At 68.4% G+C, this 458382-nt stretch carries 432 protein-coding genes, 1 pseudogene and 1 riboswitch (2 of these 434 running past the window's edge); of the genes and pseudogenes, 240 read left to right on the top strand and 193 right to left on the bottom strand.

The features are described 5' to 3' along the window. The 10 genes from E0H45_RS33285 to E0H45_RS33235 all read left to right on the top strand — a co-directional run. Positions 1-8318 carry the 3' portion of a golvesin C-terminal-like domain-containing protein gene (locus tag E0H45_RS33285; protein WP_131344818.1) on the top strand. 337 nt of this gene lie to the left of the window's left edge, so 8318 of the gene's 8655 nt are visible here — the last part of the coding sequence; its start codon lies off the left edge, out of view; the stop codon is at positions 8316-8318. A gap of 58 nt (positions 8319-8376) precedes the next feature. Next, the gene (locus E0H45_RS33280; RefSeq protein WP_131344816.1) at positions 8377-9306 is read left to right on the top strand and encodes a hypothetical protein; all 930 of its coding nucleotides are present in this window, start codon (positions 8377-8379) and stop codon (positions 9304-9306) included. A gap of 378 nt (positions 9307-9684) precedes the next feature. Further along, positions 9685-10398 (top strand): DUF4241 domain-containing protein, encoded by a 714-nt coding sequence (locus tag E0H45_RS33275; RefSeq protein ID WP_131344815.1) that lies wholly within the window; start codon positions 9685-9687, stop codon positions 10396-10398. A 33-nt stretch (positions 10399-10431) separates the two neighbouring features. Beyond that, complete coding sequence (locus E0H45_RS33270; RefSeq protein ID WP_131344813.1) at positions 10432-10746, top strand: ankyrin repeat domain-containing protein; 315 nt, start codon at positions 10432-10434, stop codon at positions 10744-10746. Positions 10747-11009: 263 nt separating this feature from the next. Beyond that, positions 11010-11858 (top strand): hypothetical protein, encoded by an 849-nt coding sequence (locus E0H45_RS33265; protein ID WP_131344811.1) that lies wholly within the window; start codon positions 11010-11012, stop codon positions 11856-11858. Between the two features lie 328 nt (positions 11859-12186). Then, a complete protein-coding gene (locus E0H45_RS33260; protein WP_131344809.1) occupies positions 12187-12420 on the top strand; it encodes a hypothetical protein in 234 nt (77 codons plus the stop codon). Continuing rightward, positions 12417-12734: an ankyrin repeat domain-containing protein gene (locus E0H45_RS33255; RefSeq protein WP_131344807.1), complete on the top strand. Its 318-nt coding sequence runs from the start codon at positions 12417-12419 to the stop codon at positions 12732-12734. Before E0H45_RS33260 ends, E0H45_RS33255 begins: the two co-directional genes overlap by 4 nt. Positions 12735-13522: 788 nt before the next feature. Continuing rightward, entirely contained in the window at positions 13523-13795 is a 273-nt protein-coding gene (locus E0H45_RS33250; protein WP_131344805.1) for a hypothetical protein, read from the top strand. A gap of 200 nt (positions 13796-13995) precedes the next feature. Next, positions 13996-14184, top strand: a complete 189-nt coding sequence (locus tag E0H45_RS43465) for a response regulator transcription factor (protein WP_238155474.1) — start codon at positions 13996-13998, stop codon at positions 14182-14184. An 804-nt stretch (positions 14185-14988) separates the two neighbouring features. Beyond that, complete coding sequence (locus E0H45_RS33235) at positions 14989-15846, top strand: phosphotransferase (protein WP_131344801.1); 858 nt, start codon at positions 14989-14991, stop codon at positions 15844-15846. A 717-nt stretch (positions 15847-16563) separates the two neighbouring features. Here the strand turns inward: E0H45_RS33235 and E0H45_RS33230 are convergent. Next, positions 16564-17214, bottom strand: coding sequence for a pyrophosphatase (locus tag E0H45_RS33230; RefSeq protein ID WP_131344799.1), 651 nt, complete (start codon positions 17212-17214; stop codon positions 16564-16566). Positions 17215-17494: 280 nt separating this feature from the next. Further along, entirely contained in the window at positions 17495-18136 is a 642-nt protein-coding gene (locus E0H45_RS33225; protein WP_131344798.1) for a LysE family translocator, read from the bottom strand. Between the two features lie 174 nt (positions 18137-18310). On the opposite strand from E0H45_RS33225, the gene E0H45_RS33220 reads away from it, so the two are divergent. Beyond that, on the top strand, positions 18311-18736 hold the full coding sequence (locus tag E0H45_RS33220; RefSeq protein WP_131344796.1) for a hypothetical protein: 426 nt from the start codon (positions 18311-18313) through the stop codon (positions 18734-18736). 145 nt (positions 18737-18881) lie between these two features. Here the strand turns inward: E0H45_RS33220 and E0H45_RS33215 are convergent, their stop codons facing one another. The 4 genes from E0H45_RS33215 to E0H45_RS33200 all read right to left on the bottom strand — a co-directional run bounded on the left by E0H45_RS33215 (position 18882) and on the right by E0H45_RS33200 (position 23557). Further along, the gene (locus E0H45_RS33215) at positions 18882-19709 is read right to left on the bottom strand and encodes a carbohydrate ABC transporter permease (RefSeq protein WP_131344794.1); all 828 of its coding nucleotides are present in this window, start codon (positions 19707-19709) and stop codon (positions 18882-18884) included. Positions 19710-19734: 25 nt separating this feature from the next. Further along, positions 19735-20724, bottom strand: a complete 990-nt coding sequence (locus E0H45_RS33210) for a carbohydrate ABC transporter permease (protein WP_238155472.1) — start codon at positions 20722-20724, stop codon at positions 19735-19737. Between the two features lie 12 nt (positions 20725-20736). Beyond that, positions 20737-22080 (bottom strand): extracellular solute-binding protein, encoded by a 1344-nt coding sequence (locus tag E0H45_RS33205; protein WP_131344790.1) that lies wholly within the window; start codon positions 22078-22080, stop codon positions 20737-20739. 232 nt (positions 22081-22312) lie between these two features. Beyond that, the gene (locus tag E0H45_RS33200) at positions 22313-23557 is read right to left on the bottom strand and encodes a M24 family metallopeptidase (protein ID WP_131344788.1); all 1245 of its coding nucleotides are present in this window, start codon (positions 23555-23557) and stop codon (positions 22313-22315) included. Positions 23558-23705: 148 nt separating this feature from the next. On the opposite strand from E0H45_RS33200, the gene E0H45_RS33195 reads away from it, so the two are divergent. The 3 genes from E0H45_RS33195 to E0H45_RS33185 are packed head-to-tail and all read left to right on the top strand — an operon-like array spanning position 23706 to position 25232. Then, positions 23706-24122, top strand: coding sequence for a hypothetical protein (locus tag E0H45_RS33195; RefSeq protein WP_131344786.1), 417 nt, complete (start codon positions 23706-23708; stop codon positions 24120-24122). A 54-nt stretch (positions 24123-24176) separates the two neighbouring features. Beyond that, a complete protein-coding gene (locus tag E0H45_RS33190; protein WP_131344782.1) occupies positions 24177-24776 on the top strand; it encodes a TetR/AcrR family transcriptional regulator in 600 nt (199 codons plus the stop codon). Between the two features lie 27 nt (positions 24777-24803). Beyond that, positions 24804-25232 carry a nuclear transport factor 2 family protein gene (locus E0H45_RS33185; RefSeq protein WP_131344780.1) on the top strand — a complete coding sequence of 143 codons (429 nt, stop codon included), beginning with the start codon at positions 24804-24806 and terminating at the stop codon, positions 25230-25232. 8 nt (positions 25233-25240) lie between these two features. Here E0H45_RS33185 and E0H45_RS33180 read toward each other — a convergent pair whose 3' ends face one another. The 6 genes from E0H45_RS33180 to E0H45_RS33155 are packed head-to-tail and all read right to left on the bottom strand — an operon-like array spanning position 25241 to position 31799. Next, positions 25241-26023: an SDR family NAD(P)-dependent oxidoreductase gene (locus E0H45_RS33180; RefSeq protein WP_131344778.1), complete on the bottom strand. Its 783-nt coding sequence runs from the start codon at positions 26021-26023 to the stop codon at positions 25241-25243. Next, entirely contained in the window at positions 26020-27462 is a 1443-nt protein-coding gene (locus tag E0H45_RS33175; RefSeq protein WP_131344776.1) for an ABC transporter substrate-binding protein, read from the bottom strand. Before E0H45_RS33175 ends, E0H45_RS33180 begins: the two co-directional genes overlap by 4 nt. Before the next feature lie 9 nt (positions 27463-27471). Beyond that, positions 27472-28341: a carbohydrate ABC transporter permease gene (locus tag E0H45_RS33170; protein ID WP_131344774.1), complete on the bottom strand. Its 870-nt coding sequence runs from the start codon at positions 28339-28341 to the stop codon at positions 27472-27474. Next, a complete protein-coding gene (locus E0H45_RS33165) occupies positions 28338-29243 on the bottom strand; it encodes a carbohydrate ABC transporter permease (protein WP_131344772.1) in 906 nt (301 codons plus the stop codon). Before E0H45_RS33165 ends, E0H45_RS33170 begins: the two co-directional genes overlap by 4 nt. Before the next feature lie 7 nt (positions 29244-29250). Continuing rightward, the gene (locus E0H45_RS33160) at positions 29251-30075 is read right to left on the bottom strand and encodes an aldo/keto reductase (RefSeq protein WP_202872643.1); all 825 of its coding nucleotides are present in this window, start codon (positions 30073-30075) and stop codon (positions 29251-29253) included. Positions 30076-30080: 5 nt separating this feature from the next. Next, a complete protein-coding gene (locus E0H45_RS33155; RefSeq protein ID WP_131344770.1) occupies positions 30081-31799 on the bottom strand; it encodes a GH39 family glycosyl hydrolase in 1719 nt (572 codons plus the stop codon). 164 nt (positions 31800-31963) lie between these two features. Between E0H45_RS33155 and E0H45_RS33150 the strand changes: the two genes are divergently transcribed. The 8 genes from E0H45_RS33150 to E0H45_RS33115 all read left to right on the top strand — a co-directional run bounded on the left by E0H45_RS33150 (position 31964) and on the right by E0H45_RS33115 (position 36686). Next, positions 31964-32644, top strand: a complete 681-nt coding sequence (locus E0H45_RS33150; protein ID WP_202872642.1) for a GntR family transcriptional regulator — start codon at positions 31964-31966, stop codon at positions 32642-32644. Positions 32645-32679: 35 nt separating this feature from the next. Then, positions 32680-33297, top strand: a complete 618-nt coding sequence (locus E0H45_RS33145) for a TetR/AcrR family transcriptional regulator (RefSeq protein WP_202872641.1) — start codon at positions 32680-32682, stop codon at positions 33295-33297. Positions 33298-33372: 75 nt separating this feature from the next. Further along, on the top strand, positions 33373-34239 hold the full coding sequence (locus tag E0H45_RS33140; RefSeq protein ID WP_131344768.1) for an alpha/beta fold hydrolase: 867 nt from the start codon (positions 33373-33375) through the stop codon (positions 34237-34239). 14 nt (positions 34240-34253) lie between these two features. Continuing rightward, entirely contained in the window at positions 34254-34958 is a 705-nt protein-coding gene (locus E0H45_RS33135) for an HD domain-containing protein (protein ID WP_165546680.1), read from the top strand. Next, the gene (locus tag E0H45_RS33130) at positions 34955-35335 is read left to right on the top strand and encodes a hypothetical protein (RefSeq protein WP_131344764.1); all 381 of its coding nucleotides are present in this window, start codon (positions 34955-34957) and stop codon (positions 35333-35335) included. The genes E0H45_RS33135 and E0H45_RS33130 overlap by 4 nt, the downstream gene beginning before the upstream one ends. Then, positions 35332-35799 carry a nuclear transport factor 2 family protein gene (locus tag E0H45_RS33125; RefSeq protein ID WP_131344762.1) on the top strand — a complete coding sequence of 156 codons (468 nt, stop codon included), beginning with the start codon at positions 35332-35334 and terminating at the stop codon, positions 35797-35799. The genes E0H45_RS33130 and E0H45_RS33125 overlap by 4 nt, the downstream gene beginning before the upstream one ends. 87 nt (positions 35800-35886) lie before the next feature. Beyond that, the gene (locus E0H45_RS33120) at positions 35887-36216 is read left to right on the top strand and encodes a cupin domain-containing protein (protein ID WP_131344760.1); all 330 of its coding nucleotides are present in this window, start codon (positions 35887-35889) and stop codon (positions 36214-36216) included. A 74-nt stretch (positions 36217-36290) separates the two neighbouring features. Then, complete coding sequence (locus E0H45_RS33115; protein ID WP_131344758.1) at positions 36291-36686, top strand: hypothetical protein; 396 nt, start codon at positions 36291-36293, stop codon at positions 36684-36686. 3 nt (positions 36687-36689) lie between these two features. Here E0H45_RS33115 and E0H45_RS33110 read toward each other — a convergent pair whose 3' ends face one another. Continuing rightward, a complete protein-coding gene (locus E0H45_RS33110) occupies positions 36690-37142 on the bottom strand; it encodes a hypothetical protein (RefSeq protein ID WP_131344756.1) in 453 nt (150 codons plus the stop codon). A gap of 341 nt (positions 37143-37483) precedes the next feature. On the opposite strand from E0H45_RS33110, the gene E0H45_RS33105 reads away from it, so the two are divergent. Further along, on the top strand, positions 37484-38122 hold the full coding sequence (locus tag E0H45_RS33105; RefSeq protein ID WP_131344754.1) for an aspartate/glutamate racemase family protein: 639 nt from the start codon (positions 37484-37486) through the stop codon (positions 38120-38122). 40 nt (positions 38123-38162) lie between these two features. On the opposite strand, the gene E0H45_RS33100 is transcribed toward E0H45_RS33105, so the two are convergent. Further along, positions 38163-38372: a hypothetical protein gene (locus tag E0H45_RS33100; protein ID WP_131344752.1), complete on the bottom strand. Its 210-nt coding sequence runs from the start codon at positions 38370-38372 to the stop codon at positions 38163-38165. A gap of 112 nt (positions 38373-38484) precedes the next feature. Here E0H45_RS33100 and E0H45_RS33095 point away from each other — a divergent pair, with 112 nt between their 5' ends. From E0H45_RS33095 to E0H45_RS33070, 6 genes are read left to right on the top strand one after another with little or no spacing between them, the layout of a single operon-like run. After that, positions 38485-39951: a sulfatase-like hydrolase/transferase gene (locus E0H45_RS33095; protein WP_131344750.1), complete on the top strand. Its 1467-nt coding sequence runs from the start codon at positions 38485-38487 to the stop codon at positions 39949-39951. Then, a complete protein-coding gene (locus E0H45_RS33090; RefSeq protein ID WP_131344748.1) occupies positions 39948-41207 on the top strand; it encodes an extracellular solute-binding protein in 1260 nt (419 codons plus the stop codon). The genes E0H45_RS33095 and E0H45_RS33090 overlap by 4 nt, the downstream gene beginning before the upstream one ends. Beyond that, positions 41204-42100 carry a carbohydrate ABC transporter permease gene (locus E0H45_RS33085; RefSeq protein WP_165546679.1) on the top strand — a complete coding sequence of 299 codons (897 nt, stop codon included), beginning with the start codon at positions 41204-41206 and terminating at the stop codon, positions 42098-42100. Before E0H45_RS33090 ends, E0H45_RS33085 begins: the two co-directional genes overlap by 4 nt. Continuing rightward, a complete protein-coding gene (locus E0H45_RS33080; RefSeq protein ID WP_131344747.1) occupies positions 42097-42915 on the top strand; it encodes a carbohydrate ABC transporter permease in 819 nt (272 codons plus the stop codon). Before E0H45_RS33085 ends, E0H45_RS33080 begins: the two co-directional genes overlap by 4 nt. Positions 42916-42928: 13 nt before the next feature. Beyond that, positions 42929-43927 carry a LacI family DNA-binding transcriptional regulator gene (locus tag E0H45_RS33075; protein WP_131344745.1) on the top strand — a complete coding sequence of 333 codons (999 nt, stop codon included), beginning with the start codon at positions 42929-42931 and terminating at the stop codon, positions 43925-43927. Positions 43928-43965: 38 nt separating this feature from the next. Continuing rightward, complete coding sequence (locus tag E0H45_RS33070; RefSeq protein ID WP_131344743.1) at positions 43966-46488, top strand: ATP-binding protein; 2523 nt, start codon at positions 43966-43968, stop codon at positions 46486-46488. Here E0H45_RS33070 and E0H45_RS33065 read toward each other — a convergent pair. Beyond that, positions 46434-47639 (bottom strand): glycosyltransferase 87 family protein, encoded by a 1206-nt coding sequence (locus E0H45_RS33065; protein ID WP_131344741.1) that lies wholly within the window; start codon positions 47637-47639, stop codon positions 46434-46436. The two genes, E0H45_RS33070 and E0H45_RS33065, sit on opposite strands and share 55 nt — an antisense overlap. A gap of 349 nt (positions 47640-47988) precedes the next feature. On the opposite strand from E0H45_RS33065, the gene E0H45_RS33060 reads away from it, so the two are divergent. The 8 genes from E0H45_RS33060 to E0H45_RS33020 all read left to right on the top strand — a co-directional run bounded on the left by E0H45_RS33060 (position 47989) and on the right by E0H45_RS33020 (position 56247). Then, positions 47989-49611, top strand: coding sequence for a type 2 periplasmic-binding domain-containing protein (locus E0H45_RS33060; RefSeq protein WP_131344739.1), 1623 nt, complete (start codon positions 47989-47991; stop codon positions 49609-49611). Between the two features lie 3 nt (positions 49612-49614). Continuing rightward, positions 49615-50568 (top strand): ABC transporter permease, encoded by a 954-nt coding sequence (locus E0H45_RS33055; RefSeq protein WP_238155470.1) that lies wholly within the window; start codon positions 49615-49617, stop codon positions 50566-50568. Further along, a complete protein-coding gene (locus E0H45_RS33050) occupies positions 50565-51440 on the top strand; it encodes a carbohydrate ABC transporter permease (protein ID WP_131344737.1) in 876 nt (291 codons plus the stop codon). Before E0H45_RS33055 ends, E0H45_RS33050 begins: the two co-directional genes overlap by 4 nt. Before the next feature lie 17 nt (positions 51441-51457). Further along, entirely contained in the window at positions 51458-52450 is a 993-nt protein-coding gene (locus tag E0H45_RS33045; RefSeq protein ID WP_202872640.1) for a LacI family DNA-binding transcriptional regulator, read from the top strand. Positions 52451-52565: 115 nt separating this feature from the next. Continuing rightward, a complete protein-coding gene (locus E0H45_RS33040) occupies positions 52566-54038 on the top strand; it encodes an arylsulfatase (protein ID WP_131344735.1) in 1473 nt (490 codons plus the stop codon). Further along, the gene (locus E0H45_RS33035; protein WP_131344733.1) at positions 54019-54786 is read left to right on the top strand and encodes an aminoglycoside 3'-phosphotransferase; all 768 of its coding nucleotides are present in this window, start codon (positions 54019-54021) and stop codon (positions 54784-54786) included. Before E0H45_RS33040 ends, E0H45_RS33035 begins: the two co-directional genes overlap by 20 nt. Positions 54787-54788: 2 nt before the next feature. Then, positions 54789-55313 carry an MOSC domain-containing protein gene (locus E0H45_RS33030; RefSeq protein ID WP_131344731.1) on the top strand — a complete coding sequence of 175 codons (525 nt, stop codon included), beginning with the start codon at positions 54789-54791 and terminating at the stop codon, positions 55311-55313. A 445-nt stretch (positions 55314-55758) separates the two neighbouring features. Next, positions 55759-56247, top strand: coding sequence for a class E sortase (locus E0H45_RS33020; protein ID WP_131345913.1), 489 nt, complete (start codon positions 55759-55761; stop codon positions 56245-56247). Positions 56248-56331: 84 nt separating this feature from the next. On the opposite strand, the gene E0H45_RS33015 is transcribed toward E0H45_RS33020, so the two are convergent. Together E0H45_RS33015 and E0H45_RS33010 are read right to left on the bottom strand one after the other, a co-directional pair. Next, positions 56332-56754 (bottom strand): hypothetical protein, encoded by a 423-nt coding sequence (locus E0H45_RS33015; RefSeq protein WP_131344729.1) that lies wholly within the window; start codon positions 56752-56754, stop codon positions 56332-56334. A 21-nt stretch (positions 56755-56775) separates the two neighbouring features. Continuing rightward, a complete protein-coding gene (locus E0H45_RS33010; protein WP_238155469.1) occupies positions 56776-57504 on the bottom strand; it encodes an SAM-dependent methyltransferase in 729 nt (242 codons plus the stop codon). Between the two features lie 63 nt (positions 57505-57567). Between E0H45_RS33010 and E0H45_RS33005 the strand changes: the two genes are divergently transcribed. The 5 genes from E0H45_RS33005 to E0H45_RS32985 all read left to right on the top strand — a co-directional run bounded on the left by E0H45_RS33005 (position 57568) and on the right by E0H45_RS32985 (position 62928). After that, positions 57568-58359 carry a class I SAM-dependent methyltransferase gene (locus tag E0H45_RS33005; RefSeq protein ID WP_131344727.1) on the top strand — a complete coding sequence of 264 codons (792 nt, stop codon included), beginning with the start codon at positions 57568-57570 and terminating at the stop codon, positions 58357-58359. A 183-nt stretch (positions 58360-58542) separates the two neighbouring features. Continuing rightward, a complete protein-coding gene (locus E0H45_RS33000; RefSeq protein ID WP_131345907.1) occupies positions 58543-59745 on the top strand; it encodes a neutral zinc metallopeptidase in 1203 nt (400 codons plus the stop codon). 19 nt (positions 59746-59764) lie between these two features. Beyond that, positions 59765-61039, top strand: a complete 1275-nt coding sequence (locus E0H45_RS32995) for a neutral zinc metallopeptidase (protein ID WP_131344725.1) — start codon at positions 59765-59767, stop codon at positions 61037-61039. Positions 61040-61241: 202 nt separating this feature from the next. Beyond that, entirely contained in the window at positions 61242-61985 is a 744-nt protein-coding gene (locus E0H45_RS32990; RefSeq protein ID WP_165546678.1) for a neutral zinc metallopeptidase, read from the top strand. Position 61986: 1 nt separating this feature from the next. Further along, the gene (locus E0H45_RS32985) at positions 61987-62928 is read left to right on the top strand and encodes a neutral zinc metallopeptidase (RefSeq protein ID WP_131344721.1); all 942 of its coding nucleotides are present in this window, start codon (positions 61987-61989) and stop codon (positions 62926-62928) included. Here the strand turns inward: E0H45_RS32985 and E0H45_RS32980 are convergent. After that, a complete protein-coding gene (locus tag E0H45_RS32980; RefSeq protein ID WP_131344719.1) occupies positions 62921-63376 on the bottom strand; it encodes a GNAT family N-acetyltransferase in 456 nt (151 codons plus the stop codon). The two genes, E0H45_RS32985 and E0H45_RS32980, sit on opposite strands and share 8 nt — an antisense overlap. Positions 63377-63610: 234 nt before the next feature. Between E0H45_RS32980 and E0H45_RS32975 the strand changes: the two genes are divergently transcribed. Then, positions 63611-64477 carry a mechanosensitive ion channel family protein gene (locus E0H45_RS32975; RefSeq protein ID WP_131344717.1) on the top strand — a complete coding sequence of 289 codons (867 nt, stop codon included), beginning with the start codon at positions 63611-63613 and terminating at the stop codon, positions 64475-64477. Between the two features lie 222 nt (positions 64478-64699). Here the strand turns inward: E0H45_RS32975 and E0H45_RS32970 are convergent, their stop codons facing one another. From E0H45_RS32970 to E0H45_RS32935, 8 genes are all read right to left on the bottom strand, one after another. Further along, the gene (locus E0H45_RS32970) at positions 64700-65224 is read right to left on the bottom strand and encodes a hypothetical protein (RefSeq protein WP_131344715.1); all 525 of its coding nucleotides are present in this window, start codon (positions 65222-65224) and stop codon (positions 64700-64702) included. Positions 65225-65263: 39 nt separating this feature from the next. Further along, the gene (locus tag E0H45_RS32965; protein ID WP_131344713.1) at positions 65264-65998 is read right to left on the bottom strand and encodes a hypothetical protein; all 735 of its coding nucleotides are present in this window, start codon (positions 65996-65998) and stop codon (positions 65264-65266) included. Between the two features lie 90 nt (positions 65999-66088). Then, a complete protein-coding gene (locus E0H45_RS32960; RefSeq protein WP_131344711.1) occupies positions 66089-67093 on the bottom strand; it encodes an N-acetylglucosamine kinase in 1005 nt (334 codons plus the stop codon). After that, positions 67081-68337 (bottom strand): 6-phospho-beta-glucosidase, encoded by a 1257-nt coding sequence (locus E0H45_RS32955; protein ID WP_131344709.1) that lies wholly within the window; start codon positions 68335-68337, stop codon positions 67081-67083. The genes E0H45_RS32960 and E0H45_RS32955 overlap by 13 nt, the downstream gene beginning before the upstream one ends. After that, complete coding sequence (locus E0H45_RS32950; protein WP_131344707.1) at positions 68334-69218, bottom strand: carbohydrate ABC transporter permease; 885 nt, start codon at positions 69216-69218, stop codon at positions 68334-68336. Before E0H45_RS32950 ends, E0H45_RS32955 begins: the two co-directional genes overlap by 4 nt. Continuing rightward, complete coding sequence (locus tag E0H45_RS32945; protein WP_131344705.1) at positions 69215-70144, bottom strand: carbohydrate ABC transporter permease; 930 nt, start codon at positions 70142-70144, stop codon at positions 69215-69217. Before E0H45_RS32945 ends, E0H45_RS32950 begins: the two co-directional genes overlap by 4 nt. Continuing rightward, positions 70141-71469, bottom strand: coding sequence for an ABC transporter substrate-binding protein (locus E0H45_RS32940; protein ID WP_131344703.1), 1329 nt, complete (start codon positions 71467-71469; stop codon positions 70141-70143). Before E0H45_RS32940 ends, E0H45_RS32945 begins: the two co-directional genes overlap by 4 nt. Before the next feature lie 11 nt (positions 71470-71480). Next, entirely contained in the window at positions 71481-72668 is a 1188-nt protein-coding gene (locus E0H45_RS32935; protein WP_131344701.1) for an ROK family transcriptional regulator, read from the bottom strand. A gap of 144 nt (positions 72669-72812) precedes the next feature. On the opposite strand from E0H45_RS32935, the gene E0H45_RS32930 reads away from it, so the two are divergent. Together E0H45_RS32930 and E0H45_RS32925 are read left to right on the top strand one after the other, a co-directional pair. Further along, on the top strand, positions 72813-74465 hold the full coding sequence (locus tag E0H45_RS32930; RefSeq protein WP_131344699.1) for an ABC transporter ATP-binding protein: 1653 nt from the start codon (positions 72813-72815) through the stop codon (positions 74463-74465). Further along, positions 74462-76249, top strand: coding sequence for an ABC transporter ATP-binding protein (locus E0H45_RS32925; RefSeq protein WP_131344697.1), 1788 nt, complete (start codon positions 74462-74464; stop codon positions 76247-76249). The genes E0H45_RS32930 and E0H45_RS32925 overlap by 4 nt, the downstream gene beginning before the upstream one ends. Here the strand turns inward: E0H45_RS32925 and E0H45_RS32920 are convergent. The 8 genes from E0H45_RS32920 to E0H45_RS32885 form a co-directional block, all read right to left on the bottom strand. Then, a complete protein-coding gene (locus E0H45_RS32920; RefSeq protein ID WP_131344695.1) occupies positions 76197-77162 on the bottom strand; it encodes a DUF2891 domain-containing protein in 966 nt (321 codons plus the stop codon). The two genes, E0H45_RS32925 and E0H45_RS32920, sit on opposite strands and share 53 nt — an antisense overlap. An 8-nt stretch (positions 77163-77170) precedes the next feature. After that, entirely contained in the window at positions 77171-78142 is a 972-nt protein-coding gene (locus E0H45_RS32915; protein WP_131344693.1) for a DUF979 domain-containing protein, read from the bottom strand. After that, the gene (locus E0H45_RS32910) at positions 78139-78840 is read right to left on the bottom strand and encodes a DUF969 domain-containing protein (protein ID WP_131344691.1); all 702 of its coding nucleotides are present in this window, start codon (positions 78838-78840) and stop codon (positions 78139-78141) included. Before E0H45_RS32910 ends, E0H45_RS32915 begins: the two co-directional genes overlap by 4 nt. Positions 78841-79548: 708 nt before the next feature. After that, the gene (locus tag E0H45_RS32905; RefSeq protein ID WP_131344689.1) at positions 79549-80226 is read right to left on the bottom strand and encodes a uracil-DNA glycosylase; all 678 of its coding nucleotides are present in this window, start codon (positions 80224-80226) and stop codon (positions 79549-79551) included. Positions 80227-80366: 140 nt separating this feature from the next. After that, positions 80367-80912 carry a DUF1990 family protein gene (locus tag E0H45_RS32900; RefSeq protein ID WP_131344687.1) on the bottom strand — a complete coding sequence of 182 codons (546 nt, stop codon included), beginning with the start codon at positions 80910-80912 and terminating at the stop codon, positions 80367-80369. Then, the gene (locus E0H45_RS32895; RefSeq protein ID WP_131344685.1) at positions 80909-81688 is read right to left on the bottom strand and encodes a YndJ family protein; all 780 of its coding nucleotides are present in this window, start codon (positions 81686-81688) and stop codon (positions 80909-80911) included. Before E0H45_RS32895 ends, E0H45_RS32900 begins: the two co-directional genes overlap by 4 nt. After that, positions 81685-82701 (bottom strand): LCP family protein, encoded by a 1017-nt coding sequence (locus E0H45_RS32890; RefSeq protein WP_131344683.1) that lies wholly within the window; start codon positions 82699-82701, stop codon positions 81685-81687. The genes E0H45_RS32895 and E0H45_RS32890 overlap by 4 nt, the downstream gene beginning before the upstream one ends. A gap of 84 nt (positions 82702-82785) precedes the next feature. Then, positions 82786-83589: a helix-turn-helix domain-containing protein gene (locus tag E0H45_RS32885; RefSeq protein ID WP_131344682.1), complete on the bottom strand. Its 804-nt coding sequence runs from the start codon at positions 83587-83589 to the stop codon at positions 82786-82788. Positions 83590-83660: 71 nt separating this feature from the next. Here E0H45_RS32885 and E0H45_RS32880 point away from each other — a divergent pair, with 71 nt between their 5' ends. After that, positions 83661-84446 (top strand): phytanoyl-CoA dioxygenase family protein, encoded by a 786-nt coding sequence (locus E0H45_RS32880; RefSeq protein ID WP_131344680.1) that lies wholly within the window; start codon positions 83661-83663, stop codon positions 84444-84446. 83 nt (positions 84447-84529) lie between these two features. Then, complete coding sequence (locus E0H45_RS32875) at positions 84530-84823, top strand: HU family DNA-binding protein (protein WP_130383055.1); 294 nt, start codon at positions 84530-84532, stop codon at positions 84821-84823. A gap of 4 nt (positions 84824-84827) precedes the next feature. Here E0H45_RS32875 and E0H45_RS32870 read toward each other — a convergent pair whose 3' ends face one another. Both E0H45_RS32870 and E0H45_RS32865 read right to left on the bottom strand, forming a co-directional pair. Beyond that, entirely contained in the window at positions 84828-85847 is a 1020-nt protein-coding gene (locus E0H45_RS32870; RefSeq protein ID WP_131344678.1) for an SMP-30/gluconolactonase/LRE family protein, read from the bottom strand. 52 nt (positions 85848-85899) lie between these two features. Next, positions 85900-86820 carry an SMP-30/gluconolactonase/LRE family protein gene (locus E0H45_RS32865; protein WP_131344676.1) on the bottom strand — a complete coding sequence of 307 codons (921 nt, stop codon included), beginning with the start codon at positions 86818-86820 and terminating at the stop codon, positions 85900-85902. Positions 86821-86949: 129 nt separating this feature from the next. On the opposite strand from E0H45_RS32865, the gene E0H45_RS32860 reads away from it, so the two are divergent. The 4 genes from E0H45_RS32860 (at position 86950) to E0H45_RS32845 (ending at position 92081) form a co-directional block, all read left to right on the top strand. Beyond that, on the top strand, positions 86950-88887 hold the full coding sequence (locus tag E0H45_RS32860) for a M13 family metallopeptidase (RefSeq protein WP_131344674.1): 1938 nt from the start codon (positions 86950-86952) through the stop codon (positions 88885-88887). A gap of 81 nt (positions 88888-88968) precedes the next feature. Next, positions 88969-89673 (top strand): GntR family transcriptional regulator, encoded by a 705-nt coding sequence (locus E0H45_RS32855; protein ID WP_131344671.1) that lies wholly within the window; start codon positions 88969-88971, stop codon positions 89671-89673. Positions 89674-89820: 147 nt separating this feature from the next. After that, positions 89821-91350 (top strand): NCS1 family nucleobase:cation symporter-1, encoded by a 1530-nt coding sequence (locus tag E0H45_RS32850; RefSeq protein ID WP_131344669.1) that lies wholly within the window; start codon positions 89821-89823, stop codon positions 91348-91350. Positions 91351-91355: 5 nt separating this feature from the next. After that, a complete protein-coding gene (locus E0H45_RS32845) occupies positions 91356-92081 on the top strand; it encodes an aspartate/glutamate racemase family protein (protein ID WP_131345904.1) in 726 nt (241 codons plus the stop codon). On the opposite strand, the gene E0H45_RS32840 is transcribed toward E0H45_RS32845, so the two are convergent. The 9 genes from E0H45_RS32840 to E0H45_RS32800 all read right to left on the bottom strand — a co-directional run bounded on the left by E0H45_RS32840 (position 92078) and on the right by E0H45_RS32800 (position 103559). Next, positions 92078-93526: an aminopeptidase P family protein gene (locus tag E0H45_RS32840; RefSeq protein WP_131345901.1), complete on the bottom strand. Its 1449-nt coding sequence runs from the start codon at positions 93524-93526 to the stop codon at positions 92078-92080. The two genes, E0H45_RS32845 and E0H45_RS32840, sit on opposite strands and share 4 nt — an antisense overlap. Before the next feature lie 48 nt (positions 93527-93574). After that, positions 93575-93991 (bottom strand): aspartate 1-decarboxylase, encoded by a 417-nt coding sequence (gene panD, locus E0H45_RS32835; RefSeq protein WP_131344667.1) that lies wholly within the window; start codon positions 93989-93991, stop codon positions 93575-93577. Positions 93992-94036: 45 nt separating this feature from the next. Then, positions 94037-96211: an MMPL family transporter gene (locus E0H45_RS32830; RefSeq protein ID WP_131344665.1), complete on the bottom strand. Its 2175-nt coding sequence runs from the start codon at positions 96209-96211 to the stop codon at positions 94037-94039. An 81-nt stretch (positions 96212-96292) separates the two neighbouring features. After that, the gene (locus tag E0H45_RS32825; RefSeq protein WP_131344663.1) at positions 96293-96973 is read right to left on the bottom strand and encodes a response regulator transcription factor; all 681 of its coding nucleotides are present in this window, start codon (positions 96971-96973) and stop codon (positions 96293-96295) included. Further along, positions 96876-98144, bottom strand: a complete 1269-nt coding sequence (locus tag E0H45_RS43460; protein WP_131344661.1) for a sensor histidine kinase — start codon at positions 98142-98144, stop codon at positions 96876-96878. Before E0H45_RS43460 ends, E0H45_RS32825 begins: the two co-directional genes overlap by 98 nt. A gap of 205 nt (positions 98145-98349) precedes the next feature. Further along, entirely contained in the window at positions 98350-99771 is a 1422-nt protein-coding gene (locus E0H45_RS32815) for an FGGY family carbohydrate kinase (RefSeq protein ID WP_131344659.1), read from the bottom strand. Beyond that, on the bottom strand, positions 99758-101155 hold the full coding sequence (locus tag E0H45_RS32810) for an alpha,alpha-trehalose-phosphate synthase (UDP-forming) (protein WP_131344657.1): 1398 nt from the start codon (positions 101153-101155) through the stop codon (positions 99758-99760). Before E0H45_RS32810 ends, E0H45_RS32815 begins: the two co-directional genes overlap by 14 nt. Positions 101156-101163: 8 nt before the next feature. Then, on the bottom strand, positions 101164-102165 hold the full coding sequence (locus tag E0H45_RS32805; RefSeq protein WP_131344655.1) for a Gfo/Idh/MocA family protein: 1002 nt from the start codon (positions 102163-102165) through the stop codon (positions 101164-101166). Next, positions 102156-103559, bottom strand: coding sequence for an amidase (locus E0H45_RS32800; RefSeq protein ID WP_238155468.1), 1404 nt, complete (start codon positions 103557-103559; stop codon positions 102156-102158). The genes E0H45_RS32805 and E0H45_RS32800 overlap by 10 nt, the downstream gene beginning before the upstream one ends. Before the next feature lie 149 nt (positions 103560-103708). Here E0H45_RS32800 and E0H45_RS32795 point away from each other — a divergent pair, with 149 nt between their 5' ends. The 3 genes from E0H45_RS32795 (at position 103709) to otsB (ending at position 105518) form a co-directional block, all read left to right on the top strand. After that, positions 103709-104017: a DUF3263 domain-containing protein gene (locus tag E0H45_RS32795; RefSeq protein WP_131344651.1), complete on the top strand. Its 309-nt coding sequence runs from the start codon at positions 103709-103711 to the stop codon at positions 104015-104017. 62 nt (positions 104018-104079) lie between these two features. Then, the gene (locus tag E0H45_RS32790) at positions 104080-104688 is read left to right on the top strand and encodes a LytR C-terminal domain-containing protein (protein WP_238155467.1); all 609 of its coding nucleotides are present in this window, start codon (positions 104080-104082) and stop codon (positions 104686-104688) included. Then, positions 104685-105518 (top strand): trehalose-phosphatase, encoded by an 834-nt coding sequence (gene otsB, locus E0H45_RS32785; RefSeq protein ID WP_131344647.1) that lies wholly within the window; start codon positions 104685-104687, stop codon positions 105516-105518. The genes E0H45_RS32790 and otsB overlap by 4 nt, the downstream gene beginning before the upstream one ends. Here the strand turns inward: otsB and E0H45_RS32780 are convergent. Next, the gene (locus E0H45_RS32780) at positions 105484-105951 is read right to left on the bottom strand and encodes a hypothetical protein (protein ID WP_131344645.1); all 468 of its coding nucleotides are present in this window, start codon (positions 105949-105951) and stop codon (positions 105484-105486) included. The genes otsB and E0H45_RS32780 overlap by 35 nt on opposite strands. A 58-nt stretch (positions 105952-106009) precedes the next feature. On the opposite strand from E0H45_RS32780, the gene E0H45_RS32775 reads away from it, so the two are divergent. The 7 genes from E0H45_RS32775 to E0H45_RS32745 all read left to right on the top strand — a co-directional run bounded on the left by E0H45_RS32775 (position 106010) and on the right by E0H45_RS32745 (position 113147). Further along, positions 106010-106957, top strand: coding sequence for a DNA-3-methyladenine glycosylase family protein (locus tag E0H45_RS32775; protein WP_238155465.1), 948 nt, complete (start codon positions 106010-106012; stop codon positions 106955-106957). 22 nt (positions 106958-106979) lie between these two features. Then, complete coding sequence (locus E0H45_RS32770) at positions 106980-108218, top strand: cation:proton antiporter (RefSeq protein ID WP_131344642.1); 1239 nt, start codon at positions 106980-106982, stop codon at positions 108216-108218. Positions 108219-108373: 155 nt separating this feature from the next. Beyond that, positions 108374-109339, top strand: coding sequence for a helix-turn-helix domain-containing protein (locus tag E0H45_RS32765; RefSeq protein ID WP_131344640.1), 966 nt, complete (start codon positions 108374-108376; stop codon positions 109337-109339). Positions 109340-109404: 65 nt separating this feature from the next. Next, positions 109405-109548: riboswitch (SAM riboswitch) on the top strand. A 13-nt stretch (positions 109549-109561) separates the two neighbouring features. Further along, on the top strand, positions 109562-110824 hold the full coding sequence (gene thrC / locus E0H45_RS32760; RefSeq protein ID WP_131295780.1) for a threonine synthase: 1263 nt from the start codon (positions 109562-109564) through the stop codon (positions 110822-110824). After that, positions 110821-111096, top strand: coding sequence for a ubiquitin-like small modifier protein 1 (locus E0H45_RS32755; RefSeq protein ID WP_131344638.1), 276 nt, complete (start codon positions 110821-110823; stop codon positions 111094-111096). Before thrC ends, E0H45_RS32755 begins: the two co-directional genes overlap by 4 nt. A 178-nt stretch (positions 111097-111274) precedes the next feature. Next, positions 111275-112291, top strand: a complete 1017-nt coding sequence (locus E0H45_RS32750) for a zinc-dependent alcohol dehydrogenase family protein (RefSeq protein ID WP_131344635.1) — start codon at positions 111275-111277, stop codon at positions 112289-112291. Positions 112292-112361: 70 nt separating this feature from the next. Beyond that, positions 112362-113147, top strand: a complete 786-nt coding sequence (locus E0H45_RS32745) for a prolyl oligopeptidase family serine peptidase (protein ID WP_131344634.1) — start codon at positions 112362-112364, stop codon at positions 113145-113147. A 30-nt stretch (positions 113148-113177) separates the two neighbouring features. Here E0H45_RS32745 and E0H45_RS32740 read toward each other — a convergent pair whose 3' ends face one another. The 3 genes from E0H45_RS32740 to E0H45_RS32730 form a co-directional block, all read right to left on the bottom strand. Next, the gene (locus E0H45_RS32740) at positions 113178-114401 is read right to left on the bottom strand and encodes a response regulator (protein WP_131344632.1); all 1224 of its coding nucleotides are present in this window, start codon (positions 114399-114401) and stop codon (positions 113178-113180) included. Between the two features lie 224 nt (positions 114402-114625). Next, complete coding sequence (locus E0H45_RS32735) at positions 114626-115576, bottom strand: dihydrodipicolinate synthase family protein (protein ID WP_131344630.1); 951 nt, start codon at positions 115574-115576, stop codon at positions 114626-114628. A 19-nt stretch (positions 115577-115595) separates the two neighbouring features. Then, positions 115596-116726 carry a mandelate racemase/muconate lactonizing enzyme family protein gene (locus E0H45_RS32730; protein ID WP_131344628.1) on the bottom strand — a complete coding sequence of 377 codons (1131 nt, stop codon included), beginning with the start codon at positions 116724-116726 and terminating at the stop codon, positions 115596-115598. 95 nt (positions 116727-116821) lie between these two features. Here E0H45_RS32730 and E0H45_RS32725 point away from each other — a divergent pair, with 95 nt between their 5' ends. Then, complete coding sequence (locus tag E0H45_RS32725) at positions 116822-117787, top strand: LLM class flavin-dependent oxidoreductase (protein WP_131344626.1); 966 nt, start codon at positions 116822-116824, stop codon at positions 117785-117787. A gap of 68 nt (positions 117788-117855) precedes the next feature. On the opposite strand, the gene E0H45_RS32720 is transcribed toward E0H45_RS32725, so the two are convergent. From E0H45_RS32720 to E0H45_RS32700, 5 genes are all read right to left on the bottom strand, one after another. Continuing rightward, entirely contained in the window at positions 117856-118728 is an 873-nt protein-coding gene (locus E0H45_RS32720; RefSeq protein ID WP_131344624.1) for a carbohydrate ABC transporter permease, read from the bottom strand. Beyond that, the gene (locus E0H45_RS32715) at positions 118729-119544 is read right to left on the bottom strand and encodes a carbohydrate ABC transporter permease (RefSeq protein WP_131344622.1); all 816 of its coding nucleotides are present in this window, start codon (positions 119542-119544) and stop codon (positions 118729-118731) included. 119 nt (positions 119545-119663) lie between these two features. After that, positions 119664-120929, bottom strand: a complete 1266-nt coding sequence (locus E0H45_RS32710) for an extracellular solute-binding protein (RefSeq protein WP_131344620.1) — start codon at positions 120927-120929, stop codon at positions 119664-119666. A 90-nt stretch (positions 120930-121019) separates the two neighbouring features. Beyond that, positions 121020-123035 (bottom strand): ligand-binding sensor domain-containing protein, encoded by a 2016-nt coding sequence (locus tag E0H45_RS32705; RefSeq protein WP_131344618.1) that lies wholly within the window; start codon positions 123033-123035, stop codon positions 121020-121022. Positions 123036-123163: 128 nt separating this feature from the next. After that, positions 123164-123754, bottom strand: coding sequence for a hypothetical protein (locus E0H45_RS32700; protein WP_131344616.1), 591 nt, complete (start codon positions 123752-123754; stop codon positions 123164-123166). Between the two features lie 95 nt (positions 123755-123849). Between E0H45_RS32700 and E0H45_RS32695 the strand changes: the two genes are divergently transcribed. Beyond that, a complete protein-coding gene (locus tag E0H45_RS32695) occupies positions 123850-125055 on the top strand; it encodes an RNA-guided endonuclease InsQ/TnpB family protein (protein ID WP_238155464.1) in 1206 nt (401 codons plus the stop codon). 34 nt (positions 125056-125089) lie between these two features. Here E0H45_RS32695 and E0H45_RS32690 read toward each other — a convergent pair whose 3' ends face one another. From E0H45_RS32690 to E0H45_RS32670, 5 genes and pseudogenes are all read right to left on the bottom strand, one after another. Further along, a complete protein-coding gene (locus E0H45_RS32690; protein ID WP_131344614.1) occupies positions 125090-126241 on the bottom strand; it encodes an L-histidine N(alpha)-methyltransferase in 1152 nt (383 codons plus the stop codon). A gap of 57 nt (positions 126242-126298) precedes the next feature. Next, positions 126299-126499, bottom strand: coding sequence for a cold-shock protein (locus E0H45_RS32685; protein WP_131345895.1), 201 nt, complete (start codon positions 126497-126499; stop codon positions 126299-126301). 24 nt (positions 126500-126523) lie between these two features. Then, positions 126524-127666, bottom strand: a pseudogene (locus E0H45_RS32680) (Cmx/CmrA family chloramphenicol efflux MFS transporter); the annotation flags it as partial. 120 nt (positions 127667-127786) lie between these two features. Next, on the bottom strand, positions 127787-127975 hold the full coding sequence (locus E0H45_RS32675) for a hypothetical protein (RefSeq protein ID WP_131344612.1): 189 nt from the start codon (positions 127973-127975) through the stop codon (positions 127787-127789). Then, on the bottom strand, positions 127972-129264 hold the full coding sequence (locus tag E0H45_RS32670) for a PspC domain-containing protein (protein WP_131344610.1): 1293 nt from the start codon (positions 129262-129264) through the stop codon (positions 127972-127974). Before E0H45_RS32670 ends, E0H45_RS32675 begins: the two co-directional genes overlap by 4 nt. A 184-nt stretch (positions 129265-129448) precedes the next feature. On the opposite strand from E0H45_RS32670, the gene E0H45_RS32665 reads away from it, so the two are divergent. The 4 genes from E0H45_RS32665 (at position 129449) to E0H45_RS32650 (ending at position 133572) form a co-directional block, all read left to right on the top strand. Further along, the gene (locus E0H45_RS32665; RefSeq protein ID WP_131344608.1) at positions 129449-130939 is read left to right on the top strand and encodes a PspC domain-containing protein; all 1491 of its coding nucleotides are present in this window, start codon (positions 129449-129451) and stop codon (positions 130937-130939) included. Then, positions 130936-131577 (top strand): response regulator, encoded by a 642-nt coding sequence (locus E0H45_RS32660; RefSeq protein WP_131344606.1) that lies wholly within the window; start codon positions 130936-130938, stop codon positions 131575-131577. Before E0H45_RS32665 ends, E0H45_RS32660 begins: the two co-directional genes overlap by 4 nt. Positions 131578-131648: 71 nt before the next feature. Beyond that, on the top strand, positions 131649-132623 hold the full coding sequence (locus E0H45_RS32655; RefSeq protein ID WP_238155463.1) for a phosphotransferase family protein: 975 nt from the start codon (positions 131649-131651) through the stop codon (positions 132621-132623). Between the two features lie 28 nt (positions 132624-132651). Next, positions 132652-133572, top strand: a complete 921-nt coding sequence (locus tag E0H45_RS32650; RefSeq protein ID WP_131344604.1) for an aminoglycoside phosphotransferase family protein — start codon at positions 132652-132654, stop codon at positions 133570-133572. Positions 133573-133587: 15 nt separating this feature from the next. Here the strand turns inward: E0H45_RS32650 and rpsR are convergent, their stop codons facing one another. Beyond that, entirely contained in the window at positions 133588-133830 is a 243-nt protein-coding gene (rpsR, locus tag E0H45_RS32645; RefSeq protein WP_131344602.1) for a 30S ribosomal protein S18, read from the bottom strand. A gap of 136 nt (positions 133831-133966) precedes the next feature. Between rpsR and E0H45_RS32640 the strand changes: the two genes are divergently transcribed. Then, positions 133967-135295: a C1 family peptidase gene (locus E0H45_RS32640; protein WP_131344600.1), complete on the top strand. Its 1329-nt coding sequence runs from the start codon at positions 133967-133969 to the stop codon at positions 135293-135295. Here the strand turns inward: E0H45_RS32640 and E0H45_RS32635 are convergent. Continuing rightward, complete coding sequence (locus E0H45_RS32635) at positions 135278-136012, bottom strand: alpha/beta fold hydrolase (protein ID WP_131344598.1); 735 nt, start codon at positions 136010-136012, stop codon at positions 135278-135280. The genes E0H45_RS32640 and E0H45_RS32635 overlap by 18 nt on opposite strands. A 206-nt stretch (positions 136013-136218) precedes the next feature. Then, positions 136219-136944, bottom strand: coding sequence for a PIG-L deacetylase family protein (locus E0H45_RS32630; protein ID WP_238155462.1), 726 nt, complete (start codon positions 136942-136944; stop codon positions 136219-136221). 43 nt (positions 136945-136987) lie between these two features. On the opposite strand from E0H45_RS32630, the gene E0H45_RS32625 reads away from it, so the two are divergent. Next, positions 136988-138058 carry a serine hydrolase domain-containing protein gene (locus tag E0H45_RS32625; RefSeq protein ID WP_131344594.1) on the top strand — a complete coding sequence of 357 codons (1071 nt, stop codon included), beginning with the start codon at positions 136988-136990 and terminating at the stop codon, positions 138056-138058. Here the strand turns inward: E0H45_RS32625 and E0H45_RS32620 are convergent. Both E0H45_RS32620 and E0H45_RS32615 read right to left on the bottom strand, forming a co-directional pair. Beyond that, entirely contained in the window at positions 138055-138663 is a 609-nt protein-coding gene (locus tag E0H45_RS32620) for a ClpP family protease (RefSeq protein ID WP_131344590.1), read from the bottom strand. The two genes, E0H45_RS32625 and E0H45_RS32620, sit on opposite strands and share 4 nt — an antisense overlap. Continuing rightward, positions 138660-139253, bottom strand: coding sequence for a ClpP family protease (locus E0H45_RS32615; RefSeq protein WP_131344588.1), 594 nt, complete (start codon positions 139251-139253; stop codon positions 138660-138662). The genes E0H45_RS32620 and E0H45_RS32615 overlap by 4 nt, the downstream gene beginning before the upstream one ends. A 97-nt stretch (positions 139254-139350) precedes the next feature. Between E0H45_RS32615 and E0H45_RS32610 the strand changes: the two genes are divergently transcribed. Next, positions 139351-139707, top strand: a complete 357-nt coding sequence (locus E0H45_RS32610; RefSeq protein ID WP_131344586.1) for a hypothetical protein — start codon at positions 139351-139353, stop codon at positions 139705-139707. Here the strand turns inward: E0H45_RS32610 and E0H45_RS32605 are convergent. Continuing rightward, positions 139704-140585: an alpha/beta hydrolase gene (locus E0H45_RS32605; RefSeq protein WP_131344584.1), complete on the bottom strand. Its 882-nt coding sequence runs from the start codon at positions 140583-140585 to the stop codon at positions 139704-139706. The genes E0H45_RS32610 and E0H45_RS32605 overlap by 4 nt on opposite strands. 82 nt (positions 140586-140667) lie before the next feature. Between E0H45_RS32605 and pcrA the strand changes: the two genes are divergently transcribed. From pcrA to E0H45_RS32590, 3 genes are all read left to right on the top strand, one after another. Further along, a complete protein-coding gene (pcrA, locus tag E0H45_RS32600) occupies positions 140668-142986 on the top strand; it encodes a DNA helicase PcrA (protein WP_131344582.1) in 2319 nt (772 codons plus the stop codon). A 20-nt stretch (positions 142987-143006) separates the two neighbouring features. Next, positions 143007-143996: a glycosyltransferase gene (locus tag E0H45_RS32595; RefSeq protein WP_131344580.1), complete on the top strand. Its 990-nt coding sequence runs from the start codon at positions 143007-143009 to the stop codon at positions 143994-143996. Between the two features lie 97 nt (positions 143997-144093). Then, on the top strand, positions 144094-144654 hold the full coding sequence (locus E0H45_RS32590; protein ID WP_131344578.1) for a hypothetical protein: 561 nt from the start codon (positions 144094-144096) through the stop codon (positions 144652-144654). On the opposite strand, the gene E0H45_RS32585 is transcribed toward E0H45_RS32590, so the two are convergent. The 4 genes from E0H45_RS32585 to E0H45_RS32570 form a co-directional block, all read right to left on the bottom strand. After that, positions 144626-145879 (bottom strand): lanthionine synthetase LanC family protein, encoded by a 1254-nt coding sequence (locus tag E0H45_RS32585; RefSeq protein ID WP_131344577.1) that lies wholly within the window; start codon positions 145877-145879, stop codon positions 144626-144628. The two genes, E0H45_RS32590 and E0H45_RS32585, sit on opposite strands and share 29 nt — an antisense overlap. A 38-nt stretch (positions 145880-145917) precedes the next feature. Continuing rightward, a complete protein-coding gene (locus E0H45_RS32580; RefSeq protein ID WP_131344575.1) occupies positions 145918-146436 on the bottom strand; it encodes a DUF6886 family protein in 519 nt (172 codons plus the stop codon). A 42-nt stretch (positions 146437-146478) separates the two neighbouring features. Further along, positions 146479-147240 carry a M23 family metallopeptidase gene (locus E0H45_RS32575; protein ID WP_131344573.1) on the bottom strand — a complete coding sequence of 254 codons (762 nt, stop codon included), beginning with the start codon at positions 147238-147240 and terminating at the stop codon, positions 146479-146481. A 351-nt stretch (positions 147241-147591) separates the two neighbouring features. Continuing rightward, a complete protein-coding gene (locus tag E0H45_RS32570; RefSeq protein WP_131344572.1) occupies positions 147592-148443 on the bottom strand; it encodes an esterase/lipase family protein in 852 nt (283 codons plus the stop codon). Positions 148444-148576: 133 nt separating this feature from the next. Between E0H45_RS32570 and E0H45_RS32565 the strand changes: the two genes are divergently transcribed. The 5 genes from E0H45_RS32565 to E0H45_RS42635 all read left to right on the top strand — a co-directional run bounded on the left by E0H45_RS32565 (position 148577) and on the right by E0H45_RS42635 (position 152830). Continuing rightward, positions 148577-148996: a coenzyme B12-dependent isobutyryl CoA mutase small subunit gene (locus tag E0H45_RS32565; RefSeq protein WP_131344570.1), complete on the top strand. Its 420-nt coding sequence runs from the start codon at positions 148577-148579 to the stop codon at positions 148994-148996. Between the two features lie 392 nt (positions 148997-149388). Next, complete coding sequence (locus E0H45_RS32560) at positions 149389-150678, top strand: ABC transporter substrate-binding protein (protein ID WP_238155459.1); 1290 nt, start codon at positions 149389-149391, stop codon at positions 150676-150678. 96 nt (positions 150679-150774) lie between these two features. Then, on the top strand, positions 150775-151830 hold the full coding sequence (locus E0H45_RS32555; protein ID WP_131344566.1) for a carbohydrate ABC transporter permease: 1056 nt from the start codon (positions 150775-150777) through the stop codon (positions 151828-151830). Continuing rightward, positions 151830-152690, top strand: coding sequence for a carbohydrate ABC transporter permease (locus tag E0H45_RS32550; RefSeq protein WP_131344564.1), 861 nt, complete (start codon positions 151830-151832; stop codon positions 152688-152690). The genes E0H45_RS32555 and E0H45_RS32550 overlap by 1 nt, the downstream gene beginning before the upstream one ends. Continuing rightward, positions 152687-152830: a hypothetical protein gene (locus E0H45_RS42635; RefSeq protein ID WP_165546677.1), complete on the top strand. Its 144-nt coding sequence runs from the start codon at positions 152687-152689 to the stop codon at positions 152828-152830. Before E0H45_RS32550 ends, E0H45_RS42635 begins: the two co-directional genes overlap by 4 nt. Positions 152831-152875: 45 nt before the next feature. On the opposite strand, the gene E0H45_RS32545 is transcribed toward E0H45_RS42635, so the two are convergent. Beyond that, a complete protein-coding gene (locus tag E0H45_RS32545; protein WP_131344562.1) occupies positions 152876-154546 on the bottom strand; it encodes a glycoside hydrolase family 13 protein in 1671 nt (556 codons plus the stop codon). Between the two features lie 129 nt (positions 154547-154675). On the opposite strand from E0H45_RS32545, the gene sucC reads away from it, so the two are divergent. Next, positions 154676-155848 (top strand): ADP-forming succinate--CoA ligase subunit beta, encoded by a 1173-nt coding sequence (sucC, locus tag E0H45_RS32540; RefSeq protein WP_131344560.1) that lies wholly within the window; start codon positions 154676-154678, stop codon positions 155846-155848. A gap of 14 nt (positions 155849-155862) precedes the next feature. Beyond that, positions 155863-156753, top strand: a complete 891-nt coding sequence (sucD, locus tag E0H45_RS32535) for a succinate--CoA ligase subunit alpha (protein WP_130382925.1) — start codon at positions 155863-155865, stop codon at positions 156751-156753. Between the two features lie 46 nt (positions 156754-156799). On the opposite strand, the gene E0H45_RS32530 is transcribed toward sucD, so the two are convergent. After that, positions 156800-158131 carry a hypothetical protein gene (locus E0H45_RS32530; RefSeq protein WP_131344558.1) on the bottom strand — a complete coding sequence of 444 codons (1332 nt, stop codon included), beginning with the start codon at positions 158129-158131 and terminating at the stop codon, positions 156800-156802. Positions 158132-158306: 175 nt separating this feature from the next. Between E0H45_RS32530 and E0H45_RS32525 the strand changes: the two genes are divergently transcribed. Genes E0H45_RS32525 through purH form a run of 3 tightly spaced genes read left to right on the top strand, consistent with a single transcriptional unit; the run spans position 158307 to position 161747 of the window. Continuing rightward, on the top strand, positions 158307-159557 hold the full coding sequence (locus tag E0H45_RS32525; RefSeq protein WP_131344556.1) for a cell division protein PerM: 1251 nt from the start codon (positions 158307-158309) through the stop codon (positions 159555-159557). Between the two features lie 10 nt (positions 159558-159567). Then, positions 159568-160191 carry a phosphoribosylglycinamide formyltransferase gene (gene purN / locus E0H45_RS32520; protein ID WP_131344554.1) on the top strand — a complete coding sequence of 208 codons (624 nt, stop codon included), beginning with the start codon at positions 159568-159570 and terminating at the stop codon, positions 160189-160191. Next, positions 160188-161747: a bifunctional phosphoribosylaminoimidazolecarboxamide formyltransferase/IMP cyclohydrolase gene (purH, locus tag E0H45_RS32515; protein WP_131344552.1), complete on the top strand. Its 1560-nt coding sequence runs from the start codon at positions 160188-160190 to the stop codon at positions 161745-161747. Before purN ends, purH begins: the two co-directional genes overlap by 4 nt. An 8-nt stretch (positions 161748-161755) precedes the next feature. On the opposite strand, the gene E0H45_RS32510 is transcribed toward purH, so the two are convergent. From E0H45_RS32510 to E0H45_RS32495, 4 genes are all read right to left on the bottom strand, one after another. Continuing rightward, positions 161756-162223 carry a GNAT family N-acetyltransferase gene (locus E0H45_RS32510; RefSeq protein ID WP_131344550.1) on the bottom strand — a complete coding sequence of 156 codons (468 nt, stop codon included), beginning with the start codon at positions 162221-162223 and terminating at the stop codon, positions 161756-161758. Positions 162224-162267: 44 nt separating this feature from the next. Further along, positions 162268-162537: a DUF3017 domain-containing protein gene (locus E0H45_RS32505; protein ID WP_131344548.1), complete on the bottom strand. Its 270-nt coding sequence runs from the start codon at positions 162535-162537 to the stop codon at positions 162268-162270. A gap of 46 nt (positions 162538-162583) precedes the next feature. Next, positions 162584-163441: a bifunctional methylenetetrahydrofolate dehydrogenase/methenyltetrahydrofolate cyclohydrolase gene (locus E0H45_RS32500; protein ID WP_131344546.1), complete on the bottom strand. Its 858-nt coding sequence runs from the start codon at positions 163439-163441 to the stop codon at positions 162584-162586. Positions 163442-163674: 233 nt separating this feature from the next. Continuing rightward, a complete protein-coding gene (locus E0H45_RS32495) occupies positions 163675-165714 on the bottom strand; it encodes a glycosyltransferase family 39 protein (protein WP_131344544.1) in 2040 nt (679 codons plus the stop codon). Between the two features lie 168 nt (positions 165715-165882). On the opposite strand from E0H45_RS32495, the gene E0H45_RS32490 reads away from it, so the two are divergent. Continuing rightward, positions 165883-166863, top strand: a complete 981-nt coding sequence (locus E0H45_RS32490; RefSeq protein ID WP_131344542.1) for a pirin family protein — start codon at positions 165883-165885, stop codon at positions 166861-166863. Positions 166864-166875: 12 nt separating this feature from the next. Here E0H45_RS32490 and E0H45_RS32485 read toward each other — a convergent pair whose 3' ends face one another. Then, on the bottom strand, positions 166876-167187 hold the full coding sequence (locus E0H45_RS32485) for a cupin domain-containing protein (RefSeq protein ID WP_131344540.1): 312 nt from the start codon (positions 167185-167187) through the stop codon (positions 166876-166878). A 72-nt stretch (positions 167188-167259) separates the two neighbouring features. Between E0H45_RS32485 and E0H45_RS32480 the strand changes: the two genes are divergently transcribed. After that, positions 167260-168189 carry a helix-turn-helix domain-containing protein gene (locus E0H45_RS32480; protein WP_131344538.1) on the top strand — a complete coding sequence of 310 codons (930 nt, stop codon included), beginning with the start codon at positions 167260-167262 and terminating at the stop codon, positions 168187-168189. Between the two features lie 82 nt (positions 168190-168271). Here the strand turns inward: E0H45_RS32480 and E0H45_RS32475 are convergent, their stop codons facing one another. Beyond that, positions 168272-168904: a phosphotransferase gene (locus E0H45_RS32475; RefSeq protein WP_131344536.1), complete on the bottom strand. Its 633-nt coding sequence runs from the start codon at positions 168902-168904 to the stop codon at positions 168272-168274. Next, the gene (locus E0H45_RS32470) at positions 168905-170167 is read right to left on the bottom strand and encodes a glycoside hydrolase family 18 protein (RefSeq protein ID WP_131344534.1); all 1263 of its coding nucleotides are present in this window, start codon (positions 170165-170167) and stop codon (positions 168905-168907) included. A 152-nt stretch (positions 170168-170319) separates the two neighbouring features. On the opposite strand from E0H45_RS32470, the gene E0H45_RS32465 reads away from it, so the two are divergent. The 3 genes from E0H45_RS32465 (at position 170320) to E0H45_RS32455 (ending at position 177800) form a co-directional block, all read left to right on the top strand. Further along, positions 170320-171030, top strand: coding sequence for a transporter substrate-binding domain-containing protein (locus E0H45_RS32465; protein WP_131344532.1), 711 nt, complete (start codon positions 170320-170322; stop codon positions 171028-171030). Positions 171031-171325: 295 nt separating this feature from the next. Then, positions 171326-174487: a S8 family peptidase gene (locus tag E0H45_RS32460; RefSeq protein WP_238155458.1), complete on the top strand. Its 3162-nt coding sequence runs from the start codon at positions 171326-171328 to the stop codon at positions 174485-174487. A gap of 97 nt (positions 174488-174584) precedes the next feature. Continuing rightward, positions 174585-177800 (top strand): S8 family serine peptidase, encoded by a 3216-nt coding sequence (locus E0H45_RS32455; protein WP_131345889.1) that lies wholly within the window; start codon positions 174585-174587, stop codon positions 177798-177800. Positions 177801-177854: 54 nt separating this feature from the next. On the opposite strand, the gene E0H45_RS32450 is transcribed toward E0H45_RS32455, so the two are convergent. Beyond that, positions 177855-178847, bottom strand: a complete 993-nt coding sequence (locus E0H45_RS32450) for a malate dehydrogenase (protein WP_131344528.1) — start codon at positions 178845-178847, stop codon at positions 177855-177857. A gap of 359 nt (positions 178848-179206) precedes the next feature. On the opposite strand from E0H45_RS32450, the gene E0H45_RS32445 reads away from it, so the two are divergent. After that, complete coding sequence (locus tag E0H45_RS32445) at positions 179207-180337, top strand: glycerophosphodiester phosphodiesterase (RefSeq protein ID WP_131344526.1); 1131 nt, start codon at positions 179207-179209, stop codon at positions 180335-180337. Positions 180338-180358: 21 nt separating this feature from the next. Then, positions 180359-181165, top strand: coding sequence for a spermidine synthase (locus E0H45_RS32440; RefSeq protein WP_131344524.1), 807 nt, complete (start codon positions 180359-180361; stop codon positions 181163-181165). Here the strand turns inward: E0H45_RS32440 and E0H45_RS32435 are convergent. Next, positions 181128-181646, bottom strand: a complete 519-nt coding sequence (locus tag E0H45_RS32435; protein ID WP_165546676.1) for a helix-turn-helix domain-containing protein — start codon at positions 181644-181646, stop codon at positions 181128-181130. The genes E0H45_RS32440 and E0H45_RS32435 overlap by 38 nt on opposite strands. A 56-nt stretch (positions 181647-181702) precedes the next feature. Between E0H45_RS32435 and E0H45_RS32430 the strand changes: the two genes are divergently transcribed. Further along, positions 181703-182560 carry an MOSC domain-containing protein gene (locus E0H45_RS32430; protein ID WP_131344520.1) on the top strand — a complete coding sequence of 286 codons (858 nt, stop codon included), beginning with the start codon at positions 181703-181705 and terminating at the stop codon, positions 182558-182560. 9 nt (positions 182561-182569) lie between these two features. On the opposite strand, the gene E0H45_RS32425 is transcribed toward E0H45_RS32430, so the two are convergent. Together E0H45_RS32425 and E0H45_RS32420 are read right to left on the bottom strand one after the other, a co-directional pair. Then, on the bottom strand, positions 182570-183040 hold the full coding sequence (locus E0H45_RS32425; protein ID WP_202872637.1) for a lamin tail domain-containing protein: 471 nt from the start codon (positions 183038-183040) through the stop codon (positions 182570-182572). 111 nt (positions 183041-183151) lie between these two features. Then, on the bottom strand, positions 183152-183913 hold the full coding sequence (locus E0H45_RS32420) for an MBL fold metallo-hydrolase (protein WP_131344516.1): 762 nt from the start codon (positions 183911-183913) through the stop codon (positions 183152-183154). Between the two features lie 82 nt (positions 183914-183995). On the opposite strand from E0H45_RS32420, the gene E0H45_RS32415 reads away from it, so the two are divergent. Continuing rightward, a complete protein-coding gene (locus E0H45_RS32415; protein ID WP_131344514.1) occupies positions 183996-184946 on the top strand; it encodes a GlxA family transcriptional regulator in 951 nt (316 codons plus the stop codon). Here the strand turns inward: E0H45_RS32415 and E0H45_RS32410 are convergent. From E0H45_RS32410 to E0H45_RS32385, 6 genes are all read right to left on the bottom strand, one after another. Then, positions 184925-185179 carry a hypothetical protein gene (locus E0H45_RS32410; RefSeq protein WP_131344513.1) on the bottom strand — a complete coding sequence of 85 codons (255 nt, stop codon included), beginning with the start codon at positions 185177-185179 and terminating at the stop codon, positions 184925-184927. The two genes, E0H45_RS32415 and E0H45_RS32410, sit on opposite strands and share 22 nt — an antisense overlap. Positions 185180-185315: 136 nt before the next feature. Continuing rightward, positions 185316-187133, bottom strand: a complete 1818-nt coding sequence (locus E0H45_RS43455) for a CAP domain-containing protein (RefSeq protein WP_238155457.1) — start codon at positions 187131-187133, stop codon at positions 185316-185318. Positions 187134-187360: 227 nt separating this feature from the next. Next, a complete protein-coding gene (locus E0H45_RS32400) occupies positions 187361-188341 on the bottom strand; it encodes a CAP domain-containing protein (protein ID WP_131344511.1) in 981 nt (326 codons plus the stop codon). Positions 188342-188528: 187 nt separating this feature from the next. Further along, a complete protein-coding gene (locus tag E0H45_RS32395; protein WP_131344509.1) occupies positions 188529-189338 on the bottom strand; it encodes a CAP domain-containing protein in 810 nt (269 codons plus the stop codon). Between the two features lie 99 nt (positions 189339-189437). Further along, on the bottom strand, positions 189438-190100 hold the full coding sequence (locus tag E0H45_RS32390; RefSeq protein ID WP_131344507.1) for a GNAT family N-acetyltransferase: 663 nt from the start codon (positions 190098-190100) through the stop codon (positions 189438-189440). Positions 190101-190210: 110 nt separating this feature from the next. After that, entirely contained in the window at positions 190211-191341 is a 1131-nt protein-coding gene (locus tag E0H45_RS32385) for a GNAT family N-acetyltransferase (RefSeq protein WP_131344505.1), read from the bottom strand. A gap of 68 nt (positions 191342-191409) precedes the next feature. Between E0H45_RS32385 and E0H45_RS32380 the strand changes: the two genes are divergently transcribed. Then, complete coding sequence (locus tag E0H45_RS32380; RefSeq protein WP_131344503.1) at positions 191410-192222, top strand: DeoR/GlpR family DNA-binding transcription regulator; 813 nt, start codon at positions 191410-191412, stop codon at positions 192220-192222. Here E0H45_RS32380 and galK read toward each other — a convergent pair. Beyond that, a complete protein-coding gene (gene galK / locus E0H45_RS32375; RefSeq protein ID WP_131344501.1) occupies positions 192219-193346 on the bottom strand; it encodes a galactokinase in 1128 nt (375 codons plus the stop codon). The genes E0H45_RS32380 and galK overlap by 4 nt on opposite strands. Then, complete coding sequence (gene galT, locus E0H45_RS32370) at positions 193343-194389, bottom strand: galactose-1-phosphate uridylyltransferase (RefSeq protein WP_131344499.1); 1047 nt, start codon at positions 194387-194389, stop codon at positions 193343-193345. Before galT ends, galK begins: the two co-directional genes overlap by 4 nt. Positions 194390-194556: 167 nt before the next feature. On the opposite strand from galT, the gene E0H45_RS32365 reads away from it, so the two are divergent. Then, the gene (locus E0H45_RS32365; protein ID WP_131344497.1) at positions 194557-195885 is read left to right on the top strand and encodes a hemolysin family protein; all 1329 of its coding nucleotides are present in this window, start codon (positions 194557-194559) and stop codon (positions 195883-195885) included. Here E0H45_RS32365 and E0H45_RS32360 read toward each other — a convergent pair. Both E0H45_RS32360 and E0H45_RS32355 read right to left on the bottom strand, forming a co-directional pair. After that, entirely contained in the window at positions 195827-197089 is a 1263-nt protein-coding gene (locus tag E0H45_RS32360) for an MFS transporter (RefSeq protein WP_131344495.1), read from the bottom strand. The genes E0H45_RS32365 and E0H45_RS32360 overlap by 59 nt on opposite strands. 3 nt (positions 197090-197092) lie before the next feature. Continuing rightward, positions 197093-197689: an ArsR/SmtB family transcription factor gene (locus E0H45_RS32355; RefSeq protein ID WP_131344493.1), complete on the bottom strand. Its 597-nt coding sequence runs from the start codon at positions 197687-197689 to the stop codon at positions 197093-197095. Between the two features lie 336 nt (positions 197690-198025). Between E0H45_RS32355 and E0H45_RS32350 the strand changes: the two genes are divergently transcribed. After that, entirely contained in the window at positions 198026-198409 is a 384-nt protein-coding gene (locus E0H45_RS32350; protein ID WP_131344491.1) for a YciI family protein, read from the top strand. Here E0H45_RS32350 and E0H45_RS32345 read toward each other — a convergent pair. Next, on the bottom strand, positions 198395-199435 hold the full coding sequence (locus E0H45_RS32345) for an N-acetylglucosamine kinase (protein ID WP_131344489.1): 1041 nt from the start codon (positions 199433-199435) through the stop codon (positions 198395-198397). The genes E0H45_RS32350 and E0H45_RS32345 overlap by 15 nt on opposite strands. A gap of 242 nt (positions 199436-199677) precedes the next feature. Between E0H45_RS32345 and E0H45_RS32340 the strand changes: the two genes are divergently transcribed. From E0H45_RS32340 to E0H45_RS32295, 10 genes are all read left to right on the top strand, one after another. Then, positions 199678-200424 carry a sugar isomerase domain-containing protein gene (locus tag E0H45_RS32340; RefSeq protein ID WP_238155456.1) on the top strand — a complete coding sequence of 249 codons (747 nt, stop codon included), beginning with the start codon at positions 199678-199680 and terminating at the stop codon, positions 200422-200424. Between the two features lie 24 nt (positions 200425-200448). Then, positions 200449-201867 carry an N-acetylglucosamine/diacetylchitobiose ABC transporter substrate-binding protein gene (ngcE, locus tag E0H45_RS32335; RefSeq protein ID WP_131344485.1) on the top strand — a complete coding sequence of 473 codons (1419 nt, stop codon included), beginning with the start codon at positions 200449-200451 and terminating at the stop codon, positions 201865-201867. Between the two features lie 2 nt (positions 201868-201869). Further along, complete coding sequence (locus tag E0H45_RS32330; RefSeq protein WP_131344483.1) at positions 201870-202865, top strand: carbohydrate ABC transporter permease; 996 nt, start codon at positions 201870-201872, stop codon at positions 202863-202865. After that, a complete protein-coding gene (locus E0H45_RS32325) occupies positions 202862-203755 on the top strand; it encodes a carbohydrate ABC transporter permease (protein WP_131344481.1) in 894 nt (297 codons plus the stop codon). Before E0H45_RS32330 ends, E0H45_RS32325 begins: the two co-directional genes overlap by 4 nt. Positions 203756-203767: 12 nt before the next feature. Beyond that, positions 203768-205111, top strand: coding sequence for an N-acetylglucosamine/diacetylchitobiose ABC transporter substrate-binding protein (gene ngcE / locus E0H45_RS32320; RefSeq protein ID WP_131344479.1), 1344 nt, complete (start codon positions 203768-203770; stop codon positions 205109-205111). A gap of 48 nt (positions 205112-205159) precedes the next feature. After that, complete coding sequence (locus E0H45_RS32315; protein WP_131344477.1) at positions 205160-206167, top strand: iron-siderophore ABC transporter substrate-binding protein; 1008 nt, start codon at positions 205160-205162, stop codon at positions 206165-206167. 57 nt (positions 206168-206224) lie between these two features. Beyond that, positions 206225-206629 carry a hypothetical protein gene (locus tag E0H45_RS32310; RefSeq protein WP_202872636.1) on the top strand — a complete coding sequence of 135 codons (405 nt, stop codon included), beginning with the start codon at positions 206225-206227 and terminating at the stop codon, positions 206627-206629. 75 nt (positions 206630-206704) lie between these two features. Further along, positions 206705-207766, top strand: coding sequence for a tryptophan--tRNA ligase (trpS, locus tag E0H45_RS32305; RefSeq protein WP_131344475.1), 1062 nt, complete (start codon positions 206705-206707; stop codon positions 207764-207766). An 8-nt stretch (positions 207767-207774) separates the two neighbouring features. Next, positions 207775-208287, top strand: coding sequence for a 2'-5' RNA ligase family protein (locus E0H45_RS32300; protein ID WP_131344473.1), 513 nt, complete (start codon positions 207775-207777; stop codon positions 208285-208287). A gap of 28 nt (positions 208288-208315) precedes the next feature. Continuing rightward, positions 208316-209380, top strand: coding sequence for a YihY/virulence factor BrkB family protein (locus tag E0H45_RS32295; RefSeq protein ID WP_131344471.1), 1065 nt, complete (start codon positions 208316-208318; stop codon positions 209378-209380). Here E0H45_RS32295 and E0H45_RS32290 read toward each other — a convergent pair. The 7 genes from E0H45_RS32290 to E0H45_RS32260 form a co-directional block, all read right to left on the bottom strand. Next, a complete protein-coding gene (locus tag E0H45_RS32290; RefSeq protein ID WP_131344469.1) occupies positions 209374-210504 on the bottom strand; it encodes a D-alanyl-D-alanine carboxypeptidase family protein in 1131 nt (376 codons plus the stop codon). The genes E0H45_RS32295 and E0H45_RS32290 overlap by 7 nt on opposite strands. 46 nt (positions 210505-210550) lie before the next feature. Beyond that, positions 210551-211495: a zinc metalloprotease gene (locus E0H45_RS32285; RefSeq protein WP_131344467.1), complete on the bottom strand. Its 945-nt coding sequence runs from the start codon at positions 211493-211495 to the stop codon at positions 210551-210553. Positions 211496-211619: 124 nt separating this feature from the next. Continuing rightward, on the bottom strand, positions 211620-212339 hold the full coding sequence (locus E0H45_RS32280) for a FadR/GntR family transcriptional regulator (protein ID WP_131344465.1): 720 nt from the start codon (positions 212337-212339) through the stop codon (positions 211620-211622). 9 nt (positions 212340-212348) lie between these two features. Further along, the gene (locus E0H45_RS32275; protein WP_131344463.1) at positions 212349-213125 is read right to left on the bottom strand and encodes a 3-oxoacyl-ACP reductase; all 777 of its coding nucleotides are present in this window, start codon (positions 213123-213125) and stop codon (positions 212349-212351) included. After that, positions 213126-214472 carry an aldehyde dehydrogenase family protein gene (locus tag E0H45_RS32270; protein ID WP_131344461.1) on the bottom strand — a complete coding sequence of 449 codons (1347 nt, stop codon included), beginning with the start codon at positions 214470-214472 and terminating at the stop codon, positions 213126-213128. After that, positions 214469-215176: a gamma-glutamyl-gamma-aminobutyrate hydrolase family protein gene (locus tag E0H45_RS32265; protein ID WP_131344459.1), complete on the bottom strand. Its 708-nt coding sequence runs from the start codon at positions 215174-215176 to the stop codon at positions 214469-214471. Before E0H45_RS32265 ends, E0H45_RS32270 begins: the two co-directional genes overlap by 4 nt. Then, a complete protein-coding gene (locus E0H45_RS32260; protein WP_131344457.1) occupies positions 215157-216503 on the bottom strand; it encodes a glutamine synthetase family protein in 1347 nt (448 codons plus the stop codon). Before E0H45_RS32260 ends, E0H45_RS32265 begins: the two co-directional genes overlap by 20 nt. Before the next feature lie 164 nt (positions 216504-216667). Here E0H45_RS32260 and E0H45_RS32255 point away from each other — a divergent pair, with 164 nt between their 5' ends. From E0H45_RS32255 to E0H45_RS32245, 3 genes are all read left to right on the top strand, one after another. Then, complete coding sequence (locus tag E0H45_RS32255) at positions 216668-218197, top strand: amino acid permease (protein WP_165546674.1); 1530 nt, start codon at positions 216668-216670, stop codon at positions 218195-218197. 232 nt (positions 218198-218429) lie between these two features. Further along, the gene (locus E0H45_RS32250; RefSeq protein ID WP_131344455.1) at positions 218430-221186 is read left to right on the top strand and encodes an AAA family ATPase; all 2757 of its coding nucleotides are present in this window, start codon (positions 218430-218432) and stop codon (positions 221184-221186) included. 20 nt (positions 221187-221206) lie between these two features. Further along, positions 221207-221437, top strand: coding sequence for an SCO4848 family membrane protein (locus tag E0H45_RS32245; RefSeq protein WP_131344453.1), 231 nt, complete (start codon positions 221207-221209; stop codon positions 221435-221437). On the opposite strand, the gene E0H45_RS32240 is transcribed toward E0H45_RS32245, so the two are convergent. Next, positions 221409-222203 carry a helix-turn-helix transcriptional regulator gene (locus tag E0H45_RS32240; RefSeq protein WP_131344451.1) on the bottom strand — a complete coding sequence of 265 codons (795 nt, stop codon included), beginning with the start codon at positions 222201-222203 and terminating at the stop codon, positions 221409-221411. The two genes, E0H45_RS32245 and E0H45_RS32240, sit on opposite strands and share 29 nt — an antisense overlap. Positions 222204-222226: 23 nt before the next feature. On the opposite strand from E0H45_RS32240, the gene E0H45_RS32235 reads away from it, so the two are divergent. Beyond that, positions 222227-223054, top strand: a complete 828-nt coding sequence (locus E0H45_RS32235; protein ID WP_131344449.1) for a M55 family metallopeptidase — start codon at positions 222227-222229, stop codon at positions 223052-223054. A gap of 53 nt (positions 223055-223107) precedes the next feature. Further along, positions 223108-223521 carry a DUF2000 domain-containing protein gene (locus tag E0H45_RS32230; RefSeq protein WP_238155455.1) on the top strand — a complete coding sequence of 138 codons (414 nt, stop codon included), beginning with the start codon at positions 223108-223110 and terminating at the stop codon, positions 223519-223521. Positions 223522-223868: 347 nt separating this feature from the next. Here the strand turns inward: E0H45_RS32230 and E0H45_RS32225 are convergent, their stop codons facing one another. From E0H45_RS32225 to sdhC, 5 genes are all read right to left on the bottom strand, one after another. Next, the gene (locus tag E0H45_RS32225) at positions 223869-224981 is read right to left on the bottom strand and encodes a WD40/YVTN/BNR-like repeat-containing protein (protein WP_131344447.1); all 1113 of its coding nucleotides are present in this window, start codon (positions 224979-224981) and stop codon (positions 223869-223871) included. Positions 224982-225108: 127 nt separating this feature from the next. After that, positions 225109-225813, bottom strand: a complete 705-nt coding sequence (locus tag E0H45_RS32220) for a succinate dehydrogenase iron-sulfur subunit (protein ID WP_131344446.1) — start codon at positions 225811-225813, stop codon at positions 225109-225111. Beyond that, complete coding sequence (sdhA, locus tag E0H45_RS32215; RefSeq protein WP_131344444.1) at positions 225813-227555, bottom strand: succinate dehydrogenase flavoprotein subunit; 1743 nt, start codon at positions 227553-227555, stop codon at positions 225813-225815. The genes E0H45_RS32220 and sdhA overlap by 1 nt, the downstream gene beginning before the upstream one ends. Positions 227556-227579: 24 nt before the next feature. Then, a complete protein-coding gene (locus tag E0H45_RS32210; RefSeq protein ID WP_131344442.1) occupies positions 227580-228035 on the bottom strand; it encodes a succinate dehydrogenase hydrophobic membrane anchor subunit in 456 nt (151 codons plus the stop codon). 1 nt (position 228036) lies between these two features. Then, entirely contained in the window at positions 228037-228414 is a 378-nt protein-coding gene (sdhC, locus tag E0H45_RS32205; RefSeq protein ID WP_130382809.1) for a succinate dehydrogenase, cytochrome b556 subunit, read from the bottom strand. A gap of 226 nt (positions 228415-228640) precedes the next feature. On the opposite strand from sdhC, the gene E0H45_RS32200 reads away from it, so the two are divergent. Further along, positions 228641-229456 carry an MBL fold metallo-hydrolase gene (locus E0H45_RS32200; protein WP_131344440.1) on the top strand — a complete coding sequence of 272 codons (816 nt, stop codon included), beginning with the start codon at positions 228641-228643 and terminating at the stop codon, positions 229454-229456. Here E0H45_RS32200 and E0H45_RS32195 read toward each other — a convergent pair. Beyond that, positions 229453-230652, bottom strand: coding sequence for a glycosyltransferase (locus E0H45_RS32195; protein WP_131344438.1), 1200 nt, complete (start codon positions 230650-230652; stop codon positions 229453-229455). The two genes, E0H45_RS32200 and E0H45_RS32195, sit on opposite strands and share 4 nt — an antisense overlap. Next, on the bottom strand, positions 230649-231773 hold the full coding sequence (locus E0H45_RS32190) for a glycosyltransferase family 4 protein (protein WP_202872635.1): 1125 nt from the start codon (positions 231771-231773) through the stop codon (positions 230649-230651). Before E0H45_RS32190 ends, E0H45_RS32195 begins: the two co-directional genes overlap by 4 nt. A 130-nt stretch (positions 231774-231903) precedes the next feature. Between E0H45_RS32190 and E0H45_RS42630 the strand changes: the two genes are divergently transcribed. Then, positions 231904-232050, top strand: a complete 147-nt coding sequence (locus E0H45_RS42630; protein ID WP_165546673.1) for a hypothetical protein — start codon at positions 231904-231906, stop codon at positions 232048-232050. Between the two features lie 104 nt (positions 232051-232154). On the opposite strand, the gene E0H45_RS32185 is transcribed toward E0H45_RS42630, so the two are convergent. Beyond that, complete coding sequence (locus tag E0H45_RS32185) at positions 232155-235250, bottom strand: M14 family metallopeptidase (protein ID WP_131344437.1); 3096 nt, start codon at positions 235248-235250, stop codon at positions 232155-232157. A 154-nt stretch (positions 235251-235404) separates the two neighbouring features. On the opposite strand from E0H45_RS32185, the gene E0H45_RS32180 reads away from it, so the two are divergent. Beyond that, complete coding sequence (locus tag E0H45_RS32180) at positions 235405-236979, top strand: acyl-CoA mutase large subunit family protein (protein ID WP_131344435.1); 1575 nt, start codon at positions 235405-235407, stop codon at positions 236977-236979. 446 nt (positions 236980-237425) lie between these two features. Here E0H45_RS32180 and E0H45_RS32175 read toward each other — a convergent pair whose 3' ends face one another. Then, a complete protein-coding gene (locus tag E0H45_RS32175; protein ID WP_131344434.1) occupies positions 237426-238607 on the bottom strand; it encodes an amidohydrolase in 1182 nt (393 codons plus the stop codon). A 299-nt stretch (positions 238608-238906) separates the two neighbouring features. Here E0H45_RS32175 and E0H45_RS32170 point away from each other — a divergent pair, with 299 nt between their 5' ends. The 6 genes from E0H45_RS32170 to E0H45_RS32145 all read left to right on the top strand — a co-directional run bounded on the left by E0H45_RS32170 (position 238907) and on the right by E0H45_RS32145 (position 245781). Next, positions 238907-239995, top strand: a complete 1089-nt coding sequence (locus tag E0H45_RS32170; RefSeq protein ID WP_131344432.1) for a BMP family lipoprotein — start codon at positions 238907-238909, stop codon at positions 239993-239995. A gap of 87 nt (positions 239996-240082) precedes the next feature. After that, entirely contained in the window at positions 240083-241633 is a 1551-nt protein-coding gene (locus E0H45_RS32165; protein ID WP_131344430.1) for an ABC transporter ATP-binding protein, read from the top strand. After that, a complete protein-coding gene (locus tag E0H45_RS32160; protein ID WP_131344428.1) occupies positions 241634-242839 on the top strand; it encodes an ABC transporter permease in 1206 nt (401 codons plus the stop codon). Continuing rightward, positions 242836-244119 (top strand): ABC transporter permease, encoded by a 1284-nt coding sequence (locus tag E0H45_RS32155; RefSeq protein WP_131344426.1) that lies wholly within the window; start codon positions 242836-242838, stop codon positions 244117-244119. Before E0H45_RS32160 ends, E0H45_RS32155 begins: the two co-directional genes overlap by 4 nt. Beyond that, the gene (locus tag E0H45_RS32150) at positions 244097-244504 is read left to right on the top strand and encodes a cytidine deaminase (protein WP_131344424.1); all 408 of its coding nucleotides are present in this window, start codon (positions 244097-244099) and stop codon (positions 244502-244504) included. The genes E0H45_RS32155 and E0H45_RS32150 overlap by 23 nt, the downstream gene beginning before the upstream one ends. Next, entirely contained in the window at positions 244501-245781 is a 1281-nt protein-coding gene (locus E0H45_RS32145; protein ID WP_202872633.1) for a thymidine phosphorylase, read from the top strand. The genes E0H45_RS32150 and E0H45_RS32145 overlap by 4 nt, the downstream gene beginning before the upstream one ends. A 505-nt stretch (positions 245782-246286) precedes the next feature. On the opposite strand, the gene E0H45_RS32140 is transcribed toward E0H45_RS32145, so the two are convergent. Together E0H45_RS32140 and E0H45_RS32135 are read right to left on the bottom strand one after the other, a co-directional pair. After that, positions 246287-246916, bottom strand: a complete 630-nt coding sequence (locus E0H45_RS32140) for a hypothetical protein (protein WP_165546672.1) — start codon at positions 246914-246916, stop codon at positions 246287-246289. 128 nt (positions 246917-247044) lie between these two features. Then, entirely contained in the window at positions 247045-247644 is a 600-nt protein-coding gene (locus tag E0H45_RS32135; RefSeq protein ID WP_131344420.1) for a uridine kinase family protein, read from the bottom strand. A gap of 68 nt (positions 247645-247712) precedes the next feature. On the opposite strand from E0H45_RS32135, the gene E0H45_RS32130 reads away from it, so the two are divergent. Continuing rightward, entirely contained in the window at positions 247713-248138 is a 426-nt protein-coding gene (locus E0H45_RS32130; RefSeq protein WP_131344418.1) for a hypothetical protein, read from the top strand. On the opposite strand, the gene E0H45_RS32125 is transcribed toward E0H45_RS32130, so the two are convergent. Next, positions 248095-248883: a phosphotransferase gene (locus E0H45_RS32125; RefSeq protein WP_131344416.1), complete on the bottom strand. Its 789-nt coding sequence runs from the start codon at positions 248881-248883 to the stop codon at positions 248095-248097. The genes E0H45_RS32130 and E0H45_RS32125 overlap by 44 nt on opposite strands. 6 nt (positions 248884-248889) lie before the next feature. After that, positions 248890-249837: a sugar-binding transcriptional regulator gene (locus E0H45_RS32120; RefSeq protein ID WP_202872632.1), complete on the bottom strand. Its 948-nt coding sequence runs from the start codon at positions 249835-249837 to the stop codon at positions 248890-248892. Positions 249838-249972: 135 nt separating this feature from the next. Between E0H45_RS32120 and E0H45_RS32115 the strand changes: the two genes are divergently transcribed. The 7 genes from E0H45_RS32115 (at position 249973) to E0H45_RS32085 (ending at position 256842) form a co-directional block, all read left to right on the top strand. After that, positions 249973-251337, top strand: coding sequence for an ABC transporter substrate-binding protein (locus tag E0H45_RS32115; protein ID WP_131344414.1), 1365 nt, complete (start codon positions 249973-249975; stop codon positions 251335-251337). An 11-nt stretch (positions 251338-251348) separates the two neighbouring features. Then, positions 251349-252308 carry a carbohydrate ABC transporter permease gene (locus E0H45_RS32110; RefSeq protein WP_131344412.1) on the top strand — a complete coding sequence of 320 codons (960 nt, stop codon included), beginning with the start codon at positions 251349-251351 and terminating at the stop codon, positions 252306-252308. Then, entirely contained in the window at positions 252305-253150 is an 846-nt protein-coding gene (locus E0H45_RS32105; protein WP_131344411.1) for a carbohydrate ABC transporter permease, read from the top strand. The genes E0H45_RS32110 and E0H45_RS32105 overlap by 4 nt, the downstream gene beginning before the upstream one ends. Then, positions 253147-254610 carry a mannitol dehydrogenase family protein gene (locus tag E0H45_RS32100; RefSeq protein ID WP_131344409.1) on the top strand — a complete coding sequence of 488 codons (1464 nt, stop codon included), beginning with the start codon at positions 253147-253149 and terminating at the stop codon, positions 254608-254610. The genes E0H45_RS32105 and E0H45_RS32100 overlap by 4 nt, the downstream gene beginning before the upstream one ends. 10 nt (positions 254611-254620) lie before the next feature. After that, the gene (gene xylB, locus E0H45_RS32095; protein ID WP_202872631.1) at positions 254621-256039 is read left to right on the top strand and encodes a xylulokinase; all 1419 of its coding nucleotides are present in this window, start codon (positions 254621-254623) and stop codon (positions 256037-256039) included. Between the two features lie 93 nt (positions 256040-256132). Beyond that, entirely contained in the window at positions 256133-256504 is a 372-nt protein-coding gene (locus E0H45_RS32090; protein ID WP_165546671.1) for a DUF3592 domain-containing protein, read from the top strand. Between the two features lie 41 nt (positions 256505-256545). Next, a complete protein-coding gene (locus E0H45_RS32085; RefSeq protein WP_131344405.1) occupies positions 256546-256842 on the top strand; it encodes a hypothetical protein in 297 nt (98 codons plus the stop codon). Positions 256843-256851: 9 nt separating this feature from the next. On the opposite strand, the gene E0H45_RS32080 is transcribed toward E0H45_RS32085, so the two are convergent. Then, entirely contained in the window at positions 256852-257898 is a 1047-nt protein-coding gene (locus tag E0H45_RS32080) for an ArsR/SmtB family transcription factor (RefSeq protein ID WP_131344403.1), read from the bottom strand. 56 nt (positions 257899-257954) lie between these two features. Between E0H45_RS32080 and E0H45_RS32075 the strand changes: the two genes are divergently transcribed. After that, complete coding sequence (locus E0H45_RS32075) at positions 257955-258788, top strand: aldo/keto reductase (RefSeq protein ID WP_131344401.1); 834 nt, start codon at positions 257955-257957, stop codon at positions 258786-258788. Positions 258789-258809: 21 nt separating this feature from the next. Further along, on the top strand, positions 258810-259307 hold the full coding sequence (locus tag E0H45_RS32070; protein ID WP_131344399.1) for a YkvA family protein: 498 nt from the start codon (positions 258810-258812) through the stop codon (positions 259305-259307). On the opposite strand, the gene E0H45_RS32065 is transcribed toward E0H45_RS32070, so the two are convergent. Next, positions 259291-259548, bottom strand: a complete 258-nt coding sequence (locus E0H45_RS32065) for a hypothetical protein (protein ID WP_131344397.1) — start codon at positions 259546-259548, stop codon at positions 259291-259293. The two genes, E0H45_RS32070 and E0H45_RS32065, sit on opposite strands and share 17 nt — an antisense overlap. Then, positions 259545-260288 carry a sulfite exporter TauE/SafE family protein gene (locus E0H45_RS32060; RefSeq protein WP_131344395.1) on the bottom strand — a complete coding sequence of 248 codons (744 nt, stop codon included), beginning with the start codon at positions 260286-260288 and terminating at the stop codon, positions 259545-259547. The genes E0H45_RS32065 and E0H45_RS32060 overlap by 4 nt, the downstream gene beginning before the upstream one ends. Positions 260289-260370: 82 nt before the next feature. On the opposite strand from E0H45_RS32060, the gene E0H45_RS32055 reads away from it, so the two are divergent. After that, positions 260371-261246, top strand: a complete 876-nt coding sequence (locus E0H45_RS32055; RefSeq protein ID WP_131344393.1) for a LysR family transcriptional regulator — start codon at positions 260371-260373, stop codon at positions 261244-261246. Here the strand turns inward: E0H45_RS32055 and E0H45_RS43450 are convergent. After that, the gene (locus E0H45_RS43450; protein ID WP_238155454.1) at positions 261243-261947 is read right to left on the bottom strand and encodes a TetR/AcrR family transcriptional regulator; all 705 of its coding nucleotides are present in this window, start codon (positions 261945-261947) and stop codon (positions 261243-261245) included. The genes E0H45_RS32055 and E0H45_RS43450 overlap by 4 nt on opposite strands. Before the next feature lie 71 nt (positions 261948-262018). Between E0H45_RS43450 and E0H45_RS32045 the strand changes: the two genes are divergently transcribed. From E0H45_RS32045 to pepN, 3 genes are read left to right on the top strand one after another with little or no spacing between them, the layout of a single operon-like run. Then, positions 262019-263119, top strand: a complete 1101-nt coding sequence (locus E0H45_RS32045; RefSeq protein ID WP_131344391.1) for an FAD-dependent oxidoreductase — start codon at positions 262019-262021, stop codon at positions 263117-263119. 10 nt (positions 263120-263129) lie between these two features. After that, positions 263130-263513: a hypothetical protein gene (locus E0H45_RS32040; RefSeq protein ID WP_131344389.1), complete on the top strand. Its 384-nt coding sequence runs from the start codon at positions 263130-263132 to the stop codon at positions 263511-263513. 16 nt (positions 263514-263529) lie between these two features. After that, positions 263530-265971 carry an aminopeptidase N gene (gene pepN / locus E0H45_RS32035; RefSeq protein WP_131344387.1) on the top strand — a complete coding sequence of 814 codons (2442 nt, stop codon included), beginning with the start codon at positions 263530-263532 and terminating at the stop codon, positions 265969-265971. Positions 265972-266046: 75 nt separating this feature from the next. On the opposite strand, the gene E0H45_RS32030 is transcribed toward pepN, so the two are convergent. Further along, entirely contained in the window at positions 266047-266586 is a 540-nt protein-coding gene (locus E0H45_RS32030) for an RNA polymerase sigma factor (protein WP_131344385.1), read from the bottom strand. 79 nt (positions 266587-266665) lie between these two features. Here E0H45_RS32030 and E0H45_RS32025 point away from each other — a divergent pair, with 79 nt between their 5' ends. Together E0H45_RS32025 and E0H45_RS32020 are read left to right on the top strand one after the other, a co-directional pair. Beyond that, the gene (locus tag E0H45_RS32025; protein WP_131344383.1) at positions 266666-267676 is read left to right on the top strand and encodes a serine/threonine-protein kinase; all 1011 of its coding nucleotides are present in this window, start codon (positions 266666-266668) and stop codon (positions 267674-267676) included. Positions 267677-267693: 17 nt separating this feature from the next. Continuing rightward, positions 267694-268299, top strand: a complete 606-nt coding sequence (locus E0H45_RS32020; protein ID WP_131344381.1) for a hypothetical protein — start codon at positions 267694-267696, stop codon at positions 268297-268299. Between the two features lie 316 nt (positions 268300-268615). Here E0H45_RS32020 and E0H45_RS32015 read toward each other — a convergent pair whose 3' ends face one another. Genes E0H45_RS32015 through deoC form a run of 4 tightly spaced genes read right to left on the bottom strand, consistent with a single transcriptional unit; the run spans position 268616 to position 272931 of the window. After that, a complete protein-coding gene (locus tag E0H45_RS32015) occupies positions 268616-269629 on the bottom strand; it encodes a S66 family peptidase (protein WP_131344380.1) in 1014 nt (337 codons plus the stop codon). A 41-nt stretch (positions 269630-269670) separates the two neighbouring features. Beyond that, on the bottom strand, positions 269671-270543 hold the full coding sequence (locus E0H45_RS32010) for an aldehyde dehydrogenase family protein (protein ID WP_131344378.1): 873 nt from the start codon (positions 270541-270543) through the stop codon (positions 269671-269673). Continuing rightward, complete coding sequence (locus E0H45_RS32005; protein ID WP_131344376.1) at positions 270533-271969, bottom strand: aldehyde dehydrogenase family protein; 1437 nt, start codon at positions 271967-271969, stop codon at positions 270533-270535. The genes E0H45_RS32010 and E0H45_RS32005 overlap by 11 nt, the downstream gene beginning before the upstream one ends. A 5-nt stretch (positions 271970-271974) precedes the next feature. Then, positions 271975-272931: a deoxyribose-phosphate aldolase gene (gene deoC / locus E0H45_RS32000; protein WP_130382741.1), complete on the bottom strand. Its 957-nt coding sequence runs from the start codon at positions 272929-272931 to the stop codon at positions 271975-271977. A 46-nt stretch (positions 272932-272977) separates the two neighbouring features. Between deoC and E0H45_RS31995 the strand changes: the two genes are divergently transcribed. The 4 genes from E0H45_RS31995 (at position 272978) to E0H45_RS31980 (ending at position 276122) form a co-directional block, all read left to right on the top strand. Further along, a complete protein-coding gene (locus E0H45_RS31995; RefSeq protein ID WP_131344374.1) occupies positions 272978-273538 on the top strand; it encodes a PH domain-containing protein in 561 nt (186 codons plus the stop codon). Positions 273539-273545: 7 nt separating this feature from the next. Beyond that, complete coding sequence (locus E0H45_RS31990; RefSeq protein ID WP_238155453.1) at positions 273546-274442, top strand: alpha/beta hydrolase; 897 nt, start codon at positions 273546-273548, stop codon at positions 274440-274442. Positions 274443-274554: 112 nt separating this feature from the next. Next, positions 274555-275517: a neutral zinc metallopeptidase gene (locus tag E0H45_RS31985; protein WP_131344372.1), complete on the top strand. Its 963-nt coding sequence runs from the start codon at positions 274555-274557 to the stop codon at positions 275515-275517. A 155-nt stretch (positions 275518-275672) separates the two neighbouring features. Continuing rightward, complete coding sequence (locus E0H45_RS31980; protein WP_131344370.1) at positions 275673-276122, top strand: hypothetical protein; 450 nt, start codon at positions 275673-275675, stop codon at positions 276120-276122. Between the two features lie 32 nt (positions 276123-276154). On the opposite strand, the gene E0H45_RS31975 is transcribed toward E0H45_RS31980, so the two are convergent. After that, positions 276155-277789 (bottom strand): phospho-sugar mutase, encoded by a 1635-nt coding sequence (locus E0H45_RS31975; RefSeq protein ID WP_131344368.1) that lies wholly within the window; start codon positions 277787-277789, stop codon positions 276155-276157. 25 nt (positions 277790-277814) lie between these two features. Beyond that, a complete protein-coding gene (locus E0H45_RS31970; RefSeq protein WP_131344366.1) occupies positions 277815-278276 on the bottom strand; it encodes a gamma-glutamylcyclotransferase family protein in 462 nt (153 codons plus the stop codon). 31 nt (positions 278277-278307) lie between these two features. Between E0H45_RS31970 and E0H45_RS31965 the strand changes: the two genes are divergently transcribed. The 3 genes from E0H45_RS31965 to E0H45_RS31955 are packed head-to-tail and all read left to right on the top strand — an operon-like array spanning position 278308 to position 280407. Next, positions 278308-279687, top strand: a complete 1380-nt coding sequence (locus tag E0H45_RS31965) for an NAD(P)H-quinone dehydrogenase (protein WP_131344364.1) — start codon at positions 278308-278310, stop codon at positions 279685-279687. Continuing rightward, positions 279684-279962 (top strand): muconolactone Delta-isomerase family protein, encoded by a 279-nt coding sequence (locus tag E0H45_RS31960; protein WP_131344362.1) that lies wholly within the window; start codon positions 279684-279686, stop codon positions 279960-279962. The genes E0H45_RS31965 and E0H45_RS31960 overlap by 4 nt, the downstream gene beginning before the upstream one ends. Positions 279963-280005: 43 nt before the next feature. Further along, positions 280006-280407, top strand: coding sequence for a helix-turn-helix domain-containing protein (locus E0H45_RS31955; protein ID WP_131344361.1), 402 nt, complete (start codon positions 280006-280008; stop codon positions 280405-280407). Here E0H45_RS31955 and E0H45_RS31950 read toward each other — a convergent pair. The 9 genes from E0H45_RS31950 to E0H45_RS31910 are packed head-to-tail and all read right to left on the bottom strand — an operon-like array spanning position 280359 to position 288053. Continuing rightward, positions 280359-281051: a DUF6390 family protein gene (locus tag E0H45_RS31950; protein ID WP_131344359.1), complete on the bottom strand. Its 693-nt coding sequence runs from the start codon at positions 281049-281051 to the stop codon at positions 280359-280361. The two genes, E0H45_RS31955 and E0H45_RS31950, sit on opposite strands and share 49 nt — an antisense overlap. Next, the gene (locus E0H45_RS31945; RefSeq protein ID WP_131344357.1) at positions 281048-281266 is read right to left on the bottom strand and encodes a HypC/HybG/HupF family hydrogenase formation chaperone; all 219 of its coding nucleotides are present in this window, start codon (positions 281264-281266) and stop codon (positions 281048-281050) included. The genes E0H45_RS31950 and E0H45_RS31945 overlap by 4 nt, the downstream gene beginning before the upstream one ends. Further along, positions 281266-281763, bottom strand: coding sequence for a hydrogenase maturation protease (locus E0H45_RS31940; protein WP_131344355.1), 498 nt, complete (start codon positions 281761-281763; stop codon positions 281266-281268). Before E0H45_RS31940 ends, E0H45_RS31945 begins: the two co-directional genes overlap by 1 nt. Then, entirely contained in the window at positions 281760-283037 is a 1278-nt protein-coding gene (locus E0H45_RS31935) for a hypothetical protein (protein ID WP_131344353.1), read from the bottom strand. The genes E0H45_RS31940 and E0H45_RS31935 overlap by 4 nt, the downstream gene beginning before the upstream one ends. Further along, positions 283034-283666: a DUF6084 family protein gene (locus E0H45_RS31930; RefSeq protein ID WP_131344351.1), complete on the bottom strand. Its 633-nt coding sequence runs from the start codon at positions 283664-283666 to the stop codon at positions 283034-283036. Before E0H45_RS31930 ends, E0H45_RS31935 begins: the two co-directional genes overlap by 4 nt. Then, complete coding sequence (locus E0H45_RS31925) at positions 283659-284264, bottom strand: DUF5947 family protein (protein WP_165546670.1); 606 nt, start codon at positions 284262-284264, stop codon at positions 283659-283661. Before E0H45_RS31925 ends, E0H45_RS31930 begins: the two co-directional genes overlap by 8 nt. Positions 284265-284323: 59 nt before the next feature. After that, positions 284324-285163 (bottom strand): NifU family protein, encoded by an 840-nt coding sequence (locus E0H45_RS31920; protein ID WP_131344349.1) that lies wholly within the window; start codon positions 285161-285163, stop codon positions 284324-284326. 13 nt (positions 285164-285176) lie between these two features. Further along, positions 285177-286976: a nickel-dependent hydrogenase large subunit gene (locus E0H45_RS31915; RefSeq protein ID WP_131344347.1), complete on the bottom strand. Its 1800-nt coding sequence runs from the start codon at positions 286974-286976 to the stop codon at positions 285177-285179. A 3-nt stretch (positions 286977-286979) separates the two neighbouring features. Then, the gene (locus tag E0H45_RS31910; protein WP_202872630.1) at positions 286980-288053 is read right to left on the bottom strand and encodes an NADH-quinone oxidoreductase subunit B family protein; all 1074 of its coding nucleotides are present in this window, start codon (positions 288051-288053) and stop codon (positions 286980-286982) included. A gap of 177 nt (positions 288054-288230) precedes the next feature. Between E0H45_RS31910 and E0H45_RS31905 the strand changes: the two genes are divergently transcribed. The 5 genes from E0H45_RS31905 to hypE all read left to right on the top strand — a co-directional run bounded on the left by E0H45_RS31905 (position 288231) and on the right by hypE (position 293593). Continuing rightward, a complete protein-coding gene (locus tag E0H45_RS31905) occupies positions 288231-288695 on the top strand; it encodes a helix-turn-helix domain-containing protein (protein WP_131344345.1) in 465 nt (154 codons plus the stop codon). A gap of 108 nt (positions 288696-288803) precedes the next feature. Next, a complete protein-coding gene (hypF, locus tag E0H45_RS31900; protein WP_202872629.1) occupies positions 288804-291074 on the top strand; it encodes a carbamoyltransferase HypF in 2271 nt (756 codons plus the stop codon). Then, positions 291065-291394 carry a HypC/HybG/HupF family hydrogenase formation chaperone gene (locus tag E0H45_RS31895; protein ID WP_131344341.1) on the top strand — a complete coding sequence of 110 codons (330 nt, stop codon included), beginning with the start codon at positions 291065-291067 and terminating at the stop codon, positions 291392-291394. Before hypF ends, E0H45_RS31895 begins: the two co-directional genes overlap by 10 nt. Next, positions 291391-292509 (top strand): hydrogenase formation protein HypD, encoded by a 1119-nt coding sequence (gene hypD / locus E0H45_RS31890; protein WP_131344339.1) that lies wholly within the window; start codon positions 291391-291393, stop codon positions 292507-292509. Before E0H45_RS31895 ends, hypD begins: the two co-directional genes overlap by 4 nt. Continuing rightward, positions 292502-293593 carry a hydrogenase expression/formation protein HypE gene (gene hypE, locus E0H45_RS31885; protein ID WP_272949014.1) on the top strand — a complete coding sequence of 364 codons (1092 nt, stop codon included), beginning with the start codon at positions 292502-292504 and terminating at the stop codon, positions 293591-293593. Before hypD ends, hypE begins: the two co-directional genes overlap by 8 nt. Here hypE and hypB read toward each other — a convergent pair. The 3 genes from hypB to E0H45_RS31870 are packed head-to-tail and all read right to left on the bottom strand — an operon-like array spanning position 293562 to position 295664. Next, positions 293562-294371, bottom strand: coding sequence for a hydrogenase nickel incorporation protein HypB (gene hypB / locus E0H45_RS31880; protein WP_131344337.1), 810 nt, complete (start codon positions 294369-294371; stop codon positions 293562-293564). The two genes, hypE and hypB, sit on opposite strands and share 32 nt — an antisense overlap. 1 nt (position 294372) lies before the next feature. Next, positions 294373-294702, bottom strand: a complete 330-nt coding sequence (locus tag E0H45_RS31875; RefSeq protein ID WP_131344335.1) for a hydrogenase maturation nickel metallochaperone HypA/HybF — start codon at positions 294700-294702, stop codon at positions 294373-294375. 53 nt (positions 294703-294755) lie between these two features. Further along, positions 294756-295664, bottom strand: coding sequence for a hypothetical protein (locus E0H45_RS31870; protein ID WP_238155451.1), 909 nt, complete (start codon positions 295662-295664; stop codon positions 294756-294758). A gap of 143 nt (positions 295665-295807) precedes the next feature. Here E0H45_RS31870 and E0H45_RS31865 point away from each other — a divergent pair, with 143 nt between their 5' ends. Next, positions 295808-296041: a hypothetical protein gene (locus E0H45_RS31865; RefSeq protein WP_131344333.1), complete on the top strand. Its 234-nt coding sequence runs from the start codon at positions 295808-295810 to the stop codon at positions 296039-296041. Positions 296042-296062: 21 nt separating this feature from the next. Continuing rightward, a complete protein-coding gene (locus E0H45_RS31860; protein WP_238155450.1) occupies positions 296063-296959 on the top strand; it encodes a hypothetical protein in 897 nt (298 codons plus the stop codon). A gap of 52 nt (positions 296960-297011) precedes the next feature. Here E0H45_RS31860 and E0H45_RS42625 read toward each other — a convergent pair whose 3' ends face one another. Further along, positions 297012-297860 carry a hypothetical protein gene (locus tag E0H45_RS42625; protein ID WP_165546669.1) on the bottom strand — a complete coding sequence of 283 codons (849 nt, stop codon included), beginning with the start codon at positions 297858-297860 and terminating at the stop codon, positions 297012-297014. Between the two features lie 161 nt (positions 297861-298021). On the opposite strand from E0H45_RS42625, the gene E0H45_RS31850 reads away from it, so the two are divergent. From E0H45_RS31850 to E0H45_RS31840, 3 genes are all read left to right on the top strand, one after another. Then, entirely contained in the window at positions 298022-299398 is a 1377-nt protein-coding gene (locus tag E0H45_RS31850) for a peptidoglycan recognition protein family protein (protein WP_131344329.1), read from the top strand. Further along, positions 299395-300579 carry a SpoIID/LytB domain-containing protein gene (locus E0H45_RS31845; RefSeq protein ID WP_131344327.1) on the top strand — a complete coding sequence of 395 codons (1185 nt, stop codon included), beginning with the start codon at positions 299395-299397 and terminating at the stop codon, positions 300577-300579. Before E0H45_RS31850 ends, E0H45_RS31845 begins: the two co-directional genes overlap by 4 nt. Before the next feature lie 111 nt (positions 300580-300690). After that, positions 300691-301857, top strand: coding sequence for a glycoside hydrolase family 76 protein (locus E0H45_RS31840; protein ID WP_131344325.1), 1167 nt, complete (start codon positions 300691-300693; stop codon positions 301855-301857). 63 nt (positions 301858-301920) lie between these two features. Here E0H45_RS31840 and E0H45_RS31835 read toward each other — a convergent pair whose 3' ends face one another. The 4 genes from E0H45_RS31835 to E0H45_RS31820 form a co-directional block, all read right to left on the bottom strand. Continuing rightward, complete coding sequence (locus tag E0H45_RS31835; protein WP_131344323.1) at positions 301921-302769, bottom strand: peptidylprolyl isomerase; 849 nt, start codon at positions 302767-302769, stop codon at positions 301921-301923. Between the two features lie 162 nt (positions 302770-302931). After that, positions 302932-303318 carry a VOC family protein gene (locus E0H45_RS31830; protein ID WP_131344321.1) on the bottom strand — a complete coding sequence of 129 codons (387 nt, stop codon included), beginning with the start codon at positions 303316-303318 and terminating at the stop codon, positions 302932-302934. Further along, positions 303318-305093 carry an acetyl/propionyl/methylcrotonyl-CoA carboxylase subunit alpha gene (locus E0H45_RS31825; protein ID WP_131344319.1) on the bottom strand — a complete coding sequence of 592 codons (1776 nt, stop codon included), beginning with the start codon at positions 305091-305093 and terminating at the stop codon, positions 303318-303320. The genes E0H45_RS31830 and E0H45_RS31825 overlap by 1 nt, the downstream gene beginning before the upstream one ends. Before the next feature lie 74 nt (positions 305094-305167). Continuing rightward, positions 305168-305602, bottom strand: coding sequence for an Lrp/AsnC family transcriptional regulator (locus E0H45_RS31820; RefSeq protein ID WP_238155448.1), 435 nt, complete (start codon positions 305600-305602; stop codon positions 305168-305170). A 76-nt stretch (positions 305603-305678) separates the two neighbouring features. Between E0H45_RS31820 and E0H45_RS31815 the strand changes: the two genes are divergently transcribed. Next, entirely contained in the window at positions 305679-306581 is a 903-nt protein-coding gene (locus E0H45_RS31815) for an SMP-30/gluconolactonase/LRE family protein (protein ID WP_131344317.1), read from the top strand. Here E0H45_RS31815 and E0H45_RS31810 read toward each other — a convergent pair. Continuing rightward, positions 306572-307996, bottom strand: coding sequence for a three-helix bundle dimerization domain-containing protein (locus E0H45_RS31810; protein WP_238155447.1), 1425 nt, complete (start codon positions 307994-307996; stop codon positions 306572-306574). The two genes, E0H45_RS31815 and E0H45_RS31810, sit on opposite strands and share 10 nt — an antisense overlap. 111 nt (positions 307997-308107) lie before the next feature. Between E0H45_RS31810 and E0H45_RS31805 the strand changes: the two genes are divergently transcribed. Beyond that, complete coding sequence (locus E0H45_RS31805; RefSeq protein ID WP_131344315.1) at positions 308108-309037, top strand: SMP-30/gluconolactonase/LRE family protein; 930 nt, start codon at positions 308108-308110, stop codon at positions 309035-309037. A 114-nt stretch (positions 309038-309151) separates the two neighbouring features. Next, on the top strand, positions 309152-310105 hold the full coding sequence (locus E0H45_RS31800; protein ID WP_131344313.1) for a hypothetical protein: 954 nt from the start codon (positions 309152-309154) through the stop codon (positions 310103-310105). Between the two features lie 92 nt (positions 310106-310197). Here E0H45_RS31800 and E0H45_RS31795 read toward each other — a convergent pair whose 3' ends face one another. Further along, complete coding sequence (locus E0H45_RS31795; RefSeq protein WP_131344311.1) at positions 310198-311634, bottom strand: Nramp family divalent metal transporter; 1437 nt, start codon at positions 311632-311634, stop codon at positions 310198-310200. 92 nt (positions 311635-311726) lie between these two features. Here E0H45_RS31795 and E0H45_RS31790 point away from each other — a divergent pair, with 92 nt between their 5' ends. Then, a complete protein-coding gene (locus E0H45_RS31790; protein ID WP_131344309.1) occupies positions 311727-314732 on the top strand; it encodes a helix-turn-helix transcriptional regulator in 3006 nt (1001 codons plus the stop codon). Here E0H45_RS31790 and E0H45_RS31785 read toward each other — a convergent pair. Next, positions 314719-315159, bottom strand: a complete 441-nt coding sequence (locus tag E0H45_RS31785; RefSeq protein ID WP_131344307.1) for a YdeI/OmpD-associated family protein — start codon at positions 315157-315159, stop codon at positions 314719-314721. The two genes, E0H45_RS31790 and E0H45_RS31785, sit on opposite strands and share 14 nt — an antisense overlap. Before the next feature lie 497 nt (positions 315160-315656). After that, a complete protein-coding gene (locus E0H45_RS31780; RefSeq protein WP_238155446.1) occupies positions 315657-317783 on the bottom strand; it encodes an MMPL family transporter in 2127 nt (708 codons plus the stop codon). A gap of 147 nt (positions 317784-317930) precedes the next feature. On the opposite strand from E0H45_RS31780, the gene E0H45_RS31775 reads away from it, so the two are divergent. Genes E0H45_RS31775 through E0H45_RS31750 form a run of 6 tightly spaced genes read left to right on the top strand, consistent with a single transcriptional unit; the run spans position 317931 to position 327458 of the window. Further along, positions 317931-319307: an MFS transporter gene (locus E0H45_RS31775; RefSeq protein WP_131344303.1), complete on the top strand. Its 1377-nt coding sequence runs from the start codon at positions 317931-317933 to the stop codon at positions 319305-319307. After that, the gene (locus E0H45_RS31770; protein ID WP_131344301.1) at positions 319304-321424 is read left to right on the top strand and encodes a molybdopterin oxidoreductase family protein; all 2121 of its coding nucleotides are present in this window, start codon (positions 319304-319306) and stop codon (positions 321422-321424) included. The genes E0H45_RS31775 and E0H45_RS31770 overlap by 4 nt, the downstream gene beginning before the upstream one ends. After that, complete coding sequence (gene nirB / locus E0H45_RS31765; protein ID WP_131344299.1) at positions 321421-325317, top strand: nitrite reductase large subunit NirB; 3897 nt, start codon at positions 321421-321423, stop codon at positions 325315-325317. The genes E0H45_RS31770 and nirB overlap by 4 nt, the downstream gene beginning before the upstream one ends. Next, a complete protein-coding gene (gene nirD / locus E0H45_RS31760; protein WP_131344297.1) occupies positions 325314-325658 on the top strand; it encodes a nitrite reductase small subunit NirD in 345 nt (114 codons plus the stop codon). The genes nirB and nirD overlap by 4 nt, the downstream gene beginning before the upstream one ends. Then, positions 325648-326775: a uroporphyrinogen-III synthase gene (locus E0H45_RS31755; RefSeq protein ID WP_131344295.1), complete on the top strand. Its 1128-nt coding sequence runs from the start codon at positions 325648-325650 to the stop codon at positions 326773-326775. Before nirD ends, E0H45_RS31755 begins: the two co-directional genes overlap by 11 nt. Next, on the top strand, positions 326772-327458 hold the full coding sequence (locus E0H45_RS31750; protein WP_131344293.1) for a sirohydrochlorin chelatase: 687 nt from the start codon (positions 326772-326774) through the stop codon (positions 327456-327458). The genes E0H45_RS31755 and E0H45_RS31750 overlap by 4 nt, the downstream gene beginning before the upstream one ends. A 39-nt stretch (positions 327459-327497) precedes the next feature. On the opposite strand, the gene E0H45_RS31745 is transcribed toward E0H45_RS31750, so the two are convergent. From E0H45_RS31745 to E0H45_RS31730, 4 genes are all read right to left on the bottom strand, one after another. Continuing rightward, complete coding sequence (locus E0H45_RS31745; protein ID WP_238155445.1) at positions 327498-329186, bottom strand: SulP family inorganic anion transporter; 1689 nt, start codon at positions 329184-329186, stop codon at positions 327498-327500. 75 nt (positions 329187-329261) lie between these two features. Further along, entirely contained in the window at positions 329262-330194 is a 933-nt protein-coding gene (locus E0H45_RS31740; protein WP_131344289.1) for a polyphosphate kinase 2 family protein, read from the bottom strand. Between the two features lie 129 nt (positions 330195-330323). Further along, positions 330324-333095, bottom strand: coding sequence for a cation-translocating P-type ATPase (locus E0H45_RS31735; protein ID WP_131344287.1), 2772 nt, complete (start codon positions 333093-333095; stop codon positions 330324-330326). Between the two features lie 103 nt (positions 333096-333198). Continuing rightward, positions 333199-333585 (bottom strand): MerR family transcriptional regulator, encoded by a 387-nt coding sequence (locus E0H45_RS31730; RefSeq protein ID WP_238155444.1) that lies wholly within the window; start codon positions 333583-333585, stop codon positions 333199-333201. Positions 333586-333652: 67 nt separating this feature from the next. Here E0H45_RS31730 and E0H45_RS31725 point away from each other — a divergent pair, with 67 nt between their 5' ends. Both E0H45_RS31725 and E0H45_RS31720 read left to right on the top strand, forming a co-directional pair. Continuing rightward, complete coding sequence (locus E0H45_RS31725; protein WP_131344283.1) at positions 333653-334816, top strand: acyl-CoA dehydrogenase family protein; 1164 nt, start codon at positions 333653-333655, stop codon at positions 334814-334816. Positions 334817-334823: 7 nt separating this feature from the next. Continuing rightward, positions 334824-336353 carry an acyl-CoA carboxylase subunit beta gene (locus tag E0H45_RS31720; protein WP_131344281.1) on the top strand — a complete coding sequence of 510 codons (1530 nt, stop codon included), beginning with the start codon at positions 334824-334826 and terminating at the stop codon, positions 336351-336353. On the opposite strand, the gene E0H45_RS31715 is transcribed toward E0H45_RS31720, so the two are convergent. Further along, the gene (locus E0H45_RS31715) at positions 336350-337276 is read right to left on the bottom strand and encodes an aminoglycoside phosphotransferase family protein (RefSeq protein ID WP_131344279.1); all 927 of its coding nucleotides are present in this window, start codon (positions 337274-337276) and stop codon (positions 336350-336352) included. The genes E0H45_RS31720 and E0H45_RS31715 overlap by 4 nt on opposite strands. A gap of 72 nt (positions 337277-337348) precedes the next feature. On the opposite strand from E0H45_RS31715, the gene E0H45_RS31710 reads away from it, so the two are divergent. Then, positions 337349-338125 (top strand): HpcH/HpaI aldolase family protein, encoded by a 777-nt coding sequence (locus tag E0H45_RS31710; RefSeq protein ID WP_131344277.1) that lies wholly within the window; start codon positions 337349-337351, stop codon positions 338123-338125. A 161-nt stretch (positions 338126-338286) separates the two neighbouring features. After that, positions 338287-338982, top strand: coding sequence for a maleylpyruvate isomerase N-terminal domain-containing protein (locus E0H45_RS31705; protein WP_131344276.1), 696 nt, complete (start codon positions 338287-338289; stop codon positions 338980-338982). A 400-nt stretch (positions 338983-339382) separates the two neighbouring features. On the opposite strand, the gene E0H45_RS31700 is transcribed toward E0H45_RS31705, so the two are convergent. Next, positions 339383-340456: a CobW family GTP-binding protein gene (locus E0H45_RS31700; RefSeq protein ID WP_131344274.1), complete on the bottom strand. Its 1074-nt coding sequence runs from the start codon at positions 340454-340456 to the stop codon at positions 339383-339385. Between the two features lie 103 nt (positions 340457-340559). Here E0H45_RS31700 and E0H45_RS31695 point away from each other — a divergent pair, with 103 nt between their 5' ends. The 8 genes from E0H45_RS31695 (at position 340560) to E0H45_RS31660 (ending at position 348556) form a co-directional block, all read left to right on the top strand. Next, positions 340560-341447 carry a helix-turn-helix domain-containing protein gene (locus E0H45_RS31695; protein ID WP_238155443.1) on the top strand — a complete coding sequence of 296 codons (888 nt, stop codon included), beginning with the start codon at positions 340560-340562 and terminating at the stop codon, positions 341445-341447. Positions 341448-341552: 105 nt separating this feature from the next. Next, a complete protein-coding gene (locus tag E0H45_RS31690; protein ID WP_131344272.1) occupies positions 341553-342971 on the top strand; it encodes a proprotein convertase P-domain-containing protein in 1419 nt (472 codons plus the stop codon). 97 nt (positions 342972-343068) lie between these two features. Beyond that, positions 343069-344280 carry a GNAT family N-acetyltransferase gene (locus tag E0H45_RS31685; protein ID WP_131344270.1) on the top strand — a complete coding sequence of 404 codons (1212 nt, stop codon included), beginning with the start codon at positions 343069-343071 and terminating at the stop codon, positions 344278-344280. A gap of 17 nt (positions 344281-344297) precedes the next feature. Beyond that, positions 344298-345011, top strand: a complete 714-nt coding sequence (locus E0H45_RS31680; protein ID WP_131344268.1) for a DUF4129 domain-containing protein — start codon at positions 344298-344300, stop codon at positions 345009-345011. Further along, positions 345008-345592 (top strand): hypothetical protein, encoded by a 585-nt coding sequence (locus E0H45_RS31675; RefSeq protein ID WP_238155442.1) that lies wholly within the window; start codon positions 345008-345010, stop codon positions 345590-345592. Before E0H45_RS31680 ends, E0H45_RS31675 begins: the two co-directional genes overlap by 4 nt. Before the next feature lie 9 nt (positions 345593-345601). Continuing rightward, positions 345602-346594, top strand: coding sequence for an AAA family ATPase (locus E0H45_RS31670; RefSeq protein ID WP_131344266.1), 993 nt, complete (start codon positions 345602-345604; stop codon positions 346592-346594). Then, positions 346591-347892: a DUF58 domain-containing protein gene (locus tag E0H45_RS31665; protein ID WP_131344265.1), complete on the top strand. Its 1302-nt coding sequence runs from the start codon at positions 346591-346593 to the stop codon at positions 347890-347892. The genes E0H45_RS31670 and E0H45_RS31665 overlap by 4 nt, the downstream gene beginning before the upstream one ends. A gap of 115 nt (positions 347893-348007) precedes the next feature. Continuing rightward, on the top strand, positions 348008-348556 hold the full coding sequence (locus E0H45_RS31660) for a hypothetical protein (protein ID WP_131344264.1): 549 nt from the start codon (positions 348008-348010) through the stop codon (positions 348554-348556). Here E0H45_RS31660 and E0H45_RS31655 read toward each other — a convergent pair. Further along, positions 348553-349098 carry a TetR/AcrR family transcriptional regulator gene (locus E0H45_RS31655; RefSeq protein WP_131344263.1) on the bottom strand — a complete coding sequence of 182 codons (546 nt, stop codon included), beginning with the start codon at positions 349096-349098 and terminating at the stop codon, positions 348553-348555. The genes E0H45_RS31660 and E0H45_RS31655 overlap by 4 nt on opposite strands. A 92-nt stretch (positions 349099-349190) precedes the next feature. Here E0H45_RS31655 and E0H45_RS31650 point away from each other — a divergent pair, with 92 nt between their 5' ends. Next, positions 349191-350615 carry an MFS transporter gene (locus E0H45_RS31650; RefSeq protein ID WP_131344262.1) on the top strand — a complete coding sequence of 475 codons (1425 nt, stop codon included), beginning with the start codon at positions 349191-349193 and terminating at the stop codon, positions 350613-350615. A 573-nt stretch (positions 350616-351188) separates the two neighbouring features. Beyond that, positions 351189-351527 carry an MmcQ/YjbR family DNA-binding protein gene (locus E0H45_RS31645; RefSeq protein ID WP_130382651.1) on the top strand — a complete coding sequence of 113 codons (339 nt, stop codon included), beginning with the start codon at positions 351189-351191 and terminating at the stop codon, positions 351525-351527. Here E0H45_RS31645 and E0H45_RS31640 read toward each other — a convergent pair. Beyond that, positions 351507-352808 carry a neutral zinc metallopeptidase gene (locus E0H45_RS31640; protein ID WP_165546668.1) on the bottom strand — a complete coding sequence of 434 codons (1302 nt, stop codon included), beginning with the start codon at positions 352806-352808 and terminating at the stop codon, positions 351507-351509. The two genes, E0H45_RS31645 and E0H45_RS31640, sit on opposite strands and share 21 nt — an antisense overlap. A gap of 100 nt (positions 352809-352908) precedes the next feature. Between E0H45_RS31640 and E0H45_RS31630 the strand changes: the two genes are divergently transcribed. From E0H45_RS31630 to E0H45_RS31615, 4 genes are read left to right on the top strand one after another with little or no spacing between them, the layout of a single operon-like run. Then, positions 352909-354600, top strand: a complete 1692-nt coding sequence (locus E0H45_RS31630) for a DUF885 domain-containing protein (protein ID WP_202872628.1) — start codon at positions 352909-352911, stop codon at positions 354598-354600. Further along, the gene (locus E0H45_RS43800) at positions 354597-355787 is read left to right on the top strand and encodes a Maf family nucleotide pyrophosphatase (protein WP_131344259.1); all 1191 of its coding nucleotides are present in this window, start codon (positions 354597-354599) and stop codon (positions 355785-355787) included. The genes E0H45_RS31630 and E0H45_RS43800 overlap by 4 nt, the downstream gene beginning before the upstream one ends. A gap of 26 nt (positions 355788-355813) precedes the next feature. Then, on the top strand, positions 355814-356209 hold the full coding sequence (locus tag E0H45_RS31620) for a hypothetical protein (protein WP_131344258.1): 396 nt from the start codon (positions 355814-355816) through the stop codon (positions 356207-356209). Next, complete coding sequence (locus E0H45_RS31615; RefSeq protein WP_131344256.1) at positions 356206-357207, top strand: hypothetical protein; 1002 nt, start codon at positions 356206-356208, stop codon at positions 357205-357207. Before E0H45_RS31620 ends, E0H45_RS31615 begins: the two co-directional genes overlap by 4 nt. 7 nt (positions 357208-357214) lie before the next feature. On the opposite strand, the gene E0H45_RS31610 is transcribed toward E0H45_RS31615, so the two are convergent. Then, positions 357215-357415, bottom strand: coding sequence for an acyl-CoA carboxylase subunit epsilon (locus tag E0H45_RS31610; protein WP_131344254.1), 201 nt, complete (start codon positions 357413-357415; stop codon positions 357215-357217). Beyond that, the gene (locus tag E0H45_RS31605; protein WP_131344251.1) at positions 357412-358989 is read right to left on the bottom strand and encodes an acyl-CoA carboxylase subunit beta; all 1578 of its coding nucleotides are present in this window, start codon (positions 358987-358989) and stop codon (positions 357412-357414) included. The genes E0H45_RS31610 and E0H45_RS31605 overlap by 4 nt, the downstream gene beginning before the upstream one ends. A 91-nt stretch (positions 358990-359080) precedes the next feature. Between E0H45_RS31605 and E0H45_RS31600 the strand changes: the two genes are divergently transcribed. After that, on the top strand, positions 359081-360463 hold the full coding sequence (locus E0H45_RS31600) for a hypothetical protein (RefSeq protein ID WP_131344249.1): 1383 nt from the start codon (positions 359081-359083) through the stop codon (positions 360461-360463). Positions 360464-360489: 26 nt separating this feature from the next. Here the strand turns inward: E0H45_RS31600 and E0H45_RS31595 are convergent, their stop codons facing one another. Further along, a complete protein-coding gene (locus E0H45_RS31595; RefSeq protein WP_131344247.1) occupies positions 360490-360972 on the bottom strand; it encodes an SCP2 sterol-binding domain-containing protein in 483 nt (160 codons plus the stop codon). 65 nt (positions 360973-361037) lie between these two features. Between E0H45_RS31595 and E0H45_RS31590 the strand changes: the two genes are divergently transcribed. From E0H45_RS31590 to E0H45_RS31580, 3 genes are all read left to right on the top strand, one after another. Beyond that, positions 361038-361664, top strand: a complete 627-nt coding sequence (locus E0H45_RS31590) for a TetR/AcrR family transcriptional regulator (RefSeq protein WP_131344245.1) — start codon at positions 361038-361040, stop codon at positions 361662-361664. Positions 361665-361788: 124 nt separating this feature from the next. Beyond that, on the top strand, positions 361789-364416 hold the full coding sequence (locus tag E0H45_RS31585) for a phosphoenolpyruvate carboxylase (RefSeq protein WP_131344243.1): 2628 nt from the start codon (positions 361789-361791) through the stop codon (positions 364414-364416). Continuing rightward, positions 364413-365225 (top strand): biotin--[acetyl-CoA-carboxylase] ligase, encoded by an 813-nt coding sequence (locus tag E0H45_RS31580; RefSeq protein ID WP_131344242.1) that lies wholly within the window; start codon positions 364413-364415, stop codon positions 365223-365225. Before E0H45_RS31585 ends, E0H45_RS31580 begins: the two co-directional genes overlap by 4 nt. Here the strand turns inward: E0H45_RS31580 and E0H45_RS43930 are convergent. Together E0H45_RS43930 and E0H45_RS31575 are read right to left on the bottom strand one after the other, a co-directional pair. Then, complete coding sequence (locus tag E0H45_RS43930) at positions 365215-365322, bottom strand: MFS transporter small subunit (protein ID WP_420323244.1); 108 nt, start codon at positions 365320-365322, stop codon at positions 365215-365217. The two genes, E0H45_RS31580 and E0H45_RS43930, sit on opposite strands and share 11 nt — an antisense overlap. Then, positions 365319-366713 carry an OFA family MFS transporter gene (locus tag E0H45_RS31575; RefSeq protein WP_131344240.1) on the bottom strand — a complete coding sequence of 465 codons (1395 nt, stop codon included), beginning with the start codon at positions 366711-366713 and terminating at the stop codon, positions 365319-365321. Before E0H45_RS31575 ends, E0H45_RS43930 begins: the two co-directional genes overlap by 4 nt. 162 nt (positions 366714-366875) lie before the next feature. Here E0H45_RS31575 and E0H45_RS31570 point away from each other — a divergent pair, with 162 nt between their 5' ends. Further along, a complete protein-coding gene (locus E0H45_RS31570; protein ID WP_131344238.1) occupies positions 366876-367499 on the top strand; it encodes a PH domain-containing protein in 624 nt (207 codons plus the stop codon). A 224-nt stretch (positions 367500-367723) separates the two neighbouring features. Here E0H45_RS31570 and E0H45_RS31565 read toward each other — a convergent pair whose 3' ends face one another. Next, complete coding sequence (locus tag E0H45_RS31565) at positions 367724-368935, bottom strand: GNAT family N-acetyltransferase (protein WP_131344236.1); 1212 nt, start codon at positions 368933-368935, stop codon at positions 367724-367726. 77 nt (positions 368936-369012) lie between these two features. Between E0H45_RS31565 and E0H45_RS31560 the strand changes: the two genes are divergently transcribed. Continuing rightward, the gene (locus tag E0H45_RS31560; protein ID WP_238155441.1) at positions 369013-369921 is read left to right on the top strand and encodes a hypothetical protein; all 909 of its coding nucleotides are present in this window, start codon (positions 369013-369015) and stop codon (positions 369919-369921) included. Between the two features lie 9 nt (positions 369922-369930). Here the strand turns inward: E0H45_RS31560 and E0H45_RS31555 are convergent, their stop codons facing one another. Together E0H45_RS31555 and E0H45_RS31550 are read right to left on the bottom strand one after the other, a co-directional pair. Further along, entirely contained in the window at positions 369931-370494 is a 564-nt protein-coding gene (locus E0H45_RS31555) for a hypothetical protein (protein ID WP_131344234.1), read from the bottom strand. A gap of 13 nt (positions 370495-370507) precedes the next feature. Then, a complete protein-coding gene (locus E0H45_RS31550) occupies positions 370508-371068 on the bottom strand; it encodes a GtrA family protein (RefSeq protein WP_131344232.1) in 561 nt (186 codons plus the stop codon). Between the two features lie 144 nt (positions 371069-371212). Here E0H45_RS31550 and E0H45_RS31545 point away from each other — a divergent pair, with 144 nt between their 5' ends. The 3 genes from E0H45_RS31545 (at position 371213) to E0H45_RS31535 (ending at position 374190) form a co-directional block, all read left to right on the top strand. Next, entirely contained in the window at positions 371213-372385 is a 1173-nt protein-coding gene (locus E0H45_RS31545; protein WP_238155439.1) for a 5-(carboxyamino)imidazole ribonucleotide synthase, read from the top strand. A 23-nt stretch (positions 372386-372408) separates the two neighbouring features. Then, the gene (gene purE / locus E0H45_RS31540; RefSeq protein ID WP_131345825.1) at positions 372409-372894 is read left to right on the top strand and encodes a 5-(carboxyamino)imidazole ribonucleotide mutase; all 486 of its coding nucleotides are present in this window, start codon (positions 372409-372411) and stop codon (positions 372892-372894) included. Between the two features lie 75 nt (positions 372895-372969). Next, positions 372970-374190 carry an MFS transporter gene (locus tag E0H45_RS31535; protein ID WP_131344228.1) on the top strand — a complete coding sequence of 407 codons (1221 nt, stop codon included), beginning with the start codon at positions 372970-372972 and terminating at the stop codon, positions 374188-374190. Here E0H45_RS31535 and E0H45_RS31530 read toward each other — a convergent pair. Continuing rightward, positions 374187-375524: a UDP-glucose dehydrogenase family protein gene (locus tag E0H45_RS31530; RefSeq protein ID WP_131344226.1), complete on the bottom strand. Its 1338-nt coding sequence runs from the start codon at positions 375522-375524 to the stop codon at positions 374187-374189. The genes E0H45_RS31535 and E0H45_RS31530 overlap by 4 nt on opposite strands. A gap of 124 nt (positions 375525-375648) precedes the next feature. Between E0H45_RS31530 and E0H45_RS31525 the strand changes: the two genes are divergently transcribed. The 3 genes from E0H45_RS31525 to E0H45_RS31515 all read left to right on the top strand — a co-directional run bounded on the left by E0H45_RS31525 (position 375649) and on the right by E0H45_RS31515 (position 378652). Then, complete coding sequence (locus E0H45_RS31525; RefSeq protein ID WP_131344224.1) at positions 375649-376812, top strand: acyl-CoA dehydrogenase family protein; 1164 nt, start codon at positions 375649-375651, stop codon at positions 376810-376812. Positions 376813-377184: 372 nt separating this feature from the next. Beyond that, positions 377185-377463: a hypothetical protein gene (locus E0H45_RS31520; RefSeq protein WP_131344222.1), complete on the top strand. Its 279-nt coding sequence runs from the start codon at positions 377185-377187 to the stop codon at positions 377461-377463. A gap of 463 nt (positions 377464-377926) precedes the next feature. Further along, positions 377927-378652 carry a hypothetical protein gene (locus E0H45_RS31515; RefSeq protein WP_238155438.1) on the top strand — a complete coding sequence of 242 codons (726 nt, stop codon included), beginning with the start codon at positions 377927-377929 and terminating at the stop codon, positions 378650-378652. A gap of 239 nt (positions 378653-378891) precedes the next feature. Here E0H45_RS31515 and E0H45_RS31510 read toward each other — a convergent pair whose 3' ends face one another. The 3 genes from E0H45_RS31510 to E0H45_RS31500 form a co-directional block, all read right to left on the bottom strand. Next, the gene (locus tag E0H45_RS31510; protein WP_238155437.1) at positions 378892-379782 is read right to left on the bottom strand and encodes a hypothetical protein; all 891 of its coding nucleotides are present in this window, start codon (positions 379780-379782) and stop codon (positions 378892-378894) included. A 90-nt stretch (positions 379783-379872) separates the two neighbouring features. Beyond that, positions 379873-382626, bottom strand: a complete 2754-nt coding sequence (locus E0H45_RS31505; RefSeq protein WP_131344218.1) for a heparinase II/III family protein — start codon at positions 382624-382626, stop codon at positions 379873-379875. Positions 382627-382846: 220 nt separating this feature from the next. Further along, positions 382847-383404, bottom strand: coding sequence for a TetR/AcrR family transcriptional regulator (locus E0H45_RS31500; RefSeq protein ID WP_131344216.1), 558 nt, complete (start codon positions 383402-383404; stop codon positions 382847-382849). A gap of 111 nt (positions 383405-383515) precedes the next feature. Between E0H45_RS31500 and E0H45_RS31495 the strand changes: the two genes are divergently transcribed. From E0H45_RS31495 to E0H45_RS31480, 4 genes are all read left to right on the top strand, one after another. Next, positions 383516-384235 carry an MBL fold metallo-hydrolase gene (locus tag E0H45_RS31495; RefSeq protein ID WP_131344214.1) on the top strand — a complete coding sequence of 240 codons (720 nt, stop codon included), beginning with the start codon at positions 383516-383518 and terminating at the stop codon, positions 384233-384235. 137 nt (positions 384236-384372) lie between these two features. Next, entirely contained in the window at positions 384373-384813 is a 441-nt protein-coding gene (locus tag E0H45_RS31490; protein ID WP_131344212.1) for a hypothetical protein, read from the top strand. Positions 384814-384822: 9 nt separating this feature from the next. After that, entirely contained in the window at positions 384823-385341 is a 519-nt protein-coding gene (locus E0H45_RS31485) for a GNAT family N-acetyltransferase (RefSeq protein ID WP_131344210.1), read from the top strand. Positions 385342-385388: 47 nt separating this feature from the next. Continuing rightward, positions 385389-386750: a serine/threonine-protein kinase gene (locus tag E0H45_RS31480; RefSeq protein WP_131344208.1), complete on the top strand. Its 1362-nt coding sequence runs from the start codon at positions 385389-385391 to the stop codon at positions 386748-386750. Here the strand turns inward: E0H45_RS31480 and E0H45_RS31475 are convergent. Beyond that, complete coding sequence (locus E0H45_RS31475) at positions 386747-388657, bottom strand: vWA domain-containing protein (RefSeq protein ID WP_131344206.1); 1911 nt, start codon at positions 388655-388657, stop codon at positions 386747-386749. The genes E0H45_RS31480 and E0H45_RS31475 overlap by 4 nt on opposite strands. An 86-nt stretch (positions 388658-388743) precedes the next feature. On the opposite strand from E0H45_RS31475, the gene E0H45_RS31470 reads away from it, so the two are divergent. Further along, positions 388744-389301 (top strand): helix-turn-helix domain-containing protein, encoded by a 558-nt coding sequence (locus E0H45_RS31470; RefSeq protein ID WP_131344204.1) that lies wholly within the window; start codon positions 388744-388746, stop codon positions 389299-389301. 23 nt (positions 389302-389324) lie between these two features. Here the strand turns inward: E0H45_RS31470 and E0H45_RS31465 are convergent, their stop codons facing one another. From E0H45_RS31465 to E0H45_RS31450, 4 genes are all read right to left on the bottom strand, one after another. Next, positions 389325-389528 carry a DUF7489 domain-containing protein gene (locus E0H45_RS31465; RefSeq protein WP_131344202.1) on the bottom strand — a complete coding sequence of 68 codons (204 nt, stop codon included), beginning with the start codon at positions 389526-389528 and terminating at the stop codon, positions 389325-389327. A 38-nt stretch (positions 389529-389566) separates the two neighbouring features. Continuing rightward, on the bottom strand, positions 389567-390331 hold the full coding sequence (locus tag E0H45_RS31460; RefSeq protein WP_131344200.1) for a hypothetical protein: 765 nt from the start codon (positions 390329-390331) through the stop codon (positions 389567-389569). Positions 390332-390440: 109 nt separating this feature from the next. Further along, entirely contained in the window at positions 390441-391121 is a 681-nt protein-coding gene (locus E0H45_RS31455; protein WP_131344198.1) for a DsbA family oxidoreductase, read from the bottom strand. Further along, the gene (locus E0H45_RS31450; protein WP_131344196.1) at positions 391118-391597 is read right to left on the bottom strand and encodes a pyridoxamine 5'-phosphate oxidase family protein; all 480 of its coding nucleotides are present in this window, start codon (positions 391595-391597) and stop codon (positions 391118-391120) included. Before E0H45_RS31450 ends, E0H45_RS31455 begins: the two co-directional genes overlap by 4 nt. 231 nt (positions 391598-391828) lie before the next feature. On the opposite strand from E0H45_RS31450, the gene E0H45_RS31445 reads away from it, so the two are divergent. The 7 genes from E0H45_RS31445 to glsA all read left to right on the top strand — a co-directional run bounded on the left by E0H45_RS31445 (position 391829) and on the right by glsA (position 402179). Further along, a complete protein-coding gene (locus E0H45_RS31445; protein ID WP_131344194.1) occupies positions 391829-394588 on the top strand; it encodes a LuxR C-terminal-related transcriptional regulator in 2760 nt (919 codons plus the stop codon). After that, on the top strand, positions 394585-395085 hold the full coding sequence (locus E0H45_RS31440; RefSeq protein ID WP_131344192.1) for a hypothetical protein: 501 nt from the start codon (positions 394585-394587) through the stop codon (positions 395083-395085). The genes E0H45_RS31445 and E0H45_RS31440 overlap by 4 nt, the downstream gene beginning before the upstream one ends. A gap of 86 nt (positions 395086-395171) precedes the next feature. Beyond that, positions 395172-396029: a cytochrome bc1 complex diheme cytochrome c subunit gene (qcrC, locus tag E0H45_RS31435; RefSeq protein ID WP_420323354.1), complete on the top strand. Its 858-nt coding sequence runs from the start codon at positions 395172-395174 to the stop codon at positions 396027-396029. 175 nt (positions 396030-396204) lie between these two features. Continuing rightward, the gene (locus E0H45_RS31430; RefSeq protein WP_202872627.1) at positions 396205-397725 is read left to right on the top strand and encodes a leucyl aminopeptidase family protein; all 1521 of its coding nucleotides are present in this window, start codon (positions 396205-396207) and stop codon (positions 397723-397725) included. Then, positions 397722-399389 carry an AbgT family transporter gene (locus E0H45_RS31425; RefSeq protein ID WP_202872626.1) on the top strand — a complete coding sequence of 556 codons (1668 nt, stop codon included), beginning with the start codon at positions 397722-397724 and terminating at the stop codon, positions 399387-399389. Before E0H45_RS31430 ends, E0H45_RS31425 begins: the two co-directional genes overlap by 4 nt. Positions 399390-399397: 8 nt before the next feature. Continuing rightward, the gene (locus E0H45_RS31420; protein WP_131344190.1) at positions 399398-401194 is read left to right on the top strand and encodes an SLC13 family permease; all 1797 of its coding nucleotides are present in this window, start codon (positions 399398-399400) and stop codon (positions 401192-401194) included. 1 nt (position 401195) lies between these two features. Beyond that, positions 401196-402179: a glutaminase A gene (glsA, locus tag E0H45_RS31415; protein ID WP_131344188.1), complete on the top strand. Its 984-nt coding sequence runs from the start codon at positions 401196-401198 to the stop codon at positions 402177-402179. A gap of 2 nt (positions 402180-402181) precedes the next feature. Here the strand turns inward: glsA and E0H45_RS31410 are convergent, their stop codons facing one another. Both E0H45_RS31410 and E0H45_RS31405 read right to left on the bottom strand, forming a co-directional pair. Then, positions 402182-403321: a S1C family serine protease gene (locus E0H45_RS31410; protein WP_131344186.1), complete on the bottom strand. Its 1140-nt coding sequence runs from the start codon at positions 403319-403321 to the stop codon at positions 402182-402184. 113 nt (positions 403322-403434) lie between these two features. Then, on the bottom strand, positions 403435-404571 hold the full coding sequence (locus E0H45_RS31405) for a lysylphosphatidylglycerol synthase domain-containing protein (protein ID WP_131344184.1): 1137 nt from the start codon (positions 404569-404571) through the stop codon (positions 403435-403437). A gap of 72 nt (positions 404572-404643) precedes the next feature. Between E0H45_RS31405 and E0H45_RS31400 the strand changes: the two genes are divergently transcribed. Together E0H45_RS31400 and E0H45_RS31395 are read left to right on the top strand one after the other, a co-directional pair. Further along, positions 404644-404865, top strand: a complete 222-nt coding sequence (locus E0H45_RS31400; RefSeq protein ID WP_131344181.1) for a hypothetical protein — start codon at positions 404644-404646, stop codon at positions 404863-404865. 98 nt (positions 404866-404963) lie between these two features. Continuing rightward, positions 404964-406232 carry a metal-dependent hydrolase family protein gene (locus tag E0H45_RS31395; RefSeq protein WP_202872625.1) on the top strand — a complete coding sequence of 423 codons (1269 nt, stop codon included), beginning with the start codon at positions 404964-404966 and terminating at the stop codon, positions 406230-406232. Here the strand turns inward: E0H45_RS31395 and E0H45_RS31390 are convergent. Further along, a complete protein-coding gene (locus tag E0H45_RS31390; RefSeq protein WP_131344173.1) occupies positions 406229-407020 on the bottom strand; it encodes a phytanoyl-CoA dioxygenase family protein in 792 nt (263 codons plus the stop codon). The genes E0H45_RS31395 and E0H45_RS31390 overlap by 4 nt on opposite strands. Positions 407021-407091: 71 nt before the next feature. Here E0H45_RS31390 and E0H45_RS31385 point away from each other — a divergent pair, with 71 nt between their 5' ends. Next, positions 407092-407922, top strand: a complete 831-nt coding sequence (locus E0H45_RS31385) for a helix-turn-helix transcriptional regulator (RefSeq protein WP_131344171.1) — start codon at positions 407092-407094, stop codon at positions 407920-407922. Here E0H45_RS31385 and E0H45_RS31380 read toward each other — a convergent pair. The 3 genes from E0H45_RS31380 to E0H45_RS31370 all read right to left on the bottom strand — a co-directional run bounded on the left by E0H45_RS31380 (position 407900) and on the right by E0H45_RS31370 (position 410215). Further along, the gene (locus E0H45_RS31380) at positions 407900-408292 is read right to left on the bottom strand and encodes an MAPEG family protein (RefSeq protein WP_131344169.1); all 393 of its coding nucleotides are present in this window, start codon (positions 408290-408292) and stop codon (positions 407900-407902) included. The genes E0H45_RS31385 and E0H45_RS31380 overlap by 23 nt on opposite strands. After that, positions 408289-409248 (bottom strand): ATP-grasp domain-containing protein, encoded by a 960-nt coding sequence (locus E0H45_RS31375; RefSeq protein ID WP_131344167.1) that lies wholly within the window; start codon positions 409246-409248, stop codon positions 408289-408291. The genes E0H45_RS31380 and E0H45_RS31375 overlap by 4 nt, the downstream gene beginning before the upstream one ends. A gap of 76 nt (positions 409249-409324) precedes the next feature. Beyond that, a complete protein-coding gene (locus E0H45_RS31370; RefSeq protein WP_131344165.1) occupies positions 409325-410215 on the bottom strand; it encodes a glutamate-cysteine ligase family protein in 891 nt (296 codons plus the stop codon). A 59-nt stretch (positions 410216-410274) separates the two neighbouring features. Here E0H45_RS31370 and E0H45_RS31365 point away from each other — a divergent pair, with 59 nt between their 5' ends. Next, positions 410275-410787 (top strand): MarR family winged helix-turn-helix transcriptional regulator, encoded by a 513-nt coding sequence (locus tag E0H45_RS31365; protein ID WP_131344163.1) that lies wholly within the window; start codon positions 410275-410277, stop codon positions 410785-410787. Here E0H45_RS31365 and E0H45_RS31360 read toward each other — a convergent pair. Then, positions 410751-411332: an ArsR/SmtB family transcription factor gene (locus E0H45_RS31360; RefSeq protein WP_131344161.1), complete on the bottom strand. Its 582-nt coding sequence runs from the start codon at positions 411330-411332 to the stop codon at positions 410751-410753. The genes E0H45_RS31365 and E0H45_RS31360 overlap by 37 nt on opposite strands. A 55-nt stretch (positions 411333-411387) precedes the next feature. On the opposite strand from E0H45_RS31360, the gene E0H45_RS31355 reads away from it, so the two are divergent. Further along, complete coding sequence (locus E0H45_RS31355; RefSeq protein ID WP_238155541.1) at positions 411388-411960, top strand: dienelactone hydrolase family protein; 573 nt, start codon at positions 411388-411390, stop codon at positions 411958-411960. On the opposite strand, the gene E0H45_RS31350 is transcribed toward E0H45_RS31355, so the two are convergent. Then, positions 411957-413414, bottom strand: coding sequence for an MFS transporter (locus E0H45_RS31350; RefSeq protein WP_131344159.1), 1458 nt, complete (start codon positions 413412-413414; stop codon positions 411957-411959). The two genes, E0H45_RS31355 and E0H45_RS31350, sit on opposite strands and share 4 nt — an antisense overlap. A gap of 235 nt (positions 413415-413649) precedes the next feature. Between E0H45_RS31350 and E0H45_RS31345 the strand changes: the two genes are divergently transcribed. The 4 genes from E0H45_RS31345 to E0H45_RS31330 are packed head-to-tail and all read left to right on the top strand — an operon-like array spanning position 413650 to position 416871. Beyond that, a complete protein-coding gene (locus E0H45_RS31345) occupies positions 413650-414297 on the top strand; it encodes a TetR/AcrR family transcriptional regulator (RefSeq protein WP_202872624.1) in 648 nt (215 codons plus the stop codon). After that, positions 414294-415439 carry an NAD(P)/FAD-dependent oxidoreductase gene (locus E0H45_RS31340; RefSeq protein ID WP_131344157.1) on the top strand — a complete coding sequence of 382 codons (1146 nt, stop codon included), beginning with the start codon at positions 414294-414296 and terminating at the stop codon, positions 415437-415439. The genes E0H45_RS31345 and E0H45_RS31340 overlap by 4 nt, the downstream gene beginning before the upstream one ends. Positions 415440-415462: 23 nt before the next feature. Next, the gene (locus E0H45_RS31335; RefSeq protein ID WP_131344155.1) at positions 415463-416662 is read left to right on the top strand and encodes a cytochrome P450; all 1200 of its coding nucleotides are present in this window, start codon (positions 415463-415465) and stop codon (positions 416660-416662) included. 14 nt (positions 416663-416676) lie between these two features. Beyond that, on the top strand, positions 416677-416871 hold the full coding sequence (locus E0H45_RS31330; RefSeq protein WP_131344153.1) for a ferredoxin: 195 nt from the start codon (positions 416677-416679) through the stop codon (positions 416869-416871). Here E0H45_RS31330 and E0H45_RS31325 read toward each other — a convergent pair whose 3' ends face one another. Then, positions 416872-417672 (bottom strand): Rossmann-fold NAD(P)-binding domain-containing protein, encoded by an 801-nt coding sequence (locus E0H45_RS31325; protein WP_202872623.1) that lies wholly within the window; start codon positions 417670-417672, stop codon positions 416872-416874. It abuts the gene before it with no gap. 29 nt (positions 417673-417701) lie between these two features. Between E0H45_RS31325 and E0H45_RS31320 the strand changes: the two genes are divergently transcribed. After that, complete coding sequence (locus tag E0H45_RS31320) at positions 417702-418049, top strand: VOC family protein (RefSeq protein WP_131344151.1); 348 nt, start codon at positions 417702-417704, stop codon at positions 418047-418049. Then, positions 418039-419163, top strand: a complete 1125-nt coding sequence (locus E0H45_RS31315) for an epoxide hydrolase family protein (protein ID WP_131344149.1) — start codon at positions 418039-418041, stop codon at positions 419161-419163. The genes E0H45_RS31320 and E0H45_RS31315 overlap by 11 nt, the downstream gene beginning before the upstream one ends. A gap of 126 nt (positions 419164-419289) precedes the next feature. On the opposite strand, the gene E0H45_RS31310 is transcribed toward E0H45_RS31315, so the two are convergent. Further along, positions 419290-419877, bottom strand: a complete 588-nt coding sequence (locus E0H45_RS31310; RefSeq protein WP_131344147.1) for a GNAT family N-acetyltransferase — start codon at positions 419875-419877, stop codon at positions 419290-419292. A gap of 55 nt (positions 419878-419932) precedes the next feature. On the opposite strand from E0H45_RS31310, the gene E0H45_RS31305 reads away from it, so the two are divergent. Beyond that, the gene (locus E0H45_RS31305) at positions 419933-420424 is read left to right on the top strand and encodes a winged helix-turn-helix transcriptional regulator (RefSeq protein WP_202872622.1); all 492 of its coding nucleotides are present in this window, start codon (positions 419933-419935) and stop codon (positions 420422-420424) included. Between the two features lie 28 nt (positions 420425-420452). On the opposite strand, the gene E0H45_RS31300 is transcribed toward E0H45_RS31305, so the two are convergent. Continuing rightward, entirely contained in the window at positions 420453-421331 is an 879-nt protein-coding gene (locus tag E0H45_RS31300) for a helix-turn-helix domain-containing protein (protein ID WP_238155435.1), read from the bottom strand. A 163-nt stretch (positions 421332-421494) separates the two neighbouring features. Here E0H45_RS31300 and E0H45_RS31295 point away from each other — a divergent pair, with 163 nt between their 5' ends. After that, positions 421495-422325 (top strand): SAM-dependent methyltransferase, encoded by an 831-nt coding sequence (locus E0H45_RS31295; RefSeq protein WP_131344145.1) that lies wholly within the window; start codon positions 421495-421497, stop codon positions 422323-422325. Positions 422326-422377: 52 nt separating this feature from the next. Here E0H45_RS31295 and E0H45_RS31290 read toward each other — a convergent pair whose 3' ends face one another. Together E0H45_RS31290 and E0H45_RS31285 are read right to left on the bottom strand one after the other, a co-directional pair. Next, positions 422378-423454, bottom strand: coding sequence for an RICIN domain-containing protein (locus tag E0H45_RS31290; protein ID WP_131344143.1), 1077 nt, complete (start codon positions 423452-423454; stop codon positions 422378-422380). Positions 423455-423559: 105 nt separating this feature from the next. Further along, positions 423560-424114, bottom strand: coding sequence for a helix-turn-helix domain-containing protein (locus tag E0H45_RS31285; RefSeq protein ID WP_131344141.1), 555 nt, complete (start codon positions 424112-424114; stop codon positions 423560-423562). Between the two features lie 69 nt (positions 424115-424183). Here E0H45_RS31285 and E0H45_RS31280 point away from each other — a divergent pair, with 69 nt between their 5' ends. Further along, positions 424184-424876, top strand: coding sequence for an AzlC family ABC transporter permease (locus E0H45_RS31280; protein ID WP_131344139.1), 693 nt, complete (start codon positions 424184-424186; stop codon positions 424874-424876). Next, a complete protein-coding gene (locus E0H45_RS31275) occupies positions 424869-425192 on the top strand; it encodes an AzlD domain-containing protein (protein ID WP_131344137.1) in 324 nt (107 codons plus the stop codon). The genes E0H45_RS31280 and E0H45_RS31275 overlap by 8 nt, the downstream gene beginning before the upstream one ends. On the opposite strand, the gene E0H45_RS31270 is transcribed toward E0H45_RS31275, so the two are convergent. Continuing rightward, positions 425189-426289 (bottom strand): substrate-binding domain-containing protein, encoded by a 1101-nt coding sequence (locus E0H45_RS31270; RefSeq protein WP_131344135.1) that lies wholly within the window; start codon positions 426287-426289, stop codon positions 425189-425191. The genes E0H45_RS31275 and E0H45_RS31270 overlap by 4 nt on opposite strands. Positions 426290-426384: 95 nt before the next feature. On the opposite strand from E0H45_RS31270, the gene E0H45_RS31265 reads away from it, so the two are divergent. From E0H45_RS31265 to E0H45_RS31245, 5 genes are read left to right on the top strand one after another with little or no spacing between them, the layout of a single operon-like run. Then, positions 426385-428316: a carbohydrate binding domain-containing protein gene (locus E0H45_RS31265; RefSeq protein WP_165546667.1), complete on the top strand. Its 1932-nt coding sequence runs from the start codon at positions 426385-426387 to the stop codon at positions 428314-428316. 37 nt (positions 428317-428353) lie between these two features. Next, entirely contained in the window at positions 428354-429010 is a 657-nt protein-coding gene (locus tag E0H45_RS31260) for a hypothetical protein (RefSeq protein ID WP_131344131.1), read from the top strand. A 5-nt stretch (positions 429011-429015) separates the two neighbouring features. Further along, entirely contained in the window at positions 429016-429717 is a 702-nt protein-coding gene (locus E0H45_RS31255; RefSeq protein ID WP_131344129.1) for a tyrosine-protein phosphatase, read from the top strand. 42 nt (positions 429718-429759) lie between these two features. Continuing rightward, positions 429760-430638, top strand: a complete 879-nt coding sequence (locus E0H45_RS31250; RefSeq protein ID WP_131344127.1) for an ABC transporter permease — start codon at positions 429760-429762, stop codon at positions 430636-430638. Then, positions 430631-431392 (top strand): ABC transporter ATP-binding protein, encoded by a 762-nt coding sequence (locus E0H45_RS31245; protein ID WP_202872621.1) that lies wholly within the window; start codon positions 430631-430633, stop codon positions 431390-431392. The genes E0H45_RS31250 and E0H45_RS31245 overlap by 8 nt, the downstream gene beginning before the upstream one ends. On the opposite strand, the gene E0H45_RS31240 is transcribed toward E0H45_RS31245, so the two are convergent. Next, positions 431389-432393 (bottom strand): glycosyltransferase family 2 protein, encoded by a 1005-nt coding sequence (locus E0H45_RS31240; RefSeq protein ID WP_131344123.1) that lies wholly within the window; start codon positions 432391-432393, stop codon positions 431389-431391. The genes E0H45_RS31245 and E0H45_RS31240 overlap by 4 nt on opposite strands. Before the next feature lie 6 nt (positions 432394-432399). Then, entirely contained in the window at positions 432400-433884 is a 1485-nt protein-coding gene (locus E0H45_RS31235) for an LCP family protein (RefSeq protein ID WP_131344121.1), read from the bottom strand. Between the two features lie 308 nt (positions 433885-434192). On the opposite strand from E0H45_RS31235, the gene E0H45_RS31230 reads away from it, so the two are divergent. The 7 genes from E0H45_RS31230 to E0H45_RS31200 all read left to right on the top strand — a co-directional run bounded on the left by E0H45_RS31230 (position 434193) and on the right by E0H45_RS31200 (position 442867). Further along, the gene (locus E0H45_RS31230; protein WP_238155433.1) at positions 434193-434993 is read left to right on the top strand and encodes a S1 family peptidase; all 801 of its coding nucleotides are present in this window, start codon (positions 434193-434195) and stop codon (positions 434991-434993) included. A 75-nt stretch (positions 434994-435068) separates the two neighbouring features. Continuing rightward, positions 435069-437165 (top strand): spermine/spermidine synthase domain-containing protein, encoded by a 2097-nt coding sequence (locus E0H45_RS31225; RefSeq protein WP_131344117.1) that lies wholly within the window; start codon positions 435069-435071, stop codon positions 437163-437165. Continuing rightward, positions 437162-437794, top strand: a complete 633-nt coding sequence (locus E0H45_RS31220) for a class I SAM-dependent methyltransferase (protein ID WP_131344115.1) — start codon at positions 437162-437164, stop codon at positions 437792-437794. Before E0H45_RS31225 ends, E0H45_RS31220 begins: the two co-directional genes overlap by 4 nt. A 61-nt stretch (positions 437795-437855) precedes the next feature. Next, positions 437856-438809, top strand: coding sequence for a UDP-glucose 4-epimerase GalE (galE, locus tag E0H45_RS31215; RefSeq protein ID WP_131344113.1), 954 nt, complete (start codon positions 437856-437858; stop codon positions 438807-438809). An 89-nt stretch (positions 438810-438898) separates the two neighbouring features. Then, entirely contained in the window at positions 438899-439318 is a 420-nt protein-coding gene (locus tag E0H45_RS31210; protein WP_131344111.1) for a cyclic nucleotide-binding domain-containing protein, read from the top strand. 31 nt (positions 439319-439349) lie between these two features. Then, entirely contained in the window at positions 439350-442547 is a 3198-nt protein-coding gene (locus E0H45_RS31205) for an AAA family ATPase (protein WP_131344109.1), read from the top strand. Next, positions 442544-442867: a hypothetical protein gene (locus E0H45_RS31200; RefSeq protein WP_131344107.1), complete on the top strand. Its 324-nt coding sequence runs from the start codon at positions 442544-442546 to the stop codon at positions 442865-442867. Before E0H45_RS31205 ends, E0H45_RS31200 begins: the two co-directional genes overlap by 4 nt. Here E0H45_RS31200 and E0H45_RS31195 read toward each other — a convergent pair. Next, positions 442864-443643: an SDR family NAD(P)-dependent oxidoreductase gene (locus E0H45_RS31195; RefSeq protein ID WP_202872620.1), complete on the bottom strand. Its 780-nt coding sequence runs from the start codon at positions 443641-443643 to the stop codon at positions 442864-442866. The genes E0H45_RS31200 and E0H45_RS31195 overlap by 4 nt on opposite strands. Before the next feature lies 1 nt (position 443644). Continuing rightward, positions 443645-444325, bottom strand: a complete 681-nt coding sequence (locus E0H45_RS31190) for a TIGR03089 family protein (protein WP_131344103.1) — start codon at positions 444323-444325, stop codon at positions 443645-443647. Between the two features lie 67 nt (positions 444326-444392). On the opposite strand from E0H45_RS31190, the gene E0H45_RS31185 reads away from it, so the two are divergent. Then, positions 444393-444650 (top strand): twin-arginine translocase TatA/TatE family subunit, encoded by a 258-nt coding sequence (locus E0H45_RS31185; RefSeq protein ID WP_131344101.1) that lies wholly within the window; start codon positions 444393-444395, stop codon positions 444648-444650. Here the strand turns inward: E0H45_RS31185 and E0H45_RS31180 are convergent. Beyond that, positions 444597-445520, bottom strand: coding sequence for a LysR family transcriptional regulator (locus E0H45_RS31180; RefSeq protein ID WP_131344099.1), 924 nt, complete (start codon positions 445518-445520; stop codon positions 444597-444599). The genes E0H45_RS31185 and E0H45_RS31180 overlap by 54 nt on opposite strands. A gap of 70 nt (positions 445521-445590) precedes the next feature. Between E0H45_RS31180 and E0H45_RS31175 the strand changes: the two genes are divergently transcribed. The 5 genes from E0H45_RS31175 (at position 445591) to E0H45_RS31155 (ending at position 451217) form a co-directional block, all read left to right on the top strand. After that, entirely contained in the window at positions 445591-446427 is an 837-nt protein-coding gene (locus E0H45_RS31175) for an SDR family NAD(P)-dependent oxidoreductase (RefSeq protein ID WP_131344097.1), read from the top strand. 53 nt (positions 446428-446480) lie between these two features. Then, complete coding sequence (locus E0H45_RS31170; protein ID WP_131344096.1) at positions 446481-447818, top strand: hemolysin family protein; 1338 nt, start codon at positions 446481-446483, stop codon at positions 447816-447818. Further along, entirely contained in the window at positions 447815-448894 is a 1080-nt protein-coding gene (locus E0H45_RS31165) for a hemolysin family protein (RefSeq protein ID WP_131344094.1), read from the top strand. Before E0H45_RS31170 ends, E0H45_RS31165 begins: the two co-directional genes overlap by 4 nt. 98 nt (positions 448895-448992) lie before the next feature. Next, entirely contained in the window at positions 448993-450111 is a 1119-nt protein-coding gene (locus tag E0H45_RS31160) for an NAD(+)/NADH kinase (protein WP_337590426.1), read from the top strand. 11 nt (positions 450112-450122) lie between these two features. After that, positions 450123-451217: a mannose-1-phosphate guanylyltransferase gene (locus tag E0H45_RS31155; RefSeq protein WP_131344089.1), complete on the top strand. Its 1095-nt coding sequence runs from the start codon at positions 450123-450125 to the stop codon at positions 451215-451217. A 109-nt stretch (positions 451218-451326) separates the two neighbouring features. On the opposite strand, the gene E0H45_RS31150 is transcribed toward E0H45_RS31155, so the two are convergent. From E0H45_RS31150 to cofD, 3 genes are all read right to left on the bottom strand, one after another. Next, a complete protein-coding gene (locus E0H45_RS31150) occupies positions 451327-451992 on the bottom strand; it encodes a DUF3105 domain-containing protein (RefSeq protein ID WP_238155430.1) in 666 nt (221 codons plus the stop codon). A 137-nt stretch (positions 451993-452129) separates the two neighbouring features. Beyond that, the gene (locus E0H45_RS31145) at positions 452130-453104 is read right to left on the bottom strand and encodes a coenzyme F420-0:L-glutamate ligase (RefSeq protein ID WP_131344086.1); all 975 of its coding nucleotides are present in this window, start codon (positions 453102-453104) and stop codon (positions 452130-452132) included. Beyond that, a complete protein-coding gene (cofD, locus tag E0H45_RS31140) occupies positions 453101-454078 on the bottom strand; it encodes a 2-phospho-L-lactate transferase (RefSeq protein WP_131344084.1) in 978 nt (325 codons plus the stop codon). The genes E0H45_RS31145 and cofD overlap by 4 nt, the downstream gene beginning before the upstream one ends. Positions 454079-454192: 114 nt before the next feature. Here cofD and E0H45_RS31135 point away from each other — a divergent pair, with 114 nt between their 5' ends. The 3 genes from E0H45_RS31135 to E0H45_RS31125 all read left to right on the top strand — a co-directional run. Then, positions 454193-455464, top strand: a complete 1272-nt coding sequence (locus E0H45_RS31135) for a hypothetical protein (protein WP_131344082.1) — start codon at positions 454193-454195, stop codon at positions 455462-455464. Between the two features lie 339 nt (positions 455465-455803). Beyond that, positions 455804-456055 (top strand): WhiB family transcriptional regulator, encoded by a 252-nt coding sequence (locus tag E0H45_RS31130; protein WP_020389877.1) that lies wholly within the window; start codon positions 455804-455806, stop codon positions 456053-456055. Between the two features lie 166 nt (positions 456056-456221). Further along, positions 456222-458382 carry the 5' portion of a glycosyltransferase family 2 protein gene (locus E0H45_RS31125; RefSeq protein ID WP_131344081.1) on the top strand. Its footprint extends 752 nt past the window's final position, so 2161 of the gene's 2913 nt are visible here — the first part of the coding sequence; its start codon is at positions 456222-456224; its stop codon lies off the right edge, out of view.

Here is a 458382-nt window from a genome sequence, read left to right as displayed (position 1 = left end):
AGGACATCGACACCAAGGTCACCGCCGGCACCGGTGAGGACTCGTTCGAGAACGCGAAGAACTCCTTCCGGACGCGGTTCGGTAAGTCAAGCGATCGCTTGCTGACGTTCGAGTCTGGTGTTGATGGCGGGGAGTCGATCGGTCTCGGTGCGGCGGGTGACAAGCGCGCGGTAACGCCGGTGGTGAAGGACTCGTCGGTCGCGTTCCCGGACGTGTTCGGTACGGCGGACGTGCGGTACTACGTGTCGCGCACCGGCGTGAAGGAGACGGTCGTACTGACGGCTGCCGCTGACGTGGCGGGTGAGTACACGTTCGACCTGCACACCAGCGGGCTGACCGCGAAGGCGCAGCCGGACGGGTCGATCGGCTTCTTCAAGAAGAACGACGACGAGCGGCCGAAGTACGTGATTCCCGCGCCGAACATGTACGACTCGTCGGCGACGAACCAGCTCGGCCAGCCGGGGTACTCGGACAAGATCACCCAGACGGTCACCCAGCAGGGCGGCAAGACGCTGCTCACCTTGAAGCCGGATCAGGGTTGGCTGGCGGCGAAGGAGCGCGTGTTCCCGATCGTCATCGACCCGACGATCGTCGTCGTACCGGATCCGGCGGCCGCGCAGGACACGTCCATCTCCGAGGCGAGCTCAGGCACCAGCTACGGCACGAACCCGACGGTGCTGGTCGGCGACGACGCGAGCCACAACACGTGGCGGGGTCTGCTGAAGTTCGACACGTCCATGATCCCGACGACTACGACGATCCGCTCGGCCGATCTGAACATGCACTACGGGGCGGGCTTCGGTGCGGACGTGAAGCTACCGTTCGCGGCAGTCAAGGTCACTTCGGACTGGTCCGAGGCCACGGCGACGTGGGCGTCGATGAACGCGGCGTGGAACGGGACGTATGCGACGAACACGGTGACGGTCGACGACCAGGACACGTTGTCGGCGACGTACGAAGGGCCGTGGAAGTACCAGAGCAACGCGAGCGCGGTCAACGGTTCGTTCTCGTACGCGCCGACAGGAAACACGCCGGACACGTTCACGTGGAATGCCCGGGTACCGAGCGAGGGCGATTATCAGGTACGGGGGTTCTACTTCCAGTCGTCGGTGCGCGGAAAGTTGCCGACCACACTTGTCGGAGCGACGCCCGACGGCCAAGTGACGACGCAGTCCACGACCTGGGATCAGACGGCCGGTGTCGCGGGGGGTGCGCAGTGGTACACCCTGGGCACCATTCATTCGCGCCCAGGAAACACGACGCAGGTCAGGATCACGCGCGACCAGTCCGGGGCGGCCACCATCCCGGTCGCGGACGCGATGTCGTGGACGAAGTACTCGACGGCGACGAAGCAGGCCGGCGATCGGGACGGGTGGCACTCGTACGGGCTGGGCAGCTATGTGCAGTCATGGGTGAACAGTCCTGCGTCGAACTTCGGTGTGATGCTGAAAGCTGTGGACGAGGCGCCGGCGACGGCGCCGGCCGGCGGTCTGTACTACAGCGCGAGTGAGGGGACGTACGGCGGGGAGACGGCGGCTCGGCCGAATCTGGTTATCACGTACGACGAGCCCGGCGTCACGCTGAACCCGCCGTCGACGATCAACGCCTCGGGTGCGGAGCTGTCGTGGAACAAGTACATCGACCCGACGCCGGCCGATGACGACGACCTGGTCGAGTACCAGATCTTCCGCGGCTGCCGCACGCTGCCGGCGGACGGGTGCACCACGCCGGTGGGTGACTACTTCTCGACCACGTCCCCGGGCGCGCTCGAGCTGGTCGGGACCGTCGCGCCGGACGTGACGTCGTTCACCGACGCGACTGCGAAGCCGTCCACGCTGGACGGGACTCTTCCCGACCCGGCGACGTACAGCTATTGGGTTGTGGCGCGGACAGTCGGCGACGGCACGTCGAACGGCAAGGCTGCATCGAATGTTCAGACGGTGACGATGCCGCGCGAGGGCCGCATCCTGCAGTCGTTCGGCGGCGACATCTCCGACACCACGTTGAGCAAGACGAAGGCGACGGAGAACGTGTCGCGTCCGGATGGCGGCACCGGGAATACGCGGTACTGGGTGCAGGTCGGCAACAACCATCCGACGTACGGTGTCGAGCGTGGGGTGTTCAAGTTCGACACGTCGACGATCAAGCAGGGCACGAAGGTCACCGACGCCCGGGTCGATCTGTTCTCGAACTACGGCTCCGGCGCCGGCAGCGCAACGCTTGACCTGCACGGGCTGACGCGGGACTTCGTCGAGACCGAGGCGACGTGGAATCAGGCGGCGTCGACGATCAACTGGACCGGGCCGGGCGGTGACTACGACCCGACGGTGCTGACCAGTCTGACCTCGGACAACAACCCGAAGCGGCTGACGTTCACGTCGTCGGCGCAAGGCAGCGTGCTGCTCCCGAAGATCCAGTCGTGGGTGGACAACCCCGGCAACAACCATGGCTTGCTGCTGAAGACGCACGACGAGACCGTGCAGCAGCAGTTGTTCAGCATCACGAACGGCGAGTCGCCGGACACGTTGTTCCGCCCACGCCTGTGGATCGAACACCTAGCCAAGAACGAGGCCGAGACCTACCAGGCCGACCAGATTCCTGAGCGGTTCAAGCCGAACACCACTATTACTACGCCTGTCACGGTGACCAACACCTCGAAGCTCGACTGGCCTGGCGATTTGCTGGTGTCGTACCGATGGACGGACCCGGGCAGCACTGTCGATCTGACGACCGAAGGCGAGCGCCTCAGCGTCCCGCTCGGGCGTGCTTTGGCACCCGGCGAGTCGAAAACGGTGAACCTGCCGGTCAAGGCGCCGATCAACTCGGACACGGGTACGAAGCGGCAGTCGTACGACTTGCATTTGGATCTGCTGAATCCGGACAAGAAGACCTGGTTCGACGGTGACAACGCAACGTCCCCGCCACCCAGACCGGGTCAAGGCTGCGTGATGGAGACAGCCGGATTGTTGTGTATCGACCGCTACGTGGAGGACCTGACATCGGGCCCGTTGGGGCTGGAGAAGTTCATGTCCTACACCGGTGAAGAGACCGGTGGCGGCTCGCAGTTGCTGACGAACCTGTACAACGGCAACGTCGTGTGGTCGTACGACGCACTGTCGAACCCGTCGATCGGTCCGTCGGCTTTCGTCAGATTGGCATACAACAGCCAGGACGACACGCCGGCGTCGGCGCCGGGTTATGGATTCTCAGTGCAGCCGGCGACGCTGACCAGGCTCGGCGACGAACTGTCGGTCGACCCCAACGTGGTGTCCTTTGTGGACGGCGATGGCACGACGCAAACCTACAAGGCCGACACGCCGGACCCGCAGAAACCGAACGAGGTCCCGTACACGCGCCCGGCAGGTGTCGCGCTCGAACTGAAGCAGGACCTGGCTGCCGACACCGCGCATCGGTGGGTGTTCACCCGGCCGGACGGCACCCGGTTCTACTTTGACTCCACCACGCTTCGGCAGACGTCGGTGGTGGACCGCAACGGCAACACGATGTCGTTCAGCTATGACACCAGCGGCCGGCTGACCACGGTTACCGATGCCCGGAACCGGCAGGTCCTGACGTTGGGGTACGAGTCCGGCGGCGCCGGGAAGCTTGTGTGGATCCGTGACATCTCGGGGCGGGCGCTGAAGTTCAACTACAACACCTCCTCGCAGTTGATCAAGCTCGAGGATGGTGGCCCGTTCAACGCCTTGACGCAGACGTTCGATCCTGGGGCGGCGGTGAAGGCCTTCCAGTTCGCCTACACCGACACCTCGAACAACGGCAACACGAAGCTCATCTCGGTCAAGGATCCGCGCAACGCCGAAACCAAGGTCCAGTACTACACGTCGAACGAGACTTCGACGTACGCGTTGTGGCCGAAGAATTACACCGACCGCCGAGGCAGCAACACGACGTTCTCCTACGCCCAGCCGGACCCGTCCGCGGAGGACAGGCTGGCCACGGTCACCGACGTCAACGGCAGTACGCCGTCGGTCACGACATACAAGATGGACGCGTTCGGCCGCACCACGAGCATCGTGGACGCCAACCAGAACGCCATCGGCGGTGACAAGGCGACCTTGCTGGCCTGGGATCGGGATCACAACGTCATCCGGCTGCAGGAACCGAACGACGCGGTGTCGACGTGGGAGTACGACCCGAAAACCGGCTATCCGGTCGTCGTGAAGGATGCGATGGCGGTCAAGAACGGGCTGCCTGGTGTGGTGCTGACCTACCAGACGCTGACCACGGGCGCGAAGCCGACGGTGCTGTTGTCGAAGAAGAGCGCCGCCGGCCGGACCGACACGTTCACCTATGACGCGAACGGCAACATCAAGACCGTCAAGAACGGTCTCGGTTTCGGGCCGACGTACAGCTATAACGCGAACGGGACGCTGGCCACAGTCACCGATGCTCGGGGTAACGCGACGCAGTACGGCGCGGATTCGAACTATCACGCGAGTGGCTATCCGTTGTCGATCACCGATCCCGAACTTGCGAAGACCGATTTCACCTACGACGACCGCGGCAATGTGCTGCAGGTCAAGGACGCGCTGTTGCGGTTGACGACGGCGGAATACGACGCGTTCGGTCGGCCGACGAAGATCACCAAGCCGTACGACGGGGCGGTGGTGCGGACCACGGCGACCGACTACGACCTGAACGACAACGTCACGAAGGAGACCGCGCCGAACGGTGCGCAGTCGGTGTCGGCGTTCGATGCCGGCGACAACTTGTTGACCAAGACGCTGCCGGATAACAACACCACCGGCCGGCAGCTCGCCTACACCTACGACGTGCTGGGCCGCAAGGTCACCGAGACTGCGCCGAAGGGTGTCGCGACCACGACGGACCCGAACGATTTCGTCGCCAAGTACACCTACGACCGGATCGGTCAGGTGCTGAAGGTCGAGACCCCGTTCGTTGACGGCGGGTCGACGAAGACGCCGACGACGACGTACGAGTACGACCTGGTCGGTAACCAGGTGACAGCGATTGATCCGCTGCGGAACGCTTCTCCGGCGACGGACTACACGTCCAAGACGGTCTACGACCTGAACCACCGGCCTACCGCAGTCACCGACGCGGCCGGCTACACCAGCAAGACGGTCTACGACGCCGACGGCCTGGTCACGTCCGAGGTCAACCAGGCCGGGAACACGAAGAAGACCGACTACGACGAGGCCGGTCAGCCGATCGCGATCCACGTTCCGCACACCCCGATCGGTGCTCATCAGGAGGACCGGGTCACGACGCTGGCCTACGACCAGGCCGGCAACGTCACCCGTCAGACGCGGCCCAGTGGCCGGTACTCCGAGACGGTGTACGACAAGAACAACCGGCCGGTGCAGAACAAGTCCGCCTTCGACACGGCAACGACCTTGTACAAGACGCCGTCGAGCACGTTCATCCAGTACTACCCGACCGGCGAGATCAAGGCGCAATCCGAGCCCACGTTCGCCGCTACGGCGCCGCCGGCTGCGCAGTGGACGAACTTCACCTACTTCGGCTCCGGTGACATCAAGACATCCACAGACCCGTGGCAGATCACCGCGACGTACGGCTACAACCAGCTCGGCCAGCAAACCGACCGGACGCTGACGGTGCCGGGCGATGACGCGAAGCGAACCCAGGCGTGGGGCTACTACACCGACGGGGCGCAGCAGTCCCGTTCCGACACCGCCGCCCAGCAGCCGGTCGACATCATCGACAACGCCGACACCTGGCAGACCACCTCGACGGGCGCGTGGAACACGGTCACGGGCGGCACCAACACCCAGGGTGCGAACTACCGCACGCATGCTGCGGCGGCTGTGGGTACGCCGGAAGCCAACGACACGTTCAACTGGCGGGTGCTGCCTGATGTTGCGGGCTCGTTCGATGTCTACGCCTCGTGCCCGGTCGTGACCGGTGCCTCCACTGCGGCGACGTACACGATCAACCACTCGACAGGTGCTGCCACGAAGACGGTCGACCAGGCGGCCTGCACCGCGGCCACCCCATGGGTGAACCTCGGCAACTATTCGTTCCCGAACGGTGTCGCGAAGACGATCACGTTGAAGCCGTCGGCGACTGGTGTGGTGAGTGCGGATGCGATCAAGCTGGTCTCGACCAGCCCAGTCGAGTCCCGATCGTTCACCTACACCTACGACCTGAACGGCCAGCAGACCGAGGTCAAGGACAACAACCCCAACGCCGCAACCGACACCTTCAAGATCACCACCGACGGCCTGGCCCGCACCACCCAGGTCCAGGAGCTCAAGGGCGCCACGAACAAGGTGACCACCGACTACACCTACGACCTCGACTCCAACGTCCTGTCCACGAACGCGCAACGCCCAGCAGACCCTGGTGCCGGCAGTCCTGCGGTGGGGCGTTACACCGGTTACACGTGGGATGTCCGCAACCTGGTCGACACCGTCAAGGCCGGTCCCTCGCCGACCGGCACCCTGGACACGTGGAGCTACACCTACGACGGACGCGGCCTGCGCTCCACCATCACCAAACCAAACGGCAACCTGGCCACGTTCACATATCACGAGGACGGCCTGCCCCGGATCCAGACCGAGAAGCACGGCCAGCAGCTCGTCTCGTCGCATTCGCTGCGCTTCAACCCCGACGGTGACCGCTCGCAGGACGTCGAGAAACTCCTGAAGGCGAACAGCTCGGACTATCTGGATCAAGCCTCGAACTACTCCTACACCCCTGCTCGCCAGCTCGAGGCGGTGGTGAAGACCGGTGTGGAGAAGGGCGACAGCGAGGCGTACGAGTACGACGCGGCCGGCAACACGATCAAGCAGACGATCGGCGCGACGACGTCGACCATGACCTACGACCGCAACCGCCTGACCAAAACAATCACCGGTACGACGACGCTGAACCAGCGGTACGACCCATTCGGCCGCTCGACGACGTCGGACGTTGGTGCGCAGGTGGTGGAACAGAACGCCTACGACGGCTACGACCGCCTGGTCCGCCAGCAAAAGTTCGACACCGCGGGCAACCCGACGTTCACTCGCAACCAGACCTACGACCCGTTCGACCGGGTCACGAACCAGTCCGAGAAGGTCGGCGCCGCGGCCTCGATCTCCACCCGCTACACCTTCGTCGGTCTCGCGAACCAGGTCGCGATCGAAGAACAGAAAGACACCGCCGGGACCTGGAAGGTCTCCAAGTCCTACGCCTACGGCGCCAAGGGCGAGAACCTCTCCCTGGTCGACTCCCCAGTCAACGGCACCACATCGAAGAAGTCGTTCTACGGCACCAACCCCCACGGCGACGTAGAAACCCTGACCGACGCGTCAACCGGCGCCACGACGTCGACGTACCGCTACACCGCCTACGGCCAAGCCGACAAGACCGGCACGACCGGCGACGACGCGATCTTCGACAACGACCCCGCCAAGAACGCCGACATCGTCAACCCCTACCGGTTCAACAGCAAACGCTTCGACGGAGCGACCGGCACCTACGACATGGGCTTCCGCGAATACAACCCCGGCCTCAACCGGTACCTGTCCCGCGACTACTACAACGGCGCCCTCCAAGACCTCGCCCTCGGCACCGACCCGTGGAACACCAACCGCTATGCCTTCGCCGGCGGCAACCCCATCACCGGCATCGAACTCGACGGCCACTACGCCATCGACGATGACGGAAACCCGGTCAAGCCTCTGACACCTCACGACGCAGTTGTCAGCGCGGTGGCGGTTCAAGCGCAGACGCTCGCCAAAGCCAGTGGTCAAGAAGGGACCGTCACGATGGACCTGGGGGAGGGTGGCGGGCGCGCGAATACCATCGCCGGTGCGGCGCGTGACGGCAGTGGAAGGGATGGACGCGCGGACGTCATCTTCTGGGGAGAAAAGAACATCTACGTGTGGGAGGTGAAATTTACCGGATCTCGCACGAATAAGAAGGAGCGCGATATGGCGCCTGGCCAAATACAACGGTACATCGAGCAGTTGCGTCTCGATCCGCGCGCGAAAGGTAAGACCGTCACGTACGGACCGCCACTGCCGCGAATCCCTCGCATCCCGTCCAGCATCGGGTCGGTCGACAAGTGGTCAGAGCCAAAGAATCCGAATGCGCGTGGAATCGAGTTCTGGGCCCCGAGTAAGCCTGACGCGTCGCGTAAGCCTGCTCCGGTGACGGCTGTCCGACCAGTCACGGTTCCCAAGTTGGTGATGGAACCCGAAAGCAGGTGGTCACTGCCGGACTGGGCGGTCGATGGGCTGATAGGTGTGGGAGTCGTAGCTGGAGCCGCCGCCGCAGGTGCTGCCGCGGGCGGGGCGGCAGTTGTGTTCGGGCCGATCTTCGGATAGTCGCAACCCTCTCGGTAGAGTGGGTTGAGAGCAATGCACAGCAGGAATGGAGTTCAGCATGGAGGCCGTCGCGCCGGAAGACTGGCCGTGTGCGTCCCTAACGACGATCGTCGACACGGATGGACTGGATGATGTCCAGTACCGAACGGCCGCTCGGTACTGGCTCGAGGGCGCTGCTGACCTGTTAGCTGGCGACTTGTTTGCCCGGCACGCCGTCGGGGATGAGGCCGTTACGGCCAATACCTACGTGGGTTGGGAGGCAGGTGACAACGTCGACCAAACCCCTTACAGTCCGGCCAGGATTGCGCAGGTGCTGGATCAGTGCGTTGATCGGGGGAGGCCGACCTCGATCCTTGTTACGGCCGAGGAAGAGTCGGATAACGGATTTCGAGTTCCAGGCTCGCCCGGCGAGTCTTTCGCCGCATCTCTGCGCGTGAGTACCTCAATCGCACTTCCGGGGGTTGTGTCGTTCCACGCGGCCGCTACATATTGGGCGTTGGATGGCCGTATTCCCGGTTCAGTGCAAGAGCGCTGGTTGAATGCATGTGCACGTTTCTGTGAGGAAGTGCCGATTACATTTGGCGCCGTGTCTAGTGACGATGGGGTCGGTGAGACCGCGCTGGACATGGCCTTGGGGCGCAGTCAGTTCGAGTCAGTTCGAGTCAGTCGGTCCGTCTTGCGGGGCTATTCCTGGGTAACCATTTGCCCGCAGCAGATTGTCGAACGCCTTGGCGGAGCTGCGAAGCTCGAAGAGTCTGAGGCCTTTTGGCGGATCCGGCCGCTGACGTCTGGTGCCACATGGATGCAGGCTACCGAGCATCTCGAGGAATACGGGGTCGACGTGATCAGGCGAGTTTTCAGATCGTTTGCTCCGGTCCTGCCCGAGGGGCCGATCGAATCGACCTGGGGGAACGACTGGCCGAACCTCGTCCATGCTGATGCCTCGCAGTACCGCGCGACTGAGGGGAAGCAGGATAAGCTGATCTGAAGGGCCATTGTGCCGAACACTCAGTTACTAACGCTGAACGCCAATTGGTCACGAACGCGTGGCGTCAGGCCATTCCGTACGGTGAGAGCACGGCGAACGCGACGCCAACTCAGATGCGGCATATCTTCGAGGCCGTGGCGGCGAGCAGAAGTGGTCACTGTGCAAGCCAACTTCGGGTACGACGAGGGGTACCTTGCGGAAGCAGACTTTCGTGACTATGCGACGCTCTGCTATATCGCCCAGGATCTCAAATCGGCACCTTTGTCGAGCCTCGTTGAGGTCGGAATTGACGTGTTGTGCGGTGAGGACCTGTAGTGAGTGTCTCGCTGGTTGCGAATTGGCCAGTCAAACGTTGCGTATATTCCGAATGTTCCATGAGTGTCGTGTCTGATCCTGGAGGTGGTGCCGGTTTTGGGATTCTTTGAGAGGGAAGCGGTGTCGCTGTTCAGCAACGGCGCGCGGCATCGGTGGAGCGATGGCAGGATATCGCGCCTCGATGTAATTCAGGTCGGTGACATCTCTATTCCGACTGGGTGGGTTGTCGTTCGTGACCCGGCAGCTTGGGTCACCGATGACGCGGAGGAGGTCGAGCCGTTCACGCTGATCGTCCCGGTGGGGAGGTGGCGGGTTTCGGTATCGGTGGTGCACTGGGATGTGTCGCCCGATCCCCTGGTCCCGCCCCCATTGCGGGCGCCGGCGGCGATCAAGGTCGAGCTAGGTGACGCTGACATCCGCAGTTGGGAACTTGGCCTGCGCCCTGGAGACAAGGCGCCAGTTGACGATGGTGATGACTTGGCTGGGTTTGGTGCGGACGGTGGAATGGGGTGCCTGCTGGACGTCTCCGATCTTGGATTTCTGCGAGAGATGCAGCGCAATGATCTGCCGAAGTTGCTTACGATCCTGGATGAGGTCGACGAAGCGGCGGTAGTCCGCGATGCGGAGGCGGTCGGAGACATTCTGGTTTTTGCTTGTGGAATGGGTGATGGGGTCTATCCCACTTGGATCGGTCGCGATTCCGAAGGTGTTCCGGTTTCGCTGTTGGTCGATCTGGAGATGTTGTCGCACAGTCTGGGGCTCGTTACCCTAGATTAAGCCTGGATATACCGATCTAGTTCTGATGGTCAGATGGCACGTGCTCATGCCGCTGTGGAGAGCGAAGATCTGCCGCGTCTGCGTGAACTGCTCGACAGCGGCGTCGACATTGAAGAGGTCGATGGTGGTCTGACGTTGCTTCAGCATGCTGTCGATGTTGAGCCCGATGGGCACGTTCAGACAGGGGAGCCGGTTCACGTGGATGTCACGGCGTACCTGCTTGCGCGCGGAGCGGATCCCCTCAAGTCACATGTCGACGGCGGGGCATCTGCACTTCATATGGCGCGGGTTGGAGGGCGCTGGCTTCCGGTGTCGCTGATCGGGGCCTTTCTGGAGCGACGGCGATAGTTGGTGCTGGGCGGGCATTGCGTGCCACTCCGTTGCGCTCGCGCCACCGGGGGGTCTGCTAGGCCTGTGGACCGTCGCGGCTTGCTGACGGCTCAGGGTGTGGCGGGCCGCGGGATCTGGAAGGGAACACCGTGGGGAATAGTGCAGAACTGAGCGGCGGGATGTCGGCGGCCGATGAGGCGACTCGGTTGAAGTCGGCGCGTGGGTTTTGTGTGGAGTTGGACTATTTGCTGCCGGAGGGTTCTGCGGAGGTTGGGCCTCGGGTGGTGGACTGGTTCAAGACGGCGGTGGAGGAGCTCGCGGGGGAGTTCATGGCCGAACTTCCGGCGCTGGGCTTGCCGTCGAAAGGCCTGCGCGACCCGGAGGGCGGGCCGTTTGGGCCGGTGGGTTCGCGGTGGTGGTCGTTGTTGGTGATCGGGCAGGGTGAGCGGCGGTTGTCGAAGTCGCTGCGGGCGTGGTCGCCGAAGAACTGGGAGCGGTTCTTGTTGCAGGCGGCGGATGTGTCTGTTCAGATGGCTGCGAAGTTCTCGACGCTGAACAGGTTTGGTCATGCGGGGACTCCGAGTTTGACGATTTCGGCTTATCGGGACCGTCCTCCGGAAGCGCGGCAGTGGCTGCGGCTGGACGCGACTTACGCTGTGGGTACGCTGGGCGAGACCGCGCCGATCGCGGACGAGGTGCCCGAGGCGTGGCGGAAGTTCCTGGTTACACAGGCCGAGCGATTGCCGGCTGCGTCCGGGTTCCTCGCCGACGACACGAGCGGGGCCGGGAACCGCACACCGCTCGAGGCTGGGAGAGGGACTTTCGCGACCGATACCCTGCCATTGTCCGACTCCGAGCTCCGGGGTTATTCGTGGGTTACGGTCACGTCGGCGGGTGTTCTGGAGCGGTTGGGCGGTGTCGAGGCGGTTCGCACAAGTGGAGCGTTTGCGAGTGTGATCGAGTTGCCGTGGGGTGGGGCTGTGTTGCAGGCGACGCCGCGGTTGTCGGAGTACGAGGGTGACGCGGTCCGTCGGGTGTTCGAGGCTCTGGCGCCGGTGCTGCCCGCGGACGCGCCGTGGCCGGATGCCTTCAACCGGTTCAAGTTGATCTACGAGGCTCCACGCCAGTAGCCAGGGCAGATCCCCTCCCTGCAACCAATTGATCACCTTGTCGACGTCAGTTGGCGCCAAGGGCGTTCGGGGGCGGTGCGGCGTGATGATGCGGGCTCAGCACGAGGACGGCCTGCCGAGGATCCGGAGAATAATCGAGGTTCACGCCATCGCAGGCGGCAAAGGTGCAGGGGTTCGTTGACGGGCTCGGCGACCGAATATTCACGGTGGGATGATGGCAGGATCGATTGAGGTTGACGGCGAGCTCTGGACAGCTGCATCGTGGCTATTCCGCTGGGTGCTTAACAGCGCCGTAAGGAATGCCAAAATTGGTCAGTCTGGTAGGACAATGCTGCGTGAGATCCTCGACGAAGATCTCGGCTGGCTGTCGGTCGACGACCTGGACCCCGCACATCGCTCGGCGATTCGCGATTGGCTTGCTGATGACTTGGCGGCCGACGCGCGTGCGAGGCTCCCGCTCGATCTCACGGTAGATCGCGCGGCGGCGCTTACACACCTCGAGGAACTTTCTCGGATAGCGTCGAATCGGCGTGATGCCGCCGAGGGTGAGAGGCCGAGATGACACCCGCTCATGCTGCTGTTGAGAGCGAAGATCTGGCGCGGCTGCGTGAGCTGCTAGACGGCGGCGTCGACGTTGAAGAGGTCGACGGTGGACTGACGCTGCTTCAGCACGCGGTAGACGCCGAAATCGATGGACACACGCAGACGGGTGAGCCGCTGCACGTTGATGTCACGGCATACCTGCTCGCACGAGGCGCGGATCCGCTTGTCTCACCTGTCGCTAGTGGTGCAGGCTCTGCTCTTCACATGGCGCAGCTCAGAGGACACTGGCTTGCGGTGGCACTGATCGAAGCAATTGTCGAGCGCCGAGGATAGCTGGGAGCTGGCCGCTGCATGACGATGAGGTGCGCTGTGACTGCGGGCGCACCTCATCACGCTAGGTAAGTTGCGAAGACGGCGGCGGTGGGGCCCTTGTGCCAGAGCATCAGCCGGTTCAGCTGCAGCTGCAGCTGCTATGACGGGTCGCCTGGCCCGTAAGGCATGGGCTTCCGCGAGTACAACCTGAGCCTGAACCGGTTCCTCACCCGCGACATGTTCAACGGCGCCCTCCAAGACCTGTCACTGGGACGAGGCCGATCGATCCCAACGCGTTGACATATTCGAGCCGGATCTCAGCTTGTGAGCAAGGGATGGACTCGCGATGTCGGGCACTCATCGCTCCGGACCGCAGTTCATGACGCGATTCCGCAGAGCGCCTTGGTGATGTGTGCGACGGCCTGACCGGCGCCAGCCGTGCACACGGCCAGAGTGAGCAGGAGAACGCAGAGGCGAAGGATTGTCCCCCAGACTCCGCTGACTGCGTTGTCGACTACCGATCACATTGATCGGATGCCGGGTCGCCGAGCCAGGTGTTTCGCCATCCGTCACCTCCCATTCGCTGTTCGCCCATGATCAGCGGAGGGCCATGCTCATGTCGTGACACGAAGTTGACATGAGAATGGTCCAGTGGGCATGCGCGCGCAGTTGATCGAGGAGCTCGAAGCGTTCGTGGATGCCGAGACCGGCGTATCGATCGCCTCCATGGCGCTGGCACCGACACAGCGAGTCCTACGAGTACGACGCGGCCGGCAACGCGCAGACCGATCGGCGCCACGACGTCGACGATGACCTATGACCGAAACCGGCTGACTAAAACAGTCACCGGTGCGACGACGCTGAACCAGCGGTACGACCCGTTCGGTCGCTCCACCACGGCCGATGTCGGGACCCAGGTGGTGGAACAGAACGCCTACGGCGGCTACGACCGCCTGGTCCGCCAGCAGAAGTTCGACGCCGCCGGCACCCCGGCGTTCACCCGCAACCAGACCTACGACCCGTTCGACCGCGTCACCAACCAGTCCGAGAAGATCGGTGCCGCGGCGTCGACCTCGACCTGACCCAGGTCAACGACCGCACCCCAGCGTCCTCCGGCGTTGATATCACCGACCCGACCCAAACACCGGCTTGCGTCACCCGCACCTACGGCTTCGATGCCAACGACAACCGGCTCACCAAGGCCACAGCACCCGCAGCCTCCGACGGCTCCTGTGCCACGACCGTTACTCGCGCTTTCGACACCGCTGACACTGCAGCGCGTTTGTGGCTCCTGACCGACTCCGAACGGACCATCGCCGAACAAGTCGCCCGCGGACTCACCAACCGAGAGACCGCCGCCATGCTCTTCCTCTCGCCACACACGGTCGACTACCACCTGCGACAGATCTTCCGCACACTCGGCGTACAGTCCCGCGTCGAACTCGCCCGCATCGTCGAACGAACCCGCTAACAGCGATGCCACTTCGCCGAGGGCAGCACGGCTCTCTCGGCAGCGCTGCAGACGTCCACGTTGATCGACCCCGCTGGTGCGGAAGAGCCTGATCCGACCCCGGACCTACCGTGATCCCCACGCACGGACCCAGGCTGTTGACGTTCGCCTCAGACCCCGGCGGCACCCTCCTGGCCGCCGGGGCCAGGCGACCACCCGATCACGGTAGGGTGCGCGGCTTCCTTGCTGGCCAGGCGTTCGCGGTGCATACCATTCGAGGCCGGTAGCTCCGCTGGCATCGCTGCTGTTGTCCGTGTGACGTGGCAGGGTGGCTGGCATGTGTGGTCGATACGCCTCGGTGGCCAGCCGCGCCGAATTCCTCGAGCGCTTCGTCGTGGACGAGAGCAATGCCGACGAGTTGCGCGGCCGTGATTTTCAACGTGACACCGACAAAAGAACAGCCCGGTAGTGATCGCCCGCGTCCCGCAGGACGCCGGCGAGGACACCGACCCGACGCGCGAGCTCCGCGCGTTCCGCTAGGGCTGCTTCCGTTCTGGGCGAAAGACGTCACGACCGGCGCGAAGATGATCAACGCCCGGCGGAGACCGTCCACGAGAAGCCGGCGTACCGGCGAGCATTCAAAGTTTCAGCGGGCGCTGATGTCCGCTTATCTGTAGCGCGCGGCAGGTGTTGGTTCCCCTGGCCGTGCTCAGAGCGGTTGCGGACGCGTCTTTGCCGGTCTGCCGTCGATGCGATGTCTCTGGTGCCTATCGACGATAGGGAAATGGATGGTCGGCCACGCGCTGGTGGTGGGAGCATGCGCGTGTGATCGATGCGGTGGTTGAACATTTTCGGCTTGGTCGGCGTCTTGCCCCGGCCGCCCGTGTGCCGGGCGGACTGTCGAACGAGATGTGGCGAGTGGTGACCGAGTCCGGCAGCTATGCGGTCAAGCGGATGGTGGCCAGTGTTGATCGACCGGACTTCGTCGCCAATATCGAGGCGTCGTTCGAGATCGAACGACGCGCGTATGCAGGCGGCGTGCCGATGCCGAGGCCGGTGGTTGAGCCGGTGAGTGGTGGCGCGCTTGCTCTGATTGGCACGTCGTTGGTGCGTGTGCATGAGTGGGCGGATTCGACCCCAGGTGATGTATCTGTGCTCGAGGTGATGGGTCTGCTGGGGCGAATCCACGCTGTCGGTGGAACGCGACTCGATGAGCGGCGTGGTGGCGTGTGGGAGTCACAGCGCTGGGGCCGGGACATCACGGTGCTTGCCGAGCTTGTCACTGCAGGGGCGCCCGCGCGGCTGCTGGCCGTGGACAGCCATCGCGACTTGGATCGTAAGAACGTGCTCCGCTCCGAACACGGTGTGCTCGCCGTGGATTGGGACGCCGCGGGGCCCATTCCGGCGGTTCAAGAGGTAGTGGCCGTTGCCCTGGACTGGGCTGGCTTTGACGCGGTCGCCTTCCGGGCTGCGGTCGATGCTTATCGGTCGACTGTTGGCATCGAGCTGCCTGCCGAGCCATGGGTGTTCGGGGGTTGGGTGGCCGGTCAGGGAGAGTGGCTCGACTACAACGCTGACCACCGCATCGACACCGAGCTCGGGCGTGACGAGGTGGCGGCCGCGCGCGATCGCCTCCGCGGCCTGGCTGCATCGATCGACAAACTGCTGGACGCTCTGCGGTGATGAAACATGCGCCGGATCGCGTTCTGGGCGGCTATCCCTGCGGTCGACCGAAAGCAGCTTGAGGAGATGTTGTTCATTGAAGAAGGGGCGAGGATCCGGCGGACTTGATAATGGATCTCGTAGAGAGAATCTATATCGCCTGGGAATAATCTGATCAGGTGTGGACAGTCTGGGAGTAGACGAGCTCAGCGAGCCTTCAGACCGCAGAGACTGGTGCCCGGTCCTCACCGAGCGGCGAGGGAGTTGAGGGAGAGCGTCACAACGGCGGTGGGAAGATGCGTCGGATCAGCCCGGTGGGAGCGAGCGTCTCGGGCGTCACCAGAGTTCCCTGATCGCCTCGGCCCTGCCGTTTCGTGCCTATGGCAACTCACCGTTTTACTCACCGGATTAAACGAAACATACCGAGCACAGTCGCCAACAACTGCTTACTCTCCATTGGAGAGTAAGCAGGTCAGCAGCAACTTTCGGGTAGTGGTGCGGTACGACGAGAGGCCTGGCACGCTAAAGCGGGGGTTAGGGGTTCGAGTCCCCTCACCGGCTCTCTGACCTGGCCATATAACCCGGAAGTGATCAACGTCCGGGTCCCAACTCACGATTTACTCACTACTTTGCAGCAGCGCGACCGAGGTCTGCTGCGAGATCGTAGGCTCCGCCGACGCATCGCGATCGTGCTCACGTTGCTCCCCCCGGGCACCCTTGAGGCGTTGCGACTCGTCGTTAACTAGTCGCCAGAACGGTCAGAGTCTGGGCATCGAGGTTGAGTTCGACGCGACCGCCGCCTTGCCTGCGCAGCTGCCACCAGACCTTGTAGCCGGACAGGATGGCGACCTCCCAGTCCGCGGCGCGTGCCGCGCCCACCTCGAGATGTGCGGTCATGTGGCCGATCGTGGTCAGGAACTCGTGGTCGATCCGCGTGACGTTCTCCAGGTACCCGTGCCTCGCGGCGTAGGAGAAGACCATCGCGGAGATGCCTTCCTCGATCGCGATGGCGCGGCCGCCGTCCTCGGCCTCGTCGAATTCGGGGCGGCTCCTGCGCTTGCGACCGAGGAGGAATCGGGTAACGGGCGACCAGCCGAGTACTGCGGCGTACGCGAGGTGGAAAGCGTCGTGGAAGCGGTAGTCGTCGTCGATCCGCGAGGCGTTGGTCAGAGGGTCACCGGCCTGCGTACCGTCGGGTCTCGTCACCACGACGACCTCCCGGCCGTCCTCACGAAGGGCCGTCTCGAAAGCGATGACGACCTTTCGAGGGAGTTGCTCTTCCGTTGGGAAGTACTCGTCGAAGTACGAGCGGTCCTCGGCGGGCGTGGGGCGCCATCGGTCCTTGATCTTCTCGATGTTGGCGACCGCCACATCCCGCCCAGCTGCCACGCATCGAGATGACCTGCAACGCGGAGGCTCGTTTAGCGGAGGCGCAAGATCGGGCTTGGCTCGGCGAGGTTGCGGCTTTGGAGGAGTCGCTGAAGCACCTGCGGCAGCGGCGTGCTGAGGCCGAAACTCAACTGACCGCCACTGTCGATCGGCTCAGTTGATAGACCTCGGCTGTCGTCAGGACCATCGTGGTCGGGTTGATGACGTCGGTCACTTTGTGTCTCGATGTCGCGGCCGACGTGGATCCGCCGGTTCGGTCCAGGCACTCGACGCCCCTGGGTCAACTTCGGATTGCGAGCTTGCCGGCCAGCCCGATCATCGCGACTCCGCCTGTTGCTTTGAGGGCCTGCATGCGGGACGGGCGATGTTGGAACCAGGTTCGCAGGGACCCGGCGGCGATGACCCAGAGCGTCTCAATCAGAAGTTGAGCTATTCCGCCGGTGACTCCGATGACCAGCATCTGAAGGGTCGGGTGCCCGAGGTTGTGGTCGACGAACTGGGGCAGGATCGCCATCAGCGACACAATGCTCTTGGGGTTCGCCACTCCGACGAGGAATCCCTGACGCACCGCGGCTACCGGATGGGCGGGGCGGTCGGCAACAGGCTGGGCAAGGTGGCCGGATCCGCCAGATCGCGCCGAAAGAATTGAGCGAATTCCGAGCCATAGGAGGTAACCGGCGCCGGCGAGCTTGACCACCATGAAGAGCTTCGCCGAAGTGGCCACGATCACGCCCAGACCGGCCAGTACGAGCGCCAGGAGCGCCATGCCGCCCGCGAAGTTCCCGAGCACGATCAACATCGCTGACCGGCGGCCACGAGTGATCGCGCGACTGGTCCCCAACAGGACCGACGGTCCCGGGATTGCGGACAACAGGGCTGATAGCAGCAAGAATCCGACGACCAGACTGGGATTAGCAGGCATGTTTCGAGGCTAACAGAGGGCGCTGACCGCGATTGCCCTCCCACAGTGTGCTGCGCAGTTGGCCCCCGAGCCTAAGAAGGGTGGTGTTCGGACCACCTGGACATTCAGTTTCCCTCTGGCCGCAGCTCTTGCCGAGCTCCTGGCGCTTGGTGGCTCCGCACAACCGGCCGCTAGATGGGCACCGCGGCGACGATTGACAAGTTCAGTGAAGCAGGCGTGCTCGTGTTGGCAAGGGGTGCCGTAGCTGCCTCCGAGCAGTACGTCCTCGCCGGCGTCGCCGAACTTGCCGTACAAGTAGTACCTGTCGCCGTAGATCGTGTCGTAGCCGACGCGGATGCTGGTGTTGGCATCGTAGATGCCGTCGTTGCCGGGGCCGCACCAGATCTGTCGAGAACTCACCGTTTACTCACCGGAATGAGCGCGAAGGGTTGCAAAACGCAGCTACACCGCGTGCACTCTCCACCGGAGAGTGAGCAGGTCAACGGCCAAGTCCGCGACGTCCTCCACCACACCGACAACGGATCAGGACTCGTGATCTACCGGAACATCGACGCCGCCGTCACCGCGACCCGAGCACACCCCCAACAACCTGACAACTGACCCGCGCACCGCTGCTCCCACACCGATGTCGCGGCCTTGCCGCAGGCGAGGCGCTCACCTCGACAGCTCCGGTCGCCGGTGCGCGGCGTGCGCACCCTCGGCGCGGTGTTGTGCCGTGCTCGGTCTTAGGGGGCGGTGGGGGAGGTTACTTGATGCCGGCGAGGCGGACGCCGTTGACTATGTAGCGCTGGAAGATGAGGACGAGCAGGATTGTTGGTAGTGCTGCCAGGGTCGAGCCGGCCATCAGCATGCCCCACTCGTTGCCGCGGGCCGAGCGGAACGTGGCGAGGTACTGCATGATCTGGGTCAGGTCGGGGTTCGAGATGACGAGTACCGGCCACACGTACGAGTTCCAGTAGCCGAGGAACGAGGCGATGCCGACGACGACGAAGGGCCCGAGCGACTGCGGTACGAAGATCTGCAGGAAGATCTGCCAGCGGGTCGCGCCGTCGATGAGTGCGGCCTCCTCCACCGCCGCCGGCATGTTGAGGTAGAACTGGCGCAGGAAGAACATCTGGGCGCTCGACGCGACGCCGGGGATGATGAGCACCGCCAGGGTGTCGAGCATGCCGAGTTTGCTCACGACGACGAACGACGTCAGCAGGATCGCCATCGCCGGGACGAACATCGGCGTGATGCAGACCAGCCACCACCACCGCTTTCCGGCGAACTCGAGGCGGGCGAACGCGTACGCCGCCATGGAGTTCACCACCAGGCTCGCGACGGTGAAGATGACGGCGCCGACGAACGTGATGACCATGGCACGGACGAACGGCGGGTCCTCGAGGATCAGGCGGTAGTTGTCGAGCCGCCATACGTCGGGGAAGAACTGGAACGGGGTGCGCAGTACTTCGTTCTGACCCTTGAAGCCGGAGATCGCCATCCACGCGAGTGGAAAGAGCGCGGTCACGGCGATGCCGGCGACGAGCAGGTACGACAGGAGCCGGCGCGGGGCGTACCACGTGCGGTTCATCGGAGGTCCTTTCGGTGACGCCGGCTCAGGCGTCCGACGACTTCTCGGAGCTGACGACCCGGAAGATGACGAGCGAGATGGTGCCGATGACGATGAAGAGCAGCAGCGCCGCCGTCAGCGAGTAGCTCGTCGCGTACGGCGTGGCGTCGCGGAAGCTGTTGAAGATGTAGAGGTTCGGCGTGTTCGTCGCGTTGACGGGGCCACCGTTCGTCATGACGAGCGGAAGCTGGAACTCCTGGATCGTCAACGTCAGGCCGGAGACGAGCAGGAAAAGGATGACGTTGCGCAGCGACGGGATGGTGATGTAGCGGGTGCGCTGCCAGAAGTTCGCGCCGTCGAGCCTGGCCGACTCGAAGTAGCTCTCAGGGATGTCGAGGATGCCCGCCAGCATGATCAGCGTCGAAACTCCGAAGCCGAGCCAGATCGCGGGGACCGCTACGGCCGGCAGCGCGGTCGACGCCGTGTTGAGCCACGCCAGCGGGCCTTGGCCGAACAGCCCGATGAACCAGTTCGCGAAGCCCTCGTCCTGATAGATGAAGACGAAGATGATCGCCGCGACGACACTCGAGACGACGGCCGGCACGTAGACGGTCGTCTTCATGAACGCCGCCATCCGCTTCGACAGCGTCGCGAGGAAGCTCGCGAGGAGCAGCGCGAGAACGAGGATCGTTGGCACGACCATCAGGGCGAGCTTGAGGCCGACCAGCAGCGATTCGTAGAACTCCGGGTCGGTGAGGACGTACTTGTAGAAGTCGAAGCCGACGAACTCGGCGTCCTTGTAGAAGCTCATCTCGAAGAAGCTCAGATAGAACGCGTAGACGAGCGGCCAGACGACGAAGATGCCGAGCAGTACGACCATCGGCGTGATCATCAGGTACGCCGTGAGGTGCGCGCGCAGGTGTCGCGGCACCTCCTCGGTGAACTTCGCGCGACGCCCGCGCCGCCGGCGCGACGTACCGCTCGGGTCGATCGCCTCGGTGGCCTGGCCCGTCGGCTGGGTCGACGTGTCGATCATGGACATACCCTGTCAGCCCTTCGGTGCTGTGCCCTTGAGGCGCTGCTGCTTGATGACGCGGTCGATCGCGTCGCTCGCCTTCTGTGTGGCGGCCGGGATGTCGGACTTGCCCTTCATCACGGACTCGATCGCCGTCGCGAAGGCGAGGGAGATGTCGAACGGGTACGCCGGCTCGGCCTTGCCGGTCGCGACGACCTTGTCGGTGATGACCTTCATGAACGGGTCGGACGTGGCGGCCGGGTCCTTGGCGAGTGCCTGGTCGACCGACGTGCGGACGGTGTACTTCGAGAAACCGCTCTGCCTGAAGAAGTCGGCCATGATCGCCGGGTCACCCGCGAGCAGGTACTCGATGAACTTCGCCGCCGCCTCCTTGTGCTTCGACTTGGCGTCGACCGTGAGCGTCCAGCCGCCGAGCGTCGCGGTCGGCTTGCTCGGATCGCCGTCGATGGACGGGAACGGAGCGACCGCCGTGTTCTTGATCATCGCCGGGAAGGTCTGCTTGAGCTGACCGACCGCCCACGAGCCGTTCGCCATCATCGCTACCTGGCCTTGGCCGTACGGCGTCGCGTCGGGGTAGCCGACCTTCGGCTGCTGCGGAATCCAGCCCTTCTGGAACAGGGTCTGGTAGAACTCGAAGAGCTTCGTGTAGCACGGGTCCTTCGCGTTGGCGGCAGACCAGTCGTCGTTGATCGGCAGGTGACCGCACGCGTTGTACTGCAGGCCCCAGCTCGACCAGCCGAGGTCGGGCGCGACGGAGGCGATCGTCATGCCCTTGACCTTGCCCTTCGTCAGCTTCTCGGCCCACGTGAGCAGTTCGTCCCAGGTCTTGGGCGGCGCATTCGGGTCGAGACCGGCGGCCTTGACGAGGTCGGTGCGGTAGTAGAGGACAGTCGACGGCTCGACGAGCATCGGGTACGCGTAGTGCTTGCCGCCGACCTGGACGAACCCACCGACGTTGGATTTGATATCGCTCCAGGCCTTGTCCGGAAGAAGCCCGTCGAGCTCTGCGAACTGGCCGTTCGCGACGCCGGCAGGGATGCCGCCGTAGTTCGTCGTCGCGACATCGGGTTGCGTGCCGGCGGCCTGCGCGGCCTTGAGCTTCTGCTGCCACGTGTCGCCGGGGACGACCTGGTACTTCACCTTCACGTCGGTCTGGGACGCGTTGAACTTGTCGACGTACGTCTTGAACCATTTCTGCTGGTACGGCTCGAACTGCGACTGCCAGAAGGTGATCTCGGCAGGTCCTCCGCTACCCCCGGAGCTGCCCGAAGTCCCGGAATTCGAACTGCAGCCCGCGAGGGCGATCAACGCGGCTACGGCTGCTGCTGCGACGATCCTGAGTCTCCGTTGACGCATGTCGATGCTCCCTTGATGCCTAGGTCTACCGCTACTCACGCGACGGAGTGTCGCAGAAATCGATTTCCCAGACAATGGTTTGGAGACCGGTTATGGAGAAGTGACGGTCGGCCCGCTGCTGGCTCGCGGGCGGACTGAGCGTCAGATTAGCGCGGGTTCGGTGGGTGGAGGCGGCGGTTCGGCCGGTTCACCGCCCGTCGCCTCGCGTCGACTCACCCTCTACTTGTGTGCCTCAGCGCCGCAGTAGCTGGGCTGTGAACGTGTTCAGTTCGATTGGTTTGTCGTTGCCTACCACGACCGTGCCGCCGAGGTTGACGAGGTGGTTGTTGATGACGCAGTTGGGTTCGAAGGCGAAGGTCATGCCGGGTTCGAGCGGCAGGCCCGCGCCGACGGTGGGCACCTCGCCGAGTTCGCCGTACGCCTTCGCAGGTGGGAAGGTCTTCAGGCCCCAGCCGAATCCGCACACCGGGCCGTACGGGTTGAGGCTGTGGAGCATCGGGTGCACGTTCCAGCCGCCGGCTTCTTTGAGGGTGCTGATCATCGCTTCGGCGACGTCACCGAACGTGTTGTCCGGGACGAGCTGCGCCAGCCCGGCCTCGTAGCAAGCCCGAGCGACCTGCGCGGCCGCTTCGATGTCGGGATGTACGTCGCCGACGGCGATCGCGACCTGGCTCTGGGTCTCGCGGCGCGCGACCGCGTTGAGAACCTCGGCCATGACGACGTCGCCGTCGGCGATCACCTGAGGCTGCTGCGGGCGATAGGCCCACGGAGCGTCGCCCCAGGAGACGACGGAAGGTCCGGTGTTGATGAGGATGTGCGGCTGCGCGCCGCGGGAGTAGCCGGCCGCCATACCGGCGGCCAGGACGTCGGCATCCGTGGCTCCGGGGTACGTCGCATTCAGCATCGCGGCCGCGATCGCGTCGCCGACCTCGGCGGCGTACTCCACCAGCGCCAGTTCCTCGTCGGAGTTGGGCAGCATGCGCAGCAGGAGCGGGAACCATGCGGGCTTGAAGGTCGCCCGCGGGAACTGTTCGGTCAGCGGTCCGTACAGCGCGTGCGGCAGGATCGGCAGGATGTGGAACGGCGGGTAGGGCTCGAGGCCGACCACGCCGATCGTCGCGGCCTCGAGGGAGTGCTCCTTGATGACGGCGGCAACGTGGGCGGCGTCCTTGCCGACCCGGATGCGGGCCGGTTCGATCCACAGTTCGTCGCCGCGCTTGGTGGCCTCGATGTGGTCCTCGACGTGCATCGGTGACCAGACGAGCTGGATCGGGTCCTCGTCGCCGCAGAACATGACGATGGTGCCCGGACGATCGTTGCTGAAGTAGTTGTCGTGGGCGAACGGCGCAGCCGGCACACCCTCGTGTTCGCCGTACACCAGCAACACGTCGAGGCCCTCGTCGGCCATCAGGTCCCGCGCCATCGCCCACCGGCGGTCCCGTTCGGCCAGTGAGTACGCCGGCATCTGTCGCTTCACGTTTCTCCCTCGGTACGCCGCTGACGCACCAAGGCGCCAGCTCTACGATGATAGAGTTAACTCTATGATCGTAGAGATCAAGAAGACAAGACCCTTGATAGCTCTAGGATATTAGAGCTACCAAGACACAAAGACGGAGAGTGATTTCATGAACAAGCTGGTGCGTGTGCTGCTCGTGGTTCCTGTGGCGGCGGTGCTCATCCTGGCGGGGACGGCGTCCATGGCGTCGGCCACGAACGGTAGCCCGAGTGGGCCGCCGCCCTCGGGTGAGAATGTCTGGTGCGTGTCGGTGACCGGCGCGAAGGCGTGCTTCGCCGCGTACGGGGATCGGGTCTGGATCAAGGACACCAAGGCGAACGGACATCCGGTCGCGGCCACGATTCAGGGGAAGGAGTCGTCGGGGAACTGGTACCGGGAGTGTTTCAACGACCGCGGCGAGGCCGGCGGCTGGGTGATGTGCGACTTCGACGTACCGGAATGCAACGCGGGTCTGCTGTGGGCCGTCGACCTTCCGTTCATCGGCGCTCAGGCGAGCACGAAGATCAACACCACCGGCACGATCTGATCCGCGTCGCGCGTTTCGGTGAGGCTCTGAGATCCTAGAGTTAGGATGCGCAGCATGCCCCGACGTTCGAGCCGCCGTACCGAGATCTGCGATGCCGCGCTGACCCTCGCGGCCGAGGGCGGGAACCACGCGCTCACCCATCAGAAGATCGACAAGGAGCTCGGCATCGCGCAGGGCTCGACGTCGTACTACTTCCGCACCCGCGAGCAGTTGGTCGAGGCCGCGATCAGGCACCTCACCGAGGTGACTCGTGACGCCTTCGCGACTGCCCAGGACGAGCGCCGCGTGGCCGAGGTGACGACGGCCACCGCGGCCGCGTTCATGGCCAAGTACGTCGACACGCTGCTCGGGCCACGTCGCCGCGACGCGCTCGCCCGGTACGCGTTGAGCCCGGACGCGATCGATGACGAAGAACTGCGGAACGCACTCGCGGTCTGCCTCTTCGGTCTCGAGCCGGCCACCGAACTGATGAAGTCACTCGGAGCGCCGCGCCCCGCCCGCGCCGCACGCGACCTGCTCAGCCTGCTCGAAGGCCTCCTCTTCGACCGCCTGTACGGCGCCCGCGCCGCCATCACACCGGGCACCCGAGCCAGCCTCAACGACCTCCGCCGCCCGATCGCACTGTGGCTCGAGGCCCTCCGCAACGAGACCTGACAACACCTGTTATGTGAACGGAGTTCGATGTCCGCCGACCAGAACCGCCCCGAGCCCGATGCCGCCAAGGCAGAGCTCGACGAGCTGATGCGCCTGTTCTTCAGCGCCTTCACCAACACCGACGGCCCGCCCCGCACCGACCGCGTCCGCGAGGTGTTCATCCCCCAAGGAACCATCATCAGCCAGACCGGGGACCGGTCGGTCGTCTACGATCTCGACTCCTTCGTCGAGCCCCGCCAGCGGATCCTCACCGACGGGACACTGACCGAGTTCTCCGAGTGGGAGGTCAGCGAGCAGACCGAAATCTACGGCTCGATCGCCCACCGCTTCAGCGAGTATCGCAAGTCCGGCGTCCAGAACGGCGAGCGGTTCGAGGGCGGCGGCCACAAGACCACCCAGTTCGTCCGTACACCGACCGGCTGGCGCATCAGCTCCCTGGCCTGGGAAGACGACTAGCCGGCCGGTCAGTGCATGTAGAGGCCGCCGTCTACGTTGAGGGTTTGGCCGGTTATGTAGCTGGAAGGTTCGGAGAGTAGGAAGGCTATTGCGGAGGCTACGTCCTGGGGTTCGCCTACTCGGTTTACGAGGAGGTCGGCGGTGAGGGCCGTTCGGCGTTCGGGGGTCAGTGGGCCGCCCATGATTTCGGTGGCTATCGGGCCGGGGGCGATGGCGTTGACCGTGATGCCGAACGGGCCCAGTTCGCGGGCCAGGGCTCGGGTCAGGCCTATTACGCCGGCCTTGGCTACGGAGTACGGCGTTTTGCTGTAGGTGCCGCCGCCTCGTTGGGCTGAGGTGGAGGAGATGCTGACGATGCGGCCGTAGTTGTGCCTCACCATGCTCTCGGCGACGCGGCGGGTTACGTAGTGGACGCCGTTCAGGTTGGTGTTGATGACGCGGTGCCACTCGTCGGAGGTCAGCTCGAGGTAGGGGACCGGGGAGCTGACGCCGGCGATGTTCGCTAGCGCTGCTAGCGGCGGTAGGGCGGCCTCGAGTTCGTCGATCGCCGTACGGACTTCAGCCTCGTTGGACACATCGGCCGCGACACCGAGAGCCTTGACGTGGTACGTCGAGGTGATCTCGGAGGCCACCGCCTCACTTCCCGGGCCGTCGATGTCGAGGATCCCGATGTTCCAGCCCTGTGACGCGAGGAGGAGGGCTGTGGCGCGGCCGATACCGTGCGGGGATGCCGCGCCGGTCACGACCGCGGTGCGCGCGCCGGTGACCACCGCAGCGCGGTCGGCGGTCATTTGGCGGCCCCGTAGTCCTGGCCGGGTTTCCAGTCGCTGAAGACGTAGTCGGCCTCCGACACCTTGGCTCCGGCCGCTTTCGCCTTCTGGAGCGCCTGCGCTCGGTCCGCGGCCGTGGCGTCGCTCAGCTTCTTCAGTTCGGCCTTGAGGTCCTTGATCGATCCGCCCAGGTAGCCCTGGACGATGTTGCCGACATGCGGCGTGACCGGCTTGCGCAGTGCGTCCACCTTCGCGATCGAAGGGTTCTTCACGATCGCCTGTGGCATCAGGAACACGTTTTTCTTGCAGTACTCGACGCCCTTCTTGTACGCGTCGACCACGTTCGACGACGCGACGAGATCGAGGTTCAACGGCGGCTGGTCCATCGCCTCGACCATCCCCTTCTGGTAGTCGTCGGACATGAAGGACGCGATCAGCTTCCCGGCCGCGTCGGGATTCTTGCTGTCCGCGGAGACGAAGTACGTCGCAGCGGGCCGGCCGCGGTAGCACCAGGGGTTCGTACCCGACGTCGGCACCAGGATCTGACCGGACGCGAGCTTGTCGACGATCGTCGGCGCCAACGCCTTCGATCCACCGGCACACCAGATGCCGTCGATGAAAGTCCCGACTGCCCCCGATGCGTACCGGGTCCGGGCGTCGACTACACCGAAGTTGTTCGAGCCCGGCATGATCAACTTGTCGTCGTTCAGCTGCTTCAAGAACTCGATCACCGTGACGTAGGCATCGTGGTGATACGCGTACTCGCCGGTGGTGAACTGCAGGCCTTGGTACCCGGGGAAGCCGGCCGTCTGCGCCATGTCATCGACCTGATCACGGATGCGTCCGCCGTCCGCGCCGATCGCCAGCGTGAGCGGCTGGATCCCGGCCGACTTCAGCTTGCCCAACGCGTCCTTGAACGCCGTGTAGTCCGTGGGCACGTTGTTCGGATCGAGCCCGGCCTTGGACCAGTGGTCCTTGTTCACCCACACCAGCGTCGAGCTCTGCCGGAAGCTGAACATCGGGAACCCGTAGAGCTTGCCGTCCAGTTGGGTGATGCCCTCGGTGAACGCGTCCTTGGGCAGCTTGGACTTGATGTCAGCCGGAATCGTGACCTCGTGCACCCATTTGCCACTCACCAGGGCAGGCAACGGGAGCCCGATCACGTTGGAGTAGACGTCCGGCATCTTGTTGGCCTGATGCGCGAGCTGGAACGCCTGGGTCGCCTTGGACGCGTCGTAGTACGTATGGGCGACGTTGGTCTTCAGCGACGGAGACTGTGTCTTGGCCCAGTCGTCGTTGAGGCGCTTGAACGAACTGAAGTGGTCCCACCAGTCCAACGTTCCGGTGGCGCCCCCGCTCGTGCTTCCGCTCTGAGAGCTCGAACTGCTGCATCCGGTCGCGGCGCCGACGGCGGTGAGTACCGATGCGCCGAGCAGACTGCGACGTGTCATCCCGGTCATTTCCACTCCTTAGGACTTGACTGCTCCGGAGATTCCCTCGACGAAGTAGCGCTGCAGGAAGATGAAGAGCACGACCACCGGGACGATCGAGATCACCCCGGCCGCGGCCATGCCGGCCCAGTCGGTCGCGGTCTCGCCGACGAACGCCTGCATGCCGACGCTCACCGTCCGGAGATCGGCCCGGCTGAAGGTGAACACCAGCGGCAGGAAGAAGGCGTTCCAGGTCGTGATGAAGGTGAGGACCGCGACGGTCGCCGTGACCGGCATCGCCAACGGCAGCATCACCGAGAAGAAGATCCGGACGAAGCCGGCGCCGTCGACGATCGCGGCTTCCTCCAGCTCCCGGGGGATCTGCCGAAAATACCCGTAGTACAACAGGATCGCCGACACGTACGCCCCGCCGCTGAGCGCCAGGATCAGTCCGGTCAGTGAGTCGATCAGGTGCAGCTGCATCGAGATCTTGACCACCGGGATGATCGTGTAGCCGGTGGGGACGAAGAGCGTCGCGACCAGTACGCCGAGGAAGAGCTTGGAACCGCGGAATCGGTAACGGGCCAGGACATAGCCCGCAGTCGCACAGCGGACGGTGACGATCACGACCGTGATCACGGTGACCACCACGGTGTTGATCAGGTACCGGCCGAAGTGGGCGTCGTTCCACGCCCGCGTGTAGTTGTCCCAGACGAACTTGTCCGGCCACAACTTCAGGCCGCCGGTGAACATCTCCATGTTGTCCTTGAGCGATGCCGACAGCATCCACAGGAACGGGAAGATCCAGACCACCGCGATACCCACCAGGAACAGCGCGGCGATCCACCACGGCAGCCGGTGCAACAGGCGCCGCTGCCGATCCGTGCGTACGACGACTTGCGCTGTCATCGCTGGTCTCCTCTCAGCCGGCGGCCGGCGTACACGCCCCACAACTGGACGGCGCCGACGACCGCGACCAACAGCCCGAAGATCACCGCGGCTGCGGATGCGTGCCCGAGTTGGGGGATCGAGGCGGCGAAGGCCCAGCGGTAGATGTAGATCTCGATGATCTCGGTGTGGAAGTACGGTCCACCGCCGGTCAGCGTGTACATCAGGTCGAAGTTGTGGAACGTCTCCTCGATCGTCAGCACGGTGATGATGATCAGGAACGGCTTGAGCATCGGCACCGTGATGTGCCGGAAGAGTTGCCCGGTGCCGGCGCCGTCGATCCGGGCCGCCTCGTACAACTCGTACGGGATGGTCTGCAGCGCCGCGAGCCAGTAGATCATCGTGACACCGAAGAACTTCCAGACGTACAGGACGGCCGCGGTCGGCAACGCCAGGTGCTGATCACCCAGGAAATCGACGCCGCCGAAACCGAGCTTCGTCAACGCGGTGCTGATCGGTCCGCTGGCCGGATCCAGGATGAAGCGCATCACCACGCCGATGATCGCCGTCGTGGTCACCACGGGGATGAAGAACGCCGAACGCAGTAAGCCGATCAGCGGGAGCTTCGGCGAGTTCAGGATCATCGCCAGCAGGAGCGTGAGCAGCACCCGCGCCGGCACCACCAGCAGCATGAAGAACAACGTCACCTTGAACGAGTTCCAGAACAGCGGATCGGCGAAGACCTCGCGGTAGTTGCTCAGGCCAACGAACTTCTGGTCGGCGTCGAATCCGTTCCACTCGACCAGCGAGTACCAGTAGCTCGCGATGATCGGGTAGATGGTGTAGACGCCGTACAGCACGACGGTCGGGAGCAGGAAGATCCAGATCCAGGTGGTTTTGAGGCGCACAGATCTGCTCGTCATGGCCGGGCTACCTGATCTGGCTGAGCGCGAACGTGCGGGGATCGTTGCCGAGCCGGTTGCCGTTCTCCAGCATGGTGATCGACGCGATCTCGTCATCGGTCAGCTCGAAGCCGTCAAGCTCGAAGTTGGCTCGGATCCGCTCGGGATCAACCGACTTGGGGATGACGATGTGCTCGCGGTGCAGATGCCACCGCAGCACAACCTGGGCCGGCGTCGCCTCGTGACGACGTGCGATCGACGCCACAACCCGATGATCGAGGTCGCCGCCCTGACCGAGCGGTGAGTACGCCGTGACCGCGATCGACCGCTCCCGGCACAGCTCGGTCAGTTCGCGCTGCTGATAGGTGGGGTGCAGCTCGATCTGGTTGATCGCCGGAACGATCTCGCCTTCCTTGGCCAAGCGGTCCAGGTGTTCGGGCAGGAAGTTCGACACACCGATGGCCCGCACTCGTCCATCGATGTAGATCCGCTCCAGGGCACGCCAACTGTCGACATACAGATCCGCCGTCGGGTTGGGCCAATGCAGGAGATACAGGTCGGCGTAGTCCAACCCCAGACGCTCCAGCGTTTCGTCGTACGCCTGCAGTGCCGACTCGTGGCCGTGCTCGCCGTTGCGCAGTTTGGTGGTGACGAACAGGTCCTCGCGGGGCAGCCCACACGCTCGGACGGCTGCGCCCACACCGGCCTCGTTGTTGTACGCCGCCGCGGTGTCGAGATGCCGATAGCCGATCTCGAGTGCCTGCTCGACCGCGGGTTGGGTGTCGCCCGGCGGGACCTGGAAAACGCCGAAGCCACGCTGGGGAATCCTTACGCCGTTGTTCAGCGTGATCATCGCGATCAGCTGCTCGGTTCGAGGATCAGCAACGATGCCGACGGCAACGGAAGTGAGACCTCGAGCGAGACGTCGCCGTCCGCCGTGAGGCTGCGTTCCGCTTCGAACTCCTCGAGACCCTGCCGGCTCTTGATCGTGGCCAGTTGGTCGGCGGTCGGGTCCTGCGGTGAGCCGAGCTGCTGCCAGACGGTGAAGGCATTGCTGTGGTCGGCGTCGATGCGCAGATGCCGCAATCGGTACGACCCGGCCGGCAGGTTGCGGACGGTCACGGTCACTGGGGTCAGATCCTGGCTGGTCTGGTACTGATCGTCGATGTGTCGCCAGATCAGGACGGCGACGCTTCCGTCGTCCGAGCGCGAAGAGAGGGCGTCGACTTCCTCGGGCATGCTGCTGCCGTCGGTGCCTTCGAGCTCGCCGACCTGCCAGGCCGCGTCGGAGGTCGTGCTGAGGCGGTTCGGGCCGAGCAGCGACAGCATCCGATAGGCGTTGAGGAACGGCTTTTCGACGCCACCCGCGGTGAGGAAGGACCGGGTGCCTTCGAAGTAGCGTTCGGCCTCGAAGTAGAAGCTCCACGAGGTGGCGTAGGCGACCTGCGCCGGCTCAGTCGCGTTCAGGTCGAGGATCTTCTTCATCAGCTTCGCCTGGAAGACCGGGTAGTACTCGGTGTTCTGGAAGCTGTAGTTGCGGTTGTCGTAGCGTCCGAAGTGCGCCGGCACCGCTGCGTCGCACTCGTCGACGATCACCGGCAGCTCGGCGTACGCGTCGTACGAACCGATCAGCCGGTTGAACTCGCGCAGGTCGTACAGCATCTTTGTCGACGACGGGCTGAGCTGCTCGGCCGCCGGCTCGGCGAACGGCCGGTAGTCGCGGGTCGGGAAGTGGCAGCCTTTGGTGTGGTACGAGATGAAGTCCAGCGGCTCGTTGCGGCTCGACGTGTAGTCCAGGAAGCCCTGCAGAAAGTTCAGTCCGCCGCTGGTGACAGCTGGTCCGCCGACCTTGGCCTCGGGCAGCACGGCGCGGACTGCTTGCACTGTTGCGGTGTAGAGCTCGTTGTACTGATCGAGAGTGCCGCGCCAGTAGTCGATGTCCGGCTCGTTCCACAGCTCCCAGAGCCAGGTCTTTACCTCGTCCTCGCCGTAGCGATCGATGCAGTGCTGAACCGTAGCGCTGATCAGGCCCGCCCACTTGGCGTAGTCCTTCGGCGGATACCCCCAAGCGCCCGCTTCGTAGTTGGTGTAGGCAGTCGGGCTCGGTACGACGGTCAGCTCGGCGGCCTCGGGTGGCAGCAGGTCGCGCGGGGTGAAGCCGAGCTCCACCAGTAGGTGGTGTCCGGCGCCGACGATCGCGTCGTACGCCTGGTCCAGGATCGTGAAGTCGTAGTACGGATTGCCGTCGGCATCTTCGTGGTAGACGTTGCCGGAGCTCCAGTGCGGGATGCCGAATCCGCTGCCGGAGCAGTACATGTAATGCGGCCGGACGAAGTAGCCGGCGCCGGAGAAGTCGGCGAAGGTCTGCAGCAGGCGCTTGCCGGTGGGCGTGTACGTCCAGTTGAACTCGTCGTACCCGAAGCTCTCCCAGATGCGCGTCAGCGGACCCTCGATCTCCGCGGCGTCGACCTCGATCGTCGCCGTGGTGACGTGGGGCGCATCGGGATTCCGGGGAGCGGCGGGCGGGAACGGGCCGAGCGCCCTGCGTCCGGTGTGAACCGCGGTGTCAGTGGTCATCGGCGTCGTGACCTCTCTCTGCGTCCGGGGAGGTTCCGAGTCTGCTCGGCACTTCGTTTACTGTCAATGAGTAACTGTTTACAATCTACAGAGAGACCGAACAGGGGCTAGAGTCGTCCCTGCCCCGGATTACGGGCGGTAACTGGCTTGAGGAGGTGGTCGGCTTGATCCCCGACGATGTCGTGTCCCCGCTGCCGTCGCAGCGCGCTCTCGGTGATCTGGTGACCGACGTGCTCCGGGAAATGATCACGGGCGGCCGGTTCCAGCCGGGCCAGCATCTCAAGGAGACCGAGCTGGCCGACGCGCTCAAGGTCAGCCGTGGGCCGATCCGGCAGGCGCTGTCCCGGCTCGAGGAAGAGGGGCACGTCGAGCTCCGGCGGCACCGCGGGGCCTTTGTCAGCACCTTGACCAGGACCGACGTCGAGGAGGTGCACACCCTCCGCGGCGCGATCGAGAGGCTGGCCGCCGGCCGCGCATGCACCCGGATGCAGGACGCGGGATTCGCCGAGATGGACGCGGTCCTGGAGCAGATGAAGAGTGTCGACACCAAGATCGATCCGGAAGACGCCGTCCGGCTGGACCTTCAGTTCCACGACATCATCTACGCGTACTGCGAGCACACGCGGGTGCAGCGCGTCTGGGAGTCCATCCGCGGGCAGGTGACCGTCTTCCTGCGCGCCCGGAACGCGAGTTTTCCGGATTTCCTCGAGGTCGGCTACAGCGAGCACAAGGAGCTGCGCGATGCGCTGGCTCTAGGGGATCCGCAAGCTGCGCAGGACGGGATCGACAAGCACATCGTCGGGGCGTACGAGCGACTGAAGCGGCTGAACTTGCCGGACCGCTGACCTCCTCGAGTGCCGTTTTGTGTAATGGTTGCAGGATGGTGGATCCACGGGCCCAGCGGACGATCGATGCGTTGCTGAGTGCGGCGGAGGAGCTGTTCGCGGCTCGGTCCGTCGCCGACGTCACGGTCGAAGAGATCGCGGCCACCGCTGGTGTCGCGGTCGGGTCGGTCTACAACCACTTCGGGTCGAAGGCCGGCCTGTACGCCGCTTTGGTGGAGCGGGCGGTTGTGGTGGATCGGCAGTTCATGGATCTCGCGTACGTCGAGGGGCGTGGGCCGATCGAGCAGTTGTACGCCGCGGCGGACGAGTATCTCGCGTTCTACCTGGCCAATCCGGAGTACTTCCGGATGCTGGCGTTCCCCGCGGAGCCGGGGAGTTATGCCGCGGGGCAGGAGCTCGCGGACCGGTTCGCGGATTCGGTGGACGAGCAGAACCGGCGGATGGTCGACGCGATCAAGCGCGGTATCAAGGCCGGCACGATCCGCAAGGTCAACGCTCAAGAGCTGGCGACCGTGCTGTGGTCCTCGTGGAACGGGATCATCAGCCTGGGCTGGCGGCAGGATCGCCTACAGCGCAACCCGAGGCAGCTGAAACGCCTGCTCCGGGCGGCGACGGACGCCTTCGCCCACGGTCTCCTGGTCGAGCAGGACTGATATTGCGGGAGGCAACGGCCGGTGCTAGTGTGCGGACACTTCTTGCAATGATTACAAGAAGGAGGTCGCGGCGTAGTGACGGTCTCGCGCGATGAGCGGTTGGGTACGGCGTACGACGTCGAGCTGCCCGCCGGGACGCTGCAGTATCACGCAGTCGGGAACGGTCCGCCGATCGTCTTTGTGCACGGGTATCTGGTGAACGCCAACCTGTGGCGCAAGGTCGTGCCGCTGTTGTCGGGGCAGTTCCGGTGCATCACGCCGGATTGGCCGTTGGGGTCTCATCTGGTGCCGATGAACCGGGACGCCGATCTGTCGCCGCCCAGGATCGCGGAGTTGATCGCTGACTTCTTGGCCGCGCTCGATCTGTGGGACGTGATCCTGTTCGGCAACGACTCGGGCGGCGCCTACAGTCAGCTCGCTGCGGCGGCGTACCCAGAGCGTGTCGGGCGGCTGGTGCTGTCCTCGTGCGAAACGCCGGACTGCACGTGGCCGCCGACGCCTGGCGGTTTTCCGCTGCTCAAGCGGACGGCGGTGCATCCGTTGACGTACCGCGCGCTGTATCAGGTGCTGCGATGGCCGGGCAGTTGGCGATGGCGGAACACGTATGGCTGGCTGGCAAAGTATCCGATCGACGAGGTCGCGATGCGCAGCTACATCGATCCGGTGCTGAACGATGCGGCGATTCGGTACGACGGTCGGAAGGCGATCGGCTCGGTCGACGAGCGGTACAGCCGGGCTGCCGCCGCTACGCTCGTCGAGCAGTTTGGCAAGCCGGTCGATTTGCTCTGGGCTGGGGACGATCGCGTGTTCCCGCCGGTGCACGCTAGCGCGTACGCCGAGCGGCTCGGGACGAGTGTTCAGGTGATCCCGGACTCCTTCACGTACGTCGCTGAAGACCAGCCTGAGCTTGTTGCGGAGGGGTTGGCTCAATGGCAGCGATAGGTTCGCCGGTCTGGGTGGCTGAGACCAATGGCGCGCTGGGGTTGCGGGATCAGGTGCGGTTCGTCGCGCAGGCGATCGTTCGAGAGCTTGCGCTCCCGCGTCGCGGTGGAGCGGTACTCGCTGCCGATCGGACTCCGCCGAGCACGCCCGTCGCGCAGCACGTCATTGACTTCGCTCGGACCGTCCTGCCTGCGCCCTTGCTGCATCACAGCATGCGCTCTTGGCTGTGGGCGTGCATGCTGGCCGAGCTCGATCGGCTCGAGTACGACGACGAGCGCTTGTACGTCGCTGCGCTGCTGCACGATGTCGCGCTTGCCGACCCGCATCGTCCCGGTCCGGATGCTGCCTGCTTCGCGGTGCATGGGGCGACGGTGGCGCGTGGTGTCGTGATCGAGGCGGGTGGAGGTGCCGCGCTCGCTGACGATGTGGCTGATGCGATCGCGGCGCATTTCAACGTCGCCGTACCGCTGTCGTGGGGTGCCGAGGCGCATTTGCTGCACGCGGGTACACACCTTGACGTGGCTGGGTTGCGGCGGCTGGAGATCGCCCGGAGCAGTGTTGCCGAGGTGCATGCGCAGGAGCCTCGGGATGGGTTCGCCGACCACTTCCTTGCTGTGATGCGGGAGGAGGGGCGGCTTCGGAAGTCGTCCCGAGCCGGGTTGTTGTGGCGCCTCGGGATGGAGCGCTCGGTCCGCAGAGCCGAGCGGACAGTTGCATGAGGCACCGATTGGCGTCGGTGGCGATCGCTGCTTTCGGCGGGCTCTTCGCCGTCCTCGGTATCTGGGCTGCCGTCGGCAGCGGATCGTTCGCGCGTGCGCTAGCCGACTTCGGTCCGCAGGACGATCACTTGGTGCACGACTTCGGCGCGGCCTCGATCGCGATCGGGGCCGGGCTACTGCTCGCCGTACGACGTACTTCCTGGCGTACGCCGGTGCTGGTCGTCGCCACCACCTGGAACGGGCTGCACGCGGTCTCGCATCTCGTCGATCTCGCGGAGGCGCGCTCGCTCGTGGTCGGGATCGGGGAGGCGGTGCTACTGGTCGTGGGGACCGGCGTACTCGGGTTTCTTGCCTTCGCGAGTCGGGAGGACGCATGACGGACTGGCCGGAAATTCACGAAAACGTTGTCCGGCAGTTCCGGATCGCCTGGGAGAAACCCGATCCGCATGCGTGGGACGGTTTCCTCGATGATTCCGTGCGGTTCGTGCAGCCGATGTTGCGCGACGGCGTGGGGCCGGCGCTGTGGTGGGAGGAGTTCGCCCGGACGCAGGCGCTGCTCCCCGATCTGCGGGTCGAGGTGCTGCGGTGGGCCGGCGCTGAGGAAAACGTGTTCGTCCACATCCGGTTCGTGGCGACCGCGGGTGGACGGCCGCTGAGCTGGGAGGCCGTCGATCTGCTCAAGCTCTCGCCGGAAGGACGGTTGCTGTTCCGTGAGTCCTTCTTCGACTCGGTCCCACCGGCCGCGGCTCTCGCCCGCCGCCCGCGCGCCTGGCTCCGATGGTGGCGCTCCGGCATCGGCCCCTTCCTCGGCCGCCGCCGTTTCCTACCACCCGCGCCCTGACCGGACCTCAGACTGCAGTCGTACCGCCCTGGCGCAGTCGTGGGGGCCGGGGTGGAGTCTTCGTCGGCTCGGTGCGAGTATCGGCTGATGGAGGTCTTGCGGGTCGAGGAGTTGGCGGCTGTCCACCTGGAGCTGGCTGGGCGGAGTGACAGCGGGCGTAGTGCGACGACGGTGTACAGCCGGGCCGGGGCTCGGTTGCGGCAGACGTTGATCGCGCTGGATGCAGGGCAGACTCTTGGTGAGCATCAGAGCCCTGGAGACGCCTCGCTGATGTGCCTGCAGGGGGACGTTGTGCTTCGGGCGGGTGATGACGAGGTCGAGCTGCGGGCAGGAGATCTCGTGGCGGTGCCTCCGCAGCGTCACGACGTACACGCTCGGGCTGCGTCTGTTCTGCTGTTGTCGGTTGCTCTGCATTGAGGGCGGGGACAGAGTTCGTGGTCGGCGGGGACAAGGAAGGGCCCGCCGCGGTGGATTGTGAGGATGATGGCGGCATGGCGACCTACTTCACGGCCTCGGACGATGCCGCTGCCGGTGCTCCGGAGCGATCCGGCGGAGACGAGCAACTGTCGAGCGAGATCACTGCCAGTGGCGGCACGTTCCGTGCGTTGATCGAGCTGGTCTGGGGGAAGTCGGCGGACGAACTGCCGGACGACGAGCACCGCTGGGTGGAGACTCGGGTCGAGGGGCTCGCGAGGCTGGGGGACCGGTTGGTCAACGAGATCGCCGAGCGGGATCAGGACGAGTTCCAGGACCTCGCTGCGCCGTGGGCAGAGTTGGTTCCGGAGCTCGAAGACGACGATCTGGTCGACTTCCTGACCGACCTGCAGCACCTCAGCCGGCACGCGAAGGCCGACGGGCTGCACGTGTACTCGCTGCAGCTCCGCTGACCGTCAGTACACCGAATCGATCCGGTGTTCTGTGGCTGCGAAGGTGAAGGTGTCGCCGCTGCGGAGGTTCTTGAGGGCGGCGTAGAGGGGCGCGTCGGTCGTCATGCCTTCGTACGTGACGCCGTCGCATTCGAACGGTGAGCTGACCACGCCGACGACGTAGTGGTTGTCGTCGAGTACGACGATCGCACCCGGCCGGATCTCGCTGGTCGGGGCGAAGTCGATGCTCTCGGCCTGCGCCACGGTGCCGTGCTGACGTTCCGCGACGTCCTCGTAGAGCCCGCCCAGGTCGCCGGCTTGGTCGGACTGCGACTGGTCGTCGACGGAGAACGAGGAGTCGGGGTCGAGTCTGGCCGCCGAGCCCTCACGGCCGACGGCGGCGTCCGTCGCGCGGAGGTGTGCCTCGAGATGCGCGACCAGAGCCTCTTTGACCCGCAGTTTCGCCTTGCCGTCCATCGCGCACCCTCTCCTTGCTGTCGCGAGCGCCGTACCGCACAAGTGTCTCGCACGAAATCACGTCTGCTCGGTGACGGGAAGTTCCGGAACCGGCAGGGGGTGTTGGCGGGCGGAATCCGAACCTAGAGTCAGCCTGCCTGAAAGGGCTTTCCCGGGTGGTTGGAGGGTTTGTGAGGCGGACTCTTGGGCCGGCGGTTGTGCGCCTGGCAGGCTGACAGGGCTGAGGCCTCGCCGCTGCGCAAACGATTGCATAATCCGTCGGGAACGTGTCACCCTTGGTGCCGACAAGCGCCATCGACGTCGCTGGCCGTGCAGTGCATTGCATCGTGAGGAGCGCCAGGGTGACACGTATCGCCTTCCTGCACACCGGGGCCGTGGTCATCCCGACCTTCGCGACGCTCGCCGCCGAGCATCTGCCCGGCGTCGAGGTACAGAACCTGCTCGACGACAAGATCGTCGCCGACCTGGGCAGGGGTGCCGCGGCCGAGCAGGTCGCGCAACGGCTCGCCGATCTCGGTGATGCCGCGGTCGCGGCCGGCGCGGAGGCGCTGATGTTCACCTGCTCGTCGATCTCGCAGTACGCCGGACCGCTCGCTGACCGTCTGGGCGTTCCGGTGTACCGCGTCGACGAGGCGATGGCGGACGAGGCTGTTCGTGCTGGCGATCGCGTCAGTGTCATCGCGACGCTGCCCACGACCGTGCGGCCGACGGCCGCTCTCTTGCGCGAGCGGGCCGAGCTCCAGGGTCGCGACGTCCAGATCGACGAGGTCGTCGTACCGGGTGCGTTCGAGGCGGCCGTCGCGGGAGATCGCGGTCGTCACGACTCGCTGGTGGCAGACGCCATCAAGGCGGCGTCCGGCGACGTGGTCGTCCTCGCGCAGGCGTCGATGGCATCAGCGGCCGAGGGTCTCGACCTCGCCGTCCCGGTCCTCACCAGCCCCGAACGCGGCATCCGCCGCCTGGCCGAACAGCTCAAGTAGCCCGCCGCCGGTCAGAACGGCTCGGGCAACACCGGACGGCTCAGTTGGCGGAGCGGGATCGCTTTCGGCCGCCGATCGTCCGGTCGAGGACGCCGTAGCCGGCCAGGCCCAGCACCGAGACAGCCGCCAGGAAGAACACGACCGCGACCGTGATGTTCACCGGCCGGGCGATCAGCCCTGCGACGGCGAGGACCACGCCGATCACGGCGAACGAGATGACTAGGCGTCGGCTCATCGGCTCGTACATCACGACGCAGATGCTATCCGGTGCACAGCTCAACCCTTGACGCCGGGCGGATGCCTGCGGCAAGGTTTACAGCGCTGCATTACAGCGCTGTAAATCGCGAGCAGAGAGCAGGTAGATGCGTCCCGACATCGTCATCGTGATGACCGATCAGCAGCGGGTGGGGCTGACGCGGCGGAGCGGGTATCCGGTGGACACCATGCCGTTCGTCGACGGCCTGGCAGGCCGCGGAACGGATTTCCGGAACGCGTACACGGCCGCACCGGCCTGCGTTCCGGCGCGCACGAGTCTGCTCACCGGCCGGTTTCCGAGCGCCCACCAGGTCCGGCAGAACAGCAACGCCCAGCACGCACGGTTCGCCCAGGACCTGGTCGACGTACTGCGGGCTGCCGACTACCAACTGCACTTCGCGGGAAAGCCGCACATGCACCGCGACGCGCGGGACTTCGACACGTACGCCGGTCCGTACTTCCACACCCAAGGACCCGAACGGAACGCGGACGAAAACGCTTTCGACAACTGGCTCGAGCACCTCGACCACGGCGTCTCCGACGAGCCGACGCCGTACGACGTGAAGAACCAACTGCCGTACCGGATCACCACCGACGCACTGCAAGCGGTCACCGAAGCCGACCCCGACCAGCCCGCCCTGTTCTGGGTCTCGTACCCCGAACCCCACAACCCCTACCAAGTCCCGCAGCCCTACTTCGACCTGGTCAGCCCCGAAGACGTCCCCGACCGCACAACGGGGCCCGAGGCAACAGAAGTCAAGGGCGGTAGCTACGCCTGGCTGCGCAAGCTCCAGGAGGAGAAGCGACCCGGGTACGACGACAAGTGGCGCCGGTACGCCGCCAACTACCTCGGCATGCTCAATCTCCTCGACGACCAGATCGCCCGCCTGCACGAGGGTCTCGCCCAACGCACCCGGCCGCGGCTCACGATCGTGCTCGCCGACCACGGCGACTACGTCGGTGAGTACGGCCTGCAGCGCAAGGGCGCCGGCCTGTCCGAGTTCCTGATGCGGATCCCGCTGATCATCGCCGGCGACGGCGTACACCCCCAGCAGCGCGACGAACCGGTCTCGATCGTCGACGTCCTGCCCACCATCTGCGAGGCCGTCGGCCAACCGATCCCCGACGGCGTCCAGGGCCGCAGCCTCCTGCCGCTCACCCATGGTGAGGAAGCGCCCGAGGAGGAGTTCGGCAGCATCATCGCCGAGCACGGGTACGGCGGTCGCGCGTACGACGTGACTGCCCGGCCGCCGCTGCACTTCGGGTACGACGGCCCGACCTTCGACGAGCTGAACACCGTCACCCAGTCCGGCGCCGCGCGGATGCTCCGGAGCGGCCGCTGGAAGCTGATCGTCCATGCCGACCTGCCCGGTGAGTTGTACGACCTGGCACAGGACCCGGCCGAGCTGAACAACCTCTTCGATGACGACGCGCATGTGGCCGTCCGGGCCCGCCTCCTGCACCAGCTCGCCCGCTGGCAGGCACGGCTGACCGACGACCTCCCGAACGGCAACTACACCCCGCTCCGCCTGCCCCACAACTGGCGCTGGGCACCCCAAGGAGAACAAGCATGAGCACTTTCAGCCGCCGGACCCTGCTGGGCCTCGGCGCCGCTACCGCCGCGGCGATCACGATTCCTGGCTGCTCCGGCAAGTCCGGTCCGATGCGCGTCTCCTGGTACGGCCCGGACCCGGTGACCAAGGCGCTCAACAAGGCCCTCGACGCCTGGAAGTCGAGCGGCGGCGCGGAGTACACCGCGGAGAGCGCTCCCTTTGACGACTACTGGGACAAGCTCGCCACGCAGACCTCCGGCAACAACGCACCCGACGTCCTGCGGATGTCGATGAGCTACTTCAGCGACTACGCCGGCCGGAGTGCCTTGAAGGATCTTGGTTCGCTGGGGATCGACACGTCGGGTCTCGACAAGGACGTCGCCGCCAGCGGTGTTGCCGACGGCAAGAACTACGGGATCGGGCAGAGCTCGATCAGCTACTCGATGTACGTCGACGAGGGCGCGATCAAGAAGGCCGGCGGGACGGTGCCGGCGCAGGGCTGGACCTGGGACAAGTTCGCCGAGTTCGCCCGCGACTACTCGGGTTCGGTGCAGGGTTCGTTCGGGTCGAGCGACCAGGCCGGAAACTTCCAGCTGTTCGAGGTGTACGCGCGTCAGCACGGTACGGAAATGTTTTCCGACGACGGCGGAAAACTGCTCACGACCAAGGAAACCGTCCAGGAATGGTTCCAGTACTGGGCAGACCTGCGGAACGCGAAGGCCGCGCCGCCCCAGAACCTGAGTGGTGAGACGACCGCGATCGAGAAGTCGTTGATTGCCACCGGCAAGTCTCCGCTGCAGTTCGGCTGGGTCCAGCAGGTCACCTTCTACCAGCCGCTGGTGAAGAGCCCGCTGACGGTGCTGCCGGTCCCGCAGGACAAGGCCGGCGATCTCACCGGCCAGTTCGTCAAGGGCCTCGACCTGTGGTGCATCTCGGCTGCGAGCAAGCACCCCGAGGACGCGGCGAAACTGATCGGGTTCCTGCTCAACGACGAGAAGGCGATCAAGGCGATCGGCATCCTGCTCGGCGTACCGCCGTCGAAGCAAGCGCGTGACCTGGTTTCCGCGGACGCGGGTTCGGCCGGTGCGCGGGCGATCAAGTACGTCGAGGACCTGGCCGGCAAGGTCGGTCCGTCGCCGAAGCCGTGGCCGAAGGGGTACGGCGAGCTGCTGACCGGGTTCGACCGGATCGCGGAGAACATCGGCTTCGGTAAGACCACACCGGCGGCAGGCTCCCAGGAGTTCGTGGACCTGGCCGGAAAGACTCTCGGTCAGTGATTTCCCGATTAAGGCAGAGCGTTCCGGCGTACCTGTTCCTGCTGCCCTGGCTGATCGGCGTCCTCGGGCTGACGATCGGCCCGATGCTGCTGTCGCTCTACTACTCGTTCACCGACTACGCATTGCTCAACACCCCCGAGTGGACCGGGCTGCACAACTACACGGCCCTCTTCCAGGACTCGCGGTACCTGCACTCGCTGCGCGTCACGTTCATCTACGTCGGCGTCTCGGTACCGCTCGAGATGGCGTTCGCGCTCGCCGTCGCCGTACTGCTGAATCGTGGGCTCAAAGGTCTCGCCGTCTACCGGGCGCTGTACTACATCCCGAGCCTGCTCGGTGGAAGTGTCGCCATCGCCCTGCTGTGGCAGCAGATCTTCGGTAGCGACGGCCTGCTCAACGACGTCCTCGGCATCTTCGGCATCCACGGCCGCGGCTGGATCTCGGAGCCGGGTACGGCGCTGTGGACCCTGATCCTGCTGCGGGTCTGGCAGTTCGGCGCCCCGATGGTGATCTTCCTGGCCGGCCTGCGGCAGATCCCGGACGAGGTGCTCGAAGCCGCCGAGGTGGACGGTGCGGGCCGATGGCAACGATTCTGGCGGGTGACGCTGCCGCTGCTCTCGCCGGTGGTGTTCTTCAACCTGGTGCTGCAGATCATCGGCGCGTTCCAGGCCTTCACGCCGGCGTTCGTGATCAGCGGCGGCAAGGGCGGTCCGTCGGACTCGACGCTGTTCTACACGCTGTACCTGTACCAGCAGGCGTTCGGAAACTTCCGGATGGGGTACGCCGCCGCGATGGCCTGGGTGCTGCTCCTGATCATCGCGGTCTTCACCGGACTGAACTTCGTCCTCGGCCGCACCTGGGTGTTCTACGGAGACGAAGGGGTACGTCGATGAGACGCGTACTGGCCCATGCCGGCCTGAGCGTGGGAGCACTGGTGATGCTCTACCCGCTGCTGTGGATGATCACCGCGTCGCTGCGGCCGAACACCGAGATCTTCTCGAGCCCCGGACTGATCCCGGAGCACCCGACGCTCGGCAACTACGCGCTCGGCTGGTCGTCGACCGGGACCAGCTTCGGCATCTACATCATGAACTCGCTGATCATCTGCGCCGCGGTGGTGATCGGCAACGTACTGACCTGCTCGCTGACCGCGTACGCGTTCGCACGGCTCACGTTCGTGGGCCGGAAAACGTTGTTCGCGGTGATGCTGGCGACGATCATGCTGCCTGGTCACGTGACCCTGATCGCGCAGTACTCGATTTTCCGGAAGCTGAACTGGATCGACACGTTCTGGCCGATGATCGTGCCGAGTTTCCTGGCCACCGACGCGTTCTTCGTGTTCCTGATGGTGCAGTTCATCCGGTCGATCCCGGTCGAGCTGGACGATGCGGCCCGGATCGACGGCTGCGGGGTCTGGGGCATCTACCGGCGGATCATCCTGCCGCTGCTGTCGCCGGCGCTGGTGACGACGGCGATCTTCTCGTTCATCTGGACCTGGAACAACTTCTTCAGCCAGCTGATCTACCTGTCCACGAGGACCCGGCTGACGGTGCCGGTCGCGCTGCGTGGCTTCCTGGACGCCACCGGCAGCTCGGAGTGGGGCGCGCTGTTCGCGATGAGTGTGGTCACCCTGGTCCCGGTCGTCGTGGTGTTCGTGATCTTCCAGCGCCGCATCCTCGCCGGAATGGCCCACACCGGCCTCAAATGACAGTATCCATCTCATGAGGCCGCGCCTGACCGATGTCGCCGAGGCGGCCGGGGTGTCGATGAAGACGGTGTCGAACGTCGTCAACGGCGCCGAGCACGTCCGCGAGGAGACCCGGCAGCGGGTGCTGGCCGCGATCGACAAGCTCGGATACCGGCCGAACATCGCGGCCCGCAACCTGGCCCAGGGCCGCAGCGGGGTGATCGCGCTCGCCGTACCGCAGCTCGACCGGCCGTACTTCGCCTCGCTCGCCGCCCGGATGCTCGACGAGGCCGAGGCGTTCGGCTGGATCGTGCAGTTCCACCAGACCGGCGGTCGCCGCGAGGCTGAGCTCGCGTTGCTCACCGAACGGCACCCGGCACGCCTCGACGGCATCGTGATGAGCCCGCTCGGGCTCACCGCGGAGGATGTACAGAACCGCGACCCCGCGCTGCCGCTCGTCCTGCTGGGCGAGAAGGCCGGCACGGAGCACCACGCCGACCACGTCGGGATCGACAACCGCGAGGCCGGCAAGGTGGCGACCCAGCATCTGCTCGAGCTCGGCCGGCGCCACGTGATGGCGCTGGCCCCCGGGCCGCGGATGGACGACGAGCGGATCAACGGGTACCGCGACGCACTCACCGCGGCCGGGCTACAAACAGACGAGGACATTGTGCTCGCGACCGGCGGCCTGCGCGGCCAGGACGCCGAGCGGACCCTCGGCGAGTGGCTGGACTCGGGAAACCCGGCGCCGGACGCAGTCTTCGCCGCCACCGACTGGCTGGCGATGGGCGCGATCCGGGCGCTGGTCCTGCGCGGTCTGCGAGTGCCGCAGGACGTGGCCGTGGTCGGCTTCGACGACATCCCGTACGACCTCGCCACCCTCCCGACGCTCACCACGGTCGCGCCGGACCGGGTCGCGATCGCCCGCCTCGCGCTGCAGGCCCTCCGCGACCAGCGCCCCGGCGGCGAACCCCAGCGCCTGCAAGCCCCCTTCAGCCTCGTCGTCCGCGAGAGCACCACCGGCATCAGCTAGTACTGGCGCTAGCCGGGCCGCCGGTCGAGACTGGCGGCATGGGTGGGGGAATGGTGGCGATGCTGTTCTCAGACATCGAAGGGTCGACGCTGCTGCTGCGCCGGTTGGGGGACCGGTACCTGGAGGCGCTGGAAGATCATCGGCGGATCCTGCGAGCGGTCTGGACGGCGTACGGCGGGACCGAGATGGGGACCGAGGGCGACAGCTTCTTCGTCGTGTTCGGGACGGCCGGCGAGGCGGTCCGGGCGGCCGTCGACGGGCAGCGGCGACTGGAAGATCATCGATGGCCGGACGACGAGCGGCTGCGAGTGCGGATGGGGATCCACACCGGTACGCCGGGTGTGTACGACGGCGACTACTGGGGCCTGGACGTCCATCTCGCGGCACGGATCGGGGCCGCTGCGCAGGGCGGCCAGATCGTGGTGTCGGCCGTCACTGGTGAGCTGACGCAACTGCCTGACGGGGTCACGCTGCGCGATCTCGGCACACACCACCTCAAGGACATCCCGGAACCCGAGCACCTGCTCCAAGTCACCGTCGACGGGCTGAAGGCCGAGTTCCCGCCACCACGCACTCTCGGTACGTCGACGAGCCTGCCGGCATCCGCGACACCGTTACTGGGTCGCGAACAGGATCTCGACCGCGTCACCGGTCTGCTCGACAGGCCCGACGTACGGCTCGTCACGCTGACCGGACCGGGCGGGTCGGGCAAGACCCGCCTGGCGATCGGCGTCGCCGCGGAGCTGACCACGAGGTTCCCCGGCGGGGTGTACTTCGTTCCGCTCGCGGCGGTCACGTCCGCGCGCGTGCTGTGGACGACGATCGCCGAGGTCCTCGACATCCCGCCGCGGGAGCGCGGGCGGATCGTCGCCTACCTGGCGCAGCGAACCCTGCTGCTCGTCCTCGACAACCTCGAGCAACTCCCGGACGCCGGCAAGGTCGTCGCCGAGATCATCGAAGGCGCGCCGCACGTGAAGCTCGTCGCCACGTCCAGGCGAGCCCTCGGCCTCACCGGCGAGCACCTGCACCCGGTGCTGCCACTCACAGATGCCGCCGTAGAACTTTTCGTGCAGCGTGCCCAGGCCGTCCGACCGACGTTCACGCTGACCGACGAGAACACGGCGGACGTGGTCGCGATCTGCCGCCGGCTCGACGGGCTCCCGCTCGCTATCGAGCTGTGCGCGCCGCGGGTGCGGCTGCTCAGCGTCAAGGAGCTGCTTGCCCGGATCGATCAGGCGCTCGACATCGCGTCCACGAGTACGGCGACCCCGGAACGTCAGCGGACGCTGCGGGACACGATCGCCTGGTCGTACGAGCTGCTCGGCCCCGAGCACCGCCGTACCTTCCGCTGCCTCGCGGTCTTCGCCGGCGGCGCCGACCTGGCCGCGGTCGAGAAAGTTGCCACTGGCATCGACCCGCTCGACGCCCTGGCCGAGCTGCACGACGCGAACCTGATCACGCTGTCCGACGGACCGGACGGCACCCGCGTCCGCTTGCTGGAGACGGTCCGCCGGTACGCCGCCGACGAGCTGCAAGCCACGGACGAGGACGCCGGCGTCCGCGGCATCCACGCCTGCTACTACGCCGACCTTGCCGAGATCATCGAGGACACCAAGAAGACCACGTCCGACCTGCCGCTCGATCGTGCCGAGATCGACCTGGACAACTTCCGTACCGCTCTCAGCTGGGCGACCGGCCACGACATACGGACCGCTCTCCGGCTCTGTTCGGCTCTGGCCTGGGTCTGGACCGTTGGCGGCTACCTGGCCGAGAGCCGCGCCTGGCACGAGCAGATCGTCACCGCCGCCGGTACGACGTCCTCGCCGGAGCTGGCCGCCTGTCTGCGCGGATTCAGCAACGTCTTGCTCATCCAGGGGGAGGCAGAGCACGCCGAAGAGATGGCGGCCCGCAGCGTCGAGATGGCCCAGCGGCTCGGCGATCCGGCCGGCATCGCGTACGGAATGACCGTGCTCGGCTCGATGCAAGGCCAGCGAGGGGACGCACGTGCGGCGCGGGCGACGCTGACCGAGGCCGTCGAGCGGCTCCGGTCCTTGGATGACGAGTGGCGGTTGGCCCGGGTGCTCAACCACTTGGGCGGGATCGAGGAGGAACTCGGCAACTTCGAGCACGCGGAGGAGCTGCTCCGGGAGTCGCTGAGGATCACCGAGTCGCACGGGGACGCGCACGAACTCGCCATCGTGGGGCAGAACTTCGCCTACCTGCTGACCCTCGCCGGCCGTCTCGACGAGGCCGGCGAGCTGGCCCGTGGGCTGGTTCCTACCGTGGTGGCGCTCGGCAGCCCGACTCTCACGATGGCGTTCTCGAACACCGTCATGAATCTGCTGATCCGCCGCGGCGACCCGGTCCGGGCCGCACACCTGTTCGGCGCGGAGGAGGCGATGGGCGAACGGCTCGAGATCCCCAACCCCTACCTGGACGAGGAACTCGCGGAAGCCCTCGAACTCGTCGGCGACACCCTGTCCCGCGAGGACTGGGAACGTCACCGTCACGCGGGACGGACCGAACGTGTCGAGGAACTGCTCGACCGGCTGTCACTCTGAACGTACGCCGCGTGCAGGATCGTGATCGCGGCGAGGACGGCGTACGCGTTCCCGAGGACCAGGCCGAAACCGTGCAGGTGGTACTCGCGGTCGTCGTGATTCGGCGCCAGCCAAGGGAATCCGAAGACCGTGACCACCGTCCACACCATGGCGAGCGCCGACCGCCGACGGAACCACAGGACCGCGCAGATCGGCAGCGCCCACACCCAGTGCCCGCTCCAGGAGATCGGCGACACGAGCAGTCCGACCAGGGCGGTCACGAGAATCCCGTCCAGACGATCAAGTCGCCGTGCGGCGTAGCAGCCGACGGCGACCGTCAGCGCGACCGCGAGCAGCCAGATCGGTCCGATGCCCTCGACACCGCCGGCCACCCGGGCGAACACGCCGCGCCAGGCCTGGTTGCTGATGAAGTGCGTCGGACCTGGGCGGCTCGGATCGAAGATGTAGTGCGTCCAGAACTGACGGGACGCGTCCGGCATCACGACCACGCCGATCAGCATGGTGCCGGCGGTCGTTCCGATCGCGACCGCGGCCTCGCGGAACCGTCGGGTCACCAGCAGGTACAGGATGAAGATGCCGGGCGTCAGCTTGATGCCGGTCGCCACCCCGATCAGCACACCGCGGAACCGCCGCGGCGTCCGGCCGAGCAGATCCACGAGCAGGAGAACGAGCAGGATCAGGTTGACCTGCCCGAGGGCGAACGTCGACCGCACCGGCTCCAGCGTCAGCCCCAGTGCGCCGACCCCGAATCCCAACGCCAGCACGCGTTCCCGCGACCAGGCCGGGCGGAGCGCACGCGTCATCAGTACGCCGATCGCCAGCAGGCAGGATGCGTTCACGAGTGTCATCACCACGCGCCCGGTGCCGGTGCCGAGCGCAGCCACCGGCGTGAACACGAGTGCCGCGAACGGTGGATAGGTGAACCCGAGCGCCAGCTCTTTCGGGAACGCCAGGTGGGCCGTGTAGATGTCCTGTCCGTGCAGGAACGCCCGCGCTGCGACGACGTACACCCGCAGGTCGCTCTGCACGTACCCGGCCGGCCAGAACCACCAGCAGAACCCCAGAAACGCGACGGCCGCGACGACGAGGACCGCCGTACGTCGGCCTCGCGGCGCCGCGACCTTCGCCGGAGCAAGCTCTCGAACAGTCATGTCGACGACTCTCGCCGCCGGCACCCCTGCACCACATCGCCGTCCGGGCTAGTCCTTGCTCACTGCAACGAATGACCCGAAGGCGCTACGGGTCAATCGAAAGAGTGACGCTTTCCAGTGGTTGACCACGAAGAGTGGCGACCAGATACTGCTTGCACCGCTGTGGGGTCAGCTGGGGGTTCACGGGGAATGCTTGTGGTACGACGGCCGGCGGCCGCGGGTTCTCGAGTCCCGCGGTCGTCGGCTCTTTTGTTGTCCACGCCTTGCATCGAGGGGCAGGTCAGGTTTACGGTCCGGGTTAACGTTTAAGTGAGTGTTAGTGAGCACTTCTTCGAAACTTGGAGCAACTATGATCAGTCGGCGACGGTTCCTGCAGGTGACCGGTGCGGCGATTGCCACCTCCACACTGGCGGCCTGTGGCGACGGCGGAGCGGGCGGAGGGGGCGCGAAGGCGTCGGGCGAGCTCAAGCTGCCGACGTACAAGCCCTTCGAGGGTCTGCACCCGGACTTTCCGGGGGCCGAGTCCGGCCTCGAGCCCGGGTTCCTGAAGTTCCCGGCGGACGCGGTCGCGAGCGTGAAGGCGCCGCCGCTGAAGAGTGCGGTCACCGCGCTGACCGAGACCTTCGCGACGCCTCCGCCGCCGATGGGCAGCAACCCGATGTGGCAGGCGCTGAACTCCGCGCTCGGCGGTGAGCTCCGCCTGACGATCGGCACCGACCCGGGCTACCCGGAGAAGTTCGCCACGCTGCTGGCCAGCGACTCGCTGCCGGACCTGATGTGGCTGCCGCCGAACCAGGGCATCCCGAACATCGGCCCGATGCTCGAGGCGAAGTTCCAGGACCTGACCAAGTACCTGTCCGGCGACGCCGTCCTGGAGTACCCGAACCTGGCCGCGCTGAAGCCGGCCTCCTGGCGGACCGCCGTGGTGAACGGGAAGATCTGGGGCGCCCCGATCCCGTCGACGCCGTTCGGTCAGGTGATGATGGGCAACCCGAAGACCTGGGCGAAGGTCGGCGGCCTGCAGTGCGCCACCGCGGACGAGTTCTTCGCCAAGTGCAAGGAGCTCACCAACGGCACGAACTACGCGCTCGAGCCGGCGATCATCAACATGCTGCACATGTTCGGCGAGTGGTTCGGCGCTCCGAACGGCTGGCGCGTGAACCAGGACCGGTCCCTGACGCACCTGTACGAGACCGACAACTACAAGGCCGCCGTCGAGTACGCCGCCAAGCTCTGGGCCGCCAAGGTGTTCTACCCGGACCTCAACCTGGCCGACGCGACGCCGAAGACCGTGAACGGCCAGATCGCCGCGCAGGTCACGGTCGGTCCGCGGGCGACCGCCGACTTCCGGAACCTGGACCCGACGCTGTTCGTGGACACGATGATCCCGTTCGGCCACGACGGCAAGGCGAAGCCGGTTTACGACATGGGCTACGGCACGGTCGGGTTCACGCCGTTCAAGAAGACCGACGAGGGCCGGATCCGCGAGCTGCTCGCGCTGATGGACTACCTGTCGGCGCCGTTCGGCACCAAGGAGTACCTGGTCAAGAACTTCGGCGTGGAGGGGCAGCAGTACCAGCTCGACGCGCAGAAGAACCCGGTGCTGACGAAGGCCGGTCAGCAGCAGGCACCGGGTCTGGTCAGTGCGCTGCAGATCATGAACGCCCCGGAGAGCGTGATCTTCAACCCGGCGAACCCGGACGACACCAAGAAGATCTACGCGACCGAGCAGCAGCTGCTGAAGTTCGCGATGCGGAACCCGACGGCGGGCACGTACTCCGACACGTCGAGCAAGGTCGGTCCGAAGCTGACCGCGGCGTTCCGGGACACGATCGTCGATATCGTCACCGGCCGGCAGAAGATGGATGCGTACGACGCGGCGCTCAAGCGCTGGAAGTCCGGCGGCGGTGACAAGATGCGCGACGAGTTCGCGGCGGTGCTCCCGTCGAGCGTTCCGGTCACCGGGTCCTGATACATGCTGAAACGAACCTCCTCCGTTGCGCAGGTGAAGAACGGCCTGCCGCTGAAGGCGAAGTGGCGCCGGGACTGGCAGATGGTCCTGCTGATGATTCCCGGCGTCGTCTTCCTGCTGGTGTTCTTCTACCTGCCGGTGATCGGCAACGTGGTCGCGTTCCAGGACTTCCAGCCGTTCCTCGGCATCATGCACAGCGAGTGGAACGGCCTGCAGAACTTCGTCAACCTGTATGCCAACCCGGACTTCTGGGACGCGTTGCGGAACACGTTGCTGCTGGCCGCCGTCCAGTTGCTGCTGTTCTTCCCGGTGCCGATCGGGCTGGCGCTGATCGTCGACTCGCTGGTCAGCAATCGGTTCCGGCGCTGGTTCCAGACGATCGCGTACCTGCCGCACTTCCTGTCCTGGGTGCTGGTCGTGACGCTGTTCCAGCAGTCGCTCGGCGGGGCGGGGTTCGTCAACAACCTGCTCCGGCAGGCCGGCCTGGACCCGATCCCGTTCATGACCAACCCGGACACCTTCCCGCTGCTCGTCGTCGCGCAGCTGATCTGGAAGGACGCGGGCTGGGCGATGATCATCTTCCTCGCGGCACTGACCACCGTGGACGTCTCGCTCTACGAGGCGGCCGCGGCGGACGGCGCCGGGCGCTGGCGGCGGCTGTGGCACATCACGCTGCCGTCGCTGCGGACGGTCATCGTGCTCCTGCTGATCCTGCGGATCGGCGACATCCTCAGCGTCGGGTTCGAGCAGTTCATCCTGCAACGCGACTCGGTCGGTCCGGGTGCTGCCGAAGTACTGGACACGTTCACGTACTACGCCGGCGTGGTCGGCGGGGACTGGAGCAGCGGGGCCGCCGCCGGGCTGGCCAAGGGCGTGGTCGGTGCGTTGCTGCTGTGGGGTGCCAACTCACTCGCTCATCGGCTCGGTGAGCCGGGAATCTTCCAGAGGCGCACATGAGACCCATATGGAAAGAGGATCCGTCGCCGGCGTACCAGGCGATCAAGGCGCTGATCCTGGGCGGGTTCGCGCTGGTGATCGTCGTACCGATCCTGGTCGTGATCTCGACGTCGCTGGCCAGTGACAAGGACATCATCGACGCGGGCGGGTACGTGCTGTGGCCGTCGCATCCGACGTTCAAGGCGTACCAGACACTGTTCAGCGGCGGCCTGATGGGCCGGGCGATCCTGGTCAGCGTCTTCGTGACGATCGTCGGTACGGCGATCGCGCTCGCCGTCACCATCGCGCTCGCGTACGCGACGTCGCGGCCGGTGCTGTTCGGGCGGCCGGTGCTGCTGATGGTGCTGTTCACGTTGCTGTTCGCGCCGGGCATCATCCCGATGTTCCTGGTGGTGAAGCAGCTCGGGCTGCTCGACAGCCTGTGGTCGTTGATCCTGCCGGGCGCGCTGGGGGCCTTCAACTTCGTCGTTCTGCGCACGTTCTTCATGAACGTGCCGGGCGAGTTGCTGGAGAGTGCCCGGATCGACGGCGCGAGCGACTTCACCATCCTGCGCCGGATCATCATGCCGCTGTCGAAGGCGGTGATCGCGGTCGTCGGGCTGTTCTACGCGGTCGGGTTCTGGAACGCGTTCTTCAACGCGTTGCTGTACCTGAACGACACGTCGAAATGGCCGGTCCAGGTGATCCTGCGGACCTACGTGCTGCAGGGCAAGTCGCTGTCCGCCGACCAGCTCGGAGTCCATCCGCCGCCGCAACCCCAATCACTGCAGATGGCCGTCGTCGTGGTCGCGCTGGTGCCGATCGCCATGGTGTACCCGTTCCTCCAACGGCACTTCACCAAGGGCGTTATTACCGGTGCGGTCAAAGGCTGATCTGCAAGAATCGATATATGTCCTCACCTTTGGCAGAGCGGCCGACGCTGCGGATGGTGGCGAAGGAGGCTGGTGTCTCGGTCGCGACCGTGTCCTACGTGCTGTCCGGACGGCATCGCAGCCACACGATCAAGGACTCGACCGCGGACCGGGTCCGCGAGGCCGCGTCGCGCCTGGGGTATCGGCGCAACGACGCGGCCCGCGCGATCCGGACCGGCAAGTCGGACCTCGTCCTGCTGTCCCTGAACGTGCTCGCGGACCCGTGGTCGCAGGCGGTCGCGGCCGCGGTCAGTACGGCGGTGAGCCCGCTCGGAAAGACCGCGCTGATCGTCGCGGACGGCGACTGGCGGACCGTGCTCGCCAACCGGACGCCGGACGTGATCTTCATCGACAGCATCAAACCGGACCCGGAACAGATCGCCGAGCTGGAGGCGTTCGCGGCGCAGGGCGTGCAGATCGTCGCGTTCAGCGAAACCCTGGAGCCGCAGGGCTTCGACGTGATCCGGTCCGGCGCCGAGCCGCGCTGCCACCTCGCCGTGGAGCACCTGCTGGAGCACCACGACCGGGTCGGCGCGCTCACCTCGCGGACGACGGGGTTCGCCCGCTTCGACGCGTACGTCAACACGTTGCGCGCCGCCGGCAAGCCGATCAGCAGCGACCAGATCGAGGTCTTCGAGCAGCACCCGGAGGGCGCCTACCGAGCCGCGATGGCGCTGCTGTCGAAGCCCGATCGGCCGACCGCGCTCTACTGCACCACCGACTTCGCCGCGATCGCCGCCGTCCGGGCGGCCCACCGGCTGCGCATCGACGTACCGGGGGATCTGGCGATCGTGGGGGTCGGGAACACGCCCGAAGGCGAGCACCTGGACCCGTCGCTGTCCACCGTCGGACCGGTCGGGTTCAACGAGGCGCTCGCCCGGATCATCGTGGGCAGACTGACCGACCGGGAGGGCACACCCGGCGAGGTGTTCGACTTCCCCTGGCAACTGATCGTCCGGGAGTCTTCTTGACAGTGCACATGCCGCGACTCCGTCGCGGCGGGTCATGGGGCTGTGACTCCCGGCCTTCCCTCGTCGTTCCGGTCGCTTCGCTCCCTCCACTCCTCAGTCCAGGCCGGGAGGCCCCATGACCGGACCCAACGTCGTACTGATCTGTGTCGACGAGTGGCGGGGTGACGCGATGTCGTGCGCCGGCCATCCGTACGTCGAGACTCCGCATCTGGACGAGCTGGCGCGGAACGGGGTGCGGTTCAGCCGCGGGTACTCCGCGACGCCGACGTGTGTGCCGGCCCGGGTGGCGTTGTTCACCGGGCAGTCGCAGGAGCGGCACGGGCGCGTCGGGTACACGGACGGCGTACCGTTCGACACCGCGCATCCGGTGACGGTGCAGGGCGAGTTCCGGCGCGCTGGCTACCACACGCAGGCGATCGGGAAGATGCACGTGTGGCCGGAGCGGGCGCGGCTCGGGTTCGACGACGTGATCCTGCACGACGGGTTCCTGCACCACTCGCGGCGTTCCTACCGGCAGCAGTTCGGGTTCTTCGACGACTATGTGCCGTGGCTGCGGCGGCAGCCGGGGGTGTCCCCGGATGCGGAGTACTTCGACCACGGGGTGAACTGCAACTCGGTCGTCGCGCGTCCGTGGGACAAGGCGGAGGAGTTGCATCCGACGCACTGGATCGGCACGCAGACGATCGACTGGCTGTACCGACGGGATCCGACGCGACCGTTCTTCTTGTACCTCTCGTTCCATCGGCCCCATCCGCCGTACGACCCGCCGGCGTGGGCGTACGACCAGTACAACGCGTTGCCGCCGTACGAACGTCGTCTGGGTGACTGGGAGGACGACTGGGACGAGTTCCGGCGGGACGGGGACTACCAGGCGGCGATCGGGGACCTGCCGGACCGCGTCGTGCATCGCGCGCGGGCCGGGTACTACGGGCTGATGGCGCAGATCGACCTGCAGATCAACCGGATCCGTGAGGCGCTGGTCGATTTCGGGGTGTACGACGACACGATCATCGCGTTCACGTCCGACCACGGCGAGATGATGGGCGACCATCGGATGTTCCGGAAGTCGGTGCCGTACGAGGGGTCGGCCCGGGTGCCGTTCATCGTCGCGGACCGTGCTGCGGCTGGTGATGCTGTTCGCGGCGAGGTTGTGGATCAGGTGGTCGAGTTGCGGGACGTGATGCCGACGTTGCTGGATCTCGCCGGGGTGCCGATCCCGTCGTCGGTGGACGGTGTGTCGCTGGCGCCGTTCCTGCGCGGGGAGTCGGTGCCGGTGCGGGAGTGGTTGCACGGCGAGCACCTGCACTTCGGGCAGTCGATCCAGTGGGTGACGGACGGGAAGATCAAGTACGTCTGGGGTTCTTCGCTTGGCGTGGAGCAGCTCTTTGATCTCGTCGAGGATCCGGGGGAGTTGCGGAACCTGGTGAAGGCCGAGCCTGAGCTTCGGGAGTTGTGGCGGTCGCGGTTGATCCAGGACCTGACCGGGCGCGAGGAAGGGTTTGTTGCCGACGGCAAGCTGGTGACCGGGCGTCCGGTGACCGCGATCCTCAACCACACCAGGGAACGCGTTGCACGCGCCGCCGGCTGAGGACTGGGAGCCGGTCGACATCGGCGAGTCCGACACGTCCGTCTATCGTCGGGGTGACACGTTCGCCAAGTGCTGCGACCCGTCCGGCGTCGCCGACCTGGCCGCCGAACGCGACCGCATCCGCTGGCTCGCTGGAACGGGTTTCCCCGGCGCGACGGTGGTGGACTGGCTCGAGCCTGACGGTCCCGGGTCGTCCTCGGGTGGTGCGTGTTTGGTGACCTCTGCGGTGCCGGGGGTTCCCGGGGACACCCTCCCGCCCGCATCGCACGATCGTGCCATGCGGAACCTCGGGGCGACCCTTCGCGACCTGCATTCGCTGACCGACTGCCCGTTCGAGCGGCCGCTGGCGGACGTGATCGCGACGGCGACCGACGTCGTACGGCGTGGTGCTGTGAACCCGGCGTTCCTCACCGACGAATGGCGCCGGCTGCAACCGACCGAGCTGCTCGACCAAGTGCTTGCTGAGCGCCCCTATATCGAGAGCGTCCTGGAGCCCGTCGTCTGTCACGGCGACGCCTGCCTGCCGAACGTGTTCTTCGACCCCGAGACCCTCGAAGTCACCGGCCTCATCGACCTCGGGCGCCTCGGGATCGCCGACCGGTACTCCGACCTCGCCCTCACCACGATCCAGTTCCACGACGAGTGGTCCGCCGACCCGGCACCGTTCCACGAGGCGTACGGCGTACCGGATCCGGACCCGCGCCGCCTGTACTTCTTCCGCCTCCTCGACCCGCTCACCTGGGGCTGACCATGAGAGTCGAGCTCGTCGCCCTGGTCGTCTCCCGCGAACACGCCTTCGAAGGACGCCCGCAGGACGGCCCGCGTCCCGACCCCGAACCGGTCGCGCGCACCGAGATCGAGGTCCGCGCCGACCTCGGTATCGTCGGCGACCGCTACTACGCCCAAGCGATCCACAAGAACGCCGCCGTGACCCTCATCGACGCAGCCTCACTCGACGAGGTCGAACGCGTCCTCAACCTCGACGCGCCTCTTGACCCGCACCTCACCCGGCGCAACATCACCCTGCGCGGCTTCCCGATCGACGAACTCGCCGCCCACCGCGCCGCCGACGGCACCCGCGTTCCCGGCCGTCGCTTCACCTTGGGTTCGATCACCTTCCAGGCGAACCGCCCGGCCAACCCGTGCGCGTGGATGGACGAGGTCCTCGCACCCGGCGCGATGCAGGCGCTGCGCGGACACGGCGGCATCCGCGCAACCCCACTGACCTCCGGCGTACTCCACCTCGGCCCGACCGAACTGACCCTCCTGGACTGAGCTCGCCTCAGTTGGCCGATGGGGCGCGGTTCGGGCCAGGAGGACAGGAGGTGCCGGTCGGGTGGGTAGTGCACCTGAGCGTGATCGGGTTCCTGCGTACAGCGTCTCGCTGGTGCTCTACCTGTCGAGCTGCAGATTCGCCGGCGGGTGAGTGCTCGGGCCGAGGCCGGGATTTCGCGCGGCTTTCGGTCTGGGCACCTACCGTCGTGGTGTGAGGCTGGTAGGTGCGCTCGTCGTGTTGACGGCGCTGGCCGGATGCAGCGACACGGCTCCGACCGGCGACTCAGTCCTGCCATCCAACCCGGCCACACGCTCGACCCCGCCCACAGGACCCGCCGCGACCTCCTCGTCCACGACCGCCCCGACCCCCTCGCCGGCGCGACCGCCGAGCGCGACAGCCGTGCCTTCGCCCCGCCCGACGCCCACTGTGTCCGGGCCGGTGAGCATGTCGATTCCCGCGATCGGCGTGCGGAACCTGCGGGTCGTCGCCTACACCGGCACCGCCGACGACCGGCCGGGCACCAAGATCCAGGACCGCGGTGTCGCCGCCAGCCCACGCGGACGTGCCGGCGGCGTCGGACCCGGCGAGATCGGGAACTTCATCATCACCGGCCACCGCGTCAGCCACGGACGACCGCTGGAGCGAGCACCGGAGCTGAAGAACGGAGACCACGTCCTGATCAGTGCCGGCGGAACGGTGTACGACTACGTGATCACCCGGACGATGACGATCTCCTTCCGAAAGCCCGCCGAGAAGGCCCAGCAGAACGCCGCCGTCCCCGGCAACCCCGGCGCGAAGCCGACCCAGCCGATGCTCACCATCTCCACCTGCTCCACCCCCGAGGACCACGCAGCCGGCAACTACTGGCACGACGAACTGGGCAACCCCGAACACCGCATCAACAAGATCGGCACCCTGGTCACCACCCGCTAACACCGCCGGCCGGGGGTGGGAACAGGCACCGGGGGCGTGAGACAGGTTATTGCCTGTGCCCTGCCACCAGCGCGTGTTCTCTGGCTACTTGCGGCCGAACTTCCACCATTTGGGCTTGTTCATCTTGATCTCATCGGGCTCCATCGGCGGCGGGACCGGGGGCCGGGACTCCTCGGTGAGGAAGTTGCCGGATTCGGTGTCGTACGGCGTGACGCCGAGTTGGCGGCTGATCTCCATCACGATCGGGATCGACCGCGGGCCGTCGTTCAGGTAGAAGGTGATGTCGCGGACCTCGACGCCCTTGCCGATCGTCATCTCGACGTCGTACTCCGGACTTCGCAGCGCCAGCCAGGACGGTTTGCTCGTGTCCACGTCCGGCACCACTTCCCGGACCTTGGCCACCACGTCGGTCGCCAGACCGACGGCCGGCGGCTCGTAGTCGACCGGAATGTCGTCGAGGCGACGTACGCCTCCTGGCCCGCGCATTGCGTAAACAGCCCAGCTCATGCCCCCAGCATGCCAGGCGGGTCAGTGCTTGCGGGCGGCGAGGATGGCGAAGGTCAGGTATTGGCCGTTGTCGGCCTCGAGCATGTCGAGGGCGTCGTCGCGTTCGCCGCGGTACTCGGAGACCGCTCGGGACCACTTGATCCAGTCGGCCCAGCCGTTCTCCTGCAGGCGCGCGGCGGTGACGTCGACGAGCTCGGTGATCTCCCACTGGAACCGCCACCAGTCCGCGGTATGCCAGGCGAGCGCCTCCCAGCCGACCATCTTCTTGATGTGCTCCGGGATGTGGCCGAGCTCGCGGATCTCGCGCCGCATGGCGGGCGTCGCGACGCCCAGCTGCCCACCCGGCTTGAGGAAGCTGGTGATGTAGGCGAGATAGCCGTCCGCGGTGCCGAAGTATTCGTAGGCGTCGATGCAGATGATCGCGTCGAAGAACCCCGCGGCGAACGGCAGGGCATGCGCCTCCGCCTTCAGCGTCACGACGTCCGGGGAGTCGATGTGGGCGGCGGCCTCGGTCGGATCTATCCACAGGTCGGCGGTCCAGACCTGCACGCCGTACTCCTTCGCCAGGAAGACGGACGTGGCGCCCTTGCCGGATCCCAGGTCGAGTACGCGCATGCCGGGTTTCAGGTCGAGGTCGCTGGCGAGATCTTCCAGCATCCACAGGGGATTCGGGCCCATGTCCCGGGCCAGGAGCCAGTCCGCGTCGTACTTGTTGGACCGCGGATAGTCGTCGTGCTTCAGGTCTGCCACTGGCACAGGGTAGCGAGATCAAAACGGGATGTGCCTGGCATTTTCGGCGGGCAGAGTGGATGCATGACTGAACTTGATCCGGTGATTCGCTCCTTCTATCGGGACCGGTACGTCGAGGACGATCGGCTGGTCGTCCGCGGGCACGGCCGGCTCGAGTTCCTGCGTACCCAGGAGTTGCTGCGGCGCTGGCTGCCGCCCACGTCCGACGTACTGGATGTCGGTGGTGCGACCGGCGTCCACGCGCGATGGCTTGCGGCGGACGGGCATCGGGTCACGCTGGTCGATCCGGTTCCGGAGCATGTGAAGCAGGCGGCGACGATCGGGACCTTCGCGGCGGAGGAGGGCGATGCGCGGGCGCTCCGGCACGCGGACGCGAGCGTTGACGTGACGCTGCTGCTCGGGCCGCTCTACCACCTGGTCGATGCCGCGGATCGTGCGCGGGCATTGGCGGAAGCGGTACGGGTGACGCGGCCCGGTGGGCTGGTGGTCGCCGCGGGCATCAATCGGTACGGCGGCCTGCTTGAGGCCGGCAGCAACGGAACCCTCACCGACGAGAACCTGCACCTGTTCCTCGACGCCTTCGCGTCCGGCAGCATCGACGGCTCCGGCGGGTTCACCGTCGCCTATTTTCACCACGCCGCCGAACTCGCCACCGAACTCACCACAGCCGGTCTCGCCGACGTGGAGGTCCTCGGGGTCGAGGGCCCCGCCAGCAACGTCCTCCAGAACGCCGCCCCGGAGACCGTCGAAGCCCTCCTCCCCTCCGCCGTCCTCTTCGCCCGCCATGTCGAATCCGACCCCAACCTTCGGGCCGCCAGCCCGCACTTCCTCGCCCACGGCCGCGTAGCCGAGTAAATGCGCTGGGTAGCTGCCCAGTGGCGGGCGGTCGCGGAATGATGTCAATAGCTGCAATCCGGTTCCCGGGATGGTGGTCCAGGCCGTAATATCATGCGGCGGCCGGCACTGGGGGTGTTCCGGCCCTTCTGATGCATCGGGGTGGGACCGGCGGTGACCGGTACTGGGGAGAAGCGGGAAGTTATGGCGGACAAGCCGGCACCCAAGCCTGGGCACTTCCTGCCGGGCGGCGACGGTGACCAGATCTCGAACGACGACCGGAAACAAGGGACTTCGGCACCGTTGGGGGCACCGTTGGCGGCACCCACGCCGCGGCTCAGCGGGGACGCGCCGCCGACGCCGCCGCAGTTGAGCGGGTCCCGGATCGACTCCCGCCGTACGACGCCTTCCGGCGGCCGCCTCGGCCCGCCGCCGGCCGAGGATCGCGCCTCTGTGGCGTACCGGCAGGTGTATCACCCGGAGCCGGTGCCGTTCGTGCCGAAGAAGCGGTCCAAGGGCCTCATCGCGCTGATGGTCGCCGCGGTGCTGCTGTTCCTCGGCGGCGGCGCGACGTTCGCGGTCAAGGTGATCTCGTCTCCGGACTTCTCGGTGAACCCGATTCCGCCGACCACGAAGCCGAGCGGCGGCGCGCCGACGACCAAGCCACCCGTCGGCAAGGGCACCCCGGACACCGACGTCGTCGGCAAGAACGCGATCTACGCCGCCGGCGCGCTCGCCGCGGCGAAGTGCCCGGAACCCGCGTTCCGGCCGACGTCCATGGAGAACGTCCGCTCGTACTATCAGGCGCTGACCGCATGTATGGACAAGGCCTGGGAACCGATCGTCACCAAGGCCGGTTTCGAGTTCCGATCGCCGAACCTGGTCATCTTCGCCGACGGTGACGAGACCGCGTGCGGCGTACAGCACGACCTCGCCCTGTACTGCCAGGACGAGCACGGCGGCAGCGCGACGATGCCGTGGCAGACGACCGTCGAGGACTACCCGAAGAACAAGGCCGAGGTGCGCGCGGAGATGGCCCAGTCCTTCGGCTTCGTGTACGGCGTACACGTGCAGAACCTGACCGGGATAGCCGACGCCTCCGACAACCTCGCCGACACCGCGGCGAGCAAGACCGCGCAGCTGGAGATGAACCGGCGCGCCGCGCTGCAGGCGTACTGCTTCGGTGCGGTGTTCTTCGGCGCGGCCAGGGCGAGCTTCCCGTTGCGCGGCGAACTGCTCCGGCAGTGGAACGGACTGATCAGTCGCCGCGGCGACGAGTTCACCAAGGACAAGGTCCGCGACCACGGCTCCAGCAAGAGCCTCGCGCTGTGGATGAACCAGGGCCTGGCGACAACCAACCCCGGAGCCTGCAACACTTTCGTCGCAGCATCCGCCAAGGTCAGCTGAGCGAAGATGGGAACGATCGATGCCTGACTCCGAGGAAGGTGTGCCGGGGCCCGGGCACTTCGCGTCCGGTGAACCAGCGGCCGGCACCCGTCCGCTGACCCTGAAGAGCGCGCAGCCAGGCGGGCTCGGACCGGCTCGCTCGGTGTCGCTCGGCGACACCCCGATGCGTCGCAAGGCGCGTCCGCTGCCGACCGAACCGGGTACGACGAGCGAGTACAGCGGCCCGCCCGTCGCGCCGCAGACCGGCGTACCGCTCACGCCGCTGACCGGCACCCGCCGCGTCGGCGGCCCCCGCCCGACCGGCTGGCACTCGAACCCGTCCCGCTCCGGCGCCCAGTTCACCACCGAACCACCACCGGCCGCCCCGCCACGCCAGTACTCCCGGCCGATCGTCGTCGGCCTGTCGATCCTCGTCATCCTGATGCTCACCGGCGCCACCATCGCCGGCTTCCGCCTGGTCGACTCCTACGGCAACGTGAAGAACCCCCTCGCCCAACCGTCGGTGAAGAAGTCCCAGACCCCGCTCCCCGTCCCACCCAACCCCACGGTCACCAAGACCGTCCAGGGAGTCCCGGACATGGTCCGGCTCCAGCAGAACAAGATCTATACGTCCGGAAAGGTCGTAGCGGTCAGCTGCAAGGAGCCGGCGATCAAACCGAACTCGCAGTCGGCGATCCTGCGCTACTACCAGGCACTTCTGCCGTGCCTGAACAACGCGTGGGGGCCGCTGGTGACGAAGGCCGGTTACGACTTCCGGCCGCCGAAGCTGAAGCTGCAGACCAGCCAGGTCGGCACCGAGGAGGACTGCACCGGAGAGTCGGACACCGCGTACTACTGCAGCGACGACGAGAGCATCAACATCAGCTGGAAGAACGATCTCAAGTACTACAAGGACGAGCCGCTCGCTGCCCGGGTGTGGATGCTCGACACGATGGCGCACGAGTACGGGCACCACATCCAGCAGATGACCGAGATGATCACGGCGTCGTTCTCGCGCGAGGGCTGGACGAACTCGAAGGCGATGAAGCTCGAATGGGCGCGTCGCCGCGAGCTGCAGGCGACCTGCTTCGGCGCGGCTTTCCTCGGCGCCAACAAGAAGTCGCTCGGCCTGTCCGGCAACAAGCTTCAGGTCTGGCGGTGGGAAGCGCAGCACTCCGGCGACGAGTACAGCGAGGACAAGATCCGCGACCACGGCTCGCGGAAGAGCAACTGGGCGTGGTCCGAACCCGCCTTCAACTCCGCCGACCCCAAAGTCTGCAACACCTTCACCGCCCCCGCCGCCAAGGTGAGCTGATGCCCGGGCGGACGGTTGCGCTGGAGACGCCGGTGGACACCGCGAAGCGAGTGACTTGATCGTGCGGCGCGCAGCTCTGATTGGGGTCGTTGGGCTGCTTGTGGCGATTGCCGGTGGGTGCTCGTGGACGAATGGAGCGCTCTCGGACCCGGCGTCCTCTGGCGCGAGTACGACGCCGACGCCGAGAGTTGCGCCGAGTCCGGTGCGGGCGACCCCGACGTACCGGACGCAGGAGGAGATCTACCTGCTCCGCAACAAGATCTACTCGGCGGGACAGGTTCCGGCGGTGGCATGCAGCTTGCCGGATATCGCGGTGCGGTCGCAGAAGGCGGTGCAGCAGTACTCGACCGCGGTCCTGGACTGTCTCCAGCGGGCGTGGAAGCCGCTGGTCGTGCGTGCGGGCGTCAAGTTCGTGCCTGCGGTCACGTATGCCGTCAACCAGGGATCGAAGACGGCCTGCGGGATCTTCCGCAAGGAGGACTACGTGTACTACTGCAGGGCGAACTCGGGGATCTATCTCGACTGGGACCAGCTCGTCGAGGATGAAGGGACCGGCCCCGTGGCGGCGCAGATCACCATCCAGTACCTGATGGCGCACGAGTTCGGGCACCACGTGCAGAGGCTCGTCAGGATCTCGCAGTACTTCGACGATCGATGGGACCGTACGACCGGCGCGACTCGCCTCGAGCAGATGCGCCGTCAGGAACTCCAGGCGTCCTGCTTCGCGTCCGCGTTCCTCGGCGCCAACCAGGCATCCCTGAACCTGTATGACGACAGGCTCAACGCGTACCGCCGGGCTGCGCACCGCGGCGACGACGGCCAGCCGGATGGTGTCCGGGACCACGGATCGCGCGCGAGCAACACCTCGTGGACCGACGATGCCTTCGCGGCCAAGTCTCCGGCGGTCTGCAACACGTGGGCCGCACCCGCGGAGTGGGTGAGCTGAGATGCGTCGTACGGCGCGTGTGGTGGCAGTGTTCGTCGCCGTGGTGTTGGCCTGCGGCTGTACTCGACAGGTCGCCGCGCCGGAGACGACCCCCACCGCGACCCCGACCCCGACCTCGACCCCGAGTCCGAGTGCGACACCGACGCCGAGTCCGAAGCCGAGTGTGACGTCGAGTCCGAAGCCGAGGGTTGTGCCGAGCAAGGCGCCGGCTACTCCGACGTACAGCGTGCGGGGGCAGAAGCACCTGGTCCGCAACAAGATCTACTCCGCGGGAGAGGTTCCGGCCGTCGCATGTGAGCTGCCGGATATCGCATTGCGATCGCAGAAGGCCGTGCAGCAGTACATGAACGCGATCCTTGGCTGTCTCCAGCGAGCCTGGAAGCCCGTGGTAGCGCGTGCGGGTGTCAAGTTCCGGCCGGCGGCCGTGTACGCCATCAACCAGGGATCGAAGACGGCGTGCGGCACCTTCGGCAAGCAGAGCGAGGGGTACTACTGCCCGGCGGACTCAGGGATCTATCTCGACTGGGACGAGCTCGTCGAGGACGAGGAGTACGACCACGTGGTCGCGCAGGTGTACCTCGAGTTCACGATGGCGCACGAGTTCGGGCACCACGTACAGCAGCTCGTCGGGATCTCGACGTACTACGACGATCGATGGGGAGAGATCACCGGCGCCGCCGTCCTCGAGCCGTCGCGCCGCCTCGAACTGCAGGCGTCCTGCTTCGGTGCGGCCTTCTTCGGCGCCAACCAGACGTCTCTCGACCTGTACGGCGACCGGTTCAGTTCCTACCTGTGGGCTGCGTCCTCCGGTGACGACCCGGCGTCGCCCCCGCGGGACCACGGATCGCGCGAGAGCAGCTCCGCGTGGGCCGCGGCCGCTTTCAAGGCCAAATCCCCGGCTGCCTGCAACACCTGGTCGGCGTCCTCGGATCGGGTCAGCTGAACTTGAGTTTGAAGCCTTCGTGGGAGTTGGTGAAGCCCAGGTTGGTGTAGAAGCGGTGGGCTTCGGTGCGGGATTTGTCCGAGGTGAGTTGGACCAGGGTGCAGCCGCGAATGCGGGATTCTTCGACGGCCCAGCGGACGAGAGTGCTGCCGAGGCCGCAGCCGCGGGCGGGGGCAGCGACGCGGACGGCCTCGATCAGGCCGCGGGTGGAGCCGCGGCGGGACAGGCCGGGGATGATCGTGAGCTGGAGCGTGCCGATCACATCGTCGTTGCGATCAGCAACTACCAGCAGTTGGTTGGGATCGGCATCGATCTGCTCGAACGCCGCCAGGTACGGCGTCAGGTCGTCGAGCGACTCGCGGGTGGCGCCGAGTTGGTCGTCGGCGATCATCGCGACGATCGCGGCAACGTCGGAAGCGGTGGCGCGGCGGATCACGACATCGTTCATAGGTACAGGATCGCAAACGCCTGAAGCGGTTCAGTCGGCAGGGGTAAGCAGCGAAGTACCGCGATAGTGATTGCCTTACGCAAACACTTTTCGTTGCCCGCCGCGCCTGCAAATCTGTTTGCCCAAGGCATCTGAGGGTACGAGTCATACTGGACACCACTGCATCCGCCCGTGCCGGGGTTGGTGCAGTCATGTGCCGACAGCGGATGCGGGCCAGTCCGGAAGGAACATCCGATGTCAGCGTTAGCAATCGACTTCACCCAACCGTTCGAGGATGCGTTCAGCAAACTGCTGTCGTTCATCCCGAACCTGCTGGGCGGCCTGGTCATCCTGGTCGTCGGCTACTTCGTGGCCAAGATTCTCGGCAATCTCGTCGGCCGGCTGCTCGGCCGGGTCGGCTTCGACGGCTGGATGGAACGGGCCGGCGTCTCCGGTGTCCTGCAACGGTCGGGCACGGGACTGACCGCTTCGGCGATGCTGGGCAAGGTCGTGTTCTGGTTCGTCTTCCTGATCAGCTTCACGATGTTCGCCTCCGCACTCGGCGTACCGGAGATCTCGAACTTCATGAGCGACATGCTCGCCTACATCCCGCGGATCTTCGCCGCGATCGTGATCGTCTGCCTGGCGGCGCTGTTCGCCAACTTCCTGGCCGCCGTCATCCGCGGTGCGACCGGCAACGAGACCCTGGCCAAGGTGGCCCGGTACGCCGTTCTCGTGTACGCCGCGTTCGCCGCGCTGACCCAGCTCGGTGTCGCGGTCCAGCTCACCGGTAACACGCTGCTGATCGTCCTCGCGGGCGCCGCGCTTGCTCTCGGTCTCGCTTTCGGCCTCGGGGGCCGCGAGATGGCCGGCCGGGCACTGAGCAACCTGTTCGACAAGGACAAGATGGTCAAGCCGGCCGCGCAGAGCGGCATGGACAACGGCACGGCGGCGTACCCGCAGCAGGGCGGCTACCAGGGCGAGTACCAGGGCAACTACGAGGGCGGCTACCAGCAGCCCACCCAGCCCACTCAGCCCGAGCAGCACCCGGCCGCGCACGCAGCGCCCGGCAACTGGTCCAACGGCACCCCGCAGAACGGCAACTGGCAGCAGGGCCAGTAACCAAGGAGTTCACACCGAGGCAGTTCTCCTCAGGCGGGCGGCAATCCAACCGGGTTGCCGCCCGTCGCCTGTGAGCGAAGGTGGTCGGCAGCTGCGTGTGATCTGCAGCTCGACAGGATGTGTCAGGTGGACGGGTAGTGCACCTGAGCGTGAACGTGTCCGCGCGTACAGCGTCTCGCTGCTGCTCTACCTGTCGAGCTGCCGATCGCCGAGCCGCACCTGTTAGTTGTTGTCGGGGCCGGCTTTGCGGACCTCTTCGACCTTTGTCATGGCCTCGCGGAGGTCGGCCAGCCAGGTTTCGCTGTGCTGGGCGACGAGTTTGACGCACCAGCCGAGGGCGTCGCTGCGGGAGCGGGCCACGCCGGCGTCGACGAGGGTGTCGAGGACCTGGCGTTCGGGTTGGCGGAGACGCGTCATCACCGGCGCGGACAGCGAGGTGAAGACGGTCCTGGTCTCGCCGCAGCGCACACCCCAGGCGACCTTCCGCCGGGTGGCGTGCTCGAGTTCGCGGGCGATCTCGATCCGGCGCTCGCGGGTGTCCTCGCGGAACTGCTTGATCCGGCCGTCCTCGGCGGCGGAGCGCTCGGCCGCGCTCACGTCCTTGTTCTGCTCGGGTGCGGGGATCCGGCCGACGATCAGGATCTCGTCCCGGTCGATCTCCAGCTCGGTCTCACCCTCGAACCAGTCGCCCGGCAACCGTCCGGTCAGCCAGCCCCGCACCTTCTCCTGCTCGGTCTGCGTACTCATGTAATCATGATTACATCTAAGCAGGTCGAGCTCAAGCGATCAGTGGTACCGCACCGTGTACGCCGCGTGTGCGTCGCCCTGTGACAGGCCCATGTTCGAGACGCCGATCACCAGCGTGTGTCGGGTGACATCGTTCCGGTACGTCACGTACGTCGTACCGGCCGCGCCCTCGGTGGCGATCCGGGTCCAGTGCGGTCCGCCCTTCGCGGCGACCTTGTGCAGCTCCCGTACGGCGGTCGGCGTGGCGTAGTACGCCGTCCACTTCGCGTCGCCGCGTCCCCAGGCCCGGACGAGGTTGTCCGACCACTGGACCGCGTCCCACGCCTTCGGCTCGCCGCTGAACTTGGCGGTGTACGCCGCGTGCCAGCCGTCCGCCGCGCGCAGGCCGACGTTCTGTACGCCGATCGTGAGACTCCCGCCGCGTGCGTCGTCGTGGTACGTCACGTAGATCGTCCCCGCGGCGCCCTCGGTGGAGACGCGCCGCCAGTGGATCCCGCCCGGCAGGGCCTGTCCGTAGAGCGTGCGCGTGGTGGCCGTCGACGCGTAGCAGTTGGCGGTCGCGGTCGCACCGCTGCCCCAAGCGCGGACGAGTCGGTCGGCGTACGACGCCGCCGAGATGTTTGTTGCGGACGCCAGGTTGCTGCAACTGGCGGTGGTACTGGCGGTGGTACTGGTGGTGCCGGCGTTGGCCGGAGCGGCGCCGGTGAGAAGCAGCGGTGCGGTGACCGCGAGTGCTGTCGTGCTACCTAGACCAATGATCCTGCGAATCATCATCGACCTCCCGAGTGGATGTGGTCCTACTGGTGGGACGCCACACCGCACTCGGGAGTTTGCATCGGATTCCAATGAAACAGGTCTGCAATATCAAGCAGCCGGTGGCGGCGCGAACGCGGTCCGTAACCGTTCCTGAGCGCTCGTTCCGGCGGCTGTGTGGTCAAGACCGAGCAGGGCCGCGCCGACCACCGGCGGTACGTCGACCACGCGCGGGATCGCCTTCGGGGCAACGTCGGCGAGCAGCTTCGTGACCCGGTCGAGAAGGACCGAGTGGCCCGCCGTCAGCACGCCGCCGCCGAGGACTACGGTGACTCGCTCGCCGAGCAGGTCGAGCCGCCGCAGCGCGCTCAGGGCCATGGCGACGATCTCCTCGGCCTGCTGCTGAATGATGCCCAGGGCAACGATGTCGCCCGCGGCCGCGACCTGGAACAGCACCGGCGCGGCTTCCAACTGCCGTTCGGCAGGCAGCTCGCCGAAGTGGAACGCCTCGATGACCGCGGTCAGCGACGGCATCCCGTAGTGCATCGGCAGTGCAGCGAGCAGTGCGGTGGCCGGACCGCGGCCGTCGTCGGCCCGTGACGCCGACCAGAACGCCTCCTCGGCCAACTGTGCTCCGCCACCCCAGTCGCCAGTCAGCTTGCCCAGTGCGGGAAACCGAGCGGTCCGCCCGTCCGGCAGCATTCCGGAGCAGTTGATGCCCGCGCCGCACACGACCGCGACACCACGCGGCTCGTCCACCCCGGAGCGCAGGAGGGCGAAGGTGTCGTTGGTGACGTACACCGCCTCGGCCCAACCGCGGTCCTCGAAGGCAGCGGTCAGTTGCTCGACCTCGATGGGCAGGTCGGCGTTCGCCAGGCACGCCGAGATCTGCTGAACCAGCGGTACGTCGCCGACATGCAGCCCGGCCGCGGCCGCCGCAGCTCGGACCAGTGGTTCCAGTCCGTCCACAGCGGCCGCGGCGCCGATCCGCTGCGGTTCGAACCCGCCGCCACGCGCCGTACCGAGTACTGTCCCGTCGGCGGCGACGAGGGCGACGTCGGTCTTGCTGTTGCCGGCGTCGAAGGCGAGAACACCGCCTGGGACTAGCGCGCCCACGGGAGGTAGTCCTTATTGTGCGCCAGCAGCTTGTCCGTCAGCTCCTGTGCGATGGAGATCTGCCCGACCAGTGGATGCGCCAGCAGAGCTTGGAACACGCGCTCGGGTCCACCCTTCACGGCAGCCTCCAGTGCCAGGTCCTCGTACGCCGTCACGTGTGCGACCAGTCCGGCGTACAAGGGCTCCAGTGGGGACACCGGCTCCGGTTTCGTGCCCTGTGCGTTGACTGTGGCCGGCACTTCGATGACAGCGTCATCGGCCAGGAACGGGAACGTGCCGTTGTTGAGAGTGTTGACGACCTGCACGTCGCCGGTGTCGTTCAGCAGCGACGACGCGAGTGCGACGGCCGCCTCCGAGTAGTACGCGCCGCCGCGCTTCTCAAGCAGTGCAGGCTTCTCGTCGAGCTGCGGGTCGGCGTACATGTCCAACAGCTCTTTCTCGAGTGCAGCGACCTCAGCGGCTCGGGACGGCTTTGTAAGCAGCTCCTGCACCACGGCGTCGTGCGCGTAGTAGTAGCGCAGGTAGTACGACGGCACGACGCCCAGCTGCTGCACCAGATCCGGCGGGAGGTGTAGGTCATCCGACAGCTCGCCCAGGTGCTTGGATAGCAGTTGGGGCAGGACGTCCTCACCGTTGACGCGGACTGCGCGCTCCCAGGTGAGGTGGTTCAGCCCGACGTGGTCGAGCGACACCTCCTCCGGTGTGACGCCCAGCATCGCGGCGAACCGGCGCTGGAACCCGATCGCCACGTTGCACAGCCCGACTGCCTTGTGCCCGTGGGACAGCAGAGCCCGCGTGACGATCCCGACCGGGTTGGTGAAGTCGATGATCCACGCGTCCGGGTTGGTACGCCGTACTCGCTCGGCAATGTCCAGCACGACAGGTACCGTCCGGAGCGCCTTCGCGAGACCGCCGGCACCTGTGGTCTCCTGACCGACACAACCGCACTCCAGCGGCCACGTCTCGTCCTCGTTCCGTGCAGCCTGTCCACCGACCCGCAGTTGCAGCAGTACGGCGTCCGCGCCGTCGATCCCCGCGTCCAGGTCGGACGTGGTGATCACCCGGCCGGCATGTCCTTGTTTGGCGAAGATGCGCCGCGCCAGACCGCCGACCAGTTCGAGCCGGTCGGCCACCGGGTCGACAAGCACCAGCTCCGACACCGGCAACGTGTCCCGCAACCGCGCGAACCCGTCGACCAGCTCGGGCGTGTAGGTGGACCCGCCACCAACAACTGTCAGCTTCATCCCTTGACCCCTGTCAGTGTGACGCCTTCGATGAAGGCCTTTTGCGCGAAGAAGAACAGGATGATGACCGGCGCCATCACCAGCAGGGTTGCTGCCATGGTGAGGTTCCAGTTCGTGTGGTGCGCGCCCTTGAAGGACTCCAGGCCGTAGCTGAGCGTCCAGGCGGCCGGGTTCTCGCTGGCGTAGATCTGTGGGCCGAAGTAGTCGTTCCAGCAGTAGAAGAACTGGAAGAGGGCCACTGCGGCGATCGCCGGCTTGGCCATCGGCAGCACGATCCGGACCAGGGCCTTGAACTCACCACAGCCGTCCACCTTGGCGGCGTCGACGTAGTCCTTCGGAATCGTCAGCAGGAACTGCCGCAGCAGGAACACCGAGAACGCGTCGGTGAACGCCATCGGGATGATCAGCGGCCACAGCGTGCCGGAGAGGTGGAGTTGCTTGGCCCAGAACAGGTACATCGGCACGATCACCACCTGTGGCGGCAGCATCATCGTCGCGATCACCAGCATCAGTACCACGTTCCGGCCGCGGAACTTGAAGCGGGCCAGCGCGTAGGCGACCGGGATGCTCGACAACAACGTGAGCGCTGTGCCAAGTCCGGCGTACAGCAGGGTGTTCTTCCACCAGGTCAGGAAGCCTGGTGTCTCCCAGACGGTCCGCAGGTTCTCCCAGTGCCAGCTGTCCGGCCACAGGTCGCGGGTGAGCGCTTGCTGGTCGCTCATCAACGCAGTGAGGAAGATGAACACGAACGGCAGCACGAAGAACAGTGCGGCGGCGATGGCGAGTGAATGTACGCCGACCCAGTGCAGGAAGCGCGTACGGCGTGCTGTGCGGGCAGCCGGTGTCAGCGTGACCGGCGAGCTGATGGCGGTCGCGGTCATGCGGCACTCCTTTCAGTCATGGAGCGCATCAGGAAGACGGTGAACACCATGGCCAGTGCGAACAGCACGAGGGCGATCACCGAGGCTCCGCCGGTGTCGAAGCGCTGGAAGCCCAGGTGGTACACGAGCTGCGGCAACGTCAGCGTGGACTTCTCCGGGTATCCGGGCTCGAACTGCTGACCTGCTCCGCCGATCACGCCACTGGCGACCTTCCCTGCGACGAGCGGCTGCGTGTAGTACTGCATCGTCTGGATGACACCGGTGACGACCGCGAACAGGACGATCGGGGAGATGTTCGGCAGCGTCACGAACCGGAACCGCTGCCACGCACCGGCTCCGTCCAGTGAAGCCGCCTCGTACTGCTCCTGCGGTACGTCGAGCAGTGACGCCATGAAGATCACCATGAGGTCGCCGATGCCCCACAACGCCAGCATGGTCAGCGCCGGCTTCGACCAGCTGGGGTCGTTGAACCAGCCGGGCTGTGGCAGTCCGATGCTGCCGAGGATGTTGTTCACCGGACCTGTGCCCGGGTTGAGCAGGAACGCGAACGCCATCGTCGCCGCGACCGGAGGGGCCAGATACGGCAGGTAGAACGCCGTACGGAAGAAGCCGGCGCCGGTCTTCACCTTGGTGATCAGCAGGCCGATCCCGAGTCCGAACAGGACCCGCAGCGTGACCATGACGACGACCAGCCACAGGGTGTTCCGCAGTGCCGGCCAGAAGAACGGGTAGTCGGTGAAGACGTACTGCCAGTTCTTCAGACCGGTCCAGGTCGGCGGCGTGAACCCGTCGTACTTCATGAAGCTGAAGTAGACGGTCGAGACCAGCGGGTACAGGAAGAAGACGCTGACGCCGATCAGCCACGGTGACAGGAAGGCCAGCGTGCGGGCGGTCTCGCGACGGTGTTTCTGCCGAAGCGTGGTCATTTCGCCTGGGCCAGATCCTTGTCGATCTGTTCGTCGGTCTTCGCCAGACCGGCGGCCAGATCAGTGACCTTGCCGGCTTCGTAGGCGTAGCCGAAGTCCTGCAGCGTGAGCTGGTAGGCGCCACCGTTCGGGCTGGCCGGGGTGGTGTTGCTCTTCTCGTGCTGGGCGATGCCGAGGAAGGTCTTGAAGTTCTCGTCCGCGGTGAGCTTCGGGGACTTGATCGCGTCCAGCGTCGACGGCACGTTGTGGATGGCGTTCGCGAAGCTCACCACGGCGTCGGTGTCGGTGGTCATGAACTTCACCAGCTCCCAGGCCGCGTTCTGCTTCTGGCTGGTGCCGGCGATCCCGATCACGGTGCCGGACAGGTAGCCCTTGCCGTAGCTGTCGGCCTGGTCGTCGGGCACCGGGAACGGCGCGACGCCGATGTCGAACTTCACCCCGGCCTCGCGTGCCATGCCGAGCCGCCACTCGCCGTCCATCGTCATCGCGACCTGCCCGGTGTGGAACGGGTTCTTCGCACCGAACTCGTCACCGAACGTCGCGCGGTACTTCTCCAGCTTCGCGAACCCGCCGAGCTGCCCGACCAGGCCCTTCTGCCACGTCAGCATGCTGGCGAAGGCAGGATCCTTGGCCAGGTTGGACTTGCCGTCGGGCGTGAAGTACGTCGGGTTCCACAGCGCGGCGAAGTGTGTGGTGGTCGACTCGTAGCCGTGGAAGTTCGGCATGAAACCGAGCTGGCTGTAGGTGTCGCCCTTGACCTTGGTGAGCTTCTTCGCGACCGCGTCGAACTCGGACAGCGTTTTCGGCGGCGCGGTGATCCCGGCGGCCTTGAAGGCGGTCTTGTTGTAGTACAGGCCGTACGCGTCGTTCAGCAGCGGCAAAGTACAGCGTTTTCCCTGGAACTGCGTGTAGTCCTGCAGCGGCTTCGGGAACGTCTTGTCCAGGTCGATGCCGGACTTGTCCAGGAACGGCTTCAGGTCGCTGAACACGTTCGACGCGCAGAACGTGCCGACGTTGTCGGTGGTGAACGAGGACACCACGTCCGGCGCGTTCGCTCCGCCGGCCCGCAACGCCTGCTTGATCTTGTCGTCGTTGATGTTGCCAACGACCTTCACGTGGATGTTCGGATGCTTCGCCTCGAACGCCTTCACATTGGCGTCGATGGCGGCCGCCTCGCTGGGGGCGCTCCATCCGTGCCAGAAGGTGAGGTTCACGTCCTTCGTGGCATCGTCGTTGGCCTGCGGTGTGCTCGAGGTTCCGGTGCAGGCCGTCGCCAGAAGGGCGACTGCGGCGGTGCCGATGACGGCACGGGTGAAGCTAGGCATCCATTCTCCTACTAGGTAATTGGTGGACCCGCCGTGTCGAAGACTTCGTCGCGGGTGGTGCTCAGTGCGGACTGCAGTGCTCCGGAGAGCACGGGGTCGGTGCTGATCGCGGTCATCAACAGCTGCGGCCGCGGTACGGCGAGATCGGCGAGCTCGTCCTGGACCAGGCCGCGCAGGCGTTCGCCGCCCGCGGTGATGACGCCACCGGCCAGCACGATCAGCTCCGGGTCGACGACCGCGACGATCGCGGCCAGACCGACTGCGAGCCGGTGCGCGAACTCGTTCAGTACGGCGTCGCCCGCCCCCTCGGTCTGCAGCGCGATCGCGATCGCGGCCTCCGGCGTACGGGCCTTCAGGCCGTGCTCACGGGCGAGCTCCAGGACCGGTTCGCCGCCGGCGAGTTCCTGGAAACCGCCGGCGTTGTTGCGGCCGACGTTGCGGACCAGCGGCGTACCCGGAAGCGGCAGGAACGCCACCTCGCCGGCACCGCCGGTCGCGCCGCGGTGCAGACGGCCGTTGATGACGATCGCCGCGCCGATGCCTTCCTCGCCCCAGAGCAGCACGAAGTTGTCGTGCTCCCGGGCGTGGCCGACCCGCTGCTCGGCGATGGCGGCCAGGTTGACGTCGTTCTCGACCTCCAGCGGTACGGCGATCGCCGCGGCCAGCTCTTCGAGCAGGTGCGGGGCGTGCCACCCCGGCAGGTGGGTCGCGTACCGCAGTCGGCCAGTCGTCGGGTCGAAACCGCCAGGCGTGCCGATCGAGACCCGGTGCAGGCGTTCACGGCTCAGGCCCGCCTCGCCGGCCGCGCCCTCGATCGCCTTGACCACACGGTCGACCGTGCCCTTGGCGCTGCGGCCCGGGGTGGCCAGCTCGTAGTGGCCGACCACGTTGCCGGCCAGGTCCGCAATGGCGGCACGGATCCGGGTCGGCGTGACGTCCAGCCCGCCGACGTACGCGATGCCGCCGTTGATCTCGTACAGCTGCGCGTTCGGGCCGGGGCGGCCGGCGGTGGTACCGCTCGGGCGGACCAGCCGGGCAGCCTCCAGCCGCGCGAGCAGCTGAGACGCGGTCGGCTTGGACAGCCCGGTCAGGTTGCCCAGCGTGGTGCGGGAGAGTGGTCCCTGGCTGAGTAGCAGGTCCAGGGCGGCGCGGTCGTTCATCGCGCGCAGCAGGCGCGGCGTTCCGGGTGTCGTTGCCATGAGCCAACCCTGCCTCCCTTCGCCGCCCGCGGGTACTCGCCGCGCTGAAGATCCGAACTGTTAGGAAAGTTTCCTATTAGCCCGAGACCGTACGGCGGACGAGCTCGGGTGTCAACGGCTCTGTTGAGTTAGGGTTGCCTAACTATGGCCACTGGGGAGCTGTTGAGGCGGGCGATTCGGCGGCATCGGGGCCGGATGACCGCGGGGGTGCTGGTGCTCTCGTTGCACCAGGCGACCGAGGCGGCGGTACCGGTCGCGATCGGGATCTTCGTGGACCGTGCGGTGGCGACCGGCCGCGTCCAGCCGCTGCTCTGGTGCGTGCTGATGATGGTCGTGCTGTTCGCCGTCCTGTCGAACGCCTGGAAGACCGGTGCGCGACAGGTGGTGTGGGCGATCGAGTACGAGACGCACCTGCTCCGGCTGGAGATCGCGCAGCGCGTGCTGGACCCACGTGGTCACCGGACCGGGCTGCGGTCGGGGGAGCTGTTGTCGATCGCCACCTCGGACGCTGAGAAGGCTGCACTGGTCATGCGGGCCGTCTCGATGGGAGCAGCGGCGTGTACGGCGTTGATCGTGTCGTCGGTGTCGCTGCTGTTGGTCGACGTACCGCTGGGACTCGGCGTGCTGATCGGCGTACCGCTGCTGGTGCTGGGGATTCAGGCGCTCTCGCCGTTGCTGACGCGTCGTACGTCGAGTCAGCAGGAGGCGGTTGCTCAGACGACCGCACTGGCGACGGACCTGGTCAGCGGGCTGCGGACGTTGCGGGGGATCGGAGCGCAGCACAACGCGGCCGCGCGGTACAGGCGGTCGAGCGAAGCGACGCTGCGGGCCACACTGCGCGCTGCGTCGACGAATGGGCTGCAGGACGGCGTGACGACCGCACTGAGCGGTCTGCTGCTGGCTGCGGTTGCTGGTGTGTCCGGCTGGTTCGCGTTGAACGGCCGGATCACGATCGGCGAACTGATCACGGTGGTCGGGCTGGCGCAGTTCGTCGCCGAGCCGGTCGGCACACTCGGCTACGCGAGCCAGGTGCTTGCCATGTCCCGCGCCTCAGCCTCGCGACTCGCCTCGGTGCTCTCGGCACCCCCACTAACAACCACCGGCACCTCGACAACTATCGACTCAACCCAGCCTCTCCTCGCAGTGGAAGGCGTTTCACACGGGACTCTGTCGTCGCTGACCCTCGTACTCCGACCCGGTGAGTCCGTGGGAGTGCTCTGCTACGACCCGCGCGACGCCGACGCCCTGCTGACCGTCATCGCCGGCCGCGCACCTAAGCACACCGGCTCCGTGCTGGTCGGTGGTACTCGTCTCGAAGAGCTGGACGTTGACGCGGTCCGGCGAACCGTGTTGCTGGAGCGGCACGAGACAGACCTGTTCGAAGGAACGCTGCGCAGCAACCTTCTGGCAGATGCAGGGCTGGAGCGCGTGATGACGGCTGCTGGTGCGGCCGACCTGATCGAAGAACTCGACCGGCCATTGGCCGACCGAGGGCAGACGTTGTCCGGCGGCCAGCGTCAGCGGCTCGGACTGGCGCGCGCGCTGCTGGCTGAGCCGCCGCTGCTGGTGCTGCACGATCCGAGTACTGCGGTGGACGCGGTGACCGAGGAGTTGCTGGCAGAGGGGCTTGCCGAGGAGCGAGCCGGCCGGACCACGCTGGTGTTGACGAGCAGTCCAGCGCTGCTGGGAAAGATGGACCGGGTGGTGGTGGTCTCCGACGGGTCTGTGGTTGCTGAGGGCATCCACTCCGAACTGGCCGAGTCCGACCCGGCCTACCAGGAGGCGGTGCTGCGATGAACCTGTTGCCGATCGCGGGCCCGCGCGCGACGTGGACCGTTCTGTGGCGAGAGCTCCGGCGGCTGCCGGTGCTGTCGGCTGTCGCGGCTTTGGTGATCACGGGGGCCAGTGCGGCCGGGCTGGTCGCGCCGTGGGCTCTTGGTGTGCTGGTGGACGACATCGCCGGTGGCGGCGACCGATCGGCCATTGCGCGTGTCGTGCTGCTGATCGGGCTGGCGGCGGTGCTGGCCGGCGTACTGACGGCTCTCGGCGTGACGCTGGTCGCGCGGGTCGGTGAGACCGTGCTGGCGCGGATCCGCGAGCAGGTGCTTGACCGGGTGCTGCAGCTGCCCGCGCCGGTGCTGGAGAAGGTGCGTACCGGTGACCTGCTCTCGCGGGTCGGTGACGACGTGGCATCGGTCGCGGCCGCGCTGACCGAGGTCGGGCCGTCGGTGCTCGGTGCGGCGTTGACGATCCTGCTGACTGTCGCTGGGATGTTCGCACTCGACTGGCGGCTCGGTCTGGCCGGTCTGCTCGCCGTACCCATGTACTACCTGGCGTTGCGGTGGTACCTGCGGCGGTCGGCGCCGTACTACAAGCAGGAACGTGTAGCGATGGGCGAGCGGTCCGAGGCGATCATCGCGTCGCTGCGGGGCAGCGCGACGGTCCGTGCGTACCGGCTGGAGGATCGGCAGCTGGAGAAGATCGGGGAGACCTCAGGTACGGCGCGGGACATCTCGATCACGGTGTTCCGGTTGTTCAGCTTCTTCTCGTCGCGGATCAACCATGCCGAGTTCACCGGGCTGACGGCGATCCTGGTCACCGGGTTCTTCCTGGTGCGGGAGGACTCGGTGAGCATCGGTGCGGTGACATCGGCAGCCCTGTACTTCCACCGGTTGTTCAACCCGGTGAACGTCGTACTGATGGAGTTCGACCAGATCCAGACAGCGGCGGCCGGGATGTCGCGGCTGGCCGGCGTACTGGAGATCGAGCCGGCTCCGGAGCCACCTGCGAGCCCGGACCCCGCTGACGCGTCGCTGGAACTGCAGGTGATCAGTCACCACTACGACGGTCCTGAGGTTCTCACTGAGGTCTCGCTGCGGCTGGAGCCAGGCGAACGGGTCGCCCTGGTCGGTGCGAGTGGTGCCGGGAAGACCACGCTGGCAGCGATCGCGGCTGGTGTTCTCGCGCCGTCGACGGGTGTTGTGAAGCTCGGTGGCGTCGACGTGCGCGATCTGGGCGAGGACAGGACGCGTGCCCAGGTCGCCCTGCTCAGCCAGGAGGTGCATGTCTTCTCCGGAACGCTCATGGAAGACGTGCAGCTGGCACGACCCGCTTCAACAGCTGAGGAAGTAGAAGCAGCACTTGACCGGGTCGGCGCCTCGGCCTGGGTGCGTGCGCTACCTGACGGCTTGAACACGATCGTGGGGGAGAGCGGCCATCCGTTGACAGGTGCGCAGGCGCAGCAGCTTGCCTTCGCCAGACTGGTGCTTGCTGACCCGCCGGTCGCCGTACTGGACGAGGCGACGGCAGAGGCAGGTAGTGCCGGTGCGCGTGAGCTGGAGCGTGCCAGTGCGGCGGCTACGGCCGGACGGACCACGCTGGTCGTCGCACATCGGTTGACTCAAGCTGAGCAGGCGGACCGGATCGTCGTACTCGACCATGGGCGAGTGGCCGAGTCCGGGACGCATGAGGCGTTGCTGGCAAGCGGTGGTCGCTATGCGCAGCTGTGGCGCAGCTGGACTGGTACGTCTACGCCTGGTCAGCCAGCAGGGCGAACGACACCAGCCAATGCGTCGACATGAAGTCCCCGTCGGTGACCGTCGGCAGCACCGCATCGACCTGACGGTCCGCACCAGCCCGCAGCACGTCGGCAACGTTCGGAAGGGCCGGCGCGATCGTCCGCAGCTGCCACGCCCGTGACAAGGCCAGCCCAGACAAGTGCGCCAACTGCCCGTCACCGGAGTCGTCCGTCACCGGCACCTCGAGCAGGTGCTGATGCGCGTCGCCACCCAGCCCTGGCAGGAACGCGGACAGCCAGCTGACGAACTCGGCGTCCGGCAGCACCCGCCGCATCAACTCCGCCTCGGACAGCGCAGGTGACAAGAAGTCAGTCCCCGACGGCTCGAACCGGGTGTCGTACGCCGTGTCGTTGCCGAACCACTGCAGCGCGCGGGCCCGGATCGCCTCCACCACGTCAGCGCGACCCAGTTCGCCGTACGCCTCGTGCAGCAGCGCGAGAGCGAACGCGGAGTTGAGGTGTACGCCGTGCCGCACTGGGTACGCCTGCTTCGGCAACCAGGCGAGGACCAGGTCCGCGATGACATCGCCGAGCGGAGTGAGCGCGTCTGCCCACTGGGTCTTGCGGGCGGCTGCGACCAGCATCGCCGCCCAGGCCCAGCCGTACGGGCGTTCGTACGACGGCCGCTCCCGCAGGTACGCGGCCTCGGTGGCGATCGCCTCGGGCGTCAGGCGCCGGTCGAGTACCTCGATCGGGCGGCCGCCGACCTGGTCCGGCGCCAGCGTCAGCAACCGGACCAGGGACCACTGCATGTGTGCGCTGGAGTGCCAGTCGTAGGACCCGTGGAACGCCGGGTGCAGGCGATCCGGGGTCACGTCGACGTCGTCCGGGCCCTTCGACGCGTGGGCCGTGCCGTACGGGTACGGCGTCTCGAGCACCTCGCAGGCGATGTCTGCCCAGGCGGCGGCGTACTTCATGAAACTCCTTAGAATGCGAAGAAATACATGATGACGATGTTGCAGCCCAGCAGCGGGATCGCGGTCGGGATCTGCGCCTTGATCGGCCCGTACTGGTCCTTCATCTGCAACAGCGCTGCCGGCACCAGGTTGAAGTTGGCCGCCATCGGCGTACACAAGGTGCCGCAGAAGCCGGCCAGCATGCCGACCGCGAACACGACCGCCGGAGTGCCGTCGAACTGCTGCACCAGCAGCGGCCAGCCGACCGCGGCCGTCATCACGGGGAACGCGGCGAACGCGTTGCCCATGATGATCGTGAAGATCGCCATGCCGATGCAGTACAAGGCGACCGCGGCGATCAGCGAGCCCTTCGGGACCAGGTGATCGGTGACGCGTCCGACCGCCTTGCCGACCCCGGAGGCGTTGAACAGCAGGCCGAGTGTGGCCAGCATCTGCGGCAGGATCGCCGCCCAGCCGATGTGCTCGAGCAGGCGACGCCCCTCGTGCAGCGGCACGGCGGGAGACTTCGGCCTGAACAGCACCATGCCAAGGATCAGCGCGAGGACCGAGGCGACGCCGAGGCCGATGATCGTGGCGGATCCGGTCTGCAGCAGCAGCTTGCCGTCGCCGAGCTTCACCTTCGCGAGCCAGGCCCCGAAGATCGCCGCGACCACCGGGATCACCAGCGCCGGCAGGAACAACTTGTTGCCGAACCGGTCGGCGAAGTGCACGCGCTCGGCCGGGGTCGTCGTACGCTCCTCGCCCTTGCCCGGGAAGCCCGAGCCGGCCAGGACCGCCAGGCCGATCACCGCGATACCGAGCAGCCAGGACGGCGCCTGCTTGTTCACCACGAACGTGCCGTAGCCGAACGAGACGCCGAGGATGCCCCAGAACGCCGCGCTGCCGACCCGCTTCGGGTTGCTGCGGTCGTTGAACACCTGCAGCGCGATCAGGACGAAGAAGATGCCGCACAGCCAGTAGAACCACTCGACCTTGATCATCGCGCGGCCTCCTTCGTCGCCGCCTCGTCCTCGGCCGCGAGCCTGTCCAGCTGGCGATCGAGAAGCAGCAGGCGGGTGCCGTGGATGAGCAGCGCGCAGATCCCGGTCGGGATCGCCCAGAGCGCGATGTCGATCGCCTCCAGGTGCAGGCCGTACGTCGTGTCGACGAAGCCGGTGATCAGCAGGATCGAGCCGATCGCGACGAAGATGTCCTCACCGAAGAACAACCCGATGGTGTCGGCGCTGGCCGCGAAGCCCTTGATCTTCTCCTGCATCTTCTCCGGGAGTTTGCCGTACCGGCGTTCCGCGGCGCCGGCGGCCATCGGGTGGATGAGCGGCCGGACCGCCTGCGCGGGACCGCCGATGCTGGTCAGGCCGAGGGCTGCGGTGCCTTGCCGGATCAGCAGGTAGATGGCCAGCAAGCGGCCGGTGGTGACGACCTTGAGCTTGCTGATCAGCTTGCGGGCCTGGTGTTGCAGGCCGTAACGCTCGATCAGCCCGATGACGGGCAGCGTGACGATGAAGACGGTGACGGACCGGCTGCCGGCGAAGCCGTCGCCGAACGCGTTCAGGATCTTGACCGGAGACAGTCCGCCGATCAGGCCGGCCACGATCCCGGCCGCCGTGACGACCAGCATCGAGTTGATCCGGAGGGCGAACCCGACGACCACCACCGCGATGGCGAGCAGAACCCACATGGTTCCTCCCGGGGACGGAACGGTGTTGCTGAGGGGATGTTCCGCTCACCATAGGAGATTGTTGAACGATCCTGCAATGCATCATTCGAACAAATCTTTCCGAAACACGACAACGCGCCGTGACCACGAGGTCCCGGCGCGTCGTCGTACCGCTGGAAAGAGGGCTCTTGTGACGCATGTACGGGTGGTTGGGCTGGGTTGGCCGGCCGGAGCGCCGGGGGGAGGGGGGATCTGGTGGCCTGAGACAGGAACTCGTGACGTGAGACCTGAAATACCAGCTCCCCACCCACCACAACCTGTCCCAACCCACCGCCCGGTCGGCGCGGACCGGCTCGCGCGTCGCGCAACAGCAACGGATAACCCCTCGCGTCCAGGGTTCTCCCCTCGCATATCAGCAGAGAACCCCACACGCGAAGGGATATCCGCTCGTCTTCTGGTCGACGTCCGGCTCGCCGGCAAGCGGCGCGATCGGCGTGGGCCTAGGAGACAAGTGCGCGCCGCCGGACCAAACCCTCCCCAGTCGACCAGCCCGCAACTGCCATCGCCCGTGTGGCGTACAGCGACGGCGGGGCGGTGGGGAGACTGGGGATAGGAAATGGCGGCAGGAGACAGGCAATACCAGATCCCGACCCACCACTACCTGGTCTCACGACCCCGGATGGGGGCAACCATGACCCCACACATCGGACAGAAGAGCCGAAAGAGGGGTTAGGGGAGGCGCCAGTCGACTGGCTCGGCGCCCTGCTCGGCGAGGAGGGCGTTGACCCGGCTGAACGGGCGGGAGCCGAAGAAGCCGCGGTCGGCGGACATCGGGCTCGGGTGTGCGCTCTCGACGTACGGCGTGCTGCCCAGCATCGGCTTGAGCGTCTGGGCGTCGCGGCCCCAGAGGATGGCGACCAGCGGGCCGCCGCGGTTCACCAGCGCGTGGATCGCCTGCTCGGTGACGCTCTCCCAGCCCTTGCCGCGGTGCGCACCGGACTTGCCCGGTTGCACGGTCAGCACTCTGTTGAGCATCAGTACGCCCTGGTCGGCCCAGGGGGTGAGGTCACCGTTGGACGGCGCCGGTACGCCGACGTCCGCCATCAGTTCGCGGTAGATGTTCGCGAGACTGCGTGGAATCGGCCGTACGTCGGGGGCCACCGAGAAACTGAGTCCGACCGGGTGTCCCGGGGTCGGGTACGGGTCCTGCCCGACGACGAGCACCTTCACCTGTTGCAGCGGCCGGTGGAACGCTCGCAGCACGTTCTCCCCAGCCGGCAGATAGGCCCGCCCCGCGGTGATCTCCCCGCGGAGGAACTCACCCATCTGCGTCACAGTGCCTTCGACCGGAGCCAACGCCTCAGCCCAGTCCGGCGCCACCAGATCCGACAACGTCTTAGGACTCACCCGCCACAGTCTCGCAGCACTGCGGCTCGCAGTGCACCCCGGGTTGTCGCCCGTTGTTCGCGTGTCGCTCAAACGCTGGTGTGGCTGGAGACGGTACAAAGGTCGCGGCCCCGCAAAGGTATGAGCTTGCGGGGCCTTTGCTATGCAGCCAGACGGCGGAGAGCTGCCACGTAGCGGGTGGCGGCGTAGTGCTGGGTCCTGCGGGTGATGGGGCCGGCCAGGTGGGTGTACCAGGTGGCCGGGCGGCTGTAGGCGCGGATGGTGGCGTGAATGCCGTCCGGGTCGCGGGTGATGAGGAAGGACTCCTCGCCGGCCTCGGGGTGGCCTTCCAGGGTTCCGTACGCGAAGCCGATGCGGTCCGGTTCGTTGACGACCCAGACGACCCGGCACGGGACTGGAAGCCCTACCTGCGTTCGGAGGCGACGGATCAGCATGCCGGGTCCGAGGCGGGCCAGCGAGTCGGTGCCGACCTGCGGTGGTGTGGCGGTCGCAGTGACCAGTAGGCCGGCCGCGCGGTGCATGCGCCACGTCAGTAACGCGTCAGCGGCCCGCTGGAACACCTCGTCCCCGTCGCCGATCCGCTCCCGGTGCTCCAGTCGGTGGAACCCCTCGGGCACCTCGTCGTACTGCGTCGAGCCCACTTCGTCGTACGTGAACCGCAACCCCGCCAGGTCTTCCAGCTTCATCGGGACCCTTCCCGTCGCATCGCCAGTACGCCGCACAACCCAAAGCCAACTGCATTCGCCACACCGTGCGTGGCAACCATCCACTCCAACGGTAGGTACGGCGTGTTCACCACGTGTCCCAGTGCCCAGCTGACGGCGAGCAGCATCGTCAGCACGAGCACGGAGCCGGACACCATCAGCAGGATCGCCGTCGTCCGGTCCGTGCGCCGCGACCGCTTCCACAGGTTCCAGCCGACCAGCCACATGCCTGTGGTCAGTACGACGGCTCCTGCGAGCTCCACCGGGTCACCGAGGAAGAACCCGAGCAGAACGATCGCAGTACCCAGCGGAACGCTCACCGCGGCCAGACCATCCGCAGCGAGGTACGCCATCAGTGCGGCCGCGAAGCCCGCGAAATGGAAGTGGGCGACTGTCAGCGACAGCACGGTCAGGTTGAAGCCGAACAGCTCGTAAGACGACCGCTCGGCGACCAGTGCGAGCGCTGCGATCGAGGGCGTGACCAGTGCGGTGTAGAGCGCCACCTGTCGCGTGCTGAGGGTCCTGTGCTGGAAGAAGTGCCGTGCGGCCAGTGCGATGAGGACGAGCGTGCCGACGAAGTAGATCGACGCGAGGACGATCGACACCGCACCGCGTGGCAGCCACAGAGCTACCGCACCAGGAACGGCGAACGCGAACCACCAGCGGTTGCTGGTGGTTCGCGTCGGCAGGAGAGTGAGTCCGAGGGGTACGACGATGAGCATCCCCAGGCTCACCACCGCGTGGACGAGGACGGTCAACTGCTCTTCAGGCCGCTGGTGTTGTCTGCCTTGAGTGCGTCGAAGAGTGCCTTTGCCTTCGCGGTGTCCCACTTCACCGCGTCACCCCGGTTGCAGCACAGCTGGAAGTTGTCGTCACTGGTCGGCACGCTCAGTGCGACGCCGCTGCTGCCGGAGATCGCTTGCATGCCACGGGCGAACCGGACGAAGTCGAACAGGCTCATGTCCTTGTCCACGGTCAGCGCGTCGACGCCCTTGGTCGCGACGTTGTAGTACCGCACCGGGTTCAGGAACGTCGACGGCGAGGCGGCCTTCTTCGCGACCGCGCCGACCATCTGCCGCTGCCGCTCGGTCCGGCCGAAGTCGTTCTTGCCGTCGGCCTTCCGGGACCGCACGTAGCCGAGGGCGTTGACGCCGTCGAGCTCCTGGCAGCCGGCCGGCAGGTCGATGTGCGCGTCCTTGTCCTTCATTGCCTTGGGCAAGCACATGTTGATGCCGCCGACACTGTCGATGACGCTGGCGAAGCCGCCGAAGCCGACCTCGACGTAGTGGTCGATGCGCAGCCCGGTGTTGTTCTCGATCGTCTGGATCAGCAGCGCCGGGCCCTTGTTGAAGGCGGCGTTGATCTTCTGCTTGCCCTCGGTGCCGGGGATGTTCACCGCGCTGTCGCGCGGGATGCTGATCAGCACCGTCGGGCCGGACTTCGGGACGTGCATCAGCATGATCGAGTCGGTCCGCGGCGGGCCGGCGTCGCCGCCGGTGTGCAGCCGGGCGCGCTCGGCCCGGGTGAGGTCCTCGCGGGCGTCCGATCCGACCATCAGGTACGTCGTACCGGGGGTCTCGGCCGGCCGCTCGCCGGTGGGCATCGCGTCGAGCTTGTCGATCCGGCTCCAGGCGTAGAGCGGGACAGCGATCAGCATCAGAACGAACAACAGGACGATCAGTCCGACGGTCCGGAGGAACCAGTTGCGGCGCTTCTTCGGGCGTCGCGCCGGGTTCACTGGTCGCGGGTCGATGGGCTGCGTTTCACTCATAGCCATGACCGTATCGGTGCGCGGCCCCCGAACACGTCACCCCAGTGAATGGTTTTACACGTCGGAAAGTCGATGGCGCCTCCTTCAAAGGGAGGAAATCCGCCCCGAGATCGAACCGGAGCGCCGGAACGCGATCGGCGACATCCCAACTCTGGCGGCGAACAGGCGGCTGAAGTACGCCGGGTCGTCGTACCCGACCCGCCGTGCGACGGCCGCCACGGACAGGTCCTCCTCGGCGAGCAAAACCTTTGCAGAGCTGAGTCTGGTGCTCAGGACGAGCTCATGTGGGGTTGAGCCTGTCGTACGGCGTACTGCGTCGCGCAGCTCGTTCACGGTGAGTCCTAGCTCACTGGCGTAGTCCTGAATGCTCATCGGCGCGCAAGCGAGCTCAGCAAGCCGAGCGGCCACTCCGTCGCCAGAACTCGTTCCAGCCTGACCGATCAGGTCGTAGAGCGCTCCTGTGAGCTGTACGGCGTTGTGCTGCGTGCTGACGCGGAGGAGGCGGGTGAACGCGCGGTCGATCGGACGCGGGTCGCCGTACCGGCGGACTGGTTGGCTGGGATCGAGGTGTCCGAGTGAGGTGAGTGCTTCGGTCGCAGGTCCGCTGAACAGGGTCCAGGCCTGACGCCAGTGTGTTGCGGGGCGGTAGCCGTGAAGAACACCGGGGAATAGCCACAGCATCGCGGGTGCGCGTACCTCGTGCAGTTGACGGTCGGGGCCATGTAGCAGGTGGCCGCGTCCTTCTTTCAGCCAGACGAGGGCGTGACAGCCGAGCGCTCGGTCCGGCGCTGGCTCAGGGCCGTGCGTCTGTTCGCCGGCGCCGAGGCAGAAGAGTCCAAGTTGGCTCTCGACAGCGCCTGGTGTCAGGTAGATCGACCAGTTCTGCACGGCTACAAGAGTCCAAGAAGCCGGAGCTGGTGTCCATTCCGCTGAGCGCAGTACGCCGGTGGAATAGAGACGTGCTGACGTCTAACGGATATGTGCTCGATGAGCGGCGGTTGGGTGAGCTGGTTGCGGTGCCTGAGGAGGAGCGGGGTGATCGGGCGCAGTTGCGCGCACGGTTGCAGCGGGACGGGTACCTGTTCCTGACCGGTCTGCTGGACCCTGAGGTGGTATTGGCGTTCCGGGAGTACTACTTCGGGTTGACGGAGGCTGCTGCGGACAGAGCGTCGTACCGGAAGGTGCTGTTCGAGGAGATTGTGCCGGGGCGCGAGTACGCGGCCTTCTGCGCGCAGCCGGCGTTGAAGGGCTGGTTCGAGTGGTTCCTCGGAGGTGAGCCGTTCCTGCACCGCCGGAAGATCATCCGGCAGACAGCGCCGGGTGAGAACGGCATCGGTACGGCGACGCAAGCGCACTACGACCTCGTGTACCTGCGCGGCGGCAGCGACCAGGTGCTGTCCGCGTGGATCCCACTGGGTGACTGCCCGGTCAGCCGCGGCGGACTGACCTACCTGGAGGCCAGCCACCACAGGGTGCTCGAAGAAGAGGCTGCCGGCCGGCTGAAGCGCCCTGCTGCATCCATCACTGCTGACCTGCCCGCTCTGGCCACGCAGTACGACGCCAACTGGCTGGTCGCGGACTACGCGGCCGGAGACGTCGTCGTACACACCGCGCACACCGTCCACGCGGCGCTCGACAACGTGTCGACGGAGCTGCGCCTGTCGACCGACATCCGCTACCAGCGCGCCGCCGACGCGATCGACGACCGCTGGCAGAACCACTGGCACGACAGGGATGGTTTATGACCGGTATGCGGATGCTTCTCGCTAACGACAATCATTTCGGTTAAGGTGCGGATCGGAAGGTTGAACCGAGTCTGAGGAGAGCCGTGAACCGGAACGAACTGATCGCCGGCGTGGCGCAGAAGGCGGGTATCCCGCGGGGCCAGGCGGAGAAGGTCATCGACGCGCTGGGCGATGTCGTCACCGAGGCCGTGCAGCGCGGCGACAAGGTGTCGCTGACCGGTCTGCTCAGCATCGAGCGGGTCATGCGCGCTCCGCGCACCGGCCGCAACCCGCAGACCGGCGAGCCGCTGAACATCCCGGCCGGCTACTCCGTGCGCCTGTCGTGCGGAAGCCGCCTCAAGGCCGCGGCCCGAGGCGACCTCCGCACCGTTCGCTGACCTTTCAGCGGCGCACGGCCGTGACCCAATAGGGCGTCGTGGCCGTCGGCGGGGTGCTGAACCGGGCATTCGGCAGGTAGAGCCGGTGCCCGAACGCGGCCGCGGTCGTCGGGATGTCGAAGCCCGGATCGGTGATGGTCCGGGTTTGCGTGCCCGTCGTCCCGGCCCGGTTCAGGCGCAGCACCGCGACCTGGTTCGAGAAGTTCTGCACGACGTACAGCGTCCGGCCGAGCAGCAGCATGCCGTCGCCGTTGGTCATCAGCGTGCTGCCCAGGTCGACGCGCTGCGTGACGCCGGTCCGCGGGTCGACCCGGAACAGGAACCCCGTCGACGACTGCACGATGATCACCGCGCGGCCGTCCGGCGTCAGCGTGATGCCGTTGCCGTTGAACCCGGCCGGATCGTGCACGTAGTCGCCGGTCAGTGGCACGGTCCGCACCTGGTTCAGCAGTTGGCCGTGGCGACCGATCGGCACCTGGTAGACGACGGGTCGGCTGGAGTCCGTGAACCACGCACTGGTCCTGCTCAGCACGACATCGTTCACGAACGTCGCCTGCTCGGCGGTCAGCGGGTAGCTCTTCAGGATCTTCCCGGTGCGGATGTCGACGACGCGCGCCGTACCGCTCGAGCCGCCGGCGATCCACAGCCGCCCGCGGTTGTCCGCCTTCAGACCGACCGACGGCGTACCGGGTCCCTGGCTGATCACCTTGCCGCGTCCGGTGCGCAGTGCGGCGGCGTAGATGTCGCCGTCGGCCAGCGAACCGAAGTACGCCGTACTGCCGCTGATCGCGATGCCTTCCGGCTGGAATCCGGGCGGCAGGTCGATCTGCGCCGGGAAGACCTTGGACTGCTTGTCCGTCGCTGATCGGAACCGGATGCGATCGCACCCGCCGTCATCGACGGAGTGCTTGACGACGGCCGGGCCTTGCGCGGGTGGGGCGGTGGCCGCGGCTTCCGACGTCGTGACGAGGCCCAGCATGAGCGCTGGCAGCCCGATCAGGGCTGTGATGTTGCGGATGTTCATGTTTCCTCCCCTTCGGCCCACCGTAGGACGGCCGGTGGCGGTCGGGAACGGTTCAGCGTTCGACTGCTGTCACCCAGTACTCCGTGGTGGGAGTCGGTGACGTGGTGAAGCGGGCATTCGGCAGGTAGAGCCGGTTGCCGAACACCGCGACGGTCGTCGGTACGTCGAAGTCCGGGCTGGTCAGCTCGCCGACCACCTCGCCCTTCGTGCCGGTGTGGTTCAGCGTGAGCACCGCGATCTTGTTCAGCCGGTTCTGGACGACGTACAGCGTGCGGCCGAGGAGCAGCAGGCCGTCGCCGTTCGTCATCACCGCGTCACCGATGTCGATCCGCCGGGCCACGCCGGTCCGCGGATCGACCCGGAGCAGGAAGCCGGTCGACGACTGGACCATGATCAGCGCGCGGCCGTCCGGGGTCAGCGAGATGCCGTTCGCGTTGTTGCCGGGCAGGTGCTGGTAGTCGCCGGTGAGCGGAATCGTCTCGGGCTTCGCGCCGGCGACTCGGTAGAAGACAGGCTGCTGCGAGTCGGTGAAGTACGCGCCGTCCTTGGCGAGGATGACGTCGTTCACGAAGGTCGGCGTTGCGCTGGTGAACGTGTAGCTGGCCAGGACCTTGCCGGTGCGGGTGTCGATCACCCGCCCGTTCCCGCCGGCGGCCCCGGCGACGAACAGGCGGCCGAACCGGTCGACCTTCATCCCGAGCGAACCGGTGCCCGGGCCCCGGCTGATCACCTTGCCCCGGCCGGTCCGCAGGTCGGCGGCGTAGATGTCCCCGTCGGCGCGGGAACCGAAGTACGCCGTGCCGCGGGCGATCGCGATGCCTTCCGGCTGGAATCCGTTCGGCAGCGCGAACCTGGTGGGGAACGGGGCCGGGGCAGCGGTCGGTGCGGCGCTCGCTGCCGAGGTGCTCGCCAGGCCCAGCAGTACGGCGGGCACACCGGCGAGGGCGGTGCGCCGGCGGACGAGGTGTGACATGCGCGGGTCCTCCTGATCCGTGGTCTTTGTCCGGGAGAACGTGACGGTCCTGTGGATAGTTCAAACCGGCGGATTCGCGAACCGGGTATGTTCGCTGGCAGCAACTCGACTTGGGACAAGGGGTCAGGGATGACAGCAGGAATCGACGACTCGGCAACGGCTCGCCCGCAGGACGATCTGTACCGGTTCGTGAACGGGACGTGGCTGGCGGAGCACGAGATTCCCGCGGACAAGGCGATCCACGGTGCGTTCCACGCGCTCTGGGACACCGCCGAGCAGGACGTCCGCGCGATCGTCGAGAAGACCGTCGCGGCCGGGCACCCGGAAGGCAGCGAGCCGCGGAAGATCGCCGACCTCTACGGCAGCTTCATGGACACCGAGACGATCGAGCGGCTGGGCGCCGAGCCGATCGCCGAGCAGCTCGCACTGGTCGCGGGCGTGACTGACGTAGCTGGGCTGGTCTCCGTTCTCGGACAGCTCGAACTGCAGGGCGTGCCGGGGGTCTTCCACTACTGGGTCGACGCCGACGCGAAGAAGTCCGACGAGAACATCGTCCACCTCACCCAGGGCGGCCTCAGCCTGCCCGACGAGTCGTACTACCGCGAGGACAACTTCGCCGAGATCCGGACGGCGTACGTCGCACACGTGGCGACGATGCTGGAGCTCGCCGGGCTGGCCGACGCGACCGCCGCCGCCGAGCGGATCATGGAGGTGGAGACAGGGCTCGCCGGCTCGCACTGGGACCGGGTGAAGGAGCGGGACGTCCAGCTCACCTACAACAAGCTCGACCGCGCTGGGCTCGAGGAGCTGACGCCCGGCTTCGACTGGGCGACCTGGCTGGCCGGCGCCGGCGTACCCGAGAGTGCGTTCGCGCAGGTCGTGGTCCGCGAGCCGGACTTCCTGACCGCCGCCGCGGCCGCCCTGCAGGAGGTCGACATCGACCGCTGGAAGGAGTGGCTGGCCTGGCGGGTCGTGCACAGCGCCGCGCCGCTGCTGAGCCAGGCGTTCGTCGACGAGAACTTCGCGTTCTACGGCAAGACCCTGACCGGTGCGCCGGAGCTGCGCGAGCGCTGGAAGCGCGGCGTCGGCGCGGTCGAGCAGGCGCTCGGTGAGGCCCTCGGCAAGCTGTACGTCGCCGAGCACTTCCCGCCGGACGCCAAGGCCCGCATGGTCGAGCTCGTGCAGAACCTGGTCGCCGCCTACCGGCAGCGGATCGAGGCGCTGGACTGGATGGGACCGGACACCCGGCAGCGGGCGCTCGAGAAGCTCGGCACCTTCGTCCCGAAGATCGGGTACCCGGACGAGTGGAAGGACTACTCGGCGCTCGAGATCGACCCGGCCGACCTGTTCGGCAACGTCCGCCGCTCGGTCGCGGTGGAGACCGCGCGGGACCTCGCCAAACTCGGCAAGCCGGTCGACCGGAACGAGTGGCGGATGACGCCGCAGACGGTCAACGCGTACTACAACCCGCGGATGAACGAGATCGTCTTCCCGGCCGGCATCCTGCAGCCGCCGTTCTTCGACCTGGTCGCCGACGACGCCACCAACTACGGCGCGATCGGCGCGGTGATCGGCCACGAGATCGGCCACGGCTTCGACGACCAGGGCTCGCGGTACGACGCCGACGGGAACCTGAACGACTGGTGGACCGACGCGGACCGCGCGGCCTTCGAGCAGCGCACCGGCCAACTCGTCGCGCAGTACGACGCGCTGGAGCCGGCCGAGACTCCCGGCCAGAACGTCAACGGCAAGCTCACCCTCGGCGAGAACATCGGTGACCTCGGCGGACTGTCCATCGCGTACGTCGCCTACCAGTTGTCCCTGGACGGCGCCGACACCGACGACCAGTCCGGCAGCGAACGCTTCTTCGCCGCCTGGGCGCACGCCTGGGCCACCAAGACCCGCCCCGAAGAAGCCGCCCGCCGCCTCACCATCGACCCCCACTCACCCCCGGAGTTCCGCTGCAACGCGGTGGTGAAGAACATCGACGCATTCCACAACACCTACAAAACAACCGATTCCGACGGCATGTGGCTATCCCCCGAGGACCGCGTCCGCATCTGGTAGCGCGAGGCCGCCCCGCACGCGTGCGGGGCGGCCTGTTCCACTTGCTCGACAGGTGGTTCGGGTGCGGCTTATCGTCCGGGGATGCGTAGATCGTCGGACTTCACGTCGCGACTTGTGCGGACCGCTGCTGCGGCGGGGGAGATGCCGCCGGTCGAGAGCGATCTGCGGCACGCCATCCTGACCGGTGATCAGCCGCCCGGGACGTCGGTGCCGATCGACGAGGTGGCGGCGTTCTTCGGCGTCAGTGCCATTCCGGTCCGTGAGGCGCTGAAGACCTTGTTCGGGGAAGGGCTGGTCGAGCATCGCCCACACGTCGGGTATCGCGTGGCCAAGCTGACCTTCCTCGAGTTCCGCGAGTTGTACGACGTACGCCAGGCACTGGAGTCCGCGGCCCTGCGCGCGGCGGCCGTCAACGCGACCGCGGTCGACCACGACCGGATCCGGGACACCCATGGATCGCTGGCCGATGCGAGCGCCGCGGGTGACCGTGAGTACGCCGCCGCGACCCGCCGGTTCCACTTCGCGCTGATCGAGCCGTCGGGAATGCACCGGCTGATCCGGATGTACGAAACGGCGTGGAACATCACCGAGCCGGCCCGGCCGATGTCGCGGGTCCCGGCGCACGAGCGGGCAGGTTTCCACGCGGACCACGAGCGGCTGATCGCGGCGTACGTCGCCCGTGACACCGAGACGCTGATCGCCGAGTCGGAGCGGCACTACGCGCATCTGAAGAGCGCGATCTCGGAGTTCGCCGACGACCCGGAATGCTTCGCCGACCCGGCCTGACACCGGTTTCCTATATTTGCGCGCTTTTCCTATATTTGAAGGGAAACCGGGCGTTCACCGTGGACGTCATTCCGCGAAACACGCTATTCCTAACTTCGGTTCACTGGTCGCGCGATCCGCCCGCGGCCCAGGCCGGAGGAGTACAGCATGGTGCCCGAACCCCGCGCGCCCGGTGACATCGTCGAAGCGGCCGGCTATCCGTCGCAGGCCCACGCCACGCAGCGCGACTACCATCCGCGACTGACGAACGAGGACCTCGCGCCGCTGAAGCAGCAGACCTGGCGCAGCTACAACATCTTCGCGTTCTGGATGTCCGACGTGCACAGCGTCGGCGGTTATCTCACCGCGGGCAGCTTGTTCGCGCTCGGCCTGACCGGTTGGCAGGTATTCGTCTGCCTGATCGCCGGAATCTGCATCGTGCAATTCTTCTGCAACCTGGTCGCGAAACCGAGCCAGGTCACTGGAGTTCCGTACCCGGTGATCAGCCGGGTCTCCTTCGGCGTACTGGGCGCGAATATCCCCGCCATCATTCGCGGCCTGATCGCTGTCGCCTGGTACGGCGTACAGACCTTCCTGGCCGCGGAGTCGCTGAACATCGTCTTCCTCAAGCTCTGGCCCGGCCTCGGCCCGTGGGCGGAGGCGGATGTGCACGGTTTCCTGGGGCTCTCGGTACTCGGCTACGTCAGCTTCGCGATCCTGTGGGTCGCCCAGGCCGCGCTCTTCTGGCGCGGGATGGAGAGCATCCGGAAGTTCATCGACCTGGCCGGTCCGGCCGTCTACGTGACGATGCTGCTGCTCTGCGCCTACCTGCTGGTCAAGTCCGACTTCACCATCGATCTCAACCTGTCGAACCACAGTCTGTCCGGCTGGGCCACGATCGGCACGATGCTGGGCGCGATCGCCCTCGTCGTCTCGTACTTCTCCGGCCCGATGCTGAACTTCGGCGATTTCGCCCGCTACGGCCGCAGTTTCCAGAGCGTGCGGAAGGGCAACTTCTGGGGCCTGCCGATCAACTTCGTCTTCTTCTCGCTGCTCACCGTGCTCACCGCGGGCGCCACGGTTCCGGTGTACGGCGAACTTCTGACGGACCCGATCAAGACCGTGGAGCGGATCGACAGCACCTTCGCGATCCTGCTGGGCGCGGCCACCTTCGTCACCGCGACCGTGGGCATCAACATCGTCGCGAACTTCATCTCGCCGGCGTTCGACTTCTCGCACGTCAGCCCGCAGAAGATCAGCTGGCGGATGGGCGGCATGATCGCGGCCGTCGGCTCGGTGCTCCTGACGCCGTGGAACTGGTACAACAACGACACGGCGATCCACTACACGCTGGGCATCCTCGGTGCGCTGATCGGCCCGCTGTTCGGCATCCTGATCGCGGACTTCTACCTGATCCGCCGGCAGAAAGTGGTCGTCGACGACCTGTTCACACTCGACAAGGACGGCGCGTACTACTACCGCAAGGGCTACAACCCCGTCGCCGTCCGGTCCGTGATTCTCGCCGGTCTGGTCTCGGTCGCGTCGGTCCTCGTGCCCCGCTGGGTAGGCGAGGGCCTCTGGATCAGCGACTACAGCTGGTTCATCGGCTGCGGTGTCGGCTTCGCCGTCTACACGATCTTCGCAAGGCAGGCCGGCGTCGGGGCGGAGCAGTCCGAGCGGTCTGAGCAGGTGGCGTGACACCAATGCGCATCAAGGTCATCAACCCCAACACCACCGCGTCGATGACCGCCCTGATCGGCGAGTGCGCCCGGGCCGTCGCCGGTCCGGGTGTCACCGTCGACGCGGTGAGCCCGCGCCAAGGACCGGCTGCCATCGAGAGCCACGTCGACGACGCTCTCGCCGTACCAGGCCTGCTCCAGGAGATCGCGGACGGTGAATCAGCCGGGTACGACGGGTACGTCATCGCGTGCTTCGGTGATCCGGGACTGAAAGCGGCGCGGGAACTCGCCCGCGGACCGGTCGTCGGCATCGCCGAGGCCGGCATGCGTACGGCGTCGTACCTGGGCCGCGGGTTCAGCGTCGTCACCACCCTGGCCCGGACCGTCGGCCATGCGCACGACCTGACCGAGGAGTACGGCGTCGCGCGGCAGTGCCGGGGGATCCACGCGTGCGAGATCCCGGTCCTCGCCCTGGAGACGGATCCGCACGCCCGGGCCACCATCCTCCGTGCCTGTGAGGAGGCGCTCGCACTCGACGGTTCGGATGCCATCGTGCTGGGCTGCGCGGGCATGGCCGACCTGTGTCACGACCTGTCGACCGCGCTCGGAGTGAGTGTCATCGACGGCGTGGCAGCGGCGACTGCCACTGTCGAGATGCTGGTCCGGATGCGGCTCAGGACAGGCAAACTCGGCGAGTTCGCCCCACACCCCCGCTCCGAGGGTGTGGGGCTCAGCGTCGGTCTGGGTTAGGAAGCCATCCAGTCCTGGATGCCCTCGATGGTGCGGGGCATGGCTTCGGAGAGATTTTCCGGAGCGCCGTCGGTGATCAGGATGTCGTCCTCGATGCGGATGCCGATGCCGCGCAGGTCCTCGGGGACCGTGAGGTCGTCGGACTGGAAGTAGAGGCCGGGCTCGACGGTGAGGACGTAGCCGGGCTGGACGGGGCCCTGGCGGTAGTTCTCGTTGCGGGCCGCGGCGCAGTCGTGGACGTCGAGGCCGAGCATGTGGCTGACGCCGTGCAGCGTGTAGCGCTGGTACAGGCGGCTCTCGGGGTCGAGCGCCTCCTCGGCCGACACCGGCAGCAGCTCCATCGCGTCCAGGCCGCGGACGATGACCTCCATCGCGGCCTCGTGGCCGGCGCGGAACTTCGCCCCCGGCGTGAGCGCTGCGATCCCGGCGTTCTGCGCGTCCAGCACCAGTTGGTACAGGTCCCGCTGGCGCGGGGTGAACTCACCGTTCACGGGCAGCGTCCGGGTGATGTCCGCGGTGTACAGCTGCCGGTTCTCGACGCCCATGTCGAGCAGCATCAGCGTGCCGTCGTTCACCGGGCCGTCGTTCTCGATCCAGTGCAGCGTGGTCGCGTGCGGACCGGCCGCGGCGATCGACGTGTACCCGACGTCGTTGCCCTCGGCACGGGCCCGGCGCCAGAACGTGCCCTCGATCCAGCGTTCGCCGTACTGCCGGACCTTGTCCATCTCGGCGAGTACGTCGGAGAAACCGCGGTGCGTGATCGCGACCGCGTCCCGCAGCTGCTCGAGCTCGTACGCGTCCTTGACCAGCCGCAGCTCGGACAGCGTCGCGGCGAACTCGCCGTCCTTGAGCTGGTCGATCCGGGCGCCGCTCAACAGCGCCGCGATCGACTCGTCCTCGTCGCGCCGTACCCGCGTCGGTACGTCGCTCTTCAGCGCGTCGGCCAACTGGTCGACGTGCCGCGTCTCGATCCCGAACTCCTTGGCGGTCTCGGTCAGCGACGGGCGCCGGCCTGCCCACAGCTCGCCGTACATCCGGTCGCGCCAGAACTCCTCGCCCTGCGAGCGGTCGGCGCGCGGGCGGAAGTACAGCACCGCGTCGTGGCCGGTGGTGCCGTTCGGCTCCAGGACGAGCACCGCGTCGGAGGTCTGGTTGCCGGTCAGCCACACGTAGTCGGTGTGCGGGCGGAAGACGTAGTCGGTGTCGTTCGAGCGGACCTTGTAGGTGCCGGCCGGGATCACGAGCCGCTCGCCCGGGAACGCCTGCGAGAGCGCGTCGCGGCGCTTCGCCGCCCACACACCGACGTCACTCAGTGACAGGTCGTGCCGCTCGGAGTCCGCCCAGCCCGAATTCATGAAGGCGCGGAGCTTCGGGCTCGGCTCGTTGTCGTGCGAAGCCGTCTTCGGCGCAGCATCCTGGGTGGCAGGCGCGGTGGTGTCGGTCATCATCGACCAGTCCTCTTCTCGGCGCGGCGGTGGTGGCGCCGGTCGTGGCTACGGGTGCAGTTGGTCCCCTCGAAGCGTGCCGCTGTTGGGCAGCGCCTCGGCGGGGTCGGAACCGATGCGGGTGATCGCATTGTCCTCGTCCACGAAGACTACGCTCGGCTCGAAGGCCTTCGCCTCGGCGGTGTCGAACATCCCGTACGCGATCAGGATCACCAGGTCACCCGGGTGAATCAGGTGCGCCGCGGCCCCGTTGATACCGACGATCCCGGACCCGCGCGGCCCTTCGATCAGGTACGTCGACAGCCGCTGACCGTTGGTGATGTCGACGATGTCCACCTTCTCGCCGGGCAGCAGGTCGGCCGCCTCCATCAAGGCCGCGTCCAGCGTGCACGATCCGACATAGTCAAGATCGGCCTGCGTCACCTTGGCCCGGTGCACCTTCGACTTCATCATTTCCCGCCACATGGCGGCCATGATCCGGGCCAATCCGGTTCCTGTCAGTGGCCGCCATCACCCAACCGGTTCAGTTTCCCGTTCGACCGCCGGCCGGCGGCGGAGGGAGTCGCCTTCGACGTCGACGTTCGGGAGGAGGCGGTCGAGCCACCCGGGGAGGTACCAGGCGCGGCGGCCGAGGAGGGCCATCACCGCCGGTACGACGGTCATCCGGACCACGAACGCGTCGATCGCGACCGCGAGGGCCAGGCCGAAGCCCATCTCGCGGATCAGCGTCTCGCCGGACAGGATGAACCCGGAGAACACCGCGGTCATGATCACGGCCGCCGCGGTCACCACCCGCGCCCCGTGCGCGAACCCGTCGACCACCGCCGCCCGCGGTGCGGCGCCGTGGACGTGTTCCTCGCGCATCCGGGTCACCAGGAAGATCTGGTAGTCCATCGCGAGCCCGAACACCACCCCGATCAGGAAAATCGGCAGCATGCTGATCACCGGCCCGGTCTGTCCCGAGATGCCGAACAGCCCGGCCAGCCAGCCCCACTGGAAGACCGCGACCAGGGCGCCGAACGTCGCCACGACGGTCAGCAGGAACCCGAGCGTCGCCTTCAACGGCACCAGGATCGAGCGGAACACCAGCATCAGCAGCAGGAACGCCAGCCCGATGATCAGCGACAGGTACGGCACCAGCGCGTCGCCGAGCTTGTCGGAGATGTCGATGCTGACCGCAGTTGCCCCGGTGACCGCGACCTCGGCGCGATCCTGGTCGGGCATCGACCGGATCGCCTCGACCAGGTCCTTCGTCTGCTGCGTACTCGGGCCGCTCGACGGAATCACGGTCAGCAACGCCGTGTTTCCGGCCGGGTTGAAGACCGGTGGCGTCACCATCGTCACGTCCGGCAGCGCGCGTACGGCGGCTGCGGTCGCCGTGGCCGCCGTACGCGGATTCGTGGATGCACCGGCGTCCACGACCACCATCAGCGGCCCGTTGAACCCGGGACCGAAGCCCTCGGAGAGCAGCTCGTACGCCTTGCGCTGACTCGAGTCAGGCGCGGCGGTGCTGTCGTCAGGCAGCCCGAGCTCGAGATCGGTCGCCGGGATCGCGAGCGTGCCCAGCCCGATCACGGTCACCACCAGCACTGCCAACGGGCGCCGGGTGATGAAGCCTGCCCAGCGGCGGCCGATCGTCGTCCGTCCGGCCGCTTCCGGATCGCCACCGCGCAGACCGGGGATCCGGCCGCCGAGCACCCGCCGCCCGGCGAACCCGAGCAGCGCCGGCAGCAGTGTGAGTGCGATCGCGACCGCGATGACCACGGTGAACGCGGCGGCCAGGCCCATCTGGGTGAGGAACGGGATGTCGACCACGAACAGTCCGGCCAGCGCGATCACCACGGTCAGACCGGCGAAGACCACGGCAGAGCCGGCGGTGCCGACCGCTCGGCCGACTGCCTCCTCGGGCTCCAGCCCGGTGCTCAGCTCATGCCGGTACCTCGACATGATGAAGAGCGCATAGTCGATCGACACCGCGAGGCCGATCATCAGCGCGAGGATCGGCGTACCGGATCCGATGTCGACGAAACCGCTGATGGCCGAGATCGCGGTCACCCCGAGGCCTACCCCGATGATTGCTGACAGCAACGGCAGGCCGGCGGCGATCAGCGAGCCGAAGGTGATCAGCAGTACGACGGCAGCCACGCCGATACCGATCACCTCGGTGAGTTGCTGCTCGCCCTGCGGTTGCAGCGCGTCGCCGCCGTACTCGACCGTGAATCCGGCCGCGCGAGCCGGTTCGACGGCGGAGGCGATGGCCTCCTGCACTTCCGGCGTGACCTCCTGCGCGGTGACCTTGAAGGTGACCTGCGCGTAGCCGGTACGGCCGTCGGCGGAGATCGCCTTGGCGCTGAACGGGTCGACGACGCGGGCGACCTGTGGTGCGGCCGCGAGCCGGTCCAGGGTCTGCTGCACCGGCGGCGTTTCGGTGAGCTTCCGGCCGGCAGGCGCCTGGAAGACGATCCGGGCGGTCCCGGCGTCGGCGCCGGCCTGCGGGAAGCGTTCGTTGAGCAGGTCCGCGGCACGCTGCGACTCGGTACCGGGGATCGAGAATCCGTTGGCGGTCGGGCCGGACAGCGTTGCGGCGCCGACGGCCCCGAGAGCCAGAAGTCCGAGCCATACCAGGAGTACGAACCGGCGCCGGCGGAACGCGAATCGGCCGAGCCGATAGAGGTACGTAGCCATGCGACCGATGCTCCCGGCGTACGGCCGTCGTTCGCGTCTGCTCCCGGTGGGCTTCTCGCCGTACCGCGTTCGCCGTACCGGCTACTGCGTCTGCGGTACGCCGGGACGCACGAGGCCGGTCTGATACGCCAGTACGACGAGCTGCGCGCGGTCGCGGCAGTCGAGTTTCACCATCGCCCGGTTCACGTGGGTCTTCGCCGTCGACGGGGAGAGGACGAGGCGCTCGGCGATCTCGTCGTTGGACAGGCCGAGGGCGACCAGGCCGACGATCTCGCGTTCGCGGTCGGTGAGGACGTCGAGGACCGTCGGGCCGACCGGGTTGCCGGGGGAGGGTTCGGCGAGGAAGCGGTTGATCAGGCCGCGGACGGCCTTCGGGGACAGCAGGGCGTCGCCGCGGGCGACCACGCGGATGGCGTCGATCAGCTCGGCCGGTTCGACGCTCTTGCCGAGGAAGCCGCTGGCACCCGCACGGATCGCGTCGAACACGTACTCGTCGACCTCGAACGTGGTCAGGATCAGTACCTTCACGCCGGCGAGCGCCTCGTCCGCGGTGATCATCCGGGTCGCCGCGAGGCCGTCGACCTCGGGCATCCGGATGTCCATCAGCACCACGTCGGCCCGCTCGGACCGCGCCAGCTCGACCGCTTCCCGCCCGTTCGACGCCTCAGCGACAACCTGCAGGTCCGGCGCCGATCCGACCAGCACGCGGAACCCGCTCCGGATCAACGTCTGGTCGTCCGCCAGCAACACCCTGATCGTCACCCACAACTCCTGTCTCCAGAGGAAGCACAGCATGTACGGCGAACCCGCCACCCGCCGCAGGCCCCACCCGCAGCTCCCCACCGACCGCGTTCACGCGCTCCCGCATCCCCACCAACCCATGCCCACCGCCCTCTGTGCCCGCCACGTGCGGTAGGGCAGGTCCGTTCGTGACGGTGATCTCCAACGCGCTGGACCGGTTGATCAGCTGAACCTCCGCCGACGCGCCGGGGGCGTGTTTGAGGACGTTGGTGAGGGACTCCTGGACGATGCGGTACGCCGTGAGTTCTATGACGTCCGGGAGTGCGCCCAAGCCGGCAGGTGGCGTCCAGCCGACCTCGACGCCCGCCGCGGTGAACGAGTGGATCAGCGCGCTCAGGTCGCTCAGCGACGGAGCTGGCGCGGTGGGCAGCGGTGAGCCGGAGCGGCGCAGTACGCCGAGGAGGACGGTCAGCTCCTGCAACACCGTGCGCCCGCCGGACCGGACCAGGGCCAGAGCCCGCTCGGCCTCGTCCGGCTGGGTCCGGAGGACATGCGCCGCGACCCCGGACTGCACGTTCATCAAGGCGATGTGGTGCGCGATCACGTCGTGCAGCTCGTGCGCGATCCGCAACCGTTCTTCGATCACCCGTCGCTGAGCCTCTTCGTCCCGCGACTGCTCGGCCCGCACCGCGCGCTCCTCGAGCTCCAGCAGGTACGCGCGCCGGTACCGTACCGCTTCCCCGATCGCTCCCGAGAACAGCACGAAGAAGGTCAGGCCGAGGTTGTCGAGGACATCACCGCCGACGAAGATCGCCTCGGCGAGCAAGCTGAGCAGCGCCGTGGCGGTCACCGCGATCGAGCGGATCGGCCGGTCCTTCGACAGGACGACGGTGTAGGCCGCAACGCCCATGTAGACGACGATCGGGCTCTTGCCCTGTTCGGTGATCACGAACGTCGTGGTGATCACGGTCGTGATCGCCAGGACCAGCAGAGGCGCCCGCCGCCTGAAGGTGATCGCGACCGCACCGGCGACGGCGAGCACCACCACAGTCTGGTTCAGCTGGATCCGCTCACCGACGTGCCGTCCACCCGGCACCAGGAGGTTGATCAGCAGGATCCCGAGGGCGAGAGCAAGGTCCAGCGCGAACGGGTGCTGCGCCAAGGCACGGCAGAACCGCGTGAGCCGTTCCATCTCTTCACAATACGTGTCCGCCCGTCGGACCACCTCGTCCAGCGGCAGTATCCCCGCAGTACCGCAACCGCAGTACTTGGGGGGTGTACCCAGCGGTTGTCAGTGGACGGCTATGCAGGCAGAACCCTGACTTCGAGCGCTGAAACCCGCGATTCGGGCGGGTTCTGCCTGCGCTGCCGACCACATCCGGCTCGAAGTTTCGAGGTCAGATCGACGATGCCTGCACGGCCAGGTCCCGCAACGCCCCGTAGCGTGGGCGGAGGTCGGCGACGCGGGACACCTCGTCCGGGACCGGGGTCAGGTGCTCTCCGCCCGGGTCGGGTGACAGGCCGAGCGCGACTGCGGCTGCCCCGCGGGCGCCGACCTCAGCCTCCGCGCAGACCGTGGTGGGGCGGGCGAAGGTCGCGGTCAGGCAGCGGCGCCACCACTCGGAGGCGTCGATCCCGCCGCCGCCCAGGACGACCTCCAACTCCTGCCCGAACAGCGAGTCGAGGATCCGCAGTCCGCGGTCGATCTCGAGTGACGCGCCTTGGAGTGCTGCCGCGAGCAGGTCGGCGGGGCTGTCGTCGAACGACAGGCCGAAGTAGACGCCGGATCCGCCGGGCACCACGGCCGGCGGCCTGGTGCCGGCCATGAACGGGATCGCGATCGCGCGCGTTGCCCCGATCTCGACGTCGGTCGGTTCGTCGGACTCCAGCCGCAGTACGCCGGTCAGCCAGGCGTGCAGGTTCCCGGCGGCCGAGAACGCCATACCGGTCACGGCCCGCTTGTCGTCGACCCGGTACCGCCACAGCTCCCACGGCAGCTCTGGCGCGTTCTCGATCGGGTGCACGACGCGTACGGCGGCCGACGTACCGACGGTCACCGCTGCGACGCCGGCGTCGTACCCGCCCGTCCCGACGTTGGATGCGGCGCCGTCGCCGGTCGGTGGATGCACGGGTACGCCGACCAGCCCGGGCCAGCGGCGTTCGTACTCCTTGGACAAGATGCCCGTCCAGCCGGTCGGCACGATCGGCGGCAACCGGTCGGCCGTCACGCCCGCGATCTCCAGCGCCTCGTCGTCGTACGCACCGGTCGCGAGATCCAGCGTGCCGGTCCCGGAGGCGATCGAGACGGACGTGACGCGTTCGCCGGTCAGCCGCTCGAGCACCAGGTCGGGCAGGCCGGCGAAGGCGGCCGGGGAGTCGTCCGAGAGGAGCCACGGGATCCGGCGGGTCCAGTACAGCCGGTGCAGCCAGGTGCCCGTGCGTGCGTGGAACGCTTGCTCGTCGAACGACGCACCTAGACCGAGATCGACCGAGCGCGTGTCGGCCCACGTGATCACCGGCGTCCGAGAAGCGCCCTTGTTGTCCAGAGCAACGATCGAGTGCCATTGCGAGGACAGCACGATCGCGCCGATGCCGTCCAGATGACCGTTCTGCTCGAGCTCGTCCAGACACCCGAGCAGGCCCTCGACGTACTCGTGCAGGTCGAGTGTCGCAGAGCCGTCGTGGCCGTACGTCGGGGAGATCTTGTGCCGTGCGAGTGCGCCGGGGATCGGTGCGGCGTCTTCCGAAGAGAGAACGAGTGCCCGCGCGGACGACGTACCGAGGTCCAGCGCGAGGACATGCTCGTCAGTCTTCGTCATGCAAGGCCTTCAGGAAGTTCTGGGCCCAGATGTTCACGTCGTGCGCCGCGAGGTGCTTGCGCATCGCCTTCATCCGGCGGCCGAGCTGCCGGTCATCGGTGTTCATCGCGTCGACGATCGTGTCCTTCATCCCGTTGATGTCGTGCGGGTTCACCAGGAACGCCTGCCGGAACTCGTCCGCGGCTCCGGCGAACTCGCTCAGCACCAGCGCGCCGGTGTCGTCGTACCGCGTCGACACGTACTCCTTGGCGACCAGGTTCATACCGTCCCGCAACGGTGTCACGACCGCAACGTCCGCGGCCCGCAGCAGCGCGGCCATCTCGGTCCGCGAGTACGTCGTGTGCAGGTAGTTGATCGCCGGCGTACCGATCCGGCCGTGCTCGCCGTTGATCCGGCCGACCAGCAGCTCGATCTCGTCGCGCAGCACCCGGTACTGCTCGACGCGCTCCCGGGACGGCGTCGCGACCTGGATGAACACCGCGTCGTCGACCGAGATCCGCTTCTCGTCCAGCAGCTCACCGAACGCCCGCAGCCGTTGCCGGATGCCCTTGGTGTAGTCGAGCCGGTCGACGCCGAGCAGGATGTGCGTCGGGTTGCCGACCTCCTCGCGCATCTCGGCCGCACGGGCCGTCGTCTCCGGCTGGCGGGCGAGCTTCTCCAGCTCGTTGACGTCGATCGAGATCGGGAACGCCTTCGCCCGGACGATCCGGTCGTCCGGCAGATGGATCCGGTCCCCGCGGGTCCGCAGGCCCATCCGGTTGCGGGCCAGCCGGGCGAAGTTCGACGCCGCGCCGGGCCGCTGGAAGCCGACCAGGTCCGCGCCCATCAGCCCGTCCAGGATCTGCCGGCGCCACGGCATCTGCGCGAACAGCTCGGTCGGCGGGAACGGGATGTGCAGGAAGAACCCGATCCGTACGTCGGGACGCAGCCGGCGCAGCATCGCCGGGACGAGCTGCAGCTGGTAGTCGTGCACCCACACGTCCGCGTTGTCGTCGGCGGCCTCCGCGGCGGCCTCCGCGAACCGCCGGTTCACCGCGACGTACGACTCCCACCACTCGCGGTGGAACTCCGGCGCCACGATCACGTCGTGGTACAGCGGCCAGAGCGTGGCGTTGGAGAAACCCTCGTAGTACAGCTGCACGTCCTCGGCCGACAGCATCACCGGCACCAGATGCATGCCGTCGTTGTCGAAGGGATCCACCTTCTCGTCCGGGCTCCCGGTCCAGCCGATCCAGGCCCCGTGGTGCCCCTGCATCACCGGCGCCAGTGCCGTGACGAGTCCGCCTGGACTCCGCCGCCACGCCGTACTGCCGTCGGGCATCTCGGTCCGGTCGACCGGCAGCCGGTTGGCCACCACTACGAAGGAACTCCTACCGTTCGGCATGTTCAGCGTCATCCACTCAGGTCGTCGTCGTCACCGGGGTAGCGGACCCCGATCTGTCTCCGGGTCTCGTCGAGCAGGTCGAGAATCTCGAGGGTGGCGGCGTGGGGCAACGCAGGTACTTCGATCGCCCCCGCACGCAGCGAGTCCATCACTGCGCTTGCCTCGTAGTGGTACCCACGGCCATGCGTCGGTACGTCGATCCGCTCCGCTCCGGAAGCGGTCGTGCGCACGTAGTACTCGGGATGGTGGAAACGGTGCGGAAGCTGCAGGTTTCCGTCCGGGCCGCTGATCGACGCGACCCACGGGTTCTGCGACCGCAGGCCGCAGGTCAGCGCGGCGACCGCGCCGGACTCGTACCGCCAGGCCATCGCGACGTTCAGGTCGACGCCGTCGTCGTTGAGCGAACCGACTGCCTTCACCTCCGCCGGGCGACCGAGCGCCAGGTAGGCGAACGTCATCGGGTAGATGCCGCCGTCCATCAGCGAGCCTCCCCCGAGTGCCGGGTCGAGCAGGCGAACCGGCAATGAAGGTTTGTAGAACGCGAAGTCCGCGACCACCTGCTGCGGCTCGCCGATCGATCCGCTCGCCAGATCCTTGAAGAGCGCTTGAATCACCGGGTTCGTGCGCATCCACATGGCCTCGGCGAACAGCGTGTTGTGCTCGGCGGCGACCGCGATCAGGTCCCGGGCCTGCGCGGCGGTCAGCGTGACGGGCTTCTCGCACAGTACGGCGATGCCGGCCTGCAACGCCGTACGGGCGATGGCGTAGTGCTGCGGATGCGGCGTACCGATGTAGATCACGTCGACCTCGCCGGAGTCGATCAGCCGGCGGAAGTCGTCGTACGCGTGCGGGATGCCGAACTCGGCCGCGAACTTGTTCGCGCTGTCCTGGGAACGGGACGCCACCGCGGTCGCGACGGCGTCGTCCGGGAGCAGCCCGAGATCGTGGGTGAACTGGGTCGAAATGTTGCCGGTCGCAACGATTCCCCACCTGACGCGATCTATGCCCACTGTGTGAACTCCGGGGTCGGGAACGGTCCGTCTGCAACGATTCTCGCGGTTTCGAAGGCGTGCGCCAAGCGAATGAGCGTGACCTCACTTCGCGCCGTACCGCTGATCGTGAGTCCGACCGGCAGTCCGGAGACCACTCCGGACGGGACGGACAGCAGCGGATAACCGGCCAGCGCCGCGTGCGATGAGGAGCTGCCGAGCACGTGATCGCCGTTCACCAGGTCGATCGCCCAGGCCGGTGAGTACGCCGGGGACACCAGCGCGTCGAGCTGGTTGTCGCGGAGCAGGTTGTCGATACCGTCGCGGCCGGCGCGCAGTGCGGTCAGGCGCGCAGCGACGTACACGGGGGAGCTGAGGCCGTCTGTAGCAGCAGCTCGTTCGAACAGCTCCTGCCCGAACCACTGCAGCTCCTGGTCCGCATGCTTCTTGTTGAACGCGATCAGGTCGTCCAGCGTCTCCGGGCCGCCAGGAGCACGGGTAGCCAGGTACGCCGCCAGGTCGACCTTCAGCTCGTGAGCGAGCACCTGCAACTGGTCCTCGTCACCACCTGGTGTCGGCAACGACAGGTGGTCGACCAGCGTGGCTCCGCACTGACTGAGGAGCTCCAGCGCCCGCTCGGTGACCTGGTCCAGTCCGTTCGAGTAGCCCCACAGGGGACCGCGCGGTACGCCGATGCGCACGTTGCTGAGGTCCGTGCCGCGGCAGGCCTCGATGTAGTCCGTCTGGCCGCCGGTGAGGACCGAGAGCAGCGTGGCCGCTTGGCTGACCGTCTTCGTCATCGGCCCGGCGGTGTCCTGCGAGTGTGAGATCGGGACGATGCCCTGCTGAGGGACGAGTCCGACTGTGGGCTTCAGGCCGACAACGCCGTTCAGCGCGGCCGGGCAAACGATTGAGCCGTTGGTCTCGGTTCCGATCGCGTAGTCGGCCAGTCCCGCAGCGACCGCGGCGCCGGAGCCGGACGAGGAGCCACCGGCCGAGCGGTTCAGCGCGTACGGGTTGCGGGTGAGGCCGCCGTACGCGCTCCAGCCGGACGAGGACGCCGAGCCGCGGAAGTTCGCCCACTCGCTCAGGTTCGTCTTCCCCAGGATCACGCAGCCCGCCTCGCGCAGCCGCCGTACCAGCGGGGCATCGGCGGGCGGCGGTGGCTGGTCGGCCAGGGCCAGCGAGCCGGCCGTGGTCGGCAGGTCGGCGGTGTCGATGTTGTCCTTGACCAGCACCGGTACGCCGTGTAGCGGCCCACGGACCCGCCCCTCGTCACGCTCGGTGTCGAGGCGGGCGGCTTCGGTGAGCGCGGCGGGGTTCGGCGTGCAGATGGCGTTGACCGACGGGTCGACCTCACGGATCCGCCCCTGCAGCTCCTCCACCAGCGCCACGCTGGAAAGAGTTGAGCTCACCCTCAAGATCCTGCCAGAGTTACGGAGGTCCGGTTGTCTCGTCAGCGACACGCTTCGTGTCGTCCGAGCGGTGAATGACATCGCTGTTGTTCAGCACGTAGAGTGGCACGCGGACGGACGATCACCGACCGCACAGGAGTCAGCTGCACATGGACAGCGCCAACGCCAGCTCTTCCGGCCCCGCCGAAGCTGCGCCGCCGGCCGTTGCCGGGCTCTCGGAGCGTGACGGTGCCATTCTCGCCTTCGAGAGGCATTGGTGGAAGTACGCCGGGGCCAAGGAGCAGGCGATCCGGGACCAGTTCCAGATGTCGGCGACCCGGTACTACCAGGTCCTGAACGCGCTCATCGACCGGCCCGAGGCCCTCGCTCACGACCCGCTGCTGGTCAAGCGCCTGCGCCGCCTCCGTGCGGCCCGCCAGCGCGCCCGCTCCGCACGCCGACTGGGCATCGAGGTCTGACCATGTTCCGCCGCCTCAGGGCGTGCCTCGCTGCCCCACGCCCGCGAGGCGAGCAGGGGCAGGTGCTGTCTTCTCTTGTCGCGGTAGCTGCCGTGGTGGCGATCGTGGCCGGGCTGCTGGTCCTGTTCGGCACCCGGGGGAACGACAGCAAGGCAGAGGAGCCGGCTGGCGCCTCGCCGAAGCCGTCGGCGAAACCCTCCTCCGGGCCGTCGACCGTCGGGGCCAGCGTGCCGAGACCGTCGACGAAGCCGACGACCGAGGCGACCAGCGCACCGCCGCCCGCAGTCAGCACCGAGCCGCCGTCGACCGCGCCGCCCCAGCCGACCGAGACCGCGCAGCCGCCGGCCAAGACCCAGCCGACGCAGCCGACCCAGCCGGTGACGATCCCGGCCGAGGAACGGCCGGCGATCGAGGTCTACAACAACACCCCGACCAAGGGCCTCGCCGACACCGTCGCGAGCCGCGCCCGGCAGGCCGGCTGGACCGTGTCCGGGTCGCCGGACAACTGGCACGGCAAGGTCGCCGAGAGCACGGTGTACTACCCGCCCGGCATGCTCGACGCCGCCAACCAGCTCGCCCACGACCTCGGCATCGGCCGGTCCAAGGGCGCACTGGACAACATGAAGAAGGATCGCCTGACCGTGATCCTCACCTCGGACTACACCGGATGAGTACTCCGGTCATCCAGACCGATGCGGGACGAGAAGGCTGGGAAGCCATCGTCTCCGACCCGTCGACCGCGGTGATCTCGTCCGACTTCGACGGCGTACTCTCGCCGCTCGTCGAGGACCCGGCGCGGTCCCGTCCGGTCGAGGGCGCGCTGGACGCGCTGGCCCGGCTCGCCCGGACCGTGAACCAGGTCGCGATCGTCACCGGCCGGCCCGCACTGGTCGCCACCGAGCTGTCCGGGGTGAGCGGCCATCCGGGCCTCGGGAGTCTCGTGGTACTCGGGCACTACGGGCTGGAGCGCTGGGACGCGGCGACCGGCAAGGTGACGAGCGATCCAGTGCCGGAAGGCGTCACGACGGCTCGGGACCGGTTGCCGGGGCTGCTGCGCGAGGTCGGCGTACCGGATGCGTTCGTGGAGGACAAGGACAGCTCGCTGGCCGTGCACACGCGCCGGCTGGATGATCCGGCCGGGGCCCTCGAACTGCTGCGGGCGCCGTTGACCGCGCTGGCTCAGGAGACCGGGCTGCGGCTGGAGCCGGGCAACCTCGTGCTCGAACTGCGGCCGCCCGGCATCGACAAGGGCGTCGCGCTCCGCCGCCTGATCGAGTCGACCGGCGCCCGGTCGATCCTGTACGCCGGTGACGACCTGGGCGACCTGTCGGCGTACCGGGCGATCCAGGCGCAGCGGGACACCGGACTGCGCGGCGTACTGCTCGCCACGCGGTCCTCGAACGCGACCGAGCTGATCGAGGCCGCGGACATCGTCGTCGACGACCCGAGCGGCGTGGTGACCGTCCTCACGGCCCTTTCGGACGCGATTTCAGCCCGCTGAACGCCTGCGTCACGGTCTTGCCGATCGGCTGGATCGGGTGCTCGACGTACCCGCCCTCCTTCAGATCGGCGAGCCGTTCGAACGGGTTGCGTGACGCCGGGTCGCCGGTGAGCAGGAACGAGACGACCGCGGCCACGACGTACAGCGGGAGCATCGGCAGCCCGATCAGGCAGAAGTACTGCCACGAATGCCGCTCCTCGTGCCGCACCAGCGCCGGGTTGTCGAAGTACGCCCGATCGTGCTTGCTCAGCACGACGTTCCCGATCGTGAACGCCCCCGCGATCGGGAACCCGAGCTTGTAGCCGTTCGCAAAGAACAGTCCCCGAGGCCCCCGACTGAACGTCGCCCGCCCCAGCACCCCGACAACCGCCCCGGCAACCGTGGACAGATTGAGAAAGTTCCCCACCAACTTCACCCACTGCCAGGCGGTCATACATCCAGTATCGAGCAGTTGAGCGCGGTTTGTCGGTGGGGTGGGTCAGACTGGGGTGGTGAGTTCGGTGGTGCGGGTTTGGCGGCCTGGGCGGGTGGTGGATCCGCATTCGGTGATCGGGGGGTTGCGTAAGGGGCCTGGCGATCCGGCCTATGTGTTCGATGCGGGGCGGCGGACCGTGTGGCGGGCTACGCGGACTCCGGACGGGGCGGTGTTGCTGCGATTGACGCCGTACGCCGGTTTTGTCGAGGCGGAGGCTTGGGGGCCGGGGGCTGAGTGGGCGCTCGACGGGGTGCCGGAGTTGCTGGGGGAGCGGGACAGCTGGGACGGGTTCGAGCCGCTGCCGGAGCACCGGGTGCTGGTGGACGCGGCGCGGCGGTTCCCGGATGTGCGCGTGCCGCGGACGCGGGCGGTGTTCGAGGCGATGGCGGCGGCCGGGATCGAGCAGGTGGTGACCGGCAAGGAGGCCTTCCGTGCCTGGCGACTGCTGCTGCGTGAGTACGGCGAACCTGCGCCGGGGCCGACGCCTCCGGACGGGCGGCAGATGATGGTGCCGCCGGCGCCCGAGGAGTGGCGGCAGATCCCGTCGTGGCAGTGGCTGCGGGCGGGCGTCGAGGGCCGGCGGTCGCGGGTGGTCATCACGGCGGCGACCCGGGCGAAGGCGCTGGAGCGGACGCTCGAGCTGAGCGACTCCGACGAGATCGAGCGGCGGTTGCGGTCGCTGCCGGGGGTCGGGGTGTGGACGGCGGCCGAGGTACGGCAGCGGGCTCATGGGGACGCGGACGCGTTTTCGTTCGCGGACTACCACGTGTCGCGGAACGTGTCGTACGCACTGATCGGCGAGGAGCTGGACGACGACGGCTGCGCCGAACTGATCGAGCCGTACCGGGGCCACCGCTTCCGCGTCCAGCGCCTGCTGGAGCTCACCGGCATCGGCCACCCTCGCTACGGCCCCCGCAAGTCGCTCCCCACCCACACGCCGGGCGCAACGCATCGCTTGAGGTAGCCCGGGGCACAGGTCCAGCACCATGACAATCAACGGGGACGGCCTGTACCTCGTCGCCGGCCTGGCCCTGCTGCTCGGTGCCGTCCTGCCGCGCCTGCTCCGCCGGTACGCCGTCTCCGCGCCGATCGCGTTCCTCGGTGCCGGCCTGCTGCTGGGCCTGGCGGTCGACCGCCACCGGTTGAGTCCGATCGCCGAGCCAGGCCTCACGAAGCACTTTGCCGAGCTGACGATCCTGGTCGCGTTGATGGGCGTCGGGCTGGCGATCGACCGGCCGATCGGATGGCGCCGATGGACGGTGACGTGGCGCCTCCTGCTGGTCGCGATGCCGGCCTGCATCGCCGCGATCGCCGGCGCCGGATGGTTGCTCGGGTTGGCACCTGCGACCGCTCTGCTGCTCGGCGCCGTCCTCGCCCCGACCGATCCGGTGCTGGCCTCGGACGTTCAGGTGCAGGGGCCGACGACCGGCGCGGGCGCCGAGCCGGAGGAAGACGACGAGGTTCGTTTCGCACTCACCTCGGAGGCCGGTCTGAACGACGGCCTTGCCTTCCCGTTCGTGTACGCCGCGGTGTTCGCAGCCACCAAGGGCGCGGTGGGCAACTGGGCGCTCGAGTGGTTCGCCTGGGACCTGGTCGGCCGGACGGTGATCGGCGTTGGTGTCGGTGTCGGCGTGGGCTGGTTGCTCGGCAAGATGACGTTCGACGCACCGTCGCGAACCTTCAGGCTGGCTGACGCACGCGAGCCCGTACTGGCGCTTGCGATGACGCTCGGCGTCTACGGCCTGGCGCAGGTGCTGCACGGCTACGGGTTCATCGCGGTCTTCGTCGCGGCGCTGACACTGCGTGCGGCCGAGCGAAGTCACGACTTCCACGAGGAGCTGCACGGGTTCATCGAGCAGCTCGAGCACATCCTCACCTGGGGGATCCTGCTGCTGCTCGGAGTGGCGATCACGGCCGGCCTGCTCGCGCCGCTGACCTTCGCCGGCGCCGCGCTCGGGTCGCTGCTGGTGCTGGTGGTCCGTCCGCTGACCGCGTGGATCTCGTTGGCCCGAACCCCGTTGCGCCGCTCCGAGCGTTGGGTGACGGCCGCGTTCGGGGTCCGTGGGGTCGGGTCGGTGTTCTATCTCGCGTACGCCGGCGCCGACTTCCGCACCGATCTGCCCTGGCTGTGGGCGACTGTCGGTTTCACCGTCGTCCTGAGTGTGCTTGTGCACGGCGTGGCTGCGACCCCGCTGATGCGGATGCTCGACGCCCGGCGTTCCTGAGCGCGGCGGCCGGCGGCTCGAGACCGTGGCGGATCGCGGAAGCGGCGTGGACTCCGGCGGCGAATTCCTTCAGCTTCTCGAACATACCTCCATCGTCCGAGCCTGCGCGCCGCCGCAGAAGTGGCGCTGACGACGACTATCGCTAAGATTTTGACATGTCTCAGCCCACCGTCTCGGTCCTCGCGTACGACGGCATGACCGCGTTCGAGGCCGGCATCGTCATCGAGGTGTTCGGGCTGGTGTGGCCGGACATCGACCAGCCCTGGTACGAGCTGAAGGTCTGCACCGAGACGCCCGACCCGATCCGCGTGATCGGCGGCGCCACGCTCAGCAGCCCGCACGGTCTCGAGGAGTTCGCCGCCGCCGATACGGTCGTCGTACCGAGCGTCGCGGATCCGCACAGCGAGACCTCTCCCGGACTGATCGAGGCGCTCCGGCACGCGCACGCGCGCGGCGCCCGGATCGTGTCGATCTGCTCCGGTGCGTTCGCGCTCGCGGCCGCCGGTCTTCTCAACGGCCAACGCGCGACCACCCATTGGCGGTACGCCGACCTGCTGCGCGAGCGCTATCCGGAGATCCTCGTGGATCCGGAGCCGCTGTACACCGACGAGGGACAGGTGCTGACGAGCGCGGGCTGTGCGGCCGGACTGGATCTGGCGATGCACCTGGTCCGCAAGGATCACGGTGCCGCCGTGGCGAACGCGGTCGCGCGCAGGCTGGTGATCCAGCCGTACCGGGCCGGCGGGCAGGCGCAGTACATCGAGTCCCCGGTTCCGCCGGACCCCGATGACGCCTCGGTCGCGCGGAGTCTCGGCTGGGCGCTCGAGCATCTCGCCGAGCCCATCGGCGTACCCGATCTGGCCCGGCAGGCCGGGTTGTCGCCGCGGACGTACCTGCGGCACTTCGTCAAGGCGACCGGGACGACGCCCGGCAAGTGGCTGATCGCACAGCGCGTTCAGGCAGCGCTGACGATGCTCGAGACCGGGGACGCGCCGGTGGAGGAGATCGCGGTGGCGGCCGGGTTCGCCACCCCGGTGACGTTGCGGCACCACTTCGGAAAACAGCTACACACCTCGCCCTCGGCGTACCGCCGGACCTTCCGCGAACGGCAGCGGAGCTGAGATCGCCTGTCTCGGATGGTGGGAACGGAAGACACAATATGGACCCGATTGGGTAATCTCGGGGGAGCTCATCCAGAGGGACTGAGGGAAACGGCCCGTTGAAGTCCCGGCAACCCTCCCCGTCGAGCCCCCGCCCGGGGCGTCTCGCGGTGGAACGGTGCCAAATCCGTCCCGCCGCCGAGATCCGGTGTTCGCGGGGAAGATGAGAGGGGAACCTCACTCATGAGCCTGACCGCCGCCACCCACACGATCCGTGAAGGTGCCTTCGGCAACGGTACGCACCTGAGCTGTCGCGCCTGTGGGGCGAAGTCGCCGCTCGGCCCGTTCTACGCCTGTATGGAGTGCTTCGGTCCGCTGGAGGTCGGCTACGAGTACCCGACCATCACCCGTGAGCAGATCGAGGCCGGACCGAAGAACATCTGGCGGTACCAGCCGCTGCTGCCCGTCCCCGTGGACGTGGCCAGCTTCCCGAACACCGAGCCCGGCTACACCCGGCTCGTCGACGCGCAGAACCTGGCCCGCGAGCTAGGGCTCAAGAAGCTCTGGGTGAAGGACGACTCCGGCAACCCGACCCACTCCTTCAAGGACCGGGTGGTTGCGTCAGCGTTGAGCGCCACCCGCGAGCTGGGCATGAAGGTCTTCGCCTGCCCCTCCACCGGCAACCTGGCCAACGCGGTCGCCGCGGCCGCGGCCCGGGCCGGCATCCGCTCGGTCGTGTTCATCCCGCACGACCTCGAGCGCCCGAAGGTGATCACCACCGCCGTGTACGGCGGGACGCTGGTCGCCGTCGAGGGCAACTACGACGACGTGAACAAGCTGGCCTCCGAGATCGCCGGTGAGGAGGAGGGCTGGGCGTTCGTGAACGTGAACGTCCGCCCGTACTACTCCGAAGGCTCCAAGACCCTCGCCTTCGAGATCGCCGAGCAGCTCGGCTGGCGGATCCCGCAGCAGGTCGTGATCCCGGTCGCGTCCGGTTCGCAGCTGACCAAGATCGACAAGGGCTTCACCGAACTCGGCAAGCTCGGCCTGGTCGACGCCACCGACTACAAGATCTACGGCGCGCAGGCGACCGGCTGCTCGCCCGTCGCGCAGGCGTTCCGCGACGGCCACGACGTGGTCAAGCCGGTGAAGCCGGACACGATCGCGAAGTCGCTGGCGATCGGCAACCCGGCCGACGGACCCTATGTCCTGGACGTGGCCCGCCGTACCGGTGGCGCGATCGAGGACGTCAGCGACGAAGAGGTCGTCGAGGGCATCCAGTTGCTGGCCCGGACCGAGGGCATCTTCGCCGAGACCGCGGGCGGGGTGACCGTGGCGACGCTGAAGAAGCTGATCGCGACCGGGCAGCTCGACCCCGAGGCCGAGACCGTCATCATCAACTCCGGCGACGGGCTGAAGACGCTCGACGCCGTGGCCGACCGGGTCGGCCCCAAGGTGACCATCCCCGCGTCGTACGACGCCTTCGTGAAGGCAGGCCTGCAGTGAGTGTGAGCGTTCGCGTCCCGACCATCCTGCGGCCCTACACCCAGGGCGTGTCCGAGGTGTCCGCCGAGGGCGCGACCCTGACCGAGGTCCTCGACTCGCTCGACGCGTCGTACCCGGGGATCAAGGGCCGCGTGCTGGACGACTCGGGCGAGCTGCGCCGGTTCGTGAACGTGTACGTCGACGACGACGACGTACGGTTCGCCGAAGGCCTGCAGACCACGATCAAGGACGGCGGCCAGGTCTCCATCATCCCGGCGGTCGCGGGCGGCTGATGCGGCCGATCCGCTGCGGCTTGCCGAGTTCTGGGCCGCTCCGACCACTCCTGGCCTGCCCTTGTGCCGAGTCGTGGATCGGGGTTGTGGCATTGGCGTTTTCGGCGCCGAATTCCACGATTCGCGGATGAGGGTGGGAACCAATCGCCACGAGTCGACGCGGCTTTAGGATTCGGAGATGCGTGCTGTTGTGGTTGAGGAGTACGGCGTTCTGCCCGTCGTGCGGGATGTTCCGCCTCCGGAGCCGGCGGATGGTGCAGTTGTCCTCAAGGTCGAGGCGACCGGGCTGTGTCGTAGCGACTGGCATGGGTGGATGGGGCATGACTCCGACATCGTGCTGCCGCATGTGCCGGGGCATGAGCTTGCCGGGACGATCGCTGCGGTCGGGGCTGGTGTGTCCGGGTGGGCGGTCGGCGATCGGGTCACGACGCCGTTCATCTGCGCTTGCGGTGAGTGCGAGCAGTGCCGGGAAGGCAATCAGCAGGTCTGTCCGAATCAGCTGCAGCCCGGGTTCAACTACTGGGGTTCTTTCGCCGAGTACGTCGCTGTGCCGTACGCCGCTGTGAACCTGGTGCGGCTGCCCGACGACATGGACTTCGCTACCGCGGCTGGCCTGGGGTGCCGCTTCGCTACCTCGTTCCGCGCCGTCCACCAGGTCGGACGGGTCGTCGCAGGCGAACGCGTGGCTGTCTTCGGTTGCGGTGGCGTCGGTCTGTCAGCGGTCATGATCGCGACGGCTCTCGGCGCCGAGGTCATCGCCATCGACACCAACTCCGAGGCGCTGACGCTGGCCCGCGAGTACGGCGCCGTACACACAATCCACGCGTCTGCAGACACCGTCGCGCAGATCCGCGACCTGGGCGGTGCCCACGTCACCATCGATGCGCTCGGTTCCAACGACGTCGTCCAGCAAGCCCTGCAGGCCCTCCGCCCGCGCGGTCGTCACGTCCAGATCGGACTGCTGCCCTCCGGCGTCAACCTCGACGTGGGCCGCCTCATCGGCCAGGAACTCACCTGGCTCGGCAGCCACGGCATGCCCGCCCACGCCTACCCCGAAATGCTCGCCCTAGTTGCCGCCGGCAACCTCAACCCCCAGCACCTCATCACCCGCACCATCACCCTCGAAGAAACCCCAGCCGCCCTGGCAGCCCTCACCAACGGCACCCCCGCCGGAGTCACCGTCATCACCCCCTAGAGGATCGCTCTGGACCTCGGCATCGCCCCAGTGCAACGGTCGAATCCGACCCGAGGAGGCGATCGACCCGATGTCCGAATTCACCCTGCTCCCTGACATCCGCTACGCCGAGCCCGACGGCATCGACCTCTGCCTCGACGTACTAGGTCCTGCACCCCTACCCACCACCCCGCTCCCGACCGTCGTACGGATCGATGGATGCCCAGGCTGGGGACCGGGTGATCGCTCGTCCGCACTGCTGCCGTTCGCGAATCCCGCGCTGGTCCGAGCAGGCTTCCTGACCGTTGCCATCTCCGTCCGTCACAGCGGGCAGGCGATCTTCCCCGCGCAACTGCACGACGTACAGGCCGCTCTGGACTGGCTGCGCCGCAACCCGCTCGGCCTCCCGATCGATCCTGATCGCATCGGCATCTGGGGACAGTCCGCCGGGGGACACCTCGCAGCTCTCGCCGGCCTCACGTCATTTCGCCGTACGGCGGTGGCGAACGTGCATGCAGTAGTGACGATCAGCGGTCCGAGCGATCTCCTCCGTCCTGGCGGGGCGATCCGGATCGACCGCCCTTCGCCGGTCACTGCGTTGGTCGGCGGCGACGTGTCCACGCATCGCGAACAGCTGCACGCGGCAAGTCCGATCGCGCAGGTCAGCGCCGGCGCACCGCCCTTTCTGATCATCCACGGCACCGCCGACGAGACAGTCCCGTACGAGCAGGCCGAACGACTCCATCGCGCCCTGCTCGCAGTCGGCGCGCCGTCGCGTCTCTTGGCGATCGACGGAGGGCGGCACGACCTCCGCGAGGATTGGTACGCCGTGGCGAACGAAGCCGCACGCTTCTTTGCGGAACATTTTCGGCGGTAGATGCAAAATTCTTTCCGCAAATCCCGGCTGCTACAGGCGGATCAGGTAGACCGTGGGTGGGCGGCCGGTGCGGCCGTGTTGTTGGGTGCCGGTGGGGGCGGCGAGGCCGGCTCGTTCGAGGCGTTTCAGGACTCGGCGGGCGGTGCGGAGCTGGACGGCCAGGTGGTCGGCTACGTCCTGGGTGGTGAGGCCGTCGGGGAGGATGGCGGTGAGTTCGCGCATCCGGGCGAGGGTTTGGGTGTTGAGGCCGACCCGGCGGGCGAGGAGCGGGAGGCTCTCGGTGCCGCGCGCGCCGGACGGCTGGTCGCCGGAGGGTTCGATGACGATCTCGACGTCGTCGGACATCGACACGACACCGGCGACGGAGCCGATCGAGGCGGCGCGGCCCACGGCGCGACGGGCGAGTGCCTCGGCTTCTGCCGCCGTACGGCCGACGCCGAAACCGACGTACGCCGTTCTGTGCCGGGCCGCGAGGTGATCGAGTAGAGGCATCCGGGAGAACTGTTCGGTCGCTTGCTCCAGGAGCCCGCGGGTGGTGACGACGAGGTGCCGGCCATCGGGGAGGGCGGCGAGGCTGCCGCCGAGGGTGATGAGATCGGCGGCGAGGGCGTCGTCCGGTTCGGGGAGGTCGATGACGCCGAGCGCGACCTGGGCGTCGCCGACGTGCTGGCCGGTCGTGGTGAGGATCAGGGCCTGCAGGGTGGAGCGGATCGAGTACCGCGACGGGGCGAGCCGCACGGACGGCATCTCGTTCTCGATCAGGTGGAACGCCGAACCCAGGCAGCTGATCGCGACCTTCGTGTCGTGCTTCTCGCGGGCCGTGCGGTGGAACGCGACGATGTCGTCCGAGGTCAGGCCCGGCCGGTACGGCAGCACCTGGATCTGGTCCGTCGGCAGCTTCGCCTCGATCAGGGTCTCCAGCACCTCGGACCGCCGCAGCGTGTCGATCGAGAACTGGGTGACGTTGTGGCCGAGCCGCAGGAGCTCGACGAGGGCGCGCAGCAAGGTCGCCCCGTCGTACGAGACGTACATCGCCGGCCGGTCGATCACCCCGGCCTCGGTGGCGATCGTGTACGGGACGACGCCGGTGAACAGGAACGCGTCGACTTCGCCGTGCGCTTGCTCGACGAGCTCGACCGCTTCGGTCTCGTGCCGGTACGCCAGTGGGACGAGCACGGTCCCGCTCGGAGCACCGACCACCGTCACCCGCTGGACCAGGTCCTCAGGCCCGACCACCCCGACCGCGAGTGCCATCAGTCACCCCCGACGACAGCTGAGCAGATCCTCACGGCAGTCCTCCGACGACTTCTGGTCTGGCCCTCAAGTCGCAGAATAGCGCAGCGGGCTCCGAGATCTTGACGTTCAGGCCTTGCCCTCCTAGTTTCGGTCAAGACCACAATTGCCGCCACCCCCTCAGGCGGGTCGGGGAGCGTCGGTGTGGTGGAGCGACGGAGGGAGCGCGCCACCTCACTGCCCCTCTACTGGTGCAGTTCCTCCAGGCAGCGGATCACCAGATCACGCTCGCCCGCCTGCAATTCCGGGCCGTACGGGTCGTACGCGGCTGCGGCCGACAGCAGTCCCTCCCACTCGGCCGCCCAGAGCATCCGTTGCACATAGCCCTCGATCGGCGCGTAGAACGTCGCTGCCGCGAACCGGTCCAGCCGGTCCGACGCGGTCAGGAACTCCGAGTGGTCGCCTGCTGTCCAGGCCCGCAGTACGGCGGCCGACAACTCGACCTGCGCCGACGCGATCCCGACGAGCGCCGTGTCCGCGCCCCACATGAACGACGGCCCGTACATCCGGTCCTCGCCGGTGATCAGCAGCTTCCCGCTGCCGCGCCCGGCCCAGATCGCGTCCTGGCACCCGATCGCGCGGTCCAGCGTCGCGGTCTTGACGCCGAGCATCGCGTCCAGCGAGAGCAGGTCGCGGATCAGTTCCGGTGAGTACGGGTACCCGCCGGCCTCGCCGTGCAGGTAGAAGCCGACCAGCGGCAGCCCGCTCTCGGCCGCCACCCGCTCGTGCAACGCGACCGCCTGGGCGTGCCCGTCCGGCAGTTCCCCTAGCGCTGCGAGCGGATAGACCATCACCGCATCGGCCCCACCGGCCGCAGCAGCTCGTGCCATCTCGACCGTCGCGTCCGCCGCCTGCTCCAACGTTTGCGCAGCCGAGGACCTCGGTACGCCGACACCGGCGACGATCGGTACGTCGGTAGCGGACCGCCACGTCTCGAGCACCTTGGCGCGATCGCCCGGAGACAGGTACAGCCCGCGCCCGGTGTGCGCCCAGACCGCGACGCCACCGACGGCGTGCTTGGTGAGGGACACGGCGTACGCGGACAAGGCGTCGTACGCGACGACGCCGTCGGAGTCCATCGGGGTGACGACCGCGGGGAGCAGCGTGCCGCGGAGCCGTTCGACGAGTGGATGCATGATGACCTCTCAGACCCTGTTATACGTCGTGCCCGAGACCGGGGCGCTTCGGTACGTCGATCCAGCCGTCGCAATCCGCGAACACGGTCGGGGCCAGCGGGTCCTCGTCGACCATCAACGGCCCCACCAGGTCCGCCGCGACGGTCGCTCCGGGTACGGCGGCGGCCAGGTGTACGGCGGCCAGCGTCGCGACACCAAGCTCAGGCATCGACCCTACCTTCACCGCGAGCCCCGCCGCCTCGGCCACCGCGGCGATCTGCAGTGCGCGATGGAGCCCGCCGACCTTGAGGATCTTGATGTTCAGTACGTCGGCCGCACCGCGCCGGGCGATCTCCAGAGCGTCGTGCAGCGAGTGCATGCTCTCGTCGACCATCACGCGGACGTCGAGGCGGTCCCGCAACCGTACGAGCCCGGTCAGGTCCCAGCGCGGAAGGGGCTGCTCGAGGAGGGTGAGGCCGGCCGCGCTCATCTTACGGAGGTACGGGAGGGCCGTGGTCGCGTCGTACCCCTCGTTGGCGTCCAGGCACAGCTCCGCGTCGGCGGGGATCGCGGCGCGGACGGCCCGGATCAGTTCGAGGTCCTTGGCCGGGTCGTGGCCGCCCTTGACCTTCAGGTGCATGAAGCCGCGGCCGGCGTACTCCGCTGCCTCGGCGGCCATCTCGTCGAGGGTGCCGAGGCCGACCACCCACGTGGTCTGCACGCGGTCGCGGACGCTGCCGCCGAGGAGGGCGTGGACCGGCCAGCCGCTGATCCGTCCGGCGAGGTCGAACAGGGCGATGTCGAGGCCGGATTTGGCGACCTGCTGGCCGCGCAGTACGCCGTCCATCGTGACGTGGGCGCCCGCGCGGTCGAGCGGGTCGCGGCCGATCAGCGCCGGCGCGAGATGCTCCTCGATCGCCGCCTGGACGCCCGCCAGCGTCTCACCGGTGTACGCCGTCATCGGCGAGGTCTCACCGATCCCGACGTCGCCGTCGGCGGTGTGCACCTCGACGACCAGGCTGATCAACTCGGTGCTCACCCCGCTGCTGATCCGGAACGGCCGGCGGTACGGCGCGCTCACCACGCGGGTCTTGATCGCACTGATCGGAGCGGCCCCGAAGGCCTCCGATCCCCCACCCGGCAACTCGGCCGGTTCTGCTGCAAGACTCATAACCGGCTCCTAGGGTCGCAATCTGGGCGGAAAGCATTTACGGTCAAGACCGTAAATACCCTGAGCGCTCCCTGTCAACGGAAGGTGGCACCCCGATGCGGCTGGGTCTGTATCTGAACCTCTACGGCACCCCGGACGAGCGGCCCCAGTTGGCCGACGCCGTGGAGCAGGCGCGGCTGGCCGAGGAGGCGGGATTCGAGTGGGTCGTGCTGGGCGAGCGGCACCTGCACCGGCCCGGGTACCACGAGATCCTGACGTCGATGACGTGGCTGGCCGCGCACACCTCGCGGATCGGGATCGCGACCGCCGGGATCGTGGCGCCGCTGTACGACCCCGTCGTACTCGCCGAGACGCTGGCGCACATCGACGTACTGTCGGGTGGGCGGCTGACGGCCGGATTCGTGCTCGGGTACCGGCCGGAGGAGTTCGCGCTGTACGGCGTGACGCAGGCGGAGCGGGTCGCGCGGTTCGAGGAAGGGCTGGAGATCCTCACCCGGTTGTGGACGTCCGACGAGGTCACGTACGACGGCAAGTTCACGTCCATCCAGGAGGCGTACCTGTCGCCCCGCCCGGTGCAGTCGCCGCGGCCGCGGTTGTGGAACGGCGGGCGGGTGTCGGCCGTGCTGGAGCGTACGGCGCGGATGTGCGACGGGTGGACGACGTCGTTCAACGAACTCGACGCGGACCTGCCGGCGAAGATCGCGGAGTACCTGTCGTATCCCCAAGGCGCCGGATCGCTCGGCCGCGAGGTCATCCTTTGCCGCGAAGGCTACTGCGCCCCCACCTCCCAGGACGCACGCCAGGCCCTCGAGGAGCCACTGCGCGACCTGTACGACGCCTACACCGGCTGGAAGCGCACGTCGACGGACGCAGCCCGCTACACCCAGGGCTGGGACGAGATCGCGGACCGCAGCGTCATAGGCTCCCCAGCCCAATGCGCCGACCGCCTGGCCCATTACGAGTCCATGGGCGCCGACGGCATCATCCTCCGCATCCAACCCCCCGGCATGCCCCAGTCCGAAGCCCTGAAGTCCATCGAGTCCTTCGGCGAACTGCTGTAACTGGGCACCCCCGCTGGAGACTGGGGACAGGCAATTGCTTGTTCCCAGTCCCCCGGGGGTATTCCCAGTTACGCCTTCAGGCCGGACATCGCGATGGAGTCGGTTAGGTAGCGTTGCAGGAGGCCGAAGACCAGGAGGCTGGGGACGACCGTGATGGTGGCGCCGGCCATGACCTGGTTGATGGGGACTGCTTGGGTTTGCAGGGTGGCCAGGCCGACGGTGAGGGTTTGCATCTGGCCCGACTGGCCGATGACCAAGGGCCAGAGGAAGTCGTTCCAGTGCCAGAGGAAGACGAAGATGCCTAGCGTCGCCAGCACCGGGCGGACCAGCGGCAGCACGATCATGGTGAAGATCCGCCACTCGGGGGCGCCGTCGATCTCGGCGGCCTCGAACAGTTCGTCGGGCAGTTGCATGATGAACTGGCGCATCAGGAACACCGCCTGCGAGTTCGCCAGCGTCGGCACGATCAGGCCCCAGTAGCTGTCCACCCAGTCCAGCTTCGCGACCAGGATGTACGACGGGATCAGCGTCGCCTGGAACGGGACCATCAGCGTGGCGAGGAACGCCCAGAACATGATCTCCCGGCCGGGGAACTTCTTCTTCGCGAACGCGTACCCGGCCATCGACGCGAACAGCAGCACGCACGCCACGGACACCAGCGAGTAGAGCAGCGAGTTCACCGTCCACCGCGGGATGTCCGAGCTGGACAGCACCTTCGAGAAGTTCTCCAGCGTGAAGTTCGCCGGGTTCAGCGCGTCCGGGAACGTCCGCCCGCTCGGTGGCGCGAACGCGACCAGCACCATCGCCGCGAACGGCACGATGGTCACGATCGCCGTCAGCGCCAGCAAGGTCGGCAACGTCAGCCGGCCCGCCGTACGCCGACCTGCCGATGGTTTCTCCACTACCGGCCGGACCGGCGGGCGGTCGAGTACCTGAGCCATCTAGTCGTCCCTCCCGACGAGCCGGCGCTGCACGAGCGAGACGATCAGCACGATCAGGAACAGCACCAGACCGATCGCGCTGGCGTAACCGAAGTCGAAGTACTTGAAACCGCTGTCGTACAGGAAGTACACGAGCGAGTAGCTGGACCGCACCGGTCCGCCGCCGGTCATCACGAACATCGCGTCGAAGACCTGGAAGGCGCCGATGGTCTCGATCACCAGCACGAAGAACAGCACCGGCCGCAGTTGCGGCAGCGTCACGTACCGGAACCGCTGCCAGGTCCCCGCGCCGTCGATCATCGCGGCCTCGAGGTACGACTTCGGCACCGCCTGCAGGCCCGCGAGCAGGATCAGCATCGAGTACCCGAAGCCCTTCCACGCCGACGTCACGGCGATCGACGGCAGCACGGTGTTCGACTGGCTGAGGAAGTCGATCGGGCCGATGTTCACCAGCCCGAGGACGGAGTTCAGCAGCCCGTCCTGCGCGTCGTAGATCCACTTCCAGATCACCGCGGCCAGCACGATGCTGGTCACGTACGGCAGGAAGAACACCCCGCGGAAGAAGCCGCGCTTCCACACCACTTGATGCAGCAGTACGGCGGTACCGAGCGACAGCAGGACCGTCAGCGGGACGAAGATCACGGTGTAGGTGATCGTCACCAGCAGGGCCTCGTGGAACACGCTGTCCGACATCAGCCGCGTGTAGTTGTCGAGCGCAATGAAGTCCCACTTGCCGCTGATCCGGTAGTCGGTCAGCGAGAGCAGGAACGCCCCGATCGCAGGCAGGAACCGGAACGCCAGGAACAGCACGAGCATGGGCGCGACGAACAGGAGACCAACCCAAGGTCTGCGCCGCGGCCCACCTCGCCGACGGGGGGCCGCGGGTCCCGCCCGACCCGCGACCCCCCTCTGTGTCGGCACTGTTGGCGTATCGGTCAACGCTGCCTCGAGAGCAGGTCGTTGGCCTGCTTGGCGGCGTCGTCCAGGGCCTGCTGCGGCTGCTTCTTGCCGGTCAGCACGGCCTGGATCTCGGTGCTCAGGAACGACATGATCTGCCGCGCCGACGGGTTCGGCTCACCCGGGATCGCGTACTGCAGCGCGTCCCGGAACTTCGCCGCGTTCGGGTCGGTCGACTCGGACTTGGCGTCGCTGCGCGGCGAGTAGAACCCGGACGCCTTGCTGAGCGCGTCCAGCTGCGCCGCCTGGGTCATGAACGACAGGAACTTCTTCGCGCCGTCGACGTTCTCCGAGGCCGCGTTCACGACCAGACCGCCCGGGAGCCCGAAACCGACCTGCTTCTTACCGGTCAGCGGCGTACCGAGCTCGACGTTCGCCGCGCCCCAGGTCTTCGTCACGGTGGCGACGTCGGCCGGAACGCTGGTCATCGCCATCGCGACCTGACCCTTGCCGAACGGCGAGTCGGCGACCACGTTGCCCGCGGTGAGCGCGGTCTTCGGGATCGCGCCCTCGTCCCACAGGCTCTTCAGGAAGGTCAGCGCCTCCAGGCCCGGCGCCTGGTTGAACGTGACGCTCTTGCCGTCGTCGGCGAACACCTTCCCGCCGGCCTGCCAGAGCAGCGGGTAGAAGTTCAGGTTCAGCGTCGCCTCCGGCGAGGCCGAGTAGTCCAGCGTGGAGAACCCGGCGGCCTTGAGCTTCGGCGCGGCCGCCTTGATCTCGTCCCAGGTCTCCGGCGGCTTGCTGATCCCGGCCTTGGTCAGCACGGTCTTGTTGTACATCGTGGTCGTGACCGTGTGGTAGATCGGGGCGCCGTACACCTTGCCCTCGACCGTCAGGCCGGGGATCGCGGCCGGCAGGAACTTGTCCTTCTCCGGCGCGACCACGTCGTCGACCGGCTCCAGCGAGCCGCTCTTCACGTACTGCGGGATCTGGTCCGGGATCATCAGCAGGACGTCCGGACCCTTCTTGCCGGAGAACGCGGCCGCGACCTTCTCCTCGCGGTTCGCCCACGGCTGGGCCTCGATCTTGAGGTCGATCCCGGAGTTCGCCGCCTCGAAGTCGGTCTCGACCTTCTTCCAGTAGGCGTCGCTGGCCGCCTGATCGGCGATCACCGGGTACATCCAGAGCGTGACGCTCTTCTTCGAGTCGGCGGAGCCAGAGTCACCTCCGCCGCACGAACTGAGCGCGGCAGCGAGAACGAGCGCCGTGAGTGGTGCCGCGATGCGGCGGACGGTGGATTTCATCGCACCCCCAGGGTGTCCGGAAGTCAGGGCCGGAAGTTGTCGAACCGAATAACGGTCAGGACCGAAAGTAGCTGGGGTGAATTTCGGCTGTCAACGGCTGATATCAATCCGGAACAGCTCGGAGCCGCTCGTCATCAGCAGTTGGTGATCTCCGCGGACGCCGAGCCGCCGGTGGGCGTGCGCGACGAACAGCGTCGGGACGGCGTTCTTCCCCGGCGCGATCCGGTAGATCTTGTTCAGGTCGATGCTCACGTAGACGGCCTCCGAGGTGGCGACGATGTCGCCGCTGGAGTTCGTCGTCCCGAGCGTGAAGGACTTCTTCAGCTTGCCGCTGTCCGGCGCCAGGGCGAACACGGTCTTCCCGGCCACGCCCCACAGCAGCCCGTCCGGGCCCATCGTGACCGAGGACACCGTCGCGGCCTTGGCCACCGGCACGATCTCCCAGAGCTTCTTCTTGCTGGCCACGTCCCACGCGAATACTGTGCCCGACTCCCGGGTCGGCGGTGTGGTGGCCAGGCCGCCGGCGATCGACGTGCCGCCGTACACGATGCCGCAGTGCGAGGTGAGGCCGAAGACGGACTCGTCCTGGACGACGTTGCGGTACTTCTCCGAGGTGTTCGTCGTCGGGTCGTAGATCACCAGCGCGCCGCCCAGCCGGTCGCCGTCGGGGACGGTGCCGACCGCGATCTTGCCGTTCACCTCGGTGAGCGCGCGGGCGCGGGTCTGCAGGAGGTCGGGCTTGAGATTGAGCCGCTGAACCGGGTTGTCCGGCGTGCCGGGCGGTCCCGGGGAGTACTCCGGACTGCTCCAGGGCTTGCTCAGGTCGTAGTCGTACAGCCTGGCCTCCGGATAGGCGCCGATCCAGAGCTTGCCGTCCGATCCCTCCAGCAGGGCCTCGACCTGCGAGAACCGGTTGTATTTGGCCTCACCGGTCGTCGGGTTGACCACGGACACGCCGCCGTTCAGGAAGCCGCCGGCGTAGATGTTGTTCTTGCCGCCCGCCACGGACAGGATCTCGATGGGCTCCCGGCGGACCTTGGTCACGAAGATCTCGGACTTGCCGGTCTGCGGGTTGTACCGGAACTCCTCGCCGCGCCACAGCGTGCCGACGACGCTGGTGCCCGGGTAGTCCGGGAGGTTCAGGTCGGCGTACCCGATCGAGCGGGCGTTCTGGATCCGGCCGGTGAACGTCAGCCCGGTGCCGGTCAGCGTCTTGGTGGCCGGGTCGTACTTCTTCAGTTCGCTGCTCTGGATCAGGTACAGCGAGCCGTCCGCTCCGACCGGGGAGATGTCCAGGCCGTGCGCGTTCGGGATCTCGTCGACCCAGGTGCGGCTGGCGATGTCCCAGACGTACAGCGGGCCGGGGAACGCGGTGCTGATCCGCGCGTACACGCGCCCGCCGCGGGCGTTCAGGTCGTACACGACCTTGTCCGATGGGTCGCCGAGGCCGGGTGGCGACGGCAGTTCGGTGATCGCTCCGCTGGTCGCGTCGATCTCCATGATGTGCGCGTCGGGCATCGTGCCGGCGTACACCTTGCCGCCCGCGTAGTCGATGCTCTTCACGTACGTCTGACCCGCCAGGACGGTGCCGTAGTCGTGGATCGCGCCGGTCTTGTCGTCGTACCGGAACACCTTGCCGTTCGGGAACGTCCCGCCGTACACGTTGCCCTGGTCGTCGGTGGTGATCCGCCAGATGAACGACTCGGTCGCGATCGGCCGGCCGAGGTCCTCCACGCTGCCGCCCGGCCGCAGCCGGTACAGGTGGCCGTTGTTGTAGGTGCCGACGTAGATCGTGCCGTCGGGCGTCGCGGCGACCGCGTAACTGCCGTCCGCGCCGGGCAGCGCCGCGGAGAGCAGGCTGTCGCCGGTGGCCGGGTCGATGGCGTTCAGGTACGCCGGACTTCCGGTGGACACGTTCCAGATCGCGGTCTTGCCGTTCGGGCCGGGCGCGACAGTGCCTCCGATGAGGAGTACGTCGGACAGCGGCGTACCGAGTGAGACGACCGTGCCGACCGGCGGTTGGGGATCGGCCTGGGCCGGTGTTGTCGAACTTGTGACGAGCAGAGCGATGAGTGCGAGTGCGAGAAGGGAGCGGACTGATCGCATACGAATGCCTCCGGGGTGCCGTATTTACGGTCCTGTCCGAAAGTGAAGCTCTCGCGGCGTGGCCAAGTCAACGGCTCGGGACAATTTGCAGCTACTGACAGCAACGGGTCCGGTTACGGCCTCGGCCGTTAAAGCTTCGGCAGCGCGTCGAGCAGGTCGTGCAGCTTCTCGCGGGTCGCCGCGAAGTAGCTGTTCTCGCGGTGCAGCGCGCGGTGGAACGCGGCCAGCTCGGCCGCGGAGATCGTGTTCGAGAACGTGCTGATCTCGGTCAGGTCGAGCCGCCGGTTGAACAGGTGCACGGTGTCCCGCCAGCGGTGCAGCAGGCCGACGAGGTCGGCGTCCCGGTGCAGGCCGAGCGCTCCGGACACCAGCGCGAGATCGACGGCGGACACCACCAGCCGCGGGTACACCTGCCGGGTGCTCGGCGCGTCGGGCGAGAAGCGCTCGTCGTTCAGCAGCCTGGTGTTCTCGTGCAGCTCGTTCGCGACGGCCCGCAGGACCTCGGTACGGCGTTCCGACTCGGCCGTCAGCCGTTCCACGAAGATGCCGGTCAGACCGGCGACCAGGGTGAGTGAGTTGACCGCCGGCTCCCAGCGCGAGCCCTCCGGCCAGAAGAACCACAGGACGCCGAGAACGAAAGCCAGCGCGAGCAGACCGTACGTCACCAAACTGACGACGGTCCGCCGATTCGCCGTCCAGCGCGTAGCGGCTGGGGTCATCGGTCTGGCCGCGGGGAGATCACGTACGTCACAGCGGGGGAGAATCGCGAAGCCCGCTCATCGGGAAGCAGAGACTGTCGGTCCCCAGTGATTCGATGAGCGCCATGTCCCGGTTCCGGCTGTACCCGAGTCTCGCGCAGCGAAATGCGTTGCTGGAACAGTGCAAGCATGCCCGGTACATGTGGAACGTGGCGCTTGAGCAATGGTCGATGTGGACCCGCGACAAAGGCCCTACGCCGGGATACGTGGAGCAGGCACGGCAACTGACCGAGGCGCGGGCGGCGTTCGCGTGGCTGAGAGAAGGGTCGCAGACCGTGCAGCAACAGGCGCTGCGAGATTTCGACCGGGCCGTCAAGAACTTCTACTCTGGAACGCACCGGCGACCGACGTGGCGCAAGCATGGATTGCATGAGGGGTTCCGCATCGTCGGCCCTCAGACGAACCGCGTGGTTACGCTCAACCGGAAATGGGGGCGGATCCTGCTGCCGAAGGTGGGCTGGGTACGCCTTCGGCTGTCCCGTCGAGTGCCAGAGGCGAAGTCGTACCGGGTCGTTCGCGACCGCGCAGGACGCTGGTTTGTCGCCTTTGCCGTGATCCCGCAGCCAGTGCCAGCACCTGGTACAGGCGAGATGGTCGGGGTTGACCGCGGAGTCACAGTCTCGGCGGCCCTGTCCACCGGTGAGCTTCTGATCTGCCCTGCTCTGTCGGAACGTGAGAAGGAACGACTCAAGCAGCTGCAACGTCGCCTCGCTCGCTGCGTCCGTGGCTCCAACAGGTGCCGACGGGTCAAGGTCGCGATCGGCAAGCTGCACGCGGTCGCCCGCGACCGCCGGACGGACTGGGTAGAGAAAACCAGTACCGACCTCGCCCGACGGTTCGATGTCATCCGCGTCGAGGATCTGCGCATTCCTCAGATGACGAGCCGCCCCAAACCGAGGGCAGATCCTGCCCGACCGGGCGCGTACTTGCCGAACCTTCGTCGTGCCAAGGCTGGCCTGAACCGCGGGATCCTCGCGAACGCTTGGGGTGGCCTGGTCCGTCGTCTGGAGGACAAGGCCGCTGGGCGCGTGGAGAAGGTCGATCCTGCGTACACTTCGCAAACCTGCAGTAGCTGCGGGCACTGCGCACCGGAGAACCGTGAGAGCCAAGCGGTCTTCCGATGTGTGGCCTGTGGACACCAGGCGAACGCGGACGTGAACGCGGCAGTCAACATCGCGGCCGGGCGGGCCGTCAGCGCACGCCGAGAGACGCCCATTCGGGTCTCGCCGAAGCGTGAACCTCAACACGCTACCTCCGCGTAGCAGTTGGAATCCCCACCGTACGGCGGGGAGGACGTCAAGTGGCCCAGATGTCGTCGGCGAGGCTTCGTGCGGTCTCGCCGGCCCCCTCCGGTGCGAGCAGCAGCAACTCCAGGCCGAACGGGTTCGGGCGGCGGGCGTACCGGAACTGGGACTGGATCGCCTCGACCGGCGTCAGCTGACAGGCCTCGGTGAGCCGCTTCAGCCGGGTCGTGGAGTACTTGCGGGTGGTGTAGAGCCGGATCGTGTCGCCGATCGGCAGCACCGCCTCGGTGTGATCCGGCAGCTCCATCCGGATCTCTTCGCCGGTGTCGTTCTGCCAGAAGATCTTCACCAGCAGCGCATCCTCGTCCTCGACCTCGCCGATGAACTTGACCAGGTCGTTGTGGATCTTGAGGTCGGTGTTGTACCGCAGGGTGCTGGTGACGAACTCCGCGAACGCGCGGGTCTGGTGGTACTCGTCCGCGGCCGCGTCGGCGCTCTCCTGGTCGAGTCGCGTCGTACTGGCCACCTCGAGCAGCAGCCGGTCCTGCGGCCGCAGCACCCGGGTGAGCGTGCCGAGCAGCTCCTCGTCGCTCTCGAAGTTGGCCAGCGTGTTGCCGGTGAGGGTGAACAGGATCGGCTCGTCGTCGACCAGCCGGGCCAGCATCTGCCCGAGCTCCTCCATGTTGTCGGCGATCGAGAAGTCCAGCTGCACCGGCAGCACCTGGGAGACCGGGAAGCGGGCGCCGCGGACCGGCTCCAGGGTGCCCATCCGGAGCATCTCCGAGCTCATGTCGACCGGGATGTAGTACATGTCGGGGTTGTGCCGGCGCATGTCGCTGAGGATCGTGCGGTCCTTGACGCCGGTGCCGACACCGAGGCTGACCAGGTGGAAGCCGCCGTTCTCGACGTGCGGGCGGAGCTTGCGCCAGTGCCGCAGGAACGACTCCGCGCCGGCCTTCATGACCAGGTAGAACGGGTCGTTGGTCGCGTTCGCCCAGGCGATCGTCGGACCGATGCCCCAGTAGGAGAAGCCGGAGGTGATCTGCTTGCCGTCACCGGATGTCGAGAACGGTCCGCGCAGGTCGCCGGTCAGCGTCGCGAGTTTGTCCGTCTGGTCCTCGCCGACCAGTACCAGCGACCAGGCGAAGTCGTCGTCGGCCAGCGCATGCTCGAGCTTCCGGATCACGGGTACCGGCTCAGCCACGTCTCACCCCTCACATGATGAGAGGTCAGGTTATCGGTTACGGCCGACTACTGCCGGTCAGACCGGGGTGACGGCTTCGGCTTCGCGGCCCTTGGGGCCGTCGACGATCTGGAACTCGACCGGCTGGCCGTCCTCGAGCGTCTTGTACCCGTCGGAGACGATCTTGCTCCAGTGCACGAACACGTCGTCCTGCCCGTCGACGGCCAGAAAACCGTAGCCCTTGTCGGCGTTGAACCACTTCACGGTGCCGCGCACCATCGGAACTCCTAGACCACGGGACCCGCTGCACCCGGGCCCCTCGCGATCCACAAGCTTAATGGAGCCGATTCCGACGACGAGCGCAGTGCCCACGAGCGCCGCGCTGACCCAGAGCGGGCCGCGGAAGCTTCCGGACCCGATCGCGAGGCCGCCCAGCAGCGGTCCGGCGGCGGCGCCGACGTTGAGGGCGGCGGTCGCCAGTCCACCGGTCAGGACGGGGGACTCGGTGCCGGCGTACAGGGCGTACGAGATCAGCGTCGAGCCGACCGCGAAGGACAGCGCGCCCTGAACGAGGACCAGGGCAACGGTCGGTACGACGTACGCCGTGGTGAGGGCGAACGTGCACCACCCGAGCAGCAAGATGCCGCCGGCAACAAGTACGAGCCGGTCGTCGCGACGGTCGGCGTACCGGCCTGCGACGGTGACGCCCGCGAACGAGCCAAGCCCGAAGAGCGCGAGCATCACCGGGACCCAGCCCACTCCGAGCCCTGTGACCTCGGTGAGCACCGGCGAGAGGTAGGTGAACGAGCAGAACGTCGCGCCGTTCACGAGGGCGCCGAGGAGCAGCAGTACGGCGAGCTGCGGCGTCACCGTGAACCGCCCTACGGTCGTCGGGCCGGTCGTACGGTCCGGGACCGAGCGCAGGATCCCGAGCAGCGCCGGGAGCGAGATGATGGCGACCGCCCAGAACGCGGACCGCCAGCCGAGATACCGGCCGAGCACGGCACCCGCCGGTACGCCGACGATGCAGGCGAGCGTCGTACCGCCGAGAAGGACGGAGGTCGCGCGGCCCTTCGCGTCCGGGCGGACCAGGGCGGCGGCGGTGGCGAGTGCGATGGCCAGGAAGCCCGCGTTCGCGAGCGCCGCGAGGATCCGGGTGACCAGCAGAACCGTGAAGTCGCTGACCAGCGCGCCGACCACATGGACCGCGAGGAACACGGTCAACGTCACGAGCAGCGTCCGGCGGCGCGGCCAGCGGGCACCGAGTACGGCGACTGCCGGGGCGCCGACGATCATCCCGAGCGCGAACCCGGACGTCAGCCAGCCGGTGGTGGGAATCGAGACGCCCAGGTCCTGGGCGATCTCCGGGCCGAGCCCGGAGAGCATGAATTCAGAGGTCGCCTGGGCGAAAACGGCCAGGCCAAGGAGGTACAGCACGAAAGGCATGGAAATGCTCCGCAACCATGAGAAGACGGGTATGAGTCGTCTCCGGCGGTTCCGGGCGAGTTACACGGAACGGCCGGTGGTTACGGTTTGTCTGCCTCCGGGCTGGACATGCGGGTCAGTTTAGCCGCGATGCGACGCGGCCAGGCCCAGGAGGCCCGCGGTGACCAACAGCAGAGCGCTGGTCACGCCGAGGTCGTCGGTCTGCAGTACGCCGTTGTCGGTGAGCATCCAGATCGTGGCAGCGCCGGTCAGGACCGTGCCGGCCACCACGCCGGGCACGTCCGGCTTGGTCTTTCGCTGCTGGCTCATCCGCGCTCCACTTTGATACTGCCCAGCCTGAGGTCCAGGTCCAGGGTGACCTGCTGCGGGCCGGCCTTGCCGTCCGTGCCGAGGTCGTTGAGCTTCAGTTCGGCATTATGTCCGTCCTGGTGCTGGTTGAGGAAGGCAACGTCTCCCATCTCGGTCGACATCGTGCCCTGCACGTCCACGTCCTGCGGGAGCCTGACGACCACCTCGCCGAGGCCGCCGTGCACCTCGACCTTGGCACCCGGGCCGAACTTCGCCTGGGTCAGGTCCAGGTGCACCGACCCGGCGTCGAACTGGTAGCTCGTTCCGGTCGCGGTGATGGTCTGGCTGGCCGGCGCGACGTAGTTGGTGTCGGCGAAGTTGCGCGGCACACCGGCGAACACCGTGCTCGCGATGGCGCCGAGGGCCAGCAGGATGCCGAGCGGCAGCAGGGCCAGCGTGCGCCCGACGAACCCGCCGAGCAGCATGCCGCCGCCGAGCGTGGCCAGGCCGATGATCAGCATGGTCGCCGTGGGGGCACCCGCCAGCGCGGCGATGCCGATCGCGATGCCGGTCAGCACGACGATGATCGACTTGATCCCGCGCATGCCCTTCGCGGGCGGTCCGGCGGGGGTGCTTGCGACCGGCGAGGTGGTGCCGGCCGGCTCGTCGACGTACAGGCCGAGGGGGTCGTCCTCGGTCCACACAGCCTGGACCGGTTCGACGGTGCGGTCCTGGGGTCGCTGTGTGGCCGAGGACGACGGACCCGCCGGGGGAGCTGACGGGTCGGTCTGAGGAGGCGTGTACGCCGTGGTCTGCTGCGGACCGGAGTACGCCGGAGAAGTCGGGGGCGCCGTGTCCTGCGGGCGCTGCCCCTGCTTGTTGTTGCCCTTGCGCTGCTTCGCGATCAGCCAGATGACGCCCACCACGATCAGCGGGCCGGGGACGAAGCGGCCGAAGTTGAACGACGACATCATCGCGATCGCGATGAACACGCAGGCGCCGATCACCACCGGCCAGAACCACGGGTGGTCGGTCCGGACCCGGTCACCGAGCACGCCTTGCGCGGCGGAGCGGTCACTGCCCTCGTCGGGCATCAGGACCCAGGCGGCGATGTAGAAGATCACGCCCGGACCGCTGATGATCAGTACGGCCATCACCACGCGGACCAGCACCGGGTCGATGTTCAGCGCGCGGCCGATGCCGCCGCAGACACCCGCGACCCAGCGGTCCGACCTGCTGCGCCGCCAGCTCTGGGGGTTCTGCAGGCGGTCGCGGTCGAACCCGGCGGGTCCACTCTGGTTCTGCTCCATGCCATCGATACTCGCGCGATCTCACCCCGGATCACATCCGGGATACCCCCTGAGGACCCCCGGAGTCACCCGCGGGTTCGGGGTTCTCCCCGAGCCGACCCTGAGCCTGGCGGGCGGGCGCTGAGGAGGCGGCCGGGGACAAGCCTGCTGGTGTCGGGCCGGTCCACATGTGACGATCGTTGTGATGAGCCAGCCAGCAGCCGCGCCGCCGGGCGGGTCCTCCGCGAACGGAGCCCCACCCGAGCCTTCCCCTGGGCAGAACCAGGACCAGTGGCGCTTCAAGGGCTGGGGACCGCAGGGCCCAGGTCAGTACCAGGGCCCGTACGCCGCCTACGCCGCGCGGATGGGCAACCAGGCCGGCTCGGGCGGACCGACATACTCGTCCACGCCGCCACCGCGGCCGGCCGCGGAGCCGACTCGTCGGGCGTACCGGCGTACCGAGGGGCGGGTCGTTGCCGGTGTGGCCGGCGGGATCGCGGACCACCTCGGCGTGTCGGACACCGTCGTACGGCTGGTGCTGATCGCGACCACGGTGTCCGGCGGCTTCGGCGTACTGATCTATGCGGCGCTGTGGTTCCTGATGCCGCTCGCACCCGAGACCGTGCCGGATGCGCCCGGCCTGGCCGCGCACACGCGGAAAGGCCTGCGCACCGACGAGCCCGCGCCGCCGGTCGCCGAGGCGAAGCAGCGGAAGCGGGAGAAGAGCCGCGGGCAGCTGCCCGCACTGGTGGCCATCGGCATCGGTCTGGTCCTGCTGCTGCAGGTCGCCGGGCTCGGCATCGCCGGGAAGCTGTTCTGGCCGCTGGTGTTCGCCGCGACCGGTCTGGCGCTGATCTGGCGGCAGGCGGACGAGAGCCAGAAGGACAAGTGGACGCGGGACGTCCGGGTCCCGATCATCGGCCTGGTGCTCGGCAAGGGCGGCTGGAAGTCGCTGATCCGGATCGCCGTCGGGCTGGTCCTCCTCGGCACCGCGGTCACCTTGTTCCTGGTCCAGAACGGCCGGCTCTCGATGGTCGGCGACGTACTGATCGCGCTGCTGCTCGCCGTGGTCGGGATCGGGGTCATCGCCGGGCCGTGGGTGCACCGGCTGACCCGGGACCTGAACTCCGAGCGCGCGGAGCGGGTGCGTTCGCAGGAGCGCGCCGACATGGCCGCGCACCTGCACGACTCGGTGCTGCAGACGCTGGCGCTGATCCAGAAGCAGGCCGAGGACCCGAAGGCGGTGGCCCGGCTGGCGCGCTCGCAGGAGCGCGAGCTGCGGTCCTGGCTGTACGACGAGGAGCACGACGCCGACCAGACGATCGTCGGCGCCGCGAAGCAGGCGGCCGCCGAGGTCGAGGACTCGCACGGTGTGCCGATCGAGGTGGTCACGGTCGGCGACTGCGACCTGAGCGAGCCGCTGGCGTCGATGGTCCGGGCCGCCCGGGAGTCGATGGTGAACGCCGCCAAGCACTCCGGTGCGGCGAAGATCGACGTGTTCGTCGAGGTGGACGGCGACCGGGTGGAGATGTTCGTCCGCGACCGCGGCAAGGGTTTCGTCGTGGACGAGGTCCCGGACGACCGGCTCGGCTTGCGGCACAGTGTGATGGGCAGAATGGAACGGCACGGCGGACGCGCGACGGTGCGGTCCGATTCCGAGACAGGCACCGAAGTGCGACTGGAGATGGACAGATGAGCAGCAGGCGCGTTGTCGTCATCGACGATCACGACATGTTCCGGGCCGGGGTACGCAGCGAGATCGGCACCGCGGTCGACATCGTCGGGGAGGGAGCCGACGTCGACAGCGCGGTCAAGGCGATCGTCGGCGCCGAGCCGGACGTCGTACTGCTCGACGTCCACCTGCCGGGCGGCGGTGGCACCGAGGTGATGAAGCAGGTGCACCAGCGGCACCCGGACATCAAGTTCCTCGCGCTGTCGGTGTCCGACGCCGCCGAGGACGTGATCGGCGTGATCCGGGCCGGCGCCCGCGGGTACGTCACCAAGAACATCTCTGGCACCGAGCTGGTCGACGCGATCAACCGGGTCGCCGAGGGCGACGCGGTGTTCTCGCCGCGGCTGGCCGGGTTCGTGCTGGACGCCTTCTCCGGCGCCATCGACATCGCCTCGGTGGACGAGGACCTGGACCGGCTGTCGCAGCGGGAGCGTGAGGTACTGCGATTGATCGCGCGGGGCTACGCCTACAAGGAGGTCGCCCGCGAGCTCTTTATCTCGGTGAAGACCGTCGAGACCCACGTCTCCTCGGTACTGCGGAAACTCCAACTCTCCAACCGCCACGAACTGACCCGCTGGGCCACCGACCGCCGCCTGGTGTAACCAGCCCCAACGCGGCGGGTTGGTTGGAAAACCCGTATCGACGCGGGCCCCTGACGAATAGGCTCGCGCTCATGACCGACGGGGATCCGGCGCTGTGGAGGACGCTGGCGGCCGCTGGTCTGCCGGCAACCGGGCGCTTTGTTCCCAAGGCCGGCTGGGTCAGCCGCGTGTGGGTCGGCGACGAATACGTCGCACGACTGAACACCGACGAACGGCACCGCGACGCGTATCGCCACGAGGCTGCAGTCGTCAGCCTGCTCGCCGGCAGCGAGGTCCCACACGCCCGGCACCTCGCCCACGGCGACGGCCCGGACGGGCCGTGGTACGTCTCCGAACGCCTGCCCGGCCGAACCCTGTACGACGCGTGGCCGGCGGCGGACTCGTCGACGCGCCAAGCAATGATCGAGAGCCTCGGCGCTGCGTTGCGTGCACTGCACCGGATACCTGTCCCGGCGGGCCTGCTGCCGCCCTGGCTGGCCGACGCGCTCGCCGGGAAGAAGCCGTGGGCTGCGTTCCATCCACCTGTGGTGAGTGCGGCGCTCCAGCTGGTCGAGGATGCCCGGCGACTGCCCGGTCATGACTCGCGCCTGCTCGCGGATGTCGCCGTTTGGATCCGGGAGCGGCTGGCGTTGTTCGCCGCCGACGAACCCGTCCTCGTCCATGGTGATTTACATGGATCCAACGTGATCGTCGACCAAGGACGCGTCACCGGTCTTATCGACTTCGCGGAGGCATTGGCTCAGCCGGCGGATGTCGAGCTGGACACCATCCTGCGCTGGTGCGCGAGGGCGCGAGAGTACCCACCCACACCCGACAAACAGGGGCTCGACGAGACCACACTCACACAGGTCCCCGGATGGCTGCACGGCGCGTATCCGGAGCTGTTCGAGCGCGAGCATCTGCGCGAGCGGTTGAACTTCTATGACATGTACGGGGAGCTCGCGCTCTACGCACACCACCCCCAGCCTGACATCCGCGAAGTGGCGCAGGACCGCATCGCTCGCCTGCTGTCCGGCCATAACCATCTAGACGGACTCGTCTGGTAGTACGCGACGGTGGCACGAAGGAGCCCACGTGAAGCTCGACGTTCCCGATGAAGTGCGGAACAAGGTCATCGCCGACGGAAACGCCGCGTGGCTCGACGAGCTGCCCTCGATCGTGGAATCTCTGGCGCGGGAGTGGTCATTGACCATCGGCGGCACGTTGCGCGGCGGCCACGCGGCGTTCGTTGTCGAGGCAAGACTCGCTGACGGAGCGGCGGCTGTCCTCAAGGTCGGCGTTCCGGGGACTCAGCGCGATCTGACCTTGGAGGCGACCGCGCTGCGCCTTGCTGACGGTGACGGCTGCGCGAGCCTGCTGCGCGACGACCTCGACCGCGGCGCACTCCTGCTCGAGCGACTCGGGGCTGCCATCTGCGACGTCGTACCTGATCCCGCGACCCGGCAGGACATGCTGTGCGATGTCGCTGCCCGGCTCTGGCGGCCGGTCAGCCCCGAGGTCGACCTGGCGACGGGCGCCGACAAGGCACGCGAGTATGCCGACCTGCTGCCGAGACTGTGGGAAGAGACGGGTCAGGCGTGCTCGGAAGCGACAGTCGAGGACGCCCTCGCGTGCCTGGACCGTCGTCGCCGCGCCCACGACGACCGGCACGCCGTGCTCGTACACGGCGACGTCCACGACCTCAACGTGCTTCAGGCGGCGGACGGCACGTTCAAGCTCATCGATCCGGATGGCCTGCGCGCTGAGCGAGCGTACGACCTCGGCACCATCATCCGAGCCAATCCCGACCTCGGTGACGACCTGCACGCCAGGGCGAAGCGGCTGGCCGCCCACACTGGTGTGGACGCCACGGCGATCTGGGAGTGGGGAACGATCCACCGCGTCGTCAGCGGCCTGCGCAGCCGACAGATCGGGTTCCAGCCGTTCGGTGATCTGTTGCTCGCCGAGGCAGATCGACTGACAGCCGGCGCCCACGGGCCGGGCGGTGGTCAGTAGCGATGCGTGGGGGTCTTAGCGGCCGGAGGAGGTGTAGGGGAGGAGGGCCATTTCGCGGGCGTTCTTGATTGCTCGCGCGACCTGCTTCTGCTGCTGCACCGTCAGGCCGGTGACGCGGCGGGAGCGGATCTTGCCGCGGTCGGAGATGAACTTCCGCAGCAGCGCGGTGTCCTTGTAGTCGATGAAGGTGATGCCGTCGCGGTCCAGTGGATTCTGCTTCGGCTTGCGCTTGCCGGTGGGTACCGGGCGTCTGGCCATGACGGCCTCCTTTGTTGAATGTCGTTTTCAACTAGCGTAGCGCAAGGTCTCAGCGGTGGCGCGTTTCGGCCAGTGCAGAGATTCGCCACTCCGATCCTTCGGTCCGGGCTTGGTGGCTGTTATACCGTCGACTCTTATGGAGCGGAATCTCACAGCCGATCAGCTCGCGCTCTTCGAGAAGGAGTTCGCGTCGAACCCGCAGTACCGGGTGATGCAGAACGCCGTCACGCAGACGCCGGTCAACAGCATTGCCCTGGATCGCCAGGTCGTCACGTCGATGGACCACTCGGTGTCCAATCTGCTGGACGACTGGAAGGTCACCAATCAGAAGAAGAGCGGTCGGTGCTGGCTGTTCGCCGGGCTGAACCTGCTCCGCGCCGGCGCGGCCGACAAGCTCGGGGTCAAGGACTTCGAGTTCTCCCAGAACTACCTGCTGTTCTGGGACAAGTTCGAGCGCTCGAACTTCTTCCTCGAGGCGATCATCGAGACCTCCGAGCGGGACGCCGACGACCGAACCGTCGCGCACCTGCTGTCGGACCCGATCGGTGACGGCGGCCAGTGGAACATGTTCGTCGCGCTGGTCCAAAAGCACGGCCTGGTGCCGAAGTCGGCGATGCCGGAGACCGAGAGCTCGTCGGCGACCGCGCAGCTGAACGACGCCCTCCGCAAGCTGCTCCGGCAGGGCGCGCGCGACCTGCGGGCGCTCGACACCGACGACGCCCGCCGCGACCGTAAGCGGGAGATCCTGACCACCGTGCACCGGGTGCTGAGCATCCACCTCGGTACGCCGCCGCAGAAGTTCCTGTGGCAGTGGAAGGACAGCGACAAGGGCTTCCACCGCGACGGCTGGACCACGCCGACCGAGTTCGCGGCCGCGTACGTGCAGCTGCCGGTCGACGAGTACGTCTGTCTCGTGCACGACCCGCGGGAGACCAGCCCGGTCGGCCGGACCTTCACCGTCGACTTCCTCGGCAACGTCATCGACGCCCCGCCGGTGGTCTACCTGAACGTCGAGATCGACCTGATCAAGCAGCTCACCCAGGACGCGATCGTCGGCGGCGAGCCGGTCTGGTTCGGGTGCGACGTCGGCAAGCAGATGAACTCCGACCTCGGCTTCTGGGACGCCAAGCTGTACGACTACGGCGCCGTCTACGACACCGAGTTCACGCTGGACAAGGCCGAGCGGCTGGTGCACCACGAGACGCTGATGACCCACGCGATGCTGTTCACCGGCGTCGACGTCGTCGACGGCAAGCCGCGCCGCTGGCGGGTCGAGAACAGCTGGGGTGACGAGAAGGCCGACAGCGGCTTCTGGACCATGAACGACTCGTGGTTCGGCGAGCACGTCTTCGAGGTCGCCGTACGCCGGTCAGCGCTGCCGGCCGACCTGCAGGCCCGCCTGGACGAGGCCCCGATCGTCCTCCCCGCCTGGGACCCGATGGGCGCGCTAGCCGATCAGGCCTAGCGCTTCGGCGGGACGCTCGAGGGTCGGCAGGTGGCCGGCCCACGGGAGGTGCAGGCGCTCCGGGTTCGGTAGGCGTTCTGCCAGGTAGTCCGCGCTGTCGGTGAAGAACTTGAAGTCGTGCGCGCCGGTGATCAATCGCACCGGCGCGCCGATCTTCTCGGGCTCGACGGCGTACTCCTCGTTGTCCACGTCGTCGCCCGCGGCGAGTTGCAGGTCGAAGGCGCGTTTCTGCATGGCGCGCAAGAGCTCACGGGCGTCGTCGTCGGCGTCCGGACCGATCCAGCGCCGTACGGTGAGGTCGGTCGCGCCGTCGACGTCGCCGGCCTCCAGCAGCGCGTTCTCCTCGCCCCAGAGCGCCCGGAGCTCGTCGTCCGGCTCCACGTTGTCGGTCGGCGCACAGAGCAGCACGAGACGGGCGAACCGCTCGGGCGACCGGCTCGCGGCCTGCTGTACGACGTACCCGCCGTACGACGCCCCGACAGCCGTCACCGCAGTGGAGCCGACCTCGTCGAGCACCGCGAGCACGTCGCCCGCGTCGGAGTACTTGGCACCCGCCTCCAACGGCGTCTCGCCGTACCCGCGCAGGTCCAGCGTGATCACCCGATGGCTCGCCTTCAGCTCTTCCACCTGCCGGGCCCACATCCGGGCATCGGCCACGCCCGCGTGCACGAGCAACAGATCCGGGCCGTCCCCGGCCACGTCATAAGAAATCGTCATGGCTGCACCTTCCACGGCCCGAGACCAGTGAGCAAACCGATATAGGTCCTGTCTGGTAACCCAGCGCCTACTGCGGAGCACTCGGCACGGCACCTCGCCGCACGGGTGCAAAGGCCACGATGCTCCGCATCGAGACCTTCGCCCCCGCACGCCGAGCCACCGCACCGAGCACCTCCTCGCTACGGCGCTGGATCACCAGACAGGACCTAGAGGCGGACGACGGTGAACGCCTCCGCGTAATGGTTGGCAGGATAGCCCGCAGCCGCGGCGACGGCGGCGAAGTTGCGGCGGATGCCGGTGCGGAGGCCGTCCGGGTCGCGGTGCTGGCTGGTGTGTGACATCAGGGCCGCCAGCTTCTGGTCGAAGGTGTCGGTGATGTCGACGTAGTGGTTGGCGACCGGGTGGTCCATCATCCAGAGCTCGCCGACCTCCCAAGCCTCCTCGGTCAGGTCCGGGTACGCGTACGGGTTCCCGGCGGCCGGGTAGAACGCGCGGACCGTCGCCTCCGCCGCGGCCAGGTGGTCGGGGTGGGAGACCTGCAGGCGGTGCCACGAACGCTCGGGCGACTGCGTGAGCAGCCGCCGCGGACGGACCTTGCGGATCACCTGGCTGATGTCGCGGACGAGCTGTGCGGTCGGCTCGACGGACCCGTCCTGGTACCCGAGGAAGTGCAGGTCGCGGACCCCGACGTGCTGCGCCGCGGCGGTCTGCTCGGCCCGGCGTACGGCGGGAATCTCGGCGCGGTCCCGATCCGGCTCGAAACCACCGGCCTGCCCGTCGGTGACGATGCAGTACTGGACATCGAGACCGGCCTTGGTCCACAGCGCGACCGTGCCGGCGCCGCCGAAGTCGATGTCGTCCGGGTGCGCGACGACCACCAGAACCCGTTCGATCTCGTCGTCCGGTCGCGGATCAGCCTCAGGCACGGTCACAGCCAGACCCTAACCGCTTGCCCAGGCAGGCACAGTTGGACTCATGGAGTTCGGTGGGGTCTGCGACCCCCAGGACGCCGGCTTCGACCAGGACCGTCTCGCGCAGGCGATCGGCCTGATCGAGGCACGGGGCGGGGTCGCGCAGCTGTGCGTCGTCCGGGACGGGCGGACGGTGGTCGACCGCTCCTTCGGGTGCTCACCGAACGCGTTGTTCTGGCTCTTCTCCGCAAGCAAGCCGTACCTCGCGATCGTGGTCCATCAACTCGTCGAATCCGGGCGGCTGCACCTCGACGACGGGGTCGCGGCGTACTGGCCCGAGTTCGCGCAGAACGGCAAACGCGAGATCACCGTCCGCGAGGTGCTGCGGCACCGGTCCGGCGTCTCGAACGCGGGCTCGTACGTCGGCGAGGTCCGGGCGATGACCGACTGGGACCGCGCGGTGCGCCGGATCGAGGAGGCCAAGCCGCGGTGGCCGATCGGGACCGTCGCGTACAGCCCGCTGGCGTTCGGGTTCATCCTCGGCGAGGTCGTACGGCGCTGCAGCGGGACGCCGATCGACGAGCATGTACGACGTACCGTCCTCGAACCGCTCGGCGTCGCGGACACGTACCTCGGGCTGCCCGCCGAGCTCTGGGACAGGCACGTGCCGATCCGCGCGTCGGGTCCGCTCGGGCCGTTCATCCAGTCCGTCGTGAACCGCCGCAGTACGCGCGAGGCCGTCGTACCCGCCGCCGGGATCTCCACGACCGCACGCGATCTGGCAGCGCTCTACCAGGCGTTGCTGGAGGGGCGGCTGCTGCGGCCGGAGTCGCTCGCGGTCGCCCTCGAGCCGAGCAGCGAGGGCGTGTACGACCCGGTGGCGCGGGCACCGGTCCGGTGGTCCCAGGGCTTCCAGCTCGGCGGCCCGCGGTGGATGGAGGGTGCCGTGTCGTCCTTGGGCTCACTGAGCAGCCCGCGGGCGTTCGGCCACAACGGAAGCAACTGCTGTGTCGGGTGGGCCGACCCGGATCGCAGGATCGCGTATGCGTACCTGACCAACCGGGTCGGCCGCCCGCAGCCCGACCTCCTCCACCATGCCGCCGTTGCCGACAAGGTCCTCGCAGCCGCCGACTAGGTGAGCACGGGGACCGGGCTCCGCTCGCTGATCACGTGGTCGACGATGCCGTACTCCTTGGCGCCGGCCGCGGTCAGCACGTGGTCGCGATCGGTGTCGTGCCGCAGCCGCTCGATCGTCTGGCCGGTGTGCCGAGCCAGGATCTCCTCGACCTGGCCGCGCACCCGTACCACTTCGTCCGCCTGCAGGATCAGGTCCGGGATCGTGCCCTGACCACGGCCGGCCGGTTGGTGCAGTACGACGCGCGCGTGCGGCAGGAGCGCGCGACGCCCCGCCGTACCCGCCGCGAGAAGCACCGCCCCGGCGGAGATCGCCTGGCCGACGCCGTACGTCGCGACCGGCGACTGGATGTACTGCATCGTGTCGTAGATCGCGAGCATCGCGGACATGTCGCCGCCCTCGCAGTTGATGTAGAGGTTGATCTCTGCCTCTGGATTGTCCGTCTCCAGGTGCAGCAGCTGCGCGATGATCGCGTTCGCGACACCGGAGTCGATCCCGGTCCCGAGGTAGATGACGCGCTCGGTCAGCAGGTGCGAGTAGACGTCCATGATCCGCTCGCCGCGCGGGTGCTGGGCGATGACGTTCGGGATCGTGTAGCTGCTCATGCTGCCGCCTTCCTGGGCATGACCTGGTCGAAGGACTCGACGATGTGGTCGATGAAGCCGTACTCGCGGGCCTGGTCGGCGGTGTACCAGTGGTCGTGCAGCGAGTCCTCGTGCACGATGTCGAACGGCTGACCGGTGTCCTCGGCGATCAGCCCGAGTACGGTGTCGCGGATGTGCCGCAGGTCGTTGGCCTGGATCTCGATCTCGACCGCGGATCCTCCGATGCCGGCCGATCCCTGGTGCATCAGGACGCGGGCGTGCCGCAGCGCGTAACGCTTCCCCGGCGTACCGGCCGACAGCAGGAACTGCCCCGCGCTGCACGCCAGCCCGATCGCCAGCGTCGACACGTCGCAGGGCACCAGCCGCATCACGTCCCGGATCGCCAGCATCGACGGCACCGAACCGCCGAGCGAGTGGATCCAGAAAGCGATGTCGGTGTCCGGGTCCTCGGCCGCCAGCGTGAGGATCTGGGTGGCCAGCAAGGTCCCGTTGTCGTCGTCGAGGACTCCGTCCAGTACGACGATCCGCTGCCCGAGCAGCCGCTGCCGGGCGGACTCGTTGAACATCGGCGGTTTCATGTCTTCTGCCATGTCATCCACACTGACCCGGCGAACGGCGCGGTCCCAGCTTTTCTGCTGACGGCAAGTCTGCCCACAGCGAAGCGGTACCTGTGGCAGTCTCCTGCGAGTGATTTTGACCGACGATCTGTCCGAGCAGGAGCGCACCCTCCTCGAACTGACGGCCACCCCGGCCGCGACGCTGCTCGGGGCGGTGTCGATGATCCTGCGTACGACGTTGTTCAGCGAGGACCCGGCCGCCTGGGTCGACATGTGGCAGGCGCGCCCCGACCTCGCCCGCATCGAGTGGATGGACGGCCCCGAACTGGCCGACGTCGTCGCCCACCTGGCGGCGAAGGACTACGAGGGCACCATCGAAGGCGTCCCCGGCCTACGCATCACGTCGTACGACGACCACAACGCCAAGATGCACTGGCTCGGCGCCCCGACCCCGGTGACGCTCCACCTCACCCGCCAGCTGTCCTAGAGAACGCCGGCCAGCAGCTCGTCGAAGCCGGCCGGGAACGTGTGACCGAGCCCCGGTAGCCGCTCGATCCTGCAGCCGAACCCGGCGAGCTGTTCAGCCGCACCGTCCACGACCTCGAGCAGATCGTCGTCGGTCCCGATCCAGATCGTTGCCGGCGACAACTTCCCGCCCGCGTACGCCGGAAGCTCACGCAACGCCGGCGCCAGGGCAAGCACACCGGCGACCGGCGCCGGCCGCCCGCTGAGCGCCCAGTCGAGAGCCACCCGCCCACCCGCCGAGAACCCCGCCGCGACCACCGGCAAGCCGCCGACCTCGGCGGGCAACTCGTCCAGCGCACGGGCAATGTCCGCGCGGGCCTGCTCGGGATCCGGCCAGGTCCGGTACATCGGCGACATCCGCCGCGACGACTGCACACAAACCAGCGCGTACCCGAGCTCCAGCACCCCGCCCCAGTTCGCTTGCGCATGCCCCGCCGTCTGCCCGGCGCCATGCAACGCAACCACCAAGCCCACCGGCCGATCGGGTACGTCGACCAGCGCCGGAACCGGATCGTCGGCAACCCGAGCCCCCGACACCGCGACCAGCTCCTCGAACTCGGACCGCCCACGCAACCCAGCGAGGTCGTCGTCCTCCACCAGGATCGCGGGCGCCCACCACGCACCCGCCGTACTCGCGTCCTGCAACACCCGCAGCGCCCCATCTGCGTCACCGTCCACGCCCAGCAGGCAGGCCTTCAGATGGGCGAGCTCCGCGGACCACGCCTCCAGGCCGTCGCTCTCCGCGTCCAGCAGGTCCGCGGCGGCGCGGTAGCGGTGGTCGTTGTACAGGACCTCGACCCGGTCCACCAGGTCGTCGTACCGCAGCTCGGAGGCGTCCATGGGCCTGATCCTCGCAGCCCCGGACGCGCAGTTCGAACCCGTTTTCGGAAAGTGTCTGCGGGAGCGCCTAAGGTGTTGGGTGATGACCACTTTGTTCTCGCCTGATGAGCTCCCGGTGCCGCTGGAGGAGCCGAAGACGTCTCGGACCGACCCGGATGCGCTGCTCGAGGGACTGAACCCGCAGCAGCGCGCCGCCGTGGTGCATGCCGGCAAACCGCTGCTGGTGGTGGCCGGTGCGGGGTCGGGGAAGACGCGGGTGCTGACCCGCCGGATCGCCTACCTGCTGGCGGCCCGCGACGCGCATCCCGGCTCGATCCTGGCGATCACGTTCACCAACAAGGCCGCCGCGGAGATGCGCGAGCGGGTGGTGGACCTGGTCGGCCCGCGGGCGAAACTGATGTGGGTCTCGACGTTCCACTCCTCGTGCGTTCGGATCCTCCGCCGCGACATCAAGCGGTTCGGGATCAACTCGACGTTCTCGATCTACGACGACACCGACTCGCGCCGGCTGATGACGCTGGTCTGCCGCGAGCTCGACCTGGACATCAAGCGGTACAACCCGCGCGCCGTGCTGAACTGGATCAGCACCCAGAAGAACGAGTTGATCGACCACGAGACCTCCGCCGCGAAGGCGGAGAACCATCTCGAGGAGACCTACGCCGAGTGCTACCGGATCTACCAGGAGCGGCTCGCCCAGGCGAACGCCCTCGACTTCGACGACCTGCTGATGACCACGGTCAACCTGCTGCAGGCCTTCCCCGAGGTCCGTGAGTACTACCGGCGCCGTTTCCGCCACGTGCTCGTCGACGAGTACCAGGACACGAACCACGCGCAGTACACGCTGATCCGCGAGCTCTGCGGTGTGGACGCCCCTGATCACAACGGCCCGACCGCGCCGCCTGCCGAGCTGATGGTGGTGGGCGACTCCGACCAGTCGATCTACGCGTTCCGCGGTGCGACCATCCGCAACATCCTCGCCTTCGAGGAGGACTTCGCCGGCGCCGAGACGATCCTGCTCGAGCAGAACTACCGCTCCACCCAGACGATCCTGACCGCGGCCAACGCGGTGATCAGCCGGAACGAGGGCCGCAAGGCGAAGAACCTCTGGTCCGACCAGGGCCAGGGCGAGCAGATCGCGGTGTACGTCGCGGACAACGAGCACGACGAGGCGCAGTTCGTCGCCGACGAGATCGACCGGCTCGCGGACGCCGACAGCGTGAAGCCGTCCGACGTCGCGGTGTTCTACCGGACCAACGCGCAGTCCCGGGTGTTCGAGGAAGTCTTCATCCGGACCGGCCATCCGTACAAGGTGGTCGGCGGCGTCCGGTTCTACGAGCGCAAGGAGGTCCGCGACGCGCTCGCGTACCTGCGTGTCCTGATGAACCCGGAGGACACCGTCTCGCTGCGCCGGATCATGAACGAGCCGAAGCGCGGGATCGGCGACCGCGCCGAGGCCGCGATCGAGGCGCTCGCCCAGCGGGACCGGATCTCGTTCGCGCAGGCGATGCGCCGGGCCGAGGACGCCCCGGCGATGGCCTCGCGTTCGGTGAACGCGGTCCAGGCCTTCGTCGACATCCTCGACGAGCTGACCGCGATGGTCGACTCCGGAGCCCCGCCGGACGACATCCTCGACGTCGCCCTGCACCGCTCCGGGTACTACGAGACGCTGCAGAAGTCCCCGGACCCGCAGGACGAGACCCGCCTGGAGAACCTGGACGAGTTCATCTCGGTGGCGCGCGAGTTCGTCGAGGAGCGGACCGCCGCCGGCGAGGCCGCCGACCTGCAGGCGTTCCTGGAGCGGGTCGCGCTGGTTGCGGACGCCGACCAGATCCCGGACGCGGCAGACGACGGCGGCGTGGTCACGCTGATGACCTTGCACACCGCGAAGGGCCTGGAGTTCCCGGTGGTGTTCCTGACCGGCATGGAGGACGGCGTCTTCCCGCACTCGCGGTCGCTCACCGACCTGAAGGAGCTCGAGGAAGAGCGCCGGCTCGCGTACGTCGGCATCACCCGGGCCCGGCAGCGGCTCGCACTATCGCGTGCCGCGGTGCGTTCGGCGTACGGCGCTCCGCAGCACAACCCGCCGTCGCGGTTCCTGGAGGAGCTTCCAGCCGAGCTACTCGACTGGCGTCGCGACGAGTCTGCGATCACCCGTTGGTCCGGCACCGGGACGACCCGTGGCAGCGGGATCCCGAGCCGCTACGAGCCGGCCCGCAGGACGGCGTCCGACAAGCCTGTGATCAGCCTGAACCCGGGCGACCGGGTGGTGCACGACAGCTTCGGGATGGGCACCGTCGTGGTGGTCCGCGGCGAGGGCCAGCAGGCCCAGGCCGACATTGATTTCGGCTCTGAAGGTGTCAAACGACTCCTGCTCCGGTACGCCCCAGTGGAGAAGATCTGAGCCCCCGGGTCATCTATGCCGTGAAGGAGCCCGACTCTCCGGGCGGTGGGATCAGGGTCCAGGCCCGCCACGTCGAGCTGCTGCGCGCCGCGGGGATCGAGGCCGCGCTGTGGTTCCGCACGCCGGGCTACCGGCTGCCGTGGTTCGAGACGACCGCGCCGATCCTCGGGAACGACCAGCTCGAGCTGGGCGCCGACGACCTGCTCGTCGTACCGGAGCTGTACCTGCTGCCGGGGGTGGATCCCGCGCCCGGCGTGCGGAAGGTGATCTTCAACCAGAACCACTTCCTGACCTTCTGGTCGTGGCGCGACACTGCCGGGTATCCGGGTTGGGACCCGGCGCCTGAGGTCTGGGCCGTGTCGCAGGAGAGCCATGACGTGCTCGGCCGGCTGCATCCGGAACTCCCGGTCCGCCTGGTCCCCAATCCGATCGACACCGACCTGTTTCGGCCCGGGCCGGCGCGCACCCGCCAGATCGCCTGGATGCCGCGTCGTCGTCCGCTCGAGGCGTCCGTGCTGGAGCGGCTGCTGCGGAACGACCCGCGAGCCGACGGAGTCCAGCTGGCCGTCCTCGCAGAGCTCAGCGAGAGCCAGGTGGTCGAGGCACTCGGCCGGACCTCCGTGTTCGTCGCACTGGGGATCTCCGAAGGCTTCGGCCTGCCGGTCGCGGAGGCGCTCGCCGCCGGTTGCCTGGTCGTCGGATACCCCGCAGGCGGCGGCGAGGAGCTGTTCGACGCGCCTGGCACGTGGCGGATCGACGACGCGCGGCCGCATCTGCTCGCGGATCGGGCGCTGGAGCTGGTCGACGTACCGGCGGAGGATCCCGTCCGTGGTGCGGCGCGGGATTGGATCACGGAGCGTTACTCCCCGGCGGTGACCGCCGAGGCCCTGCTGGCCGCAGTCGATGCGGCGTGGGCATTACCGGGCCGCGCAGGCGTCGCAACCCACCCGATCGTCTGGCCGGATGACCCGGTCGCCGCCGCCGAGCAGGCCCATCCGTGGCGGCCTTGAACAGATCCAGGTGAAGCTTTGTGGGGGTTTGCGTTGCATCTGACCCGGAGATTGAGACAATCAAGGATCTTCGGCCCCCTCCCGGAAGCGCCCGCTCATGTCCAAGTCGTCGGCCAGTAACCGCCGGATCATCCTGGCGGGAGCGAATCCTGGCCTCCGGCTGTTCGACGAGAACGGCAAGGTGACGGCGTACGCGTCGATCTGGATGGTCGACTGGTCGATCCGCGGCCCGGGTACGGCGGTGGTGCTGTGGTTCGACGGGATCGTCCGCGTGGTGTCCGAGGACGTCGATCTCGCCTCCTGGCTGGAGCGGTACTTCGTCCGCTCGTTCCTCGAGGTCCAGGGCCTGCCGTGGCACGAGCCGGCCGTCGAACGCGACCTGGTCCAGGTCTCGATGAACCTGGCCGACGGGTTGAGCGCCAAGGCCGCGGACATCCAGATCGAGATGAGCGGCGTACTGGACCGGCGGTTGTTCGCGACCGACAACTTCCAGCTTGCCGACGGCAACCACAGCCTCAGCCTGGTGATCGCCCCGGTCCGCGCCGCGACGGTCTCGATCGGCGGCGCCTCGGTGCCCGGTTTCGTTCAGGTCGACGGCTCACCGGACCGGCCGGGGTCGTCCGCGTTCCTCACGACCGCCGAGGTCTGGCAGCGCTGAACCAGTTCTCCATCCGCTCGACGGCGCGCTGATCGCCGCCGAGCACCCGCTGGAGCCTGAACAGGTACGCCGCGATCCCGGCCACGCCCTGCATCCAGCCCACGCCCGGCCGCAGCAACGGATCCTCGTCGCGGTACTCGACGAACCGCCAGTACCCCTCCGGGTAGGCGTGCTCGAGCAACGTGTCACCCATCCGTACGGCGAACTCCAGGTCCTGCTCGTCGCCGTCGCGGTGCCACGCGTCGAGGAACGCGTCGCCGACACCCGCCGTACCGCAGCAGCGGCCGTCGTTGTCCCAGAAACCCGGATGGAGGCGCTCGGGGATGCCGGAGTACCGCACGCCGTCCAGACATCGGTGACGCCACGTCTGCGGCGTCTCACCGGCGATCTCGGGTACGTCGGCGTACTCGAGCGCACTGAACGCCGACGCGGTCCCAGCACCGCCGTGGCACCAGTTGAACGTGTACTCGTCGCCGTGCCGCTCCGCCCACGGAATCACCCGCGGTACCCGAAAGCCTTTGTCGTCGTTGATTCCGAGCGTCACCAGGTGCTCGGCCCCGCGCCGCGCCACGTCGACGAGCTCAGGTCGCCCGAGCTCCACGCCGGCCACCGCGAGCACCGCCGCGATCCCCGCGAGGCCGTGCGAGAAGTTCGGCATCTCGGTCGGCTCGTCGGTGCGGAACCGGCGAGACACGAACTGCCAGTTGACGCCGGTGGGCAGCTTCTCCTGTTCGCCGAGGAGCAGATCCGCGGCCCGGTTCGCCAGCGCCGACGCGTCCTCACCGCGGCGGGTCGCCCACAGGGAACCGAGCAGGATCGCGCCTGTTCCGAGGGTCACGTCGTTGCCGACGGCACCTGGGGTGTATCTCGGTTCGTCGAGAAAGCTCTCCGACCAGCCGTTCGCGGTCGCCAACGCCTGAAGGCGTTCCAGCGCGGCGCTCGTGCCCGGCTGGTCGAGTGCGGTGAGCACTCCGATCGAGCTGACCAGTCCGTCGAAGAACGTGGTGCACGTGGCCGTCGGGATCCCCGCGCGCAGCCGATCGGCGATCCCGACGGCCAACGACTGCTCGGCGGGCGTCCACTGCCGCGTCAGCCGGATCTCCGCGAGCACATGCCCCAGACCACCGACGCCGCTGTGCATCCCGTCGGGGTACTTGTCCGGTCTGTCGCTGTCGCCGAAATCGGGGATCCACGGGCCGTCGTCATCCCACCGGACCTGGTCCATGACCCAACCCCAGGCCGTTTCGCCGATCTCGCCGTACGTCATGGCTGGGCGTTCCGGAGCCGGATGCCGCTCCACTCGAGGGTGCTGGTGGTGGCCGCGGCCCAGAAGTCGTGCAGCCGCTGCAGGACACGCAACTGGATCCCGGCCTCCTCGTGCAGCGCGAACAGATCGCCGACCCGCTCCGGCGTACCGAGAGGTCGTACCTCGGTCGTCGCGATGACGGCGGCGTCGTGCTCGACGAAGGCGTCGGCCGGGAGGCGGTACGCGTACAGCTCGACGGAGCGCATCGCGTCCAGCCAGCCGTACTCGACGGCGTGGACGCGGGAGCCGGAGCCGGCGCCGATGATCCGGTCGCGGTCCTCGGGAGTGGTGTTCGGTCCGACCCAGGCCATCGCTCGCGGGCATTGGCGGGGGAACCAGTAGTCCGGCGCGCGGTCGTGGCCGACGGCCCAGACGTACGCCGTGGCCTGCTGCGCCGTCTTCGCGACGTGCGGCCGGAAGATCTCGATGGTCGGATCCTCGGAGAAATGCAGAACCTCGCCGGCAGCCGGACGCATGCCTGGCAGCTTAGTCAGAGGTTGTGGTGCGGTGCGCGGGGGCTACGGGTTCAGACCGCAGTGGTTGCGCAGCCACGGCATCGGGTTGATCGGCTCGCCGCCGTCCGGCCGGACCTCGAAGTGCAGGTGCGGGCCGGTGGTGTTACCGGTCATCCCGACCGCGCCGACCTGGTCACCGGCGTACACGGTCTCGCCGACCTCGACGCTGAACTTCGACATGTGGTTGTACCAGGTGACGGTGCCGTCCTCGTGCCGGACCTGGACCTGCCGGCCGTACGGGCCGGCCCAGTCGGCGAAGATCACGACGCCCTTCATCACGGCGCCGATCCGGGTGCCCATCGGGGCGGCGAAGTCGGTGCCGGTGTGGTTGCGGGCCCAGCGGCTGCCGCCCTGCCCGAAGGTCGCGGTGATGTGGTAGCCGGAGACCATCATCTCGCAGCGGGTGGCCGACTCGCGGGCCTTCTGCTCGGCGGCTTCCTGCTTCGCCTTCGCGGTGGCCAGCGCGCTCGCGCGCTTCGCGGTGAGGGCCTGGGTGGCGTTCAGCTTCGCGGCGCGGGCCTGGGCCAGCTTCGCGGCGGCGGACTGCTTCTTGGTGGTCGTCGTGTCGGCCAGCTGGACCCGGGAGGAGTCACGGGTGGCGAGCTGGCGCGCCTGGATGCGTGCCGTGGTGATACCGGAGAGCTGCTGCCCACTGTCCAGGCTGAGCGCGGCGAGGTTGACCGCGGAGTTCGCCTGGGTCGGTGACGCCAGCGAGCTGTGGCTGAAGCCGACAGCTCCGGCTGCTGCGGCGAGCGCAGCGGTCAAACCGACGATCTGGGAGCTGGTGGGGGTATTACGCCTGGCGACGCGATGCTTGGCACTGTGACGTCCTGCGCCGGGTTTGCGCGCAGCGTTGCCGGGCGTGACGCGGTCTCCCGCGGCACGGTGCTGGGACACAACGTGGCCTTTCGGTCACAGGGGAGGGGCTAAGGGGAAAGCGAGGGGGAAGCTCTCTCCTCCTCTCGGGGGGTTTATTCCCCGGGAGGACTCACAGACCATAACGGAAGGGTCACAGGGTGACAAACCCCGCCACCCCCTTTTTCGGGGCTCCTTCACGAAACCTTTGCATGAGCGGCTGCACGTGCATCGGCCGGAATCGCCCAGAAAGCTTCCCGATCAGGCAGTTTTGGGTGCTTCGTCCAGGTGGGCCAGTACGCCGGTGATGCGGTGCACGACCTCGCCGTGGAACGGCAAGGACAGGTGGCCCACGCCGTGGACGCGGACATTGCTCGCCAGCAGATCGGGGTGCCTGATCCGGGCCCGCCGCTGCGGCACGATCAACTGGTCGACGTCGCTGTAGAACGCGATGAACCGGGTCCCGCAGTCCGGCGCCGGCTCGTCCAGTTCCGCCATCAGGTCGCTGTCCGGCCGGACCTGCTTCACCAGTGGCCACGGCAGCAGCTTGGCCGCGGCCGTGCCCTGGTGCGGCGTCCCCAGTGTCACGCAGGTGTGCACGCGGGCGTCGCCGCCGAGGCGCTGGATGTAGTACCGCGCGATCAGCCCGCCGAGGCTGTGCCCGATCACGTGGATCTGGTCGGATCCGGACGCCTCGCAGAGCGCTTCGATCTCGCGGCCCATCCGTTCCGCGGTACGGCGTACGTCCAGCGTCAGCGGTGAGTACGAGAACGTGTGGATGCTGCTGAACCCGCGCCGCACCAGGTGCCGGCGCATCATCGCGAAGACCGTGTGGTTGTCGATGATCCCGTGCGCGAGCAGGATCGGCGTACCGGCGGCCCGGATGTCGCTGACCAGCAGGCCGCGCTGGGCCGGACCGAGGCCGGTCAGGTTCAGTCGCGCGGGAAGTGCGGGAGAGCCGCTGACCAGGCCGAGCGGGTACATCGCCAGGTGCGTGGTCAGCCAGCCGAGCTCGACCGCCGCGCCGTGCAGCACGCTGGGCGAGAGTGCGGAGCGGGCGCCGTACGCGAGTCCGTCCAGTGCGCCGCGGACGTCGTCCTGCCAGGAGCCCATGCGCGCCTCCTCACCAAACCAGACCCCCCGGTGGTCCGATCACTTTCAACGGTAACCGGTTCCCGTTCCACGTGTGGGGGAACACACGCCGCCGTGTCTTATCCGTGAGGAACGCAGCGGTTAGCCTGCCCACATGTCTGCTACGAGCCCGTTGCGCGTTGTCGTCGCCAAGCCCGGTCTGGACGGTCATGACCGTGGCGCCAAGGTCGTCGCCCGTGCCCTGCGGGACGCCGGCATGGAGGTCATCTACACCGGGCTGCACCAGACCCCGGAGCAGATCGTCGAGACCGCGATCGCCGAGGACGCCGACGCGATCGGGCTGTCGGTGCTGTCCGGCGCGCACATGACGCTGTTCAAGCGGGTCCGCGAGCTGCTGGCCGAGCGGGACGCCGAGGACATCGTGGTGTTCGGCGGCGGCATCATCCCGGACGCCGACCTGCAGCCGCTGGCCGAGCTCGGCGTGCACAAGATCTTCACCCCGGGCGCGACGACCACCGAGATCGTCCAGTGGGTCCGCGGCAACGTCGGCGACGCGTCGGCCTCCCCGGCCTGAGGCCCGCTCAGCATGATTCCAGTGCGGTAACGGAGTCGCGCATCCGCTCCGGAGCGTGATGACGACTGCCCGGAGTCGTTCTGAACAGTCCTGCCCGGTTCAGCCAGGTTACTAATCGGTAATACCGAATCGTTAAGAAATACCCGGTTGTGCGGGCTTCCCAAACGCGGTCGCATACAGCCATGCGGCTGTCCGGTTCAGAGACCGCCGAGACGGAACATGTGTGTGGCTCAGAACACATCGGCCCCGATCTCGGTTACTGTCCGGACATGGCGGATCGCAGCGCGGTGGGGGAATGCGATCGGCCGCCGCAGGACCAAGCGATGTCCCACTCGGGAGAGGGCAGGTAAACGATGAGGTTTGAACGATCACACGCACGCAGGACGGCTTTCGTGGCCGTCGCAAGCAGCTTCGCGCTGCTGGCCACCGCGTGTGGTGGTGGCGACGACGGAAGCAGCGGTAGCGGGGGCAGCTCGGCCGCAGCGCTCGAAGGCCGGGGACCGATCACCCTTGCCAGTGGCAAGGACACGTCCGGAAACCTGCAGAACCAGCTCAATGCCTGGAATGCGTCGCACCCGAACGAGAAGGTGGAGCTCAAGGAGCTCCCCGAGGACGCCAACGCGCAGCGGCAGCAGATGATCCAGAACGCGCAGGCCCAGTCCGACGCGTTCAGTGTGCTGTCGATGGACGTTGTCTGGACGTCGGAGTTCGCGGCGAACCAGTGGGTCACCCAGATCCCTGAGGACAAGGTCCCCGACCTGGGCAAGCTGATCCCGGCGACGGTGGAGACCGCGAAGTACCGCGACAAGCTGTACGGCGTGCCGGTGACCTCCGACGGCGGCCTGCTCTACTACCGCAAGGACCTGCTGACCAAGGCCGGTATCGCGGAGGCTCCGAAGACCTGGGACGAGATGCTCGCCGCCTGCCAGAAGGTGGCCGCGCTGCCCGAGGCCAAGGGCATGAGCTGCTACTCCGGTCAGTTCGAGAAGTACGAGGGCCTGACCGTCAACTTCGCCGAGGCGGTCAACTCGGCCGGCGGCGTGATCGTCGACAAGGACGGCAAGCCGAACGTCAACACCCCGGAGGCCAAGGCCGGTCTCGAGGAGCTGGTGAACGGGTTCAAGACCGGCGCCATCCCGAAGGCCGCGATCACCTACAAGGAGGAAGAGAGCCGGCGCGCGTTCCAGGAGGGCAAGCTGCTCTTCCTGCGCAACTGGCCGTACGTGTACGCGAAGGCCGAGGCGACCGACGGCTCGTCGAAGGTGGCCGGTAAGTTCGCGGTCGCGCCGCTGCCGGGCAAGACCGGCCCGGGTGTCTCGTCGCTCGGTGGTCACGACTACGCGATCAGCTCGTTCGCCAAGAACAAGGCGACCGCGCTCGACTTCATCAACTTCATGGCGAGCGAAGAGCGCCAGAAGGCGAACATCGAGAAGACGTCGCAGGCGCCGAGCTGGGCCTCGCTGTACGACGACCCGGCGCTGACCAAGCAGTTCCCGTACCTGGCGCCGCTGAAGGCCTCGATCCTCGGTGCGCAGCCGCGGCCGCGGGTGGTCAAGTACGGCGACGTGACGGCCGCGATCCAGGCGGCCGCGTACGACACGTTGAAGCCGGGCTCGACGGTGACGCCGGACAAGGCGCTCGCCGACCTGCAGACCAAGCTAGAGACGCTGATCACGAACTGACCGTCGTGCCGGGGCCGGTGTGTGGGGAGGTTGTGACCACACACCGGCCCCGGCCAGTCCCTGCCCGGGGTCGCCCGGGAAACTAAGGAGGCACAGGTGACTGCAAGCACGCCGGTCCCGGAAGGACCGGCCAGTACATCGAAGCGCCAGCAGCGGTTCAACGAGGGCACCGGCCGGCTGGCCGCGATACTGCTCTCCCCGACGCTGCTCGTGCTCGCCGTGGTGGTGCTGTTCCCGATCATCTCGGCGCTGAAGGAATCGCTGTTCCAGAGCGGGCAGCGGCTCGACGAGAACGGCTTCATCGTCAAGGGCTCGACCTTCGTCGGGCTCGACAACTACCTGGACATCTTCCGCGGCGAGACCGGTGACCGGTTCTGGAACGCGTTCTACAACACGACGTTCTTCACCGTGGTGTGTGTGGTCCTGGAGACCGTCCTCGGCGTCGCGATGGCGCTGATCATGCACAAGGCCTTCAAGGGCCGGGGCCTCGTCCGGGCCAGCATCCTGGTCCCGTGGGCGATCCCGACCGTCATCTCGGCGCTGCTCTGGAAGTGGATCTTCCAGGCCGACGGCATCGCCAACACCCTGCTCGGTTCCCAGGTGCTGTGGTCGACGGAGGGCTGGCAGTCGAAGCTCTCGGTGGTGATCGCGGACACCTGGAAGACCGCGCCCTTCATCGGCCTCCTGGTCCTGGCCGGGCTGCAGACCATCCCGGCCGAGGTCTACGAGGCCGCGAAGGTGGACGGAGCGAACGCCTGGCGGACCTTCACCCGGATCACGCTGCCGTTGGTGAAGCCGGCGCTGCTGGTGGCAGTGCTGTTCCGGATCCTCGACACGCTGCGGATCTTCGACCTGCCGTTCGTCCTGGTCGGCCAGCACAAGAACTCGGTCGAGACGCTCTCGATGCTCGCGTACGACGAAGCATCCAATGTCCGCTTCGGGCCGGCGGCGGCGTATGCGACGTTGTTGTTCCTCTACGTCGCGGTGGTCGCCTACCTGTTCGTGAAGATCCTCGGTGCCGACGTGATCGGTGAGGCCCGAGCGAAGAAGCCCGGTGGCGGGCGACGGAAGAAGAACGGTGGCGCGGGTGCCGCGGCAGCGACGGCGGCGGTCGGCGTCAGCGCGGCGTCCGGTTCCGGGAGGAGTATCTGATGGCCAGTGACATCCCCCAGATCCGGGCCGGCGAGCACGCGTGGATCAAGAAGTGGCTGCCGCTGATCGGCGTGCTGATCATCGTCCTCTACTGCCTGGCGCCGTTCTACTGGATGGTGGTTTCGGCGTTCCGCCGGCCGTCCGACCAGTTCTCGAACGACATCATCCCGGCGCCGATCTCGCTCCAGAACTTCAAGGACGTGTTCGCCGGGCCCAACGGCTTCGGCCGAGGGCTGCTGAACAGCCTGATCGTGGCCGGAACGGTGACGATCCTGACGCTGGTCATCGGCATGATCGCGGCGTACACCCTGGCGCGGCTGGACTTCAAGTTCAAGAACGTCGTACTGGCGATCATCATCACCACGTCGATGTTCCCGGGCATCTCGCTGGTGGTGCCGCTGCTGAAGCTGTTCGTCGACATCAAGTGGATCAACACCTACCAGGCGATGATCGTGCCGAGCCTGTCGTTCGCGCTGCCACTGGCGGTGTGGAACCTGACGTCGTTCTTCCGGCAGATGCCGCAGGAGCTCGAGCAGGCGGCGATGGTGGACGGCTGTACGCCGGCCCAGGCGTTCCGCAAGGTCATCATCCCGTTGGCGGCGCCCGGTGTGTTCACCACCGCCATCATCACGTTCATCGCGGCCTGGAACGAGTTCCTGATCGCGCTGAGCATGACCAACAAGAAGTCGATCCAGACGGCGAACGTGATCGTCTCGCAGTTCACCGGTACGACGGGCCGCGACCAACCGTTCGGCAGCCAGATGGCCGCCGGTGTGGTGGTCACGATCCCGCTCGTGATCGCCGTACTGCTGTTCCAGCGCCGTATCGTCGCCGGCCTCACGGCAGGTGGCGTGAAGTGAGCTGGCGGGATCGGGCCGATCGGGACCGCCGCGACCGGGAAGACCGGGACCGGCGGGACCGCGAGGACCGGGACCGCCGCGATCGCGAGGACCGGGACCGCCGGGACCGCGAAGCCCGCGATCGCCTGCGGAACCGCTGACACAAAGAAACGGCCGGAGCCAACGCTCCGGCCGTTTCCTTTGGGTCAGACCTGGAGCCAGACGGTGGTGTCCACCGGGAGTTCGCCGTTCGGCAGCGGCTCGCTGCTCAGCAGGACCTTCTCGTGGGCGGGCAGGGCGATCGCGCTGTCGCTGGCGTTCACGACGCAACGGAAGCCGGGATCGCGGGTGAAGGACAGGATGCCCTCGGCGGCGTCCGGGTCCCAGGCGAGGCGGCCTTCGCCGAGGGCCGGGTGTTCGTGACGGATCTTGAGAGCCGCCTTGTAGAGACTGAGGTGACTGCCGGGGTCTCCGGCCTGGGCCTCGGCGGTCAGACCCGCCCAATCGGACGGCTGCGGAAGCCACGGCTGAGCCGTGCCCGGCCTATTGGGTGGTGGGGCGGGTTTGCGAATAGCACTGAAGCCGTACGGCGGCTCGGAGCCGGACCACGGGATCGGGACCCGGCAGCCGTCGCGCCCGCGGACGGTGTGCCCGGAACGCTCCCACGTGGGGTCGTCGAGCACGTCCTCGGGCAGGTCCTCGACCTCGGGCAGCCCGAGCTCGTCACCCTGGTAGATGTACGCGCCACCGGGCAGCGCCAGTTCCAGCAGCGCGGCGGCTCGCGCCCGGCGCAGCCCGAGCTCCAGATCGGTCGGTACGACGCCCGCACCCTCCAACGCGTCCCGATGGTCCCGGCCGTACCGCGTGCGGTGCCGGATCGTGTCGTGGTTGCTCAGCACCCACGTCGCCGGCGCTCCGACCGCCCACAGGTTGTCGGTGGTGTGGTCGATGACCTCACGCAGCTCTTTCGCGTCCCACGCAGCGCGCAGGGCGTCGAAGTTGAAGGCCGAGTGCAGTTCGTGCGGCCGCACGTACTGCGCCAGCCGCTCGGCCGGCGACAGCCACGCCTCCGCCACGAAGACCCGGGGCCCCTGCGGCGTATCGGCGTACTCGTCGGCGATCGCGCGCCAGCGCTGATGGATGGTGTGCACCCCGGGCTGGTCGTAGAACGGGTTCCCGACGTACTTCTCCCGCGTCGGCTCCCCGTTGTGCAGCGGTACGTCGGGCAACGCCGGGTCCTTCGCCATCGAGTCGGCGACGTCGATCCGGAACCCGTCGACGCCGCGGTCGAACCAGAACCGCAGGATCGCGTCGAACTCCTCGATCACCTTCGGGTTGTCCCAGTTCCAGTCCGGCTGGGAGATGTCGAACAGGTGCAGGTACCACTGCCCGTCGTCGATCTGCTGCCAGGCGCCGCCACCGAACGCGGCCGGCCAGTTGGTCGGCGGCAGGCCGTCCTCGGAGTCCCGGAACCAGAACAGGTCCCGTTCCGGAGAACCCTTGTCCGCCGCCAGCGCGGCCTTGAACCACGGGTGTTCCCAGGAGCAGTGGTTCGGCACCAGGTCGATCAGGATCCGCAGCCCCAGCGCGTGCGCCTCGGCGATCAGCGCGTCCGCGTCCGCGAGGGTGCCGAACTCCGGGTTGATGTCGCGGTAGTCGGCGACGTCGTACCCGCCGTCGAGCAGCGGGGACGGGTACCACGGGCTGATCCAGATCGCGTCGACGCCGAGCTCGGCGAGGTACCGCAGCCGGGCGCGGATCCCGTTCACGTCGCCGGTTCCGTCACCGTCGGCGTCGGCGAACGAGCGCGGGTACACCTGGTAGACGACGGCGCTACGCCACCAGTCGTCAGCTGGTCTGATCTCAGGATCGGTCATGTGATCTAGCCTGACATGGGGCCTGAGGGAGGCTGTGACGGTCGTCTCAGCCGGGACCCCGCCTGTTGCTCCCGGCACGAGGGTGGCTACTGTCAGAAGCCCCGTACAGGCGAGAGAGGGACCACACTCGTGGATCTGATGGAATTCCAGGCGAAGACGGTCTTCGCCAAGCACGGAGTGCGGACGACCGTGGGTGCGGTCGTCACGACTCCGGAGGAAGCCCGCGCGGCGGCCGAGAAGATCGGCGGCCGGGTGGTCGTGAAGGCCCAGGTCAAGACCGGTGGGCGCGGCAAGGCCGGCGGCGTCAAGCTGGCGAGCAGCCCGGACGAGGCCGAGGAGAAGGCCCGCGAGATCCTCGGGCTGGACATCAAGGGTCACGTCGTCAAGATCCTGAACATCGTCCCGGCCGCGGCGATCGCCGAGGAGTACTACTTCTCGTTCCTGATCGACCGGGCCAACCGCAACTACCTCTGCATCGCCTCCGCCGCCGGCGGCATGGAGATCGAGGAGGTCGCGCACACGAACCCGGACGCGGTCGCGAAGATCTCGATCGACCCGGCGACCGGTGTGGACGAGGCGAAGGCGCGGGAGATCGCGGTCGCCGCGAAGTACCCGGCCGACGTGATCGACGCCGTCGTACCGGAGATCGTCAAGCTGTACGACGTGTTCATCGCCGAGGACGCCTCGCTGGTCGAGGTGAACCCGCTGGTCAAGCTCGAGGACGGCAACGTCGAGGCGCTGGACGGCAAGGTCACGCTGGACGAGAACGCGGACTTCCGGCACCCGGACCACGCCGAGTTCGAGGACGTCTCGGCGGCCGACCCGCTGGAGGCGGCGGCCAAGGCCAAGGGCCTGAACTACGTGAAGCTGGACGGCTCGGTCGGCATCATCGGCAACGGCGCGGGTCTGGTCATGTCGACTCTGGACGTCGTCGCGTACGCCGGTGAGGAGTTCGGTGGGCAGAAGCCGGCGAACTTCCTCGACATCGGCGGCGGCGCGAGCGCCGAGGTGATGGCGAACGGCCTGGAGATCATCATCTCCGACCCGCAGGTGGAGAGCGTGTTCGTGAACGTCTTCGGCGGCATCACCGCCTGTGACGCGGTCGCGAACGGCATCGTGCAGGCGTTCGAGCTGCTGGCGAGCCGCGGCGAGCACGTCGCCAAGCCGCTGGTCGTCCGGCTGGACGGCAACAACGCCGAGGAGGGCCGCCGGATCCTCGACGAGGCAGGCCTGGCCGGTCTGGAGCGGGTCGACACGATGGACGGCGCCGCCAAGCGCGCCGCCGAGCTGGCTGCGAAGTAAGGGATCGCCGAACAATGTCTATCTTCCTGACCAAGGACAGCAAGGTCATCGTCCAGGGCATGACCGGCTCCGAGGGCACCAAGCACACCACCCGGATGCTCGCCTCGGGCACCAACATCGTCGGCGGCGTGAACCCGCGTAAGGCGGGCCAGAGCCAGGACTTCGACGGCAAGGCGGTCGCGGTGTTCGGCACCGTCGCCGACGCGGTCAAGGAGACCGGCGCGAACGTGTCGGTCATCTTCGTCCCGCCGAAGTTCACCAAGGACGCCGTACTGGAGGCCGTCGAGGCCGAGGTGCCGCTGGTCGTGGTGATCACCGAGGGCGTGCCGGTGCACGACACCGCCGCGTTCTTCGCCGCCGCGCAGGCGTCCGGCAAGACCCGGATCATCGGCCCGAACTGCCCCGGCATCATCACGCCGGGCGAGTCGAACGCCGGCATCATCCCGGCCGACATCGCCGGCCAGGGCCGGATCGGTCTGGTGTCGAAGTCCGGCACGCTGACCTACCAGATGATGTACGAGCTGCGGGACTTCGGGTTCTCGACCGCGATCGGGATCGGTGGCGACCCGATCATCGGGACCACGCACATCGACGCGCTGCGGGCGTTCCAGGACGACCCGGACACCGACGCGATCGTGATGATCGGTGAGATCGGTGGTGACGCCGAGGAGCGGGCGGCCGCGTTCATCAAGGAGAACGTGACCAAGCCGGTCGTCGGGTACGTCGCCGGCTTCACCGCGCCGGAGGGCAAGACGATGGGCCACGCCGGCGCGATCGTCTCCGGCTCGTCCGGTACGGCGGCCGCGAAGCAGGAGGCCCTCGAGGCCGTCGGCGTGAAGGTCGGCAAGACGCCGTCCGAGACCGCCAACCTGATGCGCGAGATCATGCAGGGCCTGAGCAAGTAGGTCGTTGCCGAAACGGGACCTGCCCCTTCGGGGGTGGGTCCCGTTTCTACTTGTAGGCGGCGGAGCGGTCGACCGCGCGGGCGAGCGTCTCGTTGAACGCCGCGTCGGTGAGGTCCAGCTCCTTCAGCACCGGGAAGAGCAGGTAGACCGCCCGGTTCCCGGACTCGGCGATCCCGATCCGGTAGACGAACTTCTTCCCGTCGCCGGTGTCGTACGTCGCCTTCCAGCTCTTGCCAGACATCGTGTTGGTCTTCACCGTGCCGGTCGACTCGACCTTCGCGTTCGAGACGTCCTTCTCGCAGGCGTCGACGTTCTTCTTGACCTGACTCACGAAGCTCGACGCCGCGGCTGCGGTGGCGAACTTGGCGACCGTGTCGTCGAACCCGAACTCGGTCGGCACCTTCGCCTCTGGAGTCACATACGTGACCGTGCCGTACTTCGCCGCCTTCGCCTTCTTGAGGTCGAACCTCTCGCATCCGGTGCCCTTACCGGTCGTCGCGACGGCGCTTACCCACGGCTTGTCGATCTCGTCCAGCAGCGGCAGGTCGACCGACGCCATGAAGCCCGGGGTGTCGGTGTTCGGCAGCAGGGCCGGTTTCACCATCGGTGCGCCGGTCGCGCAGCCGCCGGTCTGGGCGCAGATCTTCTTCGCCGCCGCGCTCGCGGTGGCCAGCACGACGTCCGGCCGGGGCGGCGTGGCGGCCATCGTGTCGTGCTCGATGACCATCGTCGCCTGCCCGGCGAGCGTGACCGCGACGGTCTTGTACTTCGTCTTCGCGCCGGGGACCTGCCCGAAGACGGCGATCACGCCGCGCTCACCGACGCCGGTGGTCACGTAACCGGCCGACAGCCGGGTCTGCGGCGTCGTGCACTGGCTGAGCCAGTGGACGACCGTGTTGTAGGTCTTGGCAGCGGTAGCCTTGTCGTTCGACACGTCGACGTACTGGACGGCGGTGTCCTTGGTGGCCGAGTTCTGCAGGGTGCGGACCCAGGTCCGCAGGCCGGACGGGTCGGCGAACCGCTGCGACTGGCAGGCGAACGCGCTGTCCGGGGCCGAGTCTCCGTCCGCGGTCTTGGTGACCGCCCAGGTGCCGGTGGCGCCGAGCGTCTTCGCGCCCGCGGCGTCCAGCAGCGCCTTGTCGTCGGCGAGTACGTCGGAATTGGTCGGCTTGTCGTCCGAGGGGCCGTTGCCGGCCTTCGCACCCGGCTCCTCGTCGCCGCCGAACGCGTTCAGCGCGGCGACACCGCCGCCGCCGACCAGCACCACGACCGCGACGCCTGCTGCGATCGTCTGGTTCCGCTTGCGCGCCTTCTGACGGCGTGCCTCCCGGGCAGCGGCGCGACCGCCGCCGCGTGATGCACGGTGGGAACCGGCCAAAGCTCGTCCTCCTGACTGATTCCACCCGACAGTACCGGGTGAACCCACCCCGCTCCCACTCAGCTACCAACAGGCGAACACCTGTGAACTGAGCGTGAGCAAGCGGGCTGAAGTCTCCCACATCCGGCGTGTCAGGACGAGTGGCGTCCGTGACCGGGGAGACGATGGGAGTCAGATGACCGACATGCTGAGCCGCCCCGGCGCCCGGGACGGCGAGACGAGCGTTCCGCCCACGTCGGAGATCGCGGCCCAGACCAAGCCCTTGGTCGTGTCGGCCGTGATCTCAGCCGGAGCGTGTCTGCTGACGGGTCTGCTCACCTGCGCCGCGGTCGCCGTCATCGGCTGGCTGGGCGCGACGTTCGGCGGTGCGTCCGGCGCGGTCCGGGCCGGAGCGTCGGCCTGGCTGATCGCGCACAAGGCCGGGGTGTCGATCGGCACCGGCCGGATCAGCATCGCGCCGCTCGGCCTGACACTGTTCTTCGCCTGGTGCCTGTACCGCGGCGGCAAGTCGGCGGCCCGGTCCAGCGCCGCCGACCGGACCAGGGACCTGATCGCGCTGGCCGGGGCGTTCGCGTTCGTCTACGGCCTCGGCGGGCTCGTCGTGGCGTTGCTCACGGCGGAGGGCTCGCTCAAGGTGTCGCCGCTGTCCGCGTTCCTGGGCACGTTCTCGCTGGCGCTGGTGGCCGGGCTCGCGGGTATCGCGGTCGAGTCCGGAGCGGCCGAGGACCTCGCGGACGCCACACCGGCCGGTCTGCGGGACGCCGTAACCGGCGCGATGGCCGCCGTCCTGACCGTGATCGCGATCGCCTCGCTGCTGTACGGCGTACTGCTCGCGATCCACTTCTCCCGGATCACCGGGATGCTCGAACTTCTGGACGCCGGCGCGATCGGGTCGGTCGTGCTGTTCGCGATCTGCCTGATGCTGGTGCCGAACATGGTGCTGTACGTCGTCGCGTTCCTCGCCGGGCCCGGGTTCCAGCTGGGGGTCGGTACGACGATCGCGCCGACCGGCGTGGACGTGGGGAACCTGCCGGCGCTCCCGCTGCTGGCCGCAGTACCTGCCGACGGCGCCACGCCGTCGTACCTGCTGGTGCTGACGGCCGTGGTGCCGCTGGTCGCGGGTGCGGTCGCGGGTCTGGTCGTCGTACGGCGGGGGCTCGCGGAGCGGGACGCTGACGCGCTGGGATGGGACGCGTTCGCGCTGCGCGGTGCGATGGCGGCGCTCGTCGCCGGCGTCATCGTGTTCGCGCTGATGGCGCTGTCGGGCGGATCGGCGGGGCCCGGGCGGATGTCCGCGGTCGGCGTTCCGGGGGCGCTGCCGGCGGCCGGCGTACTGGCGGCAGGCATGGCGATCGGGGCCGCGATCACGGCCGCGGTGGTCTCCGCGCGGCGACCGGCTGACGGAGAGGCCGACAGCGGGCGATAGGCTTCCCGCCGTGACTGCTTCTGACCCGGGTTCTGCGCGCCTTGTCGTGCTCGTGTCGGGCTCGGGGTCGAACCTGCAGGCCTTGCTGGACGCCTGTGCCGACCCGACGTACGGCGCTCAGGTCGTCGCCGTCGGCGCCGACCGCGACGGGATCGCCGGCCTGGACCGGGCCGCGGCCGCCGGGGTGCCGACCTTCGTGCACAAGGTGAAGGAGTACCCGTCACGCCCTGACTGGGATCGTGCGCTGACTGCGTCCGTCACGCAGTACAAGCCTGATCTGGTCGTGTCGGCGGGCTTCCTGAAGCTGGTCGGCGACGACTTCCTGGAGTCGTTCGGCGACCGCTACATCAACACCCACAACGCGCTGCTGCCGGCGTTCCCCGGGATCCACGGGCCCCGGGACGCGCTGGAGTACGGCGTGAAGGTCGCCGGGGCGACGCTGTTCTTCGTGGACGGCGGCGTCGACACCGGGCCGATCATCGCGCAGGTCGTCGTACCGGTTGAGGACGACGACACCGAAGAAGCCCTGACCGAACGGATCAAGGACGTCGAACGCCGCCAGTTGGTGGAGTGGGTCGGCCGCCTGGTCCGGCAGGGCTGGACTATCACTGGACGAAAGGTTCGACTGAAGTGAGCACCGACCGCAGGCCGATCCGCCGCGCGCTGATCAGCGTGTACGACAAGACCGGTCTGGAGGAGCTCGCTTCCGCGCTGCACGCCGCCGGTGTCCAGCTGGTGTCGACCGGTTCCACCGCGGCGCGGATCGCCGCGGCCGGCGTGCCGGTGACCAAGGTCGAGGAGCTGACCGGGTTCCCGGAGTGCCTGGACGGGCGGGTCAAGACCCTGCACCCGATGGTGCACGCCGGGCTGCTGGCCGACGTACGGCGGGACGAGCACGTCGAGCAGCTGCGGGAGATGCGGGTCGAGCCGTTCGACCTGCTGGTGAGCAACCTGTACCCGTTCACCGAGACGGTCGCGTCCGGCGCGTCGGTCGACGAGTGCATCGAGCAGATCGACATCGGCGGGCCGTCGATGGTGCGTGGCGCGGCGAAGAACCACGCGAACGTCGCGGTGGTGACGTCGGCCGCGCAGTACCCGGCGCTGTTCGCCGCGCTCGAGGAGGGCGGTTTCTCGCTGGAGGAGCGGGCCCGGTTGGCGGCCGCTGCCTTCGTGCACACGGCGGAGTACGACATCGCGGTCGCGTCCTGGATGGGCAACGTGCTCACCGACTCGAGCGAGGGGTCCGGATTCCCTGCGTGGGTGGGTGCTTCGTGGGAGAAGTCCGCCGTCCTGCGGTACGGCGAGAACCCGCATCAGCCGGCCGCGCTGTACCTGAACGGCAAGGGCGGGCTGGCCGCGGCGGAGCAGCTGCACGGCAAGGAGATGTCGTACAACAACTACGTCGACGCCGACGCGGCCCGGCGTACCGCCTATGACTTCAGCGAGCCGGCGGTCGCGATCATCAAGCACGCGAACCCGTGCGGGATCGCCGTCGGCAAGGACATCGCGGAGGCCCACCGGCGCGCGCACGAGTGCGACCCGGTGTCGGCGTACGGCGGTGTGATCGCGACGAACCGCCCGGTCTCGGTGGACCTCGCCAAGCAGGTCGCGGAGATCTTCACCGAGGTGCTGGTGGCGCCTGCCTTCGAGGACGGCGCCGTCGAGATCCTACAGGCGAAGAAGAACATTCGGTTGCTCGTGGCACCGGCTGTCTCCGCGGACGAGACGGTCGAGTTGCGCGCGATCAGCGGCGGCCTGCTGCTGCAGCACCGCGACCGTTTCCAGGCCGAAGGTGACGACCCGGCCGCGTGGACCCTCGCCGCCGGGTCGGCCGCCTCGGACGAGGTGCTCGCCGATCTCGCGTTCGCCTGGAAGGCGTGCCGCGCGGTCAAGTCCAACGCGATCCTGCTCGCCGCCGACGGCGCCTCGGTCGGCGTCGGCATGGGCCAGGTCAACCGCGTCGACTCCTGCCGCCTGGCCGTCTCCCGCGCCGGCGACCGCGCCACCGGCTCAGTCGCCGCCTCCGACGCCTTCTTCCCCTTCCCCGACGGCCTCGAGGTCCTCATCGAAGGCGGCGTCAAAGCAGTGGTCCAGCCCGGCGGCTCCATCCGCGACGAAGCAGCCATCGAAGCCGCCACCAAAGCCGGCATCACCATGTACTTCACCGGAACCCGCCACTTCTTCCACTGATCTCCGGACTATCTGAAGCGGCGGCGGTACGAGACCTGGTGACCGTTGTCGCGGGATTCGGGGGCTTGGGTCCAGCCGGTCTTGGTGTAGAAGGTTTGGCCCTGCGGGTAGTTGGCGAGGGTCCAGAGGATTGCTTCGTCGTACTGCGCGGCTAGTTCGTCGAGGGCCTTCTGCATGAGGGCGGTGCCGACTCCGTGGCGCCAGTACGGCGGGTCGACGGCGATCGTGTCGAGTTCACCCAGGTCGGGGTCGATCGGGTCCCGGCTCGGTCCGATCCCGACGAAGCCCGCGGTGACGCCGTCGACCTCGGCAACCCACCAGTTGCCGCCAGCAAGGGTTTCCGACCAGCGGGCGATCCGCCCGGCGTCCAGCACCGCGGTCGGCATCAGCGTTTGGAAACCGTCGTTCCATGAGTCGACGTAGATCCGGGCAACCGTCGGCCCGTCGTCAGCAGTGGCAGGGCGAAGGGTGACCATCCGCCTGATTATTCCAATGCCGGCAGTCTCCCGCAGCTGACTTGTCAGTTGGGGACGATGATGGCGAGTACTGCGATGGCGGTCGCGGTCAGGAGGAGGAAGATGATGTCGAACATACGGCTGCGGACGTGGAGGAGGCCCGCGGCTGTGTCGGAGAGGGTGGCTCGGAGGAGGCCGGCGAGGCCTACCGCGCCGGCGAAGACGAAGACGCCGTTGCGCCAGTTGTAGAACCAGAGCACGACCAGGCCGGCGAGCGCGACCAGGAGCGTCAACGCCAGGGGCCATTGGCTCCGGCGCTGGGCCTCACCCGCCATCAGCACGCCACACCCAGCTCGGCCGCGTACGCCGTACTGCCGGGGATCACTGGGGGAGGCTCGATTCGGCGGCTTCGACCACGTTCGTGAGGAGCATCGCGCGGGTCATCGGACCGATACCGCCGGGCATCGGCGCGATCCAGGCGGCCTGCTCGCGGGCCGCGGCCTCGATGTCGCCGACGATCTTGCCTTCGGCGCTGCGGCTGGTGCCGACGTCGAGGAGTACGGCGCCGGGCTTCACCATGTCCGCGGTGATCAGGCCGGCCGACCCCGCGGCGGCGATCACGATGTCGCCGGTACGCACGACGGCGGCCAGGTCCTTCGTGCCGGTGTGGCACTGCGTCACGGTCGCGTTCTCGCTGCGCCGGGTGAACAGCAGGCCCATCGGCCGTCCCGCGGTCACCCCGCGGCCGACGACGACCACGTGCGCGCCGGCGATCGGTACGTCGTACCGCCGGAGGAGCTCCACGCAGCCCTTCGGGGTGCACGGCAGCGGGCCGTCCTGGCCGAGGACGAGCTTGCCGAGGCTGACCGGGTGCAGGCCGTCGGCGTCCTTGGCGGGGTCGATCAGGCCGAGGATCGTGTTCGTGTCGACGTGCTTGGGGAGCGGGAGCTGGACGATGAAGCCGGTGCATTCCGGGTTGTCGTTGAGCTCCTGCACCTTCGCGGCGATCTCGTCCTGGGTCGCGGTGGCCGGCAGCTCGACCTGGATCGAGGAGATCCCGACCGCCGCGCAGTCGCGGTGCTTGCCCGCCACGTACGCCCGGCTGCCCGGGTCGTCACCCACCAGGATCGTGCCGAGCCCGGGCACCACGCCCTGCTCGGCGAGCTTCGCGACCCGGACCTTCAACTCGTCCTTGATCGCCGCCGCCGTCGCCTTGCCATCCAGAATCTGCGCCGTCACGACCCCAGAGTCTGCCACGCACCGACCCCGGACCCCTACCCGGACCGCCCCCACTCACCAACCACGCCCCGTCGAGCGCCCCGACGCGGGGAGCCGGCCGAGCGAGGCGGGTCGGGGTGGGTTGGTGAGTGGCTGGGGTCCGGATCGCCAGGCCATCACAAATGGTGGTCGGCCGGGCGGCCACGCGGGCCGCCCGGCCGAGGCGGGCAATTGTGATGGGCTGGGCGATCGGGTCAGCTCGTCAGTTTGTAGACGGTGGTGCTGCCGACGGTGGTCGCCGTGTAGTTCGACTCGACCCAGGACTGGATCTCGCTGGCGGCGGAGGTGCTCTGGCCACCGCCGCCACCGCCCTGGCCGCCGGCGATGTAGTACGAGATCTTGCCTTCGGCCACCCATTGCTTGAACTGGGCGAGCGTGGGTGCGTCGTCGGTGCCGCTGAAGCCGCCGATGGCGATGACGGACTTGCCGGTCGCGAGCTCGAGCGAGGCCGCCGACTGGGAGCCGCTGGTTGCGGCGGCCCAGGTCGTGGTGGTCTTCGACAGCAGAGCCGTCAGTTCACTACTGGCGGAGGCGTCGCCGCCCATCCCACCATCCCCTGAACTCCCACCCGACTCCGACGCCCCGCCCGCCCCAGCGCCAGTCGAGCTGGTCGATCCGGTGATCCCGCTTGGGGGAGTGCCGGTGGGGGCGCCTGTGCCGCCGGGGCCGCCGGCTCCGCGGGTGCCGCCGCCGCCACCTCCGCCGCCGCCCATCGCGCTGCTGCTCGGACCCGACGTCGGGATCGAACCGTTGTGCGTCTGCGACGCCGTGGCCGCCGCGTACGCCGTGCTTCCCAGCCCGAGCGAAACCACAACCGCCAGGACAACAGCAGGCAGTGCCCGCCGGAGTCGACGCCCGGCCAGCAGCAGGAGGGCGGCGATTGCACCGGCCGCGAGTACGACGTACTTCGCCCACGGCACGAAGTCCGACGTACGACCAAGCAGCACGTAGTCCCAAACGCTCGTCGCCAGCACCATCGCGGCCAGCGTGATCCGCGCCGTCAGCGCAGCCCGCTGCTTCCAGGCGATGGAGATGCCCATTCCCACCAGCCCGCCGATGGCCGGGGCGAGCGCGACGGCGTAGTACGGGTGGATCGTCCCGCTCATGAAGCTGAAGACGCCCGCGGTCACGAGCAGCCAACCGCCCCACAACACCAGCCCGGCCCGGACCAGGTCGGTCCGCGGTGCGCGCCGCGTCAGCCACAACCCACCGACCAGCGCGATCAATGCCGCAGGCAACAACCAGGAGATCTCGGTGCCGAACGCGGAACCGAACATCCGGGTGATCCCGGTGCTTCCGCCGAACCCGGTGTTCGTGCTGCCGCCACCGCCACCGCCACCGCCGCCGTTGCCCGAACCGCCCAGCAGCCGCCCGAGCCCGTTGTAGCCAAGGGCAAGTTCGAGCAGCGAGTTGTTGGTCGACCCACCGATGTAGGGACGGCTCGACGCGGGCCACAGTTCGACCAGCGCGACGTACCAGCCGGCACTCACGATCAGCGCACCGAGCGCGCCGATCAGATGCAGCAGCCGCCGGCGGAACGGCGTCGGCGCCGCGATCAGGTACACCAGCGTGAAGGCCGGCAGCACCAGCAACGCCTGCCCCATCTTGGTCAGGAACGCGAACCCGATCGCCACCCCGGCCAGCGCGAGCCACCGCGCCGACGCCTTCTCCAGCGACCGTACGACGAAGTACGCCGCAGCCACCATCAGCAGCACGAGGAACGCATCCGGGTTGTTGAACCGGAACATCAGTACGGCGACCGGCGTCAACGCCAGCGCACTACCCGCGATCAGCCCCGCGACCGGACCGACGACGCGCTTCACGGTCAGGTACAGCACCCCGACCGCCGCGATCCCCATGAACGCCTGCGGTGCCAGCACAGTGAAGCTGTTGAACCCGAACAGCCGCGCGAACGCGGTCGCCACCCACAGCGCGCCCGGCGGCTTGTCCACCGTGATCGCGTTCCCCGCGTCGAGCGACCCGAACAGCCACGCCTTCCAGCTCTGCGTCCCGGCCAGCTCCGCGGCGGCGTAGAAACTGTTCCCGTACCCCGAGGCGGTCAGGTTCCACAGGTACAGGAACGCCGTACCCACCAGCATCGCCAGCGCCGCCGGCCGGACGTACGCCGCCTGCTCAGCGGGCCCACGCGCAAGCCGGCGCAGTCTCCCGGGTGGTCGGACCGGGGGTTCGGCAGGCGGTTCCTGCACAACAGGTCGGTCGAGCAGCGTCGTCATGATCGTCTCCAGTTCGGCGTACGGCTTCCACTGACGACGGTGCCAACCGGGCCTCCGGCCACCCTGGACGTTGCCTGGAAGGTTCCTGTGAGCCGGGAATGCGTTCGCTCTTGCCATGGTTCGAAGGGGTAGTTTATTCTTGAACTATCAATCAGCGAGGAGCATGCCATGCCCGCCGTGACAGTCAGCGACATCACCGTCCTGCCCCGCGTCAGCCCGCAGGACTCGGCCAATGAGCGTTCGGTGAAGTCGGTGACGTCCGCGCCGAGCGGCTACGAGGGCGAGGGCTTTCCGGTACGGCGGGCCTTCGCGGGCGTCGACCTCCGCGACCTGGACCCGTTCATCCACATGGACCAGATGGGTGAGGTCGAGTACGCGCCGGGCGAGCCGAAGGGCACCCCGTGGCACCCGCACCGCGGTTTCGAGACCGTCACTTACATGCTCGACGGGATCATGGAGCACCAGGACTCCAACGGTGGCGGCGGCGTGATCTCCAACGGCGACACCCAGTGGATGACCGCGGGCAGCGGGCTGCTGCACATCGAGACCCCGCCGGAGCACCTGGTGATGAGCGGCGGCCTGTTCCACGGCATCCAGCTCTGGGTGAACCTGCCCAAGACGCTCAAGTGGGCGCCGCCGCGCTACCAGGACATCCGCGGCGGCGACGCCGCCCTGCTCTCGACGCCGGACGGCGGTTCACTGATCCGCGTGATCGCCGGCTCGGTCGACGGCCACAACGGCCCCGGTTCCACCCACACCCCGATCACGCTGGTCCACGCGACGGTCAGCCCCGGCGCGGAGATGGTGCTCCCGTGGCAGCCGGACTACAACGCCCTCGTGTACGTGCTGGCCGGTCAGGGCACCGTCGGCTCCGAGCGGCGCCCGATCCGCAAGGGGCAGCTGGCCGTCTTCGGTCCCGGCGACACGATCCGTACGGCGGCGAGCACGACGCAGCCGCAGGCGGAGCCGAACCTCGACGTCCTCGTGATCGGCGGCCGCCCGATCCGTGAACCGATCGCGATGGCCGGTCCGTTCGTGATGAACACCCGCGCCGAGGTCATCCAGGCCTTCGAGGACTTCCAGGCCGGCAAGCTCGGCAGCATCCCCGCGGTCCACGGCGCCCCGACCGAGCTGCGCAGTACCGACTAACCGCAGGACCGACTAGCCCTCGGGGTAGAACAAGAACAGCGTGCAGCCCTGGGTGGACTGTGGAACGTGGGACGACCCGGCCGGAGCGTGGATGAATGATCCGGCCGGGTAGTCGCGTTCACCGTCGTTGAACACCCCGTCCACGACGAACACCTCCTCAGGCCCCGGATCGTGGACGTCGATGCCTTTCCAGCTCGATCCCGGATCCATCTGCAGCACGAACGCCTTGGCGACTGCTCCGGACCACAGGGGCCGCAATCTGATGCCGGGAAACAGTTCGCGGACCGGTGCGTCGTCGACCGACGCCCATTCGTAGTTCTCCATACGTCCGATCCTCGCGCCGTCCACGGACCGAGACCCAGTGTCAGGAAAGTCCCGATCCGGTACTTTTCTGCCATGCATCGCGTCGTCGCACTGGTGGCCGCGCCGCAGGCGAGCTTCGAGCTCGGGTGTGCGGCGGCGGTCTTCCGCGATCCGCCGTACCGCTTCAGCGTCTGCACCGAACACCCCGGAAACCTCCGCACCACCGAGGGTTTCGACATGGTGGTGACGTCCGGTCTGCGCGCGCTCGACAGCGCCGGCACGATCGTCGTACCGGGTTGGCTGCCGATCAACCGCGAGCCGACCTCTGCGGTCCTGCGCGCGCTGACTCGAGCCCATCGACGCGGAGCGCGGCTCGTCAGCATCTGCTCGGGTGCGTACCTGCTGGCCGCGACCGGGCTACTCGACGGGCGCCGGGTCGCGACGCATTGGCGGTACGCCGACGAACTGCAGCGCCGATTCCCCGCGGTCCAGGTGGATCCGGACGTGCTGTACGTCGACCACGGCGATGTGGCGACGAGTGGCGGGTCGGGGACCGGGATCGATCTGTGTCTGCATCTGGTGCGCCGCGATCACGGGGCGTCGTACGCCGCCTGGGTTGCCGGGCGGATGGTGATGCCGCCGCATCGTGAAGGTGGTCAGGCGCAGTACCGCTCGAAGGAGCCAGGGCCGAAGGACGGCGGTGAGTCGCTGGGAGGCTTGCTCGACTGGGCTGTTGAACGCCTGGGCGAGCCGATCACGGTCGACGACCTCGCTCGGCGGGTGAACCTCTCGCCGCGGACGCTGGCGCGGCGCTTCGAGCAGCAGTTGGGTGCTGCGCCGGGGCAGTGGTTGCTGGCCCAGCGGATCGCCAGAACACGTGTTCTGCTGGAGGAAACGGAACTTTCCGTCGACGCGATCGCCACCCGGGTCGGCCTCTCGTCCGCGACCAATCTGCGCAGAAGGTTCCGCGCCGCACTCCACACCACCCCGAGCGCCTACCGCCGCGCGTATCAGGGCAGGTAGGCCCTGTCTGGTGATCCATCGCCTACTGTGCGGCACTCGGCACGGCACCTCGCCGCTACGGCGCTGGATCACCAGACAGGACCTAGTCGCCGGTGTCGTCGAGCGTGATGTAGTGCTCGATACGCGGGTCGTCCGGATCCCCGCCGTACAGCTCGACGAAGCGTCGCGCCGCGGGCGGTCCGCCGTACTGCGGGTTGAGTGTGCCGCGCAGGCTCTTGAACATCAACGAGAGGTCGACGTACCGGTCGCCGGTCCCGAGTCGGCTGAGATCCAGGACGCCGGTGAAACGCAGTGCCGTCGGATCGATGAAGACATTGGGTGCTGCGTAGTCCCCGTGTGTCACGGCGGTGCCGGCTCCCGGGAAGGGTGAGACGAACGGGCAGTCGGTGAGCTCGTCGAGCGCCCGCAGACCTGCGGCGATCGCCGCGAGTACGGCGGGACGGTCGCGCGCCGGCCATGGTTGGGACGCGTCGCGGCCGGACAGCTCCGTGGTCAGCAGCCAGTTGTTGCCCTGGTCAACGATGCGCGGGCAGGGGAAACCGGTGCCGGACAGCCACGCCAGTCGCTCGGCTTCGACGCCGACGCCTTGACCTGCCTTGTAGTACAGGCGTTCCGGGCCGCGGTCGAGCCGGACCACGGTCGCGTCGGAGTGGCCGACCGAGATCGGTTCGGCGCCGTCAGCGCCGAACCGATCCTGGAGAAGATTCAGATCCACTCACCGAAGGTTACGGTGCAGTGCCGAGATCAGCTCCCCATTTGTCGTGTCACCGTCGAGCGACCAGATCATCGCGCCGCCCAGATCGCGGTGCGAGATGTACTGCGCTTTGCGTTTCATCTCGACCGGGTCGTCCCAGGTCCAGAACGTCGTACCGTCGAAGAGCCACGCGAACCCGGCGCGGTTGTCGCGGTAGACCGTGTAGTTCGCCAACTGTGCCTTCAGATAGCGGTAGTCCTCGGTGCCGGCGTCGAACGTCGAGGGCGCCGGACCGGTCGACGGCTGGAAGAGGCCGTGGTTCTGGTTCGTCACGCCGGTCCAGCCGTGCGAGTAGAACGGCACGCCCATCACCAGCTTGCTCCGCGGTGCGCCACGGGCCAGGTAGGCGTCGATCGTCACCTGTGAGCTGAACTCCGGTGTCGTCGGATCGCCTGCCGGTCCGTCGATCGCGGACTGCTGGTTGGTGAGTGTCTCCCACGGACCGTGGTAGTCGTACCCCTGCGTCGTACCGAACGTCAGGTCCTTGAACAGTTGACGGACCTCGAAGCCGCGGTCGATCATCGCCGGGTTCGCAGGCAGGAACGCAGTCAGGTCGTGCCTGCCCGGCAACCGGTCGAGTTGCTTGCGGTACTCGTGCACCAGCGCGGTGAAGTTCTGCTTGTCCTCCGGCCGGATCACGTTGCCCGGATTGCCTTCGCTGGCAGGCCATTCCCAGTCCAGGTCGATGCCGGTGAAGATGCCTTTCGCGGCGCCGGCGGGAAGGCCGGGCAGGTTGCCCTTGAGCCAGAGGTCCAGGCACGACTTCACGTGCGCGGCCCGCGAGGCCGGCGAGAGCGCCGCGTCGGAGAAGTGCGCCGAGCCGGTCCAGCCGCCGAGCGAGATGCTGATCCGGAGCTTCGGGTACTTCTGCTTCAGTTGCTTGAGCTGATTGAGATTGCCGTTGAGCACCTGTCCGGGCTCGTCGGCCTTGCCGTTGACGCTCTGCTCGGCGGTGAACGGTCGCTGGTAGTCGGCCCACGGGTCGCTGCTCAGGCAGTTCCCCTGGGCGTCGACGAAGCCGAACGCGTAGTTGATCTGGGTCAGCCGGGCCGCGGACCCGTTCTTCACCAGATCGCTGACCAGAAAGTTCCGGCCGTACCCACTCCAGTTGGTGTAGTACCCCACCACTCGTTTGGTGCTGCCGTGCGCTTCGGCAGGTACGGCGGCAGTCGTTGGCACGACCATCGCAGCCGCCATCAGCAGCCCCACACTCCGACGCCTCATAACACCCCCATCGGACGGTTCCTGCGCACACAGTAGGACCACCGCCCGACTTACGCAATGTCTCTGCAAAAACTACAATCACCACGATCCGACTGACGGGATTCGTCAATCGTTTGCTGGTCGCGGCGGAGGGCGTGGATAGGGTCGGTGGTATGACGACTGTTGGTGCGGAGCTTGCGTCGGGTGGGGTTTTGCGGGCCTCGATCAATCTGGGGAATCCGGTGTTGGCGCAGGGGACCGTGGAGGCGCCGGGTGGGGTAACTGTTGATATTGCGCGGGAGCTGGCGCGGCGGTTGGGGGTGGAGTTGGAGTTGGTGTGTTTCGATGCGGCGCGGAAGTCGTTCGAGGCGATGACGACCGGGCAGGCGGATCTGTGTTTTCTCGCGATCGACCCGGCGCGGGCGACCGAGGTGGCGTTCACAGCGCCGTACGTCGTGATCGAGGGCGTGTTCGCCGTACCGCGGGATTCCGGGCTGACGACGGTCGCCGAGGTGGATGCGCCGGGTGTGCGGATCGGGGTGAAGCAGGGGTCGGCGTACGACCTCTACCTGACCAGGACGTTGCAGCAGGCAACGGTTGTCCGCGGGGCGGAGGGCGTCGACGTGTTCCGCGACGAGGGTCTCGAGGTAGCGGCCGGCATCCGTCAGCCGATCACCCGGTACGTCGCCGAGCACCCGGAGCTGCGTCTGATCGACGAGCGGTTCATGCAGATCCAGCAGGCCGTCGGCACCGCGAAGTCGAAGCACCCGGACACGGTCGCCTACCTGCACGACCTGATCGAGGACCTGAAGTCCTCGGGCTTCATCGCCGCGTCGCTGGCCGCCTCCGGTCAGGCCGACGCCACGGTTGCACCGCCCGCCTGATCCCACCTGCCCTTACGGGTAGTGACGAGGCAACAACCTGCCGTGGCAGGTGGTTCTGGCAACCATTCGATAGAGTCCGGACATCTATCGGTGAGTGGCCGTACGACTCCGCTCTGTGAGTGGTCTAGTGCGGCCCGCTGTGAGGACAACCGATCGGGAGGGACTCATCGTGGTATCCACACCACGATCGAGGCGCCTCGGCGTTGCCGCCGTCGCCTTGATCGCTGCCTTCGGGCTCGCTGCCCCGGGCCAAGCAATAGCCGGCCCCCAAACACCAACCGACCGCCCAGCCTCCGTGAAGGGGAAAGACCAGAGCGTCACGCTGATCACCGGCGACCGGGTCACCCTGCGGGGCGGCGACCCCGCCCGCGCCACGATCCGGCCCGGCAACGGCCGGACCGACGTCGCGTTCAGCTCGTATCGCGTGAAGGATCACCTGTACGTCGTACCGTCCGACGTCAGCGCCCGCCTGGCGGGCGGGAAGCTCGACAGCCGCCTGTTCGACGTGACCGCCCTCATCAAGGACGGGTACGACGAAACGCTGCCGCTGATCGTCACCTACAGCGGCAAAGCCCAGAAACGCGCCGCGATACCGGGAGCGACCGTCTCGCGCCAACTGCCCGTCATCAACGGCGCAGCGCTGAAGGTCACGAAGGACTCCAAGGTCCTGGACGGGGCCGGTATCGACAAGATCTGGCTCGACGGCAAGCGCAAGGTCACGCTGGACCAGTCGGTCCCGCAGATTGGCGCGCCGACCGCCTGGCAGGCGGGCTACACCGGCAAGGGCATCCCGGTCGCGGTGCTCGACACCGGCATCGACAAGTCGCACCCCGACCTCGCCACGCAGGTGGTCGGCGGCAAGAACTTCACCGACGCCCCGGACGGCGACCACTTCGGTCACGGCACGCACGTCGCCTCGACGATCGCCGGTACGGCGGCAGCCTCGAGCGGCAAGTACAAGGGCGTGGCCCCGGACGCCAGGCTGTACGACGGCAAGGTCTGTGACGACTTCGGCAGCTGCCCGGACTCCGCGATCCTGGCCGGGATGGAATGGGCCGCGACCGAGGTCAAGGCCAAGGTCGTCAACCTGAGTCTCGGCGGCACCGACACCCCGGGGATCGACCCGCTCGAGGAGGCAGTGAACCGGCTGACCGCGCAGACCGGCACCCTGTTCGTGATTGCCGCCGGCAACGAAGGTCCGGGTGAGCAGACGATCGGCTCGCCGGGCAGCGCGGACGCCGCGCTCACCGTCGGCGCGGTCGACAAGCAGAACCAGCTGGCCGACTTCTCCAGCCGCGGTCCGCGCGTCGGCGACGGCGCCGTGAAGCCTGACATCAGCGCGCCGGGTGTGTCGATCGTCGCCGCGAAGGCGAAGGACTCGATCATCGGCGAACCGGTCGGCGACGACTACCTACGCCTGGACGGTACGTCGATGGCGACGCCGCACGTGGTGGGATCGGTCGCGATCCTTGCGCAGGAACACCCGAACTGGAAGGCTGCCGAGCTCAAGGGCGCGCTGATGGGTTCGGCCAAGCCGGCCGCGGACCAGACCGCGTTCGAGCAGGGCGCCGGCCGGGTGGATGTTGCCAAGGGCATCAAACAGACAGTGATCGCCGAGCCCGGCAACGTCTCGTTCGGTACGGCGGTCTGGCCGCACGACGACGATGCCCCGGTCAGCAAGACCGTGACGTACCGCAACCTCGGCGACCAGCCCGTCACGCTCAACCTGGCCGCGTCGTTGAACGGCCCGGACGGCAGCCCCGCTCCGGCTGACGCGCTCAAGCTGAGCGCAACCACTGTCACCGTTCCCGCCGGCGGCACCGCCACGGTCCAGGCGACCTCGAACACCAAGCACGACGGCCCGGACGGCATGTACTCCGGCCGCCTCACCGCGACCGCGGGCGACGTCAGCGTCACGTCGGCGATCGGCGTGGACAAGGAGAAGGAGAGCTACAACCTCACCCTGAAGGCGATCGGTGCGGACGGCAAGCCGGCTCCGTTCGACGGCGCCCTGAGCGCGCTGGACCGGAACCTCTTCCAGTTCCTGGGCGACGGCACTGACACGCTCAAGGTGCGCCTGCTGAAGGGCGAGTACCTGGTGCAGAGCAGCCAGTACGTCGAGTTGCCGAACGGCGACCTCGCCAGCTACGGGCTGCTGCAGCCATCGGTGAAGCTCACCGAGGACACCACGGTGGTGTTCGACGCGCGGACGACGAAGCCGGTCAAGGTGACCGTGCCGCAGGCCGGCGCGGAGGCCGCACTCGCCGATGTCGGGTTCGACCGGACGTCCCCGGACGGTCAGTACGGTCTGAGCTACTCCAAACTGTCGTTCGGATTCGGGGCGATGTACTCCGCGCAGGTGGGATCGTCGGTGTTGCCGCCGGAGCAGTTGACCAGCCATGTCTCGTCGCAGTGGGCGAAGCCGGACGCCGACGGGTCGTTCAACAACTCGCCGTACATCGTCGGTCAGCTCGACACGTTCCCGGGCGTGTTCCCGACCGGGTTCGTGCGGGCCGTCAAGGCGAAGGAGCAGGCCACACTCCAGCAGTCCGTCAACGCCACCAGCGACCGCGAGCACGAACGGGTCGTGTTCGGCAACGGGCCGGGGATGAACGGCGGCTGGGCGGTCGGGCTGATGTACGGCAAGGCGCCGCTCACCACGACGGCGTACGTCGACGGCAAGCCGGCCACCTGGCAGACCGAGGTCGACGAGATCATCCCGAGCACGGATCCGGAGGACCCGTTCCCGCAGACGATCAGCCGGCTCATCTCGCCGTACAAGGAGTACCGGGCCGGCAAGTCGTACGGCGAGCGGTTCAACGCGGCGGCGTTCACGATTGCGCCGGACGCGGCGATCCGGGTAGAGAACAACCTGCTCCTGTCGGCCTACGGCCTCGGTGACGCGGACGGGAACGGCGGGTTCATCGCCACTGACTCGGAGTCCAGCAAGCTGATCCAGGACGGGAAGGTCGTGGCCGAGTCGCCGTTCTTCGGGTACGTCGAGGCGTCCGATCTGCCTGCGGCGAAGACGACGTACACGCTGGAGTCGACGCAGGCGCAGTCGAAGAGCCCGTTCGCCACCCGGACCGATCTGCGGTGGACTTTCAGTTCGGCGGCCACGTCCGAGGAGACCAGGCTGCCGCTGCTGGGTATCCGCTACCAGCCCACGGTGGACGTTCACAACGTGGCCGAGCGCAAGCCGGTCACTGTGCTGCCGGTTGTGGTGGCCCCGCAGGCCGGGCAGGAGTTGCCGGTGATCCGCAAGCTGAAGGTCCAGGTGTCCGGCGACGACGGTAAGACCTGGAAGAACGCCGCGGTCGCGCCGATCGGGCACGGCCGGTACAAGGCGATCTTCCAGACGCCGGCCGGGAAGTCCGTCTCGCTGCGGTCGCACCTGGTCGACGGCGCCGGCAACGTCACGGACCTGACTGTCATCGGGTCGTACGCGATGCGCTGACGACGCAACCCCGGAGACCGGTTGCCGCGTTCTAGGTGGTGCGCAGACAACCGACTTTTGGGGTGAGGCAGTGAGCTCGAGATCTACGCGCAGAGGAATGCCCGCGATCGCCGTCCTGGCGGTCGCGGGCCTTGCCGTCGGGGTGATGACACCGGCCGATGCGGCACCGTCCGCCGAGCCGGCAACCAAAGCGGCGACCGGTGGCAAGGACGTCAGCGTCACGCTGATCACCGGCGACCGGGTGCGGCTGGCCGGCGGCGACGTCACCAAGGCGACGGTCGAGCCCGGCGCAGGCCGGGAGCACGTCGGCTTCAACACCTACCGGATCCGGGACCACGCGTACGTGATCCCGGCCGACGTCTACAAGGCAGTCGGAGAAGGACGGATCGACCGTCGGCTCTTCGACGTCGCCGAGCTGGTCAAGGACGGGTACGACGACGCGTCGACGAGCACCATCCCGGTGCTGACGACGTACGCCGGCACTGCGAAGCGCGCCGTACCGGCCGGAACGCGGGTCACGCGGCAGTTGCCGTCGATCAGCGGCGCGGCGATGAAGGTCAGCAAGAGCAATGCCAAGGCGTTCATGAGTTCGGCGGGGTTCAGCAAGCTGTGGTTGGACGGCAAGCGGAAGTTGCTGCTGGACCAGTCGGTGCCGCAGATCGGCGGACCGGTTGCATGGCAGGCCGGGTACACCGGCAAGGGCGTGTCGGTCGCGGTGCTCGACTCCGGTGTCGACGCGACCCATCCGGACCTCGCGACGCAGATCGCGGGGGAGAAGAACTTCACCACGGAGTCGGCGGACGACCTGGTCGGCCACGGTACGCACGTCGCGTCGACGATCGCCGGCACCGGTGCCGCGTCGGACGGGCGCTACAAGGGCGTGGCGCCGGACGCGCGCATCTACGACGGCAAGATCTGTGAGGTCTGGGGTTGCGACGAGTCCGCGATCCTGGCCGGGATGGAGTGGGCCGCGAACGAGGTCAAGGCGAAGATCGTCAACCTCAGCATCGGCGGCCAGGACACACCGGAACTCGACCCGATCGAGGAGGCCGTGAACCGGCTGACCGCGCAGTCCGGCGTCTTGTTTGTCATTGCTGCCGGCAACGAAGGTCCGGGCGACGGGACGATCAGCTCGCCCGGCAGCGCGGACGCGGCGCTGACGGTCGGCAACGTGACCAAGCAGGACCAGCTCAACGTGACGTCGAGCCGCGGGCCGCGGGTCGGCGACAGCGCGCTGAAGCCGGACGTGACCGCGCCGGGCACGGACATCGTGGCGGCGAAGTCGAAGGACTCCTCGATCGGTGAACCGGTCGGCGACAAGTACCTGCGGCTTTCCGGTACGTCGATGGCGACGCCGCATACCGCCGGCGCTGCCGCGATCCTGCTGCAGGAGCACCCGTCCTGGACGCCGGCCGAGGTGAAGGCGGCGTTGATGGGTTCGGCGAAGGTCGCGGCCGACCAGACGTCGTTCCAGCAGGGCGCCGGGCGGATCGACCTGACCACGGCGATCAAGCAGACCGTGGTCACCGAGTCCGGCAACGTGTCGTTCGGAAAGGCGACGTACCCGCACTCCGACGACCAGCCGGTCACGCGCGACGTGGCGTTCCGCAACCTGGGTGACGCGGCTGTCACGCTGTCGTTGACGTCGGTGCTGAACGGTCCCGACGGTGCGGCGGCTCCGACCGGCGCCCTGAAGCTGAGCGCCGACTCGGTGACCGTTCCGGCCGGTGGTACGGCGTCTGTGCAGGCGACGTCGGACACCGCACTCGGCGGCGCAGACGGGCTTTACAGCGGGCGGATCACGGCGACTGGGGGCGGCCAGACGGTCGTCGTACCGGTGGGTGTGGACAAGGAAGGTCCGACGTACAACCTGACCGTCAAGCTGATCCGGCCCGACGGTGCACCGGACCCGGACTACCCGATGTCGCTGACCGGCATCGACAACAATCAGCACGACCTGTACTCGCCGGACGCGACCGGGACGGTGACGCTGCGGCTGCCGCAGGGCGAGTACATGCTCGACCAGTTCCAGGAGTTCGAGCGCGGACCGGAGGACTGGATCTTCTTCATCCTGACCGCGCCCAGTGTGAAGCTCACCTCGGACCAGACCGTTGTCCTCGATGCGCGGAAGGCGAAGCCGGTCACCACGTCGGTGCCCAAGGCCGACGCGAAGCAGGCCAACTCGGACATCGGCTTCGATCGCAAGATCAAGGACGGCACGTACATGTACTCGGCGGGCGGGTTCCTGTCCGGGACGATGTACACGTACAGCGCCGGGCCGCGGCTGTCCGCGGCCGAGCTGACCGGGCACGTCACGTCGCAGTGGGGTGTGCCGGGCGCGGACGGGTTGTTCACGAACACGCCGTACCTGTACGGGATCGCGAACTACTTCCCGGGCGAGTTCCCCACCGGATTCGACCGGAAGGTGAAGCAGTCCGACCTCGCGACCGTGGACAGCACGGTCAACGCGACCGCGGATGCCCGGGTGTTCAAGATGCTGCACCCGGTGATGCCCGACGGTGGTGGCGGTTGGGCTCGCGTCATCCGCGTCGACGTACCGCGGACGATCCGGTACTACCTCGACGACACGCAGTACGGCTGGTCCGGCCGGACCGAGGAGGACACGGACGGCGCGGACTTCCCGTTCCCGAAGTGGAGCCTGGAGGGGAAGCCGGTGCTGTACAAGGCCGGCCGGTCCTACCAGGAGCGGTGGAACGCGGCCACGTTCGTGCCGTCGGTGTACGCCGCGACCCGATCGGGGAATGCGCTGAACATCGCGCTGTACGGCCTCACCGACGCGGACGGGCACGTCGGCTCCATCACCCGGACGTCGGCGAGTACGAAGCTCTACCGCGACGGGACCGAGCTCGGGTCCACGCCGTACTTCGGCAACGTCGACGTCGCGGATCTGCCCGCCGGCAAGGCGTCGTACAAGCTGGTCACGACCGGCACACAGGCGCTGTGGCCGTTCTCGACCCGTGTCGATCTGGAGGCGACGTTCACGTCGTCGGCGGACCAGACGAGCGTTCCGATCCACACCGTCGCGTTCCGGCCGGAGCTGGACGGGAACAACACGATGGAACGCAAGCCGGTCACCGTCGTGCCGTACGAGGTCAAGGGCGGTGCGGTGGCGAAGGTGAAGATCGAGTACTCCGGCGACGGCGGGGCGACCTGGCGCCAGGCACCGGTCACCGGCGGCAAGGCGATCTTCCCGACGCCGGCCGGTAAGAGCGTGTCGCTGCGCTCCACCGCGACGGACGCGGCCGGGAACAGCACCACGCAAACCGTGATCGCCGCCTACAACCTGCGGTGAGAGCAGCAGAACGGCCCCCGGAGTACATCCCGGGGGCCGTTCTGTCAGGTGTTGTCAGCCGATCAGGCCGAGGTCCTTGACGGCGGCGCGCTCCTCGCCCAGCTCGGCGGTCGAGGCGTCGATCTTGCCCCGGGAGAACTCGTTGATCTCCAGGCCCTGGACGATCTCCCAGTTGCCGTCCTTGGTGGTCACCGGGAACGACGAGATCAGACCCTCCGGGACGTCGTACGAACCGTCGGAGACGACCGCCATCGAGGCCCAGTCACCCTCGGCCGTGCCCTTCAGCCAGTCGCGGGTGTGGTCGATGGTGGCGGCCGCGGCGGAGGCCGCCGACGACGTGCCGCGGGCCTCGATGATCGCGGCGCCGCGCTTCTGCGTGGTCGGGAGGAAGTCGTTCTCCAGCCAGGCCTGGTCGTTCACGAGCTCGGCCGCGTTCTTCCCGGCGACCTCCGCGTGGAAGATGTCCGGGTACTGCGTCGAGGAGTGGTTGCCCCAGATCGTCAGCTTCTTGATGTCGGTGACGTGGCTGCCGGTCTTCTTCGCCAGCTGCGCCAGCGCCCGGTTGTGGTCCAGCCGGGTCAGCGCCGAGAACCGCTCGGCCGGGATGTCCGGCGCGTTGCTCTTCGCGATCAGCGCGTTGGTGTTCGCCGGGTTGCCGGTGACGGTGATCCGGATGTCGTCGGCGGCGTGGTCGTTCAGCGCCTTGCCCTGGACGGTGAAGATCGCGCCGTTCGCCTCCAGCAGGTCGCCGCGCTCCATCCCCTTGGTCCGCGGCCGCGCGCCCACCAGCAGCGCGACGTTGACCCCGTCGAAGACGACGTTCGGGTCGTCGCCGATCTCGATCCCGGCGAGCGTCGGGAACGCGCTGTCGTCGAGCTCCATCACGACGCCCTCGAGCGCCTTCAGCGCCGGGGTGATCTCCAGCAGCCGCAGCTCCACCGGCGTGTCCGGCCCGAGCAGCGCCCCGCTCGCGATCCGGAACAGCAGGCTGTAACCGATATTCCCTGCGGCCCCGGTAACGGCCACCTTCACCGGTGTAGTGCTCACGACATGCTCCTAGCTCATCCGATTGTGTGCTTGGGACGCTAGCAAGCCAGGTGTCTCAGCCCAACGCTGGGGCAGTACGTAAGAGGGTGTCTGAGGGCCCTGCGCCTACTGCGGGGCACTCGGCACGGCACCTCACCGCACGGGTGCAAAGGCCACGATGCTCCCGCATCGAGACCTTCGCCCCCGCACGCCGATGCACCGCACCGAGCACCTCCTCGCTACGGCGCAGGGCCCTCAGACACCCTCTAATACCTCACATCTCGATGGATCATTCACCGACCGGTCATCCGGCGTACGTCGGTCCGCCGCAGCGGTGCCCGAGGGTTGCTTCCAGTTCCTGACCCGTAAGGAGAACCCTCATGAAGCTGTCCGCCCGGCTGGTGCCGGTCGCCGTCTCGGCGCTCGCCGTGACCGCGTCGGTGCTCGTCCCGCAGACCGTGCCGTCAGTGCAGACCGGGCAGTCGGTGCAGTCCGGGCAGGCGAGCACGTACGACGACTTCGTGATCGTCGGGCACCGTGGCGCGTCCGGGTACCGGCCCGAGCACACGCTGGCGTCGTACGAGCTGGCCGCCCGGATGGGCGCCGACTTCATCGAGCCGGACCTGGTCTCCACCAAGGACCGGGTGCTGGTCGCTCGGCACGAGCCGGAGATCGGCGGTACGACGGACGTCGCGAACCACCCCGAGTTCGCGGGCCGGAAGAAGACCAAGCTGCTCGACGGGGTCGCGGTGACGGGCTGGTTCACCGAGGACTTCACGCTGGCCGAGCTGAAGACGCTGCGTGCGGTCGAGCGGATCCCGGCGGTCCGGCAGCACAACACGGTGTTCAACGGGCACTACCAGATCCCGACCTTTCAGGAAGTCATCGACCTCAGCAAGCGCCTGTCCAAGGAGCTCAGCCGGCCGATCGGGATCTACCCGGAGACCAAGCACCCGACGTACTTCGCCCAGCAGGGTCTCGCGCTCGAGCCGGAGCTCGTGCGGACCCTGAACCGCAACGGCCTGAACCGCCCGGGCGCCAAGGTGTTCGTGCAGTCCTTCGAGGTCTCGAACCTGAAGGCGCTGCACAAGGAGCTCCGCGTCCCGCTGGTGCAGCTGACCAGCTCGAGCGGTGCGCCGTACGACTTCGTGGTCTCGGGTGACAAGCGCACGTACGCCGACATCGTGAGCGCTCAGGGGCTGCGCGAGGTCGCGACGTACGCCGATGGTGTCGGGCCGAGCAAGGACCAGGTGATCCCGCTCGACGCGACCGGCAAGCTCGGCAAGCCGACCGCACTGGTCGCCGACGCGCACCGGGCCGGCCTCGTTGTGCACCCGTACACGTTCCGGGTGGAGAACACCTTCCTCCCGGCCGAGTTCGACAGCTCGGCGGTGCCGGCGGACTCGGGCAACCTGTTCGGCGAGATCGCGGCGTACCGCAAGGCCGGGATCGACGGGCTGTTCACCGACAACACCGACGTCGCGGTGGCCGAGGAGCGCGAGGCGCGGTAGGCCGTCTGAAAAGATGACCGAGTGGAGCGGCGGACCGGGTCGGGGATGGCGAGTGTCGAGGCGCAGGCGGACGGGACGTTCGTGCTGCGGGTCGACGGATCGCCGCAGTCGCAGGTGGATCTGGCGGACCCGGGGAACCTGTCGTTCGAGTACATGCGCCGGATCGGTGACGTCGTGGACGCGATCGCGCCACGGCGTCAGCCGGTCGCGGTGGCGCACGTCGGCGGCGCCGCGCTGAGCCTGCCGCGGTACGTCGCCGTGACGCGACCGCGGTCGCGGCAGATCGTGCTCGAACCCGACGAGGACCTGACCGAGTTCGTCCGCGAGGCGCTGCCGTTGCCGAAGCGGTCCGGGATCAAGGTCCGCCCGGTCACCGGCCGCGCGGGCATCACCGAGCTGTACGACGACTCGATGGACCTGGTGATCCTGGACGCCTTCGAGCACGAGGCGGTGCCGGCGAACCTGGTGACGGCCGAGTTCTTCGCGGAGTGCGCTCGCGTGCTGCGACCGACCGGCGTACTGATCGCGAACCTCATCGACGGGAAGGCCGGCCTGCCGTTCATCCGGCGTACGGCGGCGACGGTACGAGACGTGGTCGGCGCGGGCGTCGTCCTCGCGGAGCGGAAGATCCTGCGGGGCAAGGGATTCGGGAACGTCATCATGGTGGCGTCACCGCAACCCGTACCCGACCTGACGGACGCGGGCAGGCGGGCGCAACCGCCGTACGACGTGATGCCGTTGCAGGAGCTCGCCGGGAAAGCGGCGCCGCTGACCGACGCGGAAGGCTATGTCACGCCGCGGGCGCCGGCCTCAGCCTTCCGGAGCTGAGGCGTTCTACGGCTTCGGCGACCGCGGAGCGCTCGGCCGGTGTTGCACCGATCGTGCGGACGAGGTGGTCGAGGCGATCGCCACTGGGGAGCCGGGTGCCGCGCAACCACGCCTGGATCGTCGCTCGCGGGATCCCGGTCTGCTGCTCCAGCGCTCGCAAGGATCGCGGCCGGGCGAGCGCCGCGACGGCGGTGCCCAGGTCCTCGAGGCTGTCCGCGTTCTCCAGCAGGCCGACGATGTCGCGCGGGTCGCGACTCGCCTGCTGCCATCGCCGGTGCCAGACCGGCAGCAGATCCGCCGGGACGCCACAGCCGGTGAGGTAGGCGGCCGCCACCTCCCAGGTCGGGAGGTGCTTACCGCTGGTCGCACGGATCAGGTGCGGATGCGAGTAGTGCGCGCGGTCCGCCAATTGGCGGTAGCTCAGACCCGCCTGACGACGTACCCGTTGCAAGGCGGCGGCGAAAGCTGCGACATCCTCCACGTGTTCAAACATAACTCAACATGTTTCAACAGAGCAAGGCCGGTTAGGCTGGGCCTGTGTCTGTCGCAAAGGTTGCCGCCCTGGCCTACTACCCGGTGAAAGGTCTCGCCGGGGTCTCCGTCGAGTCCGCCGAGGTCGGACCGACCGGTCTGCTGCACGACCGGCTGTTCATGCTGGTCCAGCCGGACGGGTCGTTCCTCAGTCAGCGCAAGCTGCCCGCCATGGCCACGCTGCGCGCCGAACCCGTCGGCGACGCGCTCCGGCTGTCGGCGCCCGGCGCCCCGGACCTCGAGATCGAGATCCGGTACGACGGGAAGCGGCGTGACGTCAGCCTGTTCGAGAAATGGTTCGGGCAGGGCATCGTGCAGGATCCGGCCGCGGACGAGTGGTTCACCGCGCGGCTCGGTGCACCGACAGCCTTGGTCCGTGTAACGCCCGAGCATGAGCGGCCGGGCTGGGGCGTGCATCGCGGGCTGACCGGGTACGGCGACGCGCACGCGCTGATGATCACGTCGCAGGCGTCACTCGACGGACTCAACGCCCGCATCCTCGAACGCGGCGGCAACGCGATCCCGATGAACCGCTTCCGGCCGAACCTGGTCGTCTCCGGGTGGGCCGAGCCGCACACCGAGGACAAGGTGCTCCGGATGACCGCCGGCGCGGTCGAGATCGGGTACTCCGCGCGCGGGATCCGGTGCGCGGTGCCGACCGTGGATCAGGCGACCGGCGCCAAGTCCGGGCCGGAACCGACCCGGACGCTGGCGACGTACCGCCGTGAACCCGCCTACGGCGGCGGGGTGAGCTTCGGCGTCAAGGGCGCAGTACTTGCCCCCGGCAACATCCGGGTGGGGGACGAGATCACCGTCCAGGAATGGATCCCGGACGGCGCCGACCCCGCGCCGGACCGCCGCTAGCAGCCGCCGCTAGCAGCCGACTCGGTAGCGGCCGGTGACTGCCTTGTAGGTGCAGGTGTCGAACGTCTTGCCGGCCGGGGTCTGGAAGCGGGCGGTGTCGCCGGTGTTGTTCCAGATGTACCAGCTCTGGTTCCAGTAGAGCGTGAGTGCGCGGTTCCGGTTCTTGCCGGTGCGGACGATGACGGTCGACCGGCCCGGGAGCACGTAGCCGCGCGGGAACACGAACAGGTGGTTGGCCGCGTCCAGGACACGGAAGCCGGACAGGTTGATCGGCCGCGAACTGATGTTGCGCACGGTGAAGAACTCGTTGTTCAGCTGAGCGTTGGTGCGGACATCCGCGCCCGGCGGGTCGTACTGGATGCCGCTCAGGACGACGGTGATCGCCGCGTCGGCCGGCAGTGGCGCGAGCGCCGCCGTACCGGCCAGCACCACGGCGGCCGTGGCAGCGGAAAAGAGCGTGCGGAAGCGTCGTGCGAACAAAGGAATGTCCCCCTTGGCAGTGGGCCGAATTCCCCCCGGCCCGATGAATGCAACTGCCGGTTCCCCCCGGCGCACGCACGCCATCCGTCACGCTCCGTGCTCGTCAAGCCCTCAACCAAGGCTGGTCGCGACGCCGTGCTCCAGCAACCTGACGCGGTCCTCCAGTCCGGCGTCACGGAACGCAGCGATGAACCGCTCCGGGCCCTCGCTGAAGTGGGTCCAGCCCTCCGTGTGGACGGGGATGATCGTCGCCTGGCCGAGGATTCGCGCGGCCTCGACCGCGTCCGTCGACGTGAGGGTGAGGTTGGCGTTGTCGAGCAGACCTGTCCGCGCTGCTCCGGCGAAGAGGACCGCGATGTCGATCGGCGCGAACCGGTCGGCGATCTCCTTCACCAGGCCGAGTGACGCGTTGTCACCGGAGACGTAGACGGTCGGGAGGCCTTCGCCCTGCAGGACGAATCCGGTGACGAAACCGACGACCGCCTCGGCGCCTTCCGGGCCGTGCAGCGCTGGTACGCCGGTCACCGTGATCACGCCGCCGTCCGGCCGGGGCAGGTCGATCGACTCCCAGTTCTTCAGCCCACGGACGCCGGGGATGCGGACGGCAGCGCCGGGGGTGGAGAGGACGGTCGGGATGGACGGCAGCAGTGCGCGGCCGGCGTCGTCGAGGTTGTCCTTGTGCTCGTCGTGCGAGACCAGCGCGACGTCGATCGGGCCGAGCTGCGTGGCCGGGATCGCCGGGCCGGTCAGCTTGGTCATCACCCGGCCCGGGAGTTGGTAGTCGCGGGGCTCGTCGAACGCCGGGTCGATCAGGAACGTGAGGCCGCCGAGATTCAGGACGGCGGTCGGGCCGCCGATGTGCGTGATCTTCATGACCACGATCCTCCGGCCTCGCGGTCGGTCTCACCATTGGCCCGCGAGTCACAGTTCCCGAAGATCGGGCCATACTGTCTTCATGCGTACTGTCGCGGTCCTCGCGTATCCCGGGATGAGCCCGTTCCACCTGTCCGTGCCGTGCCTGGTGCTCGGCGAACGCCGCGGGCTACCGAGCCGGTACGACGTACTCGTCTGTGCGGAGGAACCGGGATCGTTCCCCACCAGCGCCGGCTTCGGGATCACGGTGGAGCACGGGCTCGAGGCGATGGAGCGGGCCGATGTCGTGGTGCTGCCGAGCTGGGAGCCCGGTCTGGTGGCCTCCGACGTACTGCTGGAAGCGATCCGGCGGGCACATGCGCGGGGCGCCACCGTGGTCGGGCTGTGCATCGGGGCGTTCCTGGTGGCGGAGAGTGGGCTCGCCGAAGGGCGCGAGGTGGTGACGCACTGGCGGTTCGCCGACGCACTGCGGGCGCGGTATCCGGACCTCAAGGTGCGCGCCGACGTGCTGTGGTCGGATCAGGGGGATGTCGTCACTTCTGCCGGTACGGCGGCCTCGCTGGACTGCTGCCTGCATCTGGTGCGCACGCATCACGGGGTCGAGGTGGCGGAGAAGGTCGCCCGGGACATCGTGGTGGCGCCGCATCGGAGCGGATCGCAGGCGCAGTACATCCCGGTGCCGGTGCCGCCGGACCCCGCCGACGACGTGATCGAGAAGGCGATGGTGTGGGCGCGGGCGCGGCTCGACCAGCCGGTGTCGCTGGACGAGTGGGCGGGCGCGGTGGCGATGTCACGGCGTACGTTCACCCGGCAGTTCCGGGCGCGGACCGGGAGCTCGGGGCAGGCGTGGTTGTTGCAGCAGCGGCTGGACCGGGCGCGGTTGTTGCTGGAGACAACGGACCTGTCGGTCGAGCGGGTGGCGACGGAGAGCGGGTTCGGGAGCAGCGACGCGCTCCGGCACCACTTCCACGGGTTGCTGGGGACGACGCCGCAGCGGCATCGGCAGGAGTTCTACAGCACGAGCAGGATGTAGATCACCGGCGCGGCGAACGTGATCAGCAGGATCCAGGCCATCATCCGGTGCGCGGGCTTCCCGCGGTCGAGCGACGACGCGAAGTAGAGCACGGCGCCTTCCTCGGTGTGCCGGCTCAACCCCATCCGCCGGGCCTCCTCGGGCCGCGGATCCGGGCGCTCCTCGGCGAACGCATCCGGATGAATCCCGAAATGCGCCGGCTCCGCCCGATCCACATCATCCCGCTCGAACATCCAACCTCCCGCAGGCCGGTGAACCAGCTCATCACCCCCATGGTCCCACTGCTCGCACCGCCACGCAGGCACAAACCCCATTTCGAGCGCCTCCAAGGCCCGCCCGAGGGGGTTATGCCTGCGTGCAGCTCCGCACTTACGAGAAGTTCGCCACCCACACGTTGCGGTCGGCCGTGCCGGTCAGGCACAGCAAGATCTTGCAGTGCTCGGTATATCCGAAGCCCACCGCCCCGGTCGTCAATCCACAGTTGAGGATCGTGCTCCGGCTCTGGGTCATCATCTGATCGAACGCCTGCTTGGCCTTCCAGTCATCGCCGCCTGCCGCGCTCATCGATCCGCCGCTCGCGTTGAGACGGCTTGTGGACTTGGACCGGCTAACGGCATCGGACCGTGCACTCTTGGTCATGTCGGTGTCACGCTTCAGCGGAGCGCAGCCGTTGCTTGCGCGCGCACTGTCGATCATGTTGAACACCTGCAGCTCGATCGACTCCATCGAACCGTTGTCCGCAGGCGTGGGCGGCGTGGTCGGCGTTGTGGTGGTCTCGGTCGGCGTGGGGGTGGGGACTGTGCGGCCCGGGGAAGTCGGCGCCGTGGTGGGGTTGCTGGTCGGGGCCGAGGTTGGGGCGGTGGTGGGGGACTTGGAGGACTTGGTTGTGGGGGTGTCCGTCGGCGTGTTTGTCGGAGTGTTGGTCGGGGTCTTCGAGGGGGTTTCCGACGGGGTGCTGGTGGGGGTGGCCGTGGGGGTCGCCGTTGGCGGGACGGTGACTCGGGCCGAGGGGGTTGCGACGGCTGCCTTGGTGGTGGGGGTGATGTAGGTGTCGTCGGTGCGGGTGACGATCGGGATGGATGCGTCCGCCTCGTCGTTCTGCGGCTGGTGCAGCAGGATCCACGAGATCGGCGTGATCACCAGCAGGACAGAGGCGATCGCAATCACCGTCCGCCGGCCGCGGGCCGATCGCCCAGCCGCCGCCGACCGAGCTGCTGTACGCCGTCCCGGACCACTGCCGCCAGGACCGCCAGGCCTACCCGGCCCAGAGGACCCACGCCCGCCGGCACCTGCGGCAGCAACGTGCTCGGTCCCAGCGTCGTTCCCACCGAGCTCAGACCCACCAGCCGCGTCCGCGCCGGGTTCGCCGAGGCCGAATGTGCTTGCGGCTGCTCCGGTGCCCGCTGCTCCGGCGCCGAACGCGCTCGCAGTTGCTCCGGTGCCGAAGGTGCTCTCGGAGCTTGGTTCGGGGCGTGCGGTTGAGCGGCGGGTGGCGGCTGCGGCCAGGTCGTCGGCGGCTGAGCTGCTTGTACCCGCGCGACTCGAGGCAGCTGCCGCGCTGTCCACGCCCGCAGCACCAGTCAGCCCGGCGGTGCGCGGGGTGCTGTCGGTGCGGTCCGAGGTCGGGGTGGAGGGGGCGCCGCCTAGGGAGGCCCAGTCGTCGGCTGCTCGGCGGGAGGACCAGGTGCCGGCGGTTTCGCCGAGCGGGGCCGGGGCAGCGGTCTCCGCGGGGCTCTCCGTACGGGCGGCTGCGCGGCGTGCTCGGGTCGGCGGCTCGGGGTCGGCACCCGCGATCGACTGGTCGACCCACGACGGCGTACCACCAGCAGGCCGCCGGTTCCCCAGACCCGCAGCCGGTTCCTCGGCCGGTCGAGTGGGCAGACCGGAGTCGGTGTCGGGAGCGGTGTAGCTGGGCAGCGCGCCGCGCGGGGCGTACTGCGGCGTGGCGGGGCGTGACTGGTTGCCGCCGGCCCAGAACGGGGACTCGCTGGACGTGGCGCCCTTCGGCGCGCTCGCCCAGAACGGTGACTCGTCGCTGGTCCGCGGCGCGTACCGCGGCGGTTCGGGTGGTGCGGGCGGGGTGGTTTCCGCAGGCGGAGTGGGCCGGTTGCCGGACCGCGACGAACGGGAGGCCGCTCGCGTCGCTTTCCTGCGTGGTTTGTACCGGCCGTTGCCGGACTCGGACATTATTTCGTTGTTCCCTTCAAAGTCGCGCCCCCAAGACGTGCCTCACCTGATCGAGACGCCTCACACGCCGTCTCACCGGAGCCCCCCAGGAACGTCCGGCAACATGACAAGGACGGATCTACCCGCCGCGACCGACCGTGAATCGGCCGGACATTGTGGCCCTGGAACAACGTTCTGGCCACTCTCGGTGTTCTAGACACGATGACAACCACGATGGCTACCCGGTCTCAGCTTCTGCCGAAGTCCTGGACCCAGCTGCCCGGTCCCCAGTCCGACCGCACCTGGCCCGGGTCGTACCCGACGCCGATCGTGGTGAACCGGCAGTTCAGGATGTTCTTGCGGTGCCCGTCGCTCTGCATCCAGGCCGCGACCACCTTCTGTGCGCTGTCGTAGCCGGCCGCGATGTTTTCGCCCCAGCCCGACCCGCGGTACCCGGCGGCCGCCATCCGATCGCCCGGGTCCTGTCCATCAGGGTTCGTGTGGTCCATGTAGTGCCGGCGGACCATGTCCGACGCGTGCTTGCCGGCCGCTTCGACGAGTGCACTGTCCAGCCGGAGCGGGCCGCAGCCCTGCTGTTCACGGATCTGGTTGGTGTACTCGAGGACCTGCCGCTCCTGAGTGTTCGTCCCGCCACCGCCGGTCGGCGGCTGCGTGGTTTCACTCGGCGTCGGGTCGGTCGACCGCGTCTTGGTCGGCGTACGAGTCGGTGTCCGGGTAGGCGTCGTACTCGCGGTCTTCGTCGGCTTCGGCCTGCCGGTCTGGGTCGGTGTACGGCGTGGCGCGGTCGGCGACACGGTCACCGTGGTCACGCCGACGGTCGCAGTCGGCGTGGTGAGCACGTTGCTCGGCGTATCGCTCGACGCACCTGGGCTGGCCGGGGTGGAAGAGGACGCGGCCGCGCCGAACGCCGGCGTACCGAGAACTGCTGTCGTCGTGCGGCCGTTCGGCAAGGTCTTCGTGACGGTGATCAGCGGCGTGCCGGCCGTCGTACCTTCGACCGCCGATCGGCCGTCGACGCGGGTGTCCTCGGAGACGTACTGGACGTCGGTGGCGTCGGCCTGCGTGGTGTCGCGAGACATCAACCAGACCACCGGTCCGATCGCGACCAGGACCGAGAGCGCGCTGACGACCGGGGCGACGAGGCCACGGCTCCGCCGGGGCGCTCTTCTGCTGCCGCGGTGCCGCCGGGGGGTAGGCGAATCCGTCATGGGATGGGCGAATCCTCTTCGTTTTTCGTCGTACCGAGTTGCGCGTCGTTCCCCGTGGTCCAGCCAGGTCCCCCCTGGTCTCACCGAACAGCGACCTTAACCGACGTGCAAGGTCATCGTTACGGAGGCGAATGCCCTCTTAACGAATCCTGAAGAAAACGATTGACTGAACGCCGTGGTAACCCGGTCAGCCGCCGAAGTCCTGCACCCAGCTGCCGTTGCCCCAGTCCGGCTTCACCTGGCCGCTGTCGTAGCCGATGCCGATCATCGTGTAGCTGCAGTTGAGGATGTTCGCGCGGTGTCCGGGGCTGTTCATCCAGCCCTTCACGACCGAGGCCGCGCTCGTGTAGCCGACGGCAATGTTCTCAGCCATCGCGCCGCCCCGGAACCCGGCCGCCTTCATCCGGTCGAACGGGCTGCGGCCGTCCAGGCTGTCGTGCGCGAAGTAGTGCTTGGCCACCATGTCGGCGGCGTGCGCCTCGGCGGCCTGGGTCAGCGACTTGTTGGTCCGCAGCGGTCCGCAGCCGGCCTTCGCACGCTCCTGGTTGGTCAGGTCCAGTACCTGCGCCTCGGCCGGCCCGGAGGTCGGCTTCGCGGTCTTCGTCGTCCTGGTCGGCGTCGGGGTCGTGGTCGTGGAACGGGTCGGCTTCGGCGACGTCGTCGACCTGGTGGGCTCGGGCGTCCGCGTGCTGCCCCGGCTCGGCGCCGACGTCGTCCGCGTGGGCTTCGGCGTCACGCTCTTGGCCGTCGAGGGGGTCGTGGAGGGAGTACGGCGAGGCGTGTACGTCGGACTCGTCGGACGGACCGGTGTGGCCGACGACGCGTCGTCGCTCGCGGTAGCCATCGACGTGATCGGGTCCGCCTGGCTCGTCACCTTGCTGCTGTCCGACTGACGCAGTACGAACCACCCGATGCCGGCCAGCAACACGAGAGCCGACAGTGACGCGATGAGGGGACCGGCCACACCGTTACCGGGGGACCGTCTGTGGTTCGTCATGGTCTGCAGCCTTGCCCAGGGCAGCGCCCGCCCACGCGCGCAGGCTGCAGCACTTCACGAACCTTTGACTATCGCAAGCGTTTCAAACGTCCGCGCGAATCACCGTGAACGGGCGATGACGATATCGGCGATCACCTTCCAGCCCAGGCTCCGGTACAGCCGCAGGCCGTCGATCGACGCGATCAGGATGCCGCGTTTCGCACCCTTCGCCGCGGCCGCCTCGACCAGCGACGCCATCACGGCGCTGCCGAGGCCGCGCCGGCGGTGTGCCGGGTCGGTCTCGATCCGGTCCGCGACCGCGTCCTCGCCGACGACCGCCATCCGGCCGCTCGACACCACTCCGCCGTGCATCGTGGCGCGGGTGATGATCAGGTCGTCCTCGAGCTCGGTGTGCAACGTATAGCGCTCGTGCAGCTTCAGCGCCGGCTGCTCCGAGAGCTGGATCGTCATCAGCCAGTCCTGGTCCTGCTGGACCTCGAGGCCGAGCTCCTCCAGTTGCTCGATCCTGGCTTCCTTGTCGTCGGTGGCCAGCGTGATCCAGCCCGAGCCACGCCCACCGCCGTCGGCGAGTGCCAGCTGGGCGGCGCGTTCCACCCGTTCCGGTTTGTCGTCGGCATCCAGTACGACGTACTCCGTCGGCCGGCTCTCCTCACCTGCCCGGACGATCAGGATTCCGTCGTTGTCCTCCTCAACCGTGGTCCAGCCCCGCGAGACGGACCACCCGGCCTGCCAACGGCGGACGAGTTCCTCACGATCTCTCACCCGTCGATTCAAGCAGCCCGGCAGCGCGACGGCGAGGGGAACCGGTGTCGTTTGTCACCAACTCGCCGTAAACCACTGCCTGCAGCCGGTCACCACGGCTCTCTGGGAGGTCAGTGGCCGGGGTGCTCAGTGGCGAGGAGGTCGTAGGTGAGGAGGTTGTCGTAGGTGCCGTCGCGGCGGGGGTCGGCGAGGCGTTCGTCGGCGACCTGCGTGAATCCGTTGGCCTCGGCAACGTGCGCGGACGCGGTGTTCACATCGGCACACCTCAGCACCAGTCGCCGCCGGCCCAGACCGCCGTCCTCGACCGGACGGAACGCGTGGTCGATCACCAGCTGGACCGCGGTCGACATCACCTTGCGGCCGCGCGCGTCCGGGTGCATCCAGTACCCGATCTCGCCGATCGTGTTGTCGATCCGGTTGTTCAGGCCGAAGATGCTGACGTTGCCGAGCAACTCGTCGGTGACCGCGTCGACGATCGCCCAGGCGACCGCGTCACCGCTCGCCGCCGCGTCCGGCCGGCTCGCGATGAATCCCTTGGCGTCCTCGAGTCCGTACGGCGACGGCATACCCGTCAACCACTGCTGCGTCCGCTCGTCGGCGCATGCCTCCATCACCCGTTGCGCGTCCGATTCGCGCAGCTCCCGCAGCCGGATCGCGCCACTGTCGAGCACGGGCACCGCCCACCAGTTGCCCTTCGGCTCGAGCTCGTCGTCGCGGCCGATGGTCGCGACCCACTCGTCCTTCCGTACGCCGCGCGACCGCCCGCCGCCCGGAATCGTCACCAGGCCACGGAATCCGGTCTTCCACGCAACCCGGCGGCTCGCGTAGTTGCCGACGTACGCACGCCAGATCACGCGCTTCCAGTCGAGGCCGTCGAACGCGTACCGCACCACCAGCTTCAGCGCGCGCGTCATCACCCCGTTGCCGCGGACCTCCGCCGACACCGCGAACCCGACCTCGCCGACACCGCCCTCGCCGTCGCGCAGGTCGATGGTGCCGACGTAGTTCCCGTCGTACTCGATCGCCCAGGCCCAGGCGGTGTTGTCGCGCCAGCCGGCCGGGACCACCTCGGTGAGGAAGTTCACTGCGTGCTCGTGCAGGTACGGGACCGGGATCGTGGTCCATTCCTGCATCACCGGGTCCTGGCACATCCGGTACGCCGGCTCTACGTCGGCGGCGGTGTGCGCACGTAGGGTCACCACGCCGTCGGTCAGCACCGGGACGTCCTCGGGAAATCGCATGCTTCAGGGTGACGCGCTGCCACCGGCCGGGCAACACATTTCCCTGCCGGCGGGACTATTCTGTGCACGTGAACGCAGCCGGAGCAGAACCGCCACGCGGCCGCGGCGGCCAGCTCGCCGCCCAGCGCCAGGCCACGATCGTTGCCGAGGTCAACAGCCGGGGCGCGATCACGGTGGCCGAACTGGTCGACCGGTTCGGGGTCTCGGACATGACGATCCGGCGCGATCTGGACGCCCTGGACTCCAGCGGCCTGCTGCACAAGGTGCACGGCGGCGCGACGTCGGTCGGCCTGCGCAGCGCGCACGAGCCGGGCTTCGACGCCAAGCTGACCCAGGAGTCCGCGGCCAAGCAGGCGATCGCGGCCGAGGCCGCCACCCGCGTGCAGCCGGACAGCGCGATCGGCATCGGCGCCGGTACGACGACGTACGCGCTGGCTCGTCAGCTGTTGCGGGTGGAAAACTTGACGGTCGTCACGAACTCGGCGCGGATCGCCGACGTGTTCCACGGCAACGGGCGCTCGGACCGCACCGTCGTACTGATCGGCGGCATCCGGACGCCGTCGGACGCGCTCGTCGGCCCGATCGCGACCGCGGCGCTGGCATCGCTGCACCTGGACCTGTTGTTCCTCGGCGCGCACGGTGTCGACGCCGAGCACGGGTTGAGCACGCCGAACCTGATGGAGGCCGAGACCAACCGGTCGTTCATCGCCGCGAGTCGTGAGGTGGTCGTGGTCGCGGACCACACCAAGTGGGGGACCGTCGGCCTGAGTACGTTCGCGACCTGGTCCGACCTGGACGTGATCGTCACCGACAACGGCCTGACGACCGCCGCCCGCAAGGCCATGCGCGACACCGGATGCGACCTCGTCATCGCTTCCTAGCTAACCCTGGAAGCACCTGCTGACGGGGTCGCGGCGAGCGAGCTCGGGGCCGAGAAACCGTGTTCCGCAAAGGCTTTCTCGATCGCGGACAGTACGGCGTCGGCAGCCGGGGCCTCCACCAGCGCGATGATGCAACCGCCGAAACCGCCGCCGGTCATCCGCGCGCCGAGCGCACCTGCCTCCAGTGCGGTGTCGACGGCGACGTCGAGCTCCGGCACGGTGATCTCGAAGTCGTCGCGCAGCGAGGCATGCGACGCGGTGAACAGCGGACCCACCTCGCGCAGCTTGCCGGCCCGCATCAACGCGACCGCGTCCTCGACCCGGCGGATCTCGGTGACCACATGCCGCACACGCCGCCGTACGACGTCGTCCGACAACCGAGTGAGCGCGTCGTCGAGGTCCTCGAACGCGATCGAACGCAGCGCCGGTACGCCGAGCTCGGCCGCCGCCTGCTCGCAGCTCTTCCGGCGCGCGGCGTACTCGCCGTCGACGTGCCGGTGCGGCGCCTTCACGTCGACGACCAGCAGTGCGAGATCGTCGGCCGGCGGGTTGAACGGGATCTGGTCGATGGACATCGCGCGGATGTCGAAGAACAGCGCGTGGCCCTCGGTGCAGCACATCGAGGCCATCTGGTCCATCAGTCCGACCGGCGCGCCGACGTACTGGTTCTCGGCCTTCTGTGCCAGCCGCGCGATCTCGGCCGGGTCGACCTCGACGTCGCGCAGACCCAGCAGCGCCACGAACGTCGCGCAGAGCAGAGCGGCCGACGACGACAGGCCGGCGCCGGACGGGAGGTTCGAGTCGACCAGCAGGTTCGCGCCGCAGATCGGGTAGCCGGACTCCCGCAGGATCCAGGCCGCACCGGCCGGGTACGCCGCCCAGTCGCCGACCGAACCCGGCGCCAGGTCGTCGATCGCGAACTCGATGACACCCCGGTGCCCGCTCGACGCGACGGCGATCCGGCCGTCGTCCCGCTTCGACGCGCTGACCAGGATGCGGTTCGGCAGCGCGATCGGGAGCACCAGGCCGTCGTTGTAGTCGGTGTGCTCTCCGATCAGATTGACCCTGCCGGGGGCGCGCCAGCTGCCGTCGGGCGACGTACCGAAAACCTTCTGGAAGCTCACTGACCGGCCTTTCGCAGGGTGTCGGCCACATCCTCGGGCCGGGTGTCGCTGATGAACGCGCCCATGCCGGACTCCGAGCCGGCCAGGTACTTGATCTTGTCCTTGGCCCGCCGGATCGACAACAGCTCCAGGTGCAGGTAGCCGAGCTCGCGATCGATCCGGACCGGGGCCTGGTGCCAGGCGGCGATGTACGGCAGCGGTTCGCCGTACAGACCGTCGAAGCGGCTGAGGACGTCGAGGTACAGCTCGGCGAAGTCGTCGCGCTCGCCGACCGACAGCTCGTCGATGCCGCCGACCTGGCGGTGCGGGTACAGGTGCACCTCGACCGGCCAGCGGGCGGCCTCCGGGACGAACGCGGTCCAGTTGCCGTTCTCCGCGACGACCCGGGTGCCCTCCTTGCGCTCCGCGGCCAGGACGTCGGCGAACAGGTTGCTACCGGCAACTTCCTGGTGCTTGCGGGCCTGCCGCAGCAGGTTCTGCATCCGCGGCGGGATGAACGGGTAGGCGTAGATCTGGCCGTGCGGGTGGCTGAGCGTCACGCCGATCTCGCGGCCGCGGTTCTCGAACGGGAACACCAGCTCGACGTCGTCGCGGGCGCCGAGCTCGGCGGTCCGGTCGGCCCAGGTGTCGACGACCAGCCGGGCCTGACCCTGGGACAGATCGGTGAACGAGCGGTTGTGGTCGCTGGTGAAACACACCACCTCGGTCCGGCCCGGGCCGGCGAAGGACGGGAACCGGTTCTCGAAGACGGCGACGTTGTAGTCGAGGTCCGGGATCTCGGTCGGGTTGCCCGGCTTGCTCGCGCACAGCGGGCACTGGTCCGCCGGCGGCAGGTACGTCCGGGTGTTGCGGTGGGTCGCGTAGGTGATCACGTCGCCGGTGAGCGGATCGGTGCGCAGCTCGACCTGCGGCTGCGGCGCGGGCAGGCCGCGGGTGTCCTCGAGCGGCGCCCGGGCCGGCGCGTCGGCCGGGTCGTAGTAGATCAGCTCGCGGCCGTCCGACAGTCTGGTGTCGGTACGGCGTACACCGCGCGGTGTGTTCATGGTGTGACCCTCCCGGCCGTACGACGCGTCCGGCCAGGAATCATCATAAACCGACAAACTCGAACATGCACTGTTGGACCGCCCACCGCTAGAGTTGGTAGATGGACGACTACGCCCAACGCCCGCCCTCTCGGTCGTCGACGAGAGGGCGCTAGGAAACCCCACCCATGAACGACACCCTGCTCAACATCGTCCTGATTCTGGTCTTCGTGCTGATCGGCGGGGTCTTCGCCGCGGCCGAGATGGCCCTCGTCTCGCTCCGGGAGAGTCAGCTCAAGGCACTCTCGCACCGCGGTCGCCGCGGCGAGATCGTCGCCAAGGTGGCCGCCAACCCGAACCGGTTCCTGTCCGCCGTGCAGATCGGCGTGACCCTGATGGGCTTCCTGTCCGCCGCCTTCGGTGGCGCGACGCTCGCCGACGGCCTCTCGCCGCACCTGCAGAAGCTCGGCCTGCCCGAGTCGGTCGCCGGGACGGTCGCGCTGGTGCTGATCACGATCCTGATCTCGTACGTCTCGATCGTGCTCGGCGAGCTGGCCGCGAAACGCCTGGCCCTGCAGCGGGCCGAGGGTTTCGCGCTCGCGCTCGGGCCGCTCGTGGACCGGATCGCGTCCGGCGCGCGGCCGGTGATCTGGCTGCTGTCGAGGTCCACCGACCTGGTGGTGCGCGCGCTCGGCGGCGACCCGAACGCGAACCGCGAGGTGATGTCCGACGAGGAGCTGCGCGACGTCATCTCCGCCCACGAGTCGCTCGGTGTGGAAGAGCGCAAGATCGTCGACGACGTCTTCGAGGCCGGTAGCCGGCAGTTGCGCGAGCTGATGCTGCCGCGTACCGAGGTGGATTTCGTCGACGCCGAGATGCCGGCGTACAAGGCGGTCAAGTTCGCCGCCGAGCGGCCGCACTCGCGGTACCCGGTGATGAACGGCTCGGCCGACGACATCGTCGGCTTCGTGCACGTCCGGGACCTGTTCGACCCGGCGGTCGCGACCCGCTCGGTGCGGGTCGGCGACCTGGCGCGCGAGGTCCTGATGCTGCCGGACACCGCGAAGCTGCTGCCGACGCTGACCGAGATGCGCCGCCGCAGCACGCACCTCGCGATCGTCCTCGACGAGTACGGCGGCACCGCCGGCATCGTCACGCTCGAGGACCTGGTCGAGGAACTGATCGGCGACATCAAGGACGAGTACGACGAGGAGCCGGCCGAGACGACCCGGCTCCGCAGCGGCGACATCGAGGTCGACGGGCTGCTGAACCTGGACGACTTCGCCGACGAGACCATGATCGAGCTCCCCGACGGGCCCTACGAGACCGTCGGCGGGTTCCTCGCCGCCCGGCTCGGGAAGGTCCCGTCGACCGGTGACGAGGTCCCGTTCGACGCCCACACCCTGACCGTCACCGAGATGGACGGCCGCCGGGTCGCCCGCGTCCGCCTGCACCGGGTCACACCGGAAGCGGGGGAGCAGTTGCTGGCTGAGGAACCAGAACCCGCCGCCGACTGAGTACGACGAGCCCGCCGACGACGTACCCGAGGCCCTGGAAGACGAGGATCGGGATGATGCCGACGGCGTCGCCGAGCAGACCGCCCGCGGCGATGCCGAGCAGGACCGCGACGCTTTCGGCGGCGCCGACCGCGCCGTAGATGCGGCCGCGGGTGCCGTCGACGGTGAGGTTCTGGAACACCGTCATCATCCCCGCGACGGTGAGCGCGCCGGGCAGACCGACGACGATCATGCAGACGAACGCCGGGATCACACTGGCCGACACCAACGGGTAGAGGAACAAGGCGATGTCGATCAGGCCGAACGCGAAGGCGCCGATTCCCCACAGGGTCGCGGCCGGCCAGCGCGAGCCGATCGCGGCGGCGACCAGGCCGCCGACGATCCCGCCGATCGCCTGCGACGACACGATCAGGCCGTACACCTTTCCGTCGCCGCCGACCTCGGCGCTGACGAAGGGCGCGAACAGCGTGCTCATAATCCCTTCACCGACGCCGGTGACGAGGCAGAACACGAAGAACAGCCGCATCGCCGGGCCCGCGACGCACAGCCGCAGTCCCTCGGTCCACTCTTCCTTCAGGCGCTTGATCGCGCCGCCTGCCGTCTCTTCCTTGGACTCGGGTCGTTCCTGACGGTGTCGCATCGCGGCGACCAGTACGACCGCGACCAGGAAGGTCACGGCATCGCCGACGGCGAGCAGGGTGAGTCCGCCGGCGGCCGCGAGCACACCGCCGAGCGCGGCGCCGACCAGCCGGGCGAGGTCGCGGATCTGACTGTTCAGCGCGTTCGCGGTCACCAGTTGCTCGGAGTTCACCAGGAGCGGGACCAGCGACTGCTCGGCCGGCGTGAAGAACTGCTGTAGACAGCTCTGCGCCAGTACGACGCCGTACACAATCCAGATCGTGCTCGCGTCGTGGACGGCGATCAGCGGGATCAGGACGACGGCGTTCAGCACGTTCGTCACGATCATCGTGGTGCGCTGGTTCCACCGGTCGACGAAGACGCCGGCCAGCGAGCCGAGCAGTACGGCGGGGAGGAACGACGCGAGCAGCAGTCCGCCGGAGGCGAGCGTCGAGCCGGTCAGTACGTACACCTGGAACGCGAGCCCGGTGCGCAGCAGCCAGTCGCCGGTGAGCGAGATCAGCCCGGCGCCGAGCATCAGCCGATAGTCACGCTGTCGCGCGAGGACGCCCCACAAGTCCTTCATTTGCTACTCCTCCGGCTCCGGCGAGATCGTGACGATCTGGGTGAACGAGACATGCCGGCTCCCCGCCGGCCGGGTGGACTTGTCGTCGATGGGCCGCTCGTCGACCCAGCGCTGCAGGAGCTCGTTGATCTGGCCGACGATCTCCGCCAGCTCCTCGCCGGTCAGGTAGAGGCCGGTCTGCCCGATGCCGGAGTTGTCCCGCCAGGCCGGGTCCGCCTGCGGGCGCTGCTGCTGCCATTTGGCCAGCGCGTCCAGCGCCCGCTCGGCCATCAGCTGCTCGAGTACGTCGGCAGCGGCCGCGCCTTCGGGCGTCTTGATCGCGTCCTGCCAGGACTGCGACGTGGACACCAGGCGCCACGGCCGCTCCCGGTTGTCCTTGCCCGGCGCCGGCTCGACGAAGTCGTACTTCGCCAACTGCCGCAGGTGGTGCGACGCCAGCGCCTGGCTGATCCCGAGCCGCCGCGCCGCATCGGCCGCGGTCAGCGGCCCCTCCCGGCCCAGCAGCGACTGCAGGTCCAGCCGCACCGGGTGTGCCATCGCCCGAATGGCCAGCGGATCGTCCAGCAACCGCGACCGCCGCGGATCCTTTTCCAAAGACATGCTTGGAATATGCAGCAGCCCAAATCCGATGTCAAGCCATTGCTTGGAATATGCGACGCCGTACCGAAGAACGGGCGGAGGTCGGTCGGCGATGTGCGTTGGGACAGGAGGTGTCAGGCGGCTGGGTAGTGCACCTGAGCGTGGCGGCGTTGGGTGCGTACAGCGTCTCGGGGTGCTCTACCTGTCGTTAGCGCACATCCCGGGCTACCACTACCCGTTCTTCGGTGCGGTCAGCTGGTGCGGCCCGGCGGCGTAAAACGGCGAAATGTCGAGTGGTGGCGGTTGTGTCCGACCTCTGCTGCGAAGATCCAGTACCTGCCCGAAAGGACACCGGACATGAAGTACCTGCTGATGATTCACAGCAACCCGATCACCTGGGGTCACCCGTCGTTCCTGCACACCGAGGAGGGCAAGGCCCTGCCGAAGAAGGCGCGGGAGGCGCTCGCCGCGCAGCTCGACAACCTGCTGAACGAACTCGACGCCAGCGGTGAGCTGATCAACGCCGTCCCGCTCGATCCGCCGTCGAAGACCCGGGTGGTCCGGGTCCGCGAAGGCGTCCGGGCGACGACCGACGGCCCGTACTCCGAGGCGAAGGAACAACTCGCCGGCGTCTTCCTCATCGACGTCGCCAGCCAGGAACGCGCCGAAGAGGTCGCCGCCACCATCCCGGAGGCCGGCTTCTACGCCGTCGAAGTCCGCCCGGTCTCAGTGTTCGACTAGTCGTTGGTGGTTCTCGGTAGTTGCGAGAGCGGGGTCGAGGGCGCCCAGGGCCAGCCAGGTGGCGCCTCCGACCCCGTCCCGGGCGGTCAGTACGTCGCCCGCAAAGTGCTGCCGAATGAGTTGTCCGACAGGTGAGGATTCACCCGCGACACTGCCCGCGAGCACCATCGGGCCCTTGTCCGACGTTGTCTTCAGTCGCGCGGCGGTTTCTGTGAGCAACTCGGCTGCGCGTTTCACCAGCGACCGCGCGGTCTCGTCGTCCTGCGCGTACGCCGCCATCACCGCCGGCGCCAGTTCCGCGAGCAGCACGGGTGGACGGCTGTTCACCGTCCTCACCAGGTCATCACGCAGCGCGTCGTACCCTTCACGCCGCGCAGTGGCGTGCTCTTCCCGATCGGGCAGGATTGCTTGTACGACGGCCTGCCCGAGCAGCCCGAGCGGCTCGCGGAGATCCAGCGCCTGCAGCACGCTGCGCACTGCTTCCCGGCCGAGCCAGAAACCGGAGCCGTCGTCGCCCAGTAGCCAGCCGTGCCCGCCCGCGGTGCGCAGCAGTTGGTGGTTGCGCACCAGGCCGGCGTTGCTTCCGGTGCCGGCGATCAGCACGGTCCCGTCCGGTTCCGGCGTACCTGAGGCGAAGGCGACCTCGAGATCGCCGATGTAGTCGGGGGCAACGATCAGGCCGGCGCCGGTCCAGGCGGCTTCGAACTGAGCGGCCACGTCCGGGCGTGCGAGTGCCACGCCGCCGGCCATACCTACGACCCCGGCCTTGACGGCCGTCGGGTCCAGGCCGGACAGTGCGGCGTGAAGGGCCTGCCCGAAGTTGGCCGCCGCACTTGCCGGATGACTGGTCGGATTCCCTCCCGCTGCGGCGCCGCGACCGACTACGTTGCCCTCAGAGTCCGCGATCACGATCCGGGTGGAAGTTCCGCCGAGGTCGCCGCCGAGGACCAGTGGTCCGGCAGGTATCAGGACCACCTGGTCGACAGGTGCGGCGTCAGCGTCCGGAAGCGAGCGTTCGACCGACATACGCGATGCTCCAAACTGCTCGAAAGAGCCTATTAATAAGCACAAGTACACAAGGTTACGCAACGGTCCCGATCTGGGGAGATCACACGGATGAGCCTTGACTTTAGCTACGAGTTGAGAAAAGTTCTGTCCAGCAAACAGCAAACTTGCGCATTTGTCGGCACTTGGAGTGTCGCTGGCGAGCAGATTAGTCGAGGGGTGGGCCGTTGATGGCCAGCAGTAACACGGGGGAATCCACTGGCGTGAGCGCGCAGGCGTATGTTCAAACGCTGATGCCGATCCTGGCCGCCGTGACCACCCAGATCGACGGCCCGATCCAGCAGGCCGCCGATCTGATGGCCACCTCGCTGCGTGCGAACGGCGTCATCCAGGCCTTCGGCTCCGGGCACTCCGAGGCCCTCGCGATGGAGATCGCCGGCCGGGCCGGTGGGCTGATCGCCTCCAACCGGATCGCGCTGCGCGACCTGGTGCTGCTCGGTGGCGAGCCGCCCGAGCTGCTGCGCAGCGCGGAGCTCGAGCGCGACCCGGCGTACTCCCGGAAGCTCTACGAGCTGTCCGCAGCCCGCGAGGGCGACCTGTTCATCATCGCCTCCAACTCAGGTGTGAACGGCTCGATCGTCGAGCTGGCGAGTGTGGTCAAGGAGAACGGTCACCCGCTGATCGCGATCACCTCGCTGCAGCACACCGGCGGCATGGACTCGCGGCACCCGTCCGGCAAGAAGCTGATCGACTTCGCGGACGTGGTGCTCGACAACCAGGCGCCGTACGGCGACTCCGTGCTCGACCTGCCCGACGGTGGCAAGGTCTGCGCCGTGTCCTCCATCACCGCGGCCCTGATTGCGCAGATGCTGGTGGCTGAGGTGCTGCGCCGGCTGACGGAGGCCGGCGAGACACCGCCGGTCTACCTGTCCGCGAACATTCCCGGCGGCGACGAACACAACCACGCCCTTGAAGCACGGTACGCCGGTCGTATCCGGCGTACTGCGTGAAACACTCCTTGGAAGGCGGGACCAATGACCACTCCCAACAACCTGTCGCGGCGCCTGTTCCTGCAGCGCGCAGCGGTCGGCACCTTGCTGGCGACCGGCGGCAGCACGCTGCTGGCCGCCTGTGCCGGCAGCGGCAGCGATGACAGCGGCTCCGGCAGTGGCGGTGCCGACAAGACCGCGGACAACCCGTTCGGCATGGCGGACAAGGCGACCGTCGACGCGGTGATCTTCAACGGTGGATACGGCTACGACTACGTGACGTTCGCGGCCAGCATCGCGCAGAAGAAGTTCGCGGGCTCGACGTTCAAGGTCGCCCCGTCGACCCAGATCGCCCAGCAGTTGCAGCCGCGCTTCGTCGGCGGCAACCCGCCGGACCTGATCGACAACTCCGGCGCGAACCAGATCGGCTTCAACACGATCCTGGACTCGCTGGCGACGCTGGACGACGTCTTCGAGGCCAACAACTACGAGGGCACGAAGATCGCCGACACCCTGTACCCGGGCGCCAAGCTCCCCGGTACCTACGACGGCAAGTTCGTCGCGATGAACTACGTGCTCACGCTCTACGGCCTGTGGTACTCCGACAGCCTGTTCAAGGAGAACGGCTGGGAGCCGCCGAAGACCTACGACGCGCTGCTCGACCTCGGCGCCAAGGCCAAGGCGAAGGGCAAGTACCTGTTCGTCTGGGGCAAGGAAGCCGCGACCTACTACCACACCCTGGCCGTCGACTCCGCGATCAAGGAGGGTGGCGACGAGGTCCGCCTGGCGCTGGAGAACCTCGAGGCGAACTGCTGGTCGAAGCCGCAGCTCCAGAGCGTGTTCAAGGCCATGGAGACCATGGTCAAGAACGGCTACTTCGTCCCCGGTGGCGCCGGTACCCAGTTCACCGCCGCGCAGGCGAAGTGGAGCAACGACCAGCAGGCCATCCTCTACCCCTCGGGCTCGTGGATCGAGAACGAGATGAAGAAGGCCACCAAGAGCGGGTTCCAGATGAAGGGCGTCCCCGAGCCCACGCTCACCGACAGCCCGAAGCTGCCGTACGAGGCGCTGCGCAGCGCGGCCGGCGAGCCGTTCATCGTCCCGTCGAAGGGCAAGAACGTTGCCGGCGGCAAGGAGCTCCTGCGGGCCATGCTGTCCAAGGAGGCGGCGACCAACTTCGCCAAGACGCGGCTGGCGCCGACGATCGTCAAGGGACTCGTTCCCGCTGACGGGTTCGGTTCGACCGCGCTGCAGTCGCAGACCGCGATGCTGGACGCGGCCGGCACCAACATCTTCGACTACCAGTTCGTCGGCCTGTACGGCATGAACACCGACAACCTCGTGGTCTGGAACTCGTTCCTGTCCGGCCAGCTCGACGCGGCGGGTCTGACGAAGGGTCTGCAGCAGATCACGGACAAGGTGCGCAACGACAGCTCCGTCAAGAAGATCCCGGTCACCAAGTGACCATGACGCAAGAGGCAGAGCCGGGAGGCGGACCCAAGCGGTCCGTCACCCGGCGGCGCCGGCCGCTGACCTTCGACCGGGCCAGCTTCATGGTCGTGTTCCTCGGCCTGCCGCTGGCGGTCTTCGTGATCTTCGTGGTCTCGCCGTTCGTGCAGGCCCTGTGGTACTCGCTGACCGACTGGTCCGGGTTCACCTCGGGAATGAACTTCGTCGGCTTCGACAACTACGTCAAGCTGTTCCACGACGACATCTTCCTGAAGGCCGTACGCAACAACATCCTGCTCGCGATCGTCGTGCCGATCGTGACGATCGTGCTGGCGCTGACCCTTGCCACGCTGGTGACGATCGGCGGCTCGGGCACCGGCACCGTCCGCGGACTGAAGTACGCCGGCTTCTACCGGATCGTCTCGTTCTTCCCGTACGTGATCCCCGCGATCGTGATCGGCCTGATCTGGGCCCAGGTGTTCACGCCGGGCTCGGGTGTGCTGGACGCGGTGCTGTCGAAGATCGGGCTGCACCAGTTCGAGAACTACGCGTGGCTCGGTGACGCGCGGACCGCGATGCCGGCGTCGATGTTCGTGATGATCTGGGGCTTCGTCGGCTTCTACATGGTGCTGTTCATCGCCGCCATCCGGGGCATCGAGCCCGAGGTGTTCGAGGCGGCCCGGATCGACGGCGCCGGCCGGTTCCGGAGCGCGGTGTCCATCACGGTGCCGCTGATCCGGGACAACGTGCAGACGGCGTACATCTATCTCGGCATCGCGGCCCTCGACGCCTTCGTCTACATGCAGGCGCTGAACCCCGGCGGCGGGCCGCAGAACTCGACCCTGGTCATGCCCCAGCAGCTGTTCACCACGGCCTTCACCAAGGGCCAGTTCGGTTACTCGACGGCGATGGGCGTGGTCCTGGCCGCGGTGACGATGCTGTTCGCGCTCGTGGTCTTCACGGTGAACGCCCTGACCGGCGGACGTGAGCGGAAAGTGAAGGAACGCCGATGACGACAACCACCGCCGACCGGGCCGAGCCCGTGGCCGCGTCCCGCGCGCCCCGCCAGCGGGCCCCGGAGGGCAGGGGCGTGGCCACGACCGCCCACGTCGCGCTGATCCTGTGGTCGCTGCTGGTGATCCTGCCGCTGGTGTGGACGCTGCTGTCGTCGTTCAAGTCGACCCAGGAGGTCCTGGGCAACCCACTCTCGCTGCCCGGCAAGCTGCGGTTCGAGAACTACGCCAACGCCTGGACGACGGCCGGCATCGGCCGCTACTTCGTGAACACGGTGGTCGTCGTCGGCTGCGCGCTGGTGCTGGTGATGATCCTCGGCGCGATGTGCGCGTACGTGCTGGCGAGGTTCACGTTCCCGGGCAACCGGCTGATCTACTACTCCATGCTGGCCGGGCTGACGTTCCCGGTGTTCCTGGCGATCGTGCCGCTGTTCTTCGTGCTGAAGAACCTCTCGTTGCTCAACACCCTGCCTGGGTTGATCATCACCTACGTCGCGTTCGCGCTGCCGTTCACCGTCTTCTTCCTGCACAGCTTCTTCAAGGCGCTGCCGGGCGAGATCTACGAGGCGGCGCAGATCGACGGGGCCGGGGAGTGGCGCACGTTCTTCGCGGTGATGTTGCCGATGGCGCGGCCGGGGATGGCGTCGGTCGCCATCTTCAACTTCCTGGGGTTGTGGAACCAGTTCCTGCTTCCCGTTGCCCTGAACACCGACTCGAAGAACTACGTGCTCTCGCAGGGCATGGCCTCGTTCGCATCGCAAGCCGGTTATGCGGTGGACTTCGGCGCCCTGTTCGCGGCCGTGGTGATCACTGTGGCACCGGTTCTGGTCGTCTACATCATCTTCCAGCGTCAGCTGCAGGTCTCCGTGACCGCCGGAGGCGTGAAGTAATAGCCTGCGGTGATGCTGAGACGGCGGACTTTGTTGCAGGGCGCGTTGGCCGGTGCGGTCCTGAGTGGCTGCACCGGCGACCCGGTCGCCCCGCCGGTGTCGAAGGAGAACCCGTTCACCGTGGACGGGACCGCTCCGGTCGACCTGGTCATCAGTGACGAGTACGGCGGATTCGCGGCGGCGGCGTACCGGAAGAAGTATGCGGCCGCCGTCGTCACGCCGAAGGTGACACCGCAACTGTCCGACCAGTTGCTGCCCCGGTTCGCCGCGGGCAACCCGCCCGACCTGGTGCTCAGCACCGGCGACGACGCGCTGAAGCTCGGCCGGCTGGTCAAGGAAGATCAGCTGACCGACCTGCAGCAGTTGCTGGACGCACCGTCCTGGGACAACCAGTCCGCGACGGTCAAGGACCAGCTCCTGCCCGACATGCTGAACTTCGGCCGGTACGACGGGGCGCAGCGCACCGTCAACTACATCGCGAGCGTCTACGGGATCTGGTACTCGGCCAGCCTGTTCCAGCGCAACGGCTGGGAGGTGCCGCGCACCTGGACCGATCTGCTTGCCCTCGGCACCGATATGAAGGCGGCCGGTCTCGGCCCGTTCATGTACGCCGGCACGCATCCGTACTACCTGCTGGAACTGGTGCTGACGCTCGCCGCCAAGACCGGCGGCCCGGACGTGGTGAAGCGGATCGACAACCTCGACGACGGCGCCTGGAAGGACGAGAGCGTCACCAAGGCGATCAACGCGGTCGGTGAGCTGACCAAGCGCGGGCTGCTCGCCGCGGGGACCGCGGACTACGACCACATCGGGTCGCAGAAACGCCTCCTCGCCGCCAAGGTCGGGATGCTGCCGTGCGGCAACTGGCTCGAGAACGAGATGAAGGGCCTGGTCCCGCAGGACTTCGCGCTGACGATGTTCGCCGTACCGCCGCTGGACACGTCGCCCGCGCTCGCCAGTGGGCTCCATGTCGCGGCGACCGCGCCGGTCCTCGTGCCGGACAAGGCGAAGAACAAGGCCGGCGGGCTCGAGTACCTGCGGGCGATGCTGTCGGCGGACGTCGCGGCGCAGGTCACGTCGGAGTCGAGTCAGCTCACCATCGTCCGCGGGGCGGCCGATGGGCTGGAGATGAGTACTGCGCTCAGCTCGGCCCGCGACCTGCTCGCCTCGGCCGGCGATCAGCTCATCACGTGGTACTTCGACGACTGGTACCCCGAGTTCGCGATCGCGGCCGCAGCGGCCACCGGGCAGTTCATGGCCGGTGGTTTGCAGCAGTCCGAGTGGACCGCGCGGATCCAGGCCGCGGCCGACAAGCTCAAACAGGACAACGCGGTCACGAAGTACCACCGGGACTGAGGACTGGGTTAGGTTAGGGCAACCTAACCTAGTCCCTGTGAGGTCTCCATGCGCCGCCTGCTGGTGTTCCTGGCCGTACTCCTGCTCGCCCTGACCGGGTGCGGAGGCGGGAACGACGAAGCCCCCCAGGCAGCGAGTGAGCAGGGCGGCGCCTTCCCGGTGACGATCAAGAACAAGTACGGCGACACTGTCGTCAAGCAGGCCCCTCAGCGGGTCGTGACGGTCGGTCTGGTCGAGCAGGACGCGCTGCTCGCGCTCGGCGTCGTACCGGTGGCGACGACCGAGTGGTTCGGGGAGAAGCCGGGCGCGTTGTTCCCGTGGGCGAAGGCGAAACTCGGCGACGGCGCCGTACCGCAGGTGCTGAGCGACAAGGACGGCCTGCAGTTCGAGAAGATCGCGGCGCTGCAGCCGGATCTGATCATCGGGCTGTACGCCGGGATCACTGCGGACGACTACCAGAAGCTGACCGCGATCGCGCCGACGGTCGCGCAGCCGGCCGGCGTACCGGACTACGGCGTGTCCTGGCAAGTCGTGGCGCGGACCGTCGGGCAGGCGGTGGGGAAGCCGGCACAGGCCGACGAGCTCGTGAAGGGGATCGAGACGCGGTTCTCCGAGGTGCGCGCACAGCATCCCGGGTTCAAGGACAAGACGGCGTTGATGGCCTCGCCGTACGAGGGCTACTTCATCTACGGCACGCAGGATCCGCGGTCGCGGCTGCTGACCGACTTCGGGTTCGTGCTGCCGTCCGGGCTGGACAAGGCGATCGGCGACAAGTTCGGCGCGAACATCAGCGCGGAGCGGATCTCGCTGCTCGATCAGCAGGCGCTGGTCTGGTTCCCGACCAAGGGCGGTACGGCGAAGCTGAAGGCGGACCCGCTCTACAAGAACCTCAAGGTGCGGACCGAGGGGCGGGACGTGTTCGTCGAGGAGAACTACGACGACCAGCTGTACGGCGCGACCAGCTTCGTGTCCGTGCTCAGCCTGCCGATCGTGCTCGACGAGCTGGTCCCGAAGCTGGCGGCCGCGGTCGACGGGAATCCGGCGACGAACGGGTAAAACACCATCGCCTGAGGCGGCTGGTTCGCCGTACGCTCTGAGTGGGGAGTGAGAGCGATGGCATGGCTGGCAGCGTTGGTCCTGTTCTTGATGCTGTGCGTCCTGCTGAGCCTGCTGCTGCCGAACCCGCCGCCGTCACGGTGGCGGCGTGGCCTCCAGAGCCGTACGGCGCGGATGGCGGACCGGCTGCACCGGCATCCGGTCCCGGACCCGGACCCGTTCGACACGCTCTGGCTGCAGACCCGCCTGGGGCATCTGGCCGGCAAGATCCGGCGGATCGAGTCCACGCCCCACGTCTACGCTCGCGCGCATCGCCTGATGGCCCTCGAGGCGGCGTACGACGACCTCCTCGACGAGGCCTGCCGGCTGGCCGGCTGCCCGGGGGAGGCCGAGCAGAAACGCTCGGAGGAGAAACGCTGGCAGGAGGAGCAGGAACTGGCCGCCCGAGGCTGGTCCTGGTGACACATAGTCTTTGAGATATGACTGATAACCCGCCCGGGTGTGGGTTGGACTGACGCCGCTGGCAGAATCGGGTCCATGTCCCAAGCTGCGTCTGACCCCTCCGCAGCCGGTTCCCAGCGACGCCCCCGCGTGCTCTCCGGGATCCAGCCGACGGCGGACTCCTTCCACTTCGGCAACTACCTCGGCGCGTTGCGGCAGTGGGTGGCTCTGCAGGACGACCACGACGCGTTCTACTGCGTCGTCGACCTGCACGCGATCACCGTGGAGTACGAGCCGAAGGCCCTCCGCGAGCGCACCCGCCGATCCGCGGCGCAGCTGCTCGCGGCCGGGATCGACCCGGAGCGGTCCACCCTGTTCGTCCAGTCGCACGTGCCCGAGCACGCGCAGCTGGGGTGGGTGATGGGCTGCATCACCGGGTTCGGCGAGGCCAGCCGGATGACGCAGTTCAAGGACAAGACGGCCAAGGGCGGCGCCGACCGCGCCACCGTCGGCCTGTTCACGTACCCGATCCTGCAGGCCGCGGACATTCTGGTCTACCAGGCGGACCGCGTTCCGGTCGGTGAGGACCAGCGCCAGCACGTGGAGCTGACCCGCGACCTGGCCCAGCGGTTCAACCACCGGTTCGGCAAGACCTTCCGGGTCCCCGAGCCGTACATCGTCAAGGAGACCGCGAAGATCTTCGACCTGCAGGACCCGACCGCGAAGATGAGCAAGTCCGGCTCGTCGCCGGCCGGGATCATCGACCTGCTGGACGACCCGAAGGCGAGCGCGAAGAAGATCCGGTCCGCGGTCACCGACTCCGGCCGCGACGTGATCTTCGACCAGGAGAACAAGCCCGGCGTCGCCAACCTGCTGACCATCTACTCGGCGCTCACGGGCCGCAAGATCAGCGAGCTCGAGGACGAGTACGCCGGTCGCGGGTACGGCGACTTCAAGAAGGACCTCGCCGACGTCGTGGTCGAGTTCGTCACCCCGTTCCGGGAGAAGACGCTCGGCTACCTCGACGACAAGGCGCAGCTGGACGCGATCCTCGCGGCCGGCGCCGAGCGGGCCCGCGCGGTCACCGAGCCGACGCTGGCCCGGGTGTACGACCGGCTCGGGTTCGTCCCCGGCCCGGCGCTGGGTTCGGGCCGGTAGGGCCGCCGATGACCACGATCGGTGTCGCGATCCCGATCGCGGAGCCGTACGGCACGGAGTTGCAGAAGTACCGTGCCGACTTCGGTGATCCGATGGCCGCGTCGATCCCGACCCATGTCACGTTGCTGCCCCCGACCGAGATCGAGGCCGACGACCTGGCGAAGATCGACGAGCACCTGCTCGCGGTCGCGGCCCGGTTCCCGCGGTTCCGGATAAGGCTGCGCGGTACGGCGACCTTCCGGCCGATCTCGCCGGTGGTGTTCGTGCCGCTGGCCGAGGGCATCTCGTCGTGCGAGGTGCTGCAGTCGCAGGTCCGCTCCGGCCCGCTGAAGGTCGACCTGAAGTTCCCGTACCACCCGCACGTCACGGTCGCGCACGACCTGGACAAGGACGCGCTCGACCGCGCGTACGACGCCCTGTCGGAGTACGACTGCGCGTTCGACGTGGAGCACTTCAGCCGCTACGAACACGGCGCCGACGGCGTGTGGCGCCCCCAGCGCTCCTTCCCGCTGGCAGGCTGAGCCTCGGTCCTCGGGGTACAGGAGATAAATGAGCGTCATCCAGCGGGGTAAGGCGGTCTGGGCGCGGTTCCAGCGGACGCAGTTGTGGCGGGCGTGGAAGCGGTACGGCGACCGTCGCGGCAACCGGCTGGCCGGGGCGACGAGCTTCTTCGGGTTCCTGTCGCTGTTCCCGCTGATCGTGCTGGCCGCGGCGATCATCGGGTCGCTGCTGGGTGACGACGCGATCGAGGCGTTGAAGGACGCCTTGAAGCAGAACCTGCCCGGTATCGGCGACCGGATCGACATCGACGCACTGATCGCGCACGCCGGGACCATCGGTCTGGTCTCCGGAATCTCGCTGCTGTTCACCGGCCTCGGCTGGATCGACTCGCTGCGCGCCTCGATCCGCTCCATGCACGAGCTGGACGACGAACCGGGCAACGCGATCAAGCTGAAGGGCGTGGACCTCGGCGCACTCGTCGGTCTCGGTCTGATCGGGGTGATCGCTACCGGCGCGTCGTCGGTTCTGACCGGTCTGTCCGAACGGGTCGTCAACTGGGCCGACCTCGACGGCACCTGGCTGGCGCACTGGGGGCTCGCCCTGATCAGCGTGGTGATCGGGGTCGCCGCCGGCGCCGTGCTGTTCCTGTACCTGCAGACGGCCCTGCCGCGCATCCTCCTGCCCCGCAAGGTGTCGCTGATCGCCGCGCTCGCCGGCGGCATCGTGTTCTATTTCGCCCAGCGGCTCGGCAACCTCTACGTGGACCACGTGATCGGCGCCAACGCGGCGTACGGCGCGTTGGCGTTGCCGCTCGCGCTGCTGGTGTGGATCTACCTGATGACTCGGGTGATCATGCTGGTCGCGGCCTGGACGAAGGAGGCGACGCTCGACGCCAAGGCCGCTGAGCCCGCTGAGCCCTCTGAGCTCCCGTCGGGGCCTGCCGAGGTCGAGCCGCTGCTGCTCGGGCCGCCCGGCAAGCGCTACAAGGTCGTCCCGATCCCGGAGCGCAAGGCAGACACCGTTGCGGTCGCGGCGGGCGCGGTCCTAGGCGTAACCCTCACCACTCTTGCCGTACAGGGCATCCGAGCGGTGCGCTCCGTCCGGCGTCAGTGACGGCGGCGGCGTAGGGCTCGGGGGCGGCGCAGGAAGAGGCCGAGGAGTAGTACGGGCGGTGCGGCGTACGCCCAGCCGGGGACGCGGAGGGCGAGTGACTGGACCGCCTGGCCGGGATTGAGTGCGGTGCGTGCCTGCGGGCGGCCCGCCGTACCCGAACCCGGCTTGGCGGCCGGTTTTCCTTCCGGCTGGGTCTTCGGCGGCGCGACGGCCGGTTTGACCAGGGTGCCGACCGGCTTGAGCTTGCCGTAGTTGGTGAACGTCCAGGTCAGCAGGTTGCTCGCGTCCTCGGTGATGCCGTGCGGTGCGTTCATCATCGTCACCACCAGCGTGTGCCCGTTGCGGCGGGCGGCGCCGATGAACGTGTTCCGCGCCAGCGTGGTGTAGCCGGTCTTCACACCGAGCGCGCCGTCGTAGTTGAAGAGCAGCTTGTTCTGGTTCGCGACCTGGTACGTGCCCTTGTTGCCGGCGTTCGGGAAGTTCGTGTACTTCGTCGACGCGTACGTGGCGAAGTCCTGCCGGGTCAGCCCGGCCTGCGCGAACAGGGCCAGGTCATAGGCGCTGGAGTACTGCCCGTCAGCGTCCAGCCCGGTCGGGTCGGTGACGTGGGTGTCGAGCGCGCCGAGATCCTTGGCCTTCGCGTTCATCCGCTGGATGGTCGCAGGTACGCCGCCCTGGTCGTGGGCGCACAGTGCGTGTACGGCGTCGTTCCCGGAGGCCAGGAACATGCCCTGGAACAGCTGGTCGACGGTGTAGTGCAGGCCCGGGTACACGCCGACCTTGCTGCCGATGATGCCGGCGTCGGCGTCGGAACCGACCACCGGATCGGTCTTCTTCAACCGGGGCAGCAGGACCAGCGCGGTCAGCGTCTTGAGGGTGCTGGCCGGGCGGAGCTGCGCGTGCGGCGCCTTGGCCGCCAGCACCTGGCCGGTGTCCACGTCGGCCACGACGTACGCCGATGCCTGGACTGCCGGCGGTGCCGCCCCGTTGGCGACCACCGTCGGCTTCGCGGTCAGCAGGTCGCCGCCGACCGGGCCCTGTGGGGCCTGGCCGGCGGCGGTCGCTGTCAGAGGTCCGGCGACCACCAGTGCGGTGGTTGCGCAGGCCGTCAGAAGCAAACGCATCGCGGGAACTCTAGTTGGAGAATGGTGCAGATGTCACAGGAGGGTCTCATGCCCGGTAGGCGGTCCACATGTTGCTGATCCGGGTTGACTGGCCGGGCGTGAACTGGTTGTAGCAGGAGTCGTACGAGTAGTCCATGTAGTTGTGGATGGGGTCCAGACCCGACAACGAGCAGGAGTCCCGGCCTTCCGGGCAGCCGCTGGACGAGCTGCTCTGCGCCGGGGTGTCGGCCACGGAGTCGTTCGTGCTCGTGCAGCCACCCTGGAACGTGTGGTACAGCCCGAACCAGTGGCCGGCCTCGTGGGACGCGGTCTTGCCGAGGTTGTAGTTGGTCGCCGAACCGCCGGGCAGGGACGTGTACTGCACCCGGATGCCGTCGATCGACGGGTTGCTCGCGTAGTCCCACGGGAACGTCGCGATGCCGAGGTACGAGAAGTCGACCAGCCAGATGTTCAGGGCGTTCTTGCCACCCTTGCGCGTTTGTGACCGGTACTGGGTGCTCTGCCGGTCGTTGTGCCACTGGTTGTTGTTGTACCGGTAGGTCCCGGCCAGGTAGAAGGTGAAGCCGGTGTTCGCGGCCTGCGACGACTCCTGACCGGCGAAGTCCTGGTTCAGCTCGGCGATCTGCTGCGAGATCTGTGCGTCGGTGACATCACCGGCACCGCTGCTGCTCCGCATCACGTTGATGTAGACCGGGACACTCGCCGCGGCCAGCGTGCCGGCCTGCGGAGCGAGCCCGCGGGCTGCCTTGGCCTTCAGGATCTGCGCTGTCTTGGCGTCGATGGCCTTCTGCTCGGCCGCCGACAGTTCCCGGTGGTCGGCACCGAAGCCGCCACGCGCGGCGGCACCTTGCTCCGGCGTGAAACAGGCCGGGTTGCCGGTCGCGTCGACGGGCAACTGGGCAGTCGCCTGTCCAGCGAGCGGACAGAACGCGAGCGCCGTACCGGCCAGCAGAACGGCCAGGGCGCGGGGACGGGTAACGAAAGATCGCATAGCGGTCCTCCAGAATCGGGCCGCTTTGGGCGGTGCGGCCGAATCCGGCGATTTTCCCCACCATCCCGGCACCTGCCAACCGATTCCCTGACTCCCCAGTGCCACGGCACCACCACGCCGAGCGCTATTCGAGGAAGGCTCGGAGTAGGGCTTCGGTGCCGGCCAGGTGTTCTTGCATGGTGCGGCGGGCGGCGTCGGGGTCGTCGGCGAGGATCGCGTCGACGACGGCTCGGTGCTGTTCGTTGGAGTGTTGGATGTTGCGTTCTAGGAGGGGGATGGCGTCCAGGAGTTCGTTGAGGCGCATGCGGACGTCGGCCATGGCGGAGGTCAGGGAGGGGGAGCCGGTGACTTCGGCGATGGCCAGGTGGAGGCGGGAGTCCAGGCGGCGGTAGTCGGCCAGGCGGGCCGCGGACGTTTCCGCCAGGCAGCGTTCGAGGTGGTCGCGTTCGGCGGGGGTCAGGGTGCGGGACGCGGCGGCTTCTGCGGCGCCGGTTTCCAGGACGAAGCGGAGGGTGAGGGCGTCGTCGAGGCCGCCGGCGAGGTCGCGGGCCAGGCGTTTGGCCGGCGTACGGCGGGGTTTCGGGAGGTTCTCGTTCACGAACGTGCCGCCGTACCGGCCGCGGCGGGACTCGACGTAGCCGGCCTCGGTGAGGGCGTGGATCGCCTCGCGGAGCGTGACCCGGCTGACGTTCAGCCGGGTCGCGAGCTCGCGCTCGGGCGGCAGCCGGTCGCCGGGCACGACGACGCCGAGCTTGATTGCCTGCAGCAATCGCTCGACCGTCTCCTCGAACGGGTTCCCGGCCCGTACCGGCCGGAACACCGCGTCATCTGCCTGAACGACCATGGCCCAACACTAGATCGGTGTCACATAGGCGCCCGAGATTCCCCCGTCGACGAGGAACGTGTTGGCGGTGATGAAGGAGGAGTCGTCGCTGGCCAGGAACGCGACCGCGGCGGCGATCTCCTCCGGCTCACCGAAGCGGCCCATCGGGACGTGGACCAGCCGGCGCTCGGCCCGCTCGGGGTCCTTCGCGAAGAGCTCGGTGAGCAGCGGAGTGTTCACCGGCCCCGGGCAGAGCGCGTTCACCCGGATCCCCTGCCGCGCGAACTCGACGCCCAGCTCGCGGCTCATCGCGAGGACGCCGCCCTTCGACGCGGAGTACGAGATCTGCGAGGTCGCCGCGCCCATCACGGCGACGAACGACGCGGTGTTGATGATCGACCCGCGGCCTTGCCGTTGCATGTAAGGGATCGCGGCCTTGCAGCACAGGTACACCGACGTCAGGTTGACCTCCTGCACCTTGCGCCACGCGTCCAGCCCGGTGTCCAGGATCGACGCGTCGTCGGGCGGTGAGATGCCGGCGTTGTTGAACGCGATGTCCACGGCGCCGTACGTGTCGAAGGCCTGCTTGAACAGGTTCTCGACCGCGGCCGGGTCGGTGACGTCGGTCGGCACGTACAGCCCGCCGACCTCGTCCGCGGCGTCCTTGCCCGCGGCGGGATCGAGGTCGCCGATCACGACGTGCGCTCCCTCTGCAGCGAGCCGCCGTACCGTGGCCAGACCGATCCCGCTCGCACCGCCGGTCACCATCGCGACCCGGCCTTCGAGCCGATGAGCCTTGACGTCCATTCAGTCCTCCGTGCTGATGAAGATGTTCTTGGTCTCGGTGAACGCGGCCAGCGCGTCCGGGCCGAGCTCCCGGCCGAGGCCGGACTGCTTGTAACCGCCGAACGGCGTCGAGTACCGCACCGACGAGTTCGAGTTCACCGAGAGGTTCCCGGCCTCGACACCACGACTGACCCTCAGCGCGCGGCCGACGTCGCAGGTCCAGATCGAGCCGGACAGCCCGTACTCGCTGTCGTTCGCGATCCGCAGCGCGTCGGCCTCGTCCGCGAACGGGATCACCGCGACCACCGGCCCGAAGATCTCCTCCCGCACCGCCCGCTCGCTCGGAGGAGCCAGCACTGTCGGCGGGAACCAGAACCCGGGCCCGCTCGGCGCAGTCCCTTGGAACGCGGGGTTCTCGACGTACGACGCGACCTGCTCGCGCTGCCCCGCGGAGATCAACGGCCCCATCTCGGTCGCCGGATCACTCGGATCGCCGACCTTGAAGTTCTTCACCGCCGGCTCCAGCAGCTCCAGGAACCGGTCGTACGCCGAACGCTCGACGAGGATCCTGGAACGCGCGCAGCAGTCCTGCCCGGCGTTGTCGAACACGCCGTACGGCGCCTGCGCGGCAGCCTTCTCGAGATCCGCGTCGGCGAAGACGATGTTCGCCGACTTGCCGCCCAGCTCGAGCGTCACCCGTTTCACCTGGTCCGCGCAGCCGGCCATGATCTGCTTGCCGACTGTGGTCGAGCCGGTGAAAACGATCTTGCGGACCGCGGAATGCGTGACGAAACGGTTTCCGACAACGGTTCCCTTACCGGGTACGACCTCGAAGACGCCGGGCGGGAGACCAGCCTCCAGTGCGAGCTCACCGAGCCGGATCGCCGTCAACGGGGTCAGCTCGGCGGGCTTCAGGACAACGGTGTTTCCGGCCGCCAGTGCAGGCGCGAAACCCCATCCGGCGATCGGCATCGGAAAGTTCCACGGAACGATCACGCCGACCACGCCGAGCGGTTCCTGGAACGTGACATCGATGCCGCCGGCAACCGGAATCTGTTTTCCGAAAAGGCGTTCCGGGGCGGCCGAGTAATAGGTGAGCACGTCCCGGACGTTGCCCGCCTCCCAGCGCGCGTTGCCGATCGTGTGGCCGGCGTTCTCGACCTCCAGCGCGGCCAGGTTCTCCAGGTCGGCGTCGACCGCGTCGGCGAACCGCCGCAGCAGCCGCCCGCGATCGGCCGGCGTCACGTCCCGCCAGGTCTCGAAGGCCTTCGCGGCCCGGGCGATCGCAGCGTCCGCATCGTCCTGCGTGGCAAGTGAGATCGTCCGGATCACCTTTTCGGTGGCCGGATTGATCACGTCATACGTCATGAAGTGCTCCTGATCAGTGCGGTGAACAACCGCAGGTCCTCGGGGTTCTCCTCCGGATGCCACTGCACCCCGAGCGCGAAGTCGTGGCCTTCCACCTCGGCCGCCTCGACCGTCCCGTCGTCCGCGCGGGCGGTGACCTTCAACCCCGGTGCGACGACGTCGAGGGCCTGGTGGTGGTAGCAACTGCCGTCGGCGCGTTCGCCGAGGATCCGCGCAGTGAGGGTGCCGGGCTCGGTCTTCACCTCGACCGTGCCGAAGGTCGCCGGCTCCGGGCGGTGTGCGTCGTGGGCGACAACGTCCGGCAGGTGCTGGTGCAGGGTGCCGCCGAGCGTCACGTTCAGCATCTGCAGACCACGGCAGATCGCGAGCAACGGAACGTCAGAATCCAGCGCGGCGCGGATCAGGATGGCCTCGTGGTCGTCGCGTCCCGGCCGGGTGTCGACGGTCTCCGGATGCGGAGTCGCCTGGTAGGACCCGGGATCGACGTCACACCCACCGGCGATCACCAGTCCGTCGAGGATCTCCAGGACGGACGGATCCGTACCGACCGGCGGCAGCAGCAGCGGCACCCCTCCGGCCGCCACCACCGCATCCAGGTACACCTGGGGAACCAGAGCGGCCTCCCGCTTCCAGATACCCCAGGCCGCCGGCTCCAGGTACGTCGTGATGCCGATGCGCGGGCGTCTAGAGGCGTTCGAACCCACGGACCCGCTCCCAGTCGGTGACGGCGGCGTCGTACGCGTCCAGCTCGACGCGTGCGGCGTTGCTGTAGTGGTCGACCATCTCGTCGCCGAACGCCGTACGGGCGAGCTTCGAACCGGTGAAGAGCGCGGCGGCTTCGCGGAGCGTGGTCGGGACGTGCTCCTTGTCGGACTCGTACGCGTTGCCCTCCAGCAGCGGCTCGAGCTCCAGTTCGTTCTCGATGCCGTGCAGGCCGGAGGCGATGATCGCGGAGACCGCGAGATACGGGTTCACGTCGCCGCCGGGGAGGCGGTTCTCGACGCGCAGCGAGTCGCCGTGGCCGACCACGCGCAGCGAGCAGGTGCGGTTGTCGAGACCCCAGGCGATCGCGGTCGGCGCGAAGCTGCCGGGGACGAAACGCTTGTAGGAGTTGATGTTCGGGGCCAGCAGGTACGTGAACTCGGACAGGCAGGCGAGCTGGCCGGCGATGAAGTGTTCCATCAGCCGGGAGAAGCCGTGGTCCTCGTCACCCGCGAGCACCGGGTCGCCGTCGTCGGCGCGGAAGCTCAGATGGATGTGGCACGAGTTGCCCTCACGTTCGTCGTACTTCGCCATGAACGTCAGGCTCTTGCCGTGTTTGGAGGCGATCTCCTTGGCGCCGGTCTTGTAGATCGAGTGGTTGTCGCACGTCGCGAGCGCCTCGTCGTACCGGAACGCGATCTCGTGCTGGCCGAAGTTGCACTCGCCCTTCGCGGACTCGACGTACAGGCCGGCGCCGGTCATGCCGTTGCGGATGTCGCGCAGCAGCGGCTCGATCCGGGAGGTGCCGACGAGGGAGTAGTCGACGTTGTACTGGTTCGACGGGGTCAGGCCGAGGTATCGCTTGTCCCACGCGGTTTCGTAGGTGTCGTCGAACACGATGAACTCGAGCTCGGTCCCGACGTACGCCTTGAGTCCGCGCTCCGCGAGGCGGTCCAGCTGGGCCCGCAACACCTGCCGCGGCGACGCGACCACCGGCGTACCGTCCAGCCACTGTACGTCGCACAGCACGAGCGCCGTGCCCTCGAGCCACGGCACCAGACGGAGTGTGTCCAGGTCGGGCGCCATCACCATGTCGCCGTACCCGCGCTCCCAGGAGGACATCGCGTAGCCGTCGACGGTGTTCATGTCGACGTCGACCGCCAGCAGGTAGTTGCAGCCCTCGGTCCCGTGCTTCAGCACCTCCTCCAGGAAGTACCGCGCACCGCACCGCTTCCCCTGCAAGCGTCCCTGCATATCGGTGATCGCCACCAGCACCGTGTCGACCTCGCCGGCCTCGACCAGCCTGCGCAACTCCTCAACACCCAACACGGCCACTCCCGGAGCTCTATTGGTCTGTTTCCAGTCCATTGACTCAAGTCTGGGTCGGGATGTCAACGCGTGCAGTTTCCCTTGACAGTGCCTGACCGGGGTGCCTCAATTACCTAAAGGTCTGGGGGGAGACCATTGAGGCGCTGTGTCTAGGAGGCCCCGCAATGAGCAATGACGAGTCCGCCGCCCCGATGACCGACGACGAGAAACGCCTGCATCAGTTGGGTTATGCCCAGGAGCTGTCCCGGACGATGTCCGGGTTCTCGAACTTCGCGGTGTCCTTCACGATCATCTCGATCCTGTCCGGCTGCCTGACCCTGTACGGGTTCGGGATGAACACCGGCGGCCCGGTGATGATCGTCTGGGGCTGGCCGTTCGTCGGCCTGATGACGTTGTTCGTCGGCCTCGCGATGGCGGAGGTCTGCTCGAGCTTCCCGACCGCCGGCGGGCTGTACTACTGGTCCGCCAAACTCGCACCGTCCAACGGCGCGGCCTGGTCCTGGTTCACCGGGTGGTTCAACTTCCTCGGCCAGGTCGCGGTGACCGCCGGCATCGACTTCGGCGCCGCGTTCTTCCTGAACGCGTTCCTGGACCTGCAGTTCGGCTTCAGTACGACGCCCGGCCACACGATCCTGCTGTTCGGGATCATCCTGCTGGTGCACGGTTTGCTGAACTCGTTCGGCGTGAAGCTGGTTGCCAGGCTCAACGACATCAGTGTGTGGTGGCACATCGTCGGCGTCGTCTTCATCGTCGGCGCGCTCGTGATCGTGCCGGACAAGCACCAGTCGGCAGGCTTCGTGTTCGGCCACTTCGTCAACAACACCGGCTGGGGCTCCACCTTCTACGTCGCGATGCTCGGCCTGCTGCTCGCGCAGTACACCTTCACCGGGTACGACGCTTCCGCGCACATGACCGAGGAGACGCATGACGCGGCCAGGTCGGGTCCGCGCGGAATCGTGATGTCGATCCTGGTCTCGCTGGCGGCCGGGTGGGTGCTGCTGATCGGTCTGACCTTCGCGATCCAGAGTTATGACGGCGCCCTCGAGGGCGAGATCGGCGTACCGCCGGCCCAGATCTTCATCGATGCGGTCGGTGCGGGGTTGGCCAAGGTCCTGCTGCTGGTGGTGATCGGCGCGCAACTGTTCTGCGGGATGTCGTCGGTGACCGCGAACTCGCGGATGATCTACGCGTTCTCGCGGGACGGAGCGTTGCCGGGGTCGAAGTTCTGGCACAAGATCAACGGCAAGACCAGGACGCCGACGAACGCGATCTGGCTCGCCGCCGGCGGGGCGTTCCTCCTCGGTCTGCCGTACCTGTGGAACGCGACGGCGTACGCCGCTGTCACGTCGATCGCGGTGATCGGCCTGTACATCGCCTACGTGCTACCCACCCTGCTGCGGTTGCTGCAGGGCAAGGACTTCCAGCCCGGCCCGTGGCACCTCGGCCGCTGGAGCCGCCCGATCGGCATCATCGCGATCGTCTGGGTCGCCTTCATCACGATCCTGTTCATGCTGCCGCAGGTCAGCCCGGTCACTGGTAGCACCTTCAACTACACGCCGATCGCCGTACTGGTCGTGCTCGGCTTCGCAGCGGCGTACTGGTTCCTCTCCGCCCGCCACTGGTTCACCGGCCCCAAGGTCCAAGGCACCGAGGAGGAACTGGCCGCGATCGAGCGCGACCTCGAATCGATCTGACCCCTCTTTGGGCCCCCACCAACCGTTTTCGCCGCCGCGAAACGGTTGGTGGGGGCCCAAAGTCGTCGAAAGACCATCCGGTGCCCCGGCACGATCGTGCCGTCGCGACTGCTCGGATCTGGGCAGTAGTGGGTGACAGGATGGTGGCCAGCAAATTTCCTCATGTGACACTCGCCGTGTCGAACGGTCAATCGCTGTGATAATCGGCGAGGGTAATCCTTCGAGGAGTTGGATGACTGACGACGAGCTGGTCGGGCGTGCCGGACTGGTCGAGCGTGCTACCAAGCAGCTCGAGACCAGCGGCAGCGTGCTGCTCTACGGCCCGACCGGCATCGGCAAGTCGGCTCTCGGCCGGGCGCTCGTCGCGGAGCGTGGCCGGAAAGGCTGCCGGATCCTCAGCGCCGCCCCGTCCAACTCCGAGGCCGGTCTGCCGTACGTCACGCTCCTCGACCTGCTCTCCAACCAGCTCGAATTCGCCTGGCAGGTGCTTCCGGACCACCTCCGGCAGCCGCTCGAGGTCGCGCTGCTGAAGGCGAGCGCCCCGGATACGGTGCGTGACGAGCTGGCCGTGCGCCTCGCCGTACTGCACGTCCTCCGCCGCCTGGCCACGACCGGCCCGGTGCTGATCGTTGTCGACGACATCCAATGGGTGGACCCGTCCAGCCTCGAGGTGCTCACGTTCTGTGCTCGTCGGCTCTCCGAGGGCGTGCACCTGCTGGCCACCGAGCAGGTGGCCGACGGCGACCTGCCGGTGATGGCCGAGGCGTGCCCCGAGCCCGTCCTGCAGCTCGAGGTCCCGCCGCTCACCGAGCCCGACGTGCTCGGTCTGCTGCGGCAGCGCCTGTCCAGCCCGCTCCCGGTCCGGACGGCGCGCCGCATCTTCACCGCGAGCGCCGGCAACCCGTTCATGGCCCTCGAGCTCGGGCGCGCCGTACTGCGGCATCCGAAGAGCGTCTCGCCCAACGACCCGCTCCCGGTCTCCAGCCGCCTCAAGACGCTGCTCGGTGAGCGGCTCGGCGACCTGTCCACCGAAACCCACGAGCTGCTCCTGCACGCCGCGTCCTCGCCGCGCCCGACCACCACGCAGCTCGCCCGGTCCCTCGACCGCCCGATCGACGTCTGCCTCGCCGAGGCGGAAACTCTCGGCCTGATCGACGTTTCCGCCGAGCGGCTCCGCTTCACGCACCCGCTGCTGAGGGAGTTCGTGTACGCCGAAGCGACGTCGGCCGCCCGCCGTCAGGCCCACGCCAAACTGGCCGCCGTGGTTGACGAACCGGTCGAGAACGCGACTCACCGCGCCCTCGCCACCCAGGAGGCCGATCCGGAGCTGGCCGCGACGATCGAGGAGGCCGCCACGGTCGCCGCCGGACGTGGAGCCCCTGGCGCCGCCGCGAACCTGTGGCGGCTGAGCGCGGACCGGACACCGAGCACCCAGCCGGACGAACGTGCCCGCCGCCTCACCAGGGCCGCCGACGACGCCGCGGCCGCTGGTCACCTGGCGGAGTCGGCCGACATGGCGCGGCTCGCCGTACAGGTAGCGACCACGCCCGAGACCAAGGTGCCCGCGCTGTTGCTGTGTGCCGACGCGGTCTGGCCCGAGCGCGATCGCCGGGTCGAGTTGCTCGCGGAGGCGTTCGCGGCGGCCAAGGGCAACAAGCGGTTCGAGGCGCGGGTGCGGATCGAGCGCAGCCACAGCCACTACTTCGATCGCAGCCTGGACGACGCGCAGGAGGACGCGCGGATCGCCGAGGCGCTGGCGCGCGAGGCCGGCGACACCGAGGCGGTTGTCGACGCCTTGAGCGCGGCGAGTTCGGTGCTGATGGCCCGCGACGCCGAGGAGACCTCGGACGCCGTGCTGGAGCAGGCTGCCGAGCTGGCCAAGGGCCTGCCGCTCACCAGGACCGTGGTGAACGCCCGCCAGATGGCCGCGATGCGCGAGCTGTTCCGCGGCCGGACCGACGAGGCGATCACCGCGATCACCACGCTGGCCGACGAGGTCCGCGACCACGGCGCGATGCGCTGGCTGGCGTCCGTGCTGATCTCCGCGACGGCGATCTACGAGCGCAGCGGCCGCGGCGCCGACGCGCTGGCCGCCGGGCACGAGTGCTACCAGCTGATGCAGGACATCGGTGACGAGGCCGAGGTCGGCATGATCATCGCCAGTCGCGCGGAGTGGGTCGGCGGTTCGGCGGCTATGGGCCGGCAGCTCGCCGAGGCCGCGCTGGATGCCGTCCACCTGGTCGGGAACGACGAATGGACCGGCCCGGCGCTGGTCAGCCTCGGGCTGATCGGCGTACTGACCGGTGACCCGCAGCGGGCGGTCGAGGCGTTCGACGCGATCGCGGGGTCGGGCGAGGCCGCGATGCCGTACGACCCGGCCGTGATCCCGTGGCACGCGGACTACGCCGAGGCCCTGATCGCAGCAGGCCGGCTGGACGACGCGGCCGCCCTGATCGCCGAGATCCGCGCCCGCGCCGAGAACCTGGACCGGCGCGTGGTGAAGCTCGGCCTGGATCGCGCCGAGGCGCTGCTGGTCGCCAAGCAGGGTGACCCGGCCGCTGCCCTGGAGTTGCTGGAGAAGACGGTCGGTACGGCGGGGGACCGGGTCTACCCGCTCGATCTCGCGCGCTGCGAGCTGACCCGCGGCCGGATCGCCCGGCAGGCCCGTCGCCGGTCGGTCGCCCGGACCGCGTTCCTGGACGCGATCGACCAGTTCGAGGCGTACGGCGCGCCCGCCTGGCGTGAGGTCGCGGAGATGGAACTCGCGCGCCTCGACGTACCGAGCCGGAGCCGGCTGCCGTCGGAGCTGACCGACAACGAGCAGCAGATCGTCTCGATGGTCCGCGACGGCTCCACGAACCGCGAGATCGCCGCGGCCCTGTACCTGTCGGTGAAGGCCGTGGAGTCGCAGCTGACCCGCCTGTACCGCCGCTTCGGAGTGGCCAACCGCACCCAGCTGCTCCGCATGGTCGACCGGCCCAATTCCTGAGGCTGGGTCAGAATGGCTGAGTGAAGCTCGAACGCAAGCACGCATTCGTCCTGCTGGCCATCGCCGCGTGGAACGTCATCACCTACCTGCGCTTCATCAAGGCGCTCGTGGACACCGAGGACCGCCCGACCGGGTACTACGTAGCCCACACCGTCCTGATCATCGTGAACCTGCTGATCGCGGCGCTGCTCGGCACGTGGGGCGTCCGCGCGTACAAGGCCTCTAAGACCGCACAAAACTCGCCGGTGTGACCCCGAGCAGTTTCCGGAAGTGCCGGTTGAGGTGCGACTGGTCGTAGAACCCGGCCAGCGTCGCCACCTCCGCGGTCGGACGCCCGTCGAGCAGGTACCGCCGGGCCAGATCGACCCGTCGCCCGGTCAGGTACCGGTGCGGCGGCATCCCGTACTCCCGGCTGAACGCCCGCACGAGATGCGCCGGATGCGCATGGACCAGCTTCGACGCATCCTCGAGCGTGATCCCGTCCGGCACATGCGCGTCCAGCAGATCGCGTAGCTGCGCGGCCACGCCCGCGTCCGACCGGTCCGGCGGATCGATCACCTGCCGCCGCAGATGCTGCCCGAGGCGCTCCTCGATCAGCGTCAAGCGGCTCTGGGCCTCCAGGTCCTCCACGCCGTCCTCGAGTACGCCGTGCAGCTGGTGGATCCGGTGCCGCAGCAGCGGGTCGACGTACTCCGGCTGGTCGACCGCCGCGCCGATCAGGTTCGTGCCGCCGAGCCGGTCGGGTTCGAGGTAGAGGACCCGCTTGCGGAAGCCCTGTGGCAGCACCGAGCGGCCGTCGTGGGGGACATGCGGCGGGAGGAGCGAGACCTGCGCCTGCGCGAGACCGTGCTCGTGGCGGTCCAGGTCGTAGCGGACGGCGCCCTCGTCGACGATCAGCACCGTCCACGCGTCGTGCGTGTGGCTCGGGTACGCGTGCGACGGGAAGTGCGCATGCAGCACCTCGACGACCCCGGCCACCCGGGGCCGCCATGCCCGGACCGTCGCGCCGCTGCCCATGGTTAGAACATACGCTTCTGCGTGTGAAGGTCTACGTGAGTGCGGACATGGAAGGCGTCACCGGAGTCGTCGACGCGCAGGACGTGCAGCCGGCGGGGCGGGACTACGAGCGCGGCCGGGTGCTGATGACCGAGGACGTGAACGCCGCCGTTCGCGGTGCGTACGCCGCCGGCGCGACCGAGGTCCTGGTGAACGACGCCCACGGCCCGATGCGCAACCTGCTGCCCGACCTCCTCGACCCGCGGGCCGGCCTGATCAAGGGCCGCCCGAAGCCGATGGGCATGATGGAGGGCCTGACCCCGGAGTACGACGCCGTACTCTGCGTCGGGTACCACGCCCGCGCCGGCGTGCTCGGCGTCCTGAGCCACAGCTTCATGGGCCACGAGATCGAGGACATCTGGCTGGACGACCAGCCGACCGGCGAGATCGGCCTGTTCCACGCGGCCTCCGCGGCGTACGGCGTACCGCTCGCGGTCCTGACCGGGGACGACACGGCCTGCGACGAGATGAAGGCCTGGGATCCCGCGGTCGCGACCGTACCGGTCAAGTTCGCCAAGGACCGCTTCGCCGCGCAGCTCGTCCCGGTCGCGGAGGCCCGCGAGTCGATCGAAGAGACCACCGCACAGGCGCTGCGCAGTCTCTCCAAGCCGGACGCCCCAGCCGGCCCCCGAACCCTGGCCGTCCGCTGGCAGTCCGCCTCGGTCGCGTCCCACCTCACCGCGATCCCCGGCGTCACCCGCCGCGACGACCGCACCGTCACCATCGACGGCGACATGCTCCAGCTCTACCGGATGTTCAACCTGTTCCTCCGGGTCTGCACAGCAGTCACCTCGAACCCGCCGTACTGCTGAGCCGGTTAAGAACGTACAAGACCGGGGCGAGCCCGGGCGTGAGCATTGTGGATGTGGAAAAGTTCGATACGAAGATTGCTGTGTTGTTGCGGGACGATCTGGCTGTGTGGCAGCGGTTGAATGTGACTGCGTTTCTGGTCAGTGGGATCGCCGGGACGCATCCTGAGGTGGTCGGGGAGCCGTACGAGGACGCGGACGACGTCCGGTATCTGCCGATGTTCCGGCAGCCGGTGATGGTGTTCGAGGGGTCCAAGGAGTTCATGACGACCGCCCACGAACGCGCGCTGGGCCGGGAGATCGAGCACTCTGTGTTCACCCAGGATCTCTTTGCCACCGGCAACGACCACGACAACCGTGCCGCCGTGAAGGCCGTCCGCACCGCTGAACTCGACCTGGTCGGCATCGCCTTCTACGGTCCGAAGAACGCCGTCGACAAAACCCTCAAGGGCGCCACCAAGCACCACTGAGCAGGAACCGCTCGGACGCGGACGGTCGCAGTCCCGACGAGGTGCGGGTCGGGTCGGTGTGCAGCTGGACAGATGGTGTCAGCCGTCGGGGTAGTGCACCTGAGCGTGATCACGCCCGCGCGTACAGCGTCTCAGAGGTGCACTACCTGTCCAGCTGCACACGATCCGTCGTTGCGCGCCCGGCACTGCCACCGTGCCGACTCGCCCGACCAACCACGCGCGGCAGAGGGCCCGGCTGCCGCTGCAGCCCCTGCTCGACCGGTAGCACGCCGAGTCGTGGCGTTTAGTTGGTCGCCGAAACGCGAGTCGTGGATCGAGGCGCTTCGCGGATCTGACGAGGTGCGGCGCTAGCGAGGGGCGAACTTGGTCCAGGTGGCGCCCTGGTCGGTGCTGAGGACTACCTCGGTGGTGCGACGCTTCGGGACCTCGAAGCCGTACATGAGCTGGGTGTCGCCGGACAGGTCGGCGAGGTCGCCGGGGTAGCCGCGGTCCAGCTTGGCGGCGCCGTCGCGGACCCGGTACAGGCGTGGGCGGTCGCCGCGGCGGCCGCCGAGGATCAGCGCGGTGCCGTCGTCGAAGGCGAGCGGCGAGGCGCTCAGGCTCGGCGGCGGGTTCTGGACCAGGGTCCAGTTCGCGCCGCGGTCGGTGGAGATCTGCATCTTCGAGACGGTCTGACCGGCGGCGCCGATGGTGATCGCGGTCGACAGCAGCGTGCGGCCGTCCGGGCTGACCGCGAGCCGGCCGAGCTGGTTGTGGCTGTCCAGCGACCGCGAGCCCCAGGTGCGGCCGCCGTCGTCGGTCCAGACGACGTCGGTGCGGCCGATCCCGGTCAGCATCCAGCAGCGGCCGGACTCGTCACAGACCGGGGAGCGGGTGCCGCGGGTCCTGAGCATCCGGACCGTCGACTCCTCCGGGTTCACCACGACGATCGAGCCCGGCACGATCCGGTCGGTGAGGATCTCGTTCTTCTGGAACGTCGAGGTGGGCAGCCGGTACTGGAGCTTGGTGAGCACCGGGCCGTCGTACGTCAGCCGGAACATCATCGTCGCGTCGCCGGTCAGCGTGCCCTCGAGCGGCGGGGCGACCGCGATCGCCTCCTTGCCCGCCTGCAGGGTCGCGTACGGGACCGGCCACTCGGGGGCGGTGGCGCGGGAGCCGTCACGGTCGATGACCGCGGCGAACTTGCAGTTCGGGCCGCTGGTGCAGTCGGACCAGCCGGCCGCCCAGCGGTTCCGGGTCACCATCGTGATCGACTGCACCTGCGCGCGTGCGGAAGTCACCACGGCGCTGCCGGACCGCCCCGCGACGGCCGGCTCGATGGCGATCGGCGACTCGGTGTGCGACCGGTGGGAGGTCAGGTGCACCACCGCGAGCACGATGGACGTCGTGGCCGCGAGCACCCCGAGGACGAGGAACGGCGGCATGCTGCGGGGTAGGCCACAGCGCTCCAACAGCTCCACCAGGCGACGGTAGTAGCGGTCGGACAACTCGCGCAGGCGCGGCTCCACAGTCACCCCCCAAGGCGCAGGTGTCCCCGCGATGGGGGTCAGGTCGGCGGTGGAATCTTATGCGAAGAAAGGCGCAGGCTCACACCCGACGGAAGATGAGTGCCCGCTTCACTTCCTGGATCGCCTTGGTGACCTCGATGCCGCGCGGGCAGGCGTCGGTGCAGTTGAAGGTGGTCCGGCAGCGCCAGACGCCTTCCTTGTCGTTCAGGATCTCCAGCCGCTGCTCGGTGCCCTCGTCACGGCTGTCGAAGATGAACCGGTGCGCGCCGACGATCGCCTGCGGGCCGAAGTACTGGCCGTCGGACCAGAACACCGGGCAGGACGTCGTACAGGCCGCGCACAGGATGCACTTGGTGGTGTCGTCGAACCGGTCCCGGTCGGCCTGCGACTGGATCCGCTCCCGGGTCGGCTCGTGGCCGCTGGTGACCAGGAACGGCATCACCGAGCGGTACGCGTCGAAGAACGGCTCCATGTCGACGACCAGGTCCTTGAGCACCGGCAGGCCCTTGATGGGCTCGACCGTGATCTCCTTGTCCGGGCTCAGGTCCTTGATCAGCGTCTTGCAGGCCAGCCGGTTGCGGCCGTTGATCCGCATCGCGTCCGAGCCGCAGACACCGTGCGCGCAGGACCGCCGGAACGTCAGCGTGCCGTCCTGCTCCCACTTGATCTTGTGCAGCGCGTCCAGGACCCGGTCGGTGGGCTGCAGCGTGACGGCGTACGTCTTCCACTCGGCCTCGTCGACGACCTCGGGGTTGTACCGGAGGATCTTGACCTTGACGTCCATCAGTACTTGCGCTCCATCGGCTTGTAGCGGGTCTGCACGACCGGCTTGTAGTCGAGCCGGATCGTCTCGTTGCCGTCAGCATCGACCTCGCGGTACGCCATCGTGTGCCGCATGAAGTTGACGTCGTCGCGCTTGTCGTAGTCCTCGCGGAAGTGCCCGCCGCGGGACTCCTTGCGCTCCAGCGCGGACACCACCAGCACCTCGGCCAGGTCGAGCAGGAACCCGAGCTCGACGGCCTCCAGCAGATCGGTGTTGAACCGCTTGCCCTTGTCCTGGACGGCGACATTGGCGAACCGGAGCTTCAGCGCCTCGATGTCGATGAGCGCCTGCTTCAGCGAGCCTTCGGTGCGGTACACCTGGGCGTTCAGGTCCATCGTTGCCTGCAGGTCGGACCGGATCGCGGCGATCCGCTCCTCGCCGGTCGAGTTACGCAGGCCCTCGACAAGCTCCACGACGTACGCCGACGGGTCCGCCGGCAGCTCCTCGAACTCGGCCGTCGCGGCGTACTCCGCGGCGGCGATCCCGGCCCGGCGGCCGAACACGTTGATGTCGAGCAGCGAGTTGGTACCCAGCCGGTTCGCACCGTGCACCGAGACGCAGGCGACCTCACCGGCGGCGTACAGGCCCGGGATCACGTCCTCGTTGTTGGCCAGCGCCTCGCCCTTGATGTTGGTCGGGATGCCGCCCATCGCGTAGTGCGCGGTCGGGAACACCGGGATCTGCTCGGTGTACGGCTCCACACCCAGGTAGGTCCGGGCGAACTCGGTGATGTCCGGCAGCTTCGCGTCGATGTGCGCGGGCTCCAGGTGCGTCAGGTCGAGCATCACGTAGGCCTTGTCGGGCCCGCAGCCACGACCTTCCCGTACTTCGTTCGCCATCGCCCGCGCGACCATGTCGCGGGGCGCGAGGTCCTTCACGGTCGGGGCATACCGTTCCATGAAGCGTTCGTTGTCGGCGTTCCGCAGGATGCCGCCCTCACCACGGGCCGCCTCCGACAGCAGTACGCCGAGACCCGCCAGGCCGGTCGGGTGGAACTGGAAGAACTCCATGTCCTCCAGCGGCAGGCCCTTGCGCCACACGATGCCCATCCCGTCACCGGTCAGGGTGTGCGCGTTGGACGTCGTACGGAAGACCTTGCCGAAACCGCCCGACGCGAAGATCACGGACTTGGCGGAGAACACGTGCAGCTCGCCGGTCGCCAGCTCGTACGCGACCACGCCGCTCGCCTTGCCGTCGGTCATGAGCAGGTCGAGAACGTAGTACTCGTTGAAGAACTCGACGTTCTGCTTGATGCACTGCTGGTACAGCGTCTGCAGGATCATGTGACCGGTACGGTCGGCCGCGAAGCAGGACCGGCGTACGACGGCCTCACCGTGGTTGCGGGTGTGGCCGCCGAAGAACCGCTGGTCGATCTTGCCCTCGGCGGTCCGGTTGAACGGCAGGCCCATCTTCTCCAGGTCGAGAACCGCGTCGACGGCCTCGCGGCACATCACCTCGGCCGCGTCCTGGTCGACCAGGAAGTCGCCGCCCTTGACCGTGTCGAAGGTGTGCCACTCCCAGTTGTCCTCCTCGACGTTCGCCAGCGCGGCGCACATACCGCCCTGGGCAGCGCCGGTGTGCGAACGGGTCGGGTAGAGCTTGGTGAGTACGGCGGTACGGGTCCGCGTGCTCGACTCGAGGGCGGCCCGCATTCCGGCCCCGCCCGCGCCGACGATGATGACGTCGTACTGATGCTGCTGCATTCCAGTCCTTAAATGTGCACAGTCTTACTTGCAGACCGTCAACGTGCTGTTGGGGTCGAGGCAGGGGTCGAACGTGAAGATCACCAGGGTGCCGAGGACGACGATCACGATCGCCGCCGTGATCAGCAAGGCCTTGAGCCAGAACCGGGTCTGGTCCTTCTCGGCGTAGTCGTTGATGATCGTGCGCAGCCCGTTGGTGCCGTGCAGCATCGCCAGCCACAGCATCAGCAGGTCCCAGACCTGCCACAGCGGGTTGGCCCACTTGCCGGCCACGAAGCCGAAGTCCAGCGCGGTGATCCCGCCGCCGAGCATCAGGTTCACGAACAGGTGCCCGAGCACCAGGATGACGAGGGCGAGCCCGGACAGCCGCATGAACAGCCAGCTGTAGAGCTCGAAGTTGGTCTGCCCGGAACGGTTCCGGCCGCCGCCCTTCAGCTTGCGGGCGCGGGAACTGGACCTCGGGGCAGCGATCTCGCTCATCTCAGCCTCCGAACACGTGGGTCAGATGCCGGATGACGAACGGCACGAACAGCACCACCCAGAGCACGCCGACGCCGATCATCAGCTGCCGCTGGTAGCGCGGGCCCTTGGCCCAGAAGTCCACCAGGATCAGCCGGACGCCGTTGAACGCGTGGAACAGGATCGCCGCCACCAGGCCGACCTCGAGCAAACCGACGATCGGGTTCTTGTAGGTGCCGATGACCTCGTTGTAGGCCTCCGGCGAGACCCGCACCAGTGCGGTGTCCAGCACGTGCACCAGCAGGAAGAAGAAGATCCCGACACCGGTGATCCGGTGCGCGACCCATGACCACATGCCCTCCCGGCCGCGGTAGAGCGTGCCGGCTGGTTTGCTGGGCAAACCGTCCTCCGATCGAACGTCTCTCGGCCCGGAGAAAACCAAGCCGGTTCGATGCTAGTCCCGCGATCAGCCCCGAATTGGCCTGACAGATGTGAGATCGGTCGCGTAGTGGCCCATCGAGCAGGCCCCGCAGTGGCCCTCGACGGTGAGCCTCCGATGCACTTGACTTCAACTGCGCTTGAACGCTTTGGCTGACGGCACATCGGAATCGAAGGGGAGAACTACAGTGAGTTTCTGGATCTGTGCGACCTGTGCGGTCGAGCACTCGGAGCAGGTCGAGGTGTGCGCGATCTGCGCCGACGAGCGGCAGTGGGTGCCCGCCGACGGGCAGCACTGGACCACGCTGGAGGAGCTGGCCGCGGCCGGCACCGAGGTCACCCTCGACGAGGTCGAGCCCGGCCTGTACGGCGTCCGCTCGAAGCCGCCGGTGGGGATCGGGCAGCAGTCGATGCTGGTGACAACGTCCGAGGGCAACCTGCTCTGGGACCCGATCGGGTACCTGGACGACGACGCCGTACGCCGGATCCGGGAGCTCGGCGACGTAGTCGCGATCGTCGCCAGCCACCCGCACATGTACGGCGTCCAGGTCGAGTGGAGCCACCGCCTGGGCAACGTACCGGTGTATGTCTCGGAGGCCGACAAGGAGTGGGTCGCGCGTCCGGACGCGGTGATCGAGACCTGGTCCGGGCAGCTCACGCCGCTACCCGGAGTGACCGTCCTCCAGCCCGGCGGTCACTTCCCCGGCAGCGCGGTCGTGCACTGGGCGAACGGTGCCGAGGGCAAGGGAGTGATCCTGTCCGGCGACACCATCTTCGCGAACCCCGACCGCACCTCGGTCAGCTTCATGCGCAGCTACCCCAACCGCATCCCGCTGTCCGGCGCGGTCGTCGACCGGGTGGCCCGCTCCCTCGACCCCTTCGAGTACGACCGCCTCTACAACAACTTCGGTTCGGTGATCCCGGTCGACGCCAAGGCCGTCGTACGCCGCTCCGCCGACCGCCACGCAGCCTGGACCCGAGGCGACTACGACCACCTGACCTAAGCGGCCATCCGCGCCTGGGTGAGGCGGGTGTGGAGGGCGAGCATGTGCTGGACACAAGTGTTCCAGTTGTAGAGCTCGGCGCGGTCGCGGGCGGCGGGGCGGCGGTTGGGGAGGTTGGCCAGGGCGAGGGTGGCGTCGGCGAGGGCTGCGGGGTTGGCGGGGGCCCAGCGGCCGCAGGTTTCGTCGACGAGTTCGCGGGCGCCGCCGGTGTTCGCGGTGACTACCGGGGTGCCGGCGGCGAGGGCTTCGAGGACGGCCAGGCCGAAGGTTTCGCCGGGGCAGACGGACAGGGCGACGTCGGCCTCGGCGAGGTGCTTGGCGAGGGTACGGCGGCCGTCGACGTACCCGTGGAAGGTGACCGGCGCGTCCCCGGCGATCTCGATCAGCTCGTCGAGATGCGGGCCGGTGCCGTACACGTCCATCCGCACGTTCACGCCGCGGCGGTGCAGTTCGGCGGCGGTGGCGACCGCGAGATGCGGGCTCTTCTCGCGGGAGAGGCGGCCGGCGTGCACCAGCTTGAGTACGCCGTCATCGGCCGGTGCACCCAGCGACGGGTGGAACGTGTCGAGGTCGACCCCGAGCGGGATCCGCACCAGCGGCGTCGTCACCTCGTCGAACTCGGCCGCCGCGTAGCGCGAGGTGACCACCACGGCGTCGTACGTGCGGCCGAGGATCTTGTACAGCGCGGCGACGGTCGCGACCATGCCGAGCTGGCTGTACTTGACCCCGTCGGCGCCCCACTTCACCGGGCGCTCGCCGAGCATCCGGCCGGGCCGCAGTACGTCGTTGCCGCCGAGTTGGCCCGGGCGGGCCGCGCCGAGCGCCAGCATCGCGTCCAGCCGCTCGTGGCTGAACAACACGGTGCCGATGTCGTTCTTGCGGGCCCAGCGTGCCACCGGGAGCAGGGTCGACTTGTCGGAGATCTCGACCGTGGTCGGCCGGAACCTCTTCAGTACGTCGATCACAGTCCACGGCGTCGTGATCAGCCGGTAGCCGCCGCTCACCTTCGGCGCCTTGACCCGGACGATCGTGCCCAGTTCGGTCTCGACGACGGAGTCCTTCTCGCCCGGCGTGATCACGATCCGCTCGGCGCCGGCCTCGACGTACCCCTGGCCGATGTGCTCGATCGCGGTCCGCATCCCACCGGACGTCGGCCCGACGAAGTTGGCCAGCTGAGCGATCCTCAGTCCACTCATGCGACTCGCCGTACCGCGGCAGCGTCGCGGAGTACTTCGGCGTAGTGGCGGTCGACGAGGTCGTCGACGACGGCCGGCCAGGTGCGCGACTGCACGCGCTGCAGGCCGCTCGCGGCCATCCGCCCGCGAGCCGTGGGGTGGTCCAGCAACGTCTTCACCGCGTCCCGCAGCGACCCGGTTTTGCCGGGCTCGAACAGCAGACCGTTCTCGCCCGGGTGGATCAGGTCGAGCGGGCCGCCCGCGGCCGGGCCGACGGTCGCGACGCCGGAGGCCTGCGCCTCCTGGATCGTCTGGCAGAACGTCTCGTGCTCGCCGGTGTGCACGAACACGTCCAGCCCGGCGAAGATCGACGCCAGGTCGGCGCCCCGGCGCATCCCGAGGAACGTTGCCGTCGGCAACGCGTGTTCCAGGGACGCGCGGTCCGGCCCGTCGCCGACGATCACGATCCGGCAGTCCAGGTCGGTCAGCTCCGCGAGCCGCCGGACCTTCTTCTCGGCCGCCAACCGGCCGACGTACCCGACGATCGGCTTGCCGTCCGGGGAGATCTCCCGGCGCCAGTGCTCGTCCCGGTTCGACGGATCGAACAGGTCGAGGTTCACACCGCGCCCCCACCGGTACACCCGCGGTACGCCGCGCTGCACCAGCGCGTCAACGGCCGAGGTCGAGGGCGCGAGGGTGCGGTCGGCGCGCGAGTGCGTGCGGCTCACCCAGCGCCAGATCCCGCGGTCCGCGGCGGCGTACCAGGGGTACTGGCGGGCGAAGCCGGCGATGTCGGTCTGGAAGATCGCGACCGTCGGTACGCCGAGCTTGCGGGCCGCCCGCAGCCCGTACGCGCCGATGATGAACGGCGAGGCGAGATGCACCAGGTCGGGCCGGAACTCGGCCATCGCCCGCTCGATCGACGGATCCGGCAGGCCGACCGGGTACTCCTTGTAGCCCGGCGTACGGAAACTCCGCGCCCGGAGCACCGGGACGTCACCGTAGCTGTCGGGACCCGGACCGGGGGCGATGATCAGCAGCTCGTGCCCGCGGGCACGCAGCCGGTCGGCGACGTGGCGAGCCGTGTTCGCCACGCCATTGATCTGCGGCAGGAAGGTCTCGGCCACCATCACGATTCGCACATCTCGAAGGTTCCTCACCGACCATGAACCCTGGGCGACACTCTCGTGACACGGCGTCGATGCCCTGTCGACAGGTGCGGGGCCTTGAAGTGTCCTTCAGGTTGCCACCGGGCTGTGCTTGGTTAGTCCCATGCGAACTCTGGGGATCGTCGTCGCGGTGGTCGTCGTACTCGCCGCGCTGGTTTGGTGGTGGGCCGGACGGGCGGTCGACCGGGACCAGAGCAAGAGCTCGATCAGCTGGTGGGGCACACCGACCAGGAACTGGCCGACCTGCTGACCGATCTGGTGTGCGACGTGCGTGAGCGGTTGCCGGCGGAAACGCTCACTTTCCGCTGGTAGGAACCGGCCGCCCTGGTCGCGTGGACCAGGGCGGCCGGTCGGCTACGGCGAGCTGAACAGGTGAATCATCGACCTGCGGACCAGGTCGTTGCGCATCGCCTGCGTGGTGAGACCCTCGGCGCCGAACCCGACGTACACGGTGTCTCTGGTCGTGACGCCGGCTCCTTCGATGAAGGCGGTCGTGGTGCGGATCCAGTCGTTCGGGTTCGCCGCGGAGCCAGGTGGTGGACCGGCCACCGTCCAGCCGCCGAGGTCGGTCTCGAACGACGTCTGCACGGTCGTGCCGGCCGTGACCGTGGTGTCGTCGACGAAGACACCGAGACCCTGGGTGCTCCAGTCACTGACGTAGCTGATCGAGAGTTCGACCTGCTTCCCGGCGTACGGCGCGAGATCGACCTTCCAGTCCTGCCAGCCCGCGCTGGAACCCGTTGCCGCATACCAGCCTCCGGTGGTGCCGCCCGGTGAACAGTCCGCGCCCTGGTAGTGCAGGAGCTGCGGATGCAGAACTGCCCAACCGGCCGGACAACTCTGGCCCGTGTCCTGCGACGTGTGACCGTTCAGGTCCGGCAGTGTCGTCCAGTCGTCCTGACCCACGGTGTGGGCCTCGACGAACACGTAGTCCCAGTCGGCTTCGGTGTCGTAGGAGGTCTTGAACGACAGCGACGGCAAGGAACTCGCCGTCACGTCGGCCAGATCCACTGTGCGGGTCAGCCGTTTGTAGCTGATGTCGCCTCGCTGGCTGTACACGTACTGCGAACCTGTGACCGGCTCGAACGGCGCGGCGCCGGGCCGATCCCACTTCAGTGGCGCCGAGCTGGCGAACTGCGGGAACTGTGCCGCCGGCAACACACTTGACGTCAGGACGAACGCCGCTGTGTGGTTCTGGTTGTTCGCGGAGTCGCCGCCGTTGAGAGTTCCGGCGTACCCGTTGAACGCGCCGGACACTCCGCGGATGGGGAACGGGTCCCCGTTGGCGTCGCTACCGCTGTTGTCGACGTAGCTGTAGGCACCGAGCCAGTACTGCTCGAAGTCGTTCAGCAGCTGGATACACGGGTACACCGTTGGCGTGGTGCACTCGCCCTGCTGCTCCTCGAACGGGTTGTACCAGTACGCGCCGTCCTGACTGCTCGCGTAGCTGGCGTACTTCCCTGTGTGCAGGAGCTTTCCGCCCTCGTTGAGGTAATCGCGGACGGACAGCTCGAGATCGAGCGCCAGTTCGGCCGCCGTACCTCCGACTTGGCCGACTTCCCGCGGGATGATGTCGTCGCCGGTCTCCCACACGATCGCCTTGTAGTGCGAGAGAACGCCGAGATGGTGCGGCGCGGTCCGGTTGTTGGCGTCCACGTCGTACACGTCCGAAGAGATCCCGTTCGCGGCGAGTGCCGCGGCGTACTCGTCGGCGTACTTGGCGGTGGCGACGCCCTGGGCCGGGCTGAGGCCGGTGACGTCCTCAGCGGCCAGGATGAGGACCTGCCCACCGATGTCGGTGGCGACCTTGTAGGTGAAGTGATCACTGCTGACCGCTCCGGTCCCCACCTTGCTGCCGGTGAACCACACCTCGACGGAGTCACCAGGCTTGGTACGGCGGACAGTCCCGCGGAACTCGGCGTAGTAGTGGTCGTCGGAGTCGCCGTACCGCTCGCCGCCCTGCCACTCCGACACCTTGTCGTCGATGGCGTCGCCGCCGTTGATCCGGTAGTTGATCCGAAGGTTCTTCAACGCCCGCTTGGCCGTGACCGCGACCGGCTGGGTGGTGCCGTACGAGACCGTGAACGGGTCGGCGACCAGGTCGGCGGCCTTCTGGCCGACCACGGAGACCGGGTCGTCGGGGTCCTGGGCGGACTTCGCGACCGACAGCGCGAACGGGATGTTCTTGGCGAACTCGGCCTGGATCAGGCCCTCGTCGTCGGGGAACGTGAAGACGCTGACGCAGTCCGCCGGCAGCCATTCGTCGTTGGGATCGACGGCCGACGCGGTCTGGCAGGTCGACATCTCCGGCGTGAACGCCAGGGTGCCGTACTTGTTTGTGGCGTGTCCGTCGGTCTCGCCGTTGGTGGTGTAGAGCTCGGCGGAGACGTCCGGGTCGTAGCCGGGGACGGCCGGGTTCGCGTCGTCACCGGTCATCGCCGCGGAGACGATGTCGTCCGGCGAGGGCGTGTTGACCTGCCAGCCGACGCCGTACAGCAGGAGCTGTGCGGCCGAGTGGTAGTTGATCAGCTCGGTGAAGCGGACCCGGCTGAACAGCCCGTCGAGGGCCTTGGTCTCCGGCTCGGAGTTCGGGCCGGTGCCGCGGTAGGTGTCACTGTTCGGGTCGGGAGACGAGCCCTCGTTGTCGTAACCCCACTTGGTCGCGAGGTTGCGGTTCAGGTCGATCCCGTCGCCGGGCGCGATGACCCCGTCACCGTTGTTGTCGCGCAGGTTCTTCCGCCACAGCCGGTCCCCGGTGAACGTGTAGTCGTAGCCGTCCGGGTTGGCCACCGGCATGAACCACAGCTCGGTGGTGTTGACCAGCTTGGTGATCTCGGCGTTGCTGCCGTAGTTGTCGAGGACGTGGTGCAGCAGCCGGCGGACCATCTCGGGGGTGATCCACTCGCGCGCGTGCTGGGCGCCCATGTACAGCACCGACCGGCGCGCGCCGTCCGTCAACGAGCGGGCGTCCTTGGTCACCTTGACGGCGTACATCGGCTTGCCCTGCACCGTCGTACCGATCCGGACCAACTTGGCCAAGGCCGGATTGGCGGCGGCTGTCGTGCTCAGCTCCTCAGCGAGGCCGCCGGACCCGCTGTACGGGCGGAACACGGTGCCGGCCGCGGCGAGCCGGGCGGCCTCGTCGGAGGCGTCCCGGCCCTTCACCTTCTTGACCTTCAGGTCGACGCCGTCGGAGCGGAGCTTGTCGGCCTGCCGGTCCGTGATGACGACCTCGACCTTGGCCTTGCCGTCGGCCGTCCGGCCGGTGGTCAGGCCCTCGCGATCCACGCCGATGTCCGCCAGCTTCTGCAGCTGTTGCGGATCCAGTTCGCCGACGTAGACCTCCAGGCCGTCACCCCCCGGCCCTGGTGCCGCGGTCGCTGCCGGTCCCGCGGCCAATGCCCCCGCTACGACGGCCAGTACTGCGATGAGAACAGGAGATCTACGCATGTCGCCCCTCCCCGGTCGACGGTGCATACTCTGTCGCAGCCTCCTGTGACCCAGGTCACAAGTCAACAGCCCGTGGTCTGTGATCACCTGGCGTGCTCGATCTCACCCAGGCTGTGCATACCAGTGGGAGTGTGGTTCGGCCTACGGTGGGAGGATGAGTCATCGGAGCGAGTCGGGGTTCGAGTTCGCGCCGGTCTACGGACCGCTCGACGGGTTCGACGCCGAGGCGAAGCTGGGGGAGCCGGGGCAGTTCCCGTACACCCGGGGCGTGTACCCGACGATGTACACCCAGCGGCCGTGGACGATGCGGCAGTACGCCGGGTTCGGCACGGCGGCCGAGTCGAACCAGCGGTACCACCAGCTGATCGACCACGGGACCATGGGATTGTCGGTCGCGTTCGACCTGCCGACCCAGATGGGGTACGACTCCGACGCACCGATCGCGCACGGCGAGGTCGGCAAGGTCGGGGTGGCGATCGACTCGATCGACGACATGCGGGTGCTGTTCGACAAGATCCCACTGGACCAGGTGTCGACCTCGATGACGATCAACGCGCCCGGGTCGGTGCTGCTCCTGCTGTACCAGTTGGTGGCCGAGGAGCAGGGGGTCTCCGGTGACAAGCTCACCGGCACGATCCAGAACGACGTACTGAAGGAGTACATCGCCCGCGGCACCTACATCTACCCGCCGAAGGAGTCGCTGCGGCTGATCAGCGACATCTTCGCGTACTGCCAGGCGGAGCTGCCGCGCTGGAACACGATCTCGATCTCCGGCTACCACATGGCCGAGGCCGGGGCGACGCCCGCGCAGGAGATCGCGTTCACGCTCGCGAACGGGATCGAGTACGTGCGGGCCGCGATCGCGTCCGGGCTGGACGTGGACGAGTTCGCGCCGCGGCTGTCGTTCTTCTTCGTCGCCCGGACGACGTTGCTCGAGGAGGTCGCGAAGTTCCGTGCGGCGCGGCGGATCTGGGCGCGGGTGATGCGGGACTCCTTCGGCGCTCGCAACCCGAAGTCGTTGATGCTCCGCTTCCACACGCAGACCGCGGGCGTGCAGCTCACCGCGCAGCAGCCCGAGGTGAACCTGGTGCGGGTCGCGATCCAGGGCCTGGCCGCCGTACTCGGTGGAACCCAGTCGTTGCACACCAACTCGTACGACGAAGCGATCGCGCTCCCGACCGAGAAGGCGGCCCGCCTCGCGCTGCGCACGCAGCAGGTCCTCGCCTACGAGACCGACATCACCGCGACGGTCGACCCGTTCGCCGGCTCGTACGTCGTCGAGTCGCTCACCGACGAGGTCGAGGCTGCCGCGGTCGAGCTCATGGACCAGGTCGAGGAGTACGGCGGTGCGGTCGCCGCGATCGAGAAGGGCTACCAGAAACAGGAGATCGAGCGCTCGGCGTACCAGATCGCCCAGGAGATCGACGCCGTCGAACGCGTCGTCGTCGGCATGAACAAGTTCAAGATCACCGACGAGGAGCCGTACGAACCCCTCCGCGTGGACCCCACCATCGAGGCCCAGCAGGTAGCCCGCCTGGCCACCCTCCGCAGCACCCGCGACCAGACCGCCGTCGACGAGGCCCTGGCCGCCCTCAAAAAAGCTGCCGAAGGCAACGACAACTGCCTCTACCCGATGAAAGACGCCCTAAAGGCCCGAGCCACCGTCGGCGAAGTCTCCAACACCCTCAGAGACGTCTGGGGCGTCTACGTCCCAGCCGACACCTTCTAACCACCACCACCCCAAAAGACGGCGCCTCCCTGTCGGCCGCCTCCGGCGGCGTGCGCGGCAGGTACCTGACGGAGGTTGGTGGGAGACTCCTGCCCGATCGGAGCCAAACCTCAAGAGCGGGGAAACTCTGTTGCACAGAGCGACGATTTCTTTCCCCGCCACGACAGCTCCCGCCGCACATGCGGCCTCACGCCGAGTCGTGGCGTTTGGTTGCCCCTCGAAACCGCGAGTCGTGGATCGAGGCTGCAGGTGACCGCCAAAACCCACGACTCGACGACCCGGTCCCACCGACGGACCTGCTGCGGGCGCGTGCCGTGCCTTGCGGTGGGAGTCGGTGGTGCCCCTGGCGCCAGTCCCTCCGTCCAGCTGCACCTGATGCGCTCCCGCCGGAGGCGGCGGAAGACTGTCGCTGCGAAGCGGTGCCCTTTGCGCAGCTGTGCGTTTCCTTAGTCGAGGAGGGCGGTGGTGGTGAGGAGGGTGGTGCCTACGGTGATGGCTTCTTCGGAGGGGTCGAAGCCGGGGGTGTGGAGGTCCGCCGCGTTTTCTTGGGTGGGTGGGCGGACGCCGAGGCGGGCCATGGCGCCGGGGACGTCTTCGAGGTACCAGGCGAAGTCTTCGCCGCCGAGGCTCTGGTCGGTCGGGGCGAGGGCGCTGGCGCCGAGGGTCTGCTGTACGGCGTTCTGCAGGACGCTGATCGCGGTCGCGTCGTTCACGACGGGGGGTACGCCGTGCGTGACCTCCGTGTCGACCGCCACGCCGTACGGGCGGACGATCTGCGCGGCCAGCGACGGGATGAGCTCCTCCGCGAGGCGCCACGCGTTGGCGTCGAGGCAGCGCAGGGTGCCTTCGGCCTCGCCGCGGGACGGGATCGCGTTGGCCGCCGAGCCGGAGGTGATGCGGCCCCAGACGAGGGACATGCCCGCGCGGGGGTCGACCCGGCGGGAGAGAGCGGCCGGGAGCTCGGAGACGAGCGTCGCGAGCGCGTACACGAGATCGGCGGTCAGATGGGGCCGCGAGGTGTGACCACCCGGACCGGTCAGCCGGACCAGGATCCGGTCCGCCGCCGCCGTCAGCGCGCCCACCCGCAGTCCGACCTGCCCGACCTGCAGTCGCGGATCGCAGTGCACACCATAAATACGGCGGACCCCGTCGAGCCCGCCGGCCGCGATGACGCCGAGTGCCCCGCCCGGCATCACTTCCTCGGCCGGCTGGAAGATCACCCGGACCCGCCGGTCCAGCTGTCCGTCGCGCGCCATCCCGGCCAGCACCAGCGCCGCACCGAGCAGCGCCGACGTGTGTACGTCGTGACCGCACGCGTGAGCCACCCCGTCGAGGGTCGACCGCCACGGCGCCTCGACGCCGTCCGGTACCGGCAGCGCGTCGATGTCGGCCCGCAGCGCGACACACGTGTCGCCGGATCCGATGTCGCAGATCAGCCCGGTCCCGGTCGGCAGCACCCGAGGCGACAGCCCGGCCTCGACGAGCCGCTTCTCGAGCAGCTCGGTCGTCCGCACCTCGTGCCACCCGAGTTCCGGGTGCGTGTGCAGATCGCGCCGTACGTCGACCATGTCCTCACGGACCGCCTCGACCCGCGCCAGCACGTCCGCGACCAGCAACTGATGACTCATCCCGAGATTGTGACACCAGGAGTACGCCGGGACGCACCGAGCCCCGCCGCCGTTCACCGGCCGTGACCGCCACGCACGGTGAGGGCGACCACGGAGCGTGCACGCTGTGATGTGGGGAGCGCGGTCGGTGACCACACCGGAGAAGTTGTCGAAATGTGACGCGGATGCCGGTCACTTTCCGGTATCGAGGCCTGCTTGACGTTCAAAGAAACACTGACCGCCCCTATAGTCTGCGGATGCGGCACGTGGGGGCAGGCGTGCGGCGTGCAAACGTATCTGGTCGACGAAGGAGACTTCCGGTGAAGAAGTACGTGCGGGGAACGGCGATCGTGGGCGTGCTGACGCTCGCCGTCGCCGCGTGTGGCAGCAAGCCGACCGAAGAGAACGCAGGCGGCAGCGCCAACAAGGACTTCAAGGCCTGCATGGTCTCCGACTCGGGCGGGTTCGACGACAAGTCGTTCAACCAGACCTCGTACAAAGGTCTGCAGGACGCCGTCAAGGCCAAGGGCCTGACCGAGGTCAAGGCGGAGTCCAAGTCGGACAACGACTATCCGACCAACATGACCGCGATGGTCAACGCCAAGTGCAACGTCATCGTCGCCGTCGGCTTCAAGCTCGAGGACGCCACCGAGAAGGCGGCCAAGGCCAACACGGGCATCAAGTTCGCCATCGTCGACTCGGCTCCGGATACCGCCAAGGTCGGCGAGATCCCGAACCTGAAGCCGCTGCTCTTCAACACCGCCCAGACCAGCTTCCAGGCCGGTTACCTGGCCGCGGCGATGAGCAAGACCGGCAAGGTCGGCACCTTCGGCGGTATCAAGATCCCGACGGTGACCATCTTCATGGACGGCTTCGCCGAAGGCGTGAAGTACTACAACACGCAGAAGTCGAAGAACGTCCAGGTGCTCGGCTGGGACGACGCGAAGCAGACCGGCCTGTTCACCAACGACTTCGAGGACAAGGCCAAGGGCCAGACCAACGCGCAGAACCTGATCACCCAGGGCGCCGACATCATCTTCCCGGTGGCCGGCCCGGCCGGTCTGGGCGGTCTGCAGGCGGCCAAGGCCAGCAGCGGCAAGGTGAACGCGATCTGGGTCGACACCGACGGCTGCGTGAGCGCGGCGGAGTACTGCTCGGTGCTGATCTCCAGCGTCCAGAAGGGTATGGACGTCGCCGTCCAGGACGCGATCGAGTCCGTTGTCGACAACAAGTTCGACAACACCCAGTTCACCGGCACGCTGGAGAACGGCGGTACGTCGCTGGCGCCGTTCCACGAGTTCGACAGCAAGGTCCCGGCGGACGTGAAGACCGAGCTGGACCAGATCAAGGCTGACATCGTCAGCGGCAAGATCACCGTCGCGTCGAAGGCGCAGCCGAAGGCGTCCTGACACACCGCGTAGTACGGTGCGAGCCAGGAAGGCAGACCTACAGGTCACGCCTTCCTGGCTCTCCGTCTGAGAGGGAAGGCTGCCCGCATGCATCTCGAGCTGTCCGGCCTGACCAAGAGCTTCGGCTCGCTGGTCGCCAACGACCACATCGACCTGGTCATCGAGCCGGGTGAGATCCACTGCCTGCTCGGTGAGAACGGGGCCGGCAAGAGCACGTTGATGAACATGCTCTACGGGCTGCTGCAGCCCGACTCGGGCGAGATCGTGATCGACGGCGAGAAGGTGCAGATCACCTCGCCGAGCGACGCGATCAAGCACGGTATCGGCATGGTCCACCAGCACTTCATGCTGGTCCCGGTGTTCACGGTCGCCGAGAACATCATGCTCGGCCGGGAGAACACCCGGGCCGGCGGCGTACTGGACCGGAAGAAGGCGCACGCGCTGGTCACCGAGCTGTCCGACCGGTACGGCTTCGAGGTCGACCCCGAGGCGCTGGTGGAGAACATCCCGGTGGGCGTGCAGCAGCGGGTGGAGATCATCAAGGCGCTCACCAACGACGCCAGCGTGCTGATCCTGGACGAGCCGACCGCGGTGCTCACCCCGGCCGAGATCGACGAGCTGATCGGCGTGATGCGCCAGCTCAAGGAGAACGGCACGTCGATCGTCTTCATCACCCACAAGCTCAAAGAGGTCAAGGCGATCGCGGACAAGATCACCGTGATCCGCCGCGGCAAGGTCGTCGGCGACGCCGAGCCGTCCGCGTCCGAGGAAGAGCTGGCCGAGCTGATGGTCGGCCGCGCCGTCGACCTGGTCGTCGACAAGGAGCCGGCCCAGCCGAAGGACGTCGTACTGCGGGTCGAGGGGCTGACCGTGATCGACGAGCGTGGGTTCACCGCTGTCGACAGTGTGGACCTCGAGGTGCGGGCCGGCGAGATCCTCGCGGTGGCCGGTGTCCAGGGCAACGGCCAGACCGAGCTGGCCGAGGCGCTGCTCGGGCTCACTCCGATCGCGGCCGGCAAGATCTCGCTGGACGGCGACGACCTGACCGGACGTTCGACGCGACAGCGGCTGGACGCCGGCATCGGCTACGTCCCCGAGGACCGTGCCCACGACGGCTTCGTCGGCCCGTTCACGGTCGCCGAGAACCTGGTCCTCGACCTGTTCCGCCAGGCGCCGTTCGGCAACGGGCTGGCACTGCGGACCGACGAGATCGAGAAGAACGCGCAGGCCCGGGTGGAGGAGTTCGACATCCGCACCCAGGGGATCGACCAGCCGGTGTCGTCGCTGTCCGGTGGCAACCAGCAGAAGGTGGTGCTGGCCCGCGAGCTGTCCCGCCCGCTGAAGCTGCTGGTCGCGTCCCAGCCGACCCGCGGCGTGGACGTCGGCTCGATCGAGTTCCTGCATGCCCGGATCGTCGAGGAACGCGACAACGGCACCGCGGTACTGATCGTGTCCACCGAGCTGGACGAGATCGCGGCGCTGACCGACCGGGTCGCGGTGATGTACCGCGGCAAGGTGGTCGGCGTCGTCCCGGCCGACACCCCGCGCGACGAGCTGGGCCTGATGATGGCCGGTGCCTCCAAGTCCGAGGCGCACGAAGTCGCGATCGAGAACCCGACCACGTTGGGAACCATCTAGATGAGCACAGACACAACCGTCGAGCCGGCGCCGGCCGCGCCCGCGCCGCAGCGGGAACCGCAGCGGTCCGGCCTGCCGTCGTGGGCGATCCAGGGTTTGGTCTCGCTGAGCGCGATCGTGCTGGCCCTGCTGGTCGGCGCGATCCTGATCATCGTCGGCGACGACCAGGTGAAGACGGCCGTCGGGTACTTCGGCGCCGCGCCGATGGACACCGTCTCCGCGGCCGTGAGCGCGGTCGGCGAGGCCTACAAGGCGCTGGCCGTCGGCGCACTGGGTGGGGTCACCCCGATCACCGAATCGTTGACCCAGGCAACGCCGCTGATCTGTGGCGGTCTCGCGGTCTCGCTCGCCTTCCGCACCGGGTTGTTCAACATCGGTGCCCAGGGTCAGCTGATCGTCGGCGCCATCCTGGCCGCGTACGTCGGATTCGCGTGGGACCTGCCGCCTGTTCTGCACCTCGTTCTCGCGGTGATCGCCGGCCTGATCGGTGGCGCGCTGTGGGGTGGCGTGGTCGGCGTGCTGAAGGCGCGAACCGGTGCCCACGAGGTGATCGTGACGATCATGCTGAACTACGTGGCGATCTACCTGCTCCAGTGGTTGCTCACGACAAGTGCTTTCCGGCGGCCCGGGCGGACCGACCCGATCTCGCCGGTCGTCAACTCCAACGCGCAGTACCCGCAGTTCGGCGACACCCGGCTGCACCTCGGCTTCCTTGTGGCGTTGCTGGCCGCGGTCTTCGTCTGGTGGTTGCTCAACCGATCGACCATCGGCTTCGAGCTCCGCGCGGTCGGTGCGAACGCGGACGCCTCCCGGACCGCGGGGATGTCGGTCGGCCGCGCGTACATCATTGCCATGGTGGTGGCCGGAGCGCTGGCCGGTCTGGCCGGGACCCAGCAGGTGCTGGGCACCGACCTGCCGCTGACCGACGGCGTCGCTGCCTCGGTCGGGTTCGACGCGATCACGGTCGCTCTGCTCGGACGCGGTACGCCGCTCGGCACCGTGCTGGCCGGATTGCTGTTCGGCGCGCTGAACGCGGGCGGTCTGCAGATGCAGCTGATCACCCAGACCCCGCTGACCCTGACCACCGTCCTGCAGGCCGTGATCGTGCTGTTCGTCGCGGCTCCGGCGCTGGTGCGTTCGATCTTCCCGTTCCTGCCGAAGGAACGCGGAGTGGGTGCGGTCCTCGCGAAAGGCTGGAACGGATGAGCGAGACGACTGCGGACACGGTTCGTCCGCCCGCGCCGGCGGCGATCGAGGCTCCGGCCGACCGGACCCGCCGGTTGCGGGTCGGCGGGGTGATGCTGGTGTTCGCCCTGATCGGCTTCGGCCTGGCGATCTTCACCAACGGTGGCAAGGCGACGTTCCAGCTGGTCTCCGGCGACCTGCAGAACAACCTGCTCGGCGTCCCCGCGCAGTTCACCGCGCTGGTGCTCGGCATCCTCGGTGTGATCGCCGCGGGGGCGTATCTGCTGCGCCGGGTCCCGCAGTCGTACTCCGGCTACCTGGCTGCCCTGCTCGGGATCTGCTTCATCGGCTCGTTCCTGTGCTGGGCGGCCGCGGGCAAGACCTTCCCGCTGGCCAACCAGTTCCAGGGCACGCTGAACTTCGCCACCCCGCTGATCCTTGGCGCGCTCGCCGGTGTGCTGTGCGAGCGGGCCGGGGTCATCAACATCGCGATCGAGGGCCAGTTCCTGGTCGGCGCGTTCACGGCCGCGGTGGTCTCGAGTACGACGAACAGCGCGGCGGCGGCGTTGATCGCGGCCGCCGTGAGCGGCGTAGTGATGGCCTGGCTGCTGGCCGTGTTCTCGATCAAGTACCTGGTCAACCAGGTCGTCCTGGGCGTCGTACTGGTGGTGTTCGCGTCCGGTATCACCGGGTACCTGTTCGACCAGTTCCTGCAGGAGGATGCGGACAAACTGAATACGCCGAACGTGCTGTCCGCGGTGAAGATCCCGGGCCTGGCCGACATCCCGTTCATCGGGCCGATCCTGTTCAACCAGACGGTCCTGGTCTACCTGACCTACCTCGCGGTCGCGGTCGTCACGTTCGTGCTGTTCCAGACCCGGTGGGGCCTGCGGGTCCGCGCGGTCGGCGAGCACCCGAAGGCGGCCGACACGGTCGGCATCAAGGTGAAGCGGGTCCGGTACTCCGCGGTCCTCTGGGCAGGCGTGCTGGCCGGGCTCGGTGGCGCCTTCTTCACGGTCGGGTATGCCGGTTCGTTCAGCAAGGAGATGACCGCCGGCAACGGGTTCATCGCGCTGGCGGCGCTCATCATGGGCCGCTGGCACCCGATCGGTGCGATGGTCGCGGCGCTGTTCTTCGGGTTCGCGACGCAGTTGCAGTCCCAGCTGCAGATCATCCAGACCCCGATCCCGGGCGAGCTGCTGCTGATGGCGCCGTACCTGGCCACCATCATCGCGGTCGCGGGCCTGGTCGGCCGGGTCAGAGCACCTAAGGCGGACGGTGAGCCCTACGTCACCGAGTGAGGTCGACTGGCCGGCGTTGCGCGCGGTTGCCGTCGACATGATGCACCGCGCGTACGCGCCGTACTCGCACTTCCCGGTGGGCGCCGCGGCGTACGTCGACGACGGACGGATCGTTGCCGGGTGCAACGTGGAGAACGCGTCGTACGGCTTGACGCTGTGCGCCGAGTGCGGGCTGGTGTCGGACCTGCACCGGACCGGAGGTGGCCGGCTGGTCGCGTTCACCTGTGTGGATCAGCACGAGCACCTGCTGACGCCGTGCGGACGGTGCCGGCAGTTGCTGCACGAGAACGGCGGCCCGGGGCTGCTGATCGAGACCGCGACCGGGATCCGGCCGCTGCGCGAACTGCTGCCGGACGCGTTCGGGCCCGAGTTTCTGGAGGAATGATGAGTTTCGACGCGGTGGATGTCATCCGGGCCAAGCGGGACAAGGGCGAGCTGAGCGACGGGCAGATCGACTGGGTGATCGACGCCTACACCAAGGGCGACGTCGCCGACGAGCAGATGTCCGCGCTGGCGATGGCGATCCTGCTGAACGGGATGAACCGGCGCGAGATCGCCCGCTGGACCGCGGCGATGATCGCGTCCGGCGAGCGGATGGACTTCGGCAAGCTGTCCCGGCCGACCGCCGACAAGCACTCGACCGGTGGCGTCGGCGACAAGATCACGTTGCCGTTGGCCCCGTTGGTGGCGGCCTGCGGGGTCGCCGTACCGCAACTGTCCGGCCGGGGGCTCGGCCACACCGGCGGCACACTGGACAAGCTGGAGTCGATCCCGGGCTGGCGGGCGTCGCTGTCGAACGACGAGCTGATGCAACAGCTCGAGGACGTCGGCGCGGTGATCTGTGCGGCCGGTGACGGTCTGGCGCCGGCGGACAAGAAGCTGTACGCGCTGCGCGACGTGACCGGTACGGTCGAGGCGATCCCGTTGATCGCCAGTTCGATCATGAGCAAGAAGATCGCCGAAGGCACCGGCGCGCTGGTGCTGGACGTGAAGGTCGGATCCGGCGCGTTCATGAAGGACCTGACGGACGCCCGCGAGCTCGCCGAGACCATGGTTGCCCTGGGCACCGATGCGGGCGTGAAGACCGTTGCCCTGCTCACCGACATGTCCGTCCCACTGGGGCTGACGGCCGGAAACGCCTTGGAGGTTCGCGAATCGGTCGAGGTACTGGCCGGTGGCGGACCTGCCGACGTCGTCGAGCTGACCGTTGCCCTGGCCAACGAGATGCTCGCCGCGGCCGGGGTCACCGGCGTCGACCCGGCCGAGAAGCTTCGCGACGGTACGGCGATGGACGCCTGGCGGGCGATGATCTCGGCCCAGGGCGGAGACCCGTCCGCCGAGCCCCCGGTCGCTCCCGAGCAGCACGTCGTACCGGCCCCGTCGTCCGGCGTACTGTCCAAGCTCGACGCCCTCGCGGTGGGTGTCGCGGCGTGGCGCCTCGGCGCAGGCCGCGCACGCAAGGAGGACCCGGTGTCGCCGGTCGCCGGCGTGGAGATGCACGCCAAGCCGGGCGACCGCATCCAGGAGGGCCAGCCACTCCTCACCCTGCACACCGACGACCCGAGCCGCATCGAGCGGGCCTTGGAGTCCCTCACAGACGCAGTCGCCGTCGCCGACTCCCACCAGCCAGGCCCACTGGTCATCGACCGCATCACCGCCTGACCTCACCGTTCTTCCGCCCCGGGGCCTGTCCACTTTTGGTGGACAGGTTGTGGGCGCGGGGAAATAAAGTTGCATATAGCGACGACTTCACTCCCCGCCACGACAGCTGCCGCAGGCCGACGTGACAGCCACCACACCACCGCCCGCACCGCACCGCACGCGGCATGCACCGCCCGGTCCGTCCCACCGGCCGGCCTGACCGGGCACGACGAGAGCCTTGCCCACGAGGGGATATCCGGCTCTCCGCACCGGGTGGCCGGCTGGGTGATCGGGTTGGTGGCGGCTCGGCTGCTCGCGGCGGGGTGATGTGCAAGCTCGACAGGTAGTGCACCGGTGAGACGCTGTACGCACGGGCGCGTTCACGCTCAGGTGCACTACCCGGCCATCCGACACGTCCTGTCGAGCTGCAGATCACAGCAAGGCCGGCGCCGCCCTGGGGCCTGTCGACCACCCATGCGTCGGTCACAAGAGCCGGTTGTCCCGCTCTGTGTCGCCGTCCTGAGGGTCAGCTGGAGGTTGTGGGCAGGCGGGTGTGTTGTTCTTTGGCCAGTGCGGTGATGAGGGTGGTGTCGGGCGTCAGTTCGCTGCCGAGGGCACTGGTTTCGCGGACGGTGAGTTCTACGACGATCGGGCCTACGGCGAGGCTGGCTTCGGCGATGGCGACCGACTGGTCGGTGCTGCCGTCGTACTCGACGCTGGCGTCGGAAAGCGCGTTCGGGATCGTGAACGGGTGGTCGTGGACGTCCTGGCTCCACAGGCCCTTCTGGAGGGCCTGCGCCTTGGCGGGCGAGCCGGTCTTGAAGAGCTGCACGGTGTAGCGCTTCTTCTTGTCGGGGCTGAGCCGGGTCGCCCGGTACCCCTCGACGAAGCTCGCGTTCAGCAGCAGGGCGCGGTCCAGCGCCGGATCGGCGGACCAGGTGTTCAGGTACGACGACGCGGTGAACGGGCCGGTGACGTTGCGCGGATCCGCGACGTACCCGCGGGGGAGCGCGGCGAGTCCGGCGAGGACGCTCTTCGGCGACTTGTCCGCCATGCCGGACAGCGCGGAGTGTTTGGCCGCCGGGGTCTGGGCAGCACTCGCCGACGCGCCGTCCTCACTCCCACAGGCGGTCACACCCAGCAGTACTGCGCTCACTACAACGGCAACGCCTGACGCATTCCGTCTCACGGGTCCCTCTCCGTTCGGCCACTCGCCCCCGAGTGCATCCGATGGTGGCCCCGATACCAACAGAAGTTGGTGAACTTCAGGCGAACAACCTTGTATTACTGAGACGTCGCCTGCGTGAGAAGCGTCTCGATCCGGGCGCGGGCGGCCTTCGGATGCATGGGTTCGCAGCCCGCGGCGACGCAGCGGCGGACCACCTGCGGGTCGTCGCGGAGCAGCAGCAGGCCGCGGCGGAGCAGCGTCAGCGGGGGTTTGCGGTGCTCGCGGAGATCCCGCTGGAACCGCCGGACGAACGTGACGACGCGGTGGTGGTACACGCAGATCGCGGTCGCCAGCAGGTCGCGGTCGCGGAGCGCGCCGGTGATCTGGTCGGCGAAGATGCCTTCAGCAACGATCAGCGGCGAATCGCCGGTGGTGACCGGTCGGTGACCGACAGCGCCGTCGGCCGCGATGTCGTAGATCGGGAGCTCGGCGGTTCCCGTCGTACACAACTGCTCCAGAGCCGCGACCGCACGGTCCCCGTCCCAGGAGCGTGGGTCGTCCCAATCGACGATCCCGAGCGGCGACCGCGGCATCGCCTCGTCGTCGCCGTCCCGGTAGAAGTCGTCCAGCCGTACGACGGGCAGCCCGACGTGCTCCGCCAGACGCGACTTCCCCGCCCCCGAAGGCCCCGCCAGCAACACCACCCGTGAACGCACCGGCACATTCTCTTCCACTTCGTGCAGTAACGGCCAATCCCCACCCGCGATAACCAGTTGTGCCGAAAATGAAGCTGGGTGCCGCGTTCTACGCTGTGATGGCGGCAGGCGCGGTCGTGTCCGCGGTGCTCGTCTTTCGCGGGTACGGCAGTTATTCCGGTGCCGACCAGTGGTACCTGATCGCGCGGGGGACTGTGTTCCTGCTCATCGGGGTCATGTTCGGCATCGGAGCAGTCACGCGGCGCGGGCTGAGGTCCGACGAAGGGCCACGAATCTGCCGGAGCGGCTGGATCGTGGTGATCGCCCTGGTCTGTGCTGAGTTGGTGGTGTACGCGCTGGGCGACGACGGTTGGGGCAACTTTCCGAGCATCGTGTCGATCTTCATCCCGCCGTTCGTCAAGCGGCTGCAGGAGAAGTACTACGAGGGCAGGGAAGAGGCGGAGCGGGAGCTCAACCCAGAAGAGCCTGACGGAGTGTGGCCTCCGACTGGGTGAACCAGCGGTTGGTGCGGTCGGTGAGTTCGGCCTCGCCGGTGGTCCAGCGTTGGTGGAACCAGGGGTGGCCGGCTTCGGAGCCTCGGCGGACGTAGTCCATGCACCAGATGTGGTTGTCGGCGGCGGCGTCGACCAGGCGGAGGCGGTCGGTGTCGGTCAGGCCGTAGGCGTTCGCGAAGCGGCGGAGACGGGCGAGCGACTGCCCGCGCCGTACGTCGTGGATGTCCGCATCCGGGCGCAAGGGAGCCCACAGCCGTACGGCGGTTGCGACGTCCCACAGGGCCGATCCCGGTCCGGCCAGGTCGAAGTCGATGAGTGCGACTGCGACACCGTCCCGGAACACCACGTTGTCGAGGTTCGGGTCGTTGTGGCTGATCAAACCGGTCACGTAGCCGGCAGGCACCGGCTCGGCCCACTTGAGCCCGGCGGGCCGGAAGTCCGCGACTGCCTGGTGGTACGACCGCAGCAGTACCGCCACGCTGTCGAGCGCCTCGTCCGTCATCGACCAGGAGGGGTACGGCGCTGTCACGGTCTCCCCGGACAGGTACGAGAGCACCTCGCGCCCCTGTGAGTCCACGCCGAGGAACGCCGGCGCGCCCTTGAATCCGACGCTTTCCAGGTGCTGCAGCAGCGCATGCGTCGCCGTACTACTGGCGCGCAGCGGCCGCCGGACGGTATCTCCGACCCGCACCACCAACCCGCGGTTCGCCGTACCTCCGACCAGCTCGACCTCAGCAGCAGGCATCGCCGGTCAGTCTGACTGTTGCAGCAGGGCCTTCGCCAGGGGTGCGTGGGTAACGATCGCGTTCACCAGCCCGCTGCGTACGGCGGCCCGCACCGCGGCGACCTTCGCGAGCCCGTACGGGATCGCGATCACCTCGTCGATCTTGCCCATCTGCTCGGCGTTGATCGCGATCACCCGCTCGGTGACCCGGCTCTGCACCGGTACGCCGTCCGCGTCCACGAAAACACCCGAGATGTCCGCCACGACCCCGCGGCGCAGCAACTGTTCACAGGCCTTCTCGTCCATCGCGTCGTACAGCGTCGACTGGCCGGCCGACCACGACCCGAGCCCGACGACCGCCTTCGTCACCGAGTCGAAGTGGCTGATCGCCTCCGCGACCTCCGGCTGCTGCCGCAACGCGCGCGCCGTGGCGGCATCCGGCACGACGAGCGGCGCATAGAACAGGTACGCCGGACCGCCCGACAGGCGCGCGGTGTGACGGACGAGCTCGACCGAGTTCGCCTCGACGTCCGGGCGGGTCAGCGCGCCTGTCAACTGGACGACCGGCACCGGGGCGAGTGAGGTCAGCTGCTCGGTCATCGCGGTCACCGCACGCGCCCACGCGAGCCCGAGCACGTCCTCGGGCGTGACGATCTCCGACAGCAGATCCGCCGCGGCCTTGCCGAGCTGCGTGCGCAACGCGGGCTCGTCGACCTCGGGGGTGTCCACCACGATCGCCCGGCGCAGACCGAAGGCCTCCTGCAGGCGGGCGGACAGGTCGAGATCGATGGCGCCGGGGTGGCTGATCTCGATCCGCACCAGCCCGCTGCTGCGCGCCTGGTCGAGCAATCGCGCGACTTTGAACCGGCTGAGCCGGAACTCGTCCGCGATCTCCACCTTCGACCGGCCGTCGACGTAGTACCGCCGCGCGATCGACGCCGTCAGCACCAGCTGTGCCGGCCCGAAGGATTCCATCAACGCCTCCCCGCTCATATGAGCATCAACGGACCCAAGTGTTGCACAGAGTCTTGACAGGTCAAGCCCCTTCCCGGTCTACTCGTGCTGTGAGCAGAGGCGTGCTCAAATGAGCGGACCAGCAAGGGAGAAACCGTGCTGAGTAGGCGCAAACGCATCGGAGCGGTCGGCGTCGCGTTCCTGGTGAGCGTGACCACCGGCTGTGCGGGCTGGGGAGGCGGAGCAGGCGGCGGTGGTGAGGACAGCATCAACGTGCTGATGGTGAACAACCCGCAGATGGTCGATCTGCAGAAACTCACCGCCGACAACTTCACCAAGCAGACCGGCATCAAGGTGAACTTCACCGTGCTGCCGGAGAACGACGTCCGGGACAAGATCAGCCAGGAGTTCTCCAGCCAGGCCGGTCAGTACGACGTGGCGTCGGTGAGCAACTTCGAGATCCCGATCTATGCCAAGAGCAAGTGGATCGCGCCGCTGTCGGACTACATCGACAAGGATTCGTCGTTCGACCAGGACGACGTACTGAAGCCGATGACAGAGTCGATGAGCGCGGACGACGGCAAGATCTACGGCGAACCGTTCTACGGCGAGTCGTCGTTCCTCATGTACCGCAAGGACATCCTGGCGGCCAAGGGCGTGACGATGCCGGCGAAGCCGACCTGGCAGGAGGTCGCGGACATCGCGGCCAAGGTCGACAACGCGCAGCCGGGGATGCGCGGTATCTGTCTGCGCGGCCAGCCCGGCTGGGGTCAGCTGTTCGCGCCGCTCACGACGGTGGTGAACACCTTCGGCGGCACCTGGTTCACGCAGGACTGGCAGGCGCAGGTCAACTCGCCGGAGTTCACCGAGGCGACCAAGTTCTACGTCGACCTGGTCCGCGCGCACGGTGAGGCGGGCGCGCCGCAGGCGGGCTTCACCGAGTGCCTGAACAACACCATCCAGGGCAACGTCGCGATGTGGTACGACGCCACGTCGGCGGCCGGTTCGCTCGAGGCGCCGAACTCGCCGGTCAAGGGCAAGATGGGCTACGCGCCCGCACCGGTCGTGAAGACCGACAGCTCCGGCTGGCTGTACGCGTGGGCGTGGGGCATCCAGGAAGCCTCGAAGAAGAAGGACAACGCCTGGAAGTTCATCTCCTGGGCGTCCGGCAAGGACTACGAGAAGCTCGTCGGCGAGAAGGTTGGCTGGTCCAACGTTCCGGCCGGCAAACGCGCGTCGACGTACGAGATCCCGGAGTACGTCAAGGAGGCGTCGGCGTTCGCGGAGCCGACCAAGAGCGCGATCGAGAACGCGGATCCGAAGGACCCGGGCACCCAGCCGCGGCCGGCGCCGGGCATCCAGTTCATCGACATCCCGGAGTTCCCGGACCTCGGGACCCAGGTCAGTCAGGACGTGAGTTCGGCGATCGCGGGACGGATGAGCGTCGACGAGGCACTCAAACGCGGGCAGGTGCTCGCCGACGACGTCGCTGAGCGGTACCGCTCGCGGCAAGCGAAGTAAGGGGCCGGGTCATGTCTGTCGAAGCGAAACCTGACACCAAGGCGTCCCGGCGGGCAACGCCGCCGCCGGGCTCCGAAGGCACGCTGATGCGCAGGACCGGCGACTGGGCCCGGCGGGGTCCGTTGCTGCCCGCGCTGGTGTTCATGATCATCGTGACCCAGCTGCCGTTCGTGGTCACGATCGTCGTGTCCTTCATGGACTGGAACGCGTACTACCCCGACGAGCGCGGCTTCGCCGGGATCGACAACTTCCGCCGGGTGCTCACCGACGCGAACACCCGGCACGCGATCTGGGTGACGGTCGTGCTGACCGCGGGCGTCGTCCTGCTCAGCCTGGTGTTCGGGCTGCTGATCGCGCTGCTGCTGGACCGCAAGTTCCGCGGCCGGGGCGCGGTCCGGACGATGATGATCACGCCGTTCCTGGTCGTCCCGGTGGCCGCTGCCCTGTTGTGGAAGCACGCGCTCTACAACCCGACGTACGGTCTGTTCAACGGCGTGCTGAAGTGGTTGTTCGGCGACAACGCGCCGCAGCCGGACTGGATCAGCAACCAGCCGTTGTGGTCGATCATCTTCGCGCTGGTCTGGCAGTGGACGCCGTTCATGATGCTGATCCTGCTGGCCGGTCTGCAGAGCCGTCCGCTGGACGTCATCGAGGCGGCCGGGATCGACGGCGCGAACCAGTGGGAGATCTTCCGCTACATGACGCTGCCGCACCTGCGCCAGTACTTGGAGCTGTCCGCGCTGCTCGGGTCGATCTACGTCGTACAGAACTTCGACGCGGTCTTCACGATCACGTCCGGCGGTCTCGGTACGGCGAACCTCCCGTACACGATCTACCAGACCTTCTACACCGCGCACGACTACGGCCGGGCTTCCGCGGCCGGTGTGATCGTGGTGATCGGCACGATCGCCATCGCCACCCTCGCGCTGCGCTCGGTGTCCACGCTGTTCCGAGAGGAGACCGGACGATGAGCGGTCAGGTCACGATCGTTACCGGGAAGAAGAGTCGTGGTGGTGGGTTCTTCCTGGGCGGGCTGGCGTGGATCGTCGGGATCCTGTTCGTGCTGCCAGTGGTGTGGATGTTGCTGACCTCGTTCCACACCGAGGAGGACGCGGCGAAGAACCCGCCCGACCTGGGCGCGCCGCTGACCCTGGCCGGGTACAAGTCGTTCTTCGACACCGGGCCATGGCCGTCGATCGCGAACTCGCTGACCGCGAGCATCCTGTCCACGGTGCTCGTCATCCTGCTCGCGTTCCCGGCGGCGTACGCGCTGTCGATCCGGCCGGTGAAGAAGTGGACGGACGTGCTGTTCTTCTTCCTGTCCACGAAGATGCTGCCGGTGGTCGCCGGCCTGCTGCCGATCTACCTGTTCGCGCAGTCGGTCGGGTTCCTGGACAACATCTGGCTGCTGATCATCCTGTACACCTCGATGAACCTGCCGATCGCGGTCTGGATGCTGCGCAGCTTCCTGTCCGAGGTGCCGGTGGAGATCCTCGAGGCGGCCTCGGTCGACGGGGCGAACCTGATCCGTACGCTGCGCTCCGTGGTGGCGCCGATCGTCACGCCGGGGATTGCCTCGGCCGCGCTGATCTGCTTCATCTTCAGCTGGAACGAGCTGCTGTTCGCCCGGGTGCTGACCGGCACGGTGGCGCAGACGGCTCCGGTGTTCTTGACTGGGTTCGTGACCAGTCAAGGATTGTTCCTCGCCAAAGTCTGTGCCGCGTCCATCGTGGTGTCGTTGCCGGTGCTGATCGCCGGGTTCGCGGCCCAGGACAAGCTCGTCCAGGGTCTGTCGCTGGGGGCGGTCAAGTGAGGCTGGCAGCTGCCGCACTCGATGCTCTGCGCAATGACGTCGACGTGCCTTGCTACGACCGTACGGCGGTGACGCCGGGGATCGTGCACTTCGGCGTCGGCGGGTTCCACCGGGCGCACCAGGCGATGTACCTGGACCGGCTGATGAACGACGGGAAGGCCCTGGACTGGGGGATCGTCGGCGTCGGCGTGCTGCCGCACGATCGGCGGATGGCCGACGTACTGGCCGCCCAGGACTCGCTGTACACGCTCGTGATCAAACATCCGGACGGGACGCTCGAGCCGCGGGTGATCGGGTCGATCGTCGGCTACCTGTTCGCGCCGGACGACCCGTCCGCGGTCCTGGACCGGATGGTCGATCCGGCGACCCGGATCGTCTCGCTGACGATCACCGAGGGCGGGTACCACGTGAACCAGGTGACGGGCGAGCTCGACGCCTCGGATCCGGCGCTGGCCGCGGACCTCGCGCCGGGCGCGACACCTGGGAGCGCGTTCGGGTTCATCGTCGAGGCGCTGCGCCGGCGGCGCGAGGCCGGCGTACCGCCGTTCACCGTGATGTCGTGCGACAACATCCCGGGCAACGGGCACGTGGCGCGGAAGATGCTGGCGTCGTTCGCGCGCCTGAAGGATCTGGAGCTGGCCGAGTTCCTGGAGAACGAGGTGCGGTTCCCGAACTGCATGGTCGACCGGATCACGCCGGTCACCGCGGACGCCGACCGGGAGGCGCTGGCCGAGCGGTTCGGGGTCGAGGACGGCTGGCCGGTGGTGTGCGAGCCGTTCACGCAGTGGGTGCTCGAGGACGACTTCGGCGGCGAGCGGCCGCCGTACGAGGAGGTCGGCGTCCAGATCGTCGAGGACGTCGAGCCGTACGAGTTCATGAAGCTGCGACTGCTGAACGCCTCGCATCAGGCGTTGTGCTACCTCGGGTACCTGGACGGGTACCGGTACGCGCACGAGGTCTGCCAGGACAAGTTGTACGTCGACTTCCTGCTCGGCTACATGGACCACGAAGGTACGCCGACGTTGCCGCCGGTGCCCGGGGTCGACCTGGACCGCTACAAGCACCAACTGATCGAGCGGTTCGCGAATCCCGAAGTACGCGACACGCTGGCGCGGCTGTGCGCGGAGAGCTCGGACCGGATCCCGAAGTGGTTGCTGCCGGTGGTGCGCGAGCAGCTCGCGGCCGGGCGGGAGATCAAGCGGTCGGTGCTCGTGGTCGCGTCCTGGGCGCGGTACGCCGAGGGCGTCGACGAGCAGGGGCAGCCGATCGAGGTCGTGGACCGGCTGCGCGACAAGCTCGTCGAGCGGGCGCAGCACAACCGCGAGGACCCGCTGGTGTTCATCTCGGATCCGGACCTGTTCGGGGACCTGGCGTCGGACGAGCACTTCGTCACGCCGTACAAGGCCGCTCTGAAGTCGCTCCACGAGATCGGCGCCCGCGCCACCCTCGAAGCGCTCTAGTGTTGGGGTCATGACTGAGCTGAGGCTGGTCGCCGGAGTGGACTGCTCCACCCAGGCGACCAAGGTGGTCGTATGCGACGCGGAGACCGGAGCGGTACTGCGGGAGGGCCGGGCACCGCACCCGGACGGGACGCAGGTCGACCCGCAGGCGTGGTGGCAGGCGTGGGAGACCGCCTCCGCCGGTCTGCTCGACGGCGTCGAGGCGGTCGCGATCGGCGGTCAGCAGCACGGGATGGTGCTGCTGGACGACTCCGGTGAGGTCGTCCACCCGGCCGTCCTCTGGAACGACACCAGTTCCGCCGACGCCACCACCGACCTGATCGCGGAGTTGGGCGGACCGGAAGCCTGGGCCGAAGCGGTCGGCTCTGTCCCCGTACCGTCCTTCACCGTCACGAAGCTCCGCTGGGTACGCGACAAAGAGGCGGCACAGCGGGCGGCTGCCGTCGTACTGCCGCACGACTGGATGACGCACCGGCTGGCCGCCGATCGGCACGGGATCGAGGGGATCACCACCGATCGCGGGGACGCGTCCGGGACCGGGTGGTGGTCGCCGACGACGAACAGCTACCGGCCCGACCTCGTCGAGCTCGCCTTCGGTCGTCAACTCGCGCTGCCGCGCGTCGCGGGACCGACCGAGATCGTCGGCCAGACTTCCTTCGGCGCGGCGATCGCGGCCGGCACCGGTGACAACGCCGCGGCGGCGCTCGGCCTCGACCTCCAGCCGGGCGACGTCGCCGTCTCCCTCGGCACCAGCGGTACGGCGTTCGCACGGTCCACGCACCCGACCGCCGACCCGACCGGCCTGGTGGCCGGCTTCGCGGACGCCACCGGCGAGTATCTGCCGCTCGTCTGCACGCTGAACGCGGCCCGCGTGATGTCCGCGACCGCGCAGATGCTCGGCCTGGAACTGTCCGCCTTCGACGAGGCCGCGATCACCTCACCGGGCAGCGACGGCCTGGTCCTGCTGCCGTTCCTGGACGGCGAACGTACGCCGGACCTCCCGCACTCGACCGGCCTGATCTACGGCCTCACCCGCGCGACCATGCAGCCTGCGACGATGGCCCGCGCCGCGGTCGAGGGCCTGCTCTGCGGCCTCGCCGACGCTGTCGACGCGCTCCGCGACCAGGGCCTGCCGGTCCACCGCGTCCTGCTCCTCGGCGGTGGCGCCCGCTCCCGCGCCGTACAGGCCCTCGCCCCGGCCCTCCTCGGCGCCGAGGTCGTCCTCCCCGAGCCGGCCGAGTACGTCGCCCTGGGCGCCGCCCGCCAAGCCGCCTGGGCTCTCTCCGGCGCGGCCACCCCGCCGACCTGGCAGATCCCCGTCGGCAAACCCGAGCCCGCCCTCACCGTCGACGCCACCACCATCCGCGCCAACTACGCGCAGGTCCTCACCAACACCCGCCCTCTCCTGTCCACGCCGTACAACCGCTAGGAGCCGGTCGGACCGAGGAGACGTCGTACGACAGTGGAAGAGGTTCAGGAGCCGGCGAAGCGGCGCTGGAGGTTCGAGCCTGTTAGTGCGGTCTTGCTGTTCATTGCGCTCGTGGTCGCGGTCGCGGGCTGGGTCGACGTCAAGGACAGCTACTTGCTGAAGCAGCGTGGCGAGGTAGCCACCGCGACCGTGCTGGACAAGACGACCGATGAGCACGGAACCACGCGCATCGCGGTCCGGTTCGTGACGAGGGACGGCGCGACGGTGCGGGCCAGGACCGAGAACTACAAGCACGCCCAGAAGGGTGAGCCGATCGAGGTCGTCTACGATCCACTGCACCCCCAGCGGATGCAGGCCGCCGACTGGAGCCTCGACTACTGGAAGAGTGCCGTGGTGTTCGGCGCCGGCGTCCTCGGTCTACTCATCGCCGCCGCCTTCAAATTCCGGCGCCGCCGATCCAGCTGAGCCTGCTCGCCGACCCTGACAACAGGTAGCGTCATGCCTCGATGTCGACCCAGCCGTACCAGCCCTACCAGCCCGAGCGTGCGCGCCGACCGGACCGGAAGCTCCACGCGGCCTTGGCGTTGGTCGGGGCCGTGGTGTTCTTCGTGCTCGGCTTCGTCGAGTCGCACAAGGTCTACGTGCTCGAGCATCGCGGCGAGGTCGTCGAAGCGACTCTTGATGACGTAAAGACCGGGAAGCGGGCGCGGATCACGGTCAGTTTCGTGGCTCTGGTTCTCGCGGTGTGGCGCGGCGGCCCGTCGAATCAGGTGCCGCCAGAGGTCTCGTCCCGCCCTTGGTGAATGTGTACTTCAGGTGCTGGCGTCGAGGAGCGCGTCGGCGACGTTGCTGCGGGCATACAAGACCGTGCGGCCGGACCGGTGTCGAGTGACCAGGCCGGCGGCGCGTAGTGCGGTCAGGTGCTGGGAGACGCCGCCCGGCGTGAGGCGGGTGCGGGTGGCCAGTTCCGTGGTCGACCGGGGTGTGTCGAGCTGCTCGAGAAGGCCGGCACGTGAGCTTCCGAGTACGGCGGCGAGGCCTGACGGTGTGGGGCGTGCCGAGTCGTCCCAGAGGGTGGCGATGCCGCGGGCGGGGTACGTGAGGGTCGGTTGCCAGGGTGGGATCGTGCTCGAGTAGACCGTCGGCCAGACGAAGGCTGACGGGGTGAGCAGGAGTCCTTCGCCGGTGAGGTTCCGCTCGCCGTGGAAGCGACGGTGCCGGATGGAGAGGGTGCCGTCACGCCACCGCACACCGTCGGCGAGATCCTCGAAGAGGCCCGCTGGTCCGGCCTGTCCGAGCCGTCGCCCGCGGTAGAGCAGATCGCCGTCGAGCAGGGTGCGGATCCGCCCCCAGTACGGTGCGATCGCGAGCTCCCAGTACGTCGTGACCTGATCCACCAGCCGCGCGATGCCCTCGGCCGGGTCGGCGTACAACTCGGCGACTCGTCGGGACGGCAGTTCTCCCGGCTTCGGTCGGCGGAGCCGGCGCGGCACCTGTGCCTCGGCGAGCGAGCCGAAGGGACGCCGGCGCGCGTACGCGAGGACGTCGAGATCGGCGCGGACCTGCTCGGGCGACACCCGCCGGAGTGCGCCGAGATCGCTCTCGAGATCGGGGAGCGGGCTGTTCGGCGGCGGCGTGAGGAAGTCGGCCAGGTACCAGACAGCCGGGTCGACCAGGTCGAACAGCAGGTCGAGTTCGGACCCGGCAAGCCGCTCCCTGGTTGCTCGCGCCCACCTGCTGTGGAACGGGTGCGGCCTGGGCGACTTGAGCAGTCGGATGCTCGCCACGACCTCCCAGAGCGGGGACATCGCGAGCCGTGTCCGGGCCAGGTCCGCGACAGTGAAGGTGAGCGTCAGCATTTAGTTCAGTCTAAATCAGTTCAGGCGCGCCGTACGCCGGCCGGACCCTTGGCCGCATGAACAACACACGACTGAAGATCGGCGAGCTGGACGTGCACCGGTTGGGCTTCGGGGCGATGCGGCTGACCGGGTACCGCCCGGCGGCCGACCGTACCGAGGCGATCCAGGTTGCCCGCCGCGTCGTCGAGCTCGGCGTCGACTTCATCGACACCGCCGACGCGTACGGCATCGGCGCCAACGAGGAGCTGCTCGCCCAGGCCCTGCATCCTTACGACAACGTGCTGATCGCCACCAAGGTCGGCCACACCCGCCCGTCACCCGCTGAATGGACGCCGTGCGGGCGGCCGGAGTACCTACGGCAGGCCGCGGAGCAGTGCCTGCGGCGGCTACAGGTCGAGCGCATCGATCTCCTGCAGCTGCATCGGGTCGATCCCGCCGTACCGTTCGCCGACCAGCTCGGTGCTCTGGCGCGGCTGGTTGCCGAGGGCAAGGTCAGGCATGTAGGGCTGTCCGAGGTGTCCGTGCAGCAGTTGCGCGAGGCCAGGCAGTACGTCGACGTGGTCAGCGTGCAGAACCGGTACAACCTCACCGATCGCCGGCACGAGGACGTCCTCGACTACTGCACGGCGGAGGGGATCGCGTTCATCCCGTGGGTCCCGATCGCGCACGGTGAGCACGCCGGTTCGCAGCTCCTCGGGATGATCGCCGCCGAGCTCGGAGCGACAGCCGCGCAACTGTCGCTGGCCTGGCTCCTGCAGCGGTCGCCCGTGGTGGTGCCGATCCCGGGGACCAGCTCGATCGGGCATCTCGAGGAGAACGTCGCGGCCGCCGGGCTCGAACTGACTTCGGACCACCTCGCCCGCCTGGCTGCGTTGAGTCCGGTCGGCTGAACCGCCCTCTACAGTGGGTAGATGGTGTACTTCGGTGGGTTGCTCGGGCTGATCGGGCTACTGACGTTGCTGTTCCGGGACGGTGACGTTGTCGGGCTACCTGCCGTTGCCGTCGGGATCGGGTTGCTCTTGATCGGCGCCGGAGTCGGAGCGCTGGGTGTGGTGCGCCGGCGGGGGGCCCGGCGGCGGAAGATCGCCAACGGCGAGCCGGTACCGGTCGGGAACGTGATCGAGCGCGCGAAGGCGCTGCCGCGGCTGCTCCGGGACGTCCGCCAGGGCACGTACGCCGACCTGCCGAAGAGCCGGACGTTCCTCTGGCTGCTGGCGATGGTCTACCTGGTCTCGCCGATCGACATCCTCCCGGACCTGCTGCCGGTCATCGGTGTCACCGACGACGCGGGAGTCGCGGTCTGGCTGCTCACGAGCGTGTCGACCGCGGCCGGTCTTTATCTGCGGAAGGAACGCGAGCAGCTCCCGCGCCGGCCGCCGAGCGGCCGACGCGCTACGGACGGCGGCTGACCCAGTCGGCCACGTCCTCGGCCGCTTCCTCGGGATGTTCGTAGGCGAACAACTGGAGAGGATCTCCAGGCACCTCGCGTGAGCCGAGACGGTTGGCGGCGGCAACCAGTTGCTGGGCCGCCGCGAGCACCCGGGCCGCTTGCGCCGCGGCCTCCGCGGGATCGTCCAGCTCGACCGCCGCGGCCGCCAGCTCCGCGACCTCGCAGGCCTGGTAGGCCATCGCAAGCTGTGCGGGCTTCATCCGAACGCCCGCACGAAGAACAGCCCGGTCATCAGGACGGCCGTGGTGAGGACCAGCCCGCGGAGCATCGTCGGCGGCAGTCGCCGGACGAGATGCGCCCCGGCGTACCCGCCGATCACCGCACCCGCGAGCAAGGCGACCAGGTGCAACGGCTGTGAGAGTACGTCGGCCGCGAACACGAAGATCACCGCCGCGGTCAGGTAGACGGCCGCGACCTGGATGACCCGCAGCGGGTTCCCGCGCGCCGGGTCGAGGGTGGTCGTCGCGGTCCAGAACGCGAGCATCATCAACCCGACCGCGCCACCGAAGTACCCGCCGTAGATCGCCAGCAGGAACTGCCCCGCCAGGATCACCGCCGGCCCCGGCCGGCCGAGCCGCAGCGCCGCGGTCAGCCGTCGGCCGAACACCAGGACGACCGTCGCGAACGCCAGCAGCCACGGCACCGCCGCGTCGAAGGATGCTGACGGCAACAACAGCAGCAGCCCCGCGCCGATCGCCCCGCCGAGCACGCTGGCCAGCGTCACCGAGCCGATCGACGGCTCCGCCAGGCCCTCGATCTCGCGGCGGTAGACCCAGGCACTGGTCGCGTTCCCGGGGAGCAGGGCGACGGTCGTGGTCGCGTTCGCGGTGACCGGCGGCATCCCGGCGGCGACCAGGGCGGCGAGGGCCACGAAGCTCCCGCCACCGCCGACGGCGTTCAGCGCGCCGGCCGCGACACCGGCCAGGAGGATCAGCAGCACCCTTCGAGGATCCGGGTTCGGCGCGCACTCCACAATGCGCGATCCCCGTAGCCAGCCTTAGCCTGAGACGTAGGCTGGTTCCATGCGGTACGACCTCGACGATCTCCGGCTCTTCACCCACGTCGCTGCAGAAGGCTCGATCACCGGCGGCGCGCGCCTGATGCACCTCAGTCTGCCTTCGGCGAGTGCGCGGGTCAGAGCGCTCGAAGCGCAGGCCGGCGTACCCCTGCTGGTGCGCGAGCGCCGTGGTGTCCGGCTGACCCCGGCCGGCGCGACCCTGGCCCGGCACGCCCGCGAGGTGCTCGCCGAGACCACCCGGTTGGACAGCGCGGTCGCGTCGTACGCCGTGTCGCGATCAGCACCGATCCGCCTGGTTGCCGGCGGGTCCGCGATGCACCAACTCGTCCCGGCCGCCCTCGCCACGTTCCTCCGCGACCATCCGGAGTACGACGTGAACGTGAGCGAGCGCCGGACGATCCGCAGCGTCCGCCTGCTCGCGGCCGGTGAGGCGGATCTCGGCGTGATCCTCGACGACGAGCCGACCCAGTTGCGGACCGAACCGCTGGCCGACGACTCACTGGTCGTGATCGGCCAGGCCGGCGGCACCCTCTCCGGCCGACCCTCGATCGCGTACGCCGAGGTTGCCGAGCATCCGCTCGTCGGCCTCGTCCCGAACTCGCCCCTCAGCCAGTGGATGGACGATCGCCTCGGACCGCACGCGCCGGCGCCGCGCTACCGCACCGTCGTACCCACCCTGCACGCCCTGATCACCCTCGCCACCGCAGGCGCGGGTCTCGCGATCGTGCCCCGTCGAGCCGTCGACGCCAGCACCGCCGTCGAGATCTGCCCGCTCCAGGACTCCTGGTCCACTCGCCAGCACCTGCTCTGCTACGCCGCGAACGCCCCCGAGCCCGCCCACCTCCTCGCGACCCACCTGCACGCGGTCGCCACTGGCTAGCCCGAGAGGCTCTGCTCGATGCCGTCCAGGAGATAGCCCAGTCCCTGATCGAACCGCTCGGTGGCGCTGCGGTGCTCGGCGTCGTGCATTGCCTCGGACATCAGCGGATAGTCGCCGGTGGCGAACATCGCGAGCAGGTGTGGCGCCATCGCGTGCTGCCATTCGCGCTCGTCGAGACCGGAGGTGCGTTCGGCGCGTCGCTCGCCGACCTCGGTCCGAAGCGCCCCGCGAAGATACGTGCTGAGCACCTCGACCGTGCTCATGATCGTGTCGATCTCCTGCAGTCCGGCCGCCCGGAGCGCAGTGAGCGTCGCCTCGGCGTGCGTGACGGCCGCCGGGCCGAAGCGCGGCCGGCCGTCGAGCAGGTCGGCGAGCCACTCGTGCCGCAAGCCGGCCGCCCGGATCCCGTGCGCGTACGACCGGGCCACCTCGCGCCAGCCGGATCCGGTCGGTGGCGGAATCTCGGCGTACACCGCGTCCACCATCAGGTCGAGCAGTTCGTCCTTGGTGCCGATGTAGCGGTACAGCCGCATCGGGCCGGCATCGAGCTCCGCCGCGACCTTGCGGAGCGACACGGCCTCGAGGCCCTCGGCGTCGGCCAGCGTCACGGCGGCGCGGACGATCCGCTCCCGGCTCAACGGGCTGGGAGCCCGCCGCTCGGGCGGCTCGGGCCGCTCCCAGATCGACGGAGTGTCTGCCACCTGTCGCACGATACATTGCCTCGTTCGATACGGTGTATATTGCCGATACAGTGTATCGAAAGGAGTTGGTCATGATCGCGATCATCGGCGGCGGTCCAGGCGGGCTGACGCTCGCGCGGGTGCTGCAGGTCCACGGCATTGATGCCGTCGTCTACGAGCGGGATGCCTCCCGCCGGGCCCGGACCCAGGGCGGCATGCTCGACCTGCACGCCGACACCGGTCAGCTCGCCCTGCGTGCGGCCGGGCTCGAGAGCGAGTTCCTCGCCGCGGCGCGGCGCGAGGGGCAGGACCATCGGATGCTGGATCACACCGGCAAGCTGCTGTTCCAGCAGGACACCCCGGACGATGCGCCGATGGCCCGTCCGGAGATCGACCGTGCCGACCTGCGCGACCTGCTCGTCGACTCACTCCCGGCCGGGACGATCAGCTGGGGTCGCGCCTTCAGTCACGCCGAGCCACGGTCCGCCGGCGGGTACGTCGTACATTTCGCCGACGGCAGTCCGGTGGAGGCCGACCTGCTCGTCGGTGCCGACGGCGCGAACTCCCGGGTACGCCGGCTGCTGACCGACGCCGAGCCCGAGTACGCCGGGACCATCGCGCTGCACAGCTCCATTCACGACGCGGATCGCACCCAACCCGAGCTCGCCGAGATGGTTGGCCGCGGCAACTTCTGGGTCTTCGGCCCCGACCTGCGGCTGTCCGCCCAGCGCCACGGCGACGGCAGCATCGGAGTCAGCCTGTCGCAGCAGGGCCCGGAGGACCTGGTCGACGAGCGCACGGACGCTGCCCGGCTGGTCGACGGCTGGGACCCCCGGTTCGGGCGGCTGGTGCGTGCCTGCGACGAGCCGTTCGTGGTGCGCAAGATCGCCGTACTGCCGATCGGCCTGACCTGGCCGCGCCGGTCCGGGATCACCCTGCTCGGCGATGCCGCGCATCTGATGCCGCCGGTGGGTGAAGGAGCGAACGCGGCCATGCTGGACGCAGCCGAGCTCGCCCTCGCGATCGCAGCTCATCCGGACGATCTGGACGCCGCAGTGGCGGCCTACGAGCCGGTGATGCTGGCCCGCAGCACCGAGGCCGCGAAGCTCTCCGCGATGGCGTTGGAGATGATCTCCGGACCGGACGCCGCGCAGAAGGTACTGCGGTTCTTCCAGCCCGACCCCGTCGACTAGCGTTTCGGGTATGAACCCGGACGAGGCGATTCCCCTGCAGGCGTTCGGTGCGTTGCTGCACAGTCAGAACATCGGCATGGTGTGCCGGGCGTTGAACATGTACCAGGTGGCTGCGGCGTACACGCAGGTGAGTGGCGGAAACCCGCTCGAACCGATGGCCGACGAGGTACGGCAGGTCGCGGTGGGGATCTTGACCCGGCCGCCCGTCGAGGCGGCCGCGGACGTCCCGGCCGGCTTCGACCACGTCAGCGCACTGAACGTGCTGACCGTCCTGGCCGAGCCGGACGACCTCGACCTGCTCACCGGAGTGCTCGAGCGGGCGGTGGACGACCAGACCCGCGCCGTTGCTTCGCTGGCAGCAGACACCGCGCGCCGGAAGGCGACCGGGGCGTAGAGATAGCGTTGCACCCATGCGCGCGTTGACAGTTGAAGAGGCCCGGCAGCGGGTGGCGGATCTGACCCTGCGGTCGTACGAGGTCGCGTTCGACCTGACCGGTGACGGGGACACGTTCGTCACGACCAGCCGGATCCGGTTCGGGGCCACCAGCAGTACGAGCTGGGTGGACGTGAAACCCGAGCGACTGATCAGCGTCGCACTGAACGGCCAGGCTCTCGACGCCAGCGCGCTCGACGGCGGCCGCTTCCCGCTGACCGGCCTGCAGGGCGAGAACGACCTCGTTGTGACCGCGGAGCTGAAGTACGCCGCCGACGGCGAAGGCCTGCAGCGATCCGTCGACGCCGCGGACGGTCGCGTCTACACGTACGGCATGTCGTCCCTGGAGTCCGCGCCGCGGTACTTCCCGTGCTTCGATCAGCCTGACCTCAAGGCGCCGTACACGATCACAGTGAAGTGTCCCGAGGACTGGGTCGTCCTTGGCAACGGTGCGGCCACCCGGACCGCGCCGGGGGAGTGGACGCTCGCCGAGACCAAGCCGCTGTCGACGTACTTCGTCACGCTCGTCGCCGGCCCGTACCACCAGCTCCGCAGCGAGTACGACGGGATTCCGCTGGGACTCGCCTGCCGGCAGTCGCTGAAGGAGCACCTGGAGCGCGACGCCGAGGACCTGTTCCGGACCACCCGGGACGCGTTCGACGCGTACCACCGGATGTTCCGCCAGCGGTACCCGTTCGGCGAGTACTGGCAGGTCTTCACGCCGGACTTCAACCTCGGCGCGATGGAGAACCCGGGCTGCGTCACGGTCTCCGACGATCTCGTGTTCCGCGGACCGGTGACCGACGCCGAACGCAGTACCCGCTCGCGGATCCTGGTGCACGAGATGGCGCACATGTGGTTCGGTGACCTGGTCACGATGAAGTGGTGGAACGACATGTGGCTGAACGAGTCGTTCGCCGAATACATGGCGCACCGCGTGGCCGAGGACGCGACCAGCTACCGCGGCAACTGGGTCGACTTCGCGTTCGTCCGCAAGTGGTGGGGGCTGCAGACCGATCAGAGCAGCTCGACGCACCCGGTTGCGCCGGACAGCCTGAAGGACGCGCGGCAGTCGCTCGACGACTTCGACGGGATCTCGTACGCGAAGGGCGCGGCGGTCCTCAAGCAGCTGGCGAAGTACCTCGGTGACGACGTCTTCCTGAAGGGCGTCAACGCGCACCTGGAGGCGCACGAGTACGGGAACGCGGACCTGCACGAGTTCATCGCCAAGCTCACCGAGGCGGGTGCACGGGACCTCGACACTTGGTCGGACCAATGGTTGCGGACGTCGGGAGTGGACACGATCACTGCCGAACGGACCGGTGCCGGGGTCGTGCTGCACCGGAGCAGCCCGGACGAGTCCCGCCGCCTGCACAAGCTGAGCGTCGGCGCGTACGACGCCGACGGATCGGTCGCGGTGGCGGACGTGGTGCTTGCCGACGACTCGGCAGAAGTTGTGCTGGGCAACGATGCCGGCGTGGTGGTGCCGGATGCGGGCGACGACACCTGGGCGAAGATCCGGCTGGACCCGACGAGTCTCGCCAACCTGCCGACGGTGCTGCCCGCGATCAAGGACGGCACCACGCGCGCGGTGATCTGGAACTCGATCCGGGACGCGGTCGCGGACGCCGAACTGGACCCGCGGCAGGCACTGGAACTCTTCACGGCGGCGCTCCCGCACGAGGACAGTGACGTCGCTGTCGGCTCACTGGTCCGCTGGCTCGAGGAGCGCGTCCTCGGCGGCTACCTGGAGTACGACGAGGCGCGCGGACAGGTCGCCGACGCGCTGGGCAACAAGCTGGCCATCACCGCGCCGGGCAGCAGCCTCCAACTGGTCACTGCTCGCGGCCTGATCTCGACCACGAACGACGTCGCGTTGCTGCAGTCGTGGCTCGACGGTTCTGCGGCACCCGACGGTCTCGAGATCGACGCGGACCTGCGGTGGGCGCTGGTGCTGCGGCTCGTCCGGCTCGGGGAGTTCGGCGCGACCGAGATCGACGCCGAGCTGGACCGGGACAAGTCGACCGAGGGCGTGGTCCAGGCATCCCGGTGCCGGGCCGCGCTGCCGGACGGCAAGGAAGCGGCGTGGACCCGGATCATGACGGACCCGTCGATCGGCGTACAGGAACTGCTGGCCGCGGCCGACGGCTTCTGGCACCCGGGGCAGGCGGCGATCACCGCGCCGTACGTCCAGCGGTTCTTCACCGACATCCCGCCGACCGCTGACATCCGGGCCGGCATGGTGGTCGGCCTGACCACGGCGCGGATCGCACCGCGGTACGCCGTCGACGCGGACCTCGTCGCCCCGGCCGAGGCGCTGGTCGCGGATGAGTCCGTGAACTCGGGGATCCGGCGGAAGACGGCCAACTTCCTCGACGACCTGCGCCGCGCGCTCGCGATCCGTAGCACCTTCGGCTGAGGACCGCCACGCAGGCACAACCCCCGATTTCGCCCCGATTCGGCCGGAATTCGGGGGTTCTGCCTGCGCGGAGATTCAGCGCACGGTCAGCCGCTCCGCGACGGCCTTGCGGGCCTGGTGAATGCGGGCCTTGACGGTGCCGAGCGGGACGTCCAGTTCGTCGGCGATCTCGGCGTACGTCATCGCGCCGAGGTCGCGCAGGACGAGCGGCTGGACGAGCTGCGGGTGGCTGGACTCGAGTGCTTCGAGGGCCTCGAGGAGGTCGAGGCGCGAGCCGGCGATGACCGAGGTGGTGCGCGGGTCGACGGACTCCGGCAGCACCTCGGCGGACTGCTCGACCGCGCGGCGCTTCAGCGTCCGGTAGGTCTGCCGGGCCTGGTTGGTGGCCACGATCGTCACCCAGCCCGCGAAGCTGCCGGTGCCCTTGAAGGTGTGCACCTTGTTCGCCACCTGCAGCAGGGTGTCCTGGACCGCCTCCTCGGCGTCCTCCCGGTACGGCAGGAACTTGGCCACCCGACGCTGCACCTGCGGCCGGATAGCCTGAAGAAGTTGTGGAAGCACTGTCTTGTCCCCCGACGCCGCCCGGGCCCCGAGTTCTTCCAACTCCTCGGTCATGAGGTCCCGCGCCCGAGGCGTGGCATTAATACCGTCATGCTCCCCCTTTTGAGCTTGGTTGTGGTCGACAATAGCCGGGATGGATGTCATCGGGCGGTACCGGTTACGGGACAAGATCGGCGCGGGCGCGTTCGCGACTGTATGGCGGGGGTACGACGACGACCTGGACGTCGACGTGGCCGTCAAGGTTCTCGCGGACAACTGGGCGTCGCGCGCCGACGTACGCGAGCGCTTCCTGTCGGAGGCGCGGTTGATGCGGCGGATCTCCAGCGACCGCGTGGTCCGGGTGTTCGACCTGGGCAAGCTCCCGGACGGGCGGCCGTACTTCGTAATGGACTACGTCGGCGGCGGCACGCTGGGCGACGTACTGCGGCAAGGGCCGCTCGACCCGGTGGACGCGCTCTGGTGGGGCGCGGACCTGGCGCGTGCGGTGGCCGCCCTGCACAGCGAGGGCGTCGTGCACCGCGACGTCACCCCGGCGAACCTGCTGCTGCGACAGGGCGACGAGGTCGGCGGCGGAACCCACCGGATCGTGCTCGCCGACCTCGGCCTGGCGAAGCGTGCCGCGGAGGCGTCCGGGCTCACGCAGGCCGTCGGTACGCCGTCGTACATGGCGCCCGAGCAGGGTCGCGGCGACGGAGGGTTCGACGAGCGGGCGGACATCTACGCGGTCGGCGCGGTGACGTATGCGCTCGTCACCGGGCATCCGCCGTACTCCGCGGGCTCGATCGGCGACGTACTGAATCGGGATCCGGACCTTGCGCCGCCGAGCCTGCGCTCGGTGCTGCACGACTCGGTCGGGCAGCTCGACGACGTCTTCGCGCGGGCGTTGGCGTACCGCGTCACCGATCGCTGGGAGCGCGCGGACACGCTGGCCGAACGCCTGGAGGCGGAGGCGTACCGGCTGGAGCAGGAGGCCCCGCTGCGGGCGGCCGAGCGCACCGCGATCACCGACGACGACCTGGACACGACCGTCGCGACCGATCCGCCGGTACGGCGACGACGCCGACGGCGCGCGTGGTTCCTGCTGGCCCTGCCCGTGGTGTTCGTAGCTGCAGGTGCCGGCGGATGGTTCCTCTTTGGTCGATGACTGCATAGAGTAGTCATATGGCTACTTACCGCAGTCTTGTGGTGATTTTCGCCTTGCTCTTCCCGACCACCGCACAAGCTCAACCGATCGCGAGCTACGCGTGCCGCGCGGACACCAAGTTCGGTCGGCACACGGTGTCGCTGCGCCAGGGCGTCGACGCGCAGGCTCCGGCCGTTGTCCGCACCAACACCCGCTTCACGATCGCCGTCCACCTGCAACCCGGAACGCTGCCGGGCGAGGTCAAGGGCTTCAAGCTCAAGGAGGTCCGCGACCTCACACTCCGGGTGCCGATCCCGGCCAACTCCTCCTACGTCAGCGCCGGACTCACCGGCGGCTCGGGCCTGAACTCCACCCCGACCGTGCAGCTCGAAGGAAACGTCGTAGTCATCAAGGTCGCCGGCCCGATCCCCGGCGGCGCGAACTTCCAACTACCGACCCTCAGCGTCCGCCTCAAGTCCGGCCGCCCCGGCACCACCATCGAGACCAAACTCAAAGGCACCAGCTACGACGACCCCGGCCTCACCTTCCAGGCCAAGATCAAGTGGAAGTTCATCACCACCACAGCCCCCGTCTCGTGCTACCCCAACCCCAACCCCGCCCTCACCCAAACCACCGTCCGCTGACCCAGCCGTCCAGCCGGCGCGGGATGAGACAGGAACTGAGGGGCGGAGAGGCCCTCCTGTTTGTGGAGGGTTTCTGGCGCTATCACAGGAATACCGTCCCACCGGCCGGCCCCGACCGAGCACGACGAGAGCCCCGCACACGAGGGGATATCCCTCGGCGTTGTGCCTTCTCCGTTGGTATGCGAGGGGAGAACCCACAACACCAGGGGATATCCGCCTCTGTTGCCGGAGCTGTGGGTGGTGTGTCGCGGGCTGGCGGGTTATGTGTGCGATGGTGGGAAGTAGGCGGCCAGCGGTGACTCAGCCGCATCCCGGCTCAGTAGGTGACCGTGATTCGTTGTGTGATTGGGTTGATGTGGGTTTGGCCGCCGTACGGGAGGAGTTGTTGGGGGTCGGTGTGGCCGATGTCGAGGCCCTTGACGACGACCGCGTTCGGGTTGTACTCGGCGAGGGCGCGGTCGACTGCGAGGTACTGGTCCGTGACGTAGGCGACGGACTCCGCCGGGGTCACCTCATGCATCAGGGACGAGGACTTCGGGCGGCCCCAGACGACGGCGTCGAAGCGTTCGAGCAGGCCGCGTTCGCCGAAGTTGCGGAGGATCCGGTAGACGTCCTCGGACGACGGCATCTCCTCGCTGGTCTCGCCGAACAGCACACCGCCGTACGACTCGGTCGGGAGCATCCAGCGGTTTGCGGACAGTTGCCAGTCGAGAATCTCGATGCAACCGCCCCACAGCTTCCCGCTGACTGCCTGCGACCCGCTCCAGGTCCAGCCGGTGCCGGGGAACAGCGGCGGCTCGGTCGCCAGGTTCTCCGGGACGTTCCAGTCGTGGTCGTGGTCCGTCCAGCCCTTCGCGGGCGTCAGCTCGAACTCGCCGCCGGTGAACATCGCCGCGCGCAGCGAGCGCTCGGTGTCCGGATGCATCGCGCCGCCGCGGCCGAACTGGACCATCACGCTGCCGCCGTGGAAGGCCGGCAAACCCAACGAATACAGGAAGTTCAGCAGGTTCGTGTTGTCGCTGTAGCCGAAGAACGGCTTCGGGTTCGCCTGGAACACCGCCGGATCGAGGTGCTTCAGCACGGTGATCTGGTCGTCGCCGCCGATGCTCGCGAAGACCGCGCGGATCGACGGATCGGACCACGCCGCATGCAGGTCGGTGGCCCGCTCCTGCGGTGTCGACTGCAGCTTGCGGGTCGTCGGGTACTCGACCGGGATCAGCCCGAAGTCGTCCCGCAGTCGGCGCAGCCCGAGCTCGTACGGACCCGGGAAGATCTCCGGCAGTCCACGAGACGGCGAGACGATCGCGACCTTGTCACCAGGCTGAAGCATGGGGCGACTGTACGACGCTTCCGCCCCGGGCGTGACTGGTTTTAGACCCCGATCGGGTGCCAAACGGTCTTCAGTTCGAGGTACTGCGTGAGGCGCGACAGGCCCTGGTCCGCGGACCAGTCCTCCTCGGCGGGACGGCGTACCCGCTTGAGATTGCCGGCTGCGGCGATCTCCAGGTCGCGGGCCTCGTCGTCGGACGTGATGCCGCACAGGTCGATCGCGTTCACGTCGTCGTGCGACGCCAGCCACGGCCCGATCTCGGACGCCGACCCGGTGAGGAGGTTGACCACACCACCCGGTACGTCGGAGGTCGCCATCACCTCGCCCAGCGTCACGGCCGGCAGCGGACGCTCGTACGACGAGACCGCGACGACCGTGTTACCGGAGACGATCGCGGGCGCGATCACGCTGGTCAGGCCGAGCAGACTGGAGTCCTGCGGAGCGAGCACCGCGACCACACCGGTTGCCTCGGGCAACGAGAAGTCGAAGTACGGACCGGCCACCGGGTTCGAAGAGCCGACCACCTGGGCGAGCTTGTCGGCCCACCCGGCGTACCAGACCCAGCGGTCGATCGACGCGTCCACGACCGCGCGGGCCTTGGAGATCGACAGGCCTTCACCAGCGGCGACCTCGGCGCTGAACTGCTGGTGCCGGCCCTCCATCACCTCGGCGATCCGGTACAGCACCTGACCGCGGTTGTACGCCGTCCGCGCGTGCCAGCCGCCGAACGCCTTGCGGGCCGCGACGACCGCGTCCCGGGCGTCCTTGCGGGAGGCCTGCGACGCGTTCGCGAGAAACTTGCCCTTGGCATTGTTCACGACGTACGACCGGCCGGATTCGCTGCGGGGGAAGGCGCCGCCGATGTAGAGCTTGTAGGTCTTGCGCACTTCGAGCCTTTGCGTGTCAGTGGGCAAGGTAGGCCTCCAGACCGTGGCGACCGCCTTCGCGGCCGTAGCCCGACTCCTTGTAGCCGCCGAACGGCGACGTCGGGTCGAAGCGGTTGAACGTGTTCGCCCAGACCACGCCGGCGCGCAGCTGGTTCGCCATCCAGAGGATCCGGGAACCCTTCTCGGTCCAGATCCCCGCGGACAGGCCGAACGGGGTGTTGTTCGCCTTCTCGACCGCCTCGGCCGGGGTCCGGAAGGTCAGCACGGACAGCACCGGGCCGAAGATCTCCTCGCGGGCGATCCGGTGCGCCTGGGACACGCCGGTGAACACCGTCGGCGGGAACCAGTAGCCGTTGGCCGGCAGTTCGCACTCCGGCGACCAGCGCTCGGCGCCTTCGTCCTCGCCGATCTGCGACAGCTCGCGGATCTTCGCCAGCTGGGCCGCCGAGTTGATCGCGCCGATGTCGGTGTTCTTGTCCAGCGGGTCGCCGACGCGCAGCGTGCCCATCCGGCGCTTCAGCCGCGCGAGCACCTCGTCGTACACGCTCTCCTGGACCAGTAGCCGCGAACCCGCGCAGCAGACGTGGCCCTGGTTGAAGAAGATGCCGTTGACGATGCCCTCGATGGTCTGGTCGATCGGCGCGTCCTCGAAGACGATGTTCGCCGCCTTGCCGCCGAGCTCCAGCGTGACCGCCTTGTGCGTGCCGGCGACCGACTTCGCGATCGCGCGGCCGACGGCGGTCGAGCCGGTGAACGCGACCTTGTCGACGTCCGGGTGCTCGACCAGGGCCTGACCGGTGCGGCCGGCGCCGGTGACGATGTTCACCACGCCCGGCGGCAGATCGGCCTGCTGGCAGATCTCCGCGAACGCCAGCGCGGTCAGCGGGGTGGTCTCGGCCGGCTTCAGTACGACGGTGTTGCCGGCGGCCAGCGCGGGCGCGATCTTCCACGCCAGCATCAGCATCGGGAAGTTCCACGGGATCACCTGGCCCGCGACACCCCACGGCTGCGGGTCGTCGCCGACGCCGGCGTAGTCGAGCTTGTCGGCCCAGCCCGCGTAGTAGAAGAAGTGCGCGGCCACCAACGGGATGTCGACGTCGCGGGACTCGCGGATCGGCTTGCCGTTGTCCAGCGACTCCAGCACGGCGAGCTCACGGGCGCGTTCCTGGATCAGCCGTGCGATCCGGAACAGGTACTTGGCCCGGTCCTTGCCGCTCATCGGGCCCCAGACCTTGTCGAACGCCTTGCGCGCGGCGCGAACGGCCTTGTCGACGTCCGCGGGCCCGGCCTCGCTGACCTCCGCGAGCACCTCCTCGGACGCCGGGGACACGGTCTTGAACGGCTTCCCGTCCGTCGCCTCGACGAACTGGCCGTTGACGAACAGCCCGTACGACGACTTGATGTCGACGATCGCCCGCGACTCGGGGGCCGGTGCGTACTCGAATCTGCTCATGCCTGTCAGTCCAAGGTGAAGTAGTCGGGGCCCGGGTAGTGCCCGGTGGCCAGCTTGGTGCGTTGCATCAGCAGGTCGTTCAGCAGGCTGGACGCCCCGAAGCGGAACAGCTCCGGGTCCAGCCAGTCCGGGCCGGCCGTCTCGTTGACGGTGACCAGGTACTTGATCGCGTCCTTCGCGGTCCGGATCCCGCCGGCCGGCTTGACGCCGATGTGCAGCCCGGTGGCCTCGTGGTAGTCGCGGACCGCCTCCAGCATCACCAGCGTGACGGGCAGCGTGGCCGCGGGGGACACCTTGCCGGTGGACGTCTTGATGAAGTCCGCGCCGGCCAGCATCGCCAGCCAGGACGCCCGCCGTACGTTGTCGTAGGTGACCAGTTCGCCGGTCTCCAGGATCACCTTCAGGTGCGCGTCGCCGGCCGCCTCGCGGATCGCGGCGATCTCGTCGAAGACCATCGCGTACCGCCCGGACAGGAAGGCGCCGCGGTCGATCACCATGTCGACCTCGTCGGCGCCGGACGCGACCGCGTCCTTGGTGTCCTGGATCTTGATCGCGAGGCTGGAACGCCCACTGGGGAAGGCGGTTGCGACACTCGCCACGTTGATGCCGGTGCCCTGCAGCTCGCGCTTCGCGGTCGCGACCAGGTCCGGGTACACACAGACCGCGGCGACCTGCGGCGCGGTCGGGTCGGCCGGGTCGGGCCGTTTCGCCTTCGCGCACAGGGCCCGCACCTTGCCCGGGGTGTCCTGGCCCTCCAGCGTGGTCAGGTCGATCATCTGGATCGCCAGGTCCAGCGCGTACTGCTTCGCGGTGGTCTTGATCGACCGGGTGCTCAGGGTGGCGGCGCGGGCCTCCGCGCCGACCTGGTCGACGCCCGGCAGCCCGAGCAGGAACCGGCGCAGCCGATCCTCGGACGAGGTCACGTCGGCCAAGCTGTCGACGCCGCTGTCGAGTGTGGTCACCCACGGCAGTCTAGTGCCGTTCCGGACTGCCGGTTACTTTGTGCGGGTGAAGTCGAAATCGCCGGAGAGCGAGCAGTACCTGTCCGCCTCGAACCGGATCACCGGGTCCATCGTGATCGTGATCGGGGCGCTCGGCCTGGTCGACATACTGCTGGAGTGGCGGACCGCGACCGGGCTGCTGGTCGGCAGCGTCATCGGGATGTTCATGGTGCTGGCGTACGTCGGCCTGATCCGGCCGTCGGTGACCCTCAGCCCCGAGCACCTGCTGCTGCGTAACCACCTGCGCGATCACCAGATCCCGTGGTCGAAGGTGACCGGCGTCGATGTGACCGACATCCTCCGGGTGCACACCGACGGCGACCGTTTCCGCGCCCCCGGCGTCCAGCTGGTCATGCGAGACCTTCGCAAGCAGCGGGTCGGCGGCCGCAAGCTCGCCGCCGACAGCTCGATCTCCAAGGCCGATTTTGTCGTCAACCGGGTCGAGCACCACCTGGAGCAGTACGCCGGGAAATCCCAGGGCGAGGTGGTCAGCGGCTGGGCGAGGCCCGAGCTGACCGTCCTCGGCGTCCTGGCCGTGATCGCGGTCGTCGCGGCCGTGGTCCGCTGACCGGCGCGTGCTCACCCGGCGCGCATTCGTCCGCACCGGCGCCGCCGCGGCAGTGACCGGTGTCGCCGCGGTGGCTGCCCTGGAAACGGGCGTCGTCCCCGGCCGGGCCCGAGTGCACGATCTACTCGGCCTCACCGGCCCGGACGGCGTCGTACCTGACGTACCCGCGGGTCCGGTGGTGTCCGGGAGCTTCGACTCGTTCGGTCGCCGTACAAAGGTCGGCTACAGCGTCATCTACCCGGACGGGTACGACGCGTCGGCCGAGCTGCCCGTCGTCCTCGTCCTGCACGGTCGTGGGGGCGACCACACGTCGGCTGTCAACGACCTCGGCATCGACCGGTACCTGACCGCCGCGGTCCGGGCAGGTACGCCGCCGTTCGCGCTGGCGACCGTGGACGGCGGCCAGGACAGCTACTGGCATCGCCGGGCCGACGGCAACGATCCCGGGTTCATGCTCGACCAGGAATTCCTTCCCCTGCTGGCCCGTAGCGGGCTGCAGACCAGCCGGTTCGGCGTCCTCGGCTGGTCGATGGGCGGGTACGGCGCTCTGCTGTGGGTGGCCCTGCACTACTGGCAGCGGCGGGTCGGGCCGTCCGCGCGAGCCGTCGCGGTCGGTGCGCTCAGCCCGGCGCTGTGGCGCAGGTACGCCGAAGCACAGCCGGGAGCGTTCGACGACGCCGCGGACTTCGAGCGCAGCCAGGTGTTCGACCGGCCCAGCGGATTCCGAGACGTTGCCGTCCGCATCGACTGCGGCCGCGACGACCCGTTCGCCGACGCCGCCCGGGAGCTCCGCGAGCAGTTGCAGGCATCCGGCGGGCAGCAGGCCGGCGTACACACTCCCGGCTACTGGCGGCGCATGCTTCCTGACCAACTGCGATTTCTGGGCGAAAAAGTCGGCCGCTGACGGAACTGTGGTGTGAATCGCCGCGTCAGAGCCCGTGTTCAACCCCTGAGTGAACCCCTGTGCACTCCAGGATTGGTCCGACAGGTCCCTAGACACATCGAGAGTGGAGCTCATGGTCAACCTCTCCCGCTACACCCTGCGTGGCATGGCCACCGTCGGTGCCCTGGCCGGCTTCGCCGCGCTGGCGCTGCCGAACGCCCAGGCCGCGCAGACCTCCAGCACGACCAAGACGGCTGCGACGGCCGCAACGGCGACGACCGCCGACCCGGCGATTCCGAACGGCGCCCAGCCGATCGTCATCGGTAACCCGCCGGCTGGTGACGGTGTGACCACCAAGTCGTCGCTGACGAACGTCGTGCGCTACAACCGCCTGTACAAGACGGGGCCGATCACCCCGTCGAAGTGCAAGGAGGTCAACGTTTCGCTGCGCACCTACACCGGCGTCAACCAGTACCTCTCGCAGCTGTTCCGCTGCACCTACGCCGAGTGGGCGCTGCCGCTGAAGCAGGCCGGTGCGGCGTACAAGGTGGCCCCGAAGCTGGTTGTCACCACCGCGCGGACCATCAACTCGTACTGCGGCACGGTCACCGACACCGCGTTCTTCTGCGCGTACAACGGTAAGTCCTGGATCTACATGCCGACCGGCCAGATCATGAGCTTCTGGAAGTCGAGCCCGACGCTTGCCCGGGCGTACGCGACCAACACGCTGGCGCACGAGTACGGTCACCACGTCCAGTGGCTGACCGGCATCCTGAACGCGTCCTGGCAGCGTCAGCGCGCCTTCAGCACCTACGCCGCGCAGCTCGAGGAGAGCCGCCGTCGTGAGCTGCAGGCGTCCTGCCTCGGTTCGGCCAGCATCGGCGCGAACAAGCGCTACTACCCGATGGCCGGTGGCCTGTACCAGCAGTGGGTCTACGTCGTCACGAACTCCGGCGACCAGCCGGGCGGCGTCCGTGACCACGGCTCGCTGAAGAACCACCGGTTCTGGTCGTTCGCCGGCTTCAACGCGGCGCGCAGCTACGCCGTCGCGGGCAACTGCAACACCTTCAACGCCACCTCTGCCTACGTCTCCTGACGTAAGTACGTAACTCAGCCGCCCGGTACGCGTTGGCGTACCGGGCGGCTGTTTCTTTTTGGCGACACCTGCACGATCTGCGATCGTGTGGTTACTTGTTTCGGGTGCGGACGCCCTAGAGTTCTTGAGTCGAGCATCGAACGGCAGGAGTCACAGTGAACTACGACGAGTTCAACACCGAGTACGCGAAGGTGCTGGACAAGATCAAGAGCGGCCGGAGCACCTGGTCGGAGCTGTCCGGGCACGTGACCCGGCTGCGGCAGGCGACCGCGGGGATCACCGTGCCGGTTGAGCGCACCCAGGTCGACCACGACCTCGCGGCGCTGAGCCAGATGGTGGACATGTCCCGGCGTACCAACGACAAGGAGGACGTCTGGACGGTCACGTCCGAGGCGATCCGCCGCGCCAGCAGCCAGGAGGGTTCGGTCGCCGACCGGATCGCCCGGATCGACGCGGCCATCAGCGACATCTCCGCCCTGGCGAACCGGAACCCGGACGAGCGGGACGCGCTGATGCAGTCCACCAGCACGCTCCGCATCCTGCACTCGTCGCTGCAGAGCTCCCTGCACGCCGAGGAAGCCGAAGCGGCCGCAGCCGCCCGCTGAGCTCCAGAGCCACCCGCCAGGTGTTCTGAAGCTTAGATCCCTGCCGCGGCAGCCAGATCGGTCTTGACGGCTGCCAACGCGGTGGCTGCCTGAGCGCGTGCCGCGGTGACGTCCGTTGTGACCGGGACGACCACCTCGAGGTAGCACTTCAGCTTGGGCTCCGTACCCGACGGGCGCACGACCACGCGTGCGCCGTCGGACAGCGTGTACCGCAGCCCGTCCGTCGGGGGCAACGACTCCGACCCCTTGCTCAGGTCGTCGATGCGCTCGACGGCGTACGCCCCGAGGGTTGTGGGCGGCACGGCGCGGAGCCGGTCCATCGCCTGCGCGATCAGTGACAGGTCCTCGACCCGCGCCGACAGCTGGTCGGTCCCGTGCAGCCCGTGCTTGACCGCGAGATCGTCCAGCAGGTCGAGCAGCGTGCGTCCCGCCGCCTTCGCCTGTGCGGCCAGCTGCAGTACCCGGACCAGCGTCGACACGCCGTCCTTGTCCTTCACGGCCGCCGGATCCACGCAGTACCCGAGCGCCTCCTCGTAGCCGAAGACCAGCTCCGGCACCCGCCCGATCCACTTGAACCCGGTCAGCGTCTCGACGTACCGGACGCCGTACGACGCCGCGATCTTGCCGAGCAGCGACGACGACACGATCGAGCACGCGGCGACCCCGTCCGGCCGGGGCGCGAGCAGGAACTCACCAAGGAGCGCGCCCAGCTCGTCACCGCGCAGCATCCGCCAGCCACCGGCGGCTGCAGCGTCCGGGATCGCGACCGCGCACCGGTCCGCGTCCGGATCGTTCGCGACCGCGATGTCGGCGTCCATCGCGCGGGCCAGCTCCAGCGCGGCGTCGATCGCGCCCGGCTCCTCCGGGTTCGGGAACGAGACGGTCGGGAAGTCCGGATCCGGGTCGGCCTGCGACGCGACCACCTGCGGTACGGCGAACCCCGCGCGGGCGACCGCGGCCTCGACCAGGGTCCGCCCGACGCCGTGCAGTGGTGTGTAGGCGACCTTCAGGTCCCTTGGCGCATCGGCCGGCACCAGCTGGGCGATCCGGTCCAGGTAGGCGTTCAGCAGGTCGTCCCCGGTCGTCTGCCAGTCGTCGCCGCGCGGTACGTCGGCCAGCGGGCCGACAGCGGCGATCGCGGCCGCGATCTCGGCGTCGGCCGGCGGCACGATCTGCGAACCGTCACCCAGGTAGACCTTGTAGCCGTTGTCCTGCGGCGGGTTGTGCGACGCGGTCACGACCACGCCGGCGACCGCGTGCAGGTGCCCGATCCCGAAGGCGACGACCGGCGTCGGGGCCGGCCGGTCGAGCAGTACGGCGTCCAGGCCGGCGCCGCGCATCACGGCCGCCGTGTCCTGCGCGAACACCTCCGACTTGTGGCGGGCGTCGTACCCGATCAGGACCGGGCCGTCGGTGAGCCCCTTCGCCTTCAGGTACGCCGCGAGCCCGGCGGCGGCACGGATCACGACGACCCGGTTCATCCGGTTCGGTCCGGCGCCGACGGCGCCGCGCAGACCCGCCGTACCGAACTCCAGGGTGCCGGAGAAGCGGTCGGCCAGCTCAGTGGTGTCCCCGGCGTCCAGCAGCGCCTTGAGTTCGGCGCGCGTGTCGGGGTCGGGGTCCTCGCTCAGCCAGGCTTCGGCGGCGGCCTTCAGATCATCGGTCACTACCGCACGATAACTAATGCCCCGGCTAATGACCTGCGGACTGGCAGGGGCGCGCGCGGAGGTCGGCGACGTAGTCGTCGGGAGCACCGGCCGCCTCGGCGGCCTCGGCCAGGATGCCCAGGTAGCGGGCCGAGGGCAGACCGCCCTCGTAGGCGTTCAGCACGTACATCCAGGCCAGCTGCTCGCCGTCCAGGGTCTGCACCCGGACCTGGATCTTGCGGTAGACGCCCTGGTCGATCCACTCCCACTCGTCGAGGCGCTCGACGTCCTTGGGATGGATGTCGTACAGCGCCACGAAGACCTGGTTGGCGGGGTCGGCCGGGTCCTCGACCACGGTGGCCATCGCGCCCTCCCAACCGAGCTCCTCGCCGCCGAAGGTGAGGCGCCAGCCGGTGATCCAGCCGGTCCCGCGCAGAGGCGAGTACGGGCACCGCTCGGACATCAGGTTCGGGTCCAGATTCGACGCAAACGCGGCGTACAGGGTCACGGAATCAGAGGATACGGAAGAATGACCTCCCGTGGCGCGAGTTGTGATCATCGGAGGCGGTCCAGGCGGGTACGAAGCGGCCAGTGCGGCCGCCCAGCTGGGCGGGGAGGTAACGGTCGTCGATTCCGACGGGATCGGCGGTTCCGCTGTGCTCACCGACTGCGTACCGAGCAAAACCCTGATCGCCACCGCGGAGGTGATGACCGAGGTGGAGGAGGCCGGGGAGCTGGGCGTCCGGCTGGACGACGGCGACGACGACCCGGCGAACTCCGTGCGTGTCGATCTCTCCGTCGTCAACAAACGGGTGAAAGCGCTCGCCACCGCCCAGTCCGAGGGCATCGAGCGCCGGCTGGACCGCGACAAGGTCCGGATCGTCAAGGGCCGCGCCCGCCTGGACGGGCCGGAAACCGTCGTGGTCGGCGACGAGCGCCTGGGCGCCGACGTGATCCTGATCGCTACCGGAGCAAGGCCGCGCATCCTCCAGGGCTCCGAGCCGGACGGCGAGCGGATCCTGACCTGGGAACAGGTCTACGAGCTCGAAGAACTGCCAGAGCGGCTGATCGTGGTCGGCTCCGGTGTCACCGGTGCGGAGTTCGCCAGCGCGTACGACGCTCTCGGCACCGACGTCGTCCTGGTGTCGTCGCGGGACCGGGTGCTGCCCGGTGAAGACGCTGACGCGGCAGCAGTCCTGGAGGACGTGTTCAAGCGGCGCGGACTCACGGTCCTGGGCAAGTCCCGGGCCGAGTCGGTCAAGCGGCAGGGCGACGGCGTCGTGGTGACGCTGACCGACGGCCGGACGGTCGAGGGATCGCACGCGCTGCTCGCGGTCGGGTCGCTGCCGAACACCGACGACATGAACCTGGTCGAGTCGGGCGTGTCGCTGACCGACGGCGGGTTCGTCCAGGTCGACCGGGTCTCCCGGACCACGGCCCGCGGCGTCTACGCGGCCGGCGACTGCACCGGCGTACTGATGCTGGCCTCGGTGGCCGCCATGCAGGGCCGGATCGCGATGGCGCACGCGCTCGGCGACGCCGTCACGCCGTTGGACCAGTCAACGGTCTCGGCGAACGTCTTCACCGCGCCGGAAATCGCGACGGTCGGGCTGACCCAGGCGGTGGTCGACGCCGGCGGCAGTACGGCGATGGTCGTGAAGGTGCCGCTGGCCGACAACGCCCGCGCCAAGATGCAGGGCGTCCGGGACGGTTTCGTCAAACTCTTCTGCCTCCCCAACACCGGCATCGTCGTCGGCGGGGTGGTCGTGGCCCCACGCGCCAGCGAACTCATCCACCCGATCTCCCTGGCCGTCGGCGCCCGCCTCACGGTCGACCAGGTAGCCCAAGCCTTCACCGTCTACCCCTCCGTCTCCGGCTCGGTCGCCGAAGCCGCCCGCCGTCTGCACCTGCGCTCATGAAGTTCCTCGTGCTCTGGCAGATGGAGTTGAGCCTGCTGTCGCCGGAGATGGCGCGGGCCGTCGGGGCGATGCCGGAGTACGGGGAGCGGCTGGAGCGCGAGGGGAAGGTGCTGTCGCGGTACCACGTGGTCGGCTCGCACGGTGGGGCGTGGATCTACGACGTGGACTCGCACGAGGAGTTCGAACGCTTGCTGGGGCGGGCTCCGGTGTTCAACTTCGCGCGGTACACGGTGCATGCACTGGCCGAGATGCAATCCCCGCGTCCGGGCGATTGACGCGCCCGCGGCCGATTGGGATCGTGTTTGCAGGGGGTAGCCCATGTTCGAGGATCGCAGCGACCTCGCCGTCGACCGGCATCTGGTCGTCAGTGGTCGATTGCGCGCGCGACGGTTGCAGCTCGGGCTGACACAGAAGCAGCTGGTCAGCCGGCTGGCGCGGCGGGGGATCAGGACCACCAACAAGACACTGTCGAGTTTCGAGCACGGAGCCGGCGTCGACGTCGTCCGCCTGCCGGAGCTGGCCGGCGCACTCGACTGCACCGTCACCTACCTGCTCGGCCTCACCGACGACCCGGCCCGCTGGGAGCCCGATCGCTCCGGAGTGCTGGACAACCGCCCGGTCGCGCGACCCGCGGTGCTGAACTCACCAGGTGTCGTCAGCCGGCCGGACGCTCACTGGATCCTCGGCCCGGACGTCCCGGCCCGGCCGCCCAGACGCTGATTGACCAGTCCCAGGTGGTACGCCGAATAGTGGCGTAAGGCAACCAATTGGGCAGTGGTCAGCCGGTCGCAGACCCAGTTCCAGTGCATCGACACCCAGTCGCCCGGGTGCAGGGGACCGATCAGGCTCACGCCGTCGAACCCCCGGTTCACCGTCTCCCGGCAGGGCACGCCGAGGGTGAGTCGCGTGCCGTCCCACACCAGCGGCCGCGATTCCGCGACGACCTGGTCGGCGCTGACCGTGATCACCCGTCCCCACCGGATCCGGCATTGGTCGAGCACCTGCAGCGCGTGCTCGGTACGGCGCTCGTCGAGCAGCAGGTTGGCCCACGGATACAGGCAGAACACCTGGAAGCTGTGATGGGGAAGGCCGCCCTCGGCGTCGCCGGCCCGGTCCAGCAGGCGATTGCCGATCCAGTAGGCCTCGACCACCTCGCCGTCGAGTGGGTCCGCCGTACCGGTGGCCGCGGCGATCGTCCGCAACTGTGGCCAGGCGCCCTCGAACTGCTTGGCCAGCGCGCGGAAGCCGGTGCCGGCGCGGCCCGGAGCGCCGAACTCGAGCAGGGCACCGGTGTCGGCAGGCCCGCAGTACCCGAGCAGGTTGGGCGCGTACGCGTACCGGAGGAACAGCGCCGAGCCGTTCACAGGTCGGCCCCGAAGAACGCGAGCGCGTCCGCGGCCCGCTCCCGCGACATCCGCTCGAGTGCGAAGCCACTGTGGATCAGCACGTACTCACCGGGCGCGACCGGGCTGTCGAGCAGCGACAGGTTGATGTCGCGGACGACGCCCGCCACCTCGACCCGGCCGAGGTCCGCGCCGTCCAGGCAGTCGACCACCCGGCCGGGAATGCCCAGGCACATCAGCTCTCCCGCTCTGTCGCGCCGACCGGCGGGCCGGCGAGCTGTCCGGTGACCACGTCGATCACCATCTGTACGGCGGTCCCGACCGCGTCCTGCACGGCCGCTGAGAGTCCGATCCCGGCGTCGATACAGGCCGGTTCGCAACCGACCACCACCACAGGTCCCACGGTGCCACCAAGTCGCGGCACAAGCGAGAGCACAGCGTCCGGTCCGAGGTCGTGGGCGTCCATCGTGACGTCCTGGCCGGGTTCGGCGCCCGGCTCGGCCTCGATCAGGTAGACCGTGCCGGGCGGACCGCCCCGCTGGACCGCGTCGACCAGCACGACGAGGTCGTACGGTTCCAGCAGTTGATAGGCCAGGTGGATGCCGCGGATCCCGAAGTCCCGCACCTCGACCTCGGCCGGCAGGGACCGCCTGGACAGCTCGTCGACGGCCGCGACGCCGAATCCGTCGTCGGAGCTGAAGATGTTGCCCAATCCGGCGACCAGAACAGTCATGTGACCGGCTCCAATTCGTCCGGGCTGAAGTACAGGTAGCGGCCGTGGGACCGCTGCACCTCGCCCTCCTCGCCGTCCAGGGCGACCGCGACATGGGTGTCGCCGTCGACGTCGGACAGAACGGCGACCACCGTGCCGAAGCGGCCGGTCAGGAACATGTCCTGCGCGTCCGCCCGCCGGATCCCGGGCCGCAGCCGGACCCGCGTACCGTTGCCCACGGCAACTTCGCCGACCTGGACGGTGTCCGTCTCCGGCGAGACCGTGCTGTCGTTGCCCGGATCCCACCACGGCTGGTCGGCCGGCGGCGGTTCGGTCACCTTGCGCAGGTAGCGGATGGTTCCGTGCAGCCGGTCGAGGAACTCCGGCGGCATCGTGTCGACCCGGTCCAGCAGTTCGGCCGCCCGTGGGTCGGTGCCGCGGACCTCGCGCTTCTCCTCGTCGGTCAGCGTCATCGTGCGCAGGCTGAGGATCTCGTCGATCTCGGTGGCGTCGAACAGGTCGCCCTGGCTCTCCGGCGCGATCGTCGGGTGGTCGTACAGGATGATCGGCGAGGACAGCAGCAGGTCGCCGGCCAGCACCGGATAGAGGCCGATGTTCTCGCACTCGCCCGCGAAGCCTCTGGCCCATTCGGGGGGATCCAGCTGCGAGATGAACCGGCTGCCGTCGGCGGCGACCATGACGTGGTGGGCGATCAGCGCCTGCCGGAGAGCTCCGACGCGCTCCGAGCTGCCGTCCGGAGTGGTGTTCTCGACCCGGACCCGGATCCGGGCCACGTTGTACGGGCCCGGCAGCGTTTCGACGGTCAGGGTCACGGTCCCGGTGATCGGGAGCCTGGTGCGGCGCAGGAAGCCGGCCGTGCCGACGGCTTCGACGTCGGTGCCGCCGGGCAGCTTGAACGTCACCTCCCGGGGGAACCTGTACACGTTCGTGGCGAGGTCGACAGTGCGCACCACCGCCTCGTCCCACGGCCGGTACGTCGCATCCTCGGTCTCCAGCGACGTGACCAGGACCCGGTCGGCATCGAGGACCTCCCGGCTCTGCGCCTGCAGGAAGCGCAACCGCACCCGGATCAGCGCCTTGTCGCCGTCGAGCAGGGCCTCGGTCTGCGACCAGGACCGCTCGGACGGATCCACGAGCGAGTAGTCCGGCGGCATCAGCACGCCGAACTGCCAACGGACCCGGTTCTTTCCGTCCGAGGCGCGGTACGGGTAGAGCACATAACCCTCGAACAACAGCGCGTCCGCGATTTCCTGGACGGCGTCGTACCTGTTCATTCCAGCTGTTCCTTCAGGAGTCGCCCGATCGCGTCGTCCCAGCCGGGCAACGCTTCCCGCGTGCGGTAGCGGTACAGCAGGTCGAAGGTGTCCTGGCGCAGCCGCAGCCACGCGGCACCCGGGAAGTGCTGGTCCATCGCCTCCCGCCACACGGCCACCGGCAGCGAGTACGTCGTCTCCTTCTGCCAGGCGACCGGTGTCACCGAGAGGGTGCCGGGGCTGCCGGTGAAGATGGTCCCGTTGAACAGCAGCAACAGCGGTACGCCGTGCTCTCGGACGGCGTACAGGTACTTGTGGGCGGCGACGTCGAAGTCGTAGCTGCACGGCAGGTTGAGGTCGACCTCCGTGGCCTCGGCGAAGCCGGGGACCATCTGGGTGACGAACGCGAGTTGCAGCGGCTTCAGCGTCTCGCCCCAGCGGGACTGGTCGCCGAACAGGTCGGCCAGTCCTTCGGCTTCCTCGTCGGTGTACCGGCGACGGATCGGCTCGATCCTGATCTGGCAGCGCAACGCCAGCGCGTGCACCGGCGTACCGGTCGTCTCTTCGATCCGCAGGCGCATCCGGATCGACGGGGTCGCGGCGTACCGATCGGCCTCGGACCCGGTGCAGGTGAAGTCCAGGTCAACCACGGCTGCGCTCCTGGATGCCGGCGAAGAACGCGTCGATCCGCTGCCAGACTTCCTCGCCGCCGGCGAAGCCTTCCCAGTACTGGCGCACGATCCCGACCAGCTCGTAGCACGCGTCGATCGGGACCAGGTGGCACTCGAACGTGTCGTCGATCCGTCGCAGCAGCACGGCCTCGACGTCCGGGACCAGCTTCTGCAACTGAGGATCGCCGGCCACGACCTCGTTCCAGCCGGCCAGGTCGAGCAGCGACTCGGTGGCGCCACCCGGGCTCGGGTAGAAGGCGACGTACCGGCCCTGATCGGACTGGTAGAAGAGGAACGCCAGGTTGACCGGGATTCCCATCGCGTCCCACTGTGCGGGTGACAGCGTGAAGTCCGCGTTGGACCGATAGTTCTCGGGGACCACGCGGTAGTGTCCGTGCGACGCGCCGCCGTCGGTGAACAGCAGGTAGCAGGCCCGGCAGGCGCACAGCAGCCGGTGGTCCTGGATGTCGGCCAGGTGTGAGTGCTGGGGACCGATCGGTACGGCGCACATCTCGCACTGCTCACCCGGAGCCAGTTGCTCGCGGACGCCGCCGGTGAATTCGCGAAGGACCGCCACCGGATCGACAGCCGGCAGGGGTTTGGATCGCGCCAGTGAACGCAGGGTCGACCGTGGCCTCACGCCGGCTGCACCCCCGGGACGGCGATCTTCCAGCCGGAACCTTCCGGCAGCAGTGGCAGTGCTTCGAGCGGCGGGGCCCCTTCGGGCGTGAGTGCCCGCCCGGCCAGGCGTACGTCGTACTCCGCCGTGCAGCGTGGACAGGTCAACCGGTCGCCGTTCAACCGGCCGTGGTGCAGGCCGGACGAGCACATCGGGCAGGTGTTGCGGTAGGCGAAGTACGTGCCGGCGAGATTGGCCACGAGCACGTCGAGGCCGGCGACGGAGAGATGCTGGATCTGGTCCGGGGGTGGGACCAGATCCAGCCGATGCCAGCTGTCCCGATGGGGCCGGAACGGCTGGATGGTCAACAGGTTCTCCTTCTCCTTCACCATGCCCGCGACGTCCACCGCGATCGCCTCCGGTGCGGCGTCGAGGACGGCGTTCTCGACCGTCAGCCGGACCGTGGCGGTCGAGCCGGGACAGCCCTCGCAGCTGCCCTGCAGGCTCAGATGGACGACGCCGTCGTCGTCGATGCCGAGGTAGTCGATGCCGCCGGCGTGGGAGCCGAGGTACGGCCGGACGGAGTCCAGTGCGCCCTGGATCCGGGTCGCGACGTCGTCCGGGTGGAGATCGTGGAGCAGCAGCAGGCCGGCGACCAGATCGTCCCCGACCAACTGCCGAACCTGCGGCTCGTCGAGCAGGTTCAGCAGTTGCTCGAGGCCGGCGCCGTGCAGTGTCAGCACCGCGCGGACCAGCTCCTCCACCTTGCGGGTGAGCGCCGGATCGGCGCTGCGCTGGACCTCGTCCAGCAGTACGTCGATCCGTTCGCTCAGCGCCTGGACGTCGTGCCGATCCATGCCATCCCCCGGGTCAGTAAGGCTTCACGGCGATGGACGGGGAGTGCAGGTGGGTCTTCTCCCGGCCGTTGCCGACGTACATGTGCACGCCGCACGGCAGGCACGGGTCGAAGCTGCGCACCGCGCGCATGATGTCGATGCCCTTGAACCGGTCCGGCGGGTTCTCCTCGAAGATCGGCGTGTTCTGGACGGCGTCCTCGTACGGACCCGGTGTCCCGTAGCTGTCCCGGACGCTGCCGTTCCACGGCGTCGGCGGGTACGGGTGGTAGTTCGCGATCTTGCCCTCGCGGATCACCATGTGGTGCGAGAGCACGCCACGCACGGCCTCGGTGAACCCGCACGAGATCGCCTCGTCCGGCACCTTGAACGGCGTCCAGGTGTCGGTCCGGCCGGCCCTGACCTCGGCCATCGCCTTCTCGCAGAAGTGCAGCGCGAGCGCGGCCGCGTAGGCCTGGAAGTAGGTCCGGGCCCGGTTCCGCTCGAGCGCGTTGCTCCACCGCGGGATCTTCCACTCGTACTCCGTGGCCGGTTTGAGCGCCGTCCGGGGGAGCTGGATCTTCACACTGTGCCCGGTGGCCTGGATGTAGTCGGTGTTGACCAGGCCGGACAGGGCCGTCGACCACAGGCGCGCGATCGGGCCGCCGCCGGTGTCGAGCGCCAGGTGGTCCGTGCCGTCGAACCAGCGCGGCGACATCGTCCAGCTGTACGCCCCTGCGAAGTCGCGCTTCTGCGGTTTCGGCAACGTGTGCTGGTTCCACGGGTGCCGGACGTCGATCTGGTTGCCGAGCGGGTCGCGTTCGACGAACTTCTCGTGCGCGCCGTCGACCCAGTCGTCGTAGTACGAGCTGCCGAGCAGGATCCGCAGGCCGAGGTTGATGTCGACCAGGCTGTTGGTGACCAGCTTGCCGTCGACGATCACTCCCGGGGTGACGAACATCTTCCGGCCCCAGGACTCCATGTTGCGATAGGTGAAGTCGCAGTACGCCGGGTCTTGCAGGCTGCCCCAGCAGCCGAGCAGGACCCGCCGTTCGCCGACGTGCTCGTAGCCGGGCAGCGCCTCGTAGAAGAAGTCGAACAGATCGTCGTGCAACGGCACGACCTTCTTCATGAACTCGATGTAGCGCATCAACCGGGTCAGGTAGTCGGTGAAGAGCTGGATCGTCGCGACCGTGCCGACACCGCCGGGGTAGAGCGTCGACGGGTGGACGTGCCGGCCCTCCATCAGGCAGAACATCTCGCGCGTGTAGCGGCTGACGTGCAGTGCCTCGCGGTAGAACTCACCCTCGAGCGGGTTCAGCGAGCGCATGATGTCGCCGATGGTCCGGTAGCCGTGGTCGCCGGCGTGCGGCGCCTCGGTCCGGTTCGCCAGTTCGAGGACGCTCGGGTTGGTCTCCTTGACCATCCGCTCGCAGTAGTCCACGCCGACCAGGTTCTCCTGGAAGATGTTGTGGTCGAACATGTACTCCGCGGCCTCGCCGAGGTTCACGATCCACTCGCCGAGGTGTGGCGGCGCGACGCCGTACGCCATGTTCTGCGCGTAGACCGAGCAGGTGGCGTGGTTGTCGCCGCAGATCCCGCAGATCCGGCTGGTGATGAAGTGTGCGTCGCGCGGGTCCTTGCCCTTCATGAAGATGCTGTAGCCGCGGAAGATCGACGAGGTGCTGTGGCACTCCTCGACCGTCTTGGACTTGAAGTTCACGTTGGCGTAGATGCCCAGGCTGCCGACGATCCGGGTGATCGGGTCCCAGGCCATCTCGACGACGTCGGAGCTCTTCTCGTCAGTAGGCCTGAGTTTGGGATCGGTGGCGGTCATGGCCTACCACACCTTCTCGTAGCCGGTGGTGAGCTCGGAGCCCTTGTGCCGCCACTTGGGTTCCTTGTTGTTCTGGTTCAGGGTGTACTTGCGCAACCTGCGGATCACGGTGCCGTACACCATGCTCGCGGTGGTGGAGACCTTGCTGCCGAACGGTTCGTCCATGAACGGCATGAACTTGTCCGGGAAGCCGGGCATCGTGCAGGCGATGCAGATGCCGCCGACGTTCGGGCAGCCGCCGACGCCGTTGATCCAGCCGCGCTTGGGCACGTTGCAGTTCACGACCGGACCCCAGCAGCCCAGCTTCACCAGGCACTTGGGGGAGCCGTACTCCTTGGCGAAGTCGCCCTGCTCGTAGTACCCGGCCCGGTCGCAGCCCTCGTGCACGGTGCGGCCGAACAGCCACTGCGGTCGGAGCTCGGAGTCCAGCGGGATCATCGGGGCCTGACCGGCCACCTGGTAGAGCAGGTAGACGAGCGTCTCGGACAGGTTGTCGGGGTGGATCGGGCAACCTGGCACACAGACGATCGGCAGGCCGGCCTTCGACTTCCAGCTCCAGCCCAGGTAGTCGGGCACCCCCATCGCACCGGTCGGGTTGCCCGCCATCGCGTGGATCCCGCCGTACGTCGCGCAGGTGCCGACGGCGACCACCGCGGTGGCCTTCGGCGCCAGCCGGTCCAGCCACTCGGACGTCTTCATCGGCTGCCCGGTGGCCGGGTTGTTGCCGAAGCCGGCCCAGTAGCCCTGGCCGTCGTGGATCGCCTCGTTCGGGATCGAGCCCTCGACCACCAGCACGAACGGTTCCAGCTCACCGCGGTCGGCCTTGTGCCACCAGGCGATGAAGTTGTCCGCGCCGGTCTCCGGGCCGCACTCGAAGTCGATCAACGGCCAGTGCACCGCGATCTTCGGGAGCCCGGGCAGGGCGCCGAGGACGATCTCCTCGATGCTGGGCTGGGTGGCCGCGGTGAGGGCGACCGAGTCACCGTCGCAGCTGAGCCCCCCGTTCATCCAGAGGATGTGGACGACACCCTCGTCAGTCTCGGTCTGCGCCTGTTCCGGCTCCAGTGTCGTGGACACGACCAGCCCTCCCTTGCCGGGAAATCGCCCGGCCTTTCCGACCGTACGTCGGTACTCGCCGGTCCGACAGACACATGTGTCTGCAATTAATGGCGGTATCCGGAAATCCGGGAATCCTGGATTCCATGACAATCCGGGAGGGTCTTTTTTGCCAGTGTCGCACCGTATTCTCGTGCAATGGACGATCCCGATCGCGAGGTGTTCGTCTCGCCCGTGGTCGTGGCGTCGCACAGCTTCCCGGCCAGGCCGGGATCGTTGCCGGACGCCGAGCAGTTCGTCCGCGAGGCGCTCGAGCCGATCACCCTCGAGGTCGAGGAGCGCCAGGCGCTGTACCAGGCGATCACGTCCGCCCTGCTGGCCGCGGCCGGGCCGAAGGACGGGGTGTTCGACGTGACCGTGCGGATCTTCCCTGACGGCGTCGAGGTCGAGGTGCTGCACGGTGCGGGCATCCGGCGGGTGCAGCCGGCCGCGGAACCGTTCGCCGATTGGCTGAACGGCGTACTACGGGTTCAGGGTCTGTCCCAGCAGGCCGCCGCGCAGCGGATCGGGGTGTCGGTGCGGACGATCAGCCGGTGGTTGCGCGGCGACACCGAACCCCGGTTGCGGGACCTGCGACGAGTGCACGAGATCTTCGGTCCATGATCTCTGGCGTGCGCCATTGGGCGGGTTTAGGGTCGATTTGTCCGTTGATCGCGGAATTCGCCATTTCTTTCGCCCGGCGGGGTGAGCATTACGAACGAACCGGAACGTGTGCGTAACCGGGCGCTGGTCACCGGCGTCGTTCAGGGCGTCGGGTTCCGCCCGTTCGTGTACTCGCTGGCGCGCGAACTCGGGCTTTCCGGCCAGGTCGGCAACACCGCGGCCGGCGTCGTCGCCGAGGTCGAGGGACCGGCGGCCGCGGTGGCCGCGTTCGGCGACCGCGTCCGCACGGACGCCCCACCGCTGGCAATGGTCGCGACCGTGACGCTGCAGTCGCTGCCGACGGTGGGAGGGACCGAGTTCGTCATCCAGGCCTCGACGGCCGGATCGGGCCGGACGCTGGTCTCGCCGGATGTGGCGACGTGCGCCGACTGCCTGGCCGAGTTCGCCGATCCGTCCGACCGGCGCTATCGGCATCCGTTCATCAGCTGCACCAACTGCGGTCCGCGCTTCACGATCATCACCGGCCTGCCCTACGACCGGCCGGCCACCACGATGGCCGGCTTCCCGCTCTGCCCGGACTGCGCCCGCGAGTACGCCGATCCGGCCGACCGTAGGTTCCACGCCCAGCCGATCGCCTGCCCCGCGTGTGGTCCGCGGCTGCAGTTGGTCCAGGCCGGCGTCGAGACGGCGTACGGCGAGGCCGCGCTCGCGGCCGCGCACGCGCTGCTGATCGACGGTGCGATCCTCGCGGTGAAAGGGCTCGGCGGCTTCCATCTGGTCTGCGACGCCGGCGACCAGGCCGTGGTGAGCACCCTGCGGAAGCGCAAGGATCGTGGGGACAAACCGTTCGCGGTGATGGCCGCCGATCTGGACACGGCCCGGCGGATCGCCACGGTCGACGCCGCCGATGAGCAACTGCTCACCGACAGCCGGCACCCGATCGTGCTGGTCCGGCGCAAGCCTGGTGCGGCCGTCGCCGAAGCCGTTGCCCCCGGCAACCCCGACCTCGGGGTGATGCTGCCGTACACGCCGGTGCATCAGTTGCTGTTCGACCAACCGGGCCCGTGTGTGCTGGTGATGACGAGCGGCAACCTGTCCGGTGAGCCGATCGTCACCGCCGACGACGAGGCTCTGACGCGGCTGGCCGGTCTGGCCGACGCGTGGCTCGGGCACGATCGCCCGATCCACGTGCCCTGCGACGACTCCGTCGTACGGATCGTGGCCGGTACTGAGCTGCCGGTACGGCGGTCTCGCGGGTATGCGCCGTTCCCGATCGACCTGCCCGTCCCGGTCCGGCCCGCGCTGGCGGTGGGCGGGGACCTGAAGAACACGTTCTGTCTCGGCGACGGGCACTACGCGTGGCTTTCGGCGCATGTCGGGGACATGGACGATCTTGCGACGCTGCAGGCCTTCGAGCGGGCCGAGCGGCACCTCGAGCAGTTGACCGGAGTTCGGCCCGAGGTGCTCGTGACTGACAAGCATCCGTCGTACCGGTCGCGGCAGTGGGCTCAGCTGAACGCGGCCGGGCGGCCGGTGGTCGGCGTACAGCATCACCACGCGCACCTTGCCGCGGTGATGGCCGAGCACCGCTGTCAGGGCCGGGTGATCGGGTTCGCCTTCGACGGGACCGGGTACGGCGACGACGGCGCGGTGTGGGGCGGCGAGGTGCTGCTCGCCTCCTACGACGGGTACGAGCGGTACGCACACCTCAAGTACGTGCCGTTGCCCGGCGGCGACGCGGGCGTCCGTAATCCGTGCCGGATGGCGTTGTCGCACCTGCGCGCCGCCGGTCTTCCGTGGGCGCCGCGGCTGCCGTCCGTGCAGGCGTGCGGCGGGCCGGAGCTGGAACTGCTCAGAACCCAACTGGACAAGGACATCGCCTGTGCTCCGACGTCGAGCATGGGCAGGTTGTTCGACGCGGTCTCGTCGCTGACCGGGGTCTGTCACCGGGCCGGGTACGAAGCGCAGGCCGCGATCGAGCTGGAAGGACTGGTCTCGTCAGATCGACGGCTCGGCGGTTACGAGTTCGCGGTCACAGGGGAGGAGATCGATCCGGCGCCGGTGCTGGCCGGCGTGGTGTACGACGTCCTGGCCGGCGTGGAACCGGGTGTCGTGAGTGCCCGGTTCCACCAGAGCCTGGCCGAACTGATGGTGACGCTGGCCGAGCGGGTCCGCGCCGCCCACGGACTGACCACGGTCGCCCTGTCCGGCGGCGTGTTCGTCAACAGTGTGTTGCTGTCGGCAACTACCAGGGCGTTGACCGGGGCCGGGTTCACCGTGTTGCGGCATCGCCGGGTGCCGCCGACGGACGCCGGACTAGCCCTCGGTCAGCTGGCCGTCGCGGCGCGTCTTCCAGGGAGGGAAACATCATGTGTCTAGCCGTACCGGGCAAGGTCGTGGAGATCCGGGAGGAGGACGGGACCCGGATGGGCCAGGTGGATTTCGGCGGCGTGCTGAAGGACGTCTGCCTGGAGTACCTTCCGGATCTGCAGGTGGGTGAGTACACCATCGTGCACGTCGGGTTCGCGTTGCAGCGACTCGACGAGGAGTCGGCGATGCAGTCGCTGGAGCTCTACCGCAAGCTCGGGGCGCTCGAAGAGGAGTTCGGCGACCAGTGGGGACTGGCCGCCCGGCAGGCCGGCGAACGCCGCCCGCCCGGCACCGATTGGGCTGAGTCGAATTCTAGGGAGGCGCAATGAAGTACCTCGAGGAGTTCAGCGATCCGGTGCTGGCCGGCAAGCTGGTCGAGCAGATCCACGCCACGGTGACGAAACCGTGGGCGATGATGGAGGTCTGCGGCGGGCAGACGCACACGATCGTCCGGCACGGCATCGACCAGCTCCTGCCGGACGGCGTCGAGATGATCCACGGCCCGGGCTGCCCGGTCTGCGTCACCCCGCTGGAGATCATCGACAAGGCACTCGAGATCGCCGCCCAGCCCGGCGTGATCTTCTGCTCGTTCGGCGACATGCTGCGGGTGCCCGGCAGCGGCCGCGACCTGTTCCGGATCAAGAGCGAGGGCGGTGACGTCCGGGTCGTCTACTCGCCGCTCGACGCGCTCCGGGTGGCGCAGCAGAACCCGGACAAGGAGGTCGTCTTCTTCGGCATCGGCTTCGAGACCACGGCCCCGCCGAACGCGATGACCGTCTACCAGGCCAAGAAGCTCGGCATCCCGAACTTCAGCCTGCTGGTCTCCCACGTCCGGGTGCCGCCCGCGATCGAGGCGATCATGCAGTCGCCCAGCTGCCGGGTCCAGGGCTTCCTCGCCGCCGGCCACGTGTGCAGCGTGATGGGTACGTCGGAGTACCCCGAGCTGGCCGAGAAGTACGGCGTACCGATCGTGGTCACCGGGTTCGAACCGCTCGACATCCTGGCCGGCATCCTGCGCACGGTCAGTCAGCTCGAGAAGGGCGAGCACGTGGTCGAGAACGCGTACCGGCGGGCCGTCCAGGACGAGGGCAACCCGGCCGCGAAGGCGATGCTGGCCGACGTGTTCGAGACGACCGACCGGTCCTGGCGGGGGATCGGGATGATCCCGCAGAGCGGCTGGCGACTGTCCGAGCGGTACCGCGAGTACGACGCGGAGTACCGCTTCCAGGTGCGCGACATCGTCACCGAGGAGTCGACCGTGTGCCGCAGCGGTGAGGTCCTGCAGGGCCTCATCAAACCGCACGAGTGCTCGGCGTTCGGAACGCTCTGTACGCCGCGCAACCCGCTCGGGGCCACGATGGTGTCGAGTGAGGGCGCCTGTGCGGCGTACTACCTCTACCGCCGGCTGGAGCAGCCTGCCGAGGTGGTGACGACCGGTGGCTGAGCAAGTCATGTTGCCGGATCCCTCCGTGCCCGATCCGCCGAACTTCGACGGATGGGTCTGTCCGCTGCCGTTGCGCGATCACCCGAACATCGTGATGGGCCACGGGGGCGGCGGACAGATGTCAGGTGAGCTGATCGAGCACCTCTTCGTGCCCGCGTTCGCCAACCCGGTCCTCGGCGGACTGACGGACTCGGCCGTGTTCACGCTCGGCGAGGCCAAGCTCGCGTTCTCGACCGACTCGTTCGTGGTGCAGCCGTTGTTCTTCCCGGGCGGCAGCATCGGGCACCTGGCCGTGAACGGCACGGTCAACGACCTCGCGATGAGCGGCGCGCAAGCGGCGTACCTGTCCTGCGGGTTCATCCTCGAGGAAGGCGTCGAGCTGTCCGTGGTCGCCCGGATCGCGGCGGACCTGGGCGAGGCGGCGCGGCAGGCCGGGGTGACGATCGCGACCGGCGACACCAAGGTCGTCGACGCCGGTCACGGGGACGGCGTCTACATCAACACGGCCGGCGTCGGGCTGGTCCCGGCCGGGGTCGACATCCGTCCGCAGCGGGCGGCTCCGGGGGACGTCGTCATCGTCAGCGGTCAGATCGGGGTGCACGGGATCGCGATCATGAGCGTGCGCGAGGGCATCTCGTTCGGCACCGAGGTGGTCAGTGACTGCGCGCCGCTGAACGGCCTGGTCGCGGCGATGCTCGACGTCTGCCTCGACCTGCACACGCTGCGCGACCCGACCCGGGGTGGTGTCGCGACCTCGCTGAACGAGATCGCCAAGGCGGCCGGGGTGGGCGTCGAGCTGACCGAGAGCAAGCTGCCGGTGCCCGAAGCGGTCGCCAACGCCTGCTCGTTCCTCGGACTCGATCCGCTGTACGTCGCCAACGAGGGCAAGCTGCTCGCGATCGTGGCCCGCGACGACGCGGACGCCGTACTCGCAGCGATGCGGGCGCATCCGCTCGGCGCGGACGCGGCGATCATCGGCGAGTGCGTCGAGGCCCATCCCGGGATGGTCGTGACGAAGACGGCGTTCGGTGCGACGCGGGTGGTGGATACGCCTATTGGAGAACAGTTGCCGCGGATCTGTTAGCGAGCCACTCGTGCCAGGCGTCGAGGCCGTCGCCGCGGGTCGCGGAGACGGGCAGCATCTCGACGTCCGGCTGCAGGCGATGGATCAGGTCCAGGCACAGGTCGACGTCGAAGTCGACGTACGGGAGCAGGTCGACCTTGTTCAGCAGGACGAGGTCGGCGGTGCGGAACATGTACGGGTACTTCGCCGGTTTGTCCGCGCCCTCGGTGACCGAGATGATCACCACCCGGGCCGACTCGCCGAGGTCGAACAGGGCCGGGCACACCAGGTTGCCGACGTTCTCGACGAAGACCAGTGAGCCGTCGGGCGGGTCGAGCTCGGTCAGGCCGCGGCCGAGCATCTCCGCGTCCAGGTGACAGCCGGCGCCGGTGTTGATCTGCACGACCTTCCGGCCGGTCGCCCGGATCCGCTGGGCGTCCAGCCAGGTCTCCTGGTCGCCTTCGATGACGAGGGTTTCGCGGCGGTCGCCGATATCGGTGATGGTGCGCTCGAGCAGCGTGGTCTTGCCGGAGCCGGGGGAGCTCATCAGGTTGATCGCGGTGATGGAACGCTCGGCCAGCCGGTGCCGGGTGGCGGCGGCGAGCAGGTCGTTCTTCGCGAGGATGTCCTGCTCGAGCAGCACGGTCCGGGTCGCGTGGTCGTGGTCGTGCGCATGGTCGTGATCGTGCGGGTGGTCGTGCAGGTGCGCGTGGCCGTGGGGTTGGGCCTGCTCGGGGCCTTCGACCAGGGTGACGCGGGTGGTGGCGTCCTCGCCTCCACATCCGCAGGTGCTGCACATGTCAACGCACCTCCACCGAGACGATCCGCAGTTCCTGACCGGCCAGAATGTCGAGATCGGCACTGCCGCAGTCGCACAGCATGATCGGGTCGTCGAGCGCGAACTCCCGTCGGCAGTCCCGACAGTACGCCCGCCCGGGCGGCTCGTCGATGTCCAGCCGGGCGCCGTCCAGCCCGGTCCCGACGGCCACGATCCCGAAGCAGAACCGGATCGAATCGGTCACCACCCCGGACAGTCGGCCGATCTCCAGCCGGACGGCGGCCACCGGTCCGTCGCCGATCTTCTCGACGATCGCATCGACAATGCTCTCCGTGATGGCGAGCTCGTGCACGCTCCCGACGGTATGCCGGGCCATCCGGCCCGGCAACCGTTCGGGTCAGCGGCTCACGCGCCGTACAGCGGCGCGGTCGCGTCCGTGGTGCGCAGGTAGTACGCCGGGTCCTTGTAGGTCCCAGGGACCTTGCCGAGGCCCTTGATGACGCCCGCGCCGTGGCTCACGGCGTACAGGTAGGCGTTGCCGGTGTCCTTGTCGATCGCGGTCAGCAGCGTGCTCTGGGTGCCGCAGCGTTCGGCGACCAGGCTCTCGAAGGTCTGCCAGGTGGAGGTGCGGATCTTGGTGACGATCGGCAGCTTGCCGGCCGCGCGGGGGATGCGGATCGTGTAGAGGGCACCGCCGCGGGTGTTGGCCAGGAACGTGTCGTAGGTCTTCGTCTCGCCGATCAGCGCCATCGTCTTCACGGCCGCGAACCCGTTGAAGCGGGTGACGATGTCGTAGGGGAAGTCGGTCCACTGGCGGTCGAAGCGGTACAGCACGCCGTCGTTGCGCAGCCGGTACGTCGAGACGAGCAGGTTGGACGGCCAGTACGACGTGCGTTCCATGTAGTTGTAGCCGCCGTAGTTCTTGCCGGAGTTGCTGAACCCGGTCACCGGCTTCCCGTTGCCGTCCGTGCCGTACCACGCGTTGTAGAGCGAGGTGTTGAGCATGACCTCACCGGAGGTCAGCTGGCCCGAGCTCGACTTCGGGCCGAGGCTCCAGGTCGTGCTCATCTTCGTGATGCCCGGGGTGAACATGTGGACGCCGGTGCCCTGCTGGGCGGTGACCGGCGCCGAGGCGGTGATGTTCGAGTAGCCGATGTCGCCGCCGCTGGTCACGGAACCGACGGTCATTGTGCAGGCGGCGGTGGCCGCGGACGTCGCGGTGGGGGCGGCGACCGCCGTACTCGCCGGGCCGGCGACGAGCGCACCGAGCAGTACGCCGGAGGCGGCGACCGCGGACGTGCGGAGGAGACTCATATCGGGCAGGTCCTTTCGGAGAAGGTTTCTCGATCAACTCGATACGGCCGCCGACGGAAAAGTTGCGGGACAAGGCGCAGTCCGTCCCCATCAAAGTCGCTGGATAACGCAACTTCGGCGGCGGAGGCTGCATCGTCTGAGGTGTGAAGAGCTACCTGAGACGAGCCTCCACCGCCGCAATGGCCGTCGTACTGCTGGGCACACTGGCCACCATCGCCCCCGGTACCGCGGCCGCTGGCCGGCTCCTGTACGCCGTCGGGCACGCGAACGGCACCTCGACCGTGATCCAGGGCCTGGGCAAGGTCCCCGGCACCTTCAAGGACCCCCTCGTCTCACTGTGGCGTCTCGACGACGCATCGCCGCGCAACGGCGAATAACAACTCCTGAAAGGCATTTCGATGAAACTGAACCGGGCCACCGCAGCGGCGGCCTCCGCTCTGCTGCTCGGCGGGCTGGCCGCATTGCCGGCCGGCACCGCGACCGCAGCCGGCACTGCGACCGCGGCCGCGGCCGCCGCCTGCTCGATCAACCTCGGCTCGATCACGGCCGGCGGTGACATGGCCAACGCCTCGGTCACCGCGACGTCGCCGGCCACCGTCAAGCGGTCGACCGGCCCGCACATGTTCTCCCCGGGACTCGCGAAGCTCGCGTCGACCTGGACCGACTCGCTCGGCGTCGGGGCGGACTACACGGTGTACGGCAACGTGATCGTCAGCGGGACCCTGTACGGCGGCTCGTACGGCGTGGATTCCACGGGCAAGCCGTTCACCTCGCTGAAGTCCCGCGGCGTCGGGTACATCGGCTACAAGGCGATCGAGACGTCGTACTACTGGGGCAAGACCAGCCGGAGTGCGGACTACCGGCTGCGCGGCGACGGGGTGCTCTACCGGTACACCTCGGGGGGCAGAATCGTGACGCGTTGGCCGGGCTACTCGTCGGTGAAGACGATGGCGCTGATCAGCGAGACCGCGACGTACGACACGTTCCTGGCCACGACGAACGGTGGCGCGCTCTACACGATCCACATCCCGGTCACCGGCGCGCCGGTCGTCAAGAAGGTTCGCACCTCGACCTGGCAGAGCTTCGAGTACCTGGTCGCGGAGAAGTGCGGCACGCAGAGCACGCTGCTCGCCGGGATCGACAAGGACACCGGTTCGGCGTACCTGTACGCCGTTGGCCACGCCAACGGTGCCTCGACCGTGATCAAGGGCCTGGGCAAGGTGCCCGGTGACTTCAAGGACCCGATCTACTTCCTGAACACCGCCGAGGGGAACGCCCCGCTGTTCGGCGAGTGAGCACAGCACAGGGCCCCGGCGACCAGTTGGTCACCGGGGCCCTGTCGCGTTCTCAGAAGTCGCCGCCGAAGTCTCCGCCGCCGAAGTCGAAGCCGCCGCCATCGCCACCGCCGTCGCCGCCGCCGTCGAACGGGTTGAAGTCGCCGCCGCCGTCACCGCCGCCGTCACCGCCGTCACCTCCGCCATCGCCGCCGCCGTCGTAGCCGCCTGCGAAGTCGCCGTACCCGCCGCCGGCGAACATGCCGCCGAGCATCGTGCCGAGGAACATGCCGGTCATCACACCGCCGAGCGCGCCGAACATGCCCTGCGCGTACGGCGAGTAGGCCGGGCCGGCCTCCCAGTACGGCACCCGCTGCGGGCCGACCATGACCTTGCGGACGTCCGGCTCGGCGCCGGCGCGGACCCGCTCGGCGTCGGCCGCACAGGCCGGCACCTCACGCTGCGCGCCACCCGGCGGCGCCCACATCACGTCCTCCACGGACGGACCGTGCTGCGGGTTGAAGAAGCAGGACGGGCGGCGCTGCGGCAACGGCTCGCCGTTCACCCGGGCGCGTACACAGGTAGCGGCGTACCGGCCGTCCTCGAGGATCTCGATCACGTGCTTGATCTGGTCGGCCTGCGTGACCTGACCGACCGCCTGCTTCGCGGACTCGTAGGAGTCCAGCGCGCGCTGGTAGTCCTGCCGCGCACCGTCGCCGAGGTCCTTGCCGACCATGTCCAGGTCGAGGTCCTGCAGCTCCTCGCCGAACCGGGTGATGTCCTCGTCAGCGGTCCGCTTCACCGACTCGAGCTCGGCGGCGGTGATCTCGTGCTGCTGCTTGGTCTGCAGCTGGGTCCGACGGTACGAGCGGTACGCCAGGACCGCGATCACCGCCACGGCGATGATCAGGATGAATTCCATTGTCGGGCCTCTCTCGGGGGCTTTAGGGAGAGCCTATCCAATCCCTCAAGATCGGCGACGCCACGCAGGGTGACGTAATCCCCGGAAAGCGGTCACCGTCGGCGCATAATCGAGGAGCGCGCCGCCCAGCGACTGTCCGTCCCCGCGCCGGAAGGCTGTTCATGGGCAAGACCGCGCGACTGCTGCCGCTCGTGCTGACGGCGGCTGCTCTGGTCCCGCTACCGCACGACAATCCCGCTCCTGATCCGTCGTACCAGGAGATCCCGCTCAACGGGCCGTCCGTCCAAGCCGAAACCACACCGTTCGGAATGGTCGGTATCACCTGGCCCGAAGGCGTCGGGGGAGTGACGGCGAAGGTTCGCGTCCAACGCGACGGGCAATGGACCGATTGGCAGCCGATGCACATCGAGGACGATCACGGTCCCGATCCATCGGATCCCGAAGGAATTGAGCGGGCCGGCACCGAGCCGTTGTGGGTCGGTAATGCCACGGGTGTGCAGGCGAGTGCGGTGACTGCTGCCGGCGCGGTCTCCGACGCCAAGGTGGTTCTGATCCAGCCCGGCGTGCTCAGCTCCGACTCCGAGGACCCGGGTGGCGTCGAAGTGGCGGCCAGCAGGGCGCCGTACCCGATGCCGTTGATGGTGAGCCGGAAACGCTGGGGCGCCGACGAGCGACTGCGTGCGTACAACGGTGCCTCGTGTGTGCGGCCGAAGTACACGACCACCGTGCTGGCGGCGTTCGTCCACCACACCGCCGATCGGAACGACTACACCCGCACGCAGGTCCCGGCGATGGTGCGGGCGATGTACGCGTACCACGTGAAGAGCCGCGGCTGGTGCGACCTCGGGTACAACTTCCTCGTCGACCGCTTCGGCCGCGTCTTCGAGGGGCGGTACGGCGGTGCACAGCTGCCGGTGCTCGGCGCGCACACGTCGTCGTTCAACGCGAACTCGTTCGGCGTCGCGGTGATCGGAAACTTCGAGAAGACCGCGCCACCGCCGGCGATGCTGGAGTCCACGGCGCGCGTGATCGCGTGGAAACTGGACGCCAACTACCGGTCGCCACTGGCAACGATCGTGCTCGACGGAAGCCGCCTGCACACGGTTTCCGGACACCGCGACACCAAGGCGACCGCGTGCCCGGGAACCCAGCTGTACAACAAGCTCGGCTGGCTGAAGCAGCGTGTGAACACCTTGATGAGCGGCAGTTTCTCGACCCCGATCTACGCGTACGCACGGAAACTCGGTTTCCGGAACCTCGGCCAGCCGTTCTGGGGCGAGCACCGGACCCGGACCGGCTGGGCGACGTACTTCGGCACCCGCGACGTCTTCTACTCCGTTGCCACCGGCCCGCATTCCACGTCCGGCGCTTTCCGGACCCGGTACCGGCGGCTCGGGGCAGGCAGCGCGCGGCTCGGGCTGCCGATCACGGACGCCTATCAGGTCGCAGGCGGATCGCGGCAGAAGTTCCAGCGCGGCTGGCTCGTCTGGGACCGGCGTGACCGTCAGGTCCACCTTGTCTACGGGAGATCATCATGAGAAGACGTGCCATCGCGGCCGTAGTTCTGTCGTCCACGGTGATCAGCGCGACCGCCCAGGCGCGCGACGTCGTACCGGCCGCGGCGCCGGACACGACGATCAACGGCCGCGGATTCGGGCACGGCCGCGGACTGTCGCAGTACGGCGCGCAGGGTGCGGCGCTGGCCGGGAAGCCGGCGAAGCAGATCCTCGACTTCTACTACCCGGGGACGACGACCGGGAAGGCGACCGGAAGCATTCGGGTCCGGGTCAGCGCCGACACCACCGACGGCGTGCGGGTCGGCGCGGTGAGCGGGCTCGCGGTCCGCTCGATGGCCACCGGCAAGGTCTACCCGTTGCCCAGGGCATCGACCCGGAACCAGTGGTCGATCGACCCGAACGGCGAACACGGCACGAAGATCAGCTCGTACGACGCGAAAGCCCGGAAGTGGACGCTCTACAAGACGTTCACGGGGATGGCGCAGTTCGAGGGCGCGGCCGTGATCGGGCTGGTCCTGCCGAGTGGCGCCGTACGCCGGTATCGCGGCGCGCTGCGGGCGATCGACGTGTCCGGGACGCATCTGGACACGGTGAACGTGCTGCCGCTCGAGTACTACCTGCGTGGTGTCGTACCTCGGGAGTCGGTGTCGAGCTGGCGGCCGGCCGCGTTGCAGGCGCAGGCCGTTGCCGCCCGCACCTATTCGGTGTTCCACCGGGCGCGCGCGGCGCGGAAAGCCTACGACTTGTGCGACACCACGTCCTGCCAGGTGTACGGCGGGTACGACTCGGAGGAAACGTCGACGAACAACGCGATCGCGGCGACCGCGGGACAGGTCCGGCTGTACAAGGGAAATCCGATCATCGCGGAGTTCTCCTCGTCGAACGGCGGGGCGACGGCGGCGGGTGACGCGCCGTACCAGATCACGAAGGCGGACGGCTGGGACGCGTACCCGAAGAACGGGAACCCGAACGTGTCGTGGACGGTGACCCGGACGGCCGCGCAGATGCAGGCGGTCTTCGACGTCGGGTCGATCCGCTACGTCCGGGTCCTGAAGCGGACCGGCGTCGGCCCGGGTGGCGGCCGGGCGCTCACCGTCGAGGCGGCCGGGTCGCGCGGGAAGCGGGTGCTGACGGCCGACCAGGTGCGGATCCGGCTCCACCTGCGGTCCGCATGGATCAGTTTCCCGGCCCGAACTCCTTGATATACCAACTGTTCCTCTCCGAGTGCCTCCTGGCTGAGGCATTGACGGGGCGTCCTTGTGCCGATTAAAACGTGACATCGCTGTCAACCACCGCCCAGGAGGAGCAGGTCGATGCGCAGAAAGATTGGTATATCAACTCGTCTGGCCGCCGGAGTGCTCGCGGTCGCGGTCCTCGGCTCGCTGAACATGACCACGGCCAGTGCCGGTGAGGCCGGGACCGACCCGACCGCTGCCGCTCGGGCGCGTGCGTCGTACGACGCGATCAACAAGTACTTCGACGCCGGCAAGGGGCTGCTGCTGGAGGAGTACCCGAACACGCAGAGCAACCCGTACTCGTACGTCTGGCCGTACTCGCAGGCGGCGATCGCGGCGGAGGACCTGGCCGGCGTACCGGGTGCGGGCCGGAAGGGCTCGGCGGAGGCCGATCGACGGCTTGCGGCGTACGAGTTCTACTGGAACGCCGGGACGACGCCCACCGGGTACGACTCGTACGTCCGGCCGCCGAACGGTCAGGGCGGCGACAAGTTCTACGACGACAACGAGTGGATCGGGCTGAACCTGATCCAGCGGTTCAAGCGGACTGGTGACCGTGCTGCACTCGCTCGTGCCAAGGAGATCTTCACGCTCGTCGTCCACGGCTGGGACACGGACCCGTCGCACCCGTGCGCCGGTGGCGTGTACTGGACCCAGGCGCCGTGGAGCCAGGACCGGAACACGGTGTCGAACGGCCCGGGCGCCGAACTCGGCGCCCACCTGTACCTGCTGACGCGGGACAAGTCGTACCTGACCTGGGCGCAGCGGATGTACCAGTGGGCGCAGGACTGCATGCTGGCGCCGAACGGTCTGTACTGGGACCACATCGACCTGGCCGGCAACATCGAGAAGACGCAGTGGAGCTACAACCAAGGCGTGATGCTCGGCGCCGGCGTGTTGTTGTTCAAGGCAACGGGTAACGTCCAGTACCTGCGCGACGCGAAGTCGGTCGCCAGCGCCTCGCTGGCGTTCTACAACACGCCTGAGATCCTGGCGAAGAACGGTGCGGCGTTCAACTCGATCTGGTTCAAGAACCTGTTGATCCTGGACTCGGTCGCGCCGGATCCCCGCTACCGCAAGGCGATGCAGTCGTACGCCGACTACAACTGGAACACCACGCGCGACCCCGCGACGAACCTCTACAAGTTCCGCGAGGGATCGGTCGAGCTCCTGCAGCAGTCCGGCATCACTCAGGTCCACGCACTGCTGGCGTGGCCGCGCTCGCAGTACCACCTCCTCGCCTGACCCCCACACCGTTACGTCCGAAGAAGTGAGGGCTCGCACCCACACTTCTTCGGACGTTGTGGGTCAGGCGGCGGCGGTTGCCGACTTGATGTCCACCGGCGTGATCGGCGTCCCGTCCTGGGGGCCGTTCTGCGGCGTGACGCCGGCCTCCGCGACCTTGTCGATCAGCTTCACGCTCGGCTCGTCGATCATCCCGAACGCCGTGTACTGCGGGGTCAGCCCGGAGGCGTCGCCGTACACGATGAAGAACTGGCTGCCGTTCGTGTTCGCGCCGGAGTTCGCCATCGCGAGGACGCCGCGGCCGTACTTCAGCGTCGGGTACACCTCGTCCGCGAAGCTGTAGCCCGGCCCGCCGGAGCCGCTCCCGGTCGGGTCGCCGCACTGCAGCACCTGCAGGCCCTCACCGACCGTCAGCCGGTGACACTTGGTGTTGTCGAAGTACTTCTGGCCGACCAGGCTCAGGAAGCTCTTCACCGTGCAGGGCGCGAGCGCGCTGTCGAGGGTGAGCTGCAGGTCGCCGATGGACGTGTTCAGGCTGACCTTCGACGTACCCGATGCCTTGGTCTTCCCCTCGGCCGGCAGGTTCACCTTCTTGGCGGCCGGCTCGGCGGACTTCTTGTACGCGCAGTTCACCTCGGACGCGAGCGGCGTCGCGCGCTTCGGGGCCGGTGCCATCGCGGTCGGGATGCTGGCCGGCTTGTTCTCCGGCGCGGCCGAGGCGGACGCGGCCGGCTTGTCGTCGCCAGCCACCCCGAACACCACGAAGACCCCGACGAGAACCACGACCACCGCCGCGACCGCGGTCACGGTGATCCCCAGATTCCGCCGCTGTCGCCGCCGCTCGACCTCCCGCTCAGCCTGCCGCTTCGCCTTCCGCGCCGCCAGCTGCTGCTGATGGGTCTTCTTGGACATGCAGAAACCCTCCTCACCGAGACACCTGCAGGGAACCTACAGCGAAAACCTGAGAACTGTCTGTCAATCCACCCGAATCGTGAGGTCTCGGTGCGGTTGGAACACCCGCTGGTGACTCGGGATAGGCAATAGCCTGTTCCCGGTCGCCGAGGGGGGTTACCACTACGGGTGGTCGGCGCCCCAGATGAGGCAGAATTCGTTGCCTTCGGGGTCTCTGAGGCATTGCCAGAGGGGGCCGTCGTAGATGTCGTCGGCTCGGGTGGCGCCGAGGGACAGGGCTCGGGCGATGGAGCGGTCCTTGGTGTCCGGGGGGACGTAGAGGTCCAGGTGGACGCGGTTCTTGCGGACCTGTTTGCCTTCGGGGACCTGGGCGAAATCCAGGCGGACGGTGCCGCCGCGGAGTTCGGTCACGCCGTGCTGATCGGGGCGGAGTTCGCCCCCGATCAGCGCCTGCCAGAACCTCCCCAGCGCGTCCGGATCCGCAGAGTCGAACGCGACCGCGTCAACCACCGGCAAGGGCAGCTCCGCCGCCCCGCCCTCCCCGGTCATCAGTCCTTGATCTCGCAGATGGCGGCACCGGCCGAGACCGTGGCGCCTACCTCGGCGCTGAGGCCGGTGACGGTGCCGGACTTGTGGGCGTTCAGGGGCTGCTCCATCTTCATCGCCTCGAGGACCACGATCAGGTCGCCCTCGGCGACCGTCGCGCCTTCCTCGACGGCGATCTTGACGATCGTGCCCTGCATCGGCGACGTCAGCGAGTCGCCGGACGCGGCCGAGTTCTTCGTGCCGCCTGCCCGCCGCGACGGCTTCTTCTTCGACCCGCCGGCGGCAGGGGCGGCGCCGATCGCACCGAGCCCGGCCGGGAGGACGACCTCGAGCCGTTTGCCCCCGACCTCGACGGTGACCTTCTCGCGCTTGGTATCGGACGGCGCCTCGGCCGTCGGGCCGTCGTACGGCGTGAGTTGGTTGTCGTACTCGGTCTCGATCCACCGCGTGTGGACCTTGAACCCGTCCGTCCCGACGAAGGCCGGGTCGGAGACGACCGCGGCGTGGAACGGGATCACCGTCGGCATGCCCTCGACGACGAACTCACGCAGCGCCCGTCGCGACCGCTCCAGCGCCTGCGTCCGGTCCCGCCCGGTGACGATCAGCTTCGCGACCAGCGAGTCGAACGCGCCCGGCACGGTCTCGCCCTGGTCGTACCCGCCGTCGAGCCGGATCCCCGGGCCCGAGGGAGCGTGCCAGCGCGTCAACGTCCCCGGAGCGGGCAGGAACCCGCGCCCGCCGTCCTCGGCGTTGATCCGGAACTCGATCGAGTGCCCCGAGACCACCGGGTCGTCGTACCCGAGCTCTTCGCCGTTGGCGATCCGGAACATCTCCCGCACCAGGTCGATGCCGGTGACCTCTTCGGAGACCGGGTGCTCGACCTGCAGCCGCGTGTTCACCTCGAGGAACGAGATCAGCCCGTCCTGGCCGACCAGGAACTCGCACGTCCCGGCGCCGACGTACCCGGCCTCGCGGAGGATCTTCTTCGACGACGAGTAGAGCAGCTCCAGCTGCTCGGGCGACAGGAACGGAGCCGGCGCCTCCTCGACGAGCTTCTGGTACCGGCGCTGCAGCGAGCAGTCCCGCGTCGACACCACGACAACGTTGCCGTGGGCATCGGCCAGGCACTGGGTCTCGACGTGCCGCGGCTTGTCCAGGTACCGCTCGACGAAGCACTCACCTCGGCCGAAAGCACTTGTCGCCTCACGCACAGCCGACTCGAACAGCTCCGGCACTTCCTCCAGCGTCCGCGCGACCTTCATTCCGCGCCCGCCACCGCCGTACGCCGCCTTGATCGCGATCGGCAGCCCGTACTCCTGGGCGAACGCCAGCACCTCGTCGGCTCCTGCAACCGGATCCGGAGTACCAGGGACCTGCGGCGCGCCGACCTTCTCCGCGATGTGCCGCGCCTTGACCTTGTCGCCCAGCGAGTCGATCGCCGACGGCGGCGGCCCGATCCAGATCAGTCCCGCGTCCAGCACGGCCTGCGCGAACTCGGCGTTCTCGGCCAGGAAGCCATAGCCCGGATGTACGGCGTTCGCGCCCGAGCGGGCCGCCACGTCCAGGATCTTGCCGATGTTCAGATAGGAGTCGGCCGGGGTCGACCCGTCCAGCGCGTAGGCCTCGTCGGCCAGCCGGACGAACAGCGCGTCCCGGTCCTGGTCGGCGTACACGGCGACGCTGCCCAGCCCCGCGTCGGCGGCGGCGCGGACGACCCGGACGGCGATCTCGCCCCGGTTGGCGACCAGCACCTTGGTGATCTGCAAGCTGTCGGACACAGCGACTCCCTTCGGCTGGCCCGAGTCTAGGGTCAAGCAGCCGTCCTGCGGGGAGGGTGTTGCTCACACCACGATCACAGCACGGTGGGTTGTCCCTCGAAGAAGGTCTCCAGGACCACGACTGTCTGAGTGCTGGTCACTCCGTCCACCTGATGGAGCGCACGCAGCGTCGCCTGCAGGTCCTCGGTGGTCGCCGTCCGGACCTTCACCAGGACCGACGCCGGCCCGGCGATGATGTGCGCCTCCTCGACCGCGGGGATCGTCCGCAACGCCTTGAGGGTCGGCTCGTCGCCCATCCAGGCGCCTGACTCGAGCATGACGAACGCCAGTACGCCGAGTCCGACCGCGGCCGGGTCGACGTCGACCGTCGTACGCCGGATCACGCCGGCCGCCTTCAGCTTCCGGACCCGTTCGTGGGCGGATCCGGCCGAGAGCCCGACCGCCTGCCCGAGCGCGGCGTACGACTGCCCGGCGTCCTCCTGCAACGCGGCCAGCAAGCCACGATCCACATCATCTATTGTCATATCGGTCACAAACCAAACCTAGTTCTGTCTGAGCTGTCAGCGACAGGATAGCGTTCCGCATATGACGATCACACTCAACGCCGCGCCGCAGCGGCTCCGGGCCGAACTCGTGGTGCTCGACGAGCGCTTCACCAAGATCGCGGGCGACGAGTACCTCGAATGCCTGTACGACGGCGGCCGCTGGCTCGAAGGACCGGCGTACTCGCCGGCCTGGCGCTGCCTCGTGTTCAGCGACATCCCGAACGACCGGTTGCTTCGCTGGGACGAGCTCTCCGGCCAGGTCAGCGTGTTCCGTCAGCCGTCCGGCCATGTCAACGGCAACACCATCGACCGCGCCGGCCGCCTGATCAGCTGTTCGCAGGGCGATCGCCAGGTGGTGCGAACGGAGTACGACGGCAGCCGCACGGTCCTCGCCTCGCACCTCGACGGCCGGCGGCTGAACAGCCCGAACGACGTGGTCGAGCGCAGCGACGGCTCGATCTGGTTCACCGACCCGCCGTACGGGATCACCTCGAGCTACGAGGGGTACGCCGCCGAGCAGGAGATCGACGGCTGCCACGTCTACCGGATCGCTCCGGACGGCGCGCTGACGGTGGTCGCGGACGACTTCACCCGCCCGAACGGCCTCGCGTTCTCCCGCGACGAGCGCCAGTTGTACGTCGTCGACACCCCGGGCAAACACATCCGCCGGTTCGACGTGGACGGCGAGAAGCTGACCGGGGGTGAGGTGTTCGCGCCGTGCGAGGGCGGGATGTTCGACGGCATCCGGCTGGACAGCGCCGGCCGGGTCTGGGCGGCGGCGCACGAGGGGGTGCACTGCTTCGACCCGGACGGCACGCTGATCGGCAAGCTGCTGCTGCCGGACATCGTGTCCAACCTGACGTTCGGCGGCCCGAAGGGCAACCGCCTGTTCATCACCGCGACCACATCGGTGTGGTCCTGGTTGTCGACCGCTCAGCGGTAGGACTTGGACACCGCGTCCAGCAGTCGCTCGAGGGCGTCGTACGTCGGGGTGTCCGCGACGTCGATGACGTCCTTGGCGACTGGTACGTCGTACTGATTGACGACGTTCGCGAACTGCGACTTGTCCGCGGTCCGGAACCCGTGCCGGGCCGCGAGCTGCTGCAGCTCGGCATCCGTGGAGAGCAGCTCGCCGAGCTTCTCCCCGTTGCCGTTCAATGAAATCAGCGTGTGCTTGGACTGAACGGTCGGCGATGGGTACATCAGCACCATGCCGGGTTTGAGCTTGCGCTGTACGGCGGCCTCCACGAACTGCGCCTCGTAGATGTTCACCATCGGCGACTTGCCCATGCCGAGTGAGAGGTAGTCGTCGAACGGACCTTCGCTGGAGTTGTCGGTGTAGCCCTGGTTGACGAACAGCGGCGCGACCAGCGGCACAACCTTCTGCTCGTCCGCCGCGCTCTCCACCACACTGTTGTGGTTGGCAACATAACTGACGATCGACAGGAACATCGCCGCCGAGTTCGAGGTGCGCGGGTCGGTGGTGGTGATCAGGATCCGCTTGTTCACCGGGTACGTCGTGTTGCCGCGGACGTTGGTCCAGCGCCAGTTCGCCTTCGCGAGGTCGACGTACTTGCGAACGTCGAAGTACCAGATGCCGTTGACCTGCTTGGCGATCCCGGTCGCGGACAGCAGGTCGACGATCGGCTGGTACGTCGCGATCGCCATCGGCGACGAGAACACCGAGTACTTCTTGCCGCTGACGGCCGGGCGTCCTGAGGCCGGCTGCAGGATCCGCTCCGCCGCTGTGGTGCTGGACGGGAACGCGAAGTCGTACTTGCCGAGATCGACCGAGGTGGCGATCTCGCGCGACCCGGCGGTGTCGACCTTCACCTCGAGACCGTGCTTGGCGAGCGCGGCCTTCACATCAGGATCCTCGAAGAACGCGCGCTTCTCGGATCCGATCACACCACCGACGGTGGTCAGCCCGGTCTGCGCCTGAACGTCGTCACCGTTGCGGACGGCGATCACAGTTGCGATCGTCGCCACCACGAGCACGCCGGCGACGGCGGCCGGGATCGCGATCGGGATCCGGCGGCGTGGGTTGCCGGGGCCGGCGGGAGTGGTCGGCGTACCGCCGTCGGCGTCGCCGGCTTCCAGGGCGACGGCTGGTCTGGTCCATTTGTCGCGTCCGTCGGGCTGCTCTTCGGCCTCCGGTTTCGGGGCGAGTTCGGCGCGGACTATGCGTTCGATCAGGATTGGTACGTAGTCGCGGACCGGGTCGCCGGCGAAGGACTCGCGGGCGGTGCGGATCGCGGTCTCGATGTCTTCGGGAGTATGGATGTCGGCGAAGGACTCGGCGAGCCTGCTGGTGAGGTTCTCGATCGCCTTGTCTTCACGGACGGTGTCGAGCTTCAAAGGATGTTCTCCACATCACGGTGACTGACTCCGGCGCTGTACCTCGGTGCCCCCGTTGCGGCGCCACGCATATCCTTCCGTCCGAGAGGTCCACAATCAGGAGGAGTCGTGATGACCGGAATTCTCGAACCGTTGGCAGGGTCCGCACCGGCCGTCTGGGAGAAGCTGGACGACCGGTTCGACGGGATCCGCGGTGACAGCCGCCTCGAACGGTTGTGGACCGGCGGCCGCTGGGTCGAGGGCCCGGTGTACTCCGCCGCCGGCCGGTACCTGCTCTGGAGCGACATCCCGAACGACCGCATCCTGCGCTGGGACGAGACGTCGTACCAGGTCTCCGTCTTCCGGCACCCGGCCGGCAACACCAACGGCCACACCCGCGACACGGAGGGCCGGCTCGTGAGCTGCGAGCACGGCAACCGGCGGGTGACGCGGACCGAGCACCACGGCGGCATCACAGTGCTCGCCCACGAGTACGACGGGAAGCGGCTGAACTCCCCGAACGACGTGGTGGTGAAGCGGGACGGCTCGATCTGGTTCACGGATCCGGCGTACGGGATCGACAGCGACTACGAGGGGTACAAGGGCGAGATCGAGACCGGCGGCTGCCACGTGTACCGGGTCGCGCCGGACGGTGGGCTGACCCGCGTCGCCGACGACTTCAACCGGCCGAACGGGCTCGCGTTCGCACTCGACGAGTCGTTGCTCTACATCACCGATTCGGAGGAGGGGACGATCCGCGTCTTCACCGTCGACGGCGACCAGTTGAGTGGCGGCGAACTGTTCGCCGAGTGCGGCAACGGCATCTTCGACGGCATCCGCCTCGACACCCAGGGCCGCGTCTGGGCGTCGGCCGCGGACGGCGTCCACGTCTACCACCCCGACGGCACGCTGCTCGGCAAACTCCTGGTTCCCGAGACCGTCAGCAACCTCACCTGGGGCGGCCCGAAACGCAACCGCCTGTTCCTGACCGCGACCACGTCCGTCTACTCCCTCTTCACCACCGTCAACGGCGCCCCGGAGGCCTACGGGCCAAGCGTCTGATTCCCCCGACCGGGGGAGCCTGTTCGCTCCCTGGAGGGAGGCGAGCCACTGCGGCGGATGGAAACCTCGACCTGGCCGGTACACATCGGGTGAACCGGTCGAGGAGGAGTTCAGGTGCGTTCGCTGTTGTGGGTTGTCGTGCTGTCGTTGCTGGGCGTCGCGGGCACGGCCTCACCGTCGCTTGCCGTCAGCAATAACCTGGCCGGGGAGATGAGCGTCACCGGCGCCGGCGGCGGCACGCTCGGGCCGGAGTGGAGGCCGTTCGAGGGCGATCCGGTCCGGTTCGAGATCGACGGGAGAGCGACCGATCCGTTGCATCCTTCCGGGTCGTTCCACGTCGTCCATCGCAAGCCGGACGGGCGCTTGCTGGCCGAGTTCAGTGGCCGCCTCACCAGTCTGAAGGCCGTGGACGAGGTGGCCGTGGCGACCGGCGTGATCGAGGTTGCAGATCACCCCGGCCTGGAACTGGCGATGGTCGGGAAACCGGTGAGCTTCACCGTGTACGACGGAGGATCGCAGGACCGGATCGGCTGGATGTGGGGCTTCTTCGGTGCACCCGTGGATCCGCTCCAAGGCACGGCGCCGGGCTTCGTCCTGACCGACGGAGGATTCCGGGTCGATGACGCCGCGGACTCGCCGGGGCCCGGGCGTGACGGTACGACGGTCAGCCTGCAGGCAGCCGCGGACGGTGGCACCACGGTTGCCGCGGCAACCGGTGGTCCGGGCGAGCCGATGCGCTTCGAACTTGCGGCGCACGTGCCGCGTGGTAGCGACCCGACGCAGGTCCGAGGCCGCTTCCGCTTCGTCGAAGCCGGTACGACGGAGGTCGAGGGGAAGCTCACTTGCCTGGCCACGGGCGGCCCGGTGGCGATGACAACCGGCATCGTGACCGGATCGACCGATCCCGCCCGCATCGGCAAGCCGGTGTCCTTCGCCCTGAAGGACGGCGCGATCGATCGCGTCGGCTGGCTGTGGGGCTGGTCCGATCCTCCGGCGCCGATCGCCGACTGCCGGTCGACCGTGCCGTTCCACGCCTCGCGCTGGGGTGGCGTGGTCGTGCGGTCCTGAGAAATCCGTTCGCTTCGGACGCGGCGGCCCAGGCCGACCAGCGACTGCAGCCGAGGAAGCCGTCGTCGGCTTCCTCGGCTGACGGCCGGTTCTCAGAGCTTCTTGACCTGGTCGATGATGGTGAAGACGGCCAGGAATCCGAAGGCCAGGAACGAGAACCACAGGACGGCCGAGCGCCAGGTGGGGATCCGGATGGCGTGCGGAAGGGCCCTCGAGTTCATCCACCAGAGCAGTCCGGAGTAGACGAACATCATCGTGCCGGCGGTGCAGGCGGAGATCACCAGGAGCACCAGCGGCTGGGTGAGACCGGCCAGCAGGACGATGATGCCGAAGGCAACCAGGCCCCAGACCAGCCAGAAGTACAGCTTGGACTCGGAGACCTTCGACTCCCGGAGGTACCGTGCCTTGACCATGTCGGCTGCCAGCCGGGACGTGTAGTCGACAATGCCGGCCGCCGCGGCGAACAGCGAAAAGGCGCCGATCGCCCAGAACAGGTAGCCGAACCAGTCACCGACCAGGGTCTGCAGCGTCGTCCCCTCGATCTTCAGGAAGCTGATGTTGTTCTTCACGGCGCTGTTGCCGAACAGGGTGGCGTGCGCGAGCATCGAGGTGAAGACGATCGTCACCACGGTGATCGCCACGAAGGTCGAGGCCTGCTCGATGTTCGCGAACTTCCACCAGCGCTTCCAGCGGGCCAGGTTCTCGTCGTTCGGCGGGAACGTGTAGCCGTTGGCGGTCGGGTCGGCCTCGGTCTCACCGGTCACGGGTGAGGTCAGCCGCGGCACGTGCACGCCCATCCCGAAACCCTTGTCCCGGATCCAGTTGCTCTGCACGAGGTTCTGGCCGCCGCCCGCTCCGGCGTACGCGATCGCTCCCATCACCAGCGCGAACCCGAGCTGCTCGGCCGGGAACTGCGGGTGCGTGACCGCGTCCCCGAGCGCGCTGTACGTCTTCCCGCGGATCGCGAACGCGAGCGCGAGGATTACGAGCAGCGCGACCGCCGCGATTTTCACCGCGATGAGCCGCTCGAGCATCACGTAGACGACCGGCGCGAGGGTCAGGATCGCGCCGATCACTACCAGCATGGCGATCGCGATCCAGCGCGGGTCGCCGGCGCCGAAGAGGTACGTGAGCATGCTCGCCGAGCTCGTTGCCCAGCCCGGCCAGAGGTTCGCGAAGTACGTCATGATCGCGAAGAACAGGCCCCAGTGCTTCCCGAACCGGTTGAAGCCGGTCAACGCTGTCTCACCAGTTGCCAGCGTGTACCGCTCGATCTCCATGTTCAGGAACCACTGGACCACCACGCCGACGACGGCGCCCCAGAGGAACACCAGGCCGACCTGGCTGGAGATGTAGGGCCAGAGGATGAATTCTCCCGAGGCCAGCCCGACCCCGGCGCCGACCATGCCGGGGCCGATGATCTTCCAGGTCTTGGTGGGCGGCTCGGGAAGGTCGCGAACCTGCGGTGCGGGCAGGTTCTTGGTCGGTAGCGCGAATCGTCCGTGGTCAGTCGACTTGGTGTCCGCCATGAGGCTCCTCACTTCCTCGACCCCCTTTCGGGAGGGTAGCGAATACTGTCGACAAGGGCGACCCGACACAGCCGAATGGCAGACTGACGTGCATGGGTGGGGTGACAGTCCTGATCGCGTCGTACGCCGGTGCCGCCAGCGCACCCGCCTACGCGCGACTGGCCGGCCTGGCCGCCGAGTTGCCGGGGGAGCAGCTGGTACGCCGGGACGCCGGATGGCCCGTCCTGGTGTACGCCGACCCGCTCGACGCGACCTCCGCAGCGCAGTCGCTCCGGGACGCAGCCTCCCAGGTGCCTGCTGGTGAGCTGCTCCGGATCGTCCTGCACACCGCACCGGCAACGACCCAGGCCGTCCGGCATGCCGAGCATTTGCTGGCGATCGCCAATCCGGGACAGACGTTGCTGACCGCAACAACCGCCGCCGGACTCACGGATGTGATCGATCTCGGCATGCACCGGTTGCGGGATCTCGGTTCGCCGGAGCGGGTCTTCGAGCTCACCTCCACCGCCGAGCCGTTGCGATCCCTGGACGGCGTGCCGAACAACCTGCCGGTGATGTTCACGAGCTTCGTCGGCCGGGAGACCCAGGTTGCAGCGCTCCGTACCCAGCTCTCCGGCAGTCGCCTCGTCACCCTCACCGGACCGGGCGGTAGCGGAAAGACCCGACTGGCTGCGCAGACCGCGGCGCAACTGGCCGAACGCTGGCCGGACGGCGTCTGGTGGGTCGACCTCTCCGCTGTCACCGACAGTACGCAGATCCCCGAGACGGTCGCTGCCGCGATCGGTCTCCTGGTCGAAGCCGGTGACCGCCTGCTCATCGGGCAGCTCCGTACCAAACGCGCCCTGATCTGCCTCGACAACTGTGAGCAGATCATCGAAGGCGTCGCCGAGTTCGTCGTCGCCCTCCAGACCGGCTGCCCGGAGATCTCCGTCCTCGCGACGAGCCGGGAGCCGTTGGACGTGCCCGGCGAGGCGATCTGGCGCGTACCTGCACTTGCTCCGGACGAAGCACGAGCGCTGTTCCTCGAGCGCGCCGGCGGTCTTGCGCAACCCGAGTCGGACCAGGCGATCCGCTCGATCTGCGTGCGTTTGGACGGTATTCCGCTGGCCCTGGAGTTGGCAGCCGCCTGGGTCCGCACGCTGACGCCGGAACAGATCTTGGCAGGTCTGAGCGATCGGTTCGGTCTGCTGACCAAGAACGTTCGTGGTGTCGCGGCACGCCAGCGCACTCTCGCCGCGTCGATCGACTGGAGCTACGACCTGCTCGACGAGGACGAGCGTCAGGTCTTCCGCCGGCTGGCGGTCTTCGCCGGTGGGTTCACCCTCGACGCAGCATCGGCCGTCTGCGGCGCCGTACTGGACGTTCTCGCGCGCCTTGTCGACAAATCGCTTGTCGTCGCCGAGGGCGGGCGGTACCGGCTGCTGGAGACGATCCGCGAGTACGCCGGAACACGTTTGACGGCGGACGACGACGTACAGGATCGGCATCTCGACCACTTCCTCGAGGTCGCCGAGGCCGCAGAACCCTTGCTGGACAAGGATCGCGACGCGTGGCGCGCTTTGATCGAACCGGATCGCGAGAACTACCGCGCCGCGCTGGAAAACGGACTTTCCGCGGACGATCCGGAACGCGGCCGGCGTCTCGCCGCGGCGCTGCGGTGGCTGTGGAACCTGCAGGCGACCGGCAACGAGGGCATCGGCTACCTGCGGCGCGCGATCGATCGCGCGCCGGACGACAGAACGTTGCTGCAGGCCCGTTTGCTCTACGGGTACGCGACCGTCGCCGACACCGTCGACCCGTTCGGGTACGACGCGGCGGGCCGCGGGCTCGAACTCGCGACCGAATTGGATGACGACCGGCTGCGTTCGCTGTTCCTCGCACTGGTCGCGGTCGGCGAGTTCTTCACCGACTTCCAGAAAGCGTGGGATCTGACGGCGGAAGGCGTACGGCTGGCCGACGGGATCGGCGACGAATCGGCCCGGAACGCGAACGTCGCCCTGCAGTGCGTACTGCTCTCGCTGTGGGATCGCCACGACGACCTCCGCCCGCTGCTCGATCGCGCCGCCGACGGTCTGATCACCAGCGGCGAACGCGGTATCGCCTCGACCGTGCTGACCGTCTGGTCCGAGAGCCTGGTCTCCACCGGTGAACCGTTGCGGGCGGTCGAGATCGCCGAACGCGCCCTCGCCGCCGCCGAACCGCTCGCCGACTTCCACCGCGTCGGGACCGCCCGCGGGCAACTGGCGTCGGTGCTGGCCAGGACGGGCCGACTCGACGAAGCACGCGAGTTGATGCGGCCACTGCTCGAGCTGGCCGACACGGCGGGCGCCGTCGTACCGAATCTCGGTCAAGTCATGGGGCTGATCTCGTTCTGGAGCGGCGAGTACGACGCAGCGGTCGAGTGGCTGGCCCGCGACACCGCGCCGGACAGTCCGCTCGCGGGGACGTTCGCACCCGCGATGCTGCTCCCCACCGTCGCCGCTGCGAAGCGTGCCCGCGGACAGGACGCGCCCGAGCTGCTCGAACGCGCGGCCGAGCTGGCGCGTCGCTACAACCTCCCGCGGATCCTGGCTGACGCGCTCGATCAACTCGGCCGGATCGCGATCACCGAACACCCGGACAAGGCGGCAGACCTCCTGCACCAGGCGCTGACGATCCGCGTCGACCACGGCCTGCGCACGTACGTCATCGACAGCCTGGAATCCCTTGCTCTACTGGCAATCCACACCAACCGCGCGACCGACGCAACCCGCCTGTCCGCATCCGCAGCCGCCGCCCGCAAAGAGCTCGGCCTGGCAACACCGCCCGACCTCCCAGAGCTTGCGAGCGGTATGGACGAGCCACCGCTCCCGTTGGACGAGGCCGTCGCGTATGCCCGGCGTACCCGCGGCGCCCGCGGCCGCCCGTCGTCGGGATGGGCCAGCCTCACGCCAACCGAGGAACAGGTGGTCGCTCTCGCGGTCGAAGGCCTCAGCAACCCGGAGATCGGCGAACGCCTGTTCATGAGCCGCGGCACGGTCAAGACGCACCTCGCCCACGTCTACGCCAAACTCGGCGTCTCCAACCGCACCGAACTGGCCTCCCTCAAGAGGCCCTGAGCATCTCCACAGCCTTCGCAATCCGCCGAGCTCGCGTCTCCGCCTTCTTGGCGTCCACGATCGCGTTCACATGCTCGCGCCGATGGCTGTAACTCAACCCGTCGAACGCCTCCCGCAACCCCGCCTCCGCCAACGCCGCCGCAAGATCCTCCGGCACCTCCACAACCCGTTCACCGGTGTCCCGCTCCACGGTGACCGTCACCGCGTCCCCGTCCCCCTTCCCCAACTCGCTACGAATGCTCTTCAGCACCCCCAACGCCATACACCCACCCATAGACGCAATCGACCCCCGATACCCCACCCCGTCAAACGTAGCCACCACCGGAATCCGCCCACCCCCACCCAGCGCAGCAACCACGTCCCCCGGCACCTCAACCCAGGCACCCCCGCCGTCGTTGACCAAGATCCGAGCCTCGAACGTCTCCATAGCGCCACGGTACAAAGGCCTCCACCAACGCCGACAGATCCCACCTCGCCCCGCGGGTAACAGGAGGGGATAACCGGCTCTTGTGATGCATGTGTGGGTCGGTTGGGCTGAGTTGGGTGGCCGGTCGTCGGTCACGGGGATGGATAACCCCTCGCGTTCAGGGTCCTCCCCTCGCGTATCAGTAGAGAACCCACCATTGAAGGGGATATCCGTTCTTCGCCAGGTCTGTCGGTGGGACCGGGGCGTCGAGTCGTGGGTTTTGGCGGTCAGCTGCGGCCTCGATTCACGACTCGCGGTTTCGAGGGGTAACCGAACGCCACGACTCGGCGTGAGGCCGCGTGGGCTGTCGTGGCGGGGAGAGAAAACGTCGCTATATGCAACTTTGTTTCCCCGCTCTTGGGGTTGGCGCGGATCGGGCAGGAGTTCTTCCCACTGATCTCCGTCATGGACAGAAGAGCCGGATAACCCATCTTCTGCTCGGCGGGCGAAAGGCCGCTCTACGGCTGTTGTTGGGCGAGTTTGCTGGGCCACCAGACCTTCTTGCCTAGGTCGTGGGCCAGGGAGGGGACCAGGAGGGAGCGGACGACGGTGGTGTCGAGGAGGACGCCGAAGGCGACCATGAAGGCTATTTGGGCCAGGAAGAGGATGGGGAGGACGGCCAGGGCGGAGAAGGTCGCGGCGAGGACTACGCCGGCGGAGGTGATGACGCCGCCGGTGACGGCCAGGCCGATCAGGATTCCGGGTCTGGTGCCGTGTTCCTGGGATTCCTCGCGGACCCGGGTCATCAGGAAGATCGAGTAGTCGATGCCCAGGGCAACTAGGAAGACGAACGCGTAGAGCGGGATGCCGGGGTCGGCGCCGGGGAACTTGAAGACGTGGTTGAACATCAGCGCGCTGACGCCGACGGTCGCGCCGAACGACAGGACGTTCGCGATGACCAGCAGGATCGCGGCGACCAGCGAACGCAGCAGCAGCATCAGGACGACGAAGATGACCGCGAGGATGGTCGGGATGATCACCCGCAGGTCGCGCTGCGCGGCGTCCAGTACGTCGAGGTTGATCGCGGTGTTGCCGCCCACGAGGATGTCGGGGCTCACCTTGTCCAGTTCGGTCCGCAGGTGCTTGACCACCTTGGTCGCATCCGGTGAGTCGGCCTGCACCTTCAAGGTGGCCTGGACCAGTACCTTGCCGTCGACAACCTTCGGCGGTACGCCGGGAGCGGCCGAGGCGGAGGCGCCGCCGACACCGTCGACCTGTGTCGCGGTCTGGACCACCTGATCGGCCAGAGCGACCGGGGTCAGGATCTGCACCGGCGTACCCGCTCCGGCGTCGAAGTGCTTGGCCAGCTGCTCCTGGCCCGTCACCGACTCGACCTTGTTCAGGAACAGGTCCTCCTGCGACGTACCGCTGGCCTTGAACGTCGGCAGGAACGCGGCGCAGGCGAGCAAGGCCAGCGCCGAGATCACCCAGACCTGCCGGGAACGCCGGCCGACCAGGCCCGACACGCGTCCCCAGAGGCGGCGCCCGCCGACCTGGTCGCTGGAGTGCACGTGGTCGACGCGCGGGATCGACGGCCAGAAGATCCGCCGGCCGAACGCGAGCAGGATCGCCGGCAGGAACGTCATCGACGCGATCAGGGCACCGGCGATCCCGAACGCGCCGACCGGCCCGAGACCCTTCGTACTGCCGAGCTGCGAGAGCAGCAGACAGAGCAGACCGAGGATGACCGTCGCCGCACTGGCCGCGATCGGCTCGATCGAGGCTCGCCACGCGACCCGCATCGCCTGGTACTTGCTGTCGTAGTCGTGCAGTTCCTCTTTGTAACGGGAGACGAGCAGCAGCGAGTAATCGGTGGCCGCGCCGACGACCAGGATGAAGAGGATGCCCTGGCTTTGGCCGTTCAGTTGCAGTACGCCGTTCTTCGCCAGCGGATAGACCACGAGCGCGGCGAGCGCGAGACCGAAGATCGCGGTGAGCAGTACGGCGACCGGGAGGATCGGGCTGCGGTACACGATCAGCAGGATCACGAACACGACCGCGAGCGCGACCCCGAGCAGGATCCCGTCGATCCCGCTGAACGCGACCACGAAGTCCGCGAACACCCCGCCCGGACCGGTCACGAAGACCTGCAGACCAGTCGGTGTGAGGTCTTGTTTGATGTCGGTCCGCAGTGCGTCCGCGACCGCGAACAGCACCGTCTGGCCCTCCTTGACGACCTCGTCGGCGCGGTCGCCGTTCGTCTGGACGGTGAGTAACAAGGCCTTCCCGTCCTTCGACGGGGTCGCGGCGGCGACCGGAGCGACCAGGTAGTCGCCGAGCTTCTTCCCGTCCCCGATCTCGAGCGTCGGGATCGTGGCCGCGAACGCCTTGACCTTGTCCTGGTCCTGCGGGGTGATCCCGGATTCGCGCTCGACCAGGACGAAGTACGGCAGGGCCTTGGAGTCGACGAACTTGGCGGTCTCGTTGGCGACCACCGTCGATTCGGCCTGTTTCGGAAGGAAATTGGCGTTGTCGTTCTGCTGGACCTCGCTCAGCTTTCCGACCGCCGGTCCGCCGAGGGCGCCCAGCACGAGCCAGATGATCAGTACGGCGGCGATCCCCGCCCTCCACCTCCACCGATTCACGGGGGCACAGTACCCGGAACCTCTCACCACCCGCCGATGGGTGTGCGGGAGCCGTTTCGGCGACGTAACAACAAGATGACTACGTGGAAACACCCCGGTCATAACGTCCAGGCCTAATCAGTGAGGTCGGATGATCGGAGACTTGCGATGACGCTCGATGCACGACAAGCGGCCGTCGCCACGCGCGGCCAGGGAGATGGCAGCGGGGCGGTGGGCACGGTCGAGGCGCCGCGGCGCGGGCGCTGGATCGACGTCTGGGATCCCGAGGACGCCGCGTTCTGGGGCGACAAGGGCCGGGCGCTGGCACGGCGGAACCTGTGGCCCTCGATCTTCGCCGAGTTCCTCGGCTTCTCGGTGTGGCAGCTGTGGAGCATCGTCGTCGTGTCGATGCCGAGGGCGGGCTTCACCTACAGCACCGACCAGTTGTTCTGGCTGGTCGCTCTGCCGAGCCTGGTCGGCGCGACACTGCGGTTGCCGTACACGTTCGCCGTACCACGGTTCGGCGGGCGGAACTGGACGATCTTCTCGGCGTTGCTGCTGCTGATCCCGACCGCCGGGCTGTCGTACTTCATGACCCAGCCGGACACGCAGTTCTGGGTGATGGCGCTGGTCGCGGCGACCGCGGGTGTCGGCGGCGGCAACTTCGCCAGCAGTATGACGAACATCTCGTTCTTCTACCCGGAGAAGGAGAAGGGTTTCGCGCTCGGTGTGAACGCGGCCGGCGGAAACCTCGGGGTCGCGGTGGTGCAGCTGCTGGTGCCGATCGTGATCGTCGCGGGTGCCGGTCTGACGCTGAACCGGGCCGGTCTGATGTGGCTGCCGCTGATCGTGCTGGCCGCGTTCTGGGCCTGGAAGGCGATGGCCAACCTCTCGGTGGCGAACTCGTCGTTCCGTACGTCGATCGCCGCGGCGAAGCGCCCGCACACCTGGGTGATCTCGTTCCTCTACATCGGTACGTTCGGGTCGTTCATCGGCTTCGGGGCGGCGTTCCCGCTGCTGATCAAGACCACCTTCCCGGACATCACGCCGGCGCACTTCGCGTTCCTCGGCGCCCTGGTCGGGTCGGTCGCGCGGCCGTTCGGCGGCAAGCTGTCCGACAAGGTCGGCGGCGCCTGGGTGACGGTCTGCTCGTTCGTGGTGATGGGTCTCGGAATCCTTTCCGCGGTGGTCTCGCTCAAGTCGGAAAGTTTCCCGGCGTTCCTGAGCAGTTTCCTGGTGCTGTTCGTGGCCAGCGGAATCGCGAACGGATCGACGTACCGGATGATTCCGGCGGTGTTCCGGCTCACCACGCCGGACGACCCGGGCCGGGCCCGGCGTGAGGCGGCGGCCTGTATCGGGATCGCCTCCGCGGTCGGCGCGTACGGCGGTTTCCTGGTCCCGCGTGGATTCGCGATGTCGACGAGCAACTTCGGCTCGCTGATCCCGGCGCTGTACGTGTTCTGCGGGTTCTACGTGGTCTGTCTCGCGGTGACGTACTTCTGCTACCTGCGCAAGGGTGGCCCGCTCACCCGGGAGCGCGTGTGAGGGGAGTCTCGACTCATTGTCCGTACTGCGCTCTGCAGTGCGCCACCACGCTGCACCCGGTCGCTCGGCCGGGTGCGGTGGAGGTGCGGCCGCGCGACTTTCCCACTAATAGAGGTGGTTTGTGTCGTAAGGGCTGGACGGCTCCCGAGGTACTCACGGTGCCGGACCGGCTCACCATGCCGCTGGTCCGCAATGCCGCGGGCGAGCTGGTGGAGACGAGTTGGGATGCAGCGCTGGATTTCGTTTCCGACCGGATCAAGGCGTTGCAGGCCGCTCACGGGCGGGACGCGATCGCCGTGTTCGGTGGCGGCGGACTGACGAACGAGAAGGCGTACGCGCTGGGCAAGTTCGCCCGCGTGGCGCTGAAGACGGCGAACGTGGACTACAACGGCCGGTTCTGTATGTCGTCCGCGGCTGCGGCGACCAACCGAGCGTTCGGACTCGACCGCGGATTGCCGTTTCCGCTGGCCGATCTGGGTGGTGCCGGAGCAGTACTGCTGGTCGGCAGCAACATCGCGGAGACGATGCCGCCGGCCGTCGCGCATCTGCAGGGCGCACGCGACACGGGTGGACTTCTGGTCGTCGACCCGCGTCGCTCCGCGACTGCTGGACTGACTGAGGAAAACGCTGGAATTCACCTGCAGGCGACGCCTGGCACCGATCTCGCATTGGTGCTGTCGCTGACCCACGTGGTGTTGCAGGAAGGACTGGCGGACACGGCGTACCTGCAGGAGCGGACCGACGATCCGGATGCACTCGTCCGTACGACGGCGTCCTGGTGGCCGGAGCGGGCCGAGCGGGTGACGGGTGTTCCGGCCGCGACGATCCGGCGGGCCGCGCGGGTCCTGGCGGCGGCTGCTCCGGTGCATGGTGGCGCCGGGGCGTTCATCCTGACGGGACGCGGGGCCGAGCAGCACAGCAAGGGCACCGACACGGTGACTGCCTGCATCAACCTCGCGTTGGCGCTTGGCCTCCCGGGCCGGCTGGGCAGCGGGTATGGCTGCATCACCGGTCAGGGAAACGGGCAAGGCGGCCGCGAGCACGGGCAGAAGGCGGATCAGCTGCCTGGCTACCGGAGCATCTCGGACCCGGCGGCGCGTGCATATGTCGCTGGTGTCTGGGGTGTGGACCCGGACGAGTTGCCGGGTCCTGGGAAGAGCGCGGTCGAGCTGATCAACTCCCTCGGTACGACAGATGGTCCGAAGGCGCTGCTGGTGCACGGGAGCAACCTGCTCGTGTCGGCGCCGCATCTGTCGTCGGTACGGGAGCGGCTGGCGTCTCTCGATCTACTGGTCGTCGCGGACGTCGTACCGTCGGAAACCGCACTCCTGGCGGACGTGGTCTTTCCGGTCACGCAGTGGGCCGAGGAGGACGGGACGATGACGTCCCTCGAAGGCCGGGTACTGCGGCGGCGCGCGGCGGTGGCTCCGCCGGGTGAGGTGCGGAGCGATCTCGCGGTGTTCGCGGGGATTGCCGAAAGGCTCGACGTACCAGGGTTTTCGACTGATCCGGCCGAGGTGTTCGAGGAGCTGCGGCGAGCGAGTGCCGGCGGAAAGGCCGACTACTCGGGGATCACCTGGGAGCGCTTGGACGCGGACGAGGCGTTGTTCTGGCCGGTGCCGCACGACGGGCATCCGGGGACGCCGCGGCTGTTTTCCGACGGATTTCCGACGGTGGACGGGCGGGCACACGTCGTACCGGTCGACCACCGGCCGGTCGCGGACGATCTCAGCACCGAGGCACCGCTCTATCTGGTGACGGGGCGGTTGCTGCAGCACTACCAGAGCGGTGCGCAGACGCGGCGGGTGCCGGAGCTGGCCGAGGCCGAGCCTGAGGTGTACGCCGAGATTCATCCGCGGGTCGCCGCGCAGCTGGGGATCGGCGACGGGCGTCCGCTGCGGTTGCGGACCGCGCGCGGGTCGATGGTGCTGCCGGCCCGGGTGACGGCCGACGTCCGGCCGGACACCGTTTTCGTGCCGTTCCACTTCGGTGGGGCCGAGGCGGTCAACGAGCTGACCAACGACGCCCTCGACCCTGTGTCGCGGATGCCCGAGTTCAAGGCGTGTGCCGTCGAAGTCACCGCCGCTGCCCTCCCAGCGACGGGAGTTCCGGCATGAGAGTAGTGATCATCGGCGGTGGAATGGCCGGCCGGCGGCTGGCCGACCTGTTGCCGTCGTACGACGTGACGGTCCTGGGCGACGAGCCGTCGTACAACCGGGGCCGCCTGACCGAGTACGTCGCGGGCCGCGCGGAGGTTGCTGTCGGCAACGAGCCGGTCGCGCGCGTGGTGGCGGTGGATCGGGTACGCCGCGTTGTTACCGACGACGGGGGCCGCGAGTACGCGTACGACCGGTTGGTGTTCGCGACCGGCGCGGTGCCGGTGGTTCCGGCGGGCATCGAGGCTGGGCAGCTGCTGAGGTCCGCGGACGACGCGCGGGCGGTGGTCGCGGCAACAGACGCGGCCAGGCGTGCAGTTGTCCTCGGCGGCGGAGTGCTCGGGGTCGAGACGGCTTGTGCGCTGCGTGAACGCGGAGTCGCGGTCACGTTGGTGCACGACGGTGAAACCCTGCTGGACAAGACGATCCGCGCATCGGCCGGACGTCGCGTGACGCGCGCGGTCCGGCGGCTCGGTGTCGAGGTCCTCCTCAACACGGAACTGGACGGAACGGAAACAAAGAACGGCCGTTTCCGCGCCCTCAGGCTGCGGAACGGCCGCCAGGTGTTCGGCGATCTCCTGGTCGTCGCCTGTGGTGTCCGGGCCCGCACCGATCTGGCAACCGGCCTGACGGTGCGCGACGGAATCGTCGTGGACAGCACGCTGACGAGCCCGGACGACCCTCGGGTCCATGCGATCGGCGACTGCGCCGAGATCGACGGGCGCGTCACCGGCACGGTCGACTCTGCATGGACGCAGGCCGAGGCGCTGGCGAAGCACCTGACGAACGAGACCGCGCAGCTGCCCGACTACGAGGTCGTGCGCGTGACGGCCGGCGGCCTCGACCTGCTTGTCCTTGGCGACAAGGACGAAGACGGGGCAGTGGTTCGGCTCGAGGACGAGACGCGGTACGTGCGGGCCGTCCTGCGGGACGGCGTAGTCCGGTCGGCGGTGGCGGTAGGCGCTCCGGAGGTCGCCGCGGAGCTGGTGCTGCTGGCGGACCGGGGTACGCCGGTGGTCGCGGACGGGCTGCTCACCGAGCCCGACGTACCCGCAGCACAGAACAAGAAGGTGGCGACCGTGTGCAGGTGTAACGGCGTCACCAGGGTCGCGATCGAAGCGGCCTGGCGTGGGGGTGCCGACAGTGTCGCCGGCATCGCCGCCACGACGCGGGCGACGACCGGGTGCGGAAGCTGCACCGGCGCCGTCGGCGAACTGCTCGACCGCTTCCGGCGCGGCGAGACCGAACCAGTCCCGAGCAGGAGGGCGACGATGGCAGAGCTGAACAAGGCCAAGCACGTGGTGGTGGTCGGTGGGGGTATGGTCGCGCACCGCCTGGTCGAGGCGCTGCGGCAGCGCGACACGGAGGTCGGCTACCGGATCACGGTCTTCGGCGAGGAGCCGCGGCTGCCGTACGACCGGGTCGCGCTGACCAGCTACTTCTCCGGCCGCGACCCGCACGACCTGTCGCTCGGCGACCCGGAGCTCTGGGACGACCCGGCGGTCAACCTGCGCAAGGGTGTGCAGATCACATCGATCGACACCACGGCGAAAACTGTCACCACAGCACGTGGCGAGCAGGTCGGGTACGACGAACTCGTCCTGGCGACCGGCTCCGCGGCCTTCGTACCGCCGGTGAAGAACAACGACGCACAAGGCTGCTTCGTCTACCGGACCATCGATGACGTCGCCGCGCTGCGCGTGTACGTCGAACGCCTGAGGAGCGAAGGCAAGGACGTCAACGGCGTCGTCGTCGGCGGTGGTCTGCTCGGGCTGGAAGCGGCCGGCGCGCTGCGGGCGCTCGGCGCCGGCACCAAGGTCGTCGAGTTCGCGCCGCGGCTGATGCCGCTGCAGGTCGACGAGGGCGGCGGTTCCGCGCTGGCCCGGCTGATCGAGGGCCTGGATGTCGACGTACTGACCGGGACAGCGTGTCAGCGCGTCAAGCTCACCTCGCAAGGTGCCGCCCGCGCGATGGGCGTTGCCGACGGCCCCGACCTGCCGGCCGACGTGGTGGTCTTCGCGGCCGGTGTCCGGCCGCGCGACGAACTCGGTCGCGAAGCCGGTCTGCAGATCGGCGAGCGCGGCGGTGTCGTGGTCGACGAAGCCTGCCGTACGTCCGTTCCTGGTGTCTGGGCGATTGGCGAAGTGGCTTGTATCGAAGGGCGCGTGTGGGGCCTGATCGCCCCCGGCTACACGATGGCCGAGATTGTCGCCGACCGGTTGCTCGGCGGTGAAGCGACGTTCCCGGGTGCGGACACGTCGACGAAGCTGAAGCTGCTCGGCGTCGACGTCGCGAGCTTCGGTGACGCATTCGGCGCCACCGAGGGCGCGCTGGACATCGTGTACGCCGACCCGGTGGCCGGTGTCTACAAGAAGCTCGTGCTGTCCGACGACGCCCGGACCCTGCTCGGCGGCATCCTGGTCGGCGACGCGTCGGCGTACTCCGGACTGCGGCCGATGGTCGGCCGGGAGCTCGGCGCGGACCCGGCTGCCTTCCTGCTGCCCGAGGGCGCCGGTCCGGTGCAGCTCGAGCTGCCCGACGACGCCCCGGTGTGCTCGTGCAACAACGTGTCCGCGGGGACGATCCGCTGCGCCGTCCGCGACGAGGGCTGCAGCGACATCAAGTCCGTGTGCGGGAAGACGAAGGCAGGTACGTCGTGCGGCTCGTGTCTGCCGATCGTCAAGAACCTCCTGAACACCGAGCTCACCAAGGCCGGCGTCGAGGTCAGCAAGGCACTGTGCGAACACTTCGCGCTGTCGAGGGCCGAGCTGTTCGACGTCGTCCGGATCACCGAGCTGCGGACGTTCAGCGAGATCGTCGAGCGGCACGGCAGCGGTCGCGGGTGCGACATCTGCAAGCCGGTGGTCGCGTCCATCCTGGCGAGTCTGGACCCGGCCGGTCACGTGCTCGAGGGCGAGCGCGCGACGCTGCAGGACACCAACGACCACGTCATGGCCAACATGCAGAAGGACGGCACGTACTCCGTCGTACCGCGGATCCCCGGCGGTGAGATCACGCCGGAGGGACTGATCACGATCGGCGAGGTGGCGCGCGACTTCGGGCTCTACACGAAGATCACCGGCGGCCAACGGGTCGACCTGTTCGGGGCGCGGATCGAGCAGCTGCCGGCGATCTGGAAGCGGCTGGTGGACGCGGGCTTCGAGTCGGGACATGCGTACGGCAAGGCGCTGCGGACCGTGAAGTCGTGCGTCGGGTCGACCTGGTGCCGGTACGGCGTACAGGACTCGGTCGGGATGGCGATCGCGCTGGAGCTGCGGTACCGCGGGTTGCGGTCGCCGCACAAGCTCAAGCTCGGTGTCTCCGGCTGTGCGCGGGAGTGCGCGGAGGCGCGTGGCAAGGACGTCGGCGTGATCGCGACCGAGAAGGGCTGGAACCTGTACGTCGGCGGCAACGGTGGTATGACGCCGCGGCACGCCGAGCTGCTCGCCTCGGACCTGACCGACGAGGAGCTGTTCCAGGCGATCGACCGGTTCCTCATGTACTACATCCGCACCGGCGACCGCCTGCAGCGGACGGCGGTCTGGATGCGCGAGCTCGAGGGCGGCCTCGACCACGTGCGGGACGTCGTACTCGAGGACAGCCTCGGGATCGGCGCCGACCTGGACGCGGCGATGGCCAAGCACGTCGACTCGTACGTCGACGAGTGGCAGGCGACGCTGAACGATCCCGGCAAGCTGTCCCGGTTCGTGTCGTTCGTGAACGCGCCGGACCAGCCCGACGCCGACCTGCGGTACGTGGTCGAGCGCAACCAGCCGCGCCCGGCCACCTCGGCCGAACGCGGGCAGCTGGAGCCGGTGCTCTTGGCCGGCCCCCGATTGGAGGTACGTCGATGACTATGACGACTGTCGGGCAGACGGTGGTCTGTGCTTTTGAGGCGCTCCTGCCGGAGCGTGGGGTCGCCGCCTTGCTCGGGGACGTGCAGATCGCGTTGTTCAGGACGCACGACGACGAGGTGTTTGCCATCGGCAACCAGGATCCGTTCAGCGGGGCGAACGTGATGTCGCGGGGCATCGTCGGCAGCCGCGGCGACGTACCGACGGTGGCGTCGCCGATGTTCAAGCAGGTCTTCGATCTGCGGACCGGGGCATGCTTGGACGATCCCGAGGTGTCGCTGCCGGTCTACCCGGTCGAGGTCGTCGACGGACAGGTCGTGGTGGGTCCAGGTGACTACTAGGCCGGGGCCGCTCAGCGGCTGCACGATCGCCATCACGGCGCATCGGCGTGCGGAGGACCTGATCGCGTCGTTCGAACGGCGCGGTGCGAAGGTGCTGCACGCGCCGACGCTGCAGATCGTGCCGGTCGCCGACGACCACGCGCTGATCGAGGCGACCCGGCGGGTGATCGCGAACCCGCCGGACGACGTCGTGGTCACCACAGCGGTGGGGTTCCGCGGCTGGATCGAGGCGGCCGACACCGCCGGTCTCGCCGCGGACCTGCTGGGCACGTTGGAGCAGTCGCGGATCCTCGCCCGCGGTCCGAAGGCGCGCGGCGCGATCCGCGCGGCCGGGCTGGTCGAGCACTGGTCGGCGCGGTCGGAGACGACGGCCGAAGTGGTCGAATGGCTGCGCACGCAGGGCGTCGTCGGGCGGAAGATCGTCGTACAGCTGCACGGTTTGTCTGATCCCGCGTTGCAGGAGGCGTTGCGTTCGGCCGGCGGGTCGGTGCGTGGGCTGGAGGTGTACCGGTGGGGGCCGGCGCCTGATCCGGCTGTAGTGGAGCGGATGATCTCGCAGGTGTGCGCGGGGACCGTCGACGCCGTCGTCCACACGTCGGCGCCGGGTGCGCAGGCGATGCTCGATGCAGCGGCGTTGAACGGGCAGTACGACGACCTGACATCGGCGTTGCGGACCGGGCGGGTGCTGAACGCCTGCGTCGGTCCGGTCACCGCGGGGCCCTTCGGGGCGTTGGGACTGGACCCGTTGGTGCCGGACCGGTACCGGTTGGGCGCGCTGATCCGGATCGTGACCGATCGACTCACCGACGACAACGCGCGGTCGATCGAGACGTCGTTCGGCCAGTTGGTGATCCGCGGCGGCGCGGCAGTGCTGGACGGCGTCGTACTGCCGCTGGGTCCCGGGCCGCGGGCTGTCCTGGCGGCGCTGGTCGCGGCCGGGGGAGATGTGGTGTCGCGTCCTGAGCTGCTGGCTGTGCTGCCTGGTGCGGAGGACGTGCACGCCGTGGAGGTGACGGTCAACCGCTTGCGTACTGCGGTCGGCCGGCCCGAGCTCGTCCGCACCGTCGTCCGCCGCGGCTACCGTCTGGCGGTCGAGCCCGCGGGGGTCGCGTCATGAGTGCTGACCTGGTCGCCGCGGCACACGGGACGGCGGATCCGCGGGGTATCCGCGCGGTCCACGAGCTGGTCCGGATGATCGCCCGGCTGCGTCCCGACGTACCCGTCTCGCTCGGCTTCGTCGACGTCGACCTTCCCGCGCTGCCCGGACTCGTGCGCCGAGTTGTTGCCGCCAGCAACCGGGCTGTGGTGGTGCCGCTCCTGCTGTCCGGCGGCTACCACGTGTACGTCGACGTGGCCGCCGAGGCGGATCGCTACCCGGGCCGGGTCCACGCCGCCGATGCCCTCGGTCCCGATCCGGTCCTCGCGGAGATTCTCGCTGACCGCCTCGGCGATCTCGGCCGGGTCGACCGGGTCGTCCTGGCCGCCGCCGGATCCTCGGACCCCCGGGCGCTCCAGGACTGCGCCGGCACCGCCGCTCTGCTGTCCGCCCGGATCGATCGCCCGGTCGAGGTCGGTCACGTCTCCGGCGCCGGCGAACGCCTCGGCCCCGTCCTCGCCCGGACCCCCGGTCGCGTCGCGGTCGCGACGTACCTGCTGGCGCCCGGCTTCTTCGCCGACCGGGTCCGCCGCCTGGCCGGCCCACGCCCGGTCAGCCCACCCCTCGGCGCCGACCCCCGCCTCGCCGCCCTCGCCCTCCGTCGCTACCAGGCCGCCCTGCACCCGGCCGCTGTCGCCGTCTAGGCAGTTCTCTCCACGAACCGGCCCGGCACAGATCGACAGTCACGCCCGCTGTTCCGGCCCACGCCAGGTTGCGCCCGTCTGCCGCACGTACTCCGCGACGGCGTCGTCCAGCGTGGGGAGGAAGTGTCGCGGATCGATCGTGCGGGTGAGCTCGTACCGCTCGATCTTCGCGCGCACCGGATCCTTCATCTCCGCGAAGACCAGCGAGATGCCGCGCTCGTTGAGCCAGGCGTCCAGGTCGTGCAGCATGTCGGAGGCGGTCGTGTCGACGTCGGTGATGGGCTCGGCGGCGACGATGATCCACCGCAGCTCCGGGTCGTCCTCGGCGAGCTCCCGCACCTTCTCGCCGAACATCCGCGCGTTCGCGAAGATCAGCGGTGCGTCGAAACGGTAGACGACCAGACCGGGTAGCAGATCGGCGTCGGGGTAGCTCTCGGTGTCGTGCAGGCCCGCGACCCCCGCCACCCGGCCGAGCTCGGCCTGGTGCGGCCACCAGGCCCGGCGGAAGACGTTCAGGATGGACAGGCCCACGGCGATGAGAATGCCGGGCAGCACACCGAGGAGGGCCACGCCGAGCAGTGCGCTGATGGACAGCCAGAACTCCGTCCGCCGCTGCCGCCACAGCCTGCGCGTCCCGGCGAGGTCGGCCAGCGACAGCGCGGCGGCGATGACGATCGCGCCCAGGGTCGGCTGCGGAACGTACTGCATCAGGCCGGTCGCGAAGACCAGCACCACGGTGATCGTCGCGGCGCCGACGACGCCGGTCACCTGGGACTTGGAGCCGGCCTGCTCGGCGACGGCGGTGCGGGACCCGCTGGTGCTGACCGGAAATCCCTGGAAGAACCCGGCTGCGATGTTGGCCGCACCGATGCCGATCATCTCCTGGTTCCCGCGCACCCGGTCGCCCCGGCGAGCGGCGAACGCCGACGCCGTCGACATCGTGTCGGCGAGCGCGACGACGGCGATGGCGAGCGCCCCGACGAACAGCGGCGGCAGGTCGTCCCAGGCGACGTCCGGGATCGTGAAGGGCGGGAAGCCCTGCGGGAGCACGCCGACCGTGTCGACGTCGTGGGACGTCAGGTCGAACCCACCGACCAGGACGGAGGCCAGCACCACGATGATGAGGACGCTCGGCAGCTTGGGCAGGAACCGGTTCAGCAGCAGGATGCCGGCCAGCGAACCCACCCCGAGAAGCGCGGCCGTCAGGTTGGCCTTCCCGTCCGCGAGCCCCGACACCACCGCGCCGAACTCGGCCAGCAGCCCGTCGGCATCGACCGAGAACCCGAACAGCTTGGCCAGTTGGCCGACCACGATGGTCAGCGCGAGCCCGTTCATGTAGCCGAGCTGGGTCGGCTTCGACAGCAGGTCCGCGACGAACCCGAACCGGGCCAGCCCGGCGACCGTCATCACCACGCCGACCATCACCGCCAGCATCGAGGCGAGCGCGATGGCGCGAGCGGGGTCACCGTTGGCGAGCGCTAGTGGGGCGATCGTTGCCGCGATCATCGGGCCCAGGGACGAGTCCGGACCGAGCACCAGCACTTTGGACGGCCCGAAGACCGCGTAGCCGAGCAGGCACAGGATCGAGGTGTAGAGACCGGTCACCGGCGGCAGCCCGGCCAGCTGGGCATACGCCATCCCCTGGGGCACCAGCAGAGCCGACAGGACGAGACCGGCGACGACGTCCTTCGGCAACCACCCCCGCTGATACGACCTGGCCAGCTCCACGCCAGGCGCGTACTCCCGCCACCAAGGCGGTCTGACATCGGCGCGGTCGCTGGGCGCAGCCATCGCGGTCGCGGCCTACCCTGCTTCGAACGGATCGGCCGCCGCCCCTTTGGGCGCCTGTGCCTCGAGGGCGTTCTTGACCTCCAGCAGCGCTTTCCGCGCGTCGCTGTCGATCGTGGGGAAGCGTGGATCGATCTCCATCAACGCGTTGGCGATCACCGCGCCCGCCGCGATCCGGGCGTACCACTTGCGGTCGGCCGGAATCACGTACCACGGCGCCCATTCGGTGCTCGTCCGGGACAGCACCTTCGAGAACGCCCGCTGGTAGTCGCTCCAGTACTCCCGCTCGCGGACGTCGGCCGCGGAGAACTTCCAGTTGTGGTCGGGGAGGTCGATCCGCCGCAGGAAGCGGGTCCGCTGCTCCTCCTTGGACAGGTTCAGGAAGAGCTTCACGATCTTGATGCCGTTGCGGCTGAGCGTTCGCTCCCACTCGTTGATCTCGTGGAAGCGGTGTCTCCAGATCCCCTTGCCGCGGGCGCTCCGGGGCAGACGCTGCCGCTCGAGGAGCTCCGGGTGCACACGGACCACGAGCACCTCCTCGTAGTGCGAGCGGTTGAAGATGCCGATCTCACCGCGACCGGGCAACTGCAGCCCGTAGCGCCACAGGTAGTCGTGCTCCAGTTCCTTGCTGGAGGGGACCTTGAAGCTGTGCACCGACACACCCTGGGGATTGACCCCGGTCATCACGTGCCGGATGGTGCCGTCCTTTCCGGCGGCGTCGAGCGCCTGGAGCACCACCAGGACACCGTGGGTGTGCTGCGCGTACAGCCGGGTCTGATACTCCGCCAGCAGGTCGATCCCCTCGGCCAGCAGCCGGCGGCCCTCCTTCTTGGAATGGATCGTGCCCCGGAAGGCCGGATCGAAGTCCCTGGACAGCCTGATCTTCGAACCTGGCTCGACCCGGAACGCCTCGATGAAGTCGGCGATCCGTCGCTCGCGAGATGTCATCCGCTGCCCCCTTACCGGATGGAGCCGGCTGCAGTTCACGGGATCGTTCGACCACTATTCGAAGGCCTGCGGGTGCGGTTCGGCATCACCCTGCCCGGATGAGGCCGGTCGAGACCGTTGATCCCGGCGCTACGCCTCGGACCGGCTCCGGGCTCGGGCCGGCGCGACGGCGTACTCCGGGCTCAGTGTCACCGGTCGCGGATGCCGGCGCCTCCTGATCACCTTGCCCACCTCGACCACGATCGGCAGGATCGCCGCCAGGCCGGCGCAGACGAGCCACTGGCGCGGACTGAGCCGCGTGGTGAGCAGGCCGCTCTGGAGCGTCGGGAGCTGCGTCGCCAGGAAGACCATGACCACGGTGATCCCGGCGATCGCCAGCGCCTTCACAATCGGTGGGGTCAAGCCGCTGGTCGGGTCGCGCCGGTTGACCAGCGCGTTGAACGCGGTCCCCAGACCCATCACCACGAACGTCATCGTCATCGACACGCTGGCTTGCGTGGGCTTCGGCTCGTCCGGCCCCGCGATCAGCGGCGCCAGCGCGCTCAGGAACAGCACGAGCGCATAGACGATCCACAGGATCACGGCACCCCGGTTGGTGATCGGGAGGCCGGGGTCACGCGGTGGACGGTGCATGACATCGGGGTCACCGGGATCGACAGCGATGACGACGACGCCGATCGCGGTGGCGAAGAGCAGCAGGAACAGCACCATGGAGGGCGTCATCGCCACCCCCTGGTTGACGTTGAACACCGACGCGGCGAGGAAGAGGAAGATCAGCGACAGCAACTGGGTCATCTGGTACCGGACGTACGACACGACCTTGTCGTAGACGCGCCGGCCGATCTCCACGGCGTGCACGAGCGTGCCGAAGTTGTCGTCGGTGAGCACCATCCGCGCGGCCTGCTTGGTCACCTCGCTCCCGCTCCCCATCGCCACCCCGATATCGGCCTGCTTGAGGGCAGCCGCGTCGTTGACGGCGTCACCGGTCATCGCGACGATCAGGCCCACCTCCTGCATGGCCCGGGCGAGCCGCAGCTTGTCCTGGGGCGTCACCCGTCCGAACACGTGCAGTTGGGGTAGCCGCTGCTTCAGCTCCTCGTCGCTGAGCGCCTTCAACTCCGTGCCGCTGACCGCTCCCGGTCCGAGACCCAGGTCCCCGCCGATCGCCTGCGCGGTGACCGCGTGGTCACCGGTGATCATCCGGACGTCGATGCCGGCCGTGAGTGCCGTCGCGACCGCGTCCTTGGCCTCCGTGCGCAGGGGGTCGATGATTCCCGCCATCCCGACGAACGACAGGCCCTTGGTCAACGACATCGGATCTCCGGTCATCGTGGCCAGTTCGTCGTCGGCGACCAGGCGGGCAGCGAACGCGAGGACGCGCAGGCCTTTCTGTCCCATCCGGAGGTTGGCGTCGTCGATGCCGGCCCGCGACTCCGCGATCGGCATCTGCGAGCCGCTGAGCGGCCCGCCCGCCTGGCTGCAGCGCGCGACGACCACGTCGGGTGCTCCCTTGACGAGTTCGATGATGTGCTCGGCGCCGTCGACGGTCACCCGGTGGAACGTCGCCATGAACTTGTACTCGGAGTCGAACGGAACCTCGGCCAGCCGGGGGTAGGCCTGCCGCGTCTGCTCCGCGTCGATGCCGAGCTTCGCGGCCAGGACCACCAGCGCCGCCTCGGTCGGGTCGCCGATGACCGATCCGTCGTCAGCGACCACTGCGTCGCTGTCGAGAGCCAGTCCGAGGCCGAGGCGGGTGAAGTCCGGGACGGGGACGCCGGCCACCGAACGGATCGCGCCGCTCTTGCGATAGCCCTCGCCGTCGACGGTGAACCACGTTCCACTCGCGTACAGCGTCGAGACCATCATCTGGTTCAGCGTCAGGGTGCCGGTCTTGTCGGTGTTGATCGCGCTGGTGGCGCCGAGAGTCTCGACGTCGGTGAGGTTCTTGACCACGGCCTTCGCCTCGGCCAGTTGCTTCGCGCCGAGCGAGAGCAGGCCGGAGACGAACGCCGGCATGCCGGTCGGGATCGCCGAGATGGCCATCGTGATGCCGAGCAGCAACACGTCCTCGCCCGGCACCCCGCGGATCAGGCCGGCCACCACAATGATCGCGACCGCCCCCCAGGCGATGACCCCCAGGATCTTCGTCAGCGAGTCCAGCTCCCGCTGGAGCGGTGACCGGGTGCGGTTCACCGAGGTGAGCATCGTCGCGATCTGGCCCATCTGCGTCTGCATGCCGGTTGCGGTGACGAGGATCGTGCCGGTGCCCCGGGTCACCGAGGTGTTCTGGAACAGCATGTTGGTCTGGTCGCCCAGCGCGACGTCGGCGGAGGTCAACGTGCCGGCGTCCTTGGCGATCGGTGCGCTCTCCCCGGTGAGCGCCGCCTCCTGCGCCTCGAGCGTCGCGGACCGGATGATGCGTCCGTCGGCGGGCACGATGTCACCCGCCTCGAGCTCGACGAGGTCGCCCGGAACCACCTGGGTGGCCGCGATCATGGTCAGCTCGCCGTCGCGGATCACCCTGGCCTGCGGTATCTGCATCTTGGCCAGGGCGTCGACGCTGGCCCGCGCCGTCAACTCCTGGCGGGTGCCCAGCCCGACGTTCAGCAGGATGAGCAGCGCGACGATGATCCCGGTCGACACCTGCCCGATCAGCAGGCTCACGACCACGACGGCGACCAGCATCAGGTTCATCGGGTCACGGAGCTGCGCGAGCGCGACGGACCAGATCGAGGGCGGCTTCTCCCCGGCGATCTTGTTCGCGCCGTACGACGAGAGCCGGCTCGCCGCTTCCGTCCCGGAAAGCCCCGCAACGGCATCGGATCGGGCCGCGGCGACGACCTCGTCCGTGGCCAGCGAGTACGCCGGCTCCCCGGTGCCTGTCGATGAAGACGCTGTCATGCCGGTCTCGCTCACGCGCTTCTCCCCTCCGCCTCGGCTGCGGCGGCCCCGTTGTCCAAGGTAGCCCCGGCCTCGCCGTAGGCCTACGGCTCGGGTCGGGGATCTACCGGGGGCGCAGAGTCTCGAGGTCGGCCCGGCAGCGGGCTTCGACCTCGGCGAGTTCGCGGAGGGTTTCGTCGATGTCGCGGCGGCGTTGTTCGAGGTCGGCGCGGCGGTGGGTGATCTGGTCGAGGAGGTAGACGAGCTGACCCTCCTCACCGGGCTCGGCGTCGTACATGTCGACGATGGTGGCGATCTCGTCGAGGGAGAAGCCGAGGCGTTTGCCGCGCAGGATCAGGCCGAGGCGGACCTTGTCGCGGGGGTGGTACACCCGGGCGGTGCCGCGGCGCTCGGGCGTGAGCAGGCCGCGGTCCTCGTAGAACCGGATCGTTCGCAGCGTGACGTCGTACTCGGCCGCCAGTTCGGCGATCGACCAGGTCTGCGCGGGCACCCGAGTATTGTGCACGCACCCCAGGTTGCTTTACGTTTACGTAAGCGTCAAGCACAGGGAGCGCCTCATGTTCGAGCTGTCCGCGGAACACCGCGAGTTCCGGCACAGTGTCCGCGACTTCGCCGAGGCGGAGATCGCGCCGCACGCGGCCGAGTGGGACCGCAAGCACTACTTCCCGGTGGAGGTCGTGCAGAAGATGGGCCGGCTCGGGCTGTTCGGCCTGACCGCGCCGGAGGAGTACGGCGGTGCGGCCGGTGACTTCACCAGTCTGTGCGTGGCGATCGAGGAGATCTCCCGCGTGGACCAGTCGATGGGCATCACGCTCGAGGCGGCCGTGGGGCTCGGGATCAACCCGATCCTCACCTACGGCACCGACGAGCAGAAGGCCAGCTGGCTGCCGGACCTGGTGGCGGGCCAGAAGCTGGCCGGCTTCGGGCTGACCGAGCCGGAGTCAGGGTCGGACGCGGGCGCGACCAGGACCCGCGCGGTGCTCGACGGCGACGAGTGGGTGATCGACGGCTCGAAGCAGTTCATCACGAACTCCGGCTCCACCATCACCTCGTGCGTGACCGTGACCGCTCGGACCGGTGAGCGGGCGGACGGCAAGCCGGAGATCTCCACGATCATCGTCCCGAGCGGTACGCCGGGCTTCGTCGCGGAAGCGGCGTACGACAAGCTGGGCTGGCACGCGAGCGACACGCATCCGTTGTCGCTCAGCGGGGTCCGGGTGCCGGCCGCGAACCTGCTCGGTCAGCGCGGCAAGGGGTTCGCCCAGTTCCTCGCGACCCTCGACGACGGTCGCGTTGCGATCGCGGCGGTCGCGCTCGGGTGCATCAAGGCCTGCCTGGAGATGTCGGTCCAGTACGCCGGTGAGCGCAAGACGTTCGGCGTTCCGATCGGCCGCAAGCAGGGCGTCGCCTTCCAGATCTCCGACCTGAAGGTGATGGCCGACGCGGCCGAGCTGCTGGTTTACCGGGCCGCGGCGCTGAAGGACGCGGGTGCTTCGGTGGCCGAGTTCAAGCAGGCCGCGTCGGTGGCGAAGCTGTACGCGACCGAGTCCGCGGTGACCGCGACCCGGATCGCCACTCAGGTGTTCGGCGGCTACGGCTTCATGGAGGAGTACCCGGTCACCCGCTTCTACCGCGACGCCAAGATCCTCGAGATCGGTGAGGGTACGTCGGAAGTGCAGCGGATGCTCATTGCCCGGGGCCTCGGGCTCCCGGTGGAATGATGCAGGTATGACCCACGACCACTGGACAGAGGTCAAGGTCGCCCGCGAGGCGACCCTCGCTCCGCCGGAGAAGGCGGCCGCGAAACTCAAGAGCCAGAACAAGCTGTACGTCCGGGACCGGATCGCACTGCTCGTCGACGAGGGGAGCTTCGTCGAGGAGGCGCAGCTGGCGAACGCGCTGAACGCGGGCCTGCCCGCCGACGGTGTCGTCACCGGTCGCGCTCTCGTCGACGGCCGGCCGGCGCTGATCGTCGCCAACGACCCGACCGTGAAGGCCGGTTCGTGGGGCGCGCGGACGGTCGAGAAGATCGTCCGGGTGACCGAGGTCGCGCTCCGCGACGAGCTGCCGATCTTCTGGCTGATCGACTCCGCCGGCGCCCGGATCACCGACCAGGTCCAGCTGTTCCCCGGCCGCCGCGGTGCGGGGCGGATCTTCCACAACCAGGTCGCGCTGTCCGGCAAGGTCCCGCAGATCTGCTGCCTGTTCGGGCCGTCGGCGGCGGGCGGTGCGTACATCCCGGCGTTCTGCGACATCGTGATCATGGTCGCCGGGAACGCATCGATGTACCTGGGCTCGCCCCGGATGGCCGAGATGGTCGTCGGTGAGAAGGTCACGCTGGAGGAGATGGGCGGCGCCCGGATGCACACCAGCGTCTCCGGCTGCGGCGACCTGCTCGCGTCCGACGACACCGAGGCGATCGAGCTCGCGAAGCAGTACTTCTCGTACCTGCCCGGTTCGTGGCGCTCGCGACCACCGTCGTACGACGCCTCGGACGCCGGCCGGGACTTCACCCGGGACCTGGTGCCGGCCGAGGAGAGCGTCGGGTTCGACATCCACGACGTGATCGACGCGCTCGTCGACGCGGACACGTTCTTCGAGATCAAACCGGCGTACGCACCGGAGCTCGTGGTCGGGTTCGGGCTGCTCGCCGGGCAGGTGGTCGGGGTCGTCGCGAACCAGCCGGCGGTGAAGGGCGGCGTACTGTTCGTCGACTCGGCGGACAAGGCGGCGCGGTTCATCTGGCTGTGCGACGCGTTCAACGTGCCGCTCGTGTACCTGTGCGACGTACCGGGCTTCATGATCGGCAGCGAGGTCGAGCGGGCCGGGATCATCCGGCACGGCGCGAAGATGATCACCGCGGTGTCCGAGGCGACGGTGCCGACGGTGTCCGTGATCGTCCGGAAGGCGTACGGCGCCGGGCTGTACGCGATGTGCGGACCCGGGTTCTCGCCGGACGCGTGTGTCGCGCTGCCGACCGCGAAGATCGCGGTGATGGGGCCGGAGGCGGCGATCAACGCCGTCTACTACAACAAGATCCAGGAGATCGCCGACGAGGGCGAGCGGGTCGAGTACGTGTCCAAGCTGCGCGAGGAGTACGAGACCGACATCGACATCCTCCGGCTCGCCGCCGACCTGGTCATCGACGCGATCATCCAACCGGAGAACCTCCGCGCCGACCTGATCGCCCGCCTCGCCGCAGCCCAGTCCAAGGACCGAACGTTCTCCCACCGCCGGCACGGCGTACCGCCGGTCTAGAGCTCGTCGAGCCGGTCGCCGAGGTCGGTGAGATACGCGACCAGAGAGTTCCGCCAGCCCGTCACCTGCTCCGTTCGCGCCTCGTCCAGGGTGAAGTCGATCTCCCAGCCGTTGAAGACGCCGCGACCGAACCAGCCGATCGCGCCGGTGATGCGGTAGAGGCCGGTGTTCGGAGGTCGCGGTCCGTAGGCGTCGAAGAAGGCGTCCGCGAGGCACCGGCCGCCGGCCAGGTACATCCACTCGTCGAGGGCCGACACCTCCTGAGCCGGATCTGCGACGCGCGGGAAGTCCCAGTCGATGAGAGTGGTCCGGTCCGGGCCGACGATGATGTTCGTCGGGAACACGTCTCCGTGCAGGAGTGCGGTCGGAGCCGGGCGCGACGAGTCGGCGTACGCGTCGATGATCGCGTGCAGGCGAGGCAGGTGCGGAAGCACGAACGGCAGATTGACCTCGAGCCGCGGTATGGCGGCGGCGATCCGCTCGTGCAGGTCCTGGACAGGATCGATCGCCTCGAGGACGAGGCGGCCGGCATCGAACGGTCCGGACAGCCCGCTCGGGAACCGTACGGCGTGCACCCGCCGAAACGCCGCACCGACAGATCGCCAGTAGGCGTCGGTCATCCGGTCCTCGGCGACCAGGTTGTACAGCATCTCGCCGGGGACGTACTCGTAGAGCGTCGCGAACTCGTTGCCACCGAGCAGCGCCGGCGCCGGCAGATCGTGCTCGGTCAGGAAGCGAGCGCGCCCGAGCGGGAGCGGCCATGACTTCTTCCGGGACCGCAGCACAACCTCCCGCGAGTCGGCGAGTGTCGCGTGGACGATCTGGTGGTCGAAGCCGTGGCCGTGCAGATCCTCGTACGACGTGACCTCGGGGAGACCGGCTTCGGCGACCAGCTCGTGCAGGAGGAGCTCCGTGGATGGCATCTGCAGCATCGTCTCGTCCAACTGATGGTTGGTCGAGCGATTTTCCGAGGCTGGTCTGGATAGTCTGCGGGGGTGAATGCAAACGATTTCTCGCAGAAGATCCGGTCGCGGGAGAAGCTGGTCGGGTACTGGATCACGCTGGATGTGCCGCCGGCCGCGGAGCGGATCGCCCGGCTCGGGTACGACTACGTGGTGCTCGATGCGCAGCACGGGCTGATCGGGTACCAGGGGCTGATGACCGGGCTGCTCGCGATCGACGCCGGGTCCGCGATCGGGCCGCGGTCGACGGTCGGCCTGGTGCGGGTCGAGGCAAACGATCCGACGCCGATCGGGCGGGCGTTGGACGCCGGGGCGACCGGTGTGATCGTGCCGCTGATCGACAGCGCGGACGACGTGGCGAAGGCGGTTCGGGCGGCGAAGTATCCGCCGGTGGGCGTGCGCTCGTTCGGTCCGATGCGGGCCGCGCTGCGGATCGGTCCGGTGCCGGCGGACAGCAACGACGCGACCGTCGTACTCGCGATGATCGAAACCCCGCTCGGCCTGCAGAACGTCGCCGAGATCTGCGCGACGCCCGGTCTCGACGGGGTGTACGTCGGCCCGTCGGACCTCAGCCTGGCGCTCGGCGCCCGCTTCCCGGGTGACCCGGAGGTCGAGGGGCCGTTCGAGGAGGCGGTCGAGCTGATCGCGCGCACCGCGCGGGAGGCCGGGATCGCCGCGGGCATCCACACCTTCGACGGCGAGTCGGCGAAGAAGCGGCTGGACCAGGGCTACACGTTCGCCACCGTCGCCTCTGACCTCAGCCACCTCGAGGCGATCGCCGCGGCCCACCTCGACACAGCTCGCTCGTAGGGCGGACCTCCGCCACTCACCAACCGCGCCGGCTCCGGGCGGCTCGCGCTCAGCCGTCGGCCGAGCCCGGCCTTCGGCGGCGGTTGGTGAGTGGCGTGCGTCCGGAACACCTCGGCGCTTTCTCGGGTTACGTTCTTCAGAGGACACCGAGGAGGGCCGGGATGAAGGTACCCGAGCGCGGCGCGTTGCCGTTGGGCTTGGCGGCGACGCTGGGGCGGACCTACGCGCGGCTGACCGAAACGGTGCAGGGGCTCAGCGACGCGGACTTCCAGCGCGAGACCCGGTGCGCCGGCATGCCCGTCGGCCCACTGCTCGTGCATCTGCTGTACGACGCTCAGCGCGCACTGATCGCGTTCGCCAGCCCGGCCGTGGTCGAACCGGACCGGGACTTCGTCACGTACTGGCACGACTTCCCGCCGCAGCCCGACGGCGACACGAGTTTCGTGCGGAGCGTCGCGGCGGCGTACCGCAGGCCCGGTCTGCTCGTGCAGCACTGGCGCGAGGTGTCCGAGGCGGCGGTCCGGGCGGCTGCGGCCGGGCTGGCGACCAAGGGGCACCGGGTCGAGACGCAGGGTCACGTTCTGCGGGCGGGTGACTTCGTGGCCACCTTGGTGCTTGAGGCAACGGTCCATCACCTCGACCTGATCGTTGGGCTGCCGGACGCGCCGGAACCCGATCCCGAAGGACTACAGGTCACCGCGCGCACGCTGGACGGGCTGTTCGGCCCGGACGCCTGGGACGTGATCGCCTGGGACACCACGACGTACATCCTGAAAGCAACCGGCCGCCTACCCCTCGACGAGGACGACCTAGCGATGCTCGGCCCGCACGCCACCCGCCTCCCCCTGCTCGGTTAGCCCCCGCCCCATTTGCCTGGCTGACCCACGAATTTGCCTGGTCTGCCAGCGAAATGCTCGGCCCGCACGCCACCTGCCTCCCCCTGCTCGGTTAGCCCCCGCCCCATTTGCCTGGCTGACCCACGAATTTGCCTGGTCTGCCAGCGAAATTGGGGGTTCCACACCGTGGAAATGGGTGTGGAACCCCCGATTTGGTGGGTCAACCAGGCAAATGGGGGCGTCGCTGAGGACGCGGGGCGGGCGGGCGGCCGGCGCGGATGGGGCGGGCGGCCGGACCGGATCGGGCGGGCGGCCCGAGCGGATCGGGCGGATGGGGTGGGCGGGTGGAGCGGATGGGGTGGGCGGGTGGAGCCGATGGGGTGGGCGGGTGGCGCGTGGGGTGGGGTGGTGGGGCGTCGGGTTAGAAGACGCCGGCGAAGGGGTCGTCGAGGTTGGTCCAGTCGGGGCTGGCTAGTTCGGATTCGGTGAGGAGGCAGGCGTCGAGGACCGATTGGAGGCGGGCCGGGTCGAGGCCCATGCCGGTCGCGACGACGGTGCACTCGGCCAGGTGCTCGGTCTCTGACCATTCGCCGAGCATCCCGAGCGAGGCGCTGTACCCGGCGGACTCCCACCGCACGCGCTGGGTCGGGCGGTTCGCCAGCCAGACCACGCCGCGGCTACGGACCACCCCGTCGACGATGTCTTCGAGCGCATCGTTCAGCCGCGCGGGATGCAGTGGCCGCGTCGACCGCCACAGCACCGTCGTCACCCCGTCGCCGCTCGGCTGCACCCGATCCGATGACGCAAGCTCGCCGGCCCACGCCTCGGCCGCGTCGAAGTCGAACCGCCCGGTCCGCGCGACCAGCCCATTCGGTACGCCGGCAACGTCGGCCGTCACCACCGACGTCCGCGGGTTCAGGTGCACGAGCAGGTGCTCGAGCCGCTCGATCGCCGTACTGCGATGCGCGTTGGCCAGCACGCACACGTCGGCGTACTCGATCTGGCGTGCGGTCAGCTCCGCGACATTGCGCCGATCCGGCAGGCCGAGGGCCAGGCCGCGCTCGGCGAGGAGCTCGTCGCCGGACAGTTGCTCAACCAGCAGTACGGCGTCGACGACGCAGGTGACCGTGTCGACGACGATCTCCGGCAGGACCGACGTCAAGGCGGTGACCAGCGGCCGCGCCTCCATCGCCGGCGGTGCCGCGAGCACGATGTGGTCCCAGTGCGCACGCGCGACCAGCGTCTCCAGCAACGGTACGAGCGACTCGATCAGCTGGCACGCGCCGCAGTCGTCCCCGACCGTGAACTCGCCCGCGTCGATCGGCCCCGACGCGTCCCCCACCCGCCAGGACAGCACGCCCCGACCGGGCAGGTCGTCCTGGTCGATCACCACGGCCACGGTGGTGGCGTCGGTCATCGCTTCCAGCACGGGCTCCCGCAACGTCGTGGAAAGCCCCACCAACAAGGACAACGGAGTTTTCGCTTGGGCGGTCATGCCCACAGTATATGAAAACGATTTTCATCAGTCCAGAGCTGGTGTTAACTGTTGATCGCCCCAGGGGTGGCTTGAATCGCCTGCTGTGCCTAGGGTTCGGCGCATGGGCGAACGGGAGTTCGCGGACGTGCTGCGGGAAGCCATCCAGGCGCGCGGGCTCGGACTCGGGCGAATCCAGGAGCGGCTCCGCGCGCGTGGCGTGTCGGTGAGCCTCGCCACCTTGAGCTACTGGCAGTCGGGCCGGTCGCGCCCCGAGCGGCGGGACTCGCTCGCCGCGGTCGAGCTGCTCGAGGAAGTGCTCGACGTCCCGGCCGGGACGTTGTCGGCGTCGATCGGTCCGCCGCGGCGCCGCGGGCGCTGGCTGAGCACGGTGCCGGACCGGCCCGGGCTGGCGACGTACTGGCCGCGGCCCGGCGCGGTCGAGGAGGCGGTCGCCGAGGTCGACATCCGCTGGGACGAACGACTCACGCGGATCAGCCAGCACGACCGGGTGATCGTCGGCCCCGACCGCGGCGAACGGTCGTACCACTCCCGCCAGGTCCTTCGCGCCGAGGCGGACGGTCCGGACCGCTGGGTCGTGATCATGCACCTCGACGAGCACGACCGGCCGCTGCCGGAGATCCGCCCGCTGCGGCACTGCCGGTTGGGCCGGACGGTACGGCGGCCTGCTGACGGACTGCTGGTCGCCGAGCTGCTCTTCGACCGACCGCTCCGCAAGGGCGAGACGGTGATCACCGAGCACGAGTTGGTCAACGTCTCGCCGTACCCGCCGGCGACGAACTACGAGCGGAAGTTCCGGCTGCCGGTGCGTGAGTTCGTGCTGGAGATCTGCTTCGACCCGGCCGAGCTGCCCGCCGCCTGTGCGATTGTCTCGCAGCTCGACGACGCGGAGGAGATCGTTCGTGCGGTGGAGGTCGCGGCCGAGGTGCACGGCGTCGTACTGAACTTCGGACCCGGTTGCTACGGCCTCCGCTGGACGTGGCCCAAGTGAACTGTTAAAGCCAGAAAGTCAACTGTGAAAGGGATCTGAGCGATTCAGCGTCGCTGAAAGTACTCCTACGGTCGGTGCACCGTCCCAACCCTGAGGAGTGCACCGATGAAACTCGCAGTGATACTTCTGACCGCCGGACTGGTCGCGACACCGGTCAGCGCGGCCGCCTACTCCGAAGCAGCTCCACCGGACACCCCGCAAGAGATCGCCGCCCAGCTAGCGACGTCACCCGGTCAGGCCGGCCGCTGGATCGACCACGGCCGCCTGATGGTCGCCGTGGTCGACGAAACTGCCGCGGCCCAGGTGCGAGCTGCCGGTGCGATTCCGCAGTACGTCGAACGCGACCAGCAGCAGCTCGACCACCTGCTCGCGCAGGTCGATCGGATCGCGCGGAGCCAGCAAGGCCTGCAGAGCTGGGGCATCGACCCGGTCACCAACAGCGTCGTCGTCAAGACACGCACCACGACGAACGCCTTCGCGACCCTCGGCGAAGGCGTCCGGGTGGTGCGCGTGCACTCCGACTTCCGTCAGCAGTCCGGGGAGGTCAACCCGGGCGACCCGTGGTGGCCGGGTTCGGAGAGCAACTGCTCGGTCGGCTTCCCCGCCACGGATGCGCAAGGAAACAAGCACTTCCTGACCGCGGGTCACTGCACGAACGACGCGAATCAGGAGGCGTACGGCGCCAGCGGCCAGACCAACCGCCTCGGTACGTCGAACGTCGGCGGCACGCGCAGCGTCAACGCTCGCGAAGGCGATATGGGCGTTGTCGCGGTGACCGAGCCTGGCTGGACCGTCTCGCCGAACGTCAACACCTGGGGACAACCGGCAGTGACTGTCACCGGTGCGGCCGAGGCGATCGTCGGCGACACGGTTTGCCACTCCGGCAACACCGCGCCGAACTGGGAGTGCGGCACGGTCACCGCGGTCAACCAGAGCATCGACTACGGCAACGTGGTGATCGACGGTCTGAGCACGACCACCGCGTGCTCCGAAGGCGGTGACTCGGGAGGCGCCTGGCTGCGTGGCAACCAGGCGGTCGGCCTGCACTCCGGTGGCAACTCCACCTGCTCGCCGAACGAGGATAACTCGATCTTCCAGCCCGTCACCGAAGCGCTGGCCAAGTGGAACCTGACGCTGCTCACCGGCTCGAGCGATCCGGGAGACCCTGACCCTGACCCGGGCGAGCGGACGTACTCGAACGGCACCGACTATCCGATCCGCGACTTTCAGGTCGCGGTCAGCAGCGTCAAGGCGACCACGACCGGTCGGACGAACAGTCCGGTGAAGGTGACCGTCGAGGGCAACCACACCTGCCTCGAGGACCTCAACATCAGCCTGGTCGCACCCAGCGGCCGCTGGTACTACCTCCAGCGGTCCGGCGGCCTGACGTGTCACCCGCTGCCGGCGTCCAAGACGTACTCCGTTGCCGCCGACGAAACCGCGGCCGGCACGTGGACGCTCCGCATCGGTGACAACGGGTACGGCGACACCGGAACGCTCACCAACTGGTCCATCACCCTGTAGACGGCACCGGACAGGCGCCGGCCGGCTCGGGGCAATGCCGGCCGGTGCCACCGTAAATCCCGGGTCGCCTGTCCCTGCCGTCTGGTAGGTAAGGGACATGACGATCGAGATCGGGCAGTTCGCGGGTGAGTGGGAGGAGCTCCTGGAGCTCCTGGACATGGCGTTCTCGGCGCCGTGGACCGACGAGCAGTACGAGTCCGAGCGGCGGGTCTGGGAGCGTGAACGCAGCATCGTCGCGAGTGAGGACGGACAGCTCGTCGGGCACACCGGCGCGTTCTCGCACCTGATGACGGTGCCTGGCGGGCAGCTGCCGGTCGCGGGCGTGACGATGGTCGGCGTCCGGGCGACGCACCGGCGGCGCGGCATCCTGCGCGACCTGATGCGCAGGCAGCTGACCGACATCCACGAGGCCGGCCGCGAGCCGCTGGCGGCGCTGACCGCGAGTGAGCCGGTGATCTACCCGCGGTTCGGCTACGGACTCGCGTCCGACCACCAGGCGATCGTCGTGCCCAAGGAGTCCCGCACGCTGCGCCCGGTGGCCGGCATCGACGACGTCCGGATCCGGTACGTCGACGTACACGAGAATCTCGCCCGCTGCGCCGAGCTGCGGAACAGGCTGGCGCTCGAGCGACCTGGCGTGTTCCAGCACGACGAGCGCTGGCAGGAGTACGCGATCAGCGCGACCGTCACGAGCAACATCGCGAACGCGTCCAAGGTCCGGTGCGTCGTCGCCGAGCGGGACGGTGAGTTGACCGGGTTCGCGCACTACCGGACGAAGCGCGCGGAGAAGGGGTACGTCGACGTACAGCGGGTGCATGCGGCGGACGTCGCGTCGCATGCGGCGCTGTGGCGGTACCTGCTCGAACCGGACCTGCTCAGCGAGACGCGGTGCGCGATGCTCGCGTCGGACGACCCGATCCTGGACCTGCTGCTCGACCCGCGGGCGCCGGGGCCGATCACGCGGGACGGTCTGTGGATCCGGCCGGTCGACGTACGTCGTGCGCTCGCGGAGCGGACGTACGCGCGGGACATCGACGTCGTCCTGGACGTGGTCGACGACTTCCTCCCGTGGAACGCGGGCCGCTGGCACCTCGCAGGCGGACCGGACGGGGCCTCCTGCGAATCGGTGTCGCGAGACGCCGACCTCACGCTCGACGTCCGCGACCTGGGCGCCGTCTACCTGGGCCGCCCGTCACTGGTGAGACTCGGCCGGGCCGGTCTTGTCGCCGAGCACACGCCCGGAGCGCTCGCCGCGACCGCGGAAGCGTTTTCCACATCGCGGCTCCCCTTCCTCGATACAGCCTTTTGAGGGGGTAGCCTGCCCAGATGCAGACGCAGCGTCGGGGTGCGCTCGCGGCGGTTGCCGTGCTGCTCGTGGGGCTCGTGGTGGCCGGCTTCGTCGTGCTCGCCTCCGCGAGCGGGCCTGTGCGCCCGATCAGCGACAGCACGCTGAGTGCGAGCCCGCGACCGCTGCCGACCTTCTCGGTGAGCGAGACGCCGCCGGAGCAGTCGCAGCCGACGCCGCGCGTGCTCCCGCAGACCGAGACGCCGGGCTGGGTGCTGTCTCTGTGGCAGGCGGTCGTCTACCTGATCATCGCCGCGATCGTGGGGTTCATCCTGCTGGTCATCGTCCGGATCGTGCGCCGGGTCCGGCTTCCGCATGTTGAGGCCGAAGAGCCTGACTGGGAGCGGATGAAGGCGGAGCGACTGGCCGAGGCGGTCGACACGGGCCTGGCTCGCATCGACAGCGGTACGGCGACCGACGCCGTCGTCGCGTGCTGGGTCGCGCTGGAGGAGGCGGCTGCTTCGGCCGGCGTACCGCGGGATCCGTCCGAGACTCCGGCCGAGTTCACTGTGCGAGTGCTCGGGATCGGCGGGATCTCCGAGCCACAGCTGATCCAGCTCGGTGCGTTGTACCGGGAAGCGCGGTACTCGACGCACGGTTCGAGCGAGCAGGCGCGGACGGAGGCTCGCGCGGCCCTGCTGCGACTGCGTGACGAGCTCGCCGCGGCCCATCCCGCCGATGCGGAGGCCTTATGACGTCGTATCGCTGGACCGCCCTGGAGGAGAAGGGCCCGCCGCCCGAGGTCAAACGGAAGTCCTTGTGGCCGAGCAAGTTGCTGGTGCAGCACCTCGGTGTGGCTGTGTTGGTGAGCTTGCTGCTCGTGGTCGTGTTCAGCGCTGCGGGGATGGCGCCGCGGCCGCTGTGGTTCGTGGCGGCGGCGCTCGCTGTTGGCATCGTGTCGCTGGCGATCCGGCTGGTGGTGCCGCAGACCGTGGAGACGAGCTGGCCGGGGCAGCACGACGACAAACTGGCCGCGCTGAGAGCCCGGACCAACGACAACCGCACGCAGTTCATCGCCACCTGGCTGCAGGAGTCGGGCCGCGAACGGCGGGCTGGCGACGGGTCGCAGACCTTCACCCGCCGGGTCCGGCCGCTGCTGCTCGAGCTGGCCACCGACCGCCTGGTGCACCGGCACGGTGTCGACCCCGAGCGTGAGCCGGACCGGGCCCGCGCGATCACCGGCGACCGGCTCTGGCAGCTGATCGCCGGCGACGACAAACGCACCGCGTCCCTCGACGAGATCGAGTACGCGATCCACACCATCGAGAACCTGTGAGGAAGACCTGTGACCGATGCAGCGACTGAGGGTGAGCTGACGCTCGGTGAGGTGACCGAGCTGAGCCGGCAGGTGCTGGAGCGGGTCAGCCAGGCCGTGGTCGGGAAGGCCGAGGCGCTGGAACTGGTGCTCGCGGGCATCCTGGCCGGCGGGCACGTACTGCTCGAGGACTATCCGGGGCTGGCGAAGACGCTGGCCGCGCGGTCGTTCGCGCAGGCGCTCGGGCTGGAGTTCCGGCGGGTGCAGTTCACGCCGGACCTGTTGCCGTCGGACGTGACCGGCGCCTTCGTGTACGACCAGAAGGACTCCGAGTTCGTCTTCCGGCCGGGCCCGATCTTCACCGGCCTGCTGCTGGCCGACGAGATCAACCGGACGCCGCCGAAGACGCAGGCCGCGCTGCTCGAGTCCATGCAGGAGCACCAGGTGACGGTCGAAGGGCAGACGTTCCCGCTGCCCACGCCGTTCCATGTGCTCGCGACCGCGAACCCGGTGGAGTACGAGGGCACGTACCCGCTCCCGGAGGCGCAGCTCGACCGGTTCATGCTGCGGATCGGCTTCGGCTACCCGAGTCCCGCCGAGGAGTGGGAGGTACTGCGTCGGCGGATGAGCCGCCGTACAGAGGACCAGTCGGTCGAGGCGGCAACGGATGCCGCCGGGCTGCGCGCCGCGCAACGCGCGGTCGAGAGGGTGACCGTGGACGACACGGTCGGCCAGTACTGCGTCGATCTCGCCACCGCGACCCGCCGGGACTCGCAGGTGCTCGTCGGGGCATCGCCGCGCGGGTCGCTGGCGCTGCTGCTGACGGCACGCGCGTACGCCGTCATCCAGGGCCGCGATTACGTCGTACCGGAGGATGTGAAGGCGGTCGCGGTGGCTGCGCTGGCACACCGGATCACCGTGCGGCCGGAGCTGTGGCTGCACGAGGTCAGTGGGGCGACCGTGGTGCGGACGGTGCTCGGCTCGGTCGCGGCGCCACCTACCGTGGTCGGCGCCCGCGCATGAGTTGGCGGCCGACGCACGCGCAGGTCCGGGCGATCTGTGTCGCTGCTGTGCTGCTCGGTGCCGCTGTGCTGCTGCGGCGTCCGGATGCGGCGGTGTTCGGTCTGCCGCTGGCGTTCCTCGCGGCATGGGGACGGTTCTTCCGGCCGCGGGAGCGCCCGGAGGTGCACACCGAGCTGGACGCGGACGTTCTGTTCGAAGGGCAAGGTACGACGTACCGGCTGCGCGTGCCGGAGTCTGTGGATCGGGACATCGATCTGATCGTGGCGGCGTTGCCGCGGACGCTGTGGTTCCAGTACGACCCGCCGCAGGCCGCGATCGCGGAGCCGGTCTCGCACGGTGAGGTGCGGCTGGAGGTCGGCGTACGGTCGAAGCGCTGGGGACTGCGGTCGTTGGAGCGACCAACAGTCACGGCGACGTCGACGGTCGGGGCGTACCGGATCCAGGTGACGTCGGCGGAGTCGCAGGCGGTCACGACGCTGCCGTTGCGCGAGGGATTCGAGGCGGTGGACGCCGTACCGCGGCCGGCCGGACTGGTCGGGTTGCACCGGTCGCGGCGGCCGGGCGAAGGGACGGAGCTGGCCGGGGTACGGCCGTTCCGGACGGGGGACCGGTTGCGGCGGATCAACTGGGCGGTGTCGGCGCGGACGCAGGAACTGCACGTCACGTCGACCTGGTCGGACCGGGACACCGAAGTGGTGATCATGGTCGACACCGGCGGCGAGATCGGGATCAGCGAAGGGATCGACGGCAGGTCCTCGAGTCTCGACACCGCCGTCCGCGCGGCCGCCGCGATCGCCGAGCACTACCTGCGCAACGGCGACCGGGTGCGGCTGATCGACACCGGGAGCCTGTTCCGTGGCGTGCGGTCGGGGAGCGGGCGCGCGCATCTGCGGCGGATCCTGGACACGCTGGTGCATGCGGACCGGCGCGGGCGGCAGCAGGACGAGGAGCAGTTGGCGCGGCGGAACCGGGTCCGGTCGGACAGCCTGGTGCTCGTCCTCAGCCCGTTGCTGCGGCCGACGATCCTCGGCTACATCGTGACGCTCGTCCACTCCGGCTGCACGGTGATCGCGATCGACACGTTGCCGCCGGACGTCGTGTCGATCATGGACCTCGACGCGCACGACGCGCGGTCGTGGCCGCTCGCGTGGCGTCTGCGGCTGCTCGAACGCCGCCGCGACCTCGACCGCCTCAGCGACCTCGGCGTACCAACCGTCCCGTGGCGAGGCGCCGGGACCTTGGACGAGGTACTGCGAGATGCCGCAAGAGTGTCCGCAGCCCCACGGATCCGCTCATGACCGTGCACATGCCGCGACTCCGTCGCGGCGGGTCATGGGGCTGGAGCTCCCGGTCTTCCCTCGTCGCTCCGGTCGCTTCGCTCCCTCCGCTCCTCAGTCCAGACCGGGAGGCCCCATGACCGCTGACGAGAAGATCACGTTGTGGTTGGCGCAGTTGCGGGCGTCCGGGCAGGCTGTGGTGCTTGCTCGGTTGGTGATCGCGGTGGCCGGGGCGGTCGCGCTGGTCGTGCCGTCGGTGCAGTCGTGGGATCAGGCGGATCTGGTCCCGATCGTCGGCGCTGCGCTGTTGCTGTGCACCGTGGTCCTGCCTGATTCGCTGGCCGCGCTGCTGTTCGTGCTGGTGGTGACTCTCGGGTGGCTGATGCGTGCACCCGGTGCGCCGAGTTGGAGCCTGGCCCTCACCGCGGTTGCGCTCGTCGTCGTCCACCTGGCCACTGCGTTCGCCGGCCAGTTGCCGTCGTACGCGCGGGTGCACCGGGCGGCCCTGCGGCGCTGGTGGTTGCCTGGAGCAATCGCCGTACTGCTGGTGCCGGCCGTCGCCGGGGCGGCCGCGCTGGTGCGGGGTGCTGACGTCGCCGGCTCGCTCGTCGTGACTGTCGCCGCCATCGCACTCGCCGCCGCGACCATCTGGTTCGCCGCCGATCAGAAACTCGGTCGCGACTAGTCCGCGCCGAACGTGTCCTGGATCTCCTCGGCCCAGGGCATCGGGATCGCGTCCGGGCCCAGGACCTGCATGGCGGACATGACGGTCAGCAGCATCCCGGCGGAGAGGAACTCCCGGACCTGCTGGGGTGACGCACCGGTCAACTCGCGGACCAGCACGTAGATGCGACCGAAGCGCTCCCGGACGCAGTCGCCGATCACCGGGTCGCCGCTGGCCGAGAAGCCCTGCAGCAGGACCAGGAGCACCTCAGGCTCGTCGAACAGCCGCTCGTAGTTGCGGCCCAGCGCGCTCAGCTCCGGGGTCTCGGCCGCGGCCTCGCGGAAGGTCTGCTCGATCCGCTCGCAGGCACTCCGCACAGCGGCCAGGAAGAGTTCCTGCTTGGTGCCGAACAGCCGGATCACATAGGGCTGCGAGACGCCGGCGATCCGGGCGATCTCGTCGGTCTTGGTGCCCTCGTACCCGGACATCGCGAACGCCTGAACTGCGGCCTGCAACACCTCTGCGCCGCGCTCCTTGGCGGTCAGCCGAACCTTGGGCGTCATCCGTGCTCCTTCCACTCCCTTGACATGTTATCAGTCGATGCATACTCTCGTCATCAAGCTTGTTATCAGTCAATTACAACAAGGGGTACGAGATGACATCGACCGCTCTCGATGAGAGGGAACTGGCCGCTCCCCGGAGCCGCAGGCTCGGGCTGGTGCTGGCCGCCGTGGGGATTCCGGTGTTCATGGTCACGTTGGACAACCTGGTGGTGACGAACGCGCTGCCGGTGATCAAGTCCGAGCTGGGGGCATCCCTGTCGGACCTGCAGTGGTTCGTGAACGCCTACACGCTCGCCTTCGCCGCGCTGCTGCTGACCGCGGCGGCGATCGGTGACCGGCTCGGCCGGCGGCGGGTGTTCCTGGCCGGGATCACGCTGTTCACCCTGGCCTCGGCGGCCTGTGCGCTGGCGACCGAGCCGTGGATGCTGATCGGGTCCCGCGCGATCCAGGGCATCGGCGCCGCGGCCGTGATGCCGCTGTCGCTGACGTTGCTCGCGGGCGCCGTACCGGAGAAGATGCGGAGCGCCGCGATCGGTATCTGGGGCGGCATCTCCGGCCTCGGAATCGCGGTCGGTCCGGTGGTCGGCGGAGCCGTCGTCGACGGCCTGAACTGGCAGTGGATCTTCTGGCTGAACGTTCCGGTCGGAGTCGTCGCCGTGGTGCTCGCTACGCGGGTCCTGACCGAGTCCCGGGGTACGGCGAAGCGGCTCGACCTGCTCGGACTGGTGCTGGCGACGTCCGGCGTACTGTCCGTCGTCTGGGGTGTTGTGCACGGAGCCGATGACGGCTGGACGTCCGCCGGCGTGCTCGGTTCGTTGATCGCGGGTGTTGTGCTGCTGGCCGCGTTCCTCGGGTGGGAGCGCCGGACCGTCGCACCGATGTTGCCGCTGCGGTTGTTCTCGGTGCGCTCGTTCAGCGTGGTGAACGTGGTCGCGTTCACCTTCGCGGTCGGCGTCTTCGGAGCGGTGTTCCTGCTGGCGCAGTTCTTCCAGATCGTGCAGGGATACACGCCGTTCCAGTCCGGGGTCCGCACGCTGCCGTGGACCGCGGCGCCGCTCGTAGTCGCACCGATCGCCGGCCTGATCGTCGACCGCGTCGGTCCCCGGATCCTGATCGTGGTCGGCCAGCTGTTCCTCGCCGCCGCGCTCGGCTGGATCGCACTGGTCACCACGGCGACGACGCAGTACGGCGAACTGGTCGCACCGTTCGTTCTCGCCGGCATCGGGATGGGGCTGACCTTCGCGCCGTCCGCAAGCGTGGTGATGGAGAGCGCCTCCGACGCGGACCGGGGTGTGGCGTCCGGCACGAACAACACGATCCGCGAGGTCGGGGTCGCGATGGGTGTCGCCGTACTGGCCTCGGTGTTCGCCTCGGCCGGCTCCTACGAGTCGCCGGCGCAGTACGCCGCCGGCCTCGTCCCCGCCGTCTGGACCGGTGCCGCCATCGTCGCCGCCGGCACCCTGGTAGCCCTCCTCCTACCGGGCCGCACCCAGACAGCCGCCTCGGCGAGGACGTGACGACCGCCGAACGGAGCACACCCGCCGGCGCCTGACGACAAGCCATTGCGGCTCGTGTGAGGCATGCGGGGGTCGGCTGGGCTGAGCTACGCGCCGCTGGGTGGCCGTCGAGTCGTGGGTGGCGGGGAAGGAAGTCGTCGCTCTGTGCAACTTTGTTTCCCCGCTGACCTGCGTCATGCACGGGTGAGCTGGTGTGGTGGGGCAGCCGTGCGGCGATGGTGGAGGCCGCGGACAGGAACGGGACTGGAGACAGCGAATGCCACGTCCCAGCCCCCACAACCTGTCCGGGTCTTCTGGCTGGTTGTTTGCGGAACAAATGTTGCAGCTGATGGCAGAAATGTTCCGCGTTGTAGGAAGGGCAACGCTGCGGCGGGGCCGCCGGCGCCCTGGCAGCCCTCCTCCTGGGACCTGGTCGACTTCAGAGCGTCTGCCACCTACGCGCCGAAGTCAGTCACGCGCCAACTCATTCTCTCTTTTCTCTTTCTTTCCTTTCTTTGTTCTTCGTCTCTTCTTTGATGTCGGCGCTCTGGCGGCGCTCCTGGTGTCGCGGCGGGGGCGTTCTAGAGTGTGAGCGTGCTGGACGCTGACGACGTACGACGGATTGCGCTGTCCTTGCCGGAGACGGTGGAGAAGCAGCGGTGGGGGCACCCGACGTTCGATGTGGCCGGGCGGATGTTCGTCACCGTGCCGGACGACCAGACGTCGTTCGCGGTGCGGTGTCCGCGGCTGGAGCGCGAGGAGCTGATCGCCGCGGAGCCGGAGAAGTTCTGGGTGCCGAAACACGAGGCGGGCTCGAACTGGGTTCGAGCCCGCCTCGAGGCACTGGAGGACGCCGACGAACTGCAGGACATCCTCGTCGACTCCTGGCGGCAGGTCGCGCCGCCGGAGTTGTCAGCTGACGTTGGCCGGTGACGCCGCGAAGGTGTTGCAACTGGCCGGGTTGGCCGTATTGAACGACTTCCCCATGAAGCGCCCCTGACTGGCAACACTGCCGTGGTCGCCCTCTTCGGGCTTGTCGCCTGCGGTGACGACGTACTTCTTCCAGACGTACAGCAGGTTCCCGTTGATCGGGTAGCTGCGCTTGTTCGCGGCCAGGAAGACACCGGCGAAGCAGTTCGCCTGCAGCTCCATCCGGCGCGTCATCCGCGTCCTGCCCTCGTAGTCCGCCTGCTCGTACCGCAGGTTGCTGGCGGACTGCAGGATGCCGGTCATGAACTGCACGCTGTGGCCGTACTCGTGGGCGATGGAGCGGCTGTACCACATCCGCGCGTACGCCTGCCCGATCGGATCACCCGGGTACTGGGTGTACGCCTTCACGAAGACGTCCACCTTCATGTACATCATGTGGTTGCCCGGGCAGTAGAACGGTACGGCGACCGGACCGTCGCCGCACGGCGTCGACATCGAGGTCCCGGACCAGTACGTCATCCGCGGTGCGGTGAACTTGTAGCCGGCCTTCGCCACCAGCGGCGCCCACGACTTGTCCAGGCAGGGCTTGATCGCGGCCCAGTATTCGGCCGCGCCACGGGCGTTCGTCGGCCGTGCCTTGGGCTCCTTGCAGTTGACCGTGGCCATCTGGCCGACCTTGTAGAGCGCGTTCTTGGCCACGACCGTGGTGTCCGCCGGCTTGTTCGGCGTACTCGACGTCTCGGTGGTGGTGGGCTCCGTGGTCGTCGGCTCCTCGGACGGCGACTCGGAGGGCTCCTCGGTCGGCTCTTCCGTCGGCTCCTCGGTCGGGGAGCTGGTCGGCTCGGGGGTGTACCGGCTCGGCGTCACCGGCGGCGTGGTGACGTCGGTGGCGGCCTTCCGGACCAGACCGATGATCGCGCCGCCGACGACGGCCACCACGACGATCGAGAGGATCGCGATCAGCGGCGCCTTCGACTTCTTCCGCGGCTGCTGCGGCTGCCAGCCCATGCCGGGACCGCCGGGACCGCCAGGACCGCCGGGGCCACCCGGGCCGAAGCTCGGGCCCCAGCCGAAGCCGGGACCCTGCGGCGGCTGGCTGTACTGCGAGGGACCTTGCTGGCCGCCGTACTGGGCCTGGGGCGGACCTCCGTACGGGCCTTGCTGCGGCGGGCCGCCGTACTGACCGGGCGGAGGACCCTGCGGCGGACCGCCGTACTGACCGGGCGGCGGGCCCTGCTGGTACGGCGGGTTCTGGCCGGGCGGCCCGTAGGGTGGCTGGCTCAACGCCGTTCCTCTCGTCCCTCGTGCTGGCATTCAGCGACCGCCACAGTATCGGCAACAAACAGGTCAGCTCCGGCGACCCTCGACGGGTAGGGTCGATCAGGTGACTGCTGCCACTACCCCGAACAGCCCGATCGACCAGCTCGCCGAGCGGCACCTCGAGCAGGAGATCGTGCTCGACCCGATCCTGGCGACCGAGCTGGGCGTCGCCGGCCACGACCACGAGCTGCCGGACTTCACACCGGCCGGTTTCGAGGCACGGATCGAGCAGATCAAGAGGTCGCTCGCCGAGGCCCGGGCGATCGAGCCGGCGAGTCCGCGGGAGGAGGTCGCCAAGGACGCCTTCGTGGAGCGGCTCGGCCTGGAGCTCGAGCGCCACGAGGCCGGCGTACCGCAGCACCAGCTGAACGCGATCGCCTCGGTGCCGGCGGGGTTGCGGCAGGTGTTCGACCTGATGCCGACCGACACCGAGCAGGACTGGGAGATCGTCGCCATCCGGCTGAACCAGATCGGTACGGCGCTCGACGGGTACCGCGAGACGCTGCTCGAGCAGGCCGATCGGGGCCGGATCTCGGCGGTGCGCCAGGTGACCGGGCTGGCCGGGCGGATCGCCAGCTGGACCGGTGCCGAGGGCGACGACTTCTTCGCCGGACTCGCCGCGCAGGCGCCCGAAAGTGCGGTGAAGCCGGCCGTAGAGGCTGCCGCCGCCTCGGCACGGAAGGCGTTCGACCAGTTCGGCTCCTGGCTGACGGCCGACCTCGCGCCGCGGGCGCCGGAGCGGGACGCGTGCGGCCGGGAGGTGTACGAGCTGGCCTCCCGCAACTTCCTCGGCGCGACGATCGACCTCGAGGAGACCTACGCCTGGGGCTGGGCGGAGCTGGCCCGGATCGAGTCCGCCATGCAGGACATCGCGGCCGGGCTGAACGGCGGCGACCGCGGGATCGAGGCGACCGCCGAGTTGCTGGACAACGATCCGGCCCGCAAGATCCACGGCAAGGAAGCGTTCCGGGACTGGATGCAGCAGATATCCGACGCGGCCGTGGCCGAGCTGGGCAGCACGCACTTCGACATCCCGGCCGAGATCCGCAGGCTCGAGTGCATGATCGCGCCGACCTCGGACGGCTCGATCTACTACACCCCGCCGAGCGAGGACCTGACCACGCGCGCCGGCCGGATGTGGTGGGCGGTCCCGAACGGCGTGGAGGACTTCGCCACCTGGCGCGAGGTCACCACGGTCTACCACGAGGGCGTGCCCGGGCATCACCTCCAGGTCGCCCAGACGATGCTGCGCACCGACCTGCTGAACCGCTGGCAGCGGATCGCCTGCTGGGTCTCCGGCCACGGCGAAGGCTGGGCCCTGTACGCCGAACGCCTGATGGAGGAACTCGGCTACCTCGAGGACGCGGGCGCGCGGTTCGGCATGCTGGACGCGCAGGGGTTCCGTGCGGCCCGGGTGATCGTTGACATCGGCATGCACCTGGAGCTGGAGGTGCCGAAGGACAACCCGTTCGGCTGGCGGCCGGGGGAGCGGTGGAACGCCGACCTCGGGTTCGAGTTCCTGCGGGCGCACTGCCGGATGGAGACCGAGTTCCTGCAGGCCGAGCTGAACCGCTATCTCGGGTGGCCCGGCCAGGCGCCGGCGTACAAGGTCGGCGAGCGGATCTGGCTGCAGGCGCGGGAAGAGGCCAAGCAGCGCAAGGGATCCGCGTTCGACCTGCGGTCGTTCCACTCCGACGCGCTGAACCTCGGGTCGATCGGGCTCGACCCGCTGCTCCGGGCGCTGGCGAAGCTGTGAGCACCCGGTTCGTCCTGGCGTCGGCATCGCCGGCGCGACTCAAGACGCTGCGCGCCGCGGGGATCGAGCCGGAGGTGATCGTTTCCGGCGTCGACGAGGACAACGTCACCGCGGAGAACCCGGGCGAGCTCGCCCGCCTGCTCGCTACCTTGAAGGCACGTGCGGTGGTCGCGAACCTGGACGACCACGCGACCGTCCTCGGCTGCGACTCGGTCCTGGAGTTCGACGGCGTCGCGTACGGCAAGCCCGGTACGCCCGAGGTCGCCCGCGAGCGCTGGCGGATGATGCGCGGGCGCAGCGGCGTACTGCACACCGGCCATTGCCTGTTCGACACGTCCTCCAAGCAGGAGATCCGGGAACTGGCGTCGACGGAGGTCCGGTTCGCCGACCTCACCGACGAGGAGATCGACGCGTACGTCGCGACGGGCGAGCCGCTCGTGGTGGCCGGCTCGTTCACGGTCGACGGGCTCGGCGGCCCGTTCGTCACGGCGATCGAGGGCGACTACCACAACGTCGTCGGACTCTCACTGCCGTTGCTTCGCCGGATGCTGATCGCGGTCGACATCAGCTGGCCCGAGCTGTGGCGGTCCCAGAAACCCTTCAGGTACGACGAATCCGTCGCGTCGACGTACGACGAGACGCGCGGCGGACCCGCCCGTGCCGAAGCTGCGGCGCGCGCTGTCGACGCGCTGCTCCCCAAGGGCGGACGAGTTCTCGAGCTCGCGGTCGGGACCGGGATCGTCGGCGCCGAGCTGGTTGCTCTGGGCAACCTGGTGCACGGTGTCGACCTGTCCGCGGCGATGCTGGAGCGTGCGCGGGTCCGGCTGCCGGGGCATGTCGCGGCGGCGGATGCGGCGCGGTTGCCGGTGGCCGATCGCCGGTGCGACGCGGTCGTCGCCGTCTGGCTGCTGCACCTGCTCGACGACAGCGAACCGGTGATCGCCGAGGTCGCGCGGGTCCTGCGCACCGACGGCGTCTTCGTCACTACCACCGAGAAGTCCGACGCCAGCCGCTACGCCGACGGCCGCGGCCCCAACGACACCCGCTCCCAGGACGCCCTTGCGCACCTGGTCGCGGTCGCGTCCCGGCACGGCCTGGTGCTCGACGGCGCGACAACGTTCCCCGGCCCGACACGCAACACCGGCGAAGCGCCGACGTACCCGCTGGTCCGTTTCCGCCGTACCTGATTCCTGGGTGTGGAATCCTGTCTCCCATGCGGTTCGACGAGTTCTACGCCGAGCGGTCCACGGTCGTTGGTGCGGCCGACGACATACCAGCCTTCAAGGCCGGCGTGGAGCGCTTGCGGCAGCTGGCGGCGACGGTGGACGACGAGCCCGCGAAGGCCCAGCGGTACCTGGAGGCCACCGAGCGCATGCTGCTCGAAGTCACCGCGCCGCACAGCGAGACGGTGGAGCGGGCGTTCGACGTACTGCTCCGCGCCCGGCGGCTGCCGACCGGGACGCCGGCCGAGCAGCGTGCGCACGTCGAGTCCGGCATCGCCGAGATCGCCCGGCTGGCGGACGCCGCACCGACCGACGACGAGCGCGAAGCTGCTCTCGACATGAACTCGGCCCTGCTACGCGTGCTGGAGCGGATCGAGCACCGATGACGCGCCGCGACCCGGCCAGTGAGGTCCCGGACCTCGACGGCCTGTGGGATCGCATCGCCGAGGACGTGCTGCGGTTCCACCAGGCGGAGGCGACGCTGTGGACCGGCCGAATCGACTTCCTGCCGCCGGGCCAGGACCTGGTCGCGCGCGGACAGGCGACCGCCGACGGACGATTGCTGCTCAGCCGCCCGCTCGTCGTCGAACCGCTGAGCCGGCTGTACGCCGAAGGCCCGGGCGTACTGTCCGACCCGCGGCTCGCCGTCCGTTGCTGGCGCGGGATCAAGGCAGCTGCCCACGAGCTCGGCCACCTGACTGCTCCGGCTGACTGGACCATGGCGGATCGGCTGCGTGACCTCGACCGCGACCAGCAGGATCCCGCCGAGGAGGGCTTCATCGAGGCGCTCACGCACCGCGAGACGCCCGCGATGGTCCGTAGGGTCCTGCCCGCCGAGCTCGGCGAACCGCTGGCGCGTGCGGTCGCTGCCCAGGGCGAGGCGGTGCGGCCCTCCTACCCCGGATGGACGATCGCGGCCAACGTGTTCGCGGGTGAGCTCGGAGCCGAGTTCGAGGAGTTGCGCGCCGACGACGTACTCCTGGCCGGTGCGCGCGAGTCGGCCTCCCGCCGGCCGGGCGCACTGGCCGACTTGATGATCAGCCGGTCGAGCCTGCCCGGCCTGTTGCAGGATCCCCGCCGCGCGGCGGCGTTCCGCAGCGAGCTCGCCGACCTGATCGGTGACGGTTTCGCCGGGCTCGCCGAGGTGGAGACGGTCAAGTCGGCCGGCCTGCAGCGGGGCGAACGCATCGCGGGCGCCGCCATCGAGAAGGTACGGACGGGTGAGCTGTTCTACGCGCAGATGGCGGACTTCGGTGGGGTCGCGTTCGACCGGGGCATCGCGCCCGCCGCGGGCGCTGTCGGGTCGCCGCCGGCGCAGGACCACGGCAAGGGCGGTGGAACGAGGGGCCCGGCGTCCGACAAGGGCAAGGAAGGTCGCGGCTAGCGACGCGTCACGGGTGAGCGGACGCGCGCCACTGGCCCGGTCCCGGGTGGAACGGGGTGCGGGCGTTGCGCCAGTACGTTGCCCAGTTGCTTGCTCGGTCCGGGTCGGCGGCCGGGGCCGGTACGGCGGCGCGGGCGGCGACCACCGCGATCAGAGCAGCCAGCTCCTCGGGCGTGGGGTTGCCTTTGGCAATCTTGATGGTGGTCACAGGGGGATGTTCCCATGCTTCTTGGGGGGCAGGGTGTCGCGTTTGGTGCGGAGCAGGCGGAGGGCGCGGACGATCTCGGCGCGGGTCTCGCTCGGCTTGATGACGGCGTCGATGTAACCGCGCTCGGCCGCGATGTACGGGTTCGCCAGGTGGTCCTCGTACTCGGTGATCAGCTCCTGGCGGCGGGTCTCGACGTCCTCGGCCGCAGCGAGCTCGCGGCGGTGCAGGATGTTGACCGCACCCTGGGCGCCCATCACCGCGATCTGCGCGGTCGGCCAGGCGATGTTCATGTCGGCGCCGAGGTGCTTCGAGCCCATCACGTCGTACGCGCCGCCGTACGCCTTCCGGGTGATCACGGTGATCATCGGGACGGTCGCCTCGGCGTACGCGTAGATCAGCTTGGCGCCGCGGCGGATGATGCCGTTCCACTCCTGGTCGGTGCCGGGCAGGAAGCCGGGAACGTCGACGAAGGTCAGGATCGGCAGGTTGAACGCGTCGCAGGTCCGGACGAACCGGGCCGCCTTCTCGGACGCGTCGATGTCCAGGGTGCCGGCGAACTGCATCGGCTGGTTCGCGACCACGCCGACCGGGCGGCCCTCGACCCGGCCGAAGCCGACGATCAGGTTCGGCGCGAACAGCGTCTGCACCTCGAGGAACTCGCCGTCGTCGACGACCGCCTCGATCGCGGTGTGCATGTCGTACGGCTGGTTCGGCGAGTCCGGGATCAGCGTGTCCAGGGCCAGGTCGGTGTCGGTCAGCTCGAGATCGGCCGGGGCGTCGTACACCGGCGGGTCCTCGAGGTTGTTCTGCGGGAGATGACCGACCAGGGCCTTCACCCACTCGATCGCGTCCTCCTCGTCGGAGCCCAGGTAGTGCGCGTTGCCGGACTTGGTGTTGTGCGTCCGGGCGCCGCCGAGCTCCTCCTGGGTGACGTCCTCACCGGTGACGGTCTTGATCACGTCCGGGCCGGTGATGAACATGTACGACGACTCGTCGACCATCACGGTGAAGTCGGTGACCGCCGGCGAGTAGACCGCGCCGCCGGCGCACGGGCCCATGATCAGCGAGATCTGCGGGATCACCCCGGACGCGCGGACGTTGCGGCGGAAGATCTCGCCGTACAGGCCGAGGCTCACCACGCCTTCCTGGATCCGGGCACCGCCGGAGTCGTTGATGCCGATCAGCGGGCAGCCGATCTTCATCGCCAGGTCCATCACCTTGACGATCTTCTCGCCGAAGACCTCGCCGAGGCTGCCGCCGAAGACCGTGAAGTCCTGCGCGAACACGCACACCTGACGACCGTCGATGGTGCCGAACCCGGTCACCACGCCGTCGCCGTACGGGCGGTTCGCGTCCAGTCCGAAGCTCGTCGACCGGTGCCGCGCGAACTCGTCCAGCTCGGAGAAGGAGCCCTCGTCCAGCAGGAGTGTGATCCGCTCGCGCGCGGTCTTCTTACCGCGGGCGTGCTGCTTCTCCACCGCACGCTCCGACCCGGCGTGGACGGCGTCGTCGAGCCGCTGCTCGAGGTCCGCGATCTTCCCGGCGGTGGTGTGGATGTTCACGGTCTCTCCCATGAACGGGCAGCCTACGCGTCAGTACGCCGTACCGCCTGTGACGTCGCTCGCAAGCGGCGTACTGAACCGGTCCGAGCGATAGGTTCCGCAGGTGGCTGAGGCGAATGTCGGCAAGCTCGTCCAGAAGGTCAACCAACTCGTCGTGCTGGACAGCGTCGACGGCGTGTCCTCGCTCCGGCGCGGGCAGACGCTCGAGCTGAGCGCCGGGCATGTCGAGATGCTCGAACCGCTGGCCGACAACCTGGACATCCCGGGACGGCTGGCGCCTTCGATCCACAGGATCTCGAACCACCAGGACGGCCGGTGGCACGACCGGCGAGAGGACGCCCGCGCCGGGCTGACCGAGCTCGTGGCGATGTGCGCGGACTCACTCGAGCCGGACCCGTCGTTGCCGCCACCTGTTGATGCCGGAGCCCGCGACCGGCTGGCGACGGCAATCTGCCGGGCGTACGCCGCCAATGCGACACCGCGACTGGTCGCAGGACTGTTCCCGAACGGGCGGCAGGACGACCTCGGGCGGTTCCCACCGCCGCAGCTCGAGGGGGACGTCGCGGCCGCGCGGGCGATGGCGGTCGCGATCGGGGCGCGGACCGCTGCCGTTGAAGACGCGGTGCTGAAGCGGCTCGTTGCCGCCGGCCACGGTGGGGCCGCGCACGAGGCGGCCGCGATGCTGCTGGAAGCGCGGATGGACTACGCGCGGCTGCCTGAGGGGCAGCGGGCCGGGATCCATCGGCAGCTGACCAGAAGCATCGAGGCGGGGTTCGCCGAACGGAATGTTCAGCGGGCCGCCGCGCGGGAGCTGACCAAGGAGCTGGAGAACCGGCGCGAGGACGTCACCGGCGGCGCCGGCGCGATCGACACGGCGGGCAGGATCGCCAGGGACGAGGTAGGCAAGCTGCACGAGTTCCTGCAGAAGATCGACTACTGGGAGGAATCCATGGAACCGCAACCGACTCAGCATCCCGCATCGCTGGACGAGGCCCGGGCGATCGTGGCGCGGGGACTCGTGTCCAGAGTCGAGCATCATGCCGGGATCCAGACCGATCTCACGGACAGCCAGGTGGAGTCGCCGCCGGCCGCGACGGCCGCCGCGGCCGAGACGATGGTGACGACGTCAACCATTCCCGTCGAGAGCCGGCCGGCTGCCACCGCCGCGACCGCGACCATGCTCACCGAGGGCTTCGACGAACTGCCCACCCTGGTGGACAACTGGAGAGCGGACGGCTCGGACGTGCGGCGGGAGGCAGAGGTGTTCGGCGGCACGCTCGGGGACCGCACGCTGGCAGCAGTCCGGGGATTCGAGGTGCATCCACCGAATGCTCAGGCCGCGGAACCGGCCCGCGCGCAGGCCCTCGGCAACGATCCCGCGATCCCGCCCCTCCGCCGGGTCCAGGCCCCGACCGGGCAGACGCGCCGGCCCGACGATGCTGCCGCACCTGCCCGGAACAAAGGGTCCGACGGCCTCGTTCGCTGACGCTGCACAGGTTTACCGGGGCCGGTTTACAGGGGGCCGGCGCTGAAGAGTTTGGGGAGGCGGGCGGCTTGGGCCAGGTCGCCGCGGACCGAGAGGCGTTGTTTGAGGACGGCCAGGACGGGGTCCTCGTTGCCGGTGACGATGCGTAGCAGGGTGGTGGGGTCGGTGCGGATCGAGATGTCCGGGGGAGTGGCGTGCGGGGAGACGAGCGCGCACCGGCCGTCGTGGACGCGGAGCCAGTACTCGTCGACCGACTCGGGACGACCGGCCCCGCCCGCGCCGGTGATCTGCCAGCTGATCACAGCGTCGAACCCGGCGGCCCGGGCGGGTCGGAGGTACTCCGGCATCCGGCGAAAGATCTCGCGCAACGCGACCTCTCGTACTCCCCCGATGAGTCGATGCCGGAGCTCCCGCTCCGACGTCCGGTCGACCAGCCGGGCGAGCTCACTCGCGTCCAGGGCGGTGAGGCCGTCGGACTCGAGCCAGCCGGCACTGCCTCGTACGGTCATCGACCACCCCCGCGGCAGTTCCTACCAGACCGTAGGAATTTCCTACGATGCGATAGGTTTGTCAAGTGGTCGGGGACGCTGAGAAACGCCGGCGCGCGCCGCACCTCGGTCCGGAGCGCCGCCGCCCGCTCGTCCTGGACGCCGCCCTCGAGGTCTTCTCCGCGAGGGGGTACGCCGGGACCACGATGCAGTCGGTCGCGGACGCGGCCGGGGTCACCAAACCGGTCGTCTACGACTGCTTCGCGAATCGTGACGAGCTGCTGCTGGCTCTGCTCGCCCGCGAGGAGCAGCACCTGGTCATCTCGATCGTCTCCGCGCTGCCCGCCGATCCGGACGTCGGCACCCCGGAGGAGCATGTCCTCGAGGGCGTGACCGCGTTCCTCACCGCCGTCGCCAAGCAGCCGCAGTCGTGGCGGATCGTGTTCGGCGCGCAGTACGGCGCCGCGCCCGTCGTCGCCGAGCGGGTCCTCGCGGCCCGTGGGTTCCTGGTCGAGAGCCTGCGCCTGACCCTGGTCAAGTCCCTCCCCGGCGTCACCGACCCGGACGCCAACCTCCCGGTCCTGGCCGAGCTGCTCGCCTCGATGATCGAGGCCTGCGCCCGGATGCTCGTCACGGGCACCACCGACCGCTCCCCGGCCGAGCTGGCACGCACCGTCTCCCAGGTGGTCGGCGGCGGTTTCACCAACGTCTGACACGGCACGGGATCCTCCCGGGTCGCGACGTACTGTGAGATTCCTGGGTGTGCGGTCACGATCCGCTTCCAGTGGGCGGACTGTCTGCGGCGTTGGTGGGCGTCCGCCGATAGGGTGGGCGAACGTGAGCGACACCGGTAGTGAGACCCGTACCCGCGCGCGGTTCGAGGTGCCTGAGGAACTCAGGGCCGACGTCCGCCTGCTCGGCGAGATCCTCGGCAAGGTTCTGGTCGAGTACGCCGGTCAGCCGCTGCTCGACGACGTCGAGAAATTGCGTGAGCTGACCATCGCCGGTGACGGCGCCGCGGCCGAGCAGTTGGTCGCGTCCTGGCCGCACGAGCGCGCCGAGGACGTCGCCCGCGCATTCACCTGCTACTTCCACCTGACGAACCTGAGCGAAGAGCTGCACCGGGCCCGCGTACTGCGTGAGCGCGACCGCGCCGGCAGCGAGGCCGTGGTGTCGGAGCTGGCTCAGGCCGTGGAGCAGATCTCCCGCGACAGCGGCGAGCAGCAGGCCCGCGCGCTGCTGAACGGGCTGGAGTTCCGGCCGGTGCTGACCGCACACCCGACGGAGGCCCGGCGGCGCGCCGTACTCGCGACGATCCGCCGGATCAGCTCGCTGCTGGACGAGCGCCACGACCCGCGGGCCGGTGACAGCGACCTGGCGGAGAACCGTCGCCGCCTGGTCGAGCAGGTCGACATCCTCTGGCGTACGTCGCAACTCCGCACCAGCCGCCCCTCGCCGCTGGACGAGGTGCGCTCGGCGATGGCGGTGTTCGAGGAGACCCTGTTCAACGTCGTCGGAAACGTGTACCGGCGGCTCGACGACGCGCTGGCCGGTGACGAGGCCGGGACGCGGACGCCCGTGGTGGCGCCGTTCGTCCACCTGGGCTCGTGGATCGGCGGCGACCGCGACGGCAACCCGAACGTGACCGCGGCGATCACCCGGGAAGCCATGCAGATCCAGGCCGACCACGTCCTCCGGGCGCTCGAGCAGGCGACCGAGGTTCTCGGACGCGCACTGACCCTGGACGCCGCGACCACGCCGCCGTCCGCGCCGGTACGCCGCATCCTGGAAGACGCCCGCGCGGTCAACCCGGAGCTGATCACCGACATCGAGACCCGCTCGCCGGCCGAGCCGCACCGGCAGCTCCTGCTGCTCGCTGCTCGCCGGCTCGCCGCGACCCGCGCCCGCGACGCCGACTTCGGGTACCCGCGGGCCGCTGACTTCCTGCACGAGCTCAAGGTCCTGCAGGACTCGCTGGTGAGCGCCGGTGCACCACGCCAGGCGTACGGCGAGCTGCAGCACCTCATCTGGCAGGTGAACTCGTTCGGCTTCCACCTGGCCGAGCTGGAGGTCCGCCAGCACTCCTCGGTGCACGCCAAGGCGTTGGAGGAGGTCCTCGGCGGTGGCGAGCTGTCCGACCAGACGGAGGAGGTGCTCGCCACACTCCGGGTGATCGGTCAGATCCAGCAGCGCTTCGGCCCCGAGGCCTGCCGCCGGTACGTCGTTTCGTTCACCCGCAACGCCGGCGACCTGGCAGCTGTGTACGAGCTCGCCGACGCGGCGCTGGACGGGCGTCCGATCGAGCTGGACGTCGTACCGCTGTTCGAGACCGGTGAGGACCTGCAGAACTCGGTGGAGGTACTGGACAACGCGATCCAGCTCACCCGGGTCCGGCACCGGCTCACCGCGAACGACCGGCGCTTCGAGGTCATGCTCGGGTACTCCGACTCCGCGAAGGACGTCGGACCGGTGTCGGCAACGCTCGCGCTGTACGACGCGCAGGCGCGGATCACCGCGTGGGCGCAGCGCAACGCGATCCGGCTGACCCTGTTCCACGGCCGCGGTGGTGCTCTCGGACGTGGCGGTGGTCCGGCGAACCGCGCCGTACTGGCGCAGGCTCCTGGATCGGTGGCAGGGCGGTTCAAGCTGACCGAGCAGGGCGAGGCGATTCCGGCTCGGTACGGGAACTCGGCGATCGCGCAGCGGCACATCGAGCAGGTGACCGCGGCAACGCTGCTGGCGTCGACGCCGGCAGTGGAGGAGCGGGCTCTGGTGGCGGCCGAGCGGTTCGCTGTGGTCGAGAAGACGCTCGACGAGGCAGCGCGTACGGCGTACCACCGGCTGGTGAAGGCAGACGGCTTCGCGGAGTGGTTCAGCACTGTGACTCCGCTGGAGGAGCTGGGCCAGCTGCCACTCGGGTCGCGGCCTGCCAGGCGTGGTGTCGCGGTGTCGTCACTGGAGGACCTCCGGGCGATCCCGTGGGTGTTCGCGTGGTCGCAAGCGCGTGTGAACGCTCCTGGGTGGTACGGCCTCGGTACGGCGCTTGCCGCGGTCGGGGACGTCGACCTGCTGCGGGATGCGAACCAGAACTGGCCGCTGTTCCAGGTGATGCTGGAGAACGCGGAGATGTCGCTGGCCAAGACGGACCGGCGCATCCTCGGCCGTTACCTGGAGCTGGGCGACCGGCCGGAGCTGACCCAGCAGATGCTGGATGAGCACGCCCTCACCACCGAGTGGGTGCTCAAGGTGCTCGACCAGGAGCGCCTGCTGCAGGGACGCCGCGTGCTGGGCCGTGCTGTCGAGCTGCGCAACCCGTACGTCGATGCACTCAGCTACTTGCAGCTGCGGGCACTGCGGACGCTGCGCACCGATGACTCACTGGACGAGGGGCAGATTGTCCGCACTCGGCGGCTGCTGTTGCTGACCGTTTCTGGCGTTGCTGCCGGGCTGCAGAACACCGGATGAGGTTCAGCGACCTGGAGCGGCCCCCGCTGGATGAGCAGTTCCTGCGGGGGCGGTTGGTGCGTCCCGGTGCGCTGTGGACGCAGATCGACGTACTCGCGGAGACACCGTCGACCAATGCTGTTGTGGCAGCTGCGGCTGCAGGTGGTCAGCCAGAGGGACTGGTCGTTGCTGCGGAGCACCAGTCGTCCGGTCGCGGGCGGCTGGGTCGTACCTGGACCACACCGCCGCGCTCTGCCTTGCTGATGTCGGCGCTGCTGCGTCCGACCACCGTTGAGGCGTCGCGGTGGCCCTGGCTGGGGCTGCTGGTCCCGCTGGCGGTGGCCGCGGCGGTGCGGCAGGTCGGTGAGATTCCGGCGCAGGTGAAGTGGCCGAACGACGTACTGGTCGAGAACCGCAAGCTCGCCGGCATCCTGCTGGAGCGCGTCGAAGGCCCCGCGGCCGTCATCGGCATCGGCCTGAATGTGACGCTCCGCGAGTCGGAGAAGCCCCACGAGGCCGCCACGTCGCTCGCACTGGAGAAGGCGGCGACAACCGACCGGGCCACCGTGATGTCAGCGGTACTCCGTGAACTCGCCTCCCGCTACCAGTCCTGGGTAGACGCCAACGGCGATCGCGCCGCAATCCTCCCGGAGTACCGCGAACTGTCCGCGACCCTCGGGCAGGCAGTGCGCGTGGAACTCCCCGACGGCACCTTCCTCGAAGGCACGGCGCGCGACCTCGCCGACGACGGCCGCCTGATCGTCGACACCCCCGACGGCGTCCGACCGCTCGCCGCCGGGGACGTCACCCACCTGCGAACTAGTGCGTAAAGAGCTTGGCTGCGGTGATCAGCGTTTGGATGATGCCGTAGCCGAGGAGTACGGCGACCAGGAGCCAGGAGATCACCAGGCGTGGAGTCTGGTTCATCGTGCGGCCTCCACCGTGGACTCGGACTTCTCATGGAATCGGTCGGAGACCGAGCGGATCAGCAGGTTCGCGACGAACCCGACGGCCAGTACGCCGACCATCGTGAACAGCGCCGGCCGGTACGCCGCCGCGGTCAGCGTGCCCGGTTTGCCCTCGCGGTCCAGGAACCCGTTGATGATCAGCGGCCCGGCGATCCCGGCCGCCGACCACGCGGTCAGCAGCCGGCCGTGGATCGCGCCGACCTGATAGGTGCCGAACAGGTCCCGCAGGTACGCCGGAACGGTCGCGAACCCGCCGCCGTAGAACGAGATGATGACCGCGGCCAGCAGCACGAAGACCACCGTGCTGGTGTGCCCGACCGTCGCCAGCAGCGCATACGCGACGATCCCGACGCCGAGGTACATCGCGTAGATCGGCTTCCGGCCGATCACGTCGGACGTCGAGGACCAGCCGAACCGGCCGGCCATGTTGAAGATCGACAACAGGCCGACGAACCCGGCGGCGGCCGCGACCGCGACGCTCGACTTGCCGTCGTCGCCGCGGAAGAAGTCCTGGATCATCGGGCTGGCCTGCTCGAGGATGCCGATTCCCGCGGTGACGTTGCAGAACAGCACGACCCACAGGAACCAGAACTGCGGCGTCTTGATCGCGTTCGCCGCCGAGACGTTGGCGGTCGTGACGAGGGGCTTCTGCTGCACCGCCGACGAGTCGAAGCCGTCCGGCGCCCAGCCGTCGGCGGGGACGCGGATGTTGAAGACGCCGAACATCATGATCACGAAGTAGCCGATGCCCAGCGTCAGGAACAGGCCGACGAGCGCGCTGCCGCCGGCCACCGACGTACTCACGTTCGGGTCGTAACCGGAGTCGTAGAGGCCGAGCAGTTGGCGGGACAGCGGGCTGGCCACCAGTGCGCCACCGCCGAAGCCCATGATCGCCAGGCCGGTCGCGAGCCCGGGGCGGTCCGGGAACCACTTGATCAGCGTGGAGACCGGCGAGATGTAGCCGATCCCGAGGCCGATGCCGCCGATCACGCCGTACCCGAGATAGACCAGCCAGAGCTGGCCGGTGCCGATGCCGAGGGCGCCGACCAGGAACCCGGTCGCCCAGAAACAGGCGGCGACGAACATCGCCTTCCGCGGTCCGTTGCGTTCGACCCAGGTGCCGCCGACGGCGGCGGACAGGCCGAGCATCACGATCGCGATGCTGAAGACCACGCCGACCGCGGTCTGGCTGGTGCCGAAGTGCTTCACCATCGACGTCTTGTAGACGCTGGTCGCGTACGCCTGGCCGATGCACAGGTGGACGGCGAGCGCGGCCGGCGGGATCAGCCAGCGGCTGTAGCCCGGTGGTGCGACGGTGTGTTCCCGGTCGAGAATCGACAAGACTGCCATCACGGCTCCTTCTGTCCCCAGTCGTTACCCCTCGCGCATCTTGGCTCACTGTATGCATTTTGTGAAGTGTTAAACCTCTTTGCCCTCCGATCAGCACCCGAGGGTTGCCCTCGATCGTGTCGGGAGGGGACAACCGAACCTGCTACCTGTGAGACTGGGGCCATGGCGATCTCGGCGAAGTTGTTGGGTGAGGACGAGTACGTCGTCGTCAGCACCCGGACGCACTGGAAGGCGCTGATCGGGCCGGTCTTCCTGCTGCTGGTGGTTGCGGGCCTGGGCGGCTTCCTGGCCGCGATCGTGCCGTCCGGGTCGATGCAGACCCCGGCCCGGATCGCGGTGCTCGCGGTCGGCGTGGTGCTCGTCGCGACCTTCGGGCTGAAGCCGTTCCTGAACTGGTTCTTCTCGACGTACACGATCACCAACCGGCGGCTGATCACCCGGCACGGCATCCTCACCCGGACCGGCCGGGACATCCCGCTGATGCGGATCAACGACGTGTCCTACGAGCACGGCCTGGTGGACCGGATCCTCGGCTGCGGCACGCTGCACATCGAGTCCGCCGGCGAACGCGGTCAGGTCGTGCTTCCCGACGTACCGCATGTCGAGCACGTCCACCTGCAGATGTCCGACCTCCTGTTCGGCGGCCCGGAGGGCCGACCCGGCGACGGCATCCTCGAGGACGAGCAACCCCCGGAACACATGCGCCGCCGGCCCCAGCAACCCCAGCAACAGCAGCCGCGAACCGACGACGGCGACACCATCTTCAGCTCGGACGACGAGCGCTAGCGCAGCAGCACGGACGGGTACAGCTGACGAAGCGGTCCGCGGAGTACGAGGCGCGCGGGAACACGTCCCGGAGTGCATCGAGGAGGATCGTCCTGGTGTGCTCCGACAGGTAGAGGTGTTCTCCCGGTTTCCGGAGCTGGTGGTCGATCATGCTGCCTCCGGTTCCTGGTCCGAGCTCGAACCAGGAACCTATTCAGCAGCGATGACATCTCGATGACATCCGCTCAGAAGACCTCCAGGCTGACCGGTGCGGTCGGCCAGCCGAAGGCGGCTGTTGCGCGGGCCAGGGTGCCGGGGGTGTGTTCGGTGACGCGGCCTGTTGGTGCGAACTCGGCGAGGGGGCGGCCGCCGAGATAGGCGGCGCCGAGTACGGCGATCGACAGGCTGAGGTCGGCGGGGTCGTCGGTGCGTTCGCATCTGACTGACGACCCGTCGGCGGTCAGCCGGAACCGGCCGGTGTTCGCCTCGATCAGGTCGTCGGTCACGTCGAGGACGACGTCGACCGGTACGGCGTACTGCCGCTGCTGCAGCGCCCGCGGTACGTCGGTCACGCGCAGCCACAGGGACTCGCCGACACGGCGCTCGAGGGCGGTCGGTGTGCTGACGAGCTGTTGCAGCGGCTCGTCCACAGCGGCGTACCCGTAGCCGACCTTCGCGGTCAGATCCATCGTCAGCAGGTGCTGCCACAGCACCCGGTACGCCGTCGCGTCCGGCGCGACCAGTTCCTCGACGAGCACCTCGTTCGCCGGGCCGGTCGGCACCCAGTTCATCTTGCCGCGCCAGAGCGCGTACCCGTTGATGGTGCCGGCCTCGTCACGGTGCACCAGGATCTGTCGCGCGGTCCGCCCGCCGCGGTCGTCCGGCTTGTCCTCGAGGTGCTTCTGCCACCGCAAGTCCGACCGCCCGGACACGCCAGGGCGTTGCTCCTGCGCACGCCGCAGTACGGTCGGCAACTCCTTGAGCGCCTCGTCCACGGTCAGTACGCCGAGCGCACCCGGACGGATCCGGTCGTTGGTCGGGCCAACGCGGCGAAGGTCGATCTCGTAGTTCGTTCCCCACGCGGCCGCGCCGTACCCGAACCGCCCGTAGATGGCCGGCTCACTCGCCCACAGCACCGCGATCGCCTCCGGCACCTCCCGCAGTTGCCGGCCCATCAACTGGGACAGCACACCACGCCGCCGGTACGTCGCCCGCACGCCGACCCCGGTCACGTGGGCCGCGTCGACCACCGCACCGGGCACGGACAGGTCCCGTGTGAGCGCCTTGGTCGTCCCGATGATCTCCGCGCCGTCGGTCGCGACCAACGTCCGCTCCGGCTCGAACAGCTGCCGCCCGAGGTCGTCGGCTGTCGACTCGAACATCATCGCCTCGCCGAACACCCGACCGACCGGCTCGTACTCGTCTGCCTGCGCCACCCGCACGTCGAAGTCAGTCACCACGGCATTTTCACACGCCCTACCGACAACAACTGCTCACAAGAGAGCATCAAGGCAAGTGAAAGGGGGTGGTACCAATGCTCAAACCACTCGGAACGACGGCGGCGGCCCTACTCGTGGCAGCGGGGGTGATCCCGGGAACTGCGGCGGCGACGCCGAGCGCGGTGTCGGCAGGGGGCTGCCCGGTGGCGGTGGGGTCCGTGACGGCCGGCGGTGACCACAGGGAACAGGGCGTCTTCGCGGCGACGCCGCCGACGGCCCCGGCCAGCCGCATCCTGGGGCGCGACGTGTACCCCGACGGAGCGGTTCGGTTCAGTTCGTCGATCTCGCGGGGCGACGACGGGATCAGCATCGCCTTCGTCGGCGGCTACAGCGTGCTGGGGGACGCGCTGTACTACGCCAACTACTCGACCGGCGAGGACGGCGTCATCGAGGGCGGAGTGAAGCGGTTCGGCGGCGGCTGGGGGACCTTCGTCGCACTCGACGAGGGGGTCTACTACGACAAGGTGCTCCGGAACAACATGTACGGACTCCGCAACGACGGCACGCTGTTCCGCTGGACCGTCGACAGCAAGGGCGCCTGGCAGAACAAGGTGTCCGCGCCCGGATTCGCCGCGGTGAAGGCGATGACGCTGATCAGCTCGACCAAGACCTACGACACGTTCCTCGCGAACACCCGCGGCGGTGCGCTGTACACGATCCACATCCCGACCACGGCGCCGATGAAGCCGATCGTCAAGCAGGTTCGCAGTAAGACCTGGCAGGGCTTCGAGACGCTGATCGCGCAGCAGTGCGGTCAGTACGGGTCGGTCCTGCTCGGCATCGACCGGGACACCCACACCGCCTACATGTACGCCCTCGGCCACGCCACCGGCCCGACCACCGTCATCCAGTCGTTCGGCAAGGTCCCGGGCACGTTCGCCGACCCGGTCTACTTCCACTGGACCGACGGCAACGCCACGTGGAAGCCGCCGTTCGGAGAGTGACGAACAGCTTCAGACTGCTTCGACGCCGTCCACGAGCCATTGGCCGGCGACCGACTGGAGCGTGAGCTGCACCCGGGTGCGCTGGACGCTCGGTGTCGACGCGCCTTTTGTCGTCGTGGTGGTGTCGACGAACAGGAGGACGTGCGCCGTGGCGTCCGTCGCATCCTTGACCGCGGCGTCCGCGACCTCGGCCTTGGCAACGGCCTGCTGGCTCAGCTGTTGCGGCCGGATCGCGGCCACTGTCTTCGCGAACTCGGCGCCGAACTTCTCCGTCGTGACCTTCCGGGTCGCCGACGCGTAGTCGTCGAGCTTTCGGTAGTCATAGCTGAAGAGGACGCTGACATCGGCCTGCGCGGCTGCCAGCACGTCCTTGCGTACCTGCTCGCCCGGCCCGGCCTCGTCGAGCTTGCGCTGCAGGTTGTCGGCGCGTTCGAGCTGCGTCTTCGCGTCGGCCCGCACGATGCCGACGGCCACGGTCCCGGCGACAACGGAGCCCACCAGCAGCACAGCCAGAACGATGCTGACGACAACCGCAGGATGGAGCCGCGACCGCGCCTGCACGGGGGAAGTCATCGACCAGCCGGGGTCAGCGGACCGCGGGCAGATCTCCGGTCGACTCCCCGTCGAGTTCGGCGGGGGAGTCCGGGGTCGGGGTGTGCTCGGCCTCGTCGAGCGCGAGTTCTTCCTTGAAGACGAACTTGCGGTAGGACCAGAAGCGGAACAGGGTGCCGAGGCCGAGGCCGATGAAGTTGGCCGCGATGTTGTCGGACAGCCAGCTGTGCAGGTCCAGGACGTACCGCGAGAAGGCCAGGCAGCCGGCCGCGATCAGCAGGCCGATACCGTTCAGGACGAAGAACAGCACGTACTCACGGTGCAGGCCCGAGCGCTCCCGGTGCCGCCACGTCCAGTACCGGTTACCGAAGTACGTCACGATCGTGGCGACCGTGGTCGAGATCAGCTTCGCCGTCAGCGGCTTGTGGTGCAGCATGCCGACACCCGAGTCGGCGAGCACCAGCGGGTTGTTGAAGACCAGCCAGTTGTAGATCGGCAGGTCGACGACCAGACCGAGCAGACCGACCAGGCCGAACTTGGCGACTTCGTGCACCAAGTGCTGGAACTGGCGGTACAGCGTGGTGACGAGCTTCAACGGTCCTCGGAACCTTCTGTGATCACACCGCGACGGGGAGGGCAGCTTCCCACGGTACCCGGCGACCGGTCCGACCCCGAAATCGCCCGCGTGCCGCGACAGCCGCCGTACGCCCGATGATGTATGGACATTAGGCTCACCGCTGTGAAGTTCGATCGTAAGGATCTCCCTGTCGGTACCCCGGTGGTCGGCATGGTCGGCGGCGGGCAGCTGGCCCGGATGACCCAGGAGACGGCCGTCGCCCTCGGAATCCAGCTCCGCGTGCTCGCCGAGGGCGCGACGGTGTCGGCGGCCCAGGCCGTCGCGGACGCCCCAGTCGGCGACTACAAGGACTCCGAGACGGTACGGCGGTTCGCCGCGGAGTGCGATGTGGTGACGTTCGACCACGAGCACGTCCCGACGGGCCTGCTGCACTCGCTCGAGGCGGACGGGATCGCGGTGCGGCCCGGCCCGGACGCGCTCGTGCACGCCCAGGACAAGGCCGTGATGCGCGCCCGGCTGGACACCTTCGACGCGCCGGCGCCCGCGCACCAGGTGGTCGCGACGCCCGCCGACGTCGCGGACTTCGCCAAGCGGGTCGGCGGTTTCCCGATCATCCTGAAGACCACCCGCGGCGGGTACGACGGCAAGGGCGTGTGGTTCGTCGACGGTCCCGAGGACCCGCAGATCGCGACCGCGTTCGGCAGCGGCGTACCGATCCTGGCCGAGGAGAAGGTGGACTTCGTCCGCGAGCTGTCCGCGATCGTGGCGCGCTCGCCGCACGGGCAGGCGGTCGCGTACCCGATCGTCGAGTCGGTGCAGCGGGACGGCGTCTGCGTCGAGGTGACCGCGCCCGCGCCGGGTCTGGCGCCGGAGCGGGCCGCCCAGGCGCAGCAGACCGCGCTGCGGATCGCCGGTGAGCTCGGCGTGGTCGGCATCCTCGCGGTCGAGATGTTCGAGGCGCGGGACGGGCGGCTGCTGGTCAACGAGCTGGCGATGCGCCCGCACAACACCGGGCACTGGTCGATCGACGGCGCGGTCACGTCCCAGTTCGAGAACCACCTGCGCGCGGTGCTCGACCTGCCACTCGGTTCGCCGGCCGCGCGAGCGCCGTACACCGTCATGGTCAACGTGCTCGGCGGCGACGTCGAGGACATGCACCGCGGCTTGCTGCACTGCATGGCGCGCGACCCGGGCCTGAAGGTCCACTTCTACGGGAAGTCGGTCAAGCCGGGGCGCAAGGTCGGCCACGTCACGGCGTACGGCGACGACCTCGAGGAGACCCGTGAACGCGCGCGGCACGCCGCCGCGTACCTGACCGGCACGATCGACGAATAGGAAAAGCAGTGATTGGCATCGTGATGGGGTCGGACAGCGACTGGCCGACCATGAAGGCCGCGGCCGAGGTGTGTGCCGAGTTCGACGTGCCCTTTGAGGCAGATGTGGTGTCGGCGCACCGGATGCCGGCCGAGATGATCGACTACGGAAAGTCAGCACACGAGCGGGGACTGAAGGTGCTGATCGCCGGCGCCGGCGGGGCCGCGCACCTGCCCGGGATGCTCGCGTCGGTGACCCCGCTGCCGGTGATCGGCGTACCGGTGGCGCTGAAATACCTCGACGGAATGGACTCGCTGCTGTCGATCGTGCAGATGCCGGCCGGAGTGCCGGTTGCGACGGTCTCGATTGGGAACGCTCGTAATGCGGGGCTGCTCGCGGTCCGGATCCTGGCTGCGTCCGACGAGAAGTTGCGGGACCGGATGCTGGCGTTCCAGGAAAGCCTCGCGGGGGCGGCACGGGCCAAGGGCGCTACGGTGCGTGACGGGGCGGCAGAGCTGCGTAAAGGCTGAGGCAGTCACTGGTTTTCCACAGGACGGGGCGGGTAGTCATGAGTTCCCATTCGTTGTCGTCTAAGGTCGTCGATCGTGACTCCGCCCACTGACTCGGACACGCAGCGCATTCCGGGCCGCTATTGGATCTGGCTGTTCGGCGCCGTCGTGTCTCTCCTCGGCGATCTGACGATGACGTTCGCCATCGGCTGGTCCGCCACCCAGCACGGCGGCGGCGTCGCCGGCCTCATCCTGTTGCTCGCCGCCGCCCCGCGAGCTGTTCTGCTGCTGGTCGGCGGCGCGATCGGCGACAAGTACGGCGCTCCTCGCGTGCTGCTGGTGAGCTGCACCGCGATGTTCCTGGTCACCGCGGCCCTCGTCCCGGCCACGCTGGCTGTCGGCGAACCCGTGTGGTTGCTGGTGATCCTGGCCCTCGTCGTCGGAACGATCGACGCGTTCTTCCTGCCCTCGTCACGGTCGATGCCGCGTCTGCTGGTGCCGCCGGCGCAGGTGCCCCGAGCGCTGGCGAGCTTCCAGGTGACCGGCGTGGTCTTCGCCGTCACCGGCACTGCGGTCGGCGGCGTCCTGGTGAGCTGGGCCGGACTCACCGCGGCCGGCGGTTTCGACGCCCTGACGTTCGGCGTGATGATCATCGTCCTGATCCTGCTGCGGAATACGATCGCGCCTCCCGGCCGGATGCCGGCCGGCATGCTCCGCTCGATCGGCGCCGGGATCCAGGTCGCCTTCGGCCGCCCGCTCACCCGGGCGCTGCTGATCACGATGACGGTTGCGGCAGGTCTGCTGATGCCGCTCGACGCACTGCTGTTCCCGCTGCTCGCCCGCGACCACGGGTGGAACGCCGCGACCGCCGGTCTGCTGGTCGCCAGCCGGAGCCTGGGAGTGGGGGTGATCGCCCTACGCATCCTGATGCGGGGCGCGTTTCCCCGCCCGGGCATCTTCGCCGCGCTCGGACTCCTGGTGGCGGCTGCCGGACTGCTCGGCCTTTCGGTGCTCGAGCCACTGCCCTTGACGTTCGCCGCCGGCGTGCTGAGCGGGATCGGCGTCGGTACGTTCACCGGTCACGTGCTGCCGCTGCTCATGAACTCGGTGGAGCGTGAGTTCCAGTCCCGTCTGCAGTCCATCGTCGTGCTCTGCCAGAGCCTCGCGATCATGGTGGCGAACCCGCTGCTCGGCGGCCTGGCCGATGTGAGCGGCATCGGCATCACCGGTGTCTGCCTGGCCATCTCGGTGGCAGCGGCCATCACCGGGTGCGTCGTGCTGACGCGCCCGGTCCTCCGATCCGCAACAGTCGCTTAGGGCCTGCCCGGCGCCCGGTAGGTCCAGCCTGCGGCGCGCCACGTGTCGGCGTCGAGGTTGAGGCGGGCGTCGATGACGACCGGGTGGGTGACGACCCCCCTGAGCGCGGCCGGGTCGAGCTCGCGGAACTCCGGCCACTCGGTCAGGTGCAGTACGGCGTGCGCCTCGCGGCACGCTTCGACCGCGGTGGGGGCGTAGCGCAGGGTCGGACGGACCTTGCGGGCGTTCTCCATCGCCTCCGGGTCGAACACCGTCACGTTCGCGCCGTGCAGCTGGATCCGCCCGGCCACGTCGAGTGCGGGCGAGTCGCGGACGTCGTCCGTACCGGCCTTGAACGCGGCGCCCAGCACCGTGACGTTCTTGCCGATCCACTCGCCGCCGAGCATCTCGTGGGTCAGGTCAACGATGCCGGCCCGCCGGCGCTGGTTGATGTCGTCGACCTCGCGCAGCAGCGTGATGACCTCTTCGACGCCGAGTTCGCCGGCCCGATGCATGAACGCGCGCAGGTCCTTCGGCAGGCAACCGCCGCCGTACCCGGGCCCGGCGTTCAGCGCGCCGCGGCCGATCCGCTTGTCGTACCCGAGCGCCTCGGCCAGCTGGGTGACGTCCGCGCCGGTCGCGTCGGCCATCTCGGCGAGCGCGTTGATGAACGAGATCTTCGTGGCCAGGAACGCGTTCGCGCCGCCCTTCACCAGCTCCGCGGTCGGCAGGTTGCAGACGACCACCGGCGAACCCTCGCTGATCGGGGTGGCGAACACCTCGCGCATCCGGGCCTCTGCGGCAGCGGACTGGACGCCGAACACCAGGCGGTCCGGGTGCAGCGTGTCCTCGACACCGTGCGCCTCGCGGAGAAACTCGGGCTGCCAGGCGATCTCGACCGCCGACCCGGCCGGCGCCTCGGCGTGGAAACGCTGCTCGACGATCGTCGACGTACCGACCGGGACCGTGGAGCGGCCGACCACCAGCGCCGGCTTCGTGAGCAGCGGCGCGAGCATGTCGACGACCGAGTGCACCTGGGCCAGGTCGGCGGCCTCGCTGCCCTCGAGCTGCGGCGTTCCGACGCAGATGAAGTGCACGTCGGCCCAGTCGCCGATCTCCCGGTAGTCCTTGGTGAACCGCAGCCGGCCGGAGTCGACGTGCTTCTTCAGCAGCGGGTCCAGCCCAGGCTCGTACAGCGGCGCCTTGCCGTCGTTCAGCAGCTTCAGCCGGTGTTCGTCGATCTCGACCCCGATCACGTCGAAACCGAACTCGGCCATCCCGGCGGCGGTGTTCGCGCCGAGGTAGTTGGTGCCGATCACGGCGATCCGCAGGGGGCGGGAGGTCGCTTCACTCATGTCCGGGACTCTACCCATCGTGGTTATCAGCCGGTTATCGGCTCATGTCTGGAGAGTGCGCTCTTGCTCACTTTCGGCGTACGACGTCCTCCGTCGGCGAGATGTTCGTCGTACTGTGTGACTCGTGAGTAACTCATTCGAGCTGTACGCGCTGTCCGAGGAGCACCAGGCGATCCGCGAGGCCGTTCGCGACGTCTGCGACGCCAAGGTCGCCCCGCACGCCGGGGACGTGGACGAGCTGGCCGAGTTCCCGAAGGCGTCGTACGACGCGCTGAAGGCCTCGGACTTCCACGCGCCGCACATCCCGGAGCAGTACGGCGGCGCCGGCGCGGACGCTCTCGCCACGGTGATCGTGATCGAGGAGGTCGCCCGCGCGTGCGCGTCGTCCTCGCTGATCCCGGCCGTCAACAAGCTCGGCTCGCTGCCGCTGCTGCTGTCCGCCTCCGACGAGGTCAAGCAGCGCTACCTGCCGCCGGTCGCGGCGGGCGACGCGATGTTCTCGTACTGCCTGTCCGAGCCGGAGGCCGGTTCGGACGCCGTCTCGATGAAGACCCGCGCGGTGCTCGACGGGGACTCCTACGTGCTGAACGGCGTGAAGCGCTGGATCACCAACGCCGGCGTCAGCGACTTCTACACGGTCTTCGCGGTGACGGACCCGGACGCCCGGTCGAAGGGGATCTCCGCCTTCGTGGTGGAGAAGTCCGACGAGGGCGTCTCGTTCGGCGCCCCGGAGAAGAAGCTCGGGATCAAGGGCTCGCCGACCCGCGAGGTGTACTTCGACAACGTCCGGATCCCGGCCGCGCGGCTGATCGGCGACCCGGGCACGGGCTTCGGCACCGCGATGGCGACCCTCGACCACACCCGCGTGACGATCGCCGCGCAGGCGCTCGGGATCGCGCAGGGCGCGCTCGACTACGCGCTCGGGTACGTCAAGGAGCGCAAGCAGTTCGGCAAGGCGATCGCCGAGTTCCAGGGCCTGCAGTTCATGCTCGCGGACATGGGCATGAAGATCGAGGCCGCCCGTCAGCTCACGTACGCCGCTGCTGCCCGCTCCGAGCGCGGTGACTCCGACCTGACGTACTTCGGCGCCGCCGCCAAGTGCTTCGCCTCCGACGTCGCGATGGCGGTCACCACCGACGCCGTCCAGCTCCTCGGCGGCTACGGCTACACCCACGACTACCCGGTCGAACGCATGATGCGCGACGCCAAGATCACCCAGATCTACGAAGGCACCAACCAAGTCCAACGCATCGTCATGGCCCGCCAACTCCTCAAGGGCATCAGCTGAGGCTGTTTCCGCACGTCAGTAGCATGGTCTGCCTTCCAGGCAAGGACTCTGACACGCTCGGCCGATGGCGCTCAGACTGCAGCCGAATCGTCTCAGCAGCTAGCTGCGGGACGCTGCCAACGCTGAGGGGCAGCATCCACACCGGGCGCCGCAGCATGCAGCGAGATAGCCGTCCAGAGAGGCTATGCATTCCTGGCCAAGACAAACGATTGATGCTCGCTCCGGCTCCGGCTCCGACAGCGGCTCGTGCTGCCTGATGTTTGCTGCGCGTGCTTGAGGAATAGCATGTAGTGTCTATCAAGGTAAGCCCTGGACCCCGGTGCCGAGGAACTGCCCGTCCGCGACTTCACCCGCGAGCTTGCCGAGTCGACGATGATCGAGATCGGCCTCGACCTGCCCTGGCCCGCCTACGGTTGTGATCCCGCCACGCTCGCCGGCCGATCCGTGTACGTCGATGACACCGGTCAGCCCCGCAATGCGGCGTACATGATCACGCGTGCCGTCGTCTCCGGCCGCACCTTGAGGCTGTACACCGACACCACAGCGATCCGGGGCTATCTGGACGACCAGGACTTCGACAAGGGCTTCGCCTACGACCTGGAGGTCGGCCGGGTGGCCCGGGTCCCGCAGTTGCGCACCTGGGAAGTGTGACCTCGGCGGCCGGAAGGCTGCGTTCGATGATCAACGCGCCCCCCGAGGGCGCTATTTGGTGACGCCAGGCGGTCCGTAGATGGACCAAGGTCCTGCTGGGTGTGGGTCTTCGGTCCCTGGAACGCGAGCGGGTGCCTTGGGAATCTTGGTTGGGCGGTGCAGAGGGGTGCTGCCTGAGGGGCCAGTTCATCGCGGGACTCGGGTCCTGGCGTAGCCATCTCCGCCAGGGCCCGGGCCGGTACCTCGTGATAGGTGCGTTGCTGGGTTCGATGCGGAACCAGGGGGATTCGACATGATGAAATGCACGCGGATGATCGGCGTACTCGGAGTTGTTGTCTTGGCCGCAGGTGTGGTGTCCGGACCAGCGGCAGCCGGCCCGGATGCGACGACAGATACCTGTTGGGTGGGGCTTGGGTCTGTGACGCCGGGCGGTGACCACGCTCGTGGATCGGTCACAGCGACTGTGCCTCCCACCGGCGGGACGTACGTCCTGGCCAAGGATGTGTTTCCCGATGGGCAAGTCAGGCTCAGCAGCGCGGCGAGCGTGTACGTCGATCCGGACTATGGAGACGCCGAGGTGTCCAGCGAGGTCGTCATGGGGGACGCGGCCTACGACAGCGCCTACAGGATGGAAGGCGGCCAGGTTGTCGAGGGCAGCCTCCGTCGCGTAGGCGGTGGTTGGGCGAGCTTCACGGCGCTTGAGAAGTCGTACTACCAAGCGTCCGACGGATTTCGGCGTACCGAAATCTACGGGCTGCGCGGCGACGGCACGCTGTTCCGATGGGAAGGCGGCTGGCAGCACAAGACGTCGGCCCCGGGGTTCGCGGCGGTCAAGTCGATGGCTCTGATCAGCAAGACTCGGACGTATGACACGTTCCTGGCCAACACCCGTGGTGGGGCGCTGTACACGATCCACATCCCTACGACCTCACCGATGAAGCCTGTCGTCAGGCTCGTCCGCCGCTCGACCTGGCAGAACTTCGAGACGATGGTCGCCGCCAAGTGCGGCCAGTACGGAACGCTGCTATTCGGTCTCGACAAGCAGACGGGGAAAGGTCATCTGTACGCCGTCGGCCACGCGAACGGACTCGCGACGGTTATCCAGAGCCGGGGCGAGGTAACCACCATCTTCACCGACCCGGTCTACTTTCACATGACCCGCCTGGACGAGCAACTCTTCGGCGAGTGACATAGGGCGCTGCTCCGTCGCTGCTCCGTGGGACGCTGACAAACCTCGATCAGCGACGGAAACCGGTGAGCATGAAAGTGCAGGTCACGGGCCAGATCGGCGGACAGCGCCGATCTGGCCTGCAAGCCACGCCAAAATCACGCAGATCTACGAAGGCACCAACCAGGTCCAACGCATCGTCATGGCCCGGCAGTTGCTGAAGGGCCTCGGCTGACACGTTCTCAGAACACTAGTCCTTTTCATTCGCCGTTGAGGGGGCCGTTGGGGACCAGCCAGCGGAAGTAGATGTTTTCGGTGAGGGTGGCCGGGACCTTGCCGCGGGATTGGATGACCGTGGTAGTTCCGTTGGCGTGGCCGACGGCGTACAGGTAGGCGGTGTCGGTGTCCTTGTCGATGCCGAGCAGAACGGTGCCGTACTGTCCGCACTGTTGCGCGACCATTGTTTCGAAGCCCTGCCAGGTCGAGCTGCGGACCTGCTTGACGACCGGTTTCATCGGCGCGCTGGTCGGAATGTGGATGGTGTACAGGGCACCGCCGCGCGTGTTGGCGAGGAAGGTGTCGTAGGTCTTGGTCTGACTGATCAGCACCATCGACTTCACCGCGGCGAATCCGGGTGCGGAAGCCTTGCTCCGCCAGACGCCTTTGGCGTCGAGGGTCCAGCGGAACAGGGTGCCGTCGCTGCGGAGCCCGTAGGTGTTCCAGCGGGTCATGTTGGCGTCGTTCGGGCCTTGGTACTGCGACTGCTCCAGCGCGACGAAGGCTCCCCAGCCACCGCCGATCCGATTCCCCGGATTGCCGTCCTGAACGCTGTTCCCGTCATAGGAGGTCCGGTACAGCCCGTCGCCGATGAGGACGAAGCCGTCGACGATGATTCCGACGTCCGGGTCGGCCTCGCCGACAAACGTGCTACTGGTCCGCACCTGCCCGGGTGCGTAGACGCTGCTCGCTACGAGGGCGTTTTCGCCGGCGCTGGGCGGCACGGTTGCGGTGATCGGCTGTTCCCGGTGGTCACCTCCGGAAGTCACCGACCCCAGTCCCATCCCGCAGATCGAGCTCCCCGCTGCCATCGCCGTACCAGGTAGCAGGCTTCCTGCCACCAGCACAGCCGCCGTACCAATTGCCTTGAACATCGTGCACCACCCCTTTACGTGCACGATGCCGGTCAGGGCCGTTTTGTTTACAAGCTGCTCGTGATCAGCAACTGCCCTACGTCTGCTGCCTCAGGGCGCTGCCGCCGCGTAGACGAGGTCGCCGGTGCGGGAGAAGGTGACGCGGATGCCGTTGAGCAGCACCTCTGTGGCGTTCGGAGCGGCGATGCCGATCGCCTTCGCCGGATCGGTCGAGGCCGTGAGCCCGCGGCCGTCGACACGCAGCGTGGAACCGGCGTACGTGGCCGCGACATCGTTCACCGTGACCGGCGAGGTGAGCAGAACCTTGCCGGCTCGCTTGACCGACGATCCGTCGTACATGACCAACGACTGGACGGCTCCTTCCTGGACGTACAGCATCTTCCCGTCGAAGCTGTACGACCCGAACGAGCGGGCGGCCTTCGAGGCCCACGACTTGTAGTACGTGCCCCGGCCACCGTCGCCGTACCGGATGTCCAGTGCCGTCGCGAGATCCGGCGTCAGTGTCCCGACCGCCAGCCGATTGATCCGTACGGCGTCATCGGCAGCCGCCGGCGCCGGTAGCAGCAGTGTGTCGAACGTGGCGTTTCCCTTGCCCTGCTTGACATACGAGGCGTACTTCGCGTCACTCACGTGATAGAACGCGGGCGAGTAGTACCCGTTGCGCACCTGGGCTGTGAGCTTCTCGGGATCAGCCGGGACGACGGTCAGGTTCGCACCGGAGGCGAACTTGGTGACCGCTGCTTTGGAGGTGGCGGCTTGCACGGGATTCGCGTCCGGCAGGAAGTGCCAGTTCTGCTCGTAGCGATGCGTTGCGGTGTCGCGCGGCTTGAGCTGATCGGACACCAGCGACACCCCCGAGCGCAGCGTGAGCACAGACCTCGCGTGCCAAGCCTTGGCGGACGCGTCGGTGTTCCCGCTGATCAGGTCGAACGCAGGGTTGCTGACGAAATGGGTGATCTCCCCGGCGGCTGTGTTGTTCTGCGGGAGGTTGTCGACCTCGACGGTGTTGTGGGCCTCGGTGGTCTTGCGCAGCCAGTCCGATCGCGGGTCCGAGCTGTAGGAGTAAGTGCCCGGGTCGACCAGCAACTCGCGGCCGTGTGCGTAGGTGACGAGCGACAGTTCATCAGGGTGGCTGTGCGGGCCGCGATCGATGTTGTACCGCAGGTAGGAATCGGCCGCCGACCAGCCCGAGCGGGACACTGCCACCCGGGTGTCCGGGTACCGCGCCGCGACGTGCTGGGGTTTCGTGCCGGCTTTCCCCGACGTACCGACGTAGATCAGTTCCTGGTCGCCGAGCAGCTCGCCGAGCCGGCGCAGGATCGAGCGCTGGTCGTCGCTGCCGCTGTCGCCGTAGTTCGCGGTGTAGCCGTTCGGGAGCGTCTGGTCCATCAGGAAGTGGCCGAGTGCGCGGAGCTTCTCGGTCGCGGGGAAGGCGATCCCGTGCTGCTTCATGAACTCGACGAGGTCGACGTACTGCGCGACGTACCCGCGGGCGTAGCCGCTGGTCGCCTCCCGGTACCCGCCGTCGGGGTAGGTCGAGTCGTTCAGCTGAGCGGCCAGGAAGTCGGCCGCGTTGGTCCGCCAGCCCGCGGCCGCGGTGAACTCCGGTAGGTAGACGGCGGCGTGCAGCAGCGAGATCTTCTGGGTCTGCATCCAGTTCGGGCTGTCGTGGACGTTGCCCTGCAGGTGCAGGCCCGATCGGTACATCGTCTTCAGGATCTGGACATTCTCCTCTGCGTCCAGCGAGGGGCTGGTGCGCAGGATCTCGTACGCCGCCGTCCAGTTGTCCAGCCGCCGCGCGGTGTCCAGGCTGCGTGGATACGAGCCCGCGCCGTACTCGGTGCCGTACCCGTCGGCATCGGAGATGAAGTCGGTCATGGTGCCGATCAGCGCATCGGCGTACTTCTCGTCGGCGGTCTTCTGGTACGCCGTGGCCAGCGGACCGGCGAAGAAGAAGCGCGCCAACTGGTACCAGTACTCCTTGTCGGCGCCGGTCGGCAGCAGCCAGTCGAAGCCGCCGGGGTCGCCCTGCCAGGAATACGTGTTCTGCACGGTGTTCTTCCAGGTGCGGGTGCTCTCCACGAACGTCTCGGAGTTGCTGAACACCATGACGTCCTTGGCCGCGTCCGCCCGCCCGGTCAGCGTCAGTGTCGCGTTGCGCACACCGGAGACGCCGGTCAGGTCGAACTGCAGGAAGGCCTTCCGGGTCTCGGCCGTGAACGGACCAGCGCCTTGATCCCGGACCTGGAGCTGGTCCTTGGCGCCGTACGCCGTACCAGCGTCGGCACCTGCCTTGATGTACGTGTCGGCTGTGGGGTTGAGCGTCCGCACCGACCCGTCGTCGAGCGTCAGCCGCAACGCCGGCTTGCCCGAGGCCTTCTCGCGGCTGTTGACGACGACCGTGACCGGATCCTTGATCCGCGCCATCAGCAGGAAGCCGGCGGTTCTGCCCGTGATGGCGGAGGTGACATCAGCGCTGACCGCTGCCTCCTGGGTGCCGAAACGCGCCGTGGTCAGGTAGGCCTCGCCGGAGCCCAGCGTCCAGATGTGGTCGGGCGTCAACTCGAGAACACCGGGCCAGTCCTTGTGCGTGAACTTCCCGGCATCGTTGGCTGGACGCGCCCGGTAGTAGGCGAGCAGCTCACGCTTGGCCGCGGCGTAGTCACCTTTCTGTACGGCGGCCTGGACCTGGCCCAATCCGGCCACGCCGTAGTCGAGGAGCCTGAAGAACTCCGCGTCGGACAGGTTCTCAGCGGTCGAGGCGTCGCGGGCACCAAAAGTCCCGGCGAGCACCATCAACGCGGTGGCGGCAGCGACGACGGTCGCCCGCAAACTGGTACGCATACAACGATCTCCCCAGTAGTTCAACGACGGCGGACTGGGGCGCCACTCCCCTCGTCGCGGCGCCCCAGGATGGTGACGGCCCGTCAGTCGGCCACGGTGTGTGAGTCCGTGCAGTGACACCGCGAAGCTACCCAGCGAACCTTTCCACTCGCTTTCCACTCACTTTCAGGCTGAGCTCAGAACGCCCGGTGGGCAGCTCCCAAGGGGTTTGCGGAACCCCTCAGTCGATCGCGAGGGCGGACAGCACGCGCGACAGGCCGAAGTCCCAGGCGGCGTCGACGTCGCCGCCGAGGCGGAACGCGCCGGCGAGCTCCATCGTGATGAAGCCGTGTGCCCAGGCGACGAGCATGCGTGCTGACGGCAGCGCGTCGTCGGCTCCCGCCAGCAGCTCCATCCGGTCCAGCAGGGTCGTGCTCGTGCGTCGTGACCGCACCTCCGCGCCGCCGATCAGCGGGTCGGAGTTGAACATCAGGCCGTAGGTCGCCGGGTTCGCGAGTGCGAACCGGCGGTAGGCCGAGGTCATCGCCCGCAGGTCGGTCATCGGGTTGCCGGTCGAGGCGGCGGCGTCCAGGAGGTCGGTCAGCTCGTCGGCCACCTGGTCGAGCACGAGCCCGATGACGTGATAGCGGTCCCGGACCCGCTTGTAGAGCGAGGGACTCTTCACGCCGACCTCGGCCGCGATGGCGCGCATGGTCAGGGCGGCTGCGCCCCGCTCCTCGAGCAGCCGCCGAGCGGACGCCACGATCGCGGCTTCGGACGTCACTGCCTGGGCGGGCATCGCGACCACCTCTGGCTGTCTCTGAGGATTCCTCTTGTCATCCTCACCAAGGCTACATAGTGTAGCCATCACTGCGCGTCGGCGTGGGCTGAGCAAGAAGGAGCGCATGTCGTGAGGATCGCCGATGGGCTGCACCGGATCGGTTCGGACGTCGTCAACAGCTACCTCGTCGTCACCGGCGACGGGGTCACCCTGATCGACGCGGGCCTGCCGGGCTACTGGAAGTTGTTGCAGGCCGAGTTGGAGGAGCTGGGACTCTCGCTCGACGACGTGCGGGCGCTGGTCCTGACCCACGGCGATACCGACCACATCGGCTTCGCTGCCAGGCTGTACGCCGAGAAGGGCATCGCGGCGTACATCCATGAGGCCGACGCGCCGCGCGCCCGGCTGGACGTGAAGAAGCCGAACTCCGGATGGGGCCCGATCAAGGTGGGGCCGCTCGCGAGCTTCCTGTGGTACTCCGCACGGCACGGCGGTCTCCGGATCCCGCCCGCGACCGGTCTCCAGACGGTCGCGGTCGACGAGGTGCTCGACATCCCCGGCGCGCCACGGATCATCCACATGCCTGGGCACACACCGGGCAGTGTCGCCGTGCATGTTCCGGCTGTCGACGCGGTGTTCCTCGGCGACACGTTCACGACGAGGAACGTGCTGACCGGCGCGACCGGCCCGAAGCCGGCGCCGTTCACGCTCGAGCCGAACCAGGCGATCGCGTCGCTCGACAGGCTGGGAGACGTGAACGCCACCTGGGTGCTGCCCGGCCACGGACCGGCGTGGGACGGCGGCGCACCCGAGGCAGTGCGTCTGATCCGCGAGGCTGCCGCGGATTGATCCGCAGGACCAAGTCGAACGGTCAGAGAACGCCGGCGGCGCCTCGTCTTCGGGGGACGGTTGTCTGGCGATGAGGGGTCGATGGACCCTGAAGGCGGTCCCCGGTGCGGATCATGCTGGGGGCGGAGGGGATCGTCATGGTGATTGATCGGAAGCTCGGCGGTGTTCTACCGCTGCCAGCACGTCTGGGTCGGCAGGACAAGATCTTGCTCGGGTTGTTGCTGTTCAACGGGGTCAGTGCCGTGGCCGGAGGGCTCGCGCTGATGATGGACTGGATCCCCGAGCAGCCGTCCTGGGTTCGGCACACCGACTTTCCCAGCAACTACTTCCCCGGTGTGATCCTGATGGCCCTGGTCGGCGGCACCTCTCTGATCGCCGCCACCGTTCTGGTCAAGCGCATCGACGGCTGGCAACTCGCCGGCATCGTTGCAGGGACCGTCATGGTGTTCTGGATCATCGGAGAGCTGGCCTCGATCCGTGGATTCCACTTCCTGCAAGTGATCTACCTCGTCACCGGCGCGCTCGTGGTGATGCTGACGCCAGGTCGCGCGAACGGCGGGCTCCAGCGGCAGGCCTAGGGTGCTCACATGCACTCTCCCGCGGAGCGGATCTTCCTGCGCTCGCTCGAACTGGCGGATCTCGCGAGCTACGTGTCGTGGGGGCGCGATCGGCGTTTCTGTGAGCATGCCGGCTGGACGGTGGACCTGCCCGCGGCTGAGCTCGAGGCGCACTGGCGGGCGCTGATCGAACGCCCGATACCGGACCATCTCCGCCGTGCGGCAGTTGCCGGCGACGAAGTGGTTGGGTACGTCGATCTGGCCGGTGCGGAGCCGGATCGGCGCGAACTGGGCTACGTCATCGGGCCTTCCGACCGTTGGGGACTCGGCCTGGGCGGGATCGTGGCGCGGCTCGGGCTCGAGTACGGGTTCGACGTACTGGGGCTCCAGGAGATCTGGGCCGAGGCGGTGGACGCCAACCGGGCATCCGTGCGCATCCTGGCGGCACTCGGCATGACGGAGACCGGTCGCGGGGAGGACGAATCGTTGCTCGGGGCCGCGAGCTACTACCGGCGCTTCTCGATCAGCAGGGCCGACTGGGCATCGTGATGGAATACGGTGTGCGTCCAGCTGCGACGTACTAGGAGGTCCACGGGGTGCCGGATGTGTTCGCCGGACGGTTCGAGCTCATCGACCCGATCGGGGTCGGTGGAGCAGGCACCGTGTGGCGGGCCTGGGACCGGCGGCAGGAGCGGCTGTGCGCGGCCAAGGTGCTGCGGCAGCGCGATGCCGGTGCGCTGTTGCGTTTCGTCCGTGAGCAGGGGCGCCGGCTCGATCACCCGAACGTGCTGTCGCCGTACGGCTGGGCGGCCGACGACGACATGGCGTTGCTGGCGATGGATCTCGTCGGCGGCGGATCCGTGGACAACCTGGTGGCGGACTTCGGACCGCTTCCGCCGCGGCTTGCTGCCGAGCTGTTGGGTCAGCTGCTCGGGGCGCTCGACAAGATCCACACCGCTGGTGTTCTGCACCGCGACGTCAAGCCCGCGAACCTGCTGCTCGAGACAACGGGCACTGCGCGGCCGATGCTGCGGTTGAGCGACTTCGGTATCGCGATCGCGCTGGGGGAGCCGAGACTGACGGTCCACGGGACGGTCGTCGGTACGCCGGGTTACCTGGCTCCGGAGGTACTTGCCGGGGCCGCGCCATCGCCACGCCAGGATCTGTACGCCGCCGGCGTCACCGCCTGGCAGCTGCTCACCGGCGCGGAGCCTCCCGAACGCGGATCCCTGCCGACGCGTCCGCCGGACGCCACCGACCCGATCTGGAACGTGGTCGCCGCCCTGACCCAACCCGATCCGACGACCCGCCCGGAATCCGCGGCCGAAGCCCTCGCCGCCCTCGCCCCGTCCCTGGCCGAGCCCCTCGCGGTCCCAGCCCACACCCCCGACGGCGAACTCATCGAGGTCTTCGATCACCTACCCCAACTCCCCGCCACCAGCCCAACCCCCACGCTCCAGGACGCAGCCCCCGCATCTCCCGAGGACGAAGGGCACACGCCCGCCCAGGAACACCCACCCCACGACGCCCAGGCCAACCATCCGCCCGCGCGGGAGGCCTCGCAGCGGGGTGAGGTTCGGCGGGCGGGTGGCCGTGTTGGGCGGCGTACGGCGGTTGTTGTTGCGGTGGCTGTGATGGTGGCGGTGGTCGGGGGCGGGGGTGCTGCGTTGCTCGCGGTGTTCGATCCGTTCGGGGATCAGCCTCCGCCGTCGGGTGCTTCACCGTCGCCTACCGGATCGTCCGAGAGCTCGACGTCAGTCAGCGGACCGATTACCAGAGGTCCGGGCACGACCGGCGTGACACCGGCGACCCCGGCGACCCGGTCCGCGGATCCGCAGATCCGGGCCGGCCAACCGTGCGGATGGCAGGCGGCCGGCTCGGTAGAAACGGCTGCTGACGGCACTCGGGTTGAGTGCCGCCAGCAAGGATCGTCGTACCTCTGGGTGAAGGTCAGCTAGTAGGGCCGGCTCGGTCCCGACGGGCGCCGGCCGCGCAGGATCAGCGCGATCGCCACACCCGCCACCGCGAGCAGTCCGGCCGCTCCTCCGATCACCCAGGGGAGCGCAGAGCTGGAGTCGTCCGAGTTCGCCCGACCGTCGATCGGCCCGCTCGCAGTGCCCGAGCCACCCTCCGGCGACGAGGACGGCGAGCTGCTCGACGACTCGCTCGACGACGGTTCGGCGCTCGGCGTCGCCTCAGGCGTGCTGCCCACGGAGCTGTACTCAGGCCCGCTCACCTTGGTACCTGCCACCGCCAGGTCGATCTTGACCGGTACGCCGCCCGCACCATCGGCCGCACCGAGCTTGACCATGATGTAGTACCAGCCGTCGACGGCCATCTTCCGGATGTCCGCGGCGCCCCCGTCGCGGTTCAGGTACATCACCCGGGTCGTGGCGATCGGCTTGCCGTCGAACGGCAGCGTCATCGTGTTCCCGGTGTACGCCGTGGTGTCGCTGTCGATCTCGTCCCGCACCGGGTTGAACAGGGACGTCGCGACGTTGACGGTCTCCCCGTCCGGCACCCCGCCGTACGTGATCCGGTACGCGAGCCCCTGACCCCAGTCCAGCTTGACGCGGTAGAACAGTTGCTCGCCGTAGTACACCGTCTCGGCGTACCGGCCCGAACCGGCCAGCGTGGTGGCCTCGTTGAAGGAACCGCCGCCACGGACCGCCTGACCGGCCCCGGCCGGCTGTCCCGCGAACTGGACCAGCGCGGCCTGCGCGGGATCGCCCTTTCCGCCGGTGACCGGCGGCTCGACCCGGACCAGCAGCTCGACCGGCACGCGGTCGGTGCCCTTGTTGTCGCGGGTCAGCCGCAGCGTGTAGCGGCCCGCTTCGTCACAGGTCCTGCTCTGGCCGGTGCCGTCCGCCAGTTCGTCCCAGCGCAGCACAGTGCTCAGGCTGCCGCCGTCGGCCTTGGCGCGGGTGTGCAGTTGCCGTTCGCGCTTGTAGCAGTCGGCGCCGCCCGGGCCGGTGATGCGAATGTCCAGCGCTTCGATGTCGCGGACGTTGCCGCGCGGGAAGATCGCGGTGCCGGCGAAGTACAGCGTCTCGCCCTCCTTCAGATCGACCGCGTAGAAGCGCTCTTCCTGCGAGTTGAGAGTGTCGACGTACTGGCCGGGGGCGACCAGCGGCGCCGTGGTCGGGTCGTTCGTCCCGGTGATCGGCTTGCCGACCGGCTCGTAATGCCGCAGTGCCCGTTCGGTGACGCGTCCGAGTACGCCGGTCAGCGTGCCGGCGTCGTCGGCGTCGTGGTACGTACCGCCGGTGGTTTGCGCGATACAGGCGAGCTGCGCGCGGGCGGCGGCGCCGACCCGGAATCCGATGGTGTGAACGTGCAGGTCGATGCCCTGCCGGTGCAGCTCCTTGGCGACCTCGCACGGCTGCGGCGGCGCGCAGGTGTCCTCGCCGTCGGAGACCAGCACGATCGAGCGCTGCCCCTCGGCGGGAAGCTGCGCCGCGGCGGTCCGCAACGACTGGCCGATCGGGGTGTAGCCGCGAGCCTGTGCGCGGCTCACCGCGGCCTTCAGCGCCGGCTTGTTCACCGCGCCGACCGGCTGGACCACCTGGACGTCCTTGCAGCCGGCGGCCTTCTCGGATCCGGCCGAGCCGGTGCCCGCGCCGTAGATGGTGAGCCCGACCCGGGCCTCCGCCGGAAGGCCGTCGACCATCGTGGAGACGGCGCGCTTGGCGGCGTCCATCCGGGTGCCCGTGCCGCCGGCGTCCCGTGCCTTCATCGACCCGGACGAGTCCAGCACGACCATCACCGGCGAGTACGGGTCGGCGGCCGGGGTCGCGGCTGCGTTTGCAGACGTTAACGCGATGGCGAGCCCGACTACGGCTAACAGTGCAGCGCGGCGTATCATTGCTACTCCCAGTGTTTGCAGATCGGAACAATGATGACCCTAGCGTTTGCATTTGTGATTTGCAACCGCAAAGTTCCGGAGGAAAAGTGACCGACGCGCACACCCGCAACGTCGAGCGGCAGATCGAATGGTACGGCGAGCCGCTCGGCGACCGGTTCGCCCGGCTGCTGGCGCGGCTGGGCCTTTCGCAGGCGCAACTTGCCGGGGTGCTGGGACTTTCGGCGCCGATGTTGTCGCAGCTGATGTCCGGTCATCGGTCGAAGATCAGCAGTCCCGCGGTGCTCTCCCGGCTGCTGCACCTGGAGGCCATGGTCGGCGACGCCGCGTGGGACGCGCTCTCGCAGGACGAGCGGTCGCGCCGGCTCGCCGACGTACGGGCGGCCGAACGTTCCACGCTGACCATGGTGACCTCCGAGGTCCAGCCCGCCGAGGCCGCGCCTGCCCGGCCGCAGCCGGCGGGGGATCCGGTGACGGTGATCCAGGACGTACTGCGGGCCGTGGCGTCGGCGGCCGAGCTCGAAAGTGCCGCACACCTGCTCGAGCAGGACTACCCGGACCTGGCAGAGGCCCTGCGCGTGCTCGGCACCGGCCGCACACCGGACGCCCGCGCGTACTACTCCCGGATCGTCGCCGGCCCGGCCTGAAGCAATCGGTGTCAGCTCGGGGATCAGCCGCGCGCCGGATCCGCGCCGGCTGCCTTGGTCACGCGGTCGCCGACCTCGAGCTGCTTCCAGAGGTCGCGCTTCACCTTGACGTCGCGGACCTCGCCGCCGTCGAGCTCCACCTCGAGCTTGCGGTAGAGGTTCGCGCCGTCGTACATGGCCCGGGACTTCTTGACGACAACCCCGCTCCAGGCCTCTTCATCAGCCATCAGTAACTCCTTCGTCACGGTGAGTTGCCAACGCTAGCTCAGGTCAGCGCGAGGTCGTTGACGAAGCTGTCCGACCAGTCGGAGAGCGTTGGCAGGCGTTCGGACCAGATCTTGGTCCGCGGCGTTCCTGCCGTGCCGGAATCGCTGTCCGGCCAGTAGCCGATCATCGAGCGCAGCGTGCCGACGTGTTCGGTGAAGTGGTCGTCCAGGCGGACGATCGTGGCGACCCGGGCGGCGCCCAGTCGGGCGATGACCTCCGGCTCGCGGAACACGGTCCCGATCGCGCCGCCGAGGTTGGCCAGTTGGGAGTCGCAGGGATGGGCTGCCACCGATTCGGTGATCACCAGGGTGTGGGTGTCGGGGAGGTACCAACCCTGACGCTCGGCGATCCGGTAGAGCTCGGTCAGTCGGGTCCGCAGGTGCGGGGTGGTGGCGAGTCCGGTGCCGGCGTCCTCGCACGACGAGGCATGCAGGTACGTGAGCGTGCACTCGGTCCAGCTCTGGCACAACGCCCGGACCGCCTCGAACGACGGCTCCTCGTCAACGGTCGCATACGTCTTCCGCAGTACGTCGAGGGCCGCCGTCAGCGGAACCTCGCGTTCTGCCAGCCGTCGTCCTGCCGCGGCCGCATGCGGGATCGGATCCGATCCGCCCGCCAGCGCCTGGAGCAGCGGCCGGAACACCGTGTCATGGCTCGGCCCGCGCAGCCGATGCCGCCCTCGGGTTGGTGCTGGATCCGGCTCGAGCAGCGCCTCGGCCGCAGTCGTGGTGGGCAGCTGTTTGCGCAGCTTGTCGATCAACATGGCGGATCCCCGTTTGACTACCGATGGTGGTCGCCCACCTGGCCGGCGGGCGACTCGTACGCCCTGAGACGCTCGGCCTGCCGAACCATGACGCGAGTCCGGCAGAAATCTAGGATCCGGGTGCCGCGGCGGCGTGCAGGAGGCGTTTCGGCCAATCCGGGTCGTTGCTCTGAGCGATCGGGTAGCCGGAGGCCCACGGGCCTTCCCAGCGCACCTCGATGCCCGGGTTGTGGATGTTGGTGCCGTCCGGGAGGAAGAGGTGCGGGCTGCCCTGCACGGCATCGGTGACCGCGACGGCATGGTCGCCCATCACCGCGGATCGTGCCCGGCCGTCGTCGAGGGCCGCGGCCAGTTCGGTGGCGTCGACCGACTCGACGTCGGCCGCGATCTCGAGGATGGTCTGCCGGTGACCGATCGGCCGGGACTCGAACCAGAAGCCCCGGCGCAGCGCCGCGTCGAGGTCCTCCGAGGCCTGTAAGCCCTGGGCCTTGGCGGCGTGGACCGCCTCGGCGGCGAGCAGCACCGTCGACGGATAGGTCCAGTCGGGCTGTGTCCACAGGCGGAACCCGATCTCAGGCGCGATCTGCCCGAGCCCGACCGCCTCGCTGTCGGTCCCCGGCCGGGAGTGCGGACCGTTGAACAGTTCCAGCGCGAACGTGTGGTGATCCAGCCGCACCACCCCGTCCAGCCCGAGCTCGGCCCGAGCGGTCCGGAGCCGGTGAATCGCGACCTGCGCGAACGGACACAACAAATCCGACCAGACCTGAATCGTCCCGGGTACGACGTTCACTCGTCCTCCTCGTGGTCGGCGCCGGACGGATTGCTGGTGAAGTGCTCCGGCGTGATCAGCACCGCCGTACGCCGATCCGCCACCATCTCCCGGTCGTACGCCTCCAGGTCCGGATGTACGCCGCCCGCTGCGTGGTAGATGTCCCGCAACAGCACCCGCAACCGCTCCGCGTCGACCTCGGCCAGTGGATCGTCCGGACCAGCCAGCTCGACCGATCCGCTCACGCCGATCCACTCCCACTCCGCGCGGAACACCAGCGTCGCGGCAGGCGTCCGCCGCAGGTGCGCGAGCTTCGCGGTGCCCCCACGCGCAACAAACGCCACGACCGGCTCCCCGGTCACCGGATGGTCGATCACCCCGGCGTTCACCACCGACGCGGCCGGCTCACCGGACCGTCGCTGAGTAATGGCTACCGCCAGGAAATGATCCCGCTGCCCGAGTTCGTTGATCCGGTCGAGTCCCGCCCGCGTCTCCATGCCACCACATTAACGGACCATGGTCCGTTTCTTCAACCGGCTTCGGCCTGCTGGGAAGTCGAACGCATGACCTCGTAGTCGGTCGGTGCCGCGATCGGTTAGGGACACTGCCGGAATCGGTTGAGTCCAGCTAGTCTCGATATTTCGGAGCGCTGGGGCAACGACGGAGTTCAAGACCAGGTCGCATTGGTCAAGAAGGTGCAGTACGTCGGCCAGGGGAGGGCGACGAGGGTGACCTCGATCGACCGGCAGCACCAGGCAGGTGACCCGCAGGGGGTGGGGGCTGTCCCGCGTCCGCCGTCGACCTTGGTCGTCCGGGAGCGCCTGCATGCCGCGCTCGACCTCGGCGCACGGTCGCCGCTCACGATGCTGGTCGCACCGGCCGGCACCGGCAAGACGGTCCTGTTGTCGGACTGGGTGACTCGCTGGCGAGCGCCCGGTACGCCGGTGACGTGGATCGGTGGGCAAGCGGCGAGCTCGTTGGGACCCATTCTCGAGCAGGCGATGGCCGGCGACCCGCAGGCCCCGGGCCTGGTCGTTGTCGACGACGGTCATTTGCTGTCGGCAACTATTCTGGCGGATCTGGCACTGGTACTGCGGAAGTCGCCGCACTCGCTGCGCATCGTGCTCGCCAGCCGGTACGACCTGCCGCTGCCGGTGTCGGAGCTCGAGTTGCGGGGCCTGGCGCTGACGCTGCGCTCGCGGGACCTGCGCTTCACCGACGCCGAGGCAACCGAACTGGTGAAGGCACACGCGGGCAAGGCGACGGCCGCGGACATCCGATTGTTCCAGGCCAACACGGCTGGCTGGGCCGCCGCGTTGGTCCTCGCGGCCCGGAGCTTCGCGGCGTCCGGCGAAGTCGCCTGGTCACCGGTCAACCAGGGCCCTGTTCTCGACCTGTTCCTCGGTGAAACCTTCAGCACCCTGGACGAGCGCGTCCAGACCATGCTGCTGAGCACGTTCGGGGTCCCGTCGGTCACCGGCGAGCTGGCCGCGATTCTGAGCGACGACTCGGATGCGCCCGCCGTGCTTGCGGACCTGGCCCGCAACGGGCTGTTGGTCACTGCGTACGTCGACGGTGCGGGCAGCGAGCCGGTGTACCGCTACCACCCGCTGCTCGTCGAGCTCTTGCGGCGCAAGGTCGTCGGGAGCGCGGAGTGCGCGAGGATCGTCGCGGCCGCTCAGCACCGGTCCGCGCTGTACTACGAGAGCCGTGGCGACAGCGTCACCGCGCTGCGCGGCGCACTGGGCGCGGAGGATCCGGCACTCGTGGCGCGGATCGTGCTGGGCCGCGGACCGGAGCTGCTCGCGGCCGGCGAACGGGATCTGGTCGCCGCCGCCTTCGCGGTACTTCCCGCCGACTACCTCGAGACCCACCCGCACCTGACCGGTGTCCGCGGCCTGCTGCGTCGCGTGTCCGGCGACGTGGCCGGCGCGATGATGGACGCAGCCGCGGCGGACCGGTTGACCGACGAGCGGGATCCGGCGGCACCGACGCCCGACGACGATGCCCTCGACGCGGATGCACTGCTGCTGCGGCTGTGGAAATCCCGGTACGGATGGCACGACGTCCATGCGGCGATCGATCGAACCCGGTCCTTGCTGGCGCTGGATCGGACAGCGGGCGGCCGACGCAGCGAAGCCGTACTCGGACCGGAACGGCTGGCCTGGTTGCTGATCGAGCTGGCCGCGACGGAGACCTGGGCCGACGACCTCGACAGCGCGTCGGCGCACCTGGACGAGGCGCTTGTGTCGGCACGGATGGCGGCGCATGCCAGGCTGATCGCCGGCGGACTCGTACACCGCGCCGTCGTGCAGTACGTCCGCGGTCAGGTGCGGAATGCCGCCAGGTCGGCCCGGGAGGCGCTCGATACCGGCGGCGACGAACTCCCGTGGGAGTACGCCGTGCGCGCCTACGTGGTGCTGGGATTCGCGGCCCTGAGCGACCTGCGGCGTGACGAGGCGTGGCGTTGGCACGAGCTCGTCGCCGTGACGGAAACCGCCGAGTCCGACACGGTCGTCGCGGCACTGCGCGCGCTGCTCCGGGGCGTGCTGCTGATCGAGGACGGCCGGCTCGACGAGGCGTTGTCCGAGCTGAACGCCGATCCCGCCGCGGTCGGTCCGCTGCCGTCGTTCCTGGCGCGCGACTGGGCGCTGTTGCGGTTCCGGCTGGCGGTGCTGATCGGGGACGAGCACGGCGCCGTGGTGCAACTCGCGGAACTCGACCGGGTCGGGAGCGGCTCCGAGGCCGAGTTGCTTCGGGCCATGCTCACCATCGGGCAAGGCGACCTGCGGGCGACGGTGTCGATGATCGACGGAGTACTGGCCCGCCCGGGCATCTACCCACCTGTCGCATCAGCGGGGGCGGCGTTCCGGACCATTCTGCTGGTGCGCGCGGCCGACCCGGTCGCTGCCGAGGCGTCGCTGGTCGACACCCTCATTCGAGTGGCACCGCAGCGCATCCTGCATGCCTTGATCCCCGCGGGCGGTGAGCCGGTCTTCCTCGACCAGCTCCGCGAGTACGTCGTAAGACCGAACTCGCACCCGTTCGCCCCGATCGCGCTCGAGAAGCTGTCCGCCTACCGGAGCAGGTCGACCGGGTCCGGTGGAACGACCTTGCTGATGCGGACCAGGCCGGACGCACACGCCGTACCGCCTCGTCGCCTCAGCGCTGTCGTGAACGGTGCGCGGATCCGGCTGACGGCGAGGGAGGCCGAGGTCCTGGACCAGCTCGCGCTCGGCAACTCCTACACCGAGATCGCCAAGGCGTTGTTCATCACCGAGAACACGGTGAAGACCCACCTGATGGCGCTGTACCGGAAACTCGGTGTGGAGAAGCGGTCCGCGGCGCTTCGGATCGCACGCGGGCTCGGACTGGTCCAGCCGGCACCTGCGGTGGAGACCGGCCTGCCAGGAACGACGGGGCCCTCGAAGGGTCCTTCTACTGGGCCTTCTACTGGGGCACTCGGCGGACAAAGGAGACTGCGATGAATCAGGGCCTGCTGAACTCGTTGACCGAGGCCGAGCGGTTGTTGGTGGCCGAGGCCGAGCGGGACGCACTGAAGCAGTTGGACGAGGACGAGTTGCTGGACCTGCACCAGCGCATCCGGCGGGCGCGGACGAAGTACGTCAAGAACTACCGGCGCGGCGCGAGCGCGGCCGTTGCCGACGTCGGCGGCCGCGGCCTCTCGTACGCCCGGAACCAGCGCGACCGGGACAAAGCCGAACTGTTCGAGTCGGTGCTGGCCACCGTGAGCCGTGAAGTCGCAGCCGCCGCGCGGCGAGCCTCGATGGAACTGCGGGCCGAGCGGATCGCGGCGGGGCGGTCGGCCCGCCCGGCGCTCGCCACCGCGAAGCGGCCGGCCGGCAAGCCCGCGCCGGCGACCAGCACGAGGCCGCGTACGGCCAAGACCACCGGGGGCCTCAAGAAGGATGCCTCCACCCGCGCGCTCGGCAGCCGACGGCAGGCCGCACGCGATTCCCGCTGACCCGTCCCCGGCTCCCCCGATTCGGGTGATCCCAAGAACGCCGGGTTCGGTTCTGCTGGATTCCGCGGCGCCCAGGAGGTGCGGAAATGCGCGATGCCGGTGGTGCGACACCGCGAAAGCTGCGCGGCTCGAGGTTCAGGTCCCGACTCAGAATGCCGGTGGTCGGTACGGCGCTGGTTGCCGTCGGCCTGGCCTACGCCGCGCTGGTCCCGAACGGTGCCGCCGGCGCGGACGGTCCCCAGTCCCAGCAGATCGAGGAAGGACGGCGGCTGTTCGCGGTCGGGTGCGCCAGTTGCCACGGGCTGCACGCCCAAGGCGGGACCAACGGCGAGGGCCGAATGGCCGGCCCGTCGCTGATCGGGGTGGGTGCGGCCGCAGTGGACTTCCAGGTCAGCACCGGCCGGATGCCTGCTACCCAGCCCGGAGCGCAGATACCGCAGAAGCCGCCCGTCTACAACGAGGACGAGACCGCGGCGCTGGCGGCGTACATCGCCTCGCTCGCTCCCGGACCCGCGATCCCGGCGTCCGACGCGTACGACGTCAGCAAGGCGACGCAGGAGGAGGTCACTCGGGGCGGGGAACTGTTCCGGACGAACTGCACCGCCTGCCACAACTTCGCCGGCCGGGGCGGCGCACTGCCGAACGGCCGCTACGCGCCGTCGCTGATGTCGACCACGCCGCGGAACATGTACCAGGCGATGCTGACCGGACCGCAGCAGATGCCGGTCTTCTCCGACGCCGTCCTGTTGCCTGAGGACAAGCGCGCGGTCATCGCCTACATCGTCGCGCTGCAGGACGCGAAGGACCCGGGCGGCTTCGGGCTGGGCCGGCTCGGCCCGGTCTCCGAGGGCCTGTGGGGCTGGCTGATCGGGATCGGTCTGCTGGTTCTCGTCGCCGTGTGGATCGGGGCGCGCGTCCCGAAAGTGCACCGCAAGCAGGAATGACCCCGGGACCGGACCTCACCCGAATTTCGGAGAATCACCTTAATCGGAGGAGGACGGCCGCGCGGCGCGTTGGTGGGATGAGGCGGTCGGTGCGCACCCTCGGCGCGCCACCCCCGGGAGGAATCCGACATGACCTCCTGACCTGGCGCCGGAGCAGTTGGCAGGAGGAGGTCTCGTGAACACGATCCCGGACGACTTCGATCCGATTCCCTCGACCCGGCGACAGGCGGCCGTCGGTGTGGCTTCGCTGAAGCAGGCCGAGACCGAGGCTGACGCGCTCGCGGTGCCGGTGGCGGTGGGTGCCGCGCCCGGCGGCGAGCTCGGCATCGACGCCGCCGGCCTGGCGGCGGCCGGCTTCACCGGCGAACGCGGCCAGACGCTGGTGCATCCGCACGGCGGCGGTCCGGTCCGGGTCGCCGTCGGGATCGGGACGCCGGACCAGATCGACGCCACGATCGCGCGCGACCTGGCCGCGGAGTTCGCCCGGGCCGTTCCGTCGCACCGGCGCCTCGCGATCGAGGTGCCGTCACGGGACGTTGGCATCTCGGTCACAGACTTCGCCCAGGCCGTGACCGAGGGAGTTCTGCTCGCCCGCTGGCGGTACTTCGTCGGCCGTGGCGCGGACGAGCCGACGTTGGAGTCGTTGACGGTGGTCGCCTCCGACGAGGATGCCGAGGCCGCCCGTCGCGGCGTGGAACGTGGCCGGATCGTCGCTGCGGCGTACTGCCTGGGACGGGATCTGGCGAACTGTCCGGCCAGCACGCTGTCGGCCGAACGGATGGCGGAGGTCGCGCTCGAGGTCGGTCCGGCGGCCGGGCTGCGGGTGGAGGTCTTCGACAAGCAGCAGTTGATCGCGCTGGGCTGCGGGGGACTGCTCGGCGTGAACCGGGGCAGCGTCGACCAACCGCGCATGGTCAGGTTGCGGTACGAACCCGAGCAGCCCACTGGCCGGATCGCCTTGATCGGCAAGGGAATCATGTACGACTCCGGCGGCATCAGCCTGAAACCGAGCGACGAGTCGCACGCGCAGATGAAGAACGACATGACCGGGGCGGCGGCGGTGCTCGCGGCCATGACGGCGCTGCGCGACCTCGGATGTACGTCGGCGGTGACCGGCTACCTGATGTGCACCGACAACATGCCCTCGGGATCGGCGCTGAAGCTCGGTGACCTCCTTAGGATGCGCAACGGAACGACGGTCGAGGTGCTGAACACCGACGCCGAGGGACGCCTGGTGATGGCGGACGCGTTGGCGCTGGCAACCGAGGAGCCGGTCGACGCGATCGTGGACATCGCCACCCTGACCGGTGCGTGCCTGCGGACCTTCGGTGTCGAGATCGCCGGCGTGATGGGCAACGACGCCACTGTCGTCGATCAGGTCCGGCGTGCGGGTGAGGTCGTCGACGAGCCGGTCTGGGAGCTCCCGCTGCACCGGCCGTACCGGTCACAGCTCGACTCGGCGGTCGCCGACCTGACGAACATGGGCGGCGTCAACGCGGGGTCGATCACGGCCGCGCTGTTCCTCGAGGAGTTCGTCGCCGGGCATCCCTGGGCGCACGTCGACATCGCCGGCACCGCTCAGCTTCCGGCGCCGCGGACCTGGCGGAACAAGGGCGCGACCGGCTTCGGAACGAAGCTGCTGATCGAGTTCGCGCTGTCCTTCACGCCACCGGCGAGCAGCGGAGCGGGGTCGTGAACGCCAAGGCCGTGGGGGAGAGTCCGACCAAGAAGGGCCGGATGCAGCGGATCCTCGACGGCATCGAACAGGTCGGCAACAAGGTTCCGCACCCGGCGCTGATATTCCTCGCCCTGATCGTCCTCGTGATCGTGCTCTCCCAGATCCTGTCCTGGGCGGGCACCAGCGTCACGACCGAGGTCGTCGAGCCCGCGACGGTCGAGGTCGCACCGGTGTACCCGGGAGGCACGAGCGTTGCGGGCAACGACGCACCGCCGGCGCCCGCCGTGCCGGACTACGAGGTGCACCACGAGACGATCACGGCCGAGAGTCTGCTGACCGGTGACGGAATCCGCTACATCTTCACCACCGCGGTCCAGAACTTCAACGACTTCGGCGTCGTCGCGGTCATCCTGGTCGCGATGATCGGCGTCGGCGTCGCCGAGGAGGCCGGCCTGATCGCGGCCCTGATCCGGAAGATGGTCAAGGTCGCGCCGAGAGGCCTGATCACGTTCATCATCGTCCTGCTCGGCGGCATCTCCAGCGTGGCCTCCGACGCCGGCTACCTGGTCCTGATCCCGTTGGGTGCGGCCGCGTTCGCCTCCCTCGGGCGGCACCCGCTGGCCGGCATCGCGGCGGCGTACGCCGGGGTCAGCGCGGCCTTCTTCGTCAACGTGCTGATCACCCCGGCGGACGGCATCATCACCGAAGTCACCAACGAGACGATCGCGCTGGTCGCGCCCGACATCCACCTCAACGTCACGCACAACTTCTTCTTCAGCATCGCCTCGACGATCTTCTGCGCGATCGTGATGACGGTCATCACCGAGCGGATCCTCGAGCCGCGGCTCGGCAGGTACGACCCGGCCGAAGCCCCCGAGGACGCGCCGGTCGACCACCAGCCGACGGACGAGGAGATGCAGCTGGAGTCCCGCGGGCTGCGGTGGTCGGTCTACTACCTGCTGGTCGCGGTCGCGATCGTGTCGGCGCTGACCTTCATCCCCGGGGCTCCGCTGCGCAATCCCGAGACCGGCGAGATCTTCGGCTCGTCGCCGTTCATGAGCAGTCTGCTCTTCATCATCTCGATGCTGTTCCTGGCCGCCGGTCTCGGCTACGGCCGCGGCGCGAAGTCGCTGACCGGCAGCACCAACGTCATCAACGCGATCGTGAAGACCTTCAACGGGCTCGGCGGACTGATCTTCCTGATGCTGCTGATCGCCCAGTTCATTGCCTACTTCAACTACACGAACATGTCGACGCTGGCCGCGACCGGTCTCGCGGATCTGCTGGAGCGGGCCGACATCGGGGCGCTGCCGCTGCTGATCGGGTTCATCCTGCTGGTGGCGATCATCGACCTGATCATGCCCGGAGTGATCCCGAAGTGGGCGATCCTGGCGCCGATCTTCATACCGCTGTTCTACCGGCTCGGCATCGCGCCGCAGACCGTCGTCGCGGCCTACCGGGTCGGCGACGGCCCGATGAACGTGATCACGCCGCTGATGGTGTACCTGCCGTTCATCGTGCTGGTGTGCCAGAAGTACCGGAAGAAGGCCGGCATGGGCACCGTGGTGTCGATGATGCTGCCCTACACCGGCATCGTGCTGGTCACGTGGACCCTGTTCTACATCGTCTGGTACCTGATCGGGATTCCCTGGGGCCCGTCCGCACCGGTGCACCTCGGCTAGGGCCGGTCATGGACGACGCGACGCTGAGCCTGATCGTCCTCGGGCTCGTCGTCGCGGTGTTCATCTGGAACCGGCTGCCGGTCGAGGTCGTCGCGGTGCTCACGGCGCTGGTGTTGTGGGCGAGCGGCCTGGTCGCCTTTCCCGCAGTGGTCGCGGGCTTCGGTGATCCGGTCGTCATCCTGATCGCGTCGCTGTTCGTGGTGAGCGAGGGGATCGACTCGACCGGTGTGACCGCCTGGGTCGGGCAGACCATCGTGCGGTACGCCGGTACGACGCGAGCCCGGCTGCTGATCGCCGTCACCGGACTGTGCGCGGTGCTGACCGCACTGATCACCCTGAACGGAGCCGTCGCGGCGCTGCTGCCGCTCGTCGTCATGCTGGCGATCCGGGCCGGCGAGCCACCGTCGCGGATGCTGATGCCGTTGACCTTCGTCGGCAGCGCCGGATCGCTGCTCACGCTGACAGGCTCGCCGGTCAACATCATCGTCTCGGAGGCGGCGCACGACGCGGGGGCCGGCGACTTCGGTTTCTTCGCGTTCGCGGTGGTCGGAGTGCCGATCGTGGCAGGCACGATCGCCATCTCGGTGCTGGCCGGTCCGCGGCTGCTGCCGAACGCCCGTCCGGCGCACCCGGCCGCGGATCTCGCGCTGCACGCCGAGACCCTCGACACCCATTACGCCGCCTTGGCCGACGGCTTCTACCGGCTGCGGGTCCGCGACCTGTCGCCGTTGGTGGGCCGGCAGGTCCGCGAGCTCGACCTCTCGCCGTACCCTGGCGTGGAGATCGCGGGGGTCCAGGACGGGCACGGACGGCATCGGCCCGACACGGCGGCGCTCGATGTGGGCGATGTGCTGGTCGTGACCGGCGCGGAGGCCGACGTGAACAGCCTGACCGCCGAAGCGCGGCTCGCGGTGGCCATGACACCGGTCGACGATCTGATGACCCGCGAGGCCGGAGTGGTCGAGGCCGTCGTCCCGCCGCGGTCGTCGCTGGTCGGCGAGACGGTCTTCCCGGGCATGCATCGCGGACCCGACCTCGTCATCGTCGCGGTCCAGCGGATGGGCAAGGATCGCGGCAAGCGGCCGACCCAGCTCGCCGAAGGCGATGCGCTGCTCGTGCACGGCGCCTGGGCGGCTCTGGACGAGCTCACCAAGGACCGGGACATCCTGCTCGTGGACTCGCCGCAGACCGTCCGGCGGCAGGCGATTCCCTGGGGCGCCAACGCGTCGACAGCGGTCGCGATCCTGGCCGCGATGATCGTGCTGCTCGCGACCGGCGCCGTACCGGCCGCGATGGCGGGCCTGCTCGCGGCAACGGCGATGGTGCTGACCCGGGTCGTCCGGCCGCAGCAGGCGTATCGGGCGATCTCCTGGCAGATCGTCGTACTGATCGGTGCCCTGATCCCGTTGTCGGGTGCGATCCAGTCGAGCGGCGGTGCGGATCGGATCGCCGGACTGATCGTCGACGCCGTCGGCACGGGCCGTCCGTACCTGTTGCTGCTGGCCTTGTTCGTCCTCACCGCGCTCCTCGGTCAGGTGGTCAGCAACACCGCGACGGTGCTGATCGTCACGCCGATCGCGGTAGCCGCCGCGGCAGGCACGGGTACGTCGGTCAAGCCCGTGCTGATGCTGATCGCGGTCGCGGGTTCGGCCTCGTTGCTCACCCCGATCTCCACGGCCGCGAACATGATGATCATGAGTCCCGCGGGCTATCGTTTCGGCGACTACTGGAAGCTGGGGCTGCCGGTGATGCTCTGGTGGCTCGCGACCGCGCTCCTCGTCATCCCACTCGTCTGGTCGTTCTGAGATGTCCGCCGCCGACAGGTACGTATCGACCGGCGGCCTGCCCACCGCGGTCAGGGTCGATGAGCTCGTGCGTGCGGCGTACGAGACGTTCCGCGGTGTTGCCGACGGTGCGGTGAGCGATGTGTATCCGGTGCTGCAGCGCGCCGACGCGGACGCCTTCGGGGTCTGTGTGGCGGCTGTCGACGGTCGGCTGTTCGAGGCCGGGGACACGCGTCGGCCGTTCACGATCATGAGTGTTGCCAAGCCGTTCGCGTTCGCGCTGGTCTCTCAGGCGATCGGTGTCGATGCCGTGCGTGAGTTGGTCGGTGTGAACGCGACCGGGCTTCCGTTCAACTCGCTGCGCGCGGTGGAGCAGTCGGCGACCGGGCGTACGAACCCGATGGTGAACGCCGGAGCGATCGCGACGGCCGGTCTGGCGCCCGGCGATTCGCCGGATGCCCGGTGGCGGTTCATCCTCGACGGACTGTCGGCCTTCGCGGGACGTGAACTCGTCCTGGACGACGAGGCGCTCGCGTCGGCGCTGGCCTCGAACCATCGCAACCGTTCGCTGGCGGCGCTCCTGCACAGCGTCGGTGCTTTGGCTGGCGATGCGGAGCTAGCGACCGACCTGTACACCAGGCAGAGCTGTCTGCGGGTCACCGCGGTCGACCTCGCGGTGATGGGAGCGACCCTCGCGGACGGTGGTGTCTGTCCGACGACCCGGCGGCGGGTGGTGGATCCGGATATCGCCCGGGTGACCCTGGCGGTGATGACCGTCGCGGGCCTGTACGAGACGTCGGGCGACTGGCTGCTCGACGTCGGCGTACCGGGGAAGAGCGGCATCGGTGGCGGCATCGTGACGGTGTCACCCGGCAAAGGCGCGTTGGGGACCTTCGCGGCTCGATTGGATGCCGCTGGCAACAGTGTCAAAGGCCGGCTCGCGGCACAGTTCCTGGCGCGACAGCTCGGCCTGGACCTGCTCGCGTCGGAGGTCAGCGTCACTTGAGGCTAGGGTGCGCCCAGCGTGAGGGTGATGTCTGTCTGCTTGCCGGATCGCAGATAGGTCAGGTCGAGCTTGTCCCCGGCCTGACGGGTCAAGGTCGCCACCACGATCTGCTCGCTGCTGACGGCCGGCTGGCCGTCGACCTTGGTGATGATGTCGCCGGCCTGCAGGCCCGCCTGCACCGCGGGGCCACCGGCGTCGACCCCCAGCACGAACAGCCCGGTCGGTGTCCCGGCGGCCTTCGCGACCGCGGGCGGGATCTCCTGGACCTGGAGGCCGGTCGTCGGGTGCCCCGGCTTGCCGGTGCTGATCAGCTGTTCGGCGATCGGGTTCGCCAGATCGATCGGGATCGCGAAGCCGAGGCCGACGCTCCCGCCGCCGCCGGCGCCCGAGGCATCCGGAACGGTGGCGATCGCGGCGTTGACGCCGACCAGGCGCCCGTCGCAGTCCACCAGCGCGCCGCCGCTGTTGCCGGGGTTGATGGCCGCGTCGGTCTGGACGGCACCGATCAGGTGATGGGTCACCGCGTCACCCGGCACCGGCACATAGCGGTCCAGCGCACTCACGATGCCCGACGTGACGGTACTGCTGAGCCCCAGCGGGGCACCGAGGGCGATCACCGGCTGGCCGACCTGCAGAGACCCGGACGATCCGAGCTCGATGACCGGATAGTCGCCGGCGCCGTCGGCCGCCTTCAGCACGGCCAGGTCCGTACTCGGATCGCGGCCGACGATCGTCGCGTCGGAGGTGCGGCCGTCGCTGTACCGCACGGACACCGCGCCGCCGGAGCCCGCGGCGACCGAGATGACGTGGTCGTTGGTCAGGACGTACCCGCCGCTGCGGATCAGCTGTCCGGACCCGGTTCCCGCGGCGGCGCCGCGACGGGCCGAGATGGTGACGATCGAGGGCAGCACCTGGTCCGCGACCGGGATCGCAGCGCACATCGCCGTACCGGGATCTGCGCCGCCGGAGGTCGATGAGGCGCCGGCGCTGTCGCCGCGATCGACGGCGAGGAAGATCACCGCGGTCACGAGCGCGCCGGCCACCAGGCCGACCGGGAGACCGAGCGTCAGCAGCTGGGCGGGGTGGAAGCGGTGCCCGCTCGTCGAGGGTCCGGCCGGGGGTCCGTTGTCGGCCTGGTCCATCTCGACCTCCTCTGGTCCGCTCAGGAGTCTCGTGCGTCACGCGCTCCTGGCCCGTCCCGACGATAGGTCTGCGGCGCGCCCGGCAGCTCACCCGATCCAGGTGATCTGGGCGCTCACGTCGTACGGTGGCTCGCCGCCCGGCGATCGAGGTGGCGCCAGCGCACAAGCATCAGCAGGCCCACCACGACCGGTACGACCTGGACAGCGACCCGCCAGACGAGCAGTCCGGCGACCAGTGTCGTTGCCTCCAGGTCACTGTGCGACGAGACGAACGCCGTGTAGGTCGCGTCGAGCACTCCCGCGCCCATCAGCGGCAGGCCGGTGAATGGATAGATGACGAGGAAGGTGCACGCGAGCAGCAGGACGGTGGCGCCGCTCAGCGGGATGCCGACGAAGCCGAGGCACAGCACGAGGACACCCGCCTCCACGACGACCACACCGCACAAGCTGACAACCGCGAGCGGGCCCTGCGCTTTCAGGAGCCCCGCGCTCTGGGCCTGGAAGTCGACCAGTCGCTCGGCCCACTCGTCCGGTCCGTTGCCGGCCGGCCGCACTCTTCGGATCAGCGAACCGAGCGTCCGTCCGAGCGCCGCGGCAGTCCGCTCTGCTCGTACGGCGTAGATCAGGCCGGCCAGCAACGCGGCGGCCCCGGTACCGAAAACGAGTGCTGCCCAACCGAACGGTGCGTAGAAGGTCCGGCCGATCCAGAAGATGACGAACCCGAGAACCGGCGCGGCCAGCCGGGCGATGTAGAACAGCAGCGTGCTGAGCGTCAGTCCGGACGCCGCCGCTTGCGCGTCGATGCCCCACGATCGGAGCATTGCCAGCCGTACGACGACATCGCCCGGCGACGGCGCGATCGTCGCTACCGAGCTGGCCGCGACGTCGTTGACCATGGCACGCGGTATGCCGAGCCCGGTCACGAACAGTGCCAGCGGAGCCGCGAGTACGAACCGGCGGATCGGCAGGACGAGGAGGATCACCATGACCTGCCACGGGCTCAGGTGAGTCATCGCGTAGCCGACCTGGCTCCAGTCGATGGCCCGCAGCAGCCGCAGCAACAGCCAGGCGACGACGGCGACGAGCAGCAGCCGACCCACGCGTACCAGCGTCTTGGGGACTCGGCGCCGCGTCGCCTTGCGGGTCGATTCCGGTCGCGGTGAGGGGTCGGCCACTCCACCACCCTGCCGCCGGATCGGCGCGCCGGCCTCCCACGATCCGGGGGAGCCGACGTGGTCCGGACCACCCATCGCCCGGGAAGGGTGATGCCTTGCCGCCGCTGCTCCGGAACAGTGGGTGGCGCCGGGAAAGGGGGCGTTGCCATGGGCCACTACGTGATCCGGGTGCAGGGCACGTTGTCGCAGGAGCTGACCGAAGCGTTTCCCGCACTGGCGGTGGATCCGGAGCCGGTGCAGACCGTGCTCCACGGGTACCTCGCCGACCAGGCAGCGCTGGCCGGCATCCTGAACCACCTCGACATGCTCGGAGTCAACATTCTCGAAGTCCTGCAGGTCCCACCGTTCGACCCGACCGACGTCGGGTGACAGTCCGGAGTCGCGGCTTCCTCCTCCAGATCGGATGAGCAGTCCTGACCTGGACGGTCCTACTCTCGAGATGGGAACCCATCGCGAGAGGTGCCGCCGTGACTTCGGACCAGGGACAGCCGACCGTGTTTGATCAGGTGCGAGTGCTGGACGTACGTCGCGGCAGTGTCGGGGATCCGACGCAGGTGGTCGTCCGCGACGGAGTCATCGACAAGATCTCGCCGACGGCCGAGATCCCTGCCGGTGCGCGCGTCGTACCCGGCGAAGGGCGGACGCTGATCCCGGGACTGATCGATGCCCACTGGCACGCGATCTTCGCCTCGGTGCCGCTGATGACCGCGTTGACGGGCGATGTCGGGTTCCTGCACATCGTCGCGGCGGCCGCGGCGCGGGACACGTTGCTGCGCGGCTTTACCACGGTCCGGGACGCCGGCGGCCCGTCGCTCGGGCTGAAGCAAGCGATCGACGACGGCCTGGTGCCGGGGCCGCGGATCTACCCTTCCGGGGCGATGATCTCGCAGACCGGTGGGCACGGTGACTTCCGGGCCCGGCACGAGATCCCACGGGGTCGTACCGGCTACCTGAGCCATGCCGAGCTGGTGGGTGCCGTCCGCATCGCCGACGGTGTCAGCGCGGTGTTCGAGGCCGCGCGTGAGCAGCTCATGCTCGGCGCCTCGCAGCTCAAACTCATGGCAGGCGGCGGCGTCGCGTCGTCGTACGATCCGCTGGACGTCACGCAGTACACCGAGGCCGAGTTGCACGCGGCGGTCGAGGCCGCGGAGAACTGGGGAACCTACGTGATGGTGCATGCCTACACGCCGCGCGCGGTCCAGCAGGCGATCCGGGCCGGGGTCAGGTGCATCGAACACGGTCAGCTGCTCGACGACGAGACCGTCGAGCTGATGGCGGAGAACGACGTCTGGTGGTCGCTCCAGCCCTTCCTGGACGACGAGGACGCACCTCCCGTCCCGCCGGGGAGCCGGTCGAAGTTCGAGCAGATGGTGACCGGGACGGAAACGGCGTACGAGCTGGCGAAGAAGCACGACGTCCGGCTGGCCTGGGGGACCGACACCTTGTTCGACCCGTCGCTCGCAGTCAAGCAGGGCAAGCAGCTCGCCAAGATGACGCGCTGGTTCACGCCGGCCGAGGTGCTGACGATGGCGACCGTCACCAACGCCGAACTGTTGTCGCTGTCCGCCGCCCGGAATCCGTACCCGGGTGTTCTCGGAGTCGTCGAGGAAGGCGCACTCGCCGACCTGATCCTCGTGAACGGCAACCCGCTGGACGACATCCAGTTGCTGGCCGCCCCGGAGACCGCCTTCGCGGCGATCATGAAACAGGGCGACCTCGTCAAGGACAAGGCTTAGCCGGCTGGCCAGAGTTGTGGCTGGATCGCCGGATCGGTGTAGTCGGGGTCGGGGTTGTGGCCGACGAGGGTGTCGTTCGGGTGGCTCGCGCCGGGGCGCCAGCGGTTGTCGAGCGGCTGCAGATGGATCGCGAGCGAACGGCGCGGCGCCGTACTCAGATTGGCCGAGCTGCCGTGCACGGTCCGGCAATGGTGGAAGCTGACCTGCCCACGCCGCATCCGCGGTACGACGGGAGTCGGGTCGAACCCCTGCGCGACGATCGACGCCTCCAGCCCCGCCGCGTCCTGCGAGAAGAAGTCCAGCCCGGTCACGGACCACCGATGACTGCCGGGCATGAACGCCACCGCGCCGTTCACCTCGTCGACGTCGTGGAACCCGACCCAGGCGGTCAGCATCTCGTCCGACGTACACGACTGCCAGTACTGCCGGTCCGTGTGCCACCCGACCCCCGCAGATCCTCCCGGCGGCTTGAACAGCAGTTGGTCATGCCACAGTCGGATGCCCGCCGCCCCGGACAACGCAGCCGCCGTCGCGGCGATCGCCGGGTGCCGAACCAGCGCGGCCAGTTCGTCCACTCGAAGCGACGAGTAGTCATTCTTCCGCAGTACGTCGCCGTCCTCCGGCCGCCAGCCACGAGTCGCCGGTACGTCGGGCAGCGCCTGATCGTGATCGTCCTTGTAGAACCGCTGCATCCCGCGCTCGGCCGCATCCAGTACGTCGTCGGGCACGATCCGCGGCGAGATCCAGTAACCGTGCTCGCGGTAGAAGGCAATGTCGTCAGCGTCCATGACGATCAACCTAGGAACTGATCGACCCCATTGGCGTTGCCGATGTTCAGGCAACTGGGCACAATCTTCAGGTGTCCCTGCATCGCCCTAGTGGGCTTCGCGCCGGCTTCCACGCCGACGGCTTTGCGCCGGGCAGCGGCCTGCTGCACGCAGGCGAGCAGTGGGTGCCCGAGCAGTTCCTGATCGAGCCGCACGACCATCCGGTGTGGGAGATCTACCTACAGCAGCACGGCACCACGCACTGGGTCGCCGGCGGTGAGAGCTACGCACTGCATCCAGGACACCTGTTCGCCGTACCGCCCGGGATGACCCATCACCTTGCGGGCCGGTCCGGCAATCACCACTTCTACTTCGCCGCGATCGACCTGGAGGTAGTCGGCAGGCGTCACCCGGGACTCAGGATGCCGCGGACCGTCGTACATCAGGAGGCCGGCGAGCTGGCGTACGCGTTCGCGCAGCTGGTCCGGGAGTTGACCACGCGGTACGAGTACGCCGAGACGGGACTGGCGCTCGCGGTGGACCACCTGGTGCTCGCGGTCTCCCGGTCGCTGGCGCCGGCCGCCGTACCGCAGCTCGCGATGCATCCCGCTGTACGGACGGTGAAACGCCTGCTGGACCAGGAGTTCCACGAGCACTGGACGCTGAAGGAGCTGGCGGATCGCGTCGGACTCGCCCCGGCGTACCTGGCCGAGCTGTTCGCCGGTGAGCTCGGCCAGCCACCGCACCGCTACCTCAACGAACGCCGGATCGACCGCGCTCGCCAACTCCTCGAATCTAGCGACGTGACCATCACCGCGCTCGCACTGAGCCTCGGCTTCAGCTCCAGCCAGCACTTCGCGCGGGTGTTCCGCCAGCTCACCGGCTCCACTCCGACCGCTTTCAGATCGTCACGATCGCGGTGACGCCGAGCGCGACCCCGACGAGATAGGTGCCCATGGCACCGACATCGCGGAGCGGGCCGTGTGTCGCCAGCGAGGCGGACCGCAACATGCCGAGTGCGTGCGTGAACCGGACGACGACGGCCGCGATGGCGAGTACGTCGATCAGCCTGCTGTCGGACAGCGTCGAGCAGACCAGCAGCAGCACGATCATCGTCGGGATGTACTCGGCCGCGTTGCCGTGCGCGCGGACCGCGATCAGCAGCCGGTCGGTCGGATCGGTCGGCTGCTGGTTGCCGCCGCCGCGGAGGGCGCGGTTGCGGGTGACGTTGGCACCGAGCAGGAACAACAGGATGCCCAGCAGGGCAATACAGACAACGGTGACGGTGCTCATACCAGTGCTCCTCTGAACAGACTGCTGACGATGGTGTGGTTGAGGTGGGTCCCGAGCAGGGCGTCGGTTTTGTGCATGCCGCCGGGACAGGTGACGTTGACCTCGATCAGCCGGCCGTCGATCACGTCGAGGCCGGCGATGACCAGGCCGTGCCTGCGCAGTACTGGTCCGAGTACGGCGACGATCGCGCGGTCGTGGTCGTCGATCTCGGCCGGTGCGACCGGCGGCCCGATCCGGAAGTCGTCGACGGCCGGCCGCCGAAGGACCGCCCCGACGATCTCGCCGTCCAGCAGGAACAACCGCTTGTTGCCCTGTGCAACTGTCGGCAGGAACTGCTGGGCGATCACGTGCTGTCGCCCGCCGTGCGTGGCCGACTCCAGCAACGCGATCGCGCTCCGGTCGTCGCGCACGAGCCAGACACCGATCCCCGCGAACCCGTCGACCGGCTTCACGACGGCCGTGCCGACGCTGCGCACGAACGACCGCAGCGCCTGCGGATCGGCCCCGACGTATGTCGGCGGGCACAACTCGGGGAACTGCAGCGCGACGAGCTTCTCGTGCATCGCCCGGATCCCCTCCGGCCGATTGATCACCCGCGTGCCCGCCTGTTCGATGAGGTCGAGCAGGTACGTCGTGTGCAGGTATCGCGTGTCGACGGGCGGATCGATCCGCAGGTGAACCACCTCGAACGACGCGACATCGACGACCGCGGTGCCGAGCTCGTCCCACCACGTCGAGTCCACGATCCACCGATGGTCACCACCGGCGACTCGAGGCCGCAGCCGGATCCGGCGAGCCCGCGCGCACACCCGGCCGTCGACGACCGCGAGTTCTTCCGGACCGCAGCACCAGATGTCGAATCCCAGGTCCTGCGTCGCATCCATCAAACCGACGCTGGCGTCGATATCGCCCTGCAGACCGGCCAACGGGTCGGTCACGAACAGCACCCCGCTCATCGACGTCCTCGCTTCGCTCCGGGCGCCGCTGCGCGGCGAGACCCGCTGTGCTTGTAAGTGAACTCGCTTCGCTCGCTCACGCTGCCGCCACCTCCTGATCCAGTACGCCGGCAGCCGCCGCGCGCCACAGCTCTGCGGAAGAAGACCCTTCGAGCGCCCGCAGCACGTCGCGCCGACGTACGTCGTCGTACATGAGCTGCTTGAGTACGCCGACCGCTCGCTCGACCACGTCCGGTTCGTCGGCGTCGAGGAAGCGCACCTCGAGGTACGTCCCGCGCGGGCGGACAGGTGGGAACAGGGTGCTCACGTGCCCGACCGGCCCGTCGACGAAGACCGTGGCGGCCGCGGCGAAGGCGGCGTACGACGTGACCGGGTCCTCGTCGCGCAGCAGGCTGTCGTCGAACGCGGTACGCGCCGGGTCGACCTCCAGCCAGGTCGCCAGCCGGTCGCTGCGGTTGAAACGGGCTGCGAGGAACGGCCCGGCCAGGTTGAGTACCCGCCACTGTTCGATCCCGGTCTGTCCCGGCCACCAGTCCAGACAGATCTGGGTGGACGCGGTACGGCGCATCATCCGCCGACCGGCCGGCCCGATGCGGTCGAAGTGCCGCTGCATCGCGACATACCGCGCCGAGGTCAACTGCAACGGCACGTCCTGCCGCGGGTCGACCGGGATCGCCCGCAGTGTGATCCCGGCGAGCCGACGCCGGAGGTCGGCAGTCAGCGAACGCAGGTCGCCGATCGGATCGAGCGACGGCGGCAGGCTCAGTTCGAGTTGGCCGCCGGGTTCGAAGCTGACGTACGGCGCCGCGAGCGATCCCTCCGCCGCCCGCCGCACCTCCTCGATCGGCACCACGCCGCCGTCGGCCGCGGCGACGACGTACTCCTGCTCGATCGCGACCCGGACCGTCCGCCGCCGCCCCCGCGCGAACAGACCGGCCACCACCGGGTGCAGTTCCCTGGCCTCCATCGGACCCTCCCTGATACCGTAAGGCTTCCTGTCAAAATATTGGAAGGTATCCTTACGACATGTCAAGGCCTCAGGTCCCGCGACTCGATCGGAAGCCGCTGATCGCGCTGGTCGAGCGAGCCAACCGCGCGCTGCAGTCCGACATGGTCCGGCGCGCCCACGCCGACGGGCACACCGAGGTGAAGATGGCCCACAACTCGGTCTTCGGCTTTCTGCACTCCGACGGCGCCCGAGCCGCCGACATGGCAGCCCGGGCCGGGATCACCAGGCAGTCGATGGGTGAGGTGATCCGCGACATGGTCGCGCTCGACCTGCTGGAGATGCGCTCCGACCCGAACGACGGCCGGGCGAAGGTGGTGACGTACTCCGAGCACGGACTGGACGTGGCCGGCGACGGATTCGGGTACCTGGGCGAGCTGGAGCGCCGCTTCGCCGACGAGTTCGGCGAGGACGAGTACGCCGTCGCTCGTGACGTCCTCGACCGGTTGATCGGCGTACTCGACCGATTCGCGACGGAAGAGGGTTCAGGGGAGGATCAGGCCTCGTCTTCGGCCGGCGGCAGCGTCGGGTAGTCGCCGATCGGGTAGAGACCGACGGTGAAGCCGTACGTCGTATCGCCGGCGCGGGGGAGCTGGTCGAAGGTGTGGATCAGCGCGTCCACCTGCTGCCAGAACTCCGCGGCACGCTCCTCGGGAATGCGGGCGTGCCGGATGAAAGAGCGCATCTCACCCGCGTCGTACGCGGGTTTGGACTCCTCGGCCGCGACCTCGAAGTCGTTGAAGTCGTGCGGCAGCTGCCCGTCGCTGCCCTGCCGGCCGAGTCCGACGAAGAACATCCGCGCGGCACGCCCGTAGAACCGCTCTTCGATCGCCCGCACCCGCCGGGTCCGGACCACCTGCAGGATGCCCGCGTCGGCGAGCACCTTCACGTGGTGCGCGACCGTGCTCTTCGGCCGCCCGACCGCCGTGGCCAGCTCCGTCACGGTCGCGGCCCGCTCGTGCAGCAGCCCGAGAATCGTCGTCCGGAGCGGATCACTGATCGCCCGCACCTGCTCCGCGGTGGTCAGCTTGACGGTGTCCGCGAGCTCGTAATCCGGTACCGGTCTGTTGATCGACATGGTTCGAATAGACTAGCATCGCGGATTGTTCGGGATATTTGGATCATTGGAGCTGATGATGGCCGAGGTCGTGCTGTACCACCACTCGCAGGGGCTGACCGAAGGGGTGAAGGCGTTCGCCGACGAGCTCCGGCAGGCGGGCCACACCGTGCACACGCCGGACCTGTACGAGGGCAACACCTACGCGACGCTTGATGAGGGGATGGACTACGCGCGGGCCACCGGCTTCGGTGTGATCGCGGAGCGCGGAGTCCAGGCGGCGCAGAGCCTGCCGTCGAACGTCGTGTACGCCGGGTTCTCGCTCGGTGTCGTGCCTGCCCAGCAGTTGGCGCAGACTCGCGCCGGGGCCGTCGGCGCGCTCTTCTACTACTCGTGTCTGCCTGTCGAGGAGTTCGGTTCCTGGCCGGACGGCGTACCGGTGCAGGTTCACGGCATGGACGAGGACCCCTTCTTCACCGAGGAAGGCGGCGACCTGGACGCTGCCAAGGCCCTGGTCGCCACCACCGACAAAGCTGAACTGTTCCTGTACCCAGGCAAAGAGCACCTGTTCGCCGACTCATCCCTCCCCGGTTACGACGAGGCTGCGGCGAAGCTCGTGCTCGAGCGCACCCTCGCCTTCCTCGCCTAGGCCCGGGCCGCGACCTCGGCCTCCATCGCGACCGGGGCCTCGGCCCGGCGGGTCGGGATGAACGAGGCGATGGCCAGTGCAGTCAACGCCGCGCCGGCGCCGATCAGCAGGACGACCCGGAAGCCACTCTGCGAGGGCAGGGTGTAGCCGCCGAGGCTGATCGTGAGGTTCGCGAGGATCACGCCGGCGACCGCGCTGGACACCGAGGTGCCGATCGACCGCATCAAGGTGTTGAAGCTGTTCGCGGCCGCGGTCTCCGAGACCGGTACCGCGCTCATGATCAGCGCGGGCATCGCGCCGTACGCCAGGCCGATGCCCGCGCCGATCAGCAGCGACACCAGCACGAGTTGCCAGACCGAGCTCATCAGCACGCTGCCCACGCCGTACCCGGCCGCGACCACGAGTGCGCCGAGCATCAGCGTGACCTTCGGCCCGCGGGTCTTGGAGATCTTCGCCGAGAAGGGTGCGGCGACCAGCATGATCAGACCCGACGGGCCCATCACCAGGCCGGATGCCAGCATCGACTGGCCGAGCCCGAAACCAGTTGCCTTGGGCATCTGTAGCAGCTGCGGCAGCACCAGTGACATCGCGAACATCGCGAACCCGAACACCATCGACGCCAGGTTGGTCAGCAGCACCTGCGGACGAGCGGTCGTGCGCAGGTCGACGAGCGGCTCGCTGGTACGACGCTCCCACCAGCCCCAGGTGAGCAACGCGACCACCGCGAGCGCGAACAGGCCGAGCGTCCGCCCGTCGGTCCAGCCCCAGTCGGCTCCCTGAGAGATTGCCAGCAGCAACGAAATCAGGCCGATCGAAAGCCCCAGCCCGCCGGGTACGTCGAACCGGCCGCCGGAGCGTACCGCCGACTCCGGGACGAACCGCACTACCAGCACGAACACGATCGCGCCGAGGGCGGCCGACAGCCAGAACAGCGTGTGCCAGTTGAAGTTCTCCGCGAGCAACGCGGCCGCGGGCAGGCCCAGCGCACCGCCGACGCCGAGTGAGGCGCTCATCTGCGCGGTCGCCGTACCGAGCTTCTCGGACGGCAGTTCGTCGCGCATGATGCTGATGCCGAGCGGGATCACACCCGCGGCCAGGCCCTGCAGGGCGCGGCCCGCGATCATCGGCACCAGCGAGCTGCTGAGTGCGGCGACGACCGAGCCCGCGATCAGCATGCCGACGCTGATCAGCAGCATCCGGCGCTTGCCGTACATGTCGCCGAGGCGGCCCATGATCGGGGTCGCGACCGCGGCTGCGAGCAGCGTTGCGGTGATCGCCCAGGCGGTGCCGGCGGCCGAGGCGTTCAGCAGGCGCGGCAGCTCAGGGACCAGGGGGATCACCAGGGTCTGCATCAGCGCGACCGTGATACCGGCCGAGGCGAGCACCGGGACGACGGCACCGGTGCGTACCGGCGCTGGTGGCGCCTCGCCCAGGTCGGTGGGGGTAGCGGACATCGGGAGCCTCCGGGACAACTAGATAGTTGGTTTGTGCAACCATACGTTAAGTCAGGCAGTTGACTTAAACAAGTCCAGCGGGCAAGCTGGAGAGGAAATCAACTCGGAGGTGATTTCCAGTGACGGACAGTGACGAGATCGTGGACTACCCGATCCCGCCGGTCGATGCGATCCACTTACGTCCGGTTGAGGGGCTCGCAGTCGGTGGGCTCCGGGAAGTGCCGGTGAAGTGGTGATGATGATGGCGAAAGACGTGCGAGCGGTGCGGGTGAACGCCACCCGCGAGCTGATCCTGACCACGGCGGAGCGGATGTTCGCCGAGCGCGGTGTGCACGAGGTGTCGAACCGGCAGATCAGCGAGGCGGCCGGGCAGGGCAACAACACTGCGGTCGGCTACCACTTCGGGACCAAGACGGATCTGGTTCGGGCGATCGTGCGCAAGCACTCCGAGCCGATCGAGGAGCGGCGCAAGGAGCTGCTGGCCGAGCTCGGGCCGACGCCGGACGTGCGGGACTGGGTGACCGTTCTGGTGCGGTCCGCCACCGACCACATGGGCAGCCTCGGCACGCCGTGCTGGCTGGCCAGGTTCAGCGCCCAGCTGATGAACGATCCGTCACTGCGGCAGATCCAGATCGAGGAGTCGCTCACCTCACCGACACTGCAGCAGCTCCTGGAAGGCCTCAATGTCTGCCTGGCCAACCTGCCGTTGCCGGTCAGGCTCGAACGCAACGACATGGCCCGGCATCTGATCATCCAGATGACCGCCGAGTTCGAACGGGCCCTGGCCGAGGGCACGCCGACCGCGCGAGCGACCTGGCAGGAGATGGCGGACGGGCTCATCGACGGCATCGTCGGTCTGTGGACCGCTCCGGTGACTGCATGAGTGTGCTGGTCGTCGGTGCGTCCGCGGCCGGGTTGTCGACGGTGGAATCCCTTCGGCGCAAGGGATATCGAGAACCGATCACGGTTCTCGGTGCCGAATGGCATCTGCCGTACGACCGGCCGCCGCTGTCCAAGCAGTTCCTCTGCGGGGATTGGGACGAGGACCGGACCAGGCTCCGGCCGGACACGATGCTCTCGGCGCTCGAGGCCGAATTCGTTCTCGGTGACTCCGCCGTCGGCCTCGACGTGGAGCGTCGTACCGTGCACACGGCGTCGGGACGGGAACTGCAGGCGGACGCGGTGGTGATCGCGACCGGATTGCGAGCCCGGGTGCTGCCGGACCAGGGCGGGCTCGACGGGGTCCATGTGCTGCGGACGTTGGACGATGCCGCCGCGCTGCGGAAGGACCTGCTGGAGGCATCCCGGGTGGTCGTCGTGGGTGACGGCGTACTCGGGGCCGAGATCGCTGCTACGGCGCGGAAAATGGGCCTGTCCGTCACGATGGCCGGGCCGCAGGCGGCGCCGTTGCAGAGCCAGTTCGGTCCGGTGGTTGCCGGGCTGCTCGAGGAGTTGCACGCCTCCGAGGGGGTGCATCTGAAGCTCGGTACGGCGGTGACCGGGCTGACGGACGAGGACGGCCGGGTGACCGGCGTACGGCTGGAGACCGGTGAGGTGCTGCCCGCTGACGTCGTCGTTGTGGCGCTCGGCGCCGTGCCCGCGACGGACTGGCTCGCGGACAGCGGCCTGCGGCTCGACAACGGGGTGGTGTGTGATGCCCGCTGCCGTGCGGCCGAAGGGATCTACGCGGCCGGTGACGTGGCGCGATGGCAGCACGAGGACTCCCTGCTGCGCTTGGAGAATCGGACCAACGCCACCGAGCAGGCGGCCTGTGTCGCGGCGAACATCCTCGGCGACGCACAGCCCTATCGCCCAGTGCCGTACTTCTGGACCGACCAGTTCGCCACCAAGATCCAGGTCCACGGCCGGCCGTCGGAAGCCGCCGAAGTGACCGTTGCTGAAGGCAACCTCGACGAACGCCGGTTCGTCGTCCACTACCGCCGGGACCGCCGTGTCGTCGCCGTCCTCGGCTGGAACATGCCGAAACAGACCCGCCTGCACCGGCACCACCTGGTGCACGCGTAAGACCTCTCTGGGGAAGGACTTGTATGACTACTCCTGTCTATCCGATGACCCGGGCGGAAGGCTGCCCGTTCGATCCACCGCCGAAGCTGCGCGAGCTGCAGGACGAGGCGGCCCTGGTCAAGGTGCAGGTCTTCGACAAGACCGCCTGGCTGGTCACGCGGTACGCCGATCAGCGCAAGCTGCTCGCCGATCCGCGCCTCAGTGCGGACGTCTCCACTCCCGGGTATCCGAGCCAGACCGCGATGGCGCCGAAGTCCGACGACGGTGTCGGGATCGGATTCATCCTGATGGACGATCCGGAGCACGCCCGGCTGCGCCGAATGGTCACCGCGCCTTTCATGATCAAGCGGGTGGAGGCGATGCGCCCGGCGGTGCAGAAGATCGTCGACGGGCTGATCGACGACCTGCTGGCCGGACCGAAGCCGGTCGACCTGATGGAAGCGTTCGCGCTGCCGGTGCCGTCGCTGGTGATCTGCACGCTGCTCGGCGTCCCGTACGCGGACCACGACTTCTTCCAGCAGAACAGCAAGCAGTTGATCAGTCTCACCGCGACGCCCGAGGAGCGCGGTCAGGCGCACGGCAATCTGGGCGCCTACCTGTACAACCTGGTCGGCGAGAAGCTCGAGAACCCGGGCGACGATCTGCTGTCCGGGCTGACCGAGCGGGTCAAGGCCGGTGAACTGGCCCGACAGGACGCGGCCGGGATGGGCGTGCTGCTGCTTCTCGCCGGGCACGAGACCACCGCCAACATGATTGCCCTCGGCACCCTTGCGCTGCTGGAGCACCCGCCGCAGCTGGCCGTGTTGCAGGAAACCGATGATCCGAAGGTGGTCGCGGGTGCGGTCGAGGAGTTGCTGCGGTACCTGAACATCACCCACAACGGCCGCCGCCGCGCAGTGCTCGAGGACATCGAGCTCGACGGCCAGGTGATCAAGGCCGGCGAGGGCCTGATCTTCCCGAACGACATCGGCAATCGGGACCCGTCGGCGTTCCCGGACCCGGACACGCTCGACCTGCACCGCGACGCCCGGCACCACGTGGCGTTCGGCTTCGGCGTACATCAGTGCCTGGGGCAACCACTGGCGCGGATGGAGCTGCAGGTCGTCTACAGCACCCTCTACCGCCGCATTCCGACCCTGCGCCGGGCGGCCGAGCTGGACGAGATCCCGTTCAAGCACGACGGATCCGTGTACGGCGTCCACTCGCTGCCCGTCACCTGGTAATCAGAGGAGCCACTATGAAGATCATCATCGACCAGGACAAGTGCGTCGCGTCGGGGCAGTGCGTCACCGCGGCCGTCGACGTCTTCGACCAGCGTGACGAGGACGGCATCGTCGTCCTTCTCAACGACAACCCACCGGAGGATCTCGCCGCCGACGTCCACCAGGCAGCGGCCGTCTGCCCGGCCCTCGCGATCGTCGTCGAGGACTGATCAGCCGAAGGCTGCGAGATTCCGGTCGGCCCAGGCGCGGAAGCTGCGTGCGGGCCGGCCGGTGAGGTCCTGGACGGTCGTGGTGATGAGGTCGGAGACTGGGCGGTTCTGGGCGCTGCCGATGAGCGCCTCGACGAGCGCCGGCGGGCGACCGTCCGCGAGCAGTTGCGATCGCGCGTCGTCGAACGGGGTCGCGTCGAACGTCAACTCACGGCCGAGCACGTCGCCGAGGATCCGCACCTGATCGGCCCGGCTGAGTACGTCGGGACCGGTCAGCGTGTGGGTGGTGCCGGGTTGCGAATCACGCAGTACGGCGGCAGCGGCCGCGGCGATGTCCGCGGGGTCGATCACCGCGGTGGCGGCGCTGTCCGGTCCACGTACGACGTCGCCGGCCTTGAGCTGCCCCGCCCAACCGAGTGCGTTGGACGCGAACGTGTCCGCGCGCAGGACTGTCCACTCCAGCCCGGACGCCTGCACGGCCTTCTCCAGATCGGCATGCAGCCGCGTGATCGGATCCGTGTCAGCCCCGAACCGGACTGCCGAGGACGACAGATAGACAACCCGCCGCGCATGCTGCGCGATCTTGGTCAGCACCGCATTCGCACCGTCGGATGTGAGGAACGGCCAGACCAGGAAGACGGAGTCGACGCCCTCCAGATCGAGCGTCTCGGGCCGGGCGAGATCGGCACCGGAGGAGCGGTCGAGAGGACGCGCCTCCGGCAGTAGCGCGGCCAGTTCGCGGCCGACGTTGCCCGTTGCGCCAGTCAGGAGGATCACCTTCTCGGCAACCTGCCCAGCCACTGTCGGTATTCCCGGCTACAGTGCTCAAGATGATCAACGGAGCGCATGTGATCATCTACAGCACCGACGCCGACGCGGACCGAGCCTTCTTCCGGGACGTGCTGGAGTACCCGTCCGTGGACGCGGGGCACGGGTGGCTGATCTTCAAGCTGCCGCCGGCCGAAGTCGCGTTGCATCCGGCGGAGACCGGGTCGCACGAGATGCTGTTGATGTGCGACAACCTCGAGCAGACGATGGCAGACCTGTCGGCGCTCGGCGTCGAGTTCGTGCGGCCGGTCGAGCGGCAGCAATGGGGTGTGCTGACGGCGTTCCGGTTGCCGGGTGGGGGCGAGGTCGGGCTGTACGAGCCGCTGCACGAGCGGGCGCATGATCTCTGAGTTCCGGATCGCGGTGCCGGATGCGGAGCTCGCGGAACTGAGGGGTCGGCTGGAGCGGGTTCGTTGGCCTCGGCAACTACCTGGGGACGGGTGGGAGCGGGGGGTGCCGGTCGGTTATCTGCGGCGGGTCGTCGAGCGGTGGGCGGCGTACGACTGGCGGGCCTGGGAGGCGCGGCTCAACGAGTATCCGCAGTACACGACCGAGATCGACGGGCAGACGATCCACTTCCTGCACGTGCGGTCGCCGGAGCCGGGTGCGTTGCCGTTGGTGCTGACGCACGGGTGGCCGGGGTCCGTGGCCGAGTTCCTCGAGGTGCTCGGGCCGTTGACCGATCCGGCGGCGTACGGCGGGGATCCGCGCGACGCGTTCCACGTCGTCGCGCCGTCCGTGCCGGGGCACGGGTTCTCGGTGCCGTTGACGTCCGGCTGGGATCACGGGCGGATCGCCCGCGCGTGGGCGGAGCTGATGCGTCGCCTGGGGTACGAGCGGTACGGGGCGCAAGGCGGCGACACGGGATCGGTCGTCTCGCCCCTGCTGGGACAGGTGGATCCGGCGCACGTGGTCGGCGTACACATCAATGGCGGACTGGCGTATCCGGCGCTCGAACCGGGAGATCGCGAGCGGTTGAACGACGTCGAGCGTGAGCGGCTCGCTGGGGCCGAGCGGTTGCGTGCGGTCGGCACCGGGTACGCCGAGTTGCAAGGGACTCGGCCGCAGACGGTCTCGTTCGCGCTGAGCGACTCGCCGGTCGGGCAGTTGGCGTGGATCCTGGAGAAGTTCTGGGAGTGGACCGACCCGGAACGCGAACTACCCGAGGACGCCGTCGACCTCGATCACCTGCTGACGGACGTCTCGATCTACTGGTTCACCAACACCAGCGCAACTTCCGCCAACCTGTACTACGAGAACCGACAAACCGCCGACGACATGAAGCCGGGCGTGCCGACGGGCATCGCGGTCTTCCCGACCGACCCAGCGATCCGCCGCGTCCTTGAACGCCGGCACCACATCATCCACTGGTCAGAGTTCCCCCGAGGCGGCCACTTCGCCGCCCTCGAGGCCCCCGACCTCCTCGTCAACGACATCCGCACGTTCTTCCGCCTGGTCCGCTAGACCAGCGGGCGCGCTGGTGGGGCTAGCGACAGGAAACGGAGACCGGAGACAGGCTATTTCCTGTCTCCAGCAACTACAGGCGTGTCTGCGGTCCCGTGAACCGGCTGCGAGGATCTGAGGTGCCGGCTAGATGGCTGGCACCGCGTTGTCGATCGGTCGGCGTTCATGCGGGGCGGACGCTTCGTCGCACCCGATCTGCTCGTCGACGACCGCCGGGCGTTCTTTCGGGTGGTTCGGTAGGCGGGCTGGGGCTACGAAGGTCAGGAGGGCGCCGTCGCGTTCTACCGTTGCGTCTGGCCAGCGGCGGCGGACCATTCGGATTGAGCGTTCGTTGGCGGCGCTGACGACGAACAGGAAGTGCGTCGCGCCGGCCGCGATCGCGTCTGCGGCGGCGATGGACAGCATGCGGACCCCGAGCCCGTGGCGCTGGTCGTCCTCGGCGATCACGGCCGCTAGTTCGGCGGTCGACTCGCCGGGGGCCCAGGCCCACATCGCGTGGCCGACGATCGTCTCGTCGCGGGTTGCGACGAAGGCCGTGCCGGTCGGGCACAGCATCCGCAGCAGCAACGCTTGGCGTGGCGGCGTACCGATCGCGGTCTGGAACCGGAAGTAGCGGCTGAGGTCCGTCAGCCCGGACAGCATTCGCGCCAGCTCGTCCGCGTCGGGTTCGCCGGCGCGGCGGACGAGTGGCGGTCTCGTCTGAGTCTGGTTCACGGATTCAGCCTCGCTCTACTTGGCTGAGTCTGTCAAGCGGACTTATCATGAACTCATGAGTACGGCAGTGAGCGAACAGGTGCCGGAGGCGATGAACTGGTCCACGGAGAACTGCACGATCTCCCGGACGATGGACATCCTCGGCGACAAGTGGACTTTTCACGTCCTGCGCGAGGTCTTCGTCGGCGTCCGCCGGTTCGAGGACATCCGGGCCCGGGCCGGCGTCCCGCGTCAGGTCCTCACCGAGCGGCTCGCCGCCCTGATCGAGCGCGGCCTGATCCGCCGCCACCCGTATCGCCTGCCCGGTCAGCGCGAACGCTCGGAGTACCGGCTGACCCAGGCGGGGATCGACCTCTACCCGGTGCTGGTGGCAATGATCCAGTGGGCCGACCAGTACCTGCCGCTCGACTCCGGCCCGCCGATCGAGCCGCGCCACCGCGGCGATTGCGGCGAGCGCGTCACGGTCGTCATGCAGTGCGAGGGCGGCCACGAACCGGACCCTCGCGAAGTTGCCTTCCGCCCGGGACCGGGCGCGCAACCGCGCTAGCCGTGGAGGCCCGCCGGGCGCAACCGTCCTAGCCGTCGAGGTCCGCGATCGCCTTGCGGAGGATGGATTCGGTCTCGCGGGGCTGGGCCGCGGTGATCGACACGGCGTCCATGGTGACGACGTACGTGTCCAGTTCCTCGCGCTTGTCGAGGTAGACGGCGCTGGTCAGATGCTCGATGTAGACGATGTCGGGAAGGTCGGCGTCGTTGAACCGGAGCAGCGTGAACGCACCGCCGGTCGCCGAGTATCCGCCCTTGTCGAACGGGATGATCTGCAGCGTCACGTTGTGCCGGCGCGCCGCTTCGATGAGGAACTCCAGCTGGGCCTTGAGAATGGCGCGGCTGCCGATCGGACGTCGCAGTACCGCCTCGTCGATCAGTGCCCACAGCCGCGCGGGTCGTTGCCGCGTCAACACTTCCTGGCGGCTCATTCGCAACGAAACAAGGCGATCCTGCTCGGCCTTCGACAGCGGTTGGTCCTGCCGGCCGAGTTGTACGACGGCGCGCGCGTAGTCCGGTGTCTGCAGCAGACCCGGCACGAACTGCAGCTCGAACGTACGAATCAGATCGGCCGCCATCTCCAGACCGAGGTAGGAGTGGAACCACTGCGGCGTCAGGTCGTCGTACCGTTGCCACCAGCCCGGGTTGTTCGCATCGCGGGCCAAGGTGAGCAGCCGGTCGCGTTCCTCTTCGTCGTCGAGCTTGTAGAGCGTCAGCAGGTCGTCGACGTCGCGGACCTTGAACCCGACCCGGCCGAGCTCCAGGCGGCTGATCTTGGATTCCGAGCCGCGGATCGCCCAGCCCGCGTCGGTGCGGCTGACCTTGGCGGCCTCGCGTAGCCGGCGCAGGTGCACACCGAGCATGATGCGCAGAGCGGTCGGGCCGCCGTACGCCCCCGGCTCGGTCACCTCTGGCCTCCCAGCAGCAGTGGTTCGGGTGCAGCAGCTGATCATTTCATAACTGGGAGTGAGTATGTCTACCCGCCCGCGCCGACACGGTGTGTTCAGCGCGCCGTACTCTCGGTAGAGTCGGTCGAACAGACTTCCCGATCACTCTCTGCGAGGTTCACTGATGGTCGACGCCACCAAGGCACCCAGTTCGATCCCGGTCGGCGTGGACACCTCTCGGGCCAGTATCGCCCGGGTGTACGACGCCTTCTTGGGCGGCAAGGACAACTTCGAGGTCGACCGCGAGGTACTGCGCGGGGTCCAGGCCGCCGCGCCGCAGGCCCAGGACCTGGCCTGGTCGAACCGGAACTTCCTGATCCGCGCCTGCCGCTTCCTGGCCGGCCAGGCGGGTATCACGCAGTACCTCGACTGCGGGTCCGGTCTGCCGACCGCCGAGAACACCCACCAGGTCGTGCAGCGGATCCAGCCCGAGGCCAAGGTGCTCTACATCGACAACGACCCGGTAGTGCTCGCGCACGGCCGCGCGCTGCTCGAGGAGAACGAGAACACGCTGTTCGTCAGCGCCGACATCTTCGACCCGGACGAGGTGCTGAGCAAGCCCGAGGTGCGCGAGTTCCTCGACTTCAACGAGCCGATCGCCGTGGTCCAGAACGGCACGCTGCACCACTACATCGGCACCGAAGGTGCGCAGATCATGCAGAAGTACGTCGACGCGGTGGTGCCCGGGTCGTACACGGTGGTTTCGCACTTCTTCAACCCGGAGACTCCGGAACACTCCGAGGTCGCCCGGAAGATGGAGGAGAAGTTCATCCACAGCCCGATGGGCAGCGGTAGGTTCCGCACCCGGAAGGAGCTGATGGAGTTCTTCCCGGACCAGGAGCTGGTCGCCCCGGGCCTGGTGCTCTGCGACGACTGGTGGCCGGACGGTCCGCGGCTCAAGCCGCTGAACCAGGTCGAGGAGTGCATCGTCGGCGCGGTCGGCCGCAAGGTCTGAGTGTTCGCAACGACGCCCGGGACCATGGGCGGTCCCGGGCGTCGTGCTGTTCTCAGACCGTCCAGCGCTGCGCCGCCGAGTTGTTGCAGGTGGCAACAGTCACGGCGTTGCCCAGGGCAGCTGGTGCGGTGAGGCAGCGGCCGCCGGTCCGGATCGTGCCGTCGCCGGGCAGCGTCCACTGCTGGTTCGTGCCGCCGTGGCAGCTGTAGAGGACCACGGTGCCGGCTTGGGTTGCGCTCGCGTCGAGGCAGCTGAACAGGGCGTGGAACGTGGAGTTCTCCGCGTGCACCCAGTTCTGGTTGTTGCCGCCGGTGCAGGTGTACAGCAGGATCGTCGTACCGTCCGAGCCGGAGACGTCCAGGCAGCCGCCGCTGCCGCGGATGTCGCCTGAGTCCGAGTTGCCGATGCCGTTCTCCTGGACGGCGGTCGATCCGCTCAGCGTGACCTGGCTGTCCGCGGCGCAGCCGCTGCTCTCCGACGTGCCGGTGAAGTGCGCGGTGAGGCTGCCGCTGGTCGGTGCGCTCATCGTCAGCTTCGAGTACGGCTCGTCGTCGCAGGTGGCCTTGTCGTTGTTCCAGTCGAAGTACTCGGTCCAGCTGACCATTCCCGACGTACTGATCGTGTTCCCGGAGCCGGTTTGCAGGCTGCCGAGTTTGAACGACGTACCGGCGGTGAGGTCGCGGACCGTCACGCCGTACCAGCCGCTGCCCTCGCTCGCGACGGCGAACGCGTAGGTGTGGCCGGCGGTCGGCGCTTGGTCGAGGCGGCAACTGCCGCCGGTGCCGTCCTCCTGGAACTGGATGCAGTAGGTGCCTGCATCTCCGGCTTTCCAGGCGGTCGAGTTCCAGAGGGAGTACAGGAACATGCCGCCGCCGTCGCGGTGCGTCTGCATGCCGGTGTACCCGCCGACGTCGCCGCCGGTGAAGCCGAACTGGTTGGCCCAGTAGACGTTCGCGCGGCCGGGGGAGGCGTTGATCGTCATCTTGAACTCGGCCTGGGTGAGCGACGCGGTGTCGAACGTGTAGTTGACGTAGGTGCCGGGTGTGACGCCGACCGCCGACGCGCTGCCGGGGACGAGGGCCGCGGCGAGGCCGAGAAGAGCGCAGAGCAGTAAGGACTTGAGTCTCATCGGGGGTGCTACCTCCAAGCGAAGTGGGGCGGACTTCAGCTAGAGAGCTCTCTCGATGATGATGCGCAGAGCTGCGCGTAGATGTCCAGAGGTGAGCGGTTAACGTTACACATGCTCGGAAATGAGCGTGGCTGTTGTGCCTTCTTCGAGGGCCTGGAAGAGGTGCGGGAGGTCGCCGGGGTAGGCCACGTAGTCGCCCGGCAGCAGCTCGATCGGCTCGTCGGTGGGGCCCACGAGTGCGCGGCCGGAGCCGAGGATGACGTGTTCGACGACGCCGGGCATGTGCGGCTCGGACTTCCGGCCGGGGCCGGGGGCGACGACGATGCGATAGATGTCGCGGCGCGCGTTCGGCGGGCTGGAGGCGACCAGTGTGGCGCTGTAGTCGGCCTGGTCGGAGTAGATCGCCGGGCCCTCACCGGCGCGGATGACCTGAACCTTCGGGCGCGGCGGGTCGAGCAGCGCCGCGAACGGGGTGTCGAGGGCAACGGCCAGTGCCCACAGGGTTTCAACGCTCGGGTTGCCGGTGCCGGACTCGAGTTGGGACAGCGTGGACTTCGCGACGCCGGCGCGTTTCGCGACCTCGGTCAAGGACAGTCCGGCGCGGGCCCGGTGCCGGCGCAGGGAGGTCGCGATCACGTCGAGGGGGGCCCTGTTTTCCATCGCTGTTCGCTCCATCGGTCTAGTTGTTCGGCTTGACGAACGAGGGACGATCTGTTCATCATAATGCCCATGCGTTCGATATGGCGAACACTCGATCGGCGACTCGCCCGCGACATCGGCCTGGTCTGCCTGGCCGACGGCGTCGTCGGGCTGTCGTACGGCGCGATCAGCGTCGGCGGCGGGCTGCCGTTGTGGGTGCCGATCGTGTTGTCGATCGTGGTCTTCGCCGGTGCGTCGCAGTTCCTGTTCGTCGGGATCGTCGCGGCCGGCGGGAGTCCGATCGCGGCGATGGTCGCGGGGCTGCTGGTGAACACCCGGCACATCGCGTTCGGGCTGGCGGTCAGCGATGTGATCGGCACCGGCTGGCGGCGCTGGCCGGGCAGTCACCTGATGACCGACGAGAACGTCGCGTTCGCGATGGGGCAGGACGAGCCGGAGCAGCGGCGGGCGGCGTACTGGGCCGGCGGGATCGGCATCTTCGTCTGCTGGAACATCGGGGTCGTGATCGGTGGTCTGGCCGGCTCGGTGATCACCGACACCGACGTCTTCGGGCTCGATGCGGCGTTCCCCGCGGTGCTGTTGGCGCTGGTCCTGCCCGCTCTGCGCGACCGATCGACGCGTACGGCGGCGCTCGTGGGTGTCGTGATCGCCTTGATCGCAACGCCGTTCCTGCCGGCTGGTCTGCCGGTACTGATCGCACTGGCCGGCCTGCTGTTCTATCGCGCCGGGAAGCCCGCGCTGGAGGATGCCCGCAATGAATGACACTCCACTGCTGCTGGTCGCGATCGGGGTGCTTGCTGTGGGCACCTTTTCGATGCGGTTCGCGGGGCCGGCGTTGCGGAGCCGGTTCGAGGTGCCGGAGCGCGCGCAGCAGCTGCTCGCCGCGGCCGCGATCGTTCTACTGACCGCGCTGGTCGCCACGTCCGCGCTGACCGACGGCCACGGCCCGGCAGGCATCGCCCGCCCAGCCGGTGTCCTGGTCGGCGGTGTCCTCGCGTGGCGCAAGGCGCCATTCGTGCTGGTAGTCGTAGCAGCCGCCGGCACCGCAGCCGGCCTACGCCTGCTGGGCGTCCCTTAGATCTGCATTCCGGTAGTTGATCTCTGGTGGAGGCGGGGGACGATGGCGAGTTTGGTGGGTGGGTGGACGTCGTGGGTGTGGTGCCCTCGGCTGCAGAGGCGGTCGATGATCATCTCGACGGCGCGTTTGCCCAGCGCGACTCGGTCCGGCGCGATGGCACTCAGACCGCCGGCGGGGTTGCTGGGGAGCCCGTCGTCGTACGACAGGATCGACACGTCACCGGGGACCTCGAGGCCGCGGTCCTGCAGGAACTCCCGGGCGGCGACCGCGTCCTCGTCGGTGTGTACGAACAGCGCGGTCGGCTCCTGATCGCGGAAGATCTGTTCGAGCGCGCTCGTCAGCACACTTCTCTGGTCGGCGGATCGTCGGAGGCGCGTGATCCCGAGCGTCACGTCGCGTGCCGGTGCGATCGTGGCGCCGTACGCCGATGCTGTCCGAAGCAACGCAGGAGCGGTCGGGGTATCGCGGATGAGGCAGTGGATCGTCCGGTGTCCGAGGGCAGCGAGGTGGTCGAGGCCCAGTACGGATCCGGCCTCATGGTCGGTGAACACGTGGTCCACGGGGGATCGGGCGGCGGCAACGGACGTCGCCGGGTCGAGGTCGCGAACCCACGTGAGCTCCCAGGGCCGTTCGATCAGCACAACCGGTACGTCGGTGCGGCACAGCTGACCCCAGGTGGCTGCCGGCAGGTGCGGAGTGACGAGTAGCCCGTCGAGCTCCAGGCTGGTGATCCGCGCGTAGCGCGCGGCCGCGAGATCGTCTGTGTAGTCGTAGTCGGCTTCGACCAAGGTGCAGCCACTGGCCGCCGCTGCCTGCTCCGCGCCCGCGAGAACGGCATCGAAGCAGTAACCCCGGGTCGGGACCAGAATGCCCAGCCGCAGCTGCGCCGAGGCAGGTGCCGTACGCCGTCCAGCCCCGACCGCGCCGCCATGAACGCGGGTGAGCCGTCCTTGCGTGGACAGTTCCTCAATGTCCCGCTGAATCGTCCGGACGCTCGCCCCCAGGGCAGTCGCTGCCTCGAGGGCGGACACCGAGCCTGTGCGCTCGATCCACTTGACCAGAAGCTCTCTGCGCTGCGACCCGAGAAGCTGCCTCATGCTCCCAGGACGATACGTGAGGACGTGTCGTCTTTTGTCCGAATCGGCGCGCCGCAGTCATGGGCCGTGGTGACCTGTCTGCGGAGGTGTTCAGCATGAGACTGAAGATCGCGCTGGCGTCCGTGGTGCTGCTTGTTGCCTCGGCGCTCACCTGTATCAATGCCTCGGCGGCAGGGTCCTCGTACTACGTCGACTGCTCAGCGGCGACCGCCGGCAACGGCAGCCAGAGCTCGCCGTGGAACTCCCTCGCGACGGTGAACGCGCATGCGTTCACGGCCGGAGACAGGTTGCTCTTCGCCCGCGGTGTCACCTGCTCCGGTCAGCTGAAACCGTCGGGATCCGGAACCGCCGCTGCACCGATCACGGTCGACGCCTATGGAGCCGGCAGTTCGCGCCCGGTCATCGCCGGCGGTGGAACCGTGTACACCGCGATCCACTTGTACAACGTCCAGTACTGGGAAGTCCGTGGTCTGGAGGTCACCAACCAGGGCGCCACGGTCGCCGAGCGGAACGGGATCCTGGTCGAGCTCGCCGACTTCGGCACCGGCTCGCACTACGTCGTCGACAACGTCTACGTGCACGACGTCAACGGCGGCGACACGAAGAACAGCAACGGCATCCAGTTCCGGGTGAGTGGGACGACGAAATCGACGCATTTCAACGGCGTCACCGTCGAGAACTCCGAGATCTACCACGTCGATCGCGAAGGTCTCACGACCTCGTCCAGCTGGGGCTGTCGCGCGATCTACGCGTGTACGTCGGGGCCGGTGTGGACCGCGAACACCAACATCGTCTTCCGGAACAACCTCATCCACGACATCGGGGGCGACGGAATCGTTCTGCGAATCGGAGCCGATGCGGTCGTCGAGCACAACACGGCGTACGACATCTGGATGCGCTCGGCGGGTAACAACGCCGGGATCTGGACCATCAACAGCGACCGGACCCTGGTGCAGTACAACGAGGTCTACCGGGTGCGTCGGCCGTGCTGCAACGACGGTATGGCGTTCGACTCCGACGGCGGGAACCGGGGCGTGATCTTCCAGTACAACTTCAGCCACGACAACGAGGGCGGGTTCGTCCTGTTCTGTGGTTGTTCGAGCGGCTGGAGCACCTCCGGCACCATCGTGCGGTACAACCTCTCGATCAACGACAAGTCCCGCATCCTGTACGCCGCCGGCGAGAGCGCGGCGCAGATCTACGGGAACACGTTCTACATCCCCAGCGGATCGTCGACGAAGGTGATCGAGGACAACGGTTCCGGTTCCACCAAGGCGACCTGGACGAACAACGTCATCTACAACCTCGGGAGCGGTGGCTACGACCAGGTCGCGAACTACGTGTTCCGCGGAAACCTCTACTACGGCAGCCATCCGTCGTCGGAGCCGGCCGATCCCTACAAGTCGATCGCGAACCCCCTGCTCGCCGCGCCAGGCAGTTCGTCGCCGGACGGGTACAAGCTGGGGCCTGGATCGCCCGCCCTGCGGACCGGTCTCAACCTGGTGGGATCGAGTCCCAAGGACTACTTCGGCGGTGCGGTCCCGGTCGCCTGCAGGCCGGATGTCGGATTCCATCAGCGGTCGACCTTCGACGACGCGGCCTGCGCCGGAACGAACCTGGTCCAGAACGGCGGCTTCGAATCCGGTACGACGTCCAACTGGAGCGTGACGTCCGGCCGCGCGTTCATCGCCACGGACACCGTGCACAGTGGTGCGAAGAGCCTGAAACTCGGGCCCTCCCAAGCGAGCGCCGAGCAGGTCGTCGCGGTGCAGCCCAATACGACGTACGTACTGTCCGGCTGGGGCCGGGTGTCCGCCTACGACACAGAGGTCGTGATCGGCGCGAAGGCCTTCAACGGTACGTCGGAAGTCCGGGCGCCGGCCTTCGTCAACACGACGTGGCGCGGCGGAAGCGTCACCTTCACCACCGGCCCGAGTACGACGACAGCGACGGTCTACTGCTACACGCGAGCGGGGGCCGGGTTCGGCTACTGCGACGATCTGACCCTCACGCGTCAGTCTTCGTAGCGAGCGGCGTCGTACCCGCACCAGATAACGTGCGGGTATGACGCACCCCGGGGCCCCGGCCGAGAAGTCGATCCTCCCGAAGATCGCCATCGCCTGTTTCGTCGTCGGCGCGCTCGTGGTCGGGTTCTTCGTGTGGCGGATCGTCGTGACCGCGCCGCGGACGCCGCAGCCGATCGAGGGCGGTGTCGTGCACCTGAAGAAGGAAGGGTTGACGATCTACGCGTCGATCCCGGTGCTGAACCCGCCGTGCGAGGTGCAGGACCCGAACGGCAACGACGTACCGATCAAGCCGCCGACCGGGTCGGAGACGATCACGATCAACGGCGAGAGCTGGTACGTCATCGCGCGGTCGACGCAGACCGTGCCGGCCGGGGACTACAGCATCTCGTGCACCGATGACGAGACCAGCGCGACCTACTCGGCCGGGCCGAAGTCGTCCGTCTTCGCGTTCGTGCTGGCGATCCTCGGCACCGTGTTCTCGTTCCTGATCTTCGCCGGCCTCGGCACCACGTTCCTGACCGTCGGGGCGGTCAAGAAGCGCCGGCGCAACCGCCCGACGAACACCTTCCCCGGCCCGCCGGGTGCCCCCGGCAACTACCCGTACCCACCGGTGCCTCCGCAGCAGAACCACACCTTCCCGGCGCCACCGCCGTACAACCCAGGTCCGAACCCGGACCGCCCGCAGGACAGGTGAAAGCGATGGATCTCGACTGGCCCGGATGCCGCAACGTTCGCGACGTGGGTGGCCTGCCGACTGCTGACGGACGGGTGGTGCGGGAGGGCGTGCTGATCCGGGCGGACAGCCTGCAGTACCTGAACGCGGACGGCGTCGAGGCGGTACGGCGGTCCGGGGTGCGCCGGATCCTTGACCTGCGCGGCGACGGCGAGGTCGCGATCGCGCCGACGCCGTTCACCGGTACGCCGTTGGCTGTGCGGCAGGCGTTGGCGGATCCGGCGGACCCGGACCACGGGCAGCCGACCATCGTCGCGGCCTGCACCTGGATGCTGGACAAGCGGCCGGAGTTGTTCGCGGCCGCGGTGAAGGCGATCGCGGACGAGCCGGACGGCGCCGTGGTCGTGCACTGCCACGGCGGCAAGGACCGCACCGGCATGATCGTCGCGCTGGCGCTGAGTGTGGCCGGCGTACCGGAGGAAGAGATCGTTGCCGACTACTACCTCACCCAGTCGCGGCTCGCGCAGTGGCTGGAGGAGCAGCTCGCCGAGGAGCCGGACGTCGCGAAGCACCCGGAGATGATCGAGTTCCGGGACACCCGGGCCGAGTCGATCGTCGCGATCCTGCGGCATCTGGACGAGAACTACGGCGGACCGGAGGCATACCTGCGGCACGGTGGTCTGACCGACGAGGACCTCAAGAAGCTGAGAGCCCGCTTAGTCGCCTGACCTGCGTCACGGGTGCGTCACGGAGCGCAGTACATTGGCGCAATGCCGACCGCCGGAGAGACCGACCCAGCGGCGTTGGCGCGGCGCTACGGACTCTCGAAGAGCTCTGTTCGCCCGCCGCTCGGCGCGTACCTGCAGGAGTTGTGGAGCCGTCGCCAGTTCGTCGTCAGCTACGCCGCCGCGCGCACGTACGCGATGTACGCCGGAGCCCGCCTCGGGTCGATCTGGCAGGTGCTGACACCGCTGCTGAACGCGGCGGTCTACTACCTGGCCTTCGGGGTCCTGCTCGGCACGAAGAACGGGATCGACAACTACGTCGCGTTCCTGCTCAGCGGGATCTTCGTGTTCACGTTCACGCAGCGCTGTATGACCGAAGGCTCGCGATCACTCGCGCTGAACCTGTCGCTGATCCGCACGCTGCACTTCCCGCGCGCGACCCTCCCGCTCGCCTACGTGCTGAACGAGCTGAACCAGATGCTGGTGTCGCTCGGCATCCTGTTCGTGGTCGTCGGGTTCACCGAGGGACCGGCGTGGAGCTGGCTGCTCGTCGTACCGGCGATGCTGCTGCAGATCATGTTCAACATCGGGATCACGCTGGTCTTCGCGCGGATCGGGACGTTCGTCTCCGACATCACGCAGCTGCTGCCGTTCGTCACCCGCACCTGGCTGTACGCGTCCGGCATCTTCTTCTCGCTGCCGGCCAAGCTGGCCGAGATCGACGCGCCGGGCTGGGTGGTCCAGGTGCTCGCGTTCAACCCGATCTCGGCGTACATCGACATCATCCGGCGGTCGTTGCTCGAGGAGCACGAGCCGAACCAGTTGCCGCACGCCTGGTCGATCGCGGTCGTCTGGTCGTTCGTCATGCTGGCGGCCGGATTCTGGTACTTCTGGCAGGCGGAGGACCGCTATGGCCGTGGCTGATTCTGGGGCAGAACCGACAGTCATCGCCGACCGCCTGGACATCATCTACAAGGTGATCGCCGGCCAGGGCGGCAAGGGTACGGCGGCGACCGCGCTGCGCCGGATCATGAAGCGCCAGGACCGGCCGACGATCCGCGAGGTGCACGCGGTCAAGAACGTCAGCTTCACGGCCTACAAGGGCGACGCGATCGGCGTGATCGGACGCAACGGCTCCGGGAAGTCGACGATGCTGCGCGCCATCGCCGGCCTGTTGCCGCCCGCGGCCGGGGCCGTCTACACCGGTGGCCGGCCGTCGCTGCTCGGCGTCAACGCGGCGATGATGAACGACCTCACCGGCGACCGCAACGTCGTCCTCGGCTGCCTCGCGATGGGCATGTCCACGGCCGAGATCCAGCGCCGGTACGACGAGATCGTCGACTTCTCCGGCATCGGCGACTTCATCGACCTGCCGATGTCGACGTACTCCTCCGGGATGGCGGCGCGGTTGAAGTTCGCGATCGCGTCCGCGAAGACGCACGACATCCTGCTCGTCGACGAGGCGCTGGCGACCGGTGACGCCGAGTTCCGGGTCCGGTCGGAGCGCAAGATCAAGGAGCTCCGCGACCAGGCCGGCACGGTGTTCCTGGTCAGCCACAGCCTGGAGGTGGTGCAGGAGACCTGCAACCGCGCCCTCTGGCTGGACGCCGGTGTACTGAAGCTCGACGGCCCCGTCGAAGAAGTCGTGGCCGCCTACATCAAGTCCACCCGAGGTTAGACGGTCTTTGGCTTCTCTCGGAGGCCGATGAGGAAGCCGAGGCCCCAGGAGACGTGCATGGTCGCGCAGACCAGTGGGAGCCAGGCCAGGGCCTTCCACGGCAGGTAGCGGCCCTCGACGGCCGATCCGACGAGCAGCAGTACGGCGTACCCGAGCGGCGCCAGGAAGCCGAGGTCCAGCCAGCTGATGCCGGTGGCCAGGCCGATGATGCCGAGGATGGTGCCGACGGCCAGGCCGATGACGGCGACCGGCGGTGCCAGGTACCGCTTGTTGGCGGTCTCCGGATGCCGGCGGACCACCTCGCGGCGCCACTGGCCGGTGTGGAAGAACTGCTTCGCCACCGCGGACAGCGAGGACCGCGGCCGGTACGTGACGGACAGGTCCGGGCTGAACCAGATCAGGCCACCGGTCTTGCGGATCCGGTAGTTCAGCTCCCAGTCCTGGGCCCGGTGCATGGTCTCGTCGAACCCGCCGACCCGCTCCAGCGCGGCCCGCCGGAACACCCCGAGGTACACGGTGTCGGCCGGGCCGGCCTGGCCGCCCTGGTGGAACGTCGACGCGCCCAGACCCAGCCGGGAGCGGTACGCGCAGGCGACCGCCATCTCGGTCGGGGTCCGGCCCTCGGCGGCCATCACGCCGCCGACGTTGTCCGCGCCGCTCTCCTCCAGCACCTCGACCGCGCGGGTGATGTACCCGTCGGTGAGCGCGCCGTGCCCGTCGACCCGGACCAGGATGTCGTGCTTGGCGTGCGCGATGCCGACGTTCAGCGCGGCCGGCGTCTTGCCGGTCGGGTTCGGCACGATGCTGATCCGGTGGTCCTTCTCGGCCAGCTTGTCCGCGATCTCCTGGGTCCGGTCCTTGCTCGGGCCGATCGCGAGGACGACCTCCAGGTTGCCGGGGTAGTCCTGCTCGAGGACGCGGCCGACCGCCTCCTCGAGATGGCGTTCCTCGTTCAGCACGGGCATCACGACGGACACGGGTGGCCAGTGGGACAGCGGCATATCAGGTCAGGCCTTACAGATCGATGCGACGTCGTCGACGCCAGCGGCGGGTGTGGTCGGAGAGCTTGTCGGCTTCTTGGTACTCGGCTTCTTGGTTGTACTGGTGGTCGGAGCCTTGCTGGTGCTGCTACGCGGAGTGCTCGAAGTCTTACCGTCTCCTCCCGAGCCCTCCTTGTCCAGCGATTCGGACTTCGCGATCGCCTCCGCGACCTTGGTCCGGATCAGCGCGAAGTCCGGGTCGCCGGTGTGGATCAACGGCGGGACCGCGGAGAAGCTTGACACCGGCAGCTTCTTCGCGTCCAGCGCGAGATCCGTGAAAGTTCCCAGTTCACCCGCCGGGATGTTGGTCTTGACCACCTGTTTGCTGGCCGAGGCGATGCCCTGGAACTTGGTCAGCACGGTCTGCGGGGACAGCTGGTTCAGCATCGCGGACATCACGCACTTCTGCCGCGCCATCCGCTCGTAGTCCGACGACTCGGCCCGGGAGCGGGCGAACCAGAGCGCGTGGTACCCGTCCAGGTGCTGGTTCTTGCCGGCCTCGATGTAGCCCTTGATCGGCGAGCTGCCGCCGCCGATCGGGACCCGCTTGCCGATGTCCAGGGTGATGCCGCCGACCGCGTTCAGCAGGTCGCGGAAGCCGGCCAGGTCGATCAGCACGTAGTAGTTCAGTTTCAGCCCGGTGACCGCCTCGATGGCCTGCATGGTGGCGGTCTCACCCGGGTTCGCGTCGCCGGGGAACAGGTTCTTGTGGTCGGCGGCGTACGTGTAGACAGCGTTCAGCAGGCACTCGGCGGCGCACTTGTTCCACTTGAAGCCCTCCGGGAACTGTTTCGCCATCGCCGTACCGGCCGGGAACGGCACCTTGGCCAGGTTCCGCGGGAGGCCGATCAGGACCGTCCGGCCGGTGTCCGCGTCGATGCTCGCCAGCGTCATGCTGTCCGGCCGGGTGCCGATCCGGTCCGCGCCGGAGTCGCCGCCCATCAGCAGCACGTTGTAGCGGCCCTTGTCGGCCTTCGACTTCTGCCCGTTGCCGAACACGCTGGCGACGAAGTCGCGCTGGGTGTTCACGATCACGCTGGCGTAGATCAGGGCGCCGACGACGACGAAGATCAGGACGCCGTCCATGATGCTGGTCATCAGGCGGTGGTTCCGCTCCAGCGTCAGCGGCTGACCGAGCCGGTACGCGTCCACGAACAGCGCCGCCCAGCCGATCGCGAGCAGGATCAGCAGCACCTGGACGATCCGCAGCGTGCCCGGGCGGGCCAGGATGTTGATCGTGCCGGACCGCCAGATCAGGCCGAGGATCACGAAGAAGATCACGATCGCGACCAGGCCGGCGACCACCCGCCAGACCCAGCGGCCGGCCTTCCGGGAGCCCGCGACGATCTGCGCCGATCCGGGCAGGACCAGCGTCATCAGCAACAGCGTCAGCGCCCGCTTGAACCGCACCGGCTCGCGGAGGTTGCGCAGGTTTGTTGTCTCCTGCGGCATGACGTCCTTCCGTTCTCAATCCGGGCGGCGGGCTGCTGCCGACCGTACCTTGTCGTTCCTCGTCACCAGGTACGACGTGCCGGGGTGGGCGATGGTTCGAGACCGGGCGGATCCGGAAACGAAGAGTAGCAGTCCTGACACGGAGCGCAGGAAAACCCCTGCGATGACCCTGTGGACAGCCGGTTTCACGCAACTGTGATGGTGACCGGCCGGGGGATGGGTTACGAAGTGCTGCAAGCACAAACAGTGAGGAAACCGCCCCCATGAAACTGTTCCGTACGCTCCTGGCCGTTACCACGGCCGCGGCAATGCCTATTTTTGGCACCCTCCTCGGCACCAGCTCCGCCCAAGCCGCGGCGCCTGGCGCCGACTTCACCGGGATCGCCGCGCTCAGCAACTGCTCCGCGTCGCTGGTCCGGTACGCCGAATCGGTCGGCACCGACAAGGCGCTCGTCCTCACCAACGGGCACTGCTACGAGGGCGGGTTCCTGCAGCCCGGCCAGGTCCTGGTGAACAAGACGTCGACGCGCTCGATCACGCTGCTCAACCCGGACTCCAGCCGGGCCGGTACGGTCCGCGCCGCGAAGATCCTGTTCGGCACCATGACCAAGACCGACATGATCGTGTACGAGGTCAACGAGTCCTACGCGTCGATCAAGAGCCGCCTGAACGTCTCCCCGCTGACGCTGGCCAAGCAAGGCCCCGCGGACGGCGCCGGGATGGCCGTGGTGTCGGGCTACTGGAAGCGGATCTACACCTGCTCGGTGCAGGCGACGATCCCGCAGCTCCGCGAGGGCGACTGGACCTGGCAGAACTCGATCAAGTACCAGCAGCCCGGCTGCGAGACGATCGGCGGTACGTCGGGATCGCCGGTGGTCAGCACCTCGACCGGTGAGGTGATCGGCATCAACAACACCGGCAACGAGGACGGCGAGCAGTGCACGGTCAACAACCCGTGCGAGGTCGACGCCGACGGCAACGTCACCGTCGAGCAGGGTGCGGCGTACGGCCAGCAGACCTGGTGGCTCTACACCTGCCTGACCGCGAACCGCACCATCGACCTGAACAAGTCCGGCTGCGAGCTGCCGAAGCCGGCCCGCCGTCACTGACCGCTGTTTGAACAGAAAGTAACGATGCCTGCGGGGTGACGCAGAGCACTCCGATATCCGGTAACGTCGCCCCGCATGGCAGTCGACTCCGCTACTGATCACGTCGTCACGACCGGTTGGCCGAGCCCGTTCGGTGTTCGGACGAGGTTGATCGCGTCCAGCGCGCTGATGCTGTTCGTCGAGCTCGCGCTGATCCGCTGGACCGGTTCCAACGTCGTCCATCTCAGTTACTTCTCGAACTTCGTCCTGCTCGGCTCGTTTCTCGGGATCGGGATCGGCGTACTGCGCTCCGGCCGGGCGAAACGGCTGCCGTACTACTCGCCGATCATGCTGGGCCTGCTGGTCCTGGTGATCGCGTGGAAGCCGGTCACGGTCAACCGCGGCAGCTCGTCGAGCGTCATCTACTTCACCAGCCTGAACACCACCGGCCCGCCCGTCTGGGTGATCCTGCCGGTCATCTTCATCGCGGCCGCCGTGGTGCTGGCCGGCCCGGCCGAGCTGGTCGGTCGCTGTTTCGCGGAGCTCCCGCGACTGACGGCGTACCGGTTCGACCTGGTCGGATCGCTGATCGGGATCATCACGTTCACCGGGCTGTCGTTCCTGGGCGCGCCGCCGATCTGGTGGGGCCTGATCGTCACCGTGGTCTTCGCGGTGCTGATGATCCCGCGGTCCACCGGGATCTCCGGGGTGCCTGGTCGCCGGGCAGTCGCTACCGCGCTCAGTGCCGCGATGGTGCTTGCGCCGCTGCTCGTGATGCTCGGGGTGCTGTTCAAGGAGTCGACCAAGTCCGACAACAGTTGGTCGCCGTACTACAAGGTGCAGACGAAGCAGTACACCTGGGAGGGTGTGCCGCTGCTGACCATCACGGTGAACGGCGTACCGCACCAGCAGGCGATTCCGGCCGACGCGCGCCTGCAGTGGGAGCCGCAGTACGGCCTGCCGTACGAGCGGGCGAACGCCGGTAAGCAGCCGAAGAACGTGCTGATCATCGGTGCGGGCTCGGGCTCGGACGTGGCGATCGCGCTGAAGAAGGGCGCGCAGCACGTCGACGCGGTCGAGATCGACCCGCGGATCCGGGACCTCGGCAAGGCACTGCACCCGGACCGGCCGTACCAGGACCCGCGGGTGAGCTCGCACATCGACGACGGGCGTGCGTTCCTGTCGCGGACGGACAAGAAGTACGACCTGATCCTGCTGGCGCTGCCGGACTCGCTGACGCTGGTCAACGGCGCGAGCTCGCTGCGGCTGGAGAGCTACCTGTTCACGCAGCAGGCGTTCGAATCGGCGCGTGACCACCTGAACCCGGGTGGCGCGTTCGCGATGTACAACTACTACCGCGAGACCTGGCTGATCGACCGGCTCGCGTCGACGGCGCAGCACGCGTTCGGGCACAAGCCGTGCGTGGACAAGATCGGCGACGGTCTGCAGCAGGCGGTCGTCACGGTCGGTCTGACCGAGCAGGACCAGACGTGTTCCGCCGAGTGGCCCGGTGCGACCGCGGAGACGCCGCCGCCGGCCACGGACAACCGGCCGTTCCTGTACCTGTTCACGGACCGCATCCCCAGCCTGTACCTCGTGACGCTCGGACTGATCCTGGTCGCCGGCCTCGTCGGCGTCGGAATCGCCGGCGGTGGAGCGTCGTACAAGCGGATGCGCCCGTACGCGGACCTGTTCCTGCTCGGGGCCGGGTTCATGTTGCTGGAGACGAAGAGCATCACCGGTTTCGCGTTGCTGTTCGGTACGACGTGGGTCGTGAACGCGATCGTGTTCGCCGGCGTGCTGGTGGCGGTGCTCGCGGCGGTCGAAGTGACGAGGCGGTTCAAGACACCACCGGTCAAGGTGATGTTCGCGGTGCTGTTCGGCGGGCTCGCGTTGTCGTGGGTGTTCCCGGACAGTTGGCTGCTGGGGATGCCGGTCGGGTTGCGCGCGCTGGTCGCGGTGCTGATCGCGTTCCTGCCGATCTTCGCGGCGAACGTGATCTTCGCGAAGCGGTTCACCGACACCGCCGACGGTACGGCGTCGTTCGGCGCGAACCTGCTCGGCGCGATGCTCGGCGGCTGCCTCGAGTACGCCGCCCTGATCATCGGCTTCCACGGCCTGCTGATCATCGCCGCCCTGCTGTACGTCGGAGCGTTCCTGCTCACGCCGAAAGTCAAAGCCCTCGCCAAATGAGTGACCTGGGTAGCTACTACCGCGAGCGTGCCGGTGAGTACGACGCGGTGTACGCGAAGCCGGAACGGCAGGAGGACCTGGCTCGTCTGCGGGCCCTCCTGCCTCCGCTGGTCGCCGGTCGTTCGGTCCTGGAAGTTGCCGCTGGCACCGGTTACTGGACGACCGCGTTGGCGACCACCGCGGAGTCGATCGTCGCTACGGATCTGAACGACGAGACGCTCGCCGTCGCGCGGACGCGGTCCTACGGCCCGGCCGACGTCCGTTTCGCGACTGCCGACGCGTACGACCTGGGCGCCGTCCCGGGCCGCTTCGACGCGATCTTCGCGGGCTTCTTCTGGTCCCACGTCCCGCGGGCCGACGTACGCCGGTTCGCCAAGGGCCTGCTGGAGCGGGTGGAGCCGGGAGGCGTGGTGATCCTCGCCGACAACCGGTATGTGGACGGCAGCAACTATCCGATCACCCGCACGACGGACGACGGCGACACGTACCAGACCCGGCAGTTGTCCGACGGGCGCACGTTCGAGGTGCTGAAGAACTTCCCGTCGCGGGAGGAGCTCGCGACGCAGGTCGCCCCGGCCGAGGTGGAGTGGACCGAGCTGACTTACTTCTGGCTGGCAACTGTCTGCTAATTGGTACAGGTTCGGCCCGTTTACGGGGTCCCGGCCAGATTCTGGTGGCAGGATCTGAGACATGACGTGGCTCGTGACTGGTGGTGCCGGATACATCGGGGCGCATGTGGTGCGCGCCTTCCGCAACGACGGGATCGACGTGGTCGTGATCGACGACCTGTCGAGCGGGAAGGCGGAGTTCGTCCCGGACGGGGTGCCGTTCGTGCAGGCGAACCTGCTCGACGGTACGGCGGTACGCCAGGCGCTGGAGGGCGTCGAAGGCGTCGTCCATCTCGCGGGATTCAAGTACGCCGGGGTCTCGGTGCAGCGCCCGCTGCACACGTACACGCAGAACGTGACGGCGATGGTGTCGCTGCTCGAAGCGATGGCGGACAAGGAGATCCGCAACCTCGTGTTCTCGTCCAGCGCCGGCGTCTACGGGACGCCGAAGGACGAGGTCGTCACCGAGGACACCACGCCCGACCCGCAGTCGCCGTACGGCGAGTCGAAGCTGATCGGCGAGTGGCTGCTCCGCGACCAGGCGGCCGCGGCGGAACTGCACCACACCTCGCTGCGCTACTTCAACGTCGTGGGGTCCGGCGACCCGACGGTGTACGACGCCTCGCCGTACAACCTGTTCCCGATCGTCTGCAACCTGCTCACGCAGGGGAAGGTGCCGCAGATCTACGGCACCGACCACCCCACCCCGGACGGTACGTCGGTCAAGGACTACGTCCATGTGGCCGACCTGGCCCGCGCCCATGTCGCGGCCGCCCGCGCGCTCGAGGCCGGCAAGACCCTCGAACCCGTCTACAACCTGGGCAGCGGCACCGGTACGTCGGTCCGCGAGATCATGGACGCCGCCCGCCGCGTCACCGGAATCGACTTCACCCCGACCGAAGGCCCCCGCCGCCCCGGCGACCCGTCCCGCGTCGTGGCCAACGGCGACCTGGCCACCCGAGACCTCGGCTGGCAGAACACGTTTTCCGTCGACGAGATGTTCGGAACGGCCTGGGAAGCCTGGCCGAAGGGCTGAATCGTGGTCGAGGATCCGCACCGGCTGTAACCTGTGGCGCAGTTCACTGAGCTGCCCGTGCACCGGGCACCGATCGAGGGGTGCGATCCATGAGTTACGAGAGCCTGCCTCAGTTCCTGGCGAAGATCGATCTCTTCGAGGGGCTGTCCAAGGACACGCTGTCCGACCTGATCGAGCGTGGCACCACGTTGAAGGTTCCGGCCGGTAGCCATGTGGTCGAGCAGGGTGCGCACGACGCCGGCCTGCAGGTGGTGCTGGCGGGCTCGGCCGCCGTGGAGGTCAACGGCGTCGTCCGTGAGCCGCTGGGAGTCGGGGACTACTTCGGCGAGATCTCGCTGATCGACGGCCTGCCGCGGTCCGCGACCGTGGTGGCCGGGCCGGACGGGCTGACCACGTTCGCGCTGTCCGCGCTCGCGTTCGAGCCGGTCGTGAAGGAGAACCCGGAGGTCGCCCAGGCCCTGCTCAAGGCCCTGACCGCCCGGATCCGCAGCCTCGAGTCCGAGAGCTGAACCGATCCGGCCCGACCCACCTGGGGGCGCGATGACCGAGGAACGCAAGGTCGTCACGGTGCTGTTCTGCGACCTCGTCGGCTTCACCACCGCGTCCGAGTCCGCCGACCCGGAGGACGTGCGGCGCTGGCTGGCGCCGTACCACTCGACCCTGCGGCAGACGGTCGAGCAGTACGGCGGGACGGTCGAGAAGTTCGCCGGGGACGCCATCCTGGCCGTCTTCGGCGCACCGCGGTCCCGGGAGGACGACGCCGAACGGGCGGTCCGGGCAGGCTTGGCGATCCTCGAGGCGGTGCGGATGCTGCCGGACGGGCCGCTGGAGGTCCGGATCGGCATCGAGACCGGTGAAGCGCTGGTCCAGCTGACCGCGCGACCCGAGCTCGGCGAGCCGTTCGTCACCGGCATGGTGGTCAACCTCGCCGCTCGCCTGCAGTCCTCCGCGCCCATCGGCGCGGTCGTCGTCGGGCGCGGCACCCACGAGGCAACGAGTCGCGTTTTCGGCTACGACGCGCTGGAACCCGTTGCGGCCAAGGGAGTCAGCCGTCCGGTCGAACGCTGGCAGGCCGGCCCGCCGCGAGCACGCTTCGGTACGGACGTCATCCGCGACCTCAGTACGCCGATGGTCGGCCGGCAGCGCGATCTGACCTTGCTGTGCACGGCGTTCGAGAAGGCCCTCGCGGAGCGGGTGCCGCAGTTCGTCACGCTGCTCGGCGAGCCGGGCATCGGCAAGTCGCGCCTGGTCGCGGAGTTCGGCGGTTGGCTGGATCAGCACGACGAGCTCGTCACCTGGCGCGAAGGCCGATCGCTGCCGTACGGCGAGACGCCGTTCGGGCCGATCGCCGAGATCTTCAAGGTCCAGGCCGGGATCCTGGACACCGACCCGCCGGCGCAGGCCGTGGCCAAGCTCGACGCGATCGTGCCGGACGGCGCGGACCGTGCCTGGCTCCGGGCCCGGGTCGGGCCTTTGGTCGGCGCCGACCAGTCCGCTCAGCCGGGGTCGGCGGCTCAGGAGGAGTCGTTCGCGGCCTGGCGGCAACTGCTGGAGTCGTTCGGCGAGCAGTCGCCGGTGGTCCTGGTGTTCGAGGATCTGCACTGGGCGACGGACGCGATGCTCGCCTTCGTCGATCATCTGGCCGAATGGCTGACCGACCTGCCGCTGCTGGTCGTCGTCACCGCCCGCCCCGAGCTGCTCGAACGCGGACCGCAGTGGACCCGCGGGGTCCAGAACGCCCTCACTCTCGGCCTCTCGCCGCTGACCGCGGACGAGACCGATCTGCTCCTGACCGGGATGTTCGCCGGTCAGGACGTACCGCCGGAGATCCGCCGGCGCCTGGTACGCCGTGCCGACGGCAACCCTTTGTACGCCGAAGAACTCGCCCGGATCGTGACCGACTGCGGCCCGGACCAGGCCGGCTCGGCCGACCTGCCGATCGGCATCGCGGCTCTGATCGCGGCCCGCTTGGACACCCTGGAGCCGGATCGCAAGGCCTTGCTCGCGGACGCCGCCGTGATCGGTCCGGTGTTCTGGGCCGAAGCCGTCGCGGCGCTGTCCGACCGTGATCCGGGCGAGGTGGTCCAGGCGCTGCAGGAGCTGGCCCGCAAGGAGCTGGTGCGGCCGGTCCGGCGGTCGTCGATGCTGGGCCAGCACGAGTACACCTTCTGGCACGCTCTGACCCGCGACGTCGCCTACAGCCAGGTGCCGCGCGCGGCACGATCGGCACGGCACCTCGCTGCCGCCGACTGGCTCGAGCTGCGTTGCGCTGCCTGTCAGGCCGAGACGCCGAACCTGATCGCCTACCACCTCAGCACGGCACTGGACCTTGCCTCAGCACTGGGCGACCCGGAGGCGGCCACGGCGATCGCTCCCCGGGCGCGCAAGTACCAGCTGATGGCCGCGGAGCTGGCGATGAACCTCGACACCAACGAGGCGCTCGCCCTGCTCGACCGCGCGCTGGCCCTGAGCCCGGCCGGCGATCCAGAACGTCCCACGGTCCTGTTGCGCTGGGGCTGGGCGGCTTTCCAGGCGGGCCGCCTCGACGACGCCCAGGCCGCGTACCTCGAAGCGATCGCCGGATTCGAGGCGATCGGGGACATCCGCGGAGTCGCGCTCGCCTTACGAGCCTCGACGTACTCGCTGAGCAGCATGGAGGAGAGCCTGGCGACGGTCGACCGGGCGGTCGGGATGCTCGAGGAGCTCGGGCCGAGCGAGGATCTGGCGCTGTTGCTGTCCGGCCAGGCGAGCATCCGGGTGGTCGCGAGCCGCTATCAGGATGCGATCGACTCGGCGAACTCTGCCCTGCGGATCGCGACCGAGCAGGGGTACGCCGTACCGCACCGGGCCCTGGAGTCGCGGGGGCTCGCCCGGGTCGGTCTGGGTGACACCGGTGGGCTGGTCGACGTCAAGGAGGCGCTGACCGCGCTGCTCGAGGGCGGCCGGGGGCGCGATGCGGCGGTGACGTGGCTGAACTACGGCTGGGTGCTGTGGCAGATCGAGGGACCGGTGGTTGCCCTGGGCGAGTTGGAAGCGGCTCGCGAGTTCTCCGCCCGGCGTCGGCTGGCCGAGATGGTGGAGCAGATCGGCTGTACCGTCCTGCAGTTGATGATCGAGACCGGCCGGTCGGCCGAGGTGATCGCGGCGTGCCGGGCCCAGCTCGAGCACCCTTCCCCGGCGTTCACCCTGTTGCGGCGTATCGAGGTCCTCGGCGCGCTGGCGGTGGCGGAGGTTGAGGCTGGCCTTCCGGGTGCTCGCGATCACGCCGAGGAGGCGTACCGGCTGGCGGTGGAGGCGGGCTGGCCGGACATGATCGCCGTCGCGGCCTCGCCCGCGGCCACGACGCGTGCGCGCGACGGCGACCCGGACGGCGTCCTGGAGATCCTGCAGTTGGTCACCTCGCTGGCCGATCTGCACGGCAGCATCGAATTCGATGTCCGCTTGCCGTCCTTGGTGCGCGCGGCGCTCGCCGTGGGCCACGCCGAGGCCGCCGCCGTGCTCGCAGACTTCGTGGAGCCGGTGCTGCCGATGCGCGAGTACTCGGCGACGACCGCCCAGGCGCTTCTCGCCGAACACCGCGGTGACGCCGAGGCCGCGGCCGCCGGGTTCACGCGCGCCGCCGCGGACTGGGGTGCCTTCGGCAACAAGCTCGAACAGGCCCAGGCACTCCGCGGTCTCCACCGCACAACGGGCGATCCCGGTGCCCTGGCGCAAGCAGAGCAGCTGTTCAGACCATGAGCGTGACGCCGGAGCGGCTCGCCGAGTGCGGATGCGGGCGGCCCGGGAAGCAGCCCTGGCAGACGCGCGATGCGCTCTGGAGCCCTGCCTCGGTCGTGGGTTGGCCGCTCTGGGTCCTGCTCGGGGTGGGTTCGCTGCTCGGCGGCTGGACGGTGTTCGGCGTCGTGCTGCTCGCGATCCTGGGCGCGCTGATCATCGGCAGCCTGGCGCTGCAGGGCGTCCGTGGGCACCGAGGCTGGTGCTGGCTGTTCCGCGGCCTGTGGTTCGGTGTGGCCGTCGCCGGGTTGCCTCTGCGGGTCGTCGGCGCGTTCGGCTTCTAGTACTCCTTCTTGAAGGCGCCCGAGGTGGTCAGGTCGAGGACGCCTGGGCCGGTGAGGACACCGCCTTCTACCGGGAGGGTGTGACCGGTGATCCAGGAGGCGTCGTCGGAGGCGAGGAAGGCGACCGCGGCGGCGATGTCCTCGGGCTCGCCGATGCGGCCGAGCGGGTACATCTTGCCGAACTTCTCCAGGGTGTCCGGCTGATTGTCCCAGTTCGGCGTCCGAATGGTGCCGGGGGCAACCACATTGAACCGGACGCCGAGGTTGCCGTACCTGGCGGCGTAGTTGACCGTCATCGCGATCTGTCCGGCCTTGGCGGCGGAGTACTCGATGTTGCCGAAGGCGGCGATCCCGTTCACCGAGCTGATCGTGACCACGTTGCCGCGGTTCTTCACCAGCTCGGGCAGCGCGGCCTGGATGCAGCGCGAGGCACCCACCAGCGTGAGATCCAGTTGTGCGTGCCACTCCTCGGCGGTGGCGTCCTCGGGCACGGATCGCACGATGCACCCGCCGGCGTTGTTCACCACGACGTCCAGGCGACCGAACCGCTCGACCGCGGCCGCGACCGCCGCGTCGACGTCGTCCCGGTTCGTCACGTCGACCCGCAGTCCGAGCGCGTTCGCGCCGATCCCGGCCGCGACCTCGCCGAGCTTGTCCTCCTGGAGATCGGTCACCACCACCGACGCGCCTTCGTCGGCCAGCCGCCGTGCGACCGCCGAACCGATGCCCTGCGCCGCCGCCGTGACCAGCGCAACCTTGCCCTCGAATCGCCGCACGCTACCCCTCCAGAACTCGGTCGACCTTCTCATCCGTTACCCGGCGCTCCAGCTTGGTGGCGTCCAGGTTGCGGCAGAGCACGATCGAACCACCTCCGGAGATCACGCCGACCAGCAGGGCCAGCCCGTCGCGGTCCGTCAGCGTGCGCGTCACCAGGATCCGGTCGCTCACGGGTTCCGCCGTACCGATCAGGGCCTCGTGGGTGAGGTCGTCGTACGCCGGTGACGTCGGCGTCGGCGGGTCGAACGGGACGAACACGTCCGGATGGTTGTAGACCTCGGCGCCGTAGTCCTGGATGCCGTCCGGGAGCGGCTCGCGGAAGCGGCCGCCGAGCGGGAGCAGCGCGGAGGCGACGGTCTCGCGCTCGCCGCGGATCGGGAAGTCCGGCCCGGTGATCGCGAGGGTGCCGGTACCGCTGGTCAGCGATGCGCCGACCGACCAGGTGGACAGCGCCCAGACCACGCCGAGCCAGTGCGGCGGTAGGCCGATCGCGACGGTTTCGCCGGTCTCCAGGTCGTACTCGTCGACGAGCAGGTTCGCGGTCTTCGCGACCCAGTTCGCGGTGGTGACCGCGCTGAGCTCGATCCGCTCGCCGGTCGTGTCGTCGTAGTAGGTGAGGAGCGGGGCGCCGCCGTCGCGGCGGACCGCGGCCGCGAACAACTCGGGCAGGACTCGTGACATATGGCCCAGCCTACGGTTCGCGGACCGGCGTACGTTGGACGGGGATTGACCGGAAAGAAGGCTTGTCATGGTGCCAGAGCTCGCGCTGCCCGAAGGCGGCGAATGGATCGTCATCCTGGTCATCGTCGTGCTGCTGTTCGGCGCCAAGAAACTCCCCGAGCTGACCCGGAACGCGGCCCGCGCGATGAAGGAGTTCGACAAGGCCCGCAACGGCGACGACGACGAGACTCCCGCCCAGGTCACCCAGGCTGCTCAGCCTGCGGTGGACGGTTCAGAGCGGCGGGTTGACCTCGAGGGCGGCGGCACGCAGGGCGGCGGCCAGTAGCGCTGTCGGCTCGGTCATCCGGCCGGGCAGCCGGGCGAGGATCGTACGGCGCAACTCCTGCGGCCCACCCCGGACCGTGACCACCCGGACACCTGGCGGCACCGCGGAGGCCATCGACGCGGAGATCGTGGTGAGCCCTGCCCCGGCCGCGACCAGCTGAAGTTTCGCGAGCCAGTCGCGGACCGTGTGCGCGATCACCGGCCGCTCGTCCAGTCCCGGCCAGACGCCCATCCACAGTTCGCTGCTCGACGCCGGACCGGCGATCCACCGCTGACCGCGCAGGTCCGCGACGTCCACCGAGTCGTGCGCCGCGAGCGGATGCCCGGTCGGCACCGCCAGCCGCAGGCTCCGCTCCGCGAGCGTCTCCAGCTTCAACGCCGGCGACTCGGCATCCGGCGGCCGGAACGGCGGAGCGGACGCGATCACCGCGAGATCGGTCGTCCCGGCCCGGAGCGCCCGAACCAGCGCGGGCGTGGACCCTTCCCGCGTTGTCACGGTGATCGCCGGGTGCGTACGACGTACCGCGCTGATTGCCCGTGGCAACAAGACGGCGCCGGCGCTCGGGAACCAGCCCAGCCGCACGGTTCCACCCGCGACCGGGAGACCGGCCAGCTCGCGGGCGGTCGCGTCGATCTGGTCGAGGACGGTGGCGGCATTCCGGAGTACGACCTGTCCTGCGTCGGTGAGGGCGACGCCTTCGCGGCGGCGCTCGAGGAGCTGGTTGCCGGCGGCGCGTTCGAGGGTGGCGATCTGGCGGGAGACGGCCGACTGCGTGTACCCGAGTGCGGTGGCCGCGGCCGTGAACGTGCCGCGTTCGGCGACCTCCCGGAACACGCGCAGCGCGACCAGCGAGACGTCGGTGAAGTCCATGACATCTACGCATACCACGTGTGCGGAACTTTCGTTGGAGTCATACACGTCACGGACCTACGGTGAAGACATGACAGAACAACGCATCGCCTTGGTCACCGGTGCCAATCAAGGCATCGGATATGCACTGGTGGAAGAGCTGGCACAGCGGATGAACCCCGAGGACCTGGTCCTGCTCACCGGCAGGAACCCGGAACGGGTCGCCGCTGCGGCAGCGCGAGTGGAAGGAAAGGCGCGCGTCGAAGGGCGCGTGCTGGATGTGACCGACGGCGACGCCGTACGGCGGTTGGCAGCCGAACTGGGTGTCGTGGACATCGTGGTGTCCAACGCGGTCGGGCCGTTGGAGCCTGGGGCGACGCCTGTGGAACAGGTCGACGAGTTCGTCGATGTGGCGAACCTCGGTGCGCAGTACATGCTGCGGGCCTTCGGGCCGATCCTGCGGCCCGGGGGACGGCTGATCGTGGTGGCCAGTTCGCTGGGGACGCTGGAGCAACTGCCGGAGAACCTGTGGGGCCGGTTCGACGGGGCCTCGCTGGAGGACGTCGAGAAGGTCGTGGAGGAGTGGCGTACGGCGGTCCACGACGGGACGGCGCAGACGCAGGGCTGGCCGGAGTGGATCAACCTTCCGTCGAAGGTTGCGCAGGTCGCCGCAGTGCGCGCGGTCGCGGCCGAGCGCCGGGAGCGGGACCTCGCCGAGAGCACCCTGGTCGCGTCCGTCTGCCCGGGGCTCGTCGACACCCGCGCGTCCCGGCCGTGGTTCGACGACTTCAGCCAGGCGAAGTCGCCGGCCGATGCCGTCGTACCGATCGCCGACCTGGTCCTGGCCGACCACGTCGACCCGGCCCAGTACGGCGAGCTGATCCGCGACGGTCAAGTGCTCGCTTGGAAGCCGTCTGCTCCGCGGTGAGCCCGCGGGACCCCGCGGTGCTGTAGTCGCTGGAGTTCTCATAAGGTCGTCCCATGCTGATCCTGGCCGGCCTGGGCCTGATCCTGGTGCTGACCGTTGCCACTGGTTACTTCGTCGCCCAGGAGTTCTCGTACGTCGCCGTCGACCGGAGCCGCCTGCGGACGCTGGCTGCGGACGGTAACGCGGCTGCCGCGCGAGCGCTGAAGGTCACCGCGCGGTTGTCGTTCGTCCTGTCCGGCGCCCAGGTCGGCATCACCATCACCGCGCTGCTCGCCGGGTACTTCGCCGAGCCGTACCTCGGTGCGGGTCTGGAGAACCTGCTCGGCGCAGCCGGCGTACCGGACGCGGTGAGCGTGTCGGTCTCGGTGATCCTCGCGTTGCTGTTGGCAACGATCATCCAGATGGTGCTCGGCGAGCTGGCGCCGAAGAACCTGGCGATCGCGAAGGCCGAGGCGATCGCGCTCCGGCTGGCCCGGTCGACCCTGCTGTACCTGACCATCGCCGGGCCGCTGATCCACCTGTTCGACTCGGCGTCGAACCGGATCCTGCGCCGCGTCGGCATCGAGCCGGTCGAGGAACTGCCGCAGGGAGCGACCGCGCAGGAGCTCGACCGGATCATCGAGACGTCGTACGAGCAGGGCCTGCTGGACGAGGACACGATGCGGCTGCTGGACCGCGGCCTCGACTTCCGCGGCCGCACCGCGGGCGAGGCGATGGTGCCGCGGGTCGACGTGGTCACCGTGCACCGCGAGGAGCCGCTGACCCGGGTCGTCGAGCTGCAGGACACCGGGCACAGCAGGTTCCCGGTGATCGGGGCCTCGGTCGACGAGGTGATCGGTGTGGTCGCGATCGGCGAGGTGGTCGAGCTCGAACCGGCCGACCGCGCGACGATCGCCGTCGGCTCGCTGGCGTCGCAGCCGGTCGCCGTACCGACGACGCTGCCGCTGCCCGCCGTCCTCGATCGCCTCCGGGTCGCGCGCCGGCAGCTCGCGATCGTCGTCGACGAGTACGGCGGGTTCGCGGGCATCGTGTCGCTGGAGGACATCGCCGAGGAGCTGGTCGGCGAGATCCGCGACGAGGACGACCTGCCGGAGACCGGGCTGGTGCAGGGCGGTGACGGGTCGTGGGTGGTGCCTGCTCGTCGTCGGGTCGACGAGGTCGCTGAGGTGACCGGCGTACAACTGCCGGAGAGCGACGACTACGAGACGGTGTCCGGTCTGGTGATGGCGCGGCTCGGCCGGATCCCCGATGTCGGTGACTCGCTCGTTGTCGAGCTGCCGCACCGGATCGACCATGACGGGCGGCCGGTTCCGCCTGAGTACGTGCGGCTCACGGTGCAGACCATCGAGCGCCGGGTGCCGGGCATCGTCGTGATGGAGCGTGTGGCGTGAGTACGACGCTCGCTCTGATCATTTCCGCCGTACTGCTGGCGTTGAACGGGTTCTTCGTGGCCGCCGAGTTCGCCCTCGTCGCGTCCAAACGGCACCGGCTCGAGGAGGCGGCGGCGTCCGGCAGCCTCTCGGCCCGGGCCGCGATCGCCGGCGTCAGCGAGCTGTCGCTGATGCTCGCGGGCGCACAGCTCGGGATCACCTTGTGCACGCTGGGCCTCGGCTCGCTGAGTGAGCCGGCCGTCGCGCACCTGCTGCATCCGCTCTTCGAGTTGGCGCACATCCCGGAAGGCGTCGGGCATGTGATCGCGCTGATCATCGCGGTCGCCGGGATCGGTCTGCTGCACGTCCTGCTCGGCGAGATGGCGCCGAAGTCGTGGGCGATCAGCAACCCCGAACGCGCAGCGCTCGTGCTGGCGTTGCCGTTCCGCGGTTTCACGTACGTCTTCCGCCCGCTGCTGAGCGTCCTCAACTGGATCGCGAACCTGTGCGTCCGGCTGGTCGGTGTGACGCCGCAGAACGAGATCGCCAACGCGCACGGCCCGGACGAGCTGCGGCTGCTGATCGAGTCCTCGCGCGAACACGGGACCCTCGAACAGCCCGAGCACGAACTGCTGACCGCGATGCTCGCGTTGCAGAACACCACGGTCGGCCAGGTGATGACGCCGATCGCCCGGCTGTCCACGGTCCCGGCGTCCGCGTCGGCGCGCGAGGTGGAGCTGACCAGCCGCCGCGAGGGCCACTCCCGCCTCGCGGTCGTCGGGCCGCGTCCCGACGGGTCCACAGGGATCTGCGGCATCGTGCACGTCCGCGACGCGGCCCGCGTGACAACCGCCGGCGACACCACCAGCCGCGCGTCGGACCTGATGACGGCGGCCCTCGAGCTCGGAGACAACACGCCGGTGGCCAAGGCGATCCGCACCATGCGCGACGAACGCTCCCAACTGGCAGTCGTCTGCGGCGGCAACACCGCGATCGGCGTAGTAGCCCTGGAGGACCTCCTCGAAGAGGTCATCGGCGAGTTCGACGACGAAACCGACCCCATCATCACCGCCACCCGCCCCACCCCACCGACCTAACCCCCACCCCGCCCGCGCCGCGCCGCCGTACCCACCCCTCCGTCCCGGCGTCTTTGGGCACCCACCAACCGTTTTGGGGCGCTCAGAATGGTTGGTGGGTGCTCAAAGTTGCCGGGTTACGGTTGGGTAGGCGAGGGCGAGGAGGGGTTGTGGCGGTTCGGCGGCTTGGGCTTGTGGTGCATCAGGGGCGTGCGGTGGCGGTTCAGACCGCGGAGACGGTACGTCGGTGGGCGGCGGATCATGGCATCGGATGCACGGATATCGACGTGTGGACGGACCAGGAACGGCGTACCGGGACCGATGAGCTGCATCACGCCGGGGATCCGGACCTCGTGGTCACGCTCGGGGGTGACGGGACGTTCCTGCGCGGTGCGCGGATCGCGGCGAAGAACAACGCCGCCGTCCTCGGGGTGGATCTCGGGAAGGTCGGCTTCCTCACCGAGGTCGCGTGCAAGGACGTCGAGGAGGCACTCGAGGCGGTGCATCACGGCGGGGCGACGTACGAGGAACGGATGACGCTGACGATGCGGGCGTCGCGGCCGTTGGAGATCCCGAGCGGGATCGAGTCGCTGCTGCGGTACGGGCACGGGCCGGCGTTGCCTCCGCCGCCGGTACGGCACGAGATGGCCGAGGGCGACGGCTGGGGGATGGCGCTCGACGTGACCGCGTTGAACGACGTCGTGGTCGAGAAGCTCGCGCGGGATCACCAGGTGGCACTTGGGGTGTATCTGTCCGGCCGGCTGCTGGCGTCCTACTCCGCCGACGCGGTGATCGTCGCGACGCCGACCGGGTCGACGGCGTACAGCTTCGCCGCCGGCGGGCCGATCCTGTCGCCGAACACCGAGGCGATCGTGTTCACTCCGGTCGCACCGCACATGACCTTCAACCGCACGGTGATTGCGGCGCCGGACGAGCCGATCGCGCTGCGGGTGCTGCCGCACTCGGGGCAGGCTGCGGTCAGTATCGACGGGCAGTTGCGCGGCGTACTCGATCCGGGGGACTGGATCGGGGTGTACGGGTCCCCGCAACGGTTGCGGTTGGTACGACTGCGTCCGACGGACTTCTACGGACGGCTGCGCGACCGCTTCCACCTCACGGACGCGCCCGCGACGGCCCTCGACGGACAGTCCGAGCTGTTCTGGCAGCCTGCGGACACGCCCGTACCCCCGGACCTCAAGCACCTCCGGATTCCGCAGCCGCCTGGTGACGACCGGTAGGGTCTCTCCTCATGCGAAACGTGGTGATCCTGGCGGGTGGTTCAGGGACGCGGTTGTGGCCGATGTCCAGAGACGACAGGCCGAAGCAGGTCCTGCCGCTGGCGGCGGGGCAGTCGCTGCTGCGCGTGGCGTACAACCGCCTGCTGGGACTGGTCGATCCGGAGAACATCTACGTCTGCACCGTCGGTGCGATCACCGACGTGGTGCGCAAGGAGTTGCCGGAGCTCGGCCCCCACAACATCATCGGCGAGCCCGCGCGGCGGGACACCGCGAACGCCGTCGGTCTCGCCTCCGCTGTGGTTGCGCGGAACGATCCGGACGCGATCGTTGCGTTCGTCGGGTCGGACCATCTGATCAGCCCCGAGGACGAGTTCCAGAAGGCGATCGAGCAGGGGTTCGAGGTCGTGGAGGCGCGCGGCCGGTCGCTGGTGACGTTCGGGATCGAGCCGACGCATCCGCACACCGGGCTCGGCTACATCGAGCGCGGCGCGCCGATCGAGGGTACGTCGGCGTACGTCGTGGACCGCTTCCGGGAGAAGCCCGACCGGGCGACCGCCGAGGAGTACCTGGCGACCGGGCGGTTCTGGTGGAACTCCGGGATGTTCGTGTGGCAGGCCTCCACGGTGCTGAACGTGCTCGACACGCTGCTGCCCGAGTCGGCCGCGCGGCTGCGTGAGGTCGCCGCGGTCTGGGACACCCCGGAGCGGGAGGCGACGCTCGCGGAGATCTACCCGAATCTGCGCAAGATCAGCGTCGACTACGCGGTCATGGAGCCGGCGTCCCAGGGCAAGGTCGACGCGGACGTGGTCGTCGTGCCGATGCCGGTGCACTGGCTGGACGTCGGCTCGTGGGCCGCTTTGGCCGACACGTACGACGCCGACGCGAACGGCAACCGCACCGACAGCGTCACGCTGAGCTGCCTGCTCGACTCACACGACAACATCATCGTCACCGACGACCCGAACCACCTGGTCGCCACCGTAGGCCTCCGCAGCCACATCATCGTCCACACCCAGGACGTCACCATGGTCTGCCCGCTATCGGACGGCGAACGCGTGAAAGACCTGGTAGCCCGAGTCCAGTCCGACCACGCGAACTACATCTGACCCAGCACAACACGAGGGGATATCCGCTCGTGTTGTGGGTTCTCCCTTCGTGTACCAAGGGAGAACCCACAACGCGAAGGGATATCCCCTCGACTGCGTCGGGTGTGGGTCAGCCGCCGTTCGGCTCCTGGGCGTCGGTGGCTGGGTACTTCTCCATGAACTGTTTCAGGGCCTCGCCGCTGACCGAGCCGCAGAACTGGCGGTGGCCGAAGGACTTCTGGGCGGAGTCCGGGCCGCTCCAGTGCGCGAAGGCGAGGTTCTTGCCGTCCGGCCAGGGCTTGCCATCGTCCTGCTTGAACGGGGCGGCGATGAACTTGCTGAGCGAGCTCTCGGGCAGCTTCGACTTGGCGATCTTCTCGATCTGGTCGATCTGGTCCTTCGGCAGCGTGTCCCGGTACCAGAGGATCGTGTAGCCGTGCTCGAGGTTGTGCACCAGGTTCTCCACCGGGGGACGGTCGCCCTCGGAGTAGAACTTCTTGTCGAACGGCGCCCAGACCGCGTAGTGCGGGCCCGAGGACGGCGGCGAGACGGCGTACATGATCTTCTCGCCGTCGGGCCGGTGGTCCTGGGTACCGCCGGCCACGTCGTTGGTGGCCGCGTCGCAGGAGGCCGCGGTCGCGGCGACACCGAAGTCGGTCAGGGCCTGGTTCTTGGTCCGGGAGTCCTGGATCAGCTTGATCGCCGGGTAGGCGATGATGGCCAGGCCGACCACGATGGAGCACACCACGATGAGGATCGTGCGGCGGCGGTCCGTGCGGGCCTGCTCGCGCTGCATTTTCTCGATCATCTCGCGGCGCGACTGTTTCTGCGACGACGCTTTACCCACAGTGTTGGTCTTCCCGGATCGGGGCGGCCACCGCGCCGCCGTGCGAAGGCAGTGTACGAGGTGCCCCTGAGAAGTTGCCTAGAAAACTATCGGGACCGTGAGCCGAACGTGACCGTCGCCTCACTGCCCGGTCCGGGACGCACCGCCACGCCGTACCCCTCGGCGTGCAGCAGGACGGCCAGCCGCTCCGCGACCATTCCGACGGTCACCGGCTCGTCGCCGAACACCGTGACAGCGTTGTCCGCCGCCTCGAGCCGAACACCGTCCAGGTCGGCCAGCAGCCCGGACCAGAGCGCCGGATCCGCCTCACGTGGCCCGGACGGCGGTTGCCGATCGAGTACGGCGGCCCGCGCGGCCTCCCGCGTTCCCAGGCTGAACATGTCGTGCTCGGCGTCCCGCACCAGCGCCCGCGCGCCCGGCCCGTGCTCACCGACCGGCAGCACGGCATCCTCCAGCCCACGCAGTACGGCGACCGGCACGCCGTCCGCCTTGCCCTTGACCAGCTCGCTGGCACCGGCGATCTCGTCGGCCAGCGCGGGCTCGGTCACCGCGAGGACGTTGCCGTGGCTGTCCGTCGTGCCGCGCAGGTCCTCCACGACGCGGACGCCGGCGGCGCCGATCGCCAGGTCGGTCTGACCGTTGCGCCACGGGCGGCCGAGCGTGTCCGTAACGACGATGCCGACATTGACGTCGTACCTCTCCTTCAAGGCGGTCCGCAGGTCGCGGGCCGACGCATCCGGGTCGACCGGGAGCAACAGGACCGTGCCGGGGGCCGTGTTCGACGTGTCGGTGCCCGCTGCGGCCATCACCAGGCCGTGCCGGGTCTGCACGATCCGGGTCTCACCGCGTTGCGCGACGACCCGCACGAGCTCGGCGTCGATCGCCTCCTGGCGGGTGCCGTTCGTCAGCCGGCCCTCCGCCTTGCTGACGATCTTCGACGTCACCGAGACGACGTCGCCGTCGCGCAGGTCGGTGCCTTCGGCGATCAGCGCGGCCAGGTCGTCACCGGCCGCCACCTCGGGCAGTCCGGTCACCGGGAAGATCTCCAGGTGCTTCCTCATCGCCGTACGGCCTCCGCGAGGGTCAGTGCCGCGTCAGCCATCGCGGCGGTTTTGGTCTCGTCCGTCATCCACAACGGCACCGCCTGCACGTGAATTCCGGCCCCGGCGATCGAATCCGCCTGGATCGCGTCGGAGGAGTCGATCAGCCAGCCGTCCAGTACGCCGCCGGACGTGCGGGAGCCGTAGTACCGGGCGACGGCCGACGCCGTGGAGGCCACACCGACGGTGGCCAGCACCTTGTCCGCCATTCCACGGACCGGACCGGTGCCGATGATCGGCGACAGCCCGATGACCGGGGCCTGCGTCTCCCGGACCGCGTCCCGGATCCCGGGGACGCCGAGGATCGTGCCGACCGAGACCACCGGGTTGGACGGCGGCACGATCAGTACGTCGCAGTCCGCGATCGCCTCCAGTACGCCGGGTGCCGGCTTGGCCTTGTCCTGGCCGACGGCAACGATCTGGTGTGCGGGGATCCCGGCCTGGTAGCGGACCCAGTACTCCTGGAAATGAATGGCCTTGCGCTTCCCGGGCTGCTCCGGGTCGTCCACCACCACGTGGGTCTCGATCCGGTCGTCACTCATCGGCAGCAGCCGGACCGGCAGCTTCCAGCGCGTGGACAGCGCCTCGGTGACGGCACTCAGCGTGTAGCCGGCGTCCAGCATCTGGGTGCGCACCAGGTGCGTCGCCACGTCCCGGTCGCCGAGCCCGAACCAGGTCGGTTCCACGCCGTACGCCGCGAGCTCCTCCTTGATCACCCAGGTCTCGTCCTCACGGCCCCACTTCCGCTCCTCCGAGATGCCACCGCCGAGCGTGTACATCACGGTGTCGAGGTCGGGACAGACCCGCAGCCCGAACAGGGTGATGTCGTCCGCGGTGTTCCCCACGACGGTGATCTCGGCGTCCGGACGGGCCTTCAGGAGCCCGAGCAGGAAGGTGGAGCCGCCGATGCCGCCGGCCAGCACTGTCAATCGCATGGGAAGAGTCTGCCCGAGTCGTCAATGCGTCGGACCACCGCACGACTATGCTGCGGAGGGTCATCACGTCCGCACAGCTCAGTTGTACGGCCCCCCAACATCCGAGGAGCCCTCGTGGTCACCGACGCAACCAAGAAGCTCAGAGAGCCGGTCGCGTACATCCTGCTCGCATACTCCGGCCTGCTCGCGCTGGCCGCGCTGATCCGGCTGTTCGTCGGCGGAGCGGGTTTCGTCGCCGCTTCCGCCTACGTATCGAACCTGCTCATCCCCTTCGGTGGCCAGCTCGGCCTCGCCGGGCTGGTGAGCGTCCTCGCCCTGGTCGGGGCGGTGTGGCTGGTGAACGAAGGTGAGCGGACCCCGAACGCGCGGATCGTCGCGCTGGCCGCGCTCGTCATCACGGGTGTGACCGCGCTGATCCTCCTGATCTCGGGATTCGCCGGCTTCAACGACAGCACCACCGCCGGCGTGAAGATCTTCAGCTTCCTGATGGTGCTCGCCGGCCTCGCGCTGTACGGCGCCGGCGGCTTCTACATCCTGAAGACGTTCCAGGCGCTCCCCGCGCCGGTGCGTGCGCCGAAGCCGGGTCAGTTCCAGCAGGGTCAGCCGGGCCAGCAGTACGGCCAGACTGCGCCGTACGGCCAGCAGCAGGGCTACGCCCAGCAGGGTTACGACCAGGGCCAGCCGGCCCAGCAGGGTCAGTTCGGCGGCCAGTACGACCAGGGTCAGCAGTACGGCGGTTACGCGGCTGGTGCTGCTGCCGGCGCAGCTGGTGGCTACGCCGCGGGCCAGGACCAGGGCCAGGGCCAGCAGTGGCCGCAGGAGCAGGGCTGGAACCAGGGCGAGCAGCAGGCCTGGTCGGCCGGTGAGGCCGAGGCCCAGCAGTCCGGTCAGCACTCCGCGCAGCACGCCGGTCAGCAGGGCGCCGAGCAGGCGTGGCCCGCCGAGGGCCAGACCGCCGAGCCGACGCAGCCGTGGAACTCCGAAGGCCAGCAGCAGTGGGGTGGCCAGGACCAGGGCCAGCCGGCTCAGCAGTGGCCGCAGGAGCAGCAGTGGGGCGGCGCTGACGCGGGCCAGCAGCAGTGGGGTGGCCAGGAGTACGGCCAGCAGACCCCGGCCGGTCAGGAGTGGGGCCAGCAGGAGCACGGCGCCGCTGAGGGCACCCAAGAGCCGGCGGAGGCCCAGCAGGCTCAGCAGGCGTGGCAGCAGGAGCAGGCCTGGCAGGCCGAGGAGACCCCGGCCGCCGAGCAGCAGCCGAGTGCTGCGGACCCGGCACCGCAGGCCGAGGCCGCCGACGAGACCCGCATCGACCCGCGGGCCGACGCGGACAAGAACGACCCGAACCAGCCGGGCCAGGGTCAGCAGGGTTGGTGGTCGCAACCTTCCTGATCAGGCAACAGCAAGGGCAGCTCTGTGACAGCAAGCCCTTACCAAGCCTGCGGGAAAATCCCGGTAGCACGCGGTTTGAGCCCGGGTACACAGCGCGAGAGGCCTGTAACTACAGGCCTCTCGTTCTTTTGCGGCCGTGTTGCGGATGATCCCAATAGCAGAGCACGGCTTGACTTTCGTGGATTGCAGGAATGTAATTTCAACCGTGTCGTTCGTTAGGACACTCGGTATCGGGGACCGTTGCAGAGCGCAGGACGGACGAGGTCAGGCATGTGGACCGCAAACCCACATGTACAGGGGAACGAACAGGGTCGAGGAGGTCGTACCGTGACAGAGCTGATGGCGATTGTCGACGGTGAGGCGATCGAGGAGGAGCCGAACTGGCAGGAAAGGGCGCTGTGCGCCCAGACCGATCCAGAGGCTTTCTTCCCGGAGAAGGGCGGTTCCACCCGCGAGGCCAAGAAAGTGTGCCTCGGTTGCGACGTCCGCGGCGAGTGCCTCGAGTACGCGCTGCAGAACGACGAGCGCTTCGGGATCTGGGGCGGTCTGTCGGAACGGGAACGCCGCAAGCTGAAGAAGAAGGCCGTCTGAGCCGTCGGTAACAGCACAAATACATCAGGACTTCCGCGAGGCCCCGGGCGAACGTCGCCCGGGGCCCGCGGCTTTTCCGGCACTCGACCACCGGCTGTATGGTGAGTCCTCGCCGGGACTGCGGTCGCGGTGACCGTCCGCAAGCATCGAGGTGTCACAGCTCCGCATGGAACAAGAAGCCCCGGCCGGCTGGGAATTCTTCGACTCCGTCGACTTCCCGACCGATCACATCGACGACCCGATGGGTCGTCCGCGGGTCCGGCATGTCGTCACCGCGGTGGTGGTCGGGCATGAAGGCGCGGCCTGGCTGCCGCGGCTGTCCGAGGCGTTGTGGGCTCTCAACCCGCGCCCGGACCGGCTGATCGCGGTCGACACCGGATCCACCGACGAGACCGCTGAACTACTCGCCGCGATGCCCGGCGTGGAGCCGGTGGTTAGCGTCTCGGCGCGGACCGGCTTCGGGATGGCGGTCGCCCGCGGTCTCGAGGCGCACGGTTTCGCGCCGATCCCGAGTGCCGTCGGTCCGTACGGCGACGACGGCCACATGCCCGTGGTGGAGTGGCTCTGGCTGCTGCACGACGACTGCGCGCCGGCGCCGAAGGCCCTGGAGAAATTGTTGCTCCAGGCCACTATGGCGCCGAACACCGGCGTCTGGGGGCCGAAGCTGCGGCTCTGGCCGCGGGACCGGGAGCTGCTCGAGGTCGGCGTCACCACGTCGCTCGGCGGCCGTCGCGACACCGGCATCGAGAACGGCGAGCTGGACCAGGGACAGCACGACCAGCCGCGGAACGTGCTCGCCGTCAGCTCGGCCGGCATGCTGGTACGGCGCGACGTCTGGGAGGCGCTGCACGGTTTCGACCCGCGGCTGCCGATGTTCCGCGACGACATCGACTTCGGCTGGCGCGCCAGCCGCGCCGGCTACCAGGTCGGCGTCGCGCCCGACGCGGTCGTCTACCACGCGCAGGCCGCGGCGACCGGCGAGCGAGCGCTGGCCGGCACCCGACGCCACGCGTACCAGCTCGACCGCGCCCATGCGTACTACACCGTTCTCGCGAACGCTCCCAGCAAGCTGCTTCCGCTGCTGATCCTGCGGTTCCTGCTCGGCGCCGTGATGCGGTCGGTCTGGTTCCTGCTCGGCAAGACACCGTCCGGTGCCGTCGACGAGTGGACCGCGTTGCTCGGCACTCTCCTGGCCGGTGGCTGGACGCAAGCACGCAAGAGCCGCCGAAGTCTCGACCAGGTCCCGTACGACGACATCAAGGGCCTGTTCTCCCGGTCTGTGCACGCACTACGGCACAACCTGGAGGAGACGACCAGCACGATCTCCGAGCGGATCCGCGAAGCTTGGGCGGACGAGCCGGAAGAACAGGTCGTCACGACCGCCCGACGCGCCAAGTCCACTGCGCGCGTAGCGGTCGACCAGCCGAGGTGGCGGCGTCAGCTGATCCGGCGGCCGTTCCTGATCGCGTGGGTCGTGCTGGCGATCGGGGCGTTCATCGCGGCCCGCGATCTGATCGGCGGCGGCGTACTCCGGTCCAACCTGTTGCTACCAGCGCAGGAGAACCTTGCGGCGCTGTGGCATGCAGCAGCGTCCGCTCCACCGGGTGTGACACCACCTGCTTGGTTGGCGCAGTTCTGGGCGTTCTCGACGGTCATGTTCGGTCCGACCGGTGCCACGAACGTTCTGTTGCTCGGCGCGGTCCCACTGGCCGGTCTGGCCGCGTGGGCGTTGCTGCGGGCGTTCGTCGTCGACCGCGTGGCGCGGGCCTGGGGCGCATCGGCGTACGGGCTGGCTGTTTTCACGAACGGTGCGATCACGCAGGGGCGGATCGGGACGTGTGTGGCGGCGATCGTGCTGCCGCTGCTCGGTGCGGCCGTCCACACCGTTGCTCGTCGGCGGCGCGTGGTCGTTCAGGGCAGCTGGCGGGCGGCGTGGTTCGCGGGGATTTGTCTGGCGGTGCTGTTCGCGTTCACGCCGGCACTGGCTCTGCTGGTCAGCGTCATTCTGGTCCTCGGCGCGGTGCTGGGGCTCGGCTGGCGGCGGCAGGGGCGCCAGTTGGTGTTCTCGGTCGTGCTGGGCCTGCTGCTCGTGCTGCCGTGGACGTTGGAGTTGGTGCAGCACCCGTCGAAGCTGGGGCAGGAGGCGGGCGGTCCGCCGACCGCTGCGATCGGTCCGGGCGACAGCCTGCCGCATCTGCTGACCGGTACGCCGATCGGTGCGCCGGCGCCGTGGTGGTTCGCCGTACCGCTGATTCTGGTGGCTCTGGTCAGTCTGCTGCGTCAGTCGCGGCAGCGGTACGAGCTGCTCGGTTGGTTCGCCGCACTGG

This window comes from Kribbella soli (genome assembly GCF_004331345.1).
GTDB classification, from domain to species: domain Bacteria; phylum Actinomycetota; class Actinomycetes; order Propionibacteriales; family Kribbellaceae; genus Kribbella; species Kribbella soli.
The sequence above is the reverse complement of the archived record's forward strand: the minus strand, read 5'-3'. Positions and strand labels throughout refer to the sequence as shown.

Excerpts from the sequence above, each read along its gene's own strand:
- E0H45_RS32120 (WP_202872632.1), bottom strand. The coding sequence starts at position 249,837 with ATGGAATCCTTCGGGCCGGCACAGCTGGTGCTGACGGCGTCGATCGCG.
- E0H45_RS31275 (WP_131344137.1), top strand. The coding sequence starts at position 424,869 with ATGAATGACACTCCACTGCTGCTGGTCGCGATCGGGGTGCTTGCTGTG.
- E0H45_RS32165 (WP_131344430.1), top strand. The coding sequence starts at position 240,083 with ATGCATCTCGAGCTGTCCGGCCTGACCAAGAGCTTCGGCTCGCTGGTC.
- E0H45_RS33155 (WP_131344770.1), bottom strand. The coding sequence starts at position 31,799 with ATGACCACTGACACCGCGGTTCACACCGGACGCAGGGCGCTCGGCCCG.
- E0H45_RS31940 (WP_131344355.1), bottom strand. The coding sequence starts at position 281,763 with ATGACTGTTCTGGTCGCCGGATTGGGCAACATCTTCAGCTCCGACGAC.
- E0H45_RS31155 (WP_131344089.1), top strand. The coding sequence starts at position 450,123 with ATGCGAAACGTGGTGATCCTGGCGGGTGGTTCAGGGACGCGGTTGTGG.
- E0H45_RS32110 (WP_131344412.1), top strand. The coding sequence starts at position 251,349 with ATGTCTGTCGAAGCGAAACCTGACACCAAGGCGTCCCGGCGGGCAACG.
- E0H45_RS32615 (WP_131344588.1), bottom strand. The coding sequence starts at position 139,253 with ATGGCAGAAGACATGAAACCGCCGATGTTCAACGAGTCCGCCCGGCAG.
- E0H45_RS31295 (WP_131344145.1), top strand. The coding sequence starts at position 421,495 with ATGGTCGACGCCACCAAGGCACCCAGTTCGATCCCGGTCGGCGTGGAC.
- E0H45_RS33015 (WP_131344729.1), bottom strand. The coding sequence starts at position 56,754 with ATGAGCTGGGCTGTTTACGCAATGCGCGGGCCAGGAGGCGTACGTCGC.
- E0H45_RS33065 (WP_131344741.1), bottom strand. The coding sequence starts at position 47,639 with ATGACTGTTCGAGAGCTTGCTCCGGCGAAGGTCGCGGCGCCGCGAGGC.
- E0H45_RS31175 (WP_131344097.1), top strand. The coding sequence starts at position 445,591 with ATGACAGAACAACGCATCGCCTTGGTCACCGGTGCCAATCAAGGCATC.
- E0H45_RS31400 (WP_131344181.1), top strand. The coding sequence starts at position 404,644 with ATGGGCCACTACGTGATCCGGGTGCAGGGCACGTTGTCGCAGGAGCTG.
- E0H45_RS32355 (WP_131344493.1), bottom strand. The coding sequence starts at position 197,689 with ATGTCTTTGGAAAAGGATCCGCGGCGGTCGCGGTTGCTGGACGATCCG.
- E0H45_RS31955 (WP_131344361.1), top strand. The coding sequence starts at position 280,006 with ATGTTCGAGGATCGCAGCGACCTCGCCGTCGACCGGCATCTGGTCGTC.
- E0H45_RS32795 (WP_131344651.1), top strand. The coding sequence starts at position 103,709 with ATGGACAGCGCCAACGCCAGCTCTTCCGGCCCCGCCGAAGCTGCGCCG.
- E0H45_RS31560 (WP_238155441.1), top strand. The coding sequence starts at position 369,013 with ATGCTCAAACCACTCGGAACGACGGCGGCGGCCCTACTCGTGGCAGCG.
- E0H45_RS32395 (WP_131344509.1), bottom strand. The coding sequence starts at position 189,338 with ATGACGAACCACAGACGGTCCCCCGGTAACGGTGTGGCCGGTCCCCTC.
- E0H45_RS31700 (WP_131344274.1), bottom strand. The coding sequence starts at position 340,456 with ATGACCGCCCAAGCGAAAACTCCGTTGTCCTTGTTGGTGGGGCTTTCC.
- E0H45_RS32350 (WP_131344491.1), top strand. The coding sequence starts at position 198,026 with ATGAAGTACCTGCTGATGATTCACAGCAACCCGATCACCTGGGGTCAC.
- E0H45_RS32565 (WP_131344570.1), top strand. The coding sequence starts at position 148,577 with ATGTCTGCTACGAGCCCGTTGCGCGTTGTCGTCGCCAAGCCCGGTCTG.
- E0H45_RS32285 (WP_131344467.1), bottom strand. The coding sequence starts at position 211,495 with ATGCGATCTTTCGTTACCCGTCCCCGCGCCCTGGCCGTTCTGCTGGCC.
- E0H45_RS33205 (WP_131344790.1), bottom strand. The coding sequence starts at position 22,080 with ATGCGTCAACGGAGACTCAGGATCGTCGCAGCAGCAGCCGTAGCCGCG.
- E0H45_RS32810 (WP_131344657.1), bottom strand. The coding sequence starts at position 101,155 with ATGCCGAACGGTAGGAGTTCCTTCGTAGTGGTGGCCAACCGGCTGCCG.
- E0H45_RS32940 (WP_131344703.1), bottom strand. The coding sequence starts at position 71,469 with ATGCCTAGCTTCACCCGTGCCGTCATCGGCACCGCCGCAGTCGCCCTT.
- E0H45_RS32080 (WP_131344403.1), bottom strand. The coding sequence starts at position 257,898 with ATGCTGACGCTCACCTTCACTGTCGCGGACCTGGCCCGGACACGGCTC.
- E0H45_RS32980 (WP_131344719.1), bottom strand. The coding sequence starts at position 63,376 with ATGAACGATGTCGTGATCCGCCGCGCCACCGCTTCCGACGTTGCCGCG.
- E0H45_RS31985 (WP_131344372.1), top strand. The coding sequence starts at position 274,555 with ATGGTCAACCTCTCCCGCTACACCCTGCGTGGCATGGCCACCGTCGGT.
- E0H45_RS32925 (WP_131344697.1), top strand. The coding sequence starts at position 74,462 with ATGAACCTGTTGCCGATCGCGGGCCCGCGCGCGACGTGGACCGTTCTG.
- E0H45_RS31390 (WP_131344173.1), bottom strand. The coding sequence starts at position 407,020 with ATGGACGCTGACGACATTGCCTTCTACCGCGAGCACGGTTACTGGATC.
- E0H45_RS32780 (WP_131344645.1), bottom strand. The coding sequence starts at position 105,951 with ATGACCGCCTGGCAGTGGGTGAAGTTGGTGGGGAACTTTCTCAATCTG.
- xylB (WP_202872631.1), top strand. The coding sequence starts at position 254,621 with ATGACTGAGCTGAGGCTGGTCGCCGGAGTGGACTGCTCCACCCAGGCG.
- E0H45_RS31795 (WP_131344311.1), bottom strand. The coding sequence starts at position 311,634 with ATGGCGGACACCAAGTCGACTGACCACGGACGATTCGCGCTACCGACC.
- E0H45_RS31145 (WP_131344086.1), bottom strand. The coding sequence starts at position 453,104 with ATGAGGAAGCACCTGGAGATCTTCCCGGTGACCGGACTGCCCGAGGTG.
- E0H45_RS32280 (WP_131344465.1), bottom strand. The coding sequence starts at position 212,339 with ATGGTCGTTCAGGCAGATGACGCGGTGTTCCGGCCGGTACGGGCCGGG.
- E0H45_RS33030 (WP_131344731.1), top strand. The coding sequence starts at position 54,789 with ATGAGAGTCGAGCTCGTCGCCCTGGTCGTCTCCCGCGAACACGCCTTC.
- E0H45_RS32210 (WP_131344442.1), bottom strand. The coding sequence starts at position 228,035 with ATGAGCGAGATCGCTGCCCCGAGGTCCAGTTCCCGCGCCCGCAAGCTG.
- E0H45_RS32385 (WP_131344505.1), bottom strand. The coding sequence starts at position 191,341 with ATGCGATTTCCCGAGGACGTCCCGGTGCTGACCGACGGCGTGGTGACC.
- E0H45_RS31405 (WP_131344184.1), bottom strand. The coding sequence starts at position 404,571 with ATGGGTGGTCCGGACCACGTCGGCTCCCCCGGATCGTGGGAGGCCGGC.
- E0H45_RS33070 (WP_131344743.1), top strand. The coding sequence starts at position 43,966 with ATGGGTGGGGGAATGGTGGCGATGCTGTTCTCAGACATCGAAGGGTCG.
- nirD (WP_131344297.1), top strand. The coding sequence starts at position 325,314 with ATGACTATGACGACTGTCGGGCAGACGGTGGTCTGTGCTTTTGAGGCG.
- E0H45_RS32710 (WP_131344620.1), bottom strand. The coding sequence starts at position 120,929 with ATGAAATCCACCGTCCGCCGCATCGCGGCACCACTCACGGCGCTCGTT.
- rpsR (WP_131344602.1), bottom strand. The coding sequence starts at position 133,830 with ATGGCCAGACGCCCGGTACCCACCGGCAAGCGCAAGCCGAAGCAGAAT.
- E0H45_RS32860 (WP_131344674.1), top strand. The coding sequence starts at position 86,950 with ATGACAGCAGGAATCGACGACTCGGCAACGGCTCGCCCGCAGGACGAT.
- E0H45_RS32695 (WP_238155464.1), top strand. The coding sequence starts at position 123,850 with ATGAGCGCCATGTCCCGGTTCCGGCTGTACCCGAGTCTCGCGCAGCGA.
- E0H45_RS32495 (WP_131344544.1), bottom strand. The coding sequence starts at position 165,714 with ATGACGACGCTGCTCGACCGACCTGTTGTGCAGGAACCGCCTGCCGAA.
- E0H45_RS32770 (WP_131344642.1), top strand. The coding sequence starts at position 106,980 with ATGACAATCAACGGGGACGGCCTGTACCTCGTCGCCGGCCTGGCCCTG.
- E0H45_RS33115 (WP_131344758.1), top strand. The coding sequence starts at position 36,291 with ATGGCGACCTACTTCACGGCCTCGGACGATGCCGCTGCCGGTGCTCCG.
- trpS (WP_131344475.1), top strand. The coding sequence starts at position 206,705 with ATGTCCCAAGCTGCGTCTGACCCCTCCGCAGCCGGTTCCCAGCGACGC.
- E0H45_RS32865 (WP_131344676.1), bottom strand. The coding sequence starts at position 86,820 with ATGTCACACCTCGTCCGCCGGCGCACCGCCCTCGCCGGTGTGCCCGCC.
- E0H45_RS32155 (WP_131344426.1), top strand. The coding sequence starts at position 242,836 with ATGAGCGAGACGACTGCGGACACGGTTCGTCCGCCCGCGCCGGCGGCG.
- E0H45_RS32570 (WP_131344572.1), bottom strand. The coding sequence starts at position 148,443 with ATGGGCTCCTGGCAGGACGACGTCCGCGGCGCACTGGACGGACTCGCG.
- E0H45_RS31915 (WP_131344347.1), bottom strand. The coding sequence starts at position 286,976 with ATGACCGCCACCGATCCCAAACTCAGGCCTACTGACGAGAAGAGCTCC.
- E0H45_RS33270 (WP_131344813.1), top strand. The coding sequence starts at position 10,432 with ATGGCACGTGCTCATGCCGCTGTGGAGAGCGAAGATCTGCCGCGTCTG.
- E0H45_RS32640 (WP_131344600.1), top strand. The coding sequence starts at position 133,967 with ATGGAGCGGAATCTCACAGCCGATCAGCTCGCGCTCTTCGAGAAGGAG.
- E0H45_RS32525 (WP_131344556.1), top strand. The coding sequence starts at position 158,307 with ATGACCGACATGCTGAGCCGCCCCGGCGCCCGGGACGGCGAGACGAGC.
- E0H45_RS32085 (WP_131344405.1), top strand. The coding sequence starts at position 256,546 with ATGTCGACCCAGCCGTACCAGCCCTACCAGCCCGAGCGTGCGCGCCGA.
- E0H45_RS31375 (WP_131344167.1), bottom strand. The coding sequence starts at position 409,248 with ATGAGCGGGGTGCTGTTCGTGACCGACCCGTTGGCCGGTCTGCAGGGC.
- E0H45_RS32985 (WP_131344721.1), top strand. The coding sequence starts at position 61,987 with ATGCGTCGTACGGCGCGTGTGGTGGCAGTGTTCGTCGCCGTGGTGTTG.
- E0H45_RS32850 (WP_131344669.1), top strand. The coding sequence starts at position 89,821 with ATGGTGCCCGAACCCCGCGCGCCCGGTGACATCGTCGAAGCGGCCGGC.
- E0H45_RS31845 (WP_131344327.1), top strand. The coding sequence starts at position 299,395 with ATGAGAAGACGTGCCATCGCGGCCGTAGTTCTGTCGTCCACGGTGATC.
- E0H45_RS32445 (WP_131344526.1), top strand. The coding sequence starts at position 179,207 with ATGAAGCTGTCCGCCCGGCTGGTGCCGGTCGCCGTCTCGGCGCTCGCC.
- E0H45_RS32870 (WP_131344678.1), bottom strand. The coding sequence starts at position 85,847 with ATGAACATCCGCAACATCACAGCCCTGATCGGGCTGCCAGCGCTCATG.
- E0H45_RS33250 (WP_131344805.1), top strand. The coding sequence starts at position 13,523 with ATGACCTATGACCGAAACCGGCTGACTAAAACAGTCACCGGTGCGACG.
- E0H45_RS43460 (WP_131344661.1), bottom strand. The coding sequence starts at position 98,144 with ATGGAACGGCTCACGCGGTTCTGCCGTGCCTTGGCGCAGCACCCGTTC.
- ngcE (WP_131344485.1), top strand. The coding sequence starts at position 200,449 with ATGACCACTCCCAACAACCTGTCGCGGCGCCTGTTCCTGCAGCGCGCA.
- E0H45_RS32675 (WP_131344612.1), bottom strand. The coding sequence starts at position 127,975 with ATGAGCCAGCAGCGAAAGACCAAGCCGGACGTGCCCGGCGTGGTGGCC.
- E0H45_RS32765 (WP_131344640.1), top strand. The coding sequence starts at position 108,374 with ATGTCTCAGCCCACCGTCTCGGTCCTCGCGTACGACGGCATGACCGCG.
- cofD (WP_131344084.1), bottom strand. The coding sequence starts at position 454,078 with ATGCGATTGACAGTGCTGGCCGGCGGCATCGGCGGCTCCACCTTCCTG.
- E0H45_RS33130 (WP_131344764.1), top strand. The coding sequence starts at position 34,955 with ATGAGGCACCGATTGGCGTCGGTGGCGATCGCTGCTTTCGGCGGGCTC.
- E0H45_RS31420 (WP_131344190.1), top strand. The coding sequence starts at position 399,398 with ATGGACGACGCGACGCTGAGCCTGATCGTCCTCGGGCTCGTCGTCGCG.
- E0H45_RS31685 (WP_131344270.1), top strand. The coding sequence starts at position 343,069 with ATGACGATCGAGATCGGGCAGTTCGCGGGTGAGTGGGAGGAGCTCCTG.
- E0H45_RS31315 (WP_131344149.1), top strand. The coding sequence starts at position 418,039 with ATGATCTCTGAGTTCCGGATCGCGGTGCCGGATGCGGAGCTCGCGGAA.
- E0H45_RS33040 (WP_131344735.1), top strand. The coding sequence starts at position 52,566 with ATGACCGGACCCAACGTCGTACTGATCTGTGTCGACGAGTGGCGGGGT.
- E0H45_RS32290 (WP_131344469.1), bottom strand. The coding sequence starts at position 210,504 with ATGCGTTTGCTTCTGACGGCCTGCGCAACCACCGCACTGGTGGTCGCC.
- E0H45_RS31860 (WP_238155450.1), top strand. The coding sequence starts at position 296,063 with ATGAAACTGAACCGGGCCACCGCAGCGGCGGCCTCCGCTCTGCTGCTC.
- E0H45_RS31205 (WP_131344109.1), top strand. The coding sequence starts at position 439,350 with ATGACCGAGGAACGCAAGGTCGTCACGGTGCTGTTCTGCGACCTCGTC.
- E0H45_RS32030 (WP_131344385.1), bottom strand. The coding sequence starts at position 266,586 with ATGACCGAGGAGTTGGAAGAACTCGGGGCCCGGGCGGCGTCGGGGGAC.
- E0H45_RS31835 (WP_131344323.1), bottom strand. The coding sequence starts at position 302,769 with ATGTCCAAGAAGACCCATCAGCAGCAGCTGGCGGCGCGGAAGGCGAAG.
- E0H45_RS33175 (WP_131344776.1), bottom strand. The coding sequence starts at position 27,462 with ATGACCGGGATGACACGTCGCAGTCTGCTCGGCGCATCGGTACTCACC.
- E0H45_RS32045 (WP_131344391.1), top strand. The coding sequence starts at position 262,019 with ATGATCGCGATCATCGGCGGCGGTCCAGGCGGGCTGACGCTCGCGCGG.
- E0H45_RS31735 (WP_131344287.1), bottom strand. The coding sequence starts at position 333,095 with ATGACAGCGTCTTCATCGACAGGCACCGGGGAGCCGGCGTACTCGCTG.
- E0H45_RS32750 (WP_131344635.1), top strand. The coding sequence starts at position 111,275 with ATGCGTGCTGTTGTGGTTGAGGAGTACGGCGTTCTGCCCGTCGTGCGG.
- E0H45_RS31520 (WP_131344222.1), top strand. The coding sequence starts at position 377,185 with ATGATCGAGATCGGCCTCGACCTGCCCTGGCCCGCCTACGGTTGTGAT.
- E0H45_RS32020 (WP_131344381.1), top strand. The coding sequence starts at position 267,694 with ATGGCTACTTACCGCAGTCTTGTGGTGATTTTCGCCTTGCTCTTCCCG.
- E0H45_RS31725 (WP_131344283.1), top strand. The coding sequence starts at position 333,653 with ATGTTCGAGCTGTCCGCGGAACACCGCGAGTTCCGGCACAGTGTCCGC.
- galE (WP_131344113.1), top strand. The coding sequence starts at position 437,856 with ATGACGTGGCTCGTGACTGGTGGTGCCGGATACATCGGGGCGCATGTG.
- E0H45_RS32580 (WP_131344575.1), bottom strand. The coding sequence starts at position 146,436 with ATGCGTCCGGCTGCCGGCGAGGTTCTGCATTTCTCCGAGGATCCGACC.
- E0H45_RS31130 (WP_020389877.1), top strand. The coding sequence starts at position 455,804 with ATGGCGATTGTCGACGGTGAGGCGATCGAGGAGGAGCCGAACTGGCAG.
- E0H45_RS31335 (WP_131344155.1), top strand. The coding sequence starts at position 415,463 with ATGACTACTCCTGTCTATCCGATGACCCGGGCGGAAGGCTGCCCGTTC.
- E0H45_RS32125 (WP_131344416.1), bottom strand. The coding sequence starts at position 248,883 with ATGCCTGCTGCTGAGGTCGAGCTGGTCGGAGGTACGGCGAACCGCGGG.
- E0H45_RS32455 (WP_131345889.1), top strand. The coding sequence starts at position 174,585 with ATGCCCGCGATCGCCGTCCTGGCGGTCGCGGGCCTTGCCGTCGGGGTG.
- E0H45_RS33180 (WP_131344778.1), bottom strand. The coding sequence starts at position 26,023 with ATGACCGCCGACCGCGCTGCGGTGGTCACCGGCGCGCGCACCGCGGTC.
- E0H45_RS31530 (WP_131344226.1), bottom strand. The coding sequence starts at position 375,524 with ATGAGTGAAGCGACCTCCCGCCCCCTGCGGATCGCCGTGATCGGCACC.
- E0H45_RS33075 (WP_131344745.1), top strand. The coding sequence starts at position 42,929 with ATGAGGCCGCGCCTGACCGATGTCGCCGAGGCGGCCGGGGTGTCGATG.
- E0H45_RS31920 (WP_131344349.1), bottom strand. The coding sequence starts at position 285,163 with ATGGATCGGCACGACGTCCAGGCGCTGAGCGAACGGATCGACGTACTG.
- E0H45_RS31330 (WP_131344153.1), top strand. The coding sequence starts at position 416,677 with ATGAAGATCATCATCGACCAGGACAAGTGCGTCGCGTCGGGGCAGTGC.
- E0H45_RS32605 (WP_131344584.1), bottom strand. The coding sequence starts at position 140,585 with ATGGACGCCTCCGAGCTGCGGTACGACGACCTGGTGGACCGGGTCGAG.
- E0H45_RS31490 (WP_131344212.1), top strand. The coding sequence starts at position 384,373 with ATGGTGATTGATCGGAAGCTCGGCGGTGTTCTACCGCTGCCAGCACGT.
- E0H45_RS32420 (WP_131344516.1), bottom strand. The coding sequence starts at position 183,913 with ATGAAGATCACGCACATCGGCGGCCCGACCGCCGTCCTGAATCTCGGC.
- E0H45_RS31440 (WP_131344192.1), top strand. The coding sequence starts at position 394,585 with ATGAATCAGGGCCTGCTGAACTCGTTGACCGAGGCCGAGCGGTTGTTG.
- E0H45_RS31960 (WP_131344362.1), top strand. The coding sequence starts at position 279,684 with ATGAAGTTCCTCGTGCTCTGGCAGATGGAGTTGAGCCTGCTGTCGCCG.
- E0H45_RS32970 (WP_131344715.1), bottom strand. The coding sequence starts at position 65,224 with ATGAGTACGCAGACCGAGCAGGAGAAGGTGCGGGGCTGGCTGACCGGA.
- E0H45_RS32900 (WP_131344687.1), bottom strand. The coding sequence starts at position 80,912 with ATGAAGCTGGAAGACCTGGCGGGGTTGCGGTTCACGTACGACGAAGTG.
- E0H45_RS31285 (WP_131344141.1), bottom strand. The coding sequence starts at position 424,114 with ATGGAAAACAGGGCCCCCCTCGACGTGATCGCGACCTCCCTGCGCCGG.
- E0H45_RS31250 (WP_131344127.1), top strand. The coding sequence starts at position 429,760 with ATGCCGACCGCCGGAGAGACCGACCCAGCGGCGTTGGCGCGGCGCTAC.
- E0H45_RS31615 (WP_131344256.1), top strand. The coding sequence starts at position 356,206 with ATGACGCGCCGCGACCCGGCCAGTGAGGTCCCGGACCTCGACGGCCTG.
- E0H45_RS32470 (WP_131344534.1), bottom strand. The coding sequence starts at position 170,167 with ATGAGGCGTCGGAGTGTGGGGCTGCTGATGGCGGCTGCGATGGTCGTG.
- E0H45_RS31240 (WP_131344123.1), bottom strand. The coding sequence starts at position 432,393 with ATGCCGCTGTCCCACTGGCCACCCGTGTCCGTCGTGATGCCCGTGCTG.
- E0H45_RS33260 (WP_131344809.1), top strand. The coding sequence starts at position 12,187 with ATGCTGCGTGAGATCCTCGACGAAGATCTCGGCTGGCTGTCGGTCGAC.
- E0H45_RS31370 (WP_131344165.1), bottom strand. The coding sequence starts at position 410,215 with ATGGAGGCCAGGGAACTGCACCCGGTGGTGGCCGGTCTGTTCGCGCGG.
- E0H45_RS32840 (WP_131345901.1), bottom strand. The coding sequence starts at position 93,526 with ATGACCGACACCACCGCGCCTGCCACCCAGGATGCTGCGCCGAAGACG.
- E0H45_RS31270 (WP_131344135.1), bottom strand. The coding sequence starts at position 426,289 with ATGAGGCAGCTTCTCGGGTCGCAGCGCAGAGAGCTTCTGGTCAAGTGG.
- panD (WP_131344667.1), bottom strand. The coding sequence starts at position 93,991 with ATGTGGCGGGAAATGATGAAGTCGAAGGTGCACCGGGCCAAGGTGACG.
- E0H45_RS31380 (WP_131344169.1), bottom strand. The coding sequence starts at position 408,292 with ATGAGCACCGTCACCGTTGTCTGTATTGCCCTGCTGGGCATCCTGTTG.
- E0H45_RS32275 (WP_131344463.1), bottom strand. The coding sequence starts at position 213,125 with ATGGACGTCAAGGCTCATCGGCTCGAAGGCCGGGTCGCGATGGTGACC.
- E0H45_RS32175 (WP_131344434.1), bottom strand. The coding sequence starts at position 238,607 with ATGAGTCATCAGTTGCTGGTCGCGGACGTGCTGGCGCGGGTCGAGGCG.
- E0H45_RS32040 (WP_131344389.1), top strand. The coding sequence starts at position 263,130 with ATGAACCCGGACGAGGCGATTCCCCTGCAGGCGTTCGGTGCGTTGCTG.
- E0H45_RS32955 (WP_131344709.1), bottom strand. The coding sequence starts at position 68,337 with ATGAAGCTGACAGTTGTTGGTGGCGGGTCCACCTACACGCCCGAGCTG.
- E0H45_RS31650 (WP_131344262.1), top strand. The coding sequence starts at position 349,191 with ATGACATCGACCGCTCTCGATGAGAGGGAACTGGCCGCTCCCCGGAGC.
- E0H45_RS31220 (WP_131344115.1), top strand. The coding sequence starts at position 437,162 with ATGAGTGACCTGGGTAGCTACTACCGCGAGCGTGCCGGTGAGTACGAC.
- E0H45_RS32620 (WP_131344590.1), bottom strand. The coding sequence starts at position 138,663 with ATGAGCAGCTACACGATCCCGAACGTCATCGCCCAGCACCCGCGCGGC.
- E0H45_RS33120 (WP_131344760.1), top strand. The coding sequence starts at position 35,887 with ATGGAGGTCTTGCGGGTCGAGGAGTTGGCGGCTGTCCACCTGGAGCTG.
- glsA (WP_131344188.1), top strand. The coding sequence starts at position 401,196 with ATGTCCGCCGCCGACAGGTACGTATCGACCGGCGGCCTGCCCACCGCG.
- purE (WP_131345825.1), top strand. The coding sequence starts at position 372,409 with ATGGGGTCGGACAGCGACTGGCCGACCATGAAGGCCGCGGCCGAGGTG.
- qcrC (WP_420323354.1), top strand. The coding sequence starts at position 395,172 with ATGCGCGATGCCGGTGGTGCGACACCGCGAAAGCTGCGCGGCTCGAGG.
- E0H45_RS33060 (WP_131344739.1), top strand. The coding sequence starts at position 47,989 with ATGATCAGTCGGCGACGGTTCCTGCAGGTGACCGGTGCGGCGATTGCC.
- E0H45_RS31365 (WP_131344163.1), top strand. The coding sequence starts at position 410,275 with ATGTCAAGGCCTCAGGTCCCGCGACTCGATCGGAAGCCGCTGATCGCG.
- E0H45_RS31620 (WP_131344258.1), top strand. The coding sequence starts at position 355,814 with ATGCGGTTCGACGAGTTCTACGCCGAGCGGTCCACGGTCGTTGGTGCG.
- E0H45_RS32220 (WP_131344446.1), bottom strand. The coding sequence starts at position 225,813 with ATGGACGTCAAGGTCAAGATCCTCCGGTACAACCCCGAGGTCGTCGAC.
- hypD (WP_131344339.1), top strand. The coding sequence starts at position 291,391 with ATGAAGTACCTCGAGGAGTTCAGCGATCCGGTGCTGGCCGGCAAGCTG.
- E0H45_RS32070 (WP_131344399.1), top strand. The coding sequence starts at position 258,810 with ATGGTGTACTTCGGTGGGTTGCTCGGGCTGATCGGGCTACTGACGTTG.
- E0H45_RS33165 (WP_131344772.1), bottom strand. The coding sequence starts at position 29,243 with ATGACGAGCAGATCTGTGCGCCTCAAAACCACCTGGATCTGGATCTTC.
- E0H45_RS32240 (WP_131344451.1), bottom strand. The coding sequence starts at position 222,203 with ATGGGCAGCGGCGCGACGGTCCGGGCATGGCGGCCCCGGGTGGCCGGG.
- E0H45_RS32815 (WP_131344659.1), bottom strand. The coding sequence starts at position 99,771 with ATGACGAAGACTGACGAGCATGTCCTCGCGCTGGACCTCGGTACGTCG.
- E0H45_RS32360 (WP_131344495.1), bottom strand. The coding sequence starts at position 197,089 with ATGAAGGACTTGTGGGGCGTCCTCGCGCGACAGCGTGACTATCGGCTG.
- E0H45_RS31345 (WP_202872624.1), top strand. The coding sequence starts at position 413,650 with ATGATGATGGCGAAAGACGTGCGAGCGGTGCGGGTGAACGCCACCCGC.
- pcrA (WP_131344582.1), top strand. The coding sequence starts at position 140,668 with ATGACCACTTTGTTCTCGCCTGATGAGCTCCCGGTGCCGCTGGAGGAG.
- E0H45_RS32950 (WP_131344707.1), bottom strand. The coding sequence starts at position 69,218 with ATGACCGCGACCGCCATCAGCTCGCCGGTCACGCTGACACCGGCTGCC.
- E0H45_RS31180 (WP_131344099.1), bottom strand. The coding sequence starts at position 445,520 with ATGGACTTCACCGACGTCTCGCTGGTCGCGCTGCGCGTGTTCCGGGAG.
- E0H45_RS33045 (WP_202872640.1), top strand. The coding sequence starts at position 51,458 with ATGTCCTCACCTTTGGCAGAGCGGCCGACGCTGCGGATGGTGGCGAAG.
- E0H45_RS33170 (WP_131344774.1), bottom strand. The coding sequence starts at position 28,341 with ATGACAGCGCAAGTCGTCGTACGCACGGATCGGCAGCGGCGCCTGTTG.
- E0H45_RS31790 (WP_131344309.1), top strand. The coding sequence starts at position 311,727 with ATGGGTGGGGTGACAGTCCTGATCGCGTCGTACGCCGGTGCCGCCAGC.
- E0H45_RS33050 (WP_131344737.1), top strand. The coding sequence starts at position 50,565 with ATGAGACCCATATGGAAAGAGGATCCGTCGCCGGCGTACCAGGCGATC.
- E0H45_RS32730 (WP_131344628.1), bottom strand. The coding sequence starts at position 116,726 with ATGAGTCTTGCAGCAGAACCGGCCGAGTTGCCGGGTGGGGGATCGGAG.
- E0H45_RS32315 (WP_131344477.1), top strand. The coding sequence starts at position 205,160 with ATGCGCCGCCTGCTGGTGTTCCTGGCCGTACTCCTGCTCGCCCTGACC.
- E0H45_RS32685 (WP_131345895.1), bottom strand. The coding sequence starts at position 126,499 with ATGGTGCGCGGCACCGTGAAGTGGTTCAACGCCGACAAGGGCTACGGT.
- E0H45_RS33095 (WP_131344750.1), top strand. The coding sequence starts at position 38,485 with ATGCGTCCCGACATCGTCATCGTGATGACCGATCAGCAGCGGGTGGGG.
- E0H45_RS33190 (WP_131344782.1), top strand. The coding sequence starts at position 24,177 with ATGCCCCGACGTTCGAGCCGCCGTACCGAGATCTGCGATGCCGCGCTG.
- E0H45_RS32185 (WP_131344437.1), bottom strand. The coding sequence starts at position 235,250 with ATGCGTAGATCTCCTGTTCTCATCGCAGTACTGGCCGTCGTAGCGGGG.
- E0H45_RS31805 (WP_131344315.1), top strand. The coding sequence starts at position 308,108 with ATGACCGGAATTCTCGAACCGTTGGCAGGGTCCGCACCGGCCGTCTGG.
- E0H45_RS31350 (WP_131344159.1), bottom strand. The coding sequence starts at position 413,414 with ATGTCCGCTACCCCCACCGACCTGGGCGAGGCGCCACCAGCGCCGGTA.
- E0H45_RS31185 (WP_131344101.1), top strand. The coding sequence starts at position 444,393 with ATGGTGCCAGAGCTCGCGCTGCCCGAAGGCGGCGAATGGATCGTCATC.
- E0H45_RS32590 (WP_131344578.1), top strand. The coding sequence starts at position 144,094 with ATGTCCAAGTCGTCGGCCAGTAACCGCCGGATCATCCTGGCGGGAGCG.
- E0H45_RS31935 (WP_131344353.1), bottom strand. The coding sequence starts at position 283,037 with ATGAACAGGTACGACGCCGTCCAGGAAATCGCGGACGCGCTGTTGTTC.
- E0H45_RS32930 (WP_131344699.1), top strand. The coding sequence starts at position 72,813 with ATGGCCACTGGGGAGCTGTTGAGGCGGGCGATTCGGCGGCATCGGGGC.
- E0H45_RS32845 (WP_131345904.1), top strand. The coding sequence starts at position 91,356 with ATGCGCATCAAGGTCATCAACCCCAACACCACCGCGTCGATGACCGCC.
- E0H45_RS32345 (WP_131344489.1), bottom strand. The coding sequence starts at position 199,435 with ATGTCGGTCGAACGCTCGCTTCCGGACGCTGACGCCGCACCTGTCGAC.
- E0H45_RS32330 (WP_131344483.1), top strand. The coding sequence starts at position 201,870 with ATGACGCAAGAGGCAGAGCCGGGAGGCGGACCCAAGCGGTCCGTCACC.
- E0H45_RS31510 (WP_238155437.1), bottom strand. The coding sequence starts at position 379,782 with ATGTTCAAGGCAATTGGTACGGCGGCTGTGCTGGTGGCAGGAAGCCTG.
- E0H45_RS33080 (WP_131344747.1), top strand. The coding sequence starts at position 42,097 with ATGAGACGCGTACTGGCCCATGCCGGCCTGAGCGTGGGAGCACTGGTG.
- E0H45_RS32365 (WP_131344497.1), top strand. The coding sequence starts at position 194,557 with ATGAACGACACCCTGCTCAACATCGTCCTGATTCTGGTCTTCGTGCTG.
- E0H45_RS31870 (WP_238155451.1), bottom strand. The coding sequence starts at position 295,664 with ATGAGTCTCCTCCGCACGTCCGCGGTCGCCGCCTCCGGCGTACTGCTC.
- E0H45_RS31265 (WP_165546667.1), top strand. The coding sequence starts at position 426,385 with ATGAGACTGAAGATCGCGCTGGCGTCCGTGGTGCTGCTTGTTGCCTCG.
- E0H45_RS31170 (WP_131344096.1), top strand. The coding sequence starts at position 446,481 with ATGCTGATCCTGGCCGGCCTGGGCCTGATCCTGGTGCTGACCGTTGCC.
- E0H45_RS31695 (WP_238155443.1), top strand. The coding sequence starts at position 340,560 with ATGGGCGAACGGGAGTTCGCGGACGTGCTGCGGGAAGCCATCCAGGCG.
- E0H45_RS32635 (WP_131344598.1), bottom strand. The coding sequence starts at position 136,012 with ATGACGATTTCTTATGACGTGGCCGGGGACGGCCCGGATCTGTTGCTC.
- E0H45_RS43455 (WP_238155457.1), bottom strand. The coding sequence starts at position 187,133 with ATGTCCGAGTCCGGCAACGGCCGGTACAAACCACGCAGGAAAGCGACG.
- E0H45_RS32510 (WP_131344550.1), bottom strand. The coding sequence starts at position 162,223 with ATGGTCACCCTTCGCCCTGCCACTGCTGACGACGGGCCGACGGTTGCC.
- E0H45_RS31500 (WP_131344216.1), bottom strand. The coding sequence starts at position 383,404 with ATGCCCGCCCAGGCAGTGACGTCCGAAGCCGCGATCGTGGCGTCCGCT.
- E0H45_RS32145 (WP_202872633.1), top strand. The coding sequence starts at position 244,501 with ATGATGAGTTTCGACGCGGTGGATGTCATCCGGGCCAAGCGGGACAAG.
- E0H45_RS43930 (WP_420323244.1), bottom strand. The coding sequence starts at position 365,322 with ATGAACCAGACTCCACGCCTGGTGATCTCCTGGCTCCTGGTCGCCGTA.
- E0H45_RS32180 (WP_131344435.1), top strand. The coding sequence starts at position 235,405 with ATGAGTCATCGGAGCGAGTCGGGGTTCGAGTTCGCGCCGGTCTACGGA.
- E0H45_RS32975 (WP_131344717.1), top strand. The coding sequence starts at position 63,611 with ATGTCAGCGTTAGCAATCGACTTCACCCAACCGTTCGAGGATGCGTTC.
- E0H45_RS32720 (WP_131344624.1), bottom strand. The coding sequence starts at position 118,728 with ATGGCTCAGGTACTCGACCGCCCGCCGGTCCGGCCGGTAGTGGAGAAA.
- E0H45_RS32465 (WP_131344532.1), top strand. The coding sequence starts at position 170,320 with ATGACGACTGTTGGTGCGGAGCTTGCGTCGGGTGGGGTTTTGCGGGCC.
- pepN (WP_131344387.1), top strand. The coding sequence starts at position 263,530 with ATGCGCGCGTTGACAGTTGAAGAGGCCCGGCAGCGGGTGGCGGATCTG.
- E0H45_RS32480 (WP_131344538.1), top strand. The coding sequence starts at position 167,260 with ATGCATCGCGTCGTCGCACTGGTGGCCGCGCCGCAGGCGAGCTTCGAG.
- E0H45_RS31255 (WP_131344129.1), top strand. The coding sequence starts at position 429,016 with ATGGATCTCGACTGGCCCGGATGCCGCAACGTTCGCGACGTGGGTGGC.
- E0H45_RS32105 (WP_131344411.1), top strand. The coding sequence starts at position 252,305 with ATGAGCGGTCAGGTCACGATCGTTACCGGGAAGAAGAGTCGTGGTGGT.
- E0H45_RS31235 (WP_131344121.1), bottom strand. The coding sequence starts at position 433,884 with ATGCCGCAGGAGACAACAAACCTGCGCAACCTCCGCGAGCCGGTGCGG.
- E0H45_RS32700 (WP_131344616.1), bottom strand. The coding sequence starts at position 123,754 with ATGACCCCAGCCGCTACGCGCTGGACGGCGAATCGGCGGACCGTCGTC.
- E0H45_RS31580 (WP_131344242.1), top strand. The coding sequence starts at position 364,413 with ATGAGGTTCAGCGACCTGGAGCGGCCCCCGCTGGATGAGCAGTTCCTG.
- hypB (WP_131344337.1), bottom strand. The coding sequence starts at position 294,371 with ATGTGCAGCACCTGCGGATGTGGAGGCGAGGACGCCACCACCCGCGTC.
- E0H45_RS32830 (WP_131344665.1), bottom strand. The coding sequence starts at position 96,211 with ATGGCTACGTACCTCTATCGGCTCGGCCGATTCGCGTTCCGCCGGCGC.
- E0H45_RS31605 (WP_131344251.1), bottom strand. The coding sequence starts at position 358,989 with ATGGGAGAGACCGTGAACATCCACACCACCGCCGGGAAGATCGCGGAC.
- E0H45_RS32735 (WP_131344630.1), bottom strand. The coding sequence starts at position 115,576 with ATGCATCCACTCGTCGAACGGCTCCGCGGCACGCTGCTCCCCGCGGTC.
- E0H45_RS32485 (WP_131344540.1), bottom strand. The coding sequence starts at position 167,187 with ATGGAGAACTACGAATGGGCGTCGGTCGACGACGCACCGGTCCGCGAA.
- E0H45_RS32965 (WP_131344713.1), bottom strand. The coding sequence starts at position 65,998 with ATGATGATTCGCAGGATCATTGGTCTAGGTAGCACGACAGCACTCGCG.
- E0H45_RS32660 (WP_131344606.1), top strand. The coding sequence starts at position 130,936 with ATGAGCAGCAGGCGCGTTGTCGTCATCGACGATCACGACATGTTCCGG.
- sucD (WP_130382925.1), top strand. The coding sequence starts at position 155,863 with ATGTCTATCTTCCTGACCAAGGACAGCAAGGTCATCGTCCAGGGCATG.
- E0H45_RS31505 (WP_131344218.1), bottom strand. The coding sequence starts at position 382,626 with ATGCGTACCAGTTTGCGGGCGACCGTCGTCGCTGCCGCCACCGCGTTG.
- E0H45_RS31945 (WP_131344357.1), bottom strand. The coding sequence starts at position 281,266 with ATGTGCCTGGGCATTCCCGGCCGGGTGGTCGACTGCCTGGACGGCGCG.
- E0H45_RS31905 (WP_131344345.1), top strand. The coding sequence starts at position 288,231 with ATGGACGATCCCGATCGCGAGGTGTTCGTCTCGCCCGTGGTCGTGGCG.
- E0H45_RS31280 (WP_131344139.1), top strand. The coding sequence starts at position 424,184 with ATGCGTTCGATATGGCGAACACTCGATCGGCGACTCGCCCGCGACATC.
- E0H45_RS31690 (WP_131344272.1), top strand. The coding sequence starts at position 341,553 with ATGAAACTCGCAGTGATACTTCTGACCGCCGGACTGGTCGCGACACCG.
- E0H45_RS31340 (WP_131344157.1), top strand. The coding sequence starts at position 414,294 with ATGAGTGTGCTGGTCGTCGGTGCGTCCGCGGCCGGGTTGTCGACGGTG.
- E0H45_RS31720 (WP_131344281.1), top strand. The coding sequence starts at position 334,824 with ATGACCCACGACCACTGGACAGAGGTCAAGGTCGCCCGCGAGGCGACC.
- E0H45_RS32915 (WP_131344693.1), bottom strand. The coding sequence starts at position 78,142 with ATGATCAAGGTCGAGTGGTTCTACTGGCTGTGCGGCATCTTCTTCGTC.
- E0H45_RS32195 (WP_131344438.1), bottom strand. The coding sequence starts at position 230,652 with ATGAGTGGACTGAGGATCGCTCAGCTGGCCAACTTCGTCGGGCCGACG.
- ngcE (WP_131344479.1), top strand. The coding sequence starts at position 203,768 with ATGCTGAGACGGCGGACTTTGTTGCAGGGCGCGTTGGCCGGTGCGGTC.
- E0H45_RS33195 (WP_131344786.1), top strand. The coding sequence starts at position 23,706 with ATGAACAAGCTGGTGCGTGTGCTGCTCGTGGTTCCTGTGGCGGCGGTG.
- E0H45_RS42625 (WP_165546669.1), bottom strand. The coding sequence starts at position 297,860 with ATGGAATTCATCCTGATCATCGCCGTGGCGGTGATCGCGGTCCTGGCG.
- E0H45_RS31320 (WP_131344151.1), top strand. The coding sequence starts at position 417,702 with ATGATCAACGGAGCGCATGTGATCATCTACAGCACCGACGCCGACGCG.
- E0H45_RS31150 (WP_238155430.1), bottom strand. The coding sequence starts at position 451,992 with ATGCAGCGCGAGCAGGCCCGCACGGACCGCCGCCGCACGATCCTCATC.
- E0H45_RS32545 (WP_131344562.1), bottom strand. The coding sequence starts at position 154,546 with ATGACCGATCCTGAGATCAGACCAGCTGACGACTGGTGGCGTAGCGCC.
- E0H45_RS32935 (WP_131344701.1), bottom strand. The coding sequence starts at position 72,668 with ATGGCAACGACACCCGGAACGCCGCGCCTGCTGCGCGCGATGAACGAC.
- E0H45_RS32655 (WP_238155463.1), top strand. The coding sequence starts at position 131,649 with ATGACCGACGGGGATCCGGCGCTGTGGAGGACGCTGGCGGCCGCTGGT.
- E0H45_RS31260 (WP_131344131.1), top strand. The coding sequence starts at position 428,354 with ATGACGCACCCCGGGGCCCCGGCCGAGAAGTCGATCCTCCCGAAGATC.
- E0H45_RS32310 (WP_202872636.1), top strand. The coding sequence starts at position 206,225 with ATGGCATGGCTGGCAGCGTTGGTCCTGTTCTTGATGCTGTGCGTCCTG.
- E0H45_RS31305 (WP_202872622.1), top strand. The coding sequence starts at position 419,933 with ATGAGTACGGCAGTGAGCGAACAGGTGCCGGAGGCGATGAACTGGTCC.
- E0H45_RS31190 (WP_131344103.1), bottom strand. The coding sequence starts at position 444,325 with ATGTCACGAGTCCTGCCCGAGTTGTTCGCGGCCGCGGTCCGCCGCGAC.
- E0H45_RS31785 (WP_131344307.1), bottom strand. The coding sequence starts at position 315,159 with ATGGAGACGTTCGAGGCTCGGATCTTGGTCAACGACGGCGGGGGTGCC.
- E0H45_RS31355 (WP_238155541.1), top strand. The coding sequence starts at position 411,388 with ATGATGGCCGAGGTCGTGCTGTACCACCACTCGCAGGGGCTGACCGAA.
- E0H45_RS31830 (WP_131344321.1), bottom strand. The coding sequence starts at position 303,318 with ATGACCGGGGAGGGCGGGGCGGCGGAGCTGCCCTTGCCGGTGGTTGAC.
- E0H45_RS31680 (WP_131344268.1), top strand. The coding sequence starts at position 344,298 with ATGCAGACGCAGCGTCGGGGTGCGCTCGCGGCGGTTGCCGTGCTGCTC.
- E0H45_RS33185 (WP_131344780.1), top strand. The coding sequence starts at position 24,804 with ATGTCCGCCGACCAGAACCGCCCCGAGCCCGATGCCGCCAAGGCAGAG.
- E0H45_RS31555 (WP_131344234.1), bottom strand. The coding sequence starts at position 370,494 with ATGACTTCCCCCGTGCAGGCGCGGTCGCGGCTCCATCCTGCGGTTGTC.
- E0H45_RS31210 (WP_131344111.1), top strand. The coding sequence starts at position 438,899 with ATGAGTTACGAGAGCCTGCCTCAGTTCCTGGCGAAGATCGATCTCTTC.
- E0H45_RS31705 (WP_131344276.1), top strand. The coding sequence starts at position 338,287 with ATGAAGGTACCCGAGCGCGGCGCGTTGCCGTTGGGCTTGGCGGCGACG.
- E0H45_RS32550 (WP_131344564.1), top strand. The coding sequence starts at position 151,830 with ATGGCCAGTGACATCCCCCAGATCCGGGCCGGCGAGCACGCGTGGATC.
- E0H45_RS31675 (WP_238155442.1), top strand. The coding sequence starts at position 345,008 with ATGACGTCGTATCGCTGGACCGCCCTGGAGGAGAAGGGCCCGCCGCCC.
- E0H45_RS31360 (WP_131344161.1), bottom strand. The coding sequence starts at position 411,332 with ATGTCGATCAACAGACCGGTACCGGATTACGAGCTCGCGGACACCGTC.
- E0H45_RS31570 (WP_131344238.1), top strand. The coding sequence starts at position 366,876 with ATGGCGATCTCGGCGAAGTTGTTGGGTGAGGACGAGTACGTCGTCGTC.
- E0H45_RS31655 (WP_131344263.1), bottom strand. The coding sequence starts at position 349,098 with ATGACGCCCAAGGTTCGGCTGACCGCCAAGGAGCGCGGCGCAGAGGTG.
- E0H45_RS33145 (WP_202872641.1), top strand. The coding sequence starts at position 32,680 with ATGGTGGATCCACGGGCCCAGCGGACGATCGATGCGTTGCTGAGTGCG.
- E0H45_RS32270 (WP_131344461.1), bottom strand. The coding sequence starts at position 214,472 with ATGACGTATGACGTGATCAATCCGGCCACCGAAAAGGTGATCCGGACG.
- E0H45_RS31815 (WP_131344317.1), top strand. The coding sequence starts at position 305,679 with ATGACGATCACACTCAACGCCGCGCCGCAGCGGCTCCGGGCCGAACTC.
- E0H45_RS31410 (WP_131344186.1), bottom strand. The coding sequence starts at position 403,321 with ATGGACCAGGCCGACAACGGACCCCCGGCCGGACCCTCGACGAGCGGG.
- E0H45_RS32055 (WP_131344393.1), top strand. The coding sequence starts at position 260,371 with ATGCGGTACGACCTCGACGATCTCCGGCTCTTCACCCACGTCGCTGCA.
- E0H45_RS42630 (WP_165546673.1), top strand. The coding sequence starts at position 231,904 with ATGCGAACTCTGGGGATCGTCGTCGCGGTGGTCGTCGTACTCGCCGCG.
- E0H45_RS31290 (WP_131344143.1), bottom strand. The coding sequence starts at position 423,454 with ATGAGACTCAAGTCCTTACTGCTCTGCGCTCTTCTCGGCCTCGCCGCG.
- E0H45_RS33110 (WP_131344756.1), bottom strand. The coding sequence starts at position 37,142 with ATGGACGGCAAGGCGAAACTGCGGGTCAAAGAGGCTCTGGTCGCGCAT.
- E0H45_RS32255 (WP_165546674.1), top strand. The coding sequence starts at position 216,668 with ATGAGCAATGACGAGTCCGCCGCCCCGATGACCGACGACGAGAAACGC.
- E0H45_RS32715 (WP_131344622.1), bottom strand. The coding sequence starts at position 119,544 with ATGCTCGTGCTGTTCCTGGCGTTCCGGTTCCTGCCTGCGATCGGGGCG.
- E0H45_RS33090 (WP_131344748.1), top strand. The coding sequence starts at position 39,948 with ATGAGCACTTTCAGCCGCCGGACCCTGCTGGGCCTCGGCGCCGCTACC.
- E0H45_RS32400 (WP_131344511.1), bottom strand. The coding sequence starts at position 188,341 with ATGACGGATTCGCCTACCCCCCGGCGGCACCGCGGCAGCAGAAGAGCG.
- E0H45_RS32160 (WP_131344428.1), top strand. The coding sequence starts at position 241,634 with ATGAGCACAGACACAACCGTCGAGCCGGCGCCGGCCGCGCCCGCGCCG.
- E0H45_RS32490 (WP_131344542.1), top strand. The coding sequence starts at position 165,883 with ATGCCCGCCGTGACAGTCAGCGACATCACCGTCCTGCCCCGCGTCAGC.
- E0H45_RS32920 (WP_131344695.1), bottom strand. The coding sequence starts at position 77,162 with ATGAAGTACGCCGCCGCCTGGGCAGACATCGCCTGCGAGGTGCTCGAG.
- E0H45_RS33255 (WP_131344807.1), top strand. The coding sequence starts at position 12,417 with ATGACACCCGCTCATGCTGCTGTTGAGAGCGAAGATCTGGCGCGGCTG.
- E0H45_RS32065 (WP_131344397.1), bottom strand. The coding sequence starts at position 259,548 with ATGAAGCCCGCACAGCTTGCGATGGCCTACCAGGCCTGCGAGGTCGCG.
- E0H45_RS31465 (WP_131344202.1), bottom strand. The coding sequence starts at position 389,528 with ATGGCTGATGAAGAGGCCTGGAGCGGGGTTGTCGTCAAGAAGTCCCGG.
- E0H45_RS32295 (WP_131344471.1), top strand. The coding sequence starts at position 208,316 with ATGAGCGTCATCCAGCGGGGTAAGGCGGTCTGGGCGCGGTTCCAGCGG.
- E0H45_RS33280 (WP_131344816.1), top strand. The coding sequence starts at position 8,377 with ATGGAGGCCGTCGCGCCGGAAGACTGGCCGTGTGCGTCCCTAACGACG.
- E0H45_RS32945 (WP_131344705.1), bottom strand. The coding sequence starts at position 70,144 with ATGACCACGCTTCGGCAGAAACACCGTCGCGAGACCGCCCGCACGCTG.
- E0H45_RS31660 (WP_131344264.1), top strand. The coding sequence starts at position 348,008 with ATGACCGCTGACGAGAAGATCACGTTGTGGTTGGCGCAGTTGCGGGCG.
- E0H45_RS32015 (WP_131344380.1), bottom strand. The coding sequence starts at position 269,629 with ATGCTTCAGCCTGGTGACAAGGTCGCGATCGTCTCGCCGTCTCGTGGA.
- nirB (WP_131344299.1), top strand. The coding sequence starts at position 321,421 with ATGAGAGTAGTGATCATCGGCGGTGGAATGGCCGGCCGGCGGCTGGCC.
- E0H45_RS32745 (WP_131344634.1), top strand. The coding sequence starts at position 112,362 with ATGTCCGAATTCACCCTGCTCCCTGACATCCGCTACGCCGAGCCCGAC.
- E0H45_RS32855 (WP_131344671.1), top strand. The coding sequence starts at position 88,969 with ATGCGTAGATCGTCGGACTTCACGTCGCGACTTGTGCGGACCGCTGCT.
- E0H45_RS31460 (WP_131344200.1), bottom strand. The coding sequence starts at position 390,331 with ATGTTGATCGACAAGCTGCGCAAACAGCTGCCCACCACGACTGCGGCC.
- E0H45_RS31750 (WP_131344293.1), top strand. The coding sequence starts at position 326,772 with ATGAGTGCTGACCTGGTCGCCGCGGCACACGGGACGGCGGATCCGCGG.
- E0H45_RS32585 (WP_131344577.1), bottom strand. The coding sequence starts at position 145,879 with ATGGACCAGGTCCGGTGGGATGACGACGGCCCGTGGATCCCCGATTTC.
- E0H45_RS33005 (WP_131344727.1), top strand. The coding sequence starts at position 57,568 with ATGACTGAACTTGATCCGGTGATTCGCTCCTTCTATCGGGACCGGTAC.
- E0H45_RS31450 (WP_131344196.1), bottom strand. The coding sequence starts at position 391,597 with ATGGAGACGCGGGCGGGACTCGACCGGATCAACGAACTCGGGCAGCGG.
- E0H45_RS32740 (WP_131344632.1), bottom strand. The coding sequence starts at position 114,401 with ATGGCACTCGCGGTCGGGGTGGTCGGGCCTGAGGACCTGGTCCAGCGG.
- otsB (WP_131344647.1), top strand. The coding sequence starts at position 104,685 with ATGAGTACTCCGGTCATCCAGACCGATGCGGGACGAGAAGGCTGGGAA.
- E0H45_RS33210 (WP_238155472.1), bottom strand. The coding sequence starts at position 20,724 with ATGATCGACACGTCGACCCAGCCGACGGGCCAGGCCACCGAGGCGATC.
- E0H45_RS32130 (WP_131344418.1), top strand. The coding sequence starts at position 247,713 with ATGAAGCTGGGTGCCGCGTTCTACGCTGTGATGGCGGCAGGCGCGGTC.
- E0H45_RS33000 (WP_131345907.1), top strand. The coding sequence starts at position 58,543 with ATGGCGGACAAGCCGGCACCCAAGCCTGGGCACTTCCTGCCGGGCGGC.
- E0H45_RS31575 (WP_131344240.1), bottom strand. The coding sequence starts at position 366,713 with ATGGCAGTCTTGTCGATTCTCGACCGGGAACACACCGTCGCACCACCG.
- E0H45_RS32505 (WP_131344548.1), bottom strand. The coding sequence starts at position 162,537 with ATGGCGGGTGAGGCCCAGCGCCGGAGCCAATGGCCCCTGGCGTTGACG.
- E0H45_RS32005 (WP_131344376.1), bottom strand. The coding sequence starts at position 271,969 with ATGAGCAGATTCGAGTACGCACCGGCCCCCGAGTCGCGGGCGATCGTC.
- E0H45_RS31775 (WP_131344303.1), top strand. The coding sequence starts at position 317,931 with ATGACGCTCGATGCACGACAAGCGGCCGTCGCCACGCGCGGCCAGGGA.
- E0H45_RS31840 (WP_131344325.1), top strand. The coding sequence starts at position 300,691 with ATGCGCAGAAAGATTGGTATATCAACTCGTCTGGCCGCCGGAGTGCTC.
- E0H45_RS31715 (WP_131344279.1), bottom strand. The coding sequence starts at position 337,276 with ATGCCATCCACGGAGCTCCTCCTGCACGAGCTGGTCGCCGAAGCCGGT.
- galT (WP_131344499.1), bottom strand. The coding sequence starts at position 194,389 with ATGAACACACCGCGCGGTGTACGCCGTACCGACACCAGACTGTCGGAC.
- E0H45_RS32415 (WP_131344514.1), top strand. The coding sequence starts at position 183,996 with ATGCGTACTGTCGCGGTCCTCGCGTATCCCGGGATGAGCCCGTTCCAC.
- E0H45_RS33020 (WP_131345913.1), top strand. The coding sequence starts at position 55,759 with ATGTCGATTCCCGCGATCGGCGTGCGGAACCTGCGGGTCGTCGCCTAC.
- thrC (WP_131295780.1), top strand. The coding sequence starts at position 109,562 with ATGAGCCTGACCGCCGCCACCCACACGATCCGTGAAGGTGCCTTCGGC.
- E0H45_RS32995 (WP_131344725.1), top strand. The coding sequence starts at position 59,765 with ATGCCTGACTCCGAGGAAGGTGTGCCGGGGCCCGGGCACTTCGCGTCC.
- E0H45_RS32705 (WP_131344618.1), bottom strand. The coding sequence starts at position 123,035 with ATGCGATCAGTCCGCTCCCTTCTCGCACTCGCACTCATCGCTCTGCTC.
- E0H45_RS33220 (WP_131344796.1), top strand. The coding sequence starts at position 18,311 with ATGGGCACCGCGGCGACGATTGACAAGTTCAGTGAAGCAGGCGTGCTC.
- E0H45_RS32725 (WP_131344626.1), top strand. The coding sequence starts at position 116,822 with ATGCGGCTGGGTCTGTATCTGAACCTCTACGGCACCCCGGACGAGCGG.
- E0H45_RS33225 (WP_131344798.1), bottom strand. The coding sequence starts at position 18,136 with ATGCCTGCTAATCCCAGTCTGGTCGTCGGATTCTTGCTGCTATCAGCC.
- E0H45_RS33055 (WP_238155470.1), top strand. The coding sequence starts at position 49,615 with ATGCTGAAACGAACCTCCTCCGTTGCGCAGGTGAAGAACGGCCTGCCG.
- E0H45_RS31485 (WP_131344210.1), top strand. The coding sequence starts at position 384,823 with ATGCACTCTCCCGCGGAGCGGATCTTCCTGCGCTCGCTCGAACTGGCG.
- E0H45_RS32910 (WP_131344691.1), bottom strand. The coding sequence starts at position 78,840 with ATGTGGGTTCTGCTCGCCATCGCGGTGGTGGTCGTCGGGTTCGCCCTC.
- E0H45_RS32250 (WP_131344455.1), top strand. The coding sequence starts at position 218,430 with ATGACTGACGACGAGCTGGTCGGGCGTGCCGGACTGGTCGAGCGTGCT.
- E0H45_RS32625 (WP_131344594.1), top strand. The coding sequence starts at position 136,988 with ATGGAGTTCGGTGGGGTCTGCGACCCCCAGGACGCCGGCTTCGACCAG.
- E0H45_RS32890 (WP_131344683.1), bottom strand. The coding sequence starts at position 82,701 with ATGAGTGAAACGCAGCCCATCGACCCGCGACCAGTGAACCCGGCGCGA.
- E0H45_RS32670 (WP_131344610.1), bottom strand. The coding sequence starts at position 129,264 with ATGGAGCAGAACCAGAGTGGACCCGCCGGGTTCGACCGCGACCGCCTG.
- E0H45_RS32300 (WP_131344473.1), top strand. The coding sequence starts at position 207,775 with ATGACCACGATCGGTGTCGCGATCCCGATCGCGGAGCCGTACGGCACG.
- E0H45_RS31665 (WP_131344265.1), top strand. The coding sequence starts at position 346,591 with ATGAGTTGGCGGCCGACGCACGCGCAGGTCCGGGCGATCTGTGTCGCT.
- E0H45_RS31200 (WP_131344107.1), top strand. The coding sequence starts at position 442,544 with ATGAGCGTGACGCCGGAGCGGCTCGCCGAGTGCGGATGCGGGCGGCCC.
- E0H45_RS32410 (WP_131344513.1), bottom strand. The coding sequence starts at position 185,179 with ATGTTCGAGCGGGATGATGTGGATCGGGCGGAGCCGGCGCATTTCGGG.
- E0H45_RS31895 (WP_131344341.1), top strand. The coding sequence starts at position 291,065 with ATGTGTCTAGCCGTACCGGGCAAGGTCGTGGAGATCCGGGAGGAGGAC.
- E0H45_RS31230 (WP_238155433.1), top strand. The coding sequence starts at position 434,193 with ATGCCTATTTTTGGCACCCTCCTCGGCACCAGCTCCGCCCAAGCCGCG.
- E0H45_RS31850 (WP_131344329.1), top strand. The coding sequence starts at position 298,022 with ATGGGCAAGACCGCGCGACTGCTGCCGCTCGTGCTGACGGCGGCTGCT.
- E0H45_RS31475 (WP_131344206.1), bottom strand. The coding sequence starts at position 388,657 with ATGATACGCCGCGCTGCACTGTTAGCCGTAGTCGGGCTCGCCATCGCG.
- E0H45_RS32665 (WP_131344608.1), top strand. The coding sequence starts at position 129,449 with ATGAGCCAGCCAGCAGCCGCGCCGCCGGGCGGGTCCTCCGCGAACGGA.
- E0H45_RS31595 (WP_131344247.1), bottom strand. The coding sequence starts at position 360,972 with ATGACCGTACGAGGCAGTGCCGGCTGGCTCGAGTCCGACGGCCTCACC.
- E0H45_RS33125 (WP_131344762.1), top strand. The coding sequence starts at position 35,332 with ATGACGGACTGGCCGGAAATTCACGAAAACGTTGTCCGGCAGTTCCGG.
- E0H45_RS32025 (WP_131344383.1), top strand. The coding sequence starts at position 266,666 with ATGGATGTCATCGGGCGGTACCGGTTACGGGACAAGATCGGCGCGGGC.
- E0H45_RS33160 (WP_202872643.1), bottom strand. The coding sequence starts at position 30,075 with ATGATCACGCTGAACAACGGCGTAAGGATTCCCCAGCGTGGCTTCGGC.
- sdhA (WP_131344444.1), bottom strand. The coding sequence starts at position 227,555 with ATGCAGCAGCATCAGTACGACGTCATCATCGTCGGCGCGGGCGGGGCC.
- E0H45_RS32075 (WP_131344401.1), top strand. The coding sequence starts at position 257,955 with ATGAACAACACACGACTGAAGATCGGCGAGCTGGACGTGCACCGGTTG.
- E0H45_RS31225 (WP_131344117.1), top strand. The coding sequence starts at position 435,069 with ATGGCAGTCGACTCCGCTACTGATCACGTCGTCACGACCGGTTGGCCG.
- E0H45_RS31740 (WP_131344289.1), bottom strand. The coding sequence starts at position 330,194 with ATGACATCTCGCGAGCGACGGATCGCCGACTTCATCGAGGCGTTCCGG.
- E0H45_RS32325 (WP_131344481.1), top strand. The coding sequence starts at position 202,862 with ATGACGACAACCACCGCCGACCGGGCCGAGCCCGTGGCCGCGTCCCGC.
- E0H45_RS33215 (WP_131344794.1), bottom strand. The coding sequence starts at position 19,709 with ATGAACCGCACGTGGTACGCCCCGCGCCGGCTCCTGTCGTACCTGCTC.